Origin of the sequence: Pseudomonas sp. WS 5503 (assembly GCF_012985385.1) — a bacterium.
Classification (GTDB): domain Bacteria; phylum Pseudomonadota; class Gammaproteobacteria; order Pseudomonadales; family Pseudomonadaceae; genus Aquipseudomonas; species Aquipseudomonas paracarnis.
On the sequence record NZ_JAAQWI010000006.1, the window covers coordinates 1 to 401,872 of the forward strand.

At 61.1% G+C, this 401,872-nt stretch carries 308 protein-coding genes and 5 pseudogenes; 162 read left to right on the top strand and 151 right to left on the bottom strand.

What is annotated here, in order from left to right:
• From HBO10_RS16400 to HBO10_RS16420, 5 genes are all read left to right on the top strand, one after another.
• Positions 1-392, top strand: a 392-nt coding sequence (locus HBO10_RS16400; protein WP_169922012.1) for a ribonucleotide-diphosphate reductase subunit beta, incomplete at its 5' end; no start/stop codon positions are given.
• Between the two features lie 148 nt (positions 393-540).
• Positions 541-1,029: a DUF1289 domain-containing protein gene (locus HBO10_RS16405; protein ID WP_034127619.1), complete on the top strand. Its 489-nt coding sequence runs from the start codon at positions 541-543 to the stop codon at positions 1,027-1,029.
• 308 nt (positions 1,030-1,337) lie between these two features.
• Entirely contained in the window at positions 1,338-2,258 is a 921-nt protein-coding gene (locus tag HBO10_RS16410) for a class I SAM-dependent methyltransferase (protein WP_034127620.1), read from the top strand.
• A 148-nt stretch (positions 2,259-2,406) separates the two neighbouring features.
• Positions 2,407-3,123 (top strand): phosphatidylcholine synthase, encoded by a 717-nt coding sequence (gene pcsA / locus HBO10_RS16415; RefSeq protein ID WP_014718666.1) that lies wholly within the window; start codon positions 2,407-2,409, stop codon positions 3,121-3,123.
• A 109-nt stretch (positions 3,124-3,232) separates the two neighbouring features.
• Positions 3,233-4,012, top strand: a complete 780-nt coding sequence (locus tag HBO10_RS16420; RefSeq protein WP_003191011.1) for a TSUP family transporter — start codon at positions 3,233-3,235, stop codon at positions 4,010-4,012.
• On the opposite strand, the gene nudC is transcribed toward HBO10_RS16420, so the two are convergent.
• Both nudC and HBO10_RS16430 read right to left on the bottom strand, forming a co-directional pair.
• Positions 3,980-4,813, bottom strand: a complete 834-nt coding sequence (gene nudC / locus HBO10_RS16425; protein ID WP_034127621.1) for an NAD(+) diphosphatase — start codon at positions 4,811-4,813, stop codon at positions 3,980-3,982. The genes HBO10_RS16420 and nudC overlap by 33 nt on opposite strands.
• A 5-nt stretch (positions 4,814-4,818) precedes the next feature.
• Positions 4,819-5,631, bottom strand: a complete 813-nt coding sequence (locus HBO10_RS16430; RefSeq protein ID WP_034127622.1) for a crotonase/enoyl-CoA hydratase family protein — start codon at positions 5,629-5,631, stop codon at positions 4,819-4,821.
• A gap of 184 nt (positions 5,632-5,815) precedes the next feature.
• Here HBO10_RS16430 and HBO10_RS16435 point away from each other — a divergent pair, with 184 nt between their 5' ends.
• From HBO10_RS16435 to HBO10_RS16445, 3 genes are all read left to right on the top strand, one after another.
• Positions 5,816-6,370 (top strand): UPF0149 family protein, encoded by a 555-nt coding sequence (locus HBO10_RS16435; RefSeq protein WP_034127623.1) that lies wholly within the window; start codon positions 5,816-5,818, stop codon positions 6,368-6,370.
• Positions 6,371-6,605: 235 nt separating this feature from the next.
• The gene (locus HBO10_RS16440; RefSeq protein WP_034127624.1) at positions 6,606-7,862 is read left to right on the top strand and encodes a 3-phosphoshikimate 1-carboxyvinyltransferase; all 1,257 of its coding nucleotides are present in this window, start codon (positions 6,606-6,608) and stop codon (positions 7,860-7,862) included.
• Between the two features lie 133 nt (positions 7,863-7,995).
• A complete protein-coding gene (locus HBO10_RS16445) occupies positions 7,996-8,385 on the top strand; it encodes a hypothetical protein (protein ID WP_034127625.1) in 390 nt (129 codons plus the stop codon).
• A 1-nt stretch (position 8,386) separates the two neighbouring features.
• On the opposite strand, the gene HBO10_RS16450 is transcribed toward HBO10_RS16445, so the two are convergent.
• Positions 8,387-8,986, bottom strand: a complete 600-nt coding sequence (locus HBO10_RS16450) for an NAD(P)H-dependent oxidoreductase (protein WP_034127626.1) — start codon at positions 8,984-8,986, stop codon at positions 8,387-8,389.
• 72 nt (positions 8,987-9,058) lie between these two features.
• Here HBO10_RS16450 and HBO10_RS16455 point away from each other — a divergent pair, with 72 nt between their 5' ends.
• Positions 9,059-9,661 carry a TetR/AcrR family transcriptional regulator gene (locus HBO10_RS16455; protein WP_034127627.1) on the top strand — a complete coding sequence of 201 codons (603 nt, stop codon included), beginning with the start codon at positions 9,059-9,061 and terminating at the stop codon, positions 9,659-9,661.
• Here HBO10_RS16455 and HBO10_RS16460 read toward each other — a convergent pair.
• Entirely contained in the window at positions 9,651-10,328 is a 678-nt protein-coding gene (locus HBO10_RS16460) for a GNAT family N-acetyltransferase (protein ID WP_034127628.1), read from the bottom strand. The two genes, HBO10_RS16455 and HBO10_RS16460, sit on opposite strands and share 11 nt — an antisense overlap.
• 56 nt (positions 10,329-10,384) lie before the next feature.
• Entirely contained in the window at positions 10,385-11,269 is an 885-nt protein-coding gene (locus HBO10_RS16465; RefSeq protein ID WP_034127629.1) for a LysR family transcriptional regulator, read from the bottom strand.
• 113 nt (positions 11,270-11,382) lie between these two features.
• Between HBO10_RS16465 and HBO10_RS16470 the strand changes: the two genes are divergently transcribed.
• The 3 genes from HBO10_RS16470 (at position 11,383) to HBO10_RS16480 (ending at position 15,913) form a co-directional block, all read left to right on the top strand.
• Positions 11,383-12,603, top strand: coding sequence for an MFS transporter (locus HBO10_RS16470; protein ID WP_034127630.1), 1,221 nt, complete (start codon positions 11,383-11,385; stop codon positions 12,601-12,603).
• An 81-nt stretch (positions 12,604-12,684) separates the two neighbouring features.
• A complete protein-coding gene (locus HBO10_RS16475) occupies positions 12,685-13,536 on the top strand; it encodes a CAP domain-containing protein (RefSeq protein WP_014718680.1) in 852 nt (283 codons plus the stop codon).
• A gap of 172 nt (positions 13,537-13,708) precedes the next feature.
• A complete protein-coding gene (locus tag HBO10_RS16480; protein WP_034127631.1) occupies positions 13,709-15,913 on the top strand; it encodes a GAF domain-containing protein in 2,205 nt (734 codons plus the stop codon).
• On the opposite strand, the gene HBO10_RS16485 is transcribed toward HBO10_RS16480, so the two are convergent.
• The 4 genes from HBO10_RS16485 to HBO10_RS16500 all read right to left on the bottom strand — a co-directional run bounded on the left by HBO10_RS16485 (position 15,892) and on the right by HBO10_RS16500 (position 24,867).
• Positions 15,892-17,052: a sensor domain-containing diguanylate cyclase gene (locus HBO10_RS16485; protein ID WP_034127632.1), complete on the bottom strand. Its 1,161-nt coding sequence runs from the start codon at positions 17,050-17,052 to the stop codon at positions 15,892-15,894. The genes HBO10_RS16480 and HBO10_RS16485 overlap by 22 nt on opposite strands.
• Positions 17,053-17,094: 42 nt before the next feature.
• Positions 17,095-19,341: a 1,4-alpha-glucan branching protein GlgB gene (glgB, locus tag HBO10_RS16490; RefSeq protein WP_034127633.1), complete on the bottom strand. Its 2,247-nt coding sequence runs from the start codon at positions 19,339-19,341 to the stop codon at positions 17,095-17,097.
• A complete protein-coding gene (gene treS / locus HBO10_RS16495; protein WP_034127634.1) occupies positions 19,338-22,685 on the bottom strand; it encodes a maltose alpha-D-glucosyltransferase in 3,348 nt (1,115 codons plus the stop codon). Before treS ends, glgB begins: the two co-directional genes overlap by 4 nt.
• Before the next feature lie 193 nt (positions 22,686-22,878).
• Positions 22,879-24,867 (bottom strand): alpha-1,4-glucan--maltose-1-phosphate maltosyltransferase, encoded by a 1,989-nt coding sequence (locus tag HBO10_RS16500; protein ID WP_034127635.1) that lies wholly within the window; start codon positions 24,865-24,867, stop codon positions 22,879-22,881.
• Between the two features lie 203 nt (positions 24,868-25,070).
• Here HBO10_RS16500 and HBO10_RS16505 point away from each other — a divergent pair, with 203 nt between their 5' ends.
• Complete coding sequence (locus HBO10_RS16505; RefSeq protein ID WP_169922035.1) at positions 25,071-25,229, top strand: hypothetical protein; 159 nt, start codon at positions 25,071-25,073, stop codon at positions 25,227-25,229.
• A 184-nt stretch (positions 25,230-25,413) separates the two neighbouring features.
• Complete coding sequence (locus HBO10_RS16510; protein ID WP_034127636.1) at positions 25,414-26,451, top strand: M10 family metallopeptidase C-terminal domain-containing protein; 1,038 nt, start codon at positions 25,414-25,416, stop codon at positions 26,449-26,451.
• A gap of 6 nt (positions 26,452-26,457) precedes the next feature.
• On the opposite strand, the gene HBO10_RS16515 is transcribed toward HBO10_RS16510, so the two are convergent.
• A complete protein-coding gene (locus HBO10_RS16515; protein WP_034127637.1) occupies positions 26,458-26,955 on the bottom strand; it encodes an MgtC/SapB family protein in 498 nt (165 codons plus the stop codon).
• A gap of 123 nt (positions 26,956-27,078) precedes the next feature.
• Between HBO10_RS16515 and HBO10_RS16520 the strand changes: the two genes are divergently transcribed.
• The 3 genes from HBO10_RS16520 (at position 27,079) to mapR (ending at position 30,481) form a co-directional block, all read left to right on the top strand.
• Positions 27,079-27,318, top strand: coding sequence for a DUF3203 family protein (locus tag HBO10_RS16520; protein WP_034127638.1), 240 nt, complete (start codon positions 27,079-27,081; stop codon positions 27,316-27,318).
• A 184-nt stretch (positions 27,319-27,502) separates the two neighbouring features.
• Positions 27,503-28,912 (top strand): cytochrome c oxidase accessory protein CcoG, encoded by a 1,410-nt coding sequence (ccoG, locus tag HBO10_RS16525; protein ID WP_034127668.1) that lies wholly within the window; start codon positions 27,503-27,505, stop codon positions 28,910-28,912.
• Positions 28,913-29,071: 159 nt separating this feature from the next.
• Positions 29,072-30,481, top strand: coding sequence for a GntR family transcriptional regulator MpaR (gene mapR, locus HBO10_RS16530; RefSeq protein ID WP_034127639.1), 1,410 nt, complete (start codon positions 29,072-29,074; stop codon positions 30,479-30,481).
• On the opposite strand, the gene HBO10_RS16535 is transcribed toward mapR, so the two are convergent.
• The 7 genes from HBO10_RS16535 to tpx all read right to left on the bottom strand — a co-directional run bounded on the left by HBO10_RS16535 (position 30,478) and on the right by tpx (position 43,511).
• A complete protein-coding gene (locus HBO10_RS16535) occupies positions 30,478-31,224 on the bottom strand; it encodes an SDR family oxidoreductase (protein WP_034127640.1) in 747 nt (248 codons plus the stop codon). The two genes, mapR and HBO10_RS16535, sit on opposite strands and share 4 nt — an antisense overlap.
• Positions 31,225-31,278: 54 nt before the next feature.
• Complete coding sequence (locus HBO10_RS16540) at positions 31,279-33,372, bottom strand: EAL domain-containing protein (RefSeq protein ID WP_034127641.1); 2,094 nt, start codon at positions 33,370-33,372, stop codon at positions 31,279-31,281.
• Positions 33,373-33,740: 368 nt separating this feature from the next.
• A complete protein-coding gene (locus HBO10_RS16545) occupies positions 33,741-35,282 on the bottom strand; it encodes an efflux transporter outer membrane subunit (RefSeq protein WP_034127642.1) in 1,542 nt (513 codons plus the stop codon).
• On the bottom strand, positions 35,279-38,386 hold the full coding sequence (locus HBO10_RS16550; protein WP_034127643.1) for an efflux RND transporter permease subunit: 3,108 nt from the start codon (positions 38,384-38,386) through the stop codon (positions 35,279-35,281). Before HBO10_RS16550 ends, HBO10_RS16545 begins: the two co-directional genes overlap by 4 nt.
• Positions 38,383-41,484: an MdtB/MuxB family multidrug efflux RND transporter permease subunit gene (locus HBO10_RS16555; protein ID WP_014718694.1), complete on the bottom strand. Its 3,102-nt coding sequence runs from the start codon at positions 41,482-41,484 to the stop codon at positions 38,383-38,385. The genes HBO10_RS16550 and HBO10_RS16555 overlap by 4 nt, the downstream gene beginning before the upstream one ends.
• Positions 41,481-42,779 (bottom strand): MdtA/MuxA family multidrug efflux RND transporter periplasmic adaptor subunit, encoded by a 1,299-nt coding sequence (locus tag HBO10_RS16560; RefSeq protein ID WP_034127644.1) that lies wholly within the window; start codon positions 42,777-42,779, stop codon positions 41,481-41,483. Before HBO10_RS16560 ends, HBO10_RS16555 begins: the two co-directional genes overlap by 4 nt.
• A gap of 231 nt (positions 42,780-43,010) precedes the next feature.
• Positions 43,011-43,511: a thiol peroxidase gene (tpx, locus tag HBO10_RS16565; protein ID WP_003190967.1), complete on the bottom strand. Its 501-nt coding sequence runs from the start codon at positions 43,509-43,511 to the stop codon at positions 43,011-43,013.
• 159 nt (positions 43,512-43,670) lie between these two features.
• Here tpx and HBO10_RS16570 point away from each other — a divergent pair, with 159 nt between their 5' ends.
• From HBO10_RS16570 to HBO10_RS16625, 12 genes are all read left to right on the top strand, one after another.
• Complete coding sequence (locus HBO10_RS16570; RefSeq protein ID WP_034127645.1) at positions 43,671-44,960, top strand: glycosyltransferase; 1,290 nt, start codon at positions 43,671-43,673, stop codon at positions 44,958-44,960.
• 72 nt (positions 44,961-45,032) lie between these two features.
• Positions 45,033-45,962 carry an AraC family transcriptional regulator gene (locus HBO10_RS16575; RefSeq protein ID WP_034127646.1) on the top strand — a complete coding sequence of 310 codons (930 nt, stop codon included), beginning with the start codon at positions 45,033-45,035 and terminating at the stop codon, positions 45,960-45,962.
• Positions 45,963-46,292: 330 nt separating this feature from the next.
• A complete protein-coding gene (locus HBO10_RS16580) occupies positions 46,293-50,471 on the top strand; it encodes a DUF6543 domain-containing protein (RefSeq protein ID WP_169922036.1) in 4,179 nt (1,392 codons plus the stop codon).
• Positions 50,472-50,617: 146 nt separating this feature from the next.
• Entirely contained in the window at positions 50,618-51,052 is a 435-nt protein-coding gene (locus HBO10_RS16585) for a hypothetical protein (protein ID WP_034127648.1), read from the top strand.
• Between the two features lie 434 nt (positions 51,053-51,486).
• A complete protein-coding gene (locus tag HBO10_RS16590; protein WP_034127649.1) occupies positions 51,487-52,809 on the top strand; it encodes a sugar ABC transporter substrate-binding protein in 1,323 nt (440 codons plus the stop codon).
• Between the two features lie 176 nt (positions 52,810-52,985).
• Positions 52,986-53,876 (top strand): sugar ABC transporter permease, encoded by an 891-nt coding sequence (locus tag HBO10_RS16595; RefSeq protein ID WP_034127650.1) that lies wholly within the window; start codon positions 52,986-52,988, stop codon positions 53,874-53,876.
• Between the two features lie 10 nt (positions 53,877-53,886).
• Entirely contained in the window at positions 53,887-54,717 is an 831-nt protein-coding gene (locus tag HBO10_RS16600; RefSeq protein WP_005788583.1) for a carbohydrate ABC transporter permease, read from the top strand.
• Between the two features lie 22 nt (positions 54,718-54,739).
• Positions 54,740-55,843 (top strand): sn-glycerol-3-phosphate ABC transporter ATP-binding protein UgpC, encoded by a 1,104-nt coding sequence (gene ugpC / locus HBO10_RS16605; protein ID WP_034127651.1) that lies wholly within the window; start codon positions 54,740-54,742, stop codon positions 55,841-55,843.
• An 18-nt stretch (positions 55,844-55,861) separates the two neighbouring features.
• Positions 55,862-57,343, top strand: coding sequence for a mannitol dehydrogenase family protein (locus HBO10_RS16610; RefSeq protein WP_034127652.1), 1,482 nt, complete (start codon positions 55,862-55,864; stop codon positions 57,341-57,343).
• Between the two features lie 138 nt (positions 57,344-57,481).
• The gene (gene xylB / locus HBO10_RS16615) at positions 57,482-58,963 is read left to right on the top strand and encodes a xylulokinase (protein ID WP_034127653.1); all 1,482 of its coding nucleotides are present in this window, start codon (positions 57,482-57,484) and stop codon (positions 58,961-58,963) included.
• Positions 58,964-58,975: 12 nt separating this feature from the next.
• On the top strand, positions 58,976-59,914 hold the full coding sequence (locus HBO10_RS16620; protein ID WP_034127654.1) for a carbohydrate kinase: 939 nt from the start codon (positions 58,976-58,978) through the stop codon (positions 59,912-59,914).
• A gap of 143 nt (positions 59,915-60,057) precedes the next feature.
• A complete protein-coding gene (locus tag HBO10_RS16625) occupies positions 60,058-62,658 on the top strand; it encodes an autotransporter outer membrane beta-barrel domain-containing protein (RefSeq protein ID WP_034127655.1) in 2,601 nt (866 codons plus the stop codon).
• Positions 62,659-62,728: 70 nt separating this feature from the next.
• Here the strand turns inward: HBO10_RS16625 and HBO10_RS16630 are convergent, their stop codons facing one another.
• The gene (locus HBO10_RS16630; protein ID WP_034127656.1) at positions 62,729-62,998 is read right to left on the bottom strand and encodes a DUF1652 domain-containing protein; all 270 of its coding nucleotides are present in this window, start codon (positions 62,996-62,998) and stop codon (positions 62,729-62,731) included.
• 369 nt (positions 62,999-63,367) lie between these two features.
• On the opposite strand from HBO10_RS16630, the gene HBO10_RS16635 reads away from it, so the two are divergent.
• Positions 63,368-63,568: a ParD-like family protein gene (locus HBO10_RS16635; protein ID WP_003190946.1), complete on the top strand. Its 201-nt coding sequence runs from the start codon at positions 63,368-63,370 to the stop codon at positions 63,566-63,568.
• Entirely contained in the window at positions 63,568-64,338 is a 771-nt protein-coding gene (gene map / locus HBO10_RS16640; protein WP_034127657.1) for a type I methionyl aminopeptidase, read from the top strand. The genes HBO10_RS16635 and map overlap by 1 nt, the downstream gene beginning before the upstream one ends.
• Before the next feature lie 37 nt (positions 64,339-64,375).
• Here map and sfnG read toward each other — a convergent pair whose 3' ends face one another.
• Together sfnG and HBO10_RS16650 are read right to left on the bottom strand one after the other, a co-directional pair.
• Positions 64,376-65,500, bottom strand: coding sequence for a dimethylsulfone monooxygenase SfnG (gene sfnG / locus HBO10_RS16645; RefSeq protein ID WP_034127658.1), 1,125 nt, complete (start codon positions 65,498-65,500; stop codon positions 64,376-64,378).
• A 622-nt stretch (positions 65,501-66,122) separates the two neighbouring features.
• A complete protein-coding gene (locus HBO10_RS16650; protein ID WP_034127669.1) occupies positions 66,123-66,908 on the bottom strand; it encodes a sulfite exporter TauE/SafE family protein in 786 nt (261 codons plus the stop codon).
• Positions 66,909-67,101: 193 nt separating this feature from the next.
• On the opposite strand from HBO10_RS16650, the gene HBO10_RS16655 reads away from it, so the two are divergent.
• The 3 genes from HBO10_RS16655 to HBO10_RS16665 all read left to right on the top strand — a co-directional run bounded on the left by HBO10_RS16655 (position 67,102) and on the right by HBO10_RS16665 (position 68,911).
• A complete protein-coding gene (locus HBO10_RS16655; protein WP_034127670.1) occupies positions 67,102-67,623 on the top strand; it encodes a DUF3455 domain-containing protein in 522 nt (173 codons plus the stop codon).
• An 86-nt stretch (positions 67,624-67,709) separates the two neighbouring features.
• Positions 67,710-68,240: a sigma-70 family RNA polymerase sigma factor gene (locus HBO10_RS16660; protein WP_034127671.1), complete on the top strand. Its 531-nt coding sequence runs from the start codon at positions 67,710-67,712 to the stop codon at positions 68,238-68,240.
• A complete protein-coding gene (locus tag HBO10_RS16665; RefSeq protein ID WP_034127672.1) occupies positions 68,237-68,911 on the top strand; it encodes an anti-sigma factor in 675 nt (224 codons plus the stop codon). The genes HBO10_RS16660 and HBO10_RS16665 overlap by 4 nt, the downstream gene beginning before the upstream one ends.
• On the opposite strand, the pseudogene HBO10_RS16670 reads toward HBO10_RS16665, so the two are convergent.
• Positions 68,912-70,213 (bottom strand): annotated as a pseudogene (locus HBO10_RS16670) (ATP-binding protein). It lies immediately after the preceding gene.
• 3 nt (positions 70,214-70,216) lie between these two features.
• Positions 70,217-70,918: a response regulator transcription factor gene (locus HBO10_RS16675; RefSeq protein ID WP_003190934.1), complete on the bottom strand. Its 702-nt coding sequence runs from the start codon at positions 70,916-70,918 to the stop codon at positions 70,217-70,219.
• A gap of 171 nt (positions 70,919-71,089) precedes the next feature.
• Here HBO10_RS16675 and HBO10_RS16680 point away from each other — a divergent pair, with 171 nt between their 5' ends.
• The 5 genes from HBO10_RS16680 to HBO10_RS16700 all read left to right on the top strand — a co-directional run bounded on the left by HBO10_RS16680 (position 71,090) and on the right by HBO10_RS16700 (position 77,549).
• A complete protein-coding gene (locus tag HBO10_RS16680; protein WP_034127674.1) occupies positions 71,090-72,232 on the top strand; it encodes an efflux RND transporter periplasmic adaptor subunit in 1,143 nt (380 codons plus the stop codon).
• 6 nt (positions 72,233-72,238) lie between these two features.
• Positions 72,239-75,337, top strand: coding sequence for an efflux RND transporter permease subunit (locus tag HBO10_RS16685; protein ID WP_034127675.1), 3,099 nt, complete (start codon positions 72,239-72,241; stop codon positions 75,335-75,337).
• 169 nt (positions 75,338-75,506) lie between these two features.
• Complete coding sequence (locus HBO10_RS16690; protein ID WP_034127676.1) at positions 75,507-76,148, top strand: DUF1345 domain-containing protein; 642 nt, start codon at positions 75,507-75,509, stop codon at positions 76,146-76,148.
• Between the two features lie 113 nt (positions 76,149-76,261).
• Positions 76,262-77,056, top strand: a complete 795-nt coding sequence (locus HBO10_RS16695; RefSeq protein ID WP_034127677.1) for a hypothetical protein — start codon at positions 76,262-76,264, stop codon at positions 77,054-77,056.
• Positions 77,057-77,126: 70 nt separating this feature from the next.
• Complete coding sequence (locus HBO10_RS16700; RefSeq protein ID WP_034127678.1) at positions 77,127-77,549, top strand: hypothetical protein; 423 nt, start codon at positions 77,127-77,129, stop codon at positions 77,547-77,549.
• An 83-nt stretch (positions 77,550-77,632) separates the two neighbouring features.
• Here HBO10_RS16700 and HBO10_RS16705 read toward each other — a convergent pair whose 3' ends face one another.
• The 3 genes from HBO10_RS16705 to HBO10_RS16715 all read right to left on the bottom strand — a co-directional run bounded on the left by HBO10_RS16705 (position 77,633) and on the right by HBO10_RS16715 (position 84,208).
• Positions 77,633-79,903, bottom strand: coding sequence for an autotransporter outer membrane beta-barrel domain-containing protein (locus HBO10_RS16705; protein ID WP_034127679.1), 2,271 nt, complete (start codon positions 79,901-79,903; stop codon positions 77,633-77,635).
• Positions 79,904-80,114: 211 nt separating this feature from the next.
• Positions 80,115-82,103, bottom strand: coding sequence for a hypothetical protein (locus HBO10_RS16710; protein ID WP_060764656.1), 1,989 nt, complete (start codon positions 82,101-82,103; stop codon positions 80,115-80,117).
• 158 nt (positions 82,104-82,261) lie between these two features.
• Positions 82,262-84,208, bottom strand: coding sequence for a hypothetical protein (locus HBO10_RS16715; RefSeq protein ID WP_034127681.1), 1,947 nt, complete (start codon positions 84,206-84,208; stop codon positions 82,262-82,264).
• A gap of 231 nt (positions 84,209-84,439) precedes the next feature.
• On the opposite strand from HBO10_RS16715, the gene HBO10_RS16720 reads away from it, so the two are divergent.
• From HBO10_RS16720 to HBO10_RS16740, 5 genes are all read left to right on the top strand, one after another.
• A complete protein-coding gene (locus HBO10_RS16720) occupies positions 84,440-85,519 on the top strand; it encodes a LacI family DNA-binding transcriptional regulator (protein WP_272949749.1) in 1,080 nt (359 codons plus the stop codon).
• Between the two features lie 95 nt (positions 85,520-85,614).
• Entirely contained in the window at positions 85,615-86,397 is a 783-nt protein-coding gene (locus HBO10_RS16725) for an AP endonuclease (protein ID WP_034127682.1), read from the top strand.
• A complete protein-coding gene (locus HBO10_RS16730) occupies positions 86,390-87,331 on the top strand; it encodes a sugar kinase (protein WP_034127683.1) in 942 nt (313 codons plus the stop codon). Before HBO10_RS16725 ends, HBO10_RS16730 begins: the two co-directional genes overlap by 8 nt.
• Before the next feature lie 45 nt (positions 87,332-87,376).
• Positions 87,377-88,669, top strand: coding sequence for an MFS transporter (locus HBO10_RS16735; protein ID WP_034127684.1), 1,293 nt, complete (start codon positions 87,377-87,379; stop codon positions 88,667-88,669).
• The gene (locus tag HBO10_RS16740) at positions 88,666-89,643 is read left to right on the top strand and encodes a D-glycerate dehydrogenase (RefSeq protein WP_034127685.1); all 978 of its coding nucleotides are present in this window, start codon (positions 88,666-88,668) and stop codon (positions 89,641-89,643) included. Before HBO10_RS16735 ends, HBO10_RS16740 begins: the two co-directional genes overlap by 4 nt.
• A gap of 652 nt (positions 89,644-90,295) precedes the next feature.
• Here HBO10_RS16740 and HBO10_RS16745 read toward each other — a convergent pair.
• A complete protein-coding gene (locus tag HBO10_RS16745; protein ID WP_034127704.1) occupies positions 90,296-91,921 on the bottom strand; it encodes a methyl-accepting chemotaxis protein in 1,626 nt (541 codons plus the stop codon).
• 233 nt (positions 91,922-92,154) lie between these two features.
• Between HBO10_RS16745 and HBO10_RS16750 the strand changes: the two genes are divergently transcribed.
• Both HBO10_RS16750 and HBO10_RS16755 read left to right on the top strand, forming a co-directional pair.
• Positions 92,155-93,585: a nucleobase:cation symporter-2 family protein gene (locus HBO10_RS16750; RefSeq protein ID WP_034127705.1), complete on the top strand. Its 1,431-nt coding sequence runs from the start codon at positions 92,155-92,157 to the stop codon at positions 93,583-93,585.
• A 12-nt stretch (positions 93,586-93,597) separates the two neighbouring features.
• Positions 93,598-94,059 (top strand): LEA type 2 family protein, encoded by a 462-nt coding sequence (locus HBO10_RS16755; protein ID WP_034127706.1) that lies wholly within the window; start codon positions 93,598-93,600, stop codon positions 94,057-94,059.
• A gap of 117 nt (positions 94,060-94,176) precedes the next feature.
• On the opposite strand, the gene HBO10_RS16760 is transcribed toward HBO10_RS16755, so the two are convergent.
• The gene (locus HBO10_RS16760; RefSeq protein WP_034127707.1) at positions 94,177-95,103 is read right to left on the bottom strand and encodes a carbon-nitrogen hydrolase family protein; all 927 of its coding nucleotides are present in this window, start codon (positions 95,101-95,103) and stop codon (positions 94,177-94,179) included.
• A gap of 91 nt (positions 95,104-95,194) precedes the next feature.
• On the opposite strand from HBO10_RS16760, the gene HBO10_RS16765 reads away from it, so the two are divergent.
• Entirely contained in the window at positions 95,195-96,115 is a 921-nt protein-coding gene (locus HBO10_RS16765) for a LysR family transcriptional regulator (RefSeq protein WP_034127708.1), read from the top strand.
• Here HBO10_RS16765 and HBO10_RS16770 read toward each other — a convergent pair.
• The gene (locus tag HBO10_RS16770) at positions 96,087-96,341 is read right to left on the bottom strand and encodes a hypothetical protein (RefSeq protein WP_003190904.1); all 255 of its coding nucleotides are present in this window, start codon (positions 96,339-96,341) and stop codon (positions 96,087-96,089) included. The genes HBO10_RS16765 and HBO10_RS16770 overlap by 29 nt on opposite strands.
• A 164-nt stretch (positions 96,342-96,505) precedes the next feature.
• Between HBO10_RS16770 and HBO10_RS16775 the strand changes: the two genes are divergently transcribed.
• The gene (locus HBO10_RS16775; protein WP_019817806.1) at positions 96,506-96,826 is read left to right on the top strand and encodes a DUF883 family protein; all 321 of its coding nucleotides are present in this window, start codon (positions 96,506-96,508) and stop codon (positions 96,824-96,826) included.
• A gap of 31 nt (positions 96,827-96,857) precedes the next feature.
• On the opposite strand, the gene HBO10_RS16780 is transcribed toward HBO10_RS16775, so the two are convergent.
• Complete coding sequence (locus HBO10_RS16780) at positions 96,858-97,892, bottom strand: Ldh family oxidoreductase (protein WP_034127709.1); 1,035 nt, start codon at positions 97,890-97,892, stop codon at positions 96,858-96,860.
• Between the two features lie 170 nt (positions 97,893-98,062).
• Between HBO10_RS16780 and HBO10_RS16785 the strand changes: the two genes are divergently transcribed.
• Positions 98,063-103,204, top strand: coding sequence for a DUF6543 domain-containing protein (locus HBO10_RS16785; protein WP_034127710.1), 5,142 nt, complete (start codon positions 98,063-98,065; stop codon positions 103,202-103,204).
• A gap of 19 nt (positions 103,205-103,223) precedes the next feature.
• Here HBO10_RS16785 and HBO10_RS16790 read toward each other — a convergent pair whose 3' ends face one another.
• Complete coding sequence (locus HBO10_RS16790; RefSeq protein WP_034127711.1) at positions 103,224-103,493, bottom strand: PepSY domain-containing protein; 270 nt, start codon at positions 103,491-103,493, stop codon at positions 103,224-103,226.
• A 148-nt stretch (positions 103,494-103,641) separates the two neighbouring features.
• Between HBO10_RS16790 and HBO10_RS16795 the strand changes: the two genes are divergently transcribed.
• The 7 genes from HBO10_RS16795 to HBO10_RS16825 all read left to right on the top strand — a co-directional run bounded on the left by HBO10_RS16795 (position 103,642) and on the right by HBO10_RS16825 (position 109,646).
• Complete coding sequence (locus HBO10_RS16795) at positions 103,642-104,640, top strand: FecR family protein (protein WP_034127712.1); 999 nt, start codon at positions 103,642-103,644, stop codon at positions 104,638-104,640.
• 314 nt (positions 104,641-104,954) lie between these two features.
• Entirely contained in the window at positions 104,955-105,413 is a 459-nt protein-coding gene (locus HBO10_RS16800) for a hypothetical protein (RefSeq protein ID WP_034127713.1), read from the top strand.
• A complete protein-coding gene (locus HBO10_RS16805; protein ID WP_034127714.1) occupies positions 105,413-105,964 on the top strand; it encodes a hypothetical protein in 552 nt (183 codons plus the stop codon). Before HBO10_RS16800 ends, HBO10_RS16805 begins: the two co-directional genes overlap by 1 nt.
• Positions 105,965-106,032: 68 nt before the next feature.
• Positions 106,033-106,767 (top strand): hypothetical protein, encoded by a 735-nt coding sequence (locus HBO10_RS16810; protein ID WP_003190893.1) that lies wholly within the window; start codon positions 106,033-106,035, stop codon positions 106,765-106,767.
• A gap of 60 nt (positions 106,768-106,827) precedes the next feature.
• Entirely contained in the window at positions 106,828-107,508 is a 681-nt protein-coding gene (locus HBO10_RS16815; protein WP_019817800.1) for a C39 family peptidase, read from the top strand.
• Positions 107,509-107,545: 37 nt separating this feature from the next.
• The gene (locus tag HBO10_RS16820) at positions 107,546-108,289 is read left to right on the top strand and encodes a hypothetical protein (RefSeq protein ID WP_034127715.1); all 744 of its coding nucleotides are present in this window, start codon (positions 107,546-107,548) and stop codon (positions 108,287-108,289) included.
• Positions 108,290-108,338: 49 nt separating this feature from the next.
• Positions 108,339-109,646, top strand: coding sequence for a hypothetical protein (locus tag HBO10_RS16825; protein WP_034127716.1), 1,308 nt, complete (start codon positions 108,339-108,341; stop codon positions 109,644-109,646).
• 418 nt (positions 109,647-110,064) lie between these two features.
• On the opposite strand, the gene HBO10_RS16830 is transcribed toward HBO10_RS16825, so the two are convergent.
• Positions 110,065-111,387: a sigma-54 dependent transcriptional regulator gene (locus HBO10_RS16830; RefSeq protein WP_034127717.1), complete on the bottom strand. Its 1,323-nt coding sequence runs from the start codon at positions 111,385-111,387 to the stop codon at positions 110,065-110,067.
• A 344-nt stretch (positions 111,388-111,731) separates the two neighbouring features.
• Between HBO10_RS16830 and HBO10_RS16835 the strand changes: the two genes are divergently transcribed.
• On the top strand, positions 111,732-111,992 hold the full coding sequence (locus HBO10_RS16835; protein WP_034127718.1) for a hypothetical protein: 261 nt from the start codon (positions 111,732-111,734) through the stop codon (positions 111,990-111,992).
• A gap of 66 nt (positions 111,993-112,058) precedes the next feature.
• On the opposite strand, the gene HBO10_RS16840 is transcribed toward HBO10_RS16835, so the two are convergent.
• The 3 genes from HBO10_RS16840 to gnd are packed head-to-tail and all read right to left on the bottom strand — an operon-like array spanning position 112,059 to position 115,383.
• Entirely contained in the window at positions 112,059-112,883 is an 825-nt protein-coding gene (locus HBO10_RS16840; RefSeq protein WP_034127719.1) for a Cof-type HAD-IIB family hydrolase, read from the bottom strand.
• Positions 112,880-114,403: a glucose-6-phosphate dehydrogenase gene (gene zwf / locus HBO10_RS16845; RefSeq protein WP_034127720.1), complete on the bottom strand. Its 1,524-nt coding sequence runs from the start codon at positions 114,401-114,403 to the stop codon at positions 112,880-112,882. Before zwf ends, HBO10_RS16840 begins: the two co-directional genes overlap by 4 nt.
• The gene (gene gnd, locus HBO10_RS16850; RefSeq protein ID WP_019817573.1) at positions 114,400-115,383 is read right to left on the bottom strand and encodes a phosphogluconate dehydrogenase (NAD(+)-dependent, decarboxylating); all 984 of its coding nucleotides are present in this window, start codon (positions 115,381-115,383) and stop codon (positions 114,400-114,402) included. The genes zwf and gnd overlap by 4 nt, the downstream gene beginning before the upstream one ends.
• Positions 115,384-115,642: 259 nt before the next feature.
• On the opposite strand from gnd, the gene HBO10_RS16855 reads away from it, so the two are divergent.
• From HBO10_RS16855 to HBO10_RS16870, 4 genes are all read left to right on the top strand, one after another.
• Positions 115,643-115,819 carry a DUF6026 family protein gene (locus HBO10_RS16855; protein ID WP_196492057.1) on the top strand — a complete coding sequence of 59 codons (177 nt, stop codon included), beginning with the start codon at positions 115,643-115,645 and terminating at the stop codon, positions 115,817-115,819.
• Positions 115,820-115,976: 157 nt separating this feature from the next.
• A complete protein-coding gene (locus HBO10_RS16860) occupies positions 115,977-117,719 on the top strand; it encodes a phosphoethanolamine transferase CptA (protein WP_032892095.1) in 1,743 nt (580 codons plus the stop codon).
• A 128-nt stretch (positions 117,720-117,847) separates the two neighbouring features.
• Positions 117,848-120,085 (top strand): TonB-dependent siderophore receptor, encoded by a 2,238-nt coding sequence (locus HBO10_RS16865; protein WP_034127721.1) that lies wholly within the window; start codon positions 117,848-117,850, stop codon positions 120,083-120,085.
• A gap of 140 nt (positions 120,086-120,225) precedes the next feature.
• On the top strand, positions 120,226-120,438 hold the full coding sequence (locus tag HBO10_RS16870) for a hypothetical protein (RefSeq protein WP_034127722.1): 213 nt from the start codon (positions 120,226-120,228) through the stop codon (positions 120,436-120,438).
• 100 nt (positions 120,439-120,538) lie between these two features.
• Here the strand turns inward: HBO10_RS16870 and HBO10_RS16875 are convergent, their stop codons facing one another.
• The 6 genes from HBO10_RS16875 to HBO10_RS16900 form a co-directional block, all read right to left on the bottom strand.
• Entirely contained in the window at positions 120,539-121,030 is a 492-nt protein-coding gene (locus HBO10_RS16875; RefSeq protein ID WP_034127723.1) for a GNAT family N-acetyltransferase, read from the bottom strand.
• A 165-nt stretch (positions 121,031-121,195) separates the two neighbouring features.
• Complete coding sequence (gene zapE, locus HBO10_RS16880) at positions 121,196-122,302, bottom strand: cell division protein ZapE (RefSeq protein WP_034127724.1); 1,107 nt, start codon at positions 122,300-122,302, stop codon at positions 121,196-121,198.
• A gap of 510 nt (positions 122,303-122,812) precedes the next feature.
• Entirely contained in the window at positions 122,813-124,264 is a 1,452-nt protein-coding gene (locus HBO10_RS16885) for an efflux transporter outer membrane subunit (RefSeq protein ID WP_032901662.1), read from the bottom strand.
• Positions 124,261-127,437 (bottom strand): efflux RND transporter permease subunit, encoded by a 3,177-nt coding sequence (locus HBO10_RS16890; RefSeq protein ID WP_034125681.1) that lies wholly within the window; start codon positions 127,435-127,437, stop codon positions 124,261-124,263. Before HBO10_RS16890 ends, HBO10_RS16885 begins: the two co-directional genes overlap by 4 nt.
• Positions 127,434-128,600: an efflux RND transporter periplasmic adaptor subunit gene (locus HBO10_RS16895; protein WP_034125682.1), complete on the bottom strand. Its 1,167-nt coding sequence runs from the start codon at positions 128,598-128,600 to the stop codon at positions 127,434-127,436. Before HBO10_RS16895 ends, HBO10_RS16890 begins: the two co-directional genes overlap by 4 nt.
• Before the next feature lie 317 nt (positions 128,601-128,917).
• Complete coding sequence (locus HBO10_RS16900; protein ID WP_034125683.1) at positions 128,918-129,355, bottom strand: DUF3995 domain-containing protein; 438 nt, start codon at positions 129,353-129,355, stop codon at positions 128,918-128,920.
• A gap of 93 nt (positions 129,356-129,448) precedes the next feature.
• On the opposite strand from HBO10_RS16900, the gene HBO10_RS16905 reads away from it, so the two are divergent.
• Positions 129,449-129,838: a DUF2946 domain-containing protein gene (locus HBO10_RS16905; protein ID WP_034125684.1), complete on the top strand. Its 390-nt coding sequence runs from the start codon at positions 129,449-129,451 to the stop codon at positions 129,836-129,838.
• A gap of 91 nt (positions 129,839-129,929) precedes the next feature.
• A complete protein-coding gene (locus tag HBO10_RS16910; RefSeq protein WP_034125685.1) occupies positions 129,930-132,056 on the top strand; it encodes a TonB-dependent receptor in 2,127 nt (708 codons plus the stop codon).
• 157 nt (positions 132,057-132,213) lie between these two features.
• On the opposite strand, the gene HBO10_RS16915 is transcribed toward HBO10_RS16910, so the two are convergent.
• Together HBO10_RS16915 and HBO10_RS16920 are read right to left on the bottom strand one after the other, a co-directional pair.
• Complete coding sequence (locus HBO10_RS16915; protein WP_034125686.1) at positions 132,214-133,221, bottom strand: ABC transporter substrate-binding protein; 1,008 nt, start codon at positions 133,219-133,221, stop codon at positions 132,214-132,216.
• A gap of 131 nt (positions 133,222-133,352) precedes the next feature.
• On the bottom strand, positions 133,353-133,802 hold the full coding sequence (locus tag HBO10_RS16920) for a hypothetical protein (protein WP_052199932.1): 450 nt from the start codon (positions 133,800-133,802) through the stop codon (positions 133,353-133,355).
• A gap of 394 nt (positions 133,803-134,196) precedes the next feature.
• On the opposite strand from HBO10_RS16920, the gene HBO10_RS16925 reads away from it, so the two are divergent.
• The 3 genes from HBO10_RS16925 (at position 134,197) to HBO10_RS16935 (ending at position 135,124) form a co-directional block, all read left to right on the top strand.
• Positions 134,197-134,472 (top strand): hypothetical protein, encoded by a 276-nt coding sequence (locus HBO10_RS16925; RefSeq protein ID WP_032872432.1) that lies wholly within the window; start codon positions 134,197-134,199, stop codon positions 134,470-134,472.
• 110 nt (positions 134,473-134,582) lie between these two features.
• Entirely contained in the window at positions 134,583-134,813 is a 231-nt protein-coding gene (locus HBO10_RS16930) for a hypothetical protein (protein WP_034125688.1), read from the top strand.
• A 68-nt stretch (positions 134,814-134,881) separates the two neighbouring features.
• A complete protein-coding gene (locus HBO10_RS16935; RefSeq protein ID WP_034125689.1) occupies positions 134,882-135,124 on the top strand; it encodes a DUF2789 domain-containing protein in 243 nt (80 codons plus the stop codon).
• Here HBO10_RS16935 and HBO10_RS16940 read toward each other — a convergent pair whose 3' ends face one another.
• The 13 genes from HBO10_RS16940 to iolC form a co-directional block, all read right to left on the bottom strand.
• Positions 135,125-135,328: a hypothetical protein gene (locus tag HBO10_RS16940; protein WP_034125690.1), complete on the bottom strand. Its 204-nt coding sequence runs from the start codon at positions 135,326-135,328 to the stop codon at positions 135,125-135,127.
• A gap of 157 nt (positions 135,329-135,485) precedes the next feature.
• Entirely contained in the window at positions 135,486-135,890 is a 405-nt protein-coding gene (locus HBO10_RS16945) for a TraR/DksA C4-type zinc finger protein (RefSeq protein WP_003191666.1), read from the bottom strand.
• A gap of 390 nt (positions 135,891-136,280) precedes the next feature.
• The gene (locus tag HBO10_RS16950) at positions 136,281-137,303 is read right to left on the bottom strand and encodes an ABC transporter permease (protein WP_003191668.1); all 1,023 of its coding nucleotides are present in this window, start codon (positions 137,301-137,303) and stop codon (positions 136,281-136,283) included.
• A gap of 26 nt (positions 137,304-137,329) precedes the next feature.
• Positions 137,330-138,883, bottom strand: a complete 1,554-nt coding sequence (locus HBO10_RS16955; RefSeq protein WP_169922037.1) for a sugar ABC transporter ATP-binding protein — start codon at positions 138,881-138,883, stop codon at positions 137,330-137,332.
• Between the two features lie 65 nt (positions 138,884-138,948).
• Positions 138,949-139,884, bottom strand: coding sequence for a sugar ABC transporter substrate-binding protein (locus HBO10_RS16960; RefSeq protein WP_034125692.1), 936 nt, complete (start codon positions 139,882-139,884; stop codon positions 138,949-138,951).
• Positions 139,885-139,933: 49 nt separating this feature from the next.
• A complete protein-coding gene (locus HBO10_RS16965) occupies positions 139,934-140,110 on the bottom strand; it encodes a hypothetical protein (RefSeq protein WP_003191673.1) in 177 nt (58 codons plus the stop codon).
• Positions 140,111-140,236: 126 nt separating this feature from the next.
• The gene (locus tag HBO10_RS16970) at positions 140,237-141,265 is read right to left on the bottom strand and encodes a Gfo/Idh/MocA family oxidoreductase (RefSeq protein ID WP_034125693.1); all 1,029 of its coding nucleotides are present in this window, start codon (positions 141,263-141,265) and stop codon (positions 140,237-140,239) included.
• A gap of 150 nt (positions 141,266-141,415) precedes the next feature.
• Positions 141,416-142,426 (bottom strand): Gfo/Idh/MocA family oxidoreductase, encoded by a 1,011-nt coding sequence (locus tag HBO10_RS16975; RefSeq protein ID WP_034125694.1) that lies wholly within the window; start codon positions 142,424-142,426, stop codon positions 141,416-141,418.
• Between the two features lie 19 nt (positions 142,427-142,445).
• On the bottom strand, positions 142,446-144,377 hold the full coding sequence (iolD, locus tag HBO10_RS16980; RefSeq protein ID WP_034125695.1) for a 3D-(3,5/4)-trihydroxycyclohexane-1,2-dione acylhydrolase (decyclizing): 1,932 nt from the start codon (positions 144,375-144,377) through the stop codon (positions 142,446-142,448).
• Positions 144,378-144,526: 149 nt separating this feature from the next.
• On the bottom strand, positions 144,527-145,348 hold the full coding sequence (locus HBO10_RS16985; RefSeq protein ID WP_034125696.1) for a TIM barrel protein: 822 nt from the start codon (positions 145,346-145,348) through the stop codon (positions 144,527-144,529).
• A 26-nt stretch (positions 145,349-145,374) separates the two neighbouring features.
• Positions 145,375-146,163, bottom strand: a complete 789-nt coding sequence (gene iolB, locus HBO10_RS16990) for a 5-deoxy-glucuronate isomerase (protein WP_034125697.1) — start codon at positions 146,161-146,163, stop codon at positions 145,375-145,377.
• Positions 146,164-146,166: 3 nt separating this feature from the next.
• Positions 146,167-147,054, bottom strand: coding sequence for a myo-inosose-2 dehydratase (gene iolE / locus HBO10_RS16995; protein WP_169922038.1), 888 nt, complete (start codon positions 147,052-147,054; stop codon positions 146,167-146,169).
• A gap of 148 nt (positions 147,055-147,202) precedes the next feature.
• Positions 147,203-149,140, bottom strand: coding sequence for a 5-dehydro-2-deoxygluconokinase (gene iolC, locus HBO10_RS17000; RefSeq protein WP_034125699.1), 1,938 nt, complete (start codon positions 149,138-149,140; stop codon positions 147,203-147,205).
• A gap of 284 nt (positions 149,141-149,424) precedes the next feature.
• On the opposite strand from iolC, the gene HBO10_RS17005 reads away from it, so the two are divergent.
• Positions 149,425-150,333, top strand: a complete 909-nt coding sequence (locus HBO10_RS17005; RefSeq protein ID WP_034125700.1) for a MurR/RpiR family transcriptional regulator — start codon at positions 149,425-149,427, stop codon at positions 150,331-150,333.
• 199 nt (positions 150,334-150,532) lie between these two features.
• Here the strand turns inward: HBO10_RS17005 and HBO10_RS17010 are convergent, their stop codons facing one another.
• Positions 150,533-151,438, bottom strand: coding sequence for a hypothetical protein (locus HBO10_RS17010; protein WP_034125701.1), 906 nt, complete (start codon positions 151,436-151,438; stop codon positions 150,533-150,535).
• A 375-nt stretch (positions 151,439-151,813) separates the two neighbouring features.
• Between HBO10_RS17010 and HBO10_RS17015 the strand changes: the two genes are divergently transcribed.
• A complete protein-coding gene (locus HBO10_RS17015; RefSeq protein WP_003191687.1) occupies positions 151,814-152,497 on the top strand; it encodes a response regulator transcription factor in 684 nt (227 codons plus the stop codon).
• Positions 152,475-153,866: a HAMP domain-containing sensor histidine kinase gene (locus HBO10_RS17020; RefSeq protein WP_034125702.1), complete on the top strand. Its 1,392-nt coding sequence runs from the start codon at positions 152,475-152,477 to the stop codon at positions 153,864-153,866. The genes HBO10_RS17015 and HBO10_RS17020 overlap by 23 nt, the downstream gene beginning before the upstream one ends.
• Before the next feature lie 123 nt (positions 153,867-153,989).
• On the opposite strand, the gene HBO10_RS17025 is transcribed toward HBO10_RS17020, so the two are convergent.
• Positions 153,990-155,591, bottom strand: coding sequence for a L,D-transpeptidase family protein (locus HBO10_RS17025; RefSeq protein WP_034125703.1), 1,602 nt, complete (start codon positions 155,589-155,591; stop codon positions 153,990-153,992).
• A 39-nt stretch (positions 155,592-155,630) separates the two neighbouring features.
• On the opposite strand from HBO10_RS17025, the gene HBO10_RS17030 reads away from it, so the two are divergent.
• Positions 155,631-156,359 carry a murein L,D-transpeptidase catalytic domain family protein gene (locus HBO10_RS17030; protein ID WP_019817186.1) on the top strand — a complete coding sequence of 243 codons (729 nt, stop codon included), beginning with the start codon at positions 155,631-155,633 and terminating at the stop codon, positions 156,357-156,359.
• A 30-nt stretch (positions 156,360-156,389) separates the two neighbouring features.
• Positions 156,390-157,136 carry a creatininase family protein gene (locus HBO10_RS17035; protein WP_034125704.1) on the top strand — a complete coding sequence of 249 codons (747 nt, stop codon included), beginning with the start codon at positions 156,390-156,392 and terminating at the stop codon, positions 157,134-157,136.
• Positions 157,137-157,307: 171 nt separating this feature from the next.
• Here the strand turns inward: HBO10_RS17035 and HBO10_RS17040 are convergent, their stop codons facing one another.
• The gene (locus tag HBO10_RS17040) at positions 157,308-157,649 is read right to left on the bottom strand and encodes a hypothetical protein (protein WP_034125705.1); all 342 of its coding nucleotides are present in this window, start codon (positions 157,647-157,649) and stop codon (positions 157,308-157,310) included.
• A 46-nt stretch (positions 157,650-157,695) separates the two neighbouring features.
• The gene (locus tag HBO10_RS17045) at positions 157,696-158,340 is read right to left on the bottom strand and encodes a hypothetical protein (RefSeq protein WP_034125706.1); all 645 of its coding nucleotides are present in this window, start codon (positions 158,338-158,340) and stop codon (positions 157,696-157,698) included.
• A 138-nt stretch (positions 158,341-158,478) separates the two neighbouring features.
• Here HBO10_RS17045 and HBO10_RS17050 point away from each other — a divergent pair, with 138 nt between their 5' ends.
• On the top strand, positions 158,479-158,763 hold the full coding sequence (locus HBO10_RS17050; protein ID WP_034125707.1) for a hypothetical protein: 285 nt from the start codon (positions 158,479-158,481) through the stop codon (positions 158,761-158,763).
• Here the strand turns inward: HBO10_RS17050 and yfcF are convergent.
• Positions 158,722-159,354, bottom strand: coding sequence for a glutathione transferase (gene yfcF / locus HBO10_RS17055; protein WP_034125708.1), 633 nt, complete (start codon positions 159,352-159,354; stop codon positions 158,722-158,724). The two genes, HBO10_RS17050 and yfcF, sit on opposite strands and share 42 nt — an antisense overlap.
• 146 nt (positions 159,355-159,500) lie before the next feature.
• On the opposite strand from yfcF, the gene HBO10_RS17060 reads away from it, so the two are divergent.
• Complete coding sequence (locus HBO10_RS17060) at positions 159,501-160,940, top strand: hypothetical protein (protein WP_034125709.1); 1,440 nt, start codon at positions 159,501-159,503, stop codon at positions 160,938-160,940.
• Here the strand turns inward: HBO10_RS17060 and HBO10_RS17065 are convergent.
• Complete coding sequence (locus HBO10_RS17065; protein ID WP_034125710.1) at positions 160,937-161,479, bottom strand: DUF924 family protein; 543 nt, start codon at positions 161,477-161,479, stop codon at positions 160,937-160,939. The two genes, HBO10_RS17060 and HBO10_RS17065, sit on opposite strands and share 4 nt — an antisense overlap.
• A gap of 71 nt (positions 161,480-161,550) precedes the next feature.
• Between HBO10_RS17065 and HBO10_RS17070 the strand changes: the two genes are divergently transcribed.
• A complete protein-coding gene (locus tag HBO10_RS17070) occupies positions 161,551-162,705 on the top strand; it encodes a DUF1624 domain-containing protein (RefSeq protein ID WP_034125711.1) in 1,155 nt (384 codons plus the stop codon).
• A gap of 77 nt (positions 162,706-162,782) precedes the next feature.
• Here the strand turns inward: HBO10_RS17070 and metE are convergent, their stop codons facing one another.
• Positions 162,783-165,125, bottom strand: a complete 2,343-nt coding sequence (gene metE / locus HBO10_RS17075) for a 5-methyltetrahydropteroyltriglutamate--homocysteine S-methyltransferase (protein ID WP_052199933.1) — start codon at positions 165,123-165,125, stop codon at positions 162,783-162,785.
• Between the two features lie 344 nt (positions 165,126-165,469).
• Here metE and HBO10_RS17080 point away from each other — a divergent pair, with 344 nt between their 5' ends.
• On the top strand, positions 165,470-166,567 hold the full coding sequence (locus HBO10_RS17080) for a carboxynorspermidine decarboxylase (protein ID WP_005787689.1): 1,098 nt from the start codon (positions 165,470-165,472) through the stop codon (positions 166,565-166,567).
• Between the two features lie 28 nt (positions 166,568-166,595).
• Positions 166,596-167,840, top strand: coding sequence for a saccharopine dehydrogenase family protein (locus tag HBO10_RS17085; RefSeq protein ID WP_034125712.1), 1,245 nt, complete (start codon positions 166,596-166,598; stop codon positions 167,838-167,840).
• Between the two features lie 332 nt (positions 167,841-168,172).
• Here the strand turns inward: HBO10_RS17085 and glsB are convergent, their stop codons facing one another.
• The 3 genes from glsB to HBO10_RS17100 form a co-directional block, all read right to left on the bottom strand.
• Positions 168,173-169,081: a glutaminase B gene (gene glsB, locus HBO10_RS17090; RefSeq protein WP_014718789.1), complete on the bottom strand. Its 909-nt coding sequence runs from the start codon at positions 169,079-169,081 to the stop codon at positions 168,173-168,175.
• A gap of 55 nt (positions 169,082-169,136) precedes the next feature.
• Positions 169,137-169,481 carry a hypothetical protein gene (locus HBO10_RS17095; protein ID WP_034125713.1) on the bottom strand — a complete coding sequence of 115 codons (345 nt, stop codon included), beginning with the start codon at positions 169,479-169,481 and terminating at the stop codon, positions 169,137-169,139.
• 73 nt (positions 169,482-169,554) lie between these two features.
• The gene (locus HBO10_RS17100; protein WP_034125714.1) at positions 169,555-169,965 is read right to left on the bottom strand and encodes a hypothetical protein; all 411 of its coding nucleotides are present in this window, start codon (positions 169,963-169,965) and stop codon (positions 169,555-169,557) included.
• A 109-nt stretch (positions 169,966-170,074) separates the two neighbouring features.
• On the opposite strand from HBO10_RS17100, the gene HBO10_RS17105 reads away from it, so the two are divergent.
• Entirely contained in the window at positions 170,075-170,920 is an 846-nt protein-coding gene (locus HBO10_RS17105; protein ID WP_034125715.1) for a helix-turn-helix transcriptional regulator, read from the top strand.
• A gap of 124 nt (positions 170,921-171,044) precedes the next feature.
• On the opposite strand, the gene HBO10_RS17110 is transcribed toward HBO10_RS17105, so the two are convergent.
• The gene (locus HBO10_RS17110; protein WP_034125716.1) at positions 171,045-171,839 is read right to left on the bottom strand and encodes a class II aldolase/adducin family protein; all 795 of its coding nucleotides are present in this window, start codon (positions 171,837-171,839) and stop codon (positions 171,045-171,047) included.
• A 177-nt stretch (positions 171,840-172,016) separates the two neighbouring features.
• Positions 172,017-172,226 (bottom strand): hypothetical protein, encoded by a 210-nt coding sequence (locus HBO10_RS17115; protein ID WP_034125717.1) that lies wholly within the window; start codon positions 172,224-172,226, stop codon positions 172,017-172,019.
• A 196-nt stretch (positions 172,227-172,422) separates the two neighbouring features.
• Here HBO10_RS17115 and HBO10_RS17120 point away from each other — a divergent pair, with 196 nt between their 5' ends.
• Complete coding sequence (locus HBO10_RS17120; RefSeq protein ID WP_034125718.1) at positions 172,423-172,926, top strand: DUF4142 domain-containing protein; 504 nt, start codon at positions 172,423-172,425, stop codon at positions 172,924-172,926.
• A gap of 30 nt (positions 172,927-172,956) precedes the next feature.
• On the top strand, positions 172,957-173,517 hold the full coding sequence (locus HBO10_RS17125) for a type 1 glutamine amidotransferase domain-containing protein (RefSeq protein WP_034125719.1): 561 nt from the start codon (positions 172,957-172,959) through the stop codon (positions 173,515-173,517).
• Between the two features lie 61 nt (positions 173,518-173,578).
• Here the strand turns inward: HBO10_RS17125 and HBO10_RS17130 are convergent, their stop codons facing one another.
• Positions 173,579-173,785 carry a hypothetical protein gene (locus tag HBO10_RS17130; protein WP_003191730.1) on the bottom strand — a complete coding sequence of 69 codons (207 nt, stop codon included), beginning with the start codon at positions 173,783-173,785 and terminating at the stop codon, positions 173,579-173,581.
• A 299-nt stretch (positions 173,786-174,084) separates the two neighbouring features.
• Here HBO10_RS17130 and HBO10_RS17135 point away from each other — a divergent pair, with 299 nt between their 5' ends.
• From HBO10_RS17135 to HBO10_RS17150, 4 genes are all read left to right on the top strand, one after another.
• Entirely contained in the window at positions 174,085-174,561 is a 477-nt protein-coding gene (locus HBO10_RS17135; protein WP_020303041.1) for a hemerythrin domain-containing protein, read from the top strand.
• 183 nt (positions 174,562-174,744) lie between these two features.
• Positions 174,745-177,381, top strand: coding sequence for a Tc toxin subunit A (locus HBO10_RS17140; protein WP_034125720.1), 2,637 nt, complete (start codon positions 174,745-174,747; stop codon positions 177,379-177,381).
• 34 nt (positions 177,382-177,415) lie between these two features.
• Entirely contained in the window at positions 177,416-182,095 is a 4,680-nt protein-coding gene (locus HBO10_RS17145; RefSeq protein ID WP_034125721.1) for a neuraminidase-like domain-containing protein, read from the top strand.
• Entirely contained in the window at positions 182,092-186,522 is a 4,431-nt protein-coding gene (locus HBO10_RS17150) for a SpvB/TcaC N-terminal domain-containing protein (protein WP_034125722.1), read from the top strand. The genes HBO10_RS17145 and HBO10_RS17150 overlap by 4 nt, the downstream gene beginning before the upstream one ends.
• A 54-nt stretch (positions 186,523-186,576) precedes the next feature.
• Here HBO10_RS17150 and HBO10_RS17155 read toward each other — a convergent pair whose 3' ends face one another.
• The 3 genes from HBO10_RS17155 to HBO10_RS17165 form a co-directional block, all read right to left on the bottom strand.
• Complete coding sequence (locus tag HBO10_RS17155) at positions 186,577-189,471, bottom strand: RHS repeat-associated core domain-containing protein (RefSeq protein ID WP_034125723.1); 2,895 nt, start codon at positions 189,469-189,471, stop codon at positions 186,577-186,579.
• Between the two features lie 129 nt (positions 189,472-189,600).
• Entirely contained in the window at positions 189,601-190,146 is a 546-nt protein-coding gene (locus HBO10_RS17160) for a putative natural product biosynthesis protein (RefSeq protein WP_034125724.1), read from the bottom strand.
• A 62-nt stretch (positions 190,147-190,208) separates the two neighbouring features.
• Positions 190,209-190,592, bottom strand: a complete 384-nt coding sequence (locus tag HBO10_RS17165) for a DUF2946 domain-containing protein (protein ID WP_034125725.1) — start codon at positions 190,590-190,592, stop codon at positions 190,209-190,211.
• A 181-nt stretch (positions 190,593-190,773) separates the two neighbouring features.
• Here HBO10_RS17165 and HBO10_RS17170 point away from each other — a divergent pair, with 181 nt between their 5' ends.
• From HBO10_RS17170 to HBO10_RS17235, 14 genes are all read left to right on the top strand, one after another.
• Positions 190,774-191,382: an SCO family protein gene (locus HBO10_RS17170; protein ID WP_034125726.1), complete on the top strand. Its 609-nt coding sequence runs from the start codon at positions 190,774-190,776 to the stop codon at positions 191,380-191,382.
• On the top strand, positions 191,382-191,864 hold the full coding sequence (locus HBO10_RS17175) for a copper chaperone PCu(A)C (protein WP_034125727.1): 483 nt from the start codon (positions 191,382-191,384) through the stop codon (positions 191,862-191,864). The genes HBO10_RS17170 and HBO10_RS17175 overlap by 1 nt, the downstream gene beginning before the upstream one ends.
• A 144-nt stretch (positions 191,865-192,008) precedes the next feature.
• A complete protein-coding gene (locus tag HBO10_RS17180) occupies positions 192,009-192,503 on the top strand; it encodes a DUF1543 domain-containing protein (RefSeq protein ID WP_034125728.1) in 495 nt (164 codons plus the stop codon).
• Positions 192,504-192,610: 107 nt separating this feature from the next.
• Positions 192,611-192,892 carry a peptidylprolyl isomerase gene (locus HBO10_RS17185; protein WP_034125729.1) on the top strand — a complete coding sequence of 94 codons (282 nt, stop codon included), beginning with the start codon at positions 192,611-192,613 and terminating at the stop codon, positions 192,890-192,892.
• Between the two features lie 129 nt (positions 192,893-193,021).
• Positions 193,022-194,881: an extracellular solute-binding protein gene (locus HBO10_RS17190; RefSeq protein ID WP_105226642.1), complete on the top strand. Its 1,860-nt coding sequence runs from the start codon at positions 193,022-193,024 to the stop codon at positions 194,879-194,881.
• The gene (gene yejB, locus HBO10_RS17195; RefSeq protein ID WP_005788805.1) at positions 194,881-195,939 is read left to right on the top strand and encodes a microcin C ABC transporter permease YejB; all 1,059 of its coding nucleotides are present in this window, start codon (positions 194,881-194,883) and stop codon (positions 195,937-195,939) included. Before HBO10_RS17190 ends, yejB begins: the two co-directional genes overlap by 1 nt.
• Positions 195,939-196,961, top strand: a complete 1,023-nt coding sequence (locus HBO10_RS17200) for an ABC transporter permease (RefSeq protein WP_034125731.1) — start codon at positions 195,939-195,941, stop codon at positions 196,959-196,961. The genes yejB and HBO10_RS17200 overlap by 1 nt, the downstream gene beginning before the upstream one ends.
• A 10-nt stretch (positions 196,962-196,971) precedes the next feature.
• Positions 196,972-198,543 (top strand): ABC transporter ATP-binding protein, encoded by a 1,572-nt coding sequence (locus HBO10_RS17205; RefSeq protein ID WP_034125732.1) that lies wholly within the window; start codon positions 196,972-196,974, stop codon positions 198,541-198,543.
• A 146-nt stretch (positions 198,544-198,689) separates the two neighbouring features.
• Positions 198,690-200,081, top strand: coding sequence for a sigma-54-dependent Fis family transcriptional regulator (locus HBO10_RS17210; protein WP_034125733.1), 1,392 nt, complete (start codon positions 198,690-198,692; stop codon positions 200,079-200,081).
• Positions 200,082-200,374: 293 nt separating this feature from the next.
• Complete coding sequence (locus tag HBO10_RS17215; RefSeq protein WP_034125734.1) at positions 200,375-201,766, top strand: GntP family permease; 1,392 nt, start codon at positions 200,375-200,377, stop codon at positions 201,764-201,766.
• A gap of 7 nt (positions 201,767-201,773) precedes the next feature.
• A complete protein-coding gene (locus tag HBO10_RS17220) occupies positions 201,774-202,547 on the top strand; it encodes a 3-hydroxybutyrate dehydrogenase (RefSeq protein WP_034125735.1) in 774 nt (257 codons plus the stop codon).
• A gap of 127 nt (positions 202,548-202,674) precedes the next feature.
• Complete coding sequence (locus HBO10_RS17225; protein WP_034125736.1) at positions 202,675-204,630, top strand: acetoacetate--CoA ligase; 1,956 nt, start codon at positions 202,675-202,677, stop codon at positions 204,628-204,630.
• A 138-nt stretch (positions 204,631-204,768) separates the two neighbouring features.
• Entirely contained in the window at positions 204,769-207,306 is a 2,538-nt protein-coding gene (locus tag HBO10_RS17230) for a PAS domain-containing protein (RefSeq protein ID WP_034125737.1), read from the top strand.
• Between the two features lie 43 nt (positions 207,307-207,349).
• Positions 207,350-207,625 (top strand): peptidylprolyl isomerase, encoded by a 276-nt coding sequence (locus tag HBO10_RS17235; protein ID WP_003174397.1) that lies wholly within the window; start codon positions 207,350-207,352, stop codon positions 207,623-207,625.
• Positions 207,626-207,754: 129 nt separating this feature from the next.
• Here the strand turns inward: HBO10_RS17235 and HBO10_RS17240 are convergent, their stop codons facing one another.
• The 8 genes from HBO10_RS17240 to HBO10_RS17275 form a co-directional block, all read right to left on the bottom strand.
• Positions 207,755-208,660 (bottom strand): sugar kinase, encoded by a 906-nt coding sequence (locus HBO10_RS17240; protein ID WP_034125870.1) that lies wholly within the window; start codon positions 208,658-208,660, stop codon positions 207,755-207,757.
• A 143-nt stretch (positions 208,661-208,803) separates the two neighbouring features.
• Entirely contained in the window at positions 208,804-210,012 is a 1,209-nt protein-coding gene (locus HBO10_RS17245) for an amino acid deaminase (RefSeq protein WP_034125738.1), read from the bottom strand.
• 9 nt (positions 210,013-210,021) lie between these two features.
• Entirely contained in the window at positions 210,022-210,786 is a 765-nt protein-coding gene (locus tag HBO10_RS17250; protein WP_034125739.1) for an IclR family transcriptional regulator, read from the bottom strand.
• A gap of 134 nt (positions 210,787-210,920) precedes the next feature.
• Positions 210,921-211,310 (bottom strand): RidA family protein, encoded by a 390-nt coding sequence (locus HBO10_RS17255; RefSeq protein WP_003191822.1) that lies wholly within the window; start codon positions 211,308-211,310, stop codon positions 210,921-210,923.
• Positions 211,311-211,324: 14 nt separating this feature from the next.
• Positions 211,325-212,107 (bottom strand): amino acid ABC transporter ATP-binding protein, encoded by a 783-nt coding sequence (locus HBO10_RS17260; protein ID WP_020301585.1) that lies wholly within the window; start codon positions 212,105-212,107, stop codon positions 211,325-211,327.
• Positions 212,104-212,766 (bottom strand): amino acid ABC transporter permease, encoded by a 663-nt coding sequence (locus tag HBO10_RS17265; RefSeq protein WP_034125740.1) that lies wholly within the window; start codon positions 212,764-212,766, stop codon positions 212,104-212,106. Before HBO10_RS17265 ends, HBO10_RS17260 begins: the two co-directional genes overlap by 4 nt.
• A gap of 11 nt (positions 212,767-212,777) precedes the next feature.
• Positions 212,778-213,440, bottom strand: coding sequence for an amino acid ABC transporter permease (locus HBO10_RS17270; protein ID WP_034125741.1), 663 nt, complete (start codon positions 213,438-213,440; stop codon positions 212,778-212,780).
• Between the two features lie 52 nt (positions 213,441-213,492).
• Positions 213,493-214,341, bottom strand: coding sequence for a transporter substrate-binding domain-containing protein (locus tag HBO10_RS17275; RefSeq protein ID WP_034125742.1), 849 nt, complete (start codon positions 214,339-214,341; stop codon positions 213,493-213,495).
• Between the two features lie 282 nt (positions 214,342-214,623).
• Between HBO10_RS17275 and HBO10_RS17280 the strand changes: the two genes are divergently transcribed.
• Entirely contained in the window at positions 214,624-214,872 is a 249-nt protein-coding gene (locus HBO10_RS17280) for a hypothetical protein (protein WP_034125743.1), read from the top strand.
• 80 nt (positions 214,873-214,952) lie between these two features.
• Positions 214,953-215,186, top strand: a pseudogene (locus tag HBO10_RS17285) (thioredoxin family protein); the annotation flags it as partial.
• Positions 215,187-215,256: 70 nt separating this feature from the next.
• On the opposite strand, the gene HBO10_RS17290 reads toward HBO10_RS17285, so the two are convergent.
• From HBO10_RS17290 to rpiB, 3 genes are all read right to left on the bottom strand, one after another.
• A complete protein-coding gene (locus tag HBO10_RS17290; RefSeq protein ID WP_034125744.1) occupies positions 215,257-216,825 on the bottom strand; it encodes a TerC family protein in 1,569 nt (522 codons plus the stop codon).
• Between the two features lie 456 nt (positions 216,826-217,281).
• Entirely contained in the window at positions 217,282-218,262 is a 981-nt protein-coding gene (locus tag HBO10_RS17295; RefSeq protein ID WP_034125745.1) for a sugar-binding transcriptional regulator, read from the bottom strand.
• 63 nt (positions 218,263-218,325) lie between these two features.
• Complete coding sequence (rpiB, locus tag HBO10_RS17300; RefSeq protein WP_034125746.1) at positions 218,326-218,787, bottom strand: ribose 5-phosphate isomerase B; 462 nt, start codon at positions 218,785-218,787, stop codon at positions 218,326-218,328.
• 262 nt (positions 218,788-219,049) lie between these two features.
• Between rpiB and HBO10_RS17305 the strand changes: the two genes are divergently transcribed.
• The 7 genes from HBO10_RS17305 (at position 219,050) to dhaL (ending at position 226,318) form a co-directional block, all read left to right on the top strand.
• The gene (locus tag HBO10_RS17305; RefSeq protein WP_034125747.1) at positions 219,050-220,537 is read left to right on the top strand and encodes a sugar ABC transporter ATP-binding protein; all 1,488 of its coding nucleotides are present in this window, start codon (positions 219,050-219,052) and stop codon (positions 220,535-220,537) included.
• The gene (locus HBO10_RS17310; protein ID WP_014718193.1) at positions 220,534-221,511 is read left to right on the top strand and encodes an ABC transporter permease; all 978 of its coding nucleotides are present in this window, start codon (positions 220,534-220,536) and stop codon (positions 221,509-221,511) included. The genes HBO10_RS17305 and HBO10_RS17310 overlap by 4 nt, the downstream gene beginning before the upstream one ends.
• A gap of 34 nt (positions 221,512-221,545) precedes the next feature.
• Positions 221,546-222,553: a substrate-binding domain-containing protein gene (locus tag HBO10_RS17315; protein WP_034125748.1), complete on the top strand. Its 1,008-nt coding sequence runs from the start codon at positions 221,546-221,548 to the stop codon at positions 222,551-222,553.
• A 121-nt stretch (positions 222,554-222,674) separates the two neighbouring features.
• Positions 222,675-223,430, top strand: coding sequence for an SDR family oxidoreductase (locus HBO10_RS17320; protein WP_034125749.1), 756 nt, complete (start codon positions 222,675-222,677; stop codon positions 223,428-223,430).
• 26 nt (positions 223,431-223,456) lie between these two features.
• A complete protein-coding gene (locus tag HBO10_RS17325) occupies positions 223,457-224,572 on the top strand; it encodes an alcohol dehydrogenase catalytic domain-containing protein (protein ID WP_034125750.1) in 1,116 nt (371 codons plus the stop codon).
• Positions 224,573-224,668: 96 nt separating this feature from the next.
• Positions 224,669-225,670, top strand: a complete 1,002-nt coding sequence (locus tag HBO10_RS17330) for a dihydroxyacetone kinase subunit DhaK (RefSeq protein ID WP_034125751.1) — start codon at positions 224,669-224,671, stop codon at positions 225,668-225,670.
• 3 nt (positions 225,671-225,673) lie between these two features.
• The gene (dhaL, locus tag HBO10_RS17335) at positions 225,674-226,318 is read left to right on the top strand and encodes a dihydroxyacetone kinase subunit DhaL (RefSeq protein ID WP_034125752.1); all 645 of its coding nucleotides are present in this window, start codon (positions 225,674-225,676) and stop codon (positions 226,316-226,318) included.
• 148 nt (positions 226,319-226,466) lie between these two features.
• Here dhaL and sohB read toward each other — a convergent pair whose 3' ends face one another.
• The gene (sohB, locus tag HBO10_RS17340) at positions 226,467-227,492 is read right to left on the bottom strand and encodes a protease SohB (RefSeq protein ID WP_014718187.1); all 1,026 of its coding nucleotides are present in this window, start codon (positions 227,490-227,492) and stop codon (positions 226,467-226,469) included.
• 194 nt (positions 227,493-227,686) lie between these two features.
• Between sohB and HBO10_RS17345 the strand changes: the two genes are divergently transcribed.
• Both HBO10_RS17345 and HBO10_RS17350 read left to right on the top strand, forming a co-directional pair.
• The gene (locus tag HBO10_RS17345) at positions 227,687-228,397 is read left to right on the top strand and encodes a histidine phosphatase family protein (RefSeq protein ID WP_034125753.1); all 711 of its coding nucleotides are present in this window, start codon (positions 227,687-227,689) and stop codon (positions 228,395-228,397) included.
• Between the two features lie 56 nt (positions 228,398-228,453).
• Entirely contained in the window at positions 228,454-228,768 is a 315-nt protein-coding gene (locus tag HBO10_RS17350; protein ID WP_034125754.1) for an SCP2 sterol-binding domain-containing protein, read from the top strand.
• Positions 228,769-228,950: 182 nt separating this feature from the next.
• Here HBO10_RS17350 and HBO10_RS17355 read toward each other — a convergent pair whose 3' ends face one another.
• Complete coding sequence (locus tag HBO10_RS17355; protein WP_034125755.1) at positions 228,951-231,587, bottom strand: glucosidase; 2,637 nt, start codon at positions 231,585-231,587, stop codon at positions 228,951-228,953.
• A 198-nt stretch (positions 231,588-231,785) separates the two neighbouring features.
• Here HBO10_RS17355 and HBO10_RS17360 point away from each other — a divergent pair, with 198 nt between their 5' ends.
• On the top strand, positions 231,786-233,162 hold the full coding sequence (locus HBO10_RS17360) for a VOC family protein (protein WP_169922039.1): 1,377 nt from the start codon (positions 231,786-231,788) through the stop codon (positions 233,160-233,162).
• 698 nt (positions 233,163-233,860) lie between these two features.
• Here HBO10_RS17360 and HBO10_RS17365 read toward each other — a convergent pair.
• Positions 233,861-234,085: a DUF465 domain-containing protein gene (locus HBO10_RS17365; protein ID WP_034125758.1), complete on the bottom strand. Its 225-nt coding sequence runs from the start codon at positions 234,083-234,085 to the stop codon at positions 233,861-233,863.
• A 175-nt stretch (positions 234,086-234,260) separates the two neighbouring features.
• On the opposite strand from HBO10_RS17365, the gene tkt reads away from it, so the two are divergent.
• Complete coding sequence (tkt, locus tag HBO10_RS17370) at positions 234,261-236,315, top strand: transketolase (RefSeq protein ID WP_034125759.1); 2,055 nt, start codon at positions 234,261-234,263, stop codon at positions 236,313-236,315.
• A 30-nt stretch (positions 236,316-236,345) separates the two neighbouring features.
• On the opposite strand, the gene HBO10_RS17375 is transcribed toward tkt, so the two are convergent.
• Positions 236,346-237,257 carry a LysR family transcriptional regulator gene (locus HBO10_RS17375; RefSeq protein ID WP_034125760.1) on the bottom strand — a complete coding sequence of 304 codons (912 nt, stop codon included), beginning with the start codon at positions 237,255-237,257 and terminating at the stop codon, positions 236,346-236,348.
• Positions 237,258-237,507: 250 nt separating this feature from the next.
• Here HBO10_RS17375 and HBO10_RS17380 point away from each other — a divergent pair, with 250 nt between their 5' ends.
• A complete protein-coding gene (locus HBO10_RS17380) occupies positions 237,508-238,923 on the top strand; it encodes a cytosine permease (RefSeq protein WP_034125761.1) in 1,416 nt (471 codons plus the stop codon).
• A gap of 223 nt (positions 238,924-239,146) precedes the next feature.
• Positions 239,147-239,656, top strand: a complete 510-nt coding sequence (locus HBO10_RS17385; RefSeq protein ID WP_034125762.1) for a GNAT family N-acetyltransferase — start codon at positions 239,147-239,149, stop codon at positions 239,654-239,656.
• Positions 239,657-239,970: 314 nt separating this feature from the next.
• On the opposite strand, the gene HBO10_RS17390 is transcribed toward HBO10_RS17385, so the two are convergent.
• Positions 239,971-240,216 carry a hypothetical protein gene (locus HBO10_RS17390; RefSeq protein ID WP_152612727.1) on the bottom strand — a complete coding sequence of 82 codons (246 nt, stop codon included), beginning with the start codon at positions 240,214-240,216 and terminating at the stop codon, positions 239,971-239,973.
• Between the two features lie 16 nt (positions 240,217-240,232).
• On the opposite strand from HBO10_RS17390, the gene HBO10_RS17395 reads away from it, so the two are divergent.
• A complete protein-coding gene (locus tag HBO10_RS17395) occupies positions 240,233-240,532 on the top strand; it encodes a hypothetical protein (protein WP_034125764.1) in 300 nt (99 codons plus the stop codon).
• A 145-nt stretch (positions 240,533-240,677) separates the two neighbouring features.
• Here the strand turns inward: HBO10_RS17395 and HBO10_RS17400 are convergent, their stop codons facing one another.
• A complete protein-coding gene (locus HBO10_RS17400) occupies positions 240,678-241,871 on the bottom strand; it encodes a YgcG family protein (protein ID WP_034125765.1) in 1,194 nt (397 codons plus the stop codon).
• 131 nt (positions 241,872-242,002) lie between these two features.
• Here HBO10_RS17400 and HBO10_RS17405 point away from each other — a divergent pair, with 131 nt between their 5' ends.
• Both HBO10_RS17405 and HBO10_RS17410 read left to right on the top strand, forming a co-directional pair.
• Positions 242,003-242,818, top strand: a complete 816-nt coding sequence (locus tag HBO10_RS17405) for an alpha/beta hydrolase (protein WP_034125766.1) — start codon at positions 242,003-242,005, stop codon at positions 242,816-242,818.
• Positions 242,808-243,944, top strand: a complete 1,137-nt coding sequence (locus tag HBO10_RS17410; RefSeq protein ID WP_034125767.1) for a PAS domain-containing sensor histidine kinase — start codon at positions 242,808-242,810, stop codon at positions 243,942-243,944. Before HBO10_RS17405 ends, HBO10_RS17410 begins: the two co-directional genes overlap by 11 nt.
• Here the strand turns inward: HBO10_RS17410 and dapF are convergent.
• Entirely contained in the window at positions 243,941-244,744 is an 804-nt protein-coding gene (gene dapF / locus HBO10_RS17415) for a diaminopimelate epimerase (RefSeq protein WP_034125768.1), read from the bottom strand. The two genes, HBO10_RS17410 and dapF, sit on opposite strands and share 4 nt — an antisense overlap.
• A 160-nt stretch (positions 244,745-244,904) precedes the next feature.
• Here dapF and HBO10_RS17420 point away from each other — a divergent pair, with 160 nt between their 5' ends.
• A complete protein-coding gene (locus HBO10_RS17420; RefSeq protein WP_034125769.1) occupies positions 244,905-245,402 on the top strand; it encodes an AAA family ATPase in 498 nt (165 codons plus the stop codon).
• 107 nt (positions 245,403-245,509) lie between these two features.
• On the opposite strand, the gene HBO10_RS17425 is transcribed toward HBO10_RS17420, so the two are convergent.
• From HBO10_RS17425 to HBO10_RS17435, 3 genes are read right to left on the bottom strand one after another with little or no spacing between them, the layout of a single operon-like run.
• Entirely contained in the window at positions 245,510-245,920 is a 411-nt protein-coding gene (locus HBO10_RS17425; protein ID WP_034125770.1) for an SRPBCC family protein, read from the bottom strand.
• A gap of 24 nt (positions 245,921-245,944) precedes the next feature.
• Entirely contained in the window at positions 245,945-246,742 is a 798-nt protein-coding gene (locus HBO10_RS17430; RefSeq protein ID WP_096143378.1) for an SDR family oxidoreductase, read from the bottom strand.
• An 11-nt stretch (positions 246,743-246,753) separates the two neighbouring features.
• Complete coding sequence (locus HBO10_RS17435; protein ID WP_034125772.1) at positions 246,754-247,764, bottom strand: aldo/keto reductase; 1,011 nt, start codon at positions 247,762-247,764, stop codon at positions 246,754-246,756.
• A gap of 112 nt (positions 247,765-247,876) precedes the next feature.
• Here HBO10_RS17435 and HBO10_RS17440 point away from each other — a divergent pair, with 112 nt between their 5' ends.
• The gene (locus HBO10_RS17440) at positions 247,877-248,773 is read left to right on the top strand and encodes a LysR substrate-binding domain-containing protein (RefSeq protein ID WP_034125773.1); all 897 of its coding nucleotides are present in this window, start codon (positions 247,877-247,879) and stop codon (positions 248,771-248,773) included.
• Between the two features lie 356 nt (positions 248,774-249,129).
• On the opposite strand, the gene HBO10_RS17445 is transcribed toward HBO10_RS17440, so the two are convergent.
• The 3 genes from HBO10_RS17445 to HBO10_RS17455 are packed head-to-tail and all read right to left on the bottom strand — an operon-like array spanning position 249,130 to position 252,891.
• Positions 249,130-250,422 (bottom strand): FAD-binding oxidoreductase, encoded by a 1,293-nt coding sequence (locus HBO10_RS17445; protein WP_034125775.1) that lies wholly within the window; start codon positions 250,420-250,422, stop codon positions 249,130-249,132.
• Complete coding sequence (locus tag HBO10_RS17450; protein WP_034125776.1) at positions 250,419-251,507, bottom strand: polyamine ABC transporter substrate-binding protein; 1,089 nt, start codon at positions 251,505-251,507, stop codon at positions 250,419-250,421. The genes HBO10_RS17445 and HBO10_RS17450 overlap by 4 nt, the downstream gene beginning before the upstream one ends.
• A 25-nt stretch (positions 251,508-251,532) precedes the next feature.
• Complete coding sequence (locus HBO10_RS17455) at positions 251,533-252,891, bottom strand: glutamine synthetase family protein (RefSeq protein WP_014718136.1); 1,359 nt, start codon at positions 252,889-252,891, stop codon at positions 251,533-251,535.
• 137 nt (positions 252,892-253,028) lie between these two features.
• Here HBO10_RS17455 and HBO10_RS17460 point away from each other — a divergent pair, with 137 nt between their 5' ends.
• A complete protein-coding gene (locus HBO10_RS17460) occupies positions 253,029-253,925 on the top strand; it encodes a helix-turn-helix domain-containing protein (RefSeq protein ID WP_034125777.1) in 897 nt (298 codons plus the stop codon).
• A gap of 59 nt (positions 253,926-253,984) precedes the next feature.
• Here the strand turns inward: HBO10_RS17460 and HBO10_RS17465 are convergent, their stop codons facing one another.
• The 3 genes from HBO10_RS17465 to HBO10_RS17475 are packed head-to-tail and all read right to left on the bottom strand — an operon-like array spanning position 253,985 to position 257,119.
• Complete coding sequence (locus HBO10_RS17465) at positions 253,985-255,088, bottom strand: acetoin dehydrogenase dihydrolipoyllysine-residue acetyltransferase subunit (protein WP_034125778.1); 1,104 nt, start codon at positions 255,086-255,088, stop codon at positions 253,985-253,987.
• On the bottom strand, positions 255,085-256,104 hold the full coding sequence (locus tag HBO10_RS17470) for an alpha-ketoacid dehydrogenase subunit beta (protein ID WP_034125779.1): 1,020 nt from the start codon (positions 256,102-256,104) through the stop codon (positions 255,085-255,087). The genes HBO10_RS17465 and HBO10_RS17470 overlap by 4 nt, the downstream gene beginning before the upstream one ends.
• A 37-nt stretch (positions 256,105-256,141) precedes the next feature.
• The gene (locus HBO10_RS17475; RefSeq protein ID WP_034125780.1) at positions 256,142-257,119 is read right to left on the bottom strand and encodes a thiamine pyrophosphate-dependent dehydrogenase E1 component subunit alpha; all 978 of its coding nucleotides are present in this window, start codon (positions 257,117-257,119) and stop codon (positions 256,142-256,144) included.
• Between the two features lie 307 nt (positions 257,120-257,426).
• Between HBO10_RS17475 and HBO10_RS17480 the strand changes: the two genes are divergently transcribed.
• Entirely contained in the window at positions 257,427-259,289 is a 1,863-nt protein-coding gene (locus HBO10_RS17480; RefSeq protein ID WP_034125781.1) for a sigma-54-dependent Fis family transcriptional regulator, read from the top strand.
• 41 nt (positions 259,290-259,330) lie between these two features.
• Here the strand turns inward: HBO10_RS17480 and HBO10_RS17485 are convergent, their stop codons facing one another.
• The gene (locus HBO10_RS17485; RefSeq protein WP_034125782.1) at positions 259,331-260,110 is read right to left on the bottom strand and encodes an acetoin reductase; all 780 of its coding nucleotides are present in this window, start codon (positions 260,108-260,110) and stop codon (positions 259,331-259,333) included.
• 191 nt (positions 260,111-260,301) lie between these two features.
• Between HBO10_RS17485 and HBO10_RS17490 the strand changes: the two genes are divergently transcribed.
• Entirely contained in the window at positions 260,302-262,464 is a 2,163-nt protein-coding gene (locus HBO10_RS17490) for a TonB-dependent siderophore receptor (RefSeq protein WP_034125783.1), read from the top strand.
• 128 nt (positions 262,465-262,592) lie between these two features.
• Here the strand turns inward: HBO10_RS17490 and HBO10_RS17495 are convergent, their stop codons facing one another.
• From HBO10_RS17495 to HBO10_RS17510, 4 genes are all read right to left on the bottom strand, one after another.
• Positions 262,593-263,030 (bottom strand): carboxymuconolactone decarboxylase family protein, encoded by a 438-nt coding sequence (locus tag HBO10_RS17495; protein ID WP_034125784.1) that lies wholly within the window; start codon positions 263,028-263,030, stop codon positions 262,593-262,595.
• A gap of 93 nt (positions 263,031-263,123) precedes the next feature.
• Complete coding sequence (locus tag HBO10_RS17500; protein ID WP_034125785.1) at positions 263,124-264,569, bottom strand: mechanosensitive ion channel family protein; 1,446 nt, start codon at positions 264,567-264,569, stop codon at positions 263,124-263,126.
• Between the two features lie 166 nt (positions 264,570-264,735).
• Positions 264,736-265,602, bottom strand: coding sequence for a pirin family protein (locus HBO10_RS17505; RefSeq protein WP_034125786.1), 867 nt, complete (start codon positions 265,600-265,602; stop codon positions 264,736-264,738).
• A gap of 76 nt (positions 265,603-265,678) precedes the next feature.
• Positions 265,679-266,884 carry a multidrug effflux MFS transporter gene (locus HBO10_RS17510; protein WP_034125787.1) on the bottom strand — a complete coding sequence of 402 codons (1,206 nt, stop codon included), beginning with the start codon at positions 266,882-266,884 and terminating at the stop codon, positions 265,679-265,681.
• 100 nt (positions 266,885-266,984) lie between these two features.
• On the opposite strand from HBO10_RS17510, the gene HBO10_RS17515 reads away from it, so the two are divergent.
• The 5 genes from HBO10_RS17515 (at position 266,985) to HBO10_RS17535 (ending at position 277,339) form a co-directional block, all read left to right on the top strand.
• Positions 266,985-268,091, top strand: coding sequence for an efflux RND transporter periplasmic adaptor subunit (locus tag HBO10_RS17515; RefSeq protein ID WP_034125871.1), 1,107 nt, complete (start codon positions 266,985-266,987; stop codon positions 268,089-268,091).
• 2 nt (positions 268,092-268,093) lie between these two features.
• On the top strand, positions 268,094-271,168 hold the full coding sequence (locus HBO10_RS17520) for an efflux RND transporter permease subunit (protein ID WP_034125788.1): 3,075 nt from the start codon (positions 268,094-268,096) through the stop codon (positions 271,166-271,168).
• Positions 271,169-271,296: 128 nt separating this feature from the next.
• A complete protein-coding gene (locus HBO10_RS17525; RefSeq protein WP_169922040.1) occupies positions 271,297-276,042 on the top strand; it encodes an RHS repeat-associated core domain-containing protein in 4,746 nt (1,581 codons plus the stop codon).
• Positions 276,043-276,044: 2 nt separating this feature from the next.
• On the top strand, positions 276,045-276,404 hold the full coding sequence (locus tag HBO10_RS17530) for a hypothetical protein (protein ID WP_034127726.1): 360 nt from the start codon (positions 276,045-276,047) through the stop codon (positions 276,402-276,404).
• A 551-nt stretch (positions 276,405-276,955) separates the two neighbouring features.
• Complete coding sequence (locus HBO10_RS17535; protein WP_034127728.1) at positions 276,956-277,339, top strand: hypothetical protein; 384 nt, start codon at positions 276,956-276,958, stop codon at positions 277,337-277,339.
• Between the two features lie 190 nt (positions 277,340-277,529).
• Here the strand turns inward: HBO10_RS17535 and HBO10_RS17540 are convergent, their stop codons facing one another.
• From HBO10_RS17540 to HBO10_RS17560, 5 genes are all read right to left on the bottom strand, one after another.
• On the bottom strand, positions 277,530-278,759 hold the full coding sequence (locus HBO10_RS17540) for a M20/M25/M40 family metallo-hydrolase (protein ID WP_034127729.1): 1,230 nt from the start codon (positions 278,757-278,759) through the stop codon (positions 277,530-277,532).
• A 48-nt stretch (positions 278,760-278,807) separates the two neighbouring features.
• Complete coding sequence (locus HBO10_RS17545; protein ID WP_034127730.1) at positions 278,808-279,866, bottom strand: diguanylate cyclase; 1,059 nt, start codon at positions 279,864-279,866, stop codon at positions 278,808-278,810.
• Between the two features lie 79 nt (positions 279,867-279,945).
• A complete protein-coding gene (locus HBO10_RS17550; RefSeq protein WP_034127731.1) occupies positions 279,946-280,578 on the bottom strand; it encodes a LysE family translocator in 633 nt (210 codons plus the stop codon).
• A gap of 69 nt (positions 280,579-280,647) precedes the next feature.
• Positions 280,648-281,517 carry a sugar phosphate isomerase/epimerase family protein gene (locus HBO10_RS17555; protein WP_034127732.1) on the bottom strand — a complete coding sequence of 290 codons (870 nt, stop codon included), beginning with the start codon at positions 281,515-281,517 and terminating at the stop codon, positions 280,648-280,650.
• Positions 281,518-281,544: 27 nt separating this feature from the next.
• Complete coding sequence (locus HBO10_RS17560; protein WP_014718115.1) at positions 281,545-281,727, bottom strand: rubredoxin; 183 nt, start codon at positions 281,725-281,727, stop codon at positions 281,545-281,547.
• Positions 281,728-281,885: 158 nt separating this feature from the next.
• On the opposite strand from HBO10_RS17560, the gene HBO10_RS17565 reads away from it, so the two are divergent.
• Entirely contained in the window at positions 281,886-283,316 is a 1,431-nt protein-coding gene (locus HBO10_RS17565) for a PLP-dependent aminotransferase family protein (protein ID WP_034127733.1), read from the top strand.
• Positions 283,317-283,367: 51 nt separating this feature from the next.
• On the opposite strand, the gene HBO10_RS17570 is transcribed toward HBO10_RS17565, so the two are convergent.
• Complete coding sequence (locus HBO10_RS17570; protein WP_034127734.1) at positions 283,368-284,357, bottom strand: helix-turn-helix domain-containing protein; 990 nt, start codon at positions 284,355-284,357, stop codon at positions 283,368-283,370.
• Between the two features lie 109 nt (positions 284,358-284,466).
• Between HBO10_RS17570 and HBO10_RS17575 the strand changes: the two genes are divergently transcribed.
• Complete coding sequence (locus tag HBO10_RS17575; RefSeq protein ID WP_054897062.1) at positions 284,467-285,009, top strand: thioesterase family protein; 543 nt, start codon at positions 284,467-284,469, stop codon at positions 285,007-285,009.
• A gap of 9 nt (positions 285,010-285,018) precedes the next feature.
• On the opposite strand, the gene HBO10_RS17580 is transcribed toward HBO10_RS17575, so the two are convergent.
• Positions 285,019-286,647, bottom strand: coding sequence for a hypothetical protein (locus tag HBO10_RS17580; protein ID WP_034127736.1), 1,629 nt, complete (start codon positions 286,645-286,647; stop codon positions 285,019-285,021).
• Positions 286,648-286,789: 142 nt separating this feature from the next.
• On the opposite strand from HBO10_RS17580, the gene pvdM reads away from it, so the two are divergent.
• From pvdM to HBO10_RS17595, 3 genes are read left to right on the top strand one after another with little or no spacing between them, the layout of a single operon-like run.
• Positions 286,790-288,139: a pyoverdine-tailoring dipeptidase-like protein PvdM gene (gene pvdM / locus HBO10_RS17585; protein WP_034127737.1), complete on the top strand. Its 1,350-nt coding sequence runs from the start codon at positions 286,790-286,792 to the stop codon at positions 288,137-288,139.
• 18 nt (positions 288,140-288,157) lie between these two features.
• On the top strand, positions 288,158-289,426 hold the full coding sequence (locus HBO10_RS17590) for an aminotransferase class V-fold PLP-dependent enzyme (protein ID WP_169922041.1): 1,269 nt from the start codon (positions 288,158-288,160) through the stop codon (positions 289,424-289,426).
• A 29-nt stretch (positions 289,427-289,455) separates the two neighbouring features.
• Complete coding sequence (locus HBO10_RS17595) at positions 289,456-290,328, top strand: formylglycine-generating enzyme family protein (protein ID WP_034127738.1); 873 nt, start codon at positions 289,456-289,458, stop codon at positions 290,326-290,328.
• A gap of 137 nt (positions 290,329-290,465) precedes the next feature.
• On the opposite strand, the gene HBO10_RS17600 is transcribed toward HBO10_RS17595, so the two are convergent.
• Positions 290,466-291,293, bottom strand: a complete 828-nt coding sequence (locus HBO10_RS17600) for a N(5)-hydroxyornithine transformylase PvdF (protein ID WP_034127739.1) — start codon at positions 291,291-291,293, stop codon at positions 290,466-290,468.
• Positions 291,294-291,494: 201 nt separating this feature from the next.
• Between HBO10_RS17600 and HBO10_RS17605 the strand changes: the two genes are divergently transcribed.
• Positions 291,495-293,147 (top strand): cyclic peptide export ABC transporter, encoded by a 1,653-nt coding sequence (locus tag HBO10_RS17605; protein ID WP_034127740.1) that lies wholly within the window; start codon positions 291,495-291,497, stop codon positions 293,145-293,147.
• Positions 293,148-293,265: 118 nt separating this feature from the next.
• The gene (locus HBO10_RS17610) at positions 293,266-295,707 is read left to right on the top strand and encodes a TonB-dependent siderophore receptor (protein ID WP_080757696.1); all 2,442 of its coding nucleotides are present in this window, start codon (positions 293,266-293,268) and stop codon (positions 295,705-295,707) included.
• A 145-nt stretch (positions 295,708-295,852) separates the two neighbouring features.
• Here HBO10_RS17610 and HBO10_RS17615 read toward each other — a convergent pair whose 3' ends face one another.
• A complete protein-coding gene (locus HBO10_RS17615; protein ID WP_106117998.1) occupies positions 295,853-307,708 on the bottom strand; it encodes a non-ribosomal peptide synthetase in 11,856 nt (3,951 codons plus the stop codon).
• Positions 307,709-307,711: 3 nt separating this feature from the next.
• Positions 307,712-321,745, bottom strand: coding sequence for a non-ribosomal peptide synthase/polyketide synthase (locus HBO10_RS17620; protein WP_169922042.1), 14,034 nt, complete (start codon positions 321,743-321,745; stop codon positions 307,712-307,714).
• A 233-nt stretch (positions 321,746-321,978) separates the two neighbouring features.
• On the opposite strand from HBO10_RS17620, the pseudogene HBO10_RS17625 reads away from it, so the two are divergent.
• Positions 321,979-322,167 (top strand): annotated as a pseudogene (locus HBO10_RS17625) (type II toxin-antitoxin system HicB family antitoxin); the annotation flags it as partial.
• A 2-nt stretch (positions 322,168-322,169) separates the two neighbouring features.
• Here HBO10_RS17625 and HBO10_RS17630 read toward each other — a convergent pair.
• Positions 322,170-323,342, bottom strand: a complete 1,173-nt coding sequence (locus tag HBO10_RS17630) for an MFS transporter (RefSeq protein ID WP_034127332.1) — start codon at positions 323,340-323,342, stop codon at positions 322,170-322,172.
• Between the two features lie 132 nt (positions 323,343-323,474).
• On the opposite strand from HBO10_RS17630, the pseudogene HBO10_RS17635 reads away from it, so the two are divergent.
• Positions 323,475-324,061: pseudogene (locus HBO10_RS17635) on the top strand (TetR/AcrR family transcriptional regulator).
• On the opposite strand, the gene HBO10_RS17640 reads toward HBO10_RS17635, so the two are convergent.
• Both HBO10_RS17640 and HBO10_RS17645 read right to left on the bottom strand, forming a co-directional pair.
• Complete coding sequence (locus tag HBO10_RS17640) at positions 324,045-325,400, bottom strand: MATE family efflux transporter (RefSeq protein ID WP_034127331.1); 1,356 nt, start codon at positions 325,398-325,400, stop codon at positions 324,045-324,047. The pseudogene HBO10_RS17635 and the gene HBO10_RS17640 overlap by 17 nt on opposite strands.
• An 80-nt stretch (positions 325,401-325,480) precedes the next feature.
• Positions 325,481-326,311: an IclR family transcriptional regulator gene (locus tag HBO10_RS17645; protein WP_034127330.1), complete on the bottom strand. Its 831-nt coding sequence runs from the start codon at positions 326,309-326,311 to the stop codon at positions 325,481-325,483.
• 242 nt (positions 326,312-326,553) lie between these two features.
• Here HBO10_RS17645 and HBO10_RS17650 point away from each other — a divergent pair, with 242 nt between their 5' ends.
• Genes HBO10_RS17650 through HBO10_RS17680 form a run of 7 tightly spaced genes read left to right on the top strand, consistent with a single transcriptional unit; the run spans position 326,554 to position 332,991 of the window.
• The gene (locus HBO10_RS17650) at positions 326,554-327,582 is read left to right on the top strand and encodes an ABC transporter ATP-binding protein (RefSeq protein WP_034127329.1); all 1,029 of its coding nucleotides are present in this window, start codon (positions 326,554-326,556) and stop codon (positions 327,580-327,582) included.
• A complete protein-coding gene (locus tag HBO10_RS17655) occupies positions 327,579-328,424 on the top strand; it encodes an ABC transporter permease (protein WP_034127328.1) in 846 nt (281 codons plus the stop codon). Before HBO10_RS17650 ends, HBO10_RS17655 begins: the two co-directional genes overlap by 4 nt.
• A 4-nt stretch (positions 328,425-328,428) precedes the next feature.
• Positions 328,429-329,223, top strand: coding sequence for an ABC transporter permease (locus HBO10_RS17660; protein WP_034127327.1), 795 nt, complete (start codon positions 328,429-328,431; stop codon positions 329,221-329,223).
• Positions 329,223-329,513: a (2Fe-2S)-binding protein gene (locus tag HBO10_RS17665; RefSeq protein WP_014718832.1), complete on the top strand. Its 291-nt coding sequence runs from the start codon at positions 329,223-329,225 to the stop codon at positions 329,511-329,513. Before HBO10_RS17660 ends, HBO10_RS17665 begins: the two co-directional genes overlap by 1 nt.
• A complete protein-coding gene (locus tag HBO10_RS17670) occupies positions 329,510-330,853 on the top strand; it encodes an FAD-dependent oxidoreductase (protein ID WP_034127326.1) in 1,344 nt (447 codons plus the stop codon). Before HBO10_RS17665 ends, HBO10_RS17670 begins: the two co-directional genes overlap by 4 nt.
• The gene (locus HBO10_RS17675; RefSeq protein WP_034127325.1) at positions 330,850-331,947 is read left to right on the top strand and encodes an FAD-dependent oxidoreductase; all 1,098 of its coding nucleotides are present in this window, start codon (positions 330,850-330,852) and stop codon (positions 331,945-331,947) included. The genes HBO10_RS17670 and HBO10_RS17675 overlap by 4 nt, the downstream gene beginning before the upstream one ends.
• Positions 331,948-331,959: 12 nt before the next feature.
• A complete protein-coding gene (locus HBO10_RS17680; RefSeq protein ID WP_034127324.1) occupies positions 331,960-332,991 on the top strand; it encodes an ABC transporter substrate-binding protein in 1,032 nt (343 codons plus the stop codon).
• Positions 332,992-332,994: 3 nt separating this feature from the next.
• On the opposite strand, the gene HBO10_RS17685 is transcribed toward HBO10_RS17680, so the two are convergent.
• Both HBO10_RS17685 and HBO10_RS17690 read right to left on the bottom strand, forming a co-directional pair.
• Positions 332,995-333,642 carry an isochorismatase family protein gene (locus HBO10_RS17685; protein ID WP_034127323.1) on the bottom strand — a complete coding sequence of 216 codons (648 nt, stop codon included), beginning with the start codon at positions 333,640-333,642 and terminating at the stop codon, positions 332,995-332,997.
• A gap of 222 nt (positions 333,643-333,864) precedes the next feature.
• Positions 333,865-334,638, bottom strand: a complete 774-nt coding sequence (locus tag HBO10_RS17690) for an L-iditol 2-dehydrogenase (RefSeq protein ID WP_034127322.1) — start codon at positions 334,636-334,638, stop codon at positions 333,865-333,867.
• Positions 334,639-334,892: 254 nt separating this feature from the next.
• Here HBO10_RS17690 and HBO10_RS17695 point away from each other — a divergent pair, with 254 nt between their 5' ends.
• Positions 334,893-335,840, top strand: a complete 948-nt coding sequence (locus HBO10_RS17695; RefSeq protein WP_034127321.1) for an AraC family transcriptional regulator — start codon at positions 334,893-334,895, stop codon at positions 335,838-335,840.
• On the opposite strand, the gene HBO10_RS17700 is transcribed toward HBO10_RS17695, so the two are convergent.
• Positions 335,822-336,634 (bottom strand): aminoglycoside phosphotransferase family protein, encoded by an 813-nt coding sequence (locus tag HBO10_RS17700; protein WP_034127320.1) that lies wholly within the window; start codon positions 336,632-336,634, stop codon positions 335,822-335,824. The two genes, HBO10_RS17695 and HBO10_RS17700, sit on opposite strands and share 19 nt — an antisense overlap.
• A 212-nt stretch (positions 336,635-336,846) precedes the next feature.
• Between HBO10_RS17700 and HBO10_RS17705 the strand changes: the two genes are divergently transcribed.
• Positions 336,847-337,797, top strand: a complete 951-nt coding sequence (locus HBO10_RS17705; protein ID WP_169922043.1) for a nucleoside-specific channel-forming protein Tsx — start codon at positions 336,847-336,849, stop codon at positions 337,795-337,797.
• Positions 337,798-337,811: 14 nt separating this feature from the next.
• Complete coding sequence (locus HBO10_RS17710) at positions 337,812-338,843, top strand: purine nucleoside permease (RefSeq protein ID WP_034127319.1); 1,032 nt, start codon at positions 337,812-337,814, stop codon at positions 338,841-338,843.
• A 150-nt stretch (positions 338,844-338,993) separates the two neighbouring features.
• On the opposite strand, the gene HBO10_RS17715 is transcribed toward HBO10_RS17710, so the two are convergent.
• From HBO10_RS17715 to HBO10_RS17740, 6 genes are all read right to left on the bottom strand, one after another.
• Positions 338,994-339,953 (bottom strand): zinc-binding alcohol dehydrogenase family protein, encoded by a 960-nt coding sequence (locus HBO10_RS17715; RefSeq protein ID WP_034127318.1) that lies wholly within the window; start codon positions 339,951-339,953, stop codon positions 338,994-338,996.
• A gap of 28 nt (positions 339,954-339,981) precedes the next feature.
• Positions 339,982-340,155 (bottom strand): DUF1427 family protein, encoded by a 174-nt coding sequence (locus HBO10_RS17720; protein ID WP_014718843.1) that lies wholly within the window; start codon positions 340,153-340,155, stop codon positions 339,982-339,984.
• 69 nt (positions 340,156-340,224) lie between these two features.
• Positions 340,225-341,001, bottom strand: coding sequence for a helix-turn-helix transcriptional regulator (locus HBO10_RS17725; RefSeq protein ID WP_034127317.1), 777 nt, complete (start codon positions 340,999-341,001; stop codon positions 340,225-340,227).
• A gap of 114 nt (positions 341,002-341,115) precedes the next feature.
• Complete coding sequence (locus HBO10_RS17730; protein WP_019816816.1) at positions 341,116-341,286, bottom strand: putative metallothionein; 171 nt, start codon at positions 341,284-341,286, stop codon at positions 341,116-341,118.
• Positions 341,287-341,374: 88 nt separating this feature from the next.
• Entirely contained in the window at positions 341,375-341,830 is a 456-nt protein-coding gene (locus HBO10_RS17735; protein WP_003191976.1) for a DMT family transporter, read from the bottom strand.
• A gap of 4 nt (positions 341,831-341,834) precedes the next feature.
• Positions 341,835-342,323, bottom strand: a complete 489-nt coding sequence (locus HBO10_RS17740) for a DMT family transporter (protein WP_014718846.1) — start codon at positions 342,321-342,323, stop codon at positions 341,835-341,837.
• Between the two features lie 119 nt (positions 342,324-342,442).
• Between HBO10_RS17740 and HBO10_RS17745 the strand changes: the two genes are divergently transcribed.
• A complete protein-coding gene (locus HBO10_RS17745; RefSeq protein WP_034127316.1) occupies positions 342,443-343,375 on the top strand; it encodes a LysR family transcriptional regulator in 933 nt (310 codons plus the stop codon).
• Between the two features lie 75 nt (positions 343,376-343,450).
• Here the strand turns inward: HBO10_RS17745 and HBO10_RS17750 are convergent, their stop codons facing one another.
• From HBO10_RS17750 to HBO10_RS17770, 5 genes are all read right to left on the bottom strand, one after another.
• Complete coding sequence (locus HBO10_RS17750; protein ID WP_034127315.1) at positions 343,451-344,770, bottom strand: Nramp family divalent metal transporter; 1,320 nt, start codon at positions 344,768-344,770, stop codon at positions 343,451-343,453.
• A gap of 42 nt (positions 344,771-344,812) precedes the next feature.
• On the bottom strand, positions 344,813-346,366 hold the full coding sequence (locus HBO10_RS17755) for a DUF726 domain-containing protein (protein WP_034127314.1): 1,554 nt from the start codon (positions 346,364-346,366) through the stop codon (positions 344,813-344,815).
• A 132-nt stretch (positions 346,367-346,498) separates the two neighbouring features.
• The gene (locus HBO10_RS17760; RefSeq protein WP_034127313.1) at positions 346,499-346,804 is read right to left on the bottom strand and encodes an XRE family transcriptional regulator; all 306 of its coding nucleotides are present in this window, start codon (positions 346,802-346,804) and stop codon (positions 346,499-346,501) included.
• Positions 346,797-347,162, bottom strand: coding sequence for a type II toxin-antitoxin system RelE/ParE family toxin (locus HBO10_RS17765; protein ID WP_034127312.1), 366 nt, complete (start codon positions 347,160-347,162; stop codon positions 346,797-346,799). Before HBO10_RS17765 ends, HBO10_RS17760 begins: the two co-directional genes overlap by 8 nt.
• Positions 347,163-347,374: 212 nt before the next feature.
• Positions 347,375-358,762, bottom strand: coding sequence for an autotransporter-associated beta strand repeat-containing protein (locus HBO10_RS17770; protein WP_169922044.1), 11,388 nt, complete (start codon positions 358,760-358,762; stop codon positions 347,375-347,377).
• 337 nt (positions 358,763-359,099) lie between these two features.
• Between HBO10_RS17770 and HBO10_RS17775 the strand changes: the two genes are divergently transcribed.
• A complete protein-coding gene (locus HBO10_RS17775) occupies positions 359,100-360,911 on the top strand; it encodes a monovalent cation:proton antiporter-2 (CPA2) family protein (RefSeq protein WP_034127310.1) in 1,812 nt (603 codons plus the stop codon).
• 72 nt (positions 360,912-360,983) lie between these two features.
• On the top strand, positions 360,984-361,538 hold the full coding sequence (locus HBO10_RS17780) for a hypothetical protein (protein WP_034127309.1): 555 nt from the start codon (positions 360,984-360,986) through the stop codon (positions 361,536-361,538).
• 511 nt (positions 361,539-362,049) lie between these two features.
• Here HBO10_RS17780 and HBO10_RS17785 read toward each other — a convergent pair.
• Genes HBO10_RS17785 through HBO10_RS17795 form a run of 3 tightly spaced genes read right to left on the bottom strand, consistent with a single transcriptional unit; the run spans position 362,050 to position 364,132 of the window.
• Positions 362,050-362,766 carry an alpha/beta fold hydrolase gene (locus HBO10_RS17785; RefSeq protein WP_034127308.1) on the bottom strand — a complete coding sequence of 239 codons (717 nt, stop codon included), beginning with the start codon at positions 362,764-362,766 and terminating at the stop codon, positions 362,050-362,052.
• Positions 362,767-362,776: 10 nt separating this feature from the next.
• Complete coding sequence (gene cobF / locus HBO10_RS17790; RefSeq protein WP_034127307.1) at positions 362,777-363,532, bottom strand: precorrin-6A synthase (deacetylating); 756 nt, start codon at positions 363,530-363,532, stop codon at positions 362,777-362,779.
• Between the two features lie 45 nt (positions 363,533-363,577).
• Complete coding sequence (locus HBO10_RS17795) at positions 363,578-364,132, bottom strand: histidine phosphatase family protein (RefSeq protein ID WP_034127306.1); 555 nt, start codon at positions 364,130-364,132, stop codon at positions 363,578-363,580.
• A 216-nt stretch (positions 364,133-364,348) separates the two neighbouring features.
• On the opposite strand from HBO10_RS17795, the gene HBO10_RS17800 reads away from it, so the two are divergent.
• On the top strand, positions 364,349-368,905 hold the full coding sequence (locus HBO10_RS17800) for a DUF6543 domain-containing protein (RefSeq protein ID WP_152612715.1): 4,557 nt from the start codon (positions 364,349-364,351) through the stop codon (positions 368,903-368,905).
• A gap of 62 nt (positions 368,906-368,967) precedes the next feature.
• Here HBO10_RS17800 and HBO10_RS17805 read toward each other — a convergent pair whose 3' ends face one another.
• The 3 genes from HBO10_RS17805 to HBO10_RS17815 are packed head-to-tail and all read right to left on the bottom strand — an operon-like array spanning position 368,968 to position 373,032.
• Entirely contained in the window at positions 368,968-370,287 is a 1,320-nt protein-coding gene (locus tag HBO10_RS17805) for an MFS transporter (protein ID WP_034127304.1), read from the bottom strand.
• 33 nt (positions 370,288-370,320) lie between these two features.
• A complete protein-coding gene (locus tag HBO10_RS17810) occupies positions 370,321-371,850 on the bottom strand; it encodes an AMP-binding protein (RefSeq protein ID WP_034127303.1) in 1,530 nt (509 codons plus the stop codon).
• A 3-nt stretch (positions 371,851-371,853) separates the two neighbouring features.
• A complete protein-coding gene (locus HBO10_RS17815; RefSeq protein ID WP_034127302.1) occupies positions 371,854-373,032 on the bottom strand; it encodes an acetyl-CoA acetyltransferase in 1,179 nt (392 codons plus the stop codon).
• Positions 373,033-373,162: 130 nt separating this feature from the next.
• Here HBO10_RS17815 and HBO10_RS17820 point away from each other — a divergent pair, with 130 nt between their 5' ends.
• The 4 genes from HBO10_RS17820 (at position 373,163) to HBO10_RS17835 (ending at position 377,692) form a co-directional block, all read left to right on the top strand.
• Positions 373,163-373,735: a LuxR C-terminal-related transcriptional regulator gene (locus tag HBO10_RS17820; RefSeq protein ID WP_003190613.1), complete on the top strand. Its 573-nt coding sequence runs from the start codon at positions 373,163-373,165 to the stop codon at positions 373,733-373,735.
• A gap of 760 nt (positions 373,736-374,495) precedes the next feature.
• Positions 374,496-375,392 (top strand): glyoxalase, encoded by an 897-nt coding sequence (locus HBO10_RS17825; protein ID WP_034127301.1) that lies wholly within the window; start codon positions 374,496-374,498, stop codon positions 375,390-375,392.
• On the top strand, positions 375,389-376,780 hold the full coding sequence (locus HBO10_RS17830) for an alginate export family protein (RefSeq protein WP_034127300.1): 1,392 nt from the start codon (positions 375,389-375,391) through the stop codon (positions 376,778-376,780). Before HBO10_RS17825 ends, HBO10_RS17830 begins: the two co-directional genes overlap by 4 nt.
• A 93-nt stretch (positions 376,781-376,873) precedes the next feature.
• Positions 376,874-377,692, top strand: a complete 819-nt coding sequence (locus HBO10_RS17835; protein ID WP_034127299.1) for an alpha/beta hydrolase — start codon at positions 376,874-376,876, stop codon at positions 377,690-377,692.
• Positions 377,693-377,842: 150 nt separating this feature from the next.
• Here the strand turns inward: HBO10_RS17835 and HBO10_RS17840 are convergent, their stop codons facing one another.
• Positions 377,843-378,229: a DoxX family protein gene (locus HBO10_RS17840; RefSeq protein WP_034127298.1), complete on the bottom strand. Its 387-nt coding sequence runs from the start codon at positions 378,227-378,229 to the stop codon at positions 377,843-377,845.
• A 183-nt stretch (positions 378,230-378,412) separates the two neighbouring features.
• Here HBO10_RS17840 and HBO10_RS17845 point away from each other — a divergent pair, with 183 nt between their 5' ends.
• Entirely contained in the window at positions 378,413-379,411 is a 999-nt protein-coding gene (locus HBO10_RS17845) for an NAD(P)H-quinone oxidoreductase (RefSeq protein ID WP_034127297.1), read from the top strand.
• A gap of 147 nt (positions 379,412-379,558) precedes the next feature.
• Here the strand turns inward: HBO10_RS17845 and HBO10_RS17850 are convergent, their stop codons facing one another.
• The 3 genes from HBO10_RS17850 to HBO10_RS17860 all read right to left on the bottom strand — a co-directional run bounded on the left by HBO10_RS17850 (position 379,559) and on the right by HBO10_RS17860 (position 382,068).
• Positions 379,559-380,686, bottom strand: coding sequence for an alkene reductase (locus HBO10_RS17850; protein WP_034127296.1), 1,128 nt, complete (start codon positions 380,684-380,686; stop codon positions 379,559-379,561).
• A 78-nt stretch (positions 380,687-380,764) separates the two neighbouring features.
• Positions 380,765-381,442 carry a type 1 glutamine amidotransferase domain-containing protein gene (locus tag HBO10_RS17855; protein WP_034127295.1) on the bottom strand — a complete coding sequence of 226 codons (678 nt, stop codon included), beginning with the start codon at positions 381,440-381,442 and terminating at the stop codon, positions 380,765-380,767.
• Positions 381,439-382,068: a TetR/AcrR family transcriptional regulator gene (locus HBO10_RS17860; protein ID WP_034127294.1), complete on the bottom strand. Its 630-nt coding sequence runs from the start codon at positions 382,066-382,068 to the stop codon at positions 381,439-381,441. Before HBO10_RS17860 ends, HBO10_RS17855 begins: the two co-directional genes overlap by 4 nt.
• Positions 382,069-382,241: 173 nt before the next feature.
• Here HBO10_RS17860 and HBO10_RS17865 point away from each other — a divergent pair, with 173 nt between their 5' ends.
• Positions 382,242-383,180, top strand: coding sequence for a GlxA family transcriptional regulator (locus HBO10_RS17865; RefSeq protein WP_034127293.1), 939 nt, complete (start codon positions 382,242-382,244; stop codon positions 383,178-383,180).
• 558 nt (positions 383,181-383,738) lie between these two features.
• On the opposite strand, the gene HBO10_RS17870 is transcribed toward HBO10_RS17865, so the two are convergent.
• On the bottom strand, positions 383,739-384,377 hold the full coding sequence (locus HBO10_RS17870) for an acetyltransferase (protein ID WP_034127292.1): 639 nt from the start codon (positions 384,375-384,377) through the stop codon (positions 383,739-383,741).
• 48 nt (positions 384,378-384,425) lie between these two features.
• Between HBO10_RS17870 and HBO10_RS17875 the strand changes: the two genes are divergently transcribed.
• Positions 384,426-385,298, top strand: a complete 873-nt coding sequence (locus HBO10_RS17875; RefSeq protein ID WP_034127291.1) for an undecaprenyl-diphosphate phosphatase — start codon at positions 384,426-384,428, stop codon at positions 385,296-385,298.
• 106 nt (positions 385,299-385,404) lie between these two features.
• Here the strand turns inward: HBO10_RS17875 and HBO10_RS17880 are convergent, their stop codons facing one another.
• The 5 genes from HBO10_RS17880 to HBO10_RS17900 all read right to left on the bottom strand — a co-directional run bounded on the left by HBO10_RS17880 (position 385,405) and on the right by HBO10_RS17900 (position 389,935).
• On the bottom strand, positions 385,405-386,358 hold the full coding sequence (locus HBO10_RS17880; protein ID WP_034127290.1) for a Dyp-type peroxidase: 954 nt from the start codon (positions 386,356-386,358) through the stop codon (positions 385,405-385,407).
• Positions 386,359-386,404: 46 nt separating this feature from the next.
• Positions 386,405-387,223, bottom strand: coding sequence for a sugar phosphate isomerase/epimerase (locus HBO10_RS17885; RefSeq protein WP_034127289.1), 819 nt, complete (start codon positions 387,221-387,223; stop codon positions 386,405-386,407).
• Between the two features lie 2 nt (positions 387,224-387,225).
• Entirely contained in the window at positions 387,226-388,425 is a 1,200-nt protein-coding gene (locus HBO10_RS17890) for an FAD-dependent oxidoreductase (protein ID WP_034127288.1), read from the bottom strand.
• Complete coding sequence (locus HBO10_RS17895; protein WP_034127287.1) at positions 388,422-388,748, bottom strand: MocE family 2Fe-2S type ferredoxin; 327 nt, start codon at positions 388,746-388,748, stop codon at positions 388,422-388,424. The genes HBO10_RS17890 and HBO10_RS17895 overlap by 4 nt, the downstream gene beginning before the upstream one ends.
• A 104-nt stretch (positions 388,749-388,852) precedes the next feature.
• Positions 388,853-389,935 (bottom strand): fatty acid desaturase family protein, encoded by a 1,083-nt coding sequence (locus tag HBO10_RS17900; protein ID WP_034127286.1) that lies wholly within the window; start codon positions 389,933-389,935, stop codon positions 388,853-388,855.
• A gap of 161 nt (positions 389,936-390,096) precedes the next feature.
• Between HBO10_RS17900 and HBO10_RS17905 the strand changes: the two genes are divergently transcribed.
• Positions 390,097-391,146 (top strand): LacI family DNA-binding transcriptional regulator, encoded by a 1,050-nt coding sequence (locus HBO10_RS17905; protein WP_034127285.1) that lies wholly within the window; start codon positions 390,097-390,099, stop codon positions 391,144-391,146.
• Positions 391,147-391,164: 18 nt separating this feature from the next.
• On the opposite strand, the gene HBO10_RS17910 is transcribed toward HBO10_RS17905, so the two are convergent.
• Entirely contained in the window at positions 391,165-393,126 is a 1,962-nt protein-coding gene (locus HBO10_RS17910) for a sigma-54-dependent Fis family transcriptional regulator (protein WP_034127284.1), read from the bottom strand.
• Between the two features lie 187 nt (positions 393,127-393,313).
• Here HBO10_RS17910 and HBO10_RS17915 point away from each other — a divergent pair, with 187 nt between their 5' ends.
• Genes HBO10_RS17915 through HBO10_RS17925 form a run of 3 tightly spaced genes read left to right on the top strand, consistent with a single transcriptional unit; the run spans position 393,314 to position 396,055 of the window.
• Positions 393,314-394,330: a Gfo/Idh/MocA family oxidoreductase gene (locus tag HBO10_RS17915; RefSeq protein WP_034127283.1), complete on the top strand. Its 1,017-nt coding sequence runs from the start codon at positions 393,314-393,316 to the stop codon at positions 394,328-394,330.
• Positions 394,330-395,109 carry a TIM barrel protein gene (locus HBO10_RS17920; RefSeq protein ID WP_034127282.1) on the top strand — a complete coding sequence of 260 codons (780 nt, stop codon included), beginning with the start codon at positions 394,330-394,332 and terminating at the stop codon, positions 395,107-395,109. Before HBO10_RS17915 ends, HBO10_RS17920 begins: the two co-directional genes overlap by 1 nt.
• Positions 395,110-395,128: 19 nt before the next feature.
• Positions 395,129-396,055, top strand: coding sequence for a sugar ABC transporter substrate-binding protein (locus HBO10_RS17925; RefSeq protein WP_034127281.1), 927 nt, complete (start codon positions 395,129-395,131; stop codon positions 396,053-396,055).
• Between the two features lie 160 nt (positions 396,056-396,215).
• Here the strand turns inward: HBO10_RS17925 and yghU are convergent, their stop codons facing one another.
• Entirely contained in the window at positions 396,216-397,043 is an 828-nt protein-coding gene (yghU, locus tag HBO10_RS17930) for a glutathione-dependent disulfide-bond oxidoreductase (protein ID WP_034127280.1), read from the bottom strand.
• 95 nt (positions 397,044-397,138) lie between these two features.
• Here yghU and mug point away from each other — a divergent pair, with 95 nt between their 5' ends.
• Together mug and HBO10_RS17940 are read left to right on the top strand one after the other, a co-directional pair.
• Complete coding sequence (gene mug / locus HBO10_RS17935) at positions 397,139-397,672, top strand: G/U mismatch-specific DNA glycosylase (protein WP_034127279.1); 534 nt, start codon at positions 397,139-397,141, stop codon at positions 397,670-397,672.
• A 30-nt stretch (positions 397,673-397,702) separates the two neighbouring features.
• Complete coding sequence (locus HBO10_RS17940) at positions 397,703-398,299, top strand: glutathione S-transferase family protein (RefSeq protein ID WP_034127278.1); 597 nt, start codon at positions 397,703-397,705, stop codon at positions 398,297-398,299.
• A 132-nt stretch (positions 398,300-398,431) separates the two neighbouring features.
• Here HBO10_RS17940 and HBO10_RS17945 read toward each other — a convergent pair whose 3' ends face one another.
• Complete coding sequence (locus HBO10_RS17945; protein ID WP_034127277.1) at positions 398,432-399,199, bottom strand: SDR family oxidoreductase; 768 nt, start codon at positions 399,197-399,199, stop codon at positions 398,432-398,434.
• Between the two features lie 138 nt (positions 399,200-399,337).
• On the opposite strand from HBO10_RS17945, the gene HBO10_RS17950 reads away from it, so the two are divergent.
• Positions 399,338-400,486, top strand: a complete 1,149-nt coding sequence (locus tag HBO10_RS17950; RefSeq protein ID WP_034127276.1) for an aldose epimerase family protein — start codon at positions 399,338-399,340, stop codon at positions 400,484-400,486.
• Between the two features lie 115 nt (positions 400,487-400,601).
• On the opposite strand, the gene araH is transcribed toward HBO10_RS17950, so the two are convergent.
• Positions 400,602-401,570 (bottom strand): L-arabinose ABC transporter permease AraH, encoded by a 969-nt coding sequence (araH, locus tag HBO10_RS17955; RefSeq protein ID WP_005787495.1) that lies wholly within the window; start codon positions 401,568-401,570, stop codon positions 400,602-400,604.
• 9 nt (positions 401,571-401,579) lie between these two features.
• A pseudogene (gene araG / locus HBO10_RS17960) lies at positions 401,580-401,872 on the bottom strand (L-arabinose ABC transporter ATP-binding protein AraG); the annotation flags it as partial.

Sequence of the window (401,872 nt, forward strand, 5' to 3'; positions counted from 1 at the left end):
AGTTCCAGTACATCCTGCGCGATGAGTCGATGCACCTGAACTTCGGTATCGACGTGATCAACCAGATCAAAATCGAAAACCCGCACTTGTGGGATGCCGAGATGAAAGAAGAAGCGACCCAGATGATTCTGCAGGGTACGCAGCTGGAGATCGAATACGCTCGCGACACCATGCCGCGTGGGGTGCTGGGCATGAACGCGGCGATGATGGAGGATTACCTCAAGTTCATCGCGAACCGTCGCCTGTCGCAGATCGGCTTGAAGGAAGAGTACCCAGGCACCACCAACCCGTTCCCGTGGATGAGCGAGATCATGGACTTGAAGAAAGAGAAGAACTTCTTCGAGACCCGTGTGATCGAGTATCAGACCGGCGGCGCGTTGAGCTGGGACTGAATCAACACGAACCAATAAATGTGGGAGCGGGCTTGCCCGCGATAGCGCTGTATCAGTCACGGATGTACCCACTGACACACAGCTATCGCGGGCAAGCCCGCTCCCACATTGGCTATTGATGATCCATAGACTTTGCAAGCAAGCCTTTATGCCCAACCAAACCATCAAAACCCCTTGCGTCGGCCTGTGCTCCACCGTCTACGGTGACCTGGTCTGTCGGGGCTGCAAGCGCTATCACCACGAGGTGATCCAGTGGAATGGCTATAACGCCGAGGAAAAACAGGCGGTGTGGCTGCGTCTGGAACAACTGCTGGTACAGGTAATGGCCAGCAAGCTGGAAGTGTTCGACCCGCACTGCCTGCGACAGCAGTTGGAAGCGCGCAAGATTCGTTTTATGCCGCACCAGTCGCCGTATTGCTGGGCATACCAGTTGATTGCGCGGGGTGCGCGTGTGATTTCCAGGCTGGATGCCTATGGTTTGACGCTGTTACCGGAGTTTCGTGAACGCCACCTGGCGGATTTGCGCGATGAGATAGATCGAGAGTTCTTTTTGCTGTCCGAGGCACATTACGAACGCTATATCGCCCCGGTTTTCTTGAAAGAGTCATTCGGGCCGGCGCTGATTGCCACGCGCTGACCCAAATCGCAAACACTGCGGGAACTGGCCATAGGTATTTACATTACTGCGGTACAACGCTGGACCTGTGGCGAGGGAGCTTGCTCCCGTGACGGCCCTGACAGCCGACGATGATCCAACTCACGCTCCGCGACCCAAAGTAGATAAGCGTCGACTATCAGGCCGTCATCGCAGGCAAGCCAGTTCCCACAGTTGGATGCCGTGGCTTCAGGTATATATGGGGCGGCTGTCAGGCCGCCATCACAGGCAAGCCCGTTCCTTCCCAATTGTGTTTAAAATGCCGCCCGCCCGATGACTGACGCTTAACGATGAACCCAGACGCACTCGCTACCCTGCACGCCCACTTGCTCACTGTCCTGGCTGACGCGCCTGCGGAAACCCGGCGCCTGTTCCATGGCCGTGGCCGTTGCTGGCCAGGTCTGGAACAACTGACGGTGGACTGGCTGCAAGGGGTGGTGCTGGTTGCTTTGTTCAAAGAAACCGAGCACCTGAATGCCCTGAAGCACACACTGTTGCAGATCGAGTGGAGCCGTTTCGGCGTGCACACCGTGGCCCTGCAACACCGCTACCTGCCGCAAAGCACCACCGAATGGCTGGTGGGCGACGCCATCGACGAACTGACCATCACCGAGGGCGGCCTGCGCTACCTGATCGACCTGGGTAAAAAACAGAACAGCGGGCTGTTCCTCGACATGCGTTACGGGCGCAACTGGGTGCGCGAACAAGCCCACGGCCAGCGTGTGCTGAATTTGTTTGCCTATACCTGCGGTTTTTCCGTGGCCGCCATCGAAGGCGGCGCCGACCATGTGGTGAACCTGGACATGGCCCGTGGGGCCCTAAGCCGTGGCCGCGACAACCATCGCCTGAATGGGCACGACCTGAGCCGGGTGAGCTTCCTGGGCCACGATCTGTTCAAGTCCTGGGCCAAGGTGACGAACAACGGCCCTTACGACCTGGTGATCATCGACCCGCCCTCCTTCCAGAAAGGCAGTTTCCTGCTGACTAAGGATTACCAGCGCGTGCTGCGCCGCCTGCCAGACTTGCTCAGTGCCCACGGCACCGTGCTGGCATGCATGAACGATCCGGCCTTCGGCGAAGACTTCCTGATCGACGGTGTGACCCGCGAAGCACCGGGCCTGCGGTTTGTACAGCGGCTGGAAAACCCACCGGAATTTCCTGACATTGACCCACAGAGTGGGCTGAAGGCCCTGGTGTTCCGTCAGGGTTGATGCCGAAACATCCTACGCTTGCTACGCTAACGGATACGCCGGGCGGTGAACCTTATCCTCCCCTTCCCGGTCGATACCTGCATTCCCTGGCCAGACTCGACGGCGCTACGTCGTCGGCTGCCCCGTTTGACCTTTTGGAGAACCGCCCGTGATATCGACCCTGCATGTAGCCAGACTCAAAGCCTGGGGCGCCCACGGCTTTACCGCCACCGGTGTGGTACTGGCCTTTTTGGCCACCCTGGCGCTGCTGGAAAACTCCCCCAAAGCGTGCCTGCTGTGGCTGGGCCTGGCACTGGTGGTGGATGGCGTCGACGGCTCGCTGGCGCGACGGGTGAATGTCAGCACGGTGCTGCCCAGCTTTGACGGCTCGGTGCTGGACCTGGTGATCGACTACCTCACCTACGTGTTCATTCCTGCCCTGTTTATCTACCGCTACATCGACCTGCCCGAGTTCACCCACCTGTTTGCGGTGTCGGTGATCCTGGTGTCGTCGCTGTTCTGCTTTTGCAATGTGAACATGAAGAGCAAGGACAACTACTTCGTCGGTTTCCCTGCCGCCTGGAACGTCGTTGCGCTGTGCGTCTATATCATCCAGCCGGATGCCTGGGTCACCTTGCTGACCGTGATCGGCCTGGCGCTGTTGACCGTCACGCCGATGAAGTTCCTGCACCCGTTCCGGGTCAAGCGCTTCATGCCGATCAACATCGCGGTGACCACCATCTGGCTGCTGTGCAGCTTCCTGATGGTGGTGGATTACCCGAACACCAACCCTTGGACATTTGGCTTGTGGTCGCTGATGTCGGCGTACTTCCTGGGTATCTGCATCTGGCGCACGGCCGTGGAATGGCTGGGCGCGCACAAATAACCAAGCGGCCCCGGTAAAAAATGTGGGAGAGGCCTGCGCCCTCCCACATTTGAGTCACATCGCAGTAAGATGCTGGCCTTCTGCGGCCCTCCAACAATAAGCCCTGCCCATGCCTTTCGAACTCAGCGTTGACCTCACCACCCTGGCCATCCTGGCCGTTGTCGCCTTTATCGCCGGTTTTATCGACGCCATCGCCGGCGGTGGCGGTTTGTTGACCACGCCCGCCCTGCTCACCGCTGGCATGCCGCCGCATCTGGTACTGGGCACCAACAAGCTCAGCTCCACCTTCGGCTCGGCCACCGCCAGTTTTACCTTCTACCGGCGCAAGCTGTTCCACCCACGCCAATGGGTGCACGCCATCGTCGGTACCTTGATCGGTGCGCTGACCGGCGCGGTCGTCGCGCATTACTTGCCTGCCGAAACCCTGAACAAGATGCTCCCGGTGATCGTCTTCGCCTGCGGTGTGTACCTGCTGTTCGGTGGCACGCCCAAGGCGCCACTGGACGCGGAGGCACCGATCAAAAAGAAATGGCAAGCCACCCAGGGCTTTGGCCTGGGTTTCTACGACGGCGTGGCCGGGCCCGGCACGGGGGCGTTCTGGACGGTCAGCACGATGCTGCTGCACCCCATCGACCTGGTGAAGGCCAGCGGCGTAGCGCGCAGCATGAACTTCGTCAGCAACGCGGCGGCGCTGACGGTGTTTATCATCAATGGTTCGGTGGACTGGATTGTCGGCCTGGCGATGGGGGTATCGGTGATGTGTGGCGCGTTCTTTGGCGCACGCAGCGCGATCAGCGGCGGCGCCAAATTCATTCGCCCGGTGTTTATCACCGTGGTCCTGGGCCTGACCGTGCGCCTAGCCTGGCAGCACTGGTTCAGCGTGGCCTAAACGGCGGGCCACGTAGAGGTCGATGAGGTAACGCGCAATCGAGCGTGACGCCGGCAACGGCGGCAGCTCGTGGATATTGAACCACTGCGCGTCCTCGATCTCGTCGGCCTGGGGCACGATATCACCACCGGCGTATTCGGCGTGAAAGCCCAGCATCATCGAGTGAGGGAACGGCCAGCATTGGCTGCCCATGTACTGGATGTTCTTGACCTCCAGCTGCACCTCTTCACGCACTTCACGGATCAGGCAGTCTTCGGCGGACTCCCCCGGCTCGGCAAAACCGGCCAGGGTGCTGTAGACCCCGGTGACGAAACGCGGCGAACGCGCCAGCAGGATGTCATCGCCACGGGTCACCAGCACGATCATGCTCGGTGAGATCCGTGGGTAGCTGCGCAGGTCGCAGGCCTGGCAATACATCGCCCGCTCCCTCGGCACCTGTACCATCGCCTGGCCACAACTGCCACAAAAACGGTGTTCCCGCGCCCAGGTACCGATCTGCGCGGCGTAGCCCAGCACCTTGTACAGGGTGTGATCACCTTGCAGCATAAAGCCACGCAAGCCCTGCCAACTGCACCCTGGCACATCAGCCGGCGAGTCGAGTTCCAACAGGTATACCGGCTCGCCGTCGAGGTGGCCGATGCCGTGTTCGGCAAACACCGGCAGGTCCTGGCGCTTGAGCCATTCGCGCGGGAACAGCGGGCCGTTGGTGTCGTGTAAGAAGCCTTCGCGGCTGCGGGCGACGGCCCAGCCGCCGGGGGCGTCGTTGTCCAGCAGCGTTGTGGTAATCCAGCCTGGGGTCATGTCAGTCAATCCACGAATTCGGGTTTCTGCTTACTCATATGGGCCGCAATGGCCACGCGCAGGTCGTTGGATTGCAACATAGCCGAGTTCCAGGTGGCAACGTATTCCAGGCCGTCATTGACTGTGTGGTCACGCATGTAGCTGATCATGGCCTTGGTGCCGGTCACGGCAATCGGCGACTTGGCGGCGATTTGATGGGCCAGGTCCATGACACCCGCCAGCAGGCTTTCATGATCGGCAAACACGCGATTGACCAGGCCGATGCTGCGCGCTTCTTCAGCGCCGAACTGACGACCGGTGTAAGCCAGTTCACGCAGCATCCCGTCGCCAATAATGCGCGGCAGGCGTTGCAAGGTGCCGACGTCGGCGGCCATGCCGATGTCGATTTCCTTGATCGAGAATTGCGCGTCTTCGGCTGCGTAGCGCATGTCGCACGCGCTGATCAGGTCGATGGCACCGCCAATGCAGTAGCCCTGGATCGCCGCCAGCACGGGCTTGCGGCAAGTGTCCACGGCGTTGAACGAGGCTTGCAGCTCGAGAATCTTGCGGCGCAGCAGGCGCGCATTGCGACCCACGTCCTTGCCAAAATCATTAGCGATCGAGGCCAGCATCATCAGGTCGATGCCCGAGGAAAAATGCTTGCCCGCGCCGCTGAGCACCACGGCACGCACGGCATCGGTCTCGTCGACCCATTGGAAGATGTCGATGATTTCGGTCCAGAACGCCGCGTTCATGGCGTTGATCTTTTCCGGGCGATTGATCTGCACATGGGCAACGTTGCCACTGAGCTCGACAACGAAGGCTTGGTATTCGGACATGGCAGTGATCCCTGACTGGCGATTGAGAAAGGCCAGACTATATCAAGGGTGCGCCACGGCGCATCGGCCAAAAACGGGACTGGCCACGGTGAGGGAAAAGACGCTGGATAAAACCCGATGCACAGGCCATCCTTTGCGCTTTAAGCCGCGCTGTGCGCGGCGCTCGACGTTTTAAGGAAATGCCATGCACGCCCAACCCCTCGCTCCCGCCCATTTCGAATTCATTGATGCCACCTTGCTCAAATACGGCGAAGACCACTCGGTGCTGAACATGGCCGAACTCGACGGTTATTTCACCGCCCTGGTTTCCAGCCCGGCCAAGGTGGATGTGGCCGAGTGGTTCCCGGCAATCTGGGGTGGGCAAAACCCTGAATGGGACAACATGGACGAGGCCCAGGCTTTTCTTGAGCTGTGTGTACGCCATATGAATACCCTGGCCGCACAATTGGCCACTGACTCCCAGGCATTCAAAGCCCGTTTCGATGAAACCGAACATCAAGGCCAGGCGGTGACCCTTGCCGAGGAATGGTGCTTTGGTTATGTGCGCGGCGTGACAATCGCCAACTGGCCGCCATTGCCCGCTGTACAAGCCGGGCAACTGGAGCGGATTTCCTGCTGCGCCGAACAGGACAATTTCGAACTGCCGGCAGACCTGGATGTAAACGCCCATCAACTGCAGGTCAGCGAAATCGAACCGGCTGCACGGGCGCTGCATGACTACTGGTTGAGCCAGCGCTAAGGCAGTAGGAGCGAGCTTGCTCGCGAAAAACTTCCAGGCGCCGCGTTCATTCAGGAAGCACGCTTATCGTTGACGTTTTCGCGAGCAAGCTCGCTCCTACATTCGGGCCGCAGCGCATGCCAATAAAATACGCAGATCACCCACTCACTCGACAAGCATGGCGTGTTTGCCTGATGATTCGGGTCCGCACGTCGGCCACTCCACGCCACCTCGCCTTGACCAGGAGCCTTGTACCTTGAGTTCGCAGAAAACCGTGACCGTTACACCGCCCAACTTCCCCCTCACTGGCAAGGTCGCGCCCCCCGGCTCCAAATCCATTACCAACCGTGCGCTGTTGCTCGCAGCACTGGCCAAGGGCACCAGCCGTTTGAGCGGTGCGCTCAAAAGCGATGACACGCGCCATATGTCGGTAGCCCTGCGGCAGATGGGCGTCACCATCGACGAGCCGGACGACACCACCTTTGTCGTCACCAGCCAAGGCTCGCTGCAATTGCCGGCCCAGCCGTTGTTCCTCGGCAACGCCGGCACCGCCATGCGCTTTCTCACGGCTGCCGTCGCCACCGTGCAAGGCACCGTGGTACTGGACGGTGACGAGTACATGCAAAAACGCCCGATCGGCCCGCTGCTGGCCACCCTGGGCCAGAACGGCATCCAGGTCGACAGCCCCACCGGTTGCCCACCGGTAACGGTGCATGGCGCGGGCAAGGTCCAGGCCAGGCGTTTTGAGATTGACGGTGGCTTGTCCAGCCAGTACGTATCGGCCCTGCTGATGCTGGCGGCGTGCGGCGAAGCGCCGATTGAAGTGGCGCTGACCGGCAAGGACATCGGCGCCCGTGGCTATGTGGACCTGACCCTCGATTGCATGCGTGCGTTCGGGGCCCAGGTAGACATCGTGGACGACACCACCTGGCGCGTGGCCCCCACCGGCTATACCGCCCATGATTACCTGATCGAACCTGACGCTTCCGCCGCCACTTACCTGTGGGCCGCAGAAGTACTGACCGGTGGCCGTATCGATATTGGTGTAGCCGCGCAGGACTTCACCCAGCCCGACGCCAAGGCACAGGCCGTGATCGCGCAATTCCCGAACATGCAGGCCACGGTGGTGGGTTCACAAATGCAGGATGCGATCCCGACCCTGGCGGTGCTCGCCGCATTCAACAATACCCCGGTGCGCTTCACTGAACTGGCGAACCTGCGCGTCAAGGAATGTGACCGCGTGCAGGCGCTGCACGATGGCCTCAACGAAATTCGCCCGGGCCTGGCGACCATCGAGGGTGATGACTTGCTGGTTGCCAGCGACCCCGCTTTGGCTGGCACCGCCTGCACCGCACTGATCGACACCCACGCCGACCATCGCATCGCCATGTGCTTTGCCCTGGCCGGGCTGAAAGTCTCGGGCATTCGCATCCAAGACCCTGATTGCGTGGCCAAGACCTACCCTGACTACTGGAAAGCGCTGGCCAGCCTGGGCGTTCACTTAAGCTACTGACACACAAACCTGTAGGAGCGAGCTTGCTCGCGAAAAACGTTAACCAAAACGCGTGTTTGCTGAATGAATGCGGCGCCTGTGAGTTTTTCGCGAGCAAGCTCGCTCCTACAACTGAACCTTGCCGGGAGCGTCAATGACCCTTCGCCAACCCTGCCCACCCGGCGCCTGTGTCTGCAACCGTGAACAACTGCTGGAAGCTCCCGGCGCTGATCTGCGCATTCTGCAACTGACGCGACAGCAGGAAAAAATCCTGCTGGAGCGCCTGGAAAATCTCAAGAGCCTGCAAGACCTCGAACACCTGCAACAGCGGATGTACGACCAACTCGGCATCCGCGTACACATCGCGCCCGGGCATACCGAGGTCAAGAGCATGCGCGGGATCCAGATCGTCATCGACGAACTGCCGGGCATGTGCCGCAAGACCCGCCAGTCGATCCCCGCCTCCATTCGCCGTGGCCTGGAGAAAAACCCAGAGATTGCCTACCGCTTGCTCGACGCCCACGACCTGTTTCGCGACGCTTGAATTATCCCGCGATGGCCTCACGCTCAAACAACCCCTGCCCCACGGTCCGGGCCTTGTGCAAATGCGCCTGGGCCGTGCCACTTTCCGAGTCCAACAACAACTCGGAAGTGAGTACCCGCGCCCCGCAATAATCAAAGATGCCGTAGTCGATCTGGGTATTCATGGCCTTGGCATAACCGTGTCGATCGAAGGCGCTTTCGTCAGCCGCCCCCAGGGCCAGCACATGTACGTGCAAATGCCTGAGTTTCTTCTGCACCGGTGTGTCGGGGCCGTAATCAATCGCCCAGCCATTGACAAATACGCGGTCGACCCAACCCTTGAGCAACGCCGGCATCGACCACCAGTAGATGGGGAACGCCAGCACCAGCGCGTCGGCGCGATCTATGCGGGCCTGTTCGGCCACCACGTCGGCTGGCGGCGTCGCCCGAGTACGGTGCACCCGATGGTCGGCGACGGTGTAGCGTGGATCGAACCCTTCAGCGGCAAGGTCGGCTATTTCAAAGGTGTGGCCAGAGGCGGTCAAGCCCGCGCCCACCTCGGCGGCCACACTGTGGGTGAGAGATTGCGGGTCGTGATGAGCAACTACGATCAGTGCGTGCATGACTTTGACTCCATTTGAGCTTAATCTACTTTTAGTAAGTTACGTCGAATAAGTTACTTTTGGTATATAAGCATGTCAAGCAGTGAATCCCCTGCCCCACGTCGTCGTTTGTCCCGTGAAGATCGCCTGCGCCAGTTACTCGACGTGGCCTGGCAATTAGTGCGTGACGAAGGCACCGACGCCCTGACTCTGGGCCGCCTGGCCGAGCTGGCGGGCGTCACCAAACCAGTGGTTTACGACCACTTCGCTACACGCGCAGGGTTGCTGGCCGCGCTGTATGCAGACTTCGACGCGCGCCAGGACCAGGTATTTGCCGATGCCATCGCCACCAGCAAGGCGACCCTTGAGGACCGCGCGTGGGTTATCGCGTCGTCGTATGTCGATTGTGTGTTGTTGCAAGGTCGGGAAATACCCGGGGTGATTGCCGCCTTGAGCGGTTCGCCGGAGTTGGAAGCATCCAAGCGCGAATACGAGGCGATCTTTCTCGATAAATGCCGAGACGCGCTGTCGCCCTTCACCCACGGCGGCAGCATCTCTCAGGCCGGCCTGCGCGCCATGCTCGGCGCGGCGGAAGCCCTGTCCCATGCGGCGGCCAATGGCGAGATCAGCCGGGAGGAAGCTCAGCAGGAGCTGCTGGAGACTATCCTCGGGATGGTCAGGCGCGTCAGGCCGTAGGCAGACGGCCCTGGACGAACAGTTGCGCCTTGCGCGTCAACTGGTCCAGGTGCCGATCACGCTGTTTCTCTGCGTCGACCATGGCGCGCTTGCCGTGTTTTTGCAGCAGGTAGGTGTGGATCTGCCGCACTTCCAGCGAGCTGTAGATTGAGGCCACATCCAACACGCCCATCAACCCATCGGTGCCGTAGTTGCGGGTGTTCATCACGACCTGGGTGCCACGCGCACCGCGTACCTGGAAACCCATGGCTTCGAACACCGCAACCTTCTCTACCGCACAGGCCAGTTCGGCGTGGGGATAACGCGCCAACACTTCGTCCATCATGCTGCGTGCCACACCCTGGCGACGAAAGCCCGCCTGCACCGCCATAAACGCGATGCCACACGCGTGCGGATCATCCTTCACCGGCAGATACAGGCAAAAACCCACCACCGTCTCGTCTTCCATCGCCACGACCAACTCGACGGCGATGCCCTTTCCGCCATTCAACGCCTCAAGGTACAGGTGCACCTCAAACCCGATGGCGTACTGGTAGATGTTGTAGAGCAGATTGCTCGGTGCCAGCGCTACGCTGCTGATATCGGTGAGGTTGTCCACCACCATCTGCAGGATCTGGCTGTTGATCGGTTCGGGGCACGGCGTGGTGTAGCGGGTAAGACTGAACATGCAAATTCCTGGGGTTTCGCGTCAAGGCAGCGGCGATTGTACCTGTTGCGCGCCGATCATGGCCCGCACACCTCGCGCAAACATGCGCGCAGCCAGCGATGGGCCAGGTCGGCGTCCTGCCGCGGGTGCCACAGCATCGCCACGGTAAATGGCGGCAATGTCACCGGAAGCTCAAAGCAGTACAAGCCTCGAGGCGGCACGGTGATATAGCGCTCAGGCACGCTGGCGATCAGGTCGGTATCACGCGCCAGGGCGATGGCCGTGTTGAAACCGGCGACCACGATGCCGACCTGCCGAACCAGACCTTGCGCCTCAAGGGCCTCGTCGATCTGGCCACGATCCTGCCCACGCCGCGACACGTAGGCATGTTGTCCCTGGGCGAAACGCGCTGCGCTAAGAGGGCCGCGGCTCAGAGCATGGCCCTCACGCACCACGCCCACCAGGCGATCACGGAACAGCGCCTGGGTCAGCACCTCCGGGCTGGCGCCGGCATCGACCACACCGGTTTCCAGGTCGACGACACCGTCGCGCAGCAGCGCACTGTGCTTGTCGCTCTTGTGCACGAAACGCAAGCGCACCCCTGGGGCGTCCTGGGCGATACGCGCCAGCAAGGCGGGGCCGAAGCGTTCGACGAACTCCTCGCTGGTGCGCAGGGTGAAGGTGCGCACCACCTCACCCAAGTCCAGGGTGTTTGCCGGGCGCAATACCGCATGGGCGTCCTGCACCAATTGGCTGACCTGTTCACGCAATTGCAACGCCCGGGGCGTCGGTACCAGGCCGCGCCCGGCACGTACCAGCAGCGGATCGCCAGTGGCTGCACGCAAACGCGCCAGGGCCCGGCTCATGGCCGAAGGGCTCAGGCGCAGGCGCTGGGCGGCGCGAGCGACGCTGCCTTCGGCAAGCAACACGTCCAGGGTGATGAGTAAATTGAGGTCGGGCATGGGGTCTCCTTATCAGGCGTTGGATGCAGCTATAACCTGCAACCCCTGCGTCTTCCGCCATCTTAGGCGACGCCGTAGATTTGCGACAGGTGCATTCACTCAAGGAAACGCGCATGCAAACCTCCACACGCGGCGGCCTGGTGGCCTTGTCGCTGTCCATGTTGCTGGCCGCCCTGGGCACCAGCATCGCGAATGTCGGCCTGCCCAGCCTGGCGCACGCCTTCGGGGCATCGTTTCAGGCCGTGCAGTGGGTGGTGCTCGCCTACCTGCTGGCCATCACCGCCGTGATTGTCAGCGCCGGGCGCCTGGGCGACCGTCTGGGGCGCCGGCGCTTGCTGCTGGCCGGGTTGCTGGTGTTTGCCCTGGCCTGCGCCGGGTGTGCCGCCGCGCCAACCCTGTCCTGGCTGATCGGCGCACGGGCATTCCAGGGCCTGGGCGCGGCGATCATGATGGCGATGACCCTGGGCATGGTCGGTGACACCGTCACGAAAGCGAATACCGGCCGAGTCATGGGCCTGCTCGGCACTATGTCGGCACTCGGCACGGCCATGGGGCCGAGTGTCGGCGGAGTATTGCTCAGCCTGTGGAGCTGGCGCGCGCTGTTTCTGATCGGCCTGCCCTTGGCGGGTTTGGCTGCCGCCCTCGCCTACCGTTATTTGCCGGCGGATGCTCACCGCCGCGACGTTTGGCCAGGCGATACACTCTGGGCGCCCCTGCGCGATGCGCCGTTGCGCGCCGGCCTGGTCATGAGTGTTCTGGTGTCGGCGGTGATCATGGCCACGTTTGTGGTGGGCCCGTTCTACCTGTCCCGTGGCCTGGGCCTCGATCCCGCCTGGATGGGCTTGGCCATGGCCGTCGGGCCAACGGTTGCGGCGGTTACCGGTGTACCGGCGGGTTACCTGACCGATCGCCTCGGCAGCCAACGCCTGACCCTCGTGGGGCTGAGCGTGATGCTGTGCGGGGCCCTGTTGCTGTCGCAGGCGTCCGGGCTTGGTGTTTATCTCGCGGCGCTGATCGTGTTGACAGCCGGCTACAGCCTGTTCCAGGCGGCCAACAACACGGCGGTAATGAGCGATATACAGGCGACACGCCGAGGCACGGTGTCCGGCCTGCTGAATCTGTCGCGTAACCTGGGCCTGATTTTCGGCGCCTCAGCCCTCGGCGCGGTGTTCGCCCGCGCCACCCCGGATGTCAGCCATGCCGCGCCCCAGGCGGTGGAAGTCGGCTTGCACGCGACCTTCGCCATGGCGGTAGGTTTGATACTGCTGGCCATTTTGGTGAAGGTCTTGGTCTGGCGCGATCAGGGCGCGAAACACTCGGCATTCAAGAACTGAGCAAAAAAGTTCGGACCAACGGGTGCATGGATGCACCTGGATCGCGCATCATGGGCACTTTCAAGCTCAAGGGTAACGTCCATGCGCGTTCTGTCATTGATGATGGGTCTTACGACGCTGGCCGCCACTACGGTGTTCTGCGCCAGCGCGATGGCGAATGAAGAAAGTCAGTTAGTCCAACAGATCAACCAATACCGCAGCCAGGTGCAACGCTGCGGTGACCAGGGTTCCCAGGAGCTGCCGCCGCTGACCAGCGATACACGGCTGGTGTTGCCGGCTTCCAATGTCGGCGATTTGCAGCAGTCGCTGGCGCGCGCTGCCTACCCGATGGTGAATGTGCAGGCCATCAGCCTGTCCGGGCCCAAGGATGCCGAGGCCGCGATGAAAGCGGTACGCGAGAGCTTCTGCCGCGTAGTGCTCGATCCGCAATTTGTCGACATCGGGGTCAGCAACAGCGGCCAGGACTGGCGCATCGTGCTGGCTCGCCCGTTGGTGACCAGCGGCCTGGGCGATTGGCAGACCGAAGGCAGAAAACTGCTCGACCTGATCAACACCGCCCGTGCCGAGCCGCGCCAGTGTGGCACCCAGGCGTTCACCGCCACGGCGCCCCTGTCGTGGAACGACACCCTGGCCGGCGCTGCCAACAGCCATACCCGCAACATGGCCAACGGCAATTTCTTCGACCACCTGGACCCCGACGGCCGTACGCCCGGCGACCGCGCCGAGTTGGCGGGGTATATCGCGAAGAATATTGGTGAAAACATCGCCGCCGGCCTCGACACGCCGCGCAAGGTCGTCGACGGTTGGCTCGCCAGCCCCGGCCACTGCGCCAACCTGATGAACCCGCAATTTCGCGAATTGGGTGCCGCCTACGCCATGGACCCCAAGAGTGACGCGGGCATCTATTGGACGGGCTTATTCGGCACGCAATAAGGTTGAGCGCCGGCCCAACCCGGCCAATAATGACGGCGTGCAAATAGACAATGAAATCAAAGTGCTATCAGGGAGATAATTGCGCTGAACTGAATGCGGTCATTCCGGTCTGTTGCTAGTCGGCCTGACTCTTCAAAGCTAAACAATACGTAGCAAGCAAGGTGTGAACCCCATGATGAATTGGCTGCAAGGCAGCAGCGAAATGGCAGAGCGGGTTCGTCAGCACGATTGGGCCAATACGCCCCTGGGGCCACTTGAACACTGGCCCGATGTGTTGAAGACAACCGTTGCGCTGTGCTTCGCGTCGAGTTTCCCCCAGGCCATCGTCTGGGGGCCTCAGTTGATTACCCTCTACAACGACGCGTTCACGCCGATCCTGGGTAGCAAACCCGACGCCTTGGGCCGCCCGTTCAACGAGATCTGGCACGAGGTGTGGGACGATATCAGCCCTATCGCCGACGCCGCGTTCGGTGGGCACGCCACCTATATCGAAAACTTCCCGCTGTTGATCCAACGCAACGAAGCGCCGGAACAAGCCTATTTCACCTTTTGCTACAGCCCGATTCGCAATGCCCAAGGCGTGGTGGTCGGTTTGCTCGACACGGTGACCGAAACAACCGCCACGGTATTCCTGGCCCGTCGCCTGGCAGTGCTGGACGCCATCGGCAACAGCGTGGTCAATGCCACCGACGCCGAAACCATCCTGACGTCTACGACTCGCCTGCTGGCCGAACATCTGCAGGTGTCCATCTGTGCCTACGCCGACATGGACGAAGATGAAGATGGCTTTACCATTCGCGGTGACTGGTCGGCGCATGGCTCGCCGAGCATCATCGGGCATTACAGCCTCGCGGCGTTCGGGGAGTGCGCGGTCAACTGCCTGCGTGCTGGCGAGCCACTGGTGATACGCAATAATCTGATCGAGTTGCCGCCCCATGACGCCGCGAGCTTCCAGGCACTGGGGGTGACAGCCACTATTTGCATGCCGTTGATCAAAGACGGGCGGCTCACCGCGCTGATGGCCGTGCACGACAAACTGCCGCGCTTTTGGTCATCCTATGACATGGCGCTGGTGGGCGAAGTCACCGAGCGTTCCTGGGCGCATATCGAGCGCGTACGCGCCGATGCCGCCGTGCGCGAGGGCCTGGCCGCCTATACAGAGCTCAATGCCAGCCTGGAACAGCGCGTGAATGAGCGTACCCATGCGCTGGCCGAGGCCGAAGCCGCACTGCGCCAGTCACAGAAGCTGGAGGCCATCGGCCAACTGACCGGCGGCGTCGCCCATGACTTCAACAACCTGCTGACCATTATTCGCTCGTCGGTGGACTTCCTGCGCCAGCCCGGCCTGTCCGAGGAGCGTCGGCAACGCTACATGTGCGCGGTGTCCGACACCGTCGAGCGGGCCAGCAAGCTCACCAGCCAACTGCTCGCCTTTGCCCGGCGCCAACCACTGAACCCGCAGGTGTTCGATGTCGGCCAGCGCGTGCAGAATATCGGCGAGATGCTCGAAAGCGTCACCGGCGCACGCATTCACGTGCAGGTGCAATTGCCCGATCAGCCCTGCTATGCACGCATCGACCCCAGCCAGTTCGAAACCGCACTGATCAACATCGCCCTCAACGCCCGCGATGCGATGGACGGCCAGGGTACCCTGACCCTCAAAGTCGCAGGGCAGCAAGCGCTGCCACGTATTCGCGGGGATGCCGAGTCGTGCATGCCCTACATCGCCATTTCCCTGGCCGACACCGGCAGCGGGATTCCCAGCGACACCTTCGAGCGCATCTTCGAGCCGTTCTTCACCACCAAGGCCGTGGGCAAAGGCACCGGCCTGGGCCTGTCGCAGGTATTCGGCTTTGCCAAGCAGTCAGGCGGCAATATCGATGTGGCCAGCACCCTCGGCCAAGGCACGGTGTTTACCTTGTATCTGCCGCAAGTCGAAGGCGAAGCGGCGCCGGATCAAGACACCCCTGCAGATCTGCCAGCGCCGCAGGAGGCTGCTCATCAACATGTGCTGATCGTTGAGGACAACTTAGAGGTGGGACGCTTCGCCAGCCAGATCCTCAAGGACCTGGGTTACCAGACCACCTGGGCGACCAATGCCGAACAGGCGCTGAACCTCGCTGGCAATGACGTCCAGGGGTTCGACGCGATTTTCTCCGACGTGGTGATGCCCGGCATGACCGGCGTGGCCATGGCCAGGTTGCTGCGCCAGCGCCGCCCCGACCTGCCCGTGGTACTCGTCTCTGGCTACAGTGAGGAACTGGCAGACAGCGGCTACGAAGGCTTTGAGTTCCTCGCCAAGCCCTACTCCGCCGACCAAGTTGCGCGGGTGCTGGCAAAGGCGATGTGCAAGGATCAGTCGACGACCGCTACCTGATTGCGACCCGATGCCTTGGCCTGGTACAGGGCCTTGTCGGCGCTGTTCATCAAGGCGTTCAAATCCAGAGGCTGAGTGCAGGTCGATGCCACGCCCAGACTTGCGCTCACCCCTTGTACCGGGTCGGCTGGCAAATCATGAATCGTCTGGATCAACTCCTCGGCGATGCTGCGCGCGGTCTCCAACGAGGTATTGGGCAGCAACACCGCAAACTCTTCACCCCCCAGGCGACCGTAGATATCGGTCTGGCGAAAGGACGCACTGATCACCGCGCCAATCTGGCGCAACACCTGGTCGCCGGCCTGGTGGCCGTAGGTGTCATTGATGGCTTTGAAGTGGTCCATGTCCATCATCAATGCACACAGCGGCTGCTGCTCGCGGAGGCACTGGGCATACAGCAATTGGGCCTGTTCGTAGAACGCCCGACGGTTCATCAGCCCGGTTAACTCATCGGTCTGGGCGGCACGGGTGGAAATATGATGAGCGCGCTCCATTTGCCTCGTCAGACGGAAGGCTTTTTCCAGGGCATCGGACAGCTTGCGCGTCGCACCGACCACAAACGAAGCAAACACCAGCACCGCCAGCGCCACGCCAACCTGCATCGGCGAAGGCTGAAACAGCATCCATACCGTGCAGGGAAGCAACACCAGCGCCATCGAGCCCAGCGTCATGTAGCGATAGGCTGAATAACAGGACACCGCGCTGACCGACATGCCCACGGTAAACAGCATCACCAGCACCTGGGACAAGCGGTCATCGACCGGCATCACCGCCAGCGCCCCGCCGCCCCAGATACCCGCCGACAGCATCAGCGTGACCCAGTAGTGGCGCTCCCAACGTGCGGGTGTGCGCCCCGCGTCAGGGCAGCGAAACCATTGCACAAACAGATGCAGGCGCACCAATGACGAGCCCGCCAGCAGTACCAGCCACACCAGGATGACCTGCTGATCGAATCGATCCCAGCACAGCCAGCAGAGCATGACGGCGCCCAGGTAGCTGCCGAAGATCGCCGAGAATGATTGACGAAACAGCTGGTGCAAACGGTCGGTTCGCACCTGCTCTTCGATGAGGTGACCCTGATCTTGCCCGAGGCTATGCATGGGGTTGGCCTGTTTGACCGGCGACGGCAAAGGCGCCATTGTGGCACCTTGCCAGCAAGCCGAACAGCGGCATACGCTGCGCTAGAGCGTTTCAGGCTCTTGAGGTCGCAAAATGAGCACGCCCAGGGGCGGCAGGTTCAACGACAGCGACACCGGTTGCCCATGGCGCGGCTCATCCTGGGTAAACACGGCCCCGCCATTCCCGTAATTGGAGCCCGCGTAGGTATCGGCATCACTGTTGATCACCTCACTCCACCGCCCGCCAAACGGCACACCGACTGCGTAGCCTTCACGGGGCACCGGGGTGAAGTTGGCAACCACCAACACCGGCTTGCCGTCCTTGCTCCAGCGCAGCCAGGCGTAGACGCTATTGATCGCGTCATCACCGATCAGCCATTGGAAGCCCTGGGGCGCATCGTCCTGTTCGTGCAGCGCCGGCTCTTCGCGGTACAGGCGGTTCAAATCGCCTACCAGCTTCTGCACCCCACGGTGCTCGGGGTACTGCAGTAAATACCAATCCAGTTGCTGATCGTGGTTCCACTCGCGCCATTGGCCAAATTCGCAGCCCATGAACAGCAGCTTCTTGCCGGGGTGCATCCACATGAAACTGAGGTAGGCGCGCAGGTTGGCAAATTTCTGCCAGCGGTCGCCGGGCATCTTGTCGATCAGCGAGTGCTTGCCGTGCACCACCTCATCATGGGAAATCGGCAGGATAAAGCGCTCCGACCAGGCGTACACCAGCCCGAAACTCAGCTCGTTGTGATGATGGGCGCGGTACACCGGGTCTTGCTGGATGTAATGCAGGGAGTCGTGCATCCAGCCCATGTTCCATTTGTAATTGAACCCCAGGCCACCCTGTTGGGTAGGCTGGCTGACGCCGGGCCAGGCCGTGGACTCTTCGGCAATCACCAAGGCGCCCGGGGCTTCAAGGGCAACCACGTCGTTCAGGTGCCGCAAGAAGTCGATGGCTTCCAGGTTCTCGCGACCGCCATGGCGGTTGGGCACCCATTCACCGGCCTTGCGCGAATAATCGCGATACAGCATGGAGGCCACTGCGTCCACGCGCAGGCCATCGACGTGGAAATGCTTGAGCCAGTGCAAGGCCGACGCGAGCATGAAACCGTGGACCTCGGTGCGGCCCAGGTTGTAGATCAGCGTGTCCCAGTCCTGGTGAAAGCCTTCCAGGGGGTTGGCGTATTCGTACAGCGCGGTACCGTCAAATTGCGCCAGGCCGTGGGTATCGGTGGGGAAATGCGCGGGTACCCAATCAAGGATCACGCCGATATCGGCCTGATGGCAGGCATTGACGAACCAGGCAAAGTCTTCCGGCGAGCCAAAGCGAGCACTGGGGGCAAACTGGGATAACGCCTGATAGCCCCAGGAGCCACCAAAGGGGTGTTCCATGATCGGCATCAGCTCGATATGGGTGAAGCCCAATTGTTGAACGTAAGGAATCAGCCGCTCAGCCAGTTCGCGCCAGCCATATTGACGGGCCACTTCACCGGCCTCGTCCAGCTCGCACTGCCAGGACCCCACATGCAGCTCGTAGATCGACAACGGCGCGGTGGTTTTCTGCTTGTCTCCCCGCGATTGCATCCACTCATGGTCCTGCCAATCCACTTGCAAAGGTGCGGCGACCTTCGAGGCGGTGTCCGGCGGCAGTTGGGTGGCCAGCGCCACAGGGTCGGCCTTGAGCGGCAAAATGCCGTGGGCACCGAGAATTTCATACTTGTAGGCCGCGCCCGGCTGCAGGCGTGGGATGAAGATTTCCCACACGCCCGATGGATGGCGCAGGCGCATCGGGTGGCGGCGCCCGTCCCAGATATTGAAGTCGCCCACCACCGAAACCCGCCGTGCATTCGGCGCCCAGACGGCAAAGCGCACGCCTTGCACGCCGTCAACGCTGACCACCTGAGCCCCCAGGCAGTTGCCCAGGTCACGATGATTGCCTTCGGCAAACAGGTACAGGTCCATTTCCCCCAGCAGCAATTGGCTGAAGCTGTAGGGGTCTTCGGTGATCTGCTCACCGCCGGCCCACTGGATTTTCAGCAGGTAGGGCTGGCGAGTGCTGAAGTGCCCAATAAACAGGCCTGGCACCTGGGTGGCATCGAGGCTGCCAAACGGCTCACCCGTGTCACGCGCCAGTACCTGGACACTCAGGGCCTCGGGCAGGAACGCACGGATAAACTGGCCGCCCTGCTCGTCATCATGGGGCCCCAGGATCGAAAAAGGATCGGGGTGCTCGGCGCGCACCAGCGCATCGACGTCCTTGGACGCCGGCAATGCAGTCAACTTGGGCTGCAGCGGTTCTCTCTGTGTAAAACTCATGACGTCTCCCCACCGCGTACAGGTTTAGATATAGGTGTCAGCCCGCTCAGCAAGCCGTGCAGCCCTTGCAGGGGCACCGGCAGCCAGGTCGGGCGGTTTTCTGCTTCGTAGGCCACTTCGTACGCGGCCTTTTCCAGGCTGAACAAGGTCAGCGCTGCGTCTTGGCCGTTGGCATCCTGCCAGTCATGCGCCAGTGTAGACGCAGCGGCCTGGTAAGCCTGGGTAAATGCTACGCGGGCTTCATTCAGGTAGCGGTCGGTCACGCGTTTACGCGCAGCGTTCGCTTCTGGCGTGTGATCCACCCCCTGCACATTCAGCGCCATCGCCGCGGCATAATCGAAGGAACGCAGCACACCGCTCACATCTTTATAAGGGCTGTGTTTGCCGCGCCGCTCATGCAGCGGTCGCGCCGGTTCGCCCTCGAAGTCGATCAAGTAGGCATCACCCTTGACCACCAATACCTGGCCCAGGTGCAAGTCACCATGGACGCGAATGCGCAACCCGCCCGCCGTGGCTTTGGCCAACGCCTGGACATGCGCCGCGATGGCTTTTTTCTGCGCCAGTAATTGACTGACCAACGCCTGGTCGGCGGGGTTCAACTGGCTTTGATTAAGCTTGAGCAACTGCAAGGCGCGGTCGATCTGGGCGCCGACATCCTTGGCCCAGGCTTGGGTGTCTTTGGCTGTGGTGGGTTCGGGTTTGAAAGCCTTGTCGGCGGTTGGCGCACCCAACACCAGGTGCATTTCACCCAGGCGCTGACCGAGCAAACCGGCAAAATCCGCCAGTTCGCCGAGGGCGTTGTAGTGCTGTTCCTGTTCAGAGATCGCCTCGGCCAGCTCATCGCGGATCGCGCGCTCCAGGTTGTTCTGGGTCCAGCTCCAGGCATCGCCCTGATTGCTCAGGTAACCCTGGGCAATCATCAGCAGGTTGTCCTGCCCCTGCCCGTCGCGGCGGCTCATAAAGCCCAACAGCGGCGAGATATTCGGGTAGCCGGCGGCGGTCAGGTAGGCACTCATTTCCAGCTCCGGGTGCACACCGGCGCTGACTTTACGAATCAGCTTGAGCACCAGGCTGTCACCGACCACCACCGAGCTGTTGGACTGCTCGGCAGACAAATAACGCACCGGCGATTCACGGGTCAGTTGCAGTGCGGCCAAGTGCTCAGTCGCCTCGAACCGCAGATCGCCGTCAGGGGTATTGAGCACGGTGCCGGCCTGCATGGCCTGGATCACCTCAAGGATAAAATGCTCAAGGCTGAAGGCATCGGTCACCAAACCTACCTGGCGGGTGCGTCGTACTCGGGCCAACGCCAATTGCTGGGGCAAGGCGCTGGTGAACTGGTCTTCGCCAAGGAAGCCCAAGGGCAGTTGGTAGCGGCTGACCTGGCCAGCACTGGTCACTTCGATCTCGCTGAGCAACACCGGATGCTGCGGGTCGCCAAAACGCACGCCATAAGCGATGTGCACCGTGTCGATTGCCGTATCTTTGCCGGCAAACCAGCGACGCTTGGGCAGCCAGGCGGGCAGTGAAGTCTGTTCCAGGCTGGTGCGGCAAGGTTTTTCCAGTAACTCTTCCATGCGTTTTTTCAGTACCAAAGTGGTGAAGTCGGGCATGCTTTGCGCCGGTTCCACATGCCAGCTGGGCATCTGGTTTTCCGCTGCCAGCACGAACCAATAGAAACCATAGGGCGCCAGGGTCAGCAGGAAATTCAGCTGGCCGATCGGCGGGAAGGCATTACCGCCGAGCATCTCTACCGGCACCATGCCGGCAAAGGCCGACAGATCCAGCTCCGCCGCCTGGGCGCTGCGCGACACATTGGCTACGCACAGGATGATCTCGGTGTGGCCGTCTTCGCCGGTGTATTCACGGGTGTAAGCCAGGATGCGCCTGTTAGTCGGCGAGAGCATCTTCAGGCTGCCACGGCCAAACGCCTTAGACTGCTTGCGCACTGCGAGCATGCGCCGGGTCCAGTTGAGCAATGAGTGCGGGTCTTGGGCTTGGGTCTCGACGTTGACCGACTGGTAACCGTATTGCGGGTCCATGATCGGCGGCAACACCAGGCTGGCCGGGTCGGCACGGGAAAACCCGCCATTGCGGTCGATGGACCATTGCATGGGCGTGCGCACGCCGTCACGGTCGCCCAGGTAGATGTTGTCGCCCATGCCGATTTCATCGCCGTAGTACAGGGTCGGCGTGCCCGGCATCGACAGCAACAGGCTGTTGAGCAATTCCACCCGCCGACGATCCCGCTCCACCAGCGGCGCCAGGCGTCGCCGAATGCCCAGGTTGATACGGGCGCGGCGGTCTGCGGCGTAGTAGTTCCACAGGTAGTCGCGCTCTTTGTCGGTGACCATTTCCAGGGTCAGCTCATCATGGTTGCGCAGGAAAATTGCCCACTGGCAGTTGGCGGGAATCTCCGGGGTCTGGCGCAGAATGTCCGTGATGGGGAAGCGATCTTCCTGGGCCAACGCCATGTACATGCGCGGCATCAGTGGAAAGTGGAACGCCATGTGGCATTCATCGCCGTCATCACCCTTTCTGTCGCCAAAGTACAGCTGCGTGTCTTCGGGCCACTGGTTGGCTTCGGCCAGCAGCATGCGGTCGGGGTAATGGGCGTCGATCTCGGCGCGGATCTGCTTGAGTACGTCGTGGGTTTCCGCCAGGTTTTCGTTGTTGGTGCCGTCCCGTTCGATCAGGTAGGGAATGGCGTCCAGGCGCAGGCCGTCGATGCCCAGGTCGAGCCAATAGCGCATCACCGACAGCACCGCTTTCATGACCTGCGGGTTATCAAAGTTGAGGTCGGGTTGGTGCGAGTAAAAGCGGTGCCAGAAGTACTGGCCGGCCACCGGGTCCCAGGTCCAGTTGGACTTTTCGGTGTCGAGGAAAATAATGCGTGTGCCGTCGTATTTCTGGTCATCATCCGACCACACGTAGAAGTCCCGTGCGGCCGAGCCTGGCTTGGCCTTGCGCGCGCGCTGGAACCAGGGGTGCTGGTCGGAGGTGTGGTTGATCACCAGTTCAGTGATCACGCGCAGCCCGCGTTGGTGGGCTTGGGCAATAAAGCGCTTGGCGTCGGCCATCGTCCCGTAGTCGCTGTGCACGCCGCGGTATTCGGCAATGTCGTAGCCGTCATCACGCCGGGGAGACGGGTAGAACGGCAGCAGCCAGATGGTGTTCACGCCGAGGTCGGCGATGTAGTCGAGCTTGGCGATCAGCCCGGCAAAGTCACCAATGCCGTCGTTGTTGGAGTCGAAATAGGATTTGACGTGAACCTGGTAGATCACCGCGTCTTTGTACCAGAGCGGGTCTTTGATAAAGGTGGCTGCCTTGGGTTTCTTGGCCATTGCAAACTCCTGAAAAGACAAAGTTCTCGAGGATCGTTCCCACGCTCCGCTTAGGAACGCAGCCCCGGACGCTCCGCGTCCCAAGCGCGACGCAGAGCGTCAAGCGAGGCATTCCCACGCAGAGCGTCAAGTGAGGCGTTCCCACGCAGAGCGTCAAGTGAGACGTTCCCACGCAGAGCGTGGGAACGAGCACTCAGGATGTGCTGATGCGCCATATCCCGAACGGCATCTGCGGCTCCAGCCGGGTCCATTGGGTCTTGCCGTACCAGGTCCAGCGATGGCCGTTCATCAAGTCTTCGCCCTGGGTCTGGGCATCGTCGGGCAAGCCCATCTCCCACAGCGGCAATTCAAAGTGGGCTTCCTGGGCGTTGTGCGGGTCGAGGTTGACGGCGACCAGAATGAAATTGCTGCCGTCTTCGCTGCGCTTGCCGAAATACAGAATGTTGTCGTTCCAGGCGTTGTAGAGCTTGAGCCCCAGGTGCGTGTGTAACGCCGGGTTCTGGCGGCGGATGCGGTTGAGCTGGGCGATCTCGGCGATGATGTTGCCCGGCGCGGTGAAGTCCCGAGGTCGGATTTCGTACTTCTCCGAGTCCAGGTATTCCTCTTTGCCCGGCACCGGCGCGGCTTCGCATAACTCAAAACCCGAATACATTCCCCACAGGCCCGAGCCCATCGTGGCCAGCGCAGCGCGGATCAGGAAGCCTGCGCGACCGGACTCATGCAGGAAACCCGGGTTGATGTCCGGCGTATTGACGAAGAAGTTCGGGCGGTAGCACTCACGCCAGGGCGACTGGTTCAGTTGGCCAAGGTACTCGCTCAGCTCAGCCTTGGTGTTGCGCCAGGTGAAGTAGGTATAGCTCTGGGAATAGCCGACCTTGCCCAGGCGCGCCATCATTGCCGGGGTGGTGAAAGCTTCGGCGAGGAAGATCACCTCCGGGTACTTGGCACGCACGTCGCTGATCAGCCATTGCCAGAACGGCAGCGGCTTGGTGTGCGGGTTGTCGACGCGAAAAGTCTTCACGCCCTCTTCCACCCAGCCCACCACGATGTCACGCAGCTCGGTCCACAGGCTGGGGATGGCATCGGCCGCATAGAAATCGACGTTAACGATGTCCTGGTACTTTTTCGGCGGATTTTCCGCGTATTTGATCGTGCCGTCCGGGCGCCAGTTGAACCAACCCGGATGCTGTTTGAGCCACGGGTGGTCCTGGGAGCACTGGATGGCGAAATCCAGGGCGATTTCCAGGCCGTGGTCGGCAGCAGCCTTGACCAACCGGCGGAAATCATCGCGAGTGCCCAACTGAGGGTGAATAGCCTCGTGACCGCCCTCCTCACTGCCAATGGCGTAGGGGCTGCCCGGATCATCAGGGCCGGCGGTGAGTGAGTTGTTCTTGCCCTTGCGGTGGCTACGGCCGATGGGGTGGATCGGCGGGAAATACAGCACGTCGAAGCCCATGTCGTGAATCATCGGCAAGCGTGCGTGCACGTCGTTAAAGGTGCCGTGCCGCGCCGGATCGTCGGTGATCGAGCGGGGAAACAGCTCGTACCAGCTGGCAAATTGTGCGGCTTCACGTTCCACGTCAATCGGGTACGCGGGGCTGACGCTCAAATAGGCGCGATGGTCGGCCTGGGTCATCAGGTGTGCACTGTCTTCGTGCAGGAACAACGCCACCTGCTCGGTTTCCAACAGGCCGGAAAGCTCATGATGCAACAGCATCAAGCGGTCACGCAGTTCGTTGTCACTGCGTTCGGCGGCCTGCAGCACCAGGCTACGGCCCTCCTGCAACTCCAGGCTGACGGGCACGCCAGCTTCATGCTTCTTGCGCAGTTCGTAACAGAAGCTGGCAAAGGTATCGATCCAGGCTTCGATGCAGTACTCATGGCGGCCTTGGTGGGCCACGGTAAACGCGCCCTCCCAACCGTTGTTGCCGATATCAAGCATGACTACGCTGTGCCAGCTTTCGTCTCCCAGGGCGCGCCAGCGGATCAACACCGCCAGTTTATCGTGGCCATCGGCGAACACTTTGCTGGTGACATGAACCCGCTGGCCCACCACCGCCTTGACGGCAAACTCCCCGTTGTCGATGACCGGCATGGTGCTTTCGATCGCGATCCTGGGTAGCAGCAGCGCCTGCGACAACGGCAGCACGGAGTCTTCTGGAACCAGTGTTTCGGCAGTCATCGAGCAGCTTCCCCTTACGCCCTTTGGACGCTCTTTGCTTGATACGAATTCAGGTACGGCGACGCTATCCTTGAGCTGGGCCGTTTAAAGTCCGAGCCTGGGCGCTGCCCAAAAGTTCAGGTGGATATACCGCCCCTGGGCGGGAATCATTTCCAGCAGGCAATGGTCCACCAACAGAGCAAAGCACAAATGAGGCCATACCCATGAGTATCCCGATCCCCCCTGAACCCGAAGATCCGAATATCGACGCCCCCCCATTGCCCCCGCCCGAACCGGAGCGCGACCCTGAACGGGAGCCGCCTGAAAACCAGCCGCCACCGGTGCAGGAACCGCCCACGACGATGCCGCCGGTTATTGCCTGACTCACAGACACGCAAGCACTTGCCCGTGAAAGTATCGCGGGCAAGCGCTACTGAGCTTTCCTACTTCAATCACCGACAATACCGAGATCCCGCTCTTGATGAACAAGATAGATTCAGTCTCCCGTACGCTGCCTCGCCCCCTTGCCGGCCGCAGACTATCTTGTCCGTTAAGCGAGTACCTTCTATGCGCACCTCACTACTGCCCCCGTTCTCGGATGTTCACGGCATCCAACAACCGCCAGTCAACGATCATCGGGAAAAACTGAACGATCTGTTCAGGGCCGGCCCAAGCGCAATCATGCGCAGGAAAGAGCCTGACACGCCCGCCTCCGCCCCTTCCAGGGCGCCGCAAACCTTTACCTTGCCCAACCCTGCCGCCTCTGCGGACGTAGAGCCGAAGACGGCCGGTGCCGACGCCACCCAGCTTGCCCAACTTCGTGCGCTGACCAGCCAGCAGAACATTACCAATATGCTGCGCGCGCCCAACTCACACGAGACCTCCGGGCAGGTGACCACGATCCGAAGCCTGTTAAGCAGGGAAAACGTCAAATCCTTGCTGCACGGCCCGGATGCAGACGAAGCGCGCAAACTGATTACCGATGTGAAGGAGCGTTTAGGTCAATCAAGCCTGCAGATGATTCATGACCGATCCTCACATATCGAGGACCCGGGCTTGAGCCTTGAAGAAATTCGCGAGCGCACCTCCACTCTTGATCCCGAGGCAGGTTTCAACTGCGCTATGCAAATCGAGCGTGATCTACGCATTGAGAAGCTTTCTGCCATACAGCGAATGCGGCAAAGTACGCCTCTGGCTTCAGCCCTCTTCGATATCGGCAAAGAGGCGGACCTCGGCAACCCACCCCCTCAACCGGATAATCCACCGCCCCCGGCAGAAAGCCTCAAACACAACAACAAGCTCAGGAATGACAATGGTCAGACCTTCACCTTCCGTAATACCCGTGAATCAAGTTTCGACGCGCCTGAGCAAGTGATGGATTTTGACCACCACAGAGACAAACTCGATGTATCGGCAATTAGAAATCAACTCGGCAACACGCCATTGAAATTGGTAGGAGACTTCTCGGGAGCCAGTAGCGAGGTACAGATTCACTATAGCCCCGCCAACAATACAAGCGTGGTGATGATTTCCGGCAATCCGGGAGAGTCGCCCTTTGTGGTGAAAGCCTTCGGTGAGGTGAGATACGGCAACCTCATCACTTGACCTCCTTCACTCATCCTTCTCCAGCAGCTTGACGATCCGTGGCATCACGCTGAATACCGCCAGGGCCAGCAGCGTACTGAGCACCGCCGTCGATTCACGCCCCATGCCCGCCGCAACCCCAATGGCGGCGGTCATCCACAACCCGGCCGCGGTGGTCAGGCCCTTTACATGCTGGCCCTCTTCGTCTTCCTTGCCCTTGAGGATGGTGCCAGCGCCGAGGAAGCCAATGCCCGCGATGACCCCTTGAACCACACGGCTCATGGCATCCGCCTGGCTGCCGGACATCTGCGGCACCAGCACAAATAGCGCGGCGCCAAGCGCCACCAGCATATGGGTGCGCACTCCGGCCGCCTTGCCCTTGTGTTCACGCTCAAACCCCAGGATGCCGCCGAGGATCGCCGCGATCAGCAGGCGCACGGTCACTTGGGTGAGTTGCCGGGCATCGCCAATGTCTGCGAATTCGGCTTGCAGGGTTTGCCACGCCAGATGCCACCAGGCCTCCATGGATGCGCTCCTTTTTATTATGGATAGATAAAGGATGGACAGCGCAGACCGCCAGTCAGTTGCCTGGAACCCGTGCGCATGGCGGCCGCCTAACGCTGCATAGCCCACAAAACGGAGATTGTCATGACCGTACGCATCGAAAATCATCTGTGCTACTTCACGCTCGACGACAATGGCCAGGAACAAAGCCTGCCAGCCACCCGGGTGACCATCCTGACCGATCACGACAAAGCCATGTCTTATCTGGAACTGGCAGGTTCGCGCATCTACATCACCGAAGCCGAGGCGGACGCGCTGACGGTTGAAGGCGCAACCGATGGCCGTGAGCATGTAAAGGCGGACCAACCTGGTTCGGTGATTTAATTGATCTGCATCATCAGACCCGCTTAACCCCTGCACCCCTCTGCCCATGGGGTGCAGCAGATTGACGCACAAGAACGCTTCAAGCTGATCTGATCCGCTTTTTATCACGCCACCTGAGTCTGTTATGCAAACAGTCTGTCGCCCATAGTTCGTCGGCCTGATGGAGGCTGATGAGCGAATGACCATGAGCGAACGAATCCCAACCGTGGAAACCTTTGAGCCCATTCACCCCAAGAAAGTGAAGGCCAAATCCAGCGACAACCTGATCCATACCCGCAGCTTTACCGGCTTGTTTCGCACCCTGCGAGTGGGCGGTGCCGGCCTGCTGTTCCTGGCTTTTTTCGGCACCGTGTGGCTGAACTGGGGTGGGCGCCAAGCCGTACTGTGGGACCTGGCCGAGAGCAAGTTCCACATTTTTGGTGCGACGTTCTGGCCCCAGGACTTCATCCTGCTCTCGGCGCTGTTGATCATCTGCGCCTTCGGCCTCTTCGCGATCACGGTGTTTGCCGGCCGCGTATGGTGCGGCTACACCTGCCCGCAAAGCTCGTTCACCTGGCTGTTCATGTGGTGCGAGAAGGTGACCGAAGGTGAGCGCAACCAGCGCATCAAACTTCAGGCCGCCCCCTGGAGCCTGAATAAGCTGGCGAGGCGCTCGGCCAAGCACACATTGTGGCTGGGTATCAGTGTGTTGACCGGGCTGACGTTTGTGGGCTACTTCACCCCGATCCGCCCCTTGGCCGCCGAACTGTTGACGTGGCAGATCGGTGGGGTGAGCCTGTTCTGGGTGCTGTTTTTCACGGGCGCTACCTACATCAATGCCGGCTGGCTACGCGAAGCGGTGTGCATGCACATGTGCCCCTATGCACGGTTCCAGAGCGTAATGTTTGATAAGGACACCCTGACCATTTCCTACGACACCACCCGCGGCGAGCATCGTGGCCCGCGTAAACGTGACGTGCAGCCAGCCGAGGTTGGCCTTGGCGATTGCATCGATTGCCAGCTGTGCGTTCAGGTTTGCCCCACGGGCATCGACATCCGCGACGGCCTGCAAATGGAATGCATTGGTTGTGCGGCCTGCATCGACGCCTGTGATTCGATCATGGACAAAATGGGCTATGCCCGTGGCTTGGTCAGTTACACCAGTGAGCATCAATTGCAAGGTGGCAAGACCCACCTGCTCAGGCCGCGCCTGATCGGCTACAGTGCCGTGCTGCTGGTGATGATCGCGGCGTTGGTGGTAGCGCTGATTGAACGGCCGATGGTGTCGCTGGATGTGACCAAAGACCGAGGCATGTTCCGTGAAAACAGCCAGGGCTTGATCGAAAACATCTACAGCCTCAAGGTGATCAACAAGACCCAGCAGCGCCAGGACTACCGCCTGGAACTGGTGGATGCCGAGGGGTTCCAGCTGCAAGGCAAGACCCAGGTCAGTCTGGCTGCCGGGGAAATTGTCGATATACCGGTGTCGGTAGCGTTGCTGGCGGACACACCGGCCAGCAGCTCTCAAACCCTGCGTTTTAAAGTCACTGATGTGGATGAGCCTTGGATTTATACCGCTGCTGACAGCCGCTTCGTTGCGCCCTTGAATCGCTGAACAACGATAGAGATCAACTGTAGGAGCGAGCTTGCTCGCGAAAAACTCACCGTCGCCGCGTTCATTCAGGAAACACACGTTATCGTTGACGTTTTTCGCGAGCAAGCTCGCTCCTACAGTTCGCCCTGCATACACATTCAAAAAGCTAATCAGGCCGCCATGAAACGCTACGAAAAATTTGCCGACGACATCGCAGAACTGATCCGCTCCGGCGTCCTCGGCCCCGGCCAGCGCGTACCATCGGTACGCTATGCCAGCCAGGCCTACGGCGTCAGCCCGTCCACGGTATTCCAGGCCTATTACTTGCTGGAGCGTCGTGGCCTGATCAGGGCGCGCCCGCGTTCTGGCTACTTCGTCAACACCCACGCGCCGAGCCCGTTTTCCGAGCCGGTGGTGAGTGAGCAGGTGCATGAGTCCACCGATGTGGGCGTTAGTGAGCTGGTGTTCTCGGTACTGGACTCGATCAAAGACCCCAACACCGTGCCCTTCGGCTCGGCCTTCCCCAGCCCCATGCTGTTCCCGCTGCCGCGCCTGGCGCGCTCCCTGGGCAGTGCCAGCCGCGACATGGACCCACGCCTGGTGGTCACCGACATGTCGCCAGGCAACCCGCAACTGCGCCGCCAGATTGCCCTGCGCTATATGGTCGGCGGCCTGATGCTGCCGATGGAGGAGTTGCTGATCACCAACGGCGCCCTCGAAGCACTCAACCTGTGCCTGCAGGCCGTGACCGAACCGGGCGACCTGGTGGCCATCGAAGCGCCGGCGTTCTACGCCTGTTTGCAAGTGCTTGAACGCCTGAAGCTCAAGGCTGTGGAGATCCCGGTGCACCCGCGCGACGGTATTGACCTGAACGCCCTGGCCCAAAGCCTTGAGCGCTATCCGATCAAGGCCTGCTGGACCATGACCAGCTTCCAGAACCCCATGGGCGCCACGTTGCCTGAAGAGAAAAAACAGGCGCTGGTGGAACTGCTGCGCAGCCATCAAGTGCCGCTGATCGAAGATGACGTCTACGCCGAATTGTATTACGGGCAACAGGCCCCGAAACCGGCCAAGGCCTTCGACACCGAAGGGCTGGTGATGCACTGTGGCTCCTTTGCCAAGAGCCTGGCACCGGGTTACCGCGTGGGCTGGGTCGCCGCCGGGCGCTTCGCACAGAAGGTCGAGCGGCTGAAACTGATGACCTCACTGTGCCCGTCAATGCCGGCCCAGGCGGCGATTGCCGACTACCTGCAACACGGCGGCTATGACCGGCACCTGCGCAAACTGCGCTACGCCCTGGAAGAACAGCAGAGCGCCATGCTGGCGGCCATCGCTCGTTATTTTCCGGCGCAAACACGGGTCAGCCAGCCGGCGGGAGGCTATTTTCTGTGGTTGGAACTGCCGGAGCAGACCGACTCGCTGAAATTGTTCCAGATGGCTCTGGCCCAGGGCATCAGCATTGCGCCGGGGCCGATCTTTTCCGCCACTCAGCGGTTCAGAAACTGCATTCGCCTGAATTACGGAAGCCCTTGGAACGAGGCGTCGGAAAAGGCCATGGAGACATTAGGGCGGATCGTGCGCTCGTTTTAACGGCCGCCGCCCAAGTCGATAAACGTTCCGGTGGAATACGATGCCTTGTCCGACAGTAACCAGATAATCGCCTCCGCTACTTCATCCGGGCGCCCGCCACGCGCCATCGGGATACCTGATTCCAGCTTGCTGACCCGGTCCGGGTCGCCGCTCAGGGCATGGAAATCGGTAAAGATATAGCCAGGGCGCACGGCGTTGACGCGAATGCCCTCGCCCGCCACCTCCTTGGACAACCCCAGGGTAAAGGTATCCAGCGCCCCCTTGGAGGCAGCGTAGTCGACATACTCACCTGGCGAGCCCAGCCGCGCCGCCACCGACGACACGTTGACGATACTGCCTCCCTGCCCTCCATGCCGGGGCGACATGCGCAATACCGCGTGTTTGGCACACAGGATCGGGCCCAGCACATTGGTCTTGAGGATTTTGAGGATACGAAACTCGGACATCTCATCGACCCGCGACTTATGCCCCACGGTGCCGGCGTTATTCACCAGCGCGGTGACCCGACCCAGTTCCGTATCAACGCGATTGAACAGAGCGATCACTTCATCCTCGCTGCTGACATCGGCCCGCACGGCAATCGCCTGGGCACCCAGCGCGCGAACCTGATCCAGTACACGCAGGGCAGCGTCTTCATCAGACTGGTAGTTGATGCAGATGCGATAGCCTTGGCGAGCGGCGAGCAAGGCCGTCTGGGCGCCTATTCCACGACTGCCCCCGGTGATGATGACGACTTTGTCCATGGCTGCGGTCTCCCGATTCAACCGGATGTTCAGGGTTGGATCCAAGAATACCTGTCACAGACTGCTTTTGTCAGGTGCCGCCTGTTCAGCGCCCCGGATATTCGCCATGAAGCTATCGGCCGGCAGTGGGTGCCCCAACAAGTAACCTTGCAAGGAGTCACACCCCAGGCGGGTGAGGAAGTGCTGCTGCACATCGGTTTCCACCCCCTCGGCGACGATCCGCAGGCCCAGGGCCTGGCCGAGGGCCACGATGGCCGAGACGATGGCCGCGTCGTCGCTGTCGTGTTCCAGGTCACGCACAAAACCGCGGTCGATCTTCAACTCGTTGGCCGGCAGGCGCTTGAGGTACATCAGGCTGGAGTAACCGGTGCCAAAGTCATCGATGGACAGGTCAACCCCCATGTCCGAGAGCTGCTGCAATACCGTCATGCTTGCATCAGCATCGCTCATGGCGGTGGTCTCGGTGATTTCCAGCGTGAGGCTGTTGGCCGGCAATTGGTGCCGTTCCAGTGCAGCCGCTACGCTGTTGACCAACCCGGCGTGGCAGAACTGCAACGCCGAGAGGTTCACGGCAATGCGCCAGTGCTCATAACCCTGGGCGTACCACTGGCTCATCTGGCGGCAAGCTTCATCGAGCACCCATTCGCCGATGGGAATGATCAGCCCGGTTTTCTCCGCCAGTGCAATAAACGTAGCGGGCATCAGCAAGCCCTGATGCGGATGCTCCCAGCGCAACAGCGCCTCGGCTCCCACAGCAAGACCGCTGACGGCGTCGAACTTGGGTTGGTAATGCAAACGAAATTGCCCCTGCTCAAGGGCAATGCGCAGGTCCTGCAGCAATTGCAGTTGTTTGCGCGCGTTGGTGTTCATCGATACATCGAAGAAGCTGTAGCCATTCTTGCCCATGCCCTTGGCGTGATACATCGCCGCGTCGGCGTTCATCAGCAGCTCCTGGGGGTTGCTACCGTTGCCCGGGAACATGGCGATGCCGATGCTGGCCGAGATCTGCAACTGATGCTCGGCCACCGTGAACGTGCGGTTGATCAGGCCCACCTGGCGCTCGGCCAAGCCCATCGCATCATCGGGCTGGGTGAGTTGCACCAGCAACACGAACTCATCGCCGCCGATGCGGGCCAAGGTATCCTGGCTGCGCAAGTCCTCGCGCAGGCGCAAGCCAACTTCGCGCAGCAACTGGTCGCCCAGGTGATGACCAAAGGCATCGTTGACCGGTTTGAAACCATCCAGGTCGATAAACATCAAGGCAAAGCAACCGCCCCGCTCGTGCACCGCCTGGATGCCTTGTTGTATGCGATCTGCCAGCAAGGTGCGATTGGGCAGGCCGGTGAGCATGTCATGCAGGGCCAGGTGGGTGAGTTCCTGGTTGGCCAGGGTCAGGGAATCGGCGAGTACGGCGGTGCGCGCTTCCAGGCGCGCATCCAGCACCGACGTCAACAGCGCAATGACCAATACCGCCAGCGAAGTGACCAAGACCAGGTTATCCAGGCCCTTGCCGCTCAGGCCTGTCAGTGCGGCACCGCAGAAGCTGTCATCGGCAAAGCGCGCCGCAGCCATCCCGGTGTAGTGCATCCCAACGATGGCCACGCCCATCACCACGGCTGCGCCGCCCCGAGCCAGACGCACATAAGGTGTGTTGCGCCGCAGGTTGAAGGCGATCCACAGCGCGGCGCCGGAAGCCACCACCGCGATCAACAACGAAGCGCCGAACAAGGCCGGGTCGTAGTCGATGCCCGGCGTCATGCGCATCGCGGCCATGCCGGTGTAATGCATGCTGGCGATACCGGCCCCCATCACCAGTGCGCCAAACGCCAGTTGCCAGGCCGGCAAGCGTGGCTGGCTGACCAGCCATAACGCGAAGCCACTGGATAGCACGGCGATCAACAGCGACAACAGGGTAATGCCTACCTCAAACCCAAGGGCAAACGGCAGGCGCAGGGCCAACATCCCGATAAAGTGCATGGACCAGATGCCGACGCCCATCGCCACTGCGCCACCCGTGATCCACAGGTAAACGGCACGCCCCTTGGCGGTCGCGATACGCCCGGCCAGGTCCAAGGCGGTGTAGGACGCCAGGATGGCCACGCACAGGGAAATCACGACAAGGGAGGTTGAATAGCTACCGATCAGCATGGGACGTCTCGCAGGCGACCGGCGCAAAAGCCCGTGCCGGGTGGCAAATCGGGCGATTGTAGCGAGTATGAATACAGGACAGGTGATTAATTAATCCATTGGCCATCACGCAATTTCTGGCGTCAATCGGCTGGCTTTATCTGGCTGTTTTCAACCACATCATGGACATCAAAATGTGCGGGGCTTGCGCAGATTTCCTGTGGGAGCGGGCTTGCCCGCGAAGGCGGTGTGTCAGTCACCGCATCTGCTACTGCACTAACGCTTTCGCAGGCAAGCCAGCTCCCCCCAGGGTGCTGTGCTTGACTGACTGGCATTGGGGCAAGCCCACACATTTGATCTTGCACCCACAGGATGCGCGGCGTATCCGGTTACTCCTTTTCGGCCAGGGAGGTCTGGCCATCCCAGCCTCCGCCCAATGCTGCGATCAACTGCACACTGGCCACCAGCCGCGACTGCAGCAAGGTCAATACCGTGCGCTCGTTGCTCAATGCCGTCGCCTGCACCGTGACCACATCCAGATAGGCAATCAACCCGGCCTTGTACTGGTTTTCGGTCAAGCGCAAGGATTCACGCGCGGCTTCCAGTGCTTCATTGCTGACCACCGCCTCATCGGCGAGCACCTTGAGCTGGACCATGTAGTTTTCCACCTCACGGAAACCGTCCAGTACGGTCTGGCGGTATTTGGCCACGGTCTCGTCATAGCTGGCCACGGTGCGGTCGACTTCCGCCGAGCGCTGGCCGCCATCGAACAGGGTCATCGCCAGTTTCGGCCCTACCGACCAGAAGCGGTTTGGCAGGCTGATCCAATCTTCATAGGTGCTGCTGGAGTAGCCCCCCGCCAAGCTCAAGGTCAGGTCGGGGTAATAGGCAGCCTTGGCCACGCCAATATTGGCGTTGGCGGCGATGACCGAGCGCTCGGCCGAGGCGATATCGGGGCGACGCTCCAGCAACTGGGACGGCAGGCTCACCGGTATCTGCGGCAGGGCCGGGATGTCTTTACTCACCGCCAAGTTGAAGTTGGCTGGCGCCTCACCGATCAGTACGGCGATGGCGTTTTCCAATTGGGCACGCTGCCAGATCAGATCGATCAGGCTGGCCTGAGTGGTCTTGAGCTGGGTTTGCGCCTGGGCGATGGCATCCTTGCCAGCCACACCGGCACGGTATTGGTTTTCGGTCATTTTCAATGAGCGCTGGTAGGTGTCCAGCGTGGCTTGCAGCAAACGCGTCTGCTCGTCCATGACCCGCAGTTGCAGGTAGCTTTGCACCAGTTCGGACTGTTGGCTCAGGCGCATCGCGGCCAAGTCGGCCGAGCTCGCCTCGGCGCTGGCTTCGTTGGCCTCCAGGCCTCGGCGCAACTTGCCCCAGATATCGGCTTCCCAACTCACGCCCAACTGGGCGTTGAGGGTGTCGCGGATACCGCTGCTGGAACTGCTGAGGCTGGCACTGCTGCTGCCGGTGCCCTGGCTGGCGCGGGTCTTGCCGACGCTCAGGTCAACGCTGGGGTAAAAGGCCCCCCGTGAGCTGCGTACCAGCGCCTGTGCCTGGCGAAAACGCGCCTCGGCCTGGGCGACGGTCTGGTTGGACGTGTTAAGGCGCACCACCAGGTCATTGAGTTGTCGGTCACCGTACAGCTCCCACCAGGCGCCGCGGGCCAGGGAGTCGCTCGGGTTGGCCTGGCGCCAGCCCTGGGCCTCCTTGAACTGCACCGGCTCGATGACGTCCGGGCGTTTGTAGTCAGGGCCGATGGCGCAGGCGCTGAGCAACATAGCCAGGCCCACTGTAGGAGCGAGCTTGCTCGCGAAAGCCGTCAACGATAACGCGTTCATTCTGGATGAGCGCGGCGCATGGGCGTTCTTCGCGAGCAAGCTCGCTCCTACAGGGGTTGCAGGGGCGTTGGTTGGGTCGGTCATAGCGCAGTGTCCAGGGCAGCATCGGTACGCACGCCGCGCCAGGCGTTGAAGCGATGGCGCGCGCGGTCCAGGTAAAGGTAAACCACCGGGGTGGTGTAAAGGGTCAGAGCCTGGCTGAACACCAGGCCGCCAATAATGGTCAGGCCCAACGGGTGGCGCATCTCCGCACCATCACCACTGCCGAGCAGCAACGGCAAGGCACCGAGGATCGCGGCCAGGGTGGTCATCAGAATCGGCCGCAGGCGCAACAGACAGGCGCTGCGGATCGACTCCAGCGGGCTCATGCCATCGTTGCGCTCCAATTGCAGCGCCAGGTCGATCATCAGGATCGCGTTCTTCTTCACCACGCCGATCAACAGGAACAAACCCAGCAGCGAGATCAGGCTGAACTCGCCCCCGAGCAGGTAGATCGCCAACAACGCACCGACACCGGCCGACGGCAGCGTAGACAGGATGGTCAGCGGGTGGATGTAGCTTTCATACAAGATACCCAGCACCAGGTACACCGCCACCAGCGCGCCGAGAATCATGAACGGCTGGCCTTTCTGGGTCGCGGCGAACGCATCGGCAGTGCCGGCCATCTTGGCGATCACATCCTCGGGCAACCCGACTTTGGCAATCGCACGCTCGATAGCCGCCGTGCCCTGCTCCACCGTGACCCCGGGCGCCATGTCGAAGGCGATATTCTCCGAAGCGAACTGGCCTTCATGGCTGACGCGGTCGTCGGCCAGGCTGTTCTCATAGTGGGCAATGGTCGACAACGGCACCCGTGCGCCGTCGGCCGTGATCACCTGCACCTGGTTGAGGGTGATCGGGTCCTGGGCGTATTTGGGGTTGACCTCCATCACCACCTGGTACTGGTTTAGGCTGTCGTAAATGGTAGAAATCTGCCGTTGGCTGTAGGCGTTGTTGAGCACCGCCGTGACCATGTCCATGTCGATGCCCAGGCGCTTGGCCTGGTCGCGGTCGACAATCAACGTCACCTGGGCCGCGCCGCGGCCTTCGCGGGCGTCGATGGCGGTCAGCTCCGGCAACTCACGCATCGCCGCCACCACTTTCGGGTACCACAGGCGCAACGCGGCCAGGTCGCCGCTTTGCAGGATGTAGGAATATTGCGCGCTGGTCTGGTCGCGGCCGCCCCCGAACTGCAGGTCCTGGTCGGCCATGAGGAACAAGCGCCCGCCCGGCACCAGCGGCACCTCCTTGCGCAGGCGCTCGATCACCGCCTGGGCGGAGATCTTGCGTTCGCCAAGCGGCTTGAGGCGCACCAGCATCACTGCGTTGTTAGTGCCTTGGTTGCCACCGATAAAGCCGGCCACACTGAGCACCGCCGGGTCCTTGAGCACCGCCTGGCGAAAGATCTCCATCTTCGGCTGCATGACGCTGAACGACAGGCCATCGTCACCGCGCACAAAGCCGATCAACTGGCCGGTGTCCTGCTGGGGCATGAAGGTTTTGGGCACCACCACGTACAGCGCGATATTCACGCCCACGGTGACGAACAGGCTGAGCAAGGTCAGGCGCCGATGGCGCAGCACCCAATCCAGGCTGGTGGCGTAGCCGGCGACCATGCGCTCGTTGATCTTCTGGCTCCAGCGCTGCAAACCGGTCTGCCGGTCCTTCACATGCGGCTTCAACCAGCGAGCGCACAGCATGGGTGTCAAGGTCAGCGAGACAATCAGCGAGACGATGATCGCCGCCGACAAGGTGATGGAAAACTCGCGGAACAGGTTGGTAACAATGCCGCCCATGAACAGGATCGACAGGAACACCGCCACCAGCGACACGTTCATCGACAGCAAGGTAAAGCCCACTTCCTGGGCGCCCAGGTAGGCGGCTTTCATCGGTGGCACGCCCTCGTCGATGTGCCGGGAAATGTTCTCCAGCACCACGATGGCATCGTCCACGACCAAACCGGTGGCGAGGATCAGCGCCATCAGCGAAAAGTTATTCAGCGAAAAGCCATACAGGTACATCACCGCAAAGGTGCCCACCAGCGACACCGGCACCGCCAGGGTCGGGATCAGCGAAGCACGGAAGTTACCCAAGAACAGGTACACCACCAGGATCACCAGCCCCACGGCAATCAGCAGGGTCATTTCCGCCTCATGCAGGGTGGCAGTGATCACTGGCGAGCGGTCCATAGCCAGGCTGAGCTTGACGCTGGACGGCAACACCGCCTGCAACGCCGGCAACTGGGCCTTGATCTGCCGCACGGTTTCGATGATGTTGGCACCGGACTGGCGGTTGATCACCAGCAACACCGCCGAATCATTGTTGAAGAAACCGCTGTTGTAGCGGTCTTCCACCCCATCGGTGATCTTCGCCACGTCCTTGAGACGCAGGGCTGCGCCATCCTGATAGCGAATCAGCAGGGGCTCATAATCCTTGGCTTTCTCCAGCTGATCGTTGGCCTGGATCTGCCAATTGCGCTCGCTGTCTTCCAGCGAGCCTTTGGGCCGGCGCTGGTTGGCATTGGCGATGGTGTTGCGCACATCGTCCAGGGCGACGCCGTACTGATCGAGGGCCTTGGGTTCCAGTTCGATGCGCACCGCCGGCAGCGAACTGCCGCCGATCTGCACTTCGCCCACACCCGGCACCTGGGACAGGCTCTGGGACAGAATGGTCGAGGCCAGGTCGTACAACTGGCCTTTCTGCAACACGTCGGAGGTCAGCGACAGCACCATGATCGGCGCCTGGGACGGGTTGATCTTCTTGTAGGTGGGCATGCTGCGCATGCCACTGGGCAGCAGGTTGCGCGACGCGTTGATGGCCGCCTGCACTTCCCGCGCCGCCCCGTTGATGTCGCGGTCGGAATCGAACGCCAGAATCACCCGGGTAGAGCCCTGGCTCGACGAACTGCTCATGGTGGTGATACCGGCAATCGCGCCGAATGAGCGCTCCAGCGGCGTGGCCACCGTAGACGCCATCACCTCGGGGCTGGCGCCGGGCAAGCTGGCCGACACCACGATCACCGGAAAGTCGATCTGCGGCAATGGCGACACCGGCAACAAATTGAAGCTGACGCCACCGAGCAACATGATCGCCAGGCTCAGCAGCATGGTCGCGACCGGCCGGCGGATGAAAGGTCCGGACAGGTTCATGGCTCAACCGGCTCCAGGCGTTGTGGCTCTTTGCGCCAGCGCCGGCCAAGACGATCGAAGTACAGGTAGATCACCGGTGTGGTGAACAGCGTCAACACCTGGCTCACCAGCAACCCGCCGACCATCACCAGGCCCAGGGGCTGGCGCAGTTCGGCGCCGGAGCCGCTCGCTAGCATCAAAGGCACCGCGCCGAACAAGGCAGCCAGGGTCGTCATCAGGATTGGCCGGAAGCGCAACAGCGCGGCCTGGTAGATCGCGGTCTGCGGGTCCAGGCCCTGGTTGCGTTCGGCGTCGAGGGCGAAGTCGATCATCATGATCGCGTTCTTTTTCACGATACCGATCAGCAGGATGATGCCGATGATCGCGATCATGCCCAGGTCATTGCCACTGAGCAGCAACGCCAGCAAGGCCCCCACCGCCGCCGACGGCAAGGTCGATAGGATAGTGATCGGGTGGATGTAGCTCTCATAGAGCACACCGAGCACGATGTACATGGTGACTACCGCCGCCAGGATCAACAGCAAGGTGCTCGACAACGAGGCTTCGAACGCCTGGGCCGCGCCCTGGAACTGGGTTTGCACGCCCACCGGCATGCCGATGTCCTTCTGGGTCTGGTTGATCAGTTCCACGCCTTTGCCCAACGCTACGCCGGGCGCTAGGTTGAACGACATCATCACCGCCGGGAACTGGCCGATATGGGCAATTGCCAATTGCGCCTGGCGCTGTTCCACATGGGCCAGGCTCGACAGCCGTACCTGACCACCGTCAGTGGTTTTCACATGGATCTGGTTGAGGGCCGCCGGGCCGAGGGTTTCGCCGGACTGGGCCTGCAACACCACTCGATACTGGCTGGCCTGGGTGTAGATGGTGGAGATCTGGCGCTGGCCGAAGGCGTCATACAGCGCATCGGTGATGGTGGAGACACTCACGCCCAGGCGCGAGGCCGCGTCGCGGTCGATCACCAGGTACACCTGCAAGCCTTTGTCCTGCAGGTCACTGGCCACGTCGGTGAGTTCCGGCAACTGGCTGAGGGCGTGTACCAGCTTGCCGCTCCATAACGCCAACAACTCGGCGTCCGGGGAGGACATGCTGAACTGGTACTGGGTACGGCTGACCCTGTCCTCGATGGTGAGGTCCTGCACCGGTTGCATGAACAGGCGGATGCCCACCAGCTTGTCGATCTGCGGTTGCAGGCGGGTGATGACCTCGGCTGCGCTCAAGTCGCGCTGGCCGTGAGCCTTGAGGTTGATGAGCAAGCGGCCGCTGTTGAGGGTGGCGTTATCGCCATCCACGCCAATGTAGGACGACAGGCTCTCGACCGCAGGGTCGGCGAGAATGATCTTCGCCAGTTCCTGCTGGCGCTGGCTCATGGCCGCAAAGGAAATCGACTGCGGCGCCTCGGAAATACCCTGGATCACCCCGGTGTCCTGCACCGGGAAAAAACCCTTGGGCACCACCAGGTACAGCACCACCGTAAGCCCCAGGGTGGCGATCGCCACCAGCAACGTCAGCGGCTGGTGCTTGAGCACCCACTGCAACTTGCGGCCGTAGGCTTCGATCAGCCAATCAATCCAGGCGCCGCTGGCTTTGTAGAAGCGGCCCTGCTCTTCTTCCTTGGGTTCGCGCTTAAGCAGGCGCGCACACATCATGGGCGTGAGGGTCAGGGACACTACCAGGGAAATCAGGATCGCCACTGCCAGGGTGATGGCGAACTCACGGAACAGCCGCCCGACCACGTCGGCCATGAACAGCAACGGGATCAATACCGCGATCAACGACAGCGTCAGGGACACCAGGGTGAAACCAATCTGCTTGGCGCCCTTGAGCGCGGCTGCCATCGGCGTCTCGCCTTCCTCGATATAGCGCGAGATGTTCTCCAGCATCACGATGGCGTCGTCCACCACAAACCCGGTGGCGATGGTCAGGGCCATCAGCGTCAGGTTATTGATGGAGAATCCGGCCAGGTACATCACACCAAAGGTGCCCACCAGGGACAGCGGCACGGCGATGGAGGGAATGATCGTGGCGCTGACCCGGCGCAGGAACAGGAACGTCACCATGACCACCAGAGCGATGGCGATCAGAAGCTCGTGTTGCACGTCTTTGACCGAAGCGCGGATGGTCTGGGTGCGGTCGGTGAGCACCGTCACGTCCAGGCCGGCCGGCAGGTTGTCGGTGATGCTCGGCAGCAGGGCCTTGATACGGTCTACCACCTCGATCACGTTGGCGCCCGGCTGGCGCTGGATATTGAGCAACACGGCCTGGTTCTCGTTGGCCCAGGCGGCAAGGCGCTCGTTTTCGGCGCCGTCGACGATCTGCGCGACATCCTTGAGCCGCAGCGGAGCGCCATTGTTGTAGGCCAGGATCAGTTCGGCGTATTGCTCGGGCGAGACCAGTTGGTCGTTGGCGTCGAGCATCGACACGCGGGTGGGGCCGTCAAAGTTACCTTTGGGCTGGTTGACGTTGGAGGCGGCGATCAGGGCGCGTACGTCCGAGAGGTTCAAGCCATTGGCCGCCAGGGCCTCGGGGTTGACCTTGATACGCACGGCCTGGCGCTGGCCACCGGCAATGCTGACCATGCCGACACCGCTGATCTGCGCGATTTTCTGCGCCATGCGTGTGTCGACCAAATCATTGAGCTTGGGCAGCAACATGGTCTTGGAGGTGATTGCCAGGGTCAGCACCGGGGTATCCGCCGGGTTGACCTTGTTGTACACCGGCGGCGCCGGCAGATCCTTGGGCAACAGGTTGGTGGCGGCGTTGATCGCGGCCTGCACCTGTTGCTCGGCCACATCCATATTGATGTCGAGGTTGAAACGCAGGGTCAGCACCGAGGCGCCGCCGGAGCTGGTAGAGGCCATCTGGGTCAGCCCGGGCATCTGCCCGAACTGGCGCTCCAGCGGTGCGGTGACCGCGCTGGTCATCACATCGGGGCTGGCGCCGGGGTACAGGGTCATCACCCGGATAGTCGGGTAATCCACCTGGGGCAACGCCGACACCGGCAGCAGGCGGTACGAAATGATGCCGGCCAGGACAATGGCCAGCATGCTCAGCGTGGTGGCGACCGGGCGAAGGATGAACAGGCGCGACAGGTTCATGAACCGACCTTTTGCGCCTTGCCGGCGTCAGCCCCGGTCTCCCCTTTCGCTGCGGGCTTGCCTTGCAGGTGCTCGGTCGGCGTGGTCGGCACCTCGCTGCTGGCGTTGACTACTTCGATCTCGCTGCCGTCCTTGAGGCGGTCGGTGCCTTCCAGCACCACGCGGTCGCCAGCGACCAGGCCTTCCTTGATCACGGTGTTTTCGCCATCGGTGTCACCTACCACCAAGGGCTGGACCTTGACCTTCTTGTCGCCGTCGAGCTTGTAGACAAAGGTGCCATTGTTGCCGAACTGGATCGCCGCAGATGGCGCCAGCACCACGTTCTTCAAGGTATCAGCCAGCAGGTGCACATTGACGAACTGGTTGGGGAACAGCGCCTGGTCCTTGTTATCGAAACGCGCCTTGAATTTCAGTGTGCCGGTGGTGACGTCAATCTGGTTGTCCAGGCTTTGCAGTACACCGACTTCCTGCTTTTTCACGTCGCCACGGTCCCAGGCTTCCACGGGCAACTTGTTACCGGCGTGGTAACGAGCCAGCACGGTTTCCAAGGTATTTTCCGGCAGGGTGAAGGCCACGCTGATTGGCTGGGTCTGGGTGATTACCGCCAGGGCGGTGGTGTCGTTGGCGGCGACGAGGTTGCCGACGTCAAGCTGGCGCAAACCGACCCGGCCGCTGATGGGCGCGCGGATTTTGGTGAATTCCAGGTTGAGCTTTGCGTCGTCCACCGCGCCCTGGTTGGTCTTGACCGTGCCCTGGTACTGCAACACCAGCGCTTCGGCGGTGTCCAGGGTTTGCTTGGCGATACTGTCCTGGGCGTACAGGTCGCGATAACGCTGTACATCGACCTGGGCGTTCTTCAACTGGGCCTGGTTCTGCAGCAAGGTGCCCTGGGCCTGGAGCAAGGCGTTCTGGTAGCTGCGCGGGTCGATTTCTGCCAGCAGGTCACCGGCCTTGACCATTTGCCCTTCCTCGAAGGCGATCTTGACCAACTCGCCGCCCACCCGGCTGCGCACATTAATGGTGTTCAGCGCCGTGACCGTGCCCAGCGCCTTGTAGTACACCGGGAACTCACCCAGCACTGCAGGGGCCACGCGCACCGGCACTGGGCCAGTGGACCCGCCGAAGCCCGGGCGCGCCATGCCGGTTTTACCCGTGTGCCCGGCCGGAGCGTCTTTATGGGCCGCGCCGCTGGGCCAGAATTTCCAGCACAGGCCGGCGATAACCAGCAGCACGAGCAGGCCAAACAGCCAGCGGCGGGAGTTGCGGGGGGAGGATTGCATGGAGTGATCAACCATTGGGCGCGAGAGCTTCTACTTTGGGAGGCTGAAAGATAAGCACTGGGGGGCCTTAAGAAAAGCACCTTTACCGGCTATTTACTTTGGGCTTACGACGTTTAACTTCTGATCTTAGTCCACCGGCTATTTCGCTAAACCGCTGACGCTCAAATAAAAACGGCCTGGACTAGGCCAGGCCGCAATCATGCATCATACGTGTTACTGCCAAACGACAGTCATACGTAGAAACAGTTACTTCAACACAGCCAGGGCGGCGTCGTAGTTTGGCTCCTCAGCAATTTCCTTGACCAACTCGCTGTGCAGCACGTTGTCGTTTTCATCCAGCACCACGACAGCGCGAGCGGTAAGGCCCTGCAGCGGGCCGTCAGCGATGGAAACACCATAGTCAACGGCGAAGTCGGCATTGCGGAAATCCGACAGGTTCTTAACGTTTTCCAGGCCTTCGGAGCCACAGAAACGCGCTTGGGCGAATGGCAGGTCGGAGGAGATGCACAGGACCACGGTGTTGGCCACATCGTTGGCCTGGGCATTGAACTTGCGCACGGAAGTGGCGCAGGTTGGGGTATCAACGCTTGGGAAGATGTTCAGCACTTTGCGCTTGCCGGCAAAGGTAGCCAGGGTGGCGTTGGACAGGTCGCCGGCGGTCAGGGTGAAGTCTGCAGCTTTGGCGCCGACTTTCGGCAGTTCGCCTTCAACCTGGACCGGGTTGCCTTTAAGGGTGACTTGAGCCATGAACGGAATCCTTATGCTGGTTTTTGGTTAAACAAATTCGAGAGGCGGAAGTTAACCACAAAGTGCCGACGCTACCTACCGCCAGACACAAATTGTCATGTCGTCAGGTTGTGGTTTAATTGCGCGCTTTTCGCCCGTCCTTCAAGGAAACCTTTGCCGATGAATCAGCCTGTCACCAAAGTCCTGGTCATTGGTTACGTCTGGCCGGAGCCCCGCTCCTCGGCCGCGGGCGGGCATATGATGCAAATCCTTGAGAGCTTTCTTACGCAAGGTTGGGACATTACCTTCAGCAGCCCGGCCACCATTGGCGAGCACAAGGCCGACTTGCCGGCACTCGGGATCGCCGAACGCACCATCGAACTGAATAACAGCAGTTTCGACGACTTTATTCGCGAACTGGCCCCGGATATCGTGCTGTTCGACCGTTTCATGATGGAGGAGCAATTCGGCTGGCGCGTAGAACAATGCTGCCCCGACGCCCTGCGCGTGCTGGAAACCTCCGACCTGCAAAGCCTGCGCGACGCCCGTCACCAGCGGCTCAAAGAGCAGGTGAAAGCCCAACCCGACAGCGACGACTTCAGCGCCCTGTTCGCGCCGGCGCTGGAAGACGAGTTCCAACGCATGGCCGACACCGACCTGGCCAAACGCGAAATCGCCGCCATTTACCGCTGTGACATTAGCTTGATGATCTCCGACGTGGAAATCCGCCTGCTCACCGAACAGTTCAAGGTGCCTGCCGCCCTGCTCCACTGGTGCCCCTTGATGCTGCAACCGCCCACCGACGCATTTGCGCCCTTTGAAGACCGTGCGCATTTCCTCAGCATCGGTAACTTCCGCCACGCGCCCAATTGGGATGCAGTGCTGTGGATGAAGCACCGCCTGTGGCCACTGATCCGCCAACAACTGCCAGGCGCCCAATTGCATATCTACGGCGCCTACACCCCACCCAAGGCCACCGCCCTGCACAATCAGGCCCAGGGTTTCCATGTAATGAACTGGGCCGAAGATGCGCTGCAAGTCATGACCGCCGCGCGCATCTGCCTGGCACCGTTGCGCTTTGGCGCGGGCATCAAGGGCAAGTTGGTCGACGCCATGCTGTGCGGCACGCCCAGTGTCACGACCCCAATCGGCGCCGAGGCCATGGGCGATGACCAGCCCTGGCCCGGCGTGATTGCACAGGATGCCCCGGCCCTGGCTGCCGCTGCCGTGGCCCTTTATCAGGACCGTGAGCGCTGGACCCGAGCCCAGGAACACGGGCGCCAACTGCTGGCCCGGCGCTATGACCAGGACATCCACAGGCCCGCCTTGGTGGAATGCCTGGAACGCTGTCGCCGCGACCTCGCTGCCCATCGCCGGGACAACTTCACCGGCAGCATGCTGCGCCACCACGCGCATAAAAGTACCCAATACATGTCCCAGTGGATCGAGGCGAAAAACCGCACCCTGTAAACACTGCTGCTGGCGAGGACGTGCGTGACGGGGCATTATCCTACGCAGCGATCACAATAAAGCGACGGCAGCATGACCCGAGCAACGCGCATTACTGACCCTTCCTACGAGTTGATGGACGACCACAACGGCCTGTCCATCATCTATCGCCAACACGGCTTCCCCTGCCCGCTGGTGCGCTGGCACTTCCACAAGGAATATGAGCTGCACCTGATCGTCGCCAGCTCCGGCAAGGTGTTTATCGGTGACTACATCGGCAACTTCTACCCCGAAAGCCTGTTCCTCACCGGCCCCAACCTGCCCCATAACTGGATCAGCCAGGTGGAAGAAGACGAAGTGGTGCCCAAGCGTGACATGCTGGTGAACTTCACCGATGACCTGTTCGAGAGCGGCAGCCATATTTTTGCTGAACTCAAGAACCTCGCACCTCTGCTGGAGCGCGCGCAGTACGGCATCGAATTTCGCTGCAAAAAAACCATCACCCAGGCCATGACCTTGATGCAACACATCGAGGACGCCAAGGGCATGGCGCGCCTGGGGCAGTTTTTTATCTTGCTGGACGTGTTGAGCGTGTGCGAGGACTACCAATTGCTCTCCGGCGTAACCACGCCGCAATTGGCCGACGAGCACAGCATAGACCGCACCAACCGGGCAGTGGATTACATCTTTGCACATTACGCCCGCGAGCTGCCGCTGGAAGAAGTGGCGCAATACCTGGGGATGAAGCCGACCTACTTCTCGCGGGTGTTCAAGCAGGCGACCGGTCGCACCTTTATCGAATTCGTCAACCGGCTGCGCATCAGCAAGTCCTGCGAATTACTCGCGGACGGTGACAAGGCCGTCACGGATGTGTGCTTTGAGTCAGGCTTCAACAATATCTCCAACTTCAACCGGCGCTTTCAGCAACTCAAGGGCATGACCCCTTCCCACTATCGACGGTTGGCGATGCAGCGGTTGACGGAGCAGAACCTGATGCCTGTAGACACCTCGCACTTCAGTTAAAAACCGCAAGCTGGCCATCTGGCGAACGCTCTCACGCCTGTCCCGATCACATCCCGCAATAGCTGGGGCGGAACGCCTCCCTGTGTATGACCAAAAAGCTACAAGTCAGTTGCTGACCACGCGCTTTCTTATCGTACCCATGAGGCCCCCATGAGCATTATTGCATCGCACTCGCCCTTACCCACCCCGCCCCGAAATTTGCCTCCATCCCCTGCAACAGTGGGCGCACAAACCAGCCTGATTCGGACCCCACGCAGCCCATCGGCCGGTGTAGTGACCCTGGAAGGCCGAAACACAGCCGAGCCGTTGGTGAGTCAGGCTGACGCGGACATGGCAGATAAACTCGCCACCGCCCTGATGGAGGAGGTCAATGTACACGCTACCAGCCGTTACATGCCGTCTTCCTTCGGCACAGTCCATGACATTCCAACTCACTCAACATTCGGGCAGCTTTGGTCACAGCTGACACACACACTCAAAAACGAGCCGTTCGCGACGTTTGCGAAGAATAACAACATCAACATTTCAAACCTGAAACTAACGCCTTCCGGATTTCTGGATGGCACCATTAACGGCAAACGCAGCAGTTTTTCCAAATACGACGATGGCTTCGAGGAAGCCGCTGTCAACGTCTTCGAGGTTGTGCGCAAACTCTCTACGAACAACGTCCCGATTGTGTATATCGGCGAACACACCGCCACCACCCATGCCGTCGGTGCTTTTTACGCCATGAGGGTTCCGACGACGAAGGCCGAGGCACTCGAGCAAATCCGGGTGTTGCAGGATATCAAGACATTCCCATCGCTACTTGCTCCTGAAGGCAATGCTGCGCGGCCCCACCGACAGGACGTTCAGCACGTCAGGCATATGCGGGATGAAGCCATACAGAACCTTGCGCTGCAGGTCATGCTTGAGCCTGGCAAGTTCCCCCAGGCACAACGCCCGGACGTCGTGCAGCCGCCGGCGCCGCCCGGCAGCGCAGAACCGGCCACCACACCGATCGGAACCTCGAGCGCCACCACTGACCCCGTCGCAGATATTGCCCGTCGCCAGTTTGCCGGTGAGCCTAACGTTTACTCGGTGGTCGCTCGAGTGCTCAGCGACAGGCTGAAGGAAGCCTCTCCAGGGCTGGATTTCGACATCAACCAGATTGCCATTGAAACGCCCGATCCGGACAATCCCTCCAAACCCAAGCGCACACAATTGATGGCACTTGCCTTCGACTACCTGACTGGCGGTGACGCCCCAGACTTCCTCGATTCCGCCAGGGCGTTTGACACGCGTCCCGATCGACTGGCACGCACGGGCACCGCTGCCGACACTCCGCTAGACCTCGACTTTTCAGCTCTGAGCGGCGTCATGGGTGCGCTGCCGAACCGACTGAACCAGGCCTATGAGGCAAATTTGCGTGAGTACTGGGCCAAACCTGCGTTCAACACGGGCATTGATACCGGTGCCGTTTTCAGCGGCAGTCACCGGACGTTGGTCAGCCGCATTCTGAAAAGTAACCTGCAACTGGCCAGCCTGAAACAATCCGGCCTGGATGATGAACAGCGCAAGACCATCGACATGGTCGTGAGGCATCCCGAAGGCGCCACGCGCCCCGCCCCACTTGACCCCAACTCATCGGGCGCCACCGTCTACAGCCTGGCCGACTCCGCACCGAACATGGTGGTTCATCGCTACCTGGCGCAAGCCAATCGCGACATCCTGCTGCTGGTGGAGCCCAACGGCAAAATCACTCCCTTCAACAGTTGGGATGAGCTCGAAAGCCTGGGCGGTTCAACGGAAGAGATGACCGGCAATCTGTTCGATGGCCAGGCCGACGTCCTCATCAATCGGCATCTCGGCAGCAGTCTGATTTCCCCTGCCTCCCCACGTGGCCCGGACAGTTCGGTGCAGGAGCCGCCCACACTGCCCGACTGGATGAGCAACGCAGGCGAGGCCGAGCGTTTCATCATGCATGAACTCAGCCTGGGACTGGCCAGTTTCAACCAACTGAACGAAGGCCGCAGCTACAACAGCGATATCAAGGAGATCCACACGTTCGCCCAGCAGCAATTCGACTTTTTGCCCAGAAGCAAAAAACTCACGGCGCACCCCGCGGCTAAACTCGAGGTGGTCTTCAAAGTCGCTTATGGGGCACAGGGTACCGCCGGGGAAATCGTCCGCCAGACCATGAGCCTGACAGACATTCTCCTCAATAACTTGTCAGGATTACCCAGCGGCCAGATTGAGGTCTTTTACAATACAGGGCTCAAGTATAAAGGCTCTGACTTCAAAGTCAGGGTGCCGGAACTAGAGAAAGAAGGCGTACTCAAGCAGTTGGTCGACGACCTTGATATCGGCAAAACCTACCCTGACTTGCTGAGGAAAAAACTGCTTGAGGACCAAACCGAAAAAGCCCGGCGCCAGGCACTGTTCGCTCAGCAAGTACCGCTGGAGCTGCAGTTCAAGGCGCTGGAACTGAGCATCAAGGCAGAGTTCGGTTTCAACACCACGGGTTTTCGCTACGTCCAGGAGCTATTCAAGCCAGGCCCTGGCCCCAGGATCGTTGATGGCCAGGAAATCGTGATCCGACCGCTGGCGTTCGATAACCGGGCCAATGGGAAAACCGATGTGGTCGAAGGCGCCTATCTGATCGAACCCAAGGACAGCACGAACGGCCCGCACATCCTGTACCGCCCCCTGATGGGCGATGCGTCGTTGATGCAGTTTCCAACCCGCCAGGCGCTGCTGGAAGCCATACAGAACAAAGGCAAGCTGCAAAACGACATCCTCGCCTGGTTGCCTGACGAACAGACCCGCAACACCTACAGTGGCAACGGTTTCAAACATCCAAACCTGGTGATATTCGGTTTAAACCTGGGCTCTGTCCCGATGAACAAAACTATTCCCTTGGCCATGGATACCCGCCTGCAACAGACGCTGCAGGCGGGAACATTGATGGACCACCTGTACGAAGCCAACGCCCGCAACTTGATCACGCTGGCCGGACAGCAATCGACAGCCGACGCACAAAGCCGCTGGGCGAGCCTCAAGGAAGGCGGTTTCCTGTTGCTCAATTCTGTCCTGCCAGTATTGCGCGGGCCCGGTGCCATGCTCGGCTTGATGATGCAGTCCCAGGGCATAATCAATGACCTGGGCGCCCTGCTCGATGATGGCGCGCAAAATAAAGAGGCGGCCCTGACGGACCTGCTGGTCAACCTGACGACGTTGCTCGCCCAGTTCAAGGAGCGCTCATGGTCGGAGCCTTCAGCCGTCACCTCAAACAGGCCGGCAACCAACACCAGCGTATTGATCGACGGCGATGCACGCCTTACCCCGCCGCCACAACGCTTTCGAATGGGAGGCCCGCTGGAAAAGATCACACCTGTGGACGGTGAGATCCAGACCAATGTAGATACTTACAATCGTAAAGGTGAGGAAGTTAAACGCTTGAATATCATCGGTCACGCGGCCAAGCCTGAAGGTGAGCAAGGAGCGCTGATTGTCGGGGAGAATGACAAAGTCTTTACGGCTGAAGACATCAATAATGAGCTTTTCGCCCGTGGCATTGACATCAGGAATTACCCGGAAGTGCGTTTGCTGGTCTGTTACTCCGCCAAGGGCGGTGATAACTCACTGGCATCACAACTGCACGCGCTGACCGGCGTGCCGGTCAAAGGTTATGAAGGCCCGGTGGACGTGGGTTACACATCTGGTACGGGCATAGACCCTGGGGATATCTACAAAACTGCCCTTGCAAAATACAAGGCAAAGTACCCAAGATTTTCTAAAGCCGACATTATCGAATTGGCAGAGATGGAGTTAAACAAACAACTGAAAGACGTTGATATGTTTACCCACGTGGAAAAACAGAGTGGCAAAAAAGTAAATGTTAACTGGGGCACTATTAAAGAACCTCTTTGGGAGGAGATCGAAGTCGATTACCGGCCCAAGCGCTTCGGCTCGTCCAAGAAACGAACAAGTGCGGCCCCTGCCGAAATTCAAAGCCGCTCGAAAGAACTCAACGCCCTGGGTGAGTACAAGGATTTCAAGGAACTACCCGAGCCTGAAAAAATTAAAAACAGTATTGCCTTTACCCCCTCTGAAGACGGCCAGTATGAGTACTTCCTGGATCGACCAGCGGGCAGTAATGAAATCCGATTAAACATCATTGGGCATGGCGACAAAGGTGGAGTGACCTTCAAAAGCAACTTGAAAAATGCGCAGTCTTATTCACCCGAAGCGTTCGCTGGACTGATCGCGCCCATGCTGGAAAAAACCAGCGCTACCCAAATCAGAATGATCAGTAGTAAATCCGGCAGTACAGGTTTCGCTGAAGAGTTATCCAAACGCTTGAACGTTCCCGTGAAGGCCCCCGTCGGTACTGTCACACAATTCGAAGTCATGAAGGACAGGTACTGGATTTTGGAAAAGCTCCCCAACCCACGTCGCCCCCATGACCATGAGTGGAAAATCTTTACTCCCCCCGCCTCCGCCAGCTCGCGAGCTTTAAGGTTATGAGCCCGCGCGCAGGGCGGCGCACCGGGTGACTGAGCAGAGCCTGGCTTGAGCAGGCGCCCACTCGTCTGAACTGGTAGATGTGACAGTTCCCTGCATCACGGCGATTGTGAACTCTGGCTCCGTGGATAGTCCGTTGGAGCCCCGTCATGAAGAAAACAGCCACCCCTCGTGCAATCAATGAGTTCAGCCGCTTTGAAATACCCGGAGAGACCTTCGGCTGGACCGGCGAAGGCCAGATACATATCGACAATTACGACAAACAAAGTCGCTGGTTCTCGACATCGGTCAATAGAGACTGGGGCAAAGCGCTGACCGGGGCCGCCGACGTTGAAGTGGTCATCAGGCTGCGCGGCGAACAAGCCGGTGAAACACTCATCGCCGCTCATCCGGAGGGAACAGGACGGCTCAACGACATATCAGTCGAAAAGCCAAGCCTTTATCGGTTCTACATCAGGTCCACGGCGACTGGCGAGGTGTGGGTAAGCTTCAAATTTGACTCCAACCGGAAAATGGTGATCGAGAGCATCAGCGTGCTGGGGCCCGTTCGAAAAAAAACCACTAAAGCACCCATACACCCCTGACGGTCTGTTCACCACGCAAACTGGGCGAGCAATTTGCTCAGCAGGCCAATATGGCGCAAGGCATTCTGCGCTCCGGAGCCAACGAGCCGGTCGAACTCAATGCGGTATGCCAGAACGGTAGCTGGTATGCCTATGACGCGAAAGCACAGGCAGGTTATGGGCCTGTGCTGGAAGGCTTTGTATCGGATACATCGTCAGCCGTTTGGCTGGGGAGTGCCTATAAATAGCAAATAGGCATTACACCTCTTCGGGTGCCTGATCCGCGCTCGAAGATTCTCAGTGCAAAAAAGTATCAGTCCCAGTGCTCCCAAGGATTTGTCACCGCCGCTTTTGAAGGCTGTAATCAACGCACACTCTTCCTGACTCCTTGTAGGAAGACACAACAACAATAACCGTCCTTCTGTAGCCCCCTGGGCGCGGAAATGGAGTGCGCGATGAAGTTCACAGTAAAAACTCTGCTTGCCTGTTCTTGCATGACTGCATGCATGACCCTCAGCGCCGTCAGCCTTGGCGCGCAAACCCTGACCATTGCCACCGTCAACAACAGCGACATGATCCGCATGCAGAAGCTCTCGAAAACCTTCGAGGCCGAGCACCCGGAGATCAAGCTGAACTGGGTGGTGCTCGAAGAAAACGTGTTGCGCCAACGGCTGACTACCGACATCGCTACCCAGGGCGGGCAGTTTGATGTATTGACCATCGGCATGTACGAAGCCGCACTGTGGGGCGCCAAGGGTTGGCTGGAGCCGATGAAAGACCTGCCGGCTTCCTATGACCTTGATGACGTGTTCCCTTCGGTGCGCGACGGTTTGTCCGTCAAAGGCTCCTTGTATGCCCTGCCGTTCTACGCCGAAAGTTCGATCACCTATTACCGCACCGACCTGTTCAAGGACGCCGGGCTGAACATGCCTGAGCACCCGACCTGGAGCCAGATCGGCGAATTCGCCGCCAAGCTCACCGACAAGTCCAAAGAGCAATATGGCCTGTGCCTGCGCGGCAAAGCTGGTTGGGGTGAGAACATGGCGCTGATCACCACACTGGCCAACGGCTTCGGCGCGCGCTGGTTCGATGAGAAGTGGCAGCCGGAATTCAACGGCCCCGAGTGGAAGAACGCGCTGAACTTCTACGTCGACAACATGAAGAAATCCGGCCCGCCGGGTGCTTCCAGCAACGGCTTCAACGAGAACCTGGCACTGTTCAACAGCGGCAAGTGCGCGATCTGGGTGGATGCCAGCGTGGCGGGCTCGTTTGTTACCGACAAGAGCCAGAGCAAGGTCGCCGAGCATGTCGGCTTCACGTTTGCGCCCCACGAGAAGACCGACAAGGGCACGTCATGGCTGTATTCCTGGAGCCTGGCGATCCCGACCAGCTCCAAAGCCAAGGATGCCGCCAAGGTATTCACCAGTTGGGCCACCTCCAAGGAATACGGCCAACTTGTGGCCAAGACCGATGGCATCGCCAACGTACCACCGGGCACACGCACCTCGACCTACAGCGAGGAGTACATGAAGGCCGCACCGTTCGCCAAGGTGACGCTGGAATCGCTGAAAGTGGCCGACCCCACCAAGCCGACCGAAAAACCGGTGCCGTATATCGGTATCCAGTTGGTGACCATTCCTGAATTCCAGGCGATTGGTACCCAGGTGGGCAAGTTCTTCTCGGGCGCGTTGACCGGTCAGCAGACCGTCGAGGCTGCATTGACCGCCGCGCAGACCACCACCGAGCGGGAAATGAAGCGGGCTGGTTACCCCAAGTAACCCAGCTTCACCCCCGCAAATACAGGAGCAGGGCTTTTGTGGGCGCTGGCTTGCCTGCGATGCAAACAACTCGGTCTATCCGTAACACCGAGGTAACGCCATCGCAGGCAAGCCAGCTCCCACAGTGACCGCGCTCCGACGCAGATTCTGTAGGCATCTGACTGGTTCTGATCACCATGAATACACCTCCAAAAAACCGCCTGGCCAACCCCGGCTGGTTTCTCGTCAGCCCCTCGGTGGCCTTGCTGCTGCTGTGGATGATCGTGCCGCTGGGCATGACCCTGTACTTTTCGCTGATCCGCTACAACCTGCTCTACCCCGGCGAAAACCAGTTCGTGGGGCTGGAAAACTTCAGCTACTTCATCACCGACTCGGGGTTCCTGCCTGGCGCCACCAATACCCTATTGCTGGTAGGCAGCGTATTGCTGATCAGCGTGGTGTTCGGCGTGTTGATCAGTGCGTTGCTGGAGGCCAGTGAGTTCCTGGGGCGCGGCATCGTGAGGGTGATGCTGATTTCGCCGTTCTTCATCATGCCCACCGTCGGCGCGTTGATCTGGAAGAACCTGATTTTCCACCCGGTGTCGGGGATTCTCGCCGCCGTGTGGAAGTTCTTCGGCGCCGAACCGGTGGACTGGCTGGCGCATTACCCGCTGCTGTCGATCATCATCATTGTGTCGTGGCAATGGCTGCCCTTTGCGATCCTGCTGCTGATGACCGCGATGCAGTCGCTAGACCAAGAGCAAAAGGAAGCGGCACGCCTGGACGGTGCCGGCGCCATTGCGATTTTCTGGCACCTGACCCTGCCCCACCTGGCCCGCCCGATTGCCGTGGTGGTGATGATCGAAACCATCTTCCTGCTCTCGGTATTCGCCGAAATCTTCACCACCACCAACGGTGGCCCCGGCTACGCCTCGACCAACCTCGCCTACCTGATCTACAACCAGGCGCTGGTGCAGTTCGACGTGGGCATGGCCTCCGCCGGCGGCTTGATTGCCGTGGTCATCGCCAATATCGCGGCGATCATCCTGGTGCGGATGATCGGCAAAAACCTGACTGACAAGCCTTGAGGGCCGCGCCATGACGCTTCAACAATCCCGTCGCCTGCAGAGCCTGTTGCTCGGCACATTGGCCTGGGCCATCGCGATCCTGATTTTCTTTCCGATCTTCTGGATGGTGCTGACCAGCTTCAAGACCGAAATCGACGCGTTCGCCACGCCGCCGCAGTTCATCTTCACGCCGACACTGGAGAACTACCTGCACATCAACGAGCGCAGCAACTACTTTGCCTACGCCTGGAACTCGGTGGTGATTTCGTTCAGCGCCACCGCCCTGTGCCTGCTGATTTCGGTACCGGCCGCCTACTCCATGGCGTTCTACGAAACCCAGCGCACCAAGGGCACGCTGCTGTGGATGCTGTCCACCAAGATGCTGCCGCCGGTGGGCGTACTGATGCCGATCTACCTGCTGGCCAAGAGCTTTGGCCTGTTGGATACGCGCATTGCGCTGATCATCATCTACACCCTGATCAACCTGCCGATTGTGGTGTGGATGGTGTACACCTACTTCAAGGACATCCCCAAGGACATCCTCGAAGCCGCCCGCCTGGACGGCGCCACCCTGTGGCAGGAAATGGTGCGCGTGCTGCTGCCAATCGCCAAGGGTGGCCTGGCGTCCACGGTACTGCTGTCGTTGATCCTGTGTTGGAACGAGGCGTTCTGGTCGCTGAACCTGACCTCCTCCAGCGCCGCGCCGTTGACCGCCTTGATCGCCTCCTACTCCAGCCCCGAAGGCTTGTTCTGGGCCAAGCTGTCCGCCGTCTCGACCCTGGCCTGCGCGCCGATCCTGATCTTTGGCTGGATCAGCCAGAAGCAGTTGGTACGCGGTTTGTCCTTTGGCGCCGTCAAATAATAATTCGAAAAGGAGGCCCATCATGGCCAACCTGAAAATCAAGAATCTGCAAAAAGGCTTCGAAGGTTTTTCCATCATCAAGGGCATCGACCTGGAAGTGAACGACAAGGAATTCGTGGTGTTCGTCGGCCCGTCGGGCTGTGGCAAATCCACCCTGCTGCGCCTGATCGCCGGCCTGGAAGAGGTCAGCGACGGCACCATCGAACTCGATGGCCGCGACATCACCGAAGTCACCCCGGCCAAGCGCGACCTGGCCATGGTGTTCCAGACCTACGCGCTGTACCCGCACATGAGCGTGCGCAAGAACATGTCGTTTGCCCTGGACCTGGCGGGTGTCGACAAGAAGCTGGTCGAGAGCAAAGTCAGCGAAGCGGCACGCATCCTTGAGCTGGGGCCTTTGCTGGAGCGCAAGCCCAAGCAACTCTCGGGTGGCCAGCGCCAGCGCGTGGCGATTGGCCGAGCGATTGTGCGTAACCCGAAGATCTTCCTGTTCGACGAACCGCTGTCCAACCTCGACGCGGCGCTGCGCGTGCAGATGCGCCTGGAGCTGGCGCGCCTGCATAAAGAACTGCAAGCGACCATGATCTACGTGACCCACGACCAGGTCGAAGCCATGACCCTGGCCGACAAGGTGGTGGTGCTCAACAGTGGGCGCATCGAACAGGTCGGCTCGCCGCTGGAGCTGTACCACCAGCCAGCCAACCTGTTTGTGGCCGGTTTTCTCGGCACGCCGAAGATGGGTTTCCTCAAGGGCCAGGTCACCCGCGTCGACAGCCAAGGCTGCGAGGTGCAACTGGACGCCGGCACCCTGATCAGCCTGCCGTTGAGCGGCGGCGCCCTGAGCGTGGGCAGCGCGGTAACCCTGGGCATTCGCCCGGAACATCTGGAAATCGCCGCGCCAGGGCAAACCACCCTGACCGTGACCGCTGACGTCGGCGAGCGCCTGGGCAGCGACACCTTCTGCCACGTCATCACCCGCAACGGCGAACCGCTGACCATGCGTATCCGTGGCGACATGGCCAGCCAATACGGCGAAACGCTGCAGTTGCACCTGGACCCGGCGCACTGCCATCTGTTCGACACCGATGGCGTAGCCGTGGCCCGTCCACTGCGCGCTGCCGCCTGATTCCGTGAGTATTTCCAGATGAAATTGAATAAAACCAACCTTACCCAACTGGCGCCCGAAGTGCAGGTGCCGACCTACGCGCTTGCCGACACCCGCCAGGGCATCGCGCACATCGGCGTCGGCGGTTTCCACCGTGCGCACCAGGCGTTCTACACCGATGCCCTGATGAACACCGGCGAGGGCCTGGGCTGGGGCATCTGCGGCGTCGGCCTGCGCAGTGAAGACCGCAAGGCCCGCGATGACCTGGCCGGCCAGGATTATTTGTTCACCCTGTATGAACTGGGCGACACCGACGACACGCAAGTGCGCGTGATCGGCTCGATCAGCGACATGCTGCTGGCCGAAGACGGCGCCCAGGCACTGATCGATAAACTTGCCAGCCCCCAGATCCGCATCGTCTCGCTGACCATCACCGAAGGCGGTTACTGCATCGACGACAGCAACGGCGAGTTCATGGCCCACCTGCCGCAGATCCAGCATGACCTGGCGCACCCGAGGGCACCGAAAACCGTGTTCGGCTTTATCTGCGCTGCGCTGACCCAGCGCCGCGCCGCTGGCACCCCGGCCTTTACGGTGATGTCCTGCGATAATTTGCCTCACAACGGCGCCGTCACCCGCAAGGCCTTGCTGGCCTTCGCCGCCCTGCACGACGCGGGCCTGCATGACTGGATCAAGGCCAACGTGAGCTTCCCGAATGCCATGGTTGACCGCATCACGCCAATGACCAGCACCGCCCACCGCCTGCAACTGCACGACCAGCACGGGATCGACGATGCCTGGCCGGTGGTGTGCGAGCCGTTTGTGCAGTGGGTGCTGGAAGACAAATTCGTCAACGGCCGCCCGGCCTGGGAAAAGGTCGGCGTGCAGTTCACCGATGACGTCACGCCTTATGAAGAAATGAAGATCGGCCTGCTCAACGGCAGCCACCTGGCCCTCACGTACCTGGGGTTCCTCAAGGGCTACCGGTTCGTTCACGAGACCATGAACGACCCCCTGTTCGTGGCGTATATGCGCGCCTACATGGACCTGGATGTCACGCCGAACCTGGCGCCGGTACCTGGTATCGACCTGACCGAATACAAGCAGACCCTGGTGGATCGCTTTTCCAACCAGGCGATTGCCGACCAGTTGGAGCGCGTATGCTCCGATGGTTCATCGAAGTTTCCCAAGTTCACCGTGCCGACCATCAACCGCCTGATTGCCGACGGCCGCGACACGGACCGTGCCGCCCTGGTGGTGGCGGCCTGGGCGCTGTATTTGAAAGGCGTGGATGAAAACGGCGCGCGCTACAGCATCCCGGACCCACGGGCAGCGTTCTGCCAGGAGCTGGTGAGCGATGACGCGCTGATCAGCCAGCGGTTGCTGGGGGTGGAAGAGATTTTTGGCACGGCTATTCCCAAGTCGGCGGCGTTTGTGGCAGCGTTCCAGCGTTGCTATGAAAGCCTGCGCGACAAAGGCGTCACCGCCACACTGCAAAACCTCCTGAACGAAGCGGATTAAACATGTGGGAGCTGGCTTGCCTGCGATAGCGGTGGTCCAGTCAACCCTGCGGTGACTGCCAGACCGCTATCGCAGGCAAGCCAGCTCCCACATTGACCGTATTTTCAATCCAACAATAAGACTGCTGAGCACTCCATCATGACCCAGCAAAACCTCTACCTCGGCATCGACTGCGGCACCCAGGGCACCAAGGCCATCGTCCTCGATGCGTCCAGCGGCAAGGTGCTGGGCCTGGGCGCCGCGGCGCACACCTTGATCAGCGGCGCCAATGGCCGTCGTGAACAACACACCCAGGAATGGCTGGACGCCTTCACCGCGGCCACCCATCGCGCCCTGCAACAGGCCGGCGTGGATGGCCAGGACATCCTCGGCATCGGCGTATCCGGCCAGCAACACGGCCTGGTGTTGCTGGATGATCAAGGCCAAGTGCTGCGCCCGGCCAAGCTGTGGTGCGACACCGAAACCACGCCAGAGAACGACCGGCTGCTGCACCATCTGGGCGGCGAACGCGGCTCTCTGGAGCGCCTGGGCGTGGCCATCGCACCAGGCTACACGGTGTCCAAGCTGCTCTGGACCCGTGAACAGCACCCGGACGTCTTCGCGCGCATTGCCCATATCCTGCTGCCCCACGACTACCTCAACTACTGGCTCACCGGCCGCGCCTGCGCCGAGTATGGCGATGCGTCGGGTACCGGTTACTTCAACGTGCGCCGCCGGGAATGGGATGTGGCGTTGCTCCAGCACATCGACCCCAGTGGCCGCCTGCAAGCCGCTTTGCCGACACTGATCGAGGCCGACCAAGCGGTGGGCACGATCCTGCCGGCCATTGCCGAGCGCCTGGGCATCAACCCCGACGCGGTGGTGTCCAGTGGTGGCGGTGACAATATGATGGGCGCCATTGGCACCGGCAATATCGCCCCCGGCGTGATCACCATGAGCCTGGGCTCGTCGGGCACCGTGTATGCCTTTGCCGACCAGCCAAACATCAGCCCCCAAGCCTCGGTGGCGACCTTCTGCTCCTCCAGCGGCGGTTGGCTGCCGCTGATCTGCACCATGAACCTGACTAACGCCACCGGGGTGATTCGCGAGCTGTTCGAACTGGACCTCGACACCTTCAACGCCCTGGTCGAACAAGCGCCAATCGGCGCCGATGGCGTAAGCATGCTGCCGTTCCTCAACGGCGAACGCGTACCCGCCCTGCCCCACGCCACCGGCAGCCTGCAGGGCCTGACCATGACCAACCTGACCCGCGCCAACCTGTGCCGCGCGGTGGTCGAAGGCACCACCTTCGGCCTGCGTTATGGCCTGGACCTGCTGCGCCAGACCGGCCTGCAAAGCCAGAGCATCCGCCTGATCGGTGGCGGCTCGAAAAGCCCGCTGTGGCGGCAGATGGTCGCCGATATCATGCACACCGAAGTGGTGTGTACCGAACAGAGCGAGGCCGCCGCCCTGGGCGCGGCGATCCAGGCGGCGTGGTGCCAGAGCGGCGAACCGCTGGCCAGCCTGTGCGACAAATGCGTGAGCATTGACCCGGCCAGCCGCACCTTACCCGTGGCCGCCAATGTCAGTGCCTATCAACAGGCGTATCAGCGTTATCAACAGCACGTGGCAACCCTTTAAGAGCGAGCAACTATGTATCTGGTGTGTGGTGAAGCGCTGTTTGATTTCTTCAGCGAGGAGGATGCCAGCGGGCAGGCCGCCAAGCTCAATTACAAGGCGATTGCCGGTGGCTCGCCGTTCAACGTCGCGGTGGGTTTGCGCCGCCTGGGGATCGAGTCGGGGTTCTTCGCCGGCCTGTCCACCGATTACCTTGGACGGCGCTTGCAGCGAGTACTGAAAGACGAAGGTATCAGCGAACGCTTTCTGGTTGAGTTCGACGCGCCGACCACCCTGGCGATGGTAGCCGTGGGCGCCAATGGCTCGCCGCAGTACAGCTTTCGCGGCGAAGGGTGTGCCGACCGGCAATTGCAACTGACCCACTTGCCACCTTTGGGCGACAAGATTCGCGGGCTGCATGTGGGCTCATTTTCGCTGGTGGTGCAACCGATTGGTGACACACTGCTCAGCCTGGTCAAGCGTGAAAGCGGCAAGCGCTTGATCAGCCTCGACCCCAACGTGCGCCTTAACCCGCAGCCCGATATTCACCTGTGGCGCGCACGCGTCGCAGAGCTGGTGCAACACGCCGACCTGATCAAGGTCAGCGACGAAGACCTGCACCTGCTCTACCCCGACCAGACACCGGAAAGCGTGCTGCAAGGTTGGCTACACCACCGCTGCCAACTGGTGTTCCTCACCCGTGGTGGCGACGGTGCATCGGTGTTCAGCCGCCAACATGGCACCTGGTCGCAACCTGCGGTCAAGGTGGTGATGGCCGATACGGTGGGCGCTGGTGATACCTTCCAGGCGGCGCTGATTGCGTGGCTCACGGAACAGCAGTTGGATTCGGTTGAGGGGCTGCAAAGCCTCAGTCGCGAGCAGATCGACGCCATGCTGGGCTTCGCGATTCGGGCTGCCGCACTGACCTGCGGCAAGACCGGCCCAGACCTGCCCTATCGTCACCAACTGGCTTGAGCTGAGCGGCCAAAACTCAAAGTGCCATCACGCAGGCCACGTATTCCGTGGCCTGCGCGCCATGCATAAAAAATTGCGCTACTGGAAAACTGTGCTAAACCCAAAAACAGGAGCAGTTATTACAACAAACCCAGGACACACCCATGCAAAAGCCCAGTGGTTTCTCGACCCGGGCCGTTTTAGCTGTCGGCCTCATCTCACTGCAGTACATGATCCCTCAACCCTCTCATGCCGCCTGCGTTCTCACCCCGGGAACCGGTAACGATACCTATACGTGCGACAGCGGCAGCAGTCCCGGCCTTACCGACCTTTCCGGGGATAACCATCTGACCCTCCCCGCAGGCGGCACCGGCACCATCAACGGTAATGTCACCTTTGGCCCTGGCGTGGATACGGTGCGCATAGAGTCCGGGCAGATCACCGGCGCGGTGCAACAAGGGGCTGGCATCGATGACTTCGTCATGCTCGGAGGGCAAATACAGGCGCTGTTCCAGGGCGATGGGCTCGACACCTTCAGGATGGAGGGAGGCACCATCGTCGATGCCTTTGAGGACGGCGATGTGGCCTACCAGAGCGGTGGCACCATTGGCCGAGTGAATATGAAGCTGGACAAGAACCTTTATGACATGTCCGGAGGCGCCATCCTGGGCAACCTTGTCACCGGTTTTGATACTGACACCATCATCATTTCCGCTGGCAGCATCGGCGGCAATATCAGCACCAGCGGTGGTGACGACAGCATTACCGTGAGTGGCGGCGTGATCAGTGGTGAGATCCGTGCCAGCGTCGGCAACGACACTTTCCGGTGGCTTGACGGTGGGCAGATCAAGTCCTCGGTGTTGATGGGCGATGGTGACGACACCGCCCTGCTGCGCGGCTTGAATGAAAGCCTGCTGGCCACCACACCCTCCGTCGATGGTGGCCTGGGCAACGATGAATTGACCTTCGACACAACGACATCCAGCACCGCGGCCCGCTATATCGGCTGGGAGACCGTCAACCTCACCAACCACTCACGCCTGGACCTGGCCGGGGATTTTTTCCTCGGTGACAGTGGCAGCAATACCGGCACGTTCAACATCGACGGCAGCAGTACCCTGGCCGTGACCCAAGGCAGCATCCGCCCCTACACCGCCGGGCAACTGGCGACGCTCAATAACGCCGGCACTGTCGACATGACCACCGACAACAGCGCGACCAGCGTATTGACGGTGCATGGCAACTACGTGGGCAACAACGGCCAGTTGCACCTGCAGACCGTACTGGGCGACGAAAACTCTGCCACCGACAAGCTGGTAGTGTCCGACGGCAACATCAGCGGTCACACCCAATTGAGCGTCAACAACCTCGGCGGTATCGGCGGGCTGACCCAGAACAACGGTGTCGAAGTGGTCCAGGCACTCAACGGCGCCGTCAGCACCAACGATGCGTTCGCCTTGAAGGGCTCGGTCTCCGCCGGAGCTTATGAATACCTGCTGTTCAAGGGCGGCACCACCGCCAATACAGAAAACAGCTGGTTCCTTCGTTCCTCGGTGGTGGCCGTACAACCGCCTGCGGTCCCACCCGTACCGCCGACACCGCCCGTGGTGGTGCCGGTGCCGCCGATACCCGCCACTCCACCTGTAGTGGATTCGGATGAACCTTCTGTGGAACCACCCACTGCGCAACCGCAGCCCCCGATCGAGCCTGCCGCGCCACCGCCCAGCCAAGTCGCCGCGGCCACGTCGCCGCAATCGGCGGCGAGTAACCCTGTGCTTCCCACCGCCGTGGCGGGTGCCGCGCCGATTCCACTGTATCGCCTGGAAGTTCCGGTCTACTCCGTAGACATCCCCGCAGCGCAACTGATGACGTTGCAGGCTCTGGGCACCTTCCATGAACGCCAGGGCGAGCAAAGCCTGCTGAGCGAGACCGGTGCAGTGCCGGCAGGTTGGGGCCGTGCCTATGGCAGTGATTTCAACAAAAGCTGGTCGGGCACCGTGGCGCCGAGTTTTGACGGCACAGTCAAGGGCTATCAGGTTGGCCATGACCTTTACGCCGCCGAAACCAGCGGCGGGCAGACGCAACGCCTTGGCCTCTTTATCGGCCAGAGCCGCCTGCGCGGCGACGTGAAGGGCTTTGCAATGGGCTGGCAGAACCATCGCTCCGGGCGGGTCAAACTCGACGGCGACAACTTCGGCGCTTACTGGACACTCACCGATCCGACCGGCTGGTACGTCGACCTGGTGGCCATGGGTACCCGCCTGGATGGCGACAACAAGTCCGACCGAGGGGTGAAGATGGATACCAAGGGCCACGCCTTGGCGTTATCCGCCGAGGCCGGCTACCCGTTCAGGCTGTCCGAGCATTGGGAGATGGAACCTCAGGCCCAAGTCATCGGCCAGAAGATCGATCTGGACAGTCAGCACGATGGCATTTCCAAGGTCTCTTTCGACTCCCAAGAGTATTGGACCGGCCGCATCGGCGCACGCCTCAAGGGCCGCTATCTGGTCAGCAACACACCCGTGGAGCCGTACCTACGGGCGAATGTCTGGCACACCTTCGGCGGTAGCGACACGGTGACGTTCGACAAGGTGGACCGGATCAAGAGCGATCACAAGTCCTCCACGGCTGATATTGGTGTCGGTGTTGTGGCTCAATTGTCATCCGCGTTCAGCGTTTATATGGAGGGTAACTATGGCACCCAACTGGACGACAACAACTTTGAGGGTGTCAGTGGCAATCTCGGCGTAAGAGTGCGCTGGTAAACAGGAAGGATGTCAACATTGGGCCTGGCAACTACCAGGCCCATGGGGTCAACTTACACTCAAGCATCCGCTAGTGATAACCGCGCGCGCCGGCTCGTTGCAGTACAGGTGCGTGGCTTTGCTTGAGGTCCTCACGCAACCCGGTGATCAGGTTGCAAATCGCTCGACTGCTGTCGAGCTTGTCAGGGTGTATACCTTTGACTTCCAAATCCACCCGGTCCCGGTCGCGGTCGTCGTAGACCTTGATCGTCAACGAGGCATCTTCGGCTTTGGTGCATTCGCACCGTTTAGGCAGGAAACTCCCTTCAATGATGCTGCGAAGCTCTAGTTCTGAAAGCATGGCTAACCTCTCCTTTTTTGAGACTGCCAACAGTTATATGTATCCGACAGGCACTTGCCTGCCACGTCTTGCCAACCCTGGAAGACGCTTTCAATCAGTAAGCCTACTCGGCAAAAACTGTGGTGGTTGTAACCTTTCCTCATAAGCAAGCCGCTTGCTCATATTAAAGAAAACAACCTGTTTGGCATCATCGTCGAACTACATCGATTAAACGTTTAACCCGCAGCGTGGGGACCGGCGTTTATGTGGAAATCCTTTTTTCGGCAACATATCGCAACCAATCAACCCATCACCGTTCCGCCGAAGGCGGTTTGCGATAAACATACGAAACATATACGATTCGTATATCAATTAAACACAGTGAACCTTATGGGCATCGTCAAGATCACCGATCAGCTGCACGAACAACTGCGCCTGGCCAGCGCCGCCATGGACCGCTCCATCAACGCCCAGGCCGAGTTCTGGATCAAGATCGGCCTGCTCGCCGAACTCAACCCGCACCTGCCCTACAACGAGCTGATCAACAAGCTGTTGCTGGACAAACCCGACCTGATCCGAGGGCGCAGCTGATGATCAAGACTCCCGCACAGTTGGTCGTAATGCGTGAAGCCGGGCGCCTGTTGGCGCAAGTCTTCGACATGCTCGACGGCTTCGTCGCCGCCGGCCGCTCTACCCTGGAGCTGGACAGCGCCGTCGAAGCCTTCATCCGCAATGACCTCAAGGCCCGCCCTGCCAGCCTTGGGCAGTACGACTACCCCTTCTGCATCAACACCTCGATCAACGAAGTGGTGTGCCACGGCATGCCCAGCGCCAAGCAATTGCTCAAGGACGGCGACATCATCAACATCGACATCACCCTGGAAAAAGGCGGCTTCATTGCCGACTCCAGCAAGATGTACATGATCGGCAACGTGACGCCCAAGGCCAGGCGCCTGGTGGACATGACCTTCGAGGCGATGTGGGCCGGTATACGCCAGGTCAAGCCCGGGGCGCGTCTGGGCGATATCGGCCATGCTATCCAGAGCCATGCGCAAGCCAACGGCTACAGCGTGGTGCGCGAATACTGCGGCCACGGCATCGGCCGACAAATGCACGAAGAACCGCAAATTCTGCACTTCGGCCGGCCTGGCACCGGCCTGGAACTGCGCGAAGGCATGGTGTTTACCATCGAACCGATGCTTAACCAGGGCAGCGCCAAAACCCGTAGCCTGAAAGACGGCTGGACGGTGGTCACCAAGGACAACAGCCTCTCGGCGCAATGGGAACATACCGTGGCGGTGACGGCGGATGGGTTTGAGGTGTTGACCTTGCAAACCCCTCAATACCTTCACACCCTGTAGGAGCGAGCTTGCTCGCGAAGGCCTCCCGGACTACGCGTTAAACCAGGCTCCCCACTTTTTCGTTCACGTTTTTCGCGAGCGAGCTCGCTCCTACAGCGGCCTTGGCTTCAAGCTCGCGCACCAGCGGCAATACACGTTTGCCGAAATACTCCACCTCTTCCTGGAAGTGCAGAAAGCCTGCCAGCACCAAGTCCACACCCACGGCCTTGAGTGCCACGATGCGCTCGGCGATCTGCTGCGGGGTGCCAATCAGGTTGGTCTTGAAGCCATCGTTGTATTGCACCAGGTCCTCAAAGCTGGACTTGGCCCAGTTCCCCTCGCCCTCCGGCGACGCCTTGCCCGCTTGCCTGGCCGCGTCACCAAAGGCGTTGACCGCCTCCGGGTCGGCTTGGTCGATAATCTGCGCCAGCACCGCCCGTGCCTCCTCCTCCGTGTCGCGGGCGATCACGAAGGCGTTCACGCCCACCTTCACCGAATGCTGGTTGGCAGCGGCCTTGGCGCGGATATCATCGACCTGGGCCTTGACCCCTTCAGGCGTGTTGCCATTGGTGAAATACCAATCCGACACCCGCGCCGCCATGTCCCGAGCCGCCCGCGAACTGCCACCCTGGAAGATTTCCGGCTGGCCCAGGGGTTTGGGCTTGAGGGTGTATTGGTTGAACCGATAGAAATCGCCCTTGAAGGTGAAATCGTCCTGGGTCCAGATGCCTTTGAGAGCACGGATAAACTCTTCGGAACGCCGATAGCGCTCATCATGCTCCAACCAATGCTCGCCAATGGCCTGGAACTCGCCCTTGAACCAGCCACTGACAATATTGACCGCAATACGGCCATTGGTCAGTTGGTCGATGGTCGCCAATTGCTTGGCCGCCAACGCCGGTTGCCACGGCCCGGGCAGGATCGCCGCGATGACCTTGAGGGTGGTGGTCGCCGCCAGCAACGCATGGCTGAACGCCACAGACTCATGCTGGTTCTCGGCGCCGTAGCCTGCGGTGAAGCGAATTTGCGTCAAGCCATATTCAAAGCCCGCCGCCTCCGCCAGTTGCGCCAGTTTGCGGTTGTAATCAATACCCCAGTGGGTGCGTTGTTCAATCTTGCTGACGACCAACCCACCGCTGACGTTGGGCACCCAATAGGCAAATTTCACGGCTTGCTGACTCATCGGACGGTACCTCGTACAGGGGATTTACAAGGGCTTACGCAGCAAGCGTGCCAGGGGCAGGCAAATGCCCGTAGCCTGGGGGTTGCGGAAAAAAAGGGGGATTGAAGCGATGGCTTGCCAGTGTCTGGGATCGCAGCAGTTTGTGGATCTGCTGTTGCCGGAGCAACAGTTGCGACCAGCACCAAGCGTACCCACGATGCGAAGCGAGTCGCTCTTGATCTTGATCTTGCTCTTGATCTTGCTCTTGCTCTTGCTCTGCTTTTGATCTTGATCTTAGGCGCCCCATCAAACCACGCTGGCCGGAATTCGACAGGGATTTGGGGGGTAAACCGGCAGGGATGCCGGTTTAGCTGCCCCGCGCCATGGATGGCGCGTGGCAGCGGCCCCCCAAATCACTGGCGGATTACGGGCACACCGAGCCCAAGCGAGGTGCCGAGTGGTGGGGCAAGAGCCCTTTGGTTACTTTGGGGCTTTTCCAAAGTGACCCGCCGTCAGGGCGGAACCCTAAGAGGCCGTTACCGCAGGAATGGATATGTACACGGTCCAACTGTGTTGACTGTGAGGCCGTCATCGCAGGCAAGCCAGCTCCCACAGTTGGAGCGTGGGGTGTCAGGCCACGTGCTCAGAACGCCAACTTATAACCCACCGCCATCAACATCACCGCCAGGCACGGCCGCAGTACCCCGTCGGGAATCCTGCCGGTCATATGGCTGCCAACGTAGATCCCCGGCAGCGACCCCATCAGCAAAAAGCCCAGCAGATGCCAGTCCATGTTCCCCATGCTGGCATGGCCCAGGCCCGCCACTAATGTCAGGGGCACCGCATGGGCAATCTCGGTGCCAACCAGGCGCCGCGTGGCCAGGAACGGGTACAGGATAAACAGCGCCACCGTGCCGAGGGCGCCGGCGCCGATCGAGGTCAGGGCCACCATGGTGCCAAGGATCGCACCTGTCACAACAGTGAGCGCATTCAGATTGCGCGGGCGCAGATGGTAGGAATCGCCAGCATGACGCTGGGCAAAGGCCAACAGGCTTTTCTTGAACAGGATCGCCAGGGCCGTCAGCAGCAATACCACGCCAAGGGCCTGCTTGATCACCGCGTTCATCGCGTTGGGGTCGGTGTGCAGGCTGGCCAGGAACCATAACGTCAGCAACACCGCCGGCACGCTGCCCAGGGTGAGCCAGCCGGTGATGGTCCAGTCGATGTTCTTGTTCTTGCTGTGTACCAGCACACCACCGGACTTGGTGATCGCGGCGTACAGCAGGTCGGTGCCCACCGCAGTGGCTGGGTTGATGCCAAACCACAGCAGGATCGGGGTCATCAGCGAACCGCCGCCCACCCCCGTCATGCCCACGATAAAACCCACGATCAGGCCGGCAACCACGAAACCAATATTACCTACATCCATTCCAGCTACCCGAGGCCTTATAAATTTCTGGCCGCAGGATAGCGATTTTTCTTATAACCACTTATACCGATGCGATCTGAGTTTATGCTTTTTTGGAAATCTTCACTTTTTTCGCAAAGCCCTGCATCCAATGGGCGGGCCTGGGCCGTAGTCATCAACGTAACCCTGCTGTTCTACCCAATGGAGAAACACCATGAACGCTAAAACACTGCTGTGCCTGTCCAGCTTGCTCCTCGCCGCACCGTCGGCGTTTGCCCAGGCGGGCCTGCCGGACAGCATCAAGGTGCCCGATGGCCACAAGGTGGCGATGCAAACCACCGGGGTCGGCGAAATCACCTATGAATGCCGCGACAAGGCCAATGCTGCCGGCCAGACCGAGTGGACCTTCGTCGGCCCCAAAGCCGTGTTGAACGACCGTAATGGCCAGCAGGTAGGCACCTACTTCGGCCCACCTGCCACGTGGCAGGCCAAGGACGGCTCGACCATCACCGGCACGCAATTGGCCGTGGCGCCGTCGAGCCCCGGTAACCTGCCCTATCAACTGGTCAAGGCCAACCCGGCCGAGGGAAAAGGTGCGATGAGTGGCGTGGCGTATATCCAGCGGGTTGCGCTCAAAGGCGGAGTCGCTCCCGCTACGCCATGCACCACGGCGAACAAAGGCGCCAAGGAAGTGGTGAAATACCAGGCGGACTACATCTTCTGGGCCGCCAACTGAGCAAACTCAGCTACGCTGGCCAGGTAGGCGCGAGCAACCTCGCGCCTACCACGCGTAGACGTCTCCTCAGTGGCAGGAATTCTGGTTTGGCTGAAATCATCTTTGATTATGAAGTGTGCCTGTTAGCCTGCGCCCGCGGCGATCATCGCGCCCTGCACCAACTCTATGAGCAGGACAGCAGCCGCTTGCTCGGTGTGGCGCTGCGCATTACCCGCAATAAGGCACTGGCCGAGGACATCGTGCATGACGCCTTTATCAAGATCTGGCACGGCGCGCGCAGTTTCGACCCCCTGCGAGGTTCCGCACGGGGTTGGGTGTTCAGCGTGACTCGCCACCTGGCCCTGGACGTTGTACGCAGCGCCGGGCGTGACGTGCCACTGGACGATCAGTATGAACCGATGGCAGAGCCTGCCCAGACCGTTGAGTTTGCGGCACGCTCCGGGCAGATCCACCAGTGCCTGGAGCAGCTCGACCCGACACGCCGCACCTGCATCCTGCACGCCTATGTGGACGGTTACTCCCACAGCGAAATTGCGCAAAAACTCAGTACCCCTCTGGGTACCGTCAAAGCCTGGATCAAACGCAGCCTCGCCGCCTTGCGGGAGTGCATGGCATGAACGACAGCCTGGATGAACTGGCCAGTGAATACGTGCTGGGGACACTGCCCGCCGAACAGCGCGCTGAGGTGCAACAACGCCTGGCCCATGATGCGGCACTGCGTGCAGCAGTGGATGCCTGGGAGCAGCGTCTGTTGCCTCTGGTCGCGCTGGCACAACCGGTGCCGCCTTCGGCACAGCTGTGGCGGCGCATTGAACGCCGCATCAAAGCCCCCGAAACGAGCGTGGCGTGGTGGAACCTGCTGGCGTTCTGGCGCGGGCTTTCCGCTGCTGGCCTGATGGCAAGCGTGGTGCTGGCGGCTTTATTACTGACGCGCCCGCCCATGCCCGCACCCAGCTTCGTGGTGGTGTTGATGGCGCCGCAAAGCCAGGCACCGGGCTGGGTGGTGCAGGCCAGTGATAATCAGCAGATCCAATTGATTCCACTGGGGGTGATGGAGATTCCTGCCGACAAAGCCCTGGAGTTCTGGACCAAGGGCGATGGCTGGCAGGGGCCCGTATCCCTGGGGCTGGTCAAGCCGGGGCAGACCTTGTCGGTGCCGCTGGACAAGCTGCCGCCGCTGGCGCCGAACCAGTTGTTTGAACTGACGCTGGAAGGGCCCAATGGCTCGCCCACCGGCAAACCCACCGGGCCGATCCACGGGATCGGCCGCGCAGTCAAAGTGCTTTGATCACGAAAGGTTAGGTAGCCACACACGAAACCGCGCCCCACCCAAGGGAGACGCCAAGGCCGTCAAAGTGCCGCCTTGGGCCTCCAGGGCGCGCCGGCTGATCGCCAGGCCCAGGCCAAAGCCACCGGTTGCACGGTCGCGGCTACGGTCCAGGCGGTAGAACGGCTCGAAGATGCGCTCACGCTGGTCCGCCGGTATGCCGATGCCATCGTCGTCCACCCAGATTTCACAGCCTTTGGGGCATACCCGCACGCCCACCTGGATGCGTTTGTCGCAGTAGCGCGTCGCATTGCGCAGCAGGTTCTGCAAGGCCCTGGCAGTCAGGCGCGGGTCGAGGCTGAAGCGCTCCACGGCACAATCGAGCACCACATCGATGACAATATCGGGGTTTTCCAGCTCATCGTCGACGCTGCCCAACACGCTGTCGATAAACTCGTCGAGCGCCACCTCTACCCGCTCGGGCAACTGCGCCGGGTTTTGCAGGCGGCTGTAAGACAGCAATTCCAGCACCAGCTCATCCAGCTCCCGAATATGCGCCACCAGGCTTTGCAGGCGCTCGCGGCTGGCCGGGGGCAAGTCTTCGGAAAGCGCCAGGGCCAGCCCGAAATCCAGGCGGGTGAGCGGTGTGCGCAGTTCATGGGAGACCGCATTGAGCAAATCGCGCTGCTGGTTCAAGAGGCGCTCGATATCGTCGGCCATGGTGTCGAATACCGCCGCCAGGCCGCCGATGCTGGAGCTGGGTGCGAGCCCCGTACGCGCCTCCAGATGGCCCTTGCCCAATAACGCGGCGGTACTTTTCAAACGCTCCAGGTCACGCCAGTGCGGACGCAGCCACACCAGCAGGCACGCCAGCAAGGCGGCACCGACCAGCACGTTCATCGACCAGTACAGCAGGTTCATGTCCAACGGGTCTGGCGGTACGGTCAGCTTGACCGCGAACTGCTGGTTGATCGGCGAACTGATTTCTTCCATCCAGCCCCATTCGCCCAGGCGGATCACTGGCTTGCCTTGCTCCAGCAGCTGTTCTTCCTCAGGGGTGTAGCGGGCGTCCTGGCGAAGCAACAGTTGCACTTTCAAGGGTGCAAAATCGCGGCTCAACTGGTCGGTCACCTGGGATCAGCGCTCCACCGGTGCGCGCTGGTACTGCTTGACCATGAGTTTTTGCAGGCCGCGGGACTGTTCGATGTTGTAGTCCATGTAGCGGTGTTCGAACAGCTGGATCACCAGCTTGGGAATCAGGTAAATCGCCGCACTGTAGGTGACGATGGTGATCAGGTAGAGGCGCAGCAGTACGCGAAACATGGTTCAGCATTCCCACTCGGAACGGCTGAACAGATACCCCTTGCCCCACACCGTCTTGATCTTGCGCGCCTCGCCCGCATGATCGTCGAACTTGCGCCGCAGCTTGGAGATGGCCACGTCCACCGAACGGTCGGTGCCGTTGAACTCGATACCGCGCAGGCGTTGCAGGATCTGATCGCGGCTGAGCACTTCGCCGGCATGCCGGGCCAGCACCACCAGCAGGTTGTATTCACCACTGGACAGCTCCACCGCCTGTTCGCGCCAGGTCACGGTGCGCTCGGACAAGTCGATGCACAGGTTACCCATGACGATCTGGTCGCTGGCCACCTGGGGTTCGGACAGGCTGCTGCGCCGCAGCAATGTGCGCACCCGGGCCAGTAATACGCGCGGCTCGCAGGGTTTGGTCACGTAGTCGTCGGCGCCCATCTCAAGCCCCAGAACCTGATCGTGGCTGTCATCGCGGGCGGTCAGCATCAGGATCGGCAGCCCCGCCGAATCGGCGCGCAGCAAACGGCACACCTGCAGGCCGTCGAGGCCCGGCAGCATCAGGTCGAGGATCACCAGGTCCGGCGGGTTCAGGCGTGCGCGTTCACGGACATGGTCGCCGCGGCTGAGCACGCTGACGTGGTAGCCATTGCGTTCCAGGTAGCTGGCAATCAGCTCGGAGAGTGCGGCGTCGTCTTCCACCAGGAGGATGTTGGGCATGGTGTTTCCAAATAATGCTGTTTGTTGGTGTGTTGCAGGATTGTGCAAGGATATACGCCCCCGACGCCCTGCGCGCCGTACCTTACACTTCTTCACAGACCCGCTACACAGCTTCACAGCACCACGGCGCAGGTGCCCCTAGGATGCGCCAGTCAATATTGGGATAAGAGCATGTCGAAGAATCTGTTTGCGCCGTTTTGCCTGTTGGCCCTCACACTGGCGCTGAGCGCGTGTGGTCAGTCGGCAGACGAGGCGCCACAAATGCCCCTGGCCAAAGTGCGGATCGAAACCCTGCAGGCCAAGCCCCTCTCTATCACCAGCGAACTGAGCGGGCGCATCGCCGCACCGCGTATCGCCGAAGTACGCGCCCGGGTCGCCGGGGTGGTCATGCAGCGGGTGTTCAACGAAGGCCACGACGTCAAGCAAGGCGACGTGTTGTTCCGTATTGACCCGGCACCGTTCAAGGCCGACCTGGACAGTGCCCAGGCCAACCTGAGCAAGGCCGAGGCCAATGCGTTCCAGGCGCGCCTGCAAGAGCAGCGCTACAGCCAACTGGTCGAAGGCAACGCCATCAGCGGCCAGGAGTACGACAACGCCCGCGCCGCCCTGCGCCAGACCAACGCCGAAGTGGCCGCCAACAAGGCCGCCGTCGAGCGTGCCAGGCTGAACCTGGGCTATGCCACCGTGACCGCACCGATTTCCGGGCGCATTGGCCGCGCCCTGGTGACCGAAGGCGCGCTGGTCGGCCAGAACGAAGCCACGCCGCTGGCGATTATCCAGCAACTGGACCCGATCCACGCCGACCTCACTCAGTCCACCCGTGAGCTGAACGACCTGCGCCGCGCCTTTCGTGCCGGCAGTTTGAAGCAGGTCGGCCAGGACCAGGCCAAGGCCACCTTGATCCAGGACGACGGCAGCCTGTACCCGTTGCCAGGCAAATTGCTCTTCGCTGACATCAGCGTCGACCCGGGCACCGGGCAGATCATCCTGCGCAGCGAGTTCCCCAACCCGGACCTCGACCTGTTGCCCGGCAGCTTTGTGCGGGTGCGCGTGGAACAGGCCGTGGACAAACAAGGTATCAGCGTGCCGCAACGCGCCATCACCCGTGACAGCGCCGGTATCCCGATGGTGTTGCTGCTGGACGCCGAACAGACCGTCAGCCAGCAACCGGTGGAGTTGGGTGCGGTGATCGACAACCGCTGGATCGTCACCAGCGGCCTCAAGCCCGGCGACCGCATTATCGTCGAGGGCGTGCAACACGCACGCCCCGGTGAAAAAGTTGAAGTGGACGACAGCCCGCTCGTAAAGGAATAACCCGTCATGCCGCAGTTCTTTATTGACCGCCCTATCTTCGCCTGGGTGGTGGCCCTGTTTATCCTGCTGGCGGGCTTCCTGGCGATCCCGCAATTGCCGGTGGCGCAATACCCCAACGTCGCGCCACCCAAAGTGGAAATCTACGCGGTGTACCCCGGTGCCTCGGCCCAGACCCTGGATGAGAGCGTGGTCAGCCTGATCGAGCAAGAGCTCAACGGCGCCGATCACCTGCTGTATTTCGAATCCCAGAGCAGCCTGGGTTCGGCGACCATTACCGCCACGTTCCAGCCGGGCACCGACCCGGAAATGGCCCAGGTGGATGTGCAGAACCGCCTCAAGGTCGTCGAGCCGCGCCTGCCCCAGGCCGTGACTCAGCAAGGCTTGCAGGTGGAAAAAGTCTCCGCCGGTTTCCTGCTGCTGGTCACATTGACGTCCAACGACGGCAAACTCGACGACGTGGCGCTCAGTGATTACCTGGCGCGCAACGTGATGAACGAGCTCAAGCGCCTGGACGGGGTCGGCAAGGCCCAGTTGTATGGCGCCGAGCGAGCGATGCGTATCTGGATCGACCCGCAGAAGCTGATCGGTTTCAACCTCACGCCGGCCGACGTCAACGCCGCGATCAGCGCCCAGAACGCCCAGGTCTCAGCGGGCAGCATCGGTGACTTGCCGGGCACCCACACCCAGGAGATCACCGCGGCGGTGCTGGTCAAGGGGCAACTGTCCACCCCGGCGGAGTTTGCCGACATCGTGCTCAAGGCCAACCCCGACGGCTCCACCGTGCGCATCGGCGATGTGGCACGGGTGGAAGTCGGCAGCCAGGAATACCAGTTCTCCACCCGCCTGAACGGCAAGCCGTCCACCGCCGTCAGCGTGCAACTGTCGCCCGGCGCTAATGCCTTGAGTACCGCAACGCTGGTGCGGGCGAAAATGGACGAGTTGTCGCGCTACTTCCCTGCCAATGTGGAATACAAGATTCCCTACGACACTTCGCCCTTTGTCAAAGTCTCGATCACCAAGGTGGTCTACACCTTGCTGGAGGCGATGGCGCTGGTGTTCGCGGTGATGTTCCTGTTCCTGCAGAACGTGCGCTATACCTTGATTCCCACGCTGGTGGTGCCGATCGCGCTGATGGGCACCTTCGCCACCATGTTGCTGCTGGGCTTCTCGATCAACGTGCTGACCATGTTCGGCATGGTATTGGCTATCGGCATCCTGGTAGACGATGCCATCGTGGTGGTGGAAAACGTCGAGCGCATCATGGCCACCGAAGGCCTGTCGCCCAAAGAGGCGACGAAGAAAGCCATGGGCCAGATCACCGGGGCCATCATCGGTATCACCCTGGTGCTGGTGGCGGTGTTCCTGCCGATGGCCTTCATGCCGGGTTCGGTGGGCGTGATCTACCAGCAGTTCTCACTGTCGATGGCCACCTCGATCCTGTTCTCCGCTTTCCTGGCCCTGACCTTGACCCCGGCACTGTGCGCCACGCTGCTCAAGCCGATTGCCAAGGGCGAGCACCATGCCAAGGGTGGTTTCTTCGGCTGGTTCAACCAGCGCTTTGACCAACTCACCAACCGTTACGAAGGTTGGGTGGCCTATGCCCTCAAGCGCAGCGGCCGCTACCTGCTGATCTACCTGGTATTACTGGTGGGCATGGGCCTGTTGTTCAGCCGCCTGCCCTCCTCGTTCCTGCCGGTGGAAGACCAGGGCTACACCATCACTGATATCCAGTTGCCGCCGGGCGCCAGCAAGAACCGTACGGTGCAGGTGGCCGAACAGATCGAGGCGCATAACGCCGGCGAGCCTGGGGTGGGTGATACCACCATGATCATGGGCTTCAGCTTCTCCGGTTCCGGGCAAAACGCCGCGCTGGCGTTTACCACGCTCAAGGATTGGTCAGAGCGTGGCGGTGATGACTCCGCTTCCTCGATTGCCGATCGCGCGAACATAGCCTTCAGCGAGCTCAAGGACGCGATTGCCTATGCAATCCTGCCGCCACCGGTAGACGGCCTGGGCACTTCCAGTGGTTTCGAGTTCCGTTTGCAGGACCGCGGTGGCGTCGGCCACGCCGGTTTGATGGCCGCACGTACCGAATTGCTGGACGCTGCAGCGAAAAGCCCGATCCTGGCCAACGTGCGTGAAAGCGCCTTGGCTGAAGCACCACAAGTGCAGCTGGAAGTGGACCGCAAGCAGGCCAACGCCCTGGGTGTGTCGTTTGCCGACGTAGGCAACGTGCTGTCGTCGGCGATCGGCTCGGCGTATATCAACGACTTCCCCAACCAGGGCCGCATGCAGCGCGTGGTGGTGCAAGCCGAAGGCGACCAGCGCAGCCAGGTGGCCGACCTGATGAAAATCCACGTGCGCAACAACGCCGGGAAGATGGTGCCGCTGTCAGCCTTCGTCGAAGCCAAGTGGACCCAGGGCCCCACGCAGTTGACCCGTTACAACGGCTACCCGGCCATCGCCATCAGCGGCGAAGCGGCGCCGGGGCACAGCACCGGCGAGGCCATGAACGAAATCCAGCGCCTGGTCAGCCAACTGCCCGCCGGGCTGGGCCAGGAATGGACGGGCTTGTCGTTGCAGGAGCGCTTGTCCGGTTCCCAGGCACCGCTGCTGTTGGGCCTGTCGCTGCTGATCGTGTTCCTGTGCCTGGCCGCGCTGTATGAAAGCTGGTCGATTCCCACCTCGGTGTTGCTGGTGGTGCCGCTGGGGGTACTGGGTGCGGTGTTGGCCGTGTCGCTACGCGGGATGCCCAACGACGTATTCTTCAAAGTCGGCCTGATCACCATCATTGGCCTGTCGGCGAAGAACGCGATCCTGATCATCGAGTTCGCCAAGGACCTGTATGACCAGGGCGAAGACTTGATCAACGCCACCTTGAAGGCTGCGCGGCTGCGACTGCGGCCGATCATCATGACGTCCCTGGCATTCATCCTCGGCGTGGTGCCATTGGCGATTGCTACGGGGGCCAGCTCGGCCAGCCAGCAGGCGATTGGCACCGGTGTGATTGGCGGAATGATCACGGCGACATTGGCGGTGGTGTTTGTGCCGGTATTCTTCGTGGTGGTGATGAAGCTGGTGCGCAAGCGCCATAAACCAGACTGATCAGTGGGCGCTGGCTTGCCTGCCATGACCGCGGCACAGGCGACATAAGTGTTGCCTGAACCAACGTTATCGCAGGCAAGCCAGCCCCCACAGGGTTATTGATTGCATTCGTGATCAGGTACACCCGAATAAGCTATGGTGCTCACAAATAGTTTATCTGTGAGCCACCATGCCCTTCCTCGCCCGCACCCACCCTCGCCTCTCATCCGCCGCCGTACTGGGCCTTGCGGTCGGCCTCCTGGTGCCGGCCGACACCCTTGCCAGCAAAATCCTGATCGGCTGGAACGCCGGGGTATGGACCTACCTGATCCTGATGCTCTGGTTGACCATTCGCGCCAAGGCCGAAGACGTCAAGCGCATCGCCGAAGTCGAAGACGAGAACGCCGGCCTGGTGCTGTTCATGGTGTGCATCGCCGCCATCGCCAGCCTGGCCACCATCACCTTAGAACTGGTAGGCAGCAAGGACCTGCCCACTTCCGAGCGTCTGCTGCATTACGCTTTTACCGGGCTGACCGTGATCGGCTCCTGGCTGCTGATCGGGGTGATTTTCAGCGTGCACTACGCCAGGCTCTATTACACCTGGCAAGGCAAGGAGCCGGCGCTGCGCTTTGCCGAGGGCTTGCTCACCCCCAACTATTGGGACTTCCTGTATTTCTCCTTCACCATCGGCGTGGCTGTGCAGACCTCGGACGTGGGTGTTGCCACCCGTAGCTTGCGTAAAGTGGTGCTGGGGCAATCGTTGATCGGGTTTCTGTTCAATACCGCGATCCTGGGGTTCTCAATCAATATTGCGGCAGGGTTGTTTGGTTGAGCCTGCCGATAAGATCCGACGAATGGAGGTCAATACCTGTTAGTTCTGACAGTTGCCAAGCGCCGAGTTGTAGCGCGCAATAGGCACACTCAGAAGGCTAGCGGAGCAAGAACATGGGTGGGCAAGGCACATTGATCAACAATCTGTTGGGCAACGGCAGCTTTAGCAAATATGGCACCGAATGGACCACCCAAGACACCGTGGACTACTCGCGCCAATATTGCCGGGTACTCAACGGGCAGGCCTCTCAAGCCATCAATGCCACGGCGGAAACCACCTACCTGTTGAAATTCTGGAGCCAAGTCTTGTACCAGGGCAAGGGAGAGCTTCTGATCCAGCCCGATATTCCCGGTGCCGACGTGCGAATCGCACTCAACGACTTTCATCTGTGGAGAAAACAAGAGATCCGCATCACCACCCCGCCTGCAACAACCCTCATGACCGTTGCAGTCACGGGGACAGCTGGCGAAGTCTGTGTCGACGAACTGAACCTGACTCAGGATACGAGCACTCCACCTCGGCCCGAGCTGGTACTCAATGGAGATTTTTCTGCAAACAGCGACCATTGGGATACGTCAGGCTCACCGATCGGGTCAGGCAGACACTTTGACGGGGATACGTTTCAGGCAACGTTACAAGGCCAGGCCCGCCAGACCATCGCCGTGACCGGGGGAATCACTTACGAATTTTCGTTTCGTTCCCGAAGTGAATTCGGCGGGCACGGTTTTGCCCGATTCCAGGTGACCCCTACGGGGACATTCCCGGAAATCCGTGTAGGCGCGGCTGCCTGGACAACCTACACGGCAGACCTGGCAGTGCCGGCGGCCACTACGGCCGTCACGATCGTCCTGATCGGCATAGATGGCGCAGTTTTTTTTGATGATGTTTCGTTGAAACGCAAAGCCTGATCCTTCCAGTACACCCAAGCGCCTCCTACCTTGACGCGGAGTCGCGAAACTACGCAGAGGAGATGCACCTATGTCAGTCGTTCAGTTGATTCGCAAACAAAAACCAAGGATTGCCAACCGGTATTTCAAAGGCGAAATTGATGGGGCAGACTTCACTGCCAAGGTGTTTGACATCAAAAAGAACGAAGACCGATGGACCCTTACCGCCAGCAAGGTAGACGACGATTTAGTCAAACATCAAATCCAACTCGTGTTTCCTGCCTCTTTTGAAAAACGCATCTACAAGCTGGAGGAGCATCTGGATGACATCAGACTGACATATTCGACGAACAGTTTGTTGGACCCCATCCTGAGATATGGTGCCAGCGGCCTCATCGATTTGACCACTGTAGATCCCGCGAACACCCATGTTGCTGGCGCATTGCAAAACATCCTCACCCGTGACGACGGCAACCCGGTGTCGACCATCACGGCCTTGTTCGACCTGAGTTGAAACTCAGGCATTCATGACCCCGCGTTTGCTCTAAAACCAAAAAAGGAAGCCGAAGCTTCCTTTTTTGGGGTTCCCATTACTACTTACCAGCTGTAACGCAGACCTACGTTTGCTCCCCATGGCTGGTCAACATGCTTGCCTTTGCTATGTTCGAAATCAGCGTGCAACTGCAAGTTCTGCGATACCGCGACCGACACGCCCGCGCCGAACTCGGCACGCGAACCCGACAGGTCGTTATTGAACACATGTCCGTTGACCGACGCCTTGTTGTTCTTGGCAAACTCATGGGCCACGGCCGTGCGCAGGTAGGGCTGGACGATGCTGCCATCGTTCATGATGAAATCGCGCCCCACCGTCACACCGAGTTTGCCCAGCACCGAATGGGTGTTTTCACCTTTGGCCTGCAGCCCGTTGTCCAAGCCGTATTTCTTACCTTTGACCAGCACTGTCGACGCCTGGGCAAACGGTTCGACAAAGAACTCATTGTCCAGTTTTATATTACGGCCCACCTCCGCCGATGCTCCCAGACCATTGGTTCCGTACTTGCCCTTGGCCTGGGCACCATCGCTCATGGCGACCTTGGCATCGTTTTCGAAGCGGTTGGCTTTGACGACACCGTCAAAGTAGTAACCGCTATCGGCGTCCATCCACTTCGCATACAGGCCAGCGTAGTAGCTTTTCACGGCGCCTGAAGTACCCCGGCCCAGATCCAGGTCCGAGTCACTGTGCCCTGCCATTACACCGATTAACCATTGGCTGTCTTCACTGAGCGGCGTATCCACACCCAGGGAGAACCCACGCTGAGTCTGTTTGACACCCACGCCATTGGCATCCGCGACCGAATATTTGTTGCCATAACTGCGGATCCAGCCACCGGCCATTGCATCGTTGTGACGCAGCTCGCCCATACGACTGCGCAACGAGCTCATCTCGCCGTACCATACGGTCGGCGCAGTGTTGAACAGCGCCAGTACCGAGCGCGTGCCCGGGCTGATGGTGCGGGCATTGGGGTCAAGGAACCAGTCATTCCCCTCCTGTTTGAGCCCGTAAGACCAGGCACCGACATCCACAGCCCCTCCCACCAGGGAGAACTGCGCGTCGCCGCCGCCGGTGTGCACGATCTGTACGTCGCCTGGCGACACGGGTTCCAGCCCCGTGCTGGCCACCAACAGGCTATGTTGGCCAGTGGCGTCCCCCGCGATATTCAGAAAGTCGTTCAAGCCTGCGGCGAAATCGGCCCCCATCACAAAGGTGCCGTTGCCGCTGAGCGTATCCAGGTTCAACTGGTAGAACTCATTGGTTTCACCAAACTTGACGGTACCACCGGCGAGGTCCAGGTCGCCCACCAGGCTATTGCCCGTCAAATTCCACAACGAGCCATCGCCTATGCTCAAGCTGCTGACGTTCATCAGGGCGCCCGTCAGCGATGCATGGTTCTGCAAATTCAAGTTGGCGGTGCTGCCGGCCTCGACGATCACATTGCCAGTCAAGTGGCTGTTATTGACACTCATATTGGCCGTGGCCGTGCCGGTGACTTCGAGCAAGTTGCCGTTGCCACCAATCAGTTGCGAACCGTTGTTTACCTCTATATTGGCCGTCGGCACCCGCCCAGGTGCACCAGCGACCAGGATCGCAGCGCCTGTCTTGCCTTCGACCGTCGAGCGATCCAGCACCAGCGAGCCATCCTGGGTAGTGCTTGATCCACGGTTAAAGCGAACGCCATTGAGTTCACCAACCAGCAGGCTGTTGTTCTGGGCAAAAGCCGACCCCCCTTGCAAAAGAACGCCGGTACTGTTGGCGGCAGTCCCTTGCGCCAGTGAGTTATCCAGAAACAGCTCGCTGTGTTGGGAGGCGGTCACACCCGATTGCGCACCTTTTATCGTACTGTTGCTGACATCGGCACGCGAGCCACCCGGTGTCGAGACGTAGCGGTTGAGCAGCAGGCCGGTCGATCGGGTGCTTTCCAGGTGGCTACCGGAGATCGTCGCAGTGCCATTGGTCAGCTCCATTGCCGCAACGCCTGCCCTCTCGGTTTTAACGGTTGCGTTGTTGATGGCCACCTTGGACCCTTCCTGGGCAACAATGCGTTCAATATTGCTACCGCTGTTCACGGTCAACTGAGCACCGAGTCCGAGGATTGAGCCGGCGGTGGCACCATTGACCGTCAGGCTGGAGCCGGCTTGCAGCGCCCAGTTTGTTACCGGTTCGCCAGCTTCAATCACTTTGGACTCGCCAGGCGCCACAACCTGCTGGCTTGCCTGGGCCTGTACCGCAACCCCCAGCAGCAGGCCCAGCGAGGACACTTTGACGGCCGCACTTAACGGTGAGAGTTTAAAAAGATACTTGATAGACATGCTGTAACACTCGCTCTGACTAAATATGCCTAAACCCAATGGCATGGCTCGTTCCGATGGAGTGGAGCCAGACCTGTAGAGGCCGCGAGGTTATAGATCCAAGAGGAAGTGGTAAGTAGGATATATCCGAAGATTGCGGAGTAATTGAGTAGCGTATTGGTATTAACAAAACACCAAGGCGCAGGACGCCTTGGTGCTTGCAGCTCTGCTGCTATGGCGTATAAGGATCGCCATCGCAGAAGTTGTTGGACGTCAACATTCGGACGGGAATGACTGCAGGTACTGATTTGGCCGGCGTCCCTGCGACATCCAGAGAGTACTGGAACCAAAGCGAGTTATAGCTCGGCGCAACCCCCGGGACCTTAAGGTGCGGATCGAAAGGTTCAAGCTCGAAGATAAACCCATTCTCCGCCATGTTTTTATCCAATGTGAGTGATCGAGTGTCTCGAGTAGACTCTATCGGAGCATCCCCATTAAGGCCCGTCGAGGCCACGAACTCAAATGTAACTTCTACACCATTAGCGAAAAACTCAGTGCTGGGTGGAATCCAGACTTCAATGTGTTTTTCCCCCTCAGGCGTGCCTGTGCCTTGAGGCCGCAAGGATGAACACGTGATCCTGCCACGGGGGTCAACGGCCCAGGCAAGCGTGTTGCGAAACACTGCGGGATCGAGCGAGTGGATAATCGCATCGTCCACTTCAACGGACGTGCTTGGCGAAAAGTTGCTATTGGCCGCGCCAGGACGACTGACACCGTAGAAAACCGGAATGTCATCGCCATTGCCCGCGGCGGCGATCGCGTCCTTGTCTACCTCGATCATAAAGGGATCACCAGCCCCCTCACCCGCCGCAACGGTACGTGAGCCTGCCGGGTTCAGCTTGCTTCCCCAATACAGCGTAATGACCATTCCGTCTGCCGGCTGAGGGTTGGCAGTCCACAGATCAAAATGCGCCTCGATGGGGCTGGCATGATCAATGTCGGCGGAATTCAGGTAATTGGGCGTGGGAGTAGACGCGGGGCCCAAGATAGTGACAGCGTCCAGGTCTGGACTCGGGTCTCCCGGCGTAGGTGCGCCCGGTCCTTCAACACTCAGATCAACGTCAACCGATACCTCAGTATCAGGCTTATTGACTGTCCCTGTCCTGACGATTTCATAAGTGATCCGCGTCGACACCGCGCCTGTCTGAGTACCATATTCATCCAGAATCAGTTGACTTGAGGCCGTGAACTCAAAGGGAAATACGCCATTGAGTGGCAACAACCCGGAGGATTGCGCCCCCCAAATCAACCTGTATTGATCACCAGACTCCCATGCATAGCTGGGTATCGCCAACCTTACACCCGCTTTCCAAACCTCGATATCCACCAACTCATTCTCTGGAGGCACTACGAGGTCAATAGGCTCCAACACCAGGTTGGCACTGCGTTTAAGCCTGCGGCCCGTGGTGATCCTGGAAATTTCACTGAGATTCCCAGCAGCATCTATCAATCGGTAATAGCCAAAATAATTACCATCTTCAAAATCTTCAAACGCCGAAATGGGCAGGTTGAACTCCACACCGCCACTTTCCATGGGGACGCTGCCCAAGGACGGAGCATCATCGGGTGGCTGCACGGCAGTGAACCAGACCTGCGCAACGCGATCGCCGTCTTCAAAACCCGCGTAGCTGGAAATCTCGAAGTCAAAACCTCCCGGATTAAGGTCCAGAGTAGCTTGTGTAATGTCGACCCCCAGAGGAAGCGCGGTGGGGAAAACAATCCTTGCGGGGGCCTCAGTACGACCCGATGATTTATAAGGCCCGTATAGATCAATCCTGACGCGCTCTGTAACGGAGAAGTCCTTATAGTCAGTGTCCGAGGCGGGCTTTACCTTAAATCTGACTTCAAACTCCCCATGCCCCAGAATATTATAATCAATGGTCAACCGGACGAGCGGCCCAGTAGGGTCGGTTTCGAGAATCATCGGCTCCAGTGGTGTCCATACAGCAACCCCGACTGGGCTGTATTCAATCTGTATCTCGTCGCCAATCTCCGGAAAGCCCCCCAGGGGACAATCAACCCGCAAACCACCATGTTCGTCCAGGTCAGGCCGCCAGATCAAACCACTTACACCGTTGAGCGCCTGAGAAAATCTCGGCGCGTCTAATTTGGGATCATCCCAACCAAGTGTCGTTATTTTTTTTGCACTGTTAATTGCCATCTTAGTTCTCCTTGCGTGTAATAAAGCGCTCAAGAAGTTCCCGGACTGATGACCACGCCAGCCTCACATAAAATCACCGGCAAGCCAACTGCAACCAAGTTCAGATTGAGCACACTGTAAAACAATCAACAAAGGCACAGCCAACTGCTGGAGATTTTTTAATCCGGCCCATTGCCGTTCGGCCCGCAGAATATGGGATCCGAGGTTGAATACCGGCGATCGATTTTTACGTAGCGAATAGACGAACTGCCAATCCGTGTTCCGTTGCGCCATACCGTGAACTCGGCATACGCACCCGCCTCGTTCTTCATGGGCTGAACATAAGGAATATAAGGCACAACAAAAACGTGATAGCCCTGACTCTCGTCAACATCCGACCAATGTTCTTTGAATACTTCAGAGGTTTCAGAGATCGGGCGGTCACCCGCAAACCCCCAAGTGCCTTGCCATTTCAATCGGAGCTCATCACCGACTGCAATAGCTGCATGTTTATTCACAAGCACATGAACCCCCTCCCAGAGAGGAGGATCGGTCTGGCAATTCAACCACCCCGTAGTGCTGGCATGCGCAAATTCAGGGCGAGGAAATCTGACCGGCGGCACTATATTAATATTCACGAACTGGTTTGGCGCCAATTGTTCATTCACGCCATTACTCGTGCGATAACTAACCGGAAATGCTGGATTATTAGGTGTTTCGGCAACTATCTCCCAAGGCACCCCGGTAAATGTCACTAATTTTCCAGGTTTATCGTCAGACTTAACTGTATAGGAGGCAACTGGATTTTCTCGGTCCCCCCAGTACAAGTCCAACCACTTACCGACAGCTGGTCCCTCAGGCAAGGCCACTGTCGCCGTGACACACTGGTCCGAATCACTGAAGTCCAAGTGGTTAGCGGTATCGGAAACAGCGCCTCGAATTTCAACTTTAGCCAAGTGCCGATTGTATTCAGCCGGTGCTTGGTCATGGTCCACCCCAAATACCCGGAAGTCAGCGTCGACACGTCGTATCGGCGATGGAACAGCCGTCGCAACACCGGCACGGTAAATAAAGTACCGAACCGGAAACTGGGTCTGTAGGTAGCCATTCTGGATCAATACAGACCAGCTCACCGGGACCACTTTTGGAAAACCGTCAACCGGTTCCCGGGCTAGAAGGATGCCATTCCAACTGACGGCCACCTCATCTGTTGGATTCCAGTCTAAATAGGCACCAAATCTCAGGTTTACGCCACTACGGGCATCCGCGCGATCAATCAGGCCGTCATATTCATAGGCAAGTACCTCGGGCGGTTGCAATCCACTGGGGAGCGCTTGCAGGTTGATATAGACCAGTGTTGCCCCCGAGTAATTGGGCTGCTGGTTTCCTGCCCGATCACGAAGACCGTAGCGCAAAAAACGCGGCCCATTTGGCAGTTGGCGAAACAACTCGGACGGCACGGGGACTATCAGCGCCTCAGTGGTGCTGACAAAGGTATGCGTATAGGCCGCCAGAAAAGGGTTTGACTCCTCAGTCTCCAACAAAAAAATCAACCCGTCGTCAAATGCCTGGAGATCCAGATAGGTCGGAATTCGCAGCTCAACGAACTCATGCTCACTGATATAGGCCTCAGTGATGCCGTTATTGGCGACCTCCGGATCGATGAACATAGGCGGCATAAGAGGGGCTGTCCCACCCGGCGGAATCCAATCCAGGGTGAACGTAGTGACATACCGGCTGTGCTCTATACCGCCCGGCCCGTCAACGTAATAACTGAGGTCATAAGAGCCGCTGATCTTCAGCCAATTACCGCCGATGGACAGTTCTACCGGGAAATGATCCTCGGTAACGGGGCCTTCCAAGGGAATCGCTGGCAAAGGGTAGGCAGGTTCCGGCGTATGCGGCTTGATCGAGAAATGGACATTATCCGTCTCGCCGGCTTCGGCCGGGAACTGCCAGATCTGCCGGAGCTGAATTTTGATCGGGTGGTACAGGAACTCAGTAGGAATCAGGCCGTTGGGATCATCGGGAAACGCATCCACCACGACGGCAGCCTTGAGTTCAGACATCTGCCCTGCGCCTGTATCGCTGACAGATGTGTTGGCTGTTTTTTTTGACCCCGTCATTAGGCGCTCCTTGATTTCCACGTGGCTGAATCAATCCGCTTCGCTGGCTCAAATTAGGCGCTTGTTTCAGGGCGATGGATACTGTCAGAACTAACAGGTATATCGCTCCGCTCGTCGGACAGCCCTTGCGCGCCCCAAGCAGCAACGCTTGACGCACTGGTTGACTTGGTGTTTCCTGAAACCGGTTTCAAAGCAGCCATGACCCACCTCAAATAAGAAAGGCCCGCGACCGTGACTCCTTTTTCCGCCGCCCAGCGCACCCGTGTCACCATGCTCGACGTCGCCCAACGCGCCGGCGTGTCCAAAGCCAGCGTGTCGCGTTTTATCGGCGATGACCGCGCCCTGCTCTCCGACGCGATCGCGCTGCGCATCGAGCAAGCCATCGAACAGCTCGGCTACCGCCCCAACCAGATGGCCCGTGGTTTGAAACGTGGCCGCACGCGACTGATCGGCATGCTGGTGGCCGATATCCGCAACCCCTATTCCATCGCCGTGATGCACGGCGTCGAAACCGCCTGCCGTCAGCACGGCTACAGCCTGGTGGTGTGCAACACCGACCGCGATGACGAGCAAGAGCGCCAACACCTGGCGGCGCTGCGCTCCTACAACATCGAAGGCTTGATCGTGAACACCCTGGGCCATCACCTCGACCAACTGCTGGAGCTGCAACAGGAAATGCCCCTGGTGCTGGTGGACCGCAAGGTCGAGCCGCTGCACAGCGACCTGGTGGGCCTGGATAACCCGGCGGCGGTGCGCATGGCGGTGGAACACCTGGAGCTGCAGGGTTACCGCGACGTGCTGCTCGTAAGCGAGACCACAGACGGTACCAGCTCACGCCTGGAGCGCCTGGAGAGTTTCAACCACGAAATTGCCAAGCACCCGGCGTTGACAGGCGCCGTGGTTGAACTGGATGGCAACCTGGAAAAGCGTCTGCAAGCCTTTCTCGCCAAACCCGGCCCCAAGGCACTGTTTTGCGCCAACGGCGTGGCCGCACTGGCCTGCACCCGTGCGCTCAAGGCGCTGGGCTGCGACCTGTTCGGCGAGGTGGGCTTGATCGCCCTGGATGACCTGGACTGGTACCCGCTGGTGGGCAACGGCATCACCGCCCTCGCCCAACCGACGCAAGCGATTGGCGCCAGCGCCTTCGACTGTTTGCTCAAGCGCCTGCGCGGCGATACCGCCCCCACCCGCACCCTGGATTTCTTACCCGAGCTGATTATCCGCGGCTCGACGCCCCCTTATGACCCTGGCTTTACTGTGGCGAGGGAGCTTGCTCCCGCTGCGGTGCGAAGCGCCGCCAAGAGCCGGTGACTGCTGCGCAGTCAAACGGGAGCAAGCTCCCTCGCCACAAGCAGTCAGTGTGTTCTTGTTGATAAAAATGAAACCGGTTTCAGAGGTAAACAACAATGCATAAATACCCCGTCTCCATCAGCCTTTCCAGCTACGGCGCCGACCTGGTTCGCCAGCAGGGCCAATTGAGTTTTGTCGCGCTGCTCTGCGCTGCCGGTGCCCAGCGCATTGAATGGCGTGAGGAGCTACTGACCGACGAACACCCCGCCACCCTGGCCCAGGCCGCTGCCGCGCAAGGCTTGGACAGCGTATTTTCCTCGCCCCTGGAACTCTGGGTCGCCGGCCGAGCCCAGCCCAATGCCGAGCTGGCCGCTACCCTGGACCGCGCCCAGACCTTTGGCTCGGGCTGGCTGAAGGTGTCCCTCGGTTACTTCACCGACACAAACGACATGGAAAGCCTGCACGCCCTGCTCAATCGCCACCCGGTCAAGCTACTGGTGGAAAACGACCAGACCCTGCACGGCGGGCGTATTGAACCGATGCAACGGTTTTTTACCGAAGTCGAACGCCTGGGCCTGCCGGTGAAAATGACCTTCGACATCGGTAACTGGCAGTGGCAAGACCAGTCCGCGCTCACTGCTGCGCGGTTACTGGGCCGGCATGTGGATTACCTGCACTGCAAGGCCGTGGCCCGTCGCGCCGATGGCAAGCTCGTCGCCTTGCCGCCGGGCGCCACCGACCTGCATCTGTGGGAACAACTGCTTAAACACATGACTCAAGGTATTACCCGGGCAGTGGAATTTCCGTTGCAGGGCGATGACCTGATCGAAGTCACCGCGCAACAGGTCGCGACCCTGGCCCGCCTTGGCCAACCCCATGTGGAGAACGCCCATGTCTGAGATCGATATCCTGTCGTTTGGCGAAACCATGGCGATGTTTGTCGCCGAACAGACCGGCGACCTGGCGCAGGTCGGGCAGTTTCACAAACGCATTGCCGGCGCCGACAGCAACGTCGCCATCGGCCTGTCGCGCCTGGGGTTCAACGTGGCCTGGCTGAGCCGCGTGGGTAACGACTCCCTCGGGCGTTTTGTGGTCGATACCCTGACTAAAGAAGGACTCGATTGCCACCACGTGGCCGTCGACCCGCTGAACCCCACCGGCTTTCAACTCAAATCCCGGGAAGAGGCCGGCGCAGATCCTCAAGTGGAGTACTTTCGCAGAGGCTCGGCGGCCAGCCACTTGTCCATCGATGCCATCCATCCGACGCTGCTGCAAGCCCGCCATCTGCACGCCACCGGCATTCCGCCAGCGCTGTCCGATGCCACTCGCGCACTGTCGTTCGAGCTGATGACCCAAATGCGCAAGGCCGGACGCAGTGTGTCGTTCGACCCGAACCTGCGCCCGTCCCTATGGGCCAGCCAGGCGCAGATGATCCGCGAAATCAATGCGCTGGCTGCTTTGGCCGACTGGGTCCTGCCGGGCCTGGGCGAAGGTCGCCTGCTGACCGGTTTTGACGACCCGGAAGACATCGCCGCGTTCTATCTCGACCAGGGCGCCGAAGCCGTGGCGATCAAGCTCGGCGCCGAGGGCGCCTATTACCGCACCCATATGGACCAGGGTTTTGTCGCCGCCGTACCGGTGGCCAAGGTCGTGGATACCGTGGGCGCCGGCGATGGCTTTGCCGTGGGCATGATCAGCGCCCTGCTGGAAAACTTGAGCTTCCCCGAGGCCGTACAGCGCGGTAACTGGATCGGCAGCCGCGCCGTGCAGAGCCGTGGCGATATGGAAGGTTTGCCGACCCGCGCTGAATTACCCACCCGATCCGTTGCGTGACCCATTACCTGTTGCCACAACTACAACAAGCTCAGGAGCAACCCCATGGAAACCGTGAAACTCGCCACCCGTCGCTGGTGGTACATCATGCCTATCGTGTTTATCACCTACAGCTTGGCCTACCTCGACCGCGCCAACTACGGCTTCGCCGCCGCGTCCGGCATGGCCGAAGACCTGATGATCACGCCAGGCATGTCTTCGCTGCTCGGTGCACTGTTTTTCCTTGGCTACTTTTTCTTTCAGGTGCCGGGGGCGATCTACGCGCAAAAGCGCAGCGTCAAGAAACTGATCTTCGTCAGCCTGATCCTCTGGGGCGGCTTGGCGACGCTGACTGGCGTGGTGTCCAACGCCTACATGCTGATCGTCATCCGCTTCATGCTCGGGGTGGTCGAGGCCGCCGTGATGCCGGCCATGCTGGTATACCTGTGCCACTGGTTCACCCGTGCCGAACGCTCACGGGCCAACACTTTCCTGATCCTCGGCAACCCGGTCACCATGCTGTGGATGTCGGTGGTGTCGGGCTACCTGGTGCAGCATTTCAGCTGGCGCTGGATGTTCATCATCGAGGGCCTGCCGGCGGTGTTGTGGGCGTTTATCTGGTGGAAGCTGGCCGATGAGCGCCCCAAGGATGCCAAGTGGCTGAGCGACGCCGAAAAGCACAGCCTGGAAACCGCCCTCGCCGCCGAGCAGGTGGGGATCAAGGCCGTGAAAAACTACGCCGAGGCGTTCCGTTCGCCCAAGGTGATCATTCTCGCGTTGCAGTTTTTCTGCTGGAGCATTGGCGTGTACGGCTTCGTGCTGTGGTTGCCATCAATCCTCAAGGCCGGTTTGCAGATGGACATGGTCGAAGCCGGCTGGCTCTCGGCCCTGCCCTATCTGGCGGCGGTGATTGGCATGCTCGTGGTGTCCTGGGGTTCGGACAAGCTGCAGAAACGTAAGCGTTTTGTCTGGCCGCCGCTATTGATTGCGTCGATTGCCTTCTACGCGTCCTACGTGCTGGGCGCCGAACACTTCTGGTGGTCCTACACCCTGCTGGTGATCGCCGGGGCCTGCATGTATGCACCCTACGGCCCGTTTTTCGCCATCGTCCCGGAAATCCTCCCGGCCAACGTCGCCGGTGGCGCCATGGCGCTGATCAACAGCATGGGCGCCCTGGGCTCGTTCGGTGGCTCGTACCTGGTGGGCTACCTCAACAGCAGCACCGGCTCGCCCGGCGCTTCGTACCTGCTGATGAGCGGCGCGCTGCTGCTTTCCGTGGTGCTGACGATTTTCCTCAAGCCCGGCGCCAGTGACCGCTCGCCGACGCCAACCCTGGAGTTGAAGGTAAAAACCTCATGAAAAAATCTGTCGTGCTGTACAAAAAACTGTCCACGCCGCTCATGGCTCGCCTGCACGAGCAGGTCGATGTCACGCTGATTGACGCTCTGGATGAAACCGGCCTGGCCAACCTGCGCGATGCCCTCCCTAACGCCCACGGCCTGCTGGGGGCAAGCCTGCGCCTGGATGCCCAGTTGCTCGACCTGGCACCCAAGCTGGAAGCAGTGGCCAGCGTCTCGGTGGGCGTCGACAACTACGATATCGATTACCTGACCCAACGCGGCATCCTGCTCAGCAACACTCCAGACGTGCTCACCGAAACCACCGCCGACACCGGCTTTGCGCTGATCCTGGCCACCGCCCGGCGCGTGGTCGAGCTGGCCGACATGGTGCGCGCCGGCCAATGGAACAAAAATATCGGCCCGGCGCATTTTGGCAGCGATGTACATGGCAAGACCCTCGGCATCATCGGCATGGGCCGTATCGGCGAAGCCCTGGCCCAACGCGGGCATTGTGGCTTCGGCATGCCAGTGATCTACCACAGCCACTCGCCCAAGCCGGCGGTTGAAGCGCGCTTTGGCGCGCAGTACCGCAGCTTGCAGGACTTGCTCAAAGAGGCTGATTTTGTCTGCCTGACCCTGCCGTTGACCGCTGAGACCGAGAAGTTGATTGGCGCCGAGGAATTCGCGCTGATGGGGCCGGAGACGATTTTTATCAATATCTCCCGAGGCAAGGTGGTGGACGAGGCGGCACTGGTGCAGGCGTTGCAGCAACGCACTATCCGCGCGGCGGGGTTGGATGTGTTTGAGAAGGAGCCGCTGGATCACGCGTCGCCGTTGTTGCGGTTGAACAATGTGGTAGCCACGCCGCATATCGGCTCGGCCACCCATGAGACGCGGGAGGCGATGGCCAAGTGTGCGGTGGAGAATCTCCTGGCGGCATTGGCTGGCGAAAAGCCGGTAAACCTGGTGAATCCAGGGGCATGGCGGCACTGACACAACACAAGAGCAAAGGTGGAAGCTGGCTTGCCTGCGATAGCCATAGGTATCTACACAACTCTGAAGCGATCGACGGTAACCACGATGCTAAGCGAGCCGCTCTTGATCTTGATCTGGCTTTTGATCTGAAGCGCCCCGTCAAACCACGCTGGCCGAACGCAGGCTTGAAGTCGTGGGCAACCCGGCAGGACGCCGGGTTAGCCGCCCCGCGCCATGGATGGCGCGTGGCGGCGGCCCACGACTTCAAGCCTGCGTTCGGGCACACCGAGCCTAGGCGAGGTGCCGAGTGGTGGGGCGAAGGCCTTTTGGTTACTTTTGAGCCTTTCCAAAAGTGCCCCGCTGTAAGAGCGGAACCATAGGTGGCCGTTACCGCAGGAACGGATATGTACGCGGTCAGATCCAACATCCTGGTCGGCTGTAAGGCCGCCATCGCAGGCAAGCCAGCTCCCACATTTGGATTGCGGCGCGTCAGTTAGATCAGCGTCGGCTGTCAGTCCGTCACGGGAGCAAGCGCCCTCGCCACAGGTCCAGCACCGGCCCAAGTTGTGTAGATCCCTATGCTGCGATAGCGGTAAGCCAACCCATGATGTGCCGACTGTAAGATTGCTATCGCAGGCAAGCCAGCTCCCACAGGGTGTTGTGGCAGCAGTTAGACGACGAACCTCGCCACCATCCCATTCAAATCCACCGCCAGCCTCGACAGTTCATGGCTGGCCGCGCTGGTCTGGTTGGCGCCCGCCGCCGACTGGGTGGCCAGGTCGCGGATGTTGACCAGGTTGCGGTCCACCTCGCGGGAGACCTGGGCCTGTTCTTCCGAAGCGCTGGCAATCACCAGGTTGCGTTCGTTGATCAGGCTGATAGACGCAGTGATCTGCTCCAGTGAGGCGCCGGCTGCACGTGCCATTTCCAGGGTGCTCTGGCTGCGCTGGTTGCTCTGTTGCATGGACTGCACCGCCTCCCCGGTACCGTTCTGGATGCCGGCGACCATTTTCTCGATTTCCTGGGTCGACTGCGCGGTGCGATGGGCCAGGGCGCGCACTTCATCGGCGACCACCGCAAAGCCCCTTCCGGCCTCGCCGGCACGGGCGGCTTCAATCGCTGCGTTGAGCGCCAGCAGGTTGGTTTGCTCGGCAATCGCGCGGATCACATCCAGCACCTTGCCGATATCCCGGCCCTGAGCGGCCAGGCCCTCGATCATCGCGGAGGTGTTCTGCACGTCCTGAGTCATGGTCTGGATCGCGCCGACAGTTTCCATCACCCGATCACGGCCTTCCCGCGCCGCCTGGTTGGACTGCCCGGACGCCTCGGAGGTGGAAACCGCGTTACGCGCCACCTCCTCCACTGCTGCCGTCATCTCATTGACGGCCGTGGCGGCCTGGTCGATTTCATTGTTCTGCTGTTGCAGGCCACGGGAGGCCTCCTCGGTGACCGCGCTCAGCTCTTCCGCCGCCGAAGCCAGTTGCGTGGCCGAACCCGCGATGTGCTGGATAGTCTGGCGCAGGCTGGCTTGCATGGTCGACAGCGCACTGAGCAACCGCGCCGGTTCGTCCTTGCCATCGTCCTCGATGGTTTTGCTGAGGTTGCCGGCGGCGATGGTCTCGGCCACTTCCACGGCCTTGCGCAGCGGGGTCACGATGCTGCGGGTCAACAACCAGGCCAGCAGCACGGTGAGCAATGCCGCCACCACGGAGACCGCCACCACGCCGGTGATCGCGCCCTCGTAGCTTTGCCCGGCATCCTCGTCGGCCTGCTTGGCGTCGGCCGCATTGATGGCGATCAGCTTGTTCAGTTGCTCGCCCATCTGGTCAGTGCCGTCCTTGATACGGCTGTTGATCAGAGCGCGCATCTCATCGACCTTGCCCTGCTTGGACAATGCCACCATCTCGGCCTGGGCTTTGAGGTAGTTGTCCAGGGTGACGCCGAAGGCTTTGTACAGCGCAGCCTCCTCCGCGCCCGCAGGCAGCGTGGCGTATTTGGCCTGGGCGGTCTTGACCTTGTCAGCCAGCACGCCAATGCGCGTCTCGGCTTCCTGCAGGGCGGCAGGCTCGCGGTTGACCAGCACGCGAAACGACAGGATGCGCATGCGCAGCACGTTTTCGGTGATGGTACCCAGGTGAGTCATGCTGGGCAGCTGGTTCGCGCTCATGTCCTGGGAGGATTGGCGCATCTGCGTCATACGGTTGACCGCAAACACGCCCAACAGCACCACTAGAACCGCAATGAAGGCAAAACCGATAAACGCGCGAGGGGCAATATTCAGGTGACGGAGGGACATAGGGCTGCTCTCAGAAGTAGTGTTTGCGTGCATCCTTGCCGCGAAACGATCCGTCAGCGTCAACGCGCTGCCCAGACCTTGGTCACCACTGTTGTCGTTGTAGTGTGGGCCTATGCTTGATATCGGCTGGGCCACGGCTTTAGCGCAGGGTTTTTATAAATATTTTTTTACACTTCAGACGCCTGGCACTTTCTGGCATCCTGCGCCTCCATTTTCTGACCCGAGCCATCATTTTGTCTGACGCTCAAGCCCCCCGCCCGCGCTATAAATCTGACCTCATGTACGGCCTCGAAGACCGCCCGCACTTCACCGCCGCGATTTTTGCCGCGTTGCAGCATGTGTTGGCGAGTTTTGTCGGCATCATCACGCCCACCCTGATCGTCGGCGGCGTATTGGGGCTGGAAAGCGAAGTGCCGTACCTGGTGAGCATGGCGCTGTTTGTCTCGGGGCTTGGCACCTTTGTGCAGGCGCGCACTTTCGGGCCGGTGGGTTCGGGGCTGTTGTGCCTGCAAGGCACCAGTTTTTCCTTTATCAGCGTGATCTTGAGCGCTGGGTTCATGGTCAAGGCCCGGGGCGGCGGCACCGATGAAATCCTCTCGACGATCTTTGGCATCTGCTTTTTCGCGGCGTTTATCGAAGTGGTGCTCAGCCAGTTCATCGGCAAACTGCGCAAACTGATCACCCCGGTGGTGACCGGCACCATCATCACTTTGATGGGCTTGTCACTGATCAAGGTGGCCGTCACCGACATGGCTGGCGGCTATGGCGCCAGCGACTTGGGCGCCGCAGGCAACATGGGCCTGGCGGCCTTGGTGCTGCTGACCATCGTGGTACTCAACCGCTTCAACAACCCGTTCCTGCGCCTGGGTTCGATCGTGATCGGCCTGACCCTGGGCTTCGTAGTGGCGTGGCTGCTGGGCCGCGTCGACATGGCCGCCCTGCCCCAGATGCCGCTGATCAGCGTGCCGGTGCCGTTCAAGTACGGTTTCTCGTTCGACTGGGTGGCGTTTATCCCGGTGGCGGTGATCTTCCTGATTTCGCCCCTCGAAGCCGCCGGCGACCTGACCGCCAACTCGATGATTTCCCAGCAACCGGTCAAGGGCCCGCTGTATATCAAGCGCATCAAGTCCGGCCTGCTGGCCGACGGCCTCAACTCCGCGATGGCCGCCACCTTCAACAGCCTGCCGATGGTGACCTTTGCCCAGAACAACGGCGTGATCCAATTGACCGGCGTGGCCAGCCGCTACGTGGCGTACTTCATTGCTGGCCTGCTAGTGCTGCTGGGGTTGTTCCCGATGATCGGCGCGGTGCTGCAACTGATGCCCAAGCCCGTATTGGGCGGCGCGACCCTGATCATGTTCGGCACCGTGGCCGTGGCCGGGATCAAGATCCTCGCCGAAGCGGGCCTGCATCGGCGTAATGTGCTGATCGTGGCAATTTCCCTAGGCATGGGCCTGGGCGTCGCCGCGGTGCCCGAAGTGCTGCGCGAGCTGCCCAAGGCGCTGCACAACATCTTCGAATCGCCGATCACCGTGGGTGCATTCTGTGCAATCCTGCTGAACATTTTCCTGCCCGAAGAGTTCATAGAGCTGGAAGAAGATGAATTCGAGCCGGAGTCCTCTACCCTCAAGGTCATGCAGGACCCGGACGTCACCCAAAAGTAGGAGCATTTCTTTATGCGCAAGCTCATGGTTCTATCGCTGTTGCTGCTGACCTTGAGCGCCTGCGCACTGTTTCCCAACCGCGACCCGGTGAACATCAATGTGGTGGGCATCGAGCCGCTGCAAAGCCAGGACCTGGAAGTGCGTTTTGCCGTGAAACTGCGGGTGCAAAACCCCAATGAAGCGGCAATCGACTACAACGGCGTGGCCCTGGACCTGGAGGTCAATGGCCGGCCACTCGCTTCTGGCGTCAGCGATCAGGCTGGCAGCATCCCACGCTTTTCTGAAACCGTATTGATGGTGCCGGTCAGCGTTTCGGCGTTTTCGGTGTTGCGCCAGACCCTGGGCCTGAGCCAGACCCAAAGCCTGAACAACCTGCCCTACGTGCTGCGCGGCAAACTGACGGGCGGACTGTTTGGCACCATGCGCTTTGTAGAGCGTGGCACCCTGGACTTGCCGAACACCGCCACCTGGTAAGTGGCTGAAAACCAAATGTGGGAGCTGGCTTGCCTGCGATGGCGGTGCGTCAGTAACAGATGAATTGAATGACACGCCGCTATCGCAGGCAAGCCAGCTCCCACAGGCTGATTGCGTTTAGTCAGTGATATAGCGAACGCCTGGCTTGGCGCGCTCGTCCACCACTAATTCAAAAATATCCGGCCGGGCGTAATGCCCCACTACGTCGTAGTCGTAGCGGGCCCGCACCAACTGATCAGTATCGATCTGCGCCGTCAACAACCCCGCCTCGCCCACCAACGGCCCCGCCAAAATGTCGCCCATGGGCCCGACGATCACGCTGCCGCCGGCAATCAACGGACGGTCCACCGGCCAGTTGGCAACCTCCACACCCAAGGCCTCGGGCGACGCCTGCACCTGGCAGGCGCTGACCACAAAGCAACGCCCTTCATGGGCAATATGGCGCATGCTCACCTGCCACATTTCGCGCTCGTCCACGGTGGGTGCACACCACACCTGAACGCCCTTGGCATACATCGCGGTGCGCAGCAACGGCATCATGTTTTCCCAGCACACCGCGCCGCCGATACGCCCCACCGCGGAGTCGATCACCGGCAGGGTCGAGCCGTCGCCCTTGCCCCAGATAAGCCGCTCGGTGCCGGTCGGCATCAGCTTGCGGTGCTTGGCCACCAGGCCGCCCGAGGGTTCGAAATACAACACCGTGCAGTACAGCGTGCTGCCACTGCGTTCGATCACGCCCAGCACCAGGCTGGCACCGGTACGCGCCGACATCCCGGCCAGCGCCTCGGTTTCTGGCCCCGGCACGTCAATGGCATTGGCAAAATACCGTGCAAAGGCTTCCCGGCCCTCGGGCAGGCGATAGCCCAATTGCGTGCCAAAGCTTTCGCCCTTGGGATAGCCGCCCAGCAACGCCTCGGGCATGACCACCAAGTGCGCGCCACTGCGCTGGATTTGATCCTCATAGGCCAGGATCTGCGCCAGGGTTTCAGCCTTGCCGCCAGGCAAGGCGCCGATTTGCAGGGCTGCGACAGTCGATACGGGCATCAGGCTCACTCCGATAGATAGGGGTTGCCCATTCTCCAGCCAGACTCGATCATGAATAAAGCCCACCTCAGTGCTAAATGATATGAGCCAAATGAATATCGCTCAGGTTGACCTGAACCTGCTCAAAACCTTCGAAGCCCTGCACGACGAGTCCAGTGCCAGCCGTGCGGCGCTGCGTTTGGGCGTGACGCAGTCGGCGATCAGCGCGGGCTTGCGGCGTTTGCGCGAGCTGTATGGTGACCCTTTGTTCGTGCGCACCGGACGCGGCCTGGCGCCCACATTGCGTGCCAACCAGTTGAAACCGGTGATCGGTGAGGCATTGGATCGCTGCCGCCAGAGCCTGGCGATGATCAGCCCGCAAAACCTGCACTACGAGGGCCGCTCGGTGGTGCTGGGGCTGTCGGATGACTTCGAGATTGCCTATGCCCGAAGCCTGATGGAGGCCATCGCACTGCGCCTGCCCAAGCTACGGGTGATCTTTCGCCAGACCTACAGCCAGATCGTCGCCGCCGCCCTGCTCGACCGCACGCTGGACCTGGCCATTACCGCCGGCGGTTTTACCGAGCGCAGGCTGAGCCGACAGGTGCTGGGGGAAGGTGACTATCGTTGCCTGGTAGACCCCCATAGCCTGGCGCCGGGCGAGGAGACTATCGACCTGCAAGGGTTTGTCACACGGGAACATGTATTAGTGTCGTCAGGCGGGTTTATCGGCATTACCGATGAAGGCTTGGCGGCGCACGGGCTGCGCCGCCACGTGTGCGCGTCCACCAGCCACTTTGCCGCGCTGCCGTATCTGCTCAAAGGCAGCACCGCAGTAGCAACCATTCCCGGGCATGCGGCCCACGCCATTGCGCAAATGACCGGCCTGCGCGTGCTGCCCTGCCCGCTGGCGCTACCGCATTACCCGGTGGAGTTGGGCTGGCGCACCCAGGCTCAGTTGGACCCGCTGTTGCTCAAGGTGCGCGAAGCGATTGTGGCGTGCTTTACTTTGCCGCCGCCATCAGCTTGTTGACTTCACTGCGCACCATGTTGGAAAACTCCGGCGGCGACATGCCATCGAGTTCGGCACGTACCCATTCGGCCCACTTGCCCTTGCGTTTGGCGCGCTCACCGAACAAGCGCGCGGCTTCGCCCTTGGCCTTGCCCAGGTTGGTTTGCCACAGGTCGTAGAGGCGCGACTTTTCATCTTCCAGCTCGGCGCGTTCGGCGAGGGTCTTGTTGGCGAGATTGAAGCTCATGTTGAATTACCTGCTGCACAAATAGGTGACATCTTACACTGTAGGCCCAAAGTTCCCGATCCGGATTTTGCCTCGGATGAGCGCGCCGGCAAAAAAACTGCAACTTTTGCCACCGCCCGATACTCCATTGTTCACTGCCACATCCACCTGCAAGGAGTCACTCAATGGCCCGCAAAACCGCCGCCCAAGCTGTCGAAGATCAAATCAAGGACCAAGCGTTCAGCGAACTGAGCGCATTGATCGAAGAGTCGGACAAACTGCTCAAAAGCAGCGCATCCCTGGTGGGCGAGGAAGGTGAAACCCTGCGCGAGCAGGTTGCCATCAAACTCAAGCAAGCCCTGGAATCGGTGTCCAACGTGCGTGAACGCAGCAAGCCGGTTGTGGATGCCACCGAGACTTACATCGGTGGGCACCCATGGCAGACCGTGGCCATTTCCGCTGGCTTTGGCCTGGTGGTCGGCCTGTTGCTAGGTCGCCGTAACTGATCCATTCAGGCTGCGCATCGCGCAGCCTGTTTCATCCCGCCGCCAAGGCCCTCAACTCGCGCAACGCCTGCGCATCCAGTTCGATCCCGGTTTCCTGCGACTTCGCCCGCGTGCGGTGGCGTCGGTCCCCCGGCAATCGACGCAGCCCCGCCGCATGCATCTGCCGCACCAGCTCCTGGCTGCGTTGGGCGAAGCTTTGCCCTGCGGTTTTACTCGGGTCGATCAAGATCAGGAGCTGGCCTGTCCACGGCGTACGCGCGCCGGGGTGGTCCGTCCAATCGAATTCAAAAGAGAAGTTGCCGCCCGTCAACGCTGCCGCCAGCAACTCGACCATCATCGACAGTGCCGACCCCTTGTGCCCGCCAAATGGCAACAGTGCGCCGCCTTCCAGAATGGCTTTAGGGTCCTGGGTCGGCTGACCGAGGCTATCGACGCCCATGCCCGGTGGCAACCGCTCGCCTTTGCGTGCGGCGATTTGCACGTCGCCATGGGCGATGGCACTGGTGGCCAGGTCAAACACAATCGGCGCACCGTCGGCCCGTGGTGCCGCAAACGCGATGGGGTTGGTGCCGAACAACGGGCGATCCGCGCCGTGGGGCACCACACAGGTCATGCTGTTGACCACGCTGAGTGCCACTAGCCCCTCCTCGGCAAACGGCTCGACGTCCGGCCACAGGGCTGCAAAGTGATGGGAGTTATGGATCGCCAGCAACGCGATGCCGGCGCTGCGTGCCTTCTCCACCAGCAACGGGCGCGCCGCTGCCAGGGCCGGCTGGGCAAAACCATTGCCCGCGTCAACGCGCAAAAAGCCTGAGGCCACATCGGTCACGCTGGGGACGGCGGTGCCGTTGACCCATCCACTGGCCAGCGTCGAAAGGTAACCGGGGATGCGAAAAATACCGTGACTGTGGGCACCGTCACGCTCGGCACTTGCGCAGTTGTGCGCAAGAATCGCAGCAACCTGCGGCGATGTGCCGTGCCGGACGAAGACCTGTTGAAGTAACTCCACCAGTTCAGCGAAGCGAATCGAGGCACAAGCAGTGGCAACTGTCGACTGCGCAGACATTTGAAGCTCCGTTTTTATGATTGGAAGGGGCAACGAATGGGACATCCAGACCCTCGATTAAACACCACGCACGCTCTGCGTTGTCAACGTGCGCAGCGCTGAATATTTACCGCCTTGCACCACGGGCGCCTGCCTACCCTTTGCTTTTCCTGGCACGCCGGAGACAGGCTGTGGTTCGCTTAACCCCCCCGTATTTCTTCCCTGAGTTTCTCAAACCCCAAGGCAAAGCCTCGCCCACCGCTCGTGAACGCACGCTAGGGCTCACCGCCAAAGACCTTGATTGGCTGTACAACCTTTACCTGGCTACCGACGAGTCTCGGCAGGACACAAGCCGGCACGATCACCCCATGCGCGTTGAAAAGGTCCTGATCAACATTTCCGGCAAGCCCCCCATCCCCCTTGCCGGCGCGTTCGCGATCAGCCCGACACCCGACGCCGCCAAGGCGTTGCTCTACACCCCGGATAACGGCATACAGGTCTATGACAGCCACGCCGCCCTGCTGAGCGAGTTGATCGAGCAATTGGAAGACCCACTGCAGAGCGCCCCTTTGCTGAGCTACCTGTCGATGGACCAACGCAATGCGCTGGGCGCTGACACGCCCATGGTGTTGACCACTCAGCTCATCGAGGGTGAAGTCATGCCGGAGCAAGCACGCATGCTCCAGGCCTGCCAGCTGGATAACGTCGAGGCCATGCTCGACCACCTGCAAAAAACCCCGACCTTGCCTGACATGCTCGACACGCTGCTGAGCGTCATGGCCCGCCCCCATTTCAAACACCTGGATCAACGGGACACACGGGTCAATGTCTTCACCCGCGAAGCTGAGCAAGCAACGCCACGTTGGGTCAACTCGCTGACCTTGAGCGAAGCGCTGCTGCAATTTTATGTGCGCCATGGGTGGCCCAAAGGGCAGACACGCGAATACTCGAACCCAAAACATGACACCACTGGCTTCACCGCCTCCGAACGGGAAGAAGATCACCAGCGTTGGGAAGCCTTGATCGAACAAAGCTCCAGTACTTTCTCGAAGCTGTTGGAAAGCCTGCTGCAGACCTACTGGAATGAAGATATCGACAGCGGCACCTCGCGCGTGGATTTTTTTGCCCAGGTCGTGGCGCAGAAGTTTCGCCTCGATGTGTTGCTCAAGCGCCAGGGCGAGATTATTACCGCCGAGGAAAGCCATGCATTTCAGGCCCTGTTCCTCAGCGACCAAAGCGCCCGCAGCGCCCATGCCGAAAACCTCAGCGTGGAAAAGGTGCGCCTTTATGCCCCCCATCAACATTACGTTGAACCGGCGAGCACCTTGATGATCACCGAGCACCACGCGTACCTCTACACCCAATCGCGCGGGTTACAGGTGCTGGAAAACCTCGACCACCTCAAAGACCTGTTATTGAGCATGCTCAAGGCCGAAGGCTACGAGGACGAATGGCTCAACTTCCTCTCATTGGATGAGCGCGACACGCTGCTCGGCCTGGACCCGATCGCCGTCGCGGCAAGGCCGATACCCGGCAATGTGTTCGTGACCTTGGTACAAGACATTGCGCGCAAGCAAACGGAGAACCTTAACCACGCCCTGGAAATCTACCGGCGCAGCGATGGCCAAGTGGACCTCGCAGCCCTGCTCGACAGTGCCCTGGACGTACGTGCCTTGCTGGACAATCAACTGGCCACACTGGAGACCAACGGGCGCTGGACCTTGCATCCGGTCACCCGCGGTAATGGCCGCCCTTCGACCGTCAAGGCCGAGCGCGCCCGGCTGCAGCTTCAGAACCTGCGGGCGATTGAGCGTGCGCTGGCGATGGAGCGCGCGCATCACCCGACCTTACGTAGCATCGTCGCTGACACGCTCAACGCTGAACTGCAACTGCAGCAACAGCCAGTCAAAGCCGAGGAGGTGTATATCAATACCTACGCCACGCGTGCCCAGGAGCGTGAAGAGCGTCCGGCAGTGCAGTCATTGAGCATGCTTGAGCACTTCATTGAACGCCTGGCCCAAGAGGCGCCTGCGGTGCCCTTCTCGTCCAGGACGAAGTTCTATACACGGGGCGAAGGCAATGTCTTCATGCAATTGCCAAGCATGACGCTCAAGACGTTCAACACCGTCATCGAGCGCGTCCTGCTGCTGTTTTCCAAGCACGCCATGCGCCAGCAACCCCATGAGTTTCTCGTCAAGACTCACGCCAAACACGCCCACTCGATGCTGGTAGGGTTACGCAGCGAAGCCGAGCTGAGGTCGCTGGATAAAACCCTGGCGCCCACAAGCCAGGCCATTCTCGACACGCTATTTCAGCCCGACAGTCTGTCGCGCTTGACACGCCATGGCCTTAACGGATTTTTGCCGGATGCCTATGGCTTGACGTTGGACTTGAACGCCGTCGATACGCCACAACCGCTGGCCAATACGTTCGTGATCACTGAGCGCGGCGGTATCGACCCGCAGCGCTCGGGCCAGGCGCTGCTCTGGACCCCGCGCCTGGGCTACGAAGTCTTTGCCTCGATCAACGCCCTGCGCGATGAAATCACCCAGCGCCTGGCGCACCCACTCAACAGCTTGAGCCTGCTGGAGAATCTGCCGTTCTGCTTGCGCGAGCCCCATCAGGCATTTAGCCAGGGCCCGCTGCAACGTATTGATCGGGACCTGTTGAATGACCGAGTAGACAGCTACAACGACGCGGTCATGGAAGGCGTGGATCACCTGCAATCCATGGGCCTGCGCGCCCGTGCCTTGCAGGACCGGTTGGACGCCGTCATCGAACAGCCTCCGCCCACTAACCTTGGCAGGGCAATCACACTGGCCGATGCCATGGTCAACCAGCAGGCACTGCCACTGTGGCTGGGGATGGCGCCGGCCCAGGACCAAATCCACCAGGCCGAGCTTCTGGAGCAATACTGCAACAACGCCGACGATGAACACGACTACCTGCATGACATCCAACCCCTGCGTGATTATGCCTTCACCACGCTGATGGCGCTGCTTGAGGCGCGCTTTCCCGGCCAGGCGCTCAACCCCGATCACATCCTGATCCCCACCGGTGCAGTGCTCGATGTGAATGTCGACAACCTGACCGACTTTGCGTTGCGGCACTGGCCAGATCTGACCGTTCAACACATCCGCCCGCGTTCACGCACGGCAAAGCCATTACCGCAAGCCCTGGACGCAAGTGCCGTGATACAAATGGTGCGCCAGCTGGATCTCAAAAGCGCTTATCAGCAACAGGTGCGAAGCCACCTTGAGGCGCAAACCGATGATGCACGCCAACGCAGACGTCTGTTTTGCCGTCAGTTGCCGTGGCAAGCGCTGCAACACGCCCACGAGCAGAGGTTGCAGGAGCGGCTTTCCACGCGAGCCTTGAGCCTGGTCCAGCAGATTTTCGATATGCCGGACGCCGTGGCCCGAGCTTCACTCAGCGGGTCCACGGCGACGATTCGACCGCTGGAGCTGATCGCCACCGAAGGCGCCAGTACCGCCAAGGTGTTGGGCGTGTACCTGATCGGCCCGCAGCTTCCCGGCGAGGGTCCATGGGTGCTCTACGCGCCCTACAGCGAACAGCATGTGTTCAAGGAATACGCGGATGAAACGGCCTTGCTGGATGAGATACAAGGGCCAGGCGCCCTGCAGGACTGGGTGCTTATGCACCTGGAAGATCCGCACCAGGCCACTTACCGCCACTTGCTGAAAAACAACCAGCATAGCCCGCCCGATATCCGCCTGGCCGCTTCGGCAGTGACGGGCAATGTGCTGCATTACCTGTTCAGTGAAAACACATTGATGTTGCTCAAGGTGCTGGGCAGCCAATTCGAAGAAGGCGCCAAGACCCTGTGGGATCACGCAACGCGTCTGTTCGGCAAGGACATCCCGACGGCGGTGCAGTTCATGGCCGGCAAACTCGCCTACCCGCTGGTGGTATGGCGCAGCTACACCTTGTTCAAGCGCTCGGCCGAAGCCTTGCAGCTACACCAGTGGAAGGCTGCATTCAAGGATTTCGTCAGGGGCGTGGCGCAAATGGCCGCCCTGCGCCGTGCGCTGGATGGCACCGCCATTGCCCCACCCACTGAAAAGGAGCGCTCGCTGGCCGAGCTGACAGATGAGTCACTGCCCGCAGCCACCACCCTCGCCACCTGGCATATCACCTGCCCTTCGCGCACCCGGCTGCAGCCGTTCGAGGCACAGGATGTGGCGTTGCAAGACCTGAAAAAGAGCACGCTCAGCCAGGTGTATGAAGACCAGGAAAACTCGAAATACTATGTTCCGCTGGCCGGCAAGGTGTATAGCGTCAAGAAAGCCGCACAACACTGGCGCCTCGCCAACGACGAGCAGGTGGGGCCGTACATCGGCCGTAATGCGCAGGGCATATGGGTACTGGAGCTGGGCGGCCAGGAGCCGCGCTTCGGCAGGGCTCAGTCGTACCTCAAGACGTGGCGCAATGAAGTACGGGATATCAACATTGAAGCGGTCGGTATCCGCGATATTGGCGCGTTGACCTATTGGAAAGCCCAAGCCATCACTGAAGCGTTGAACTTTGCGACTTATTACGCGCTGAACTGCCGCCGCAACGTTGCGCAATTTGCTGTACAACGCGACCCTGACAGCCGGGTTGGGCGATTTTTAGGGGAAATGTTTGGTGTCGTCACACTGACCCCGGACCAGGTCTTGAGAGTCACAAAAATAATCGACGAGATTATCGATGAACTCACCGACCCCAGCTTGACCGGTCCGAACTCCATGCGCTTTGTCGCGGGCACCAGCCGACAGGATCCGGCGTCGGATTATGCATTCATGATTCCCGCCGACAGAGAACGCAAGCTGTATCTGCTGAGCCGATTCTTCGACCCCAATCTGGACGTCTACCAGAACCGTCTGCTGGAGAATGTGGCGTTCAACATATCGACGCACGCCAGGGCCAGCACGCTGATTCACGAATTATCGCACTTGAAGCTCGACACCGTGGACATCGCCTACCTGGACAGCATGCGACCCTTCCCAGACTTGATCAATATCGCAAGGCCCGGCGCCGAAGTGCTTAAAACCACCCTGGAAGATTTGCGCAGCACCGCGTTATCGACGATGACGCCTGCAACGATGCTGTTCAAGACTCAAGACAGCCTCACCGAATTGTGGGAAGACTTTAAGCCTGGTTCTGCAATTAAAAAGAAAATTTTCAAGGCTACTGGCGCCAAGACCCTGCAGGACGCGAGGATCATTTTCATGTCAGTCCCTGATAAGCGTATTGACACCATCCTGGCCAACGCCGACTCGGTGACGTACCTGATCACCCATCTTGGCCGCCAGCTGGAGCCGGGGGCCTGAACGGCCCCCGGCGAGTGCATCAGTCTTTCTGGTCACGCAGCACGTTACCGGAAGCGCCGTCGATGCGCGCCTCATACACGATGCCATCGGACTTGCGACCTTTGACTTCCCAATAGCCATTGTCATCCGCTTCAGCGGCGTAGACCTCAATGTAGCCGGCCTTGGTTTTCGCCACCTCGATGGCTTTCTCAATGGTGATCCAGCCTGCACCCGGCTTGTCGGCCATGGCGGCGCCAGCGCTCAACAGCGCGGAAGTAGCACACAGGGCGATCAAGGTTTTCTTGAACATTTTCGTACTCCATAGTGGACGACAGGTTAATTCCTGATTTTTTAGGCGCACACAAACAAGAATAAGTTCCAATTGATGTGCAATCGCCATGATGCGGTTCTCGCCGTCTACCTTGGGAGGTTAGAATGTGGGAAATCAGGATGAGTTAATGAGCGAAAAGCCCCTTTCAGAAACCGAATATGACGCCATCACCGACGCCGCCGCGCATTGGTGCATGCGCCTGCATGCTGCAGATTGCACGGCGGGCGAACGTCAGGCTTTTACCCAGTGGCACGATGCCGATCCGCTGCACGCCTTCGAATATGCAGCCATGCTCGAAATCTGGGACGTGGCCGACCACCTGCCCCGCGACAAGCCTGAGGCGGTGGTGGTCCCAATCAAGAAGCCGGCCAGCCGCTTGCGCACCTACGCGGTGGCCGCAGCGGTGTGCCTGGCGGCATTGCCGCTTGCCGCCCTCACCGGCTGGGAAGCGGGCTGGTTGCCCAGCTCATATGAACGGTTCGAAGCAGCCAATGGCTTGAAAAAAGTCACCCTGGGCGATGGCAGCCAAGTGGAGTTGAACTTGGGTACCGAATTGGTCTACAGCCATTACAAGGACCAGCGCCGTGTCACCCTGAAAAAGGGCGAAGCGTTCTTCAACGTCACGCACGACAGCAACCACCCGTTTATCGTGCGGGCCGGCGAAGGCCAGGTGCGAGTGACCGGCACGCAGTTCAATGTCTGGGAATATGAAGATCAGGTGCGGGTGATGTTACTGGAGGGCTCGGTGCAGATCTCCAGCGACGGCGAGCATGCCAGTGTGCCGCTTAGCCCAGGCATGCAAGCCAGTTTCCGCCAGGGTGACGCCACCCCGCAGGTCGCCGCTATCAATCCCGATGACACCGCGCTGGCATGGCGCCAGGGCAAGCTGGTGCTCGACAACCTGACCCTCACGGACGCCTTGCCCCTGATCAACCGCTACCTGAAAAAGCCGGTGATGCTTGCAGACGCCAGTACCGGTGCGATTCGCGTCGGCGGTATCTATAACATCAACGAGGTCAACAACCTCGTGCCCTCCCTGCCCAAGGTGTTGCCGGTCTACCTGACCCAAAACCAGGACGGCAACCCTGTGCTCAATTCCATTCCGCGTAAAACCCCCAAGGGCTGAGCCCGCTCGCACGAAGCGGTACGTTTGGGCCGCGGGTGTCCATTTTTGAAACACCTCCCTCACCTGCATCGCCCGCCGTGTGCGGATTCATGGTTCTGTCACAGGCAGTGTTACATGGCTGAGACGGCGTGAGGCGAGCACAGGCATATCTCAAGCGCTCAGGACTGTTTCAACCCTGAAACAGAGTTACCATCACTTTGCCCCGACTTAATCCCAACCCCTTGAATATCAACATCTAATAAAAAGCGGCACGCCTTCTGCTCTTTCCCTGACAACGCTGTTTAGGGTCAGCGTTAAGAATAAGGACTGCCGCCGTGAACACACTCACACACACCTCGTCGATAAACGTACTGCTGATCGGTTGCGTGCTCAGTGCAGGTGTCAGCCTGACGAGCCAGGCGGGTGACGGTGTGATCGTGACCGGGCGTACGGTGCAGGGCCACATGTACGGGCGCACCTCCCTGCCCGACCCCTACCCCAATACCGCCAACGCCAACCCCAGCAAAGAGATCAACAGCGCCCTGACCGGCGAACTCAGTGACAGGGACATCGGCGGCATCAGCAGTGGTTCCAGCCTCGCCCGCACCCTTCAGCCCAATGGCAGCTTGTCGGGCCTGGGCGCCACCCAAAACAGCATGTCGACACTTGGCGCTGGCGCAGCGGCCGGCCACGGTGCGGGCAGCGGCGGCGGCATGGGCGGGCAGATCAGCGACTCGGTCCAGCGTGGCATGGCGCCGCTCAACAATCTCGGCAGCATGATGGGGGGCAAGTGATGAAGCGCGCCCTGTTGATATTCGCCCTGCTGGGCTGCGCCTCGGCAATGGCCGACAACAGCGCGGTGATCAACCACAGCGGCCAGCAGTACGACGGTGTGCTGTCGATCAACCAGGCCGCCGGCACGGGGCAGCAAATGTCCAACAGCCGCGCCATCGCGCTCGGCGGCCAGGCCACCAACGTCGACATCCAGCGCGTCGACGGCAAGGTCGACCCGTCCCTGAGCGCCAAGGCCGCGATCCAGGGCAACTCATTCAGCAGTGGCAACGGTGTGCTGGGCATCAACCAGTCTGCCGGGGCCAATAACCAATCCATCAACGCTGTGCGGATCAGCCTCAACCCTGGCCCGCAGAGCATCGATGACAGCGTCCTGTTGCAACAGAACACGACGACGCTGGCAACCGACTCAGGGCTCACCCCCATCACTGGCAGCCGCCAGGTCGTGACCAGCGACCAGGCCTTCACCGGCAGCCGAGGAGTGACACAGGTGAACCAGAGTGCCGGGGTGGGGAACCGAGTGGCTAACACCCTGGGCATCACTATCAAGTAACCGCTTGGTAGACGTTCGTTAGACCGTACCAACACTTAACCAACTAATTAGAAGCAAGGAGAAACACCATGAAACCTCAAATGGCTCTGAAACCAATGGTTTTCGCTCTCGCCGCACTCATGGCTGCTGCTGCTCAAGCGGGTGGCTGGCATCCAACCCCACAACCCACCGGTACCGTGGCCGCTGTCGTCACCGATGTGCAAAAAAGCGAACACAACAAATTCGATGACACCAACACCGAGAACAATGCATCAGCCGACAACTCGGTAAATAGCAACAGCGGTAATGTCGGGGTCAACGCACAATCAGGTTCCGGAAACCAGGCTGACAACGCCGGCGCCATCTCCAGTGCCAAAGGCGACTTCGCCACCGTGTTTGCCGTGATTGATGTCGACCAAGGCAGCTCGCATAACAACTTCGTCAACAAAGGCACGCAAAACAACGCCTCTCTGGACGGCTCCATCACCGGCAACTCCGGCAACGTGGGTTACAACGGCCAGGCCGGCCAGGGCAACCAGGGTAAAAACAACCTGGCCATCACCACCGCTGACGGCAAGAACATCGCAGCGGCTTCCAACACCGAGCAGAACTCGCTCAACAACAGCTACCTGAACACGGCCGCCAGCAGCCATGGTTATGGCAAGCCTCAGTACGTGTCCAACAACGCAAGCCTCGACAACTCGGTTAACCGCAACTCCGGCAACGTAGGTGTCAACCTGCAATCCGGTGCGGGCAACCAAGGCAGCAACAGCCTGTCGATCGGCCAAGGTTGCAGCGTCTGCGCCAGCGGCGTGCGCTTCTGATCCAACGGGGCCTTGGCGACAAGGCCCTTTTTATTTCAGTGTCCAACAGGTCATTCGATCATGCGTATCGCGACCCTCACCCTCCTGATGTTACTCACCGGCACTACCTGGGCAGGCACCATGGCAATCTCCGCCATGCCCGGCGGTGCGGTGATTTTCAAGAAGGTGGAGAGCATTCGCGAGCGCCGGTTCGCCAACCTGGTGGAACAGAAAACCGATTTCAGCTGCGGTGCCGCCGCACTCGCCACCATCCTGCGCCAGGCCTATTGGCTGGACGTCGACGAAGCACACATCATCAAAGGCATGCTGGTCACTGCCGACCAGGACCTGGTACGAACCCAGGGCTTTTCCATGCTGGATATGAAGCGCTACCTCGAAAGCATCGGCATGCGTGCCCGGGGCTACAAGATCGCGCCCGAGACCCTGCTGACCGTGAAAATCCCCGTGGTGGTGCTGCTGGAAATCCGCGGCTACAAGCACTTCGTGGTGTTGCAACGGGCCGACAAGGACTGGGTGTACATCGGCGACCCCGTATTGGGCCACAAGCGCTATTCCCATGACGATTTCGTCAAAGGCTGGAATGGCATTGTCTTCGCCGTACTGGGCGAGGGTTACGACAAGGCCAACGTCTTGCTCGACCCGCCCCTGCCGCTGACCGCCAAGAGCCAGATGAATGAGTTCCGGCCTGTGGGCGATGCCGAGCTGATGGATTTCGGTTTTATCCAGAGCGACTTCTTCTAGAAGCGCAATAAGGGGCAGGACGCCCCAGGAGCAGCAGATGAACACTTCCCGTTGGCTGACGGTCTTGTGTCTGGCCGCCTCAATGCCTGCTTATGCGTCCTCGGGGTTCAAGCCCATCGAACTCAAGGACGCCGAAATGGCCGAGCTGCGTGGCCGTTACGTGATGCCGGGGCGCATCATCAGCTTTGGCATTGTCATGAGCAGCACCTGGACCAATGCCGTCGGTGACAACATCACGGGCACGGCCAACATGCACATCGACAAGACCACCATTACCCCACAGTTCTACGTGCAAACCACCGGCTCGACCGGTACCGGCACGCGCCCCAACACGGGCACCGGAAATGTGGTCGGTGGTGCCGGCCTCGGCAGCGGCCAGGGCGTGACCCAAAGTGTACGCGCCGCCGGCGATGGCAACGCCGCCTACAACAATGTGGGCATCAACGTCGAAAATGGGGTTAGCCCCGCCAATAACCTGCAGTCCGGCCAGGTGCTGGTGGCGGGCGGCACAGTGACCGGGGACAGCGCCGCGGGCCGTGTCAGCGTATCGGCCAACAGTGGCGGCGTGCAGATGGCCATCCAGGCCAATCACAACCAGGGCAACAGCCTGCAACAGATCGGCGCGGGGAATGTGCTGCAGGGCACGGTATTGACCGGCGATAGCAACCTTGTCAGAAACATCACCCAGATCAATGTCGTGATGAACAATAACGGGCTGAATAACGCCGCGTTGAACTGCAATCTGGATCAACTCAAAGGCCTACGCACGCTCGGTTATTGAACTACGCTGACCCTCGACACTCACGCATTAGAAAAGGACGGCTTATTTCATGCATCGATCGTTATCGCTACGTGCGGTGGTTTGTTTGAGTACGCTCTTGCCCGCATCCGTGCTGTATGCCGCGCCAGACGCTGACATCGAAACCCTGAAGAAGGAACTCCTGGAACTCAAGCAACGCTACGACGTGCAGCAAAAAGCCTTGGCTGTGCTGGAACAACGTGTGCGTCAGGTCGAGGACCAACCGGCAACGCCCGCCCCCAGGCGCCTGGCCAAATCACCGGCTGACTTCAAGAACGGCGCTAACACTGTCGCGGCTAGTGGTACGGGCGCAGCCGCGGCATCCGGTGGCGCTGGCGGGGGTGGCAGCTCCTACGGCCAGTCCCTCAAGGACGACTCGGCCCCTGCGCAAAGTGTGAGCAACCTGTACAACGAAGCCAGCGGCTTTTTCGGCAATGGCAAGTTCAGCGTGGAAACCGGCATCACCTATGCCCGTTATGACGCGCGCCAGTTGACGCTCAATGGTTTCCTGGCGCTGGACTCGATTTTCCTCGGCAACATCAACCTGGACCGGATCAAGTCCGACAGCTGGACCCTGGACCTTACCGGGCGCTACAACGTCGACAACCGCTGGCAGTTCGACCTGAACGTGCCGGTGGTGTACCGCGAGTCCACCTACCAGTCGGGCGGCGCCGGCAACGACGCCACCGCCACCTCCGAAGGTTCCGTGACCCGTGACCCGACCATCGGCGATGTCAACTTTGGCGTGGCGTACAAGTTCCTCGACGAAACCTCGACCTTGCCGGACGCAGTGGTATCCGTGCGCGTCAAGGCACCGACGGGCAAGGAGCCTTTTGGTATCAAACTGGTCCAGCAACCGAACAACGACAACCTCTACGTGCCCGAAAGCCTGCCCACGGGCAACGGGGTATGGTCGGTCACGCCGGGCATCTCCCTGGTCAAGACCTTCGACCCGGCCGTGCTGTTCGGTTCGTTGTCGTACACCCACAACTTTGAAGACTCGTTCGATGACATCAGCAGTCAAGTCAATCAGAAGGTGGGAGGCAAGGTGCGCCTGGGCGACAGCTTCCAGTTCGGGGTCGGCGTCGCCTTTGCCCTGAACGAGAAGATGAGCATGTCGTTCTCGGTTTCCGACCTGGTGCAGCGCAAGAGCAAACTCAAGCCGGATGGCGGCGACTGGCAATCGGTGGTGTCCAGCGATGCCAACGCGGGCTACTTCAACGTGGGTATGACGATTGCCGCCTCGGATAACCTGACCATCGTGCCGAACCTGGCGATTGGCATGACCGATGATGCACCGGACTTTACGTTCAGCCTGAAATTCCCGTATTACTTCTAGCAATAAGAGGGACGCGGGGCGTCCGGTGATGCATTCCCACGCGGAGCGTGGGAACGATCATTGCCCGAAGGCGGTGTGTCAGTTGCTGTGTCTGTGAATGCACTACCGCTTTCGCAGGCAAGCCAGCTCCCACATTGGCCCTGTATTGCCCACAGAATCAGCGCCTGACACAAATCCCCTGTGGGAGCGGGCTTGCCCGCGATGACGGTGTGTCCGTCACTGAAGCTTTAACTGAACCACCGCTTTCGCAGGCAAGCCAGCCTCCCACATTGGCCCTGTATTGCCCACAGAATCAGCGCCTGGCACAGATCTCCTGTAGGAGCGGGCTTGCCCGCGAAAGCGGAGTGTCAGTCACTGAATCTCTAGCTGAACCACCGCCTTCGCAGGCAAGCCAGTTCCCACATTGGGTTTACCCGCCCTAGCGGATCTGGTGTTTGTGCAGCAACCGGTAGAACGTCGGCCGGGAAATCCCCAGCACGCGGGCCGCGACACTGAGGTTGTCGCTGTGCCGGTTGAGCACATCGCACAGCGCCTGACGTTCGGCACGGTGCTTGTAGTCTTCCAATGTCGCCATCGGCGCCGAAATGACTTGCTGGCCTTGCAGCCCCAGGTCAACCGCTTCGATCTGCCGCCCTTCGGCCAGCACCAGGCCGCGCCGCACGCGGTTGGCCAGTTCACGCACATTGCCCGGCCACGGGTGTTGCCCCATCGCCACCAAAGCCTCTTCGCTGAAACTGCGCGGGCGCCGTCCGGTTTCCTGGCTGTAGAAACGTGAAAAGTGGTTGGCCAGCATCGCCACGTCGCCATGGCGTTCGCGCAACGGCGCGGTGACCACTTGCAGCACATTCAGGCGGTAATACAGGTCTTCGCGAAAAGCGCCCTTCTCCACCGCGGCCTCGAGGTTGACGTGGGTGGCAGCCAACACGCGTACATCCACCGGGATCGGCTGGCTGCCGCCAACGCGTTCGATGTGTTTTTCCTGAAGAAAGCGCAACAAGTTGGCTTGCAGCTCCATCGGCAGATCGCCAATTTCATCGAGGAACAGGGTGCCGCCATTGGCCGCTTCAATACGTCCGATCTTGCGCTGGTGGGCGCCGGTGAACGCGCCTTTTTCGTGGCCGAACAACTCGGACTGGATCAGGTGTTCAGGGATGGCGCCGCAATTGATCGCGACGAACGGCTTGGCGTGCCGCTGGGATTGGCGGTGCAAAGTCTTGGCCACTAACTCTTTGCCCGTACCGCTGTCACCGCGGATCAACACCGGGGACTCAGTAGGCGCCAACTTGGACAACAACTTGCGCAACTCTCGGATGGGACGGCTTTCGCCCAGCAATTCATGGGGCTCATCCACCGGGGCGTAGCCCTTGCCACGCAGGCGCGCCATGCCGAACGCACGGCCCAGGGTCACCTGCACCCGGGATACATCGAAGGGCAAGGTGTGAAAGTCGAAAAACCATTCGCAGACAAAATCGCCGACGTTCTGCAAACGCAGTACATCCTGGCTGAGCACGGCGATCCACTCGGTGCCGCTGCGACCAATCAACTCCTTGACTGCTTCAGGGCGTTCCAGGTGATCGCGTTGCAAACGCAGCAGGCCCACATCGCAGGAGCGCTCACCTACCGCCTCCAAGGCACAGCTGTCCACTTCCCAGCCGGCGGTGCGTAAGCCGGGTAATAACCCGTGGCAATCGTCACAGGGGTCGACCACCAGTAAGCGGCGTTGGGCGGGTGTCGCAACCATGACTGCTCCTTGGCGCCAATATTGTTAAAGTTATTTAGAAACAACAGTTTGTGTCGACTGCTGGTAACCCTAGCAAGATCTTGACGCTTACCTTGTACCCTTTCGCTATAAGCGTGGGCAAAAAGCCATGCCTGTTTCGTAGCGCGCCAGAAGTTGCTCGCCAGTCAAAGGTTTATTGCGCTTTCAAAACAGCCGCTTACATGACGTCAATCAGGGAACGTTAAAATTTCTTGCCCTAGCATGTGACCCGCACCCCACCATCGTGCATCAGTACAAGTAACCCACCGCACGGTCCGCCCAACCGCCGGTACTCACTTGAATGGGCATACAGAGAGAAGACCCAAATGAACGCTCCGCTGCGCATCAACGAAGCTCTTTTGATTGCAGACCGTGCCTTCCAGCCTTTTCAATGCGTGGCCTGGCACGATGGCGTTGGCGCCCTCAGCCTGAGCGTCATCGACCGCACCAACACCCGTATCGGCAGCAAACAGTTGCCGTCGACTGCCTATACCGACCCGGCCCAACTTGAAAACCTGCTATTGCAGGCCCGTGCCGAGCTCGATAAAGATGGCCACCAGTTGCAACACTGGGCGATGCCAAAGTAATGCAATGCAGCAACTTCCAGCCCAAGTAAAACTTGAGCTGGAAGTTGTACAGTCATACTTGCACGCTTAACGTGCGGCGAGAATAAAGCGCTCGAACGCCTCGGCAGCGCCGTCTTCGACATTGCTGCCGGTGACCACATTGGCCTGGCGCTTGACGGTTTCTTCGGCCTGGCCCATGGCGATCGACAACCCCGCCACATGAAACATCGCCGGGTCATTGCCACCGTCTCCAATCGCAGCCGTTTGTGCAAGCGGTACGCCCAGGTGTTCAGCCAGGGTTTTCAAGGCTTCGCCTTTGTTGGCCAGCATCGCGGTCACGTCCAGATACACCGGCTGCGAACGCGACACCTGGGCCAACCCCTGCACTTTCGGCTGCAATTGCGCTTCCAGCTCCACCAACAACTGGGTGTTGTTGCTGGCGGCGACGATCTTGTCGACCCTGTCCAGGTAAGGCTCGAAACTCTCCACCACTACCGGCCCATAGCCCAAGCCATCGGCTTCGCGCTGCACCATGGGCCCGGGCGGATCACGGCGCAGCCAGTCGCCATCGGCAAACACCCAGACTTCCACGTCCGGCTCGGCGGAAAACAGCGCCAGGGTGATGAGTGCAGCTTCCGCCGGCAGATGATGAGCAACCAGGATGCTGCCATCCGGGTTGACCAACGTACCGCCATTAAAGCCAGCCACCGGCACATCGATGCCAAAGGTCTCGATCAAATGCCGCATGGCCTTGGGCGGACGCCCGCTGGCCAGGCTGAAAATCACCCCAGCCTCGCGCATAGCGCGAATGGCATCGGCGGTGCGTTGGCTGAGGCTGTGGTCGGGATGCAATAGCGTCCCGTCCACATCACTGAGGACAAACCGGATGGGATGAATCGTCACGTCACTCATCCGAGGCTATGCCAGGCGCGGCCATCGCGGGCCAGCAAGGCATCGGCCGCCGCTGGGCCATCTTCACCGGCCTTGTAGGCCTGGATACCATCATCTTCCTTCCACGCATCCAGGAACGGCTGCACCGCACGCCAACCGTTCTCGATGTTGTCGGCGCGCTGGAACAGGGTCTGATCGCCGGTCATGCAGTCGTAGATCAGGGTTTCGTAACCCGTCGACGGCTGCATCTCGAAGAAGTCCTTGTAGTCAAAGCCCAATTCGATATTGGCCATCTCCAGGGTCGGCCCAGGCTGCTTGGCCAACAGGTCGAACCACATGCCTTCGTTAGGCTGGATCTGGATTTTCAGGTAAGTGGGCTTGAGTTCATCGACTTCGGTATCGCGAAATTGTGCATAAGGCGCCTGCTTGAAGCAGATCACGATCTCGGTGTCGCGGATGCTCATGCGCTTGCCGGTACGCAAGTAAAACGGCACACCGACCCAACGCCAGTTATCAATCATCACTTTGAGCGCGACGAACGTCTCGGTGCTGCTGTCCGGCGCGACGTTGGCTTCTTCGCGATAGCCGGGCAATGGCTTGCCGGCGATTTCTCCGGCGGTGTATTGGCCGCGCACGGAGTTGGCCCGCGCATCTTCCAGCGACCAGGGGCGGATCGCACCGACCACTTTGGCCTTCTCACCCCTCACCGCGTCGGCACCAAAGGCTGCCGGCGGCTCCATGGCGACCATTGCCAGCAGCTGGAACAGATGGTTGGGCACCATGTCGCGCAAGGTGCCGGTTTTTTCGAAAAAATTACCACGGGTTTCAACGCCGACGGTTTCAGCGGCAGTAATTTGCACGTGATCGATGTAGTGGTTGTTCCAGAACGCTTCGAACAGCACGTTGGAGAAACGGCTGACCAGGATGTTCTGCACCGTCTCCTTGCCCAGGTAATGGTCAATGCGGTAGATCTGCTTCTCGCTCATCACCTTGAGCAGGCAGGCGTTGAGCGCCTCGGCGGTGGCCAGGTCGGAGCCGAACGGCTTCTCGATAACTACGCGCCGAAAGCCCTCGTCCGTTTCATTCAACAAACCGGCACTGCCCAGGCGCTGCACCACTTCACTGAAGAAGCGCGGTGCAGTGGCGAGATAGAACACCGCATTGCCGGTGCCGCTGTCAGCGATCTTGCTGGCGATATCGGCATAGGTGCTGTCGTCGAGGAAATCGCCCTCGACGTAGCTGATGCCCTTGGCCAGTTGCGCCCACAACGCGGGGTCGAGGGCGTTCTCGGCATTGCCCCTGACTTTGCTGGAGGCTTCGGTACGAATGAAGTCCTCGAGTTTCTTGGCAAAGTCCGCATCGCTGATGGCGTTGTGATCAACGCCGACGATACGCAGGCCATCACCGAGCAACCCGTCACGGCTGAGGTTGTACAGCGCCGGCATGAGCAAGCGCTTGACCAGGTCGCCATGGGCGCCAAACAGAAACAATGTGGTGGGTGGAGCAGGTTCGGCCTTGGGTTTCTTGCCGTTGGCGGTCATTTTTTGGAAGTCTCCACATGGCCGCCAAAGCCGAAGCGCATGGCAGACAGCATTTTGTCACCGTAGGTGCTCTGCTGGCGGGAACGGAAACGCGCGAACAGCGAGGTCGACAACACCGGAACCGGAACGGCTTGCTCCATGGCTGCTTCGATGGTCCAACGGCCTTCACCGCTGTCGGCCACGGAGCCCGAGTAGCCGTCGAGTTTCGGGTCGGTGGCCAGGGCGTCGGCGGTCAGGTCCAACAGCCAGGACGACACCACGCTGCCACGACGCCAGACTTCGGCGATGTCGCCAACGTTGAGGTCAAAGCGCTGGTCTTCCGGCAGGTTTTCCGAGTTCTTGGTCTTGAGGATGTCAAAACCTTCGGCAAACGCCTGCATCATCCCGTACTCGATGCCGTTGTGGATCATCTTGACGAAGTGCCCGGAACCCGCTGGGCCGGCGTGAATGTAGCCCTGCTCGGCACGTGGGTCGGCAGAGGCCGAACGGTCCTTGGTGCGCGGAATGTTACCCAGGCCCGGCGCGAGGCTTTTGAAGATCGGGTCGAGGCGATTCACGGTCTCGGTGTCGCCACCGATCATCATGCAATAGCCACGCTCCAGGCCCCAGACGCCGCCCGAGGTGCCCACGTCCACATAGTGCAGGCCCTTTTCAGCCAGGGCCTTGCCACGACGCACGTCGTCCTTGTAGTTGGTGTTGCCGCCGTCGATGATCACATCGCCGTCTTCCAGCAGTTCGCTCAGTGCGTTGATAGTGTCTTCGGTGGGCGCGCCCGCCGGCAACATGACCCAGACAGCACGGGGCTTTTGCAGGCCGGCCACCAGCGCTTTCAAGTCGGCGACGCCGGTGGCGCCCTCCTCGCTCAAGGCTTTGACGAAGGCTTCGTTACGGTCGTATACAACGGTGGTATGCCCATTGAGCATCAGGCGCCGCGCAATGTTACCGCCCATGCGGCCTAGTCCGATAATCCCCAGTTGCATGTGCTGATGCTCCTAACTTCTAAAAAATGTGTGACATAGTTTATAGCGCAATGAGGCTAATGAGGGTTAGTCCAGAGCGGATCCGTGTAGTTTCATGGCAAAAAAGTTGCCATCGTTTCACCATCACCCCGGCAAAAGTCACACGACCACCAAAAATAAAAAAGTTCCCTTGCTGCGAAAAAGAATTCAAACTTGCTTCCGACTGTTGCCAGAAACCTGTTTTGGCACCGCGATCTACCGGCTATTTGCGAGGTAAGCAATGAGCACAGCACAGATGACCCGTCCGCCACAGACCCTCTACGTCACCCTCCGTCGCGATGAATTGCGCCAGTTGAAAGACGAGCGCGATCAGTTGCAACAGGAAGTCCTGCGCCTGCGCTTGCACCTTCAAGCCCAGCTCGATCAGCCGTCGGATGCCAAGCCTGCCCTGTGCTGATTCCTGCGCCGAACGCGTTGTAAGGCAATACCTACAGAAAACTCACAAAGTTTTCACATTCCCCTCTTGATACTCCCGTTCCGCGATGCCGCTCACTTCCTGGGCGGCCCGATGTTGCGCGCCTGCGCGCGACAATCTTTTTCTGATGGGGCGCTGGATGGCGATGTTCAAACGCAGCACGACGACTGCGAAAGGCTTTGATTGGGCCGGCCTTGGCTGGTTATTCCTGTTTTTCTGGTATTTCTCGGGTATTACCCAACTTCTTATCCAACTGACCGGTACCTCCGGCTTCAGTGGCTTCCGCCAGGCCTTCTTCATGAGTGCGCTGTGGCTGGCGCCGATGCTGCTGTTCCCGCGTCGTACGCGCCTGCTCGCCGCCTTGATCGGCGTGGTGCTGTGGGCTTGCTCCATGGCGAGCCTGGGTTATTTCTTCATTTACCAGCAGGAATTCTCCCAGAGCGTCATCTTCATCATGTTCGAGTCGAACATCTCTGAAGCCGGCGAATACGCCACCCAATACTTTGCCTGGTGGATCGTGCTGGCGTTCATTGCCCACACCGCCTTCGCCATCTTCCTGTGGACGCGCTTGCGCCCGGTGTATCTGCCTCGCGGCCAGTCCATCGTGGCAGCCATTGCCATCGTCCTGGCGGTGGTGGGCTACCCACTGGTCAAGCAGATCGCCACCAGCGAAACCATGGAATTGGCCATCGATCGTTTCGAAACCCGCATCGAGCCTGCCGTGCCTTGGCAGATGATCGTCGCCTATCGTCGCTACACCGAGCAGTTGGACAACATGCAAGGCATGCTCACCAGTGCAAGCAAGATCCCGCCCTTGAACAACCTCAAGGACAGCATGGCCGGCCAGCCGTCCACACTTGTCTTGGTCATCGGCGAGTCGACCAACCGCCAGCGCATGAGCCTCTACGGCTACCCGCGCAACACCACGCCGGAGCTGGACAAGCTGCGCGACCAACTGGCCGTGTTCGATAACGTCATCACCCCGCGCCCCTACACCATTGAAGCGCTGCAACAGGTGCTGACCTTCGCTGACGAAGAAAACCCGGACCTGTACCTCAAGACACCGTCGATTGTCAGCGTGATGAAACAGGCTGGCTACAAGACCTTCTGGATCACCAACCAGCAGACCATGACCAAACGCAACACCATGCTCACGACCTTTTCCGAACAGGCCGACGAGCAGGTGTACCTGAACAACAACCGCAACCAGAACGCCCGTCAGTACGACGGCGATGTACTGGCGCCGTTTTCCAAGGCCCTGGCCGATACCGCCGAACGCAAGTTCATCGTGGTGCACCTGCTGGGCACCCACATGAGCTACCAGTACCGCTACCCGCAGACCTTCGACAAGTTCACCGACCGCCAGGGCGTGCCGGCGGGTGTCAGCGATGCGCAGTTGCCGACCTATAACAGCTATGACAACGCGGTGCTGTACAACGACTTCGTAGTCTCCAGCCTGATCAAGGACTACGCAAAGACCGACCCCAACGGCTTTTTGCTGTACCTCTCGGACCACGGCGAAGACGTGTTCGACTCGGCCGGCCACGACACTTTGGGCCGTAACGAAGGCAAGCCGACCGCGCCGATGTACACCATCCCGTTCATGGCCTACGCCTCGCCAAAATGGCGCGAAAGTCACGACTGGAGCTTCGCCGGCGACTTGCAGCGGCCTTACAGCAGTTCGCAGTTGATCCACACCTGGGCCGACATGGCAGGCTTGAGTTTCGATGAGCTGGACCACAGCAAGAGCCTGGTGAGCGACAGCTTCAAGCCACGCCCCCTGTTGATCGGCAACCCTTACGAGACCAAGCAGAAGGCACTGATCGACTTCAGCCTGATCAAGCCCAAGAAGGCCGACGGCGCCGAAGTGGTGGCCAAGTAAGCCAGGGCCTTGTGACAGAAAGATAACAATCATTCTCGTTTGAGCCTAAAGTTCCGCAGTTCCTTTCGTCTTTGAACCAAGCCCTCCCCGCCTGGGGAGGTATCAAAGACGACAAGGAGTCTGCAGCGATGTTTGCGCCCTTCACCCGTTCCATGACCTTCACCCTCGGCCTGTTCAGCCTGGCGCTGAGCCCGGATTCGCGGGCCGACACCGACCCCGATACAGCCCCCGCCAAAGCCCTGGAACTGGGCGCGACCACCATCAGCGCCGACGGCCTGGGCGCCACCACCGAGCACACCGGCGCCTACACTACTGGTTCGATGAGCACCGCCACGCGGCTGAACCTCTCCGTCAAGGAAACCCCGCAATCGATCTCGGTGATCACACGCCAGCAGATGGACGACTTCAATCTCAATACCCTGACGGATGTGTTGCGCCAGACCACGGGCGTCAACGTTCAGCATTACGACTCCGATCGTGTCTACTACTCCGCCCGAGGCTATGGCATCAGCAACTTCCAGGTTGACGGGATGCTCAACACTTTCGGCTACATGAAGACCGACGCCGACACCATCATCTACGACCGCATCGAAGTAGTGCGCGGCGCGACGGGCCTGACCACGGGCGCAGGCGACCCTTCGGCCACCGTCAACATGGTGCGCAAGCGCCCTACCGCCCAGTGGCAGGCCAAGACCGGCATCAGTGGCGCCAGCCATGACAACTACTACAGCTACGTTGACGTGGGCGGCCCGCTGGCGTTCGACGGCAAACTGCGCGGGCGTAGCGTGCTGGCTTACCGCGACAGCAAGTCTTTTCGTGACAACTATGGGCTGCAGCGGGCGGTGGGCTACGGCATTCTCGAGGCTGACCTTTCCGACGATACCGTGCTGGCCGCAGGCTTTGATTACCAGGACAAACAGGTGCAAGGCACGTCTTGGGGCACCGTGCCCTACTGGAACAGCCAGGGCGGCAAGGCCAGGCTGCCCCGCTCCACCAACATGGCGGCGCACTGGAGTTCCTGGCCGCTGACCGACAAGACCACCTTCGCCACCCTCGACCATCGGCTCGGCGGCGACTGGCACCTGAAGGCAGCCTATACCCATCGCCAGAGCGACACCGATGGCAAGGTGTATTACGGCGGCGCCGGTTTCCCCAACCCCGACCGCAGCGGCATGACGGCTTGGGCCAGCCATATGCGCGGTACCTCACGCATGGAGGCCATCGACCTCAACCTGGCCGGCAGCTACACGCTGCTGGGCCGCGAACACGCGTTGATGATGGGCTATGGCGAAGCCGCTCAACGGGATGTCTCGCCCTTCATGCGCAGCGACCTGCCAGCCAGCTACTACCCCATTCAGGACTGGAAGCACATGGGCAGCATCGGCAAGTTCACCGACCAGGTGACCGACCTGAAGGGCGAGCACAGCAAGAAACAACAGAAAGCCGGTTACCTGGCCACAAGGCTGAGCCTCACAGACCGCTTGCACGCTGTACTGGGCAGCCGTTACGGCAGTTGGGAGCTGGAAAGCGCAGAGCCCAAATACAATGCCAACGACCAACTGACCGCTTCGGGCAAAACCAGCCAGACCCACAATGATATGTGGACGCCCTACGCCGGCCTGCTCTACGACATCACGCCGCAGTACACCGTCTACGCCAGCTATACCGACATCTTCAAACCCCAGGACTACCGTGATGCCAACAAGAAGTACCTGGAGCCCGTGGTCGGCAGTAACTACGAAGTGGGCCTCAAGGGCAGTGTGCTGAACGAGCGTTTGAACCTGGCCGCCGCGTACTTCTGGAGTACCCAGGACAACGTCGCCGAGCGGGATGACTCAGTCCCGCCCAACCCGGTCACGGGCGAGGAGTACTACAAATCCGGTGGCAAAGGTAACAAGGTCAACGGCTTCGAGCTGGAAGCCGCCGGTGAAATCATGCCGGACTGGAACCTGTCCGCCGGCTACACCTACACCCATTCGGTCAATGGCTCTGACAAACGCAACAACACCAGCCAACCCTTGAACCTGGTGAAGATCTCCAGCGCCTACCGCCTGCCCGGCGCCTGGCGCAAACTGACGGTCGGCGGCGCCGTGAACTGGCAGAGCGAAACCTACGACTTCAGCAACCGACCGACCGGGCAGCGCAACAGCGAAGGCCGGCCAATAACCACCCGGACGAAAATCACGCAACAGGGCTACACCGTGGTCAATCTGATGTCGCGCTACCAGTTCGACGAACAGGTTTCTGCGTCGGTCAACGTGATTAATCTCTTTGATAAGAAATATTACGAGCGCGTTGGTTTTTATAACGGCGTGTATTGGGGTGAGCCGCGTTCCGTCACGCTGGCGTTGGATTGGAAGTTATAGCCTCGCACGTTGAAGTTAACAAAACTGTTAACTTCAACGGCATCTCCCGTTAATTCCCACTTAATAAGATAACGCCATAGTCGCTCCATGATCTGATCACGAAGCGACCAGACACCTATCACTTTAATGGGGATACCACTATGAAACTCTCGACCTTGATGCTGGCCAGCCTGATGACCCTGACCTCTGCCGCTGCCTTTGCAGAGGGCGGCGCAGAGCGCTCCAAGGAGTTCTACAACAACTTCAGCTTCATTCAGGAAAAAACCCACGGCAAGGCTGAGCAACAAGTTGCCAGCGCCGATGGCAAGTCGGTCAAGGCCGACACGGTTGAACAGGCGCAACCGAACAGCTGAGTTAATGCTTACTTAATCCGTAGCACCCTGCGCCATTCTGCTCCGTTGGCAAAGGTTTATTGGGCGCCATTTAATGGCGCCTTTTTTTGCCGGTTATTTATTACAACGGTTTATTCCAGAACAACATCCGCCCATGGGCCGGATCAAACACTGAGTCGTCAAAACCAAACTTGCGGTACGCCGCCTGCGCCAGAGTATTGCCTTCCAGCACTTCGAGGGTAATCTTGCAGCAACCGCGCTGCCGGGCGATTTCCTCGACCTTTTGCAGCATCTTCTGACTCAACCCCAACCCCCGAAACTGCTCTTTCACCACCACATCATGGACATTGACCAAGGGCCGGCAGGCGAAGGTCGAAAAGCCCTCGAAACAATTGACCAATCCCGCTGGCTCCCCCCCGACGAACGCCAGCACACTGAACGCGTGTGGGCGCTTGGCCAGTTCGGCTGGCAACTGCTGCAAGAGATCGGCTGGCAGGCTGTGGCCGCCGCCCATCGGATCTTCAGCATAATGGTTGAGCAACAGGCCAATGGCGTCGGCGTGCACGGCGTTGGTATAGCTGGCTTGCAGCACCAGGATGTCTGGGGTGTCCATTTCCTTCCTCGATAGCGACAACCAGGGAATCGTTTCCCTTTGAGAGCTGCGATTGTAAGCGTGGAGTCGGCAGTAGATGAAGGAGAGAAGCGACAAATCGCTGACAGAAAATGCGAAGGTTGCGCGCATCAAAGCGTGCAAAGAGCTTTGGAGCGGCGATTTTTCCTAGGTGGCGAAGCGTTCCAACTGCATCTCTTGCAGACGGCTCAGGGTGCGGCGGAAAGGAAACTCCAGGTAGCCTTCGGTGTACAGGCTGTGCAACGGCACCTCGGCGTCGATAAAGAGTGGCACTTTGCGGTCGTAGCATTCGTCCACTAACGCGATAAAACGCCGTACGCTGTCGTCATGCACCGACAACTGTGGCAACTCTCGATCCCCGGCCACCACGCGCTCGGCGCCGTCTTCGGTGCCACGGGCAATCCGGCCCGGGCGTTTCTGTGCACTGAGGTTGGGGACGTCTCCTAGCAGGATGGCGTGGAAGCGATCACATAACAGCATGAAATCCATCGCGGCCAGGGGCTGCTCACACAGGTCGGCATAGCGGCACCAAAGCACGGTGTCACTGGCCTGCACCGTCATGATGGTGCGGTACCCTACGCTTACCACCCCGCTGGTCACGGTTTGGCCTTGGCTCAACTGCCGGAACAGCGCCGCCAGTGCCTCGGGCTGATTCACCCAATAGCGCTGCATGCCCACGCCGGGATGCAAGCGATGGTCCTCGCCACCGTCCACGGCCACCACCTGCATATGCTGCTTGAGCGCGTCGATACCCGGTAGGAAACGCTCACGGTTGAAGCCACCGGCATACAACTGGTCGGGCGGCTGGTTGGACGTGCACACCATCACCACACCCTCTTCGAACATCACTTGGAACAGGCGGCCGAGAATGATCGCGTCACCGATATCATTCACAAACAGCTCATCGAAGCACAGCACACGCACCGCCTGGCTAAGCTCCCTGGCCAACGCCTGCAAGGGGTCCTGGGTGCCCGTGAGCTGGAATAAGCGCTGGTGCACCCAGGTCATGAAGTGGTGAAAATGCTGGCGCCGCGCAGGCACGCGCAAGCTTTGGTAGAACTGGTCCATCAACCAGGTCTTGCCACGCCCCACCGGGCCCCACAGGTAAACGCCGGCAATCGACGAACGCCCTTGATGCAAGGCCTCGTGACAGGTTTGCAAGGCTTGTACCGCCCGGCGCTGGGCGTCGTCGGCGACGAAACCTGGCTGGGCGATGGCATGTTGGTAAGCGGCGAGAGGCGAGTCGAAAGTCATGCTTGCCAGTATGACGGACGCAGAGCTGTCCAGGCGCGAAATCTTGCCTGCCAACGGTAACCACGATGCGAAGCGAGCCGCTCTTGATCTGCTCTTGATCTTGATCTTAGGCGCCCCGTTAAACCACGCTGGCCGGAATTCGACAGGGATTTGGGGGGTAAACCGGCAGGGATGCCGGTTTAGCCGCCCCGCGCCATGGATGGCGCGTGGCGGCGGCCCCCCAAATCACTGGCGGATTACGGGCACACCGAGCCTGGGCGAGGTGCCGAGTGGTGGGGCAAGAGCCCTTTTGGTTACTTTTGGGGCTCTTTTCCAAAAGTGACCCGCTGTAAGAGCGGAACCCTAAGTGGCCGTTACCGCAGGAATGGATATGTACTCGGTCTGACACCTGTGTCGGCTGTCAGGCCGCTATCGCAGGCAAGCCAGCTCCCACAGTTGGATCGTTGGGGTATCGGGTAGATAGGCGTCGGCTGGCGGGCCGCCTTCGCAGGCAGCTCCCACAGGTCCACATTAGCGCAACACCGTAGCCCCCTTGCACGCCTGCCCCGCCCTCTCACAGATCTCCCACCCACCACCCAGCGCCTTATAGATCCCCACCACCGCCAAGCGCTGTTCCGTGCGCGCCGCCGTCAACGCCCGGCGGCTGGTGAAGTCCGCGCGCTCGGCCTCAAGCACATCCAGGTACACACCCTCGCCTTGCGCAAACCGCTCGCGCGCAAAGCTGGCTGCCTCACGGTTGGCGGCCGCCTCCAACAGCCGCAAGCCCAGGGCGTTGCCGGCCGTACGGTTGGCCTGGAACGCATCATCGGTTTCCTGCAGGGCCCGCAACACGGTCTGGTCATAAGCGATCAATGCCGCCTGGGTGCGTGCCTCGCTGGCGGCAATCCGCGCTCGTACGCGCCCGGTGTCCAGCAGTGACCAGCGAATCACCGGCGCGATAAAGTTCGACTGCATGCCCGCATCGCCCAGGGCGCTGAGACTTCCGGCCAGCAAACCGATGGAACCCTGCACCTGGATATCCGGATACAAGCCAGCGGTTTCCACGCCAATCTGCGCGGTCGCAGCCGCCAGCGTGCGTTCGGCCGCGGCAATATCGGCACGGCGCGCCAGCAAGCCGGCCGGGTCTCCCACCTGCAACGTGCGCAGGTTCAAGGTTTCACGCCCAGGCCGGGCCAGCGGTGGCTTGAACCCCTGGGGCGCTTGCCCCAGCAGCACCGCCAGCGCGTTGGTTGACTTGGCGCGACGTCGCTCCAGGTCAGGCGCTACCGCCTCCACATTACGCAACAAGGCCTCGGCACGCAGCCGGTCGAATTCGGTGGCGGCGCCGACGCTGACCATCTGCCCCACCAGGCCCAGGCTGTCGCGCTGGCTCTGGCTGATATCCGCGACCACCGCCTGTTCGGCTTCGATCCCTTGTAACTCGAACCAGGTTGCCGCGACGGTCGCCGCGACGCTCGCTTGCACGCTGCGCAGCAACGCCTGACGCGACCCCGCCTGGGCCTGGGCCGCCTCCACCGAGCGACGCACGCGCCCAAACAAGTCGATTTCCCAGGCTGCATCCACCGCCGCACGGGTGGTTTCAATAGAGCGCTGCTCGCCGAAGGGAGTCTCGACCTCGCTGCGCTGGCGGTGCTCGTAGCCCAGGGCGGCGCCGCCGCTGGGCAGGAAGCCTTGGCGGCTTTCGCGCAACAGCGCCTTGGCTTCGTCCAGGCGTGCGGCGGCGATGCCGATGTCGTGGTTGGCCGCCAGTGCCTGTTGGATCAATTGGCTCAATGCCGGCTCGTCAAACACTTGCCACCACTGCACTTCGACCTCGCCCGGACCAAGCCCGGCGATGGGCGCGCCGAAGCTCGTCGCCCGCTGCGCAGCGGGCAGCACTGGCGCGGAATAATCCGGCCCCACCGAGCCACAACCGGCCAGCAGGGTCAACGACAACAGAAAAGCTGGATACGCCTGTTTCATGATGCGCTCTCCTTTAGCTGCACCGTCGGACTCGCCCCCTGACGCTGCACGCGCAGCGCCAGGCTGCGCATCACCACATAGAAAACGGGCGTCAGGAACAGACCGAACAGCGTCACGCCCAACATCCCGGCAAACACCGCAACCCCCATGGCATGGCGCATCTCGGCTCCGGCGCCACTGGCAAACACCAACGGGACTACGCCTGCGATAAACGCCAGGGACGTCATTAAAATAGGGCGCAGGCGCAATTGGCAGGCGTGGATCACCGCTTCCAATGGGCTGGCGCCTTCGGCTTCAAGGCTGCGGGCAAACTCGACGATCAGGATGGCGTTCTTCGCAGCCAGGCCCACCAGCACCACCAACCCGATCTGCACGAACACGTTGTTGTCGCCCTCCACCAGCCACACGCCGAGGATTGCGCTGAGCAGGCACATGGGCACGATCAGCAACACCGCCAACGGCAGCAGCCAACTGTTGTACTGCGCGGCAAGGATCAGATAAGCCAGCAGCACACACAGCGGGAAAATAAACAGGGCCGATGACCCGGCGAGCTTTTGCTGGTAGGTCAGGTCTGTCCATTCATAGGTCACGCCCTCGGGCAGTACCTCCTGGGCCAGGCGCTCCATGAGCGCAACCGCCTGCCCGGAGCTGACCCCAGGCATCGCACCGCCAGAGATATCCGCCGAGGGATAGCCGTTGTAGTGAATCACCCGGTCAGGCCCGGAGCTCGGCGTGACCGTGACAAACGCTGATAACGGCAGCATGTCCCCGGCGGCATTGCGCACCTGCAGGCGGCCAATGGCTTCGGCCTGCATGCGATGGTCCGCGTCGGCCTGGGCCGTGACTTTGTAGGTGCGGCCAAACCGGTTGAAGTCGTTGACGTACAGCGACCCCAGATAGACCTGCAGCGACTCGAACACATCCGCCAGGCGCACGCCCTGGCTCTTGACCTGGGTGCGGTCGATGTCGACATTCAGTTGCGGCGCATTGACGTCCAGGCTGGTCATCAGCCCGGCTACCTGGCCTGACTCAGTGGCTTTGGTCATCAGTACCTGGGTCTGCTGCACCAGCGCCTCCAGCCCGACGCCGCCACGGTCCTCGACCTGCAGTTTGAAGCCCCCGGTTACCCCGAGCCCCGGCACCGGTGGCGGCGGGAACACGCCGAGGAAGCCGTCGGGGATGCTCGCAAACTTGGCCTGCAGACGCCCGGCGATGGCGACCGCCGCCATATCCGGCGAGGTGCGCTCTTTGAACGGATCAAGCATGACGAACATCACCGCCGCATTCGGAACGTTGACGAAGCCGTTGACCGACAGTCCCGGGAACGCCACGACACTCTCGACCCCCGGCTCATCCAGGGCGATTTTCGACATTTGCCGCACCACCGCATCGGTACGCTCCAACGAGGCCGCGTTCGGCAGTTGGGCGATACCGACCAGGTAGTACTTGTCTTGCATCGGCACGAAGCCGGCCGGTACCGCGTTGAAGCCGAACCAGGTCAATGCGAGCAAGCCGCCGTAAGCCAACAGCGCCACGCCACGACGGCCGACGACCTTGCGCACAGTGTTGCCATAGGCTTGCGGCGCACGCTGGAACGGCCGGCCCAGTACCTCCAACAGCCGTGCGGCACGACCACGCAGGCTGCGCGGGTCATGCACCACAGCGGCATGCCGTGGCCGCAGCAACAGGCCGGCCAGCGCCGGGCTGAGGGTCAACGAGTTGACCGCCGAGAGGATGGTGGAAATCGCGATGGTCAGCGCAAACTGCCGATAGAACTCGCCTTGCAGGCCACTGAGAAACGCGGTGGGAATGAACACGGCCGCCAGCACCGAGGTGATCGCAATGATAGGGCCGGTGACCTCGCTCATCGCCCGTCGCGCAGCCTGCATCGGCTCCTCGCCGTTCTCGATATGCCGCTCGACGTTCTCCACCACCACGATTGCATCGTCGACCACGATGCCGATCGACAACACCAGGCCGAACAGCGACAACGTATTGAGGGAGAAGCCCATCAGGTGCATGACCGCAAAGGTGCCGATGATCGATACCGGCACGGCCATCAAGGGAATCAGCGACGCGCGCCAATTGCGCAGGAACACCACCACCACGATCACCACCAGCAGGATCGCTTCCATCAGCGTGATGGCCACCGACTCCAGTGAAGCGCGCACAAACACGGTGGGGTCATAGGCAATCCGCGACACCAACCCCTCGGGGAAGTTGGTTTGCAGACGCTGCATGGTATCGCGCACCGACTGCGCCACATCCAGCGCGTTCGCCCCCGGGCTCTGGATGATTTGCAAGGCCACCGCAGGTTCGCCGTCCAACAGGCTGCGCAGCGCGTAGGCATCGGCGCCCATCTCGATACGGGCCACATCACGCAGGCGCGTGACCTGGCCGTTATCGCCGGTGCGGATGATGATGTCGCCAAACTGCTCTTCATCCGTCAGGCGCCCGAGGGTATTGACCGTGACTTGGAAGGCCGCAGTGGAATCCGGTGCCTGGCCGACCGAGCCGGCCGCCACTTGCACGTTCTGCTCGCGCACGGCGGTGATGACATCGCCGGCGGTCAAGCCACGGGCGGCGATCAGGTCCGGGTCGAGCCACAGGCGCATGCTGTATTCACCCGCGCCCCACACCAGCACATCGTTGATCCCCGGCAGGCGCGACAACTCATCGCGCACCTGCAGGTAGGCATAGTTGGAGATGTAGAGCGGGTCATAACGTTGGTCGGGGGACAGCAGGTGGACCACCATGAGGATGTCCGGCGAGGTTTTCTGCGTGACCACGCCCAGGCGCTGCACCTCTTCGGGCAAGCGCGGCAAAGCCCGCGACACACGGTTCTGCACCTGGATCTGGGCCATGTCCGCATTGGTGCCCTGGGCGAACGTTGCGGTCAGGATCATGCGGCCATCGGTGGCCGACTGCGAGGTCATGTAAAGCATGCCCTCAACCCCGGTGATTACCTGTTCCAGCGGCGCCGCCACCGTCTCGGCAATCACCTGCGGGTTGGCCCCCGGATACGACGCCGTCACTTGCACCGTGGGCGGCGTGACGGCGGGATATTCGCTCAACGGTAGATGGAAGAAGGCCACGATGCCGCCGATCATCATCAACACCGACAGGACAATGGCGAAGATCGGTCGGTCAATGAAAAAGCGTGGGAAGCTCATTGCACGCCCCCCACCGCCAGCGGTGCTTCAAGCGGCTTGCCCTCGATGCTGGCAGCCAGTGGTGTTACCTGCATGCCGGGGCGCACCAGGCCTTTGACGACAATGCGCTCGCCCGGTTGCAGGCCCTGTTCGATGACCCGCAGGCCGTCGACCACCGGGCCCAGTTCCACCGGGCGGTACTCGGTCTTGTCGCCCTCACCGACAACCAGCACATAACGGCGGCCCTGGTCGGTGCCGATGGAATGGTCGGCAACCAACACCCGGGGTTGCGCCACGCCGGTATCCAGCTTGACCTTGGCGAACAGCCCCGGCGTCAAGCGCCCATCCCGGTTTTCCACCACCGCACGCACGCGCACCGTGCCAGTCTTGCGGTCAGCCGAGTTGGCCAGAAAATCCACGCGACCGGCCCGTGCATAGGTGGTGTCGTTGAGCATCGCCACCATGACCTTGGCAGCTTGCTCGCCCTTGGACCCTGCGTGCTGCCGCGTCGCCGCCAGCGAATGCAGGTAAGTGCGTTCGTCCACATCGAAATACACATGCAAGGGGTCGATGGAGACAATCGTGGTCAGGGGTGTTTCCCCACGGGTGACATAGTTGCCTTCCGTCACCAGGGCGCGGTCGATACGCCCGCTGATAGGTGCGGTGACGCGGGTGTAACTCAGGTCCAGTTGGGCTGTATCCAACGCAGCCCTGGCGGCCTCCACCTGCGCTCTGCCGGCGTTCAACGAAGCAACGGCGGTGTCGAGACGATCACGTGCCACCACCTTCTTGGCATATAACTGCTCGGCACGGCCATGCTCGGCCTGGGCCAGCAACGCATTGGCCTCGGCCTCGCGCAGACGTGCCTTGGCTGCGTTCACTGCCGCCTGGAACATACGCGGATCGATCACAAACAGTGGACTGCCCTTGGCCACGAACTGCCCTTCGGGCACGCTGACACTTTGCAGATAGCCACTGACTCGCGGTCGCAATTGAACCTGGTCGATGGCGGTCAACGAACCGGTGTACTCCACAAACGGCGTCACCGCACGCGCCACCACCTGGGCGACCGGCACGCCGGGTGCCTTGGCTGCTGCAGCTGGCGGCGCATTGTCCGAGCATCCGCCGAGCATCAATGCTACGGCCAACGCCCCGGTAATGAGGCTTACTGGTTTGGTGTACATCGTTCACCCTCCTTGGAATTTTCAAGACAAACCGACACGTGGGGTTTTTATCCGGCTTGCCATACTGGGAAGGTCAAGCGCTATAAAACCGGGGGGTGTGTTTTTGTCTGGGAAATACTTGGAGGTGAATCAAATGGCGGCCACAGGGGCTTGGTGGCGCTCGGGCTTACCTGTCGAGCGTGGTTGAAGGTGGGAGCTGGCTTGCCTGCGAAGGGATCAACCCGGTTTGGCTGGTAGACCGAGGTGTCTGCATCGCAGGCAAGCCAGCCCCCACATTTGGATTGCGCGGTGTCAGCCAGGTATCTGTGGGCTCAGGCTCAGCTCCACGCCACCACCAGCAAGCCGGCGCCCAACACCAGGCACAACGGCGAATAGAAATAGGTATCCAGGCGAGCAAACCTCGACCCGCCGACCTTCTTGAAAAACCCCACCAGCTCCGAATCCCCAATCGCTCGGGCAAACATCAGCACGGCAATCGCGCTGATACCCCACTGCAACGCCCCGTGGGACACCGGCGAGAAATACAGCCCGGCGCGCAGACACACGAGCAAGGCAATCGCCACCAGCCCCATCGCCACCAGAAAAGTACCCAGCGCCGACGGTTTGAACGCCGGTCGCGGCCCGCTGGCAAACTCTCCGGGCAGTTGCGGGATAGCGGCCAGGCTGCCGAGCTTGCCACCCGCAGCCCAATACAGATGCACCATGCTGATGAAGGTAAATACCCCGACGATCCATCGCGCAATCACAAAGCTCATGGTCGGCGCTCCACAAAAATGTGCGAATGAGGATAGCCGCCCTGAGTTTTTTTGCAGGCATTTCGTCGGTCGCTGATGATAAAGTGCTGCCCCATGAAACTCGCCCGTGCCGACCGCTCACTCATTGCCTGGACGCTCTACTGCTGCGTCCTGTTCAATGTGTTCGCCTGCAGCATTGGTCATGGGCAGATGGTGGGGATGCAGCTCAACGGCATCAGCGGCCAGTTCTGTACGGTGGACCCACGTACCCAGGCGCCCCTGCCCAGCAATTCTACGGATGAGAGCCTGCCAACGCTGTCGAAGGCGTTTGGTTGCCCGCTGTGTTCTACCGGCGGCATGGGCCCGGCGCTCAACTCCCACCTGAATGTGGCAGTCCTGCCGCAACCCCATGCGCCACCCGCAGCGGTGGTGCTCGCCGCCGACATTCCCGCCCGCTTCACCTGGCCTGCGGCTAATCCGCGCGCGCCACCTGCCTTCGCCTGATCCCTGCGCGTTCTGATCTGCACCGCTTCGTTTCCGTAAGGAGTACGGGGAGCAGTGCGTTGTTTTCGAGCCAAGTTTTCAGGATTCAACCATGAAACATTTACCCCTGTTGGCGGGCCTGTTCGGCTGCCTGCCTGTTTGCGCCTCGGCCCTTGAGTTGGCGCCAACCACCATTGACGGCGAGCAAAGTGCCGAGCCTGGGCTGGCCCTGGACCAATCCAGCGGCATGGCCTCGCGCCTTGGCCTGAGCGTGCGGGAAACCCCGGCGTCGGTGGCCATTGCTAACCGCAACGATATCGAGCGCCACGGCGCCAAGACCTTCCGCGATGCGGCCAATACCCTGCCCGGCGTCAACGCCAGCGCGCCGCCTGGGTTTGGCGGGTTTGTCTCGTACCGAGGGTTTACCAGCAGCCAGATCACCCAGATGTTCAACGGCATCAATGTCGCCACGGGCCTGGCGCGACCGGTGGATGCGTGGATCTATGACCGCGTCGAACTGGTAGGCGGCCCCTCCTCCCTGATCAACGGCGCAGGCTCAGTGGGTGGCTCGCTGAACTACGTGACCAAGCTGGCAAGCCGCGAGGAACAGGCCATCGAGGGCCAACTGAGCTATGGCAGTTACGACACCGCCGGTATGGCGTTCGGCCTCAACCATGCGCTGACCGAACCCGGCGCCGAGGTGCAGCACTACGCCCGCCTGGATGTGAGCCGCAACACCAATCACAGCTACATCGACCGCGACCAGCGCGATGCCTGGAGCGTGGCGTTTTCCCTGCTCAGCGACCTCACCCCGAACCTGTCCCACACCCTGGCGCTGGAGTATCAGGACGAGCATGAAGACAGCCCGTATTGGGGCACGCCGGTGCTCAACCCCAAGGCCGGTGAGCTGAAGATCGACAAGCACAACCGCTTCAATAACTACAACGTAGCCGACGGCCGTTATGAGCAACGCACGATCTGGGCACGCTCGATCATCGACTACCGGATCAACGACAGCACCACACTGAAAAATACCCTCTATCACCTCGACAGCCAGCGCGACTACCGCAACCTGGAGACCTACCAATACAACGCCGACAACAGCGCGGTGAACCGCTCGACGGCCTATCAGGTGCGGCATCAGGGCGAGCAGGACGGCAACCAGTTCGAACTGCGCCATGACACGAGCGTCTTCGGCCTCGCCACCACCTGGTCCGGAGGTTTTGAGTACAAGATCAACAGCACCACTAACAGCCCGTTGAACGTGCCGGGCAAAAGTACCGTAGACCCAAACCACTACGACCCGGGGCACTTCTATGATATTCCCGGTACCCGGCCAGGTTTCGTCAAGGACAAGACCAACCAGGTGACGACCAAGGCACTGTTCGTAGAAAACCGTCTGGGACTGACGGATAAGCTCTCGCTGCTGACCGGCCTGCGCTATGACGCCATTGATCTGGACGTGACCAACCATCGTATGATCACCGCCACCAACCCGCGACACTTCAAGCGCAGTTGGGAGCCGGTAACGGGCCGGGTGGGCCTGACCTATCAGTTCATGCCCTCCGCCAACGTCTATGTGCAATACAGCACCGCCGTCGAACAGCCCAACACCACTACCCAGGTGTTCGACGTGTCCACCGGCAAGCAATGGGAAATCGGCAGCAAGTTCGATTACCTGGAAGGCCGCGGTTCCGCCACGGTCGCCGCGTACAGGATCGAACGCAAGGACTTCGCCGTCACCGACCCGCTGGACCCGACCAGCAGCATCCCGGTGGGCGCGCAGTCGTCCAAGGGCATCGAACTGGCCAGTTCGTTGCGCATCACGCCGAGGCTATTGGCCGAAGGCAACTTCGCCTGGGTGGACGCGCAGTACGATGAGTTCAACGAGAAAATCGCCAGCGGCGCCGTGGTGTCGCGCAAGGGCAATACGCCAACCAACGTGCCCAAGCGCGTGGGCAACCTGTGGTTGACCTATGACTTTGCCGAGGATTGGCAAGGCGGGGTGGATGCGCGCTATGTCGCTCAGGTGTATGCCGACAATGCCAACACCCAGACCGTACCGGCCTATACGCTGTTCGGCACCTTCCTGCGCTATAAGGTGGATGCGCATACCTCGATAACCGGGCGCGTACGCAACCTGACTAACGAGGTGTATGCCGAGTTTGCCCATGTGTCGCCGGCGTATTATCTGGGATCACCGAGGACCTTTGAGCTGGCCGTACAGACCAAGTTCTAACGCTGCAACGACCGTTGACTTGAAATGCAATTGAATGTGGGAGCTGGCTTGCCTGCGATAGCGGTGGGTCAGCATAAAAATATGTTGTCTGACACTCAGTCATCGCAGGCAAGCCAGCTCCCACATCTTGATCTTCACTCGATACAAAGACCGCCGGTTACTGGAGGCTCGCCTCGACCTTCTGCGCCACATCTTCCGTCAACCAGGCCTTCCACACCTGCGGATGTTCCTTGAGAAACGCCTGGGCCACCTCCCGAGGCGGCGTGTGGTGCTCGCTCATCGTCGCCAAGGCTTTGTTAAGCGGCTCGATGGGAAACTCGACCTTCTCGAAGAACTGGGCAATCTGCGGATGTTCCTGCTGGAACGGCGTCGACACGCCAATGCTCAGCTTGGAAGCCAATGAGCGTGTCGGCTTCGGGTTCGGATTGTCTGCGTCTGTCAGGGTCTTCCACGCATCTGCATCAAATGGCGGTTCTTCCAGCTGGATCAATTTATAGCGCCCCATCAACGGGGTCGGCGACCAGTAATAGAACAGCACGGGCTTGCCCCGGCGAATCGACGAGGCAATCTCCGCATCCAGCGCCGCCCCCGAACCGCTGCGGAAGTTCACATAGCTGTCGTCCAGGCCATAAGCCTTGAGCTTCTGTTTGTTGACCACTTCGGAGGTCCAGCCAATGGGGCTGTTCAGAAAACGCCCCTTGCCCGGAGATTCAGGGTCCTTGAACACGTCCTTGTAGCGCGCCAGGTCCTGCACGCTTTTCAGATCTGGAGCCAGGGGTTTTAGCCCTTTGGAGGGGTCACCCTTGACCACGTATTCCGGCACCCACCAGCCTTCGGTCGCACCTTTGACGATATCGCCCAGGCCCGCCACCTTGCCTTCGGCTTCAGCCTTCACCCACACCGGGCTGCGGCCTGCCCATTCCTCGCCGATCACCTGGATGTCATTCTTGGCCAGGGCGGTTTCCAGGGTAATGGTGGTACCAGGCAAGGTGTCAGTGGGCAGGTCATAGCCCTTCTCGACGATAAAACGCAGTACTTCAGTGATCAGGCTGCCGCTTTCCCAGTTCAGGTCGGCAAAATGCACCGGTGCCTGGGCAGCCGATACCGGCAATGACAGACTCAGGGTCGTCAGGCCCGCCGCCAGCAGTGACTTCAATCCTTTCATGCCTGTGCACCTCGCGTTTTCGCAGTCATGGCGAACGGCTTTGCTGCGAATGCGCGAAGCCTCTGATTAGTTAAGTCAACTCAACTGTAGTAGAGGTTCCAAAAGACAAAGATGCACAGCGTATTTATCGCCTACTCGCTGGCCTTGAAGGTCACCAGTTCACCCTTGCGCCATTTGGCGGCTTTGCCAGTCACGGCCTTCAGGGTCTTGGTCAACCCTTCCTGCAATTGCTCATGGGCGGCGAATACCAGCATCACGCTGTGGCCTTCCTTGAACACAATACCCTGGCCTTCGTTCGACGACACAAAGGCATAGTCGCCGAGGCCGTACACGGTCAACTTGATATCGCGAAACCTCAATTCGAACTTGCCACCTTCGCGGCTGGGTAATACCGCTGCGCGAAAATGGTCACCTACTTTGAGTTCCAGACGTGGCTTGTCGTCCACGACCAGCGCCGTTTCGGTATCGATTTCGGCGATATAAATACCTTCCGGCGTCTGTTCAGTGACGTAGACAAACCGAGATTGAAACTGCTTGACCAACTTTGCGCGCAAATCACCCAGCACGAATAACGCGTGCATATCCAGATTACTGACTGCCAAGGAAACGCCCCCACATCAAAAAAGCACTGGCCGCCAAAGCGAACAGCACAAAAAATGGCCGTTACGACACGATACAGAGTCATTAAAAAACTGAAGAGAACTCGTAAGGCTAGTACAAACCTCAACGGCGGACCTCATGGGAAGTCAACCGCGATACAGCAAATCACAGGTTCAACGACCCGAGAATACGGGTCTGCCGACTTCAGAGAATAACCCAATTAAAAATGCAGTTTTCCGACACCCCAACACAAAAAAACATCTGGGCATGGAACCAGTCACGAACTACCGACGACAATACTAGAACAGCAACCAGGGTGAAAACCACCCGAAACAACGCAGACAAGCTATCAGGATCGATCGACAGGAGCTGAGCATGCAACGACGTCAACACGACGCTACGTCTTTCCACACTCGTTCACCATGTCCCGACGAACAGCAATACTACTGCCTGCTGAACCTGAATGGGTACTCCAATTCGGTGCTTTACCAAGTTGTACCCGCAGGAAAGAACTTTTTTCATATTCTTGAAGTGCCCAGCGGCAAGATCAAGGGGTTTCGCAGCGATCACATCAAAGCCTGCGAACTGGCCAAGTCCCTTGAAGCCAAGCTATACGCCTCAGGCGGCGGAATCGTTTCGTCGCCTGGATGACTTTACCGCGCCACTGCCCCTCAACAACTGCCATACTGGCCTGTCCATGGAAGTTTGCCCCCCGCGGGTCAGGTTTCATCAACGCAGTTACCTTGAAGGGAAAGCCATACGTGACGGAATTTGATATTGGCGAATTTATTATCCACGGCGATGCGAGGGAAGTAGACGGTGAGTTTCAAGCGGTCATCATCATGCGAGCAAAACCACCGCTGAACAAGGTCACCGCGCACCAGGTGGAGAAAGACCGCTGGTTCAAAACCGCCGACGCAGCGGCCGTGGCTGGCAAAGAGGCGGCCAAGGCACTGAAAACCGCCGTGGATTGCGGCGCGCTCAATACCTGACAATCCGATAGAACTCTGGCGTGCCCTGCCCCTCACATGCATGACGATAAGCCCGCATGGAGAACGCTATGGACACCACCACCCCAACCCTTGAAACCCTGTTCGAACAACTGGGGCTGGATTCCAGCCAGGAAGCCATCGAACGTTTTACCGCCGAACATCGACTGCCCGATGATGTAAAACTCATCGACGCGCCATTCTGGAGCGAACAGCAGGCGAACTTCCTCAGGGAACAATTGCAGGTCGACGCAGAATGGGCTCCCGCAGTGGATGACCTCAATGCGCTGCTGCATGAGCCTCCCCGCGCTTGATCAATGCAGGCTGTCTGACGCTTCCCTGCGCAATAGCGCTTGCCAGGCAGCCTGGCATTCCTGCGCCTCGTCCCGGCTGGCGAATGCAGTGCCGCGCTGCTCACCGTTGAGCAACACCACCCAGCAAGCTCGCTGGCCCAGGGCTCGCAGGGTTTGGGGTACGCCACTGCCGATCATTACGGCCACATCGACTTTGTTTTGCATGGAGCTTCTCCGCAGCATTAGTTAGCTGGCTAACAATGTTGGCCATGCTACGGCTTTATTCCAGTTGGAAAAAGCTATCCACGGAATAGCTTCATTGCATAAACAGCAACAATGCCGATCCAGGGCGGCCAGCTAGAGAGCCGCCCCCTTCACCGCATCAGGCTTGACGCTGGTGCTTGTCGATCTGCTCGTGGCGCTCTTGCGCTTCGATGCAGTACTTGGTGGTAGGACTGATCAGCAGGCGCTTGAGGCCGATAGGCTCGCCGCTGTCGTCACACCAGCCAAAGGAATCTTCCTTGATGCGTTCCAGAGCACGCTCAAGTTGCGGCAGCATGCGCTGGTCGCGGTCAATGGCGTTTACCAGCCAGGTGCGCTCTTCTTCGACAGAAGCCGCGTCAGCCGGGTCGGCCGGGGTGTCCAGGCTCTCAATGGCGATACGGTTCTGCTCAATGCGCTCGTGGTGCTCCACCTTCATGTCTTGCAGCAACTTCTCGAAAAAAGCGTGCTGTTCGGCATTCATGTAGTCATCCGCCGGCATGGCCAGCAACTTTTCCTTTGTCATTGATTTCTCTATAAAAAATACGTGCATTAAGGCGAATTAGGGAGCGTTCCGGCCGACCTGTGCAGGTCTCGGAAGGGCGCCATCCATTCCAAGCGCCACCCGGCACTCAATTTACGAGGGGCGGCAGTCTAAGGCCGACTTGAGGGCGCAGCAACTGAAAAGACAGGCATTTTTTCCCGATCAACCCCCAAAAGCACCAGGACGGGCTTGGCGAACGGTCATCGGAGTGCGTTTATAGCAAGAAATTCAGTGTTGTGGAGCTATATAGAAGACAAACGGTTGTAGGAGCGAGCTTGCTCGCGAAGCACTCAAGGACACCGCGTTCAATCAGATAGCCCGCGTTATCTTTGCAGCTTTCGCGAGCAAGCTCGCTCCTACAGGGTCAGGTACTCAGCGCTTGAGCTTGCGCTTGTTGCGGTATTGATCGATCACCACCGCCACCACGATGATCAGGCCCTTGATGATGTCCTGGATATACGCATCCACCCCGACAAAGGTAAACCCGCTGGCCATGACGCCGAGGATCAGCGCGCCGATCACCGTGCCGGTGATGCGCCCTACTCCACCGGCCAGGCTGGTACCGCCGATCACTGCGGCGGCAATCGCGTCCAGCTCGTAAGACATGCCCATGCCGGCCTGCCCCGTCGCTGCACGTGCCGAGGCCACCACGCCGGCCAGGCCCGCCAGGAGACCGGCGATGCTATAGACGATGATCAGGTGACGCTTGACGTTGATCCCCGAAGTGCGCGCCGCTTGCATGTTGCCGCCGATGGCATAGGTGTACTTGCCATACTTGGTGTAACGCAGGGCAATGTGGAAGATCACCGCCACCACCAGGAAGATAATCACCGGCATCGCGCCATGGCCGATCGCCGTGTAGGAGTCCGAGAGCATGCTCACCGGCTGACCTTCGGTGTAATAGCGCGCCAGGCCACGGGCCGAGACCATCATGCCCAGGGTTGCGATAAACGGCGGAATGCCGGTGACCGCAATAATGCTCCCGTTGATCGCGCCCGCTAAAAGCCCCACGCCCAAACCCATCGCCACCGGGATCCACACCGGCAAGTCGGTGAGGGACGGAAACACCGCCCGGGAAAAGTCGGAGGTCTGCGCCAGGCTGGCGGCGATCATCGCTGACAAGGCCAGCACCGAGCCGGACGACAAGTCGATGCCCGTGGTGATGATCACCTGGGTCACACCGATGGCCAGCAGGCCGATGATCGACACCTGCAGAATCATCAGCACCAGGCGCTGGGAGTTCATCAGAAAGCTCTGGTCGCGCACGATCCAGCCAAACAGTTCAAACACCAGGCCGATACCGATCAGCACCAGGAAGATACTCAGCTCGGTGGGCATGCGTCGACGGTTCTTGACCGGTGCGGTTGCCGGCTTGTTGTCTGTTATTGCGTTCATAACCCATCACCTTCTTATTCTGTAGATCAGTGGACTGCGGTCATCCCGGAAGCCAACTGCATGACTTTTTCCTGGGTCGCCTCGGCGCGATCCAGGGTGCCCATCAGTTCACCTTCGTGCATTACCATCACCCGGTCGCTCATGCCGAGCACTTCGGGCAGTTCGGAAGAAATCATGATCACCGCCATGCCCTCGCTGGCGAGGAAGGCGATCAAGCGATAGATCTCAGCCTTGGCGCCCACATCGATACCACGCGTCGGCTCATCGAGGATCAGCAAGCGTGGGTTGGTCATCAGCCAGCGCGCCAGCAAGGCCTTTTGCTGGTTGCCACCGGACAAGGTGTCGATGCATTGCTCCAGGGACGGGGTTTTCACCCGCAGTTTCTTGCACATGTCTTCACACAGGGCACGCAAGGCTTTCTGCTGGATAAAACCGTTGCCCGAATAGTGCGGCAGCACCGCCATCTCCATGTTCTCCAGCACTGACAGGCACGGGAACAGGCCGCTGAGCTTGCGGTCCTCGGTCAACAGCGCAAAGCCTTTCTCAATGGCCATATGCGGGTCGGTAATGCGCACCGCCTTGCCGTCCAGGGTGATTTGCCCGCTGGAACTTGGGGTGATGCCAAAAATGGTTTCCGCCACATTGGTGCGCCCGGAGCCCATCAGCCCGGCGATACCGAGGATCTCCCCGGCGTGCAGGTCGAACGATACGTCCTTGAACACGCCGTCCAGGCTCAGGTCGCGCACCGACAGTAACAGCTCACCAATAGGCGTTTCGCGCACCGGGAACAGCTGGCTCAATTCACGCCCGACCATCATCGAGATGAGGCTGTCGCTGTTCATGCTGTCGGCCCGTTGCAAGCCGATGTATTGACCGTCGCGGAACACCGCCACTTCATCGGCGATGGCGAACACTTCGTTCATCTTGTGGGTGATATAGACGATGCCTTTGCCCTGGGACTTGAGGTCGGCAATGATCGAAAACAGGTGGGCCACTTCCTTGTCGGTAATGGCCGAGGTGGGTTCATCCATGATCAGGATGTCGGAGTCGTAGGACACTGCCTTGGCAATCTCGACCATCTGCCGTTCGGCAATGCTCAGGTTGCCGACCTGTTCTTCGGGGTCGAGGTTGATGCGCAGGCGCGCCAGCAACTCGGCAGTGCAGCGGTGCATTTCGCGGTGGTTGACCATGTGCAGGCTGTTGAGCTGCTCGCGGCCGATCCAGATGTTCTCGGCGATGCTCATATGGGGCATCAGGTTGAGTTCCTGGTGGATCATCGCGATCCCGGCCTTTTGCGCGGCCAGCGGCGTCTCAAAGGTGATCGGCTTGCCACGCAGGCGAATCTCGCCGGCGTCGGGCTGGTAGATGCCGGCAATGATCTTCATCAGCGTCGACTTACCCGCGCCGTTCTCGACCATCAACGCCAGCACCGTGCCGGGGCGCACCCGCAGTTGCACATCGTCCAGGGCCACGACACCGGGAAAGCCTTTGCTGATGTTGAGGATTTCCAGCAGGTAGGGTTCGTCCAGCGCCAGCGCCGGGTGGGCGGCGGGCTGCGACGTGGCGGCTTGAGCAAGCATAGGGAGGTACTCCATCTGCAAGGCGGCCGTGACCGCCCTGCCGGCTTATTGTTGTGGTGTCAGGGCTACTTGAAGTCTTTGACGTTGTCCGGGGTGATCAACTGGAACGGGATCACCACGTTCTGCTCGACCGGCTCCTTCTTGGCCATCTTGCGCGCTGCCTCTACCGAACCTACCGCCTGGCCCTTGGCGTCCTGGAAGGCCGACACGGTCATGTCGCCCTTGGTGATCGCGTTCAAGCCATCGGGCGTGCCGTCGACACCGGCAATCAATACGCTGCCTTTTTCCTTGCCAGCCGATCTCAGGGCCATGGACGCCCCGATCGCCATCTCATCGTTGTTGGCCAGCACCGCATTGAACTCCCGGCCCTGGGTCAGCCAGTCGTTGACCAGGGTCATGCCCCTGTCACGCAACCAAATGCCGGTCTGTTCCTGCTCGATCTTGATGTCCGGGTACTTGGCCAGCACTTCCTTCACGCCCTTGGTGCGATTGGTGGTGGAGTTGTTCGCCAGGTCACCCAAAAGGATCACGACCTTGCCCTTGCCGCCGAGTTTTTCGGCGATGTATTGCATTTGCAGGCGGCCGGCCTCGACGTCATCGGAGGTCACGGCCACCACGTCCTTGGGCAAGTCTTTCTGGTCGGGGCGGCGGTTGACGAACACCAGCGGTATACCCGCCTTGGTGGCGGCACTGATGATGTTCTTGGTCGACGCGGTATCGACCGGGTTGACGATAATCGCGTCGACCTTCTGGCTGATGAAGTTCTCGACCTGGCTCAATTGCTTGACCACATCGGCGCGGGCATCTTCGAATTGCAGTTGCACGCCATCACCTTTTGGATAGGACTTGGCTTGCTTGTCCATGTCCTCGCGCAGGTAGGTGAGGAAGGTGTCATCGAACGCGGACATCGTCACGCCCACCTTGAGATCGGCGGCGCCGGCCACACCGCTGGCCAGCAGCATGGACAAGGCCAGGGCGGTAAAACGGATCGGGGTCTTCATGAACGGTCTGTCTCCACTTTCTTGTTGGTTTTTTTCGACGTTGCGTTGATCAGGACTCGGCTGTCAGTCGCACCACCGGCGCACCTGGAATGCAGCACACCAGCGCGCCCTGGTTTTCGACGCACAGCACATTCAGGAAGGAGAAGTAGAACGGCCGAGCGCGGGGCAGTCCGCGTGGCGCTTGGAGGGGGCGTAAAACTCGCAGTACAGCGTTGAAGATTTTCATCTGACGGTACCTGGTTGTTTTTGATCTTGTTTTTGTTGAGTCGCCCGTAGGTTCCGGGACGTACTTTATGCAACCTGGAAAAGACTGTATTAGAAAATAATTTCCATATCAACATGTTTTAGAATTTTATTCTATTTTCGTCGAAACCACCTGCTGGCGCTCGGCACTCAGGCGCGCGGCGTCCAATATACGGGTGGTTTCCAGGGCGTCATAGGCATCGACCGGCAGCGGCCCCTGCCCCACCACAGCCGCTTGCAACTGCCGATAGAATTGAGGCCAGCAGCCCTTCTCCGACGGCACCCGCTCACGCTCCGGCCCTTGCTCAAACCAGCCCCAGCGTCGATGCTCCTCGGCGCCCCAGTGTTCACCTTCGGTTTTCGGTGACTTGCCGGCCAGCAGCGCTTCTTCCTGGCCATCCAATCCGTCGACGGTGTAGCAGCCCAGGCTGCCACTGACGCGAAATCGTGGTGCCTGGCTGTTCTGCAACGCGTTGCCCCACAGGTGCGAAATCACGCCATTGGCATGGGTGAGGGAGACAAAGAAGCCGTGGTCCACCGTGGGATGTTCTGGTGTGTAGTGCAATTGAGCGAACACCCGCTCCACCGGGCCGAACAGTTGCAACGCCTGGTCCACCAGATGGCTGCCCAGGTCACGCAGCCATCCTCCACCGCTGGCATTGCCCACGGCCTGCGGACTGTAACGTTCCACGCGGGATTCAAAGCGGGTGATGGTGCCCAGGGCGCCAGCGTCGATCAGTTTGCGCAGGGTCAGGTAATCCGAATCCCAGCGCCGATTCTGGTAGACGCTGAGCAGCGAGCCCTGGCGCTCGGCAGCGGTAATCAGGGCCTGGGCTTGTTCGGCGTTGGCGGCAAAGGGTTTATCGCTGACCACCGCTACCCCGTGCTCGATGGCTTCCAGCACCAGGGCCGGGCGACCTTTGAGGGTGGTGGAAATCACCAGGGCATCGACGCCGGCTTCGACGATCTGGCCGATGGAGTCGAAGGCTTTGACACCCGGAAGGTCAGTACTCAGTTGCTTGCGACGTTCGGGTGAACGCGTTACCACGCCGACAAAGGTGGCGCCAGGCAGGGTGGCGATCAACGGCGCATGAAAAAAGCGTCCGCCGTGGCCGTAGCCCACTAGTCCGATTCGCATGTTCAACTCCAGAATTGATTTGGAAACCCGATCAACTGTGGGAGCTGGCTTGCCTGCGATAGCAGTGAGTCAGGCAATCAATCTGTCACTGATAGACCGCTATCGCAGGCAAGCCAGCTCCCACAGTGTCAACCACTTTTCTGCAGTGAGTTAGCCGTAGAAGCACGGGCGATCCGGCAGACTGACTTTCACAATCTGCCCACTGCCCTGGGCTTCAATACACGCATCCGCCGCCACCGCCGCCGCAAACCCATCCCAGGCCGACGGCCCGCCGACCTGCCCGGCCAGCACACTGTCGATAAACGCCTGCAACTCCACGTCATAGGCACCGATAAACCTATCCTTCCAATCCATCAGGATTGCGTTGGACAGCTTCGCGTCGCTGCGCAGTTGCACCTGAGATGGTTCCGGCAACCTGGCGATGCCGCTCTCCCCTACCACTTCGCACTGGATGTCGTAGCCGTATTGGCAGTTCACAAACACTTCCACGTCGATACGCGTGCCTTTGGCAGTTTCCAGCAGCACGATCTGCGGGTCGCGCAGGTGCGCCAGCGCCTTGCTGGTCTTGCGCGGGAACACCACCTGCACGGACACGTAGTCGTCGTTGAGCAGCCAACGCAGCACGTCCAACTCATGGATCAGGGTGTCGGTGATCGCCATGCCGGTGTTGTAGTTCTCGCCCACCGTGGGGTTACGGTGCGCGCAGTGCAGCATTAACGGCTCGCCAATCTGGCCGCTGTCGATCACCGACTTGAGGGCACGATAGCCTTGGTCGTACGGGCGCATGAAACCCACCTGGACCAGGCGCTTACCGTGTGCCACTTCGGCCTCGACAATGTTGCGGCAGCCCTCGGCCGTCACCGCCAGCGGTTTTTCACAGAACACCGGTTTGCCGGCAGCAATCGCGGCCAGCACAAACTCTTCGTGGCTCGGCCCCCAGGACGTCACCAGTACCGCTTCGACCTCTGGCGCGTTGATCAACGCATGGCCGTCCGAGTACACCTCGGCGTCCAGCTTCAAGTCCGCCACCACCTGGGCCGCCTGCTCAAGGTTGATATCGGTGACGGCCACCACCTGGCTGTTGAGCAAGGCCTGGCTGCAACGACGAATATGGTCCCGGCCAATGGCGCCCGTACCAATCACTCCAAGTTTCAAAGACATGCAAACACTCCTCTTGTTGTTAGTACTGCCGGGCCTGGGCCAGGTGTTCATTGAGTTTTTTTGCCGCTGCATTCGTACGTTCACTGGTGGACACTTGCGCCACACCCACCCGCCACCACGACAGGTAGCCGTGGATCATGGTCTTGGGCAGCACCTTGATATCGATCAGCGTGGAGACGCTTTGCGTGCGGGCATCCGCCAACGCCGCTTCCAGCTGTTCCAGCGTGCTGACCTTGTAGGTCTTGCAACCGTAGGCCGCTGCGCTCATGGCGAAGTCCACTGGCACCAGGCCACCGTCGAGCTTGCCGCTCTCGGGGTTGCGGTAGCGGAACTCGGTGCCGAAGCTGTCCATGCCATTGCCAATCTGCAGGTTGTTGATGCAACCGAACGCCATGTTGTCCAACAGCACCACGTTGATCTTGCGGCGCTCCTGGATCGAGGTGGCCAGCTCCGAGTGCAGCATCATGTAGGAGCCATCGCCGACCAGGGCGTATACCTCCTTGCTCGGCTCGGCCAGCTTCACACCCAGGGCGGCATTGATCTCGTAGCCCATGCATGAATAGCCATACTCGACGTGGTAGGTGTTGACGCCCTTGCTGCGCCAGGCACGCTGCAAATCGCCGGGCAGGCTGCCAGCGGCGGCCACGATGATTGCGTCATCGGCCAGGCGTGCATTGAGCACGCCGAGCACAGCGCTCTGGGTCAGGCACGAACCGGTCAGCTCGATGAATTCCCGCAGCACGGCACGGTCCAGGTGGTCGTCGACTTCGGGGACAAACTCATCGCCCTGATAGTGCACCTGATGCACGCGGTCCACTTCAGCGTCGAATTGCGCCTTGGCGTCGGCGATCTGCTCGCCCCAGCCCGAACGGTAATCGCCCAGGGCATCGGCCAGTGCTTCAAGGGCGACTTTTGCATCGGCCAGCACTTGCACGCCGTCCAGCTTCAACGCATCGCAGGGGCTGATATTGAGGTTGAGAAACTTCACCTCGGGGTGCTTGAACAGCGATTTTGACGAGGTGGTGAAGTCGGTATAACGGGTGCCGACACCGATGATCAAGTCCGCCTCCGGCGCCAGCAGGTTAGCCGCCAGGCAGCCGGTTTCGCCGATGCCGCCGACGTTCAGCGGATGGCTGGACACCACGGCGCTCTTGCCCGCCTGGGTTTCCGCGAAAGGAATATCGAAACGCTCGGCAAAGGCTTGCAGTGCCTGGTTGGCGCCGGAGTATTTGACCCCGCCGCCGCAAATGATCAGCGGCTTGCGCTTGCCGCGAAACGCAGCCAGCGCGTCGCCGATCATGGCGCTGGTGGCCGGGCGTCGGTCGATGCGGTGCACGCGTTTTTGCAGGAAATAGTCGGGGTAGTCCCAGGCTTCGGCTTGTACATCCTGGGGCAAGGCCAGTGTCACCGCGCCGGTTTCAGCCGGGTCGGTCAGCACGCGCATGGCATGGATCGCCGCGGTCATCAGTTGCTCGGGGCGGTTGATGCGGTCCCAGTATTTGCTCACGGAGCGGAAGGCATCGTTGGTGCTGATGCTCAGGTCGTGGAACTGCTCGATCTGCTGCAACACCGGGTCGGGCTGACGGCTGGCATAGACATCGCCGGGCAAGAGCAGCAACGGGATGCGGTTGGCGGTGGCAGTCGCTGCGGCGGTGAGCATATTGGCCGCACCCGGCCCGACCGAGGCCGTGCACGCATAGATCTTGCGGCGCAGGTGCTGCTTGGCGAACCCGATGGCGGCGTGGGCCATGCCTTGCTCATTGCGGCCCTGATGCACCACCAGGTCGCCGCTGTCCTGCTCCAGGGCCTGACCGAGGCCCAACACATTGCCATGCCCGAAAATAGTGAACACCCCGGCGACAAACTTGCTCTGTACGCCGTCGACTTCGATGTATTGGTTGTCCAGGAATTTCACCAGGGCCTGGGCCATGGTCAATCTTGTTGTGGTCATCACTTGCACCTTGTATGAATGCAATTGGAATGTTCAACACCGATCCACTGTGGAAGCTGGCTTGCCTGCGATAGCGGTCTATCAGTTGCACAGGTATTGCCTGACACACCGCTATCGCAGGCAAGCCAGCTCCCACATTTTTGATCGCGTTATGGCAAGGGCTTTTGCAAATACGCCATGCTGCTGCCCAACGCCTGCCGGATATCCGCCAACCCGTGCACGCTTTCGGCAAACGGTTCGAACGACAGATAGCCGCTGTAGCCGGTGCTCAGCAAGGTGTCGATCTGCGCCGCATTCCCGAGGATATCGTCCTCGCCCACCAGCACGCGGTGGCCGTCGCGGATCGACTCCAGCGGCGCCTCGCGGTCTTCCACCCCGGAGATGTGCACCAGCCCGGTCAGTTCCGGGAAGAACTCATGCTCGCCGGCCAGGTGATGGTGAAAGGTGTCGTGCACCACCCGGAATACATCCAGGCCGCCGATGGCCTTGATTGCATCCACTGCCACGCGCTTGCGGCGCAGGGCGGATACGGTGAAGCCCAGGGGCTCGATAAAACCCAGAATCCCGTACTCGCGCAGGATCAACGCCAGTTCGCTCAAGGCCGTGCGCAAACCAGCCGCGCGCTGCGCGTCGTTGCGCGTATCGCCAGGCTGATTGAACGGGCACATCACCAAGCCTTCGGCCCCGCACTCACGGGCGTAGGTGGCCAGTTCGATTGCCTGGGCACGGCGTTCGTCATTCCACACATCAAAGGGGTACAGCGCGTTGATCGACAACACCTTGATGCCCTGCGCTGCGCACAATTCACGCACGCGGCTGGCGGGTGTGCCGTATTCGATTTCACGGTTCTTGAGGTCGTTGCGGATCTCAATGGCCTCGCAGTTGAGAGCCGCCGCCAACTGGATGAAATCCGGCAGGGACAGGTTGGGGGCGACCATGCGGTTGAGGGCAAAACGTAGCGGCGACTTCATTGTTTTTGTTCTCCGTCCAACACCGTTTACAGGTCCAGCAGCCAGCTGTGCTGCGGGTCGTTATGGAAATGCCAGGCACGTTTGGGGCCGGCCATCACGTTCAGGTAATAAGACTCGTAGCCATACGGCACGCTGACCGGGTGATAGCCCTTGGGCACCACCACCAGGTCACTGTTTTCCACGGCCATCGCCTGGTCGATGCTGCGATCATCGGTGTACACGCGCTGGAACACGAAGCCCTGAGGCGGGTTGACCTGGTGGTAGTAGGTCTCTTCCAGAAAGCTCTGGTGCGGCAGGTCGTCGGTGTCGTGCTTGTGCGGCGGGTAGCTGGAGGAATGCCCCGACGGCGTGCGCACTTCCACCACCAGCAGCGAATGGGCCGGATCGCTGTCGGGCAGGATGTCGCAGACGTAGCGAGTGTTGGCGCCTTTGCCGCGCACACTGCGCTTGCACTGCTCGGGGCGGATCAAGCGCGGGGCAAAACCCGTAGCACCCGGCGCTGCGCAGACGGCAATTTGCACATCGCTCAGGGCCGTGACTCGGGCGTCAGTGCCCGGGGGCAAATAGGCGGCGAACGGTGACTTGTCTTCGAACACCGACTGGCGATCACCGAGGTTCTGCCAACTGAAACCCGAGCCTTCGATCGTCACCCGACCGCTGAGCAGCACCAGGCACAGTTCCTGATCGCCCGCACTGACCGGCAGGGTTTCGCCCAGGCTCAGGCGGTACGCGGCAAAGCCCACGTATTCCAGGCGCCCGGCTTCCAACGCCACCATGGTTTGCCCGCGTTTGCTGCTTTTGACCAACAAGCTCATCACTCAAGTCCTCTGGTTGAGAAGCGCACGCAGGGTGTCGTAACCCTTCTTCGCGTAGATATAGCTGGGCGCTACGGCCGGGTCCTGCTCGGCTTCCACCACCAGCCAGCCCTTGTAGTTCGCCGCGAGCAACACATCCAGCAACGGTGCGAAGTCGATATCACCATCGCCGGGCACGGTAAAAGTGCCGTTGACGATGCAGTCCGGGAAGCTCCACATCTGGTTACGCGCCAGTTGCACCACGGGTTTGCGTACATCCTTGAAATGCACATGGCAGACGCGCTCGATATGCTTGCGCAGCACCTCGATGGGTTCGCCGCCGCCCATGTAGCAATGGCCCGAATCGAACAGCAAGCCGACTTCCGGGCCCGTGCGTTTCATCAACTGGTCGATGTCCTCGGGGGATTCGACGTACGCGCCCATATGGTGGTGATAGGCCAGGCGCACGCCCTGGGACAAGGTGAAGCGCGCCAGTTCGGTAAGCTTGTCGGCGTAAGCCTGCCAGGCCTGTTCACTGTGAAAACGCGGGCGCTCGATCAGGCGGATACGCGAGTCCTGGATCGAGTCGGCCACTTCGCCGTATACCAGTACCGAGGCGCCGTTGTGTTTGAGCAGTTCGACATGGGCGGCAATCGCCTCGATTTCTTCAGCCACCGAACGACGGGCCAGACGGCTGGAGTACCAACCGGACACCAGCGCCAGGTCATAAGGACGCAGCACGTCAGCGACGCCATTGGCATCCTTGGGGAATTTGCCGTTGAGTTCAAAACCTTCGTAGCCGATGTCCTTGCCTTCGCTCAGGGCCGTGCTCAGCGGGGTCTCACCGCCGAGGGCCGGGAGGTCGTCGTTGCTCCAGGAGATCGGGTTGATGCCAATTCGGATTGCGGGCATGGCTGCACCTTTTGTTTTTATCTTCAGAATTCACTGGGATCTGCTTTGTGTGGGAGCTGGCTTGCCTGCGATAGCAGTGTGTCAGGCAGTACATTTGCAACTGATAGATTGCTATCGCAGGCAAACCAGCTCCCACATTTGATCGTATTTACTGTCGGGCACTGAGCCAGGCATTGATGAGCTGTTCGAAGGTCGCCTGCACCTGCTGGATCAGCGTTTCATCATCAATCTCCCCCGCCATCCACGCCCGGCTCGGCTCGTGGAAGATCGTGCGGCCCACGGCAAACCCACGGCAGGTGCTGCTCTGGCTGGCTTGCTTGAAGCCATCGGCGAGAAACTCGGGGGAAGCATTCAGGCCCAGCAACACCACGCCACGGCAGTAGGGGTCGCGCTCCTGGATCAGTTCGTCGAGCTTTTTCCAGTCTGCGGCCGATTGGGTTTCGATCTTCCACCAGGCCGGGTAAATGCCAAGGTTGTACAGGCGCTTGAGGCTGCGGTAGAGCACGTCCGGGTAGGTGGACGGGTGATCCTTGGGTGGGATGACTTCCAGCAGCAGTTCGTGGCCACTGACCAGCGACGCCTCGTACACCGCCTTGAGTTGCGCTTCCTGTTCCAGGCGCAGCATCGGCTCGTCATCGGGGTGAAATTGCACCAGGCACTTGATGATCTGTTCCTGGGGCCAGGCAATCAGGTTGCTGCCGATCGAACGCCCGTGCTCGAACGCGAGGGGCCGCGAGTTCTGCACTTCCACAGGGCGAGCGATCCACCAGCCGCGACCGCTGGCGGCGTTGAGTGCATCCTGGCCAAAGCGTTGGTCGGCGAGCAGGCCCACATCCGCCTCGACGCCCTGCTCTCTGAGTTTGCGCTCCACGCGTTCGATGGCCTGGATAAACAACTGCTTGATGTCGCTGATACGCTCAGGGGCCTGGCCACCTTTTTGCGCCAGCTCCACCAATTGCCAGCGGTGGTCGAAGGCAAACACGAACAGTTGCTTCCAGGCTTTGCGCGGCACCGTGACACGGTGCAGGCGTTGCAGGGTCACGTCCTGGTCCGGCCGGGTGATGGGCACGGGGCTGTTGAACAGGTAATCGAGTTCGGCGGGGGTCGGCATCGCTGGCGCACAGGCGTGGCGCGATACCACCAGGCCGCCACAGGCATTGGCCAACTGGCTGCAACGCTCATCGCTGGCGTCATTGATCCAGCCGCTGAGGAAACCTGACATAAAGGCATCACCGGCGCCCAACACGTTGAGCACTTCAACCCGCACGCCAGGATAGATCGCCCCGTCTTCCAGGCGCGCCGGAATTGCGCCGTGAATTACCGTGCAGCCCTGGGGGCCGAGCTTGACCACCAGGGTGGCCGGGGTCAGTTCACGCACGGTGCGCAGGGCGGTGAGCAGGTCTTCACTGCCGCCGGCAATCAGGAACTCCTCCTCGGTGCCGACGATCAGGTCGAAACGCGGCAGGATCTTCTGCACATGCTGGCTCACATTCTGGTCGGCGACGAAACGGGTTTCACCATCGGCCTTGCCTGCCAAGCCCCACAACACAGGGCGGTAGTCGATGTCCAGCACGCGCTTGACGTTGTGCCTGGCCGCGTAATCCAGGGCCTGGAGGCTGGCCTTGTACACGCCGTCGGTGGAGAAATGCGTACCGGTGATCAACAGCGCTTTGCTGGAGGCAATAAAGGCTTCGCTGATGTCTTCGGCGCGCAGGGCCATGTCGGCGCAGTTTTCGCGGTAGAACACCAGGGGGAAGGTTTCGCGGTCCTTGAGGCCCAGCAGCACCAGGGCGGTGAGGCGCTCCGGGTCGACCTTGATGCCGCTGACATCACAGCCTTCACGGGCCAGAGATTCCACCAGGAAACGGCCCATATGGTCATCACCCACCCTGCTCAGCATCGCCGACTTGAGCCCAAGCCTGGCCGTGCCGAAAGCGATATTGGCGGAAGAACCGCCCAGATACTTGGCGAAGCTGGTCACATCCTCAAGCCGCGCACCGACTTGCTGCGCATAAAGATCGACGCCCAGGCGCCCGAGGCAAATCAGATCCAATTGACGCCCACTGGCAAAACGAGTCTGGCCCATGCTGGCTCCTGTTATTTTTATCAGCCTGCGTTGTGCCGCCGTGGCGACGGCAAACGCTCTTGGTGGGAGCAGACTAGAACGTCCGCTGGCAGCAATCAATATTTATTCCATAATTATTTTTAGTGGAATATTTTTTCCAATACCTCAGGATAGTGGCACGCCAGCGCCCATGCATCGTTTCAGCAGACCACGCGGGCCGTGATGCCGGGGTATTTTTTTGCGCCTACCCTGTAGACTTGCGCCACCTATCAGCGCATCAGACGAACACGCCAGAAGGATTGCCCATGTCCCGCACCGATCCCGAGACCACACTGGAAGAAACTATCGCCAGCCCTCCGATCAATGCCGAACGCCTGTTGCAGCTGATCACCGACGAATACGAGAGCCTGCCGCGCCAGCTCAAGCGTATCGCCAGCTACATGAGTCAGCAGAGTGACCGGATCATGGTCGACCGGATCAGCGACATCGCCCGGGAATGCGAAGTGCACCCTTCGGCCATCGTGCGGTTTTCCCAGCGCTTCGGTTTCAGCGGGTTCAGTGAGATGCAGGCGCTGTTTCGCGAGGCGTATACGCACAAGACCACGCCGGTGCAAAACTACCAGCAGCGCATTCGCAGCATGATCGCCAACAAGTCGCAGAAGGCCAGCGGCGGCGACCTGGCGCGCGAGTGCGTCAACGCCACCCTGTCGGGCATCGAACGCTTGGGGCTGGAGTTGGACGACGCTGCCTTCGAGAAAGCCGTGGACCTGGTGGTCAATGCCGACAACATCTACGTGGTCGGCGTGCGCCGCTCCTTTGCGGTGGCCGACTACCTGGTCTACAACCTGCAGCACACCAACAAGCGCATCCACCTGATCTCGGGGCTAGGCGGCAGTTATCGCGAGCAGATGCGCAGCGTGCGCGCCAATGACCTGGTGATAGCCATCAGCTTCACGCCCTACGGCAAAGAGACCCAGCACTGCCTGCGCATCGCGCAGCATCACCAGGCCAAGACCCTGATCATCACCGACAGCAACCTGTCGCCCCTGGCCAAGCGGGCGAATGCGGTGTTGTTGGTCAATGAAGGTTCCTCGTTTGCTTTCCGCTCGCTGAGCGCCACGCTGTGCCTGTGCCAGGCGCTGTTTATTGCGGTGGCGTATCGGTTGGAACTCAAGGTGGATGAGATTCACGAACAGGTCGGGTTCGACGACTGAACCTCCAACTGTAGGAGCGAGCTTGCTCGCGAAAAACGCAAGAACGCCGCGGCCATTTTGAATGAACGCGGCGCCCAGCAGTTCTTCGCGAGCAAGCTCGCTCCTACAATTAGTGCATGAAAATCGCGATCAGGATGATCACCGGAATCGGCACGCCGAGGAACCACAGCAGTAATGAGCGCATCATGTTCTCCTTGAATTAACGAACGTAGTTTTCGGTTTCGACATACACCACGGCATCCCGGCGGCGACCGCCGAAGGTGGCGGCGAAGCTGGCGAAGAACGCACCGATGAGCAGGGCCACGAAGGTCCACAGCGAGGTGTAGGCCGCTACTTTCGCAGCGGTGTCAGCGGCTTGTTTGGCTTTGAGCTTGGCGTCTTCAACGGCCTTGCGCGCGTCGCCATAGACCTTGTCGATACGGGCTTCGGCATCGGCCTGGCTAAGGTTGGTGCGCTGGCTGATCAGTTGGGCCAGGTAGGCGCGATCTTCCGCTGCCAGTTGGCCGTCGTTGCTCAACGTACGCGTCAGGATACGACCGACCACGGCGTGGGCTGCATCATCGCTGACCGCCGCTGGGCGATCATCGCGGAACAGGCTGTCGACGTAATAACCGAAGTCACCACTGTCGGCACCTTTTGCCGCGCTGCCGGCAGCTTGGGTGAGGCCGCTGGCGGCGCCCGATGCCACGCTGGCGCCAGCTTTCACGCCGCCGCTGACCACACTGCTGACCGAGCCGACCACCAGCATCGCCGTGATCAATGTGGCCACTGCCCACGCCAGGAAGCCATGGGCGGTGTCGCGAAAGTACACCTCGTCCCCGTGCATATTGGCCCACTTCACCCGCAAACGACCGGCGATATAACCGCCCAGGCCCGACGCAACGATCTGGGTGAACGCCAGCCAGACAATTGTGGAAATGCCAAGGCCCTTGGCGCTGATACCGCTGTCAGCCCAAGGCGACACCGCCGAAAAGCCCAGGCCGAAGCCCAGCAATACCAGGATCAATGACAGTGCAGCCGCCGCAGCGGCACCGGCGAAAATCGCCCCCCAGGAAACCCCGGAGAGCGTGCTTGACTCTTGCAGCGTGGATGAGGATGTGATCATTGTTGTTTTGCTCCAGGCACGAAAAATGATGTTACAAGTCTCAAAACGGACAGTGCAGGCAGCGTGCCAGCGGCGATCAAAATTAAATTCCTTTAATTTCAATGATTTATTTAAATTGAACTTAGCCAGATCATGCAGGTTGCAATAAACGGCGATATTAGGCGGGCGTAATGCACTCCCCTGTGGGAGCTGGCTTGCCTGCGATAGCGGCATGACCGCCAACGAATATGCCAGCAGGTAAGCCGCCATCGCAGGCAAGCCAGCTCCCACAGGGCGATGTCGGCTTTAAGAAGATGAAGTTTTATTTAGGAAACATTCAGCAACTTCTTGGCAAAATGTCGTCACTTCTAGTGTGAACGCTCACCAGGTAATCCTATGACCCGCATTTTGACCATCGAGGATGACGCCGTAACGGCCCGCGAGATTGTCGCCGAGCTGAGTAGCCATGGACTGGACGTAGATTGGGTGGACAACGGCCGCGAGGGCCTGGTCCGTGCCGTGAGTGGGGATTACGACCTGATCACCCTCGACCGCATGCTGCCCGAGCTGGATGGCCTGGCCATCGTCACCACGTTGCGCACCATTGGGGTGTCTACGCCGATCCTGATGATCAGCGCCCTCTCCGATGTCGACGAGCGCGTGCGCGGCCTGCGTGCCGGCGGCGATGACTACCTGACCAAGCCGTTCGCCTCGGATGAAATGGCCGCCCGTGTCGAGGTGCTGCTGCGGCGTAAAAGCACGGTCCAGGAATTCGAAACCGCCCTGCGTGTGGCCGACCTGGAACTGAACCTGATCAGCCGCGAAGCCAGCCGGGCCGACCAGCCGCTGACCCTGCTGCCCACTGAATACAAACTGCTTGAATTCCTGATGCGCAACACCGGGCAGATCCTGTCGCGGATGATGATTTTCGAGGAAGTCTGGGGTTATCACTTCGACCCCGGCACCAACCTGATCGACGTGCACATCGGCCGTCTGCGCAAGAAAATCGACCCACCGGGCCTCACGCCGCTGATCCGCACGGTACGAGGCTCGGGCTATGTCATTGCTGAACCCCTCTAAAGGCTGGCGCTCTTCCAGCAGCCGCTTGCTGGCGCTGTACAGCTCGTTGTTCGTGGCGTGGAGTTGCATCCTCATGGGGGTGCTGTACTACGAGGTCTCAGGCTACCTCAGCGACTTGTCGCGCCATTCCCTGTTGCAGCGCCAGCATCTTTTCCAGCGTTTCGACGGCGAAGAACTGGTGGAAGCGTTGACCACAAGCATGACCTTCGACATGAAGGGTGTTGACGCCTATGGCCTGTTCGATGAGCAATTTCGCCCCTTGAGCGGGCCGATCCGCGCCGTACCACCCGACCTGCCGCTGGATGGCAAGATCTACGCCCTGACCAATTGCGTGCAATCCGATGACCCCAAACTGCCCAAGGACAGCTGCGACGCCGTGGCCACCCACACCGAAGACGGCCGCTGGCTGGTGTTGGTGCGCGCCAACGGCTCGTTGTTCGGGGTAACGCGGATTATCTGGCACGCCCTGCTGTGGGCGCTGTCCTTGACCATCATTCCTGGCGCTGCCGGCTGGCACCTGCTGCGCCGCCGCCCGTTGCGGCGCATTCGCGGGATCCAGGCCAGCGCCGAGGCCATCGTCGCCGGCGACCTCACGCACCGGTTGCCGCTGTCCAACCGGCGCGACGAGCTGGACATGCTCGCCGCCATCGTCAATGCCATGCTCGACCGCATCGAAAAACTGATGAACGAGGTCAAGGGCGTGTGCGACAACATCGCCCACGACCTGCGCACCCCGCTCACTCGCTTGCGCGCCCAGCTTTACCGCATCAAGCAACAAGCCGAGGAAGACTCGGCCCACGCGGTAAAACTCGATGACGCCATCGCCGAAACCGACACGCTGATGGCGCGTTTTCGCGGGCTGCTGCGCATCTCGGAACTGGAAGACCATCAGCGTCGCTCAGGCTTCCTGGTGCTGGACCCGCTGCCGTTGCTGCGCGAACTGCATGATTTCTACCTGCCCCTGGCCGAAGAAGGCGAACTGGAGTTGGTGCTGCAGGCGCCTGACTCACTGCCGTGGATTACCGGTGACCGTGCGCTGTTGTTTGAAGCCCTGGCCAACCTGCTGAGTAACTCGATCAAGTTCACCCCGCCCAATGGCAAGGTGATCCTGCGAGCAGTCAACGACCTTGGGAGTACGCGCATCGAAGTGCTCGACTCCGGGCCAGGCATTCCGGCTGCCGAGCGCGCGTCGGTGTTCCAACGTTTCTATCGGGTCGATGAGAGTGATCAGCAAGGCGGCTTTGGGCTGGGCCTGTCGATCGTGGCGGCGATCATCAACTTGCATGGCTTCAAGCTGGAGGTCGGCACCAGTGAGTTGGGCGGCGCCCGCCTGGTGCTGGAATGCCGCCAGCAACTGATGCCGGAATAGAACGTAGGAGCGAGCTTGCTCGCGAAAAACTCACAGACACCGCGTTCATTCAGGAAGCACGCGTTATCGTTGGCGTTTTTCGCGAGCAAGCTCGCTCCTACATTCATATCAAGCCATCTGACGCTATAACACGCTGCCCATGGCCTTGATCAACACCGGGTCACGCGCATAAATATCCGGCGCGTACACCAACTCGCCCTGGCGATCCACTTCTACCGTCCAATACCCCAACAGCACCGGTACCGGCGTAGCCAGCCTGAATTCATGGGTTTCACCGGTCGCCAGCAGCTCATCGGTGCGGGTGCGTTCGGCGGGCGTTACGAGCAGATCGCGCAATAACAACGGTTGCTCGACCCGCACGCATCCCGAACTGAACGCCCGTGGGCCCTTGGTGAACAAGGGCTGGCTGGGGGTGTCATGCAGGTACACCGAATACGGATTGGGAAAGCGCATCACAATCTTGCCCAGCGGGTTACGCGGGCCGGCCTGCTGGCGCAGCAGGATATTGCCGGGGCGTGCCCAGTCGACTTGGTCGGGGGTCAATGGGTGACCTTCGGCGTCGAGCACTTGCAGGTTTTGCTGGCGCAGGTATTCAGGGTTGAGGCGGATGGCGGGCAGTTTGTCCTCGCGCATGATGGTCGGCGGGATAGTCCAGGTGGGGTTGAGGGTCAGCCGGGTGATGCGCGACTTGAGCAATGGCGTCTGGCGTTCGGCCCGGCCCACTTGCAGGCGGGTTTGCCACACCGGGATGCCGCTCTGATACACGCTCAGCTGCGCGGCGGCCACATTGACCACGACGCCTTCAGGCTCCAGGTCCTGGGCCAGCCAGCGGAAGCGCTCCAGGTTGATGCGCAGCTGTTCACGACGCACCGCCGGGCTGATATTGAGTTCGGCCACGGTGCCGGCGCCGACTACGCCGTCGGCCTGCAACGAGTGGCTGAGCTGAAACGCTTTCACGGCTTTGATCAGTTCGCCCTGGTATTGCTTGCCGTTGCCACTGGGCAACTGGGCCAGGTAGCCACCGCTGTGCAGGCGCCGCGCCAGTTCCGGCACGCGGGGGTCGTTCATGCCCGGGCGCAACAACGCGCCCTCGGCGACCGGGTCCCAATGGGGCAGCGGTTGCTGGCGCACGCCGGCGTAGGCATTGCGCAGGCTGCGATACAAATCAGCGCTGGGCCGCGCCTGATCGAAGGCTTGGGCCATGTCTTGCAGGCCGGTGGCGGCGAACGCCAGTACCTCGGCATTAGGATCGCCACTGGGCGGCTGTGAATGCCATAGAGGCTCAAAGCGCGATTGCTGCAGGCGCCCGTAATGCAAATCCTGCAGGGCTTGCAGGTACTGCTGGCTGTTGGCGATATCGCTGCACAGCACGTTGGCCGTGGCATCCGCCGCGGGCAAGCTATAGTGGGTGGGGTCCAGGCCATCGTCGGCAAGCATCAGCAACTGGCTGTGCAAGGCTTGCCGGCGTTCGTCAGCCGACCATAGCGGGGCATCGCCCTGCTGCTGGTAAAAGGCTTGCAGGCGCACCAACGCGGCAGCATCGATACGCGGCGCAAGGTGCGGGCAGACACTGGTCAACTGCGCCAACGCCTGTTGCAGTGGCGCCAGCGCGACCGGTGCAGGGGTGGTGACGGGCAATGGCTCCACCGGCAGCGTTTCGGCTGTAGCGACCAATGGTGCAACGAGCAGGCAAATGCTCAAGTAACATGCGTGTTTTTTGAACAATTGACTTAGCTCCACTCCACAGCGGGGACTCGACTGTAGATGCTGACTTTTATACGCCTGCTCAGGCTAACCAGCCTGGGCTTGATCACTGGGTGCCTGGCTTTATTAAGCAATGTTGCGCTCGCCGCCAATGGCACCTCTCCTTCCCTGTATAGCAGCCTGGCGCGCTCGGCTCCAGAACTCAATCCCACCGTGCTGAAAAGCGCCCTGAGCGCCGTACAGTGCGCGGTCAATAACGGCGAGGAACGTTCCGATCGCCTAGCGGTTATTGACTACTCCCAGCCCTCGACCGCCCGTCGCCTGTGGATCTTCGACCTGCGCAAAAAGACCCTGGTATTGCGCGACCTGGTGGCCCACGGCGCCAAGTCCGGGGAAAACTTCGCTACCCAGTTCTCCAACCTCGAGGGCAGCCACCAGTCGAGCCTGGGGTTGTTCCGCACTCAGGAAAGCTACTTGGGCGCCCATGGCTACTCGCTGCGCATGGACGGTCTGGAACCCGGCTTCAATGACCAGGCCCGCGACCGCGCCATCGTGATTCATGCCGCCGACTACGTCAGCCCCTTGTGGAGCAAGCGCGAAGGCCGCATCGGCCGCAGCCAGGGTTGCCCGGCCGTGCGCCCGCAAGTTGCCCGTCAAGTGGTGGACAAGCTCAAGGACGGGCAGTTCATGTTTTCGTGGTACCCCGACCAGCGCTGGCTGAAGTCGTCGACCTACCTCAATTGCAAACCCCAACAGGTGGCGAGTAGTCGTACAATCCGTGGCGGATAGCCTGTCCCCATAGATAAAAGAGAGCGTCGCATGCTTCTACACACCTCCACCTGGATCGAAATCGGGCAGTTCCTGGAACGCAGCCGCACGGTGGTGATTCCCATCGGTTCCAACGAGCAACATGGCCCCACCGGCCTGTTGGGCACTGACTGGATGTGCCCGGAAATCATCGCCCACCACGCCCAGAAGCACGCCGATATCCTGGTCGGCCCGACCTTCAATATCGGTATGGCCCAACACCACCTGGGCTTTCCCGGCACCATCTCCCTGCGCCCTTCCACCTTTATTGCCGCAATTGGCGACTGGGTGCGCTCGTTGGCCGGGCATGGTTTCGAAAAGATCCTGTTCCTGAACGGCCACGGCGGCAACATCGCCACGATTGAAGCGGCGTTCTCCGAGCTGTACGCCGAAGCCAGCTTCGCCCGCCGCCCGGCCGGGTTCGCGCTGAAGCTCGTGAACTGGTGGGACCTGGAAGGCGTCACTGACCTGGCCCAGCGTCAATTCCCGGTCGGGCATGGCAGCCACGCCACGCCGTCGGAAATTGCCGTGACGCAGTGGGCGTATCCGGACGCGATCAAGTCTGCCGACTACTCACCACGAATTGCCAACACCGGCCCGATCCGCGAGGCCCTGGACTTCCGGGCGCGCTTCCCTGACGGCCGCATGGGCTCGGACCCGGCGTTGGCTACTGTGGAGAAAGGCGGTGAGTTGGTGGCGTTGGCGGCGCAGGGATTGGTCAAGACTGTCGACAGCTTCAGCAACGAAGCCAGCCCCTGATCCAAATGGGGCCAATACCCTGTAGGAGCGAGCTTGCTCGCGAAAAAATCATAGGCGCCGCGTTTATTCAGGGAGCGCGCGTTACCGTTGACGTCTTTCGCGAGCAAGCTCGCTCCTACAGGGTGTCAGAGGTTGCCCCCGCCCACCTTTGGATTTGCGTTGTGCCTGGGTTTATCTGCAATCCTGTGCGGCCTGCTCCAGCCGCGATGGCTTGATCGCCGAAGCCAGCGGCTTGCGCTCGTACAGGAAGACCTTGGTGCCGTCCTGGGACTTGTAGGCCTCCAGCACATCATCGGCGGCAATCTTGCTGGTCAACAGCACCTTGGCGTGGCGCGAGTTCTGGGTGACGGTCGAGGTGATGCCGTGCTTTTCCAGCTTGGGCAACACGCATTGCACATAGCCGTCGGGGGTCTTGTTGGTTTGCAGGGTCAGTGATGGGGCATTGGGCGCCGTGATACAGCCGGTAAGCAATAACGAAGCACAAGCCAGGGCCGGGGCGAAGAAAGAGCGCATAAACATTCCTGAAAATAACCAAATAGGGTTCACAACCATTCGCGGGTCAACCTGCGCGAACCAGGGCCTTGAGCGACGCATCGAACTGCTTCAGGGCATCTTGCTGTACATCGCGTTGTTGCTCGATCAGTGCAGCAATCTCCGGCGCCGCCTTGTCGTGCACCCACACTGACGGCACGTGCTTGTCCACCGAGCCTTCGGCCTTGGCGATAAACTGCAGGTTCGCGTCGTAGAAGCGTGCGACAAAGCGTGCTTCGACCCGGTCATTACGCTGGGTCAGCAATTGGTTATGGGTATCGAGCACCACCACCACATCCGGGCGCGCCTGCACCAGGGCATCCAGGCTGCTATAAACCGTCACCGAGAAAAAAGTGCCCTGCAACGAGTGCATCAACCAGTCGATCGCCAGTTCCGGGTCGGAGCTGTTGACGAACGCCTCGCGAATCCGCCCATCCAGGGCATCCTTGGCGCCGTTCAGCGCCATGGCGTGGTAGCGTTCAAGGTAGCTGAGGTTGTCGCGGGTGTTTTCGCTGAACAACACCCCCACCGACTGGGCACGCTGCAGAGAGTCTACGCTACCCACCAGTGGCAGCAAATGGCCTGTACGCACGTCATCGGCCATCGCCGGGGTGGTCATGACCGCGGTGCCCAGCATCAGGGCCATCAAAGCCAACTGGATAATCGTCCTCATCGCGCATTTTCCTTGGGCTGCGTCTCGATGTGCAGATTCTGCGCGTTTGGCGAAAAAACAGAACTTGTGATCCTTGATGGTGACTATCATTTGAACCGATAGTGTCAGGCCGCCCATAAAATCTATAAGGACCCCGCCATGAAGCCCTACCAGAAAATCTTCGATCGTATCCGCGAGGCAGTCCTGCCAGAGTTTCGCGAGCGAGTCGCCGACTACCTGGTCGAGTACGAAACCGTGCTGCTGGACTCACACGCCGACGCCGCAAAAGGCAGCGCCAGCGCCGAGCAACTGCGCGGCTACTTGCGTGGTTTGAACACCATGCGCGTGTTGGGCATGGCCGATTGGGAAGACCTCGACCGGCGCGTTGCCCAGCAGGCAGAGCTAGAGCGCGGGCCGTCGCAGCTCGACCCACTCGCGCACTGACGGCCGCTGCCACTGGCGTTGCGCGTAGGCCACCAGCTGCGCTGGCATGGCGTCACCGTTGAGGATCAGACGATTGAGCATCACCGCCAGGTCCACATCGGCAATCGACCACTGGCCGCACAGGTACTCGCGGTTATCCGCCAGCAAGGCTTGCGCCGCGGTGATCAACTTGGTCGCGGCGGCTTGAGCCTCTGCTGACAACGGCGGCCTCTTCTGCCCGCAGAACACCACCAGCGTCGAGCGCTCCTGGCGAATCGGCAGCAGGTCGCTGCGCAGCCACGCCTGGACCTGTCGCGCCCTCGCCCGCTGCTGCACATCCGCCGGGTACACGCGGGTCTCAGGGTAGGCCTGGTCCAGGTACTCGGTGATGGCCGAAGACTCCGACAGCGCAAAATCACCGTCCAGCAGGGTCGGCACTCGCTGGGTCAGGGAGCGTTGGGCGTAATCTGCCGCCTGGTTTTGCCCGGCATCGAGGTCCAGGGTGAGGGTCTCGAACGCCAGGCCTTTTTCGCGCAAGGCGACAAACACCGACATGGCATAGGGGCTGGTGAACAGCGAATCAACGTAGAGGTGCAGCGGGCCTTGGCTCATGGGCAATCTCCTAGTGTGAGCCATCACGCTACGAGATCCGGGCCGATAAAGACAATGCAGGGTTTTTATGGGGGCATTCCTGGCAGGAATAGCGCGGCTAGTGGCAATATTATGGCTCCCGCTGATTTTCAAGGAAGGAACAGCACATGAAACAAGCAGTTGTGGTTATCCACGGCATCGGCGAACAGCGCCCAATGGACACCTTGCGCGGCTTTGTCGAAGCGATGATCCCCACGGACACCCCCGATGGCACACCTCTGTACTGGAGCAAGCCGGATCGGCTGTCGCGCAACTTCGACCTGCGCGTACTGAAGGCCTCGGGCCGTACCTCGACGGATTTCTATGAATACTACTGGGCCCACAAGATGCAGGGCACCAAGTTCGGCCATCTGCTGGGCTGGCTGTGGGATATCTTCAAGCGCCCGCGTCGCGACATTCCCGAGGCCATCGTGCCGATCTGGCGCAGCACGCGCTGGACGGTGCTGGTGTTATTGCTGCTGGTTGCCAGCGGTACATTGGCCACGGCCTGGGGCCAATTGCCCCCCAGCGACAACCCCTTCGCGCTGATCCCCCTGCTGCTCGCGGCCATGGGACTGGCGCTGCGCTATTCGGCGCTGGCCTACCTGGGAGACGCCGCACGCTACCTCAGCCCCAACCCGCAAAACGTGATGGTGCGCGAGCAGATCCGTGCTGATGGTGTCGACCTGCTGCGCGCTCTGCACAATCAGGGTGACTACGAGCGCATCATCGTCGTGGGCCACAGTTTGGGCAGCGTGATTGCCTATGACATCGTCGGCTACCTCTGGCATGAGTACCACGACAAACTGACCCAACTGACCCCCAGCAACCGTGAGCTGGCAGCCCGTTATGCCAACCGCGAACCGCTGCAACCGGTGGTCAAGGAGGCCCTGCCCGCAGCCGGCGCCTTGCTGGACGGCAGCCTAAGCAGCCTGTTGAATTTTCGTCAGCAACAGACCGAAGCTTTTGCCGAACAGCGCGGCTTGGGCAACCCCTGGCGCATCACCGACCTAGTCACGGTCGGCAGCCCGATGGCCCACGCCAGCCTGTTGCTGGGCCGCAGCGTCAGTGACTTCAAACAGCGCATGGGACGCCGCGAAGCCCCGGCCTGCCCGCCTACCGAAGACACCCAAGGCTACGGCTACAACGCCCGCCAACCGCTGATGCTCGGCCAAAAGCCCTTCACCCCGCACTACCTGCACCACGCCGCAGCCTTTGCCGTCACGCGCTGGACCAACCTGTACTTCCCTGCCCCCTTCGGCCTGTTCGGCGACATCGTCAGCGGCCCGGTCAAGCCCGTGATGGGCGGCGGCGTGCTGGACTTGCCGGTGACCGTGGGCAACGGCAAAGGCTGGCTGGCCAAGTCCTGGCTCAGCCATACTCACTATTGGAGCGAACGCGGCGGTGCCCAGGGTTACCTCGACGCACTGGGCCAGGATGAACAGGCGATCACCCAAGGCCCGCGTCCTTCAGCCACTGAAGCGTTGCGGTGGGCGATAGACCTCAAGGGCGTGCGGCGGTTTCGCCGTGTCGCCACCCAGCAGAGCCTGGCGCCAGAACACGCCTAACCGGCGAAGCCACCGGCCTTGAGGAAGGCGAGTTCTTCATCGGTGCTCGCCCTGCCCAACACCCCATTACGATGGGGAAACCGCCCGAACCGCTCGATGATGTCGGCATGCTCCTTGGCCCAGTGGTAGGTGCTGGCATCCAACTGCTGGTTCAGGGCCAGGGAGCGTTGCTGGTCCTGCGGGTCTTCCGAATGTTCAAAAGGCAAATAGCAGAACGCGCGCAACTGAGGTTCAACCTGTTGATCCAATCCCGCGTCCACCATCTTTCGCGCATAAAACCGCGCCAGCGGGTCGGTGGCGAACATATGCGCCGTGCCGCGAAAGGCGTTGCGCGGGTACTGATCCAGCAGGATCAATAACGCCAGCGCGCCATCCGCCGTGGTCAACCAACCTTCGAGTTCACGCCGTGCAGCCTGCATATGAGCCGCGTTGAATCTATCGCGAAAGTCCCTATCGAACCCCTCGTCCTTGGTAAACCAACGCTTGGGCCCCGCCTGTTTCCAGAACGCGATTACAGCTTCGGCCGAGTGTGGGGTCATGCTTGTCATCAGCGCCTCGCTTAATGTTATAGAATAACGTCAATATTTTGCCTGCGTGTGATCCTTAACTTATGACTGACGCTATGACTTTACGCAAACGCCTGCTATCCATCGACGCCCTGCGCGGCCTGGTGATCCTGTTCATGTTGCTGGACCACGTGCGTGAAACCTTCCTGCTGCACCGCCAGGTCAGCGACCCCATGAGCATAGACAGCACCGAGCCTGCGTTGTTTTTCAGCCGCACCCTGGCCCACTTGTGTGCGCCGGTGTTTGTGCTGCTCACCGGATTGTCGGCTTGGCTGTACGGTCAGAAATATCAGGGTCGTCGAGACGTGTCGGCATTCTTGTTCAAGCGCGGACTGTTCCTGGTGGTGCTGGAATTCACCCTGGTCAACTTCGCGTGGACCTTCCAACTGCCGCCCAGCGTGATCTACATGCAAGTGATCTGGGCCATCGGCATCAGCATGATCGCCCTCGCCGCGTTGGTCTGGCTACCGCGTGCCTGGCTGATCGGCTTGGCGCTGGTGATTATCGCCGGGCACAACCTGCTCGATGGGCTGCACTTCGCACCGGGTTCGATGTTGCATGTGCCGTGGGCCATCCTGCATGAACGCACCTGGATTGAAGTCTCTGAAAACCTGCGCCTGCGCACCACCTACCCGGTGCTGCCATGGATCGGTGTGATTGCCCTGGGTTACGGCCTCGGGCCATGGTTTGCCAATGCCACGCTGCCGGCTGTGCGTCAGCGTTATTTACTGGTCGCAGGGGTGGGCGCGTTGGTGGGCTTTGGGTTGTTGCGAGCGCTCAACGGCTATGGCGAGCAGCCTTGGCAGGCGTATGACAGCAGCGTGCTGACGCTGATGAGCTTTTTCAATATCACCAAGTACCCGCCTTCGCTGTTGTTCCTGGCGTTGACCCTGGGGATTGGCTTGCTGTTGCTGCTGGCGTTTGAACGCGCCGGGCATAAGCGCTGGATCGGCGTGCTGGCGGTGTTCGGCGCGGCGCCGATGTTCTTTTATCTGTTGCACCTCTATGTATTGAAAATCCTCTATGTAGCCTGCGTTGCGCTGTTTGGCCTCAACCATGGCACTTACTTTGGCTTCGACGATATCGGTGCGGTGTGGTTGGCAGCGCTGCTGTTGCCGATTGCCCTGTACTTGCCCGTGCTTTGGTTCGCCGGCCTGAAAGCACGGCGGCGGGATCTGGCGTGGCTCAAATACCTCTGACCTGATGCAGGGGGCGAATATTGCCCCCTCCCCTTGTAGGAGCGAGCTTGCTCGCGAAAAACTCACAGGCGCCACGTTCATTCAGAAGCTACGCGTAATCGTTGGCGTTTTTCGCGAGCAAGCTCGCTCCTACAGTTTGACTCAGCACGCAGTTGCCGAGCGGCGGTGACCATATGAATGAGCGCCGCCTCGGTCTCCGGCCAGCCCCGCGTCTTCAAGCCGCAATCGGGGTTCACCCATAAGCGCTCTGCCGGAATCCGCTTGGCGGCCTTGCGCAGCAAGTTGGCCATTTCCGAGACATCCGGCACCCGTGGCGAGTGGATGTCGTAGACCCCCGGGCCGATCTCATTCGGGTAGGCGAAGGCTTCGAACGCGTCGAGCAGCTCCATGTCCGAGCGTGAGGTCTCGATGGTGATCACGTCGGCATCCATGGCGGCGATAGACTCGATCACATCGTTGAACTCGCTGTAGCACATGTGGGTGTGGATCTGGGTTTCATCGCCCACGCCACTCGCGCACAAACGAAACACTTCAGTCGCCCAGTCCAGGTAGTGCTGCCACTGCGCCTGGCGCAACGGCAAGCCCTCACGAAAAGCCGCTTCGTCGATCTGCACGATCTTGATGCCGGCCGCTTCCAGGTCCACCACTTCGTCACGAATCGCCAGGGCCAGTTGCCGGGCCTGCACTTCGCGGCTCAGGTCTTCCCGTGGGAACGACCACATCAACATGGTCACCGGGCCTGTGAGCATGCCCTTCATCACCTTGTCGGTGAGGCCTTGGGCATAGCGAATCCACTCCACGGTCATGGCGTTCGGGCGGCTCAGGTCACCGACAATCACTGCGGGTTTCACACAGCGCGAACCATAGCTCTGCACCCAGCCGAACCGGGTGAACGCGTAGCCATCCAGTTGTTCGGCGAAGTACTCGACCATGTCGTTACGCTCGGCTTCACCGTGCACCAACACGTCCAGGCCGAGATTTTCCTGCACCTCGACAGCGTGCTTGATCTCACTGTGCATGGCTTCGACGTATTCGGCGTGGCTCAACTTGCCCGCCCTGTACGACTGACGCGCCAGGCGGATCGATGCGGTCTGTGGGAACGAGCCGATGGTGGTGGTCGGGAACAGCGGCAAGTTAAGGCCGGCCCGTTGCTTTTCGATGCGCTGGGCAAACGGCGACTGGCGCTGGCTGTCCCGTGCAGTGATGGCCGCTACACGAGCTTGAACGGCAGGCTTGTGAATGCGTGGCGATGCAGCACGAGCTGCCTGCACCGCGCGGCTCGCAGCCAGGGCGGTGAGTACGCCAGGGGCTTCGGGCTGATCAACGGCCTTGGCCAGTAGCGCCACTTCCGCGCACTTCTGCACGGCGAAGGCCAGCCAGCTTTTCAGTTCGGCATCCAACTGGTCTTCCCGTTCCAGGTCCACCGGGCTGTGCAGCAGCGAGCAGGACGGCGCGACCCACAGGCGATCGCCCAACTTCTCATGGGCATGCTGCAAGGTGGCCAGGGCTTTTTCCAGGTCGCAACGCCACACGTTTCGGCCGTTGACCACGCCCAGGGACAGCACCTTGTACGCTGGCAGGCGGTCGAGAATGGTCGGGTACTGGTCCGGCGCACGCACCAGGTCGATATGCAGGCCATCCACCGGCAGGTTGGCAGCCAGGCCAAGGTTTTCTTCCAGGCCGCCGAAGTAAGTGGCGACCAATTTTTTCAGCGGGTCGCGCTGGATCAGGTTATAGGCTCGCTCGAAAGCGTTCTTCCAATCCTGAGGCAGATCGAGCGCCAGGATTGGCTCGTCGATCTGCACCCACTCAACGCCCAATTCGGTCAGGCGCTGGAATATCTGGCCATACAGCGGCAGCAGTCGCTCGAGCAGGTCGAGCTTGTCGAAGTCAGCGCCCTTGGCCTTGCCCAGCCACAAATAGGTCAGCGGGCCGATCACCACGGGCTTGACGCTGTGCCCCAGGTCGAGGGCTTCCTGGACCTCTTCGAAGAGTTGGTCCCACGCCAGGTGGAATTGCTGATCGACGCTGAACTCCGGCACCAGGTAGTGATAGTTGGTGTCGAACCACTTGGTCATCTCCTGGGCATGGGCACCGCCGCAGCAGCTGTCACTGACGCCACGGGCCATGGCGAACAAGGTATGCAACGTGGCCTGGCCATCCGCCGGGCGGAACCGCTCAGGGACCACACCGAACATCAACGAATGGGTCAACACCTGGTCGTACCAGGCGAAATCACCGACCGGCAACAGTTCGATACCGGCTTGCTGTTGCAGCGCCCAGTGGGTGCTGCGCAAATCACGGCCAACGGCGCGCAGGCCGGCTTCGTCGAGCTCACCCTTCCAGAACGCTTCCTGCGCTTTTTTCAGTTCACGATCGCGTCCAATGCGTGGAAACCCTAGGGAATGAGCGACTGCCATGACTTACAACTCCGATGGTGTGATTGATGGCGGTCATTGTCGGCAGAGGGGCGTCTTGAGACAAACTCATTCTGTTCTAGATCATCACAAGATTTACTCATGTTCAGGCAAGCATGATATTCGCGGCGCTATTGTTGATGTGTGGGGTGCCAGGGGCGCCGTCATCGCGGCCTCGCTGAGGCTCGAGCGCTCCCACAGGAGGCGGCATGATTCTTATGAACGGTCATACTTACGCCCTATGCTTAACGTGGCGCGCAAAATCCGCCGGCTAACCTTTCGATCTGTTCCAAGTGCGGGCACAATGCGTGTCCTTTTTTGGCAGGCACCGCCGCAGGCTCTCAAAAATGATCAAAACGCCGTACTACCTCATCGATAAACAGAAGCTTCTGGTCAACATGCAGAAGATTGCCTACGTGCGCGAACAGTCCGGCGCCAAGGCTCTGCTGGCGCTCAAGTGCTTTGCCACCTGGTCGGTATTCGACTTGATGCAGCAATACATGGACGGCACCACCTCGTCGTCGCTGTATGAGCTCAAGCTCGGTCGCCAGAAGTTCGAAGGCGAAGCGCACGCCTACAGCGTGGCCTGGGCCGACGATGAAATCGAAGAGATGCTGGAGAACTGCGACAAGATCATCTTCAACTCCATCAGCCAGCTGCAGCGTTTTGCCGAACGCAGCGAAGGCAAGACCCGCGGCCTGCGTGTGAACCCGCAGGTGAGCAGCTCTGACTACCTGCTGGCCGACCCGGCGCGCCCGTTCAGCCGCCTGGGCGAGTGGGACCCGGTGAAGATCGATGGCGTGATCGATCAGATCTCCGGTTTCATGTTCCACAACAACTGCGAGAACGGTGACTTCAGCCTGTTCGACAAGATGCTCGGCACCATCGAGGAACGCTTCGGTGAACTGCTGCACAAGGTCAAGTGGGTCAGCCTCGGCGGCGGCATCCATTTCACCGGTGAAGGCTATGCACTGGATGCATTCTGCGCACGGCTCAAAGCGTTCTCCGAGAAGTACGGCGTGCAGGTCTACCTGGAACCCGGCGAAGCGGCGATCACCAACAGCGCCTCCCTGGAAGTCACCGTGCTCGACACTCTCTACAACGGCAAGAACCTCGCCGTGGTCGACAGCTCCATCGAAGCCCACCTGCTGGACCTGCTGATCTACCGCCTCAACGCCAAACTGGCGCCGAGCGAGGGTGAACACACCTACATGGTGTGCGGCAAATCCTGCCTGGCCGGGGACATCTTCGGCGAGTATCAATTTGATCGTCCGCTGGCCATCGGCGATCGGCTGTCGTTCATCGACACCGCAGGCTACACCATGGTCAAGAAAAACTGGTTCAACGGCCTGAAAATGCCGTCCATCGTAGTGAAACAACTCGACGGTACAGTCGAGGTGGTTCGTGAATTTGGTTACGACGACTACCTGTCCAGCCTGTCCTGAGCTGGCGGATAAAGGAGAGATAAAGCAATTGAAAAAGAACGTTCTTATCATTGGTGCAGGAGGTGTCGCCAAGGTGGTGGCCCACAAGTGCGCGCAACACAACGACGAACTCGGTCGTATTGCTATCGCGTCGCGCAACATCTCCAAATGCCAGGCCATCATCGACAGCGTCAAGGCCAAGGGTAGCCTCAAGGTTCCCGCCGATATCCAAGCCTTCGCGCTGAACGCCCTGGACGTGGAAGCGACCAAGGCCCTGATCCGCGAGACTGATTCGCAGATCGTCATCAACGTCGGCTCCGCCTTCCTCAACATGTCGGTACTGCGTGCCTGCATCGACACGGGCGTGGCTTACCTCGACACCGCCATCCACGAAGAGCCGGGCAAGGTCTGCGAGACCCCGCCGTGGTACGGCAACTACGAGTGGAACCACCTGCAAGAGTGCAAACAGAAGAACATCACCGCCATCCTTGGCGTGGGCTTCGACCCAGGTGTCGTCAACGCGTATGCCGCGCTGGCGCAGCAACAGCATTTCGACCGCATTGATTCGATCGACATTCTCGACGTCAATGCCGGCTCCCATGGCAAATACTTCGCCACCAATTTCGATCCGGAAATCAACTTCCGCGAATTCACCGGGCAGGTGTGGAGCTGGCAGAACAGCCAGTGGACCAGCAACACCATGTTCGAAGTCAAACGCACCGACGACCTGCCGGTAGTCGGTTCGCAGAACCTCTACCTCACCGGCCACGATGAAGTGCACTCGCTGTCGAAAAACCTCGACGTGCCCAACGTGCGTTTCTGGATGAGCTTTGGCGAACACTACCTCAACGTGTTCACCGTGCTGAAAAACCTCGGCCTGCTCTCCGAACAGCCGGTCAAGACCGCCGAAGGCCTGGAAGTGGTGCCGTTGAAAGTGGTCAAGGCCGTGCTGCCCGACCCGTCTTCGCTCGCCCCGGGCTATACCGGCAAGACCTGCATCGGCGACCTGGTCAAAGGTACCAAGGATGGCCAACCGCGTGAGATGTTCATCTACAACGTGGCTGATCACGAAGAGGCCTATGCCGAGACCGACAGCCAGGGCATCTCCTACACCGCAGGCGTACCACCAGTAGCCGCTGCGCTGCTGGTGGCGCGTGGCGAGTGGGATGTGAAGCACATGGCCAACGTCGAGGAACTACCGGCTGAGCCGTTCCTCAAGGCGCTGGATGTGATGGGCTTGCCGACTCGGATCAAAGACGAGAACGGTGATCGGGCCTGGGATGCGACGGCCTGATAGGCCATAGCTGACCGAGCAAAAGAATGCGCCCCAAGGGGCGCATTTTTTGTTTGAGCTCACCTACAGTTCGAAGAACAATGAGGCTCAAAATGTGGGAGCGGGCTTGCCTGCGATGGCGGCCTGTCAGTCAATGATTCTTCAACTGAACCACCGCTATCGCAGGCAAGCCAGCTCCCACACTGGTTGTGGGTTGCCACAGAATCGGCACCAGGCATAGATCCCTGTGGGAGCTGGCTTGCCCGCGATGGCGACCTGTCAGTCAATGATTCTTCAACTGAACCACCGCTATCGCAGGCAAGTCAGCTCCCACAAGAATAAAGATCACAGTCTCAAAACACCGACCACCCAATCCGCTCACTCAACAATTCCAACGCCTTCATCCCCGCCAGTGAATTACCCGCTGCGTTCAGCTCCGGCGACCACACGCACACCGTGAACTGCCCCGGCACCACCGCGACGATCCCGCCGCCGACCCCGCTCTTGCCAGGCAGGCCCACGCGGTAGGCAAAATTGCCCGCCTCGTCATACAGCCCGCTGGTGGCCATGATCGAGTTCACTTGCTTGGTCTGGCGCGCCGTCAGCACCTGCTCGCCACTGTGGGCACTCACGCCTTCATTGGCCAGGAAGCTGAACGCTCGGGCCAGGTCCAGGCAGCTCATCTGCAACGCGCAATAGTTGAAGTAGCTGTGCAGCACCGCGTCCACATCGTTATGAAAGTTGCCGAACGACTTCATCAGGTAGGCCATGGCCGCATTGCGCGCACCATGCTGGGCTTCCGATTCGGCCACGACGCTATTGACCAGGATCTGCGGGTTGCCCGACAGGCGCCGTACAAAGTCGCGCATCGACAGAATCGGCACGGCGAAGCGTGACTGGTTGATGTCGCAGATCACCAGCGCGCCAGCGTTGATAAAGGGGTTGCGCGGGCGGCCACGCTCGAATTCCAGCTGCACCATGGAGTTGAACGGCTGCCCCGAGGGCTCGTGGCCCAAGCGCTCCCAGATGGATTCGCCGCCATGGTCGATGGCCTGCACCAGGCTGAAGACCTTGGAAATGCTTTGCACCGAAAACAGCGTGTCTGCATCTCCAGCGCAGTAGGCCGTGCCGTCGTTGCCGTATACCGCGATGCCGAGTTGGTTGGCGGGCACGTCGGCCAGCGCGGGAATGTAATCGGCGACTTTGCCGAGGCCGATCAAGGGGCGCACTTCGTCGAGGATCGACTCCAGCAGCGCCTGCATAGCTTGTCCTGTCATCTTTGTTCGAATCAGTGGTAAACGAGGCGCGGAGGATACGTCAATGGGCGCGCAACACCCACACAATCTCTACCACCCGCTCGGCAATCACCACGTAGATCAGGATCAACAACAGTTGCAACGCCAAGTGATAACGCAACTTGGCCAGGCGGCGGATGCCGTCGCTGACGTTCAACAGCATCAGCACCGTGGACAGCACAATCAAGCCCCAGCCCGCGACGCTGGAGGCGAAGATACCGATCAGCAACTCGTGCGGTCCCACCAGCGCGTTGGTCCCCGCCGCAAACAACAACGCGCAGACCAACAGGTTTTTAACATTGTCGAAAATCTGCGTGCTCAGGTCGTTTTCCAGCAACGCCAGGTACCGCGTCCATAAAGTGCGCATGCTTGAGTACCGAGTGGGAAGGCTCGTCAATCAAGGTAGTTCAATTGTGGACGCTGTCGAGCTTTGGCCAGGCTCAGAAATACGCCACATCCGACACTTCTGCATCCAGCACATCCTGGGCCAACGCCCAGGCGCGATCCTTGGACTCCACCACCAGCAGCGGGTAACCCCAGGCCTTGCCGAACGTCACGGCAAAGGGCTTGAGGGCCAGGCGCTTGGCAGCGCTGGGCTCCACCTGGATCATGCCTTTGACGTAAGCGCGCAAGGCAGCCTTGTTTTTCTTCATCCAGATAGAAGCGCGCTTGCGCTCTTCGTGGGCGTGTTCGTGATTGTTCTCATCCACGGCCTTTTCGTGCAGCAGCAAGAAGGGCTGCTCACGCGCCAGCAGACGTTCGAATGTCAGGAAGGCGTCTTCCGGCGCTCCCTCGCTAGGCGCGTCGAAAAAGATTTTCACCACCGGGAAAGTTGAACTGTCGAGTCGCATGGCAAAGCTCCTTTGATGAGATTGGTTCTCATCATAGGGCGCATGACGCTGGACAGCATTGCATAGAATAGCCAGAATATTTCGCAATCCAGCCAAGGCAGTTATCAGCATGGTTCATCACCGCCTCGACCAATACGACCCCTGCCGGGTCCGCGACGCCGCCGCGATCCCTCGCTCGATTGTTGCAGTGGGCGCCTCGAGTACGTCCGAACGCTGGGAACATACCCCTCACCACCATCAACACGGGCAATTGATCTACACCTTGCGCGGCGTGGTGCATTGTGTGATCGAGGCGGGTATCTGGATCGTGCCGCCGCAATGCGCATTGTGGATTCCCGGCGGTGTGACCCATGCGGCCCGTGGCGCTGGCGAAGCAGATGTATATTGCCTGTTGATCAACCCGGACGCCGCCAGCGCCCTGCCCCGGCAATGTTGCACGCTGTCGGTGTCGCCATTGCTGCACGAATTGATCGGCAAGGCGGTCAGCTTCCCGCAGCTCTACGACGAAGACGGCGCCCCGGGCCGGCTAGTGGCGACGTTACTCGACGAGTTGGCCTTGGCCCCCCTCGAGGCCCTGCATTTGCCCATGCCCCAGGACCCTCGCTTGCATCGGCTGGCCACCAGCTTATTGGCCAACCCCGGCGACAAATCGACCCTGGGCGAATGGGCCGTGCGCATCGGCATGAGCGAACGCAGCATGACCCGCCTGCTGCTGGAAGAGATCGGCCTGAGCTTCGGTCGCTGGCGCCGGCAGTTGCATGTAATCCTTTCACTGCAGCGCCTGGCCAACGGCGAGAATGTGCAGAGCGTGGCGCTGGACCTGGGTTATGAAAATGCCAGCGGGTTTATCACCATGTTCCGCAAGGCCATGGGCCAACCGCCGGCGCGTTACCTGGCAGACCGAGCCAGTACCGTCGGGCCGCACAGCAACGTGTCAACTATCGCCTTGACGTGAGGTTTTGATGATCGTTCCCACGCTCTGCGTGGGAATGCCTCGTGTGCCGCTCCGCGTCACGCTTAGGGACGCAGAGCGTCCTGGGCTGTGTTCCCACGCAGAGCGTGGGAACAATCCACCCGACTCAGTTCTTGTAGTCGGTATCGGTACGCTCAAGCTGCCGCACCAGCGCATTCCAATGCCGCGCCACGCCCGCGCCTTCGCCATTGCTGAACACCTTGGCCTGCTGCTCGACCTTGGCCACCACGTCAGCCGGTGGGAAGATCAACTCGGCATTCCCCGCTGCCTGTGCCGCAATCTGGATGTTGCAGGCCCGCTCCAGGCTTTGTAGTTGCTGGAAGGCATGCTCGACGCTGACGCCGCCCGTCAACAAGCCGTGGTTACGCAGGATCATCACACTCTTGTCGCTCAAATCCGCCACCAGCCGTTCACGCTCGTCCAGGTCCAGCGCCACGCCTTCGTAACCGTGGTAAGCCACACGCCCCGAGAATGCTATAGCGTGCTGGGAGATCGGCAACAACCCCTGCTTCTGCGCCGACACCGCAATACCGTCGCGGGTGTGGGTGTGCAGCACCGCTTGCAAATCATGGCGTGCGCCGTGGATTGCGCTGTGGATCACATAGCCGGCGTAGTTGATCCCCAGGCCCGTAGGGTCATCGACAAGGGTGCCGTCCAGATCGACCTTGACCAGGTTGGAGGCGCTGATTTCGTCGAACAACAGCCCGAAAGCATTGATCAGGAAATGCGCCTCGGGCCCTGGCACCCGCGCCGAGAAATGCGTGTAGATATGATCGGTCCACTTGTACAACGCCGCCAGTCGGTAGGCCGCGGCCAACTTGACCCGCACCTCCCACTCTTGCGGTGTGACCCGCTGGCGCACATTGCTCAAGACACTGGAAATCGGCGTGACGCTACTCATGGCAAATCTTCCTGGATGACCTAAGGGACTTCCAGGCAAGACTAGGGGATGGTCATAAATAATAAAAAGCACATTTTAATCTAAGCTAATTATTATATTTTTTTATAAAAAGTAGCAGTGGCAGCTTTCAGGCCGCCACAGGATCTCGCTCCTTTTCCACCGATCAACTCAGCAGGTTCAACGCCCGTTGTTGAGTTTCTCGTTGATTGCATCCGTTTGCCGTTCAATGTCCTTGATCGAGGTCGGCGTCACGACTTTGTCGATGGTTTCAGTCTTGGGGTTCGCAGGTTCAAGCGTCTGCCCTTTGGTGGCCTCGACATTACCTTTTTGCGCGTCTTCAGAGCTGACGGGGTCGGGGGTTTTATCGGCGGTTTTACGATCAGTCACAGTGCAATCCTCCTGGCAGTGGCAGGCCCCTGAGATGGCGGCCCTATGCAGCAGAACCCTGGGAATCCGGATTGGTTCAAGTCAATTGCCTCGCCTCACCACTGGGCAAAAAAGCGCAAAAAAATTTAAACCTTTTACCCGCCTCTCGATTCAACAGTCAGGTAACGGCATCCCGCCATTTCCAAGGAGAGACACCATGAAAACTCGACTGATGAAACCGATGGGCCTTACCTTCATGCTGATTGCAGGCTCGATTTCCACCGCGATGGCGGCGACCTCCAACGACTTTGTCGACAACGCCGCCGAGGGCGGTATCACCGAGGTGGAAGCGGGCAAACTGGCCCTGGAAAAAAGCAGCTCGGCGGACGTAAAGACCTTCGCCCAGCATATGGTCACAGACCATACCAAGGCCAATCAGGAACTGATGGCCCTGGCGAAAAAACTCGATATCGAAGTACCCGATGACGCTGCGCTCACCGACCAGGCGAAGAAAGCCATTCTGGAAATGCGCGATGAATCCTTCGACAAGGCCTATGCCAACAACCAGGTAGCGGCCCATGAAAAAACCGTCGAACTGTTCAAGAAAGAAGCGGCCTCCTCGGACAATACCGAGCTGAAAGCCTTCGCCACCAAGACCCTGCCCACCCTTGAAGCCCACCTGAAAATGGCCAAGGAACTGCAAACCAAATACGCCCATTAATCCATCCATGACCCAAGGAGACACTCGACCATGAGCTCGCAACTCAACGGCAAGCACATCCTCGTCATCACCTCCAACACCGGCATCGAGCGCGACGAGTTGCTCAAGCCTCTGGAGACGCTGCGTGGCTACGGCGCGACCGTGACGCACGCCTCCAGCAAAGGGGGCACAACCCAGACATTTGTCGGCGACACGGAAAAAGACCAGACCGTGGAATCCGACGTGCAACTGTCGGATGTTGTCAGCGCCGACTTCGATGCGCTGGTCATCCCGGGCGGTACAGTGAATGCCGATACACTGCGCCAGGATGCCGCCGCGCTGCGCTTGATCAATGAGTTCGTGCAGGCCGGCAAGGTCATCGCGGCGATCTGCCACGGGCCATGGACCCTGATCGACGCTGGCGTGGTCAAGGGCAAAACCCTGACCGCCTATAAAAGCGTGCGCATCGACCTTGAAAACGCCGGCGCTGCCGGCGTGGTGGATGCCGAGGTTAAAGAGTGCCAGGCCAATGGCTGGACCTTGATCACCTCGCGCACGCCGGACGACCTACCAGCGTTCAATGAGGCGATTGCCAAGGCCGTCGGCGGCTGATCGGTTGACCGCAATGAAAACAGGCGCCCCATGGGCGCCTGTTTTTTTATCAATCACCGCTTCAGCTTTTACGCTGCTGCGCCATTTCACGCTTGGGTCCGAACATCGCCCATGCAATCAACCCCAGCAACGGCACGAACACCAGCACCACGACCCACAACCCTTTGGTCTCCCATCCGCCAGTGCTGCGCAAAACGATATTGATCGCCCAGAGTTCCAAGAGCAGCAGAACCACCGCCAATACGATCCAGATATATTCAATTTGCATGATTCACCTCCTGAAGTCTAAGCGTTAGGTCAAGCAGATGCCCCAAGGGTTCCATTAGAATTTTCCTGGCCACACTTTATGGCCGCCCGTTGCGCTGGAGCGTCAGCAACCGGTTGTGCGTTGTGCAATCTCAACGCGGCCCGACCATGCAAGCTGCACGACCACCAAGCACACAGAAAAATACAACCAACTGATTTACAAGATAATTTTTAACCATAAAAGTTGGTACGCCTGATGCAACCTTCCTCACCACGAGGCGTGCACTTCGACACGCCCGCATACCCCCCGTGAGGTTACCTATGAATGCCATCGACCTGCTCAAAGCCGACCATGAACGCGTCAAGACCCTGCTGACCCAGTTAAGCGAATCCACTGAACGCGGGGTAAAAAAGCGTACCGAGTTGTTGGCCAAACTCGAAATGGAAGTCACCCTGCACACCCAACTTGAAGAAGAAATCCTCTACCCCGCGTTCAGGAAAGCTGGTGGCAAGGAACAGGACATCATGTACCACGAAGCCAAGGAAGAGCACCGCACCGTCGACTCGCTGGTACTGCCGGACTTGAAAAAGACCGACCCATCGTCCACCGAGTTTTCCGGTCGCGTCAAAGTGGTCAAGGAGTTGCTTGAGCACCATATCGAAGAAGAAGAAACCGAGATGTTCCCTCAGGCCAAGAAACTGCTGGGTAAAGCGCTGCTCGAAGAGCTGGGGGCCGAGATGGAAGCGATGAAGGCCGCGCACAAAAAAGCCATGGCGAAAAAACCGCTGGCGGCGTAACGGCTACCTCCTCGCAGCAAAGTTCGCGCGACAGTGACCCACAGGCCCTGTCGCGCTATCGATTTGCACCGATGATTTCTCCTCGCTCACTCAGCGATCCGGCCGACCGAGCCGGCCTGGCGCCCCATGCTAGCGTGCCATTGCCCTTGGCAGTGGCCGGGGGCTTTCAGGAGATTCATCACAATGGACACGCACTCCCCCACCTATACCCACCTGTTCAAAGAGGACTGGCACCTGCTGTGTTCGGCCTCTTCCATGGCGGCAATCGACTCCCCGATCGCCTACCTGAAGGCGTTATACCTGTTTGCCCAAGCGCTGGAAAAAAGCGGTAAAGGCAAACAGCCCAAGATCACCCTCGACCGGCGACGACCCGAACTCACGACACTGCCCCTGGACGAACGCGGCCTCAGCGCTGTGATTCCTCAACTCTCGATGATCAACGAAACCCTGTCCCGCCAGATCGACGCTCATCTCAAGCAAACCCGCCGTGAATACCGCGGCCGCTCCCTTGATGAGGTGCTCGGCAGGCAACGCTTCCCCTTCGTGCTGCCGTTCGAACGCGCGCATCGCCAGTGCTGGCTCGGTTTGTCCGGCGGCAAGCCACAATTGGGCGAACTCAGTTACCGCATCAGCCTCAAGCTGCCCACCAGCCAGCGCGCGCAAAACACTTACGGCGTGGTCCGGCACGAGGCCTATGAAGCGCAACGTTTGCTGTCCGGGCTGAGCCCTGCCCAGCAGGTGTTATTGACCGAGCCTTTGTTAATAAGAACGGGAGACGTACAGGCAGAAGATTTTTTTACCCAGCACTATGGTACCCAGGAGCAGCCCCTTGAGGAGTTGTCCCACTGGTTGCAGAAAACCGGACTCACCGCCGATCAGACCGAAGCGCTACTGGCCTGCGGCAAGTATGTGCCGGTGCTGTCGAGCAATGTTCTGGCAAGCGCCCTGCCAACGCCGCCGGCCAAGCTGCGCCTGCACAACGGTGCCGCGTACGTGAACGGGCCGATCACCGAGGCCGGCGCGACCCAGTCGCCCCTGTCGATCAATGCGCAGGACAAGGATGGTGCGCGCCTGCTCAATACCTCATGGGAACGTTATCAGCGCCTGCACCGAATGATCCGCCTGCAACGCTGGACGCAATTGCCCTTCGACGCACTCGACGCCCTGTCGACGAGCGTGGTGCGGCGTGAGCACGAGGGCGACCCGGCGCGGCCCGCCAACGACAATACCCTGCGCGCACTGGGCGTCTATCGCTATCTGGAACGCCGCTACAGCCTGTCATTGCAAGCCTTTGCCGCCGTGCTGGATGAGATACCGGTGTGGGCACCCGGCACTCGTCTGTCGCTGTACGACCAGCTGTTCAATCCCGGCCCGTTGCCAGGCCAGGCATTGACGCTGGACAGGCCGACCCTGGCCTTGAGGGAGGAAATCCCGACAACCCTGCGCCACCAGCTCTGCACCGGCCTGCACCTGAGCGACACCCCGGCCTCGTTGCACTGGCTGATCAAGCAGGCCCGCCTGCATCTACCCGCTTCTTGCCCAACGCTTACGTTTTATAGCGCGCTGTATCGCCAAACCCGTATCGCGCGATTGTTCGGGCTGTCAGTGCTCGACAGCTACCATGTGGCGGCGCTGCTGGGCGGTAAGGATTACACCGCACAACTGGTCAACCCGAGCCTGCGTCGCTCCGGCGTCAATGCCCCTGCCGACCTGCTCGATGTGCTGATGCAAATGGACTGGCTGGTCCGCTGGCTCAACGACACGGGTCAAACGGTTGATCAGCTTCGCCGCCAATTGCTATTGGATGCCCAATCCCCACCGCCCCACGTGCAGACGTACATCACCCAACTCGATGAGGTGGTCGAATTGACCCGGCATGGCCTGTTGGCGCAAGAAGACCTCGCTGACCTGTCATTGCCCCAGCCCGAGCCTGACACCAAAGCGGCGCCCATTGCCTGGCATGCCCTCATCGTACAAGGGCTGCTGCACAGCCAACCGCTGCTCAAGCCCGCGCCGCCCAAAGAACTGCCCAATGGGCTGGTGCAGCTTATCGAAGCCCAGACCCTGAGCCTCGACCCAGAACGCAACACGGCTCTGCACAGCGATGCCAAACAGGCAGTGACCAAGAAGCTGGGCGCGTTCTACCAACAAATGCAGCCGCTGAAAGCAAAAATCGACACGCTGCTCAACGCTCCCTCACACCTTGCCGGTGACCCCGCCGCGTACCTGCAATGGCGCAAACTCGTGGTTCGACAAATTGCCCGAACCGCCACTGCTGAATCCACCACGGAGCTGCACAAAAATGTATTGCTGAGCCTGCCGGATGCTGAAGTGTCCTTGGGGCTGGCAGTGAGTCGTGAGGCCTTGCAGGCCTTCGTGCTCCATCCGCACTGGCTGAGCCCGGACCACACCGCGGCCTCGCTGCTCAAGCTGACGCTGAGCACGCTGTACCTGCTGCAACGCTTTGCCCATTGCCTCAGCACCTACGGGCTGGCCCAGGACAGCGTGCTCGCCTATTTACAATGCGCCAATTCATCCTCCGTCGAAGGCTCCGCCATAACTGACAATGGGGCTTGCACCTCGCAACTGGCCGCATTGCTCAAGTGGGATGTCGATGAAATCAACCTGCTCGTTGAATCTCTGCCTGCCAAACAGGTGAGGACCCTGGCCGACCTGGACTGGCTCCTGCGTTGCCATGAAGCCGTCAGGCTCACCGGCCTTTCCGCCAGCGCCTTGCTCAAGGCTGCCGACCTGCATGCCACCTTGATGAATGAAGACTGGCAACACGTTGGCTCGGCATTGATCGCCACAACCCCCTAACCCCGTTGTATTTCGCCTGGTTCAAGGAATGACCATGTCTGACACCCTCACCCAACACCTCAACGAACACCTGCGCGACGCGATGCTGGGGTTCTACCTCAACAGCGTGCTGCCTGAAGACACGGCAGTGGCCGATACCGTCAAGACCGTAGACGATATCTATACCTATTGGCTGCTCGACCCCCAGGTCAGCCATACGGTGCCTACCACCCGTGTCGCCAGCGCCATTGCCAGCCTGCAGCAGTACATCACCGGCATTTACCTGGGCCTGGAGCCCGGCTACGACGAACAGGGCATGAGCGCTGACGAGCAGACCGAGTGGCGAGACCAGTTGCTGTCCTATTCACTGTGGCGTGCCCACCAGCAACTCCAGCACTACCCGGCCACCTACCTGAGCCCTGCATTGCGCCATGACAAAAGCGACAACTTCAGGCAACTGGAGAACCAGCTCAACCAATTTCGCATAGAGCCTGCGCCTCTGCAGACAGCCGTCCACAGTTACCTCAGCCGCTTCGAAGCACTTGCCAACATCAAGACCCTCAATGGTTATATCGACGGTGATAAAGACAGCTTTGCCAGCAGCACTTATTACTTCACCGGCAGGTCCAGTCCGGAAAACACCTATTACTGGCGCACGCTGAAAATGGCCTCGGGCGACGCGGCCACTCCGCCAGCCTGGTCCTCCTGGCAAAAGATCCCGCTGTCGATTGACAATAACGTCCCCGAACAGACGATTCGCCCGGTGGTGTTCAACGGGCGCCTCTTCGTGGTGTGGGCCCAATGCATCAACCCGACGTCCTCGTCGAGGGACATCACCCCGATTGGACGAGGTGATGTCGAATCGGAGAGGGAATACCAACAACGGCTGGAAACCCGGATAAAGACCACCTATCTACAGTTGCGCTTGTACTTTTCCTATAAAAAACTGGATGACAGTTGGAGCGTGCCGCAGGCCTGCATTCAGGAATACAGCCTTGCACAGGGCCTTGACGAATTGAGCTCGGAAGACTTGATGAGTGCCACTGCGTCCATCGCCGTACTCGATTCAAAAAGCCAACCGCCGTCTCTGTTCCTGGGCCTGAGCGCACAGCCGAACCATCAAACGGCTTCCTCGCACAACGGCGTGCATCGGCATTTCTTTCAAGCGGTACGGCTGGATCAGCACTTCAACGTCCATTGGCTGGAAACTCTGGGCAGCACTCGGCGGATGTTCTCCTGGCATAAAGAGTCTGAACTGGCCGGGCGGTACCAGGCCCTGTTCGGGCACCACAACAGGTCAAGATTTCAATTCAGGGCGCCCGAAACGGTCCAGGTCAAAGTTCACTCCCTGACCAACAATGCGCCCCATGGCACCACCCATGGCTGGAATTACGAAGACAATCAACAGCATATCCGCAGTCTTTCGGCTGAGAGCGATATCCGGTTCAACCGAACGACGTCAGTACTGGAGGTCACCACCCGCCTGGCGAAACGCTTCGAACCGCACCGCACTGTCAGGTTCAGCAAGGCAGACGCAATGGCCAATTTGACCATCACCCTCAGCAGCAGCGGTCCTGCCCAGAACGAGATGCTGGCGTTAGGCCCCACCGCCGAGATTTTCCTGGAGAGCGCCAGGCTGGCAACCTTCTCCAACGTGCGCATCGACTTGACCCTCAAGTGCAACGAGACCGGCGTCAGCTATGCCCAATTCATAAAAAATGCAGCGAATCAGCCGACGATCTTTACCCTGCCGCAGATTGAAAAAGATCAAGAAACCCCGAAAAGCGCGACATTCAATCTGCGCGACCAACGCATTAGCCAAGAAGCCTTCGATTATTTTTTCAATACGCCGGACGCCACCTATACCGTCATTCTCTCGTTCTACAACAATCAAGCGGAGTCCAGCAGCCATGCCTACGACTTGGTACTGGACAAGGTCCAGGTCCAGCAGAAACAACGCCTGTACAAACCCGTGTTGATGTATCCCAGACAGGGAGACAGCGCTTTACCGGAAAGCCCTCATCGCAATAACACGGTACTCGTCGGCCTGGCAGACGCCTCTCGGCGCACCCTGCGCGACACGTTCACTGAACTCTCCGAAACGCACACGCTTGAGGCGCAGATCGAACTCTCTCCCTCGACCTTGCACCCCTACGACGAGGACTCCACGGACACGACGGCTTCCACATTGACGCTGATTCACGGCGTGTTGCTACTGGAAAGCGATGTGCATTACCCCGACCCCATCATCCTGGGCTACGCGCTGAAAACCGCGACTTTCACCCTGCCGCCCGATAACAGCACCCCCATCATTCCACTGGCTCCGTTTATCCGGCGACTCGCTACCCCGCCCTATGGCACGGCAGAGTTCATCGACTTCAACGGGTCCACTATCGAGTCTCTCGATAAACCTGAAAACACACGAGCGCCCATACGCACCAACACCTGCGTGGCCGGGCTGCTGGCAAAAACCGCGGGCGCAGGTTTGCATGAGCTGTTTGCGTTGGCGCCGGATGCCTGGCGCGAGCCGCCATTGCCAAGCGAGAAAAAGCCCAGTCCCCTGGACTTTCACGGCCCCCATGGCACCTATTACTGGGAGTTGTTTCTTTACCTGCCCTGGCTGTTGGCACAACGCCTGAACCAGGAGCAACAATACGCCGAGGCCGAAACGTGGATACGCTACGTGTTCGATCCCGTACACCCATCCGGGTTCTGGCGCCTGCCTGCGCTGCTTACCAGTGCGCCACAACGCCACGACGTCTCGTCCGTGTCCCACCCATTGGCGACAAGCAGCGCGGTACATTTTCGTCAGGCGCTGTACCTGCTGTACGTCGACATCCTGCTCAATCGCGGGGATGCGGCCTACCGGCAAATGACCCGTGACGGCCTGGCCGACGCCAAGTTGTGGTACATCCGCGTCAAGGGCTTGCTCGGGCCAAGGCCGCCGCTCAACCCGGTCGATCCCTGGGCAGCCACGACCTTGGACAAACTGCAAAACCCTTCCACGCTCGATAGCACGACAGTACCTGCGGGCACCTCGCGGCTGTGTCGGTCCCTGAGCCCTGATCTGCTGCTGCGCTGGGACAAGATCGAATCTCGCCTGCACAACCTGCGCCATCACCTGGATCTGACCGGCAAACCCTTGAGTCTGCCGCTGTACGCCGCGACCCTGACGCCTCAAACGCTGCTTGCCGCGTACCAGCAAGGGGCGGTCGGCGCCAGCATGCGCCCGTCGCTACGCACCGCCCAGGCCGCGCACTATCGCTTCCAGGTGCTGCTGGGACACGCCTTGCAAGCGGTCGACAACCTGATCCAGTTGGGGACGACCTTACTGTCGTTGTTCGAACGCAAAGAGCAGGCCCAGTACCTGGAAACCCAGCAGCAGCAAGCCTGGGACTTGGCGAGGCTGGCCGTCGAACAACAGGCCCAGGCCGTACAGTTCGATGCGAGGAACCAGGAGGCGCTGTTGGCAGGACGCCGCATGGTCGAAGCGCGGGTGGCGTTCTTCGAACAGCAGCTCAAGCGAGGCATCAGCCCGGCCGAGGCCCAGGCCACCCAGGAGTACCAGGACAGTGCGCGCTGGGACACCGCCGCCGCCGTGGCACAAGCCGGCGCGGGGCTGGCGATGCTGATACCGAATATTTTTGGCACCTCCAACGGCGGCGTGCGCTACGAGGGCGCTTTTCACGCCCTGCACGCGGCGTCCCAAGGCATTGCCAATGAAAAGCGCGCCAACGCTGCCCACCTGGACCGCACCGACCTGTTTGCCCGACGCGCCGCCGAGTGGGCCCATTCGCTTGAACAGGCACGCCTTGAGCTGGCCCAGGTCGACGCCCAACTGCAGGCTTATACCGAACAGCAAGCCCATACCCGCTTGCAACTGGGCCTGGCCCAGACCAGCCTGACCCAGGCACGAAGCCTGTACGACCAGCTCGGCAAACGCTTTACCAACGCCCAACTGTATCAATGGCTCAATGGCCAACTTTCCACTTTCTACTACCAAGCCTATGACTCGACCCTGTCGCTGTGCCTGGCGGCCGAGGCCTGCTGGCAGGAAGAACGGGCTCAGTGGGACAAGCACTTCATTCAAACCCAGCATTGGACCCATCAATATCGCGGCTTCAGCGCCGGCGAAGCGCTCAAGCAAAATCTACTGAGCATGAGTAACGCCTACGTCACCCACAACGAACGTTTGCTGGAGATCACTAAAACCGTGTCGCTGCGCCATCTGCACAGCCAAGACCCGATGGCCACGCGCGACATGCCCTGGGCCGCGCTTAAAGCCGACCTGGTAAAAACCGGCACCTTGACCTTTGAACTGACCCTCAAGCTGTTTGACGACGACTACCCAGGCCATTACCTGCGGCGTATCAAGCACGTCAGTGTGTCCCTGCCCGCCACGCTGGGGCCCTATGAAGACATCAAGGCCATCCTGACCCAAACCGCCAATACCACGCACGTCACCCCCGCGACCAGACACACCGAAGCCGCGGTAAAAAAAGACCTGCGCGCCAAACAGCAAATCGCCCTGTCCAGCGGGCTCAATGACAGCGGATTGTTCACCTTGAACTTCGACAGCGACGAGCGTTACCTGCCGTTCGAATACACAGGAGCGATCTCCACCTGGCAACTGACCTTTCCCAACCATGCCCGGCAAAACGCTCTGCTCGAATCCCTCACCGATATCATCGTGCACCTGCGCTACACCGCTAAAAACACCGGAGGTCAACGATGAGCGTGCAGCCGCCCGAACTCTTGGAACCGAAGATTCCGGCGCTGCCCAAGGGCGGTGGCGCCATCCAGGGCCCCGGCGCGCAATGGGGCGCCGTGGGCACACGGGGTGAGGCGTGCCTGGAGGTGCCCTTGCCCATTTCGCCGGGCCGAGGCTTCACGCCGGCCCTGAGCCTGGGTTATCGCAGCGCCCTAGGCAATGGGCCCTTCGGCCTCGGCTGGGCGATGTCGGCAGGCGCCATCAGTCGTGATACCCGCAAAGGCGTACCGGCCTACGGTGATGACGACCGTTTCATCAGCCCCCAAGGCATCGACATGATCCCTGAGCGTGATGCCGACGGCGAAATTCAGGCCACGACCTGGGACCACTATAACGGCCTGGCCCTGGACGAACCCCACCGAGTGGTGCGCTATTTTCCGGTGATAGAAGCGCGCTTCGACCGTATCGAGCATTGGTCTTGCGACAGCGACAAGGCCGGGTTCTGGCTGGTTCAGGGGGCCGACGGCTGCGTGCACCTGTTCGGCAAGACTCCGATCGCGCGCTGTGCAGACCCGAACGACGATCTACGTGTTGCCCAATGGCTGTTGCAGGAAAGCCTCAACCCCCTGGGTGAGCAGATCTATTACCACTACAAACACGACGACCAGCCGCCAAGCGCCGCCAGGGACTATCGCGCCCAGCGTTATCTGGCGCGGGTGTGCTACGGCAACCTCAAGCCCCTTGAGCATCTGGCGCTGTGGCGCGCGGACGCCCTTGCTGACAAGCAATGGCACTTCGAACTGCTGCTGGATTATGGCGAACGCGACGCTGGCCTGAGCCAAGTGCCGACCTATGCCGAACAACACGCCTGGCCGGTCCGCAACGACCCGATCAGCAGTTATGCCTATGGCTTTGAACTCGGCACCCTGCGGCGGTGCCAGCAAGTGCTGATGTTTCATTACTTCCCCGACGAGCCGAGCCTGGGCGCCGAGCCGGTGCTGACGCGGCGTCTGTTGCTGGAGTACACCCATCGCCACGCCATCGGAAGTTGCCTGAACGCCGTGCACAACCAGGCCTTTGACGCCCAGGGGAACGCCAGTGCCTGGCCGCCCCTGGAACTGGCCTACAGCGCCTTCGTGCCGACGCTGGACGCCGCGCGCTATCAAGCGTTCGACGCCATGGCGGGCGTCAACGATGGGCAGCATTATCAACTGGTCGACCTGTACCGCGACGGTTTGCCGGGCATCCTGCACCGCACCGATAAAAGCTGGTATTACCGCGAGCCGCTCAGGGCCCCCGGCCCAGCCAGCAGCAATGCGCTGATCTATGGTCCATGGCAGGCCCTGCCACGCATCCCCCTCGCCGATACCGTCCAAGCCACGCGCCAGGCACTGGCGGATCTTGACGGCGATGGGCATCTGGAATGGGTGGTGGCGCAACCGGGGCTGAGTGGTTTTTTCAGCCTCGACTCGCAGCGGCAATGGTCGGGTTTCGTGCCTTTTGCGGCGATGCCCCAGGAGTTTTTCCATCCCCACGGGCAACTGGCCGACCTGATGGGCAGTGGGAGGCTGGACCTGGCCTTGATCGGCAGCCGTAGCGTGCGCCTGTATGCTCAGCGCCAGGACGGCGGGTTTGATCCTGGCCAGGAGGTGCGCCATGCGCCCGACGATGAGGGGCTACCCACCCTCAGCCATTCGCCGGCTGAATTGATCGCCTTTTGCGACCCCCTGGGCAGCGGCCAACAACACCTGGTGCGTATCCGCCATAACGAAATCAAATGCTGGCCCAACCTCGGCCGTGGACGCTTCGGCAAAGGGTTTGTCTTCGCCACACTGGCGTTCGACCACGCCAGCTTCGATGCCGCCCATATTCGCCTCGCCGACCTGGATGGTTCAGGCGCGGTGGACCTGATTTACCTGGCGCCTGAACACGTACAGATCTATATGAACCGCGCCGGCAGCGGGCTGGCATCGGAGCCACTGACATTGCCTTGGCCCGAGGGCGTGCGCCATGACGCGACGTGCCAGGTCAGCTTTGCCGACCTTCAAGGCCTGGGCTGTTCCAGCCTGATCCTGAGCGTGCCGCACATGACCCCCCAGCACTGGCGGTATGACTTCGTCAGTCTCAAACCGTATTTGTTAACCGCCACGCTCAACAACCGGGGGGCTACCACCCAGCTGAGCTACCGCAGCAGCGCCCAGGAATGGCTCGACGAAAAACAGCACTGGCAAACCCTGGGAGTGCCCCAAGGCAGTAGCCTTGCGTTCCCAGTGCAGGTGGTCAAGCGGCAACAGCAAAAGGACTTGGTCAGCGGCAACCGCTCCACCCAGTATTTTCGTTACCGGCAAGCCTGCTATGACCGTGAGGAGCGCCAGTTCCTCGGCTTTGGCCTGGTGTTGCACACCGAGCAACCCCCTACGGCCGATGCGCAGCCTGGGGTGTTGACCAAACGCTGGTTCCACACCTTTGAGCCCTCGCAGGAGGCTTTTTACCCGGGCGACCCACAGGCGCCCGCGCTGGGGCCAACCCTGCTGGGCCAGTTGGAGGCCGGGCGCACAGGAGACACGCTGATCGCCACGCCCGTCGCAACCACCCGCCGCGCGATGCAGCGTGCATTGGCGGGGAGCCTGCTGCGTGAAGAGGTGTATGCCGCCGCCGATTCGCCACCACAGGCAGTGCCGTATTCGGTGCAGCAACAGCGCTATCTCATACGGCAATTAAGCCCGTCGGCCAAGGCCGGCGAACCGGCGGTGCTGCTGCCACTGTTGCTGGAGTCGCTGACCTGTCGCTACGAGCGCCAACCGGACGACCCGTGCTGCCGGCACATCCTCAATCTGCGCTGGGACCGCTACGCCGGCAATCTGCACAGCGTGGTGGTCGACTATGCCCGTCGCAGGACAGCCAGCGACTCCCCACCGCCTGGGCCAGCCCACCAGCAGCAGTGGTGGCGTGACGCACACGACTCAGCGCAGCAGACGTATTACCTCAACGAAACCCGAGCTCGCTTCATTCACCTGGACGCCGCGCAGCGCTGGCGCTTGCACTTGCCTTACCAGCAACGAAGCAACGTGCTGGTGCTGAGCAAAGAGGCGTTAGCGATTGAAAAAATAAGCTATGAACACTTCATCGCGCAGGGCCCGTCCGATCCATTGGGAACAGCGGCCGAACGCAGGCTGGGGGGGCTGTCGGTGCAGCACTACTGCGTGGCGGAGCACACCGAACCCTTGCCGGCCGGCACCGCGAGTTTTCAGGCGCTGCCTGCCTATATCGAGACGGCCGAACTCGATCAGCAAGCGCTGGAGGTATATGAGGGCCGCACTGTCACTGCTACGCTCAGTGCACAGCACTATCGGGCCATGGCCGCGTTCCTGTCACCGGACCCCGGGCAGGACGAGGCCATCACCCTGTGGTCCCTCGGCCAGGGTTACACCCGCTACGGCCAGGCCGAAATGTTCTATCGGCCTCGTCGGCATCAGGCGAGCCTGAGCCATGGGTTCACGCAGTCCGAGTACGACCGCTATGGGCTGTACATCATCAAAGTGCAATTGGCGGACGGCTGCACGACCCAGGCGCAGTACGACTACCGCCTTGGCCTGCCGGTGACGGTGACTGACGCACAGCGTACACAACGCTACGCGCACTACGACGCCCACGGGCTGCTGCTGGCGACCGGCCTCAAGGGTGAGGAGCAAGGAAAGCCCGTCGGCCATGACGCCCCTACGCCCTTCATCCGCACGCCCGATACGGGCCCGGCGCAGGCCCTGACTGATCCGAAGGCGGCGTTGCTCAACGCTCAAAGCGCGTGCTTCTACGACGTGTTCAGTTGGATGGGGCGCATTCCACCCGCCAGCATCCAGGCGCAATGGGTAAGCAACGGTTACCTGCTGCCCAGCGGGCATATTCGTGCCTCGGCGTTGGCACGCCTGAACAGCCTGAGCGCTGCGCTCCCCCATCATCAAACCCTCAAGCGCCTGATTCAGGCGGCCAGGCAAGTGCCGGTGCACGTCGTGGTACTGCACGCCGACCGTTGGCAAGGCACGTCGCAAACGGCGCAGATCCAGGTAGCCCTCGCCTTCAGCGACGGCTTTGGCCGCGTGCGGCAAACCCAGGAAAAGGCGCAACCGGGCCCGGCCTTTGCAGTCGATGACGCCGGTATGTTGAGCGCGGGTGCCGAGCCAACCGATGCCACTCGCCGTTGGCGGATCAGCGGCCGTGTGGAGTATGACAATCAGGGTTGCCTGGCGCGCACCTGGCGACCTTACTTTGCCGACCGTGCCGGCTATATCGACGATGCGGCCTTCAACACCTTGCGTCCCAGCGAGCAGCACTTTCATGACGCGTTGGGGCGCCCGGTACGCGTGCTCAATGCCAATGGCGACACGCGGCGCCAGACCTACCACGCCTGGTACAGCATCGCTGAAGACGAAAACGACACGCACGCGCCGGCCTGACAACAGAGCCGGGCCGTTACACGGCCCGCGCTCCTTGGCCTGACGTTGCGCGTATTAACGGCGGTGAGGGTCCATCACCCTGACCGCCCGATAGTTAAGCCCACTGATGTGCTGGATCATCACCCGATAGGCGCCACGACCGCGCTGCCCGCGATAACGCGGCAAGTCAAAACTGCGGACATTCTGCCCACCCGCCATGGCATGGCCGGTATGAAAATCCAGTGTGCGGTCTTCCAGCCGATCAATCACCCTTCTGAGAATTTCACCTCCCGGGCCATGTAATTCATTCTGAATAGGTGTGACGTCAATCTCGAGGGGCTCAGGCACCAGCCCGGAGGAAGGTCCCGGGCTTACCGGTTGCGCGGCGGGCACCTCAGAAGCGGAGCCTCTGCGGCCCACGCTCGTGACTCTGGTTTGCGGTTGTACTTCGGTATGGGTCAGCCCAGCCGCTGGCAGCGGGCTGGCGCCCACTTTGCGTGCCGGGGCGCGCAGTTCTATGCCTACAAACCCCAACCTGGCAAGCGTAAAGCTAGGGTTACGCTCCGTTCGTGAGGCTGTTTCAGCCCGGTCCCGATGCTCGGTGGGCCCAACGTACCCATAGAGACCGCCCCGCGCTGCCGGGGTCAGCCCGTAGGACAGTTTTTTAGTGTCGGCGGTAGCCAGACGGTGTTCCAGGAAAAAGTCCGCCAACTCGTTGACTTCATGTTCGGTAGCGCCCTGTCGGCGGCCCAGCTCTTGCGCGCCGGCCATTACGGACTGCTCATAGAACGCTCTTCGCTGAACGTCAGTGGTGCTTAATCGCTGATGCGCGTAAAGCGCCACGCCCACCACACCTGAAATCAGCCCGAAATAAGCCAGTTCAATCCTATAGCCCATCTCTACCCCTACTCCGTGCCCGATCAACAACACCAGGAGCAGAACCGTCACCACCTCCAGCATCGAGCGGCGCTGCAAACCGTCTTCGTCTACATAACCCATGGGGTTGTTCCCCACCATCGCATACAGGTTCAGCCCATCCACATCCCCCGCCGGGTCAGCGCTGATCCACCGCAACAACCACGGCGCGTAGTACCTGAAGCCGTAGTAATACAGCCCGCTGGCGTCGCGCTCCTTGCCCGAATAACGTCGGGTTTTATAGTTCGCCTCCAAGGCACTTTTTGCCGCCCACCAGGCAGTTGCGCCGAAGGGGTAATAACTTTCCTGGCTCAACAGGCCGGCTGCCTCGTCCAACTCCAGAGTGCCGCTGCCCAAATGATCGTCGAGGCTGAACCGCAGTTGCTCGTCCTGCATCTCGTCGGGGCGCTGCTGCTCCCACTGCAGACCTCTGACCGAATGGCGCCCGCCCGGAGCAAGCACCACGTTCAACCACTCGCCATCCGGCCCGTGGCGATGCAGCTCCAGCCCTGGCAGATAAAGCACTTCATGGGTGTGAGTCTGCGTCTTGCCATGTGCCACGCGACGCTTGATGACTCGCTGGCCGGCGCCGTCGTACAGATACACCTCATCGTCATGTTCGCCATTGTCACGCAGCACCTGCGCGACGCGAACCAACTGGTTGCGCCCGTTCCAGGTCAACGCCTGCCCAGGCGCCAGAGCCTGGAGATTGCCACGTTGGTCGAAGCCGTTGCCCAGGCCCGGCGCCTTTGCGCCCTCGCGGGCAATCACGCTGTGATTGCTGTGTTCGCCCACCTGCATCCGTTGGGTATAACCGCTGCCGGTGCTGGGCACATGGCGCATCTGCGTCAGGTTACTGGCCGAGTCGTAGGCATAGTGGCGGGTGTAGTTGCCCCAGAGGTTGTCGTCTGTGGCGCTGAACGTGATTCGCCCCGGCAGTGCGGATGCGCCGGTATTGCGCGCGTTTTCACGGCCAGTGGCCTTGATCAATCGCGACAGGCTGTCGTATTCGAATGTGCTTACTGCCTCCACCTGCACGTTGCTGGCCCAGCGGGTCGGCTGCGCCGCATCGCGGATGCGCAACACATTGCCGACCCGGTCGTAGCTGTAGAAGAGGTCTTGCAGTCGCTTGCCTGCCGAATCCTTATGGTGGGCGCTCAAGCGTGTCAAACGTCCATCAGTGTCCGAATACTCGGCAACGCTGACCACGCCATTACCCAAGCGTTCGCTCAACACCTGGCCCGAGGCGTTGACGCTGCGTTGATCCACCAGGGTCTTGCGCGCTCCGCTTTTGAACAGGATCTCGCTTTTCGTCAACTGGCCGTCGACACCGTATTGAGATTGCTGGCGATTGCCGCGCGCGTCGACCTGCTCCAGGCGTTGCCCCAGCGCATCGTGCTGCCAGGTGGTGGTGAAGGTCTGGGCTTGCAACTGTGCATCCCGCTCACTCACGGGCAGCGGCCAGTCGGGCGCGGTGTGCGACGTGCACAGGCGCCGGGTTTGCTCGGTGATGTTGCCTTGCACGTCGTAGCGCTCAACGAGCAACGTGCCTGCCGGGTCATCGTGACGAATCATGCGCCCACAGCGATTGCGCGCCGCCTCCGTGGACGTCATGCCCGCGTAACTCATGCGCTCGACACAGCGTTCAGCCGCTGCCTCCTCCGCGCGCTCGAATACCGCCACGGGGCGCAGCAACGGGTCGTATTCGAACCGCTGGCGCGTGCCTCGACTGTCCCACTGTTGCACGACCTGGCCGCCACTGCCGAGCAAGCGCGTCTGACGGCCCGCATCCACGCTGTCGGTGCTCAGCACTTGCCCGCTCAAGCTATAACGATGAGACAGATTGGGCCGCACGTCGGGATCGGCAGCGTGCAACTCAAACAGCCTGGAGTCCCACTGTTGCTGCAACAGGCCGCGAGCGTCGAACACCTGCCGTGTGACCTGCGCGCTGGGTGATTGCTGCGCGGCATTGCGATGGTACGCCACGCTGCGCACGGTCAACCCTCGCGGGTCGACCACCGTCAGCGTGGGCGTGTTGTGATGCAAAGAAGACATAACCTGATGACCTGGAAACCAAAGAAGCCTAGAGCCTAGTCATCAAGCCGGTGCCAGCCTGCGGGCTCCGCACGCTGCGCAGTGTGCGGCGCTTCCGAGGGTGTCGTGAGGCTTACCGGACGCGGCGCTTCATGGCACCGGCAGCCAACCGCTGAAAGCACCTTGGGCACCCAACGGGGACCAGGCAAAATCCCAGGCGGGCGGCGGCAATGCCGGTCGCGGCGCGGCTATCGAAGGGTGGCCCTTCCAGTCGAACAGGGTGCAATCGCGCCAGCTCAAGACAATGCCTGCCGCCGGGCTTTCATCCGTCAGCACCCAACGCGCAGCAGCGGCGGCCATGAAGGCCTCGATCGGTTCCTCATCGATCTGTGTGCGGTACGCCGAACTCAGCAACCAGCGGCATACGTTCAGATGGTACGTCCAGTCCAGCGGCGGCTGGTTGCGATAGGCCCAGGTCATGAAGGCGCGAAACAGGTTCAAGCCCTCCGGTGGGTCGAGCTTGAGCAACGCCGGGCAGATGTCGAACAAGGTATGCCAGTGAGGCAGCAGGCGTGCATCCAGGTGCACGAAGCAGCGCGAATTACTCGGGTAATCAGACAGCGCCGGTTGCGCACGCAGGCGCCGCGACGCCTTGCTGACCAGGCGGCCGGCGCCGGCAGGCAATTGAGGGTTCATAGAGTGTTCTCACAATCGTGACGAGAGAATGCCTCCTGGTTACAGGAAGCCCAAGGCACACGTCAGGATGCGGGAGAAGCGCGGGGGTTGGCCGAGGGCCAGGAATAGCGCGGCGGCGCCTTATTGCGCCGCTCATGGGCGACACGCGGGGCTTGGATGAGGCCGAGCAGCCAGGCCAGGCCGATCAGAAACACCAGGGCAACGGTAACCGCGTTGCACACCGGGCAGGCAAAGTAGTTCGAGATGTTGCTGGAGGACGGGTTCGCCAACCCTTTGTCGGAAATTGGCGACTGCCCGCCGTCCACCGAACAGAACAGCCCGCCGATGCCGTTGAGTTGCTGCCCCATCATCTGGCCATGCCCCAAACCGCAGGCGAACAGGTTCATCAGCACGCAGAAGTACAGGGCCCAGGCGATCAGTGAGCGGTCAGAGTGGCGCAATTTCATGGCGGCGACTCTACCACCGAAGCCATAAAAGGACGCAATGCGACGCGCCCCTGTGGCAGAACGTCGCAGATTACGCGCGCCGGCCAGGGTTGCTAGACTCTGCACCCTTCTCGTTACTCCTTTTCAAAGCCTGGCGGAGCAGCTCCACGGCCCTACAGGCGTTTCACAGGATGCACAGTTGATGAGTACGTTATTCACCCGCCGCAAAGTGCTGACCGGCATGGGCCTATTGGGCCTGGGCAGCCTGCTGGGCGGCTGTGACTACAGCCCCAAGCTGAACTTCAAGTACGGCAAGGACCTCAGTGACAAGATCATGGGCCGCACCTTCAAGCTCAAGAACACCGACGGCGAAACCGTCACCCTGAGCTCGTACCGCGGCCTGATGCCGGTGGTGTTCTTCGGCTTCACCCAGTGCCCGGCCGTCTGCCCGACAGCCCTGGCCCGAGCCGCCCAGGCCAAGAAGCTGATGGGCCGCGATGGCAAGATCATGCAGGTGGTGTTCATCACCCTGGACCCCGAGCGCGACACCCCCGAAATTCTCGACAACTACGTCAAGGCCTTCGACCCAAGCTTCGAAGCGCTCTACGGCACCCCGGAAGAAATCGCCGTGGCCGCCAAGGAGTTCGGGATCTTTTATGAAAAGATCCCCGCCGGCGACACCTATACCCTCTCCCACACCGCCACCAGTTTCGTGTTCGACACCCGTGGCAACCTGCGCCTTGGCTTGCAGGCATCCCTTACCGCTCAAGAGTGCGCAGAAGACCTGCTCACCGTCATGGAGGTCTGCTAATGACTGCCGTTCAACACCTCAAGCGTCTCACCCTCGGTCTAACCCTGCTGGGCCTCGCTGCCCACGCCAGTGCCCAGGTACAAGTCACTGACGCCTGGGTACGCGCCTCCGTAGTGGGCCAACCGTCCAGTGGCGCCTTCATGACCCTCACAGCCGACAGCGACAGCAAACTGTTGAGCGTGGCATCGCCAGTGGCCAAGGACGTGCAGATTCATGAGATGAGCATGAAGGACGATGTCATGCGCATGGGCCCGGTGGGCTCGGTGGCCCTGCCTGCCGACAAAGCCGTCAAGCTCGACCCCAACGGCTACCACGTCATGTTGATGGGCCTGACCGGCCAGATCAAGGAAGGCGACCAGGTACCACTGACCCTTACGGTAGAAGATGCCAAGGGTGAAAAGCAGGCCGTCGAAGTGAAGGCAACGGCGCGTGGGCTGGATGGCATGGACCACAGCAAGATGGACCATAGCAAGATGCATTGATTGCGCAAACAAGCCTGCAGCGCTTGCTCTGCTCCCCGGTAACGTTGGTTGAGGGTTGCCCCTCATCCATAGAATCTCCCACAGTTTGATTGCCGGGAGTGATCAGATAGGCTGTCAGGCCGCCCTCCCCAGGAATCATCGGTAATGCTGTTTGTCGTCATGCTCGGGGGCAAGCACCCGCGGGCCAGGATCGAAGTACACGATGTGGTGTTCGCCGTGGCGGACACCCTGCAAGCCACCTACCCGCAATTACGCGACGCCTGGTTCGGCAGCCCCAAAGGCGTACACATCGATTCATGGATGGCCGTCGATGGCGTCGACGGCTGGAAGGTTGAACTGAGCCACCTGGCGCCCCACGGCGATGCACTCCGCCTGTACTTCATCAACCTGGGCGGTTACGAAGCCAATAGCTTTGGCGAGTCCCATCACTACCTGCTGGTGGTCGCCCGTAACAAAAAGGAGGCCATGGGCAAAGGCAAGCAGCAGATGCTCAGCCACTGGTCCCAGGCCCACACCGACGCGGTGCTGGATATCGACGACTGCCTGCCCATCGACCTGGTGGACGGCCGCTATATCCACCTGGTGCAAGCGGCGCACCGCCCGATCGTGCAGCGCAACGACTACCTTGTGCTGCCTTGAATCCTCACGGCGAAAACAGTGCCGGCTGAAACCCAGTGGAACTTTGCCGAGAAATAACCGCCTGAATCCGGTACGCTCACCGTTTTTTACTCTAGGAGTTACTCACCATGGCCAAAGCCACCGCCCGTCACATCCTCGTTGCCTCTGAAGACAAGTGCAACGAACTCAAGGCCCAAATCGAAGGCGGCGCTGATTTCGCAGAAATCGCTAAAGCCAACTCCAGCTGCCCATCCAGCCGCCAGGGCGGTGACCTCGGTTCGTTCGGCCCAGGCCAGATGGTCAAGGAATTCGACACCGTGGTCTTCAGTGCCCCGGTCAACACCGTGCAAGGCCCGGTGAAGACTCAGTTCGGCTACCACCTGCTGGAAGTCACCAGCCGCCAGGATTGATTCAATCCGCGCTGATGCTATAAACAACGGCCCGCCCTTTGGTGGGCCGTTGTGCATCTGATGACTGGCGATGCCCAGGCCGTTAGCGTACAAATCCTTATGACTCTTACCCGGCGCTCAAGGCTGATAATGCGATTGGCTTTTTCATCTCTGCTCTGTTCCACCCTGGCCTTGCTAATGGCCAGCACTGCGGTGATCGCAGCCCCGCAAACCTACCTGACGGTGTACGGCGAGCCCGCCAAATACGCCGAAGGTTTCAGCCATTTCGACTATGCCAACCCCAACGCTCCCAAGGGCGGCAGCCTGCGGCGTTCCGCGCTGGAGGTGGGGCGGTTTGACCATGTGCTGCCGTATATCGACAAAGGTATCGGCGTATCGCAGGTCGACGGCTGGGTGTATGCGCCCTTGGCGTTGCGCTCGCTGGATGAGCCTTACACCGTCTACGGCCTGGTGGCGCAAAAGATGGAGCGCGCCGACGATGGCCTGTCACTGCGCTTCTACCTGAACCCCAAGGCGCGCTTTGCCGATGGCAAGCCCATCACCGCGCAAGACGTGCGCTACAGCTTTGACGTGCTGATGACCCAAGGCAGCTTGCGCTTTCGCACGCTATTTGCCGACGTGAAGCACGTCGAGGTCGAAGGTGAGCGCCAGGTGCGCTTTGACTTTTCCAGCAACGAAAACCGTACCCTGCCCCTGGATATCGCCACCTTGCCGGTGTTCCCCGAGCACTGGTGGAAGACCCGCGACTTTGCCAACGGCGGCGGCTACGAAGCGCCACTGGGCAGCGGCCCCTACAAGGTCAGCAAGATCGACTCCGGCAGCACCATCACCTTCACCCGTGACCCCGACTGGTGGGGCAAGGACTTGCCGGTCAGCCGCGGCCTGTACAACTTCGATCACCTGAGCCTGGAGTACTTCGGCGACACCGAAGTAGCGCGACAAGTGCTACGCGGCGGCGCCTATGATTTCAACCGTGAATTCTCCGCCACCGGTTACTCCATCGGCTACAACGGCCCGGCCTTGGACGATGGCCGCCTGCAGCGCGCGCACCTGGCCAAGGAGATGCCGCAGCCGGCCCAGGGCTATGTGTTCAACGTGCAAAAACCGATATTCAAGGATCGCCGCGTGCGCCAGGCCCTGGCGATGCTGTGGGATTTTGAATGGGCCAACCGGCAGATGATGCGCAACCTGTACATCCGACAGCAGAGCTATTTTTCCAATAGCCCGCTGGCCGCCAGCCAGTTGCCCACCCCGGAAGAACTGGCGATCCTCGAACCCCTGCGCGGGCAGATTCCCGACGAGGTGTTCACCCAGGTGTTCAAGGCCCCGGTCACCGATGGCAGTGGCATGATCCGCGACAAACAGTTGCAAGCCTTGGCCCTGCTGGAAGACGCCGGCTGGAAACCTGTGGGCGACAAACTCGTCAATGCCCAGGGCGAGCCACTGGAATTCACCTTCCTCAACGTCCAGAACGGCCTCGAACGCCTGTTGCTGCCCTACAAACGCAACCTGGCGCAGATCGGCATCACCCTGAATATTCGCCGCATCGACTCCTCGCAGTACGTCAACCGACTGATGGCCCGCGACTACGACATGATCGTCACGGGTTTCCCGGTCACCACCTCGCCCGGCATGGAGCTGTACAACTATTTCGGCTCTGCCGCCGCGTTCGATTCGGGCGCCAATAACTACATCGTGCTCAAGGACCCGGCCGTCGATACCCTGATCCATGGCCTGGTCAAGGCTGACACCCAGGCCAAGATGCTCACCTATGCCCACGCCCTGGACCGCGTACTGCAATGGAATTACCTGTGGATCCCCAACTATTACCCACCGGGCACCTCCGCCGCATGGTGGAACCGTTTCGGGCGCCCGGCCATCGAGGCGAAGAACGACGAAGCCCTGGAAACCTGGTGGGAAGTCAGCCCCACCCCGCTGACGAACGAACAAATGCAGGCTGAGTTGAAAAAACGCGGAGAGGCCCACTGATGTTTGCCTATATCGTACGGCGCCTGCTGCTGATCATCCCGACGCTGGTGATCATCCTGCTGGTGAACTTCGTGATCGTGCAGGCCGCGCCCGGCGGGCCGGTGGAACAAGCCATCGCTCACCTGCAAGGCATTGGCGGCGGTGGTGTAGCCGGCGCATCCGGCGAAGGCATCAGCGGCTCGCGAGCCAGCCGCGGCCTGGACCCGAAGCTGATCAAGGACATCGAGAAACAGTACGGCTTCGACAAATCCGCGCCGGAACGCCTGTGGTTGATGCTCAAGAACTATGCCCAATTGGACTTCGGCAACAGTTTCTTCAGAGGCGCAACGGTAACTGACCTGATCCTGGAAAAGATGCCCGTCACGATTTCCCTCGGCCTGTGGGCCACGCTGATCACCTACCTGGTGTCGATCCCGCTGGGCATACGCAAGGCCGTGCGCCATGGCAGCAGCTTTGATATGTGGAGCAGCACGGCCATCGTCATCGGTTACGCGATGCCGGCATTCCTGTTTGCGATGTTCCTGATCGTGGTGTTCGCTGGCGGTACCTCGCTGAACTGGTTCCCGGTACGCGGGCTGGTCTCGGAAAACTTCGCCGAACTGAGCACCGTGGGCAAAATCGCCGACTATTTCTGGCACCTGGTACTGCCAGTAACGGCGCTGGTGATCGGCGGCTTTGCCACCTTGACCATCCTGACCAAGAACTCGTTCCTCAATGAAATTACCCGCCAATACGTGGTCACCGCCCGCGCCAAGGGTTTGAGCGAACGCCGGGTGCTGTACGGTCACGTGTTCCGCAATGCGATGTTGCTGGTGATCTCGGGGATTCCCCAGGCGTTTATCAGTGTGTTTTTTGCCGGCTCGCTGCTGATCGAGGTGATCTTCTCCCTCGATGGCCTGGGCCGCATGAGCTACGAGGCGGCCGTGTCCCGCGACTACCCGGTGGTGTTCGGCTCGCTGTTTATCTTCACCCTGTTCGGCCTTCTGATAAAACTCATCGGTGACCTGTGCTACACCCTGGTGGACCCGCGTATCGACTTCGCCGCGAGGAACGCCTGATGCTCAACCTGTCTCCCGTGGCTCGCCGGCGTTTCGAACGCTTCAAGAAAAACCGCCGTGGCTGGTGGTCGCTGTGGCTGTTTATCGGCCTGTTTATCCTGACCTTGGGCGGCGAGTTGATCGCCAATGACAAGCCGCTGGTGCTCAGTTTCAAGAACGAGCTGTATTTTCCGGTGTTCAAGCGCTACACCGAGCAGCAGTTCGGTGGGCAGTTGCCGTTCCAGGCGGACTACCGCAGTGACTACGTGCAAAAGCTGATCAAGCAGGATGGCGGCTGGATGCTGTTCCCGCCGATTCCGTTCAGCGATGACACGCCCAACTACGAACTCTCCCGCCCTGCCCCGAGCCCGCCGTCGGCGGTGAACTGGCTGGGCACCGATGACCAGTCCCGCGATGTGTTGGCCCGGGTGATCTTTGGTGCACGGGTGTCGATCCTGTTTGCCCTGGCCCTGACCGCCATCAGCGCCGTCATTGGCATTGCCGCCGGGGCGTTGCAGGGGTACTACGGTGGCTGGGTGGACTTGCTCGGCCAGCGCATCCTCGAGGTGTGGTCTGGCCTGCCGGTGCTGTACCTGCTGATTATCCTGTCGGGGTTTGTGGAGCCGAACTTCTGGTGGTTGCTGGGGATCATGGCGCTGTTTTCCTGGTTGGCCCTGGTGGACGTGGTGCGCGCCGAGTTCTTGCGTGGGCGCAACCTGGAGTACGTCAAGGCCGCACGCGCCCTGGGCCTGGGCGACGGCAAGATCATTCGCCGGCACATCCTGCCCAACGCCATGACCGCGACCCTCAGCTATTTGCCATTTATCTTGACCGGGGCGATATCCACCTTGAGCGCTCTGGATTTCCTTGGCTTCGGCATGCCCGCCGGCAGCGCCTCCCTGGGCGAGCTGATCGGCCAGGGCAAGCAGAACCTGCAAGCGCCGTGGCTGGGCTTGACGGCGTTTTTCACCTTGGCGCTGATTCTGTCGTTGCTGGTGTTTATCGGCGAGGCACTGCGTGATGCCTTCGACCCCCGCTCATGAGTGACTGCGTATGAACCTGATCGAAATCCGCGACCTGTGCGTCGCCTTCAACGGCCAGACCGTCGTGCGCAACCTGAGCCTGGACGTGCGCCCGGGCGAGTGCCTGGCGCTGGTGGGCGAGTCGGGCTCGGGCAAGTCGGTGACGGCCCATTCGATCCTGCAACTGCTGCCGCAAGCCGGCACCGAAACCCTGGGCTCCATCAAGTATCGCGGCCAGGAACTGATCGGCGCCTCACCGAGCACCTTGCAAAAATTGCGCGGCAACCGCATTGCCATGATCTTCCAGGAGCCGATGACCTCCCTCAACCCGCTGCACAGCATCGAAAAGCAGATCGGCGAAACCCTGCTGCTGCACAAGGGCCTGGGCGGCAAGGCGGCGCAGGCGCGCATCCTCGAACTGCTGGAACTGGTGGGCATCCAGAAACCCCAGGAACGGCTCAAGGCCTACCCCCATCAATTGTCCGGCGGCCAACGCCAGCGGGTGATGATCGCCATGGCCCTGGCCTGCGAGCCCGAACTGCTGATTGCCGACGAGCCCACCACGGCGCTGGACGTGACGGTGCAGCGCAAGATCCTGCTGCTGCTCAAGTCCTTGCAACAACGCCTGGGCATGTCGCTGCTGCTGATCAGCCATGACCTCAACCTGGTGCGCAGTATCGCCCAGCGGGTCTGCGTGATGCGTGCCGGGGAAATCGTCGAGCAAGCTGACTGCCAGGCCTTGTTCACCGCACCGCAGCATCCCTACAGCCGCCTGCTGCTGGACGCCGAGCCCTCGGGCGATGTGCTGTGCAGCGAGCCCCGTGAGACGGTACTGGAAGTGGATGACCTGAGCGTGCAGTTTCCCCTGGGAGGTGGGCTGTTCCGGGCCAAAACCTACCTGCGCGCGGTGGACGGCATCAGCCTCAGCGTGCAGCGCGGCAAAACCCTGGGGATTGTCGGCGAGTCCGGTTCCGGCAAGTCCACCCTGGGCCAGGCTATCCTGCGCTTGCTCGACTCCAGCGGCGGCATTCGCTTCCAGGGTGAGGCCCTGGACCCGCTCAACCATCAGCAGATGCGCCCATGGCGCAAGCAGATGCAGGTGGTGTTCCAGGACCCCTATGGCAGCCTCAGCCCGCGCATGTCGGTGCAGCAGATCATCAGCGAGGGCCTGGAAGTACACGCGCCGTGCAGCCTGGCCGAGCGTGACGCGCAAGTCATCCAGGTGCTCAAGGACGTGGGCCTCGACCCTGCCAGCCGACATCGCTACCCCCATGAGTTTTCCGGTGGCCAGCGCCAACGCATCGCCATTGCCCGCGCCCTGGTACTCAAGCCAGCGCTGATGCTGCTCGACGAACCCACCTCGGCCCTCGACCGTACAGTGCAGAAACAAGTGGTGGCGCTGCTGCGCGAACTGCAGGACAAATACGGCCTGACCTACCTGTTTATCAGCCATGACCTGGCGGTGGTGCGCGCCATGGCCCATGACATGATCGTGGTCAAGGATGGCAAGGTGGTGGAGCGTGGCGCGAGCCATGAGGTGTTCGAATCGCCCCAACACCCGTACACCAAAGAACTGCTGGCAGCAGCGCACATCCCTTTGTAGAGGTGAGATTGTTCCCACGCTCTGCGTGGGAACACAACCCGAGACGCTCCGCGTCGTGCCTTGGCCCTACGCCAAGTGACGCAGAGCGTCACGGTAGACATTCCCACGCAGAGCGTGGGAACGATCATTAACAGGATTCTGTACCCATGAGTACCAGCCTCAAGGACTACCAACAGGTTCGCGGCCTGGCCATCCAGTCGCTGTTCGAGATCATCGAGCAGTCCAGCGAGGGCACGGTCATCGTCGACCGCGATGCGAACATCGTGTGGATGAACGAGCGTTACGCCAAGCGTTTTGGCCTCAAGAGCGCCGACCAAGCCATCGGCCAGCCTTGCGAGCAGGTGATTTCCAACAGCCTGCTGCGCCAGGTGGTGCGCAATGACCGGCCGATCCTGCTGGATATCCAGGACACTCCCAAAGGCCCACTGGTGGTGATGCGCCTGCCGATCCACGACGAGGCCGGGGCGGTGATCGGCGCGATTGGGTTTGCGCTGTTCGATGAACTGCGCAACCTGTCGCCGTTGATCGAGCGCTACCTGAGCATGCAGCAGGAGCTGGCCTCCACGCGCTCGCTGCTGCGTTCGCGGCAAAGCAAATACAATTTTGCGCACTTTATCGGCACCAGCGCCGCCAGCCTTGAGGTCAAGCGCCGAGCGCGGCGCAGTGCGAGTGCCGAGTCGCCGGTATTGCTGCTCGGGGAAACCGGCACCGGCAAGGAACTGCTGGCCCAGGCCATCCACGGCGCATCGCCCCGGGCGCACAAAGCCTTTGTGAGCATCAACAGCGCGGCGATTCCCCATGATCTGCTTGAAGCCGAATTCTTCGGCACCGCACCCGGCGCCTTTACCGGTGCCGACCGCAAGGGTCGCCCCGGCAAATTCCAGATCGCCCAGGGCGGCACGCTGTTTCTCGATGAAATCGGCGACATGCCGCTGCCACTGCAAAGCAAATTGCTGCGGGTGTTGCAGGAAAAGGAATTCGAACCGGTGGGCTCCAACGAGATGCTGCACAGCGATGTGCGGGTAATTGCCGCCACGTCCATGGACCTGGAGGCAGCGATCAAGCGTGGCGAGTTTCGCGCCGATCTGTATTACCGCCTCAACGTGCTGCCGATCCAGGTGCCGCCGCTGCGTGAACGGCTGGAGGATATTCCGGCGCTGAGCGAGGCGATCCTTGAGGAGTTGCGCAGCCAGCACGAACTGGACCGCGATGCCCTGGCGCTGTTGGCCCAACATGCCTGGCCGGGCAATATCCGCGAGCTGCGCAATGTGCTGGAGCGGGCGGCGTTGCTGAGTGATGACCTGATGCTCAATGCCAGCGACCTTCGCGCAGCGATTGGCACGTTCAGCCCGGTACAGCGAGGCGCGGCGGCGGCGGTCGAGGGTGAAACCTTTGCGGCGGCGCGGGAGCGGTTTGATCGGCAGGTGATTGCGGGCGCGCTCAAGGCCAGTGACGGAAATGTTGTAGAGGCGGCCAAGCGGTTGGGGCTTGGGCGGTCGACGTTGTATAAAAAAATGCTGGCGCTTGGACTAACTTAGTCTCAAACAAGAGACGCAATTCCCAATATCAAGACTTTCTTATGTGGGAGCTGGCTTGCCTGCGATAGCGGTCTAACAGTGCCCTACAAGCCAGCTGAACCACCGCTATAGCAGGCGAGCCAGCTCCCACAAGGATATCCACTCGTCTCCAGATTGAGACCGCCGTCTCGAAAATCACTTTAAATCCACAATAAATCCATACATATCAACAAGTTATAAATCTGGCACACATCTCGCTATAGCTTCCTCCCACAGCCTCACCCACAACAATAACAATCCGATGGAGACACACCATGAGTGTGATCATTGCCCTGGCCGCGCTCGCGCTGCTGATGCTGGCCGCCTACCGTGGCTATAGCGTTATCCTGTTCGCCCCCATCGCCGCCCTTGGCGCGGTGCTGCTCACCGACCCGTCCGCCGTCGCACCTGCCTTTACCGGGGTGTTCATGGAAAAGATGGTCGGTTTTATCAAGCTGTATTTCCCGGTATTCCTGCTCGGTGCGGTGTTCGGCAAGCTCATTGAGCTGTCGGGGTTTTCGCGCTCGATCGTGGCCGCTGCGATCCGCTTGCTCGGCACGCGCCAGGCGATGCTGGTGATTGTGCTGGTCTGCGCCCTGCTCACCTACGGTGGCGTGTCGCTGTTCGTGGTGGTGTTTGCGGTGTACCCGTTTGCCGCCGAGATGTTCCGCCAGAGCAATATCCCCAAGCGCCTGATCCCGGCGACCATCGCCCTCGGTGCGTTCTCGTTCACCATGGACGCCCTGCCCGGCACGCCGCAGATCCAGAACATCATCCCCAGCACCTTCTTCAACACCACCGCCTGGGCGGCGCCGTGGCTGGGGCTGATCGGCACGATCTTCGTGTTTTGCGCCGGCATGCTCTACCTCGCACGCCAGCGCAACAAGGCCCAGCGTGCCGGTGAAGGCTATGGCACCGAGTTGCGCAATGAGCCGGAAACCGCCGACAACCTTGCCTTGCCCAACCCATGGGTCGCGCTGTCGCCGCTGATCCTGGTGGGGGTGATGAACCTGTTGTTCACCCACTGGATCCCGCAGTGGTACGGCAAGACCCACAGCCTCAGCCTGCCGGGCATGAGCGCGCCGGTGACCATCGAAATCGCCAAGCTCAACGCGATCTGGGCGGTGCAGGCGGCATTGCTGGTGGGAATTATCGTGGTGCTGGTGTTCGGCTTCTCGGCGATCAAGAGCAAGCTGGCCGAAGGCAGTAAAAGCGCGGTAAGCGGTGCGCTGCTGGCGGCAATGAACACCGCCTCGGAATATGGGTTTGGCGCCGTGATCGCCTCGCTGCCAGGCTTTCTGGTACTGGCGGACTGGCTCAAGGGCATCCCCAACCCGCTGGTCAACGAAGCGATCACCGTGACCTTGCTGGCCGGTATCACCGGCTCCGCTTCCGGAGGCATGAGCATCGCCCTGGCGGCGATGTCCGAGAGCTTCATTGCAGCCGCCCACGCGGCCAATATCCCTCTTGAGGTGCTGCACCGAGTCGCGGCCATGGCCAGCGGCGGCATGGACACCCTGCCCCACAACGGCGCGGTGATCACGCTGCTGGCGGTCACCGGGTTGACCCACCGCGAAGCCTACAAGGACATTTTTGGCATCACGATCATCAAGACCCTTGCGGTGTTCGTGGTGATCGGCACTTTCTACGCCACCGGCATTGTGTGAGGTTTTCATGACAACTTTGAATGGCAAGACCGCCCTGGTCACCGGCTCCACCAGCGGCATCGGCTTGGGGATTGCCCTGAGCCTGGCCAAGGCCGGCGCCAACCTGATTCTCAACGGCTTTGGCGACGCCAGCGCGGTGATCGCCCAGGTGCAGGCCTTTGGCGGCAAGGTCGGGCATCACCCGGCAGACGTCAGCGACCCCGCGCAGATCGCCGACATGCTCGCCTACGCCGAGCGCGAGTTCGGTGGCGTGGACATCTTGGTCAACAATGCCGGTATCCAGCATGTGGCAGCGGTAGAAGACTTCCCTGTGGAGCGCTGGGATTCGATCATCGCCATCAACCTGTCCTCGGTGTTCCACAGCACACGCCTGAGCTTGCCGGGCATGAAGACCAAGGGCTGGGGGCGCATCGTCAATATCGCCTCGGTGCATGGGCAAGTCGGCTCAGTGGGCAAGGCGGCGTATGTGGCGGCCAAACATGGGGTGATCGGCCTCACCAAGGTGGTGGGCCTGGAAACCGCCACCAGCAATGTCACCTGCAACGCCATCTGCCCGGGCTGGGTGCTGACGCCGCTGGTGCAGAAGCAGATTGATGATCGCGTGGCCACTGGAATAGACCCCCAGCAGGCGCAGCAGGATCTGTTGGCAGAGAAACAGCCGTCGCTGGAGTTTGTGACGCCGTCGCAGCTGGGGGAACTGGTGTTGTTCTTGTGCAGTGAAGCCGGCGCCCAGGTGCGCGGCGCGGCCTGGAACATCGATGGTGGCTGGCTGGCCCAGTAAACCCGTGATGATCGTTCCCACGCTCTGCGTGGGCACGCAGACCGGGGCGCTCCGCGCCCCAAAAGCGGACGCAGAGCGTCCAGTCAGGCATTCCCACGCGAAGCGTGGGAACGAGAAGAGGCAGCTTATGTCCGACATCCTCTGGCAACCCTCCCCGGAACGCATCGCCAATACGCGCATGGATCAGTTCCGCCGCTTCATCAACCAACGGCACGGCGTGCAGCTCGACGACTACCCCGCCCTGCACCAATGGAGCATCGACCAGCGCCCGGACTTCTGGCAGGCGATTGTCGCGTTCTTCGACGTGCAGTTTCGCAGCCCATCCAGCGTCACGCTGATCGAAGACATCGAGATGCCCAGCGCCCAATGGTTTCCCGGCGCCACCCTGAACTTCGCCGAACACCTGTTGCGCCGCCGTGACGATCATCCTGCGGTGGTGGCTGTCAGCGAAGACGGCCAACGTGAACAGTTGAGCTATGCACAACTGGCGGAACAGGTTGCCGGCCTGCAAAAAAGCCTGCGGGCGGCCGGGGTCGGCATAGGTGACCGGGTGGCCGCGTGTATGCCCAACACCTGGCAAACCCTGGTGGGCATGCTCGCCACCACCAGCCTCGGTGCGATCTGGTCGTGCTCCTCGCCAGACTTCGGCACGCAGGGCGTCATCGACCGTTTCGGCCAGATCGAGCTCAAGGTGCTGATCACCTGCGCAGGTTACCGCTATGCCGGCAAGCGCATCGACCAGAGCGCCAAGCTCAATGAGATCCTTGAACGCCTGCCCTCCCTGCAACAGCTGATCATCGTGCCTTACGCCAAGCCCGAAGCGCAGGCTGGGGACTACACCACCCACGCCCACGTCGCGCTGTGGGACGACTTCTATCAAGCCGGCGGCGAACCCGAATTTGTCGCGGTGCCGTTCGACCACCCGCTGTATATCCTTTATTCCAGCGGCACCACCGGCATCCCCAAGTGCATCATCCACGGCACTGGCGGCGTATTGCTGACGCACCTCAAGGAACACGGCCTGCATGCCGACCTGAACCGCGAGGACTGCCTGTTCTACTACACCACCTGCGGCTGGATGATGTGGAACTGGCTGGTGTCGGTGCTGGCGATCGGCGCCACCGCGGTGCTGTACGACGGCTCGCCGTTCCACCCCGGCCCCGAACGTTTGATCGACCTGATCGATGCGGAAAAAATCAGCGTGTTCGGCACCAGCCCCAAATTCCTCGCCACCCTGGAAAAGTCCGGGTTGCAGCCGCGCCTGAGCCACGATCTGGGCAGCCTCAAGGGCTTGATTTCGACCGGCTCGCCGCTGTCGCCCCAGAGTTACGACTACGTGTACCGCGAGATCAAAGCCGAGCTGTGCCTGTCCTCGATGTCCGGTGGCACCGACATTGTCTCCTGCTTTGTGATCGGCAACCCGGTGCTGCCGGTGCGGCGTGGTGAGATGCAGTGCAAGAGCCTGGCCATGGCCATCGAAGTGTGGGACGACCAAGGCCGGCCCCTGATCGGAGAGAAAGGCGAACTGGTGTGCACTCGGCATTTCCCTGCCATGCCCATCGGACTGTGGAACGACCCGCAGCAGCAGAAACTGCGCGCTTCGTATTTCAGTCAGTTCCCCGGTGTATGGGCCCAGGGTGACTATGCCGAGCAACGCGCCAACGGCAGCCTGTTGATCCACGGGCGTTCCGATGCGGTGCTCAACCCCGGCGGCGTGCGCATTGGCACCGCCGAGATTTATCGCCAGGTGGAAAAGGTCCCGCAGGTGCTGGAAAGCCTCGCCATCGGCCAACATTGGCAGGACGACGTGCGCGTAGTGCTGTTTGTGCGCCTGGATGATGGAATTGAACTGGACGAGGCGCTGCAACAGCAGATCCGCCAGGTGATTCGCGCCAACACCACACCGCGCCATGTGCCGACCAAGATCCTCGCTGTCACGGATATCCCCCGCACCATCAGTGGCAAAATCGTCGAATTGGCGGTGCGCAACGTGGTGCATGGAGAGCCGGTGAAAAACACCGATGCCCTGGCCAACCCCCAGGCACTGGAGCAATTTCGCGACAGAGCTGAGCTGGCTTATTAGATGAAAGGTTTCAGCGCTGACGCAGCGTTTTGAAGAAAAACCCTCAAGGCATGCTATTTTTCCGGGGTAGCCACCCGTTGCCGCTCCTTGGGATAATGGGTGTTGTCATTTTTCAAAGCGTCATGCTCAGGGCTTTTTATGAATGGAACATCCACCGGTAGCGAAGCCGCTGCGTTGATCAAGCGGCTGGACTGGGCGCAAAGCCCACTCGGTGAGGCCAGTGAGTGGCCGCAAAGCCTGCGCACTGCCGTTGATATCGTCGTGCATTCGCCCATGCCGATGGTACTGCTGTGGGGCCCGCACCTCACGCAACTCTATAACGATGGCTTTGCACACCTGATTGGCAGCAAGCACCCCGGCGCCCTGGGCCAGCCGGCGCACCACACTTGGCCTGAGCTTGAAAGCTTCGCCGCGCCGGTGTACGACGCCGTGCTCGGCGGCCAGGTGCGTACCTTCAGCGAGCAACGCTTTGTGCTGCACCGCCAGGGCTGCGATACCGAAATCTGGCTGGATCTGACCTACAGCCCGGTGCGCGATGAAAGCTGCCGGGTAGCGGGCATTCTGGTCACGGCCATTGAGACCAATGAGCGACGCAGCAAAACCCTCGAACTGCAACAGCGCTCCGAAGCAAGCCTCAAGGCCCAGCACAACACCGAGCAACGCCTGCAACTCGCGTTGGCGGCCACCGACGCGGTAGGTACCTGGGACTGGGATATCGGTGAAGACCGCTTCATCGCCGACGCCCATTTCGCCTACCTGCATGGCGTCGACCCCAACGATTCAAGCCTGCTGCCCATCAGCGCCTACTTGCACGGCGTGCATCCCGAAGACCGGGGCACAGTGACGCGCAGCATCAAGCATTGCATCACCCATGGCACCGAGTACGCCGAGGAATACCGCCTGCAACAGGCCGATGGCCAGGTGCGCTGGGTGTTCGCCCGTGGCCGCTGCTACAAGGATCAACAGGGCCGGCCGGCGCGGTTCCTCGGCGCCGCGCTGGACCTCACCGAGCGCAAAAACACCGAGCAGGCCTTGCGCCAGAGCCAGACCGAGCTGCAACTGATCATCAACGCCATGCCGGTGTTGATCGGCTACGTTGACCACGAACAGCGCTTTCGCCTCAACAACAGCGCTTACCTCGAGTGGTATGGCAAAACGCCCCAGGAGCTGTACGGCAAGACCATCCGCGAAGTGCTCGGCGACGAGGTGTATGCCGGGCGCGCAGACAAGATCGCCGCCGCGCTCAAGGGCAAGGCGTGCAGCTTCATGACGGTGACGCCTCATCGCGACGGCCGCCCCCGCCATGCGCTGATGAAGTACCTGCCGCGGTTTAGTAGTGACGGCTCGGTGAATGGTTTCTACATCTTTGTGATCGACGAGACCGAACGCAAGCTCACCGAAGAGGCCCTGCGCCACCTCAACGAGAACCTTGAAGAACGCGTGGCCCAGCGCACCCAGGCGCTGGCCGAGGCCAACCAGCGCCTGCAGAACGAGATGTTCGAGCGCGAACGTGCAGAAGATGCCCTGCGCCATGCGCAGAAGATGGAAGCGGTCGGTCAGCTCACCGGCGGTATCGCCCATGACTTCAACAATATGCTCACCGGCATCATCGGCAGCCTGGACCTGATGCAGCGCTATATCGCCGCCGGGCGCAGCGACGATATCGGCCGTTTTGCCGATGCTGCCGTGTCCTCCGCGCACCGTGCCGCCGCCCTTACCCACCGGCTGCTGGCGTTCTCGCGGCGCCAGTCACTGGACCGTCGCCCCACCGACCCCAACCAACTGGTGGCGTCCCTGGAAGACCTGTTCCGGCGTACCAAGGGCGCGCATATCGAACTCAAGGTACAACTGGGCAAGGACATCTGGCCGGTGAACACCGACGCCAGTCAACTGGAAAACGCCCTGCTCAACCTGGTGATCAACGCCCGCGACGCCATGCCCGACGGCGGCGAGCTGCTGATCGAAACCGCCAACAGTTATCTGGACGGCACCGACATCACCACCCTGGAACCGGTCAAGGCCGGCGACTATGTGATGCTTGGCGTGAGCGACAACGGCAGCGGCATGGCGCCGAAAATCCTCGCCAAGGCGTTCGACCCGTTCTTTACCACCAAACCCATCGGCCAAGGCACTGGCCTTGGGTTGTCGATGATCTACGGCTTTGCCCAGCAATCCGGCGGCCATGTGACCATCCAGAGCGAACCGGGCCAGGGCACCTGCGTGCGCCTGTACCTGCCGCGTTTGTATGGCACGGCGCTGGAAAGCAGCCTGCCCGCCAGCCTGACCGAAGCGCCCGTGGCCCTGGCCGGTGAAGCGGTGGTGGTGGTCGAGGACGACCCGGCGGTGCGCATGCTGGTGGTCAATGTGCTCGACGAACTGGGCTACACCGCGCACCAGGCGGCGGATGCCCGTGCGGCGCTGCCGCTGCTGGAGTCGGATTTGCGTGTGGACTTGCTGGTGACCGACGTTGGCCTGCCCGGCATGAACGGCCGGCAACTGGCGGAAATCGCCCGCCAGCATCGCCCAGGCCTGCGCGTGCTGTTCATGACCGGTTATGCCGAGAAAGCCGCCGAGCGCCAGGGGTTCCTGGAGGACGGTATGGACATGGTCGCCAAGCCTTTTTCCATTGACCTGTTGGCCAACAAAATCCGTAGCATGATCGGCGTCGAGGCCTGAGTTCAGGCATAATCGCGCGCCGTCGCACAGCTGGTAGAGCCCCATGAAAGCCCAAGCCCGTCATATCCTGGTGAAAACCAGCGAAGAAGCCGAACAACTCAAGCAGCGCATTGCCAAGGGCGAAGCCTTTGATGTGCTGGCCAAGAAGTACTCCACCTGCCCGTCGGGCAAACGCGGTGGTGACCTGGGCGAAGTGCGGCCCGGGCAGATGGTGGGGGCGATTGATGCGGTGATCTTCAAGAAACCGGTGAAGGTGGTGCACGGGCCGATCAAGAGCAAATTTGGGTATCACCTGGTGCAGGTGTTTTACCGCGATTGAGTGGATGGCTTCAGTCCGATCGTTCCCACGCTCTGCGTGGGAATGCCTCACTGGACGCTCTGCGTCCGCTTCTGGGACGCGGTGCGTCCCGGGCTGCACTCCCACGCAGAGCGTGGGAACGATCAGTGATCATCTCGGTATCAGCGCCCCGGGCACCTGAATCACCCGGCTTGCCAACCGATGCCCCGCCAGTGCGGCGTCTTGGGGCGAGCCACCCTTGAGCCGACAGGCCAAATACGCCGCACTGAACGAATCCCCCGCCGCCGTGGTGTCCACCACCTTCTCCACTTTCAACGACGGCACCGCAAAGCGCTCGCCCGCGCAACGAATCAGGCACGCATCCGCTCCCCGCTTGAGCACCACTTCTGCAATCGACGGGTACGCCGCGAACACCTGATCGCTATCCTCATAACCAAACAACGCGCGTTCGTCATCCTCGGTGAGCAAGGCAATGTCCACCTCGGCCAGTACCCTGCGGTACGCTTCACGAGCCGTTTGCACATCGGCCCACAACCGGGGCCGGTAATTGTTATCGAACACCACCCTGGCGCCGCGCCGGCGGGCTTCGATCAGCGCCTGCAGTAAACGCTCACGCCCGATGTCTCCCAGCACGGCCAAGGTAATGCCGCTGAAATACACCACATCATAGCCCGGCAGGGCCGCCAGAACAGGCTCGGCGGCAGGCGTGGTGAAGCAGTCGCGCACGGCCGCCTCGTTGCGCCAGTAGAGGAATTTACGTTCGCCCTGGGCGTCAGTCTGGATGCAATACAAGCCTGGCAGACGCCCAGGCAGACGCTGGACCCTGTCCAGGCCAAGGCCTTCGGCGTGCCAATGCTCACACATGGCATCGCTGAAGCTGTCATCGCCCAGGGCGGTGACGTAGTCAACGCTGCCGGCATCGCCCAGCTCGCGGCGCAGGTACACCGCGGTGTTCAGGGTGTCGCCGCCGAAGCTCTGGTGCAGGCTGCCGTCGGCGCGGTGTTGCAGTTCGATCATGCATTCGCCGATGAGGGCGATGCGGGGGTGGGTGTTCATGGCAAAGTTCTCAGGTGTGCTGGAGGGCCCCATCGCGGGCAAGCCCGACTCCCACATTCGACTGCATTCCTTCAGTTAAAACGCGGTCACTGTGGGAGCTGGCTTGTCGGGTCGCCGCATCGCTGCGATAGCCGCGACTCGGTCTAGAAGCAGGTACGCAGAGACTCGACCACCTGCAACTGCTCATCCACCAGGCACCCCACCTGCCATTTATCAAAGGTCAGGCAAGGATGGGACGTACCAAAGGAAATGATGTCGCCAATGCGCAATTCAACCCCAGGCGCCACGGTCATGAATGCATGCTGGTCCATCACCGCCGTGACCTTGCACCCGCTCACATCATCACCTTGCGCCGGCACGATCCCGGCCCTGTAGCGCTTGAGCGGCACTGGCAAACCGGCGTCGTAGGCCACGTCGCGCTTGCCCAGGGCAACGACCGCAAAACCAGGCTCCGGCAGCGACTGCACATGCGCCCAGACTTCCATTGCCGGGCGCAGGCCCTCGTTGAGGTCGCTGCGGCGTTCGAGTACGCAGCACTGCGCCTCTTTATAGATGCCATGGTCGTGGGCCACGTAACTGCCAGGGCGCAACACGCTGAGGAAACGGCCGGCGGCGTTCTGCGTTTCGAACGACTCGGCGATCAGGTCGTACCAGGCCGAGCCCGATGCGGTGATGATCGGCTTGGGCAGGTCGAACAGGCCGCTGTCTTGCAGTTCCACCGCCAGGCTCACCAGGCTGGCGGCGAAGGCGCGGATACCGCTGATGGCGTGCTCACCGTGGATCACGCCTTCGTAACCCTCGATACCGGTGAGGGCCAATGCCGGCTGGGCCTGGATCGCCTTGGCCAGGTCGCGCACTTGCTGCTCGCTGCGGCAGCCGCACCGGCCACCGACCACGCCATACTCGATCATCACGTTGAGGCGCTGGCCACGGGCGGCGAAGAACAGGCCCAGGTCGGCGACGTTGTCCGGGTGATCGACCATGCAATGGAAGTCAAAATCCTTGTCGGCCAGCAGGTCGGCGATCAAGGCCATGTTCGCCGCGCCCACCAGTTGGTTGGCCATCAGCACGCGACGCACGCCGCTGGCGTAGGCGGCGCGGGTCTGCACGGCGGTAGCCAGGGTGATGCCCCAGGCACCGGCGGCGATCTGGCGCTGGAACAGCGCGGGCATCATGCTGGTCTTGCCGTGGGGCGCCAGCTCGGCGCCGCTGCTGCGGACAAAGTCCTGCATCCAGCGGATGTTATGTTCCAGGGCGTCACGGTGCAGCACCAGGGCCGGCAGGCTGACATCGCGAACCAAATGGGCACCGACTGCGGCGGCCCCTTTTTCAACGGCATTGAGGGCAGACATGGAAAACTCCTATTCGTTGATGCGCCGGGCCAGGCTGTTGGCACTGTCGATCAGTACCCGGCGATAGTCGTGGTAGTTTTTGCTCGCATCAGCCCGGGGGGCGACGATGCACAGGGTCGCGATGCTGACGCCCTGGGCATCGCGCACCGGGGCGGCAAAGCAGTGGGTGAAGGTGTCGGCCACACTGTCGAAGGAGAAGAAACCATCCAGGCTGGCCTGGCGGATCTGCGCCAGGAAAGTGTCCAGCGGCAGGCGCAGGCCATCCGGCAGGATGAAATCGTCGGGATCGATCAGGTCGACGATCTGCTGATCGCTCAAATGCCCCAGCAACAAGCGTCCCGAGGCAGTCCACGGAATGGGCGCGTTTTCACCGATGTCCGAAGAAATACGGAAATGCCGCTGGCCTTCGCGCATCAGCGCCACCGTGTATTTGCGCCCGTTGAGCAGGCACATCTGCGCGGTTTCGTGGGTCTGGCTGACGATCTCCTGCAAGGCGTGGTCGGCCTCGCGGGTCAGGTCGAAGTGACGCAAGTGTGCCTGGCCGAGGAAATACAGCTGGCGCCCCAGATACACGTGGCCGTCCTTGCCCACGGTCTCCAGGATGCGCCGTTCCAGCAACGACGCCACCAGTTCGTAGACCGTGGATTTGGGGCTGCCAATGCCGCTGGCAATATCATTCGGGCGCAGGGGTTGGCCGATTTCCTTGAGAAAATCGAGGATATCGAACGCACGGTCCAGGCCTTTGGCGCGGCGTTTGATGGTGTCTTCGGTCATGGCAGTACTCGGTCCCGTTCCAGATGATCGTTCCCACGCTCTGCGTGGGAATGCATGCGGTGACGCTTTGCGTCACATGCGCGGACGCAGAGCGTCCAAGGCGGTATTCCCACGCAGAGCGTGGGAATGATCAGTTAGGCCTTTTTCTTGTAGGCGACGCAATCGATCTCGACCTTGCAATCGACCATCATATTGGCCTGAACACAGGCGCGCGCCGGTGCGTGCTCCGGGGTGAAGTATTCGCCGAATACCTTGTTGAAACTCCAGAAGTCCCGTGGGTCTTCCAACCATACGCCCACCCGCACCACATCCTTGAGTTCGTAGCCGGCTTCTTCGAGGATCGCCACCACGTTGCGCATCGTCTGGCGGGTTTGCTCGATGATGCCGCCATTGATGATTTCACCGTCCACCGCAGGCACCTGGCCCGACACGTACAGCCAGCCATCGGCTTCCACCGCGCGGGCGAACGGACGTGGCTGGCCGCCACCTGCGGTGCTGCCGGTGCCGTAACGAGTAATGCTCATAAAGTTGCTCCTTGTTAAAAACGAATGTTCTTGAGAAATTCTGCCAGGCGCGGCGACTGCGGCCGTTCGAAGATGTCCTTCGCACTGCCCTGCTCTTCAATGCGGCCCTGGTTCATGAAGACGATCTGGTCCGAGACCTCATAGGCAAAGCGCATCTCGTGGGTGACCAACAACATGGTCATGCCCTCCTCCGCCAACCCCTTGATCACGCTGAGCACTTCGCCCACCAACTCCGGGTCGAGGGCCGAGGTGACTTCGTCGAATAGCATCAGGCTGGGGTTCATGGCAATGGCCCGAGCAATGGCCACGCGCTGTTGCTGGCCGCCGGACAATTGGCCAGGAAAGTGGTTGCGGCGCTCCAGCAGGCCGACGCGGTCCAGCCATTTTTCGGCCAGCGCCACCGCTTCATCCTTGCCCATTTTCTTGACCTTGAGCAAGCCGAGGGTGACGTTCTGCAGCGCGGTCAGGTGCGGGAACAGGTTGAATTGCTGGAACGCCATGCCGGTCATTGCGCGGTGCTGGGCGATCACTCGCTCCGGGTGGCGTACACGCTTGCCGCCGACATCGCTGTAGCCGATGGACTCGCCATCCAGGGTGATCTGCCCGCCCTGGAACTCTTCCAGCAGGTTCACGCAGCGCAGCAAGGTGGTCTTGCCCGAGCCGCTGGAGCCGATCAACGTCACCACATTGCCGCGCTGCATGGACAGGTCGACGCCCTTGAGCACTTCCACCTGGCCGTATTGTTTACGCAGGCCACGAATGTCCAGCAGCGCTGGGTTGGTTTGAGCTTGGTTCATGGCAAGGGCACCCGCTTTTCAATGTAGCGCCCGAATAATTCGATGGCGTAGTTGATGACAAAGAACAGAAAACCGGCGAACAGGTAGAACTCCAGGGTCATGAAGGTGCGCGCGATCACCTGCTGGGTACTGAGCAGCAATTCGGCCACACCGATCACCGACAGCAAGGTGGAAGCCTTGACGATTTCCGTAGAGGAGTTCACCCAGGTCGGCAAGATCTGCCGCAGCGCCTGGGGCAGCAGCACATAGCCCAGGGACTGATAGAACGTCAGGCCAATGGCCTTGCCCGCTTCCAATTGCCCACGGGGAATGGCCTGCAGCGCGCCGCGCACGATTTCCGATACATGGGAGCCACAGAACAAGGTGAGCCCGACAGCACCGGCCTGGAACGCACTGATTTGCCAGCCAAGGGCCGGCAGCATGTAGAAACATGCCAACACCAGCACAAACACCGGCGTGCCACGGATCAAATCGACATACAGACGGAACGGCGCACGCATCCAGAACTTGCCGTAGGTGAGGATCAACCCGGCGACGATGCCGATCAGGGTGCCAAAGACAATCGCCAGCGCCGAGACCGCCACGCTGGCCTGAAAGCCGGCCCAGAGGGTCTCGCGGGCGATCCACAATTCATGCAGCCAACTGGGGGATTCGTACATGAGGCCCTTCCTTAACGACGGATAGCCAAACGCTGTTCCAGGTAACGGAGCAGCATGGCAATCAGGTAACAGGCAGCCACGTAGAGCGCGGTCGTGACCAGCCAGGTTTCAATCACCCGGTAGCTTTCGACGTTGATCTTGCGGGCGTAATAGGTCAGTTCCGGCACCGCGATCGCGGCGGCCAGGGAGGTGTCCTTGAACAGCGAGATGAAGTTGTTCGAGAGTGCCGGCAACACGTTGCGCAGCATCACCGGCACGGTGATGTAAGCGCGAATCCGCCACTCCCCCAGGCCGATGGCCAGGCCGGCTTCCCGCAAGCCCTTGGGAATATTCACCAGGCCTGCGCGGAATACCTCGGTGAGATAGGCGCCGGCATACAGCGACAGGGTGATGATGAACGAGGGAATCTTATCCAGCCGAATGCCCAGGGAGGGCAAGGCGAAGTAGATCAACAGGATCAACACCAGGATCGGGGTGTTGCGCACCACGGTGACATACACCGAGGCAATAATACGCAACGCGCGGTGCCTGGAAAGCATGGCAAACGCCATCAACAGGCCGATCACGCAGCCGATGGCGATCGACAGCAAAGCCAACTGTAGCCCAAGGCCGAGCCCCGCCAGCAAGGTGTCGAAATCACGCCAGACGGCGGCAAAGTTCAACTGATAGTTCATGGTCAGCAGCACCTGAAGGGGGCGTGTTCAGGCACGCCCCAATTGTTGCGGGTCACTTGAATTCCACGGGAAAACCAATCGCCGGTTCTGGCAGGTCCACGCCGAACCACTGCTTGAACGAGGCTTTGTAGGTGGGGAATTCCACACCGGTCATGGCTTCGTGCAGCGCGGTGTTGACGAAATTCAGCCAGTCCTGGTCGCCGCGCTTGACCGCGCAGGCATAGGTTTGCGGGCTCCAGGCGTAGGTGGGGCTGCGGTAGCGGCCAGGGTTCTGCACCATCAGGTATTTGACCGAGGACTGATCGGTGGCGGCGGCATCGGCGCGGCCTGAGTTCACGGCCTGGTACATCAAGTCGACACTGTCGTACTGGTCGACCTTGGCCTTGGGCAGCGCCTGGTGCACCAACTCTTCGGCGTATACGTTTTGCAGCACTGCCACGGTAACGTCATCACCTGCGGCTTGGAGATCTTCGATTTCCTTGTATTTGCTGTTATTGGGCAACAGCAGGCCGACGCCTTCCCGGTAGTACGGCAAGGTAAAGGCCACCTGCTGCGCACGGCTGGCGGTAACGGTGATGAACTGGCAGCTCATGTCGACCTTGTCGGTGAGCAGGTTGGGAATACGTGCGTCAGACGACTGCACCACAAACTCCACCTTGCTCGGGTCATTGAACAAGCCTTTGGCCACGATGCGGCCGATGTCGATATCAAACCCCTGCAATTTGCCATCCGCTCCCTGGAAGTGCCAGGGCGCATTGGTACTGCCTGTGCCTACGATCAAGTGCCCACGCTTGAGCACATCATCGAGCTTGCTGTCCGCCGCCTGCACCACGCTGGCGAGGGAAGCCGATGCAGCGACGAGAAAAACACACGCTTTGAATACGGAAGGTCGGTGATGCATGACAAGCACTCCAGGGAGGGTGTATTCCGCTATACCGGAACTTGGTATGTAACAACGGAATAGACAGCAGAAAGTGTGCCATAGGTGCTCATGGAAAGACATGCGCCCCGCAAATGCCTTGTGGATCAGTCAGATAGCGGCCTGACGGGAATACGGCGCCTGCCTGTGAGTACAAACGCTTTGCTACGCAAGACCTCAAACCCTGTTACTGCGCACCAATACCGAACGCCTGGGCTAACCTCTAAGAGCGTGCTTGCTCGCCCTTACATGGAACCCTGACTGATGAAACTGCGATATATCTTGCCCGTGCTTTTGCTCGGGGTGGCTGGCAACGCCCTGGCCAGTAGCGACCGTCGTGAATGCAAGGAAGAACTGCAGAAACTCAAGGAAGCCTTCAGTACCGACTACACCGCCCAGAATCACCATGGCTATCGCCGGGCCAAGGCCTCCCGCGACAATGAGGAATACGAGAAGTGCGCGAGCCAGGCCCGCAAGGCCAGGGAGCGCATAGAGCGCGAGGCAGACCTGTGAAGGTTGACAGTAGACGGTGATAAGCCACGGGCTTAGCGTTGGCAAACACCCACGCGGCTTGAAGGGAGATCACCATGGGAATGGCCACCCGCATTATTTCCAGCGCCACAGCGTTCGAACGCGTACTGAATACACCGCGCCCGGTGTTCCTCCTGTTTGTATCAGAGCACTGCCCCGCTTGCGCGCAGGCAGGCGCCGTGTTCGAACAGCACGCCTGGCAGCATCCCTGGGTCGTGAGCCTGGTACTCGATTGCGCCCATACGCCGAGGCACCCTGACGTGTCAGGCACCCCGACGCTGCTGATCTATCGCAAGGGCGCCCTGGTGGAACAGCACAAAGGTTTGGGCCCCCTTGAAGAACAAGAGCAGTACGTGAAGGACATCTTCAGCCGTTATGACCTGAGCAAGGGTGCAAGTGCACTTGCGTCACTCGACGCTCCTCCACTTCAGCCACGGTCAAACGCCAGCCTTCATGTTCCAGGCTATCGCCCACCACCGGCAGGCGGTCAAGCAGGCTCATCACCAAACCTGCCAGGGTTTGATAATCCTCGGTCGTCACCGCCTTGAAGCCCGTGCGTTGACGCACCAGGTTGAGGTTCAAGGCGCCATTGGCACGGAAGCCATCGCCTTGCTCGACAATATCGGGCCCTTCGATTTCGCTGGCATCGGGCAATTCACCGGCGATGGATTCCAGAATATCCGTCATGCTCAATACGCCCATGAAGTCGCCGAATTCGTTGATCACGAAAGCGATGTGAGTGGACTCCTGGCGCATCTGCTCCAGGGCATTGAGGATCGAAAAACTGTCCAGCAGGTTGATCGCCCGACGCGCCAGGTGTTCCAGGTTCGGCTCGTTGCCCGCCAGGTACTCCTTGAGTAACTCCTTCTTGTGCACAAAACCCAGGGGCTCATCCACCGCACCGTTACGGATCAACGGCAGACGCGAGTAGGACGAGTGCATCAGTTTCAGACGGATCGTCTCGGGGTCATCCGCCAGGTCGATGCAATCAACCTTGGCCCTTGGCGTCATCAGGGTGCGAATCGGCCGCTCGGCCAGTTGCAGCACGCCGCTGATCATCACCCGTTCGCGTCGGTCAAACAGCGGACCCTGCGCAGCATCCGGCTCGCCCAGCAGGTCAGCCACGTCTTCACCCACCTCTTCCACCGCCAGGCTGCGGCCGCCCAACAAGCGCATCACCGCATGGGCGGTACGCTCACGCACCGGCAACACGCCCTGCGCCGACTTCTTGCGACGGGCTCGGGCGATCTGGTTGAACACCTCGATCAGAATCGAGAAGCCAATGGCCGCGTACAAGTAGCCCTTGGGAATATGGAAGCCCAGGCCTTCGGCGGTCAGGGCGAAACCGATCATCATCAGGAAGCCCAGGCACAGCATGATCACGGTCGGGTGCGCATTGACGAAACGGGTCAGCGGCTTGCTCGCCACGATCATCAGGCCGATGGACACGATCACGGCGATCATCATCACCGCCAGCTCGTCGACCATGCCCACGGCGGTAATCACCGCGTCGAGGGAGAACACCGCATCCAGCACCACGATCTGCGCGACGATCGGCCAGAACATTGCGTAAGCCACACTGCCCTTGTGCTGCGCCACATGGCCTTCAAGGCGCTCATGCAATTCCATGGTGGCCTTGAACAACAGGAACACACCACCAAACAGCATGATCAGGTCACGGCCGGAGAAGCTCTTGTCGAACACCTCGAACAGCGGCTGGGTCAGGGTCACCAACCAGGAAATACTCGCCAACAGGCCCAGGCGCATCAGCAGCGCCAGGGATAAACCGATCAAACGTGCACGGTCACGCTGCTCCGGCGGCAACTTGTCCGCCAGGATCGCGATAAACACCAGGTTGTCGATACCCAGCACCAGTTCCAGCACAATCAAGGTCGCAAGGCCGAGCCAGGCCGTAGGATCCGCTAACCATTCCATTTATAAATTCTCTGTCTTTAAAGTGTTCAGAACGCCGGGCACGGCAAAGTGCGGTCATGCGACCGGGACAAGGTTAGTTGACGGAATACGGGGTGCTTCAGCGGGAACAGCGACAGCGGTTGTCTTGGGGAAAGACGACTGGGAGGCTCCGAGAGGGTGTTCATGCAAGTCCTGAAATGACAAAAGGACTTGAATCCTACATTCGAAATACAAATTTCCCACAACGCAAAACTATTACAAAACCTGTAAACCCCATCAGAAGCACAGCAACTCTTGTGGGAGCTGGCCTGCGATGCCGGCACCTCGATGCATGATCGTTCCCACGCTCTGCGTGCATGATCGTTCCCACGCTCTGCGTGGGAATGCCGCCTTTGACGCTCCGCGTCCCACCCGCGCCAGGATGACGCGGAGCGTCACAGGATGCGTTCCCACGCTGGAGCGTGGGAACGATCTGTATCAGGTTTTACGAGTGGCATCGTCCAGCGCCAGGATGGTGTGGGCATTGGTGACGGTGGTCGCCAGCGTATTGATCACCCCCGAACGCAACGCCCCCAAGGTCGCCGCCGCCTTGGTGTTCTCGCTGGCAATCGCCACCACATCCGGGATGCGAAACAGCTCCTGCACCGTCAACCCGATCACGCGCCCCTGGATGGCGTTGACCGCCGGCTGGCCGTGAATGTCGATAAAGTCATAGCCCATCATGTCGCCCACGGTGCCAGACAACCGCGCCTGGGCGATTTCCTGGGGCGAGAACCAGCCCATGCGCACCATGTTGCTGTTCTCGCTCATGTCGCCGATGCCGATCAGGGCGATATCGGCACGGCGGGCGCGGTCAAGGGTCGAACGCACCGTGTCGTTGTTGATCAGCACCCCGCGCAGTTCCGGGTTGGCCACCAGCGCCGGGGCGTACAGGCTTTCACTTTCGCCACCAAAGCGCAGGGCCAGGCGTCGGCAGATGTGGTCAGGGTTCATGTATTCGCCGGCCTTGAGCGAACCGCCGATGGCACACACGAAAGTGCAGTTGCGGGTCACCGGCAGAAACACGTTATCGGCCACCGCGCCGACGTTACGCCCCATGCCCACGGCAACGATCATCCCATCACTCAGGGTCTTGTTGAGGTAGTTGGCGACCAGGCTGGCGACCGCCGAGCGCTGGGTGTCGGGGTCGCTGTGGTCGACCGCGATCAAAGCGCGGTCGAGCTTGAAGCGCTCTACCAGCGCCCGCTCCAGCTCGTTGTTCATCGCCGGGTGCTGCAACACGCGCACCTCGACGATCCCTTCATCCCGAGCACGCTTGAGCAGGCGGCTGACTTTGGCCCGCGACAGGTCAAAGCGCTTGGCAATGGCCTCCTGAGTGACGTTCTCAAGGTAATAGAGCATCGCCACTTCGGTCATCTGATCGATATCACTGGCCATGCGCTGGGTACTGTCACTCATGGGGGCGGGCTTCCGTTTCGGCGTCAAAGGCGCATTCTCCCGACTCTTGCCCCGCGCCGTCCACTACTGATGCCCATCGCGCTCGATCGCATTGATGCGTTCGACCTTGGCCCCGGACCGCGCCGCTTCGAACTCCGAGGCCAAAAACGCACTGACGATGCTTTTGGCCAACTCCGCACCGATGACCCGCGCACCGATGGAGAGGATTTGCGCATCGTTACTCTTGCGCGCCCGCTCCGCCGAGTAGGTGTCATGGGCCTGGGCCGCACGGATACCCAGCACCTTGTTGGCCGAGATGGCCATGCCTATGCCGGTGCCGCATACCAGCACGCCGAGGCGCTGTTGCCCGGCATTGATGGCGGTGGCCACGGCCAGGGCGATGTCCGGGTACAGCACCGGCACCGTTGAATGCGTACCGAAGTCGGTCACCGGGTATCCCAACGCCTCGATATGGCGCTTCAACAACTCTTTGAGCTCAAAACCCGCTTCATCACATCCGATAGCCACCGGGAAAGGTGTGTTCATGGCGCCAAACTCCACTGATCAAATGATCACTTAGTGAAATATCTCTCACACATTTCGCAAGCATTCACCCCTTACTGTCAAGCGAGATTTAACTGACCTGCCAGTCAAAGCCCTATACCAAGGCAATAACCGCGTCAAAGATGAGAATCACACCTTTTAAGTGAAAGAGATTGACTGATCAGAATTTCATTTGATACACATATGATCACAGCGAAACATGACTGTGCGACCTAATAAGAATTCACAGCACGAGGACACGCCGATGGCCACGCCATTACTGCTCCAGGCTGAACACGTCGCCAAGGCTTACGCCGGGGTACCAGCCCTGCGCGACGGGCGCCTTTCTCTGCGCGCCGGCAGCGTCCACGCCCTGTGCGGCGGCAACGGTGCCGGCAAGTCAACCTTCCTGAGCATCCTGATGGGCATCACCCAGCGTGACGCCGGCAGCATTCTGCTCAACGGCGCACCGGTGCAGTTCAATCGCCCGAGTGAAGCCCTGGCCGCGGGGATCGCAATGATCACCCAGGAGCTCGAACCCATCCCCTACATGACCGTCGCCGAAAACATCTGGCTGGGCCGCGAACCGCGCCGCGCCGGTTGCATCGTCGACAGCAAGGCCCTCAACCGCCGCACCCGCGAACTGCTCGAAAGCCTGGAGTTCGACGTCGACGCCACCAGCCCCATGCACCGCTTGAGCGTGGCGCAGATGCAATTGGTGGAAATCGCCAAGGCGTTCAGCCATGACTGCCAGGTGATGATCATGGACGAGCCCACCTCGGCCATCGGCGAGCGCGAGGCCGAAACCCTGTTCAAGGCGATTCGCCGCCTTACCGCGCGCGGCGCCGGCATCGTGTACGTGTCCCATCGACTGAGCGAACTGGCGCAGATCGCCGATGACTACAGCATCTTCCGTGATGGCGCCTTTGTCGAAAGCGGGCGCATGGCCGATATCGACCGCGACCACCTGGTGCGCGGCATTGTCGGCCAGGAACTGACGCGCATCGACCACAAGGTGGGCCGCGAATGCGCGGCCAGCACCTGCCTGCAAGTCGACAACCTGAGCCGCAACGGTGAGTTCCACGACATCAGCCTGCAGCTGCGCCGTGGCGAGATTCTCGGCATTTATGGGTTGATGGGCTCCGGGCGCAGTGAATTCCTCAATTGCATCTACGGCCTGACCGTGGCGGATTCCGGCAGCGTTACCTTGCAAGGCAAGCCCATGCCCATCGGGCAGCCCAAGGCGACCATCGACGCCGGCATGTCGCTGGTTACCGAAGACCGCAAGGACAGCGGCCTGGTGCTGACCGGCAGCATCCTGTCGAACATTGCGCTGTCGGCCTATAAGCGCTTGTCGAGTTGGTCGCTGATCAACGCACGTAAAGAAGCGCAACTGGCCGAGGAGATGGTCAAGCGCTTGCAGATCAAGACCAGCTCCCTGGAGCTGCCGGTGGCATCAATGAGCGGCGGCAACCAGCAAAAGGTGGTGCTCGCCAAATGCCTGTCCACGGAACCGGTGTGCCTGCTCTGCGATGAACCCACCCGCGGCATCGACGAAGGCGCCAAACAGGAGATCTACCACCTGCTCGACCAGTTCGTGCGCGCCGGTGGCGCAGCCATTGTGGTGTCGTCGGAAGCACCGGAACTGCTGCACTTGAGCGACCGCATCGCCGTCTTCAAAGGCGGCCGGCTGGTCACTATCAGCACCGACACCGCCCTTTCCCAGGAAGCCTTGTTGAGTCTTGCCTCATGAATGCCAAAACCATCGTTGCTCCCGTTACTGCCGCGCCGCGCAACCGCCTGCGCCTGTCCCTCGACCGCTTCGGCCTGCCGCTGGTGTTTATCCTGCTGTGCGTGGTGATGGCGTTTTCCAGCGAATACTTCATGACCTGGCGCAACTGGATGGACATCCTGCGCCAGACCTCCATCAACGGCATTCTCGCCGTGGGCATGACCTATGTGATCCTGACCAAGGGCATCGACCTGTCGGTGGGGTCGATCCTGGCGTTCGCCGGGTTGTGCAGCGCCATGGTCGCCACCCAGGGTTATGGCCTGTTGGCGGCGGTCAGCGCGGGGATGTTTGCCGGCGCGATGCTCGGGGTGGTCAATGGTTTCATGATCGCCAACCTGTCGATCCCGCCGTTCGTGGCCACCCTCGGCATGCTCAGCATCGCCCGGGGCATGACCTTTATTCTCAACGACGGCAGCCCGATCACCGACCTGCCCGACGCCTACCTGGCCCTGGGCATCGGCAAGGTCGGCCCGGTGGGCGTGCCGATCATCATCTTCGCCGTGGTCGCGCTTATTTTCTGGATGGTGCTGCGCTACACCACCTACGGCCGTTATGTGTACGCGGTGGGCGGCAATGAAAAAAGCGCGCGCACATCGGGCATTGGCGTGCGCAAGGTGATGTTCTCGGTCTACGTGGTCTCGGGCCTGCTCGCCGGGTTGGCCGGCGTGGTGCTGTCGGCACGCACCACCTCTGCCCTGCCCCAGGCCGGGGTTTCCTACGAGCTGGACGCGATTGCCGCAGTGGTGATCGGTGGCACCAGTTTGTCCGGCGGTACCGGCAGCATTGTCGGCACCTTGTTCGGGGCACTGTTGATCGGCGTGATCAATAACGGCCTGAACCTGCTCGGCGTGTCCTCCTATTACCAGCAGGTCGCCAAGGGCCTGATCATCGTGTTTGCAGTACTGATCGACGTGTGGCGCAAGAAGAAACGCTGAAGAACGACCCATAACAATAACTGGAGTTCTACTTATGAAACTGGGTACCACCCTGGCCGCTGCGGCGGCCCTCTCCCTGCTCGCCAGCAGTATCGCCCTGGCCGCCGACGGCAAGACCTACAAGATCGGCGCAGCCGTCTATGGCCTCAAGGGTCAGTTCATGCAGAACTGGGTCCGCGAGCTCAAGGAACATCCGGCCGTCAAGGATGGCACCGTGCAGTTGACCGTGTTCGACGGCAACTACGACGCCCTGACCCAGAACAACCAGATCGAAAACATGGTGACCCAACGCTACGACGCGATTCTGTTCGTACCGATTGATACCAAGGCCGGCGTCGGTACCGTCAAGGCCGCCATGAGCAACGACGTGGTGGTCATCGCCTCCAATACGAAAGTAGCCGATGCCAGCGTGCCGTATGTGGGTAACGACGACGTGGAAGGCGGCCGCCTGCAGGCCCAGGCCATGGTCGACAAGCTCAATGGCAAAGGCAACGTGGTGATCATCCAGGGCCCGATTGGCCAGTCGGCGCAGATCGACCGGGAAAAAGGCGAGCTGGAAGTGCTGGGCAAACACCCGGACATCAAGATCATCGAAAAGAAAACCGCCAACTGGGACCGCGCCCAGGCCATGACGCTCACCGAAGACTGGCTCAACGCCCACCCCAAGGGCATCAATGGCGTGATCGCCCAGAATGACGACATGGCCCTGGGCGCCGTGCAGGCGCTGAAGTCCCATGGCCTCACCTCCAAGGATGTGCCTGTGACCTCTATCGACGGCATGCCGGATGCGATCCAGGCGGCGAAAAAGGACGAAGTCACCACCTTCCTACAGGATGCCCAGGCCCAGTCCCAAGGCGCGCTGGACGTAGCGTTGCGTGCCTTGGCCGGCAAGGACTACAAGCCACAATCGGTGATTTGGGAGCGCTATGCCAAAGACGTGAAATGGGGTGACGGCACGGCCAAGAATTACATTCTGCCGTGGGTGCCGGTGACCAATGCCAATGCGGACGCGCTGTACAAGCAAGTCAGCGGCGGTAAGTAGTTTGATCGTTCCCACGCTCCGCGTGGGAACGCATCCCGTGACGCTCCGCGTCACTTAACATCGGAACGCAGAGCGTTCCACGCGGCATTCCCACAAAGAGCGTGAGAACGAGGAGTCATTCATGTCTGGTTTCTGGAACCAAGCCTTCGACCTCAGCGGCCGTTGCGCGGTGATCACCGGTGGCGCCGCCGGCATCGGACTGGCCTGCGCCACCTTGCTGGCGGAACGCGGCGCAAGGGTGGCGCTGCTGGACCGCGACCCGGCCGTGGTCGAGGTGGCCGCCAGCCTGGGTGCCGGGCACCTGGGCATTGCCGTCGACCTCGGGAGGATCGACCAGATACAACCGACCGTCGACAAGGTGTTCGCGCATTTCCAGCGCCTGGATTACCTGATCAACAGTGCAGGCGTGGTGCTGCTGGCCAAGGCCATCGAGGTCAGCGAAAGCGCCTGGGACACCACCTTGGACATCAACCTCAAGGCCAGCTTTTTCATGGCCCAGGCCTGTGCCAGACATATGCTTGCCCAAGGCAGCGGGCGCATCGTCAACCTGGCGTCCCAGGCCGCCGTGATTGGCCTGGACCGTCACGTTGCCTACTGCGCCAGCAAAGCCGCCATCGTCGGCATGACCAAGGTATTGGCCATGGAGTGGGCGCCGCAGATCAACGTCAACGCCATCTCTCCGACCATCGTCGAAACCGCCCTGGGCAAAAAAGCCTGGGCGGGCGAGGTGGGTGAGCGGGCCAAATTGCAGATTCCGGCAGGTCGCTTTGCCCAGCCGGAAGAAATCGCCGGGCTGGCGCTGTACCTGCTCAGCGACGCCGCACAGATGATCACCGGTGCCAACATGGTGATCGACGGCGGCTACAGCATTCAGTAATCATCGTTATGTCGTGAGGTTTTGTCATGTCCACCGTCACCGAACGCACACCTGAACAACTCGCCCCGAGCATCCCGAAAACCATGCAGGCTGTGGTCTGCCACGGCCCGGAAGACTACCGCCTGGAAACCGTCAACGTGCCCACCCCCGGCCCCGACGAGATCCTGACCAAAGTCGAGCTGTGCGGCATTTGCATGGGCGATATCAAGACCTATCGCGGCGCGCCGTCGTTCTGGGGCGATGCCGAGCAACCGCGCTACGTGAAGCCACCGATGATCCCCGGGCATGAGTTCGTGTGCCGCGTGGTCGCCCTTGGCCCAGGCGCCGAGAAGCGCGGCGTGGCCGTGGGCGACCGGGTGATCTCCGAGCAGATCGTGCCATGCTGGGGCTGCCGCTTCTGCAACCACGGCCAGTACTGGATGTGCCAGAAGCACGACCTGTATGGCTTCCAGAACAATGTGCAGGGCGCCATGGCGCAATACATGATCTTCACCAAGGAAGGCATCATCCACAAAGTGCCGGAATCCATCGCCCCCGATGAAGCGATCCTGATCGAACCCCTGGCCTGCTCGCTGCACGCGGCGGAACGCGCCAACGTCGACCATGACGACATCGTGGTGGTCGCCGGCGCCGGCACCCTGGGCCTGGGCATCATCGGCGCGGTGCGGTTGCGCAACCCGAAAAAACTCATCGTGCTGGACATGAAACCCGAACGCGCCGCCCTCGCGCTTCGCCTGGGCGCCGATGAAGTGTGGAACCCGGCCGAGGTGGATGTGTTGGCGAAGATCCGCGAAATCACCGATGGCTACGGCTGCGACATTTATATCGAGGCGACCGGGCATCACAAGGCGGTGAACCAAGGCCTGGCGATGCTGCGCAAGCTGGGACGCTTTGTGGAATTCAGCGTGTTCAATGACGAGGCCACGGTGGATTGGTCGATCATCGGTGACCGCAAGGAGCTGGATATCCTCGGCTCGCACCTGGGGCCGTATATGTACCCAAGGGCCATAGACTTTATCGGCAACCGCAAGATCGATATGCGCGACGTGGTGACCCACAAGTTTGCGCTGGCGGACTTCAAGGAAGCCTTTGCAGTGATGGAACGCGGCGATAAATCGCTGAAGGTTGTGCTCGAACCCTGATCTCAGTAACAACACAAAACCCTGTGGGAGCTGGCTTGCCTGCTCCCACAATGGAAGGGTGTCGCCCCTTAGAACAAGAACACAGGAACCCGCGTTATGAATCGAGTCATCAACGATCCCGACCAAGTGGTCGAAGACATGCTGCGCGGCATCCTGGTCGCGCACCCCGAACTGCGCCAGTACGAAAGCAACCCACGGGTCATTGTCAGGGCCAGACCGTCCGCCCAGGGCCGCGTCGGCATTGTCACCGGCGGCGGCTCCGGGCATGAACCGGCGTTCCTCGGCTATGTTGGCCCGGGCCTGGTGGATGCGGTGGCCGTCGGCGAGATTTTTTCCTCGCCCACCGCCAAAAGCTTTTTCGACGCCTTCCGCGCCGCCGACCATGGCGCAGGCGTGGCCTGCCTGTATGGCAACTACGCCGGCGACAACATGAACGTGAAGCTGGCAATGAAAATGGCCGCCAGCAAAGACATGCGCATCCGCACCGTGGTCGCCAACGACGACGTGGCCTCCGCGCCCAAGGCCGATATTGCCAAGCGTCGCGGCGTGGCCGGGGAGATCTTCATGTGGAAGATCGGCGGTGCCGCCGCTGCCCAGCATTACGACCTGGACGGCGTGATTCGGGTGGCGCAGAAAACCGTCGACCACTGCCGCTCGATTGGTATCGGCCTTACGCCCTGCACGATCGCCGCGGTGGGCAAGCCGAACTTCCAGATTCCCGACGGCCAGATGGAGCTGGGTATCGGCCATCATGGCGAACCGGGCATCGAAGTCATCCCGATTGAACCGGCCGCCGCCATGGCCGAGCGCATGCTGGCGCCGATCCTCGCCGACCGCGATTTCAGCCAGGACGACAGCGTGGTGGTGCTGGTCTCAGGCCTGGGCGCCACCCCGGTGATGGAGTTGTATATTTTCTACGCAGAGGTGGAAAAACAGCTCAAGGCCAAAGGTTTGAAGATTCACCGTTGCTACGTGGGCAACTACTTCACGTCCCTGGAGATGATGGGCGTGACCTTGACCCTGCTCGGCCTCGACGCCGAGCTGAAAACCCTGATCGACCAACCCTGCCGCTCCATCGGCATGACCCAGGCGGAGTGAACCATGAGCCAGCATTTTTCCACCCATGACGGTAGCGCCATTGTCGCCGACCTGGTCAGCGTGATCGTGGCAAACCGGGAGTACCTCAGCGAAGTCGACGGCGCTATAGGCGATGGCGACCATGGCATTAACATGGCCAAAGGCTTTGCCCATTGCGGCCGCACGATCGAAGGCCGCCAACTGACCCTGGCCGAAGCCCTGGATGAACTGACCCTGAGCCTGATGGAAGGCATCGGCGGCTCCATGGGCCCCTTGTATGGCAGCCTGTTTATCGGCATGGCCGACGAAGTGCGCGCCAGTGAAGACATCGACGCCGCCACCTTCGCCCACCTGCTGCGCGGCGGCTTGACCTCGTTGCAGGACATCACTGAAGCGGGCGTGGGCGACAAGTGCTTGATGGACACGTTGATCCCGGCGGTGGAAGCCTTTGAACGGGCGCATGCAGCGTCGCGTTCTTTCAGCGATGCACTCGACGCGATGAAAAGCGCTGCTTCTCAGGGGCGGGATTCGACCAAGGACCTGGTGGCCAAGATTGGCCGAGCGAGTCGTTTGGGTGAGCGTTCCCTCGGCGTTCTGGATGCCGGGGCCGTATCGTGCTGCCTGATCCTTACGCAGTTGGCGGACTCGATTAAACCCCGTTTGACCTGACATGATCGTTCCCACGCTCTGCGTGGGAATGCCGCCTTTGACGCTCCGCGTCCCACCTACGCCAGGGTGACGCAGAGCGTCACTGGTGGCATTCCCACGCGGAGCGTGGGAACGATCGACAAGGGATTACCTGGTTTTCAGTACTGGCTTACCAGAACCGCTGCTGGGTCAAGCGGCTCCACCAGGTCAACAGCACCCGGTCCACCGAACCGCTGGCCGCCAAGCCCACGCGCTCCTGCAGGCTCTTACGCTCGGCATAGTGCAGGTGGAACACTTCGGCGGTCTTGGCCTTGGTGGCCAGGTATTCATCGCTGGTTTGCAGCTCATCGACCAGTTGTTTGTCGAGAGCGGCAACCCCCAACCACACTTCGCCAGTGGCCACCTCGTCAATCGCCAACTGCGGGCGGTAACGCGAGACGAAGTTCTTGAACAGCTGATGAGTGATGTCCAGGTCTTCCTGGAACTTCTCCCGGCCCTTCTCGGTGTTTTCGCCGAACACTGTGAGCGTGCGCTTGTATTCACCGGCGGTCAGCACTTCAAAGTCGATGTCGTGCTTTTTAAGCAGGCGATTGACGTTGGGCAACTGCGCCACCACGCCAATGGAACCGAGAATGGCGAAGGGAGCGCTGATGATCTTCTCGCCGATGCACGCCATCATGTAGCCACCGCTGGCCGCGACTTTGTCGATGCACACGGTCAACGGCACGCCGGCCTGGCGGATACGCGCCAGTTGCGAGGAGGCCAGGCCATAGCTGTGCACCATGCCGCCGCCGCTTTCCAGGCGTAGCACCACTTCGTCCTTGGGCGTGGCCAGGCTCAGCAATGCGGTGATTTCATGGCGCAGGCTTTCGGTGGCCGAGGCCTTGATGTCACCGTCGAAATCCAGCACGAATACCCGTGGCTTGGGCTCGGGCTTCTTCTTGTCTTTCTTCTTTTCAGCTTTGCTTTCGGACTTGCGCAGGGCCTTGAGCTGGTCCTTGTCGAGCAGGCTGGACTCCAGGCGCTCACGCAAGCCCTTGTAGAAATCATTCAGCTTGCTGACCTGCAATTGGCCGGCGGATTTACGACGACCTTTGCTGCGCAGTGCTGCAAAGCTGATCAGTACCACCAGAATAGCGACCACCAGGGTGACGGTCTTCGCCAGAAAGCTCGCGTATTCGGCCAAAAAATCCATATGTCTCCTTAAAAAATGCACTGCGCCAGGCGCGGATGGCCTCAGCATACCGACGCCACTGCGAAGGAGCCAGTGATCAAACCGCCAGCAGGTGGGCTCCAACGCGCTTTTAAAACAAGCGTATGTTTTTTCATTGACAGCTCGCAGGCATCCTCATAACCTCGCCAGACTTTCAACGTACCGGGAAAACGGACGTGGGCAGCATTTATCTGATTCGACATGGCCAGGCTTCCTTCGGTGCAGACGACTATGACGTCCTCTCGCCCATTGGCGTGGAACAAGCGCAAGTGCTCGGTCGCCACCTGGCAGACCTGGGCATTGTGTTTGACCGCTGCATCGCCGGCGACCTGCGTCGCCAGCAGCACACTGCCAGCGCCACGTTCGACCAGTACAGCGCCCTGGGCTTGCCGGTTCCGGCATTGGAAACAGACAGCGCGTTCAACGAGTTCGACGGCGAGGCAATCATTCGCGGCCTGTTACCCGACCTGCTCAGCAGTGAGCCGGATGCCGTGCACATCCTGCGCAATGGCCCGCAGAACCGCAGCGAGTTCCAACGCATTTTCGCCCTGATCATCGAACGCTGGCTGGCCGGCACCTATGATCCGCCCGGGCTGGAAAGCTGGCTGGGGTTTGTCGAGCGGGTCCAGGGTGGTTTGCAGCGGATCCTTGAAGCCGCCAACCACACCGACAAAATCGCCGTATTCACCTCCGGCGGCACCATCACCGCCCTGCTCCACCTGATTACCCGAATGCCTGCCGCCCAGGCCTTCGAAATGAACTGGCAAATTGTTAACACCTCGCTCAACCAACTGAAGTTCCGTGGTCGCGAGGTGGCACTGGCTTCCTTCAACAGTCACGCCCACTTGCAACTGTTGAAGGCGCCGCAGCTCATCACTTTCCGATGAACTGCGGCCAACCGTGACCCCAAGGTCACTGGACTCTACCCTTAAGGATCGAAACCATGACTGACGTAGCTAAAGCAGTAGAAGCAATGAAAGCCAAATTCAACCCAAGCGCTGCCGAAGGCTTGGACCTGGTGTTCGGTTTCCGTATCGACGACAGCAAGAATTTCTCGCTGGTGGTCAAGGACAAGACCTGCGAACTCAAAGAAGGCGAAAACCCTGACGCGCAGGTCACCCTGGTGATGGACAGCGAGACCCTGGAAGGCATCGTCGACGGCTCCACCGACGGCATGCAAGCGTTCATGGGCGGCAAGCTGCGCACCGAAGGCGACATGATGCTGGCGATGAAGCTGAGCGAGCTGTTCCCTTCCTGATTCACGGGTAACCCTGAATCCTGATCCCGCCTCCCCAGGCGGGATTTTTTTGCCGGCATTCTCGCGGTGAATGAAGATCCCCTGTGGGAGCTGGCTTGCCTGCGATGGCATCTACTCCATCACCGCGGTGCCTGTATCGCAGGCAAGCCAGCTCCCACAGAAAAGCAAATCCGTAGGACTGCTCAGGTTTTTGGCTGTAGCAACAACGCCACCAACGCGCTCCACCCGGTCTGGTGTGAAGCCCCCAACCCTCGCCCTGTCTCACCATGAAAATACTCATGGAACAACACCAGGTCACGACTGGCCGGGTCTTCCTGCAACTGCGCATACCCCGCCATCGACGGCCGCACACCGTTTTCATCTTTGAGAAACAGCCGCGTCAGCCGCTCGCTGAGGCTGTCAGCCACTTCCTCGAGTGACGCCAGATACCCACTGCCCGTCGGGTACTCCACGGAAAAATGCTCCGCGTAATAGCGATGAAATTCGCGCAACGATTCAATCAGCATGTAATTGACCGGCATCCACAGCGGCCCGCGCCAATTGGAGTTGCCGCCGTACAAGCGTGAGTCGGATTCACCGGGTTGGTAACTGGCGCACAAGGTGTCGCCATTCATCTTCAACGCCAGGGGCTGCTCGGCGAACGCCTTGGACAGGGCGCGCACGCCAAAGGCCGACAAGAACTCCTGGTCATCCAGCATGCGTCGCAGCAAATCCTTGGTGCGTTCACCGCGCAGCAGCGCCAGCAACAGGCGGTTGCCCTGCCCCGGTTCGGTCCAGCGCGAAACCAACCTGGCCAGGTCCGGCCGATGATGCATAAAGCCCAGCAGGCGCTCGCGCAAGCCTTCCAGGCCCTCGTGCTCGCGCTGTTCCAGCACAAGCACCGCGAACAGCGGCATTAACCCGACGATGGAGCGCAGGCGCACCGGTTCGCTCTGGCCATCAGGACGGTGCAGTACGTCGTAAAAAAACTGGTCCTGCTCGTCCCACAAGCCTTCGGCGCTGTCATCGACGCGGTTGATAGCGCCGGCGATGTAGAGGAAATGCTCGAAAAACTTCACGGCAATGTCCACGTACACCACATTGCGCTTGGCCAACTCCAGGCCGATGCGCATCAGGTCCAGGGCATAGGCCGCCACCCAGGCGGTGCCATCGGCCTGGTCCAACTGGTAACCCGGCGGCAACGTGGCCGAGCGGTCGAACAAGGCGATATTGTCCAGGCCCAGAAAACCGCCCTGGAACAGGTTGCGGCCCTCGGCGTCCTTGCGGTTGACCCACCAGGAGAAATTCAGCAGCAGTTTGTGAAAGATCCGCTCCAGGAAATCCATGTCGCCCACGCCGGTCAACGCCTTGTCCTGCTGATATACGCGCCAGCTGGCCCAGGCGTGCACGGGCGGGTTGGCGTCGTCAAAGCGCCATTCGTAGGCCGGCAATTGGCCGTTGGGGTGCATGAAGCGGTCCTTTACCAGCAGCAACAGCTGTTGCTTGGCGTAACCGGGGTCGATCAGCGCGATGGCCACCGCCTGGAAGCCTTGATCCCAGGAGGCATACCAGGGGTATTCCCAAGTGTCGGGCATGGACAAGATGTCGAAGTTGCTCAGGTGCCGCCAATGGGTATTGCGGATAAGCAGACGCTCGGGCGGTGGCGCGGGCTGGGCCGGGTCGCCGTCAAGCCACTGGTTCACGTCGAAATAGTACAGTTGCTTGGACCACAGCAGGCCGGCCAGGGCCTGGCGTTGCACATTGCGCGCATCGTCATCGGCAAGGCCCTGTTGCAAAACCGCATAGAAGTCATCGGCCTCCTGGCGGCGCTGTTCGAATAGCTTGCGCGCATTGACATCGGGCGCGTCCAAAGGCGCAAAACGCAGGTAGAGGATTTTGCTTTCCTGGCCCGCCAGTTCAAGGGTGAAATGCGCGGCCACCTTGGTGCCGGCGTCCCGGCGAACGGCCGACTCAACCCCGCCCACCACGTAATCGTTAATGCCATCCTTGAATGGCCCCCGCGCCGGTTGCCCGTCCAGTTTGGGCCGATTGGTTTGGTTTTCGCAGAACAGCCACTGCAACCCGTCCTGGCCCCAGGCACTGAGGTGGCGATCATCGAGCTCATGATGACACGCCAGAACCCGCTCGCCGTCCAAACTCAAGCTGGGCTTGGGTGCATCGAAGGTCCAGCTCCAGTCATTGCGCGCCCAGAGCTGGGGCAACACCTGCAGGCGTGTGGGTTGGTCCGAACGGTTATGCACGGTGACGCGCATGAAAATATCGTCGGGCTGATGCTTGGCGTATTCGACACTGACGTCGCAGTAGTGGTTGTCTGTAAACACACCGGTATCGAGGACTTCATACTCGGCATCCGCCAGCCCACGACGGGCGTTTTCGGCGATCAGGTCAGCGTAGGGAAAGGCCGCATGGGGATATTTGTAGAGCATGCGCATGTAGGCATGGCTCGGCACGCCATCGACGAAAAAGTACAGTTCCTTGACGTCTTCACCGTGGTTGCCTTCGGCATTGTTAAGGCCGAACAGACGTTCCTTGAGGATTGCATCACGCTCGTTCCACAGCGCCAGGCCCAGGCACCAGCGTTGGGCCTTGTCACTGAAACCGGCCAATCCGTCCTCGCCCCATCGATAGGCGCGGCTGCGTGCATGCTCATGAGGGAAGTAGGCCCAGGCGTCACCGTCGGCGCTGTAGTCTTCGCGCACCGTGCCCCATTGGCGTTCACTCAGGTACGGGCCCCAGTCGCGCCACTGCTCGGCGCCTGGCGTTGCCAGGCGCTGGCCTTCGAGGGTGTCCAGCAGGTTGATTGCGGGTTTGGCCGTCATTGGGTCCTCCTTCACCTACACAGTGGAGCGCAGTGTAGAGCCCAATGACGCCCGCTTGCACATGAAGACTTGGACGCAGGGTCAACTCATTCATTTGCAGAATGAAGTCCAGAGGAATCTTCGTTTGCAAGCCGGCCGGCCGCTCAACAAAATCAGGCAAAGGCCACTTTCATCGTTCCAGTCATCAGGAATTTTTCTATGCACGCCACTGCACATGTCAGCGCCGACGAGATCCGCAAGGGCTTTTCAAAGGCCATGTCCGACATGTATCGAGATGAAGTTCCGTTATATGGTGCGTTGCTGGAGTTGGTGGCCGAGACCAATGCACATGTGCTCGACAGCGAACCAGGCCTGGCGCACCAGCTGCAACGTACCGGCGAAATCCAGCGCCTGGGCATGGAACGCCACGGCGCCATCCGCCTGGGCACCGCTGCGGAACTGGCGACTATCAGCCGTTTGTTCGCGGTGATGGGCATGCAACCGGTGGGGTACTACGACCTCACCCCCGCTGGCGTGCCTGTTCACTCCACCGCCTTTCGCGCCGTGCATGAACACGCGCTGCAAACCAGCCCGTTTCGCGTGTTCACCTCATTGCTGCGCCTGGAACTGATCGAAAACCCCGACCTGCGCGCCTTCGCCGAAAGCGCCCTGGCCAAGCGCTCGATCTTTACCGCCGAGGCCTTGGCATTGATCGGCCAGGCAGAGACCCAAGGCGGCTTGAATGCCAGCGATGCCGAGGCCTTTATCCGCCAGGCCCTGGAGACGTTCCGCTGGCACCACACTGCCACCGTCACCGGCGCCCAATATCAGCAACTGAGCGACCAGCACCGCCTGATCGCCGACGTCGTCGCGTTCAAAGGCCCGCACATCAACCACCTGACCCCACGCACCCTGGACATCGACCAGGTGCAGGCGGCGATGCCCGGCAAAGGCATCACTCCCAAAGCCGTGATCGAAGGCCCACCTCGGCGACAATGCCCGATCCTGCTGCGCCAGACCAGCTTCAAGGCCCTGGACGAACCCATCGCCTTCACCGATGCCCACGGCAGCCACAGCGCACGCTTCGGCGAAATCGAACAGCGCGGCGTCGCACTTACCCCTAAAGGCCGCGCCCTGTACGACCAACTGCTGAACGCCGCCCGCGACGAACTCGGCACATTCCCCAATGAAGCCAACGCCGAGCGCTATGTGCAATTGATGGAACAGCACTTCCACGCCTTCCCCGATCACTACCCGCAGATGCGCGAGCAGGGCTTGGCGTATTTTCGCTACTTCTTCACCGATAAAGGCCTGACGGCACGCGGCCAGGCCGATCAGCCGCGCACATTGGAGGCGCTGGTCGGTGCCGGTCATGTGGCGGTGGAGCCGTTGGTGTATGAGGACTTTTTGCCGGTCAGTGCGGCGGGGATCTTCCAGTCAAACCTGGGGGATGGGGCGCAGAGTCACTACGCGGGCAACTCCAACCGAGATGCCTTCGAACAGGCGCTGGGGCGCAGCACGATTGATGAGCTGCAGTTGTATGAGCAGACGCAGCAGCGTTCCATGGATATATGCGTTGAAACGCTGTTGAAATGACTGGATGCAAGACCGAACGCCAAGCGTCACGGCGTTGATGGTAACCACGATGCGAAGCGAGCCGCTCTTGATCTTGATCTTGCTCTTGATCTGCTTTTGATCTTAGGCGCCCCATCAAACCACGCTGGCCGAAATTCGACAGGGATTTGGGGGGTAAACCGAGCCTAAGCGAGGTGCCGAGTGGTGGGGCAAGAGCCTTTTGCTTACTTTTGGGCTTTTCAAAAGTGAGCCGCTGTAAAAGCGGAACCCTAAGTGGCCGTTACCGCAGGAATGGATATACACCCGGTATACCTGCGTCGCCTGTCAGGCCGCCTTCGCGAGCAAGCCCGCTCCCACAGTTGGATCGCGGTGTGTCAGGTAGGTAAACGTCGGCTGGGAGGCCGCCATCGCAGGCAAGCCAGCTCCCACGGGCAGCATTTGCAGGCGACCGATTCGGCCCTGTGTTGCATGAATTCTGAGGATGCCCACCCGGCTCAAACAACGCAATCCTTGCGCCGCAACAAGCCCCAGAGCCGAGTGGACGGGGCGCATCATAAGGAGAGAAGCGGCACTTGTCCTCCAGACAATTCTGAACAAATGTGCACATTCCGTGTGTGTGGCGAGGGAGCTTGCTCCCGCTGGGGTGCGAAGCGCCCCCATTGGCGGCGGCTGCGCAGCCGAACGGGCGCAAGCTCCCTCGCCACAGGTTACGGGTTTGCTTAACCCAGCCGCTGCGCAATTTCGTCTTTGATCGACAGCCGCTTCTTCTTCAGGTTCTCCACCTCTTCATCGCTGGCGCTGGCTTTTTCCGCTTTTAGCACCTTGGCGTCGGCGTCGTCGTATTGAGTGAGCAGTGAGTCCAACCGGTTGTCTTGCGCCCTGCGCTTGTGAACGTCTTCCTTGCTCAATCCCAAGTCCTGATACAGGTCGTGTTTCACTGGCATGGCGTACCTCCACAGATTGATCGATAGTCTACGCCCTTGAAGCTAGCCCATTCCAACAAGCCTTGTCATGTTTGAAGTCAACAACGACCCGTTCGTCGCGGCGCACGCGATGGGATCAAACCTTTGCCCCGCCCTGCCCTCCACTGTAGATCGCCACCCCAGGGAGAACGGTTATATGAATCACGTTGCCACTGCTGCCGACACCCAATGCATCAACACCCTACGCACCCTGGCCATGGATGCCGTGCAGAAGGCCAATTCGGGTCACCCTGGCACGCCCATGGCTCTGGCGCCCGTGGGGTACACGCTGTGGAGTCGCTTCCTGCGTTATCACCCCGAACATCCCGACTGGCCCAACCGTGACCGTTTTGTGTTGTCGGTGGGGCATGCCTCGATGTTGCTGTATTCGCTATTGCACCTGGCCGGGGTGGTAGAGATCGACGCCCACGGCAAGCGCTCCGGCCAACCGGCCGTCAGCCTCGAGGATATCAAGCAGTTCCGGCAGATGGGCTCCAAGACCCCTGGCCACCCCGAGTACCGCATGACCACAGGCGTAGAAACCACCACGGGCCCGTTGGGCCAGGGCTGCGCCAACAGCGTGGGCATGGCCATGGCTGAGCGTTGGCTGGCTCAGCGCTTCAACCGCGACGGCCAGGTGCTGTTTGACTACGACGTCTACACCCTGTGCGGTGACGGCGACATGATGGAAGGCATCAGCAGCGAAGCCGCGTCCCTGGCCGGGCACTTGAAGCTCGATAACCTGTGCTGGATCTATGACAACAACACCATCAGCATCGAGGGCCACACTGAGCTGGCGTTCAGTGAAGACGTGATCCAACGCTTCCAGGCGTATGGCTGGCACACCGTGCATGTCACCGACGCCAATGACTTGCAGGCCTTGAGCGTGGCGCTGGAAACCTTCAAGGCCAACACCGGCGCGCCCACCTTGATCGTCGTGGACAGCGTGATCGGCTACGGCTCACCGCACAAACACAATACCGCTGCTGCCCATGGCGAGCCGTTGGGGGACGATGAAATTCGCCTGACCAAGGCCGCCTATGGCTGGCCGCAGGATTCGAGCTTCCTGGTGCCGCAAGAGGCTCGCACAGTGTTGCGCGATGCCCTTTACGAACGTGCCGAGCCGTTGTACGCCGAATGGAACCAGACCCTGGCCTCCCTCGAGCCGCAACGGGCCGATGAACTGCAACGCATGCGCGCCGGGGAAATGCCCGAGCAATGGCAAGCGCACCTGCAAGACTTTGCCGCCGATGCCAACGGCGTCGCCAGCCGTGCCTCAGGCGGCGAAGTGTTGAATGCCTTCGCCCAACAGATCCCCTGGCTGCTGGGCGGCTCGGCGGATTTGTCGCCCTCGACCAAGACCAACCTCACCTTCGACGACGCCGGGCGTTTCAGCGCGGATGATTACAGCGGGCGCAACCTGCACTTCGGTATCCGCGAACACGCCATGGGCGCAATCGCCAACGGCATGGCGCTGTCCTACCTGCGCCCGTATACCTCGACCTTCCTGGTATTCAGCGATTACATGAAACCGCCGATCCGCCTGGCGGCGATCATGGAATTACCCGTGATCTTCGTGTTTACCCATGACTCCATCGGCGTCGGCGAGGATGGACCGACACATCAGCCTATCGAACACCTCACCCAACTGCGGGCCACGCCGGGGCTGTTGACCTTGCGCCCGGGCGATGCCAATGAAACGCTGGAATTGTGGAAAGTCGCCTTGGCCCAGACTCATCGGCCCAGCTGTGTCGTGCTGTCACGCCAGCCGCTGCCCACCCTGGATCGCACCCAGTACGCGGCGGCCTGCGGTGCGGCCAAAGGTGCCTACGTGCTGGCCAGCGCGCAAGAGCCTGAGGTCATCCTGATAGGAACAGGCAGCGAAGTCAGCCTGGCGGTCGCCGCCTATGAGCAGCTCAAAGGTGAAGGCATTGCCGCCAGCGTGGTATCGATGCCCAGTTGGGAGCTGTTTGAAGACCAGGATCAAGCCTACCGCGACAGTGTGCTGCCGCCCGCGGTGAAAGCTCGCGTAGTGGTGGAACAGGCCGGTCCCTTGGGCTGGGACCGCTATGTCGGGCAGACCGGCGCCAAGGTGGTGATGAACAGCTTTGGCGCCTCGGCACCGCTGGCAAAGTTGCAGGAGAAGTTCGGCTTTACCCTGGACAATGTGGTGAAGCTGGCCGAGCAACAGCGCCAGTTGGCTGAAAACTGACCCGCATAAGCGCGCGGGGCTGGTTCGCAGTCACGCCAGTAACCGCGCAAGTTCTTCACGGCAATAGTCGACAAACAATTGCACCGGCTTGGTCAGCGGTGCACGACGCAACCACACGGCCGACAGCCCGGACCCCGTGACCGTTTCAGCCAAGGGAATGCACACCACCTTCTGCCCATCATAGGTGTACTCGCTGAAGGGTTTGGTCACCAGGATCGAGAACCCGAACCCGCGCCCCACCATGCCCCGCACCATTTCGATGGAGGGCGAGCTGAATACGATATTCGGGGTCAGCCCGCGCTCTTCGAAGATGCTCACGAAGTAGGTACGGCTGGGCAACACGTCCAGCAAAATCATTGGCTCCAGCACCAGGTCGGCCAAGGACACCCTGGCCTGCTGGGCGAAGCGGTGATCGGCCGGCAGCAACGCATAGGGCTGTTGGGGCGGCATCAGTGGCGTGGTCTCGATAGTGCCGCCCAGGTCGTGCTCAAACAACATCGCCACGTCGATACTGCCTGCGGTCAGCGCCTGCACCAATTCCTGCTGCTCGCCATCGCGGATGCGGATCTCCACCCCTGGCCAGCGTGCCTTGAAGCCGGCGATCAAGCGTGGCAGGTACAACGGCGCCACGGTTTCAAAGCAGCCGATGTCGATCTGCCCGGCCACCACGTCATTATCCGCCAGGGCGTTCTGCTCGAACTCATGGGCCACCCGCAACAGCTCCAACGCCTTGCGATAAAAGCGCGCGCCACTGGGCGTAAGGGAAACGCCCTGGGCGTGGTGGCGGATAAACAGCTGCACGCCAAAGCTGTCTTCCAGCTGTTTGATTGCCGTGGACACCGACGGCTGGGCGATATACAGCTTGCGCGACGCCTCGGCGACGCTGCCGCATTCGGCCGTGGTCACAAAATATCTGAGCTGGCGCAGGTTGTAGGCAGCCATCGGCACCTCCATAAACGTGGGTTTTCGCCCCAAACAGGTGCGCAGATACACCGGTTTTTCAAGCCATTGAAGCCCATGCAACATACCGGAGCATAAAACCACGTGAGATATTTTTTTTAAGGTCTATAGCAACAAACTTACTAATTTACCTGCCTGCGCCCATTACAGATGATCACTCCAACAACAAAGCGCCGCCCGTGCAGCGCATAGCGAAGTACGTCCACGTACTCACCTTGCCTTGGAGCTCGTCATGGTTACCACTGCAACATCCTCCGCCCCGCTCATCGAAAAACACACGATTGGATACGTGCCCCCGGAAGATCGCCATGGAAAGGTAAGAGACCTGTTCACCCTGTGGTTCGGCGGCAACATCGCGCCGTTGCCGATCGTCACAGGCGCACTGGGTGTGCAACTGTTCCACCTCAACCTGGTGTGGGGCATTGTCGCCATTCTTGTCGGCCATTTGGTCGGCGGTGTGTTGATGGCATTGCACTCGGCCCAGGGCCCGCAGATGGGCATCCCGCAGATGATCCAGAGCCGTGCGCAGTTCGGCTCCCTCGGCGCGTTGCTGGTGGTGGTGATTGCCGGGGTGATGTACATCGGCTTCTTCGCCTCCAACATTGTGCTGGCCGGTAAATCCCTGCACGGCGTGGTGGACGTCGTACCTGTACCGGTGGGCATCGTTATCGGCGCCATTGGTTCCGGGATCATCGGCATCATCGGCTATCGCTTCATCCACGTACTCAATCGAATCGGCACCTGGGTACTGGGCGCCGGCATCGTGCTGGGCTTTGGCTACATCTTCACCCATGTACAGACCACGGATTTCCTCACCCGTGGCAGCTTCAACATCTCGGGTTGGCTGGCCACCGTTTCCCTGGCCGCGCTGTGGCAGATCGCCTTTGCGCCCTACGTGTCGGACTATTCCCGCTACCTGCCAGCCGACGTGCCGGTAGCCGCAACCTTCTGGACCACCTACCTGGGCTCGGCGCTGGGGTCGAGCCTGGCGTTCATCTTCGGCGCCGTGGCAGTGCTCGCCACGCCGGTAGGCATGGACACCATGGACGCCGTCAAACTCGCCACCGGCGCCATCGGCCCGTTGATGCTGGTGCTGTTCCTGCTCAGCGTGATCAGCCACAACGCCCTCAACCTGTACGGCGCGGTGCTGTCGATCATCACCCTGATACAGACCTTCGCCTACCGCTGGATCCCGACCGCGAAAAGCCGTGCGGTGATCTCCATCATCGTGCTGGCCGCCTGTTCGATTGCGGCGGTGTTTGCCTCCCAAGACTTCATCGGCCACTTCGTCGACATGGTGCTGGTGCTGCTCGTGGTGCTGGTGCCCTGGACGGCGATCAACCTGATCGATTTCTACGCCATTCACAAAGGCCAATACGACATCGCTTCGATCTTCCGCGTGGATGGCGGCATCTACGGCAAGTACAACCCGCAGGCGCTGCTGGCCTATGCGGTGGGGATCGCGGTGCAGATTCCGTTCATGAACACGCCGCTGTACGTGGGGCCGATTTCGCAGCACATCAACGGCGCGGACTTGTCGTGGGTGGTGGGGCTGGCGGTGACGTCACCGTTGTACTTCTGGTTGGCGAGTCGGGACAGTGCGTATAAGCGCCGGATGGACGGGGGCAAGTTGGTGGGTGGGGTTTGATACAGACGCTCGGTCGCGCCCGCCCTACCCGTCACAACGTGTAGGAGCGCGCTTGCTCGCGAAAAACTCGCAGGCGCCGCGTTCATTCAGGAAACGTGCGTTATCGTTGACGTTTTTCGCGAGCAAGCTCGCTCCTACAAGGGGTGATGAGTGGCCGTGCGGTGCCATAGGCCCGATGTTTCTCTATGATGTGGCCTTTCACTGAATATCCCTGGAACCACCCATGCCCACCCTCACCCTGCGCAACGCCCTGCCCACCGACGCCCCACGCTGCTTTGAAATCGAAACCACCGCTTACGAAGGCGACGAAGCCGCAACGCTTGAAAAAATCGCCACGCGCATCGCGCAGTATCCCGAAGGCTTTTTGATCCTGGAGGAAGATGGCGCAGTGGTGGGGTTCATCAACTCCGGCTGTGCCCATGAGGTGGTAATGTCGGACGAGGCCTTCAAGGAGTTGGTGGGTCATGACGCCGAGGCGCCGAATGTGGTGATCATGTCGGTGGTGGTCGACCCGGCCCATCAAGGCAAGGGCTATGCGAAAAGACTGATGACCGCGTTCGTGCAGCGCATGGGAACACTGGGCAAGCAGACGATTCATCTAATGTGCAAGCAACAGCATGTGCCGTTGTACACCCGCATGGGCTATACCTACGTGCGCCCTTCGCCGTCGGATCACGGTGGGATGGCGTGGCATGAAATGGTGATGGCGTTGAAAGCCACACCGTCGCAGTAGTGATTGTGTGTTGCAAGGCATGAAACTGCCGAAAAGCCGTGCAGGGAACGAATGCTTTTCAACAGGTAAAAATCCTGGATTTGTCTGTGCTGTCTGACGTCAAGCCTGACGCTGCAAAGCGTTATCTCAGATTGTGCCTACAGCAACTTCTCCCGCTGTATGAGCTAACCACACAGGGGTTTCACACGCTTACATTCACGCGAAACAGGCCACATTGAGTGAAGGTTCCGGGCGCTGTAGCCTGCGAAACACCCCGCCAGGACCCTGCCCCGGCGGGGAATCTTCCTAGCTATCACAGAGGTGCAATCGTGTCTTCAATCAGTGGCTTCACCCCATCCATCCCGCCCCATCAACCTGTTGACGCAAACAAGATCGATAACGATAAACCCAGGTACAACCCCTTGGAAGAAAACAGGGTTGGCGATGATGCAGAAGTGTCCGATGGCAAGTGCGGCTGGAAGAGCGTCGGCGACGAATATCGGGCCTACGCCAATCGCAATCGGTTTGATCGCCTCTTCCTGCCTTCGGACAAAAAAGCCATCCACGTCGCTCAGGTCCATCCTCTTCCCCATCGGTTTGATCACCACTTCGTGCCTTCGGACAAAAAAAGTCATCGACGACGCGCAGTTCCACCCACTTCCCCATCGGTTTGATCAGATCTTCCTGCCTTCGGACAAAAAGGTCATCGACGACGCGCAGATCCACCCTCTTCCCCGTCGGTTTGATCACCTCTGCCTGCCTTCGGACAAAAAGGTCATCGACGACGCGCAGATCCCCCCTCTTCCCCATCGGTTTGATCACGGTTACCTGCCTGCGGACCAAAAGGTCATCGACGACGCTCCGAGCGTCGCCAATCGCGCCCCCATAGATTCCTAAATCAAATCCGACGGCAAGGGCGGTTGGGTCAAGGCGTAACAGTGCGACCGACTGTTTGCTATCCAAGCCGTTGCGCCTCCCCATGGTATTGCCAAACACGCGCTTGCCATGGGTGGGTGCGAAAGCGTGGGCATCCGCCAGCGAGTCACCAACTGCCGGAAGCCCCACCACCGCCACTGGAACCACCACCACCGGACGAGCTGCTGCTAGAACTGCTGGAACTTGAACCGGAGCCACCGCCCGAGCCAGATCCAGCCCCCTCGCCAACCTTGCCAAAGATAATCAGCGCGACAAACGATGCGATAGGAAACGCCAGCAGCCAGCCGTCGCGGCCGTCGTCAATCACCCATCCTGCCACCACGTACACCACTACCGCCGCCAGCAACCGCACAATAAAACCGGCGCGGCTGGTGCGCCATGTCTCTCTCATGATCAGCAGCAGTACCAGGTACAACCCCAGCACCACCAAGACGCCCAATGGCCACAGCAGCCAATGGATGAAACTGACATCCACGTACTGGTTTGCCATAACCAACCCGAGGCTGTAAGCCAGCAGCCCGATCACACAGTAAAACAGCGTACGCACCTGCCACAGCGCGCCGAATACCGCGCCGCCTATCAACAGCGTCAGCGGCATGACAAACAGGAACATCGGCCACTCCCAACCACCCGCCAGCAGCGTCAACAACAGCGTGGCCGCCACGGCGGCGATCAACGCCTTGCGCCAATGCAGCTTGCCGGCTGCAATCGCCACGCCGCCCAAGCCGCCCAGGATAAGCGCCGCCAACAATGCCATGAATTGGGGGTGGATCCCGGCTCCCGCCAGTTGCGGCAGGTCACCGCCGTCCACCAGCACGGTCAGGGCGTCCACCCCCTGTTGCACACCGCCGGCAAAATCGCCCTGGCGAAACGCCGGGGTGATCTGTTCTTCAATAATACGATGGGCCAGCAGGTCGGTGACGATGCCTTCCAGGCCGTAGCCCACCTCGATACGTACCTTGCGGTCGTCCTTGGCCACCACCAGCAGGATGCCGTCGTTGACGTCCTTGCGTCCCAGTTTCCAGGCACGAAACAGCTGGTTGGCGTAGCCTTCGATATCGGCGCTGCCGGTGGTTGGCACCAGCAATACCGCCACTTGCGCGCCTTTGCGTTGTTCAAGGTCAGCCAGTTGTTGCTTGAGGCGCTGGGCGGTGCCCGAGTCGAGGGTGTTTGTCAGGTCAATGACCCGCTGATCAAGAGCTACCCCAATCGGCGAGGTGTCCGCATGAGCGGTGATCAACAGGCTGGAAAATACCAGGGCCAGTAGGCTGAACACCGATTGCCGCACAAGCACGATCATGTATGGTTACCTGAAGTCTCTCCCTGAAGGCGCCGACTTTACCTTATCTGCGTGCAAACGCGTGACCCAGGGCCTGCGACTATCTAAACTGCCGATAAGCTGCATAGCAATAAGCCATCTACGGGACGCCCATGGACCTAAGTCACCGCAACAATGTACATGTGATGGGCAACGGTCCCTCGACCCTGGTGTTTTCCCACGGTTTTGGTTGCAACCAGGCCATGTGGAATGCCTTGGCACCGCATTTTGTCGAGCGCTTTCGCGTCGTGCTGTATGACCTGGTCGGCGCCGGCCTGTCGGACTTGAGTGCGTTCGACAAAGCCAAATACAGCCGCCTGGATGGCTATGCCCATGACCTGAACGAGATTATCGACGCCTACGCCCAAGGCCCGGTGATTCTGGTGGGCCACTCGGTCAGCGCGATGATCGGCACCCTCGCGGACCGTTTCATCCCGCAGCGCATTGCCGCGCACGTGATGATTGGCCCATCGCCGCGCTATATCGATACCGAGGAATATGTCGGCGGTTTCAAGCGCGACGACATCGACGACCTGCTCGACACCCTCGACAGCAACTACCTCGGCTGGTCCAGCGCCATGGCCCCGGTGATCATGGGCGCCCCGACGCAGCCGCACCTGAGCGAGGTGCTCACCGACAGCTTCTGTCGCACCGAGCCGGACATCGCCAAGCAGTTCGCCCGCGTGACCTTCCTGTCGGATAACCGCCAGGATGTGTTCGGCCTGACCACCCCGGTGCTGATCCTGCAATCGACCGACGACCTGATCGCCCCCGTGGCCGTGGGTGAATACCTGCACACCGTATTACCTAACAGCACTTATTGCCTGGTCGAGAATGTCGGCCATTGCCCGCATATGAGCGCCCCCCAGGCGTGTGCCGCGGCGATGGACCGGTTCCTGGCCCCTTGGGCGGCTGCCGATGCCCGTTGACCCGCTGTTTGACAGCGCGGCCTGTGCCCTGGCGGTGACCCAGGAAGATGGCACGATCCTGCACGTCAACCCACGCTTGTGCGATTGGCTGGGCTTCACGGCGGCCCAACTGCTGGGCCGGCGTTTCCAGGACCTGCTGGCCATGGGCGGGCGGATTTTCTACCAGACGCACCTGGCGCCAATGCTGCGCATGCACGGCAGCGTCACCGAGGTGAAGCTCGACATCCGCCATTGCAACGGGCACAAAGTCACGGTCTTGCTCAATGCCAACCAGCGCCAGCAGCCGGACGGCGTGGTGTATGACCTGGCGCTGTTCGGCACCACCGACCGTGACAAGTACGAGCGCGAACTGCTCAATGCGCGCAAGCAGGCCGAAGCCCTGCTGCAGGAAAAAACCGCCACGGAACTGGCCCTGCAACAGGCCCAGGCCGAGCTGAGCGAGGCCTATGCCATTGCCCAGCGCCGGGCGTTGTTTGCCGAACAGATGGTGGCGATTGTCAGCCACGACCTGAAAAACCCTCTGACTGCGATCCGCATGGCCGCCGACTTTCTCCAGCGCGGCGAGCGCACGGCCAAGGAGCGCCAGCTACTGGGGCACATCGGCCAGTCTTCCGAACGCGCCCATCGCATGATCGCCGACCTGCTGGACTTCACCCAGGCCCGGGTCGGCCAGGGCATTACCATCAAGCCGCAACCGCTGGACCTGCATGGCGTTATTCATCGCAGCGTCGACGAACTGCGGGTGGCCTTCCCCAAGGCCACGCTGGTGCATCACGCCGAGGGCCAGGGCGACGCCTGCCTGGACGCCGACCGTGTGCAACAGATGATCGGTAACCTGGTGGCCAACAGCGTGGCCTATGGCGACTTGCTGCAGCCGATTACCATCACCTCACGCCTGGGCGACAACACCTGCGCGGTTGCGGTGCACAACCACGGCCCGGCGATTCCGCAAACCCTGCTGGCCGGGTTGTTCGAACCCATGACCCGCGGCACCGACCAAGGCAGCGACGTGCGTAGCGTAGGCCTGGGCCTGTATATCGTGCGCGAACTGGCCAAAGTACATGGCGGCGACGTGGCGGTGAGTTCCTGTGCGAGTGCCGGCACCACGTTTACCGTGAAGTTCTAGTCCAGGTACGCGGTGCCCTGCATGATCGGCTCGACACGGCCGGTCAATATCACGCCGCCCTGCCCGTCCCATTGCACCGTGACCGCGCCACCGTCGCACTGGACTTCCACACGCTCATCGAGCAGCCCTCGCCGGATGCCGTTGACGACCGCCCCGCAACAGCATGAACCGGACCCCAGCGGCACACCGCCGCCACGCTCCCAGATACGCAGGCGGATATGGCCGCGGTCCAGCACTTGCACGAAATGCACATTGGTCCTCGCCGGAAACAGCGGGTGAACTTCCAGGGTCGAGCCTATGGCCTCAATATCGAGCGCAGTCACATCCTCTACAAAAAACGTGCAATGCGGGTTGCCCATGCTGCACGCTGCCGGCTGGCCGTCGATAGGCAACACGCAGGTGTCCATCGCCTTGGCCAAGGGTACCGACGCCCAGCCCAGCGAGGGTGCGCCCATGTCCACCGACACCCGCTGCCCATCAGCACGTGTGCATGTCAGCAAACCGCGGTCGCTAAGCAGCACAATGGCCTCGGCACCTGCCTCATGCATCAGGCGGTCGGCCACGCCACGAGTCGCGCTGCCGCAGGTTTGCAGGCGTGTTCCGTCGGGGTTCCAGAACTGAACGCGCGCGGCGGCCTGCTCACAGTCGAGCACCACCGCCAGTTGATTGAAACCGATGCCGGTGCGGCGGTTACCCAGATGGCGGGCAATCTGCGCATTAATGGGGTTATCCTCGCCACGGCGGTCGATGATAATGAAGTCGTCGCCGTGGGCGTGCATCTTCACGAACGGCAGGGTCATGGGCGCTCCTGTGGGTGAAATGAATCACGCGGTTCTAATACCACTGTTGGAGCGAGCTTGCTCGCGAAAAACTCACAGGCACCGCGTTTATTCAGGCAGTACGCGTTTTGTTGGCGTTCTTCGCGAGCAAGCTCGCTCCTACATATGGGGTTGATGGGTCATGCTTATTGTATTCAGCGGCTTGCCTGGCAGTGGCAAGACCACGATTGCCAGGGAGCTGGCGCGACAGTTGGGCGCGGTTTACCTGCGTATTGATGTGATTGAGCAGGCGCTGCGGGAGGCTGCGGTGTTGGCGGGCGATGTGGGGGCCAGTGGCTACGGTGTGGCGAATGCGCTGGCGCTGAGTAACCTGCGCCTGGGACAGCGGGTAATCGCCGATTGTGTGAACCCGGTGAAGGAAAGCCGCGATGCCTGGCAAGCGGTGGCGACAGCGGCCGGCGTGGCACTGATCAATATCGAGGTAGTGTGTACCGATCAGCAGGCGCATCGGCGCCGAGTCGAAGGGCGTGTGGGCGATATTCCGGGGCTGGTGCCACCGACCTGGGAATCGGTACAGGTGCATGAGTATGAACGCTGGGAGGTACCACCGTTCAGGCTGGATACGGCGCAGATGACGCCGGCAGAGGCTGTCGCGGCAGCCTTGCTCCATATAGGCTAAACCCCACCTGTGGCGAGGGAGCTTGCTCCCGCTGGGGCGCGAAGCGGCCCCGCTCTTTGTGGGACTGCTACGCAGTCCAGCGGGAGCAAGCTCCCTCGCCACAATCTTTAGAAGTTACCGCGCAGCGCCTCAAGCCCGCCTTCGTAAATACCGGCAAACAATTCCTCGACTTGCGCATCGGTGGTACCCGCTGCCGGCGTGAACACGCCGGACCAGGTCACTTTCGCCGAGGTGTCCGTCAACGCTTCCACCTGCAAGGTCGACAGGTAAGCACTCACCGGAAACGGCGACGCTTCAATGGTGTAGCTGTAGGTGCGCGCCACGTTGTCGAAAGTCTGCAAGCGCTCGACAATCGTGCCGCCGTCAGCGGCGGTCAGGTGACGCACACGGCCACCCTCGCTCGGCTCGCTCTTGGCAATAAAAGGCAGCCAGTCGGGCAGGCTGTTGAAGCCGCCAATCAGTTGCCAGACCTGGTCGGCCGATACCGCAATTTCAATCACAGAAGAAGCTGTTGCCACAATCAATACTCCAGTCAGGAAAAATCAGATTGCCATGCTGTCGACAACGCCACCGTCGACCCGCAGCGCGGCACCGGTCGTCGCCGAAGACAGCGGTGAAGCAATGTACGCCACCAGGTTCGCCACTTCATCCACATTGGCCGCACGCTGGATGATCGAGGTGGGCCGCGCATGGCGCACAAACACATCTGCTTCGTCTCGGGCACTGCGCCCGGATTCGGCCGTGGCGTCCTTGAGCATGTGTTCCAGGCCATCGGTAAAGGTCGGCCCCGGCAAGATAGCATTCACCGTCACCCCAGTACCCGCCAGGCGCTTGGCCAGTCCGTGGGACACCGCCAGGTTGGCGCTTTTGGTCACTCCGTAGTTGATCATGTCAGCCGGCGTCGCCACGCCAGATTCCGACGACACGAAGATCACCCGACCCCAGCCCTGCTCGACCATACCCGGCACATAATGCCGCGCCAGGCGCACGCCGGAGATCACATTGACCTCATAGAAACGCGCCCACTCACTGTCCGGCGCGTCGAAGAAATCCACCGCGTCGAAGATGCCCAGGTTGTTGACCAGAATGTCGGCGCGGGGTTCGGCGGCGAAGAGTTTCTGTGCGCCTTCAACGGTCCCGAGGTCGGCCACTAAACCACGCAGTTGAGCAGCGGGAATCGCCTGGCGAATGCTCGCCAAGGCGTCGTCCACCTTGCCTGCATCACGCCCGATCACCACCACCGTGGCGCCGGATTGCGCCAGGGCCTGGCTGATGCCCAGGCCGATACCGGCGGTGCTGCCGCTGACAATAGCCACTTTGCCGCTTACATCAATCTTCATGCTCAAGCTCCTTAACGTGAGAGAGGCAAAGGTGCACGGTCCGAGATCAAGCGGGCCTCGCGCAACGCTTGCCAGAAGGCTGCTGGAATCTGCTCAGACAACGCCGCGACGTCTTCGGCAATCCGCCCCGGACGACTGGCACCGGGAATCACCGCCGCCACCGCCGGATGCGCCAGTGAGAACTGTAGCGCAGCGGCCTTGATACTGACGCCAAACGTCTGGGCAATTGCCTTGATCTGCTCGACCTTGGCAATGATCGCCGGGCTGGCTTGCTGGTATTCAAAATGCGCACCGCCAGCGAGGATGCCGGAGCTGTACGGGCCACCGACGACGATCTCGACCTGCTGGGCGTGGGCCGCGTCCATCAGGCGCTGCAAGGCGCGGTCGTGATCCAGCAGCGTGTAGCGCCCCGCCAGCAGAAAACCGTCAGGCTGGGCTTCGGTCAGGTCCAGGGTCAATTCGCAAGGCTCGACACGATTGACGCCCAGCCCCCACGCCTTGATCACACCTTGCTCGCGCAAACGGGTGAGTACTTTGAAGGCACCAGTGCGGGCCTGGTTGAAGTATTCCAGCCATTGGTCGCCGTAGAAATCCTGGGCGATGTCGTGAACCCACACGATGTCCAGGCGGTCGGTTTGCAGGCGTGTCAGGCTGTCTTCAATGGAGCGCAGCGTGGCGTCGGCACTGTAGTCATTGAGTATTTTATTCGGGCGGCCGTGTTCGAATACGCCGCTTTTTTCCCCAAGGTCACGGGCGGTTTCTTCGACTTCATCCAGAATCACCCGGCCGACCTTGGTGCTGAGCACGTAGTCATCGCGGTGATAGTTGGACAGGGCCTGGCCCAAGCGGATTTCCGACAGGCCCGAGCCGTAGAACGGCGCGGTATCGAAGTAACGCACGCCCTGGCTCCAGGCGGCCTCGACGGTGGCCTGGGCTTCTTCTTCGGGGATAGCGCGAAACATATTGCCCAAGGGGGCGGCGCCAAAGCCCAGTACGCCGGGCAGTGTGTCTTTCAAGCTCATGGTGGTTCCTCAATCGGTGCGAGGTCGCTGTGACCGTTGAGCAGATGCTAGATTGCACTAATCAGACCGTCCAAGACATACTGCGACCAACTTGAGTCCTTGCAGGTCTTACATGATTGATCTACGCCAGTTGCGCTACTTCGAAGTGGTAGCCGAAGAAGAACACGTCGGCCGCGCCGCCGAGCGCTTGCACATTTCCCAATCGCCCCTGAGCCGGCAGATCGCCCAGCTCGAGGAACGCCTGGGCCTTACCCTGTTCGAACGCAGCCAGCAGCGTATCCGCTTGACCCGCGACGGCCAGACTTTCCTGGCCGAAACCAAGGCACTGCTGACCCACGCCAACCGCCTGGAGTCTCTGGGCAAGCGCCTGGGCCGCGGCGAAGAAGGCGGTTTGTGCATCGGTTATATCGAAAACGCCATGCACGCCGGTGTCTTGCCCAATGCCTTGCGCATACTGCGCGACGACCGGCCCGCCGTGCATATCAAGCTGTATAACCTGCCCTCCCTGGAACAACTGGAAGGTTTGCGCCAACGCAGCCTGGACATCGCCTTGGTGAGCGAACCACCTGCCGCCGACGACCCGGAGCTGACCGCCTGGCAAGTCCTCGATGACCCGATGCTGCTGGCCCTGCCTGAACAGCATCCGCTGGCTCAACACCCTGAACTGTTGCCCGAACACCTGGCCGACCAACAATGGATCGGCGTGCAGCGCAAACCTGGCGCCAACCCGGCCGATGATTTCGTCGCCGCCTGCATCCGCGCCGGTTTCACCCCGCAGATCCCCATGGAGGCCAGCGAGCCCTTTACTGCATTGGGCCTGGTCGCGTCGGGGCTAGGGGTGGCGATGGTGCAAAAGGGCCTGAGCCGCAACGCTCCACCGGGCGTGGTATTGCGCGAACTGCCGTGGCTGGCCTACACCACACCGCTGTGGGCGGCCTGGCACCGCGTCAACTTGAGGCCGTTGGTGGAAACCTTTCGCAAAGTGCTGACCGAACCTGAGGCTATCTGACTGACGTCCCACAGGGTGTCTATGCCGGGTGATGATTTTGTGGGCAACGCAGAACCAGTGTGGGAGCTGGCGGTGGTTCAGCTAACAACCGCCTTCGAGCAAGCGCTAATGGCTTTTTGTAGGAGCGAGCTTGCTCGCGAAGAACTCACAGGCGCCGCGTTTATTCTGGATGCGCACGTTATCGTTGACGTTTTTCGCGAGCAAGCTCGCTCCTACAGGGGATTGGTGCCGGGCGCTGATTCCGTGGGCAATGCATGGCCAATGTGTGCGGGCTTGCCTGCGATAGCGGTGGTTCAGTTGAAGGTTCAGTGACTGACACACCGCCTTCGCGAGCAAGCCCGCTCCCACATTGGATCTCAGAGTGCTTCGCGCAACCGATACCACAACATCCCCAACGCCAGCAGCGGCGAGCGCAGCGCCTTGCCACCGGGAAAGGTCATGTGCGGCACCTGGCTGAAAATATCCAGGCCCTGGCTTGCACCCGCGTGTATCCCTTCGGCCAGCAACCGTGCGCACCAGTGCGTCACGTTCAAGCCGTGACCGGAATAGCCTTGGGCATAGAACACGTTGGGGTACTGCTTGAGGCGCCCGACCTGGGGAAAACGGTTGGCGGTAATGCCGATCTTGCCGCCCCACTGGAATTCAATAGCCGTGTTGGCCAACTGCGGGAACACCTTGAGCATTTTCGGGCGCATGTACGCGGCGATGTCCTGGGGGTCGCGCCCCGAGTAGTGGCAGGCGCCACCGAACAACAGACGCCGGTCGGCGGTCAGCCGGTAGTAATCCAGGCCGACTTTCTGGTCGCACAGCGCCAGGTTCTGTGGGATCAACTGCTGGGCCACGGGCTCAGGCAGAGGCTCGGTGGCGATGATGTAGCTGCCCGCCGGCAGTACCTTGCCGCTCAAGCGCGGCTCCAGCTCTTCAAGATGGGCATTGCATGCCAGCACCAGGTTGGCTGCGCGCACGCTTCCGCCTGTGCAGCGCACCCGCACCGTTTCGCCATGGATCAGCTCCAGCACCGGGCTGTGCTCAAAGATACGCACCCCGAGGGCTTCGGCCGCCTGCGCTTCACCCAATATCAGGTTGAGCGGGTGCAGATGTCCGGAACCCATGTCGACCAGGCCGCCGGCATACATAGCAGAGCCCACCACCTGTGCCATGTCTTGTGGGCCGACCAGCCGCGTTTCGTGGGCATACCCCACGGCCGCCAGGTGCGCCTGTTCGCCCTTGAACGCCGCGAACTGCGCCGGAGTATTGGCGAGTTCGCAAAACCCCCAGCGCAGGTCACAGTCGATGCCGTGCTCGGCAATGCGCTGGCCCACCAGGGCGACCGAGTCGATACCGGCCCGCTCCATATAGCGCACGCCCTCCTCGCCCACGTATTTGGCAAACCCGGAGACATCATGGCCAATGCCACGGATCAATTGCCCACCGTTGCGCCCGCTGGCGCCCCAACCGATGCAGCGCGCTTCCAGCAGCACCACCGAGAGCCCGCGCTGGGCCAGTTCGATGGCGGTGTTGACCCCGGTAAAGCCGCCGCCGATCACACACACATCGGCGCTCAGGTCTGCCTCAAGTGCGGGCCGCTGCGCCATGGCATTCGCCGAAGCGCGGTAATAGGACGGGGCGTGTTCATTGGGCTGCATCATCGGTTGGACTTCACTTTGCTCCAGGCGCGGGTCATCACGCGCATGGTCGCCGGCGTAGGCGTGGTGGAGATATAGAGTTTGTCGAGTACGTCCTGGGGCGGGTACACCTCAGGATTGTTCACCAGCTCCGCAGGCATGAACGGCTTGGCGGCCGGGTTGGCGTTGGCATAGCCCACCGAGGTGCTGACCTTGGCAATCACCTCAGGCTCAAGCAGGTCGTTGATGAACGCATGGGCTTCTTTAGGGTTGCTCGCATCGGCCGGAATCGCCAACAGGTCGAACCACAGGTTAGAGCCTTCCTTGGGGATCGAGTACGCAATGTTCACCCCGTTCTTGGCTTCCTTGGCGCGGTTGGCGGCCTGGAACACATCGCCGGAATAACCGAAGGCCACGCAGATATTGCCGTTGGCCAGGTCCGAGATGTACTTGGAAGAGTGGAAATAGGTGATGTACGGCCGCAGCGTCAGCAGCTTGGCTTCGGCCTGCTTGTAGTCCTCGGCATTCTCGCTGCGTGGGTCCTTGCCCATGTAGTTGAGGATCGCCGGGAACAGCTCATCCGCTGAATCGAGGAAGGCCACGCCGCACTCATGCAGCTTCTTGATATTTTCCGGTTCAAACAGCACGGCCCACGAGTCTATGCGGTCGATGCCCAGCACTTGCTTGACCTTGTCGACGTTGTAGCCAATGCCATTGGTGCCCCACAGGTACGGCACCGAGTGCGCATTACCGGGGTCGTTCTGTTCCAGTAACTTCAGCAGCTTGGGGTCCAGGTTCTTGAAGTTGGGCAACTGCGCGCGGTCAAGCTTGAGGAACGCGCCGGCCTTCACCTGGCGCGCCAGGAAGTGGTTGGACGGCACCACCACGTCATACCCGGTGCGCCCGGCCAGCAACTTGCCCTCCAGGGTTTCGTTGGAGTCGAACACATCGTAGATCACCTTGATGCCGGTCTTGGCCTGGAAATCCGCCAAGGTGGTCTCGCCAATGTAATCGGTCCAGTTGTAGACACTCACCGTCGGCGCCGCCTGACCGGCACCGCTGAACGCCGCGACCAGGGCCAGTGGAAGAAGCTTGTTCACAAGACGCATATCGTCACCCCTCTTATGCTTGTTTTCAGACGCTCAACAGCAGGAACTCACGCTCCCAGGAACTGATCACCCGCTTGAAATTCTCATGTTCGGCGCGCTTGACCGCGACGTAGCCGCGCACGAACTTCTCCCCCAGGTACTGCTTGACCGTGTCGCAATCCTCCATGCGCGCCAGCGCATCTTCGAGGGTGAACGGCAGGCGCAGGTTGCGGCGTTCATAGGCGCGGCCTTCCACCGGGGCACTGGGTTCGATGTGCTCGATCATGCCCAGGTAGCCACACAACAAGCTGGCAGCAATCGCCAGGTAAGGATTGGCATCGGCGCCCGGCAGGCGGTTTTCCACGCGCATCGCCTCCGGGCTGGAAGTGGGCACGCGCAAGCCGACGGTGCGGTTCTCTTCGCCCCATTCGACGTTGACCGGCGCCGAGGTATCGGGCAGGAAGCGGCGGAACGAGTTCACATTGGGCGCGAACATCGGCAACAGCTTGGGGATGTACTTCTGCAGGCCGCCGATGTGATGCAGGAATAATGGGCTCATGTTGCCGTCGGCATCGACGAACACCGGTTTGCCGGTGGCAATCTCCACCACGCTCTGGTGCAAATGCATGGCGCTGCCCGGTTCATCGGCCACTGGCTTGGCCATGAAGGTGGCGGCCACGTTGTGCTTGAGGGCGGCCTCGCGCAAGGTGCGCTTGAACACCGTGATCTGGTCGGCCAGATCCAGGGCGTCGCCATGACGGAAGTTGATTTCCATCTGCGCGGGGCCGTCTTCGTGGATCAGCGTATCCAGGTCCAGGCCCTGGGCTTCGCACCAGTCATAGACATCTTCGAACAGCGGGTCGAATTCGTTGGCGGCATCGATGGAAAACGACTGGCGCCCGGTTTCGGCGCGGCCCGAGCGGCCGATGGGAGTTTTCAACGGCAGGTCCGGATCTTCGCAGCGCTGGGTCAGGTAGAACTCCATTTCCGGCGCGACAATCGGCTGCCAGCCTTGGTCGGTGTAGAGCTGCAGGACTTTCTTCAACACATTGCGCGGCGACAGTTCGATGGGGTTGCCCTGCTTGTCGAAGGTGTCGTGGATCACGATGGCGGTGGGCTCGATGGCCCACGGCACTACGTAAGTGGCGTTGGCGACCGGGCGGCAAATCATGTCGATATCGGCCGGGTCCAACAGGTCGTAATAGATATCGTCGTCGACAAAGTCCCCGGTTACCGTTTGCAGCAACACACTTTCCGGCAGGCGCATGCCTCGCTCATGCAGGAACTTGTTGGTGGGTGCAATCTTGCCGCGTGCGATGCCAGTCAAGTCACTGATCACGCATTCGACTTCGGTAATCTTGTGTTCTTTCAGCCAGGTGGACAGCTGATCGAAGGGGGCGTTCATAAGGACCTCGTCTTGGGTGGGATGCGACGCCGGGTTGTACTCCCAGCGCATTGAGGTCTATCTTGGGCCAGCCTTGAAACGGCATCTATCCACTTTGCACGCGGCACAACGCACCAATAGAGTGCGCACGGATCACCATGACACAGGCAACCGCTTTGCGCGTACAGGCCTTCGCCACCGGCGATGTGGCCGCCCAATGCAGTGCGACACCCGGCTGGGTGCAGCAGTACCAGCAGATGTCCCCCGGGCATTTTGCCGGGCAGGTGCGCTACCTCGACCTGCAAGGGGTGCAGGTCTACGAAGAATGCATGAACACCCGGGTGGAGCAGCATTTCAACGCACCTGCCGGCGCCCTGGCGTTCTGTTTCGACGCCAGTGACAACGCGCTGTACCTGCTCAATGGCGAAAGCCGCAACACCTGGATCACCCCGGTCAACTACCGCGAAGTGGCCGTGGTGTTCGGCCCGCAGTTCGTCCAGCGCCACGGCCTGGATATAGCCAAGCTCGAAGGCTTGTTCATGGCTCCGCTGACCTGTCGGCAAAATGCGCTGTTCACTCGCTGGCTGAGCGGCACCCTTACGCGCCTGTCGGCCCTGACCGACCCCATCAGCCGCGATGCCCTCACCCAGCAACTGCTCGACGACTGCCTGTTTATCCTCGATAACGCCTGCGTGTGCCTGGACGGCAGTTCATTGCAAAAGCGCAATGAAGAACGCCAATTGATGGCGCGCATCGGCGAATGGGCGGCGGATGCGCCGGATGAAACCGCCAACCTGTTGGAACTGGCGCAGATTGCGGGTGTGCCGTTGCGCCAATTGCAGCAAGGGTTCAAGACCTACACAGGGATGAGCCCGGCGCAGTGGTTAAGGTTGCGTCGGTTGAACGGGGCGCGGCGTGAGTTGCTGAGCACGACCGACACCACGGTCGCCGAGGTCGCGATGAATTGGTCGTTCTGGCATTTGGGGCGGTTTTCAAACAGCTACCGGGCGCTTTTTCAGGAGCTGCCCAGCGAAACCCTGAAACGCTCCAGCTGAAAAAACACGCTTGACCTTGTGGGAGGGACAGGCCAAACCGTCCCTCCCTTAAACCTCAATCAGGGCTGCGCGTTCAAAAAAGTGGAGATCAGTTGATTGACCTGCTCCGCCGCCTCTAGCTGCACCATATGCCCCTGCCCCGGCAATACATGCACCTGAGCCTGCAGCCCTTGGGCGTGACTTGCCGGGATGATCGCGTCGTCACTGCCCCAGATCACCAGGCTCGGCTGGCGGCCCACCTCGCTGCGAAGATCCAGCATCTGCCGCCCGCCATCGAACAGCTTGTGATCGAGCTGGCGCAACGCTTGATCCACCCCTTCCAGGCGCTTGAATTTGAGCATGTCCTCCAGCATCTGCCGCGTCACCAGCGCAGGGTTACTGAACAGTTGAGTCAATGGCGGCTTGAGCGCGTTACGGTTGTTGGCTTCGACAAAACCTCGCAGGTAATCGCCGTTGATATCGGCACCCAGACCGGCGCTGGCGATCAAGGTGATGGAGGCGATACGTGCAGGCGCCAGGCTGGCGACGGTGAGGGTCACCAGCCCACCCATGGAGTGGCCGGCCAAATGCACACGGTCGAGCGCCAGGTGGTCGAGCAATGCCAGTACGGCGCGACTGAGTTCGGCAGCGTCTCCCGTTTGCAGAGACTTGCCCGACTCCCCGTGCCCCGGCAGGTCCAGGGCAATCACCCGGCGTTCGGCGGCCAGGGCCGGTTGATTGAACAGCCAGTTGTTCAGATCGCCCCCGAAGCCGTGCACCAACACCAGCGGCGTGCCGCTCTCGCCCATGTCCAGATAACGCAGCAAGCGCCCGCCTACCTCGACTTTTTGTGCGCTGGGGCCGGCCTCTTCGGCTTCGGCGGCACTGGAGACGAACCCGGCGTTGAAGCTTTCGATCACGCTATCGATCTGAGCCTCTGTCGCCTCGCCCTCCACCACAATTCCCAGTAGAGCGCCCACCGGCAGGGTTTCATCACTGAGCGCCAGTACCCGACGCAGCACGCCGCTAAAAGGCGCCTCGACACTGCTGGAGATCTTGTCGGTCTCCACGTCCAGCACTTCCTCGCCCTTTTCCACTCGGTCGCCGGGTTGTTTGAGCCAGACATCGATGCGGCCCTCGGTCATCGACAGGCCCCATTTGGGCATGGTCAGGGTATGAATCATGCGGCGGTCCTCTTGTCGGCGATCTTCATCACGGCGGCCTCGATCTTCGCGGCGCTGGGGATGTACAGGTCTTCCAGTGCATCGGAAAACGGCACCGGGGTGTGCGGCGCGGTGACCATCTCGATGGGAGCGCGCAGGAAAGCGAACGCCCGCTGGGCCACCAGGGCACTGATGTCGGTGGCGACCGAGCAGCGTGGGTTGGATTCGTCGATCACCACCAGGCGCCCGGTTTTCTCGACGCTTTCAAGGATGCTGTCTTCATCCAGCGGGCTGGTGGTGCGCAGGTCCAGCACTTCACAATCAATGCCTTGACGCGCCAGGTTGGCCGCAGCCTCCAGGGCGATATGCAGCATGCGGCCGTAGGTCACCAGCGTCACATCCTTGCCCTCACGCACAAAGTTGGCTTCGCCAAACGGGACCGTGTACAGCTCTTGCGGTACGTCGCCCTGCATGCCGTAGAGCATTTTGTGCTCAAGGAAAATCACCGGGTCATTGTCGCGGATTGCCTGGATCAACATGCCCTTGGCGTCGTAGGGCGTGGCCGGGCATACCACCTTGAGGCCGGGGATATGCGTCCACATGGAGGTGAGCATTTGCGAATGCTGGGCAGCCGCCCGCAAACCGGCGCCGTACATGGCACGGATCACCAGCGGTGTAGTGGTTTTGCCACCGAACATATAGCGGAACTTGGCAGCCTGGTTGAGCAACTGGTCCAGGCAGCAGCCGATGAAGTCGACGAACATCAATTCGCACACTGGGCGCATGCCACGGGTAGCGGCGCCCACCGCCATGCCCACGTAGCCGACCTCAGACAACGGTGCGTCCAGCACGCGCCCGGGAAATTGCGGGTGCAAGCCCTTGGTCACGCCAAGCACGCCGCCCCATGCGTCCTGCTCACCGGGGGAACCGGTGCCACCGGCCACATCCTGACCGATGATGAATACGCTCTGGTCACGGCCCATCTCTTGAGCCAAGGCCTCATTGATCGCCTGCTGATAGCTGATTTTACGAGCCATTAGATTCTCTCCACGTCTTGTTTTTATAGGGTTGGTATCAGCGGTAGGCCACGTAAACGTCGCTTAGCAGGTCGGCGGCCTGGGGCTTGGGATCGGTTTTGGCCAGGCGTACGGCGTCTTCGATCAATTGCGCCACTTCACCGTCGATGCGCTCGAACTGCGCTGCGTCCAGCCAGCCTTCGGCATTGCAGCGCTGACGGAACAAGGCCAGGCAATCGGCGCTTTCGCGCAGGTTTTTCACTTCGTCAGCGCCGCGATAGGTTTGCGCATCGCCCTCGAAGTGCCCGTAGAAACGGCTGAGCTTCACCTCGACCAGCGTTGGCCCGTCGCCTTGGCGCGCCCGCTCCACAGCAACGCCGAGTGCTTCATGCACCGCGAAAAAATCATTGCCGTCGACGATCACCCCCGGCATACCAAACCCGGCGGCGCGCTCGGCGATGTCTTTGCATGCCACCGACCAACCGGCGCCAGTGGCCTCGGCATAACCGTTGTTTTCGGCGACAAACAGACACGGCAGCTGCATGATCGACGCCAGGTTCATCGCTTCGAACACGGCACCTTCGTTGGAGCCACCGTCGCCAAAAAACGCCACTGCCACGCCCTGGCTCCCCTTGAGCTTGGCAGCCAGCGCCGCCCCCGCGGCCAACGGTGCGCCGGCACCGACAATGCCGTTGGCGCCGAGCATGCCTTTCTCCTGGTCGGCGATGTGCATGGAGCCGCCCTTGCCGCCACACACGCCGGTTTTCTTGCCATAGATTTCGGCCATCATGCCGAACACGTCGACGCCCTTGGCGATGCAGTGTCCGTGGCCGCGGTGGTTGGACGCGATGCAATCATCGTCATTGAGATGCGCCATGACACCAGCGGCGCAGGCTTCCTGGCCGGCATACAGGTGAACGAAACCGGGGATCTCGCCGGTGGCGAACTCCACATGCAGGCGTTCTTCGAAATCGCGGATGGTGCGCATCACGGTGTAGGCATGCAGTAACTGATCGGTGCACAGGTGGGTGGACATCTTGTTGTTCTCCAGGTTGTCTCGACGCACAAAAGACTGGCTGCAGCCAGTGCCAAGCTGTTCAGCACAGCTTGTGCCAACCGTCGAAAAAACCTGGCAAAGCCTTGATCCAGAGCCGCGCCACACAGCGATGCCCAGGCAAGTGGTCGGCTAAATGTGAGACGCAACCACGCAGTTCGACCCTTGAGTCTCAGCGGCATGAGACGCAGCGTCTCAATGCAGGCGTTGGTCAGGGTGCCCTTGTCCGTGGGCACACATGCGCGCTTAATGACGCGCATAACAACAAAGCTTGAGAACCGGAGGCTTTATGCTCGCCATGAACTCCAGGGAGCATGTCGACTGTGTCAGTCGCGTGGTCCGCAATGCCGAGCGCCTGCCCCAGGCGCCCGTGCCGTCGCTGATCTTCGATTCGTGGCGGCGGTCCATGGAGCAACACCGCCTGGACCCCGGCTCCCTGCAAGGTCCACGTATCCTCAGCGAACCCTTGCTCAAGGAATGCCGCGAGCGCGCCGAGCTGTTCATGCGCATCGCCGGCGAAGAAGTCGCACAGTTGCACCATCGCGTGCGCCATGCCGACTACTGCGTGATGCTCACCGACGCCCAGGGCCAGACCATCGATCACCGTGTCGATGCGAGCATTCGCACCGACTGCCGCAAGGCCGGCCTTTACCTGGGCACCTGCTGGTCGGAAGCCGAGGAAGGCACCTGCGGCGTGGCCACGGTGCTGACCAGTAAAACGGCGGTAACGGTGCACAAGCGTGATCACTTTCGCGCAGCGTTTATCGGCCTGACGTGTTCGGCTGCGCCCATCTTCGACCCGCAGGGCCACCTGTTGGGTGTGCTGGATGTCTCGGCGCTCAAGTCGCCGGATGACCGCGGCAGCCAGCACCTGATACGGCAGATGGTGGCGCAGAGCGCCCAGGCCATCGAAAACGCTTTTTTCATGCACAGCGCCCGGCAGCACTGGGTGTTACAAGCCCATAGCACTCCAGGCTTTGTCGACAGCCAACCCGACCTGCTGCTGGCCTGGGACCAGGACGGACGTCTGCACGCCTTGAACAGCAAGGCGCGTCAAGCCCTGCGCTTGCGCTTTGGCCAGCTGCCTGAGCATATCGGCGAAGTGTTCGATGTGGATGCATTGCGTGCAGCCACTGATCAGTCAACCCGGCAGTTGCACTGGCTGGGCAAGCCCGGCGCGGTACACGTGAGGGTCAATGCACCCCGACGCCCCTCGGTTCGGGCGCTGCCAGAGACTCAAGTCGACCCGCGGATCCAGGAGCACCTGCGCTTGGCTGCGCGGGTCAAGGACCGCAACCTGCCCGTGCTGGTGCAAGGTGAAACCGGCGTCGGCAAAGAAGTCTTCGCCCGCCAGTTGCACGAGCACAGCGCGCGCCGGCACGGGCCGTTTGTGGCGGTGAACTGCGCGGCGATTCCGGAGAGCCTGATTGAAAGCGAGCTGTTCGGCTATTCGCCCGGCGCCTTCACCGGAGCCTCCAGCAAAGGCATGAGCGGGCTGCTACTGCAAGCCGACGGCGGTACGTTGTTCCTCGACGAAATCGGCGATATGCCGTTGGCGTTGCAGACACGGTTGCTGCGGGTGCTGGCCGAGGGTGAAGTCGCGCCGTTGGGCGCAGCGAAAACCCGCGTGGTGAACATTCAGGTGATCTGCGCCAGCCACCGCGATTTGGCGGCGCTGGTCAGCGCGGGCCGATTCCGTGAAGACCTGTACTTTCGCCTGGGTTGTGCGCGCTTCTGCCTGCCGCCGTTGCGCGAACGCACCGATAAGCTGGCCCTGATCAATCGGCTGTTGGAGCAAGAGGCGCGTAACAGTGGCGTGTCGTTGGGCATCGGCCAGGCCACACTGCAATTGCTACTGGGTTATGCGTGGCCGGGCAATGTGCGGCAACTGCGGCATGTGCTGGCGTACGCCTGTGCGGTGTGCGAAGGCACTACACTGCAAGTGGTGGATTTGCCGATTGAAATCCGGGGCGAGCAGCCTCAAGGGCTGGAAGAGCAAAGCGCCAGCCCCGAGCGTCAAATGGTTCTGGATGCGTTGATTCGCCATCGCTGGAAACCCTCGCCTGCGGCACAGGCCCTGGGGATTTCAAGGGCAACCCTGTACCGACGCGTGAACCAACTGGGTATTGATATGCCCGGCAAAACCCACTGATACAAGGGATCGACTCCCACGCAGGCGAGTCGACCACGCTGTCAGCGGTAGACCAGGCCACCGTCGATCAACGGCGCCTGCCCGGTCATATAGTCTGCGTCCGGGCCTGCCAGAAATGCCACAAACCCCGCCACATCCTCCGGCGTTTGCGCACGGCCCAAGGCAATCCCATCCACGTACTGCTTGTAGGTTGCCCCCACCTGCGCCCCGGTAATCTCGGCCATGCGCTTGTCGATCTCAACCCACATATCGGTGCCCACCACACCGGGGCAATAGGCGTTTACCGTGATACCCGCGCTCGCCAGTTCCTTGGCCGCCGCCTGGGTCAAGGCGCGTACCGCGAACTTGCTCGCCGAGTAGACCCCTAACAGCGCAAAGCCTTCATGCCCTGCGATTGAACAAGCATTGATGATTTTGCCCTTCTGCTTGAGCGCCTTGAACATGTTGGCGGCCGCCTGGATCCCCCACAGCACGCCCTTGACGTTGATATCCAGGGTGCGCTCGACCTGCTGCGGGCTGACATCGAGCAATGAGTCGATCTGCGCCACTCCGGCGTTATTGACGATGATGTCGAATCCGCCCAGCGTCTGGTGGGCATGCTCTACCGCAGCCGTCACCTGTTCGCGTCTGGATACATCAGCGATGAACACAGAGGCTTTGCGGCCGGTGGCGACGATTTCGGCGGCCACGGCGTTGAGCTTGGCGCCGTCAATGTCCACCAACGCGACATCGGCGCCGTCCTGTGCAAGGCGCATGGCAATAGCCCGGCCTATGCCCTGCCCGGCGCCGGTGACCAGCGCGACTTTACCTGCGATACCCATGACAATCTCCTGAAACGATGAGGGGAGCCTTGTCTATCGCAAGCCGGCGCCTGGCTGTCGAGCCACAACAGGATCGGCATCGGAGCTGAGACGGGTTGTCTCGCCGTGCGAACCTTGCGCGAAAGCTTGTAAAAGGCCGCGCTTATGCCTAGCTTAGGCGCCCCCCGCCCAGCGCTTTAAGGCCTTGCCCCATGGTTTTGCGTTTTCGCCCCGTCGTCACTTCACGTTTCGCCCTCGGCCTGTTGCTCAGTGGCGGCATCGGCAGCAGCCTGGCCGCCGAGATCGAGTTGCCGACGGTAAAGGTCCAGGGCCAGGATGAGTCGGGCTACCGCAGTGAAACCGCGTCGGTGGGCGGCTTTGATGAAGCGCCGCTGTTGGACACCCCCGCCTCGATCACCGTGATCAACGCCGCTCTGATCAAGGACCAGCAGGCACGCTTGCTCAGTGAAGTGCTGCGCAACGATGCCTCGGTGGGCGACAGTTACGCGCCCATCGGTTATTACGAGAATTTCGTGGTGCGTGGCTTTTCGCTGAACGCGGCCAGCAGTTACAAGATCAATGGGCGCACCATCACCGGCGAGCAGAACGTCGCGCTGGAAAACAAGCAGCAGGTGGAAGTGCTCAAGGGCCTGGCGGGTTTGCAGAGCGGCATTTCCGAGCCCAGCGGGGTGATCAACTACGTGACCAAACGCCCCCAGGATGTGCGCTCGGTGACGGTGTCCACCGATGATCGCGGCAGTGGTTACATCGCCACCGATGTCGGCGGCTGGTTTGGCAGCGAGCAGCAGTTCGGCCTGCGCGCCAACGTCGCCCATGAAGACCTCAATGCCTATGTGGAACACGCCAACGGCCAGCGCGATTTCGTGTCCCTGGCCTTTGACTGGAACATCAGCCCCGACGCCGTGCTGCAACTGGACGCCGAATACCAGAACAAGCAACAGCGTTCGGTACCGGGGTATCAACTGCTGGGGGGCACCGAAGTGCCCCACGGTGCTTCACCGAAGAAGCTGTTGGGGCACCAGACGGGCGGCAAGCAGGTCGGGATTGATTCGCTGAACCTCAACGGCAAGTTCGAGTACCGTTTCAGCGATCAGTGGAAAGGCAGTGTCAGCGCGGCGCGTAGCAAGGTGGTGATTGATGACTACAGCTCGTTTGCCTGGGGTTGCTATGGTTCGGCCAGTTGCAGTGCCGCCAGCGTGCCGAACTACTTCAGCCCCGAAGGCAATTACGACGTCTACGACTACCGCAGCCCGGACGACACTCGCCGCGACGACGAAATCCAGGCGGCCATGACCGGCCTCTTCGACACTGCCGGCATCGGCCATGAACTGACCTTTGGCAGCAGCGCGTTTCGCCGAGTGATCGACAAACGCAAGTCGGTCAACGAATTCATCGGCACCGCCAATATCAACGAAGAGGTGCCGAGCTTTCCCCCGACCGACAAGCCGTTGAACGACAGCCACCGCAACCTCGACAGCCGCCAGTACGGACTGTTCGTCACCGACCGCATCCGCTTCAACGAGCACTGGCAAACCATCCTCGGCGGCCGTGAAGTGCGCCTGGACGAAAAAGCCTTCGACAGCGTCACCGGCAACCAGACGCGCCACACCCAACAGTACGTGTTCCTGCCCCAGGCCTCGCTGATCTACAAGCCGGTGGACAACGTTTCGCTGTACACCAGCTACAGCAAGGGCCTGTCCCTGGGCGGCACCGCGCCGTGGTTTGCAAGCAATGCCGACGAAACACTCGCCCCCACCGTCTCGCGCCAGATCGAAGCCGGGGTGAAATACGACTGGCGCCGTATCAGCTTCGCCGCCGCTGTATTCCAGACGCGCCAGGCTTACCAGTACGCCAAGCCCGAAGGTGGCACGTTCAACTACGTGCAGCAGGGCCAGCAAAAAAACACCGGCATTGAATTGTCCGCCAACGGCTGGGCCACCGACCGTCTGCAGATCGCCACCAGCGTGGCCGCGATCCGAGCGCGGGTGAGCGGCAGCGGCACGCAGGAATACGAAGGCCACCAGGCGATCAACGTGCCCAAGCTGCGCGCCAGCGTGTACGCCGACTACGCCCTGCCCTGGGTCAACGGCCTGGCGGTATTGGGCGGCGTGCAATACAGCGCCAAGAAGTCCGCCAATCGCACCGGCAACGTGGAAGTGGGCGACTACGCGGTGGTCAACGTCGGCAGCCGCTACACCACCAAGGTCGATGGCTACGAGACCGTGTTTCGCCTGAGCGTCGATAACCTGTTCGACAAGCGCTACTGGCGCGACGCGGGCGAGTATATGGGCGATGACTACCTGTTCCAGGGCGCACCGCTGACGGCGCGCCTGAGTGCTTCAGTAAATTTCTGAACCTCCGACTCTGTGGCGAGGGAGCTTGCTCCCGCTGGGGTGCGAAGCGCCCCCCAAAATCCGGCTCCAGCTTCGCTGTCGAGCGGGAGCAAGCTCCCTCGCCACAAAAAACGGCTACTCTCCGATCGTTACTTGGGCATCTTGCGAAAGCCCACCGCCAGGCGGTTCCAGCTGTTGATGGTGGCGATGGCGACGCTCAGGTCGACTTGTTCCTGTGGGCTGAACTGCGCAGCCAGGGCGTTGAAGTCTTCGTCGGGGGCGTGGGTGTGGCTGAGCAGGGTCAGGCTTTCGGCCCAGGCCAGGGCAGCACGCTCGCGCGGCGTGAAGAACGGGGTTTCACGCCAGGCCGACACGGTGTACAGGCGCCGCTCGGTTTCGCCGCCCTTGCGTGCATCGGCGGTGTGCATGTCCAGGCAGAACGCGCAGCCGTTGATCTGCGAAACGCGCAGGCGCACCAGTTCCAGCAGTGGCAGTTCGATGGAAAGTTTGCCGACCGCCGCTTCCAGGGCGAGCATGGCTTTCATGGCGTCTGGGGAAGCGGTGTAGAAATCGGTACGGGTTTGCATGGTGTTGCTCCAGGACAGTGGGATTGGTGAGCAGGTTAGTCACCCCGGCGTCCTGGAGAAATAGCCAATCCGGGCGAAGAACAGGTGACCAATCTACAGGCCGCGGTTCCTCAGCCACTGGATGAAGCCCTTCTTGACCGGTACCACGGGCGCGTCTTCGGTCAGGGCCTGGGCGGCATGGCGGCGGAAGTCCAGCAGCGCCTTCATGGCTTCGCCGATATCATGCCGGGCGTCCAGGCACGGCTTGAGGTATTCATTTTCGATGCGGTAGAGCGTGCAGTAGGTCTTGGCCGAAAAATCCGCCAGCGCCGCCTGGTCGGAGAGAATGCCGGACTCACCGATCACCTCCCCAGGGCCCATGCGCCCAGCCTCGAACTTGTGCCCGTCCTTGATCAACAGCACCGAGACCACGCCGGACTCGATGATGAACAGGTGATCGCTGACCTCCCCCGCCGCCAGGATCATCTCACCGGCGCGGTAGGTGTGCAGGGTCATGTTCTGGCTGAAGGTGTCTTTTTCTTCCTGGCGCAAGGTGGAGAAGATCGACGAGCGCTCCAGCAAGGCGCGGGCGCCAGACACCGCAGGCGGCGTGCTGCCTTCGGTGGCGGACAACAGCCCCACGCCCGCCGCCTGCAAATGCCGGTAGGCCAGGTCGTAAAGCTGGTTGCGGGTTTCGCGCTTGAGGCCCATGGCCGGCACAAAGCCGCTGATTTCATATTCCACGCCACTGCCGGTGGACGCCTTGAACGCGACGCTGGGCGCCGGCTGGGCCAGCAACGGCCGGCAGCCCTGCATCGCACGCTCCAGCGCTTCGATCACGGTTTGCGGGCGCGCATGGGGACTGACTTGCAGGCTGACCGCCAGGCCGAACATGTCCGCCGGACGCGAGAAGTTGATGATCTTGGCCTTGGCCGCCAGGGAGTTGGGGATCACCGCCAGGCTGCCCTGAGAGGTTTGCAGGCGCGTGGCGCGCCAGTCGATATCGGTGACACGGCCTTCGGTGCCGTCGATGGAGATCCAGTCATCGATCTGGTAAGGCTTGGTGGTATTGAGGACGATCCCGGAAAACACATCGCTCAGGGTGCTTTGCAAGGCCAGGCCGACGATGATCGCCACGGCGCCGGAGGTGGCCAGCACGCCCTTGACCGGCAGGTCGAGCACGTAGGCCATGGCGGCGATGATCGCAATGAGGAAAATCACTGCGCCCATCAGGTCCTGCAACAAACGCCCGGTATGGCCGACCCGCTGCATCATCACCGCGCCGAGCAATACCGTGAGGGTGCGCGCGGCGAACAACCACCAGCCGATCTGCAGCGCCGTGGCGGCCAGATGCAAGGTGGTGTCATCGGCATAGGGCGCCGCTTGCATGGGGTTCATGCCGTCGTTGAACAACACGGCACTGAACACCGCGAAAATCACCAGCCGCGCTGCGAGTTTCCAGTTGGCCAGGTTGGGGGAAATAAGGCGCCACACGGCGATGTCGATCAGGATCAACGCCACGGCGCACAGCATCGGGTGATCAGCGATAAATGAGGGCATCCAGGCGACTCCAGGGCGAATGCCGAGAAGATCGCATGAAATCAGAAACCTGGAAACAAAATGTAGGAGCTGGCTTGCCTGCGATGCAAACACCGCGGTGTATCAGCTACACCAGGGTGATGCTATCGCAGGCAAGCCAGCTCCCACAGGAGGTGGCGGTGAACCGTCAGGCGTGCATTTGCCCGAACTGGCCCGACTGAAAGTCGGCAAATGCCTGGTGAATCTCCTGCTCGGTGTTCATCACGAACGGACCGTGCCCGACGATGGGCTCGTCGATGGGTTCGCCGCTGAGCAGCAGCACCTTGGCGTCGTCGTTGGACTCCAGGGTCAGTTGCTTCCCGTCGCGCTCGAACAGGGCCAATTGCCCCTGGCGTGCGACTTCTTCGCCATTGATCAACAACGTGCCGCTGAGCACCACCAAGGCGGTGTTACGCCCGGCGTGCAGGTCCAGCGTGACCGCTTTACCGGCGTTGAGGCGCAAGTCCCATACGTCTATCGGCGTGAAGGTGCGGGCCGGGCCTTGAGTACCGGCAAATTTCCCGGCGATCAGGCGCAGGTGGCCGGCGTCGTTTGCCAATGGCAGCACCGGAATGTCGCCATCGACGATGGTCTGGTAACCGGCATCCGCCATTTTGTCCTTGGCCGGCAGGTTGACCCACAGTTGCACCATCTCCAGTGCGCCGCCACTACGAGCGAAGTCTTGGGAGTGAAACTCTTCGTGCAGGATCCCTTTGGCTGCGGTCATCCATTGCACATCGCCCGGGCCGATTTTGCCGCCGGCACCGGTAGAATCGCGGTGCTCGACTTCGCCGTCGTAGACGATGGTCACGGTTTCAAAACCGCGATGCGGGTGCTGGCCGACGCCGCGACGTTGTTCAGTCGGGGTGAATTCGGCTGGACCTGCGTGATCCAGCAACAGGAATGGGCTGATGTGCTTGCCCATGGTGTCGTAGGAAAACAGCGTGCGTACCGGGAAGCCGTCGCCGACCCAGTGGGCGCGGGGGCTGGTGTAGATACCAATCAGCTTTTTCATGGTGTACCTCCAAAGTGAGTACACCTTAAATCGCCTCACCCTTGAGCACTAGCCGGTAAAAATGGCCCTGATCGTTCTATATATAGGACAGCGTTTTAACCTGGCGCTGGCGCAGCAGTTGAAAGGCAACCAGTGCCGACAGTGCAAACCCGGCCTGGATAATGATCATCGGCGCGGCACTGCCATCGCGTAACTGGCTCAGCAGCAACCCGCTGCACGTGGCGCCGAACATCTGTGCAAATCCCATGAGCCCGGCGGCTAAACCCGCACGGTGCGCATTGGGCATCACGGCCCCGGTAACGGATCCCGGCAGCACCAGGCCGCCGCCGAGCGTGACCAGGGCGATGGGAATATCCAGCCCCACTACCGACAACCCGAACACGCCGTAAATCGCCAGGGCTGCCACCCCGCCCACCGCCACCATCGTCACACCCATCGCCACAATGCGCTGCGGCCCCAGGCGCTGAATGTTACGCCGGGTATAAGTGGAGCCGACGATCAGCATCGACACAATCAGTCCGAAGTTGAGCCCGTACTCAAGGCTGCTGAACCCCAGCAGATTGATAAACACCGCCGATGAACCCGCGATCACCGCAAACATCGCGCCATAGGTACACGCCAGGGCCACCGCGTAAGCACGGTACTGGCGCCCCTTGAGCAGATCCAGATACTGCCCGCCGAGGGTGCGCCAGTGTGCGGCCCTGGGATCGAGGTGATGATTGCTCTCGCGAAAGAACAGCAGCGCCAGCAATAACACCAGGCTGCCGATCACCAACGCCAGGGCGATGGGCGCACGCCAACCCAGCAATTTGATCAGTAAGCCCCCTGCTATCGGCGCAACGACGATGGCATACAACATGCCGATCATCGTCAGCGCCAGGGCCGGGCCTGCCTCGGCTTTCCACACATCGCGCACCACGGTGCGCGCTAGTACCAGCGCGGCGCACGCGCCCAGGCCTTGCAACACCCGGGCGGCGATAAACTGCTGGATGTCGGTGACCAGCAGCATCGCCAGCGTCGCCACTACGTAGAGCGTCAGGCCCCCGATCAAGACTGGCCGCCGGCCGATGCGATCCGACAGCGGCCCGAACAGTAACTGCCCCAGGCCAAACGCAGCAACGAATGCCGACAGCGCCATCAGTGCCGAGCCTTGCGGCGCCTGCAGCGCGTGCTCGATGGCACCCAGGCCGGGGATGATCAGTTGCGTCGAGACTTCACCCAATGCGGTGAGGGCAACCAGCAAGAACAGCAAGCTGCGTGAGGGTGCCGGGGCGTTTGCCATGGGGAGTATCCGGGGGCTGGATTAATTTATATTTCGACCATAATATGAGCGAAAAATTATGTCCATAATTTTTTGCCCTATGGTCACCCTGGAGTTCGTCATGCCCCCTCTCCCCCTGCGCCTTCTCACGCCACTGGCTCTGCTGGTGGTCCTCAGTGGCTGTAACAGCAAGGCCGACAGCGCCGCCCAGGCGCCCACATCGCGCCCGGTGCTGGCCGCCACAGTCGAAGCAGCCGGCACCCAGCAAAGCGCCTATACCGGCGTGGTGGCGGCACGCACTGAAAGTGACCTGGGCTTTCGGGTCAGCGGCAAGGTGATCGAGCGCAAGGTCGACCCCGGCCAGCACGTCTCCCGTGGTGACACCCTGTTGGTGCTGGACATCGGCGACTTCGAACTGGCGCTTCGCTCGGCCAAGAACCGCGTCAACGCCGCCCAGGCCCAACTGCGCCAGCGTCGTGACGATGAAAACCGTTACCAGCGCCTGGCCAGCACCGGCGCGGTGTCGCGGCAGATCTTCGACCAGTCGGCCACCAACCTGCGCGTCGCCCAGGCCGAACTGGCCGCGGCGCAATCGGATGCCAGCCAGATCGAAAACCGTCGCACTTATTCGGTACTCAAGGCCGATGGCGACGGCATCATCACCGACGTGCTGGCCGATCGCGGCCAAGTGGTGGCCGAAGGGCAAATCGTGGCGCGCCTGGCCCATGACGGCGCCCGCGAAGCCATCGTCAACCTGCCGGAGAACCGGCGTGACCTGGCTGCGCAAAAAGCCCTGGCGTTTCCCTTTGGCGCAGCCGACCAGGCCGTGACCGCCACCCTGCGCGAACTGTCCGCCAGCGCCGACCCGGTCACCCGCACCTACCGCGCACGTTACGTGCTGCAGGGTTCGGTCGAGCGTTTCGCCCTCGGCTCCACCATCACCGTGCGCCTGCAAGGCAACGGCCAGCCCCTGCAAACCCGCGTGCCGATTGGCGCCTTGCAGGATGCGGGGCAAGGCACGGGCGTATGGCTGATTGGCGATGATCAAAAGATCAGCTTTGCCCCGGTGAAGGTCGCCAGCCTCGGTCAGGAAGACGCCTTGCTCGACAGCGGCGTAACACCCGGCCAAACCATCGTCGCCCTCGGCGCTCACCTGTTGCACAGCGGCGACACGGTGCGCTTGCTGCCCGCCCAGGCCCTGGCCCTCAACCGTAAGCAGGATCAATGAGTATGCGCGGGATCAACCTCTCCGAACTGGCCGTCAAGCACCGCGCCGTCACCTTATTCTTGCTGATTGCGATCCTCGTTGCCGGGGTCTTCGCGTTCGGCAAGCTGGGGCGCGCAGAAGACCCTTCGTTTACCGTCAAAGTCATGACCATCACCGCCGCCTGGCCCGGCGCCACCGCCCAGGAGATGCAGGAGCAAGTGGCCGACCGCCTGGAAAAGCGCCTGCAGGAACTGGACTACTACGATCGCGTCGAGACCATCGCCCAGCCAGGCTTTGTGTCGATGCGCATGACATTCCTGGAGTCCACGCGCCCGAGCGAGATTCAGGAGCTGTTCTACCAGACCCGCAAAAAACTCAGCGACGAAGCCACGCGCCTGCCCAAGGGCGTGATCGGGCCGTTTTTCAACGATGAATATTCCGACGTGTACTTTGCGTTGTACGCCCTGGAAGCCGAACACCTGCCCCATCGCCAACAAGTGCAAATGGCCGAGGAGCTACGCCAGGGTTTGCTCAACCTGCCAGGGGTGAAGAAGGTCAATATCCTTGGCGAGCAGGCCCAGCGCGTGTTTGTCGAGTTCTCCTATGAGCGCCTGGCGACCCTGGGCATCAGGCCCGAACAGATCTTCGCCGCCCTCGCCGCACAAAACGCCGTGGCGCCCTCAGGCTTCGTCGAAACGGCGGGCGCCCGCGCTTATATCCGCATCGACGGCGCGTTCGACAGCCTGGCCTTGATCGAGAACGTGCCCCTGCAAGTCAATGGCCGCGTATTGCGCATCGCCGATGTGGCCACCGTGAGCCGCGGTTATGAAGACCCGCCCAGTTATCGCATCCGCCATCAGGGCGACCCGGCGTTGATGCTGGGCGTGATCATGGAGAAGCACTGGAACGGCCTGGAACTGGACAAGAGCCTGCAGGCCCAGGAAGCCAGAATCCAGGCCGACCTGCCGCTGGGCGTGAACTTCGCCAAAGTCTCCGACCAGGCGAAAAACATCAGCCTGGCGGTCAACGAGTTCATGCTCAAATTCTTCGTGGCCCTGGCGGTGGTGATGCTGATCAGCCTGTTGGCCCTGGGCTTTCGCGTGGGGCTGGTGGTGGCGGCGGCCGTGCCGCTTACGCTGTCGATCGTGTTCGTGATCATGCTGGTCACCGGCCGTGAATTCGATCGCGTGACCCTCGGCGCATTGATCATCTCCCTGGGCCTGTTGGTGGACGACGCGATCATTGCCATCGAGATGATGGTGGTCAAACTCGAAGAAGGCTTTGACCGCATCCACGCGGCCACCTATGCCTGGAGCTCTACGGCGGCGCCGATGCTGACCGGCACCCTGGTCACCATCATCGGTTTTCTGCCGGTTGGGTTTGCGCGCTCCGGGGCGGGTGAGTACGCCGGCAATATCTTCTGGATAGTGGGTTTCGCCCTGATTTCATCCTGGCTGGTGGCCGTGGTGTTCACGCCTTACCTGGGCGTGAAGTTGTTGCCGCAGATCAAGCCAGTGCCCGGCGGGCATGATGCGATTTATGCCGGGCGCTACTACCAGAAACTACGCAGCCTGGTGGAGGCCTGCGTGCGCGGGCGCTGGCTGGTGACCGGCATGGTGGTGGCCGCGTTCGTGGTATGCGGCCTGGGTATGGCGGTGGTGAAGAAACAGTTCTTCCCGGACTCCGACCGCTCGGAGCTGATTCTGGAAGTGTATATGCCACCCGGCAGCGCCTTCAAAAGCACCGAAGCCGTGGCGGCGCAGGTGGAGAAGGCGCTGTTGCAAGAGCCGCAGACCAGTATGGTCGACACCTATGTGGGCGGCGGTGCACCGCGGTTTTTCCTGTCGTTGAACCCTGAAATGCCGGACCCGGCGTTCGCCAAGTTGATCGTGCAAACCCCGGACTCCCACGCCCGCGACGCGCTGAAACTGCGGATGCGCGAGCGCATTGCGGCAGGCGAATTTCCGTCGGCGCGGGTACGGGTCACGCAGCTCGTCTTCGGCCCGCCGGTGCCGTTCCCGGTGGTGTTTCGCGTCTCGGGGCCCGACCTGAGTGTGCTGCGCGGGCTGTCTGAAGACGTGCGTCAGGTCGTGGCCGGCAACACGCTGACCAGAGACACCTTCCTAGAATGGGGCGAGCGTGCCAGCGGTTATCGCCTGGTGCTGGACCAGGATCGCTTGCGCTTGCTGGGTTTTACCCCCGACGAGGTCAAGTCCCAACTCAACGCCCTGCTCAGCGGCAACCCGATCACCGAAGTTCGCGAAGGCAACCGCACCGTCTCAGTGGTGGCCCGCGCCCAAGGCAGCCAACGCGAAGACCTGGCCAACCTCAACAACATGACGCTGACCAACAGCGCCGGTACGTCGGTGCCGCTGGCACAGGTCGGGCATTTTCAGGCGGTGATGGAAGAACCGATCCTCAAGCGCCGTGACCGCGCCACCACCGTGGAGGTACGCGCCGACATCATCGATGGCGTACAACCGCCCGATGTGGAAATGGCGGTGTACAAAGACCTGCAACCGCTGATCGCCAAGCTGCCCAGCGGTTACAAAATCGACATCGGCGGCCCGGTTGAGGAAAGCGCCAAGGCCAACGTGGCCCTGGCGGCGCTGTTTCCGATCATGATCCTGCTGACCCTCACGGTGATCATGTTCCAGGTGCGCTCGTTCGGCGTGATGTTCATGGTGTTCGCTACCGCGCCGTTGGGCCTGATTGGTGCAGTGCCGACCTTGTTGCTGTTCAACCAGCCGTTCGGCTTCAACGCGATCCTGGGCCTGATTGGCATCGGCGGCATTCTGATGCGCAATACGCTGATCTTCACCGACCAGATCCGCCAGAACCAGGACCACGGCATGGCGATTCGCGAGGCCATTATCGAAGCTACCGTGCGGCGTGCCCGCCCGGTGATCCTGACCGCACTGGCGGCGGCGCTGGCGTTTATTCCGTTGACGCTCTCGGTGTTCTGGTCGTCGCTGGCTTATGTGCTGATTGGCGGTGTGCTGGTAGGCACGGTGTTGACGCTGTTGTTCCTGCCGGCGCTGTGCAGCCTGGTACTGCGCGACAAGGTTGCTGAAACGTCCCACGTAACTGCCGGATAAGCTCTACTCCCCTCCGCTTTCCACCGCTGCAAAGTCCCTCGCCTGATCAAACAGTGCGAGGGATTGCAGATGGTTTTTCCTGTTAGTGCCTTGGTTACCTGGCCGCCCCTCGTGGGGAGCCGCTGCGGATGACCCAAGCAGCCAAAATTACCTTTATCGAACACGAGCTGGATGGTTTCCATCAGAGCCTGGTGGAGTACCGCCAGCAGATGGGCGCCTGGTATTCGCGTGCGCTGGATACGGTCAGTCATGCAGCGGACATGCCTTCGTTGCTGGGTATGGATCGGGTGTTGCGGGTTGGGGATGCACAGCAGTCGGTCGGTCTTGGCGATGCGGACTTTTCCACCGTGGCCCGCTGTCCGGCAGGGGGTGTGCTGAAGATCCAGAGCAGGTTCGAGTCAGCGTACGACGTGGCGATCGGCAATATTCCGGTTGAAGTGATCGGGCTGGATGACGGCAGCTCCAGGGTCATCCTGCTCGACGAGCACGGCGACGGTTTCCACGAATGCGCCGCCGGCGGGCGCTATCAGGTAAGGGTTCAGGGCGGTGTTTCAGCGCAGCAAGTCGATGCCTTGTTTGCTTCCTATGCCGGGCTGACTGCGGATCTGGAGCAATGGCTGCGCGAGCAGTGGCAAGGCTTCAAGCCGCATTGGCAGCAATCCCCCGCCAGCGCAATAGGCAACGGCGTGCTCGCCGGCAGTTGGGCAGCGATCCGTGACGTGTGGGACAGCATCAAGCAGGTGCAGGCGATTCTTGAAGACCCGCTCAAGTACGTCGAGCAACTGGGTAACGAGGCGGCGAAGTTGGCGCAAATCGCCATCGATGCGCCCAAGGTCATGGAACAGGCGATGTTGCTGGCCAGTGATGAGGCGGCGCTGTACCTGTTACTGCGCACCGCCATGATCTGGCTGGAGGCGTTACCGCCTAGTGAAGTTGCGCAAGCGGCCGCCGGTTTTATGGTATCGCTGCTGATTGACCTGGTGATTGGCGTGGTGTTGACCATCGCGCTGCCGGCAGCGGGCGTAGCGTATTTGAGTATGCGCCTGGTCAAGTACGGCGCAGGGATTCTTCAGTCAGCCGTGGGTTTCGTGACCGGTGTGCTGACGATCCTCACAACGTTCATGCGGGCGGTGGACCGCTACAAAGCGGTGGCGGTTCGCGGGGTGGTGGGAGGGCTGAAGCAAGGCGCGGTGCAGATGCGCTGGCGAGCGCGGCAGAACGTAGTGCTGACGCAGAAAGAGCGTGTGGATGATTTGCCGGCTGTGGCTTCAAATCCTAAAGGCGATGCGGCGGCGCCAGCGGACAAGACCGTTACCCACGGTTGCCCGGTGTCGATGGTTACAGGCGAGGAATTGCTGACACTCACCGACGGCGCACTGGACGGGATTTTGCCGTTTGCGTGGACGCGGCTGTATCGCACCAGTGCGGTGGATGTGGATTGTGGGTTGGGGTTTGGTTGGAGTCATGGGCTGGCCCATCGGCTGGTGGTGTCGGGCGATTCGGTGGAGTGGACTGACCATGAGAATCGCTCGACCACCCTGCCCTTGCCGACTTCAACTCGACCGGCGATTACTAACAGCCTGGCCGAAGCGGCGATCTACTTGGGTTCGGCTCCTGATGAACTGGTGCTGGCCCAGGCCTCGCGTTTCTACCACTTTCGCGACGGTGTGCTGACAACCATCAGCGATGCGTATGACAACCGGCTGCGCCTTTGCCGGGATCGTTCAGGGCGGATTGAGCGGCTGGATAACGGTGCTGGCCGCTCGTTGCTGTTGCGTTATGAGTCGGATCGCATCGTTGCGGTGGACTACCAGGTGCATCGCGCCAAAGGGCGTGAGCCTTACGTATGGGAAACCGAACAGAACCTCGTTTCCTACGCCTATGACGAACATGGACGACTGGTTTGCGCGACCAATGCTGTCGGGGAAAGCGAGCGTTATCGGTACGACGATCAGCACGTCATTCTTGAACGCCAACTGGCCGGTGGGGCGAGTTTCTTTTGGGAGTGGGAACGCGCGGGCAAGGCGGCTCGCTGCGTGCGGCATTGGGCGAGTTTTTCGCAGATGGACACGCGCTATGCCTGGGGCGATGACGGGCGTGTCACCGTGCACAACGCTGATGGTAGCCAGGAGGTGTATGTCCATGACCAGCGGGCGCGGCTGGTGCAGCGCATCGATCCAGGCGGCGCCACGCACTTTAAATCCTACGACGACCAGGGGCGGCTGACCGTCGAGCAAGACCCGATGGGCGCGGTGACGGCCTATCAGTATGACGACGCCGGACGCTTGGTCGCGCTGTTTCCGGGGGATGACGAGCCAACGTCCTACGAGCATGACAACGGTTTTGTACGGGTTGTCAGACGTGGGGAGGCGGTCTGGAAATATGAGCGTAATGAGCAAGGCGATGTTACGCGTAGGACCGATCCCGATGGAGAGGTTACTGACTACAGCTACAACAAGCACGGGCAACTGACTGGAGTTTGGTACCCGGATCACAGTTGCCATCGACTGGTGTGGAACGAACGCGGGCAACTGCTTGAAGAGCAATTGCCCCATGGTGGGATCAAGCGTTATCGCTATGACGACTTGGGGCATCAAGTTGCCTGTGAGGATGAACACGGCGCGCAGATAGCCTATGAATGGGACAGCGTCGGTAGGCTGATTCGCCTCGTCTTGCCAGGCGGTGGTTGTAGGGAATTCAGCTACAACCCCTACGGCAAAATCATCGCCGAACGCGACGAACTCGGCCACGTCACCCGCTACGAATACGCCGACGGCCTGCACCTGATCAGCCGCCGTCTCAACGCCGACGGCACCCAGGTCAAGTACCGCTACGACAACGCCCGGCTATTGCTCACCGAGATCGAAAACGAAGCCGGCGAAACCTACCAACTCGACTACCACCCCAACGGCCTGATCCGCCAGGAAACCGGCTTCGACGGCCAGCGCACCGCCTATGCCTACGACCTCAACGGCCACCTGCTGGAAAAGACCGAATACGGCGACGATGGCAGTCAGCTAATCACCCACTACCAGCGCGACCACGCCGGGCGCCTCGTACGAAAAACCCTGCCCGATGACAGCGTTGTCGACTATGCCTACGACCGCCAAGGCAACCTCCTCAGCGTCGAAGACGGTCACTGGGCGTTGGCCTACGAATACGACCGCCAAAACCGCCTCACCGCCGAACACCAAGGCTGGGGCACCCTGCGCTACGGCTACGACGCCTGCGGGCAACTGAAAAACCTGTGCCTGCCGGACAATAACCGCCTCACCTTCAACCACGACAAAGGCGGCCACCTCGCCACCGTCGAACTCAACGGTGAAGTGCTTACCTCGCACCTATTCAAGAGCGGTCGAGAGCATCAGCGCCAGCAAGGCCAAGTGCTCAGCCACTACCACTACGACGACCAACACCGCCTGCACGCCCACGCGGTAACACAGCAACAAAACCACCTCTACCAACGCCAATACGACTACGACAAATCCGGCAACCTCACCCGCCTGCTCGACACCCGCAAAGGCGAACACCGCTACCACTACGACCCCCTCGCCCGCCTGACCCGCGCCGACCACTCCCAAGACGTGCAGGAACGCTTCGGCCACAACCCCGCCGGCAACCTGCTGATGCAAGACCGCCCCGGCCCGGACATCGTCGCGGCGAATCGTCTGATGATCCAGGGCGACCGTCATTACGACTACGACGCCTTCGGCAACCTCATCCGCGAACGACGCGGCAAAGGCCAGCAACTTGTCACTGAGTACCGCTACGACTGCCAGCATCGATTAATCAGCATCACAAAACCGAACGGCGAAACCGCCAGCTATCGCTATGACCCATTTGGACGCCGCATCAGCAAAACCGTGGACGACAAAACCACCGAGTTTTTCTGGCAAGGCGACAAGCTGATTGCCGAGCACCACGCAGAACGTCATCGAAGCTACCTCTACGAACCCGACAGCTTTCGCCCACTGGCACTGCTGGAAGGCTTTGGCCCACAAGCCACAAAGCCCTACCACTACCAACTCGACCACCTCGGCACCCCGCAAGAACTGACCAGCCCCGAGGGCGAGATCGTCTGGTCCGCCCACTACCGCGCCTACGGCCAGATCGCCCGGCTCGACGTGGGCAAAATCGACAACCCACTGCGTTTCCAGGGTCAATACTTCGATCAGGAAAGCGGGCTGCACTACAACCGCCATCGCTACTACAATCCGGATGTTGGTCGCTACCTGACGCCGGATCCGGTGAAGTTGGCGGGTGGGGTCAATGGCTACCAGTACGTGCCCAATCCGACAGGGTGGGTGGATCCGCTAGGCTTGAATTCATGCCCAGGTGCTGGCGGGTGTAAACCCAGCACTAGTGCTCCAAACCCTACGGAGAGTGTTAACCACGGAGAGCCTGCCTTACCGCAACTGACCCGCGCGCAGCGGCAGGCGAGAATTGATGAGCTTGCAGAAGCAAACGCATACAGACGTTTGAAAGAGATCGAACAAGCATTCCCAAGAGCACATTTTTTGGAGAAGCACGGCGCGCAGACAACCCCCAACTCCCAACTCGAAAGAGTAAGATCGGGTAAAAACCCAACAACAGAAGAAATCGAAAGATACATTGGTGGAAGAAAAGATGGTGAACCCAAAATACCTACTGCAGCTACTAGATATTTCAGCCATCGGGACCAACTCAACGCCATTTATCGCGCACAACTTATATTTAAGTATACAAACCTACAAATATCTCGCAGACCAATGGACATGGGAAAAATAATTGGAGAAGGATACAAAAAAAATAATTTTGAGTATGGAAGACAAAGCAAAGCTATTGTAATACTTGATAACGATGGCAATCCGATTACTGCGTACACGGAATTCTAAACATGAAGCTCACACCAGAACTATCAATACTCAGAAGCCTACTATTCACCTACAGCATTGAAAACTACGACGACCCTGAAAGAGAGCGCTTCATCGCTTCAAAAAACATCAACAACGAAACAGAACTCGCTGATCTTTTTGAAAAATTGACCAAGCCAGAATTTCTTTCATACAAACTTGAAATTCAACAATGGCATATTGAAACACTTCAGCACTACCTAAATACTGATGAAAATTTTAATTCCGTTTTTTATCTTCTCGACACCTATTTCGATGATGAAATAACTGACCATAGGCAATTTATGAGCGTGCTATTACGCTGCTTACAGAATTACACAACTGAGGCTACCACGAGCAAATAATATGAAAATAAAACCACCCAGCATGTCAATAATCCGCGGTCTACTGTTCACTTACGACATAGAAAACACGTACGACTTAGTGCGAGAAAAAACCATTTCATTAAGAGACATAAATAACGACGAAGAACTTATAAAACTATTTGACGAACTGACCAAGCCAGAATTCGTAGCTTACACAAGAAGTGAACAAAAATGGTTCATTGATTCCATATCACACTTTCTAGCTACAAGCGACAACTTTGACGCAGTCTTTAAAAATATGAAAACTTATTTCAGCACCCCCGTAACCAATCAAACAAACTTCATGCAAGTCCTTTTGAATTGCCTAAGAAACTACTACAAGACGCCAAACTCAAAAATTTAAAAAAAGCTGTTCGATGCTAAATCGGCGCTCCTCCGGCGAGCGAGCTTCCTCGCGCTGTGTCACAAGCGGCCCCAATCCAGGCGATGCGCTTCCAGAAGACCGATGTGTGCAGCTTCTAAAGCAAAACGTCCTTTTCAGTTACAGGGCACTGGACAGCATATTTCTTCATAGCTTTTAAGTATCTCCAATGAAACTCAAGCCAAACCTATCGATAATCCAAGGTCTGCTTTTCACTTACTGCATCGAAAACACTAGGGATGTGGACAGAGAAGAGCTCATTACCTCCATAAACGTGAACCATCACGAGGAACTTACATGGCTATTCGACAAACTAACCAAACCTGAATTCATGAAATATAGGCGAGACGAAAGAGAATGGTACATCAACACACTTCAGCATTTTCTCAGCATCGGAGAAAACTTTGAGTCAGTGTTTTATCTCTTTGACACTTACTTTAATGATGAAATATTCGAAAAACGGCAATTCATGAAAACACTGTTGGACTGCCTCAGCAGATACAACCTTGACATTGTCGAGAGCAGGTCAGACGCCCCCTCTGCTAACCAGTAAGTGATGGAAAGATGACCCCAAAGCCAGCTTCGAAGTCCACTCACTATGGGGCGCTGAGTATCCAATGTGGGAGGGGGCTTGCTCCCGATAGCAGTGATTCAGTCAATGCATGTGCAAGCTGATCCACCGCTATCGGAGCAAGCCCCCGCCCCCATTTGAATTTCTTCAGTGCTTCAATCCAACGCTCCGATCAGCGCTTGGAAAGCTCCATGATCATCCGACTCAACAAATAAACCCGCGGCACCACACTCTCCACCTCGGCATATTCCTCCGCCGTGTGAATATTGCCCCCCACTATCCCAAACCCATCCAGCGTCGGCGTGCCTACACCGGCGGACAAGCTGGCATCCGCCGCGCCGCCGCTGCCTTCGATGGTCAACTTGCGTCCCAGTTCGCCATAAATCCCTTGGGCTATCGCTACCAACTTATCCGACTCGGCTGTCTGCGGCATCGGTGGCAGGCCGCGCTGCAGGCTGGTTTTCACTTCGGTTTCCGGGATCAATTTGTTGGCTGAAACCCGGGCCAGGTCTTTCTCGATCCGGTCGAACTCTTCCGGCAAAGCCGCACGCACGTCTGCCTTGGCGGTGGCTTGGTCAGGGATAACGTTGGTGCGGTCACCGGCCTTGAGCACGGTGAAGTTGATGGTGGTTTTCTTGTCTTCATCGCCGAGTTTGCCCAGTTGCAGGATCTGGTGCGCGGCTTCCATGGCGGCGTTGCGTCCCAGTTCCGGGGCGACGCCGGCGTGGGCGGCCTTGCCTTTGACTTCGACCACCGCGGTGGCGCTGCCTTTGCGCCACACCACCAGGCCGTCGGCGGGGCGGCCGGGTTCCAGGTTCAGGGTCACGTCGTGGCCTTTGGCAGTGTTGCGGATCAGTTCGGAGGCGGCGTCGGAGCCGGTTTCTTCGCTGGCGTCGAGCAGGAAGGTGATCTGCGCGTAATCCTTGAAGCCCTGGCTTTTGAGGACCTTGAGCGCATAGATGCCCGCAACGATGCCACCCTTGTCATCCATCACGCCGGGGCCGTAGGCGCGGCCGTCCTTGATGTGGAAGGGGCGCTCGGCAGCCGAGCCTTCCTTGAATACGGTGTCCATATGGGCCATCAGCAGGATCTTGGCCTTGCCGGTGCCTTTGAGGGTGGCGACCACATGGCTATTGTTGGCGGCTTTATCCGGCACCAATTCGATGGTGAAACCCAACTGTTTCAACTCATCCACGGCGATATCGCGCACTTGGGTCAGGCCCGGCTCGTAGCCTGAACCCGAGTCGATATTCACCAGGCGCTCCAGCAGCTTCAAGGCTTCGGCCTTGTATTGTTCGGCCTGTTGCTGGATCTGTTTATGAGGCTCGGCGCTGTAGGCCGGCAGGCTGAAAGACAAGGCCAGGGTAGCGGCCAAAAGGGTACGCGGGAACGTGAAGAGCATGGACCGATCCTTGTTTTTTGTTGGAAGGTGCCCCGCCACCCTACCCCACTAAATTGACTGCAACCAACTGCCCTGTACCGAACTGACCCGGTTGCGCCCGCTGCTCTTGGCTTCGTACAGCGCCTGGTCGGCATCGTTGAGCCAACTGATGGAGTCGGCGTGGCTAGGCTGGTACGGCGCCAGGCCGATGCTCAGGCTCACTCGCAGTGTCGGGTCCTGGGCGTAGGCCAAGGCGTTGAAGCGACCGCGCAAGGCCTCCATCACCTCGGTGGCACGGTTGAGGGGCATGTCTGGCAGGATCACGCAGAACTCATCACCGCCATAGCGCCCGGCCAGGTCGTTGGTGCGCAGGTTCTGGCGCAGCACCTTGCTCAGTTGGCGCAGGACGATATCGCCGGTCACATGGCCGTAGGTGTCGTTGATGGTCTTGAAGTGGTCGATGTCGATCAACGCGATGGCGGCACCGCCCGGGCCACGGCGGCAACGTTGAAATTCGAGGTCCAGATGGTCCTTCCAGGCGCCGTGGTTGAGCAGGCCAGAGAGGCTGTCGGTGCGGCTCAAGGCCAGCAGTTCACGTTTGTGGCGGGCCAAGGTGACGGCCTGGCGGTAGCAGATCCAGCCCAGGGCCAGGGGATACAGCATCAGGATCGGCAGGCAGGCATACAGCTGGGCCTGGGTGGTCACGGCGATAAATCCTGGTGTGAACAGCAGCAACGCGGTGCCCAGCCCCAGCGCCTGCGCCACCCAACCCGCGAACAGGAAGCGCGGCCCGCCAATGGCGACGTTATTCATGCTCATCATCGACAGGGTGGTGACGCTGGGCAGCGGGTTGAAGTGCATCGCGCCAACCCAGAACCCACCGCAAAAGGAATCGAACAGCAGGCTGCGGCGTTCGCTGCGCAAGGTATTGGCCGAGCGCAACGAACATTGAAACGCCAGGTGCGGCCACGCAAAGGCATTGATCAGCATCCAGGCCCACACCCACAGGGACGGATTCAACGGATACATGCCGAACGCCACGCATACAAAGCCGAGCGTCAGCCCCAGCACGCGAGATTTGTACAAGCGCAAAGCGAGCGGAAGTCCTTTTCCTCCGACGGCTGGCATGGTGGGGGCGATCCTGGGTGAATGCCTGGAGTCTATCAGGGCGACGTCAAATCGCCACTACCGCTTATTGGCTAATACTTCAGTGCGAAAACCCACGCGCCAGCATCAAGGCGACGCCCAGCAGCAACACCGCCGTGATTCGCTGCAACAACACCCGCCGCTTGGGGTTTTCCAGCACGTGTTTGATGCGCTGGCCGAAATAGCAATACAGGCAGCCGCTGGCAAATTGCAGCAGCAGGAAGGTCAGGCCAAGGATGGCGATGTCCGCCGCCGAACTGTGTTCACCGGCGCCGGCAAACTGCGGGAACACGGCGCTGAACATGATGATGGTCTTGGGGTTGGAAAACCCGGTCAACAGCCCTTTGCCAAACAGGCTGCGCGCCCCCTCGACCTTGTCGGCGTTGTTGATCGACACGCCGCTGCTGGTCCACTGCTTGTAGGCCAGGTAAAGAATGTAGGCCACCCCGACAAACTGGATGGTCTGGGTAATGGCGAGGTTGCCCTTGATCAATTCCGAGAAGCCGACGGCAAAGATCAGGATCGAAATCAGGTACGACACACTGGCGCCGACCTGCGCCGGGATCGAACTGCGCAGGCCGTCCTTCAAGCCCAGGCTCAACAACAGCAACGTCATGGGGCCCGGGCTGAAGGTCATGGTGGCGCAAAACAACAGAAAGTAGAGAAATGAAGACAGGGTTAACGCACTTGTCATGGCCAGCACCTTGAATAAAAAGAAACAGCAGCAACAGGGCGAACGCGGCCAGCGCTCGCCCCCGGCCGATCAGGCGACAGCGATTTCGGTGGTCAGGGAGTCGCGGTACATCACCGCCAGGTCAGCCAGGGCAGCCTTGGCGGTCTGGTTGCGGGTTTCAAACGCGACCAGCCCCTTCCAGTTGGTCTCGACAATGGCCTGCAGCACATCGGCGTAATCGCAGTTGCCGTCATGGATACCGAAGTGCTGGTCTTGCACGCCGTTGTTGTTGCTGAAGGAAATGCCCTTGATCAGGTGGTGGTATTTGCGCACCACTTCTGCCGGCAGGCCGTTCTCGATGTTGGCGTGGCCGGCATCGAGGAAGAAATACACATTGCTATGGGCTTGCAGGCGCTCGAACACAAAGGCGTATTCGGCTTCATGGGTAAAGATGTAGTGGAACGGCCGATAGTTAACGTAGTTGGACAGGTTCTCCAAATAGATATCCGTGCCCTTGGCCTCGGCATAGCGCGCCAGCTCCTGCACCGACTTGAGGTAATGCTCCAGGGCAACCTTCTTGGCCATCAGCACCATTTTCGGCTCGACGATGCAACCACCGTGAATGATCAACGGCGCGCCCAGGCGGCTGGCGATATCGATTTCTTTTTTGACGTACTCCACGGCCGCACTACGGAAGGCTTCGACATCACTGCCCAACGGCGCCTTGAAGTTGCCATGGAAAACCGGCTTGACCCCCGTGGCCGCGATTTGCGCCTGCAGGCTCTCGATACGCGCCTCGGTCCAGTCATCGACCATTTCGCCGAACAGGCTGCCGTCGATGTACCAGTGGGTGCAGTCACCTTCGATGGCGGTTTGCAGGCCCTTTTCGGCGCCCAGGTATTTCTGGTGGGCCACACCGGTGCAGAACGGGACGGTGGCGTTGATCAGTTTGCTGTTCATGGGACGATTCCTTTCGTTGATGGAGTGTCAGGCGAATTGACGTTCAGGAAGATTGATGGCCATGAAATCGGCCTTGGTCACGCCGCAATCCGGGCATGTCCAATCTTCAGGCACCTCTTCCCAAGGGGTGCCTGCGGGAATTCCGTCCTCCGGAATACCCAGTTCTTCTACGTACATAAAACCGCAGGGTGCGCACATATAAGTCTTCATGGAAATGCAAAATCCATTGCTCAGGTGTAGGAAATATCGCCATCTCCTGGCGAGATGCCGCGCAGTCTAGGGGAGTGGCATTGCGCAAGGCAGGTAAAGTGGTGCCTAATCCGGCCTAACTTCACCGGTAAAAGCACCGGCAAACACAAGGACGCGTCATGTTTGTATCCGCCATCGCTTTCGTAGAAGGCACGCCCAAGGTCCAGCAGATCGTCGAGGCGTTCAGCCAGGCCATCGAAAATGGCGAATGGGCACCGGGCAGCAAACTGCCATCCGTGCGTGAACTGACCCAGATCCTCGGCGTCAGCAAGTTCACCCTCAATGAGGCACTGGACCGCCTGCGCGGTCGCCACCTGCTCACCTCGAGCCAGGGCCGCGGCTACTTCGTGGCGATGGACAGCACCCGCCCTGCCTCGGCGACCTGGGTGGACCTATTGCCCCAAGACCTGCTCAGCGTATTGCGCCGGCCCTTGGCCACCGCCAGTGGCGAACTGCGCCCCGGTGGCGGGCACTTGCCGGAGGATTGGCTCAATGGCGAAGCGATCCGCCAAGCCATGCGCAGCGTAGTGCGTGCGCCGTCACTGCGTATCGCCGGGCTGGGCACGCCGGCGGGGCTGTTGCCGTTGCGCCAGGCGCTGCAACAGAAACTGCACGGCGAAGGCTTGTCGGTACCGGTGGAACAGATCATCACCACACCCAATACTGTGCAGGGCCTGGACATGCTCATGCGCCTGCTCGCACGCCCCGGCGACACGGTGCTGCTCGACGCGCCGTGCTACTTCAACTTCCACGCCAACCTGGCGCTGCACGGCGTCAAAGTCATCACCATTGCACGCCGCCCCGACGGCTTTGACTTCAGCGCCCTCGAACAGCTGCTGGCCGAACACCGCCCCAGCCTGTATCTGACCACCAGCGTGTTGCACAACCCCACCGGCCACTCCTTCAGCCCCAGCCAAGCGTTTCGCCTGTTGCAACTGACCCAGCAGTACCACTGCCACATCGTCGAGGACGACCTCTACGGCGACCTGCACCCCAACCCTCCCCCACGCCTGGCCGCCGTCGCCGGGCTGGACCAGGTTACCTACCTGTCGGGGTTCTCGAAAATCCTGAGCGCCAACACTCGCGTCAGCTACGTGGTGGCCGCTCCGCAACTGGCCGCCAACCTGACCAACATGAAATTGATGAGCGGCGGCGTCACCTCGGAACTGTTCGAACAGATCGTCTACCGCATGCTCAGCGAAGGCAGTTACGCCAAGCAGCGCAAACGCATGGTGCAGCGCCTGATGGAAGCCGGTGGGCGCGTCGAACAATGGCTCAAGCGCTGCGGGTGCGAACTGCCCATGGCGTATGAAGGCGGGATGTTCATCTGGGCACGCCTGCCGCCTGGCGTGGACGGCGAACTCCTGGCCCAGGAAGCCCTGAAACGCAGCATGGTACTGGCACCTGGCGCGCTCTTCGGCTACGACCCGGCCCACCGCGACTCAATGCGCTTCAATGTGGCCCACAGCGACGAACCACGGGTACAGCGGGTGTTTGAGGCGCTATTGCTGCACGGTGTTGCACAGAGCAATCCCCGCGCAAAAAAGTGATACACGTCCACGGCGCAGCGCGCCTGCTTACCTGACCGGCATCAAGGCAGGTCAGGACCTCGGTGCGTCAGGTACATAGGCGTCGCCCTGGGCAACCAGGAACTTCTTGCGATACGCCGCCGGCAGCATCCCCACCCGTTGCTGGAACAGACGCCGAAACGAGTTGCTGTCCTCATAGCCCACGGCATACGTGATGCTGGCGAGGGTCATGCGTGTTGACTCCAGCATCTGCTTGGCTCGTTCCAGGCGCAGGGTTTGCAGGTAGCCAATCGGCGTACAACCAGTGGCATCCTTGAAACGCCGCTTGAAATTACGCACGCCAAAACCAAAGCGCCGGGCCACCTCATCGATCACCATTGACTGCGCAAAGTGCTGCTCCAACCAATGCTGCACACGCAAAATCTGCGCATCACCGTGGCTTTTGGGCAGCGACCACATCGCGTAGGCCGACTGCTCGGTGCGGCCGGCATCGATCAGCAAGTACTTGCCGCAGGTATGAGCCAGCTCCGGCGAGCCGAAACGGCGGATCAGGTGCAGCATCAAGTCCATCGCCGCCGTAGCGCCCCCGCACGTGATCAGGCGATTGTCTTCGCAAAGGATCTGCCCCTCATCCAGGCTGACCTGGGCATATCGACGCCGGAAGAACCCGGCAAATGCCCAGTGAGTCGTCGCACGCAAGCCGTGCAATAAGCCGGTCTCGGCCAGCATGAAGGCCGCCGTGCACATGGAAGCCAACACGGCGCCCTGCCCATGCTGCTCACGCAACCAGGGGCCGTAGGCAGCAAACGTCGGCATAGCCTCCTTGAGGGTAAAGAGAAACCCGGGAATCAGCACCAGGTCCGTGTGCGCGATCTGCGCCAGTGAACCCTGCACCTGCAGGCGCTGCCCGCCCCATGCTGTCACCGGCTGGCCGTCTATAGACGCGAGCATCACCTCAAACGGCAGGCTTTCAGCGAACAGATTGGCCGCACTGAGCATTTCCATGGCCAGGGTGGCACTGGCAGCGGAACATTGATCCGCCAGGAGCAAGGTGACATGCATGTAAAAACTCCGGCTTGCACTTTTCGCATGTAATAAGTCATTTACGCATCTACCTTAGCCGATCCCATCCCCGTACAGTGCGGCCATTGATCAACTGCCTGGCGTTTTTATGAATCTCTGGTTTCGATTACTGCACATGCTGTTGCGCCGCCCCTGGCGCAAACCGGTTCACGGCCTGGCTACCACGGTGGTGCGCATGCGTGTCTGGCCGCTGGACCTGGACCTGAACCGGCATGTCACCAATGGCCGGTATTTCACCCTGGCCGATGTGGCTCGCATGGATTTTGTGCTGCGCACCGGCGCCTTTCGCGTGGCGCTGCGCCATAAGGCGATGCCGATAGTCGGCGATACCTGGGGCAAGTTCCGTCGGGAATTGAAGCTGTTCGAGGTATTCGAGGTGCATACCCGCATTCTCGGCTGGGACCACAAGTGGAACCTGATGGAGCACCGCTTCGTCAGCAATGGGCGGGTGGTCGGCGTGGTGGTGATGCGTGGGCTGTTTCGATCCGCCAAAGGCACCCTGCCCCCGGCCGAATTCATCCGCGAGTTGGGCTTGGACGACACCTCACCGCCGATGCCGCAATGGTTGAGCGACTGGGCACGCAGTTGCGATGAGATGAGTGCGCAATTGCGCGAGGAAGAGCAGGTTTAAAAAAACCTGCTAAGCCTCGCGTTTGAGTTTCAGATGCCGCGCATACCATGGCCGCTGCGGCACACGTTTGAACAGCCCCTTGAGCAGCGCTTCATCGGCACCGAAGGTAATGCGCAGGGCCAGCTTCATGATCTCCGGGTCCATTTCCATCGAGCGCCCCTGTTGCAGCCCCGGCGTGGTGCTGCAGCCGTGGGTGTCCGGGCCCAGCCACGGGTCACCTATTTCCACCCAGCGGCCTGGCGCAAACCAGGCTACGCCGTTGACTTCCAGTCGGCTCACCTCGCCTGGGTTGAAGCGCTCGTGGGCACGAAACCAGTCTTCGATGCGGTCATCGATCCAGCCGTGGAAATGCCAGAACACCGGGTTCACATGGGATGAAAACGGGTCGCCCAGAAAGTCGTTCTCCGGCGCATACCAACGTGCGGCAAAGTCTGCGGGGTCACGGGCGAAGGGGACCGGGGCGCCGTTGGACGGGTCGCGGGGCACCGAGGCCCAGCGCATATGCAGCCAATCGTGCAGGCCCAGCTCCATTTCCGAGCCCAGTTGGCCCAGGGTCAACTTGGCCAGGTAGCGCGGGTCGCGGTATTGGGATTCCCACACCTGGAAGTTGCTGTGGTAGGTCTCGGCCGCCTTGATATCGCTGACCCACTGGGTGTAGTCGGCGTCATCTGGCGCTGACCAACAGGGCGGCAGTGCGAAACCGTCGTGGTTGTCGAAGTAGCGCACAAAGCCCGGGCGATCCCGCTCCAACGGCGGTTGCGGCTCGGGGAATTGCGGCCAGGAGGGCAAGTCCTGCATGGAACGTGCGGTGCCGAGCATGTGGCGGTGCATGAAGAAGAAGTCGATGCCCGAACCATTGCGGTCCTTGCGCTTGCCGCGGGCGTCGCGTTCCTGTCCACGGGGCCCCGGTTGCCAACCGATGCCGCGCAGGGCCTCGCGTTTTTCTTCGGAGAGCTTGTGCCATTGGTCGCGGGTGGCGTGCCACAGTTGGTGAAACAGGCGGTGCTCGGGAGAAATCAGCCAGGCCAGCAAGGTCGGGTTGAGGCCGATGCGCTGGCGGGCTTCGGGGAACAGTTGTTTGTGGGCGATAAAACGGTTGTCGCGTTCGGTCAGCGCCAGGGGCCGCTCAAGGTCGAGGATGTGCCCGCTGAGGGTGGCGCTGCCGGCATTGCCGAAATCGGCCCAGACTTCATCCAGGGTCATCTTGAATTCATAGGCCGGCACGCCGCCGGCTGAATCGCGGTCGATCAAGCGCCAATAGAGCACGGCGCCCTCGCCCGTCAGCACATCACCCAAGACCCGATAGCGCGGCTCGCCTTCAGCGCGCAGCTGCTCGGCGGTGTCCAGGTAACCGCGCAGGCCACGCCCACGGGGAGCAATGTCCAGCAGCAACTCCAGGCCATGCAGCGGCAGGCCCGCAAGGCCCGCGTCGCGGCCTTCCAGGCGCAGGCTCCAGACGCCCCGCAGGGTGTTCGCCAGGTGCTGGCCCTGAGTGTCAGCGAGGTCGACCGTAGCTTCGCCGGGGGTGATAGGAAACTCTTCTTCCCGCGTCAACTCGCGATGGGCATAAAAGGCCGCGGGCACGGCTGCACCGGTCAGCGCCAGGCCTGCGATGAACCCACGTCGAGAGATTGTCATTGGCTACCTTAGGAAACAGCTTGATCAGAGCTAGAACGTTTGCAACCCGATGAAATTTACCGCCCTCCCCCCGCCACCTAAATTTCCCCCGTCATCGCTCGTTCTTCCCTGATAGCAAAGGCCTCAACTGACTGAGATGGCAATGACAAAATCACGTTCGAAAAAGGCGCTGTATATCGGCCTGCCGCTGGCCCTGGCTATCGGCGCCGGGGCCGGTTTCCTGGTCTGGGATCAGTGGTTCAAGGGCAACGCCGGCTACCCGCTGGAGGTGATCAAGCAGGCCAATGAAATGCAGGATCGCCTGTTGTCGTTCGACAGCCACATCACCCTGCCCCTGGATTTCGGCACGGCGGGCAACGAGGCCGACAAGGATGGCAGCGGCCAGTTCGACCTGGCCAAGGCCGCCCGCGGCCGATTGTCGGGCGCCGCGCTGACGATCTTCGGCTGGCCGGAAATCTGGAACGGCGCCAACGCCCCGCACAAGCCCACCGATGGTTTTGTCGAAGAGGCCCGGCACGAGCAGGAAGTGCGCTACAAGATCATCTCCGGCATGGTGCGTGACTTTCCCAACCAGGTGGGCATTGCCTACACACCGGACGATATGCGACGCCTGCACGGCGAAGGCAAGTTCGCGATTTTTATCAGCATGCTCAACGCCTACCCCCTGGGCAATGACCTGAACCAGCTGGACTTGTGGGCCGCACGCGGCATGCGCATGTTCGGGTTCAGCTACATCGGCAATAACGCCTGGTCCGACTCGTCGCGCCCGCTGCCGTTCTTCAATGACTCCACGGATGCCCTCGAGGGCCTGTCGCCTATCGGCCAGCAAGCGGTGCATCGCCTCAATGACCTGGGGGTGATCATCGACGTGTCGCAGATGTCGACCAAGGCCCTGGAGCAAGTCGCGCAGTTGAGCCGCACGCCGATGGTGGCGTCCCACTCGGCGCCACGGGCATCGGTGGACATCCCGCGCAACCTCAGCGACAAGGAGCTGCAACTGATTAAGAACAGCGGCGGCGTGGTGCAAGTGGTGGGTTTCCCCGCCTACCTGCGCCCCTTGAGCCAGCCGACCCAGGACAAGCTCAATACCTTGCGCGCACGCTTCGACCTGCCGCCACTGCCCAACCTGGCCATGGCCCTGATGCCCGGCGATGCAATCATTGCCGCCTGGCCCGAGCAACGCTTCGGCCAATACGCCAGCGCGCTGTACGGCATTCTCGAGGAAGAACCCAAGGCCACCCTCAAGGACCTGGGCGACGCCATCGACTACACCGTGCGCAAGATCGGCATCGATCATGTCGGTATTGCCTCGGACTTCAACGACGGCGGCGGCCTCCAGGGCTGGGAGAACGTCGGCGAGGTGCGCAACGTCACTGCCGAACTGATCCAGCGCGGCTACTCCGAAGCCGATATCGCCAAGCTGTGGGGAGGCAACTTCCTGCGGGTGTGGGACCAGGTACAAAAAGCCGCCAAGCCATTGGCCAATCGCTAACCACCACGAAGTAAGTCCATGACCGACCGCCGTACATTTCTCAAGCAGGCCGGCGTCTTTGCCGCGAGCCTGCCGCTGGGCACCGCGTTGCTGCCTCAGGCAGTAGCCGCCGTTACGAACGACCCATGGACGGGATTGAAGCAACTGTTCAACCAAGACCCCAATTACCTGCATTTTTCCAACTTCCTGGTGGCCTCGCACCCCAGGCCCGTGCGCGAGGCCATAGAACGCTACCGCCAACAGATCGACCGTAACCCTGGCCTGGCCATGGACTGGGACCTGCAGGAAACCTGGAAGCGTGAGGGCCAGGTACGCGAGTGGGCAGGCCGCTACCTGAACGCCACGCCAGCGCAGATCGCCCTCACCGGCAGCACGTCCGAAGGGCTGGCGATGATCTATGGCGGGATCAAGGTGCGCGCCGACCAGGAAATCCTCACCACGGTGCATGAGCATTACGCCACCGAGTTCAGCCTGGACTTCCGGGTACGCAAGGAGCACACCCAGGTTCGCAAGATACGCCTGTTCAAAAACCCCAATCAGGTCTCGGCCGATGAAGTGCTGGGCAATATCCAGCGCAACATTCGCCCCAACACCCGTGTACTGGGCATGACCTGGGTGCAATCCGGCAGCGGCGTAAAACTGCCCATCGGTGAGATCGGCAAGCTGGTGGACGAACACAACCGCAACCGCGACGAGCCGGACCGCCTGCTCTATATCGTCGATGGTGTGCACGGCTTCGGCGTGGAAGACCTCGACTTCCCCGCTATGCACTGCGACTTCTTCATCGCTGGCACCCACAAGTGGATGTTCGGTCCGCGGGGCACCGGCCTGGTGTGCGCCCGCGAGACCGAAAACAAATACGTCACACCGATGATTCCGACCTTCTCCGAAGACAAAAACTTCGCTACGACCATGACGCCCGGCGGCTACCACGCCTTCGAACATCGCTGGGCCGCCGACGAAGCCTTCAAGTTGCACCTGCAACTGGGCAAGGCGCCGGTGCAGGCACGTATCCATGCCCTCAACACCGAACTCAAGGACCAACTGCTGGCCTACCCGCAGATCGAACTGGTGACACCGCGCAGCCCCGAGCTGTCAGCCGGATTCACCTTCTTTCGGGTCAAGAACCGGGACAGCGATGCCGTTGCGGCCTACCTGATGAAAAACCGCGTGGTGGTGGACGCGGTGGACCGTGACGTTGGCCCGGTGATTCGCACCTCGCCGGGCCTGCTTAACAACTCGGATGAGATCCAGCGTTTCATGACCCTGCTGAGCCAGCGGTTATGACCCCTTTTCCCTTTGAACGAGACGCCTCCATGATGCCATCCCGACTCAAACCGCTCACCGCATTGGCACTCACCGCCCTGTGCGGCGCCCTGCTGCCCGGCCTGGCCCAGGCCGCCGCCCCACAACCGGGCAAGGTCTTCAAAGACTGCAAGGACTGCCCGGAAATGGTGGTGCTGCCCGCCGGCACCTTCACCATGGGTACGCCGGACGACGAAGTGGGCCGCGAGCCTGACGAAGGCCCGATGCACGAGGTGACCTTCGCCAAGCCGTTCGCCATGAGCCGCTTCCATGTCACCGCCGGCGAATGGGACAGCTACGTGCGCCAGACCGGGGTCAAGATCGCCAATGGCGACGACCGCCCCGGCCGCGAATGCATCGCCAGCAAACCGCGCTACCCCCAGGGGCCACGGCAGCCGGCGGTGTGCATGGACATGGACGACATCAAGCAGTACGTGAGCTGGCTGTCCAAGAAGACCGGGCACACGTACCAGATGGTCAGCGAAGCCCAACGCGAATACGCCGCCCGCGCCGGCACCACCGGCCCGTTCCCCTTCCCGTTCGACGAAGGCAAGGGCTACAGCATCGCCCAGCACGCCAACACCTACGGACCGGCGGACGGCTACAGCTATTCGTCGCCCGTGGGCAGCTACCCCCCGAATGCCTTTGGCATGTATGACATGCACGGCAATGTGTATGAGCGGGTGGCTGATTGCGAGCATCCGAACTACGTCGGCGCGCCAACTGATGGCAGTGCCTGGGTGGAGCCCAACTGCGAGGCCTACCAGATTCGCGGCAATGACTGGGGCGAGGCGCCGGTGTTTTCACGCTCGGGCAATCGCAACAACATCTACCCGCAGACGCGCGGGGACTGGATCGGCTTTCGGGTCGTGCGCGAGCTCTAATACCTTGTAGGAGCGAGGGGGACGCCTAGTTCTTGCTCGCGAAAAACTCATAAACGCCGCGTGTATTCAGGAAGCACGCGTCATCGTTGACGTTTTTCGCGAGCAAGCTCGCTCCTACAGGGTTCGCGCCCGCATGTTCAGCCTTGTTTGGCCAACAGCTCCAGGCCTTCATGCAGCGCCGGGAACAGGCTGTTGTTGAAGTTGTTCCAGCGCAACTCAAGGATAGTGTCTTCGGGCGAAATCTGGGTCTTGAGCACGTCGTGGAACACCTCTCCCGAGTCGATGCCGTTATCCACGTAGTGGAATGACGCACCGGTCCAATACAACGGCTCGCACGCCTGAGTCGCTTTGGTTGCCCAGTCGGTGATCGCCTGCCCACGTGCGCCGTACAGCGCATTCCAGGTGGCGTACGCCCCACGGCGTTCGTAAGGCGACTCGAGGCGGGTGATGCCCGGGTGAATGTTCATGATGCGCCGCGCAAACGGCGCCCCCGGGCGCACCAGTTCATCGAGGATCACCAGCAAACCATCCAGCACCACGATGTCAGCCTTCAACTCCACCAGGGTGTCATGCAGGCGACGCTCGAAATCCTGCTTGCCGGCGACATGTTCGGCGCTGCCTCGTGGCAGGCGACGATAGGTCGACGGCACGCTGAGCAGCAGGTCGTTGACCAACGTGCCCTGCACACGCAAGTCCGCCGGGTACAGCCACTGGCGACCCGGCTGATAGGCGAAGCCGTAGTCCGCCACCAACTGCTGGTCCCGCGGGTTGTGCTCATCGTCGTCATACACCACGCCTACGAGGTTGTAAGCCTCGCCCAGCGACGTGTCGTTGAGCGAGCCCACCAGAAACTCCAGCACCGATTTCATATAGCGCTCGTGGTCTTTATAGGCCACCGGCTGCCCCGCCTTGTCGGCGGCGGCATTTCTCAGGGACCAGACATACACCAGGTTCTTTTTCGTCATGTGTTTCGCTCTCGCTCAAAGGGCCACGCACGGCATTGATACACGTGCGCCTACAGAACAAGAACGAACCAGGCCCCGGGCAATTTATCGCTCACTGCCACCGTCCGGCACGCCGCGCTAAATAGTCACGCCACAGCTTCGTTTGTCATGGGTAAGGGTCTGTGTGCCCAGCCCCCTCTTTTCACTTTCCGGGAAGTATTTATGACCGACCCCAAGCGCGGCGCCTTCAAAGGTTTGCTCGCATTGCTCAGGCCCTTTCGCACCATCGTGACGGTCTCCGTCGCCCTTGGCATGGCGGGCGGCCTGGCCATTACCTTGCTGTTGGCGACGATTAACAATGCCCTGCATTCGGCGGGGGGGATGACTCAGGGTGTGGTGTTGACCTTCGCCGCGTTGTGCGTGGTGGCGCTGGTCAGCTCGATCATTTCCGACATCGGCACCAACTACGTCGGGCAACGGATCATTGCCGCCCTGCGCAAGGACCTGGGTGAAAAGGTGCTGTCAGCGCCCATCGGGCAGATCGAGCAATATCGCTCTCACCGCCTGATCCCGGTGCTGACCCACGACGTGGACACCATCAGCGACTTTTCCTTTGCCTTCACGCCCCTGGCCATCGCCGCCACCGTTACCCTGGGATGCCTGGGTTACCTGGCTTACCTGTCCGTGCCGATGTTCCTGATGATGGTGGTCGCAATCATCATCGGCAGCGCCGTGCAATTCATCGCGGGCGGCAAAGGCATCCAGGGCTTCGATCTGGCCCGTAGCCACGAAGATGAATTGCAGCGTTACTACAATGCGATTGCTTCGGGAGCCAAGGAACTGCGCATGCACCGTCCGCGGCGGTTTCGCATGAACACCCACCGCATCCAGGAAACCGCAGACCGCATCAGCGATATCCAGGTGCGTTCAGTCAACATCTATATCCTGGCCAAGACCTTTGGCTCGATGCTGTTCTTCGTGGTCATCGGCCTGGCCCTGGCGATGCAGGCCTACAACCCCAACCCCGACCCCACGGTGATTACCGGCTTCGTGCTGGTACTGCTGTATATGAAAGGCCCGTTGGAGCACCTGCTGGGTTACTTGCCCGTGGTTGGCAAGGCGAAGATTGCCTTCGGGCGCATCAGCGAACTGTCGGAACGTTTTTCTTCGCCCGAGCCCCACTTGTTGATGGACGACAGTGAAGCGCCGAAGCCTGTGGTCAACAGCCTTGAACTGCGCGGCGTCAGCTACAGCCCGCCAGCGGTTGAAGGCAGCCAACCGTTCCACCTGGGGCCGATCAACCTGAGCATCAAGCAAGGCGATATCGTGTTTGTCGTGGGCGAGAATGGTAGCGGCAAGACCACCCTGATCAAGCTGCTGCTGGGCCTGTATCCACCTCAGGCGGGTGAGATCCTGCTCAACGGTACAGCGGTGACCGACCCAGAGCGCGACGATTATCGCCAGTTGTTTACCACCGTGTTTTCCGACTATTACCTGTTCGATGACCTGGTACAAGGCAGCGCCACCCAGTCCCTGGACAGCGCCACCAAATACCTTGAGCGCCTGGAAATCGCGCACAAGGTCAGCGTCAAGGACGGCGTGTTCAGCACCACTGACCTGTCCACCGGCCAACGCAAGCGCCTGGCCCTGGTCAATGCCTGGCTGGAAGAACGCCCGGTACTGGTGTTCGACGAGTGGGCCGCCGACCAGGACCCGGCCTTCCGCCGCATCTTCTACACCGAGCTGCTGCCGGACCTCAAACGCCTGGGCAAGACCATCATCGTGATCAGCCACGATGATCGTTATTTCGACATCGCCGATCATCTGGTGCGCCTGCGTGCCGGTCAGGTGGTGCATGAGATGGAGCCTGCATGAAGTACCGGAATAATTTTTTCCGGTTTTGCGAAGTAGGAACGTCTCACTAGTGGTAATGAGAACTAACCTCAATAAACACTTAGAATTGCCCACTTAAAACATAGAAGAGAAAGCATCCATGCCAGCACGACTCGGTCTCAGCCCCCTGAGCAAAGCGCTATCCATGCGCCGGGCCCTGAACATCAACCTCTTGCCCAGTGCCTTGGCGTTGGCTGTGTCGATGCCGATTGCAGGCTATGTGCAGGCCCAGGAGATCGAGTTGAATATTCCTGCGCAGTCGCTGGGGAGCGCACTGCAGGAATTTGGCCGCCAGACCAATGTGCAAGTGCTCTACAGCCCGGGCGATGTGCAGGGCAAGAACAGCCCCGCCGTCAAGGGCAAGATGCAGCCGCAGCAGGCCATAGCTGCATTGCTGGCCGGTAGCCAGACTACCTATAACCTCAACGGCAATACCTTGACCGTCACTGCTGCTGGCAGCGGTGGTGGGCTCGAGCTGAGCCCGACGCAAGTGACCGCCAACTACTTGGGCAACGTCACCGAAGGTTCTGGTTCCTACACGCCTGGCACGATTGCCACGGCTACACGTTTGACGTTGACCCCACGGCAAACTCCGCAGTCGATCACCGTGGTGACTCGCCAGCACATCGAGGATTTTGGCCTCAACAACATGGATGACGTGATGCGCCATACGCCGGGCATCACCGTTTCCGCCTACGACTCCGACCGCACCAACTACTATTCCCGTGGTTTTTCGGTCAATAGTTTCCAGTACGACGGTATTCCATCGACTGTGCGTAACGTCGGCTATTCGGCGGGCAACACCCTGAGCGACATGGCGATCTACGACCGTGTTGAAGTCCTCAAGGGCGCTACCGGCCTGCTCAACGGTGCCGGTTCCCTGGGTGCGACCATCAACTTGATCCGCAAGAAGCCAACCGCGGAATTCAAGGGCCATGTGCAATTGGGGGCGGGTTCCTGGGACAACTACCGCAGCGAAGTGGATGTCAGTGGCCCCTTGACCGACAGCGGCAATATCCGTGGCCGTGCGGTGGCTGCGTATCAGGACAAGAAGTCCTTTATGGACCACTACTCGCGCAAGACCGAAACCTACTACGGCATCACCGAGTTCGACCTGTCTCCCGATACCATGCTGACGGTGGGCTTCGATTACCAGGACAACATTCCACAGGGTTCCAGTTGGTCCGGCTCCTTCCCGCTGGTCAACTCCAATGGCAGCATCAACAAAATGCCGCGCTCCTACAACAACGGCACCACCTGGAGCTCGTGGGAGCAAAACACGCGTACCGCCTTTGCCATGCTCGAGCATGACCTGGGCGACGGCTGGGTGACCAAATTCCAGCTCGACCACAAGATCAACGGCTACCACGCCGATCTGGGTTCGATCCAATTCGTCCAGCCGGCAGCCGATGGCACCGCTGAGATCAACGGGCAGAAATACACCGGCGAGACCAAGAGCACCTCGGCCGACCTCTACGCCACCGGCCCTTTCAGCCTGTTTGGCCGCGAGCATGAACTGGTGGTGGGCGGCTCGATCGGCACCTCACGCTGGCAAGGCAAGGGGTACTGGTCGCCGGAATGGCCTGGCGGTAACAAGGTCGATTTCTATAACTGGAACGGCCATATCGCCAAGCCTATCTACGGTCCTGCCCAACAGCACATCGACGACACTATCCGTCAAACCGGGTATTACCTGACCGCGCGTTTCAACGTGATTGACGACCTGAACGTGATCCTGGGTGGGCGCGTGGCCAACTATCACGTGACTGGCAACAACCCTTCCTACAAGGAAACCGGGCGGTTCATTCCTTACGCCGGTGTGATCTACGACCTCAATGACAACTTCTCGGTATACGCCAGCTACACCGATATCTTCCAACCTCAGGAAAGCACCTATAAGGACCGTAACGAGAAGCTGCTGGAGCCAGACGAAGGGCAGAACTACGAGTTGGGCCTGAAAGGCGAGTTTTTCGATGGCCGCCTCAACACCAGCATCGCTTACTTCGAAGTGCATGAGACTAATCGCCCCATCTCGGATGACGCCTACAACAACCAGACACCTGCCCCGAACAACTGGGCGTTCAAGAGCTCCAAGGCCGTCACCAAAGGCTACGAAGCGGAAATTTCCGGTGAGTTGAGCCCAGGCTGGCAACTTCAAGGTGGCTACACCCACAAGATCGTACGAGACGAAGACGACAAGAAACTCTCCACCTTCGAACCCGAGCATCAGGTCAACCTGAACACCACCTACAAACTCAAGGGCGACCTGGACAAGTTCACCATCGGTGGCGGTGTACGCTGGCAGACCAAAGGTTGGAACGAGATCTGGAACGGGCCACTTGAGAAAAACCAGGACATCACCCAGGAGTCCTACTGGTTGGTGGATTTGATGACCCGCTACCAGGTCACCAAGAACCTGTCGGCTACCGTCAACTTCAACAACATCTTCGACAAGTCTTACTACACCAACGTGGGCTTCTATAACTCGGCCGCCTACGGTGAGCCACGTAATGTGATGGTCAGCACGCGCTGGGACTTCTGATTCCACGCGTCGATCGATCAAACGCCCGGTGAGCACCCCATGCTCACCGGGCTTTTTTTTGGGCGTGCAGAGATACTGGCGAAGAGGGATTGGAGCATAAAAAAACCCGGACACTGGATCCGGGTTTTTGTGATTGAGCGGCGGCTTACCTCAACGCCTCTACCAAACTGCTGATAAACACCGCGCTGTCGATAATGCCATCATGATCGGTCTCAATCATCACTGAGCGCTCGATGCGCCCTTGGCTGATCACCGTTGCCATTTGCTGCTCGATCAGGTCCTTGAAGCGCCCTGCCCGGCTCATGGACGCCCACCAACAAGTGACGGGCGCCTTGATCGGCTTGAAGTCAGCTTGCAGCAAACGCTCACTGAGTGCCCGGTCAACGTCCCAGGAAATCTGCGCCTCATTGCCACGCAGTAATTCATCCTTGATCACCGTGAAGGCTTCGCCCAAAGACTGTTCAGCCCAATTCACAAATTCCCGCCATTGTCCCGTTTCATCCTCGCTATCCCGTTGGCATTGCTGCCAGGCGTGTTGGATGGACTCGGCGAACTCAGGAAACATAACCCCCAGCAAAGCTGCGCGGCGCTCATTGGCTGAGATCTCGCGAGCGTTCTCGACCACCACTGCGTCCCAATAGGGTTTGACCCATTGCGGCGGCGCAGCGTCGATCCAGCCGACAAACTCCACTTCTCGGCCGGCTTGCTCCAGGCCGTAGGCGACCTCCATCGCCAGGTTGCCGCCCAATGACCAGCCACCCACGCGGAACGCGCCTTCGGGTTGGGCCACCAACAATTGCGCGGTGTAGTCTTCGACCATTACCTGCCATTGCGGCACCGTGGCGCCCTCTTCGGCCAAGGCACGACACATGACCCCGAACACCGGGCGCTGCTCGCGCAAGGCCAGGGCAATCGCGGTGTAGCAATGCACCGAGCCGAAGCTTGGGTGGAACAGGAACAACGGCGTGCCTTGCGTCTGCTGGTTGAGCTTGACGATCAACGAAGACCGGCTATCGCCCTGCAGGCATTTGACCTGTCCCGCCACAGTAGGGTTAAGCATCAGTTGGCTGACAGACAGGTTCACGCCGCTGACCTTGCGAATTCGCTCCTTGAGCATCAACACTCGCAATGAATGGCCACCGAGCTCGAAGAAGTTGTCGTTGAGCCCTACGCGCTCCACCTCCAGCACCTCGCTCCAGACCGCTGCGATTTGCTGCTCGATCTCGCTAACGGGCGCCTGGTATTGCGCGGCACCGTGAGCCTCTGGCTTGGGCAACGCCTTACGGTCCAGCTTGCCGTTCGGGCTCAACGGCATCTGCGCCAGTACCACCCACTGCGCCGGGACCATGTAGTCGGGCAACTGCTCGGCCAGGTGTGCAACCACCCCTGCCTTCCACTCTTCAAGGGGCTGTTGCAGCACCAGGTAACCCACTAGGTGGGTACCGTCCACCGCCAGCACCGCGGCTTCGCGGACATTGTCGAGCTCCAGCAGGCGCGCTTCGATTTCGCCCAACTCTATGCGCAGGCCGCGCAGTTTGACCTGGTGATCGATGCGCCCGGCATATTCAATCACGCCATCGTCGCGATAACGCGCCAGGTCACCGGTGCGATACACACGCGTGCCGCTGCCGAACGGGTCGGTCACAAACCGCTCGGCGGTAAGTGCAGCACGGCGGTGATAACCCCGCGCCAAGCCAATACCGCTCAAATACAGTTCGCCCAGCACACCCACTGGTGCAGGTTCCAGGTTGTCGTCCAGCACGTAGCAGCCCAGGTTGGCAATGGGTCGGCCAATGGGTATGGCGTCGCGACCTTCCTCGACACAGGTCCAATGGGTTACGTCGATAGCGGCTTCGGTAGGGCCGTACAGGTTGTACAAGCCGGCGTGGGGCAATTTGACGAACACCTGTTGCTGGGCATCCGCAGGCAACGCCTCCCCACTGCAAACGATGTGTTGCAGGCTCTGGCATGAAGTAACCGCCGCGTCTTGCAAGAACGCTTGCAACATGGAAGGCACGAAATGCAAGGTGGTGACCTGTTGCTCGTTGATCAGCCGTACCAGCCTGGCTGGATCACGATGATCGCCCGGTGCCGCCACTACCAGACGCGCGCCGGTCATCAGCGGCCAGAAAAACTCCCACACCGACACGTCAAAGCTGAACGGAGTTTTCTGCAACACGCTGTCGTGCGGCGTGAGCCCATATGCCTGTTGCATCCAGCACAGGCGGTTGGTCAGCGCGATATGGCGGTTGCCAGCGCCCTTGGGCTGACCGGTGGAGCCGGAGGTGTAGATCACATAGGCAAGGCTTTCGCCGTGCACCGGGATATTCGGGTTGTGGCTGCTGAAGGTTTCCAGCCAGGTATCGCCACATTCCAGCACCAGGGTTTGTACACCGGCGGGAACCGGCAGTTGCGCCAGTAGATGAGCCTGGGTCAACAGCAGTTGCACACCACTGTCCTGCAGCATGTAGGCCAGGCGATCACGAGGATACTCGGGGTCCAGCGGCACATAAGCGCCACCGGCCTTGAGCACCGCCAACAGGCCAACCACCATCTCCACCGAGCGCTCTGCCGCCAGCCCCACCAGCACATCCGGGCCAACCCCGGCCGCCATCAAGCGATGCGCCAGGCGATTGGCCCGGGCGTTCAACGCGCTGTAACTCAAGGCTTGCCCCGCGAAAATCAAGGCAGGTGCATCCGGTGTACGCAGCACCTGAGCCTCGATCAGCGTGTGGACCGCTTGATCCAGCGGGTAATCCACCGCAGTCGCATTCCAATCATGCAATACCCACTGCCGCTCGGCCTGCGCCACTGAGGGCAACGCGCCAAGGCGTTGACTGCCGTCACTGGCCAGGGCCAGCAGCAACTGCTGGAAGTGCTCGGCCAAGCGCTGGATATGCGCGCCGCTGAAAGCCTGGCGGGAGTAGTTGAACTCCAAGCCCAGTGTCTGGCCTATAGCCAACAACACGGTCAATGGATAGTGGGTCTGTTCCAGGCTGTGCACTGCGCCAAAACGCAGCCCCGACGGTGCCCCCTGCTCCAGCGCCTCAGACACCGGGTAGTTCTCGAACACCAGGATACTGTCGAACAGCGCCTCTCCACCCAGCCCGGCCCAACGCTGGATCTCGAACAGCGGCGTGTGTTCATGCTCACGCAAGCCAACGTTCTGTTGCTGAAGTTGCTCCAGCCAATGGCTGACCGACATTTGCGCATCCGGCGTCGCCACCACCGGCAGCGTGTTAATGAACAAGCCGACCTGCTGTTCAATCCCACGCAGTTCCGCCGGACGCCCTGCTACCGTGGCGCCGAATGCTACGGTGGCTTGCCCGGTGTGGTGATGCAACAGCAACAACCAGGCGCCTTGCACCAGGGTATTGAGGGTCACCTTGTGACGTTGGGCGAAGGCTTTGAGGTGTTCGGTTTGCGCAGCATCCAGGCTCAAGCGATGCTCGCCATTGACCGCCTGGGCCGCATCCACCTCAGTCTCTACGGCACCGGCCAGGCGCGTGGGCGCCTGCAAGTTGACCAGTTGCGCCTGCCAGAACGCCTGGCTGACGGCTTTGTCCTGTGCCTGCAGCCAGCCGATGTAGTCGCGATACCGCCCGGTGGGCGCTGGCAGCGGCTCACCGGCATACTGTTGCAACACCTCGCCGAACAGCTGCGAACCACTCCAGCCATCCATCAAAATATGGTGATTGGTGTAGATCAGGTGGTAGCTCGTCGCCCCCGTGCGTACTAGCGTCAAGCTCAACAGCGGTGCCTGCTCCAGGACAAAACCCTGGGTGCGTGCCGACTCGGCCAGCTCATCCAGGGCCTGGTTGCAGTCCTTACGGGTCTGCCAATCCAACGCCATAAACGGCAGGCGCACCTGCTTGTAGACCACCTGCAAAGGCTGTTCAAGCTCCGCCTGCCAGACAAAACCGCTACGCAGGATCTCGTGGCGTTGCACCGCCACCTGCCAGGCCTGGTGGAAGCGCGCCACATCCAGGCCCTGCACATCAATGCGCATCTGGTTGATGTAGTCACCCGAACCTTCGCCGTACAGCGATTGGAACAGCATGCCTTGCTGCATGGGTGACAATGGGTACAGGTCTTCGACCTCAGCCACGTTCAGTGCCAAGCCATCCAACTGGTCCTGGGACAACCGCGCCAACGGGAAGTCCGACGGCGTCACGCCCTGATGCGCCGACTCACAACAATGATCAATCAGAGCCTTGAGTTCCAAGGCATAGTCGTCGGCCAAGCATTTGACGGTTGCTTCACCGAACATCGCCTGGCTGAAACTCCAGTTCAACTTCAGCTCGCCACCATAGACCTGACCGTTGATTTCCAGCCAGTTGCCCAAAGGTGCCTGCGGGCTTTGCTCGGCACCGCTGGCATCAGCGGTCGGCGTGAACAGTCCTGGCTGTTCGCCACTGTCGAAGCTGGCATCGAACTGCCCCAGATAGTTGAAGGTGATACGTGGCTGCGGCAAGGCCGCCAACGCCTGTTGCGTTGCGGCATTACCCAGGTAACGCAGGGCACCGAACCCCAGGCCCTTGTCGGGCACGGCTCGCAGCTGCTCCTTGATGCGTTTGAGGGAAGCAGCCAGGGAATCGGCCGGTACCAGTTGCACAGGGTAAAGGCTGGTGAACCAACCGACAGTGCGAGTCAGGTCGATGTCATCGAACAGATCTTCGCGGCCATGACCTTCAAGCCGGATCAACGTCGAAGCCTCGCCGCTCCAGCGCGTAATAACTCGCGCCAGGGCAGTCAACAGCAGGTCATTGATCTGGGTGCGATAGGCACTCGGCGCGTCGTGCAGCAAGCGCCGAGTATAGGTGGCATCCAGATGTGTGCTCACACTCAGGGCCAGTTGGTTGCTCAGGCTCGCCTGTGGATCGGCGCCCGGCAAACCGACCGGACTGCCCTGCAATTGCGTCTGCCACCAAGCCAGCTCGTGTTGTAACGCCGGACTGTGGGCGTAGGTCTGCAGGCGAGCAGCCCAGACGCGGGTGGCGCTGGTCTTGGCTGGCAGCGTCACAGGGGCGCCTTGGGCCAGTTGCTGATACGTACTTTGCAAGTCTTCAAGCAGGATGCGCCACGACACGCCGTCCACCACCAAGTGATGGATCACCAGCAACAAGCGCTGTGAACCGTCGGCCAACTGCGCCAACACCGCACGCAATAACGGGCCCGCGCCCAGGTCGAGGCTGCGCTGGGCCTCTTCGCCCAAGGCTTCAAGTTCTTCGACGCTGTTCAATGTGGTTTGCCATAGCACTTGTTCAGCCTGGTGCTGATCCGGACCACGGTAGGCCGCGCTCCAGCCCTGTGCGCCCTCGACAAAGGTGCTGCGCAAGGCATCGTGATGCACGATCAATGCCTGCAGTGCGGCCAACAACAGCGGTACCTGCAACGGCTGGTGCGGTTGCAGCACCGCAGATTGGTTCCAGTGATGACGCTGGGGAATCTCATCGGCAAAAAAACTGTGTTGCACTGGCAACAGCAGCAAATCGCCAGTCAGCGGCGACTGATCCATCTGCACCACACCGTCGCCTTCCCTCGCGACCGTCGCCAGGCTCTGCACGGTCTGATGCTGGAACAACTCTTTGGGCGTGAAACGCACACCGGCCTGGCGGGCGCGGCTGACCAGTTGAATCGAAATGATCGAATCGCCGCCCAGTTCGAAAAAATTATCATGCAGGCCCACCTGTGGCAGGCGTAGCACATCGGACCAGATCGCGGCGATCTTCTGCTCCAACTCGCTCTCGGGCGCCACATACACCTGCTGCATCTGGCTCACATCCGGCAGCGGCAACCCCTTGCGGTCGAGCTTGCCGTTAGGGGTCAGTGGCATACGCTCAAGGAACATCAAGTGCGTCGGCACCATGTAGTCCGGCAAGCGGGTTTTCAAGGCGCGCCGCAAGGTTTCGCGACCGTTTGATTGAGCGACAACATCACCCAGGAGCGTCGGGTCCAGTGGTACGACATAGGCCACCAGTTGTTTGCCGGTCGGCCCCTCCTGGGCCACCACCACGGTTTCACCGACACTGGCTTGCTCACGCAAGCGCGCTTCGATTTCCCCCAGTTCGATACGAAAACCGCGGATCTTCACCTGATGGTCGACACGGCCCAGGTAATCCACTACGCCATCCGGACGCCCGCGGGTCAGGTCGCCGCTGCGATACACGCGACTGCCGGGCTTGCCGAACGGGTCCGGCACGAAGCGTTCGGCGGTTAACGCCGGACGCTCCAGATAACCCCGGGCCACGCCCTCGCCGCCCAGGTACAACTCGCCGGCCACGCCGATAGGTTGCAGGTTCAGTTGCGCATCCAAGACATAACCGCTGCGGTTGCCCAGCAAGGTACCGATGGGTGCGTAGACAGCGCCGCAGGGATCACCTTTACGGGCCTTCCACAACAGCGGTGTGACCACGGTTTCCGTCGGGCCGTAGCCGTTGAACAGGTATTCAGGCTTCAGCGCGCGCCACGCCAGGTCATAGCTGGCCTGGGCCACCGCATCACCGCCAAAGCAGTACACCCGCACCGCAGGAGGGTTGCCGTCGCGCTCGGCATGTTCGGCCAACTGTTGCAGGTACACCGGTGGGAACACCGCCATGGTCACGTTATGGCGATGCATCTGCTCGTAGGTGTATTCCGGCAGCCACAGGCTGTCATCACGGATCAACACGCTGGCGCCGTTGATCAGCGGGTGCATCCAGCCTTCGTGGGAGCCGTCGAAAGCGAACGACATGAAGTGCAGCTCGCAATCGGCCGGCGAGGTTTCATAGCGCTCGCCGGTAGCGATGATATGCGCCACCAGCGGGCCGTGTGACACCGCCACGCCCTTGGGCAAACCGGTGGAGCCGGAGGTGTAGATCACGTAGGCGAGGTTGTCGCCGTCCAGCGCCACAGTCGGGGCCGTATCGCTGTAATCCGACCAGGCTTGCACCTGATCCACCGCCAAGGCGTCGAGGCCGTCCGGGATCGGCAACCGGTGTTGCACGGCCGAATGGGTCAACAGCAATTTCGAACGGCTGTCTTGCATCATGTACAGCAGGCGATCACGCGGGTATTCGATATCCAGCGGCACATACACACCGCCGGCTTTCATCACCGCCAGGAACGCCACCATGATTTCGGCACTGCGCGGCATGGCGATGGCCACCCGCACTTCCGGGCCGACGCCACGAGCGATCAGGGCATGGGCCAGGCGGTTGGCCTGGCGATCCAGTTCGCCGTAGCTCAGGGTTTGCGCGTCGAACTTCACCGCCACCGCAGTCGGGTTTGCCCGGGCGCGATCGGCAAACAGTTGATGCATCAGGCGCTCGGCCGAAAAGCCAGACTCCGTGCGGTTCCACAGTTGCAGGATCTGTTGTTGTTCGGTCGCGTCCAGCAAGCTTAACTGGCTGAGCTGCTGCCGTGGGTTGGCGACCATACCTTGCAGCAGGTTCTGCCAGTGACGCGCCATGCGTTGCACGGTGCTGGCTTCGAACAGGTCCTGGGCATAACCCAAGGTGGCCCATATACCTTCGGTGGACTCCTGAATATCCAGGTCCAGGTCGAAATGTGCGGTCTTGCTGTCCCAGTCCAGCCCTTCTACCCGCAGCCCTGGCAATTGGTGCTGAACCTGAGCCTGGCCGATGTCAGTCTGATGATTGAACATGACCTGGAACAGCGGGTTGTGGCTCAGGCTACGCTCAGGTTGCAGGGCTTCCACCAGTTGTTCGAACGGCAAATCCTGGTGGGCCTGGGCTTGCAGGGCGCGTTGCCGAACGTGCTGCAGCAACTGCTCGACACTCATCTGCCCATGCACATCCGCCTTGAGCACCTGGGTGTTGACGAAGAAACCAATCAAGCGCTCGGTCTCGCTGCGATTGCGGTTGGCAATCGGCACGCCGACACGTATTTCTTCCTGGCCGCTGTAGCGGTGCAACAAGGTCTGGAACGATGCCAGCAACAACATGAACAGGGTCACGCCCTGCTGTTGGGCCAAAGCCTTGAGCCCCTGGGTGAGTTCGGGCGCCAGCTCGAACGCCAGGCGCGCGCCGCGGTGGCTCTGCACAGCCGGGCGCTGATGATCGAACGGCAACTCCAGCACGCTCTGCTCACCGCCCAACAGTTCACGCCAGTAGGCCAGTTGACGTTGCTTCTCACCGGCGTCCATCCAGCTGCGCTGCCATACGGCGTAGTCGGCATACTGGATCGGCAGCGCCGGCAACTGCACGTCCTGGCCTTGGCTGTAACCGGCATACAACTGCACCAGTTCCTCGACCACCAACTGCATCGACCAACCATCGGAGACGATGTGATGCTGCACCAACACCAACACATGCTCGTCGGCGGCCAGGCGCAACAGCGTGACGCGCAGCAACGGGCCTTGTTGCAGGTCGAACGGCTGGGCGATCAGCGCTTGCACCCTGGCTTTGAGCTGAGCGTCATCGACATCAGCCTGGGTGATCGGCAAGGACATTGGCGGCTCAATCACTTGCACCGCGCCGTCGTGATCCTGGCGGATATGGGTGCGCAGGCTTTCATGACGCGCCAGCAAGCTATCGAAACTGCGTTGCAACGCAGCCAGGTCCAATTGCCCTTTCAGGCGCAGCGCGCTGGGAATGTGATACGCCGCGCTGTGGGGCTCCAGTTGCCAGAGAAACCATTGTCGCTCCTGGGCGTAAGACAGTGGCAACGGCTGCACACGCCCGGCTGGCAGTAGGGCCGGCGCCGTTGGCAATGGGCTCTCCTGGGTTTGCAAGGCCGCGACAAACGCCTCCAGCCGCGGGTGTTCGAACACGGCTTTGAGCGGCACTTCCAGGCTCAGGGTCTGGCGGATGCGTGACACCACCTGCATTGCCAACAGGGAATGCCCTCCCAGTTCGAAGAAGTGCTGGTTCAAGCCCACCCGTTCGGCCCCCAGAATAGCCGCCCAGATCGCCGCCACCTGTTGTTGCAACGGGGTGACCGGCGCTCGCCAATCCTGTTGTTCCACGCTGGCATCTGGCTTGGGCAGGGCCTGGCGATCCAGCTTGCCGTTGGGGTTGAGCGGCATGCGGTCGAGGAAGATCAGGTGCGCCGGCACCATGTAGTCCGGCAGATGGTCGCGCAAGGTGGCCATCAACTGTTCACCAACCTCGGCGCGCTCGGTTTCAGACAGCGTCTGCGCAGGCACCAGGTAGGCCAGCAGTTGGTTGTCGGCAGCCAGCAACAGCGCTTCACGCACGCTGTCCTGGGCCAGCAGCACGGTTTCGATTTCACCCAGTTCAATGCGGAAACCACGGACCTTGACCTGGTGATCGACCCGCCCGACATATTCCACCACACCATCGGCGCGATAACGCGCCAGGTCGCCGGTGCGGTACAGGCGCTCGCCGGATGGGCTGAACGGATCAGCGACAAAGCGCTCGGCGGTCAGGCCTGGCCGTTGCAAATACGCACGGGCCAAGCCATTGGCGCTGGCGATATAGAGTTCACCCACGGCGCCCAGCGGTAGCAGGTTCAGGTCACGGTCCAGCACATACAGGCCACGCCCTGGCAGCGCCCGGCCAATGGGGCTGGCACCGCCGGCGCCGACGGCGCTCGGGTCAGTGCAGTCCAGCACGCTGGAAACCACGGTGGCCTCGGTAGGCCCGTAGGTATTGAGCAAGCGCACATGGCCGAGCCCGGCGCGCTGCCACAACAGCGGGCCTTCCAACGGCATGGCTTCGCCACCGATATGGATCTGGCGCAAGGCACCATAGGTTCTTGGGCCTGCTGCCAGGCAATCTTGCAGGAACAGCTTCCAGTAGGCCGTGGGCAAGTCGGCCAGGGTAATGCCCTGGGCGATGATCTGCCGATACAGCTCGGCACCGTCCCATAACTGCGGGCCACGCAGTACCACGGTGGCGCCGAGGGTCAGGGCTGGATATAGCTGCTCGACGAAACCGTCGAAGTTCAAGGTGGCAAACTGCAGCACTCGGTCCTGGGCAACCAGCTGCGAGTAATCCGCCGCGATGCCAGCAAACTCACTCAGTGCAGCCTGGCTGATGGCAACCCCCTTGGGCTTGCCTGTGGAGCCGGAGGTGTAGATCACATACGCCAGGCTCTGGGGCTCGACATCAACCGGTAAATTACTGTCGGCACACAACGCCAACTGCGCCTGGACCCGGTCGATGTCCACCGCCAGCACCCGGGCCGGCAACGGCAGACGCCCATGCAGGTGGGATTGGGTTAACACCAGGCCCACATCACTGTCCTCAAGCATATGCGCCAGGCGTTCGCGGGGGTACTCAGGATCCAGCGGCACATAGGCCGCTCCTGTCTTGAGCACCGCGAGCAAGCTGACCACCATGGAAAAAGAGCGCTCCACGGCGATCCCCACCAGCCCTTGGGGGCCGACGCCCTGGGCCAGCAGGTAATGCGCCAGCCGGTTGGCCTGACGGTTCAGTTCTCCATAGCTGAGGGCCTGCTCATCCAGGGCCAGGGCCTGACGTTCCGGCTGCTGATCAGCCTGGGCTTCAAACAGCCGGTGTACAGCCTCAAAGGGGGTGACACCAGCCGGGGTGTTCCAGTCCTGGAGCATCCTGTGTTGCTCAGCGGCGCTCGCCATCGGCAGTTCGCAGAGGCGGCTGCGGGGTGCACTCACCACCGCCTGCAGCAGGTGCTGCCAATGTTGCGCCAAGCGCTCGATGGTGGCGGCATCGAACAGGTCGGTGGCGTAGGTCAGCGCGGCCCAAAGCCCGTCGGCGGATTCATGGGTGTCCAGGCTCAGGTCAAAATGGGTGGTCTGGCTGTCCCAGTCCAGTTCCACCACACGCAGGCCCGGCAACTGTTGGCCTTCGCGGCCGCCCTGGGCCTCGGTCTGGTGGTTGAACATCACCTGGAACAACGGGTTATGGCTCAAGCTGCGTTCAGGCTGCAATGCCACCACCAGTTGCTCGAACGGCAGGTCCTGATGAGCCTGGGCCTCCAGGGCGCGGCGTTTGGTTTGTTGCAGCAGCTCGGCAAAGCTCATCTGCCCGTCAAGGTCAGCCTTGAGTACCTGGGTGTTGACGAAGAAGCCGATCAGCCGCTCGGTTTCGACGCGGTTACGGTTGGCGTTCGGCACGCCAATGCGGATATCCGACTGCCCGCTGTAGCGATACAACAGGGCTTGGAACGACGCCAGCAGTAGCATGAACGCGGTCACGCCCTCTTGCTGCGCCAGGCGCTTGAGGCCCGCCACCAACGTCGGTTGCAGATGCACCTGCAGGCTTGCACCGCGATGGCTTTGCTGCGCCGGGCGCGGGCGGTCAAGCGGCAATTCCAGCACCGGTTGCTCGCCGCCCAGCAGGGCCTGCCAATACGCGAGTTGGCGCGCCTGTTCCCCGGCTTCCATCCAGCCGCGTTGCCACAGCGCGTAGTCGGCGTACTGGATCGGCAGTTCCGGGAGTTGCAGGTCATGGCCCTGGCTATGGGCGGCGTAGAGCTGTACCAGTTCCTCCACCATCACCTGCATCGACCAGCCATCGGAGACGATGTGGTGCTGCACCATCACCAGCACATGCTCATCCTCGGCCAGTTGCAACAGCGTCACACGCAACAACGGCGCCTGGTGCAAATCGAACGGCCGCGCCACCTCCTCTTCCACCCGCGCCATCAACTGCGCTTGGTCGACATGCGCCTGCTGGATCTGCACCCGCGCCTGCGGCATCACTGCCTGCCACAGACGTTCATCGTCCTCGACCAATTGCGTGCGCAAGCTTTCATGCCGGGCCAGCAGGCTGTCGAAACTGCGTTGTAACGCTGCCAGGTCCAAGTGCCCGTGCAAACGCAGGGCGCCAGGGATGTGGTAGGCGGTGCTGTCCTTGTCCAGTTGCCAGAGGAACCACTGGCGTTCCTGGGCGTAAGACAACGTCGGTGTGTCGCTGTCGTGGCGGGTGGGAGCAATCGGCAGTTGAGCGAAACTCATGCTCCGGCTTTGCAGGCGCTGGTAAAACTGCTGGCGCTGCTCCAGAGGCAAGCGAAGAAAGCGCGACACCAGGTCGATATTAGGGTTGGAAAGCATGGTTCAAATCGCCTCTAGTTCGCTCAAAAAGTCACGAAGGTCATCAAAATCTTCCACGCTGCCGGCGCGGAAAGTGGCTGCGGCCTGCACGTAGGCGCGCAGCGATTCGGTCTGGAACAGTTCCATCAACGGTACGTCCAGGCCGAGCTCGGCCTGCACCCGCGAGGTAATCTGGATAGCCAGCAAGGAGTGACCACCGACATCAAAGAAGTTGTCGTTCAGGCCCACTTGCGACAGGTGCAGGATGTCGGCCCAGATCGTGGCGATCTGCTGCTCAAGCTCGGTTTGCGGGGCCAGGTACTGCTGCTGCATCTGGCTCGCATCCGGCAGCGGCAGGCCTTTGCGGTCGAGCTTGCCGTTGGGGGTCAGCGGCATCTGCGCCAGGAATACGAAGTGGCTGGGCACCATGTAGTCCGGCAGGTCGGCTTTCAGGGCACGACGCAGGGCGTCACGGAACTCAACCTGGTCGGCCAGGCTGGCGTCGGCCGGTACCACATAGGCCACCAGTTGTTTGCCGGTCGGCCCCTCCTGGGCGACCACCACGGTTTCACCGACACTGGCTTGCTCACGCAAGCGCGCTTCGATTTCCCCCAGTTCGATACGGAAACCGCGGATCTTCACCTGATGGTCGACACGCCCCAGGTAATCCACCACGCCATCCGGACGCCCGCGGGTCAGGTCACCACTGCGATACACGCGACTGCCGGGCTTGCCGAACGGGTCCGGCACGAAACGCTCGGCAGTCAGTGCCGGGCGCTCCAGATAACCCCGGGCCACGCCCTCGCCGCCCAGGTACAACTCGCCGGCTACGCCGATGGGCTGCAGGTTCAGTTGCGCATCCAACACGTAGCCACTTCGGTTGCCCAACAAGGTGCCGATGGGCGCGTAGACAGCTCCGCAGGGGTCGCCCTTGCGTGCCTTCCACAGCAGCGGCGTGACCACGGTTTCGGTCGGGCCGTAGCCGTTGAACAGGTATTCAGGCTTCAGCGCGCGCCAGGCCAGGTCATAGCTTGCCTGGGCCACCGCATCACCGCCAAAGCAGTAGACGCGCACCGCAGGAGGGTTGCCGTCGCGCTCGGCATGTTCGGCCAACTGTTGCAGGTACACCGGTGGGAACACCGCCATGGTCACGTCGTGGCGATGCATCTGCTCGTAGGTGTATTCCGGCAGCCACAGGCTGTCATCACGGATCAACACGCTGGCGCCATTGATCAGCGGGTGCATCCAGCCTTCGTGGGAACCGTCGAAGGCGAAGGACATGAAGTGCAGTTCGCAATCGGCCGGGGAGGTTTCATAGCGCTCGCCAGTGGCGATGATATGCGCCACCAGCGGGCCGTGTGACACCGCCACGCCCTTGGGCAAACCGGTGGAGCCGGAGGTGTAGATCACGTAGGCAAGGTTGTCGCCGTCCAGCGCCACATCCGGTGCCGTATCGCTGTAACCGGCCCACTCTTCGGTGCGATCAATCGCGAGGGTATCCAGGCCCTCGGGGACTGGCAGTTGCTGCAACGCCCGGCTGTGAGTCAGCAGCAGTTGCGCACGGCTGTCTTGCATCATGTACAGCAGGCGATCACGTGGGTATTCGATATCCAGCGGTACATACACGCCACCAGCTTTCATCACCGCCAGGAACGCCACCATGATCTCGGCACTGCGCGGCATGGCGATGGCCACCCGCACTTCCGGGTCGACGCCACGGGCGATCAAGGCATGGGCCAGGCGGTTGGCCTGGCGATCCAGTTCGCCGTAAGTCAGGGTTTGCGCGTCGAATTTAACCGCCACTGCGTCCGGGGTTTGCCGGGCGCGATCGCCGACCAATTCATGCACCAGGCGCTCGGCTGAAAAACCGGTGTCGGCCTGGTTCCACAGCTCAAGAATCTGCTGTTGCTCATCCTCGCCCAGCAAGCTCAATTGGCTGATGGGTTGCTGTGGGTCGATCACCATTGCCCGCAAGAGGTTCTGCCAATGCCCGGCCATGCGCTCGATGGTCGCCACAGCGAACAGATCGGTGGCATAACTCAGAGAGGCACGCAGGGCCGTCTGGCTTTCTTCCACATCCAGCGCCAGGTCGAACTGGGCCACGCCTTCGTCCAGATCCAGGACTTCGACGTGCAGGTCGGCCAGGCGATGCAGATGGCTGTCGGCAACGCTCACACGGTGGTTGAACAACACTTGGAACAACGGGCTCAGGCTAAGGCTGCGCTCCGGTTGCAATGCCTGCACAAGCTGTTCGAACGGCAGGTCCTGGTGAGCCTGGGCCTCCAGGGAGCGCTGACGCACCTGGTGCAGCAGTTGCTCGGTGCTCATTTGCCCGTGGATATCGGCCTTGAGCACTTGGGTGTTGACGAAGAAGCCGATCAACCCCTCGGTTTCCAAGCGGTTGCGGTTGGCAATCGGCACGCCCACGCGCACATCTTCCTGGCCGCTGTAGCGATGCAGCAACGCCTGGTAAGACGCCAGCAGCAGCATCGGCAGCGTGACGCCAGCGTGCTGCGCCAGTGCGCGCAAACTGCCCAACAACTCCGGATGCAACTCGATACCCAAGCGTGCGCCGCGATGGCTTGGCTGTGCCGGGCGCGGCTGGTCGAACGGCAACTCCAGCACCGGTTGCTCGCCGCTCAACTGCTCGCGCCAGTAGGCCAGTTGACGCGCCTGCTCCCCCGCCTCCATCCAACCGCGCTGCCACACGGCATAATCGGCGTACTGGACCGGCAGCGCCGGCAATTGCACGTCCTGGCCTTGGCTGTTAGCGGCATACGCCTGCACCAACTCCTCGACCATCAACTGCATCGACCAGCCGTCAGAAACGATGTGATGCTGCACCAGCACCAGCACGTGGTCGTCCTCGGCCAGGCGCAGCAAGGTGACCCGCAGCAGCGGCCCACGCAGCAGGTCGAAAGGCTGGGCGATCACCTGCGCGACCCGCGCCTTGAGGCCGGCATAGTCGCTGTCGACCTGCTCGATATCGACCCGGCCCTGGGCGTCAATGACTTGAACCGCGCCGGTGGCGTCCTGACGGAAATACGTGCGCAGGCTTTCATGGCGAGCCAGCAAGCTATCAAAGCTCTCTTGCAGCGCGGTCAGGTCCAACGGCCCCTGCAAACGCAAGGCGCTGGGGATGTGATACGCGGCGCCGGCCGGGTCCAGTTGCCAGAGGAACCACTGGCGCTCCTGGGCATAAGACAGCGGCAGAGGCTGCGTGCGGTCGGCCTTGATCAACGCCGGCGCGGTGACGCCCTCCTCGCCCAAGGCCCGCACGAAATCACCCAGTAGCGGCTGTTCGAACAAGGCCTTGAGTGGGACTTCCAGCGCCAGGGCCTGACGCACCCGTGACACCACCCGCGTGGCCAGCAATGAATGCCCGCCCAACTCGAAGAAATGATCGTCGAGGCCCACCCGGGGCAATTCCAGTACCTCGGCCCAGATCGCCGCTACCTGCTGCTCACGCGGGGTGACGGGCGCTACATGGCCCTTGAGCGACAGGCTGGCATCCGGTTTGGGCAATGCCTTGCGGTCGAGCTTGCCGTTGGGGGTCAGCGGCAGGCTGTCGAGGAACAGCCACTGCGCGGGCACCATGTAGTCCGGCAAGCGCTCGCGCAGCGCGGTTTTATAGACCTGCGCCGCCTGCGGCGCGGCGCTGACAAGGTAAGCGATCAGCCGGTCGTTATCGGCCAGCACCACGGCTTCGCGTACGCCGTCGAACTCACGCAAGCAGGCTTCAATTTCACCCAGCTCGATACGGAAACCCCGGACCTTGACCTGATGGTCGACGCGGCCGATGTATTCCACCAAGCCGTCGGCCCGATAGCGTGCCAGGTCACCAGTACGGTACAGGCGTTCGCCCGGAACCCCAAACGGGTTGGGCACGAAGCGTTCAGCGGTCAGCGCCGGCTGCCCGTGGTAACCCCGCGCCAGGCCGACACCGCCGATCAGCAGCTCACCGGACACACCTTGGGGGCATGGCGTGAGACCGGCATTGAGGATGAACAAGCCGGTATTGGCGATGGGCCGTCCAACGAACGGCAATGCCTGATGCAAACGATGAGCCGCCGACCAGATGGTGGTTTCCGTCGGGCCATAGAGGTTCCACAGCGGGCCTTGCAGGTCGAGCATGCGCTGGGCCAAATCGACGGGCAGCGCTTCGCCACCGCACAGGCAGGCGATGCCACGCAGTGAATGAGCCCGTGGGCTGTCGAGCAACATGCGCCAGGTCGAAGGCGTGGCTTGCAGCACATTCGCCGCCTGACGCTGGGCCAGATCGAGGATCGCCTCGGGGTCGAGGGCCGTTGCCTGGGTGCTCAGCACCACGGTACCGCCGACACTCAGCGGCACATACAGCTCCAGGGCGAAGATGTCGAACGAGAAGGTGGTCAGCGACAACAGCCGCGCATCCTGGCCGATACTCAACGTGCCGGCCATGCCGCTGGTGAAGCTGCACAGCGCCTTGTGACGAACCATCACCCCTTTGGGCTTGCCAGTGGAGCCAGAGGTGTAGATCACGTAGGCCAGATGCTCCGGTGTCACGGCAACCTGGGGATTGTGCTGCGCTGTGCCGGCCTCCTCCACCATCAGCACCTGCACGCCGTGCGGCTGAGCCAGGTGCCCCAGCAGGTGCGGTTGGGTCAGCAATACCCGGGCGCGGCTGTCTTCAAGCATGTAGGCCAGGCGCTCTGCCGGGAATTGCGGGTCGAGCGGCACATAGGCGCCACCGGCCTTGAGGGTCGCGAGCAAGCCAACCACCATGTCCAGGGAACGCTCCACGTGTACTGCAACCAGCACGTCCGGGCCGACGCCCATGTCGATCAGACGATGGGCGAGCCGATTGGCGCGACGGTTGAGTTCGCCGTAGCTCAGGCGCTCATCATTGAAATGCAGCGCGATGGCGTCGGGTTGCGCCGCGGCCTGGGCCTCAAACAACTGGTGTACACAGCGTTCGCGTGGGTAGTCGGTGTCGCTGCGGTTCCAGTCGTGCACCATGTGCTGCCATTGCGACGGGCTGAGCATCGCCAGGTCGTCCAAGGCCACCGAGGCATCCTGCAGGACCGCGCGCAGCAGGTTTTGCCAATGCTCGGCCAAACGCTCCACGGTCGCCGCGTCAAACAGATCCGTGGCGTAAGTCAGCGAGGCCCAGAGACCGTCCACCGATTCCTCGGTTTCCAGGTTCAGGTCGAATTGCGTGCTGTGACCGGCCCAATCCACGGGCTGCAAATCCAGGCCGGGCAATTGCACCGGGGCTGAACGCAGGCTGTCCTGATGGTTGAACATCACCTGGAACAGCGGGTTATGGCTCAGGCTGCGCTCGGGCTGCAACACTTGCACGAGCTGCTCGAACGGCAGGTCCTGATGGGCCTGCGCCTCCAGGGCACGCTGCTTGACCTGGGCCAGCAACTGGTCGAACGGCATCTGCCCGTGCACGTCAGCTTGCAGCACCTGGGTGTTGACGAAAAAGCCCAGCAGTCGCTCGGTTTCGAAGCGATTACGGTTGGCGACCGGTACGCCGACACGCACCTGTGCCTGGCCGCTGTAGCGGTGCAGCAAGGTCTGGAACGAGGCCAGCAACAGCATGAACAGCGTCACGTCCTGACGCTGGGCCAGGGTCTTGAGTTCAGTCAGCAGCGCACGCTCCAGATGAATCTGGCGGCGCGCGCCACGATGGCTCTGCACTGCGGGGCGTGGATAGTCCAGCGGCAGGTCCAGCAACGAATGTTCGTGCCCCAGACGAGCGCACCAGTAATCGAGCTGGCGTTGTTGTTCCCCAGCCGCCATCCAGTCGCGCTGCCACTGGGCGTAGTCGGCGTACTGGATCGGCAAGGCCGGCAACCCTGCGTCGCCTTGGTACAGCGCCACCCACTCGTCGATCATCACTTGCATCGACCAGCCGTCAGAGATGATGTGGTGCTGGGTGATGACCAGCACATGGTGATCAGGCGCGACGATCAGCAACTTGACGCGCATCAGCGGGCCGTTGCGCAGGTCGAACGGGCGCTGGATCTCTTCGGTGACAGCCTGCTCGATAGCGCCGGCGTCGACCTCTTGTTGTTCAACCGGCACTGCCAGGCTTGGGTGGATGACTTGCACGGTGTGCTCGCCCGACTCCACGAAGGTGGTGCGCAGTGGTTCATGGCGCTGCACCAGGGCCTCGACGGCGCGCTCCAGCGCCGCGATGTGGAGTTCACCGCGCAGGTGCAAGGCGCTGGGCACATGATAGCCCGCGCTGGTGGGATCCAATTGCCAGAGAAACCACTGCCGCTCCTGGGCAAAGGACAACGCCAGCGGCTGCTCACGGCCAACCGCCTGCATCACGGGCGCGGTATCGGCCTGCACGCCTGCGCACGCCGCTGCGAAAGCGGCCAGCGTCGGCTGTTCGAACAGGGCCCGCAACGGCACTTCCAGCTTGAGATCGTGGCGCACCCGGGAAATCACCTGGGTGGCCAGCAAGGAATGGCCGCCGCGTTCGAAGAAGTGATCTTCCAGGCCAACCTGCTCGACCTGCAACACTGCTTGCCAGATCGCCGCCAACTGGATTTGCAATGGACTTTGCGGCGCCACGTAGGCGGCGCTGGCCTGGTTCAGCTCGGGTGTGGGCAGCGCACGGCGGTCGAGCTTGCCGTTGTGGTTCAACGGCAAGGCATCGAGGACCACCCAATGGCCCGGCACCATGTAGTCCGGCAACGTCTGGCGCAAGCGCGCCGCCAGTGCCTGGGCCTCCAGCGCTTGGCCTTCGGCGGGCACCACGTACGCCACCAACTGCACGCCGGTCGCGCTCGGCTGCGCAAGCACGGCGGCTTCTCGCACATTTGGCAAGGCTTGCAGGCTGGCTTCGATTTCGCCCATTTCGATACGCAGGCCACGAATCTTCACTTGATGGTCGATACGCCCGACGTACTCCAGCGCACCCGCCGGGTTGTACCGGGCCAGGTCGCCACTGCGATAAAGCCGCGCACCGGGCATGGCGGAAAACGGGTCCGGCAAGAAGCGCTCGGCGGTCAGCGCCGGGCGGTCGAAATAGCGTTGCGCCAAGCCAACCTCGGCACCAATGCACAGCTCGCCCACGCCATCGGTGGCCAACAGTTCGAAACCGCTGTCGAGTACATACAGGCCGCGCCCGGCAATCGCCTGCCCGATTGGCACGCCGTAGGCGTCGTTGGCATCGGCCAATTGGCACTCATGCACGCTGGAGACCACCGTGGCTTCGGTCGGCCCGTAGGTGTTGACCAGGCGCACATTGCCCAAGCCCGCGGCGTACCACGCACGCACGCCCTCCACTGACATGGCTTCACCCCCCACATGTACCTGGCGCAGCTTGCCCAGGGAGCGACGGTGCTCGGCGCACTCTTGCGCCAACAGGTACCAGTAGGCGGCGGGCAGATCGGCCAGGGTCACGCCCTGCTCGACAATCTCTTGCGCCAGTTGCCCGGCATCCCAGAGTTCATCGCCACGCATGATCAACGCCGCGCCCGCACACAGGGGCGGGAAGCACTGTTCGACAAAACCATCGAAACTGAAGGTCGCAAACTGCAACACGCGGTCCTCGGCGCTCAGTCGGCTGTACAGCGTGGCGCTGTCACAGAACTGGCCAAGGGCGGCATGGTCGATGGCCACGCCTTTGGGCTGGCCGGTGGAGCCAGAGGTGTAGATCACATAGGCCAGGTCAGCCGCCGCCGCGTGATTAGGCGGATTGGTCGTCGGGTAGCCGGTCAGTTCGTCGCCACTGGCGCTGAAATCCATGCGGGTCAGGCCGCGGGGCAAAGGCAAGTCGGCGAGCAAGCCGGTTTCGCTGAGCAGCACGTCCAGGCGGCTGTCGGCGAGCATGTAGGCCAAACGTTCCGCCGGGTATTCAGGGTCCAACGGTACGTAGGCCGCCCCGCTTTTGAGCACTGCCAGCAGGCTGACGATCAACTGCGGGCCACGCCGCGAAGCCAGGCCCACCCGTTGGCCGGGGCCGACGCCAAGCGCCAACAGGCGATGGGCCAGGCGGTTGGCGCGATGGTTCAACTGGGCGTAGCTCAAGCTGGCGTCACCGGACTGTACAGCCAGGGCGTCTGGCGTCGCTTCGGCCTGGGCTGCGATACGCTGATGCACGCGTTCGTTGGCCTGGGGCGCTGCGGCTGAGTGGCTCAGAGCGAGCATCTGCCGTTGCGCAGGGGCGTCGAGAAGGCGCAGGTTGCCCAGCGGCATGTGAGCGTCTGCGAGCAATTGCGCCAGCAGGTGTTGCAGGTTGGCGCCCAACTGCGCCACGTGCGCCTCGCTGAACTGGGCACGGTCATAACTGAATTCCAGGCGCAGGCTGGCGCCCAGTTCGATGCCCAGGGTCAATGGATAGTGCGTGCGCTCATGGTTGTGCAGGTGACCGAAGGTCAGGCCGGCCGGCGCGCCTTGCTTGAGCGCCTCGGCGACCGGGAAGTTCTCGAACACCAGCAAGGTGTCGAACAGCGCGCCCTGCTGGCCGGCCCAGCCCTGGATGTCGTAGAGCGGCACATGTTCATGGTCGCGCAGGCTGAGGTTGAGCGCTTGCAGTTCGCTGAGCCACGTCGCGGCCGACTGGGCTGGCGAGGCTGCGCTGATGATCGGCAAGGTGTTGATGAACAGGCCCAGTTGCTGCTCGATCCCCGGCAGCGGTGCGGAACGCCCGGCCACGGTGGCACCGAAGGCGACGCAGTCCTGGCCGGTGTAACGCTGCAGCAGTAGGCTCCAGGCGCCTTGCAACAGGGTATTGAGGGTGACTTTTTGCTCGCGTGCAAAGTCGCCCAGGCGGCGGGTAAAGTCGCTGTCCAGTGCCACGTGATGGTCAGCCATGCCAACCGCGTCCACCGGCTTGCGCAACGCTTGCGCCAGCAGGGTCGGCGCCGGCAATGCCGCCAGGGCGTTTTTCCAGAACGCTTCGCCCGAGGATTGTTGTTGCAGCCAGGCGAGGTAATCGCGGAACTGCCCGAGCGGCGCCGGCACTGCCTGCCCCGCATAGTGAGCGATGACTTCACCGAGCAACTGCGCGTTACTCCAGCCGTCCATGAGGATGTGGTGGCTGGTGAAGATAAAGTGCCAGGCCGCACCAGCACCGCGCACCAGCGTCAGGCGAAACAGCGGCGCGGCATTCAGGGCAAAACCGCGTTCGCGTTCGGCCTGGGCCAGGGTGTCGAAATCAGCGTCGGGGTCTTCGATCACTTGCAGTTGCAGGTCGACCTGGCGCTGGATCAGCTGATGAGCACTGTTCAGGCCCAGCCAATGGAAGCTGCTGCGCAGGATGTCGTGACGATCCAGCGCAGCCTGCCAGGCACGCCCGAAGGCGAGCAAATCAAGGCCCTCGATGTCGAGGCGTAACTGGTTGATGTAGGCCTGGGCCTCGGGTTCCAACAGGGTGTGGAACAGCATGCCTTGCTGCATCGGCGACAGCGGATAAAGGTCGGCGATGGCCGGCCCGGCCACGGGCAAGGCATCCAGTTGCTGCTGGGTGACGCGTGCCAGCGGGAAATCCGACGGGCTCACCTGGCCTGCCGGCGTGGCACAACAATGCTCGATCAGCGCCCTGAGTTCGGCTGCGTACTCATCCGCCAAACCTTGAACAGTTGCCGCCTCGAACATTTCCCGGCTGAACCCCCATTGCAACGACAGCTCGCCGCCATATACCTGACCTTCCAGCGTCAGCCAGTTGGCCAGCGGCGCCTCTGGATCCTGGGCCTGGCCACTGCCCTGACTGGCCGGCACGAACAGTGCCGACTCGTTGAACTGACGGTCGAACTGGCCCAGGTAGTTGAAGGTGATGCGCGGCGCGGTAAGGTTCGCAAGGCTTTCCTGTGCGTGTGGCGCGCCCAGATAGCGCAGCAGCCCGTAGCCCAGGCCTTTGTCGGGCACGGCGCGCAGTTGTTCCTTGACCGCCTTGATCGCCTCGGGCAACTCGCCTTCGGCGTGCAGGCGCACCGGGTACAGGCTGGTGAACCAGCCGACAGTGCGGCTCAGGTCGATGTCGTCAAACAGATCTTCACGGCCGTGACCTTCCAATTGGATAAGCGCAGCAGATTGCTCGCTCCAACGGCTGATCACCCGCGCCAGGGCAGTCAACAGCAGGTCGTTGACCTGGGTGCGATAGGCCGCTGGCGCGTCTTGCAGCAGTCGACGGGTGTGCTCGACGTCAAGGCGTGTTTCCAGCTTGGCACCCAGGCGGTTTTGCACGCCGCCTTCGGGGTGATCACACGGCAGTTCGGCGTCGATGGACTGGGCTTGCCAGTACGGCAGTTGCTCCTCGACGGTCTGCGCGTGGCGGTGCAACTGTTGCGCCCAGCGCTGGTAGGCACTGGTTTTTGCCGGCAGCACCTGTTCTCGGTAAGCCTGTTGCAGGTCTTCGAGCAGGATGCGCCAGGACACACCATCCACCACCAAGTGATGGATCACCAACAGCACACGCTGGCTGCCATCGGCCATGCTCACCAACGCGGCGCGCAGCAGTGGACCTTGGGCAAGGTCAAGGCTGCGCTGGGCTTCATCACACAGTGCCGCCAGTTCAGCGTCGGTGCTGGCTTGGCACTGCCACAACAGCGGTTCGCTGACATAGGCAGCATGGCTCTGCTGCCAGCCGCCAGCCTGCTGAACAAAGCGCAGGCGCAAAGCGTCGTGATGCTGGATCAACCGCGCCAGCGCGGCCTCCAACCGGGCAGGCTCAAGCACCTCGCCGGGCACCAGCAACAAGGATTGATTCCAGTGATGCCGCGCCGGGATCGGCTGGTCGAAAAAACTGTGTTGGACGGGCGTCAGCATCACCTCGCCACTGACCGGGCCCTGGTCGATCAGGCTGACCTGCTCAAAGCGCGCCACCAGAGCCAGGCTGCGGATGCTCTGGTACTGGAACAGGTCACGCGGGCTCAGGCGAATGCCGGCCTGACGGGCGCGGCTGACCACCTGGATAGAGATGATCGAATCGCCGCCCAGCTCGAAGAAGTTATCGTCCTGGCCGACCTGCTCAACGCCCAGCACGTCGCTCCAGATGGCAGCCAGGGCTGTTTGCAGGTCGCCTTGGGGGGCGACAAATGCCTGCTGCTGCGCCGCATCCGGCATTGGCAACGCCTTGCGGTCGAGCTTGCCGTTGGCGGTCACCGGCAGCTTGGGCAGCGCAATGAAATGCGTCGGCACCATGTATTCCGGCAAGCTGCTGAGCAACCATTCCTTGAGGTCCGTTGGCGCCTCGCCTGCGCACACCAGATAGGCGACCAACTGCTTGCCGCCGTGTACCAGTACCACGGCTTCGCGCACGTGTGGATGCTGCATCAGGCGTGCTTCGATTTCGCCCAGCTCGATACGCAAGCCGCGCAACTTGACCTGATGATCGAGACGGCCGAGGTATTCGATTACCCCATCGGCACGTTGGCGCACGCGGTCACCGGTGCGATACAGGCGTTCGCCTGTCACAAAGGGGCTGGGTACAAAACGTTCGGCGGTGAGCGCCGGGCGCCGATGGTAACTGCGCGCCAAGCCGACGCCGCCCAGGTAGAGTTCGCCACTGACGCCGGCCGGCACCGGGTTGAGTTGCGCGTCCAGCACGTAGGTGCCGAGATTGGCGATGGGGCGGCCGATGGGCACGCCATCGGCGCCTTCGTCAATGCAGGTCCAGTGCGTGACGTCGATGGCCGCCTCGGTCGGGCCATAGAGGTTGTACAGCGCCGCAGCGGGCAACTTGGCGAACACTTGCTGTTGCGCGTCCAGGGGCAAGGCTTCGCCGCTGCACACAATGCGCGTGAGGCTTGCGCACGCCTGTACGCCCGGTTCATGGATAAACGCCTGCAACATCGACGGCACGAAGTGCAAGGTGGTGATGGCGTGTCGGCCAATGGTGTCAATCAGGCGCGCCGGTTCACGGTGTTCGCCAGGCGCCGCGACCACCAGGCGGGCGCCGGTCATCAGCGGCCAGAAGAACTCCCACACCGACACGTCAAAGCTGAACGGGGTTTTCTGCAACACCGCGTCATTGGCGCCCAGGCCATACGCCTGTTGCATCCAGCTCAAGCGGTTGACCAAGGCGCGATGGCTATTGCCGGCGCCTTTGGGCTTGCCGGTGGAGCCCGAGGTGTAGATCACGTAGGCCAGGTTGAGGGCATCCAAGGCGACGTTCGGTGAATCGCTGCTGTAGCCGTCGAGCCATAGCGCCGGCTGGTCCAGGGCAATTACCTGGATACCGGCGACGGGCAGCGACGCCAGCAGGCTCTGCTGGCTGAGCAGCAACTGAATGCCACTGTCTTCGATCATGTAGGCCAGGCGTTCCCGGGGGTACTCAGGGTCGAGGGGCACGTAGGCGCCACCGGCCTTGAGAATCGCCAGCAGGCCAACCACCATTTCGATGGAGCGCTCGATGCAGATACCTACCAGCACGTCGGGCCCTACGCCCTGCTCGCCCAGGGCATGGGCCAACTGGTTGGCGCGCGCATCCAGTTGGGCGTAGGTCAAGGTGGTGGTACCGAACACCAGTGCCGGTGCATCGGGACTGCGCCGTGCCTGGTCTTCGATCAGGTGATGAATCCCGCGCTCGGTCGGGTACGCCTCGGCGGTCTGGTTCCAGGTGTGGACCAGCCGTTGCTGTTCAGCCGCGTCAAGCATGGGCAATTCGCCAATGCGCTTTTCGCCATCGAGCACCATGGCTTGCAACAGGCTGATCCAATGCCGGGCCATGCGCTCGATGGTGGGCGTATCGAACAAGTCATTGGCGTAGGTCAGCGCGGCATGCAGGGTGCCGGACTTTTCATAGGTGTCCAGGGTCAGGTCGAACTGGGTGGTGCGGCCTTGCCATTCCACCAGGGCCAATTCCAGCCCCGATGCGGTGCTGACCGAGGCGATGTCGGCGACTACCGGCTGATGGTTATACATCACCTGGAACAGCGGCGTGTGGCTCAGGCTGCGCTCGATTTTCAGCGCTTCCACCAGCCGTTCGAAGGGTAATTCCTGATGGGCCTGGGCGCCCAGGGCATGCTCCTTGATACCTTGCAGCAACTCGGCAACCCGCGTTTGCCCGGTCAGTTCGGTGCGCAACACTTGGGTGTTGACGAAGAAACCGATCAGCCCCTCGACTTCGGTGCGATTGCGATTGGCAATCGGCACACCGACGCGAATGTCGCCCTGGCCGGTATAGCGGTGCAACAGCACATTGAAGGCACCGAGCAGCAGCATGAACAGGGTGACGTTGTGTTTTTGCGCGCAGCTGCGCAGTTGCGCGGCCAGTGCCGGCTCAATCGCGAAGTTGTGCCGTGTGCCTTGGTAGCTGGGCATGGCCGGGCGCGGGTGGTCGGTGGGCAGCTCCAGAACCGGATGTTCATCGCCCAGGCGAGCCTGCCAGTACTCCAACTGGCGGGCCTGCTCGCCCGCTTCCAGCCAGCGGCGCTGCCACAGGGCGTAGTCGCTGTACTGGATGGGCAGCGCCGGCAGTTGGGGCGCTTCGTTGCGCTCATGGGCGTCATAGCAACGGATGAATTCGTCGATCAGCACATTCATCGACCAACCGTCGGAGACGATGTGGTGCAGGGTCAGCAGCAGCACGTGTTCCTGCTCGGCAAGCTTGAGCAGTTGCACGCGCAGCAGTGGCCCGTGCTCGAGGTCGAACGGCAACAGCGATTGACGGGTGGCGGCGGCGTTGACGGCCTGCTCCCGTGCGTCGATGGACAAGGCCGTGAAGTCCAGGTGCTCGACTGCTACCGAGGGTTCCACCGCCACCTGCACCAAACGCTCATCGGCCTGACGCTGGAACACTGTGCGTAGGGTTTCGTGACGCGCCACCAGGCTGGCGAACGCTTGCTCCAGCGCTGGCAGGCTCAGCGCCCCCCTCAAGCGCACTGCGCCGGGCAAATTGTAGGCGCCGCTGGCCGGGTCCAACTGCCATAGAAACCACATGCGCTGCTGCGCGTAGGACAGCGCCTGGCGGTCCTCCACCTCCACCCCTGCCGGAATCGGAAACCTTGAAAAATCCACGCCTTCTTTCTGCAAGGCTTGCAGGAACAGTTGGCGCTTTTCCAGGGGCAGCCCGATAAACCGGCGAGCAAGTTTCAAGGAGTCTTCAGCATTCATTTCTTGGAATCCGGGGCAATAGGCGGGAAGCACAAAGGCACGTCGTCCCTATAAAACGAACCGGGCGGGGAAAAATTAGCGAGGGGATGGGGGGCGGTTGTCCGCGGGGAATACGGGCTGGCGGGAAGCGTCCTACGCAAAGTCAGTACGCCACCATTATGGGGAGCGATGCGTGCGCTCCAGGCTTGCCGAGGTCAGGTTATCCACGCGTCTACACGAGGGAAATCAGCGGAATGAATCGCCAACTGCACTACAAGGGCTATAACGGCTCAATTGAATACAGCGCTGACGACAATTGCCTGTTTGGCAGGCTTTTGTACATCAGCGCGCTGGTGAGTTATGAAGGCCAAACCGAACCCGCGTTGGAAGTGGCCTTTCGCGAAGCCGTGAATGACCTGCTCAAGCAAACGTGCAAGGCCATACTTCATCCCAATCGCCGGTAACCCAATACCGCCGAGCCCGCTACCACCGTCCCCGCCGCCAGCGCCACCCAAAAACCGCTGGTGGCGCCAAAGTGGTCGATCATCCATCCCGAACTGGCGGCGCCAATGGCCACGCCGATGCTCAGGCCGGTGATCAGCCAGGTCATGCCTTCGGTAAGGCGGCTGGCCGGGACGATCTGCTCCACCATGGCCATCGACACAATCAAGGTGGGCGCGAAGAACAGCCCGGAGATAAAGATTGCAGCGGCCAAACCGGGAATATTGCTCACCAGCAGCAAGGGCAAGGTGGTCAACGCCGTGGCTACGCCGCAGTACAGGAACTGGCGTGGCAACGGTGCCTTGAGTTTGAGGGCACCGAAGGCCAACCCCGCCAGGCACGAACCAATGGCATACACCGACAGCACAATACTCGCCGCCGCCGGCTGGCCTTGATGCTGGGCGAAGGCCACGCTGACCACATCCACCACGCCGACGATCACGCCCATGGCCAGCAGCAAAATCATCAGGATCAATACCGACGGCGACGCAATCAGCCAGCGACCGTGTGCTCCCTGATGCGCGTGTACCGGTGGCTCGGTTTGCCGTTGCAGCACAAAGGTGGTGACGCCCACCGCCAGCAACAACGCCGCCACCAGGGGCCCGGCTTCTGGGAACACCGCCACGCTCAACCCCACCGAAATGGGCGGGCCGATGATGAAGCACACCTCATCAAGTACCGACTCCAGGGCAAACGCGGTTTGCAGCCTGGGCTGGCCACGGTACAACTCGGTCCAGCGCGCTCGCACCATGGCCGACATATTGGGCATGCAGCCCGCCAGCGCGGCGAACAGAAACAGCGTCCAATTCGGCGCCTGCAACCGCGTACACAGCAGCAACATCAATAGCGCCCCGCCGCCGATCAGCGCGGCAATCGGCAGCACCCTGCCCTGGCCGTAGCGGTCCACCCAACGTGACACTTGCGGCGCGCAAATCGCCGTGGCCAGGGCAAACACTGCCGCCACCGAACCGGCCAGACCATAGCCGCCATGCACCTGGGACAGCATGGTGATCAGGCCGATGCCGGTCATGGATATCGGCATGCGTGCCAGCATGCCAGCGAGCACAAAGGCCCGGGCACCAGGGACCTGGAATAATTCAGCGTAGGGGTTTGCCATCCTGCTTGACCTCTTGCTCGACGCCCTGAGCTTGCTATCTGAAACCATCAGGGCAGAATACATACGGCGCGTATGTGGCAAATCATGCTTCGCATACGCAGCGTATGTCAATCACTTAGCCAAGAGACGCCCATGAGCCGAGCCCGAGCTGAAATGATCGAAGACACCCGCGCCCGCCTGATAGCGAGCGCGCGCCGGGCCTTCGCCACCCAAGGCTATGCCAATACCTCGATGGATGACTTCACGCCCGCGCCGGCCTGACGCGCGGTGCGCTGTATCACCACTTTGGTGACAAGAAAGGGCTGCTGGCGGCGGTGGTCGCTCAACTCGACAGCGAGATGGACGCGCGCTTGCAACGCATCTCGGAGCAGGCCGTAGAGCCTTGGAGTGGTTTTTGCGAGCGCTGCCGGGCCTATCTGCGCATGGCCCAGGACCCGGAAATCCAGCGCATTGTATTGCAGGATGCACCGGCGGTACTGGGCGACACCGGCTCCCAACAACACTGCGTGGAGTCCTTGCGTCAATTGCTGGAGGCCCTGATGCAAGCGGGCCTGATGCCGACGGCACCCAGCCACGCACTGGCGCAGTTGATCAACGGCAGCCTGGTCAATACCGCGTTGTGGATTGCCCGGGATGAACACCCGGGCACACGGCTGGAGGAAGGCTTGCAAGGCCTGGAGCTGCTCCTGCAGGGGCTGAGCCTCACACCAACCGTTTGATCTGCTTATGCCGCCACACCAGGCGGTAATAGGCGATCTGCAACACCAGCATCGCCAGGTAGGTCACCGGAAATGCCATCCACACTCCTTCCAATCCGAAGTGGGCGTTGAACAGATAGGCCATTGGCAGTTCCACGCCAAGCACGCAGAAGATCGAGATCGCCACCGGCATCAGCACCACGCCGCTGGCGCGCATGATGCCGCCGATCACCGCCTGGAAGCCGAATACCAGAATGCTCCAGAGCATGATGTGCAGCAGGTGTTCGGCCCGTACCCGTGCGCTGTCGTCGGTGATGAACAGGCCCAGCAACCAGTGGGACAGCCCATAGCCGAGCACGATCAAGCCACCGGTGAGGCACAGGTTGATCACAAGCCCCGTGCGCAGGATCGGCCCGATACGCTCCAGGCGCCCGGCGCCAATCGCCTGGGCGCCGAGGATAGAGGCGGTGATGGCAATCGACAGCGCCGGGAACTGCACATAGTTGACGATCTGCGTCACCGCGCCATAGGCCGCCGTGGCCTGGGAACCGTGGCCGTTGACCAGGGCCAGGATGACCAGCTCCGACAGCGATAGCACCACCATCTGCAAGCCCGTCGGCAGGCCGATGCGCAGGACTTTGCCGAGGACGACGCGGTCCAGGCGCAAGGCGGCAAGCAGCTCGCGGTCTGGCGCCATCACGTGGTTTTTGTGGCGCAGGCGCAGGACCAGAAACAGCATCGCCAAAGCGTTACCCACCAGCCCGGCATACACCGCACTCTGGATGCCCATGGGCGGCAGGCCGATCCAGCCGCGAATCAGCGCAGGCGTCAGCAGCAAGCCCACCAGGGTTGAGACCATCAATGCCAGCAACGGCGAAATCGTGTCGCTGACCCCACGCAACAGTTGGGTATAGAGGATGAACACCAGCAGCAACGGCATGATCAACATCATCATCTGGGCGTAGCCCACGGCATCGTCGAGCACATCCACCGGCGTGCCCAACGCCTGCAATGCCGGGCGCGCGAACAGGCTGCCCAGCACAGCGGCCACCAGGCCCACCAACGCGCCCAGGGTCAGGGTGGCACCGGTAATCACCTTGACCATTCCGGTCTCCTGGGCGCCCCATGCCTGGCCGATCAACACCGAGGCGCCCGCCCCCAGGCCGATCACCAGGGCGATAAAGAAAAACACGATGGGAAACATCCCCGACACCGCGGCCAATGCCTGGGTGCCCAGCATCTGGCCAACGTAAATGCCGTTGAGGGTGCCGGAAAAGCTTTGCAGGAAATTGGACAGCACCATCGGTGCCAGGAACAACAGGTAGATTTGCCACAGCGGACGTTGCAAAGGGTTTTGCATGAAAAACGGGGCCTCGAATCACGAAAGCGTCTCAGGGTTATACCGTAACTGGATCCAATATGCTGTTGTGAAGGCCCGTGTTAACCCCCAAAGGTCTGCGACGGCCTGCGCAACGTCGGGTCAAACGGATTGAGCCGCGGCCCGATGGCCGCCGCCTCGCGCTTCAACAACTCCACCACCATCGGCAAGCGGCTCGGCCCCAGGCGGTCGCTGATGGTCGCCACGCTCAACGCCGCGACCGCATACCCGTCGCGGTTGAGGATGGGCACCGCCAGCCCTGCCATGCCTTCCAGCACACCGGTGTTGCGTGCCGCATAACCCAGCTTGCGCACGTTCTCCACTTCGGAGCGCAACAGCACTTCGTCGTACAGGTGGAAGTCCTTGAGCCGTGGCAGGTTGTAGCGGATTACCGTCTCGCGCTCTTCTTCCGGCAGAAACGCCAGGATCGCCAGGCTGCCCTGCCCCACACCCAAGGCCACGCGCCCACCGATATCGCCGGTGAAGGTACGGATCGGATACGGCCCCTCGCTGCGGTCCAGGCAAATGGCGTCGAAGCCGCTGCGCGCCAGCAAGAACAGCGAGTCCCCCAGCGAAGCGCTCAGGCGCAACAGGCTGGGGCGCACCAGGTCGCGCAGGTTGCCGGTCTTGCCCGCGTTGGCCGCCAACGCGAAAAACTCCAGGCTCAGGCGATAGCGCTTGCTGCGTGCATCCTGCTCAACCATGCCTTCGTCCATCAGGCTGCGCAGCAGACGATGGGTGGTGGGCTGGGACAAGCCCACCTGTTGGGCGAGCTGGGTGACCCGCTCGCCGCCCTCGGGTACCTGCCCAAGGGTTCGCAGCACAGCAAACAACCGGGAGACGCTGCCCGCACCAACTTCTTTGCCGCCGTCATTTCGCTCAGTGGAATCCATAACACCTAATCTCGTTAATAATTCTGATCAATGAATAAATCGCAAAATAGTAGTCCGTTGAGTGAAATTTCAGCTTCCGCCCATCCTAGTCTCCGTCCTAATCTGCGTCCACAGGGGCGAAATGAACAACAACCGGCAGCCGACTTGAGATCGAGCGCCAACGCACCGGCACCGCACTTTTCGCATCTGCCCAAAACAAGAAAGCGCGTTTAGACGCGACTGAATAAAGGTGGAACGCAAACATGGCATTTCTCCAACTCAAAGCCTTGAGCAAACGCTATGGCGCCGTCGATGCGGTGGTCGCCACTGATCTGGCGGTGGAACAAGGCGAGTTCGTTTCCCTGCTCGGCCCTTCAGGCTGTGGCAAGACCACCACCCTACAAATGATCGCCGGTTTCGTCGACGTGAGCGGCGGCCAGATCCTGCTCGACGGTCGCGACATTACCCACGCCAAGCCCGCCAGCCGTGGCCTGGGCGTGGTGTTCCAGAGCTACGCGCTGTTCCCGCATATGAGTGTGCGCGACAACGTGGCCTTCGGCCTGAAGATGCGCAAGGTGCCTGCGGCCGATATCGCCACCCGCGTCAATACCGTGCTGGAGCTGGTGCGCCTGGCCCAACATGCGCAACGCTACCCTCGTGAGCTGTCCGGCGGCCAGCGCCAGCGCGTGGCCCTGGCCCGTGCGCTAGTGATCGAACCGCCGGTGTTGTTGCTCGATGAGCCGCTATCCAACCTCGACGCCAACCTGCGCGAAGAGATGCAATTTGAAATCCGTCGTATCCAGTGCGCGGTGGGCATCACCACCCTGATGGTCACCCATGACCAGGCCGAAGCCCTGTCCATCAGCGACCGCGTGGTGGTAATGCAGGCCGGGCGTGTGACTCAGATCGATGCGCCGTACAAGCTCTATGAGCACCCGCGCACGCGGTTTATCTCAGACTTCGTCGGCAAGGCCAACCTGCTGGCTGGCGACTACGACGCGCTCGGCGCCCCCCAAGTACGCCACGACGGCAGCGCAGGCAAGCTGACCCTGAGCCTGCGCCCGGAAAAAATCCAACTGGTGGACCCTGGCACCGGGCGCGTGCAAGGCAAAGTGCTGGACCGCTACTTTTTCGGCAGCCAATGGCTGTACCGCGTCCAGACCGCCCTGGGCGAAATCACCGTGGTGCGCAGTAACGACGGCAGCGCACCTTTGGCTAGCGGCGCGGCAGTGGGCCTGCAATGGCAGGCCGATTTGCTGCGGGTACTGGCCGCCGATGAGGTGCACCCATGAGTCGCGGTTACCTGCTCTCGCTGCCAGCGCTGGTGCTGTTTGCCGGGCTGCTGATCGTGCCGCTGGGCTTGACCCTGGTGCTGTCGTTCAATGTGTTCGACTACCAAGTAGGCGTAAAGGCCGATGAGTGGACCCTGGCCCATTACTGGGCGCTGTTGAGCGACGCCTACTTCTACGAGATTTTCTGGCGCACGTTCTGGATCAGTGCCCTGGTGACGCTACTGTGCGTGGTGATCGGCGTGCCGGAGGCTTACATCCTCAGCCGCATGGGCACGCCGTGGCGCTCGATTTTCCTGATAGTGATCCTCACACCTCTGCTGATTTCAGTGGTGGTACGTGCGTTTGGCTGGAGCCTGCTGCTCGGCGCCGACGGCCTGGTCAACCAGGTGATCCAGGCCCTCGGCGGGCGCCCGATGAAGCTTCTCTATACGCCGTTCGCCGTGATCATTGCCTTGGTGCACGTGATGCTGCCGTTCATGATCATCCCGGTGTGGACCTCCCTGCAAAAGCTCGATCCGTCGGCCGAACAGGCGGCGTTGTCCCTGGGCGCCAGCCAAGTCACGGTGATGCGCAAGATCGTGCTGCCCCAAGTGATGCCCGGTGTGCTGTCCGGCACCTTGATCGTGTTCGGCCTGGCCGCCAGTTCCTTTGCGATCCCCGGCCTGCTGGGCGGGCGGCGCCTGAAGATGGTCGCCACCGTGGTGTACGACCAGTACCTCTCGGAACTCAACTGGCCCATGGGCGCGACCCTCGCGGTGGCGCTGCTGTTGGTCAATCTGCTGATCATGCTGAGCTGGAACCGCATGGTCGAAGGCCGCTACAAAAAGTCCCTGGGGGTTTAAGCACATGTCCAGAAACGGTCCTTTGGCCCTCGGTTTTCATGCGGTGGTGGTGCTGTTCATGATGGCGCCGCTGGTGGTGGTGTGCCTGGTGGCGTTCACGCCAGAGAACACTTTGAGCCTGCCCACGTCGGGCTTCTCCCTGCGCTGGTTTCGCGCAGTGTTCGAACGCGCTGACTTTATCCAGGCGTTCTACAACAGCCTGATCCTGGCCTTCACCGCCGCCACCCTGGCGACCCTGATTGCGGTGCCGGCGGCCCTGGCGATCAGTCGCTATTCGTTCCCGGGGCGCGATTTCTTCAGCGCGCTGTTCCTGTCGCCCATCATCATTCCGCACTTGGTGCTGGGGGTGGCCATGCTGCGCCTGTTTGCGCTGATGGGCGTAAACGGCAGCTTTACCTGGCTGATGCTTGCGCACGTGGTGATCATCACCCCCTACGTGTTGCGCCTGGTATTGGCGGCGGCCATCGGCATTGATCGCAGTGCCGAGCAGGCCGCCGAATCACTCGGGGCCGGGCGCTTTACGCTGTTCCGGCAGATCACCCTGCCAATGATTTTGCCTGGCGTGGCCGGTGGGTGGTTGCTGGCGTTCATCAACAGTTTCGATGAAGTGACCCTGTCGATTTTCGTCAGCTCGCCGGCCACGCAAACCTTGCCGGTGCGCATGTATGTGTACGCCACCGAGTCCATCGACCCGATGATGGCGGCCGTGTCGGCGCTGGTCATCGCACTGACGGCAGCGACCATGATTGTGCTCGACCGGGTCTACGGCCTGGACCGCGTGCTGGTGGGGAAACACTGATGGCCTTGTTCAAGCGACTGAGCGAAACCCAACGCCCTGCCCTGGCCTTCACCCTCGACGGCCAACCCGCCACGGGGTTGCTCGGCGACACCCTGCTGACCGCCATGCTGACCTGTGCCGAGCACCTGCGCGGCAGCGATTTCAGTGCCGAGCGCCGCGCCGGGTTTTGCCTGATGGGCGCGTGCCAGGATTGTTGGGTGCGGCTGGCCGACGGGCGGCGGGTGCGCGCCTGTTCGACCCTGCTTGAAGACGGCCAGGCGATCAGCCGTGACCCGGGGCGCCAGCCATGAAGCCGGTGGTGATTGTGGGTGCAGGCCCGGCGGGGATCAGCGCGGCGCGCACGTTGCTCGACCATGGCATTACACCTTGCCTGGTGGATGAGAGCCCGCGCGGTGGCGGGCAGATTTATCGGCGCCAACCTCCAGGGTTTCAACGCACTGCCAGGCAGATCTACGGGTTTGAAGCGCGCAAGGCCCAAGCCGTGCACCGCACCATGGATGAATTGGCAGCCTTGATCGACTATCGGCCCGATACCTTGGTATGGAATGCCGAGGACGGTCGCCTGGACATGCTCAATAACGGGCGCGCCGACAGCCTCGAATACGCGCAGGTGATAGTCGCCACCGGCGCCACCGACCGCATCCTGCCTGTGCCGGGCTGGACATTGCCCGGTGTCTACAGCCTGGGCGCGGCGCAAATCGCCTTGAAGTACCAAGGTTGCGCGATTGGCGAACGCGTGGTGTTTTGTGGCTCAGGGCCGTTGCTCTATTTAGTCGCTTACCAATACGCAAGGGCCGGTGCTAACGTGCTGGCGGTGCTCGACAGTGCGCCGCTGAGCGCCCAATGCCGGGCCTTGCCGGCGCTGCTCAGGCAACCGGCGACCCTGGCCAAGGGCATGTATTACCGCGCCTGGCTGACCGCCCACGGGATTGCCGTGTATCAGGGCGCAATGCTCAAGCAGATCGACGGCGACCAACGGGTACGTGGTATTCGCTGGGGCGAACAGACCCTGCCCTGCGATGCGGTGGCCTTCGCCCACGCCCTGCGCAGCGAAACGCAATTGGCCGATCTGCTCGGCTGTGAGTTTGCCTGGAACCCGCTCAATCGCGCCTGGCTGCCGCAACGTGACAGCGCCGGGCGCAGCAGTGTCGACACGGTGTACCTGGCGGGCGACGGCGCCGGGATCATGGGCGCCGATGCCGCGCAAATGGCCGGCGAATGTGCCGCGCTGGCGTTGCTGGAAGATACCGGCGTCGCGGTCGACCCGCACCGTCGGGCTACACTGGAGCGGCAGTTGGCGCGTATCCAGCGCTTTCGCCAGGGCCTGGAAACCGCGTTCCCCTTCCCTGAGCACTGGGCTGCGCAGGCGCCGGACGAACTGGTCGTGTGCCGCTGCGAAGAGGTCAGCGTCGGCGAGATGCGCGCCGTGGTAGATGAAGGCCACTGGGAAATCAACCGGGTCAAAGCCCATTGCCGCGTTGGCATGGGCCGCTGCCAGGGACGGATGTGCGGGTTGGCGGCGGCGGAAATCGTGGCAGAGCGCAGCGGCCGCGACCTCCCACAGATCGGGCGCTTGCGTGGCCAGGCACCGATCAAGCCGCTGCCGTTTGGCGTGCAGGTACAGCCATGATCGACGTCATCGTCTTGGGGGGGGGCATCGTCGGGGCTTCGGCGGCCTTGGTGCTCGCGCAAAAAGGCCAGCGGGTGGCACTGGTCGAACGGGATTTTTGTGGCTCGCACTCAAGCGGCGTCAATTACGGCGGCGTGCGGCGCCAGGGGCGGCCCTTGCATCAATTACCGCTGTCCCAGCGCGCTCACCAACTGTGGGCTGACCTGCCTGGGTTGATTGGTATTGAGGGTGAATACGTGCGCTCCGGGCATTTGAAGCTGGCGCGCAGCCCCGGGGATTTTTCCGCCCTGCAAGCCTACGCCGATCAGACACGAGGCTTTGGCCTGGGCTTGCAGCTGTTGGACCGCAGCGAGTTGCGCAAGCGTTTTCCCTGGGTGGGCGACGTGGCAGTGGGCGCCTCGTTGTGCCCGGATGATGGGCATGCCAACCCGCGACTGGTGTCCCCAGCCTTTGCCCGTGCCGCCCAACGCCACGGCGCTGCGGTGTACGAGCAAGCCGAGGTGATCCGCATCGAGCACGACAGCCGACTGTTCCAGGTGCACTGCGCCAACGGCCTGCACTTGCAAGCGCCCTGGCTGCTCAACTGCGGCGGCGCCTGGGCCGGCAAGGTCGCCGCGCAATTGGGCGAGCCGGTGCCGATTATCTCGGCGCACCCGGCAATGCTGGTCACCGAGCCACTGCCGGGAGTGATGACCGTCAGCACCGGCGTCGAGGGCGGCGGCATCTATGCTCGGCAAGTCGCCCGTGGCAATTGCATTCTCGGCGGCGGGCGCGGCTTTGCCTTGGGCCCACAGCAGGCCCGGCCGGGGCAGGCGGCGGTGCTGGAGATCCTGCGCAATGCCGGCGAACTCTACCCGTTTCTCCAGGGAGCCCAGGCCATTCGCACCTGGAGTGGCACCGAAGGTTACCTGCCTGACCACGAACCGGTGATCGGCCCCAGCAGTACCCAATCCGGCCTGCTCCACGGCTTCGGCTTTGCCGGCGCCGGGTTCCAGCTCGGCCCCGCAGTTGGTGAAGCCCTGGCAGAGATCGTCTGCGACGGCGCCAGCCGCCAACCCATCGAAGCGTTTTCCATCCGTCGTTTCCAAGCCTGAGAGGAAAAACCCATGCAATCACGTCTCGTGTTGTCCTGCTTGTCCATCGCCTTGCTCACCGGCACGGCCCATGCCGCCCCTACGCTGTACTTGGGCATGAACGGCGGCACCATGGAACGGGTGTACGCCGACAAGGTGCTGCCCGCCTTCGAAAAGGCCAATAACGTCAAGGTCGTCATCGTACCCGGCACCTCCTCGGACATCCTTGCCAAGGTCCAGGCCAACCAGGCCAACCCGCAGATGCATGTGATGTTCCTCGACGACGGCATCATGTACCGCGCCATCTCCATGGGCCTGTGCGACAAGCTCGCGCCGAGCCCGCCACTGGAACAGATCCCGGCCAAGGCCCGAATCAAGGACGAAGCCGTGGCCGTGACCCTGGGCGTCACCGGCCTGGGCTACAACGCCAAGATGTTCAAAGACAAAGGCTGGGCCGCGCCCACCTCATGGATGGACCTGGCCGACCCGCGCTTCAAGGACAAAGTGGTGTTCCAGTCCCTGGCCTCCTCCACCTTCGGCCTGCATGGTTTCCTGATGTTCAACCGCATCCAGGGTGGCGATGAAACCAATGTGGAACCGGGCTTCAAGGCCTGGCCTACGACCGTGGGCCCCAACGTGCTGGAATACATCGCCAGCTCGGCGAAGATCTCCGAGATGGTGCAAACCGACGAGGCCGCGATCTTCCCCCTGACCCCGACCCAGGTCGCCACGCAAAAGCTGCTCGGCATACCGATGGAGTACGCGCAACCCAAAGAAGGTGCGGTGGTGCTCAACGTGGCCGAATGCGTGATCGCCCGCAATGACCAGCCGGAACTGGCGCAAAAGCTCGCAGCGTTCTTGCTGACCGCCCAGGCCCAGGCGCCAGCGTTGGAAGAAGGTGACCAGATCCCGTCGAACCCGACCACCCCCACCACCGACAAAACCCGTGCGCGGGTAGAGGCCATGCAGGGTTATCTGCAAACGGCCATTTCGATTGATTGGGACCAGGTCAACCAGGCACGGCCGCAGTGGAATGCGCGGTGGAGTCGGTCGATTGAGCGTTGAGGCTTAGCCCTGCGCAATCAGGGCCAGTTCTTCGCGGGTGCGACTGATGTGTGCACCAGCCTTGAGCAATTCGTCGACAGCCTGTACACCGCCCTCCTCGCTGATGCCTCGGCACGCCGGCAAATGCAGGATCACTTGCAAGCCGGCCTTGAGCAATTGCAACGCGGTGGTCTTGACGCAGTAGTCCAGGGCCAGGCCGCCGACGATTACGCGGGCCACGCCGTGGGCCTTGAGGTACTCGATGACGCCGGTGGACAGTTTGTCGTGCAGGTCGTGGTAACAGGCGCCGTAGGGGTGCAGGTCGGGCTCGACACCTTTCCAGATGAAGTAGTCGTAGTCATAGGGCGTGGGCAATTCATCGAGCAGGGTGAACCCTTCGGTACCCGGCACGCAGTGGCTGACCCAAGTCACATCGGCATGGGCCAGGCCGGTGGGTTGCAACATCTCGCTGTGCTGCGCGACGACCCAGGGTGCCTGGGGGGTGTGGGCGTCCTTGCTGCCGATGCGGTGGCCGGCGAGACTGGCCATGTAATTGAGTTCGGCACCAATGCCGTCGCCACCGGCCACTGGCAACTCGTTGGGACACAAAGGCGTGAAGCTCTTCTGGGCGTCGACGTCGAATGAAGCGATGGCGGCTTTCGAAAGGCTCATGGTCGTTCTCGAGTGGTCTGCACGTACGACCGCCTCCGGGCGAGCGTAAAAATCTTGATGTATGGGACAGTTTACTGCGGGGATCGATGCGTTGCTGACTTACCCTATTCTCAAGCACGCTGAAGTTCAAAGGTGGGAGCTGGCTCGCCTGCAATGACGGGAGTGAATCCACCAACGCTATCGCAGGCAAGCCAGCTCCCACAGTTGGGTCAGCGTCAACCGCTAGTTCAGCCAATTGCCGCCATCAACGTTATAGGTCTGGGCCACCACATAGTCGGCGTCCGTCGACGCCAGGAAGATCGCCATGCCAGTCAGGTCTTCAGCTGTGCCCATCCGCCCAAACGGCACCTCATCCCCTACGCGCTTTTTCTTCTCGCCAGGCGCCAGCCCTTCATGCCTGGCGAACAGCGCATCCACCCCATCCCAATGCTCGCCGTCCACCACACCGGGGGCGATGGCATTGACGTTGATGCCCTGCTTGATCAGGTTCAAGCCCGCCGATTGCGTCAGGCTGATCACCGCCGCCTTGGTCGCGCAATAGACCGCCACCAACGGCTCGCCCCGCCGCCCGGCCTGGCTGGCCATGTTGATGATCTTGCCGCCATGCCCTTGGCTGATCATCTGTCGGGCTGCGGCCTGCAGAGTGAACAGGGTGCCGGCGACATTGATCGAGAACAGCCGTTCAAAGCCGTCGCGGGTGATGTCGATGATGGGGGCCAGGTCGAACAGGGCGGCGTTGTTGATCAGGATATCGAGCTTGCCGGCGTGGCTCACCACCGTGGCGATCGCCGCGTCGATGGAGGCCTGGTCGGTGACGTCCATCGCCACGGCGTAAGCCTGGGGCCCCAGTTCGGCGGCGGTGGCCTGGGCCTGTTGCAGGTTGATGTCGGCGATGGCCACGGTGGCGCCTTCAGCGATGTAGGCCTGGGCGAACGCACGGCCAATGCCTCGCGCCGATCCAGTGATCAGCGCGCTTTTGCCTTCGAGTCGTTTCATGGGGGGTCCTGTAAAGGTTATTGCCGGTAGCCGGTGAACACCGCCGAGAACAGCTAGCCGACCTTTGTTGTTGAGCCTCGATTACAGCAGCTTGGCCTGCCGCCTCACAAACGGCTGGCGAATGCGCGGCTGATACTTTTTTAACCTGAGGCACAGGATCAAAAAAGTATCAGTCTCGGGCGAAACCGGGGCTAGCGCAGCGATTGCCAGTGCGGGTATTTTGGGAAAATTGCACCGCCACAAGAGGCAGCACCATGCCCGTCAGCCCCGCCACCCTGTTCGAGCATCGCCCTGCCGAGCTTGAGGTGATCCTGACCGAACCGGAACATGGTTTTCGCTGGTTCGAACATGACTATCCCTATGAACTGGCACGCTGGAACCACCATCCTGAATTCGAAATCCACCTGATCCGCCAAGGCAGCGGCAAGCTGGTGGCGGGCGACTATATCGGTGCGTTCAGCGCAGGGCATGTCGCACTGATCGGCCCTGGCCTGCCCCACGACTGGATCGGCGACCTGGCCCCGGGCGAATACCTGCACGGGCGTGATGTGGTGCTGCAATTCGACGGCGCTGCCCTGCTCGCTCTGCGCACCACCCTGCCTGAGCTCGGTGATTTACAGTCATTGTTTGCACGGGCGCGACGGGGCCTCGAATTCACCGGCGAGACCGCAACGAGCGCGGCACGGCTGATGGAGGCCATCGGCTGCGCCCAGGGGCTGCAACGCCTGGCCCTGTTCCTGCAATTGCTCGACACCCTGAAGAACGCACCGCCTGCACAGGCCAATACCCTGGCCAGCCCGTGCTATGCACCGACGCTGGATGCGCGCAGCGCCGAACGTATCAACAAGGCGCTTGACTACCTGATGCGGGAACTGACCGGCGATGTACGCCTGTCGGACATCGCCCGGCAACTGGACATGAGCGAACCCGGCTTTTCGCGGTTTTTCAAGCGCAACACCGGCCACGGCTTTATCGACCTGATGCGCAAGTTCCGCGTGCAGCGTGCCTGCCGCTTGCTGTTGCACAGCCAAATGTCAGTGGCGGACATCTGCTTTGAGGTGGGCTACGCCAACCTGTCGAATTTTAATCGCCACTTTCGTATCGAAATGCACCAGACGCCGAGTGAGTACCGGCGGCAGGCCGCACTTCAATTATTCACGCCGGTTACCCATCACCCGCCGCCTTACTCGCCCGCCCCTTGAGCCAGTGCCTGCTGTGCCAGACGGGCAACCTGCAACTCAATCATGGCACGCTCGCGCTCCTGGTCTTCCAGAAACCAGGCGGCAGACAACCCGGCATGAGCCACCACCCATTGCAACAAACGCGGACGTGAGAGGCCGGCCGCCAGGGCGATAACCCCAACCTGGCGGCGGAAACGCAGTGGATCGCTACTGGTCGGCAAGTCCGGATTGCAGATCAGATTAGCGTAATCGTAACCGCGCTCGCCCATCACCCGCTTTGGATCGATCGCCAGCCAGCCACGAGGGCCAAAGTCGAGGATATTGTCGTGATGGCAATCACCGTGCAGTACCACAACCTCCTGTTGCGCAGCCAGCAATGTCCGGGCCGTCGCCGCGCAGTCGCGTAAGGCACCGCCCTCCTGTTCGGCGGCGTGCCACAAGGATCTGAACCACTCATCCAGCCCAACCAACCCTTCGGGCGGCGACACACGAGGCGCATGCAGCCGGGCCAGGGTTGCGCAGGCGATCTGGCTGGCTTCGTCGTCCTGACCATTGAGGGCCATGCGCATCAAGGAACCTGGGCCCGTGGCGCGTTCCATTAACACTGCAGTGTGGTCATGGGCGAACACCCGTGCCGCGCCGTCCCCGGCCCACCAACTCAGCAGGCGGCCGCCGAGTTTTTCCTCAGGGGTATGAGCAATTTTCAACATCGCCGGCACGCCCTTCCAGCGGACCGGCAACAGGTGGCTGCCGGGTGTGACGATAGGCTCTCCATCGGCACTCAGCTCCCAGGCACGCAGGTAGTGTTCGAACATCAGATTCCTCCACAGGGGTGACGCATCAGGATGACAGAAATCCCACTGCTTTCCTGACCAAAGCGTCGGCTAATTGCTCCTTTTTCTAGATAGTTCAAGCCATTGACCCAAGTTGGTACAACCTGTGCAAACGTTTGCGGAACGAACTTGACCGCCAAGTTCACTCCTCCCCGTCGAATCGGGTTTAAACCGCGTAAGAATAAGGACTTTCAATGCACCCCACCTCAAAGCCTCGTGCTGGTCTTGGCGTTTCGTTGCTACTGGCTGCCGTTACGGGAGTACTCAGTGCACCCATTTTGGCGCAGGAAAAGCCCGTGGATGACTCAGCACAGGGCGAAACCCTCAGCCCTGAAGCCAACCCCCCGGCGAAAAAAGGCGTGTATCTGTCCGAGTGGTTTAACCAGGACCTCACGCTGATTGGCAGCAAAGACATCAGTTTTGGCCCCAAGCCTCAAGATGACGTCTACCTGGAATACGAGTACTTCGGGCGCAAGGGCCCCTTTGAGTTGTACGGCTATATCGATGTGCCGAAGATCCTCACCATCGGTAACAGTAATGACAAAGGTGTGTGGGACCATGGCTCGCCGGTGTTCATGGAGCATGAACCGCGGATCTCCATCGACTACCTCGCAGGACGCAGCCTGGCAATTGGCCCATTCAAGGAATGGTATGTGGCCTTTGACTGGATCTATGACCACGGCAGCCGCAAGGAAAACCGCGCCAACACCCTGTACAGCGGCCTGGGCACCGATATCGACACCCACTCGCGGGTCAACCTGTCGGCCAATTTCTACGGGCGCTACCAGTGGGAAAACTACGGCGCCAGCAATGAGTATTCCTGGGACGGCTACCGAGCGCAGATGAATTACATCGTGCCCATTGGCAAGTTCGACAACGGCGCCTCGCTGACCTACATCGGTTTCACCAACTACGATTTCGGCTCGGACCTGCACAAGGACAACCCGGCGCGCACCGCCAACTCCCTGGTGGCCACCAACGTATTGCTGTACTCGTTTACCCACCTGCGCTTTACCCTGGTCGGCCGTTACTTTCACAACGGCGGCAACTGGGAGGATGGCAGCGAGTTGAATTTCGGCGAAGGCAACTTCCGCGCACGCTCAGACGGCTGGGGTTACTACGCTGGCGTGGGCTATCAATTCTGATCAAGGAGCTGTAGATGAACGCATTGACCCGTGTCTCGCTGGCCGTCGGCCTGGCCCTATTGCCTCACGTGGTGCTGGCGGATAACCCGCCACCGATCAAACCCAAGGTGATGCTGATCACCATGTTCGCCCCCGAGGCGCAAACCTGGATCGACCGCCTCGAGCTTAAACAAGAAGTACGCGTTCCGGGCTTGTCCGCCGAATATCCCGTGATTCGCTGCAACACCCAAGACGTGTGCCTGCTGGTGACCGGCATGGGCCAGACCAACGCTGCCGCGTCTACCCTGGCCCTGGCCTTGTCGCCTAAGTTCGACCTGCGCCAGAGTTACTTCCTGATCGCCGGAATCGCCGGTATCAGCCCCAAGCACGGCACCATCGGCACCGCCGCCTGGGCTCATTACCTGGTGGAGTTCGGCACGCAGTGGGAGCTGGATTCACGGGATGCACCCAAGGACTGGCCGACGGGCTATATCGGGATCAACACCAAGGGCCCCAACGAAAAACCACCGTTGGACTACAAGACCGAGGTGTTTGAGCTCAACCAAAAGCTGCAAGCCAAGGCGTTTGCCTTGTCGCACAAGGTGGAGCTGACAGAAAGCACAGAGTCCGCCGCTTGGCGCAAACACTACCCCGCCGCCCCGGCCAACCAGCCGCCGCAAGTCACCCGCTGCGACACCCTGGCGGGCAACACCTGGTTTTCCGGTACCCGGTTGAGCGAACGTGCCGAAGTCTGGACCAAGTTGCTCACCGACAACAAAGGCGAATACTGCACCACCCAACAGGAAGACAACTCCACCTACGAAGCGCTGCTGCGCGCCAGCCGCGAAGGCTTGGTGGATATCCAGCGTCTGGCCGTGGTGCGCGCAGGTTCCGACTTTGACCGGCCTTACCCTGGCTACAGCGAAGTGGACAACCTGCTCAAGTATGCGGACCAGGGTGGGTTTGTACCGGCGCTGGAAAACCTGTACCGCACGGGCAACCCGTTGGTCCAAGCGATTGTGAAGAACTGGTCGGCGTGGGAAAAAGGCGTTCCCGAAGCCGAATAAAGATCAACTCTGTGGGAGCGGGCTTGCTGTGGCGAGCAAGCTTGCTTGCGCTGGGGTGCGTAGCGCCCCCAAAAAAGCCGGCTCCAGCTGCGCTGTCGAGCGGGAGCAAGCTCCCTCGCCACAGCAAGCCCGCTCCCACATTTCTATCCATCACGGCAGGAAGATGATTTTGTCTGGGCTGCCGTTGTTCACTTCTGCATAGCACTGAACACCCTCCGCCAACGCCACTTCACGCAACCCTGTAGGCAGCGGCAACAGGCCTTCATCAAAGAAGCGCCCAAACGCCTCCAGCATCACCGCGCATTGTTCGCAGCTATAGAGCAAAGAGTTGATCCCCACCACCGACCCGCCCTTACGGTACAGCGCCAGGGCCGGTAACTGCACATGGCCGTCAACCGGTGCGGCGATGATGGCGATGCGGCCGAACGGTGCCAGCCCCGCCACCGCGGCAGGCAGCCAGAAACCGGTAGTGTCAAAGATCACGTCGGCGCCGCCCTTGAACACGGCCTGCACTTGCGCGCCCAATTCCTCCGGCTTGCCCAAGGCAATCGCCTCCAGCCCTTGGGCCTGCAACATCTCGAGCTGATCGGCCTTGCGCACGGCCGCCAATACCTGCGCACCGCGTATCTTCGCCAGCGCCAAAGCCGCACTGCCGACCGCGCCGTTGGCGCCGACCACCAGCAAGCGCGTGCCCTTGCCAACGCCGCTGCGCTCCAGGGCATCCCAGGCGGTGGTATAGGGCACACCGAGGCTGGCCGCCTGGGCAAAGCTCAAGTGCGTAGGTTTGTACGCCACGCCCTTGGCTGACACGCGCAGGTATTGGGCATGGGAACCGTCAGCGAAAAAACCCAGGTCACGACCGGTGCCCCAGACCTCCTGGCCGAGCAATGCCTGTGGGCCTTCCACCACCACGCCTGCGAAGTCACGCCCAGGGATGCGTGGCAGCGTGGTGTAGGGGAAACGGCCAAGCACGTTTTTGACGTCGCTGGGGTTCAGGCCCGCCGCGTTGACCTTGACCAGCACTTCGCCGGCAGACGGTACCGGCATGGGCACCTCCAGCAGGCGCAGGTGGGCGAGGTCGCCGGTGTCGGTAAATTGCAGTGCGTTCATAGAGGGCATCCGTGGAAGGAAAAAGGGATCAGGACAACCAACCACTGACCAACTGCCGCGCCATGGGCCAGAGCTTTTCGCCGAGCAGCATGCCCATCAGGCCCACCAGTGCGATAGCGGGCGGTGCAGGCGAGCGGAAGTCCAGCGCGCCGTAGATCACGCCGACAAACAGGCCGATGGCCAAGGAAATCAAATAGCTCATGGATGCTGCGCCCGGTTGATTGATGGGCTCAGTCTAGGGCGCGTCTACCGTGGGTATCGGCCAAGTGCTTCAGGATTTCGGCCATCCCCTGTACTGCGACGGCGATACTCCCAGTTCACGTCGGAACATGTCACTGAAGCTACTGGGCGAATAGCCCAGGGTGCGCGCTATACCGCTTACCGACTGGCCCTGGATCAACTCCGCCGCCGCCGTAGCCAACTGCACCTGACGGCGCCACTGGGCAAACCCCATGCCCAGATGCTGCTGGAACAACCGCGCCAGGGTGCGCACGCTGGCGCCCGCCGCCTCGGCGTGCTGCTCGAACGGGATGTCCAGGGAGGGCGACGCCATGACGGCCTGGCACGCATTGATCAGCCGACGATCAGCCGCCACCGGCATGGCGATGCGAATAGACGAGCGCCGTGCGCGTTGCAACTCCAACAGGGCCAGGCCTACGACAGCTTCGTAATAGGCCGCATCGCCGTGATCGCCCTGCTCCACCAATGTCACGATCAACTCACGCAACAAGCGGCCCACTTCTATGACCTGCACCTGGCTGTCCAGGGTCGCTGCCAACGCCGGGCGCAGGTAGATATTGCGCATCTGCAAATCGGAGACCACACGGATCCCGTGCTCCACCCCCGGCGGCAACCACACCGCACGCTGGGGCGGCACCACCAGCGCTTCGCGGGGCGTCTCGACCCACATCACACCGCTCATCGCGTAGAGCAACTGGCCCCAATCGTGACTGTGCGGCTCTACGTACAACCCACGCGGGTAGGTACGCGCCAAAGGCTGCACGGGAACGGCGTGATCACTGAGGTCGGGGGGCGCGGCCAGGGCCATGGCGGGTACACATCAATCGGGTCGGGTGACCATGGTAAAGACTGGTCGCCGGCAAACGAACTGTTTTTACTCATCCTGCAGGCACCGGGTGGCCGGGCCTGCAGGTCAATCCTGTCAACCGTGGGCTGACTTGGCGCATTCGCAACCCGTCGCCGCCGCGCAGGGTTCACCATGAGCATGGTGCTCGGCACAGCCCTGGCAGCAATAGCCCTTGCCGTCTTTCATTATTGCGTCAGCGCCCAATACACATTTGCAGTGAGGGCAAGCACAGGTTTGATCTGGCATGGTCAGACTCCTTTTTCATGGTCGTCCGATGCGGCGAGCGCCGCACCTTAAGCAGTGACCCTGGGCAAGCAAGCATGGTTCAGCGCCGTCAGTCGGCCCGGCGGCTATTACTGCGGTACATGAACACCAACGCCAGGGCAAGCAATAGCATGGCGAGGATACGGCTGCCCGACAGCTCGATCGCCGGGTTGCCCAGCCAGCCAAAGTTGTCGATCAGCATGCCCATGCCCAGTTGCCCGACAATCACCGCCACCGTGGCGACGGCTGTGCCGACCACAGGCACTGCGCCGACCATCACCATCATGTACACCACGCCAAACAGGGCACCGGTCAATTGCCACTTTGGCACCTCCAGCAGGCTGACGGCCTGGGCCGGTTCGAAGAAAAATATCAACAGCGCCGTGGTCAGCGCGCCCACCGCGAAGGTCAACAGACTGCTGCGCAATACCCCCACCGTCTGGCCCAGACGCCCATTGATAGCGGCCTGCACACTCAGCACCGCCCCCGCTGCAATCACCACCACCAACAACATAAACAGATTCATCGTCTTAACCTCGTGCAATCAGAACCAGAGCCGCCACAATCAACGCCAACGCGATCCAGCGCTCGCCATTGACCCGTTTGCGCGCCGTGCCGAACCAGCCGAAGTGGTCGATCAACACACTCTTGCCCACCTGGCCCGAGAGGATCGCGATCATGGTCATCGCGATGCCAATGTGCGGTGTGGCCAGGGTCAACACCACCACGTACATCGGCCCCAGAAACCCGCCGATCAGCTGCCAGCGTGGCAGTTGCGTGAATGCTGGACCCTTTTGCGGGCCGCTGAACAGCAGCAGTAAAAACAGAATCGCCGTGCCAACGCCAAAGATGCTCAACGTCGCCCACAAATGCCCGACCTGCGCGCCCAATGGCCCGAGCAACCCGGCCTCCACCGACAGACCCATGCCCGCCAGAATCACCAACGGCAACAGCAGCAGCCGTAGAAGGTTATTGCTCGGCCTGGCCTGCGCCAGGCCTTCGGTAGAACGTGCCTGCATACATCACCCGTGTATCAAGAAAGGAAAAACATGGCGCGCATTATCCGGTGGCCGTACTGTGCGATAAATGGGAGTATGCGGACAACACCTTTGCGCAAAACGCACAGCCTGGAGAGACGATGCAGGGCTTGAATGAACTGAGTTTCAAGGCGCTACGCCTGTTTGTGGCCGTGCTGGACCAGGGCAGCTTTTCCGAAGTGGCCCGCCGCGAAAGCCTGGCGCCCTCCTCCATTTCGCGGCAGATTCAACTGATGGAACAGGTCGTCGGCCAGCAATTGCTCTACCGCCATACGCGTGCCGTCAGCCCCACCGAAGCCGGCCGCCTGCTGGGCCGTCACGCACGCTTGCTACTCGAGCAGTTGGAGACGGCTAACCAGGCCCTGCAGGAGCAAGACAACGAACCCAGCGGCCTGGTGCGCATCAACGCGCCCATGGCGTTCGGCCAGCGTCACCTTTCACCCTGGCTGGGAGGGCTGTGCCGGCGCTACCCGAAGCTGCAACTGGATATCCAGCAGACCGACACCTTCGTCGACCCGCTGCAAGACGGCACCGACCTGCTGTTTCGTATCGGCGTGCTCAATGACTCGGGCATGCAGGCGCGCATCTTCGCGCCGCAACGCTTTCGCATCGCAGCCAGCCCCGCCTACCTGGCCCAGCATGGCACGCCGCGCCACCCCGACGAACTGGCTCACCACCACTGCCTGGCCTACAAAGGCATCACCGGTCAGCAGCGCTGGTTCTTCCGCCGCGGCCAAGGCGATTGGACCCCCTACAGCGTCAGCGGCCCCATCACTGGCAACCACGCCGACACACTCACCCACGCCGCCGAACAAGGCCTGGGCCTGGTGGTGTTTCCGTCCTGGCTGATTGGCGAAAGCCTGCGCGCCGGCACCTTGCAGGCGGTGCTGAGTGAGTATGAGGTCGCGACAACCCTGGAGCCCCAACAGATCGCCGCGTTGTGGCCGGGCAGCCGCAGGCTCTCATTGAAGGTGCGCACGGTGATCGACTATTTCGTGGAGTGTTTTGGGACGGTGCCGTATTGGGATCGGTGAGTGTGACCGCCCCCTGACGGAGCGCAAACTGTTCGAAGGCCGGGTTGAGAAAAAGAGCACTGACTCAACCCTGGCTCAGAACACCCACTGCCCGATCAACCACGCATTCGCCCCACTGATCACCGCGAACAAAAACCACGCCAGCAGCCGCGTGGGTAGCCGGTTGACGAATGGCCCCATCAATTGCTTGTCGCCGGTCATGCGGATCAGCGGGTACAGCGCAAAGGGCAACTGCAGGCTCAGGACCACCTGGCTGAGAATCAGCAGCTTGCCGATGGCATCATCACCCATCAGCCATACGCCCAGAAACGCCGGGATCAGCGCCAGCCCACGGGTAATCAGGCGGCGCTGCCAGCAGGGTATGCGCAGGTTGAGGTAACCCTCCATGATCACTTGGCCGGCAATGGTGCCGGTAAAGGTCGAACTCTGACCCGAAGCCAGCAAGGCGATACCGAACAGAATGCTGGCGAAAGCACCGCCGACCAAGGGATCGAGCAGGTGATAGGCGTCCTGGATCTCCACCACATCGGTATGGCCGGTCTTGTAGAAGGCTGCAGCCGCCAGCACCAGGATGGCGCCGTTGACCAACAGCGCCAAGGCCAGGGAGCCGATGGTGTCGATACGCGCCAGCTTGACCGCGTCCTGTTTGCTCGCCAGGTCCTTGCCGATCAGGCGGGTCTGCACGATGGAGGTGTGCAGGTAGAGGTTATGAGGCATGACCGTCGCGCCGAGAATACCGATGGCCAAGTACAACGGCGCCGCATCGCTGATAGCCGACAGTGACGGAGTGAAGCCACTGAGCACGTCGGGCCAGTAGGGTTTGATCAGCACCAGTTCGATGAAAAAGCACACGCCGATGGTGGCGACCAGCGCCAGCATGATCGCTTCCAGGCGGCGAAAACCACGATTTTGCAGGGCCAGGATCAACAGCGTATCGAAAGCAGTGATAACAATGCCGGTGGTCAGCGACACGCCCAGCAACAGGTGAAACGCCAGGGCGCAGCCGAGCACTTCGGCAAGGTCTGTGGCGATGATGGAGATTTCCGCCAACACCCAGTGGGTACGAGCAGAGCGCTGGCTGTAGCGCTCACGGCACAGTTGCGCCAGGTCCTTGCCAGTGGCGATACCCAGCCGTGAACACAGGCACTGCACCGCCATCCCCGCCAGGCTGGCCAGCAGCACCACAAACAACAGGCTGTAGCCGTAGCGTGAACCGGCTTCAATGGCCGTTGCCCAGTTGCCGGGGTCCATGTAGCCGATGGAGATCAACAGGCCGGGGCCAGCGAACATCAGCACCCGTTTAAAAAACGAGGCCTTGGGATCAACAGCGACAGAGCCGGCCACTTCCGGCGGGCAGAACGGGGCGGTAGCGATTTTCGGCAGGCTGAATTTCACGCGGTATTCCAGGCAAATACACAAGACTTGGGCAGCAGCTTATCAGTCGGACGCGATCGTGCGCATCACCGTGTCTCGCGGCAGGTCAAACGCTTCCACCACTTGCACCACCAGCTCCAGTTCCTGGTTAAGCGCCTCGCGCTCCATGCGCTGGCGAATCACGCCGATCACCAGTACCGCCAGGGTGGTGATCGAATATGCCGGGCCGGAAAACGCTCGCACCCCGCTGACCAGCAACATCGCCGCAGCCAGCGCCTGGCCCACCACCGGAATCGCCGTGGCCGCACCGCGCCGCAGGATAAACCCGGTCAGCCCGGCCAACGCCGTGCCGCTCAAGGCGGTGGTGGCCGAACGCCCCAGATCGAAACGGTTGAACAGCCCCTGCTCTTTCTGTGCAGCCGCCTTGAGCTCGGCCTCGAACGCCTGGCGATCAGCGCGACTGAGTTTGTCCTTATATTGCTCGATCAGTGTTTCTGCGACCTGCCCTTCGATCTCTGCCAGCGCCACGTGCTCAAGTGGTTGGTCGAACTTGATGCCCAGGCGTTGCGCCACATCTTCGGCAATCTGGCGATAGCCCACGCCATGGCCGCGGGCCAGGTTCATAAAGCTATCACCGCCCATGCGCTGCAATTCAATGGCCAGTTTCAACGGCTCGCGCACACTGGCATCAATCGCGGCACTGCGCTTTTGCGCCATCAGTTCAGCAAGAAACTTCAGTTCCTCCGGCCGCGCTTGCACCAATGCCGGGTACAGGTCCACGTCCGCTTCGGCAAAACGCACTTCACTGCTGCGTGAGTCCACACGGATCATGCCGCGCCGCTCCTGCAGCAAATCGGTGTACTGCACCACCGTCTTCAACTGCGGCCAATAGGCGGCATGATCGAAGCTGGCCAGGTGCACATTGGTGACCTTGGCCTTGAGCGCAGGCGTTACGTCAATCGCATAGCGGCCAATGCAACGCTCGGTATCGGGTTTCATGGCCAACGCCCAGTCCTTGCTGGAGTGGCAGTTGATCAACCGCCCCTTGAGCGGCGCCGACACATCGTCCCAGGGGCTCGATGTACAAATCGCGCCGCCCATCAACAACAGGTTATCGAGCGGCAGTTCGCGAGCGATCTCGGGGCTGGCCAGCAAGCTCTTGACCAGGATACGCGCGCCCAGGGAGTGGCCGATCAGGTTGATGCGCCGTACCGGCAGCGACTGGTCGTGCAGGTAGCCGGCCAGCTCTGGCAATAACGTCTTGGCCACTTCATCGACCCGTGCCTCGACACTTTTGTAATGGTCGAGAAAATAGGCAATGGCCTTGCCCACGCCCACCGTCGCCGCGCCCAGGCCGCCACCGCCGAGCAACGAGGCGAGCACGTCCTTGAACGGTGCAAACAGGTTTTCCAGAAAATGCCCCGCCGGCCAGAACAACATCAGGTTGGTCGACCCTTCGATACCGGCCAGTTGCTCCTTGAAACTGCCCAGTTGCTGACGGTTGAAGAATGCCGAATAACCGTGAACATAGAGATTGAGCACATCCCCCTGGGGCTCGCCACACAAGACGAACGTGGGTTTGCGGGTGCGGTGCATTTCATCCCACTGGTGTTGCATGGGGCGGTGACTCCTGGCGGAAGGGATGGCGATAGTAACAAACAGAGCCGACAAGGAAGGTGAATCCTGACCAGCGTTCGCCACGCTCAGGACAATGGGAATAGCCTGAATCTGGCGAAGAGCCCAGCTACTTCAACAGGCAAAGTTGTCAATTTTGACCTGGCCATCCGGAAAAGTGGCGATGATTTCCAGCTCGCCCCCCATCGCACGTATGTAGTCACGCAACGTGCTGATGTACATATCAGTACGACGCTCCATCTTCGAAACCGCTGCCTGGTTGATATTCAATACCTTTGCCAGGCTTGCCTGGCTCAGTTGCTGGGCTTTGCGCAACTCATGCAGCGGCATTTCTTTCAAGTGTTGCTGAAATATCTGCTCGGCATCGGCGTGCGCCTCAGGTGTCATGCGAGCTTTCAGTTCCGCGAATTTCTTAGCCATGGTCACGGCCCTCTTTACGCAATGAGTCTAAATGTACGTCGTACAGCTTCTCTGCCAAGGGTACGTACTCGTGGTACCAACGGTGCTGTGCGGTTTTATCGCCACCTATCAGCAACACTGCACAGCGCCGAAAATCGAAGGCATACAACACCCTGTAAGGTCGCCCTGCATGCTGTACCCGCAACTCTCGCAGGTTGCCGTGCCGAGCACCCTTGATATCGCTGCTATGGGGAAAGCGCAGCCCAGGCCCGAACAGCCCCAGCAAATCAACACTGGCAGCCACCGACGATTGCTCCTTTGCATCCAAGCCATCCCACCACTCTTCGAATTCATCCGTGTATTCAATGTCCCAGACCATGCAAATATGCCACCCAAGGAATATAAACTCAAGTGCATAACTTTAGGCCGGCGTCGGTTGGTCGCCAGCCGTGTTCCGGAAGAAATTGTATTCACATCCTTCAGGCTGCCCGGTGAGCAATAAATGCCCTGCTTTCATGAACCAACGTACTTCTTCAAAAAATCTTCCAAAAAAAACCGCCCTTTCGGGCGGTTCAAAAAACTCGGCCGTGATCAAAAACCGAGGGAGAAACTCACAGTCACTGCGTGGTCCTTGTCGTTACGCGAGAGTTGGCCCGAATAGCCCAGGCCCAGTCTGCCGTTCTGGCTGATCTGGTAATCCAGCCCCGCTTCCACCACTGCACTGTCCTTGGCAATCGGCACGCCTTGGGTGCTGAACGAGCCACCGCCATTGATAAAGCTCAGGTCGGCGTCGGGCTTGGTATCACCGAAGGCATGGCGCCAGCCGATGCTGCCCCGTGGGGTGATTTTCGAGCCGTTGCCCAGGGTGATGGTCTGGCCAATGCGCACGCCCAGGGTCGAGTAGGTGATGTCCTGGTCGGCATCGCCACGCAGGGCTGCCGAACCGCCTTTTTCCTTGATGGTGTCGCTGTCGTAGTTGACGTAGGCCAGGCCGGCGAACGGTTCCAGGGCCACGCTAGGGGTTTGGATGGTGTAGCCGACTTCACCGAACACCTGCGCACTGCGTGCCTTGTAATCGGCTTTGAGGCGTTGGCCCTCGGCACCGACGGCCACGTTGCGCTTGCTTTCGACGTCATGCCAGCTGTACGCCACGCCCATCCGTGCGGCGAAGGCTTCCTGCTGGTAGGCGGTGTAGGCCATCAGGTGGTAGCTGTCCACATCGGCGCTGGAATTGCGGCGCTTGGCGTCCAGGTCGCTGCGGGTGTAGCCGGCGGCCACGCCCACGCGCCAGGCGTCGTCCACTTGCTTGTCGGTGCCGAGCAGGAAGCCGCTGAGGTTGCGGTCCAGCTTGGCGGTGTTGCTGTCACCGCCCATATGGCCCCAGGTGCCGAGCACGCGCATCCAGCCGACCATCTCGCCGTGGCAACCGGCGCTGCTCAGGTGGTTCTCGCTAGGTGCCAGGGCATTGCGCGGGTCGTCCTCGCGGTAGCAACCGGGTTGGCGCAGACGCTCGTTGACCGCATCACGCACGTAACGCGAGTCTTCAAGCATGGCGCTGGCGGTGCTGGCGTGGATTTCGCCGGACAAGCTGTCGAAGGCCGCGCGTGCCGCTGCCACATCACCATTAAGCAGGGCGTTTTGCACCGCTGCGCCACCGACTCCGGTGCCTGTGCCCAACGCCGCCGCCACGCCGCGCTGGTTACCAGTGGCCGCCACGCTGGCGTAACTGACATCGTTGCGGCTGACCGCCAGGGCCACTTGGGTTGGGCTGTAGTTCAACGCGGTAGTGAGGAACGCCAGGTTCTCCAGATTGGTGGTGGCAAAGGTACCGTTGACTGCGCCCGCGGTCAGCAGGGTGTAGGTGGTGGCGCCGGCATAGGGTGCCAGGTTGACCACATTCAAGGTGCCGCCCAGGTTGGCGGTGCCGCCCACGGCCAGGGAGCCGGTGGTGGATGGGGTGATCACCAGGTTCAGCGCACCGGTACTGGCGTTGGTAAAGTTGCCGGCCACGGTCAGCTTGCCGCTGTCGGGTGTCACCGAGCCGTTGTTGACCAGCGAACCGACACTGCCGTTACCGGTCAGCCCCGCACCGTTGGCCACGGTGACTTGGCCGCCGAGCACGGCGCCTGGGTTGGCCGCGTTGCCCACTTGCAACACGCCCTCTTCCACCGCCACGGTGCCGCTGAACGGCTGGTTGCCGGTCAGCAACAGCGCGCCTGCGCCTTGCTTGATCAGCGCACCGGTGCCGCTCAAGGTGCCGCTGAATTGGCCATTGGTGCGTTGGGCAAACAACAACCGCGCGTTGTTGAGGATCCTGCCACGCAGGCTGGTGGTGGTGCCCGCCAGCGTACCGCCACTGACGGTAGTGCCGCCGGTGTAGGTATTCGCGCCAGTCAGCAGCAAGGTACCGGCATCCAGTTTGTTGATGCCGCCGGTCCCCACCAGCGGAGCATCAATCTGAGCGGTCACGCCGGAATTGACCCGCACTGGCGCCAGGCTGCCATCCGCCGCATTGGTCGGGCTCAAGCTGCCGCCTTCGCCGGCCGTCAGCACGTAGCCGGCGTCCAGCACTTGCAGACCGGTGAAGCCTTGGTTGCCAACCACGGTCACGGTGCCGCCCTGCCCGCCAAATACCGCGAACTGGTTGGTGGACGCCTGCCCCTGGGTGCCGGTCGGGTCAGTCCAGTTGGTGCCCGGGCCCCAGGTACCACTGCCACCGGTAATGGTGCCATCGGGGTTGGTGGTGCCGCCGTTCCAGAACTGGATTTGCCCTGGCGCGGTTTGCACCACCAGGTTGAGCTGGTTGGCCAGCGCCGTTTGCAGGCTCAGGTTGCCCAGTGCCACCGGCAAGGTGCCAAAGGTGAGGCCGTTATCGGTCAAGCTGCCGCCGTAGCGGAACAGTTGGTACACGCCGACGCCGAAGCCGCCGGTATCGCTGACGTTGAGAGTGCCGTCCAGGGTCAGGTTGCCCGCCACGTTCACCGCCGTACTGGAAGCACCCGGTGCGCCGAGGGCGAAGTCCAGGGTGGTGCCCGATGACAAGGCCAGCGAACCCACCGACAGCGGCGTCGCGGCGCCGGCCTGGAGCACCGAGCCGTCTGCCATGTTCACCGCACCGCCCAGAGTCCCGCTGCCGCCGAGGGTCGCGCCGCTGGCGACTTGCACTGCGGCGCTGTTCAAGGTGCCGTTGACCAGCAGGCTGCCGGTGTTGACGTTGGTAGTACCGGTAAAGGTGTTGTTGCCAGTCAGCAGCAACGCTCCGGTGCCGGTTTTGTTCAGTACACCAGCGCCGGTAAGGTTGCCGGTGTAGGTGCCGTCAATGGCTTGCTCGAAGGTCAACGCCGCGTTGTTGGCGATGGCGCCTTGCAGGCTGGTGGTGTTGCCCGTGGTGGTGCCGCCGTTGAGCGTGGTACCGCCGCTGTAGGTGTTGGCACCTGTCAGCAACAAGGCGCCGCTGCCGTTTTTCACCAGGCTGCCAGTGCCGCTGACCACGCCATTGAGGGCCAGGTCGTGGCTGCCGGCCAGGGTCAGCGGGCCACCCAGGTTGAGGGTATTGGCCAGTTGCAGGTCGGTGCTGCCATCCAGTTGCGCCGCGCCGCCGACCGTCAAGGCACCACTGCCCAGGGCAGCATTATTGCCAAGGATCAATTGACCGGCGTTCAGGCCAGTGCCGCCGCTGTAGCTGTTGACGCCATTGAGCGTCAGCGCTGCCGCACCGTTTTTCACCAGGCTGCCGCTGCCGCTGATAACCCCGTCCAGGGTCAGCGCGTTGCTGCCTGCCACCGCCAAGGCACCGTTGAGTACAGCCGCATTGGCCAGGCTGACCGCCGCGTTGCTGTCCAGGGTGGTGCCGCCGGCCGCCGTCAGAGCGCCTGTGCCGAGGGCACTGTTGTTGCCCACCACCAGGGTGCCGCCATTCAGCGCGGTACCGCCGGTATAGCCATTATTGCCGTTGAGTACCAGGGTGCCACTGTCGAGCTTGGCCAGGGTGCCAGCGCCGTTGAGGGTCACGCCCAGGGTCGCGGTGGCGTTCGGGTCGACGCGCACCGCGGTGTTGCCGGTGCCGCCATTGACCAGGTTGAGTACGCCCGCTGTGCCAGCGCCCAGGGTGTAGCCATCGGTGACGAACTGCATGCCGGTGATGTTCTGCGTGCCGTCCACCGTCACGTTGCCCGCCGCGCCTTGGAACACCGCGAAGCTGTTGACCCAGCCCTGGTTGAGGGTGCCGTCGACATTGGTCCAGTTGGTATTGCCGGCGTTCCAGGTGCCGTTGCCGCCGTCAATCGCACCGTTGCCGATCAGGCTGTTGCCATCCCAGAACTGCACGGTGGTGTTGGGTGCAGTCACCAGCAGGTTGACCTTGCTGGTGATCGCGGTCTGCACTTGCAGATCACCCGGTACCACACTGCCTGGCAGTGTGCCGAGCGCCAGGCCGTTATCGGTCAAGGCCCCGGTGTAGTTGATGAGGTTGTAGACGCCGCTGCCAAAGCCGCCGATATCGGTGACATTGAGGTTACCGTCCAGAGTCAGGTCGCCGCCGACATTCAGCAGGCCTGTGCCGCCGCCCAGCACCGGGGTGCCGAGGCCAACATCCAGGTTCGAGTTGCCACCCAGCACCAACGAGCCCACCGACAGTGTGCTGCCGGAGGCCAGGCCGATGTGCCCACCGTCGGCCACGGACACCGCGCCGGCCAATGAACCGCTGCCGGCCAGGGTTGCGCCGCTGTTCACCGCCACCGTGCCGCTGGCCAGGGAACCTGTGACATTCAAGGTACCGCCGTTGACGTTGGCCGCGCCGCTGAGGGCATTGGTGCCGCTCAGGTTGAGCACCCCGCTGCCGTTTTTATCCAGGTTGCCGGCACCGTTGAGCGCACCGCCAAAGCTGTTATCCAGGTTGCTGCCACCCACCGCCAGCGTAGCGCCACCAGCGACCTGCACCGTGCCGTTGCCGGCCAGGCTGTTGAGGTTGGCGTTGCCACCCAGGTTGAGGCTCGCGCCGCTGCCGACAGTGACGCCGGAGGTGGTGCCCAGCGCACCATTACCCGTCGTGGTCACGCTGCCCGCCGCCACGGTCAGTGGGCCGCTGAAGCTGTTGTTGCCGGTCAGCAGCAGGTCCGCCGCGCCATTTTTGATCAGCGCCGCGTTGCCAGCGAGTACACCGCCCAGGGTCAGGTTGTTGCTGCCAGCGACAGTAAGGTCGCCATTGAGGTTGACCGCATTGGCCAGCACCAGCGGCGTGCTATTGGCCAGGGTCGCCGCACCGCCGACGGTCAGCGCGCCCGAGCCCAGGGCCGTGGTGCTGCCGAGGGTCAGCGTACCGGCATTGAGTGCCGTGCCGCCGCTGTAGGTATTGGCGCCGTTCAGAGTCAGGTTGGCGCCACCGGCCTTGGTCAACGAACCACTGCCGTCCACCACGCCGTTGAGGCTCAGGTCGTTGCTGCCGCCGACGGTGAGCGCGGCATTCAGGCTGGTGTTATTGGCCAGGGCCAACGCCGTGTTGGTGTCCAGGGTGGCTGCCCCATTGACCGCCAAGGCACCGCTGCCCAGGGCCGACGCATTGCCCAGGGTCAGGGAGCCGGCATTCAACTGCGTGCCGCCCAAGTAGGCATTGGCGCCGTTGAGCGTGAGGTCGCCCGCGCCGGTTTTGGTCAGCCCACCGGTACCGCTGACCAGGCCGTTCAGGCTCAGGTCGGCGGTGCCCAAAATGCCCAGATTGCCAGCCAGATTGACCGTATTGGCCAGGGCAACCGCCGTGCTGCTGTCGAGGGTGGTGCCGTCGGCCGCGTTCAGGGCGCCACTACCCAGGGCAGTGCTGGAGGCCAGGATCAGGCCGCCTGCGTTGAGTGCGGTTGGGCCGGTATAGGCGTTGTTGCCACTGAGGGTCAGGTTGGCGATGCCATTTTTGATCAGGCTGCCGGTGCCCGCCACAGTGCCGGACAGAGTCAGGGCATTGCTGCCGCCGAGGGTCAGGCTACCGTTGACGTTGAGCGCATTGGCCAGGCTGACTGCGGTGTTGCTGTCCAGGGTGGTGCCGTTGGCGGTGGTCAAGGCGCCGCTGCCCAGGGCACTGTCATTGCCGACCACCAGCGTGCCGCCATCCAGGGCGGTGCCGCCGGTGTAGCTGTTGGCACCGTTAAGCACCAGGGTGCCGGTGTCGAGCTTGGCCAGGGTGCCGCCGCCGTTGAGCGCGACGCCCAGGGTGGCAGTGACGCCGGGATCGACACGTACGGCGGTGTTGCCGCCCACGCCGTTGAACAGGGTCAAGGCGCCCGCTGCCCCGCCGGCCAGGTTGTAGCCATCGGTGACGAACTGCAAACCGGTGATGGCTTGCGCGCCGTCAACCGTGACAGTGCCCGCCGTGCCTTGGAACACGGCAAAGCTGTTCGGGGTCCAGGCTGTATTGAATGCGCCGTTGACGCCGGTCCATTGGCTGGCGCCTGCACTCCAGGTGCCGCTGCCGCCTTCGATGGTGCCATTGCCCGTGGTTTGGCTGCCGTCCCAGAACTGCACGTTGGTGCTGCCGTTGACCAGCAGGTTGACCTGGTTACCGATAGCGGTTTGCAGGTCCAGGTCGCTGGCCGGGATGTTCACCGGCAGGCTGCCCAGCAGCAGGCCGTTGTTGGTCAGGCCGCCGGTGTAGTCGATCAGGCGGTAGATACCCGCACCGAAGCCGCCGATATCCGTGACGTTGAGGGTGCCGTCCAGAGTCAGGTTGCCGTTGACCTGCACCAGCGCCGTGCCGCCCGTGGCGGGCGCGCCGAGGCCCGCATCCAGGTTGGAGTTGGCATTGAGCAGCAGCGAACCGTTGGTCAGGGTCGCGCCGGAATTGACGGCCAGATGGCCGCCGTCGGCGATGGTCACGTTGCCCAACAAAGTACCGGTACCACCGAGGGTGGCACCACTGCCCACCGCCACGTTGGCGCTGGCCAGGGAACCATTGACGAGCAAGCTGCCGGCGTTGACCTGGGCGTCCCCGGTCACCACGCTGAGGCCGCCGAGGGTCAAGGCGCCTGTGCCGTCTTTGGCCAGGTTGCCGAGGCCTGCCACGACGCCGTTGAAGGTGCTGTCCAGATTATTGTTGCCGACGCTCAAGGTGCTGCCGGCCCCTACGGTTGCAAGCCCGGTACCCGTGAGGGCGCCCAGGCTGGCGCTGCCGCCCAAGTTCAAGGACGTACCGCTCGCCAGGTTGACCCCGGCGCCGACACCCAGTGCTCCGTTGCCCAGCGTGGTGAGGCTGCCCGATTGCACATCGAACAGGCCGTTGAAGGTGTTAGTGCCGGTCAGGCTCACATCCGCCGTGCCGGTTTTGACCAGGCTACCGCTGCCGGCCAGCACGCCGGCCAGGGTCAGGTTATTGTTGAGAGCGCCCACGGTCAGCCCAGCGTTGAGGTTGACCGCATTGGCCAATACCAGCGGCGTGCTGTTAGCCAGCGTGGCCGCGCCGTTTACGTTCAAGGCGCCGGTACCCAGGGCCGCTGCCGTGCCCAGGGTTAATGTACCGGCGTTGAGGGTGGTGCCGCCTTGGAAGGTGTTGACGCCATTGAGGGTCAGGTTGGCCGCGCCGTCTTTGCTCAGGCCAGCCGTGCCGGTGACCAGGCCACCCAGGGTCAGGTCGTTGCTGCCGGCAACGGCAAGGTTGGCGTCAAGCACGACGCCATTGCCCACTGTCAGCGCTGCCGTGTTATCCAGGGTCGCCGCGCCGCCAACGGTGAGGTTGCCCAGGCCAAGGGCGGTGGCGCTGCCCAAGGTCAGCGTACCGGCGTTCAGGGTGGTGCCACCCAGGTAGGCGTTGGCGCCGCTGAGGATCAGATTGGCCGCGCCCTCCTTGGTCAGGCTGCCTGCACCGTTGATTGCGCCGCCGAGGGTCAGGTCAGCGGTGCCGCCGATGCCCAGGTTGCCCGCCAGATTGATCGCGTTGGTGGTGGTGACCGCCGTGCTGGCGTCCAAGGTGGTACCGCCTGCGGCATTCAACACGCCCGCGCCCAGCGCCGTATTGCTGGCCAGGATCAGCCCGCCTGCGTTCAAGGCCACGGGACCCAGGAAGGTATTGGTGCCGCCGAGTGTCAGGCCTGCCGTGCCATTCTTGACCAGGCCACCGGTGCCGCTGATGGCGCCATTGAGCGCCAATGCGTTGCTGCCGCCGACCGTCAGGCTGCCGTTGAGTACCGCATCATTGCCCAGGGTTACGGAGGCGTTGCTGTCCAGGGTGGTGCCCGCCGCAGCGGTCAGCGTGCCGGTACCCAGCGCGGTGTTGCTGCCGACCACCAACGTGCCGCCATTGAGCAAGCTGCCGCCGGTGTAACTGTTGGCACCATTGAGCACCAGCGTGCCGGTATCGAGTTTGTTCAGCACGCCCGCGCCGGTGATATCGACGCCGAGGGTGGCAGTCGCCAGTGGGTCGACGCGCACGGCGAAGTTGCCGCTGCCGGTGCTCAACTGCCCACCGGTGCCATTGACCAGGCTGTAGCCATCGGTGACGAATTGCAGACCGGTGATGGTTTGCACGCCATTCACGCTGACAGTCCCCGCCGCGTCTTGGAACACGGCAAAGCCGCCGCCCCAGGTCTGGTTGGACAGGCCGTCGGCCGAGGTCCAGTTGGTGCCACCCGCTGTCCAGGTGCCGCTGCCACCGTCAACAGTGCCGTTGGCAAGGGTGTTGCTGCCGTCCCAGAAACGAATATTCGGCGCCGCTACCACCAGGTTGACCTGGCTGCCCACTGAGGTCTGTACCAGCAGATCACCCAGGCCATAACCCAGCGGCACCGTGTTGACGTTCAATGCGCCGGTCAAGCCGCCAGTGTAGTTGATCAAGCGATACACGCCGGCGCCAAAGCCACCGGCATCGCTCACATTGAGGTCGCCGGCCAGATTCACGTTGCCACCGACATTCATCAGCGAGGTCAGCGACGGTGCGCCAAGCGCCACATCCAGACTGGCCCCGGCACTCATGTTCAGGCCGCCAGCCGACAAGGTCGTGCCACTGCCCAGCGCCAGGTGCCCGCCGCTATTGATATTCGCCGTACCCAAGAGCGAGCCACTGCCGGTGAGGGTGCCGCCGCTGTTCACGTTGACCAACGCGCTGCCCAGAGAACCATCGACATCCAGGGTGCCCGCGTTGATCGCCGTGTTACCGGTGATGCCATTGATTCCGTTGAGCGTGAGCGTGCCGGTACCCACCTTGATCAAGCTGCCCGCGCCGCTGAGATCACCGTCAAAGGTACTGCTGGTGCTGACGCCACCCACAGTGAGGTTCAAACCGCCGCCGACTGCCACACCACCTGCACCGCTGAGGCCGGCCAGGCTGGAGTCGACACCCAGGTTCAGTGCGGCGCCGGTGCTGACATTGACGCCAGAGGTGTTGCCCAATGCACCGGCGCTGCCGGTGGTGACGCTGCCGGAGACAATATTCAATGACCCGGTAAACGTGTTGTTGCCGCTCAAGGTCAGGTCAGCCAAGCCATTTTTGATCAGCGCACTGGCGCCGCTGAGCACGCCGCTGAGATTCAGGTCATTGTTGCCCGCGAGCGTCAGGTCGCCATTCAAGGCAATCCCGTTGCCCAGGGTAAGGGCCGCACTGTTATCCAGGGTTGCCGCACCGCCGACCGTCAAGGGGCCTGCGCCCAAAGCGCCTGCCGTGCCCAAGGTCAGCGTACCGGCGTTGAGGCTGGTGCCACCGGTGAACGTGTTGGTGCCGTCAAGGGTCAGGTTGGCCAGGCCATCCTTGATCAGCGCCCCCGCACCGCTGACCACACCGCCCAGGGTCAGCCCATTGGTGCCGCCGACGGTCAGCCCGGCGTTGAGGACAATGCCATTGCCCAGCGCCACCGCCGAGGTGCTGTCCAGGGTTGCGGCGCCGCCGACGGTCAAGTTGCCCAGGCCAAGCGCCGTGTTGCTGCCGAGGGTCAGGCTGCCTGCGTTCAGGGTGGTGCCACCCAGGAAGTTATTGTTGCCGCTGAGTGTCAGGCCGGCCGCGCCGTCTTTGGTCAGGCTGCCCGCACCGTTGACCGTGCCGCCCAGGGTCAGGTTGGCGCTGCCACCGATTCCAAGGTTACCGGCCAGGTTGATCGCGTTGGCCAGCGTCGTACTGGTACTGGCGTCCAGAGTCGTGCCTGCGGCTGCATTCAACGTACCCGCACCCAAGGCACCGGTAGCGCCAATCACCAGCTTGCCGCTGTTGAGTGCCGTGTTGCCCAGGTAAGTGTTCGCTTGATTGAGGATCAGATCCGCCGGCCCGTTCTTGATCAACCCGCCAAGGCCCGCCACCACGCCGCCAAGGGTCAGCGCGTTGCTGCCGCCGAGGGTCAGGTTACCGCCCAGGTTGAGGTTATTGCCCAGGCTCACTGCTGCACTGGCATCCAGCGTGGTACCCGCCGAGGCGTTCAACACACTGGCGCCGAGCGCAGTATTGGAGCCAACCACCAGCGAACCGGCGTTGAGGGCCGTGGCGCCGGTGTAAGTATTGTTGCCCGTAAGCGCCAGGCTCGATACGCCCTCCTTGATCAACCCGGAACCACCGCTGACAACCCCGCCAAGGGTCAGCGGGTTCACGCCGTCTACGGTCAGATTGGCGTTCAAGGCGATTGCATTGCTGGTGGTCAAGGCTGCATTGCTCTGCAACGTACTCGCACCCGCAACGGTCAAGGCACCGGTACCTAGCGCTGCGGCATTGCCCAATGTAAGCGTGCCGGCGTTCAAGGTGGTACCACCCTGGAAGGTGTTGGCCCCGCTGAGGATCAACTCGCCGGTACCCGCTTTGCTCACCCCCGCGGCGCCCGAGATCACACCATTCAGGGTCAGCCCGGTCGAGGCGCCCTGTACCGTTAAACCACCGGTACCCAGGGTCATCAGGTTGGTCAGGGTCAGGCCGTTGCCGGTGGCCTCGATAGCACCGCCGTTAGACGTGAGCACACCGCTGCCAAATGTCGCGTTGTTATTGAATTGCGCGACACCGCTATTGAGCGTAGTGCTGCCGCTGACCAACGGCCCCTGCAACGTCCAGGTGCCACTGTTGATGGCCAGGTTGTTGAAGTTGACATAGTTGGCGCTTGAAGCCGTGCCGGTGCCTGTACTGCCACCACCGACGCCCGTCGTGTTTTCAAGGATCAGCGAGTTGCTGCCGCCTGCGCCGCCGTCCACCTGGCCGGTGGGCGCAAACGTCAGGTTCACGCCGATCAGGCCGCCCAGGCTTACGCCGATACCGCCACCGTTGGTCACTTGCGAGCCCGTGACTGCCGTAAAGGTGTTGGTACTGGCGGCCCCCATCGACACGCCGCCAGAGATAGTGCCGGTGTTGCGGAACGTGTTTCCCGTAGCAGAGCTCTCGAACGCCACGCGCCCGGTCAGGGCGCCGTTGTTGGTCATATTGACCTGCCCGCCACCCTGCACGGCTACCACCGGGGTATCGGACGTGAACAGCGACAGGCCGAGCAAGGAGGAAGAACCAATGACGCCGTTGTTGACGATCGTGGTGGTGCCGCCTGCGCCGTTGATGGCGTTCAGGGCCATGCCATCCAACGAGGCCAGGTTCAGCCCCAGCAACGCGCCAGTACCGCGCATGATGCCGGTGGCACTGTTGGTGATGTTCAACACGCTGGCTGCCGTGTTGCCGATCACCACCCCACCGCTCAGCACTGAAACCAGTCCGAGCAGTGCCGGGTCAATGGTGCCGGAGTTGTTCAACGTGGCGTTGTTGCCGGTCAGGGTCAGTGCTTTGCCGCCCAGCGTTGCGTTGAGTTGCGCCCCGGCATTGACGTTGACCGTCAGGTTATTGACCGCGCTGCTGAAAGTGTTGAGGAACAATGGCAATGACGGCACGCCCGTACAGGTCACCGTCGCGCCGACCGTAGGACTTGCCGGGCTACAGGCGGCAAACACGTCCGGACTTACCAGGCCCATCACCAGCCCGGCCACTCCGAGGCGGATCGCGAGAGAAAGTGCAGAAATACGAGGTAAAGCGGCAGTCGCAAGTCTTCTATCCACGTTCTACTCCTTGTGGTCCAAGCCTTTCATCCGTGACTGCGTGCAAGCCTTGTTTCAACGATCCACACGCATCGAATTCGAAACACCTGACCGTGGTGACTACTGATCCAGTTTTTCGAAACGTTAGTAGACCCGCGCGAAAGCCATTGAATTAAATGGTATTAATACTTTCGTAAAACCGGCGTAAGAATGGGATGAGAGCCAACATCCATTGACTGTCGCGACAAAAATACAAGTTTCAAAATGTGAAAAAGCGCTCTAATAGCGCTCTATTTCCCCTGCTGTGGAATATTTTTGTGGCCCCCCGAGTTGATCTACGTAAACGATGGAGTTCGTGATGCCCCATGAAGGCAACCTGTTACAAGCAGCCGTGGTGTTCCTGTTCGCCGCCGTGCTGGCCGTGCCCCTGGCCAAGCGCCTGCAATTGGGCGCGGTGCTGGGCTATCTGTTTGCCGGTGTGATCATCGGCCCGTCGGTTCTCGGCCTGATCGGCAACCCGCAAAGCGTGGCGCAGTTCTCTGAACTGGGCGTGGTGCTGTTGCTGTTCATCATCGGCCTGGAGCTGTCGCCCAAACGCTTGTGGGTGATGCGCAAGGCGGTGTTCGGCGTCGGTCTGGCCCAGGTCCTGCTCACCGGTGTGGTGATGGGCGCGGTCGCGCTATGGCTGTTTGGCCAGTCGTGGAACAGCGCCATCGTACTGGGCCTGGGCCTGGCGCTGTCGTCTACGGCGTTTGGCCTGCAAAGCCTGGCCGAACGCAAGGAGCTCAACCAACCCCACGGGCGTCTGGCCTTTGCCATCCTGTTGTTCCAGGACATCGCCGCCATCCCGCTGATCGCCATGGTGCCGTTGCTGGCCGGCAGCGATCATCCGACCACCGAAGCCCAGGGCCTGCAACATGTGTTGCAGATCCTCGGCAGCATCGCGGTGGTGATCATCGGCGGGCGCTACCTGTTGCGCCCGGTGTTTCGCATTGTGGCCAAGACCGGCCTGCGCGAAGTGTCCACCGCCACCGCGCTGCTGGTGGTGATCGGCACCGCCTGGCTGATGGAGTTGGTGGGCGTGTCCATGGCCCTGGGGGCCTTCCTCGCCGGCCTGCTGCTGGCGGATTCGGAATACCGCCACGAACTGGAATCCCAGATCGAGCCGTTCAAGGGCCTGCTGCTGGGGCTGTTTTTCATTAGCGTGGGCATGGGCGCCAACCTCAGTTTGCTGCTCAGCACGCCGCTGGTGGTGATCGGCCTGACCCTGCTGCTGATCGGCTTGAAGCTGCCGCTGCTGTACGCCGTCGGGCGGATGGTGGGCGACCTCAATCGCGAAAGTGCCCTGCGCCTGGGCGTGGTGCTGGCGGCGGGGGGTGAGTTCGCCTTTGTGGTGTTCAAAATCGGCCGCGACCAGGGCCTGTTCGAACCGCAGCTGTACGACGTGCTGGTGCTCACCATCACCCTGTCCATGGCCGTGACTCCGCTGCTGTTGCTGGTGTGCCCGAAGCTGTTCAAACCCAAGGCCAAGCCGGTGGAAGTGCCCGAGGAATACCGCGCCATCGAAAGCGATGCGCCTCGCGTGGTCATCGCCGGCATGGGCCGGATGGGCCAGATCGTGGCGCGAATCCTGCGCGCGCAGAACATCTCGTTCATCGCCCTCGACACCTCGGTGGAAACCATCGAGCTGACCCGCAGTTTCGGCGGCATGCCGGTGTTCTACGGCGACCCCCAACGCCCGGAAATCCTCCACGCCGCCAAAGTCGATCAAGCGGAATTCTTCGTGATCGCCATGGACGACCCGGAGATCAACATCAAGACCGCCGAGCTGGTGCGCAACCTCTACCCGCACATGAAGATCATCGCCCGCGCGCGTAACCGCCAGCACGTACACCGCCTGGTTGACCTGGACGCTTCACCGGTGCGCGAAACCTTCTACTCCAGCCTGGAAATGAGCCGCCGTACCCTGGTCGGCCTCGGTTTGAGCCAGGCCCAGGCCGATGCGCGCATCAACCGCTTCAAAACCCACGACCAGCAGGTACTTGCCGCCCAACACGCGGTATACGACGACGCGGCCAAGGTCATGCAAACTGCCCAGGAAGCCCGTGCGGAACTGGCGCGCTTGTTTGAAATGGACAGGCTTGACGAGGAATCCTCCGACAAGCTGTGATGGGCTGGATGAACGAAATTGCGAATTTTCTGACAGAATACGCCGCAATTTCGTTCAACCCCGGAGTGCTTCATGGCCACGTTCACCAAAACCGCAATGCTGCTCGCCCTAGCGCTTACCGCCGGCAGCGTGTTCGCTGCCACCAAGCCCGCCACACAGACAATCTCCACCTTGGGTGGCAAGTTCACCTTCAAACTGCCCAAAGCCTACAGCGCCGACACCCTGCCCTCCGGCACGGCGCAAGACGGCACCGCTGACACCCAAGGCACCCTGTACGCTAACTCAACGATGAAAAGTGTGGTGATCGTCGCCGAAACCGTGCGCAACGATGGAGCAACTATCCAGGATAACGACCCGAAGTTCCTCGACGGCGCCGTGGCTGATTTCGTCAAAGACCAGAGCGCCGCCATGCCCGACTTCAAGAAACTGGGGGAGAAGAAACTCACCTACAAGGGCCTGGGCCTGCGCCAGGTGGACAGCAGCGCTACCCAAGGCGGAGGCAAGACCTTGAACTCCACGTTCCTGGGTGGTTCGGGCAACCATTTGCTGGTGATCCAGGCGATTTCCCGGGCGGATGATGTGAAGGGGCATGCGGCGTTGGTGAAGCAGATTACGGGCGGCAAGTAGCCCCCCCTTCCAGCCAACACAAAACCCATGTGGGAGCGGGCTTGCCTACGATGGCGGTGTGTCAGTCACTGAATCTTTTACTGAGCCACCGCTATCGCAGCATAGGTATCTACATAACTCTGTAAGCTCAGCGGTAACCACGATGCGAAGCGAGCCGCTCTTGATCTGCTTTTGATCTTAGGCGCCCCGTTAAACCACGCTGGCCGGAATTCGACAGGGATTTGGGGGGTAAACCGGCAGGGATGCCGGTTTAGCCGCCCCGCGCCATGGATGGCGCGTGGCGGCGGCCCCCCAAATCACTGGCGGATTACGGGCACACCGAGCCTAGGCGAGGTGCCGAGTGGTGGGGCAAGAGCGTTTTGCTTACTTTGCCGCTTTTGCAAAGTGAGCCGCCGTAAGGGCGGAGCCCTAAGTGGCCGTTACCGCAGGAATGGATATGTACACGGTCCAACTGTGTTGACTGCCAGGCCGTCTTCGCAGGCAAGCCAGCTCCCACATGTTCAAGCGCATTTCACTTCAGGCTTTTCTCTAGCCAGGCTTTTAAGTCCTGGATTTCCGCTTCGCTGATGGTGTGATTCATTCCCGGGTACTCATGAAACTCCGGCTTGAGCCCCAACCCCGTCAGCACCTTGTTCGCCTGCGTGGCCGAGCTGAAGGGCAGCGCCTGGTCCAAAGTGCCATGGCCGATAAAGATCGCCAGCTTGCCCATGGACGCATCCGGTTTCAGCGCAGACCTGAGCACCGGTAGCACGCTGCCACTGAGCGCAGCGATACCGCGTACCAACTCGGGTTCACGCAAGGCCACCTCGTAAGACATGATCGCGCCCTGGCTGAACCCCACCAGGAACACCCGATCACTTTGGGTGTGGTACTTGGCGGTAGCCTTGAGCACAAAGTCCTTGATCAGCCGGGCGCTGCTGAACAGTTCATCAGTCTCGCCGTTGTACTCAGGCTCATCGGTCTTGGTGAACCAACGATAACCTTGCGGCTGCACGGGCAGCGGCGCGCGCACCGACAGGTAGGTCCAGGTGGACGGCAACGCGTCCTTGATACCAAACAGATCTTCCTCGTTGCTGCCAAACCCATGCAGGAAGATCACAAGCGGCTGGTTGCGCGCATCACCCTGGGTCTGTTCCAGGTAGGACAAAGGCAAGTCGGTGTGCAAGCCGGAGTCGGCATGAGCGGCGCCGGCCACCAGGGCCAAGGCGAGGGCAAGTTGTTTGAGCATCGGGTTTACCTCAGGGTTTGCGCAACAAATAGGTGTCCATGATCCAGCCGTTTTCCAGGCGCGCCGCCTTGCGTACCCGTTCGATCTCTTCTGCCACATGCGCCACTTTACCGCTGATCAGGATCTCGTCCGGGGTGCCCAGGTAGGCGCCCCAGTAAATATCCAGGTCCTGATCCGCCACACTGCGGTAGGAATCTTCGGCGTCGAGCATGACCACCAGGGTATCGGCATCACTCGCCTGCCCCGCCGCCAACCGGCGCCCAGTGGTGATTTCGATGGACTTGCCAATACGGTTGAGCGCCACCTTGTGCTGCGCCGCCAGGGCTTGCACGCTGGTGATGCCGGGGATCACTTCAAACTCGAAGACACAGCGACCACTGGAAAGAATCGCCTGCAAGATGCGGATGGTGCTGTCGTACAGCGCCGGGTCGCCCCAGGCCAGGAACGCCCCCACCTCACCGTCAGCCATTTCTTCGTTGATCATGCGTTCGAAGGTCTGCTGCTTATCGCGGTTGAGGTCCTGCACAGCGGTGGTGTAGTCGATTTCACCGCGCACACGCTCCGGGCAGTCGGCCTCGACAAAACGGTAGCCGGGCTCGGTGATATAGGTGTCGCAGATTTCCCGGCGCAGGTCGATCAGCTTGTCCTTGCTCTGGCCCTTGTCCATCAGGAAGAACACGTCGGTACGGTTCAGCGCCTTCACGGCCTGCATCGTGATGTAGTCGGGGTTGCCGGCGCCAATGCCGATGATCAGGATGCGTTTCATGGGTTGCTCTCAGTGCGGGGCGTGGATTTTGCCATGATCAACGCATCAGGCGTGAGTTTCCAGGCGCAGGCGCCAGACCGCGTTGAAACGCAGCTCGGTGCGCGACAGCGGTTCGACATCGATCAGGTAGAACATCGATACTGGAAATTGCATGACGTACAGCATTGCAGCGCGGATGACCAAGGGATGTGTAACGGCCACCACATGGCCGGGTTGGCACTCCAGTGACCTCATCCATTCGCCCACGCGCGCGCAAATGTGGTCCACCGACTCGCCGCCATGGGGGGCGCTGGCGCTGTCGGTGAGCCAAGTCATCAATTCATCGCGATCAAGCTGGGCAGTGTCCTGCCCCTTCCAATGGCCAAAATCGCCATCGCGTAACGCGGGCTCAACCACGGCGTGGTCACCGAACAGCGTCGCCGTCTGGCGAGTCCGCGCTTCGGGCCCGCATATCAGGCGCACACTTTTGCGGAACCGATCCGTCAGTGACAGCCGCGCATTCTGCCAATCCATCAGTAACGACTCGTCATCGGGAAACCGCCCCTGCTTTTGCATGGGGGTCACGGCATGACATACGAGAGTCAATCGGGTTGCTTGCATAGGCACCTCACTCTGTTCAGGGACGCGGTGGAGGGAAAACGGCGCCGTATTTCAACCTGTCACAACGAACAGGCAAAGGACTGTGACACATGACGGCTCCCCGCATCAGCGGCTGTAACCCTTCGTATTAAGTGGATACGGAACACCTTCGTACAGAAAAGCCACGAAAATTCGCCACAGAAGGCGCGCTTTTCATAACGATAGACGGAGACTTCCATGACGATCCCGGCAGCCACGAACCATGTTCCACCCTCATCTTCGCAACAAACGCCAACAGGCACCTTTGCGTGGCCGGTCAACCCGGATGAAAGGCTGAAGTATGACATTGCTCAGCAGCCGGAAAATCCTGGTCGATCCGAGCCCGTTTCAAGACGCGCACCAAGTTCGCCTCAATTTCTGCTCACTCAAGGACACGTCAGCACGTTGGTGGAAAAGAGTGATGCCGAGCTGGCACAGCAGCTCAGCGCGGCATTGATGGGCCAGGTCGCTGAGGAGCTCACAACCAACAGGCAGTCACTCACCGCCCCGACCCTCACCCAGGTTCCGCCTTTTTCCAGCTTCGGCCAAGCGTGGGCACGTTTTAACCAGGCGCTCAGGGCAGAGCCGTTTGCAACCTTTGCCAAAGCCCATCACATCGACCTGTCCAATTTCAGCTGGAACCCTCAAGAGGGAACCATGACGTGCATGATCAATGGCTCCCCCAACAGCTTCACGGAGTTCACCCCTGGCTGGTCACAGGCATCGGCGGACGTCGCCGCAGCGGCCAGAGAGCTGGGCGCCCCGTCGACGACCTGGTTCCGCTACACCGGCGACCACACGCCTCCCAGTTACCTGGTCGGAGACTTCTACGCTATCGCTAGAACCGAGCTTACGCGCAATCCGCGGGCCGTGATCGCGGCACTCCAGCAAGCCGACACATTCCCCTCTCTGGTCATCCCCAACGGCCCCCTGCCATTGGACATCTCGCAACAGACCTTGCGCGCCAGGCAAGCACAACGCAGCGCGAAGGAGACGATCACCCAAGCCACCTTTGAACGCAGCGGCACACTTGCCGACTCCAGTCGCACACCGACGCCCGCCGAACGCGTCGAGGCGGCTGATCGGGAAGTGGCACGGGAGTGTGCCAGAATCCTCACGAGGATCGGCTATCAAAGGCGCATTGATGATCAGTCGCTAACCTTTCTCCCCCTCCTGAATGTGCCTGACGACTCTACCTACGCACACACACGCGAGGCGTTCGGCAAATGCTTCTCCAGCCCCGCTTTCCTGGCGTTTGCGAAAGAACATAATCTCGAGGTTTCATCCTTGTTTATCCACTTGCCGACAGGCCAGTTGGAAGGCTACGTACGAAACCCTGACGGCAGCCGTAAATCGATTGTTTTGCGCACGTCGACTTGCCCCCAATGGGCGGCCCTTGAACCCGACATTTCAAGCGCAGCCCGAAAATACGGGAGAAGCGGCTCGGTCTACGAGGGGCCCGTTCGTACCCAGCAAGCGCTGGATCTCTCTATGATGCTGGACTTTTACGGCGTGACTCGGGAAACCGGCTCAGAGCAGAAGTGGCTCGAACAAGTCGCAGGGCTCATCCGCGATGGCTTCCCCTCCTTGAAAAAAAACAACCCTTCTGCTGACACCTCGCGTGGGATTCGCGAACTGCAGCAGGCAACCCTACAAGCACTTGCAGGCATCAAACCCCCTCCAACACCTACTGTCGTTCAAGCGCCTGCGCCGGTAACCACCGCCAAGCCGCCCGTCGCCAGCCCCGTGAGCGACATCGCCCACCGTCTGTTTAACGCAGAGCCCGGGTTGCAATCGGTCGTATCGGGATTACTCAAGGACGCCATCGATGCGTCATTGAACCTCGATGTGGAGCAGTTGGCGTTCGCCGTTCCCGATCCGGACAATCCAGGTGAGCACATTGAAACACCGCTGATGGAAATGATCATCAGCCATGTCGCTGGAGGCGCCGCGCCGGTTTTCGACAGCGCTGGCAAATTCGTCGATACGCGCGAAGACGTGCTCGCCCGTACCGGCAAACCTGCGGGTACTGCACTTCCTATCGATAGGTCAGCGCTACAGAAGGCTATGAGCGAGTTGCCCGGCAAGCTGAACGAAACGCTTCGAGCGGCAAAGATCACGTATTGGAATGAGCCGCCGTTCAATGAGCCGACCCCTGGGCTAAGTGCCGACACAGCGCTCAGTGTCACCCCGATTTACGCGGGTAGTCGGCGGTCAATGCTCGGCCAACTGCTGCACAGCAACCTGCGCCTGGCCAGTTTAAAATCTCCAGGTCTCAATGACATACAGCGCGAAACACTGGATACGGTAGCAAGGTTTCCCCACGGGTACCTCAACCCCACAGACAACTCCAAGACAACCATTCACTTCATGGTCCGCACTGACCCGGCCAACCCAGACAGCCCGAACGTTCAAACCCCTAACCTGTTCATCGAACGCAAGGCTGGGGATCGCACCCTCGCAGTGCTGATGTGCGAACCCAGCGGAAAGGTTACCCCTTATGCTTCCCTGGATGCTGCCCAGCAGGCCTGGGAACAGCAAAACCCCGAGGCGCAACCACCGACCCGCACCGACAAGCCCAGCCTGAAAGCCTTCGACGCTGATGCGTTCTACCTGCAAGCGAACGTCATGATTAACAACGGGGACGCCAACGCCGACACTGATCCCGCGCTGATCGTGGCGCGACCATCCCAAGAGTCCGGGCTCAAGCGTCCCGAATGGTCGAAAACCGCCTCGGATGCCAATCGCTTTATTTACCATGACCTGCTTCTGGAGATGGCGGGCTTCGAGCGCCGGCACAAGGGCAAGAGCTTTGGCAGTGATATTCCGGACATTAGCACTTATATCCAGGAACAGATCAAAGCCCTCAACCCTCCACCCTTTCACTATGACATCAAGGATCTGGAAGTCATCTTTCACACTCCCTATGGCGCCCCGGCCAGCGGATTCGGATCAACCCAAACCACCACCCTGCCCTTCACCGAAACCTTTGTACGCAACCTTTCAGGATTACCAAAAGGTCGGGTGGAGGTGCGTCACAAACCGACGGGCATTCATCTAGCCAAGCTCGGAAAAGAGGGCGAACTGGGTAAGCTGATTCAGCAAATCGATGCCGGCAAGAACTACCCCGAATTAGTCAGGCGCGAGCTGCTCGACGATCCTGAAAAAAAAGCCAGGCGCCAAGCGCTGTTCGCCGAGCAAGTCCCGATTGAACTGAAGATGAGGGCCCTGGAACTGACGGCCAAAGGCGAGGCTGGCTTCGATAACGCCATGGGTTTTCGTTACCTTCAGGCAATACTGGATCCAACGCCAGGGAAGAAGTTTGTCAATGGCAACGAAATCACCGTGCGCCCCTTGGCGCTGATGCGCCTGCCCGGCGCGGTGCCCGATGTGGTCGAAAACATGTTCCTGATCGAACCCAAGGACATCACAGTCGGCCCGCACATTCTTTATCGCCCGTTGAATTCCAGCGCCCCTCTGCTGCAGTTTCCTTCGCGCCAGGCGCTAATGGAGTCTGTCCAGACACAGAAGGAGCTACAAAAAGACATTCTTGCCTGGCTGCCTGATGAGACAACCCGCACCGTCTACAGGCACGATGGCTTTCGCGAACCGCATATGCCGACATATACGCCCGTGTTCACGCCTGCGCCGCCCACACTGGCGACTCACGACCTGTCGTCCGAGCTGCAAACCGGGCAACTGATGAGCTACTTGTATGAAGCCAATTCAAGGGCGCTGACATCGCTGGCCGAACACCAAGCCGTATCCAACGGGGAAAGTCGCTGGGAAAGGATTAAAGAAGGGGCAGGCCTATTACTCAATACGGCATTTCTGTTCATGCCAGAGAGTGCCTTTTTAATCGGCATGCCGTTTCAGGCAGACAGCATCATAAGTGATATCAAGACGCTTACCGGGAGCAGGGAAGGAAACAAAGAAGCAGCCGCAACAGATTTATTCATCAACATAGCGATGTTAATGCTTCACCTCGCAAGAGCACACCCCACTCAAACCTCCTCACGTACTGGAGTCGCGGCCATTCATACGGTACCGCAGGAAACACGCGTAGGTGATTTACCGGCGGCGCCTTCGCCTGAGTCAGCATTACGTGAAGTGATTCGGTTGGGCGGTCCATGGAGGGGTTTCAAGGCCATCGATGGCGACATACAAACCTTCGAGGATATTTACAAAGGCGCCCCACGACTCAATATATTCGGACATGGGACTGAACCGGCCACCGGAGAGCCCGCGAAAGTCGTAGGCGCAAACGGCAAGTTCTATTCGGCGCAAGACATTGTCAATAAACTTCGTGCGGAAAAAATTGACTTCAGCAAATATAAAAACATTGTGCTTCGCGTCTGCTATTCCGGCGCAAACGGCCCGAACTCGCTGGGTGATGAAATCTCCAACCTGACCAACATACCCACCAAGTCATTCGCAGGTCCTGTGCACATGGATTATTTTTTGGGCAAAGACCCAACGGGCCTGTTCAAAACGTACTATCGGGAATTCAAAGCGAAATACCCCACGCTTTCTCCAAGCGACATAAAGTTGCTCGCTGACTCGAAAGTGAAGTTGGATTTTGCCAAGAACAACCACCTTAATACGGTGGAAAAGACATCAGGAACGCTGCTGCGATTCAATATTGGCACCCAGAAAGAGCCTGAGATGGTTCAAGAACTTGTCGATTACCGGCCACATTACTCCTACCCTGCCCTGGACGCGGCCCACGTGTTGCCAGCCAATTCAGCCCGATAGCCTGTTGCGGCAGGTTTGCCAACACAACCCTGCCGTTTGATTACCAAGATGCAAACACGGCGTCAGGCCAGCGCCGTTTTCGCAGACGCCACCCTAGGCGTGGCACCGACCACGAAGTCCTCCTTGCGCAACAGCACCAGCGCTACCAACGACACCACCCCGGTCGCTACATAGAAATACCACGGCGAAGTAATATCGCCTGTCACCTTGATCAACCAGGTGGAAATCAACGGCGCACTGCCGCCAAACACCGCGACGGGCACGTTATACGCCACGGCAATCCCAGTAGAGCGAATCCGCGTCGGCAACAGCTCACTCATCAACGCATAGGTTGACGACGCGTACAGCCCGAACAGAATCGCCACCGCCATCAACGGCGCGAAGAAGGTCGCCGGGGTGGCGGTCGGGGCGGATTTGAACAGCCAGAACATCGCCAGGGTCGCCAGCGTGCCGATCACCATCAGGAACGGCTTGCGCCCGTATTTATCGGTAAAGGCCCCGCCAAACGGCATCACGAAAGCCGCCGAGAAGCTGGCGACGAACACGTAGAGCAAGGTGGTGCCGCTGTCGAACTTGAGGATCTTGGCCATGTAGGTCGAGGCGAAGGTCAGCACCAGGTAAAAGATCGAGCTGTGCAAGGTGATGATAAAGAACACCAGGGCAATCGCACGCTTCCACTGCCAGACCTCGCGCAGCGGCGCCCGCGAAGTTTGTCCGGCACGTTGCAGGGCCAGGAATTCAGGGCTGTCTTCGAGCTTGAGGCGGATGTACATGGAAATAAAGCCCAGGGGCGCGGCGATCAGGAACGGTACGCGCCAGGCCCATTCCTGCATGACCTCGGCGCCCAGCACCCAGGTCATGCCGTTGGCCACGGCGCCACCGAGCAGCAGGCCGAGCACGGCGGTAACCATCAGCCAGCAGGTGGCAAAGCCACGGCGACCGGGGCCGGCGTATTCAGAGATGAAGCTGGTGACGGTACCGATTTCGCCGCCCGCGGAGAAGCCCTGCACGCAGCGCACCAGAATCAACAGGATCGGTGCGGCGATGCCCAGGCTGGCGTAGGTCGGCAACAGGCCCAGCATCACCGTGGAGCCGGTCATCATCACCAGCGCCATGATCAGGGTTTTGCGCCGGCCGATCTTGTCTGCCAGCGGGCCGAAGAACAGCCCACCCAGAGGGCGGATAAAAAAGCTCAGCGCAAACGCGGCAAAGCTGGCCAACAGGCTGGTGGTGGGGTCATCGGAGACGAAGAACGCCTGGCCGATATAGACCGCGAGAAAGCCATAGACGCCGTAGTCGTACCACTCGATCAAGTGGCCGGAGGTGGCGCCCAGAAACGCACGGCGGCGCTTGCGGACGGTGTCTTGTGCGGGATTGCCCATCGTGGGGACTCCTTGTCTGATTATCGATCCATGTTAAAGCGCGGCGATACTCGCGGTTTGCAGCCAATGCCGCAAGTCGGTCTTGAGAATCTTGCCGTAGCTGTTCTTCGGCAAATCGCTGCGCCACACATATTTTTTCGGCTTTTTGAACGAGGCCATGCGCGCCAGGAACCACGCCGTCAGCTCGCCTTCGTCCAGCGGCTGGCCGCTGCGGGTCACCACGAAGGCCACCACCGACTCCCCCCATTGCGCGTCGGGCTCGCCCACCACGCACACTTCGAACACCTCGGGATGCTGGGCCAGCACTTCCTCGACTTCACGGGGGTACACGTTGCTGCCGCCACTGATGATCACGTCCTTGGAGCGATCCGTCAGGGTCAGGTAGCCGGCCGGGTCGAGGTAGCCGATGTCGCCGGTCAGCAGCCAACCGTCCACCAGCGTCTGGCGCGTGGCCTGCGGGTTGCGCCAGTAGCCTTGCATCACCGTGGCGCCACGCACCGCGATTTCACCGCGTTGGCCGGTGGGCAGTGGCTGGTGCTCGGCATCGAGAATGCGGATCTCGACACAGGCTTGCGCGTGGCCCACCGAGGCGGCCAGGGTGGCCCAGTCGGGGCGCTGGCGCTCGGCGATCAAGGCGCGGGGCAAGACGCTGATGGTCATCGGGCTCTCGCCCTGGCCGTAGATCTGCACCAGGCGCGGGCCGAAGGTGTCGACTGCTTCGCGCAGGTCGGCGAGGTACATGGGGCCGCCGCCGTAGACGATGGTCTTGATGCCGGCGCCGTGATAATCCTGGCGCCGGGCCTGTTCGACCATGCGCTTGACCATGGTCGGCGCAGCAAACAGCGACACCTGGCCCATGTGCTCGGCCAGCCCGAACAGCTCGGCGGCATCGAAGCCATGGGAGGCCGGCACCACATGGCGGGCGCCGCAGCGCACATGGATGAAGTTGTACAGGCCGGCGCCGTGGGACATGGGCGCGGCATACAGCGCCGCATCGTCGGCGCTCACTTGATCGACATCCGTGGCGTAGCACAGCGACATGGCGATCAGGTTGCCGTGCGACAGCATCACGCCCTTGGAGCGCCCGGTGGTGCCAGAGGTATAGAACAGCCAGGCGAGGTCGTGATCCTGGCGGGGCACCGGCTGTTCCAGGCTGGGCCAACCATGGCTGGGCGGCAGCGGGTGGCCGTCCAATTCCGTGCAATGCGCGGGCAAATCCCGCGATGAAAACACCTGGCCGCCGTCGGTAAAGATCAACCGCGCCTCGGCATTATCGGCAATCCACGCCGCTTCGCTGGGGTGCAGCTTGGCGTTGATCGGCACCGCCACCCCGCCCATCCACCAGATGGCGTAGAGCAGCTCCAGGTAGTCGCAGCTGTTTTTCATCAGCAGCGCCACCGCGTCTCCCGGCACCAGGCCATGCTGCTCCACCAGGTGCGCGGCGCGTTGGCGCACGTGGGCGGCGAAGGTGGCGTAGTCGGCCACTTGCACGCTGCCGTCGAACAATGCCGGGCGTTGCGGGGCCCGACGCTGGGTGTCGTGCAGCCAGTTGGCAATGTTCATGACTCAGCTCCGGCGTGCCTGCAGGACCGAGGCGTAGTTGGCCACCGCCATGCCACCCATGTTGAACACCAAGCCGAACTCCGGGTTGGGCACCGCCAGGCCAATCGGCTCGCCGGTCAATTGCCGGAACGCCAAGGCATGCATGGACACCCCCGTGGCGCCGACGGGGTGCCCCTTGGCCTTGAGCCCGCCGGAAAGGTTCACCGGCAAGCGCCCGCCGGCGCGCACCACCCCGCTGTCGAGCACGCGATGGCCTTCGCCCTTGGGCGCCAGGCCCATGGCTTCGTAGATCAGCAACTCGGCAATGGTGAAGCAGTCGTGCACTTCGGCGAAGCTCAGGTCAGCCAGGGTCACATTCGCCCCGCGCAGCGCTGCATGGATCGCGCGTTGCGGGCCCTCAAAGGCCAGAATGTCGCGCTGGGCGATGGGCAAGGTGTCGTTGACCTGGGTCATCGCCCGGATTTGCACCTCGCGACGGAACGCCCGCGCACGTTTGGGCGAGGCGAGGATGATCGCGGCGGCGCCATCGCTGATCAGCGAGCAATCGGTCAGGCGCAGGGAGTCAGCCACGAATGGGTTGCTTTGGGACACGTTGTTGCAGTGTTCAAAATTCATCTCCCGATGCATCTGCGCCAGCGGGTTGGCCATGGCATTGGAGTGGTTTTTGGTAGCGATGGCCGCCATCGAGCCCAGCGGGCAGTGGTAACGCTCGGCGTATTGGCGGGCGGCGCGGCCGAACAACTGGGGGAAACTCAGGCCGGCTTCGGCCGGGTCGTTCTGGTAGCCGGCCCCGGCCAAGGCTTGGGTGACAGCGGCGGTGCTGGTGTGGGTCATCTTCTCGGCGCCCACCACCAGCACCAGCTCAGCACTGCCGGAGAGGATCGCATTGACCCCCGCCTGGATCGCCGCCGAGCCGGACGCACAGGCGTTTTCACAGCGGGTAGCCGGTTTGAAGCGCAGCCCGGGGTCGGCTTGCAATAGCAATGAGGCGGCAAACCCGTCGGGCACCAGCCCCGAGTTGAAATGGCCGAGGAACAACGCATCGATTTGCGACGCGTCAATCTCGGCGTCGCTCAGGGCTTGCCGGGTCACCTGGACGATCAGGTCTTCCAGCGTCGTGCCTTCCAGGCGACCAAAGCGGGAGTGACCAGCGGCAACAATGGAGACGCAATCAGCAGGCATAATCAATTTCTTCTGTTCTTGATTCGGACTTTACTTACAATGACCCACCCCTGATCGTGCGCCAATTCGTGTAACTACTTACACGGGTAAGTAGCGCCCCAGGGCATTGAACAACGAGGCAGGATGCCCCATGACCGCGCTAGCCCAGCAATTTCCCGACCTCGAACGCCTGGCGTTCAAGCTGTCCCCTGCCCCGCAGATCGTCACCAGCGACCGCGTGATACTGGACTGCAACGACGCTTTCCTGAAGCTGTTCGGCTATACGCGCGACGCACTGGTCAACCAGCTGACCCTGCTGATCTACCCGTCCCAGGCCGACTACCACGCCATCGGCAAGCGCAGCCATGATTGGCTGCTCGACAGCGACAACGGCTTTTATTCCGATGAACGCTTCATGCAGCACCACAATGGCGAAGTGTTCTGGGCCAAGTCCCACGGCTACACCCTCACCCCCAAAGACCCATTCAAGCTGATGATCTGGCACTTCGAACGCCTGGACCGCATGCACCAGGGCACCGGCGACCTCACGCCCCGGGAGCGGGAAATCGCCATGCACATCGTCAACGGGTTCAAATCCAAAGAAATTGCCCTGCGCCTGGCGATCTCCCACCGCACCGTTGAGGTGCACCGTGCGCGGTTGATGAAGAAACTGCAGGCCAAGACGGTGGTGGAGTTGGTGTCGAAGATCATTATGGTGGCCTGACCGATAACGGCTGTTTAACCGATGCCCCGCCATCCAAATGTGTGGGCAGCCCCAATGCCGAACAGTTAAGCGAACGCAATGCCCAAAGCAACGAAGATCAAATGTGGGAGCTGGCTTGCCTGCGAAAGCGGTAGTGCGATAGATGCACAACTTGCGGTTGTAACCTCCACGGTAACCACGATGCGAAGCGAGTCGCTTTTGATCTTGATCTGCTTTTGATCTTAAGCGCCCCGTTAAACCACGCTGGCCGAACGCAGGCTTGAATTCGTGGGTAACCCGGCAGGACGCCGGGTTAGCCGTCCTGGGCCAAGGATGGCCCATGACGGCGGCCCACGGATTCAAGCCGGAGTGAGGGCACACCGAGCCTAAGCGAGGTGCCGAGTGGTGGGGCAAGAGCGTTTTGCTTACTTTTGCGCTTTTCAAAAGTGAGCCGCCGTCAGGGCGGAACCCTAAGCGGCCGTTACCGCAGGAATGGATATGTACTCGAAATAACAGCGTCGCCTGTCAGGCCGCCTTCGCGAGCAAGCCCGCTCCCACAGTTGGATCGTTGGGGTGTCAGGTAGATAGGTGTCGGCTGGGAGGCCGTCATCGCAGGCAAGCCAGCTCCCACAGGTTGATCTCGGAGGTGTCAGGTAGATCGGCGTCGGCTGTCTGGGCCGCGTAGCTGAAACGTTCAACCGAGCACGTCCATACAATTCCCCACCGCCCTGCCCCCCTAACCTCACGGCTTTCGAACCCTCAGAAGCGCTGGAGAACGGGCATGGGTAACACAGCAACCAAGGTATCGCTGGCATTGACGCTGCTGGCAGGTGCGATGATGAGCAACGCGTTTGCCGCCACCCCGAACGTGGCCGTGGCGCCGCAGTACGACACCAGCCATGTGTATGTGGCACCGGCCGATGTGGACCGTTTTGCCCAGAGTTTCCTCGCCACCTTCGGCGGCAAAAGCACGCCCCAGGTCGTGGTCAACGTGCTGCCGGTGCCGAGCAGCACCACCTCGCAATTGCTCCAGACCCCGGCGGGCACCGTGTCGTTGTTCGGCTTTACCACCCCCGTGCCTCACCCGTTCGGCCAGGAACGCAACGGCTATCTGGTCAAGGACATGGACGTGGCCCTCAAGGCCGCGCGGGAAAATGGCGCCGACGTAATCGTCAGCGATTTCCCCGACCCCATCGGCCGTGATGCCGTGGTGCAATGGCCGGGCGGTGTGAACATGCAGCTCTACTGGCACACCAAGACCCCGGATTACGCCGCCTTCGACACTGTGCCGGAAAACCGTGTGTATGTGTCCAACGACAGCGCCGAGCGGTTTATCAAGGCGTTCCTGGGTTTCTCCCACGGCAAGGTAGTGAGCGACGACAAGCACGCCCCTGGGGTTGATGTCGGCCAGGCCGGCAGCCACTACCGCCGCGTCGAGATCGAATCGCCGTTCGGGCGCATGGCGGTGCTGGTCACCAACGGCCAACTGCCCTACCCGTTCGGCCATGACACCACCGGTTATCAGGTCAACGACCTCGCCGCCACCCTGGGCAAGGCCACTGGCTCTGGCGCCACAGTGCTGGTGCCGGCGTTCGACAGCAAAGATCGGCGCAGTGCGTTGGTGGAGTTCCCGGGCGGTTATGTCGCAGAAATCCACCAACTCAGCGCGGCAAAATGATTCGTCACACAGGCTGGAGCCTGGCTGTGCTGTGGCCGTTGCTTGCTGGCAGCGTGCAGGCCGACGACCAGCCGGTACGCCCGGCGATCAAGGCCAACCGCTGGCAGGAAGACTGGTCTGTGCTCAAGGACCCGGCATTGCGCACGCAACCGCTGGACAACCTCAAGTACATCCCACTGTCCGCCGCCAACCCGTTCACCTACTTGTCGTTGGGCGCCACCTTGCGTGAACGCTTCGAGATGAACGACGCCAGCGGGTTCGGCGTGCGGGATGTACCGCGTGACCGCTACCTGATCCAGCGCTTTCAGGTGCACGCCGACTTGCACCTGAACGAACACTGGCGGCTGTTCACCCAGTTGGAAGATGTGCGGGCCTATGACAAGACCACCATTGGCGGTGCCGACCAGAACCGCGTCGACCTGCGCCTGGCCTTTGCCGAATACGTGAAGACCTTCAGCGCTGGCACCTTCAAGGCACGGGCTGGCCGCCAGGATTTCGCCTTCGACTTGCAGCGTTTCATCTCGTCACGGGACGGCCCGAATGTGCGGCAGTCCTTCGATGCGTTGTGGGCGGACTGGGAAACGCCGCAATGGCGCTTTATCGGGATCGCCAGCCAACCGGTGCAGTACCAGGATGGCCGGCATTTCGACGACAAGTCCAACAGCGACGCGCGCTTCCACATGCTACGGGTCGAGCGGCTGGTGGGCGGCACCAATGAGCTGTCGGCCTATTACGGCGTGTACGAGCGCAGCGCCGCCCATTACCTGGACGCCGACGGCGAAGAGACGCGCCAGTTGCTGGACGCCCGCCTGGGTGGCGCAGCCCAGAGTTTCGACTGGGACGTCGAAGCCATGCTGCAACGCGGCTCGGTGGGCAGCAAGACGATTCGCGCCTGGGCCGGTGGCAGCCGCACCGGCTACACCTTTGACACGCTGGCCTGGAAGCCGCGTATCGGCCTGCAACTGGATATCGCTTCCGGTGACCGCCAGGCCGGTGACGGCCGGGTCGGCACCTTCAACCCGCTGTTCCCCAATGGCTATTACTTTTCCCTGGCGGGCTACACCGGCTACAGCAACCTGATCCACGTCAAGCCGTCGATCACCGTCAAGCCCCTCGCCAAGCTCAGCGTGCAAACCGCCGTCGGCCTGCTGTGGCGACAGACCACCGCAGACGCCGTCTACACCCAGCCCAACCTGGCCGTGGCTGGCACAGCGGGCCAAGGCGAGCGCTGGACCGGCGCCTACGGCCAACTGCGCACCGACTACGCCTTTACGCCCAACCTCAGCGGTGCGGTCGAGGCGGTGCACTACGCGGTCGGCCAGACCCTGCGTGATGCCGGTGGGCACGACAGCAATTACCTGGGCATGGAGCTCAAGTTCAGTTGGTGAGACAAGCACACCCATACAAGCCTGGGCTCAGGTTTACGGCAATAGTGAGGCGGTTTTTACACCGCCCTTTTTCAGCCCTGCAAGGAGTTTCAGATGAGCACATTCGTTGCCAAAGACGGTACCCAGATCTACTTCAAGGACTGGGGCAGCGGTAAGCCCGTGCTGTTCAGCCACGGCTGGCCGCTGGATGCGGACATGTGGGAATACCAGATGGAATACCTGAGCAGCCGTGGCTTTCGCACCATTACCTTTGACCGTCGTGGTTTTGGCCGCTCGGACCAGCCATGGACCGGTAACGACTACGACACCTTCGCTGACGATATCGCCCAGTTGATCGATCACCTTGACCTACAGGACGTGACCCTGGTGGGCTTCTCCATGGGTGGCGGTGACGTGGCGCGCTACATCGCCCGCCACGGCAGTGCCCGTGTCGCCGGCCTGGTGTTGTTGGGCGCGGTCACGCCGATCTTCGGTCAGCAAGCCGACTACCCCCAAGGCGTGCCAGGCGAGGTGTTCGATGGCATCAAGGCCGGCCTGTTGAAGGATCGTGCGCAGTTCATCAGCGACTTCAACACGCCGTTCTTCGGTCTCAATAAAGGCCAGCACGTTTCGGAGGGTGTGCTCAGCCAAACCCTGCAGATCGCCATGCTCGCGTCGCTCAAATCCACCGTGGATTGCGTCACCGCGTTTTCGCAAACCGACTTCCGCCCGGACATGGCCAAAATCGACGTGCCGACCCTGGTGATCCATGGCGACGGCGACCAGATCGTGCCGTTCGAAACCACCGGCAAGGTGGCTGCTGAAATGATCAAGGGCGCGCAACTGAAGGTGTACAAGGATGCGCCTCACGGGTTTGCCGTGACCCACGCTCAACAGCTCAATGAAGACCTGTTGGGATTCCTGAACCGTTGACATCTTGATGCCCCTGTAGGAGCGAGCTTGCTCGCGAAGAACGTCAACGATAACGCGTGCTTGCTGAATGAACGCGGCGCCTATGCGTTTTTCGCGAGCAAGCTCGCTCCTACAGAAGGCAGAAGGCCGGGCGAGCCCGGCCTTTTTTGTTCAGGCAAAGCGCTGGCTCAGCACCAGCCGCCCCGGCCCTGCGATCAGCACGCTGGTAAAGATGATCAACAGCAGCCAGCCGAACTGCCCTTCGAACAGGGTCCACTCCGGGTGCACCACCAGCAACGCGATGACCAGCACCGCCAGGATCGGAAGGCACGCCAGGCGCACCAGCACGCCCGCGACGATCAGCAGCGGGCACAGCACCTCGGCAAAGATCGCCAGCAGCAACGTGACATGGGCGCCCAGGTGAAACGGGTCCTCGATCAGCTTCAATTGCTCGCTGTAGTGGAGCAACTTGGGCAACCCATGCACCCACAGCAGGAACAACGCCCCGCTGACCCGCAGGAACAACAACCCGATATCCTGATTTCTCGCTTCGTTCATACGCCACCTGTGTCCGTCAAAAATGAGCGGCAGCCAGTGTGTCCGAAGCCACGCCGACGCACTTGCAGGCTTGTGCTGAAAGCCTGCGTTTGCATTGCCCGAAGAACCCGGCATGATCTTGCTGAACTGCCGACCCCGCGCTACGGTCCCAACCCATACGCTCATCGCTACAGGAACTTTTCCATGACGCTTCCCCAAGAAATGACCCTGATCGAAATCACCACCCCTGGCGGGCCCGAGGTCTTGCAGCCGCGCAGCGCCGACGTGCCGGTGGCCGGGCCGGGCGAGATTCTGATTCGCGTGCACGCCGCCGGGGTCAACCGCCCAGACGCCTTGCAGCGCGCGGGTAAATACCCGATGAAGCCCGGCATGAGCCCGATTCCGGGGTTGGAAGTGGCCGGTGAAGTGGTGGCGCTGGGCACTGGCGTGAACGAATACAGCCTGGGCGACAAGGTTTGCGCCCTGACCAATGGCGGCGGCTATGCGCAGTATTGCGCGGTGCCGGCCAGCCAGGCGCTGCCGATCCCCGTGGGCATGGACTGGATTCAGGCCGCTGCCGTACCGGAAACGTTCTTTACGGTCTGGGCCAACCTGTTCGGCCTCGGCAGTGCCCATAAAGGCCAGCGCGCCTTGATCCACGGCGGCACCAGCGGCATCGGCACCACCGCGTTGATGCTTTGCCAGGAGTTCGGCATCCAGGCATTCGCCACGGCGGGCAGCGCCGACAAATGCGCGGCGATTGCCAAGCTCGGTGCCGAGCCGATCAACTACCGCGAACAGGACTTTGCCGAGGTCATCGCCAAGCAGACCGATGGCAAAGGCGTCAACGTGATCCTCGACATCATGGGCGCCTCGTACCTGAACAATAACCTCAAGGCCCTGGGCATGGACGGCCACCTGGTGATCCTCGGCTTCCTCGGTGGCGCCAAGGCCAACGACGTCGACCTGCTGACCATCCTCGGCAAACGCGCGGTGATTACCGGCTCACTGCTGCGCGCCCGCACCCGGGAAGAAAAGGCCAAGATTGCCCAGCAACTGCGCGAACACGTGTGGCCGGTACTCAGTGCCGGGCGCTGCCTGCCGATTATCGACCAGGTCTACGCCTACACCGACGCCGCCCAGGCCCATGCGCGGATGGAAGGTGGGGACCATATCGGCAAGATTGTGTTGCGGGTGGAGTGAGGCATTTTTGATGTGCAGAGGGGTCGCCTGGATGCCAGTCCGTCAAGCGCAGATCCCTGTGAGAGCGGGCTTGCTCGCGAAAGCGGTGGGTCAGTCAACATAAGTGTTTGCTGAGCCGACGCCTTCGCGAGCAAGCCCGCTCCCACACTAGTGTTCGGCATACACCGGATAATCCACATACCCCGCCTCTGTCCCGCCATACAAGCCTTCGGCCTTCAACGCATTCAACGGCCAGCCATTGAACAGCCGCTGGGGCAAGTCCGGGTTGGCAATGAAGGGCCGTCCAAAGGCGATCAAGTCCGCCAACCCGGCCTCTACCAGCCGTGCGCCGCGCTCGGCGGTGTAGCGTCCGGCGTAGATGATCCTGCCGCTGAAGGTGGCGCGCACGGCCTGGCGAAATGTGTCGGGCAGGTCGGGGGCGTTGTCCCAATCGGCTTCGGCAATGGACACATAGGCGATGCCCGACGCTTCCAGCACTTTGATCGCTTCGATATAGGTAAGGTGCGGGTCTTCTTCCACCAGGCCGATGTAGACCCGGTCCTGATCGGTGCCACTGAACAGCGGCGAAAAGCGCACGCCCAGGCGTTCCGGCCCCACCACTTTGCACACCGCTTCGACAATCTCGCGCAGCAAGCGCAGGCGATTGTCCAGCGAGCCGCCGTACTCATCCTCACGGAGGTTGGAATGGGCCGAGATGAACTGGTTCACCAGGTAGCCGTTGGCCGCGTGAATTTCCACGCCGTCGAACCCGGCGTCCAGGGCATTGCGCGCAGCCTGGGCGTAGTGCCCTACCAGCTCTTCGATTTCCAGCGTGGTCAAGGCACGGGGGACGGGTGGCTGCACCAGTTCACCCCTACCCGGCCCGGTTTCAATGAAGGCTTTGGCTTGCAACGCCGGCAGCGCAGACGGGCCCACCGGGGCACCACCGTCAGGTTGCAGCGCGTTATGGGACACCCGCCCCACATGCCATAACTGGGCGAAGATCACACCGCCCTCGGCATGCACCGCTGCAGTGACTTTGCGCCAACCCTCGATTTGCGCCGGTGTATGAAGGCCCGGCGTCCACGCGTAGCCCTGGCCCCGGGGTTCGATCTGCGTACCCTCGCTGACCATGAACCCGGCACTGGCCCGTTGACGGTAATACTCGGCCATCAGGTCGGTGGCGATATTACCCGGCTGGGCGCTGCGCTGGCGGGTCAGCGGTGGCAGTACCACACGGTTGTTCAAGCGGTGATGCCCCAGCTTGATCGGGGTATTCAAGATGCAGTCAGGCACGGCGATATTCCAAATTCAGGACGAACGAAAACCGTGGCGACTCCTGGGAGTCGCCACCGCGTAGATCGGTTGATTAATTTAAGCGCAGAGTGTCAGCAGGGCCTTGGCCACTTCGCTGGAGCTGCCTGGGTTTTGCCCAGTCACCAGCAAACCGTCGACAATGACGAAGGATTGCCAGTCGGCGCCCTTCTCATACAGGCCGCCCAATTTACGAAACTCATCTTCAATCAGGAACGGCACGACCTCGGTCAACTGCACAGCGGCCTCTTCCGAGTTGGAGAACCCGGTGACGCGGCGGCCCTTGATCAACGGCTCACCGTTAACTGCCTTGACGTGACGCAAGGCACCCGGTGCATGGCACACAAAGCCAATGGGCTTGCCCGCCCGCTCGAAGGCTTCGATCAGCGCGATGGACACCGACGACTCCGCCAGGTCCCACAGCGGGCCGTGGCCGCCTGGGTAGAACACGGTGTCGAAGTCGGCGGCATTGACCGAGTCCAGCTTCACGGTGGTCGCCAGGGCTTGCTGCGCAGCCGGGTCTTTGCCGAAGCGCTCGGTCTGCTCGGTTTGCGCATCCGGTTCATCGCTCTTGGGGTCCAACGGCGGCTGGCCGCCGGCCGGAGAAGCCAGCACCACTTCGGCGCCAGCGTCCTTGAACGCGTAATAAGGTGCGGCGAATTCTTCGAGCCAGAAGCCGGTCTTGCGCCCGGTATCGCCAAGCTGGTCGTGAGAGGTCAGTACCATTAATACTTTCATTTTCCAGTGCCTCGATCGATGTGAATAACAGGGTTTTCAGGGCTGCCCAACAACTGTTGGGTCAGCAGCAGCGCCTCGGTGAACGGCGCGGTGGTACGGGTGATCTTGCCCATGACGCTGGTTCCCAACCATAGCGCATACAAACGCCTGGCCAGGCTTTCGGGGGCCTGCTCGAACCTGAGCGAGCCGTCTTCGACGCCGCGTTGAAGGGCCACGGCAAGCAAGTCGATGGTGCGCGAAGTACCGCGTTGCAGCGCCAGCCGCATGGGTTCTGACAGATCGGAGACCTCCGCCCCAAGCTTCACGGCCAGGCATTTGCCGGCGTCGGTGCAGCCGGTGTGGTTGTCGATCCAGCCTTGCCAATAACGCATCAGCCTGGCGTGGTGGGTCAATCCCGGCTGATCGAACAGCTGCTGCATGCCCTCGACGTAGTGGTCGAAATAGGTATCGAGTAACACCACGCCAAAGGCATCTTTGGAGTTGAAGTAGTGATAAAACGAGCCCTTGGGCACTTGCGCCGCTTGAAGGATCTCGTTCAAGCCCACCGCCGAAAACCCCTTGGCCCCGACAATGGATTGCGCCCGTTCAAGAATCGCTTGCCGCGCACTGCTGCTTGCGTTGCTCATGCTTGCCCCTCTGCGATTAGACCAGTCGTCTAGTGCGTTGGGCTCATGTTAGGCAGCGTGGCATTGGCTCACAATGTCATATCCGCAAGGATTCCGGACACGCACGAAAGTCGGTTGCCGTTTGCCCGGCACGCGCCGACAATCGCCTCTCCCCTGCCCCTTGGAGAGATGCAATGCACAGCGTTGCGCTGATGGTTTACCCGAATTTCCAGTCGTTGAGCCTCAGCCTGGGCTCGGTGTTCGAGTGCGCCAACCTGCTGCGCGGCGAGCCGGCCTATGAGTTTCACCTGGTGTCGGAAAGCGGCGGCGCCGTGATGACCTCCCAGGGCTTTTCAGTGAACACCAGCGCGCTGCGCCCAGAGGGCTATGACACCTTGATTGTCAGCGGCTACCTGGAGTTTCGCCTGCCGGAAGCCAACCTGCTGGAACTGGTCAAGGCCGCGTCCGCGCAGTCGCGCCGGGTGGCGTCGTTATGCATGGGTATCTTTGTGCTGGCCGAGGCTGGCCTGCTGGCTGGCAAGCGCACCACCACCCACTGGATCCACGCACCCGCGTTTCGCAAGCGTTACCCGGATATCCGCCTGGAAGAGGACAAGTTGTTCATTGTCGACGGCCAGGTGTGGACCGGTGCGGGCATGAGCGCCGGGGTCGATCTGGCGCTGGCGATGGTGGAGGACGACCTGGGCAGCGACCTGGCCCGTCGCATCGCACGCAAACTGGTGATTGCCCAGCGCCGTGGCAGCGAGCAGTCGCAACTGTCGGCCTTGTTGGAGCTGGACCCCAAGTCCGACCGCGTGCAGCTGGCCCTGGCCTATGCCCGTGAAAACCTCACCCATGATTTGTCGGTGGACGCACTGGCCGACGTTGCCCGGCTCAGCCCACGCCAGTTCAGCCGGGTGTTTCGCGAAGAAACCGGGCAGACCCCGGCCAAGGCCATTGAGGCCCTGCGGGTGGAAGCTGCGCGGGCAATGATGGAAACCAGCCGCCACCCTGTGGAAGTAGTGGCGCGCGAAACCGGGTTTGGTGATCGCGAGCGCATGCGCCAGGCGTTCCTCAGGGCCTTCGGGCAGCCGCCCCAGGCGATGCAGCAGGTGCTGTTCAACCCGGGCTAGGCCCGTGACGGCCTGACAGCCGACTCCTATCTACCTGAAGTGCCATGATCCAAATGTGGGAGCTGGCTTGCCTGCGATGGCGGCCTACCAGCCGACACTTACCTACCTGACACCCCGCGATCAAACTGTGGGAGCGGGCTTGCTCGCGAAGGCGGCCTGGCAGTCGACCAGAATCTTGGATCAGACCGTGTACATATCCGTTATTTGGGTAACGGCTGCTTATGGTTCCGCTTTTACAGCGGGTCACTTTTGGAAAAGAGCCCCAAAAGTAACCAAAAGGGCTCTTGCCCCACCACTCGGCACCTCGCTTAGGCTCGGTGTGCCCGAACACAGGCTTGAATCCGTGGGCCGCCGCCACGCGCCATCCATGGCGCGGGGCGGCTAACCCGGCGTCCTGCCGGGTTACCCACGAATTCAAGCCTGCGTTCGGCCAGCGTGGTTTGACGGGGCGCTTAAGATCAAGATCAAAAGCAGATCAAGAGCAAGATCACGAGCGGCTCGCTTCGCATCGTGGTTACCGCAGGATATCGATGCTCATCGAGAGAATGCCCCAGCCCGTCAATGCAACGAAGCTCGGGTAATCAGGTAGCTCACCAACTGCGGATCATCCTCCAGTTCAATCATCTGCACCGGACGCGGCAAGTTATCCAGCACGGTGCGCCAGAACGCCTGGGACACCTCGTCCTGATCATAGAAACGCACCAACCAATTGGCCGCGCCGCTGCACAGCACCTGGCTGGCAATGGCACGGCCGATGTCTTTGCGGCGGTAGCGCTTGAGGATGAACAGGTCAGCCAGTTCCAGGGCGTCGATGCCCGGCAGTTCGCTGCTTTCGATCAACAGGAAACCGGCGATATAGCCGTCTACCAGCAACAGGTTGGCGCTCCATTGCGGGTCGCTCCAGTAGCGGGCCAGGTGTTCGTCATGGATGTAGTAACGCCCATCGGCCTCGACATCTTCCTGTTCCCAGTCCGAAGACTCATAGGCGTAGTACTGGTAAAGATTGCGGATCAGTTCAGCTTCTTCAGGGCCGGTCTGGATCAATTCGACGGTGGTTTCAGGCATGGGGCTCTCGGTGGAAAAACGCAGGGCGCCATTGTTCACAAAAGTGCTACCCACGCCAATGGCCTGGCGAATCCTTTCTATTAGCTGAACCGATTGCAAATAGCGGTTGCCCTGGCCGAAATCCTGAAACATTTAGAATAAACTTCGCCGGTTTCCCCCTATTGCTCAAGGACACGTATTTTGACCAACGTCTGTACCGCCGGCCTGGATGTGGGCTTTGCCTCCCTGGATTACCTGCAAATCTTCATCCTTGGGGTGATCCAGGGCATTACTGAATTGCTGCCGGTGTCGTCCACCGCCCATATGCGCGTTGTGCCCGCCCTGCTCGGCTGGCAAGACCCCGGCTCGGCGTTTTCCGCGGCCATGCAATTGGCGGCGCTGGCGGCGGTAGTCAGCTATTTCTGGCGCGATGTGCGTCAGGTCACCACCGGCAGCATCAGTGCGGTGCGCCGGGGCGACTACAACGACCGCTGGTTCAAGCTCGCCGTTGCGATTGTGCTGGCAACCGTACCGATTGGCATCGCCGGCCTGGCGTTGTCGTCGACCTTGAATGCGTGCAACTCACCCTTGCGCGGGCTGATGGTGATCGGCATTTCCTGCGTGGTGATGGCGGTGCTGCTGGCAGTGGCCGAACTGCGTGCCCGGCATACACGCGACGTGAGCCAAATGCGCTTGCGCGATGCCTTGATTGTGGGAGTTGCGCAGATTGGCGCGTTGATACCGGGCGTATCGCGTTCGGGCTCCACGTTGACCGCAGCGCTGTTCCTGAACTTCAAACGCGAAGAGGCAGCGCGGTTTTCCTTCCTGCTGGGCTTGCCGGCCATCGCCCTGGCCGGCTTGAAAGAGTTGTGGGTGCTGCTGCGCGCCGACCTGCCCGCCCACGCCTGGCCGCACTTGATCTTTGGCTTGGTGGTGGCGAGCATCTCGGCGTTCTTTGCCATCTGGGGCCTGATGAAATTTCTGGAGCGTTTCTCCACCTGGCCGTTCGTGATCTACCGTGCGCTGCTGGGGGTGTTTTTGATCGTGGCCGTCAGCACCGGCCTGCTTACCTGACCCTTGTAGGAGCGAGCTTGCTCGCGAAAAACCCAAGGCCACCGCGTACATACAGAATGCCCGCGTTATCGTTGACGTTTTTCGCGAGCAAGCTCGCTCCTACAGGTTATTGGCGGTCGGCCAGCGCTTCGAGCAAGTCGGCCGAGGGCACGAAGAACAGGCCGCCGGTCACGGCCGTGCTGAAGTCGAGCAAGCGGTCGTAATTGCCGGCCGGGCGGCCGACGAACATGTTTTCCAGCATCTGTTCCAGAGGCTGAGGCGAACGTGCGTAGCCGATGAAATAAGTGCCGAATTCGCCCGCGCCTGGGCGGCCAAAGGGCATGTTGTCGCGCAGGATCTTCACTTCCTCACCGCTCTCGTCGGTGATGACGGTCAGGGCGCTGTGGGAGTTGCTCGGCTTGGCGTCTTCGTCCAGTTCGATGTCCGATAATTTGGTGCGCCCGATCACCTTCTCTTGAGCCTCCACCGTCAAGCCATTCCACGCGGTCATGTTGTGCAGGTATTTCTGCACCAGCACATAGCTGCCGCCTTCGAACTCAGGGTCTTCATCGCCCACCAGGGTAAACGCCTCGGCCTTGCGCCCCACCGGGTTCTCGGTGCCGTCGACGAAACCGATGATGCTGCGCATATCGAAGTAGCGAAAGCCCTGGACCTCATCGACCACCTTCACGCTATCACCCAGGGCCGCCATCAGCTGGGTCGCCAGCTCGAAACACAGGTCCATCTGTTCGGCACGGATGTGCAGCAGGATGTCACCGGGGGTCGACACTGCCTTGCGCCCCTCCACACCGAACTCGCGAAACGGATGCAAGGCCGCCGGGCGCGGCGCGCCGAACAGGCGGTCCCAGGCATCCGAGCCAAACCCGCAAACGCAAGTCAGGTTGCCCGAGGGCACGCGCTTGCCTACCGAGCGCACCAGGCCTGCGATGTCGGCGCACCAGGCCCGCACGTTTTCAACCGCATCGGGCGCCAGGGTGGCGACCATGAAGATCGCGCTGCTGGTGATCGGGTGGCACACCGATTGTGGTTCGAGCGGGGGACGGACGGGGCAGGTTTTCATGGGCATTCCACAGGTTGAGGGCGGTGAACCCGCGCAGATTAGCAGATCATCGATGGCAACTGGCCCACACCTGGCGAATCAGGGCTTTGAGCTTGAGCGCCTCGGCCCAGCGATCGGTGAGTTCGCGGCCCTGTGCGTCGGTAATCGCATAGGGTGGCGGGCCCAACTCGCAAGTGAAGGACAAGCTCTGCGGACTGTCAGCGCGGCCCAGCCAGTGTTCGATCCCGTAGCGCCACCAGCCGGTAAACCGCTCGACCCACTGTTGGTGCTGGGGAAAATCCAGACCAACCTGCACCTGTTCGCTGCTAGCAATGCGGCCATGAAAGCCCCAGCTGTGACGCAGGATGGTGCGTATCTGTTCGTCGTCTTCCACACTGCCGGGCTCGGGCAACTCGCGGCCAACCACGTAGTGGGAAAGGTCTGCGAGCAGTTTCAGATCGGGCATCTGTGCCAGCAGGTCGAGGGTGAACAATAGGTCGTTGGTGAGCCGGTAACGGTGGGTTTCCAGCAGGATCGGGAAGTCCACCTGTTCGGCCAGGCGTTGCCAGCCGTCGATCAGCCTGGCCGCCTCGGCCTGGGTACGCGGGCGCACGTCGGCTTGCAAGGTGAGGTGGTGACAGCCGTGACGGCTGATCACCTCCAATGCCCTGGCTAGATCTTCCACCGATTGCGGGAACAGTTGCCCTTCAATCTGCAAGCCCCTGGCCGTGGCCGCCGCGTGCAGGCGCTGCACCGATGCAGGTGCCCAGTAATGGTCGGTGATGCCGTCATAACCGGCGGCGGCGATGCGGTCCAGTTGCGCTTCGAGGCTGCCGGGCTCGGTTTGCATGGCCCACATCGATTGGAATACTAACAACTGGCGCATGGTCAGCCTCGCAATAACAGCTTCAGGGATTCCTCGGGGTCGGCCAGGCTGGCCGGGTTGAGCGGGATGTGGGCGGTGATCAAGCGCTCGCACAGCTTGACGTCCTTGGCTGCGCGGTTACCCAAGGCCCAACCACAGGCACCCTGCAAACGGTGACGGTCGTCAAGGTAGAACAGCAGCAGGCCACCGTCTGGCAATTCCCGGCGAACCATCAGCGCAGTCATCACCCCGACGGTGTGCAAGCCCCACGCGTATTGATCGGACCAGAAACCCGGGATCGTCTCGAACGCCAACGCCTGCCCCAGCAGGTTCAACGCCGCGAGACGGCCCTGGGCTTCGGCGTTGCGCCAGGTTTCCTGGCGCTGATAAAGGCCCGCCAGGCGAAACTCGCATACGTCCCCCGCCGCGTAGATATCCGCCGCACTGGTGCGCAACTGCGCGTCGACACGAATGCCCTGCCCGACTTCCAAGCCCGCCGCCGCGGCCAACTCGATGTTAGGCTGCATGCCAATGCCGACCACCACCAGGTCGCAGGGCAGCCGTTGCCCGTCGACCAGTTGCACGGCGTCGGCGTGGATGCACTCCAGGGCGACGTTCAAACGCACATCCACACCCTGCTCACGGTGCAAGGCCAGCAACGCGTCACTGATCACCGACGGCAAAACCCGCCCTGCCAGCCGTGGCCCGGCTTCCAGTAGCGTCACCTCGCAGCCCAGGCCCCGCGCTGTCGCCGCCACCTCCAAGCCGATAAAACCACCGCCGACCACCACCAGCCTGGCGCCAGGCTTTAATTCATTGCGCAAGACCAACGCGTCATCATGGGTGCGCAGGTAAAACACGTTGGCCTGCTCCTGGGGTAAGCGTCGCGCCCGGCCTCCGGTGGCCAGCAGCAGGCCGGCATAGGTCAACCATTGGCCATCGGCCAATTGCAGCCGGTGGTGCTGGGGCTCCAGGCGGCTGACCGGGTTGGCGGCGATATGCTCGACCCCGAGCGCCGCCAACTGCTGACTGTCGCACAGGCTGCATTGCGCCAGGTCGCTCGAACCTTGCAGCAAGCCCTTGGACAACGGTGGCCGTTCGTAGGGCAGATGCGCTTCATCGCCGATCAGGATCAGGCGCCCGCTGTAGCCTTCTTCACGCAGGGTCAGTGCCGCACGGCCACCGGCATGGCCGGCGCCGACGATGATCAGGGGGGCGTTCATCCTTCGGCCGTGACGGCGAGCAGCACCCGCCCCGCATCCACCCGCACGGGGTAGGTCTTAAGGTTGACGCACACCGGCGCGCCCAAGGCCTTGCCGGAGCGGTAATCAAAGCGCCCGTTGTGCTTGGGGCACTCGATCACATGGTCCATCACCAGGCCGTCGGCCAGGTGGATTTTCTCGTGGGTGCACAGGCCGGCGGTGGCGAAGAATTCGTTATCGGCTGAACGGAACACCGCATAGGTCTGCGCGCCGTGGTCGAAGCGCAGCACGTCTTCTGCTTCTATTTCGCCCACGGCGCAGACGTCGATCCATTGATCGTTCATACATTTATCTCCAATGACTGGCTCTTACTCTGTGGCAAGCGAGCTTGCTCGCGCTGGGCTGCGAAGCGGCCCTAGATTCGTCTGTACGGTGTAGGTCTGAAGGGTTATTGGGGCTGCTGCGCAGCCCAGCGGGAGCAAGCTCCCTCGCCACGAGTGGGGCGTTGGACGAAATAGCTGGGGTCGCTGCGCTGGCGCCAAATCGTCGGAATGATTTCCTGGTAGGCCTGCCACAAGTTGGCATACGGCGGCGGGCAGTCGCTGCGGATCTCTTCGTGCAGTTGACTGAGCGCGTGGTAAGGCACCATCGGGTACATGTGATGTTCGAGGTGGTAGTTCATGTTCATGTAGATAAAGCGCAGCACGCGGTTCATGTAGATGGTGCGGCAGTTACTGCGGTGGTCGAGCACATCTTCGGCCAGGCCCACGTGTTGGCTGATTCCAAACAGGTAACCGAGCCACGCGCCATAGAGGCTGGGCAGGCCCACCAGCATCAGCGGCAACCAGCTGTGCAGGTACAGCGCGGTGCCGATGATCAGGGCGTAGAGGCCGACCCAGATACGTGCATCTCGGTACACCTTGGGCCACTCTGATTCGGGGATGAAGTCCTGCTCCTGGGCGCTCATTCGCCCGAGCGCATGGCGGGCCACGCCGCTGAAAGTCTTCCAGGCCAGAGGCAGGTTGAACAGGCTGAGGGCCATCATCCATAAGCTTGGCGGGCGCGGTTCGACGATCTCCGGGTCACGGCCGACGACGATGGTGTCGGTGTGATGACGAGCATGGCTCCAGCGCCACACGTGGGGTTCGAAGAGGCACATGAAGCTCGCCACCTGATACAGCGCATCGTTCATCCAGCGGGTCTTGAAGGCGGTGCCGTGGCCGGTTTCGTGCCAGCGCGGGTTGGAGGCCGTACCGTAGAGCACACCGTAGGCGATAAAGAATGGCACGCAGGCCCAAGTGCCCCAGAACCAGTAGCCGCCGACACCGGTGGCCAACAACGTCGAGAACCACAGGGCGGTATCGCGCAAGGCCGGGCCGTCACGGCGTTGCATCAGGGCTTTCATGCGATTGCGCGGGATGGGCGACTGGTACCAACGGGCCGAGACCAGGCCCTTGTCGGCGGCGCGGGCCGCTTCGGGGCCGGTGAGGCTGTAGTCGCGCCGAGCGCGGTGAGCGGTGTGTCCAGGCATTGTTATTGTTCTCCGCAAGCGTGGGTTTCAGGGGCTTTGCGAAACCAACGATAGAGCGCGGTTAAATCACCCTCAAGGCCTTGAATCCATTCCCTATCAAGCTATCATCCAGGCCCAGCGGGGCTTGATAGTTTTCTATCAAGACGCTCAAGGGGCCTGCCATGCACAACAACAAACGCCCAACCATCGCCACCGTTGCCGCCCATGCGGGGCTCAGCGTAGCCACCGTCGACCGCGTGCTGAACGCCCGCGCGCCGGTGAACCCCGGCACGGCCGAACAGGTGTTCCAGGCCGCCGAAGCGGTGGGCTATTTCGCCGCACGGTTGATCGGCCAGCGCATTCGCGAACGTCGGCCCACCTACCGTTTCGGCGTGCTGTTGCTGGGCACCGCCCAAGCCTTTTATGCGCAGTTGGCCCACGCCATCAGCGAGGCAGCGCAGCATCACGCCACCGCCAACCTGAGCTGCCAGTTCGACTACATCAACGACCGCACGCCCTCCGCCATCGTCGCGCAAATCGAACAACTGGCCGTGCAGTGCGACGCCCTCGCGGTAGTCAGCTTCGCCCATCCGTTGATCAACGCCTGCCTGGCGCAGATCCGCACAGCGGGCGTGCCGGTGGTTGCCCTGCTCTCGGACATCCATGAACACGCTGCCGAACCCTATGTAGGCCAGAACAACCACGTGGTCGGGCGCACCATGGGCTGGCTGCTGGCGCGCACCTGCGGCGCACGCAAAGGCAGCGTGGGCATCCTGTTGGGCGGCCATCGTTTCCTCGGCCATCAGGCACGGGTCGAAGGCTTGCACAGCTACCTGGCCGAACACGCGCCGGGGCTCAAGCCGTTGGAGCCGCTGATCAACCTGGACAACTGCGACATCACCGAAGAAGCCACGCTCGACCTGCTCAGTCGCCATACCGATTTGCGTGGGTTATGCGTGGTGGGCGGTGGTGGCGACGGTGTGATCAATGCCCTGGCGCAACTGCCCAAGCGCCCGACGCTGTGCTGCATCCTGCAAGAGTCCACGCCCTTGTCGCGTCAGGCATTGAGCAACGGCTTGATTGATGTGGTGATGGACTCGCAGCCACGGCAGACGGCCGTGGCGCTGGTGGAGTTGCTGGTGCGCTTGCAGAGTGATGAGGGGTTTGACCCATTGAGGCACCGCGTGCATATACCGCCGCAGATAGTGACCCCGGAAAACCTGTGCAACTGATCGGTTTGGCTTGAGGTTTCAGCGCTCACGGAAATCGGCGGCGCTCAAGCCAAACCGACTCATCTTGTTGTACAGACCGCCTCGCGACACATCCAGTTGCTGTGCGGCCAGACGAATGTTGCCGCGGGTGCTGGTGAGCGCGGCGACGATGGCGTGCATTTCATGGCTGCTCAAATCCTGCGCGGGCTGGGGCTGGTAGGCGCGCAACGTGGTGCGTTGCGGGGTTTCCAGCGGCAATTCAGCCGATTGAATCAGCTCGCCCATCGCCAGGTTGGTCGCCCGCTCAATGACGTTCTCCAGTTCCCGCACGTTGCCCGGCCAGCCATGGGCTGACAGCAACGCCAACGCATCCGGCGCGAAACCTTGCACCGCTTTACGTAGCGAGCGGGCACAGCGCTGCAGGAAGTGCCGCGCCAGCAATGGGATATCGTCACGGCGCATGCGCAGTGGCGGCACGCTCAGGTTCAGCACGTTGAGTCGGTAGTAAAGGTCTTCACGAAACGCACCCTCGGCCACCGCCTGGCTCAGGTTGCGATGGGTGGCGGCGATGATGCGCACGTCGACTTGCCGCGATTGCTTGGCCCCGACGCGGGTGATTTCACCCTCCTGCAAAACCCGTAGCAGACTGACCTGGGCATCGAAGGACATGTCGCCGATTTCATCCAGGAAGATGGTGCCGCCATCCGCCAGTTCGAACTTGCCTGCCGCCCCACCCCGCGCCGAGCCGGTGAACGCGCCTTCGACGTGGCCGAACAGTTCGCTCTGCACCAGGTCCCGTGGGATCGCGCCGCAGTTGACCGCCACAAACGGGCCGTTGCAACGCTCGCTGGCGTTATGAATGGCCTGGGCAAACAGTTCCTTGCCGGTGCCGCTTTCGCCGAGGATCAAGGTGGTGGACTCGCTGCGACTGGCGATACGCCCCAAGTGCAGTGCGTCTTGTATGGCCCGCGAGGTGCCCAGGATGGTCTCGAAGGTATAGCGGGCCTGGGTGCCGATAATGCGCCGGGTAATCTCGCGGATACGGCGGTTTTCGCGCACCGACACGATCACCCCACCCTGCTCCAGTGGGCATACCGAAACCAGGCAGGCGAGTTGGCTGCCGTCGTGCAAGTGGAAGGTGCAATCGCGGTCGCGCACAGGCTCACCCAGCGCGTCGCTCAGTTCACTGCGGCCCAGGCGCTGGAAAGGACTGCCGATCAACTCACGCCCTACCCCGAACAATTGCCGCGCATAACGGTTGAGCGCCTTGATGCAGCCACGCTCATCGAGCACCACCAAGCCTTCGTTGAGCACTTCGAGTACGGCCTGTTGTTCTTCCAGCAACACCTGCAGCGCCATCTGCCGCGACACCGCTTCGGCCGCCGCTTGAACGGTGCCCAGGGTATGAAAATGAAACCAGCCGGGCTCGGCGGTCAGGGTGAGCATGGCCAGGGTCTGGCCTTGGGCATCTTTGATCGGCGCGGCGGCGCAGTGCATGTGGCGCTGGCGCAGGCCGCTGGCGAAATTTTCTTCAGCCAGCACATACACCAGGCGATCTTCGGCCAGGGCCAGGCCGGTGCAGTTGGTGCCTTGCACCGATTCGAGCAAGCGACTGCCCACCGGGGTGATGTCCAGCCCGCAAAAATACAGAGTCGTGCCCTCGGCATCCGTGAGGTTGATATGCCCCCGCGGGTTGTAAGCCAGCAATCCATGCATGACCTGCGCGGCGGCGGCGATCAGGGCGCGATGGTGGGCCAGGGTCGCCGCCAGCGCATGAGGCGCAACAAAGCGGTAGTCGCTGTTACCGGGCTCGATACCCGCCTCGACACTGCGTCGCCAGGAATCCCAGATGACTTGGCGTACGCCGTCGGGACGCAAGACTTGGCCAGCCAGGCATTGGCGCCACGCCTGTTCCAAGGCGGCAATGGGCCCGTCGTTCAGCGCGGCAGGCCCCAGGTTCGTGAGGTATTCGAGGTCTTGCACACTGAACGCCTGGGTCATTGCGGTTATCCATGTTCATATTTTCGACATGCCAGTATAGACATGTCACAAACATGAACACTTTTTGTTTAATTAAAATAATAACCCCATATAAATCAGCTAGTTATAAATTGGCACAGGCCTTGCTCCTGCCCCCATGTCACCCAGGACGGTCCTGGGGGCCCACAACAACAAAAGGGGTCGCTTCATGAGTACACAGAACATCCGCCTGGGCTTGATCGGTGCCGGCCGCATGGGCAGCTTCCATGGCCTTACCGCCGCACGCCACATCCCCGGTGCCTGCCTCGCCGCCATCGCCGATCCCGTCCCAGGCCAGGCCGCTCGCCTGGCAGCAGAACTGGGGGTGGACAAGGCCTACACCGACCCGCAACAGCTGCTGGACGACCCGGACATCGACGGCGTGCTCATCGCCGCCCCTGCCCGTAGCCACGCGGAGCTGGTGATCAACGCCGCACGCGCCGGCAAGGGTATCTTCTGCGAAAAGCCCATGGCGATTACCCTGGACGAAGCCGACCGCGCCATCGCCGCCGCTGCCGATGCACGGGTGCCCTTGCAGGTCGGCTTCAATCGGCGCTTCGCCAAGAGCTTTCGCACTGCGCACCTCGACGTCGTCGCCGGACGTATTGGCACGCCGCAGCTGCTACGCTCGCTGACCCGCGACCCGGCGCTGAACAACCCGGCCAACTCACCGCAATGGGTGATCTTCCTCGAAACCCTGATCCACGACTTCGACACCTTGCGCTACCTCAACCCTGGGGCCGAAGTGGTACAGGTGCAGGTGATGGCCGACGCGCTGATTGCCCCGCAATTCAAAAGCCAAGGTTTGCTCGACACCGCCGTGGTCACCCTGCGCTTTGACAACGGCGCCATTGCCACCGCCGAAGCCAGCTTCCAGGCCGTGTATGGCTACGACGTGCGCGGCGAAGTGTTCGGCAGCAAGGGCATGCTGAGCATGGGCAGCCTCAACGACTGCGACCTGGTGCGCTACCTGGCCGAGGGCATCCAGGCAGACACCCAGCGGATGGACACCGACCTGCTGCGCGACGCCTACATTGCCGAGCTCAACCACTTTGTCGACTGCCTGCGCAGCGGCGCCAAGCCCCTGGCCAGCGGTGAAGATGCGCGTGCAGCCCTGGCAATTGCCCGTGCCTGCATTGAGTCGTACCAAACCGGCAAGGCCGTGGTCGTTCAAGGAGCCCGCTGATGATGCCGTTCAAATTGGCCGTCAGTGCCGAAATGGTGTTCCTCGACCTGCCCTTCATCGAACGGGTCAAACGTATTCATGCCTTGGGCTTCAGCGCCGAAATCTGGAGTTGGGCCGACAAGGACATCAATGCCTTGGCGGCGACGGGCGCGGACTTCACCTCAATGACCGGCTACCTCACCGGCACCCTTACCGACCCCGACGGCATCCGCCAATTGCTCGACAGCGCCCGTGAGTCCCTGGGCATTGCCGAGCGCCTCAATTGTCCCAGCCTCAATCTGCATGGCACGGGCCTGGGTGAAGGCGGCCTACCCGTGCAGCCCGTCAGCCACACCACCGGGCGCATGTGGCTGAGCGCTTGCAAGAGCCTGGAAAAAATCGCGCGCCTGGGAGAAGACGCCGGCCGCGTGTTCCTGCTGGAAAACCTCAACACCGCCGTCGATCACCCAGGTACACCGTTCGCACGTGCCGACGACACCCTGGCCCTGATCGAAGCCGTCGGCAGCCCGCATTTGAAGATGAACCTGGACCTGTACCACGCGCAGATTGGCGAAGGTAACCTGATCGAATTGATCCAGCGCGCTGGCAGCGCCATCGGCGAAATCCAGGTCGCTGATGTGCCTGGACGCAAGGAGCCCGGCACGGGCGAAATCCACTACCCGGCCATTGCCCGGGCCTTGCACGCCATGGGTTACACCGGTGTGGTCGGCCTGGAGGGCTGGGCCAGCGGCGACAGCGAGTCGGCCCTGGAGCGTTTCCGTCAGGCATTCACCCTATAACAATAAAAGGAACAGCCTCATGCACCGTTATTCATTACTAGTGGCCGCGCTGTTGTTGGTGTTCAGCCAGTGGACCTTCGCTGCCTATCGCATCGGCGTGAGCATTGCCCGGGTGGACGATAACTTCATGACCTATGTGCGCACCGGCCTGGAGGCGGCAGCGAAACACCAGGACGTGCAGATCCAATTCGAAGACGCCCAGGGCGATGTAGTGCGCCAGCTCAATCAGGTCGAAGGCTTTCTCAACCAGAAAGTCGATGCGGTGATCGTGCTGCCGGTCGACACCGCCGCCACCGCCAACATCACCCGCGCAGCCGTGGCGGCGAAGACGCCGCTGGTGTACGTCAACCGCCACCCGGATGAGCGTACGCTGCCTGAGGGCGTGGTCACCGTGGCCTCCAACGACATCGAAGCGGGGCAATTGCAGATGCGTTACCTCGCCCAAAAACTGGGTGGCAAGGGCAACGTGGCGATCGTCATGGGCGACCTTGCGCAGAACGCCACCCATGCCCGCACCGAGGGGGTCAAACAGGTGCTCAAGGACTTTCCGGGGATCAAGATCGTCGAGCAACAAAGCGCCGAATGGCAGCGCAGCAAGGGAATGGACCTGACCAGCAACTGGTTGCTGGCCGGCACCCCGTTCAATGCCATTGTCGCCAACAACGATGAAATGGCGATTGGCGCGGCCATGGCCTTGCAGCAAGCGGGCAAGGCCAAGGGCGAGATTGCGATTGTCGGCATCGACGGCTTGCCCGATGGCCTGGCAGCGATCAAGCGCGGGCTGCTGGCGGGCTCAGTGTTCCAGGACCCCAAGGCCCAGGCTGCCCAGGCCGTACAAGCGGCGGTGCGGATGATCAAGGGCGAGCAAGTTGACGCGCAGGTGTGGGTGCCTTTCGAGCTGATCACGCCTGAGCAGGTGGGGGTGTTTGAGCAGCGCTACAAATAACTCGAACAATCAGCTGGATACTATCGAAGGCAGAAGCGGTAACTGTGGCGAGGGAGCTTGCTCCCGCTGGACTGCGTAGCAGTCCCAGCCTTTTTAAACAAAGAGCGGGGCCGCTTCGCGCCCCAGCGGGAGCAAGCTCCCTCGCCACGTGGTTATCGTATCAATCCAGGTCACTTGCATCATGGCGCTCGGGCAACTGATCATCCCCCGACACCCGGTTCACCCGCCGCCCACGCTGCACCGCCGGCCGCGCATCAATCGCATCCGCCCAGCGCATCACATGCTTGTATTCATGTACCGACAAAAACTCTGCCGCACCATACAAACGGCCTTTGACCAACCCACCGTACCAAGGCCATATGGCGATATCGGCAATGGTGTATTCATCCCCGGCGATGTATTGGCTGACCGCCAGGCGCTTATCCAGCACATCCAGTTGGCGCTTGGTCTCCATGGCGAAGCGGTTGATCGGGTATTCCATCTTGCTCGGCGCATAGGCATAGAAATGCCCAAAGCCGCCCCCCAGGTAAGGCGCGCTGCCCATCTGCCAGAACAGCCACGACAGGCATTCAGCCCGTGCGGCGGGCTCCGTGGGCAGGAACGCACCGAACTTCTCGGCCAGGTACTGCAAAATCGCGCCTGATTCGAACACGCGAATAGGTGTGGCGCCGCTGTGGTCCATCAGCGCAGGAATCTTCGAGTTCGGGTTCACCGCCACAAAGCCACTGCCGAACTGGTCGCCGTCGCCGATCTTGATCAGCCAGGCGTCGTATTCGGCGCCGCTGTGCCCCAGGGCCAGCAGCTCTTCCAGCAGGATCGTGACCTTCTGCCCATTGGGCGTGGCCAGGGAGTATAACTGCAGCGGGTGCTTGCCCACCGGCAGCGGCTTTTCGTGAGTGGCGCCGGCGATGGGCCGGTTGATGCTGGCGAAGGTGCCGCCGCTTTCGGTGTCCCAGGTCCAGACTTTGGCAGGTACGTACTCGGTCATAATCAATGCTCCAGAGGCGCTTGCGATCAACTAAGCGCTCCAGACTAAACCAAAGGTCGATGATTCGTCACACCTATCAGCATGGAAGATCCGGCATGAATGATCGACTCGACGACCTCCTCGCCGACCACTTGCACGTACTGTTCTGCGGCATCAACCCTGGCAAGGGCTCGGCAGCCCTCGGCCTGCATTTTGCCAATCGCAGCAATCGTTTCTGGCGCACCGTGCACCTGGCCGGTTTCACGCCCAATGAAATTCGCCCGCAAGACGGCGCCACCTTGCTGCACTACGGTTGCGGATTGACCACTTTGGTGGCACGGCCAACGGCCAGTGCAGGCGAGTTGGCGCGGCATGAGTTCCAGGACGCGGCTGCGGCGCTCGAACATAAAGTTCGCCGCCATGCCCCGCGTTTCGTCGCGTTCCTCGGCAAGCCCGGCTATAGCGCACTGACCGGCCAGCGCGAGGTCGCCTGGGGTTTGCAAGCGCAGCTACTGGGTGACGCCTCGGTATGGGTGCTGCCCAACCCCAGCGGGCGCAACCTGGCGTTCAGCCTGGATCAATTGGTGCAGGCGTATCGGCTGCTGCACAACGCCGTTGCGCAATCCAGGCCCGCGCCCTTAATCTCGTGAGCCCAACACCCTGTAAGCAATGGAGGCTGCATGAAACTGGTCGGAATGCTGGACTCGCCCTACGTACGCCGCGTGGCTGTTTCCCTGGAGTTATACGGGGTGGACTTTGTGCATGAACCGCTGTCGGTGTTCAGCACTTACGCTGAATTTGCCCAGATCAACCCGGTAGTCAAGGCCCCTTCCCTGGTGCTGGACGATGGGACGATGCTGATGGATTCGAGCCTGATCCTCGATTACCTGGAAGCGCTGGCGCCGGCTGACAAAAAGCTGCTGCCCCAACAACCGGCGGCACGCGCCCGCGACCTGCAACTGCTTGGGCTCGCGCTGGCGGCCTGTGAAAAAAGCGTGCAGATCGTCTATGAACACAACCTGCGCCCCGCTGAAAAATTGCATGCGCCTTGGCTTGAGCGCGTTACCGGGCAATTGCTGGCGGCCTATACGTTGCTGGACAAGCAACTGGCGGGCAACGAGGCGCTGACCCAGGCCTCCCTCACCGCAGCGGTCGCCTGGTCGTTCAGCCAGTTCACCGTGGCCTCGGTGGTGAAGGCCGATGCGTTCCCCAACCTCAAGCGCCATGCCGAACGCCTGGAGCAGCACCCGGCGTTCAAGCGTTACCCCATCGAATGAACTCGCCCTAATGTGTAGGAGCGAGCTTGCTCGCGAAAAACTCATAGACGCCGCGTTTACTCAGGCTACACGCGTTATCGTTGACGTTTTTCGCGAGCAAGCTCGCTCCTACAGGGAGCCCTGTTGGTGTCGCTACACCCACCCGCCGTCGACGATAAAGTTCTGCGCCGAGCACATCGCCGAGGCATCCGAGGCCAAAAACAGCGCCATGTTGGCGATGTGTTCCGGCATCACGCTGCCGGGCAGGCACTGACTGCGGGCGATGAGCTCCTTGGCGGCGTCGTCGACCCACATGGCCAGTTGTTTTTCGGTCATCACCCAACCCGGCACCAAGGTGTTGACGCGGATATGGTTGGGCCCCAGTTCACGCGCCAGGGCTCGGGTCATGCCGTGGGCGGCAGCCTTGCTGGCGGCGTATACGGGGTAGCCGGCCGAGGCCATCATCCAGCCCACCGAGCCCAGGTTGATGATCGACCCGCTACCAGCCTCCTTCATCATGGGCACCACCGCCTTGGCGGCAAAGAAGGCGTGCTTGAGGTTGACCGCAATGAGCTGGTCGAACATGTGCGAGTCGATTTCTTCCAGGCTGTGGCGCACATCGTTCGCCGCATTGTTGACCAGCACCGTGATCGGCCCCAGGGAGTGCTCGAAACGCCCGATCGCCGCACGGTAGCCGATCTCGTCGGTGATATCGCAGCACTCGAACTCGACACTGTGCCCTTTGGAGTTCAGCAGCGCCGCCAGGCGTTCACCCTGGCTCTGTGCACGGTCCACAAACGCCACCTTGGCACCCTGCGCGGCGAAAGCCCGCACCATGAACTCGCCAATCCCCGAAGCCCCGCCGGAAACCAGCACGGTTTTGTCCTTGAGGTCGGGATAAATCGCTTGCTGGGTAGTCATAACAATCAGTGCTCCGCTTAATTAGTCTTATTTTATTTTGCAAGAACGGCGTTAAAGGCTATAAATCTGCTGTCATATCGACAAAATATCTCAAATTAGTAGAACTATTCCAGCAAAACAACAAAAGGAAGTTCGACCATGAAGCACCCTCGATACCTGCTGTCCGGCCTCGCGCTGTCCATGCTGATCGCCAGCGGCGGCGCGCACGCAGCCGGCCTTAGCAGCGAACACAAACCCTTCGGTAAAACCAACGATGGCACCGCCGTCGAACAGTACGTGTTGCGCAACAGCCACGGCATGCAAGCCACGGTGATCACTTACGGCGGTGTGCTGCAGTCGCTCAAGGTGCCGGACAAACACGGCAAGCTCGACGACGTGGTGCTGGGCTTCGACGACGTGCAAGGCTATCAAGGCGGTACCGCGTTTTTCGGCGCCACCATCGGCCGCTTCGGCAATCGCCTGGCCGGCGGCGCCTTCGAACTCGACGGCAAACGCTACCAGGTGCCGCTCAACGACGGCCCCAATTCATTGCATGGCGGCGCCCAGGGCTTCGACAAGCAGGTGTGGCAAGCCAAATCGGTCAAGGACAAAGACTCGGTGGGGGTCACCCTCACCTACCTGTCCAAGGACGGGGAAATGGGCTTTCCGGGCAACTTGAAGACCGAGGTCACCTACCGCCTCAACGACAACAACGAACTGCACATCGACTACACCGCCACCACCGACAAGCCCACGGTGCTCAACCTCACCAACCACAGCTACTTCAACCTGGCCGGCGCGGGCAATGGCGACATTCTCAAGCAGGTCGCCACCTTGCACGCCAGCCACTACACACCGGTGAATGCCACCTTGATTCCCACCGGCGAACTGGCGCCGGTCAAAGGCACGCCAATGGACTTCCTGAAGCCCACACCCATCGGCCAGCACATCAAGGACGACCATCCGCAGCTTAAATTCGCCGAGCCGAAACAGGGTGGCTTCGACTTCAACTGGGCGCTGGATACCAAAGGGGACGTCAAGCAGTTGGCCGCCGAGGTGCATGATCCTGAGTCAGGCCGACGCTTGCAGCTCTACACCACGGAGCCTGGCGTACAGTTTTATACCAGCAACTTCCTCGACGGTTCGGTGAAGGGCAAAGGCGGCAAGACCTATCAGCATTGGAGTGGGTTTACTTTGGAGACCCAGCATTTTCCGGATGCGCCTAACCAACCGAGCTTTGCCTCGACCCGCTTGAATCCTGGGCAGACTTACACCCAACACACTATTTTCAAGTTCACCGCTGATTAAATTGTGGGAGCTGGCTTGCCTGCGATAGCGGTGGCACAGGCTACACAATTATTGCCTGAACCAACGCTATCGCAGGCAAGCCAGCTCCCACATTGGTTTTTCACAGCGCCTGGGCTCAGCGTTGTTTCATGCGGTCGATGACCACGGCCAACAGCAGGATCGAACCACGGATCACATACTGGTAGAAGGTATCGATGTTCTTCAGGTTCATCGCATTCTCGATGATCGCCAGAATCAACACCCCGGCAATCACATGGCGGATCATGCCGATGCCGCCGCTCAGCGACACCCCACCCAGCACGCAGGCCGAGATCACCGTCAGCTCGAAGCCCTGGCCGATCATCGGCTGGCCGGAGGTCATGCGTGAAGCCAGGATCACTCCCGCCAGCGCGCCAATCAGGCCGTGCACGGCAAAGATCAGGATCTTGGTGCGGTCAACGTTCACGCCCGCCAGCAGCGCCGCCTCCGGGTTACCGCCGATGGCCATGGTGTTGCGCCCATAGGTGGTGTAGTTGAGCAGCCAGCCGAAGAACAGGAAGCAGACAATGGTGATCAGGATCGGCACCGGCACACCAAACAATTGGCCGTTGCCGAACACGAAAAATTGCTCCTGGGACACGCCTACCGCCTTGCCGTCGGCAAAGATGTAAGCCAGGCCGCGCACGATTTGCATGGTCGCCAGCGTAGTGATCAAGGCGTTGACCCGCAGCTTGGCGATCACGATGCCATTGATCAACCCCACCATCAGGCCCATCAGCAGCGCTGCGCCAATGCCCAGCATCACGCTGTCGGTATCGCGCATCACAATCGCCGCAACCACGCCGGCGCAGGCGATCACCGAGCCTACCGACAAGTCGAAGTGCCCCGAGGCCAGGCAGAACAGCATGGTGCACGCGGCGATGCCCACAGTGGAAATAGCCAGGCCCAGACCGCGCATGTTCAGTGGCGAGAGGAAGTTATCGATCAGCAGCGCGCACAGTACGAAGATGCCCACCGCCGCCAAGAGCATCGCCCAGTTATCGAGCAATGCGCGCATATCGAGGGGTTTGCGTGCCGAGGGCAGCGCGTTGTTTTGGATAGTCATGGTCGTTTCTCAGTTCGCCAGGCCGCGTGGTAAGGCCAGTTGCAGCAGGTTGGATTCAGTCGCGTGCTCGCGCAGTTGTTCGCCGCGCAGGGCGCCTTCGCACAGCACCAGGATGCGGTCGGAGATGCCCATCACTTCCATCAGGTCGCTGGACACCACGATCACCGCAATGCCACTGGCCGCCAGGTTATGGATGATCTGGTAGATCTCCGACTTGGCGCCGATGTCGATACCCCGGGTGGGTTCGTCCAGCAGCAGGACCTTCATCGGCATCGACAACCAGCGGCCAAGGATGGCTTTCT

What these genes read in the sequence shown, in the direction of transcription:
- HBO10_RS16405 (WP_034127619.1), top strand. Translation starts at nt 541, where the DNA reads ATGCCCAACCAAACCATCAAAACCCCTTGCGTCGGCCTGTGCTCCACC.
- HBO10_RS16410 (WP_034127620.1), top strand. Translation starts at nt 1,338, where the DNA reads ATGAACCCAGACGCACTCGCTACCCTGCACGCCCACTTGCTCACTGTC.
- HBO10_RS16420 (WP_003191011.1), top strand. Translation starts at nt 3,233, where the DNA reads ATGCCTTTCGAACTCAGCGTTGACCTCACCACCCTGGCCATCCTGGCC.
- nudC (WP_034127621.1), bottom strand. Translation starts at nt 4,813, where the DNA reads ATGACCCCAGGCTGGATTACCACAACGCTGCTGGACAACGACGCCCCC.
- HBO10_RS16430 (WP_034127622.1), bottom strand. Translation starts at nt 5,631, where the DNA reads ATGTCCGAATACCAAGCCTTCGTTGTCGAGCTCAGTGGCAACGTTGCC.
- HBO10_RS16435 (WP_034127623.1), top strand. Translation starts at nt 5,816, where the DNA reads ATGCACGCCCAACCCCTCGCTCCCGCCCATTTCGAATTCATTGATGCC.
- HBO10_RS16445 (WP_034127625.1), top strand. Translation starts at nt 7,996, where the DNA reads ATGACCCTTCGCCAACCCTGCCCACCCGGCGCCTGTGTCTGCAACCGT.
- HBO10_RS16450 (WP_034127626.1), bottom strand. Translation starts at nt 8,986, where the DNA reads ATGCACGCACTGATCGTAGTTGCTCATCACGACCCGCAATCTCTCACC.
- HBO10_RS16455 (WP_034127627.1), top strand. Translation starts at nt 9,059, where the DNA reads ATGTCAAGCAGTGAATCCCCTGCCCCACGTCGTCGTTTGTCCCGTGAA.
- HBO10_RS16460 (WP_034127628.1), bottom strand. Translation starts at nt 10,328, where the DNA reads ATGTTCAGTCTTACCCGCTACACCACGCCGTGCCCCGAACCGATCAAC.
- HBO10_RS16465 (WP_034127629.1), bottom strand. Translation starts at nt 11,269, where the DNA reads ATGCCCGACCTCAATTTACTCATCACCCTGGACGTGTTGCTTGCCGAA.
- HBO10_RS16470 (WP_034127630.1), top strand. Translation starts at nt 11,383, where the DNA reads ATGCAAACCTCCACACGCGGCGGCCTGGTGGCCTTGTCGCTGTCCATG.
- HBO10_RS16475 (WP_014718680.1), top strand. Translation starts at nt 12,685, where the DNA reads ATGCGCGTTCTGTCATTGATGATGGGTCTTACGACGCTGGCCGCCACT.
- HBO10_RS16480 (WP_034127631.1), top strand. Translation starts at nt 13,709, where the DNA reads ATGATGAATTGGCTGCAAGGCAGCAGCGAAATGGCAGAGCGGGTTCGT.
- HBO10_RS16485 (WP_034127632.1), bottom strand. Translation starts at nt 17,052, where the DNA reads ATGGCGCCTTTGCCGTCGCCGGTCAAACAGGCCAACCCCATGCATAGC.
- glgB (WP_034127633.1), bottom strand. Translation starts at nt 19,341, where the DNA reads ATGAGTTTTACACAGAGAGAACCGCTGCAGCCCAAGTTGACTGCATTG.
- treS (WP_034127634.1), bottom strand. Translation starts at nt 22,685, where the DNA reads ATGGCCAAGAAACCCAAGGCAGCCACCTTTATCAAAGACCCGCTCTGG.
- HBO10_RS16500 (WP_034127635.1), bottom strand. Translation starts at nt 24,867, where the DNA reads ATGACTGCCGAAACACTGGTTCCAGAAGACTCCGTGCTGCCGTTGTCG.
- HBO10_RS16505 (WP_169922035.1), top strand. Translation starts at nt 25,071, where the DNA reads ATGAGTATCCCGATCCCCCCTGAACCCGAAGATCCGAATATCGACGCC.
- HBO10_RS16510 (WP_034127636.1), top strand. Translation starts at nt 25,414, where the DNA reads ATGCGCACCTCACTACTGCCCCCGTTCTCGGATGTTCACGGCATCCAA.
- HBO10_RS16515 (WP_034127637.1), bottom strand. Translation starts at nt 26,955, where the DNA reads ATGGAGGCCTGGTGGCATCTGGCGTGGCAAACCCTGCAAGCCGAATTC.
- HBO10_RS16520 (WP_034127638.1), top strand. Translation starts at nt 27,079, where the DNA reads ATGACCGTACGCATCGAAAATCATCTGTGCTACTTCACGCTCGACGAC.
- ccoG (WP_034127668.1), top strand. Translation starts at nt 27,503, where the DNA reads ATGAGCGAACGAATCCCAACCGTGGAAACCTTTGAGCCCATTCACCCC.
- mapR (WP_034127639.1), top strand. Translation starts at nt 29,072, where the DNA reads ATGAAACGCTACGAAAAATTTGCCGACGACATCGCAGAACTGATCCGC.
- HBO10_RS16535 (WP_034127640.1), bottom strand. Translation starts at nt 31,224, where the DNA reads ATGGACAAAGTCGTCATCATCACCGGGGGCAGTCGTGGAATAGGCGCC.
- HBO10_RS16540 (WP_034127641.1), bottom strand. Translation starts at nt 33,372, where the DNA reads ATGCTGATCGGTAGCTATTCAACCTCCCTTGTCGTGATTTCCCTGTGC.
- HBO10_RS16545 (WP_034127642.1), bottom strand. Translation starts at nt 35,282, where the DNA reads ATGACCGACCCAACCAACGCCCCTGCAACCCCTGTAGGAGCGAGCTTG.
- HBO10_RS16550 (WP_034127643.1), bottom strand. Translation starts at nt 38,386, where the DNA reads ATGAACCTGTCCGGACCTTTCATCCGCCGGCCGGTCGCGACCATGCTG.
- HBO10_RS16555 (WP_014718694.1), bottom strand. Translation starts at nt 41,484, where the DNA reads ATGAACCTGTCGCGCCTGTTCATCCTTCGCCCGGTCGCCACCACGCTG.
- HBO10_RS16560 (WP_034127644.1), bottom strand. Translation starts at nt 42,779, where the DNA reads ATGGTTGATCACTCCATGCAATCCTCCCCCCGCAACTCCCGCCGCTGG.
- tpx (WP_003190967.1), bottom strand. Translation starts at nt 43,511, where the DNA reads ATGGCTCAAGTCACCCTTAAAGGCAACCCGGTCCAGGTTGAAGGCGAA.
- HBO10_RS16570 (WP_034127645.1), top strand. Translation starts at nt 43,671, where the DNA reads ATGAATCAGCCTGTCACCAAAGTCCTGGTCATTGGTTACGTCTGGCCG.
- HBO10_RS16575 (WP_034127646.1), top strand. Translation starts at nt 45,033, where the DNA reads ATGACCCGAGCAACGCGCATTACTGACCCTTCCTACGAGTTGATGGAC.
- HBO10_RS16580 (WP_169922036.1), top strand. Translation starts at nt 46,293, where the DNA reads ATGGCAGATAAACTCGCCACCGCCCTGATGGAGGAGGTCAATGTACAC.
- HBO10_RS16585 (WP_034127648.1), top strand. Translation starts at nt 50,618, where the DNA reads ATGAAGAAAACAGCCACCCCTCGTGCAATCAATGAGTTCAGCCGCTTT.
- HBO10_RS16590 (WP_034127649.1), top strand. Translation starts at nt 51,487, where the DNA reads ATGAAGTTCACAGTAAAAACTCTGCTTGCCTGTTCTTGCATGACTGCA.
- HBO10_RS16595 (WP_034127650.1), top strand. Translation starts at nt 52,986, where the DNA reads ATGAATACACCTCCAAAAAACCGCCTGGCCAACCCCGGCTGGTTTCTC.
- HBO10_RS16600 (WP_005788583.1), top strand. Translation starts at nt 53,887, where the DNA reads ATGACGCTTCAACAATCCCGTCGCCTGCAGAGCCTGTTGCTCGGCACA.
- ugpC (WP_034127651.1), top strand. Translation starts at nt 54,740, where the DNA reads ATGGCCAACCTGAAAATCAAGAATCTGCAAAAAGGCTTCGAAGGTTTT.
- HBO10_RS16610 (WP_034127652.1), top strand. Translation starts at nt 55,862, where the DNA reads ATGAAATTGAATAAAACCAACCTTACCCAACTGGCGCCCGAAGTGCAG.
- xylB (WP_034127653.1), top strand. Translation starts at nt 57,482, where the DNA reads ATGACCCAGCAAAACCTCTACCTCGGCATCGACTGCGGCACCCAGGGC.
- HBO10_RS16620 (WP_034127654.1), top strand. Translation starts at nt 58,976, where the DNA reads ATGTATCTGGTGTGTGGTGAAGCGCTGTTTGATTTCTTCAGCGAGGAG.
- HBO10_RS16625 (WP_034127655.1), top strand. Translation starts at nt 60,058, where the DNA reads ATGCAAAAGCCCAGTGGTTTCTCGACCCGGGCCGTTTTAGCTGTCGGC.
- HBO10_RS16630 (WP_034127656.1), bottom strand. Translation starts at nt 62,998, where the DNA reads ATGCTTTCAGAACTAGAGCTTCGCAGCATCATTGAAGGGAGTTTCCTG.
- HBO10_RS16635 (WP_003190946.1), top strand. Translation starts at nt 63,368, where the DNA reads ATGGGCATCGTCAAGATCACCGATCAGCTGCACGAACAACTGCGCCTG.
- map (WP_034127657.1), top strand. Translation starts at nt 63,568, where the DNA reads ATGATCAAGACTCCCGCACAGTTGGTCGTAATGCGTGAAGCCGGGCGC.
- sfnG (WP_034127658.1), bottom strand. Translation starts at nt 65,500, where the DNA reads ATGAGTCAGCAAGCCGTGAAATTTGCCTATTGGGTGCCCAACGTCAGC.
- HBO10_RS16650 (WP_034127669.1), bottom strand. Translation starts at nt 66,908, where the DNA reads ATGGATGTAGGTAATATTGGTTTCGTGGTTGCCGGCCTGATCGTGGGT.
- HBO10_RS16655 (WP_034127670.1), top strand. Translation starts at nt 67,102, where the DNA reads ATGAACGCTAAAACACTGCTGTGCCTGTCCAGCTTGCTCCTCGCCGCA.
- HBO10_RS16665 (WP_034127672.1), top strand. Translation starts at nt 68,237, where the DNA reads ATGAACGACAGCCTGGATGAACTGGCCAGTGAATACGTGCTGGGGACA.
- HBO10_RS16675 (WP_003190934.1), bottom strand. Translation starts at nt 70,918, where the DNA reads ATGCCCAACATCCTCCTGGTGGAAGACGACGCCGCACTCTCCGAGCTG.
- HBO10_RS16680 (WP_034127674.1), top strand. Translation starts at nt 71,090, where the DNA reads ATGTCGAAGAATCTGTTTGCGCCGTTTTGCCTGTTGGCCCTCACACTG.
- HBO10_RS16685 (WP_034127675.1), top strand. Translation starts at nt 72,239, where the DNA reads ATGCCGCAGTTCTTTATTGACCGCCCTATCTTCGCCTGGGTGGTGGCC.
- HBO10_RS16690 (WP_034127676.1), top strand. Translation starts at nt 75,507, where the DNA reads ATGCCCTTCCTCGCCCGCACCCACCCTCGCCTCTCATCCGCCGCCGTA.
- HBO10_RS16695 (WP_034127677.1), top strand. Translation starts at nt 76,262, where the DNA reads ATGGGTGGGCAAGGCACATTGATCAACAATCTGTTGGGCAACGGCAGC.
- HBO10_RS16700 (WP_034127678.1), top strand. Translation starts at nt 77,127, where the DNA reads ATGTCAGTCGTTCAGTTGATTCGCAAACAAAAACCAAGGATTGCCAAC.
- HBO10_RS16705 (WP_034127679.1), bottom strand. Translation starts at nt 79,903, where the DNA reads ATGTCTATCAAGTATCTTTTTAAACTCTCACCGTTAAGTGCGGCCGTC.
- HBO10_RS16710 (WP_060764656.1), bottom strand. Translation starts at nt 82,103, where the DNA reads ATGGCAATTAACAGTGCAAAAAAAATAACGACACTTGGTTGGGATGAT.
- HBO10_RS16715 (WP_034127681.1), bottom strand. Translation starts at nt 84,208, where the DNA reads ATGACGGGGTCAAAAAAAACAGCCAACACATCTGTCAGCGATACAGGC.
- HBO10_RS16725 (WP_034127682.1), top strand. Translation starts at nt 85,615, where the DNA reads ATGCATAAATACCCCGTCTCCATCAGCCTTTCCAGCTACGGCGCCGAC.
- HBO10_RS16730 (WP_034127683.1), top strand. Translation starts at nt 86,390, where the DNA reads ATGTCTGAGATCGATATCCTGTCGTTTGGCGAAACCATGGCGATGTTT.
- HBO10_RS16735 (WP_034127684.1), top strand. Translation starts at nt 87,377, where the DNA reads ATGGAAACCGTGAAACTCGCCACCCGTCGCTGGTGGTACATCATGCCT.
- HBO10_RS16740 (WP_034127685.1), top strand. Translation starts at nt 88,666, where the DNA reads ATGAAAAAATCTGTCGTGCTGTACAAAAAACTGTCCACGCCGCTCATG.
- HBO10_RS16745 (WP_034127704.1), bottom strand. Translation starts at nt 91,921, where the DNA reads ATGTCCCTCCGTCACCTGAATATTGCCCCTCGCGCGTTTATCGGTTTT.
- HBO10_RS16755 (WP_034127706.1), top strand. Translation starts at nt 93,598, where the DNA reads ATGCGCAAGCTCATGGTTCTATCGCTGTTGCTGCTGACCTTGAGCGCC.
- HBO10_RS16760 (WP_034127707.1), bottom strand. Translation starts at nt 95,103, where the DNA reads ATGCCCGTATCGACTGTCGCAGCCCTGCAAATCGGCGCCTTGCCTGGC.
- HBO10_RS16765 (WP_034127708.1), top strand. Translation starts at nt 95,195, where the DNA reads ATGAATATCGCTCAGGTTGACCTGAACCTGCTCAAAACCTTCGAAGCC.
- HBO10_RS16770 (WP_003190904.1), bottom strand. Translation starts at nt 96,341, where the DNA reads ATGAGCTTCAATCTCGCCAACAAGACCCTCGCCGAACGCGCCGAGCTG.
- HBO10_RS16775 (WP_019817806.1), top strand. Translation starts at nt 96,506, where the DNA reads ATGGCCCGCAAAACCGCCGCCCAAGCTGTCGAAGATCAAATCAAGGAC.
- HBO10_RS16780 (WP_034127709.1), bottom strand. Translation starts at nt 97,892, where the DNA reads ATGTCTGCGCAGTCGACAGTTGCCACTGCTTGTGCCTCGATTCGCTTC.
- HBO10_RS16790 (WP_034127711.1), bottom strand. Translation starts at nt 103,493, where the DNA reads ATGTTCAAGAAAACCTTGATCGCCCTGTGTGCTACTTCCGCGCTGTTG.
- HBO10_RS16795 (WP_034127712.1), top strand. Translation starts at nt 103,642, where the DNA reads ATGAGCGAAAAGCCCCTTTCAGAAACCGAATATGACGCCATCACCGAC.
- HBO10_RS16805 (WP_034127714.1), top strand. Translation starts at nt 105,413, where the DNA reads ATGAAGCGCGCCCTGTTGATATTCGCCCTGCTGGGCTGCGCCTCGGCA.
- HBO10_RS16810 (WP_003190893.1), top strand. Translation starts at nt 106,033, where the DNA reads ATGAAACCTCAAATGGCTCTGAAACCAATGGTTTTCGCTCTCGCCGCA.
- HBO10_RS16815 (WP_019817800.1), top strand. Translation starts at nt 106,828, where the DNA reads ATGCGTATCGCGACCCTCACCCTCCTGATGTTACTCACCGGCACTACC.
- HBO10_RS16820 (WP_034127715.1), top strand. Translation starts at nt 107,546, where the DNA reads ATGAACACTTCCCGTTGGCTGACGGTCTTGTGTCTGGCCGCCTCAATG.
- HBO10_RS16825 (WP_034127716.1), top strand. Translation starts at nt 108,339, where the DNA reads ATGCATCGATCGTTATCGCTACGTGCGGTGGTTTGTTTGAGTACGCTC.
- HBO10_RS16830 (WP_034127717.1), bottom strand. Translation starts at nt 111,387, where the DNA reads ATGGTTGCGACACCCGCCCAACGCCGCTTACTGGTGGTCGACCCCTGT.
- HBO10_RS16835 (WP_034127718.1), top strand. Translation starts at nt 111,732, where the DNA reads ATGAACGCTCCGCTGCGCATCAACGAAGCTCTTTTGATTGCAGACCGT.
- HBO10_RS16840 (WP_034127719.1), bottom strand. Translation starts at nt 112,883, where the DNA reads ATGAGTGACGTGACGATTCATCCCATCCGGTTTGTCCTCAGTGATGTG.
- zwf (WP_034127720.1), bottom strand. Translation starts at nt 114,403, where the DNA reads ATGACCGCCAACGGCAAGAAACCCAAGGCCGAACCTGCTCCACCCACC.
- gnd (WP_019817573.1), bottom strand. Translation starts at nt 115,383, where the DNA reads ATGCAACTGGGGATTATCGGACTAGGCCGCATGGGCGGTAACATTGCG.
- HBO10_RS16855 (WP_196492057.1), top strand. Translation starts at nt 115,643, where the DNA reads ATGAGCACAGCACAGATGACCCGTCCGCCACAGACCCTCTACGTCACC.
- HBO10_RS16860 (WP_032892095.1), top strand. Translation starts at nt 115,977, where the DNA reads ATGGCGATGTTCAAACGCAGCACGACGACTGCGAAAGGCTTTGATTGG.
- HBO10_RS16865 (WP_034127721.1), top strand. Translation starts at nt 117,848, where the DNA reads ATGTTTGCGCCCTTCACCCGTTCCATGACCTTCACCCTCGGCCTGTTC.
- HBO10_RS16870 (WP_034127722.1), top strand. Translation starts at nt 120,226, where the DNA reads ATGAAACTCTCGACCTTGATGCTGGCCAGCCTGATGACCCTGACCTCT.
- HBO10_RS16875 (WP_034127723.1), bottom strand. Translation starts at nt 121,030, where the DNA reads ATGGACACCCCAGACATCCTGGTGCTGCAAGCCAGCTATACCAACGCC.
- zapE (WP_034127724.1), bottom strand. Translation starts at nt 122,302, where the DNA reads ATGACTTTCGACTCGCCTCTCGCCGCTTACCAACATGCCATCGCCCAG.
- HBO10_RS16885 (WP_032901662.1), bottom strand. Translation starts at nt 124,264, where the DNA reads ATGAAACAGGCGTATCCAGCTTTTCTGTTGTCGTTGACCCTGCTGGCC.
- HBO10_RS16890 (WP_034125681.1), bottom strand. Translation starts at nt 127,437, where the DNA reads ATGAGCTTCCCACGCTTTTTCATTGACCGACCGATCTTCGCCATTGTC.
- HBO10_RS16895 (WP_034125682.1), bottom strand. Translation starts at nt 128,600, where the DNA reads ATGTACACCAAACCAGTAAGCCTCATTACCGGGGCGTTGGCCGTAGCA.
- HBO10_RS16900 (WP_034125683.1), bottom strand. Translation starts at nt 129,355, where the DNA reads ATGAGCTTTGTGATTGCGCGATGGATCGTCGGGGTATTTACCTTCATC.
- HBO10_RS16905 (WP_034125684.1), top strand. Translation starts at nt 129,449, where the DNA reads ATGAAACTCGCCCGTGCCGACCGCTCACTCATTGCCTGGACGCTCTAC.
- HBO10_RS16910 (WP_034125685.1), top strand. Translation starts at nt 129,930, where the DNA reads ATGAAACATTTACCCCTGTTGGCGGGCCTGTTCGGCTGCCTGCCTGTT.
- HBO10_RS16915 (WP_034125686.1), bottom strand. Translation starts at nt 133,221, where the DNA reads ATGAAAGGATTGAAGTCACTGCTGGCGGCGGGCCTGACGACCCTGAGT.
- HBO10_RS16920 (WP_052199932.1), bottom strand. Translation starts at nt 133,802, where the DNA reads ATGCACGCGTTATTCGTGCTGGGTGATTTGCGCGCAAAGTTGGTCAAG.
- HBO10_RS16925 (WP_032872432.1), top strand. Translation starts at nt 134,197, where the DNA reads ATGCAACGACGTCAACACGACGCTACGTCTTTCCACACTCGTTCACCA.
- HBO10_RS16935 (WP_034125689.1), top strand. Translation starts at nt 134,882, where the DNA reads ATGGACACCACCACCCCAACCCTTGAAACCCTGTTCGAACAACTGGGG.
- HBO10_RS16940 (WP_034125690.1), bottom strand. Translation starts at nt 135,328, where the DNA reads ATGCAAAACAAAGTCGATGTGGCCGTAATGATCGGCAGTGGCGTACCC.
- HBO10_RS16945 (WP_003191666.1), bottom strand. Translation starts at nt 135,890, where the DNA reads ATGACAAAGGAAAAGTTGCTGGCCATGCCGGCGGATGACTACATGAAT.
- HBO10_RS16950 (WP_003191668.1), bottom strand. Translation starts at nt 137,303, where the DNA reads ATGAACGCAATAACAGACAACAAGCCGGCAACCGCACCGGTCAAGAAC.
- HBO10_RS16955 (WP_169922037.1), bottom strand. Translation starts at nt 138,883, where the DNA reads ATGCTTGCTCAAGCCGCCACGTCGCAGCCCGCCGCCCACCCGGCGCTG.
- HBO10_RS16960 (WP_034125692.1), bottom strand. Translation starts at nt 139,884, where the DNA reads ATGAAGACCCCGATCCGTTTTACCGCCCTGGCCTTGTCCATGCTGCTG.
- HBO10_RS16965 (WP_003191673.1), bottom strand. Translation starts at nt 140,110, where the DNA reads ATGAAAATCTTCAACGCTGTACTGCGAGTTTTACGCCCCCTCCAAGCG.
- HBO10_RS16970 (WP_034125693.1), bottom strand. Translation starts at nt 141,265, where the DNA reads ATGCGAATCGGACTAGTGGGCTACGGCCACGGCGGACGCTTTTTTCAT.
- HBO10_RS16975 (WP_034125694.1), bottom strand. Translation starts at nt 142,426, where the DNA reads ATGTCTTTGAAACTTGGAGTGATTGGTACGGGCGCCATTGGCCGGGAC.
- iolD (WP_034125695.1), bottom strand. Translation starts at nt 144,377, where the DNA reads ATGACCACAACAAGATTGACCATGGCCCAGGCCCTGGTGAAATTCCTG.
- HBO10_RS16985 (WP_034125696.1), bottom strand. Translation starts at nt 145,348, where the DNA reads ATGAAGTCGCCGCTACGTTTTGCCCTCAACCGCATGGTCGCCCCCAAC.
- iolB (WP_034125697.1), bottom strand. Translation starts at nt 146,163, where the DNA reads ATGAGCTTGTTGGTCAAAAGCAGCAAACGCGGGCAAACCATGGTGGCG.
- iolE (WP_169922038.1), bottom strand. Translation starts at nt 147,054, where the DNA reads ATGCCCGCAATCCGAATTGGCATCAACCCGATCTCCTGGAGCAACGAC.
- iolC (WP_034125699.1), bottom strand. Translation starts at nt 149,140, where the DNA reads ATGGGCCAGACTCGTTTTGCCAGTGGGCGTCAATTGGATCTGATTTGC.
- HBO10_RS17005 (WP_034125700.1), top strand. Translation starts at nt 149,425, where the DNA reads ATGTCCCGCACCGATCCCGAGACCACACTGGAAGAAACTATCGCCAGC.
- HBO10_RS17010 (WP_034125701.1), bottom strand. Translation starts at nt 151,438, where the DNA reads ATGATCACATCCTCATCCACGCTGCAAGAGTCAAGCACGCTCTCCGGG.
- HBO10_RS17015 (WP_003191687.1), top strand. Translation starts at nt 151,814, where the DNA reads ATGACCCGCATTTTGACCATCGAGGATGACGCCGTAACGGCCCGCGAG.
- HBO10_RS17020 (WP_034125702.1), top strand. Translation starts at nt 152,475, where the DNA reads ATGTCATTGCTGAACCCCTCTAAAGGCTGGCGCTCTTCCAGCAGCCGC.
- HBO10_RS17030 (WP_019817186.1), top strand. Translation starts at nt 155,631, where the DNA reads ATGCTGACTTTTATACGCCTGCTCAGGCTAACCAGCCTGGGCTTGATC.
- HBO10_RS17035 (WP_034125704.1), top strand. Translation starts at nt 156,390, where the DNA reads ATGCTTCTACACACCTCCACCTGGATCGAAATCGGGCAGTTCCTGGAA.
- HBO10_RS17040 (WP_034125705.1), bottom strand. Translation starts at nt 157,649, where the DNA reads ATGCGCTCTTTCTTCGCCCCGGCCCTGGCTTGTGCTTCGTTATTGCTT.
- HBO10_RS17045 (WP_034125706.1), bottom strand. Translation starts at nt 158,340, where the DNA reads ATGAGGACGATTATCCAGTTGGCTTTGATGGCCCTGATGCTGGGCACC.
- HBO10_RS17050 (WP_034125707.1), top strand. Translation starts at nt 158,479, where the DNA reads ATGAAGCCCTACCAGAAAATCTTCGATCGTATCCGCGAGGCAGTCCTG.
- yfcF (WP_034125708.1), bottom strand. Translation starts at nt 159,354, where the DNA reads ATGAGCCAAGGCCCGCTGCACCTCTACGTTGATTCGCTGTTCACCAGC.
- HBO10_RS17060 (WP_034125709.1), top strand. Translation starts at nt 159,501, where the DNA reads ATGAAACAAGCAGTTGTGGTTATCCACGGCATCGGCGAACAGCGCCCA.
- HBO10_RS17065 (WP_034125710.1), bottom strand. Translation starts at nt 161,479, where the DNA reads ATGACCCCACACTCGGCCGAAGCTGTAATCGCGTTCTGGAAACAGGCG.
- HBO10_RS17070 (WP_034125711.1), top strand. Translation starts at nt 161,551, where the DNA reads ATGACTGACGCTATGACTTTACGCAAACGCCTGCTATCCATCGACGCC.
- metE (WP_052199933.1), bottom strand. Translation starts at nt 165,125, where the DNA reads ATGGCAGTCGCTCATTCCCTAGGGTTTCCACGCATTGGACGCGATCGT.
- HBO10_RS17080 (WP_005787689.1), top strand. Translation starts at nt 165,470, where the DNA reads ATGATCAAAACGCCGTACTACCTCATCGATAAACAGAAGCTTCTGGTC.
- glsB (WP_014718789.1), bottom strand. Translation starts at nt 169,081, where the DNA reads ATGCAGGCGCTGCTGGAGTCGATCCTCGACGAAGTGCGCCCCTTGATC.
- HBO10_RS17095 (WP_034125713.1), bottom strand. Translation starts at nt 169,481, where the DNA reads ATGCGCACTTTATGGACGCGGTACCTGGCGTTGCTGGAAAACGACCTG.
- HBO10_RS17100 (WP_034125714.1), bottom strand. Translation starts at nt 169,965, where the DNA reads ATGCGACTCGACAGTTCAACTTTCCCGGTGGTGAAAATCTTTTTCGAC.
- HBO10_RS17105 (WP_034125715.1), top strand. Translation starts at nt 170,075, where the DNA reads ATGGTTCATCACCGCCTCGACCAATACGACCCCTGCCGGGTCCGCGAC.
- HBO10_RS17110 (WP_034125716.1), bottom strand. Translation starts at nt 171,839, where the DNA reads ATGAGTAGCGTCACGCCGATTTCCAGTGTCTTGAGCAATGTGCGCCAG.
- HBO10_RS17120 (WP_034125718.1), top strand. Translation starts at nt 172,423, where the DNA reads ATGAAAACTCGACTGATGAAACCGATGGGCCTTACCTTCATGCTGATT.
- HBO10_RS17125 (WP_034125719.1), top strand. Translation starts at nt 172,957, where the DNA reads ATGAGCTCGCAACTCAACGGCAAGCACATCCTCGTCATCACCTCCAAC.
- HBO10_RS17130 (WP_003191730.1), bottom strand. Translation starts at nt 173,785, where the DNA reads ATGCAAATTGAATATATCTGGATCGTATTGGCGGTGGTTCTGCTGCTC.
- HBO10_RS17135 (WP_020303041.1), top strand. Translation starts at nt 174,085, where the DNA reads ATGAATGCCATCGACCTGCTCAAAGCCGACCATGAACGCGTCAAGACC.
- HBO10_RS17140 (WP_034125720.1), top strand. Translation starts at nt 174,745, where the DNA reads ATGGACACGCACTCCCCCACCTATACCCACCTGTTCAAAGAGGACTGG.
- HBO10_RS17145 (WP_034125721.1), top strand. Translation starts at nt 177,416, where the DNA reads ATGTCTGACACCCTCACCCAACACCTCAACGAACACCTGCGCGACGCG.
- HBO10_RS17150 (WP_034125722.1), top strand. Translation starts at nt 182,092, where the DNA reads ATGAGCGTGCAGCCGCCCGAACTCTTGGAACCGAAGATTCCGGCGCTG.
- HBO10_RS17155 (WP_034125723.1), bottom strand. Translation starts at nt 189,471, where the DNA reads ATGTCTTCTTTGCATCACAACACGCCCACGCTGACGGTGGTCGACCCG.
- HBO10_RS17160 (WP_034125724.1), bottom strand. Translation starts at nt 190,146, where the DNA reads ATGAACCCTCAATTGCCTGCCGGCGCCGGCCGCCTGGTCAGCAAGGCG.
- HBO10_RS17165 (WP_034125725.1), bottom strand. Translation starts at nt 190,592, where the DNA reads ATGAAATTGCGCCACTCTGACCGCTCACTGATCGCCTGGGCCCTGTAC.
- HBO10_RS17170 (WP_034125726.1), top strand. Translation starts at nt 190,774, where the DNA reads ATGAGTACGTTATTCACCCGCCGCAAAGTGCTGACCGGCATGGGCCTA.
- HBO10_RS17175 (WP_034125727.1), top strand. Translation starts at nt 191,382, where the DNA reads ATGACTGCCGTTCAACACCTCAAGCGTCTCACCCTCGGTCTAACCCTG.
- HBO10_RS17180 (WP_034125728.1), top strand. Translation starts at nt 192,009, where the DNA reads ATGCTGTTTGTCGTCATGCTCGGGGGCAAGCACCCGCGGGCCAGGATC.
- HBO10_RS17185 (WP_034125729.1), top strand. Translation starts at nt 192,611, where the DNA reads ATGGCCAAAGCCACCGCCCGTCACATCCTCGTTGCCTCTGAAGACAAG.
- HBO10_RS17190 (WP_105226642.1), top strand. Translation starts at nt 193,022, where the DNA reads ATGCGATTGGCTTTTTCATCTCTGCTCTGTTCCACCCTGGCCTTGCTA.
- yejB (WP_005788805.1), top strand. Translation starts at nt 194,881, where the DNA reads ATGTTTGCCTATATCGTACGGCGCCTGCTGCTGATCATCCCGACGCTG.
- HBO10_RS17200 (WP_034125731.1), top strand. Translation starts at nt 195,939, where the DNA reads ATGCTCAACCTGTCTCCCGTGGCTCGCCGGCGTTTCGAACGCTTCAAG.
- HBO10_RS17205 (WP_034125732.1), top strand. Translation starts at nt 196,972, where the DNA reads ATGAACCTGATCGAAATCCGCGACCTGTGCGTCGCCTTCAACGGCCAG.
- HBO10_RS17210 (WP_034125733.1), top strand. Translation starts at nt 198,690, where the DNA reads ATGAGTACCAGCCTCAAGGACTACCAACAGGTTCGCGGCCTGGCCATC.
- HBO10_RS17215 (WP_034125734.1), top strand. Translation starts at nt 200,375, where the DNA reads ATGAGTGTGATCATTGCCCTGGCCGCGCTCGCGCTGCTGATGCTGGCC.
- HBO10_RS17220 (WP_034125735.1), top strand. Translation starts at nt 201,774, where the DNA reads ATGACAACTTTGAATGGCAAGACCGCCCTGGTCACCGGCTCCACCAGC.
- HBO10_RS17225 (WP_034125736.1), top strand. Translation starts at nt 202,675, where the DNA reads ATGTCCGACATCCTCTGGCAACCCTCCCCGGAACGCATCGCCAATACG.
- HBO10_RS17230 (WP_034125737.1), top strand. Translation starts at nt 204,769, where the DNA reads ATGAATGGAACATCCACCGGTAGCGAAGCCGCTGCGTTGATCAAGCGG.
- HBO10_RS17235 (WP_003174397.1), top strand. Translation starts at nt 207,350, where the DNA reads ATGAAAGCCCAAGCCCGTCATATCCTGGTGAAAACCAGCGAAGAAGCC.
- HBO10_RS17240 (WP_034125870.1), bottom strand. Translation starts at nt 208,660, where the DNA reads ATGAACACCCACCCCCGCATCGCCCTCATCGGCGAATGCATGATCGAA.
- HBO10_RS17245 (WP_034125738.1), bottom strand. Translation starts at nt 210,012, where the DNA reads ATGTCTGCCCTCAATGCCGTTGAAAAAGGGGCCGCCGCAGTCGGTGCC.
- HBO10_RS17250 (WP_034125739.1), bottom strand. Translation starts at nt 210,786, where the DNA reads ATGACCGAAGACACCATCAAACGCCGCGCCAAAGGCCTGGACCGTGCG.
- HBO10_RS17255 (WP_003191822.1), bottom strand. Translation starts at nt 211,310, where the DNA reads ATGAGCATTACTCGTTACGGCACCGGCAGCACCGCAGGTGGCGGCCAG.
- HBO10_RS17260 (WP_020301585.1), bottom strand. Translation starts at nt 212,107, where the DNA reads ATGAACCAAGCTCAAACCAACCCAGCGCTGCTGGACATTCGTGGCCTG.
- HBO10_RS17265 (WP_034125740.1), bottom strand. Translation starts at nt 212,766, where the DNA reads ATGTACGAATCCCCCAGTTGGCTGCATGAATTGTGGATCGCCCGCGAG.
- HBO10_RS17270 (WP_034125741.1), bottom strand. Translation starts at nt 213,440, where the DNA reads ATGAACTATCAGTTGAACTTTGCCGCCGTCTGGCGTGATTTCGACACC.
- HBO10_RS17275 (WP_034125742.1), bottom strand. Translation starts at nt 214,341, where the DNA reads ATGCATCACCGACCTTCCGTATTCAAAGCGTGTGTTTTTCTCGTCGCT.
- HBO10_RS17280 (WP_034125743.1), top strand. Translation starts at nt 214,624, where the DNA reads ATGAAACTGCGATATATCTTGCCCGTGCTTTTGCTCGGGGTGGCTGGC.
- HBO10_RS17290 (WP_034125744.1), bottom strand. Translation starts at nt 216,825, where the DNA reads ATGGAATGGTTAGCGGATCCTACGGCCTGGCTCGGCCTTGCGACCTTG.
- HBO10_RS17295 (WP_034125745.1), bottom strand. Translation starts at nt 218,262, where the DNA reads ATGAGTGACAGTACCCAGCGCATGGCCAGTGATATCGATCAGATGACC.
- rpiB (WP_034125746.1), bottom strand. Translation starts at nt 218,787, where the DNA reads ATGAACACACCTTTCCCGGTGGCTATCGGATGTGATGAAGCGGGTTTT.
- HBO10_RS17305 (WP_034125747.1), top strand. Translation starts at nt 219,050, where the DNA reads ATGGCCACGCCATTACTGCTCCAGGCTGAACACGTCGCCAAGGCTTAC.
- HBO10_RS17310 (WP_014718193.1), top strand. Translation starts at nt 220,534, where the DNA reads ATGAATGCCAAAACCATCGTTGCTCCCGTTACTGCCGCGCCGCGCAAC.
- HBO10_RS17315 (WP_034125748.1), top strand. Translation starts at nt 221,546, where the DNA reads ATGAAACTGGGTACCACCCTGGCCGCTGCGGCGGCCCTCTCCCTGCTC.
- HBO10_RS17320 (WP_034125749.1), top strand. Translation starts at nt 222,675, where the DNA reads ATGTCTGGTTTCTGGAACCAAGCCTTCGACCTCAGCGGCCGTTGCGCG.
- HBO10_RS17325 (WP_034125750.1), top strand. Translation starts at nt 223,457, where the DNA reads ATGTCCACCGTCACCGAACGCACACCTGAACAACTCGCCCCGAGCATC.
- HBO10_RS17330 (WP_034125751.1), top strand. Translation starts at nt 224,669, where the DNA reads ATGAATCGAGTCATCAACGATCCCGACCAAGTGGTCGAAGACATGCTG.
- dhaL (WP_034125752.1), top strand. Translation starts at nt 225,674, where the DNA reads ATGAGCCAGCATTTTTCCACCCATGACGGTAGCGCCATTGTCGCCGAC.
- sohB (WP_014718187.1), bottom strand. Translation starts at nt 227,492, where the DNA reads ATGGATTTTTTGGCCGAATACGCGAGCTTTCTGGCGAAGACCGTCACC.
- HBO10_RS17350 (WP_034125754.1), top strand. Translation starts at nt 228,454, where the DNA reads ATGACTGACGTAGCTAAAGCAGTAGAAGCAATGAAAGCCAAATTCAAC.
- HBO10_RS17355 (WP_034125755.1), bottom strand. Translation starts at nt 231,587, where the DNA reads ATGACGGCCAAACCCGCAATCAACCTGCTGGACACCCTCGAAGGCCAG.
- HBO10_RS17360 (WP_169922039.1), top strand. Translation starts at nt 231,786, where the DNA reads ATGCACGCCACTGCACATGTCAGCGCCGACGAGATCCGCAAGGGCTTT.
- HBO10_RS17365 (WP_034125758.1), bottom strand. Translation starts at nt 234,085, where the DNA reads ATGCCAGTGAAACACGACCTGTATCAGGACTTGGGATTGAGCAAGGAA.
- tkt (WP_034125759.1), top strand. Translation starts at nt 234,261, where the DNA reads ATGAATCACGTTGCCACTGCTGCCGACACCCAATGCATCAACACCCTA.
- HBO10_RS17375 (WP_034125760.1), bottom strand. Translation starts at nt 237,257, where the DNA reads ATGGCTGCCTACAACCTGCGCCAGCTCAGATATTTTGTGACCACGGCC.
- HBO10_RS17380 (WP_034125761.1), top strand. Translation starts at nt 237,508, where the DNA reads ATGGTTACCACTGCAACATCCTCCGCCCCGCTCATCGAAAAACACACG.
- HBO10_RS17385 (WP_034125762.1), top strand. Translation starts at nt 239,147, where the DNA reads ATGCCCACCCTCACCCTGCGCAACGCCCTGCCCACCGACGCCCCACGC.
- HBO10_RS17390 (WP_152612727.1), bottom strand. Translation starts at nt 240,216, where the DNA reads ATGGACCTGAGCGACGTGGATGGCTTTTTTGTCCGAAGGCAGGAAGAG.
- HBO10_RS17400 (WP_034125765.1), bottom strand. Translation starts at nt 241,871, where the DNA reads ATGATCGTGCTTGTGCGGCAATCGGTGTTCAGCCTACTGGCCCTGGTA.
- HBO10_RS17405 (WP_034125766.1), top strand. Translation starts at nt 242,003, where the DNA reads ATGGACCTAAGTCACCGCAACAATGTACATGTGATGGGCAACGGTCCC.
- HBO10_RS17410 (WP_034125767.1), top strand. Translation starts at nt 242,808, where the DNA reads ATGCCCGTTGACCCGCTGTTTGACAGCGCGGCCTGTGCCCTGGCGGTG.
- dapF (WP_034125768.1), bottom strand. Translation starts at nt 244,744, where the DNA reads ATGACCCTGCCGTTCGTGAAGATGCACGCCCACGGCGACGACTTCATT.
- HBO10_RS17420 (WP_034125769.1), top strand. Translation starts at nt 244,905, where the DNA reads ATGCTTATTGTATTCAGCGGCTTGCCTGGCAGTGGCAAGACCACGATT.
- HBO10_RS17430 (WP_096143378.1), bottom strand. Translation starts at nt 246,742, where the DNA reads ATGAAGATTGATGTAAGCGGCAAAGTGGCTATTGTCAGCGGCAGCACC.
- HBO10_RS17435 (WP_034125772.1), bottom strand. Translation starts at nt 247,764, where the DNA reads ATGAGCTTGAAAGACACACTGCCCGGCGTACTGGGCTTTGGCGCCGCC.
- HBO10_RS17440 (WP_034125773.1), top strand. Translation starts at nt 247,877, where the DNA reads ATGATTGATCTACGCCAGTTGCGCTACTTCGAAGTGGTAGCCGAAGAA.
- HBO10_RS17445 (WP_034125775.1), bottom strand. Translation starts at nt 250,422, where the DNA reads ATGATGCAGCCCAATGAACACGCCCCGTCCTATTACCGCGCTTCGGCG.
- HBO10_RS17450 (WP_034125776.1), bottom strand. Translation starts at nt 251,507, where the DNA reads ATGCGTCTTGTGAACAAGCTTCTTCCACTGGCCCTGGTCGCGGCGTTC.
- HBO10_RS17455 (WP_014718136.1), bottom strand. Translation starts at nt 252,891, where the DNA reads ATGAACGCCCCCTTCGATCAGCTGTCCACCTGGCTGAAAGAACACAAG.
- HBO10_RS17460 (WP_034125777.1), top strand. Translation starts at nt 253,029, where the DNA reads ATGACACAGGCAACCGCTTTGCGCGTACAGGCCTTCGCCACCGGCGAT.
- HBO10_RS17465 (WP_034125778.1), bottom strand. Translation starts at nt 255,088, where the DNA reads ATGATTCATACCCTGACCATGCCCAAATGGGGCCTGTCGATGACCGAG.
- HBO10_RS17470 (WP_034125779.1), bottom strand. Translation starts at nt 256,104, where the DNA reads ATGGCTCGTAAAATCAGCTATCAGCAGGCGATCAATGAGGCCTTGGCT.
- HBO10_RS17475 (WP_034125780.1), bottom strand. Translation starts at nt 257,119, where the DNA reads ATGTCCACCCACCTGTGCACCGATCAGTTACTGCATGCCTACACCGTG.
- HBO10_RS17480 (WP_034125781.1), top strand. Translation starts at nt 257,427, where the DNA reads ATGCTCGCCATGAACTCCAGGGAGCATGTCGACTGTGTCAGTCGCGTG.
- HBO10_RS17485 (WP_034125782.1), bottom strand. Translation starts at nt 260,110, where the DNA reads ATGGGTATCGCAGGTAAAGTCGCGCTGGTCACCGGCGCCGGGCAGGGC.
- HBO10_RS17490 (WP_034125783.1), top strand. Translation starts at nt 260,302, where the DNA reads ATGGTTTTGCGTTTTCGCCCCGTCGTCACTTCACGTTTCGCCCTCGGC.
- HBO10_RS17495 (WP_034125784.1), bottom strand. Translation starts at nt 263,030, where the DNA reads ATGCAAACCCGTACCGATTTCTACACCGCTTCCCCAGACGCCATGAAA.
- HBO10_RS17500 (WP_034125785.1), bottom strand. Translation starts at nt 264,569, where the DNA reads ATGCCCTCATTTATCGCTGATCACCCGATGCTGTGCGCCGTGGCGTTG.
- HBO10_RS17505 (WP_034125786.1), bottom strand. Translation starts at nt 265,602, where the DNA reads ATGAAAAAGCTGATTGGTATCTACACCAGCCCCCGCGCCCACTGGGTC.
- HBO10_RS17510 (WP_034125787.1), bottom strand. Translation starts at nt 266,884, where the DNA reads ATGGCAAACGCCCCGGCACCCTCACGCAGCTTGCTGTTCTTGCTGGTT.
- HBO10_RS17515 (WP_034125871.1), top strand. Translation starts at nt 266,985, where the DNA reads ATGCCCCCTCTCCCCCTGCGCCTTCTCACGCCACTGGCTCTGCTGGTG.
- HBO10_RS17520 (WP_034125788.1), top strand. Translation starts at nt 268,094, where the DNA reads ATGCGCGGGATCAACCTCTCCGAACTGGCCGTCAAGCACCGCGCCGTC.
- HBO10_RS17525 (WP_169922040.1), top strand. Translation starts at nt 271,297, where the DNA reads ATGACCCAAGCAGCCAAAATTACCTTTATCGAACACGAGCTGGATGGT.
- HBO10_RS17530 (WP_034127726.1), top strand. Translation starts at nt 276,045, where the DNA reads ATGAAGCTCACACCAGAACTATCAATACTCAGAAGCCTACTATTCACC.
- HBO10_RS17535 (WP_034127728.1), top strand. Translation starts at nt 276,956, where the DNA reads ATGAAACTCAAGCCAAACCTATCGATAATCCAAGGTCTGCTTTTCACT.
- HBO10_RS17540 (WP_034127729.1), bottom strand. Translation starts at nt 278,759, where the DNA reads ATGCTCTTCACGTTCCCGCGTACCCTTTTGGCCGCTACCCTGGCCTTG.
- HBO10_RS17545 (WP_034127730.1), bottom strand. Translation starts at nt 279,866, where the DNA reads ATGCCAGCCGTCGGAGGAAAAGGACTTCCGCTCGCTTTGCGCTTGTAC.
- HBO10_RS17550 (WP_034127731.1), bottom strand. Translation starts at nt 280,578, where the DNA reads ATGACAAGTGCGTTAACCCTGTCTTCATTTCTCTACTTTCTGTTGTTT.
- HBO10_RS17555 (WP_034127732.1), bottom strand. Translation starts at nt 281,517, where the DNA reads ATGAACAGCAAACTGATCAACGCCACCGTCCCGTTCTGCACCGGTGTG.
- HBO10_RS17560 (WP_014718115.1), bottom strand. Translation starts at nt 281,727, where the DNA reads ATGAAGACTTATATGTGCGCACCCTGCGGTTTTATGTACGTAGAAGAA.
- HBO10_RS17565 (WP_034127733.1), top strand. Translation starts at nt 281,886, where the DNA reads ATGTTTGTATCCGCCATCGCTTTCGTAGAAGGCACGCCCAAGGTCCAG.
- HBO10_RS17570 (WP_034127734.1), bottom strand. Translation starts at nt 284,357, where the DNA reads ATGCATGTCACCTTGCTCCTGGCGGATCAATGTTCCGCTGCCAGTGCC.
- HBO10_RS17575 (WP_054897062.1), top strand. Translation starts at nt 284,467, where the DNA reads ATGAATCTCTGGTTTCGATTACTGCACATGCTGTTGCGCCGCCCCTGG.
- HBO10_RS17580 (WP_034127736.1), bottom strand. Translation starts at nt 286,647, where the DNA reads ATGACAATCTCTCGACGTGGGTTCATCGCAGGCCTGGCGCTGACCGGT.
- pvdM (WP_034127737.1), top strand. Translation starts at nt 286,790, where the DNA reads ATGACAAAATCACGTTCGAAAAAGGCGCTGTATATCGGCCTGCCGCTG.
- HBO10_RS17590 (WP_169922041.1), top strand. Translation starts at nt 288,158, where the DNA reads ATGACCGACCGCCGTACATTTCTCAAGCAGGCCGGCGTCTTTGCCGCG.
- HBO10_RS17595 (WP_034127738.1), top strand. Translation starts at nt 289,456, where the DNA reads ATGATGCCATCCCGACTCAAACCGCTCACCGCATTGGCACTCACCGCC.
- HBO10_RS17600 (WP_034127739.1), bottom strand. Translation starts at nt 291,293, where the DNA reads ATGACGAAAAAGAACCTGGTGTATGTCTGGTCCCTGAGAAATGCCGCC.
- HBO10_RS17605 (WP_034127740.1), top strand. Translation starts at nt 291,495, where the DNA reads ATGACCGACCCCAAGCGCGGCGCCTTCAAAGGTTTGCTCGCATTGCTC.
- HBO10_RS17610 (WP_080757696.1), top strand. Translation starts at nt 293,266, where the DNA reads ATGCCAGCACGACTCGGTCTCAGCCCCCTGAGCAAAGCGCTATCCATG.
- HBO10_RS17615 (WP_106117998.1), bottom strand. Translation starts at nt 307,708, where the DNA reads ATGCTTTCCAACCCTAATATCGACCTGGTGTCGCGCTTTCTTCGCTTG.
- HBO10_RS17620 (WP_169922042.1), bottom strand. Translation starts at nt 321,745, where the DNA reads ATGAATGCTGAAGACTCCTTGAAACTTGCTCGCCGGTTTATCGGGCTG.
- HBO10_RS17630 (WP_034127332.1), bottom strand. Translation starts at nt 323,342, where the DNA reads ATGGCAAACCCCTACGCTGAATTATTCCAGGTCCCTGGTGCCCGGGCC.
- HBO10_RS17640 (WP_034127331.1), bottom strand. Translation starts at nt 325,400, where the DNA reads ATGCAAAACCCTTTGCAACGTCCGCTGTGGCAAATCTACCTGTTGTTC.
- HBO10_RS17645 (WP_034127330.1), bottom strand. Translation starts at nt 326,311, where the DNA reads ATGGATTCCACTGAGCGAAATGACGGCGGCAAAGAAGTTGGTGCGGGC.
- HBO10_RS17650 (WP_034127329.1), top strand. Translation starts at nt 326,554, where the DNA reads ATGGCATTTCTCCAACTCAAAGCCTTGAGCAAACGCTATGGCGCCGTC.
- HBO10_RS17655 (WP_034127328.1), top strand. Translation starts at nt 327,579, where the DNA reads ATGAGTCGCGGTTACCTGCTCTCGCTGCCAGCGCTGGTGCTGTTTGCC.
- HBO10_RS17660 (WP_034127327.1), top strand. Translation starts at nt 328,429, where the DNA reads ATGTCCAGAAACGGTCCTTTGGCCCTCGGTTTTCATGCGGTGGTGGTG.
- HBO10_RS17665 (WP_014718832.1), top strand. Translation starts at nt 329,223, where the DNA reads ATGGCCTTGTTCAAGCGACTGAGCGAAACCCAACGCCCTGCCCTGGCC.
- HBO10_RS17670 (WP_034127326.1), top strand. Translation starts at nt 329,510, where the DNA reads ATGAAGCCGGTGGTGATTGTGGGTGCAGGCCCGGCGGGGATCAGCGCG.
- HBO10_RS17675 (WP_034127325.1), top strand. Translation starts at nt 330,850, where the DNA reads ATGATCGACGTCATCGTCTTGGGGGGGGGCATCGTCGGGGCTTCGGCG.
- HBO10_RS17680 (WP_034127324.1), top strand. Translation starts at nt 331,960, where the DNA reads ATGCAATCACGTCTCGTGTTGTCCTGCTTGTCCATCGCCTTGCTCACC.
- HBO10_RS17685 (WP_034127323.1), bottom strand. Translation starts at nt 333,642, where the DNA reads ATGAGCCTTTCGAAAGCCGCCATCGCTTCATTCGACGTCGACGCCCAG.
- HBO10_RS17690 (WP_034127322.1), bottom strand. Translation starts at nt 334,638, where the DNA reads ATGAAACGACTCGAAGGCAAAAGCGCGCTGATCACTGGATCGGCGCGA.
- HBO10_RS17695 (WP_034127321.1), top strand. Translation starts at nt 334,893, where the DNA reads ATGCCCGTCAGCCCCGCCACCCTGTTCGAGCATCGCCCTGCCGAGCTT.
- HBO10_RS17700 (WP_034127320.1), bottom strand. Translation starts at nt 336,634, where the DNA reads ATGTTCGAACACTACCTGCGTGCCTGGGAGCTGAGTGCCGATGGAGAG.
- HBO10_RS17705 (WP_169922043.1), top strand. Translation starts at nt 336,847, where the DNA reads ATGCACCCCACCTCAAAGCCTCGTGCTGGTCTTGGCGTTTCGTTGCTA.
- HBO10_RS17710 (WP_034127319.1), top strand. Translation starts at nt 337,812, where the DNA reads ATGAACGCATTGACCCGTGTCTCGCTGGCCGTCGGCCTGGCCCTATTG.
- HBO10_RS17715 (WP_034127318.1), bottom strand. Translation starts at nt 339,953, where the DNA reads ATGAACGCACTGCAATTTACCGACACCGGCGACCTCGCCCACCTGCGC.
- HBO10_RS17720 (WP_014718843.1), bottom strand. Translation starts at nt 340,155, where the DNA reads ATGAGCTATTTGATTTCCTTGGCCATCGGCCTGTTTGTCGGCGTGATC.
- HBO10_RS17725 (WP_034127317.1), bottom strand. Translation starts at nt 341,001, where the DNA reads ATGGCCCTGGCCGCGCCCCCCGACCTCAGTGATCACGCCGTTCCCGTG.
- HBO10_RS17730 (WP_019816816.1), bottom strand. Translation starts at nt 341,286, where the DNA reads ATGCCAGATCAAACCTGTGCTTGCCCTCACTGCAAATGTGTATTGGGC.
- HBO10_RS17735 (WP_003191976.1), bottom strand. Translation starts at nt 341,830, where the DNA reads ATGAATCTGTTTATGTTGTTGGTGGTGGTGATTGCAGCGGGGGCGGTG.
- HBO10_RS17740 (WP_014718846.1), bottom strand. Translation starts at nt 342,323, where the DNA reads ATGCAGGCACGTTCTACCGAAGGCCTGGCGCAGGCCAGGCCGAGCAAT.
- HBO10_RS17745 (WP_034127316.1), top strand. Translation starts at nt 342,443, where the DNA reads ATGCAGGGCTTGAATGAACTGAGTTTCAAGGCGCTACGCCTGTTTGTG.
- HBO10_RS17755 (WP_034127314.1), bottom strand. Translation starts at nt 346,366, where the DNA reads ATGCAACACCAGTGGGATGAAATGCACCGCACCCGCAAACCCACGTTC.
- HBO10_RS17760 (WP_034127313.1), bottom strand. Translation starts at nt 346,804, where the DNA reads ATGGCTAAGAAATTCGCGGAACTGAAAGCTCGCATGACACCTGAGGCG.
- HBO10_RS17765 (WP_034127312.1), bottom strand. Translation starts at nt 347,162, where the DNA reads ATGGTCTGGGACATTGAATACACGGATGAATTCGAAGAGTGGTGGGAT.
- HBO10_RS17775 (WP_034127310.1), top strand. Translation starts at nt 359,100, where the DNA reads ATGCCCCATGAAGGCAACCTGTTACAAGCAGCCGTGGTGTTCCTGTTC.
- HBO10_RS17780 (WP_034127309.1), top strand. Translation starts at nt 360,984, where the DNA reads ATGGCCACGTTCACCAAAACCGCAATGCTGCTCGCCCTAGCGCTTACC.
- HBO10_RS17785 (WP_034127308.1), bottom strand. Translation starts at nt 362,766, where the DNA reads ATGCTCAAACAACTTGCCCTCGCCTTGGCCCTGGTGGCCGGCGCCGCT.
- cobF (WP_034127307.1), bottom strand. Translation starts at nt 363,532, where the DNA reads ATGAAACGCATCCTGATCATCGGCATTGGCGCCGGCAACCCCGACTAC.
- HBO10_RS17795 (WP_034127306.1), bottom strand. Translation starts at nt 364,132, where the DNA reads ATGCAAGCAACCCGATTGACTCTCGTATGTCATGCCGTGACCCCCATG.
- HBO10_RS17800 (WP_152612715.1), top strand. Translation starts at nt 364,349, where the DNA reads ATGACGATCCCGGCAGCCACGAACCATGTTCCACCCTCATCTTCGCAA.
- HBO10_RS17805 (WP_034127304.1), bottom strand. Translation starts at nt 370,287, where the DNA reads ATGGGCAATCCCGCACAAGACACCGTCCGCAAGCGCCGCCGTGCGTTT.
- HBO10_RS17810 (WP_034127303.1), bottom strand. Translation starts at nt 371,850, where the DNA reads ATGAACATTGCCAACTGGCTGCACGACACCCAGCGTCGGGCCCCGCAA.
- HBO10_RS17815 (WP_034127302.1), bottom strand. Translation starts at nt 373,032, where the DNA reads ATGCCTGCTGATTGCGTCTCCATTGTTGCCGCTGGTCACTCCCGCTTT.
- HBO10_RS17820 (WP_003190613.1), top strand. Translation starts at nt 373,163, where the DNA reads ATGACCGCGCTAGCCCAGCAATTTCCCGACCTCGAACGCCTGGCGTTC.
- HBO10_RS17825 (WP_034127301.1), top strand. Translation starts at nt 374,496, where the DNA reads ATGGGTAACACAGCAACCAAGGTATCGCTGGCATTGACGCTGCTGGCA.
- HBO10_RS17830 (WP_034127300.1), top strand. Translation starts at nt 375,389, where the DNA reads ATGATTCGTCACACAGGCTGGAGCCTGGCTGTGCTGTGGCCGTTGCTT.
- HBO10_RS17835 (WP_034127299.1), top strand. Translation starts at nt 376,874, where the DNA reads ATGAGCACATTCGTTGCCAAAGACGGTACCCAGATCTACTTCAAGGAC.
- HBO10_RS17840 (WP_034127298.1), bottom strand. Translation starts at nt 378,229, where the DNA reads ATGAACGAAGCGAGAAATCAGGATATCGGGTTGTTGTTCCTGCGGGTC.
- HBO10_RS17845 (WP_034127297.1), top strand. Translation starts at nt 378,413, where the DNA reads ATGACGCTTCCCCAAGAAATGACCCTGATCGAAATCACCACCCCTGGC.
- HBO10_RS17855 (WP_034127295.1), bottom strand. Translation starts at nt 381,442, where the DNA reads ATGAAAGTATTAATGGTACTGACCTCTCACGACCAGCTTGGCGATACC.
- HBO10_RS17860 (WP_034127294.1), bottom strand. Translation starts at nt 382,068, where the DNA reads ATGAGCAACGCAAGCAGCAGTGCGCGGCAAGCGATTCTTGAACGGGCG.
- HBO10_RS17865 (WP_034127293.1), top strand. Translation starts at nt 382,242, where the DNA reads ATGCACAGCGTTGCGCTGATGGTTTACCCGAATTTCCAGTCGTTGAGC.
- HBO10_RS17870 (WP_034127292.1), bottom strand. Translation starts at nt 384,377, where the DNA reads ATGTTTCAGGATTTCGGCCAGGGCAACCGCTATTTGCAATCGGTTCAG.
- HBO10_RS17880 (WP_034127290.1), bottom strand. Translation starts at nt 386,358, where the DNA reads ATGAAAACCTGCCCCGTCCGTCCCCCGCTCGAACCACAATCGGTGTGC.
- HBO10_RS17885 (WP_034127289.1), bottom strand. Translation starts at nt 387,223, where the DNA reads ATGCGCCAGTTGTTAGTATTCCAATCGATGTGGGCCATGCAAACCGAG.
- HBO10_RS17890 (WP_034127288.1), bottom strand. Translation starts at nt 388,425, where the DNA reads ATGAACGCCCCCCTGATCATCGTCGGCGCCGGCCATGCCGGTGGCCGT.
- HBO10_RS17895 (WP_034127287.1), bottom strand. Translation starts at nt 388,748, where the DNA reads ATGAACGATCAATGGATCGACGTCTGCGCCGTGGGCGAAATAGAAGCA.
- HBO10_RS17900 (WP_034127286.1), bottom strand. Translation starts at nt 389,935, where the DNA reads ATGCCTGGACACACCGCTCACCGCGCTCGGCGCGACTACAGCCTCACC.
- HBO10_RS17905 (WP_034127285.1), top strand. Translation starts at nt 390,097, where the DNA reads ATGCACAACAACAAACGCCCAACCATCGCCACCGTTGCCGCCCATGCG.
- HBO10_RS17910 (WP_034127284.1), bottom strand. Translation starts at nt 393,126, where the DNA reads ATGACCCAGGCGTTCAGTGTGCAAGACCTCGAATACCTCACGAACCTG.
- HBO10_RS17915 (WP_034127283.1), top strand. Translation starts at nt 393,314, where the DNA reads ATGAGTACACAGAACATCCGCCTGGGCTTGATCGGTGCCGGCCGCATG.
- HBO10_RS17920 (WP_034127282.1), top strand. Translation starts at nt 394,330, where the DNA reads ATGATGCCGTTCAAATTGGCCGTCAGTGCCGAAATGGTGTTCCTCGAC.
- HBO10_RS17925 (WP_034127281.1), top strand. Translation starts at nt 395,129, where the DNA reads ATGCACCGTTATTCATTACTAGTGGCCGCGCTGTTGTTGGTGTTCAGC.
- yghU (WP_034127280.1), bottom strand. Translation starts at nt 397,043, where the DNA reads ATGACCGAGTACGTACCTGCCAAAGTCTGGACCTGGGACACCGAAAGC.
- mug (WP_034127279.1), top strand. Translation starts at nt 397,139, where the DNA reads ATGAATGATCGACTCGACGACCTCCTCGCCGACCACTTGCACGTACTG.
- HBO10_RS17940 (WP_034127278.1), top strand. Translation starts at nt 397,703, where the DNA reads ATGAAACTGGTCGGAATGCTGGACTCGCCCTACGTACGCCGCGTGGCT.
- HBO10_RS17945 (WP_034127277.1), bottom strand. Translation starts at nt 399,199, where the DNA reads ATGACTACCCAGCAAGCGATTTATCCCGACCTCAAGGACAAAACCGTG.
- HBO10_RS17950 (WP_034127276.1), top strand. Translation starts at nt 399,338, where the DNA reads ATGAAGCACCCTCGATACCTGCTGTCCGGCCTCGCGCTGTCCATGCTG.
- araH (WP_005787495.1), bottom strand. Translation starts at nt 401,570, where the DNA reads ATGACTATCCAAAACAACGCGCTGCCCTCGGCACGCAAACCCCTCGAT.